General features: G+C 46.5%; 431 protein-coding genes, 1 tRNA gene, 1 other RNA gene, 9 pseudogenes, 2 riboswitches and 1 other annotated feature (2 of these 445 cut by a window edge). Of the genes and pseudogenes, 323 read left to right on the top strand and 119 right to left on the bottom strand.

The annotated features are described in order from the left end of the window. Together SB24_RS11875 and SB24_RS11880 are read left to right on the top strand one after the other, a co-directional pair. On the top strand, positions 1–714 hold the 3' portion of the coding sequence (locus SB24_RS11875) for an MFS transporter (RefSeq protein ID WP_039253540.1). 651 nt of this gene lie to the left of the window's left edge; the window shows 714 of its 1,365 coding nt (coding positions 652–1,365); its start codon lies off the left edge, out of view; its stop codon occupies positions 712–714. A 163-nt stretch (positions 715–877) separates the two neighbouring features. Beyond that, entirely contained in the window at positions 878–2,332 is a 1,455-nt protein-coding gene (locus tag SB24_RS11880; RefSeq protein WP_039253543.1) for an NCS1 family nucleobase:cation symporter-1, read from the top strand. Between the two features lie 35 nt (positions 2,333–2,367). On the opposite strand, the gene SB24_RS11885 is transcribed toward SB24_RS11880, so the two are convergent. After that, positions 2,368–3,564 (bottom strand): MFS transporter, encoded by a 1,197-nt coding sequence (locus SB24_RS11885; protein ID WP_007407563.1) that lies wholly within the window; start codon positions 3,562–3,564, stop codon positions 2,368–2,370. Positions 3,565–3,588: 24 nt separating this feature from the next. Next, positions 3,589–4,002 (bottom strand): MarR family winged helix-turn-helix transcriptional regulator, encoded by a 414-nt coding sequence (locus tag SB24_RS11890; protein WP_007407562.1) that lies wholly within the window; start codon positions 4,000–4,002, stop codon positions 3,589–3,591. Positions 4,003–4,333: 331 nt separating this feature from the next. Here SB24_RS11890 and spoIIID point away from each other — a divergent pair, with 331 nt between their 5' ends. The 4 genes from spoIIID to SB24_RS11910 all read left to right on the top strand — a co-directional run bounded on the left by spoIIID (position 4,334) and on the right by SB24_RS11910 (position 7,600). Next, positions 4,334–4,615: a sporulation transcriptional regulator SpoIIID gene (gene spoIIID / locus SB24_RS11895; protein ID WP_003151236.1), complete on the top strand. Its 282-nt coding sequence runs from the start codon at positions 4,334–4,336 to the stop codon at positions 4,613–4,615. Between the two features lie 180 nt (positions 4,616–4,795). Next, positions 4,796–5,797, top strand: a complete 1,002-nt coding sequence (gene mbl / locus SB24_RS11900; protein WP_003151237.1) for a cell shape-determining protein Mbl — start codon at positions 4,796–4,798, stop codon at positions 5,795–5,797. Positions 5,798–5,956: 159 nt separating this feature from the next. Beyond that, positions 5,957–6,754, top strand: a complete 798-nt coding sequence (locus SB24_RS11905; RefSeq protein WP_007614310.1) for a flagellar hook-basal body complex protein FlhO — start codon at positions 5,957–5,959, stop codon at positions 6,752–6,754. A 24-nt stretch (positions 6,755–6,778) separates the two neighbouring features. Continuing rightward, on the top strand, positions 6,779–7,600 hold the full coding sequence (locus tag SB24_RS11910) for a flagellar hook-basal body protein (RefSeq protein WP_032867498.1): 822 nt from the start codon (positions 6,779–6,781) through the stop codon (positions 7,598–7,600). Positions 7,601–7,617: 17 nt separating this feature from the next. Here SB24_RS11910 and SB24_RS11915 read toward each other — a convergent pair whose 3' ends face one another. Then, positions 7,618–8,682 carry a tetratricopeptide repeat protein gene (locus SB24_RS11915; RefSeq protein ID WP_007407559.1) on the bottom strand — a complete coding sequence of 355 codons (1,065 nt, stop codon included), beginning with the start codon at positions 8,680–8,682 and terminating at the stop codon, positions 7,618–7,620. Between the two features lie 195 nt (positions 8,683–8,877). Between SB24_RS11915 and fabZ the strand changes: the two genes are divergently transcribed. Next, positions 8,878–9,303, top strand: a complete 426-nt coding sequence (gene fabZ / locus SB24_RS11920; protein WP_003151242.1) for a 3-hydroxyacyl-ACP dehydratase FabZ — start codon at positions 8,878–8,880, stop codon at positions 9,301–9,303. A 56-nt stretch (positions 9,304–9,359) separates the two neighbouring features. Further along, positions 9,360–9,755 (top strand): large conductance mechanosensitive channel protein MscL, encoded by a 396-nt coding sequence (gene mscL, locus SB24_RS11925; protein WP_003151243.1) that lies wholly within the window; start codon positions 9,360–9,362, stop codon positions 9,753–9,755. A gap of 45 nt (positions 9,756–9,800) precedes the next feature. Here mscL and SB24_RS11930 read toward each other — a convergent pair whose 3' ends face one another. Beyond that, complete coding sequence (locus SB24_RS11930; protein WP_012118638.1) at positions 9,801–10,211, bottom strand: YwpF-like family protein; 411 nt, start codon at positions 10,209–10,211, stop codon at positions 9,801–9,803. A 172-nt stretch (positions 10,212–10,383) separates the two neighbouring features. Between SB24_RS11930 and SB24_RS11935 the strand changes: the two genes are divergently transcribed. From SB24_RS11935 to SB24_RS11950, 4 genes are all read left to right on the top strand, one after another. Next, positions 10,384–10,737, top strand: coding sequence for a hypothetical protein (locus tag SB24_RS11935; protein WP_003151247.1), 354 nt, complete (start codon positions 10,384–10,386; stop codon positions 10,735–10,737). 97 nt (positions 10,738–10,834) lie between these two features. Beyond that, complete coding sequence (locus SB24_RS11940; RefSeq protein WP_039253548.1) at positions 10,835–11,176, top strand: single-stranded DNA-binding protein; 342 nt, start codon at positions 10,835–10,837, stop codon at positions 11,174–11,176. A gap of 208 nt (positions 11,177–11,384) precedes the next feature. Then, on the top strand, positions 11,385–12,167 hold the full coding sequence (locus SB24_RS11945; RefSeq protein ID WP_039253550.1) for a transcriptional regulator GlcR: 783 nt from the start codon (positions 11,385–11,387) through the stop codon (positions 12,165–12,167). Beyond that, on the top strand, positions 12,164–13,021 hold the full coding sequence (locus SB24_RS11950) for a Cof-type HAD-IIB family hydrolase (protein WP_039063770.1): 858 nt from the start codon (positions 12,164–12,166) through the stop codon (positions 13,019–13,021). Before SB24_RS11945 ends, SB24_RS11950 begins: the two co-directional genes overlap by 4 nt. 112 nt (positions 13,022–13,133) lie before the next feature. On the opposite strand, the gene SB24_RS11955 is transcribed toward SB24_RS11950, so the two are convergent. Together SB24_RS11955 and SB24_RS11960 are read right to left on the bottom strand one after the other, a co-directional pair. Next, entirely contained in the window at positions 13,134–15,908 is a 2,775-nt protein-coding gene (locus tag SB24_RS11955; RefSeq protein ID WP_039253552.1) for a DEAD/DEAH box helicase, read from the bottom strand. After that, a complete protein-coding gene (locus SB24_RS11960) occupies positions 15,895–17,505 on the bottom strand; it encodes an SWIM zinc finger family protein (protein ID WP_020956456.1) in 1,611 nt (536 codons plus the stop codon). The genes SB24_RS11955 and SB24_RS11960 overlap by 14 nt, the downstream gene beginning before the upstream one ends. Before the next feature lie 203 nt (positions 17,506–17,708). Between SB24_RS11960 and SB24_RS19990 the strand changes: the two genes are divergently transcribed. The 10 genes from SB24_RS19990 (at position 17,709) to SB24_RS12005 (ending at position 25,939) form a co-directional block, all read left to right on the top strand. Beyond that, entirely contained in the window at positions 17,709–17,852 is a 144-nt protein-coding gene (locus SB24_RS19990) for a YwzD family small protein (protein WP_003151259.1), read from the top strand. Between the two features lie 215 nt (positions 17,853–18,067). Continuing rightward, positions 18,068–18,814, top strand: a complete 747-nt coding sequence (locus SB24_RS11965) for a protein-tyrosine kinase activator TkmA (RefSeq protein WP_007407552.1) — start codon at positions 18,068–18,070, stop codon at positions 18,812–18,814. Then, a complete protein-coding gene (locus tag SB24_RS11970; RefSeq protein ID WP_007407551.1) occupies positions 18,801–19,490 on the top strand; it encodes a CpsD/CapB family tyrosine-protein kinase in 690 nt (229 codons plus the stop codon). The genes SB24_RS11965 and SB24_RS11970 overlap by 14 nt, the downstream gene beginning before the upstream one ends. Before the next feature lie 45 nt (positions 19,491–19,535). Beyond that, positions 19,536–20,300, top strand: coding sequence for a tyrosine-protein phosphatase (locus tag SB24_RS11975; RefSeq protein ID WP_007407550.1), 765 nt, complete (start codon positions 19,536–19,538; stop codon positions 20,298–20,300). A gap of 199 nt (positions 20,301–20,499) precedes the next feature. Beyond that, positions 20,500–21,825, top strand: a complete 1,326-nt coding sequence (locus SB24_RS11980) for a UDP-glucose dehydrogenase family protein (protein WP_039253554.1) — start codon at positions 20,500–20,502, stop codon at positions 21,823–21,825. A gap of 63 nt (positions 21,826–21,888) precedes the next feature. Continuing rightward, the gene (locus SB24_RS11985; RefSeq protein WP_039253556.1) at positions 21,889–22,677 is read left to right on the top strand and encodes a YwqG family protein; all 789 of its coding nucleotides are present in this window, start codon (positions 21,889–21,891) and stop codon (positions 22,675–22,677) included. 281 nt (positions 22,678–22,958) lie between these two features. Next, positions 22,959–23,393: a coiled-coil domain-containing protein gene (locus tag SB24_RS11990; RefSeq protein WP_039253558.1), complete on the top strand. Its 435-nt coding sequence runs from the start codon at positions 22,959–22,961 to the stop codon at positions 23,391–23,393. Next, entirely contained in the window at positions 23,393–23,653 is a 261-nt protein-coding gene (locus tag SB24_RS11995; RefSeq protein ID WP_007407543.1) for a YwqI/YxiC family protein, read from the top strand. The genes SB24_RS11990 and SB24_RS11995 overlap by 1 nt, the downstream gene beginning before the upstream one ends. Positions 23,654–23,672: 19 nt before the next feature. Beyond that, positions 23,673–25,409 carry a ribonuclease YeeF family protein gene (locus SB24_RS12000; RefSeq protein WP_039253563.1) on the top strand — a complete coding sequence of 579 codons (1,737 nt, stop codon included), beginning with the start codon at positions 23,673–23,675 and terminating at the stop codon, positions 25,407–25,409. A gap of 20 nt (positions 25,410–25,429) precedes the next feature. Beyond that, positions 25,430–25,939, top strand: coding sequence for a hypothetical protein (locus SB24_RS12005; protein WP_015418379.1), 510 nt, complete (start codon positions 25,430–25,432; stop codon positions 25,937–25,939). Between the two features lie 63 nt (positions 25,940–26,002). Here SB24_RS12005 and SB24_RS12010 read toward each other — a convergent pair. After that, positions 26,003–26,614, bottom strand: a pseudogene (locus SB24_RS12010) (IS3 family transposase); the annotation flags it as partial. Positions 26,615–26,617: 3 nt separating this feature from the next. Between SB24_RS12010 and SB24_RS20665 the strand changes: the two are divergent. The 7 genes and pseudogenes from SB24_RS20665 to SB24_RS12050 form a co-directional block, all read left to right on the top strand. Continuing rightward, positions 26,618–26,990: pseudogene (locus SB24_RS20665) on the top strand (T7SS effector LXG polymorphic toxin); the annotation flags it as partial. Positions 26,991–27,006: 16 nt separating this feature from the next. Next, positions 27,007–27,312 (top strand): hypothetical protein, encoded by a 306-nt coding sequence (locus SB24_RS12020; RefSeq protein WP_012118628.1) that lies wholly within the window; start codon positions 27,007–27,009, stop codon positions 27,310–27,312. A gap of 160 nt (positions 27,313–27,472) precedes the next feature. Next, a pseudogene (locus SB24_RS19635) lies at positions 27,473–28,053 on the top strand (HNH endonuclease); the annotation flags it as partial. 137 nt (positions 28,054–28,190) lie between these two features. Further along, positions 28,191–28,751 carry an AHH domain-containing protein gene (locus SB24_RS12035; RefSeq protein ID WP_052467622.1) on the top strand — a complete coding sequence of 187 codons (561 nt, stop codon included), beginning with the start codon at positions 28,191–28,193 and terminating at the stop codon, positions 28,749–28,751. Continuing rightward, a complete protein-coding gene (locus SB24_RS12040) occupies positions 28,748–29,260 on the top strand; it encodes a hypothetical protein (protein WP_015418376.1) in 513 nt (170 codons plus the stop codon). The genes SB24_RS12035 and SB24_RS12040 overlap by 4 nt, the downstream gene beginning before the upstream one ends. A gap of 267 nt (positions 29,261–29,527) precedes the next feature. Next, the gene (locus SB24_RS12045; RefSeq protein ID WP_015418375.1) at positions 29,528–30,181 is read left to right on the top strand and encodes a hypothetical protein; all 654 of its coding nucleotides are present in this window, start codon (positions 29,528–29,530) and stop codon (positions 30,179–30,181) included. A gap of 92 nt (positions 30,182–30,273) precedes the next feature. Next, positions 30,274–30,990: an endonuclease V gene (locus tag SB24_RS12050; RefSeq protein ID WP_015418374.1), complete on the top strand. Its 717-nt coding sequence runs from the start codon at positions 30,274–30,276 to the stop codon at positions 30,988–30,990. Positions 30,991–31,147: 157 nt separating this feature from the next. Here SB24_RS12050 and chrA read toward each other — a convergent pair whose 3' ends face one another. Genes chrA through SB24_RS12065 form a run of 3 tightly spaced genes read right to left on the bottom strand, consistent with a single transcriptional unit; the run spans position 31,148 to position 32,761 of the window. Then, positions 31,148–31,684, bottom strand: coding sequence for a chromate resistance efflux protein ChrA (chrA, locus tag SB24_RS12055; protein WP_015418373.1), 537 nt, complete (start codon positions 31,682–31,684; stop codon positions 31,148–31,150). Further along, the gene (chrB, locus tag SB24_RS12060) at positions 31,681–32,271 is read right to left on the bottom strand and encodes a chromate efflux transporter subunit ChrB (RefSeq protein ID WP_015418372.1); all 591 of its coding nucleotides are present in this window, start codon (positions 32,269–32,271) and stop codon (positions 31,681–31,683) included. The genes chrA and chrB overlap by 4 nt, the downstream gene beginning before the upstream one ends. Positions 32,272–32,284: 13 nt before the next feature. Beyond that, complete coding sequence (locus SB24_RS12065; protein WP_039253568.1) at positions 32,285–32,761, bottom strand: chromate efflux transcriptional regulator ChrS; 477 nt, start codon at positions 32,759–32,761, stop codon at positions 32,285–32,287. 207 nt (positions 32,762–32,968) lie between these two features. Between SB24_RS12065 and ggt the strand changes: the two genes are divergently transcribed. Beyond that, positions 32,969–34,546 (top strand): gamma-glutamyltransferase, encoded by a 1,578-nt coding sequence (gene ggt / locus SB24_RS12070; protein ID WP_039253571.1) that lies wholly within the window; start codon positions 32,969–32,971, stop codon positions 34,544–34,546. Between the two features lie 7 nt (positions 34,547–34,553). Here the strand turns inward: ggt and SB24_RS20585 are convergent. The 3 genes and pseudogenes from SB24_RS20585 to cotG all read right to left on the bottom strand — a co-directional run bounded on the left by SB24_RS20585 (position 34,554) and on the right by cotG (position 36,331). Beyond that, positions 34,554–34,855 (bottom strand): annotated as a pseudogene (locus tag SB24_RS20585) (hypothetical protein). 165 nt (positions 34,856–35,020) lie between these two features. Continuing rightward, positions 35,021–35,641 carry a flavin reductase family protein gene (locus SB24_RS12080; RefSeq protein WP_012118614.1) on the bottom strand — a complete coding sequence of 207 codons (621 nt, stop codon included), beginning with the start codon at positions 35,639–35,641 and terminating at the stop codon, positions 35,021–35,023. Positions 35,642–35,797: 156 nt separating this feature from the next. Beyond that, positions 35,798–36,331, bottom strand: a complete 534-nt coding sequence (gene cotG / locus SB24_RS12085) for a CotG/ExsB N-terminal domain-containing protein (RefSeq protein ID WP_033574417.1) — start codon at positions 36,329–36,331, stop codon at positions 35,798–35,800. 140 nt (positions 36,332–36,471) lie between these two features. Between cotG and SB24_RS12090 the strand changes: the two genes are divergently transcribed. The 3 genes from SB24_RS12090 (at position 36,472) to SB24_RS12100 (ending at position 39,298) form a co-directional block, all read left to right on the top strand. After that, positions 36,472–37,566, top strand: coding sequence for a CotH kinase family protein (locus SB24_RS12090; protein ID WP_015240725.1), 1,095 nt, complete (start codon positions 36,472–36,474; stop codon positions 37,564–37,566). 122 nt (positions 37,567–37,688) lie between these two features. Beyond that, positions 37,689–38,582 (top strand): hypothetical protein, encoded by an 894-nt coding sequence (locus tag SB24_RS12095; RefSeq protein ID WP_007614229.1) that lies wholly within the window; start codon positions 37,689–37,691, stop codon positions 38,580–38,582. A 41-nt stretch (positions 38,583–38,623) separates the two neighbouring features. Next, positions 38,624–39,298, top strand: coding sequence for a hypothetical protein (locus SB24_RS12100; RefSeq protein ID WP_007407530.1), 675 nt, complete (start codon positions 38,624–38,626; stop codon positions 39,296–39,298). 48 nt (positions 39,299–39,346) lie between these two features. Here SB24_RS12100 and SB24_RS12105 read toward each other — a convergent pair whose 3' ends face one another. Both SB24_RS12105 and alsR read right to left on the bottom strand, forming a co-directional pair. Beyond that, positions 39,347–40,678 carry an arsenic transporter gene (locus tag SB24_RS12105; RefSeq protein WP_012118610.1) on the bottom strand — a complete coding sequence of 444 codons (1,332 nt, stop codon included), beginning with the start codon at positions 40,676–40,678 and terminating at the stop codon, positions 39,347–39,349. A 194-nt stretch (positions 40,679–40,872) separates the two neighbouring features. Further along, a complete protein-coding gene (alsR, locus tag SB24_RS12110) occupies positions 40,873–41,781 on the bottom strand; it encodes an acetoin biosynthesis transcriptional regulator AlsR (protein WP_039253579.1) in 909 nt (302 codons plus the stop codon). Positions 41,782–41,937: 156 nt separating this feature from the next. Between alsR and alsS the strand changes: the two genes are divergently transcribed. From alsS to SB24_RS12125, 3 genes are all read left to right on the top strand, one after another. Then, positions 41,938–43,650: an acetolactate synthase AlsS gene (gene alsS / locus SB24_RS12115; protein WP_007407527.1), complete on the top strand. Its 1,713-nt coding sequence runs from the start codon at positions 41,938–41,940 to the stop codon at positions 43,648–43,650. A 60-nt stretch (positions 43,651–43,710) separates the two neighbouring features. Further along, positions 43,711–44,478, top strand: a complete 768-nt coding sequence (budA, locus tag SB24_RS12120; protein WP_003151318.1) for an acetolactate decarboxylase — start codon at positions 43,711–43,713, stop codon at positions 44,476–44,478. 102 nt (positions 44,479–44,580) lie between these two features. After that, positions 44,581–45,105: an NAD(P)H-dependent oxidoreductase gene (locus SB24_RS12125; protein WP_033574420.1), complete on the top strand. Its 525-nt coding sequence runs from the start codon at positions 44,581–44,583 to the stop codon at positions 45,103–45,105. Positions 45,106–45,229: 124 nt separating this feature from the next. Here SB24_RS12125 and SB24_RS12130 read toward each other — a convergent pair whose 3' ends face one another. The 10 genes from SB24_RS12130 to SB24_RS12175 form a co-directional block, all read right to left on the bottom strand. Continuing rightward, positions 45,230–45,763, bottom strand: coding sequence for an SH3 domain-containing protein (locus SB24_RS12130; RefSeq protein WP_039253583.1), 534 nt, complete (start codon positions 45,761–45,763; stop codon positions 45,230–45,232). A 60-nt stretch (positions 45,764–45,823) separates the two neighbouring features. Next, positions 45,824–46,741: a ribose ABC transporter substrate-binding protein RbsB gene (gene rbsB / locus SB24_RS12135; protein ID WP_007407524.1), complete on the bottom strand. Its 918-nt coding sequence runs from the start codon at positions 46,739–46,741 to the stop codon at positions 45,824–45,826. Between the two features lie 13 nt (positions 46,742–46,754). Continuing rightward, positions 46,755–47,726, bottom strand: coding sequence for a ribose ABC transporter permease RbsC (gene rbsC, locus SB24_RS12140; RefSeq protein WP_012118605.1), 972 nt, complete (start codon positions 47,724–47,726; stop codon positions 46,755–46,757). Continuing rightward, positions 47,716–49,209 carry a sugar ABC transporter ATP-binding protein gene (locus SB24_RS12145; protein WP_039253586.1) on the bottom strand — a complete coding sequence of 498 codons (1,494 nt, stop codon included), beginning with the start codon at positions 49,207–49,209 and terminating at the stop codon, positions 47,716–47,718. The genes rbsC and SB24_RS12145 overlap by 11 nt, the downstream gene beginning before the upstream one ends. Positions 49,210–49,225: 16 nt before the next feature. Further along, positions 49,226–49,621 (bottom strand): D-ribose pyranase, encoded by a 396-nt coding sequence (gene rbsD, locus SB24_RS12150; RefSeq protein WP_039253587.1) that lies wholly within the window; start codon positions 49,619–49,621, stop codon positions 49,226–49,228. Continuing rightward, entirely contained in the window at positions 49,618–50,499 is an 882-nt protein-coding gene (gene rbsK, locus SB24_RS12155; protein WP_039253589.1) for a ribokinase, read from the bottom strand. Before rbsK ends, rbsD begins: the two co-directional genes overlap by 4 nt. After that, positions 50,492–51,481, bottom strand: a complete 990-nt coding sequence (locus SB24_RS12160; protein WP_039253591.1) for a LacI family DNA-binding transcriptional regulator — start codon at positions 51,479–51,481, stop codon at positions 50,492–50,494. Before SB24_RS12160 ends, rbsK begins: the two co-directional genes overlap by 8 nt. A gap of 93 nt (positions 51,482–51,574) precedes the next feature. Beyond that, on the bottom strand, positions 51,575–52,708 hold the full coding sequence (locus SB24_RS12165; protein WP_039253592.1) for a Ger(x)C family spore germination protein: 1,134 nt from the start codon (positions 52,706–52,708) through the stop codon (positions 51,575–51,577). Beyond that, positions 52,698–53,789: a GerAB/ArcD/ProY family transporter gene (locus SB24_RS12170; RefSeq protein WP_032867468.1), complete on the bottom strand. Its 1,092-nt coding sequence runs from the start codon at positions 53,787–53,789 to the stop codon at positions 52,698–52,700. Before SB24_RS12170 ends, SB24_RS12165 begins: the two co-directional genes overlap by 11 nt. After that, positions 53,779–55,248, bottom strand: coding sequence for a spore germination protein (locus SB24_RS12175; RefSeq protein WP_023357161.1), 1,470 nt, complete (start codon positions 55,246–55,248; stop codon positions 53,779–53,781). The genes SB24_RS12170 and SB24_RS12175 overlap by 11 nt, the downstream gene beginning before the upstream one ends. A gap of 731 nt (positions 55,249–55,979) precedes the next feature. Between SB24_RS12175 and pgsB the strand changes: the two genes are divergently transcribed. The 5 genes from pgsB (at position 55,980) to SB24_RS12195 (ending at position 60,347) form a co-directional block, all read left to right on the top strand. Next, the gene (gene pgsB / locus SB24_RS12180; RefSeq protein WP_003151337.1) at positions 55,980–57,161 is read left to right on the top strand and encodes a poly-gamma-glutamate synthase PgsB; all 1,182 of its coding nucleotides are present in this window, start codon (positions 55,980–55,982) and stop codon (positions 57,159–57,161) included. Positions 57,162–57,175: 14 nt separating this feature from the next. Next, positions 57,176–57,625: a poly-gamma-glutamate biosynthesis protein PgsC gene (gene pgsC / locus SB24_RS12185; RefSeq protein ID WP_003151340.1), complete on the top strand. Its 450-nt coding sequence runs from the start codon at positions 57,176–57,178 to the stop codon at positions 57,623–57,625. Positions 57,626–57,643: 18 nt separating this feature from the next. Next, on the top strand, positions 57,644–58,792 hold the full coding sequence (locus tag SB24_RS12190; RefSeq protein WP_017418784.1) for a CapA family protein: 1,149 nt from the start codon (positions 57,644–57,646) through the stop codon (positions 58,790–58,792). Positions 58,793–58,799: 7 nt separating this feature from the next. Beyond that, the gene (locus SB24_RS20000; RefSeq protein ID WP_003151344.1) at positions 58,800–58,961 is read left to right on the top strand and encodes an extrachromosomal elements maintenance protein EdmS; all 162 of its coding nucleotides are present in this window, start codon (positions 58,800–58,802) and stop codon (positions 58,959–58,961) included. A gap of 150 nt (positions 58,962–59,111) precedes the next feature. Beyond that, complete coding sequence (locus SB24_RS12195; protein WP_025853559.1) at positions 59,112–60,347, top strand: C40 family peptidase; 1,236 nt, start codon at positions 59,112–59,114, stop codon at positions 60,345–60,347. Positions 60,348–60,385: 38 nt separating this feature from the next. On the opposite strand, the gene SB24_RS12200 is transcribed toward SB24_RS12195, so the two are convergent. The 3 genes from SB24_RS12200 to SB24_RS12210 all read right to left on the bottom strand — a co-directional run bounded on the left by SB24_RS12200 (position 60,386) and on the right by SB24_RS12210 (position 63,212). Continuing rightward, the gene (locus SB24_RS12200) at positions 60,386–61,108 is read right to left on the bottom strand and encodes a sunset domain-containing protein (protein ID WP_039253607.1); all 723 of its coding nucleotides are present in this window, start codon (positions 61,106–61,108) and stop codon (positions 60,386–60,388) included. A 105-nt stretch (positions 61,109–61,213) separates the two neighbouring features. Continuing rightward, the gene (locus SB24_RS12205; protein ID WP_039253610.1) at positions 61,214–62,071 is read right to left on the bottom strand and encodes a Cof-type HAD-IIB family hydrolase; all 858 of its coding nucleotides are present in this window, start codon (positions 62,069–62,071) and stop codon (positions 61,214–61,216) included. A gap of 154 nt (positions 62,072–62,225) precedes the next feature. After that, on the bottom strand, positions 62,226–63,212 hold the full coding sequence (locus tag SB24_RS12210; protein WP_031379306.1) for an LCP family protein: 987 nt from the start codon (positions 63,210–63,212) through the stop codon (positions 62,226–62,228). A gap of 304 nt (positions 63,213–63,516) precedes the next feature. On the opposite strand from SB24_RS12210, the gene SB24_RS12215 reads away from it, so the two are divergent. Both SB24_RS12215 and SB24_RS12220 read left to right on the top strand, forming a co-directional pair. Further along, a complete protein-coding gene (locus SB24_RS12215) occupies positions 63,517–64,893 on the top strand; it encodes a sugar porter family MFS transporter (protein WP_031379305.1) in 1,377 nt (458 codons plus the stop codon). A 93-nt stretch (positions 64,894–64,986) separates the two neighbouring features. After that, positions 64,987–66,399 carry a glycosyltransferase gene (locus tag SB24_RS12220; protein ID WP_082020264.1) on the top strand — a complete coding sequence of 471 codons (1,413 nt, stop codon included), beginning with the start codon at positions 64,987–64,989 and terminating at the stop codon, positions 66,397–66,399. Between the two features lie 3 nt (positions 66,400–66,402). Here SB24_RS12220 and SB24_RS12225 read toward each other — a convergent pair whose 3' ends face one another. From SB24_RS12225 to SB24_RS12235, 3 genes are read right to left on the bottom strand one after another with little or no spacing between them, the layout of a single operon-like run. Beyond that, complete coding sequence (locus SB24_RS12225) at positions 66,403–67,533, bottom strand: Ger(x)C family spore germination protein (protein ID WP_039253613.1); 1,131 nt, start codon at positions 67,531–67,533, stop codon at positions 66,403–66,405. Then, positions 67,530–68,636 (bottom strand): GerAB/ArcD/ProY family transporter, encoded by a 1,107-nt coding sequence (locus tag SB24_RS12230; RefSeq protein WP_015418354.1) that lies wholly within the window; start codon positions 68,634–68,636, stop codon positions 67,530–67,532. Before SB24_RS12230 ends, SB24_RS12225 begins: the two co-directional genes overlap by 4 nt. Before the next feature lie 5 nt (positions 68,637–68,641). After that, positions 68,642–70,093 carry a spore germination protein GerBA gene (locus tag SB24_RS12235; protein ID WP_015418353.1) on the bottom strand — a complete coding sequence of 484 codons (1,452 nt, stop codon included), beginning with the start codon at positions 70,091–70,093 and terminating at the stop codon, positions 68,642–68,644. Between the two features lie 217 nt (positions 70,094–70,310). On the opposite strand from SB24_RS12235, the gene manA reads away from it, so the two are divergent. Further along, entirely contained in the window at positions 70,311–71,261 is a 951-nt protein-coding gene (manA, locus tag SB24_RS12240; protein WP_039255023.1) for a mannose-6-phosphate isomerase, class I, read from the top strand. Between the two features lie 139 nt (positions 71,262–71,400). Further along, entirely contained in the window at positions 71,401–74,046 is a 2,646-nt protein-coding gene (locus tag SB24_RS12245; protein ID WP_039253616.1) for an N-acetylglucosaminidase, read from the top strand. 60 nt (positions 74,047–74,106) lie between these two features. Here the strand turns inward: SB24_RS12245 and SB24_RS12250 are convergent, their stop codons facing one another. Then, complete coding sequence (locus SB24_RS12250; RefSeq protein ID WP_039253618.1) at positions 74,107–75,273, bottom strand: CDP-glycerol--glycerophosphate glycerophosphotransferase; 1,167 nt, start codon at positions 75,271–75,273, stop codon at positions 74,107–74,109. A 32-nt stretch (positions 75,274–75,305) separates the two neighbouring features. Then, positions 75,306–76,076 (bottom strand): WecB/TagA/CpsF family glycosyltransferase, encoded by a 771-nt coding sequence (locus SB24_RS12255; RefSeq protein ID WP_007407501.1) that lies wholly within the window; start codon positions 76,074–76,076, stop codon positions 75,306–75,308. 355 nt (positions 76,077–76,431) lie between these two features. Here SB24_RS12255 and tagD point away from each other — a divergent pair, with 355 nt between their 5' ends. The 5 genes from tagD to tagH all read left to right on the top strand — a co-directional run bounded on the left by tagD (position 76,432) and on the right by tagH (position 83,299). After that, on the top strand, positions 76,432–76,821 hold the full coding sequence (gene tagD, locus SB24_RS12260; RefSeq protein ID WP_003151361.1) for a glycerol-3-phosphate cytidylyltransferase: 390 nt from the start codon (positions 76,432–76,434) through the stop codon (positions 76,819–76,821). A gap of 137 nt (positions 76,822–76,958) precedes the next feature. After that, entirely contained in the window at positions 76,959–78,497 is a 1,539-nt protein-coding gene (locus tag SB24_RS12265) for a glycosyltransferase family 2 protein (protein WP_031379266.1), read from the top strand. Between the two features lie 49 nt (positions 78,498–78,546). Next, entirely contained in the window at positions 78,547–80,721 is a 2,175-nt protein-coding gene (locus tag SB24_RS12270) for a CDP-glycerol glycerophosphotransferase family protein (protein WP_039253621.1), read from the top strand. A gap of 185 nt (positions 80,722–80,906) precedes the next feature. Further along, on the top strand, positions 80,907–81,734 hold the full coding sequence (locus tag SB24_RS12275) for an ABC transporter permease (protein WP_003151365.1): 828 nt from the start codon (positions 80,907–80,909) through the stop codon (positions 81,732–81,734). Between the two features lie 20 nt (positions 81,735–81,754). Then, on the top strand, positions 81,755–83,299 hold the full coding sequence (tagH, locus tag SB24_RS12280; RefSeq protein WP_039253623.1) for a teichoic acids export ABC transporter ATP-binding subunit TagH: 1,545 nt from the start codon (positions 81,755–81,757) through the stop codon (positions 83,297–83,299). A 39-nt stretch (positions 83,300–83,338) separates the two neighbouring features. Here tagH and galU read toward each other — a convergent pair whose 3' ends face one another. Beyond that, on the bottom strand, positions 83,339–84,223 hold the full coding sequence (galU, locus tag SB24_RS12285; protein WP_003151367.1) for a UTP--glucose-1-phosphate uridylyltransferase GalU: 885 nt from the start codon (positions 84,221–84,223) through the stop codon (positions 83,339–83,341). A gap of 228 nt (positions 84,224–84,451) precedes the next feature. Here galU and wecB point away from each other — a divergent pair, with 228 nt between their 5' ends. Further along, on the top strand, positions 84,452–85,591 hold the full coding sequence (wecB, locus tag SB24_RS12290) for a non-hydrolyzing UDP-N-acetylglucosamine 2-epimerase (protein ID WP_039253626.1): 1,140 nt from the start codon (positions 84,452–84,454) through the stop codon (positions 85,589–85,591). Positions 85,592–85,621: 30 nt separating this feature from the next. Here wecB and tagU read toward each other — a convergent pair whose 3' ends face one another. Next, positions 85,622–86,539 carry a polyisoprenyl-teichoic acid--peptidoglycan teichoic acid transferase TagU gene (tagU, locus tag SB24_RS12295; protein ID WP_003151369.1) on the bottom strand — a complete coding sequence of 306 codons (918 nt, stop codon included), beginning with the start codon at positions 86,537–86,539 and terminating at the stop codon, positions 85,622–85,624. 181 nt (positions 86,540–86,720) lie between these two features. Between tagU and SB24_RS12300 the strand changes: the two genes are divergently transcribed. From SB24_RS12300 to SB24_RS12355, 12 genes are all read left to right on the top strand, one after another. Beyond that, a complete protein-coding gene (locus tag SB24_RS12300) occupies positions 86,721–87,038 on the top strand; it encodes a hypothetical protein (RefSeq protein WP_007407496.1) in 318 nt (105 codons plus the stop codon). A 32-nt stretch (positions 87,039–87,070) separates the two neighbouring features. After that, positions 87,071–89,191 carry a SpoIID/LytB domain-containing protein gene (locus SB24_RS12305; protein ID WP_039253628.1) on the top strand — a complete coding sequence of 707 codons (2,121 nt, stop codon included), beginning with the start codon at positions 87,071–87,073 and terminating at the stop codon, positions 89,189–89,191. A 21-nt stretch (positions 89,192–89,212) separates the two neighbouring features. After that, positions 89,213–90,703, top strand: coding sequence for an N-acetylmuramoyl-L-alanine amidase (locus tag SB24_RS12310; RefSeq protein ID WP_015418344.1), 1,491 nt, complete (start codon positions 89,213–89,215; stop codon positions 90,701–90,703). 216 nt (positions 90,704–90,919) lie between these two features. Then, positions 90,920–91,579 carry an exopolysaccharide biosynthesis polyprenyl glycosylphosphotransferase gene (locus SB24_RS12315; RefSeq protein ID WP_003151373.1) on the top strand — a complete coding sequence of 220 codons (660 nt, stop codon included), beginning with the start codon at positions 90,920–90,922 and terminating at the stop codon, positions 91,577–91,579. Between the two features lie 36 nt (positions 91,580–91,615). Beyond that, positions 91,616–93,064, top strand: a complete 1,449-nt coding sequence (gene tuaB, locus SB24_RS12320; RefSeq protein WP_015418343.1) for a teichuronic acid biosynthesis protein TuaB — start codon at positions 91,616–91,618, stop codon at positions 93,062–93,064. Further along, on the top strand, positions 93,061–94,257 hold the full coding sequence (tuaC, locus tag SB24_RS12325; RefSeq protein ID WP_015418342.1) for a teichuronic acid biosynthesis protein TuaC: 1,197 nt from the start codon (positions 93,061–93,063) through the stop codon (positions 94,255–94,257). Before tuaB ends, tuaC begins: the two co-directional genes overlap by 4 nt. Before the next feature lie 4 nt (positions 94,258–94,261). After that, positions 94,262–95,602 (top strand): UDP-glucose 6-dehydrogenase TuaD, encoded by a 1,341-nt coding sequence (gene tuaD / locus SB24_RS12330; RefSeq protein WP_015418341.1) that lies wholly within the window; start codon positions 94,262–94,264, stop codon positions 95,600–95,602. A gap of 67 nt (positions 95,603–95,669) precedes the next feature. After that, the gene (gene tuaE / locus SB24_RS12335) at positions 95,670–97,157 is read left to right on the top strand and encodes a teichuronic acid biosynthesis protein TuaE (protein WP_015418340.1); all 1,488 of its coding nucleotides are present in this window, start codon (positions 95,670–95,672) and stop codon (positions 97,155–97,157) included. Further along, positions 97,154–97,834 (top strand): teichuronic acid biosynthesis protein TuaF, encoded by a 681-nt coding sequence (gene tuaF, locus SB24_RS12340; protein WP_015418339.1) that lies wholly within the window; start codon positions 97,154–97,156, stop codon positions 97,832–97,834. Before tuaE ends, tuaF begins: the two co-directional genes overlap by 4 nt. 23 nt (positions 97,835–97,857) lie before the next feature. Then, a complete protein-coding gene (gene tuaG / locus SB24_RS12345; protein ID WP_039253632.1) occupies positions 97,858–98,616 on the top strand; it encodes a teichuronic acid biosynthesis protein TuaG in 759 nt (252 codons plus the stop codon). Between the two features lie 19 nt (positions 98,617–98,635). Beyond that, positions 98,636–99,832 (top strand): teichuronic acid biosynthesis protein TuaH, encoded by a 1,197-nt coding sequence (gene tuaH / locus SB24_RS12350; RefSeq protein WP_039253634.1) that lies wholly within the window; start codon positions 98,636–98,638, stop codon positions 99,830–99,832. A 132-nt stretch (positions 99,833–99,964) separates the two neighbouring features. After that, on the top strand, positions 99,965–101,041 hold the full coding sequence (locus SB24_RS12355; RefSeq protein WP_003151382.1) for a glycosyltransferase family 4 protein: 1,077 nt from the start codon (positions 99,965–99,967) through the stop codon (positions 101,039–101,041). Positions 101,042–101,130: 89 nt separating this feature from the next. On the opposite strand, the gene SB24_RS12360 is transcribed toward SB24_RS12355, so the two are convergent. Next, entirely contained in the window at positions 101,131–102,387 is a 1,257-nt protein-coding gene (locus SB24_RS12360) for an LCP family protein (RefSeq protein ID WP_039253637.1), read from the bottom strand. A 4-nt stretch (positions 102,388–102,391) separates the two neighbouring features. After that, positions 102,392–103,039, bottom strand: coding sequence for a YigZ family protein (locus tag SB24_RS12365; RefSeq protein WP_003151384.1), 648 nt, complete (start codon positions 103,037–103,039; stop codon positions 102,392–102,394). A 222-nt stretch (positions 103,040–103,261) separates the two neighbouring features. On the opposite strand from SB24_RS12365, the gene degS reads away from it, so the two are divergent. From degS to ftsX, 26 genes are all read left to right on the top strand, one after another. Further along, positions 103,262–104,425 carry a two-component sensor histidine kinase DegS gene (gene degS / locus SB24_RS12370; RefSeq protein WP_007407484.1) on the top strand — a complete coding sequence of 388 codons (1,164 nt, stop codon included), beginning with the start codon at positions 103,262–103,264 and terminating at the stop codon, positions 104,423–104,425. A gap of 76 nt (positions 104,426–104,501) precedes the next feature. After that, positions 104,502–105,191: a two-component system response regulator DegU gene (degU, locus tag SB24_RS12375; protein WP_003219701.1), complete on the top strand. Its 690-nt coding sequence runs from the start codon at positions 104,502–104,504 to the stop codon at positions 105,189–105,191. 97 nt (positions 105,192–105,288) lie between these two features. Further along, the gene (locus SB24_RS12380) at positions 105,289–106,137 is read left to right on the top strand and encodes a DegV family protein (RefSeq protein ID WP_015418336.1); all 849 of its coding nucleotides are present in this window, start codon (positions 105,289–105,291) and stop codon (positions 106,135–106,137) included. A 107-nt stretch (positions 106,138–106,244) separates the two neighbouring features. Beyond that, the gene (locus SB24_RS12385; protein WP_039253641.1) at positions 106,245–107,630 is read left to right on the top strand and encodes an ATP-dependent helicase ComFA; all 1,386 of its coding nucleotides are present in this window, start codon (positions 106,245–106,247) and stop codon (positions 107,628–107,630) included. A gap of 57 nt (positions 107,631–107,687) precedes the next feature. Beyond that, a complete protein-coding gene (locus SB24_RS12390; RefSeq protein WP_039253645.1) occupies positions 107,688–107,972 on the top strand; it encodes a late competence protein ComFB in 285 nt (94 codons plus the stop codon). A 5-nt stretch (positions 107,973–107,977) separates the two neighbouring features. Further along, the gene (locus SB24_RS12395) at positions 107,978–108,667 is read left to right on the top strand and encodes a phosphoribosyltransferase family protein (protein WP_197061611.1); all 690 of its coding nucleotides are present in this window, start codon (positions 107,978–107,980) and stop codon (positions 108,665–108,667) included. Positions 108,668–108,740: 73 nt separating this feature from the next. Next, complete coding sequence (locus SB24_RS12400) at positions 108,741–109,160, top strand: TIGR03826 family flagellar region protein (RefSeq protein ID WP_025285352.1); 420 nt, start codon at positions 108,741–108,743, stop codon at positions 109,158–109,160. Positions 109,161–109,229: 69 nt separating this feature from the next. Continuing rightward, on the top strand, positions 109,230–109,496 hold the full coding sequence (flgM, locus tag SB24_RS12405; RefSeq protein ID WP_003151393.1) for a flagellar biosynthesis anti-sigma factor FlgM: 267 nt from the start codon (positions 109,230–109,232) through the stop codon (positions 109,494–109,496). A gap of 14 nt (positions 109,497–109,510) precedes the next feature. Next, positions 109,511–109,993, top strand: a complete 483-nt coding sequence (locus tag SB24_RS12410; protein WP_039253650.1) for a flagellar protein FlgN — start codon at positions 109,511–109,513, stop codon at positions 109,991–109,993. A 15-nt stretch (positions 109,994–110,008) separates the two neighbouring features. Then, the gene (gene flgK / locus SB24_RS12415; RefSeq protein WP_039253652.1) at positions 110,009–111,526 is read left to right on the top strand and encodes a flagellar hook-associated protein FlgK; all 1,518 of its coding nucleotides are present in this window, start codon (positions 110,009–110,011) and stop codon (positions 111,524–111,526) included. 11 nt (positions 111,527–111,537) lie between these two features. Next, entirely contained in the window at positions 111,538–112,455 is a 918-nt protein-coding gene (gene flgL / locus SB24_RS12420) for a flagellar hook-associated protein FlgL (RefSeq protein WP_003151396.1), read from the top strand. A gap of 91 nt (positions 112,456–112,546) precedes the next feature. Beyond that, complete coding sequence (locus tag SB24_RS12425; protein WP_039253655.1) at positions 112,547–113,116, top strand: DUF6470 family protein; 570 nt, start codon at positions 112,547–112,549, stop codon at positions 113,114–113,116. Positions 113,117–113,145: 29 nt separating this feature from the next. Next, on the top strand, positions 113,146–113,577 hold the full coding sequence (gene fliW / locus SB24_RS12430) for a flagellar assembly protein FliW (RefSeq protein WP_007407475.1): 432 nt from the start codon (positions 113,146–113,148) through the stop codon (positions 113,575–113,577). Beyond that, positions 113,571–113,795 carry a carbon storage regulator CsrA gene (csrA, locus tag SB24_RS12435; protein WP_003151402.1) on the top strand — a complete coding sequence of 75 codons (225 nt, stop codon included), beginning with the start codon at positions 113,571–113,573 and terminating at the stop codon, positions 113,793–113,795. Before fliW ends, csrA begins: the two co-directional genes overlap by 7 nt. Before the next feature lie 144 nt (positions 113,796–113,939). Beyond that, positions 113,940–115,094 (top strand): flagellin N-terminal helical domain-containing protein, encoded by a 1,155-nt coding sequence (locus tag SB24_RS12440; RefSeq protein WP_039253658.1) that lies wholly within the window; start codon positions 113,940–113,942, stop codon positions 115,092–115,094. 250 nt (positions 115,095–115,344) lie between these two features. Further along, on the top strand, positions 115,345–116,865 hold the full coding sequence (locus SB24_RS12445) for a flagellar hook-associated protein 2 (protein WP_039253661.1): 1,521 nt from the start codon (positions 115,345–115,347) through the stop codon (positions 116,863–116,865). 19 nt (positions 116,866–116,884) lie between these two features. Then, entirely contained in the window at positions 116,885–117,286 is a 402-nt protein-coding gene (gene fliS, locus SB24_RS12450) for a flagellar export chaperone FliS (RefSeq protein ID WP_003151407.1), read from the top strand. Beyond that, positions 117,286–117,630, top strand: coding sequence for a flagella biosynthesis regulatory protein FliT (fliT, locus tag SB24_RS12455; RefSeq protein ID WP_007407472.1), 345 nt, complete (start codon positions 117,286–117,288; stop codon positions 117,628–117,630). Before fliS ends, fliT begins: the two co-directional genes overlap by 1 nt. 9 nt (positions 117,631–117,639) lie before the next feature. After that, on the top strand, positions 117,640–118,017 hold the full coding sequence (locus tag SB24_RS12460; protein WP_003151412.1) for a DUF8042 domain-containing protein: 378 nt from the start codon (positions 117,640–117,642) through the stop codon (positions 118,015–118,017). 194 nt (positions 118,018–118,211) lie between these two features. Further along, on the top strand, positions 118,212–118,778 hold the full coding sequence (gene hpf, locus SB24_RS12465) for a ribosome hibernation-promoting factor, HPF/YfiA family (protein WP_003151413.1): 567 nt from the start codon (positions 118,212–118,214) through the stop codon (positions 118,776–118,778). Positions 118,779–118,944: 166 nt separating this feature from the next. Next, positions 118,945–121,470, top strand: coding sequence for a preprotein translocase subunit SecA (secA, locus tag SB24_RS12470; RefSeq protein WP_020956414.1), 2,526 nt, complete (start codon positions 118,945–118,947; stop codon positions 121,468–121,470). A gap of 74 nt (positions 121,471–121,544) precedes the next feature. After that, a protein-coding gene (gene prfB / locus SB24_RS12475) for a peptide chain release factor 2 (protein ID WP_096034905.1) occupies positions 121,545–122,646 on the top strand; the annotation gives its coding sequence in 2 pieces (ribosomal slippage) (positions 121,545–121,616 and positions 121,618–122,646; 1,101 coding nt in all). 168 nt (positions 122,647–122,814) lie between these two features. Further along, positions 122,815–123,663 carry a YitT family protein gene (locus tag SB24_RS12480; RefSeq protein ID WP_012118565.1) on the top strand — a complete coding sequence of 283 codons (849 nt, stop codon included), beginning with the start codon at positions 122,815–122,817 and terminating at the stop codon, positions 123,661–123,663. 35 nt (positions 123,664–123,698) lie between these two features. Continuing rightward, entirely contained in the window at positions 123,699–124,040 is a 342-nt protein-coding gene (gene cccB / locus SB24_RS12485; protein ID WP_007614074.1) for a cytochrome c551, read from the top strand. 218 nt (positions 124,041–124,258) lie between these two features. After that, positions 124,259–124,945, top strand: coding sequence for a cell division ATP-binding protein FtsE (gene ftsE, locus SB24_RS12490; RefSeq protein WP_007407465.1), 687 nt, complete (start codon positions 124,259–124,261; stop codon positions 124,943–124,945). Continuing rightward, positions 124,938–125,828 (top strand): permease-like cell division protein FtsX, encoded by an 891-nt coding sequence (gene ftsX / locus SB24_RS12495; protein WP_007407464.1) that lies wholly within the window; start codon positions 124,938–124,940, stop codon positions 125,826–125,828. Before ftsE ends, ftsX begins: the two co-directional genes overlap by 8 nt. Before the next feature lie 46 nt (positions 125,829–125,874). Here ftsX and SB24_RS12500 read toward each other — a convergent pair whose 3' ends face one another. After that, a complete protein-coding gene (locus SB24_RS12500) occupies positions 125,875–127,281 on the bottom strand; it encodes a right-handed parallel beta-helix repeat-containing protein (RefSeq protein ID WP_015418325.1) in 1,407 nt (468 codons plus the stop codon). Between the two features lie 209 nt (positions 127,282–127,490). On the opposite strand from SB24_RS12500, the gene ctpB reads away from it, so the two are divergent. The 11 genes from ctpB to SB24_RS12550 all read left to right on the top strand — a co-directional run bounded on the left by ctpB (position 127,491) and on the right by SB24_RS12550 (position 166,349). Further along, positions 127,491–128,849, top strand: coding sequence for a carboxy-terminal processing protease CtpB (gene ctpB, locus SB24_RS12505; protein WP_406741580.1), 1,359 nt, complete (start codon positions 127,491–127,493; stop codon positions 128,847–128,849). 372 nt (positions 128,850–129,221) lie between these two features. Next, on the top strand, positions 129,222–129,575 hold the full coding sequence (gene swrA, locus SB24_RS12510) for a swarming motility protein SwrAA (protein WP_014305920.1): 354 nt from the start codon (positions 129,222–129,224) through the stop codon (positions 129,573–129,575). A gap of 74 nt (positions 129,576–129,649) precedes the next feature. After that, positions 129,650–130,840 (top strand): cell division topological determinant MinJ, encoded by a 1,191-nt coding sequence (locus SB24_RS12515; protein WP_015418323.1) that lies wholly within the window; start codon positions 129,650–129,652, stop codon positions 130,838–130,840. 913 nt (positions 130,841–131,753) lie between these two features. Next, positions 131,754–131,918, top strand: coding sequence for a Rossmann-fold NAD(P)-binding domain-containing protein (locus SB24_RS20590; RefSeq protein ID WP_154019763.1), 165 nt, complete (start codon positions 131,754–131,756; stop codon positions 131,916–131,918). After that, complete coding sequence (locus tag SB24_RS20595; RefSeq protein WP_306167746.1) at positions 131,919–132,308, top strand: SDR family NAD(P)-dependent oxidoreductase; 390 nt, start codon at positions 131,919–131,921, stop codon at positions 132,306–132,308. Positions 132,309–132,954: 646 nt separating this feature from the next. Beyond that, complete coding sequence (locus tag SB24_RS12525) at positions 132,955–150,054, top strand: non-ribosomal peptide synthetase (RefSeq protein ID WP_039253669.1); 17,100 nt, start codon at positions 132,955–132,957, stop codon at positions 150,052–150,054. An 11-nt stretch (positions 150,055–150,065) separates the two neighbouring features. Further along, positions 150,066–161,384 (top strand): non-ribosomal peptide synthetase, encoded by an 11,319-nt coding sequence (locus SB24_RS20525; protein WP_052250235.1) that lies wholly within the window; start codon positions 150,066–150,068, stop codon positions 161,382–161,384. 196 nt (positions 161,385–161,580) lie between these two features. Continuing rightward, on the top strand, positions 161,581–163,323 hold the full coding sequence (locus SB24_RS12535) for an ABC transporter ATP-binding protein (RefSeq protein WP_015418320.1): 1,743 nt from the start codon (positions 161,581–161,583) through the stop codon (positions 163,321–163,323). Between the two features lie 32 nt (positions 163,324–163,355). After that, on the top strand, positions 163,356–164,417 hold the full coding sequence (locus tag SB24_RS12540) for a saccharopine dehydrogenase NADP-binding domain-containing protein (RefSeq protein ID WP_015418319.1): 1,062 nt from the start codon (positions 163,356–163,358) through the stop codon (positions 164,415–164,417). A gap of 85 nt (positions 164,418–164,502) precedes the next feature. After that, the gene (locus tag SB24_RS12545) at positions 164,503–165,573 is read left to right on the top strand and encodes a DUF3810 domain-containing protein (RefSeq protein ID WP_039253672.1); all 1,071 of its coding nucleotides are present in this window, start codon (positions 164,503–164,505) and stop codon (positions 165,571–165,573) included. A gap of 50 nt (positions 165,574–165,623) precedes the next feature. Further along, complete coding sequence (locus SB24_RS12550) at positions 165,624–166,349, top strand: thioesterase II family protein (protein WP_039253674.1); 726 nt, start codon at positions 165,624–165,626, stop codon at positions 166,347–166,349. Between the two features lie 704 nt (positions 166,350–167,053). On the opposite strand, the gene SB24_RS12555 is transcribed toward SB24_RS12550, so the two are convergent. From SB24_RS12555 to SB24_RS12565, 3 genes are all read right to left on the bottom strand, one after another. Continuing rightward, positions 167,054–168,391: an MFS transporter gene (locus SB24_RS12555; RefSeq protein WP_015418317.1), complete on the bottom strand. Its 1,338-nt coding sequence runs from the start codon at positions 168,389–168,391 to the stop codon at positions 167,054–167,056. Further along, positions 168,364–168,987, bottom strand: coding sequence for a TetR/AcrR family transcriptional regulator (locus SB24_RS12560; protein WP_015240677.1), 624 nt, complete (start codon positions 168,985–168,987; stop codon positions 168,364–168,366). The genes SB24_RS12555 and SB24_RS12560 overlap by 28 nt, the downstream gene beginning before the upstream one ends. A gap of 71 nt (positions 168,988–169,058) precedes the next feature. Then, positions 169,059–171,560, bottom strand: a complete 2,502-nt coding sequence (locus tag SB24_RS12565; RefSeq protein WP_039253677.1) for a PEP/pyruvate-binding domain-containing protein — start codon at positions 171,558–171,560, stop codon at positions 169,059–169,061. A gap of 301 nt (positions 171,561–171,861) precedes the next feature. Here SB24_RS12565 and SB24_RS12570 point away from each other — a divergent pair, with 301 nt between their 5' ends. The 3 genes from SB24_RS12570 (at position 171,862) to uvrA (ending at position 177,140) form a co-directional block, all read left to right on the top strand. Continuing rightward, a complete protein-coding gene (locus tag SB24_RS12570) occupies positions 171,862–172,098 on the top strand; it encodes a CsbA family protein (RefSeq protein ID WP_003151438.1) in 237 nt (78 codons plus the stop codon). 175 nt (positions 172,099–172,273) lie between these two features. After that, a complete protein-coding gene (uvrB, locus tag SB24_RS12575) occupies positions 172,274–174,259 on the top strand; it encodes an excinuclease ABC subunit UvrB (protein WP_003151439.1) in 1,986 nt (661 codons plus the stop codon). Positions 174,260–174,266: 7 nt separating this feature from the next. Further along, positions 174,267–177,140: an excinuclease ABC subunit UvrA gene (uvrA, locus tag SB24_RS12580; protein WP_015418315.1), complete on the top strand. Its 2,874-nt coding sequence runs from the start codon at positions 174,267–174,269 to the stop codon at positions 177,138–177,140. Positions 177,141–177,165: 25 nt separating this feature from the next. Here uvrA and SB24_RS12585 read toward each other — a convergent pair whose 3' ends face one another. Then, the gene (locus SB24_RS12585; protein WP_012118557.1) at positions 177,166–177,426 is read right to left on the bottom strand and encodes a hypothetical protein; all 261 of its coding nucleotides are present in this window, start codon (positions 177,424–177,426) and stop codon (positions 177,166–177,168) included. 197 nt (positions 177,427–177,623) lie between these two features. Between SB24_RS12585 and SB24_RS12590 the strand changes: the two genes are divergently transcribed. From SB24_RS12590 to SB24_RS12615, 6 genes are all read left to right on the top strand, one after another. After that, positions 177,624–177,950: a hypothetical protein gene (locus SB24_RS12590; protein ID WP_003151444.1), complete on the top strand. Its 327-nt coding sequence runs from the start codon at positions 177,624–177,626 to the stop codon at positions 177,948–177,950. 24 nt (positions 177,951–177,974) lie between these two features. Then, positions 177,975–179,072: a DUF4097 family beta strand repeat-containing protein gene (locus SB24_RS12595; protein WP_015418314.1), complete on the top strand. Its 1,098-nt coding sequence runs from the start codon at positions 177,975–177,977 to the stop codon at positions 179,070–179,072. A gap of 4 nt (positions 179,073–179,076) precedes the next feature. Next, positions 179,077–179,271 (top strand): PspC domain-containing protein, encoded by a 195-nt coding sequence (locus SB24_RS12600; protein ID WP_003151448.1) that lies wholly within the window; start codon positions 179,077–179,079, stop codon positions 179,269–179,271. Beyond that, positions 179,272–179,631: a phage holin family protein gene (locus tag SB24_RS12605; RefSeq protein ID WP_007407446.1), complete on the top strand. Its 360-nt coding sequence runs from the start codon at positions 179,272–179,274 to the stop codon at positions 179,629–179,631. It begins immediately after the preceding gene. Positions 179,632–179,724: 93 nt separating this feature from the next. Beyond that, positions 179,725–183,594, top strand: coding sequence for a metallophosphoesterase (locus SB24_RS12610; RefSeq protein WP_039253685.1), 3,870 nt, complete (start codon positions 179,725–179,727; stop codon positions 183,592–183,594). 156 nt (positions 183,595–183,750) lie between these two features. After that, positions 183,751–184,326, top strand: a complete 576-nt coding sequence (locus SB24_RS12615) for a TetR/AcrR family transcriptional regulator (protein WP_015418312.1) — start codon at positions 183,751–183,753, stop codon at positions 184,324–184,326. A 144-nt stretch (positions 184,327–184,470) separates the two neighbouring features. Here the strand turns inward: SB24_RS12615 and SB24_RS12620 are convergent, their stop codons facing one another. The 3 genes from SB24_RS12620 to nagA are packed head-to-tail and all read right to left on the bottom strand — an operon-like array spanning position 184,471 to position 187,128. After that, positions 184,471–185,202, bottom strand: coding sequence for a GntR family transcriptional regulator (locus SB24_RS12620; protein WP_015418311.1), 732 nt, complete (start codon positions 185,200–185,202; stop codon positions 184,471–184,473). Positions 185,203–185,215: 13 nt separating this feature from the next. Then, positions 185,216–185,941 carry a glucosamine-6-phosphate deaminase gene (gene nagB, locus SB24_RS12625; RefSeq protein WP_031378282.1) on the bottom strand — a complete coding sequence of 242 codons (726 nt, stop codon included), beginning with the start codon at positions 185,939–185,941 and terminating at the stop codon, positions 185,216–185,218. After that, the gene (nagA, locus tag SB24_RS12630; RefSeq protein WP_039253689.1) at positions 185,938–187,128 is read right to left on the bottom strand and encodes an N-acetylglucosamine-6-phosphate deacetylase; all 1,191 of its coding nucleotides are present in this window, start codon (positions 187,126–187,128) and stop codon (positions 185,938–185,940) included. The genes nagB and nagA overlap by 4 nt, the downstream gene beginning before the upstream one ends. 169 nt (positions 187,129–187,297) lie before the next feature. On the opposite strand from nagA, the gene hprK reads away from it, so the two are divergent. The 4 genes from hprK to SB24_RS12650 are packed head-to-tail and all read left to right on the top strand — an operon-like array spanning position 187,298 to position 190,255. Continuing rightward, positions 187,298–188,230 (top strand): HPr(Ser) kinase/phosphatase, encoded by a 933-nt coding sequence (gene hprK, locus SB24_RS12635; protein ID WP_013353746.1) that lies wholly within the window; start codon positions 187,298–187,300, stop codon positions 188,228–188,230. A gap of 14 nt (positions 188,231–188,244) precedes the next feature. Then, positions 188,245–189,060: a prolipoprotein diacylglyceryl transferase gene (gene lgt / locus SB24_RS12640; protein WP_039253695.1), complete on the top strand. Its 816-nt coding sequence runs from the start codon at positions 188,245–188,247 to the stop codon at positions 189,058–189,060. Positions 189,061–189,085: 25 nt separating this feature from the next. Continuing rightward, a complete protein-coding gene (gene ppaX / locus SB24_RS12645) occupies positions 189,086–189,736 on the top strand; it encodes a pyrophosphatase PpaX (protein ID WP_012118550.1) in 651 nt (216 codons plus the stop codon). Between the two features lie 3 nt (positions 189,737–189,739). Next, positions 189,740–190,255, top strand: a complete 516-nt coding sequence (locus SB24_RS12650; RefSeq protein ID WP_039253698.1) for an acyltransferase — start codon at positions 189,740–189,742, stop codon at positions 190,253–190,255. A gap of 20 nt (positions 190,256–190,275) precedes the next feature. Here SB24_RS12650 and SB24_RS12655 read toward each other — a convergent pair whose 3' ends face one another. Beyond that, positions 190,276–191,001, bottom strand: coding sequence for a C39 family peptidase (locus tag SB24_RS12655; RefSeq protein ID WP_039253699.1), 726 nt, complete (start codon positions 190,999–191,001; stop codon positions 190,276–190,278). Positions 191,002–191,242: 241 nt separating this feature from the next. Here SB24_RS12655 and SB24_RS12660 point away from each other — a divergent pair, with 241 nt between their 5' ends. The 21 genes from SB24_RS12660 (at position 191,243) to SB24_RS12760 (ending at position 211,282) form a co-directional block, all read left to right on the top strand. Beyond that, entirely contained in the window at positions 191,243–192,415 is a 1,173-nt protein-coding gene (locus SB24_RS12660; protein WP_007407436.1) for an ATP phosphoribosyltransferase regulatory subunit, read from the top strand. Continuing rightward, the gene (gene hisG, locus SB24_RS12665) at positions 192,408–193,049 is read left to right on the top strand and encodes an ATP phosphoribosyltransferase (RefSeq protein ID WP_012118547.1); all 642 of its coding nucleotides are present in this window, start codon (positions 192,408–192,410) and stop codon (positions 193,047–193,049) included. Before SB24_RS12660 ends, hisG begins: the two co-directional genes overlap by 8 nt. After that, positions 193,046–194,359: a histidinol dehydrogenase gene (gene hisD / locus SB24_RS12670; protein ID WP_039253702.1), complete on the top strand. Its 1,314-nt coding sequence runs from the start codon at positions 193,046–193,048 to the stop codon at positions 194,357–194,359. Before hisG ends, hisD begins: the two co-directional genes overlap by 4 nt. After that, entirely contained in the window at positions 194,325–194,909 is a 585-nt protein-coding gene (hisB, locus tag SB24_RS12675; RefSeq protein WP_007614023.1) for an imidazoleglycerol-phosphate dehydratase HisB, read from the top strand. The genes hisD and hisB overlap by 35 nt, the downstream gene beginning before the upstream one ends. After that, complete coding sequence (gene hisH, locus SB24_RS12680; protein WP_031378290.1) at positions 194,910–195,548, top strand: imidazole glycerol phosphate synthase subunit HisH; 639 nt, start codon at positions 194,910–194,912, stop codon at positions 195,546–195,548. After that, on the top strand, positions 195,545–196,282 hold the full coding sequence (hisA, locus tag SB24_RS12685) for a 1-(5-phosphoribosyl)-5-[(5-phosphoribosylamino)methylideneamino]imidazole-4-carboxamide isomerase (RefSeq protein WP_031378291.1): 738 nt from the start codon (positions 195,545–195,547) through the stop codon (positions 196,280–196,282). The genes hisH and hisA overlap by 4 nt, the downstream gene beginning before the upstream one ends. After that, positions 196,279–197,037, top strand: coding sequence for an imidazole glycerol phosphate synthase subunit HisF (gene hisF / locus SB24_RS12690; RefSeq protein WP_039253705.1), 759 nt, complete (start codon positions 196,279–196,281; stop codon positions 197,035–197,037). The genes hisA and hisF overlap by 4 nt, the downstream gene beginning before the upstream one ends. Beyond that, positions 197,034–197,654, top strand: a complete 621-nt coding sequence (gene hisIE, locus SB24_RS12695) for a bifunctional phosphoribosyl-AMP cyclohydrolase/phosphoribosyl-ATP diphosphatase HisIE (protein ID WP_039253708.1) — start codon at positions 197,034–197,036, stop codon at positions 197,652–197,654. Before hisF ends, hisIE begins: the two co-directional genes overlap by 4 nt. A gap of 211 nt (positions 197,655–197,865) precedes the next feature. Continuing rightward, positions 197,866–199,635 (top strand): ABC transporter ATP-binding protein, encoded by a 1,770-nt coding sequence (locus tag SB24_RS12700; protein WP_012118541.1) that lies wholly within the window; start codon positions 197,866–197,868, stop codon positions 199,633–199,635. An 88-nt stretch (positions 199,636–199,723) separates the two neighbouring features. After that, positions 199,724–200,341, top strand: a complete 618-nt coding sequence (locus tag SB24_RS12705; protein WP_039255029.1) for a hypothetical protein — start codon at positions 199,724–199,726, stop codon at positions 200,339–200,341. A gap of 36 nt (positions 200,342–200,377) precedes the next feature. Continuing rightward, entirely contained in the window at positions 200,378–201,055 is a 678-nt protein-coding gene (locus tag SB24_RS12710) for a response regulator transcription factor (RefSeq protein WP_020956400.1), read from the top strand. Then, a complete protein-coding gene (locus SB24_RS12715; protein WP_020956399.1) occupies positions 201,052–202,113 on the top strand; it encodes a sensor histidine kinase in 1,062 nt (353 codons plus the stop codon). The genes SB24_RS12710 and SB24_RS12715 overlap by 4 nt, the downstream gene beginning before the upstream one ends. 115 nt (positions 202,114–202,228) lie before the next feature. Then, positions 202,229–203,683: a tetratricopeptide repeat protein gene (locus SB24_RS12720; protein ID WP_039253712.1), complete on the top strand. Its 1,455-nt coding sequence runs from the start codon at positions 202,229–202,231 to the stop codon at positions 203,681–203,683. A gap of 396 nt (positions 203,684–204,079) precedes the next feature. Continuing rightward, positions 204,080–205,492, top strand: a complete 1,413-nt coding sequence (locus SB24_RS12725) for a peptidoglycan DL-endopeptidase CwlO (protein ID WP_007407424.1) — start codon at positions 204,080–204,082, stop codon at positions 205,490–205,492. A gap of 206 nt (positions 205,493–205,698) precedes the next feature. Next, a complete protein-coding gene (gene trxB, locus SB24_RS12730; protein WP_094032595.1) occupies positions 205,699–206,649 on the top strand; it encodes a thioredoxin-disulfide reductase in 951 nt (316 codons plus the stop codon). A 273-nt stretch (positions 206,650–206,922) separates the two neighbouring features. Beyond that, positions 206,923–207,390 carry an 8-oxo-dGTP diphosphatase gene (locus SB24_RS12735; RefSeq protein WP_003151491.1) on the top strand — a complete coding sequence of 156 codons (468 nt, stop codon included), beginning with the start codon at positions 206,923–206,925 and terminating at the stop codon, positions 207,388–207,390. A gap of 25 nt (positions 207,391–207,415) precedes the next feature. Continuing rightward, positions 207,416–208,303: an RNase adapter RapZ gene (gene rapZ, locus SB24_RS12740; RefSeq protein ID WP_012118535.1), complete on the top strand. Its 888-nt coding sequence runs from the start codon at positions 207,416–207,418 to the stop codon at positions 208,301–208,303. Then, the gene (locus tag SB24_RS12745; RefSeq protein WP_007407422.1) at positions 208,300–209,253 is read left to right on the top strand and encodes a gluconeogenesis factor YvcK family protein; all 954 of its coding nucleotides are present in this window, start codon (positions 208,300–208,302) and stop codon (positions 209,251–209,253) included. Before rapZ ends, SB24_RS12745 begins: the two co-directional genes overlap by 4 nt. 26 nt (positions 209,254–209,279) lie before the next feature. Beyond that, positions 209,280–210,230 (top strand): DNA-binding protein WhiA, encoded by a 951-nt coding sequence (whiA, locus tag SB24_RS12750; protein ID WP_007407421.1) that lies wholly within the window; start codon positions 209,280–209,282, stop codon positions 210,228–210,230. Positions 210,231–210,253: 23 nt separating this feature from the next. Beyond that, complete coding sequence (locus SB24_RS12755; RefSeq protein WP_012118534.1) at positions 210,254–210,511, top strand: HPr family phosphocarrier protein; 258 nt, start codon at positions 210,254–210,256, stop codon at positions 210,509–210,511. A 24-nt stretch (positions 210,512–210,535) separates the two neighbouring features. Next, positions 210,536–211,282: an arylamine N-acetyltransferase family protein gene (locus tag SB24_RS12760; RefSeq protein WP_007407420.1), complete on the top strand. Its 747-nt coding sequence runs from the start codon at positions 210,536–210,538 to the stop codon at positions 211,280–211,282. A 60-nt stretch (positions 211,283–211,342) separates the two neighbouring features. Here SB24_RS12760 and SB24_RS12765 read toward each other — a convergent pair whose 3' ends face one another. Both SB24_RS12765 and SB24_RS12770 read right to left on the bottom strand, forming a co-directional pair. Next, positions 211,343–211,732, bottom strand: a complete 390-nt coding sequence (locus SB24_RS12765; RefSeq protein ID WP_223255352.1) for a ribonuclease — start codon at positions 211,730–211,732, stop codon at positions 211,343–211,345. 204 nt (positions 211,733–211,936) lie between these two features. Then, a complete protein-coding gene (locus tag SB24_RS12770; protein ID WP_231102361.1) occupies positions 211,937–212,851 on the bottom strand; it encodes a 2-hydroxyacid dehydrogenase in 915 nt (304 codons plus the stop codon). 451 nt (positions 212,852–213,302) lie between these two features. Here SB24_RS12770 and SB24_RS12780 point away from each other — a divergent pair, with 451 nt between their 5' ends. Continuing rightward, positions 213,303–213,884 carry a beta-class carbonic anhydrase gene (locus SB24_RS12780; RefSeq protein ID WP_003151503.1) on the top strand — a complete coding sequence of 194 codons (582 nt, stop codon included), beginning with the start codon at positions 213,303–213,305 and terminating at the stop codon, positions 213,882–213,884. 2 nt (positions 213,885–213,886) lie between these two features. After that, on the top strand, positions 213,887–215,476 hold the full coding sequence (locus SB24_RS12785) for a SulP family inorganic anion transporter (protein WP_039255032.1): 1,590 nt from the start codon (positions 213,887–213,889) through the stop codon (positions 215,474–215,476). Positions 215,477–215,520: 44 nt separating this feature from the next. Here SB24_RS12785 and SB24_RS12790 read toward each other — a convergent pair whose 3' ends face one another. After that, the gene (locus tag SB24_RS12790) at positions 215,521–215,841 is read right to left on the bottom strand and encodes a MazG nucleotide pyrophosphohydrolase domain-containing protein (protein WP_003151506.1); all 321 of its coding nucleotides are present in this window, start codon (positions 215,839–215,841) and stop codon (positions 215,521–215,523) included. Between the two features lie 115 nt (positions 215,842–215,956). Here SB24_RS12790 and SB24_RS12795 point away from each other — a divergent pair, with 115 nt between their 5' ends. Then, entirely contained in the window at positions 215,957–216,532 is a 576-nt protein-coding gene (locus SB24_RS12795; RefSeq protein WP_015387658.1) for an LOG family protein, read from the top strand. 244 nt (positions 216,533–216,776) lie between these two features. Here the strand turns inward: SB24_RS12795 and SB24_RS12800 are convergent, their stop codons facing one another. Both SB24_RS12800 and SB24_RS12805 read right to left on the bottom strand, forming a co-directional pair. Then, positions 216,777–218,153 (bottom strand): MFS transporter, encoded by a 1,377-nt coding sequence (locus SB24_RS12800; RefSeq protein WP_015240656.1) that lies wholly within the window; start codon positions 218,151–218,153, stop codon positions 216,777–216,779. 43 nt (positions 218,154–218,196) lie between these two features. After that, the gene (locus SB24_RS12805; protein WP_033575188.1) at positions 218,197–219,327 is read right to left on the bottom strand and encodes a 2-methylaconitate cis-trans isomerase PrpF family protein; all 1,131 of its coding nucleotides are present in this window, start codon (positions 219,325–219,327) and stop codon (positions 218,197–218,199) included. 173 nt (positions 219,328–219,500) lie between these two features. Here SB24_RS12805 and SB24_RS12810 point away from each other — a divergent pair, with 173 nt between their 5' ends. Continuing rightward, positions 219,501–220,361: a LysR family transcriptional regulator gene (locus tag SB24_RS12810; protein ID WP_033575187.1), complete on the top strand. Its 861-nt coding sequence runs from the start codon at positions 219,501–219,503 to the stop codon at positions 220,359–220,361. 42 nt (positions 220,362–220,403) lie between these two features. On the opposite strand, the gene clpP is transcribed toward SB24_RS12810, so the two are convergent. Both clpP and SB24_RS12820 read right to left on the bottom strand, forming a co-directional pair. Next, entirely contained in the window at positions 220,404–221,000 is a 597-nt protein-coding gene (clpP, locus tag SB24_RS12815) for an ATP-dependent Clp endopeptidase proteolytic subunit ClpP (RefSeq protein ID WP_003151513.1), read from the bottom strand. A gap of 247 nt (positions 221,001–221,247) precedes the next feature. Continuing rightward, on the bottom strand, positions 221,248–222,222 hold the full coding sequence (locus SB24_RS12820) for a LacI family DNA-binding transcriptional regulator (RefSeq protein WP_039253726.1): 975 nt from the start codon (positions 222,220–222,222) through the stop codon (positions 221,248–221,250). Between the two features lie 391 nt (positions 222,223–222,613). Between SB24_RS12820 and SB24_RS12825 the strand changes: the two genes are divergently transcribed. The 3 genes from SB24_RS12825 to SB24_RS12835 all read left to right on the top strand — a co-directional run bounded on the left by SB24_RS12825 (position 222,614) and on the right by SB24_RS12835 (position 225,622). Then, the gene (locus SB24_RS12825; RefSeq protein WP_033575186.1) at positions 222,614–223,846 is read left to right on the top strand and encodes an MFS transporter; all 1,233 of its coding nucleotides are present in this window, start codon (positions 222,614–222,616) and stop codon (positions 223,844–223,846) included. A gap of 14 nt (positions 223,847–223,860) precedes the next feature. Then, on the top strand, positions 223,861–225,330 hold the full coding sequence (locus SB24_RS12830) for a glycoside hydrolase family 32 protein (RefSeq protein WP_015418283.1): 1,470 nt from the start codon (positions 223,861–223,863) through the stop codon (positions 225,328–225,330). Positions 225,331–225,546: 216 nt separating this feature from the next. Then, positions 225,547–225,622 (top strand) — tRNA-Arg (locus tag SB24_RS12835). A 59-nt stretch (positions 225,623–225,681) separates the two neighbouring features. On the opposite strand, the gene SB24_RS12840 is transcribed toward SB24_RS12835, so the two are convergent. Beyond that, positions 225,682–225,993 (bottom strand): hypothetical protein, encoded by a 312-nt coding sequence (locus tag SB24_RS12840; protein ID WP_039253731.1) that lies wholly within the window; start codon positions 225,991–225,993, stop codon positions 225,682–225,684. 16 nt (positions 225,994–226,009) lie between these two features. After that, the gene (locus SB24_RS12845; protein ID WP_033575185.1) at positions 226,010–227,431 is read right to left on the bottom strand and encodes a lipase; all 1,422 of its coding nucleotides are present in this window, start codon (positions 227,429–227,431) and stop codon (positions 226,010–226,012) included. A gap of 53 nt (positions 227,432–227,484) precedes the next feature. Between SB24_RS12845 and SB24_RS12850 the strand changes: the two genes are divergently transcribed. After that, a complete protein-coding gene (locus SB24_RS12850; protein ID WP_039253733.1) occupies positions 227,485–227,829 on the top strand; it encodes a DUF1433 domain-containing protein in 345 nt (114 codons plus the stop codon). Positions 227,830–227,924: 95 nt separating this feature from the next. Here SB24_RS12850 and SB24_RS20440 read toward each other — a convergent pair whose 3' ends face one another. Then, entirely contained in the window at positions 227,925–228,050 is a 126-nt protein-coding gene (locus SB24_RS20440) for a hypothetical protein (RefSeq protein WP_015387666.1), read from the bottom strand. Positions 228,051–228,290: 240 nt separating this feature from the next. Between SB24_RS20440 and SB24_RS12855 the strand changes: the two genes are divergently transcribed. Then, complete coding sequence (locus SB24_RS12855) at positions 228,291–228,578, top strand: DUF1433 domain-containing protein (RefSeq protein WP_025285326.1); 288 nt, start codon at positions 228,291–228,293, stop codon at positions 228,576–228,578. Positions 228,579–228,816: 238 nt separating this feature from the next. Here the strand turns inward: SB24_RS12855 and SB24_RS12860 are convergent. Beyond that, positions 228,817–229,173 (bottom strand): annotated as a pseudogene (locus SB24_RS12860) (lipase); the annotation flags it as partial. A gap of 56 nt (positions 229,174–229,229) precedes the next feature. On the opposite strand from SB24_RS12860, the gene SB24_RS12865 reads away from it, so the two are divergent. The 4 genes and pseudogenes from SB24_RS12865 (at position 229,230) to SB24_RS12875 (ending at position 230,883) form a co-directional block, all read left to right on the top strand. Next, positions 229,230–229,544 (top strand): DUF1433 domain-containing protein, encoded by a 315-nt coding sequence (locus SB24_RS12865; protein WP_033575182.1) that lies wholly within the window; start codon positions 229,230–229,232, stop codon positions 229,542–229,544. Between the two features lie 131 nt (positions 229,545–229,675). Further along, complete coding sequence (locus SB24_RS12870) at positions 229,676–229,960, top strand: DUF1433 domain-containing protein (RefSeq protein ID WP_050515838.1); 285 nt, start codon at positions 229,676–229,678, stop codon at positions 229,958–229,960. Between the two features lie 251 nt (positions 229,961–230,211). Beyond that, a pseudogene (locus SB24_RS19655) lies at positions 230,212–230,373 on the top strand (DUF3237 family protein); the annotation flags it as partial. 21 nt (positions 230,374–230,394) lie between these two features. After that, positions 230,395–230,883 carry a phenolic acid decarboxylase gene (locus tag SB24_RS12875; RefSeq protein WP_039253743.1) on the top strand — a complete coding sequence of 163 codons (489 nt, stop codon included), beginning with the start codon at positions 230,395–230,397 and terminating at the stop codon, positions 230,881–230,883. A 41-nt stretch (positions 230,884–230,924) separates the two neighbouring features. Here SB24_RS12875 and SB24_RS12880 read toward each other — a convergent pair whose 3' ends face one another. Then, positions 230,925–231,443, bottom strand: a complete 519-nt coding sequence (locus SB24_RS12880; RefSeq protein WP_039253746.1) for a spermidine/spermine N(1)-acetyltransferase — start codon at positions 231,441–231,443, stop codon at positions 230,925–230,927. A 134-nt stretch (positions 231,444–231,577) separates the two neighbouring features. On the opposite strand from SB24_RS12880, the gene SB24_RS12885 reads away from it, so the two are divergent. Both SB24_RS12885 and SB24_RS12890 read left to right on the top strand, forming a co-directional pair. After that, on the top strand, positions 231,578–232,207 hold the full coding sequence (locus SB24_RS12885) for a YczE/YyaS/YitT family protein (RefSeq protein WP_039253749.1): 630 nt from the start codon (positions 231,578–231,580) through the stop codon (positions 232,205–232,207). A 79-nt stretch (positions 232,208–232,286) separates the two neighbouring features. After that, a complete protein-coding gene (locus SB24_RS12890; RefSeq protein ID WP_007407397.1) occupies positions 232,287–232,817 on the top strand; it encodes a dihydrofolate reductase family protein in 531 nt (176 codons plus the stop codon). A 38-nt stretch (positions 232,818–232,855) separates the two neighbouring features. On the opposite strand, the gene SB24_RS12895 is transcribed toward SB24_RS12890, so the two are convergent. Together SB24_RS12895 and slrR are read right to left on the bottom strand one after the other, a co-directional pair. Next, on the bottom strand, positions 232,856–234,304 hold the full coding sequence (locus SB24_RS12895; protein WP_039253752.1) for a carboxylesterase/lipase family protein: 1,449 nt from the start codon (positions 234,302–234,304) through the stop codon (positions 232,856–232,858). A gap of 80 nt (positions 234,305–234,384) precedes the next feature. Beyond that, positions 234,385–234,840, bottom strand: a complete 456-nt coding sequence (slrR, locus tag SB24_RS12900; protein WP_003151541.1) for an HTH-type transcriptional regulator SlrR — start codon at positions 234,838–234,840, stop codon at positions 234,385–234,387. 244 nt (positions 234,841–235,084) lie between these two features. Here slrR and SB24_RS12905 point away from each other — a divergent pair, with 244 nt between their 5' ends. The 15 genes from SB24_RS12905 (at position 235,085) to SB24_RS12975 (ending at position 250,799) form a co-directional block, all read left to right on the top strand. Then, the gene (locus SB24_RS12905) at positions 235,085–235,792 is read left to right on the top strand and encodes a YveK family protein (RefSeq protein WP_033575178.1); all 708 of its coding nucleotides are present in this window, start codon (positions 235,085–235,087) and stop codon (positions 235,790–235,792) included. 5 nt (positions 235,793–235,797) lie between these two features. Beyond that, a complete protein-coding gene (locus tag SB24_RS12910; protein WP_007407393.1) occupies positions 235,798–236,478 on the top strand; it encodes a protein tyrosine kinase EpsB in 681 nt (226 codons plus the stop codon). Between the two features lie 221 nt (positions 236,479–236,699). Beyond that, positions 236,700–238,517, top strand: coding sequence for a polysaccharide biosynthesis protein (locus SB24_RS12915; protein ID WP_172437938.1), 1,818 nt, complete (start codon positions 236,700–236,702; stop codon positions 238,515–238,517). Between the two features lie 15 nt (positions 238,518–238,532). Further along, the gene (locus SB24_RS12920) at positions 238,533–239,672 is read left to right on the top strand and encodes a glycosyltransferase family 4 protein (RefSeq protein ID WP_039253756.1); all 1,140 of its coding nucleotides are present in this window, start codon (positions 238,533–238,535) and stop codon (positions 239,670–239,672) included. Next, positions 239,669–240,511: a glycosyltransferase EpsE gene (locus tag SB24_RS12925; protein ID WP_039253760.1), complete on the top strand. Its 843-nt coding sequence runs from the start codon at positions 239,669–239,671 to the stop codon at positions 240,509–240,511. Before SB24_RS12920 ends, SB24_RS12925 begins: the two co-directional genes overlap by 4 nt. Then, complete coding sequence (locus SB24_RS12930) at positions 240,504–241,640, top strand: glycosyltransferase family 1 protein (RefSeq protein ID WP_039253764.1); 1,137 nt, start codon at positions 240,504–240,506, stop codon at positions 241,638–241,640. Before SB24_RS12925 ends, SB24_RS12930 begins: the two co-directional genes overlap by 8 nt. 3 nt (positions 241,641–241,643) lie before the next feature. After that, the gene (locus SB24_RS12935; protein ID WP_007613926.1) at positions 241,644–242,747 is read left to right on the top strand and encodes a biofilm exopolysaccharide biosynthesis protein EpsG; all 1,104 of its coding nucleotides are present in this window, start codon (positions 241,644–241,646) and stop codon (positions 242,745–242,747) included. Between the two features lie 18 nt (positions 242,748–242,765). Beyond that, positions 242,766–243,803 carry a glycosyltransferase family 2 protein gene (locus tag SB24_RS12940; RefSeq protein WP_031378303.1) on the top strand — a complete coding sequence of 346 codons (1,038 nt, stop codon included), beginning with the start codon at positions 242,766–242,768 and terminating at the stop codon, positions 243,801–243,803. Between the two features lie 4 nt (positions 243,804–243,807). Further along, complete coding sequence (locus tag SB24_RS12945; protein WP_039253768.1) at positions 243,808–244,884, top strand: polysaccharide pyruvyl transferase family protein; 1,077 nt, start codon at positions 243,808–243,810, stop codon at positions 244,882–244,884. Then, the gene (locus SB24_RS12950) at positions 244,881–245,915 is read left to right on the top strand and encodes a glycosyltransferase (RefSeq protein ID WP_039253771.1); all 1,035 of its coding nucleotides are present in this window, start codon (positions 244,881–244,883) and stop codon (positions 245,913–245,915) included. The genes SB24_RS12945 and SB24_RS12950 overlap by 4 nt, the downstream gene beginning before the upstream one ends. Continuing rightward, on the top strand, positions 245,912–247,429 hold the full coding sequence (locus SB24_RS12955; protein WP_031378306.1) for an MATE family efflux transporter: 1,518 nt from the start codon (positions 245,912–245,914) through the stop codon (positions 247,427–247,429). Before SB24_RS12950 ends, SB24_RS12955 begins: the two co-directional genes overlap by 4 nt. Further along, a complete protein-coding gene (locus SB24_RS12960) occupies positions 247,426–248,034 on the top strand; it encodes a sugar transferase (protein WP_007407383.1) in 609 nt (202 codons plus the stop codon). Before SB24_RS12955 ends, SB24_RS12960 begins: the two co-directional genes overlap by 4 nt. Further along, complete coding sequence (locus SB24_RS12965; RefSeq protein WP_039253774.1) at positions 248,031–248,678, top strand: acetyltransferase; 648 nt, start codon at positions 248,031–248,033, stop codon at positions 248,676–248,678. The genes SB24_RS12960 and SB24_RS12965 overlap by 4 nt, the downstream gene beginning before the upstream one ends. 4 nt (positions 248,679–248,682) lie before the next feature. Beyond that, entirely contained in the window at positions 248,683–249,855 is a 1,173-nt protein-coding gene (locus SB24_RS12970; protein WP_007407381.1) for a DegT/DnrJ/EryC1/StrS family aminotransferase, read from the top strand. Next, on the top strand, positions 249,834–250,799 hold the full coding sequence (locus SB24_RS12975; RefSeq protein WP_039253776.1) for a polysaccharide pyruvyl transferase family protein: 966 nt from the start codon (positions 249,834–249,836) through the stop codon (positions 250,797–250,799). Before SB24_RS12970 ends, SB24_RS12975 begins: the two co-directional genes overlap by 22 nt. A gap of 13 nt (positions 250,800–250,812) precedes the next feature. Here the strand turns inward: SB24_RS12975 and yvfG are convergent, their stop codons facing one another. After that, positions 250,813–251,031, bottom strand: a complete 219-nt coding sequence (gene yvfG, locus SB24_RS12980; RefSeq protein WP_003151570.1) for a protein YvfG — start codon at positions 251,029–251,031, stop codon at positions 250,813–250,815. Positions 251,032–251,108: 77 nt separating this feature from the next. Between yvfG and rpoN the strand changes: the two genes are divergently transcribed. Continuing rightward, entirely contained in the window at positions 251,109–252,419 is a 1,311-nt protein-coding gene (gene rpoN, locus SB24_RS12985) for an RNA polymerase factor sigma-54 (RefSeq protein WP_039255037.1), read from the top strand. 37 nt (positions 252,420–252,456) lie between these two features. Here rpoN and lutP read toward each other — a convergent pair whose 3' ends face one another. Further along, complete coding sequence (gene lutP, locus SB24_RS12990; protein WP_031378309.1) at positions 252,457–254,133, bottom strand: L-lactate permease LutP; 1,677 nt, start codon at positions 254,131–254,133, stop codon at positions 252,457–252,459. A 205-nt stretch (positions 254,134–254,338) separates the two neighbouring features. On the opposite strand from lutP, the gene SB24_RS12995 reads away from it, so the two are divergent. The 5 genes from SB24_RS12995 (at position 254,339) to SB24_RS13015 (ending at position 259,358) form a co-directional block, all read left to right on the top strand. Next, complete coding sequence (locus SB24_RS12995; RefSeq protein WP_007407377.1) at positions 254,339–255,058, top strand: L-lactate utilization/bacilysin biosynthesis transcriptional regulator LutR; 720 nt, start codon at positions 254,339–254,341, stop codon at positions 255,056–255,058. Positions 255,059–255,088: 30 nt separating this feature from the next. After that, positions 255,089–256,279, top strand: a complete 1,191-nt coding sequence (locus tag SB24_RS13000) for an aminotransferase-like domain-containing protein (protein WP_031378310.1) — start codon at positions 255,089–255,091, stop codon at positions 256,277–256,279. Positions 256,280–256,461: 182 nt separating this feature from the next. Further along, positions 256,462–257,178: a (Fe-S)-binding protein gene (locus SB24_RS13005; protein ID WP_007613889.1), complete on the top strand. Its 717-nt coding sequence runs from the start codon at positions 256,462–256,464 to the stop codon at positions 257,176–257,178. Between the two features lie 27 nt (positions 257,179–257,205). Continuing rightward, complete coding sequence (locus SB24_RS13010) at positions 257,206–258,636, top strand: LutB/LldF family L-lactate oxidation iron-sulfur protein (protein WP_039253780.1); 1,431 nt, start codon at positions 257,206–257,208, stop codon at positions 258,634–258,636. Further along, a complete protein-coding gene (locus SB24_RS13015) occupies positions 258,636–259,358 on the top strand; it encodes a LutC/YkgG family protein (RefSeq protein ID WP_015240625.1) in 723 nt (240 codons plus the stop codon). Before SB24_RS13010 ends, SB24_RS13015 begins: the two co-directional genes overlap by 1 nt. 34 nt (positions 259,359–259,392) lie before the next feature. Here SB24_RS13015 and SB24_RS13020 read toward each other — a convergent pair whose 3' ends face one another. The 3 genes from SB24_RS13020 to SB24_RS13030 all read right to left on the bottom strand — a co-directional run bounded on the left by SB24_RS13020 (position 259,393) and on the right by SB24_RS13030 (position 263,334). After that, positions 259,393–260,721, bottom strand: a complete 1,329-nt coding sequence (locus tag SB24_RS13020; protein WP_007407373.1) for a GntP family permease — start codon at positions 260,719–260,721, stop codon at positions 259,393–259,395. Between the two features lie 26 nt (positions 260,722–260,747). Next, on the bottom strand, positions 260,748–262,292 hold the full coding sequence (gene gntK, locus SB24_RS13025; protein ID WP_007407372.1) for a gluconokinase: 1,545 nt from the start codon (positions 262,290–262,292) through the stop codon (positions 260,748–260,750). A 184-nt stretch (positions 262,293–262,476) separates the two neighbouring features. Beyond that, on the bottom strand, positions 262,477–263,334 hold the full coding sequence (locus SB24_RS13030) for a MurR/RpiR family transcriptional regulator (protein WP_003151588.1): 858 nt from the start codon (positions 263,332–263,334) through the stop codon (positions 262,477–262,479). Positions 263,335–263,756: 422 nt separating this feature from the next. On the opposite strand from SB24_RS13030, the gene SB24_RS13035 reads away from it, so the two are divergent. From SB24_RS13035 to SB24_RS13045, 3 genes are all read left to right on the top strand, one after another. After that, positions 263,757–264,644, top strand: coding sequence for a Cof-type HAD-IIB family hydrolase (locus tag SB24_RS13035; protein WP_015418254.1), 888 nt, complete (start codon positions 263,757–263,759; stop codon positions 264,642–264,644). Continuing rightward, on the top strand, positions 264,641–265,309 hold the full coding sequence (locus SB24_RS13040; RefSeq protein ID WP_039253782.1) for a YczE/YyaS/YitT family protein: 669 nt from the start codon (positions 264,641–264,643) through the stop codon (positions 265,307–265,309). The genes SB24_RS13035 and SB24_RS13040 overlap by 4 nt, the downstream gene beginning before the upstream one ends. Positions 265,310–265,377: 68 nt before the next feature. After that, positions 265,378–266,352: a LacI family DNA-binding transcriptional regulator gene (locus tag SB24_RS13045; protein ID WP_007407368.1), complete on the top strand. Its 975-nt coding sequence runs from the start codon at positions 265,378–265,380 to the stop codon at positions 266,350–266,352. A gap of 29 nt (positions 266,353–266,381) precedes the next feature. On the opposite strand, the gene SB24_RS13050 is transcribed toward SB24_RS13045, so the two are convergent. Next, entirely contained in the window at positions 266,382–267,689 is a 1,308-nt protein-coding gene (locus tag SB24_RS13050) for an amidohydrolase family protein (RefSeq protein ID WP_015418252.1), read from the bottom strand. Between the two features lie 679 nt (positions 267,690–268,368). Next, positions 268,369–268,608, top strand: a binding site (T-box leader). 62 nt (positions 268,609–268,670) lie between these two features. On the opposite strand from SB24_RS13050, the gene SB24_RS13055 reads away from it, so the two are divergent. Next, on the top strand, positions 268,671–270,011 hold the full coding sequence (locus tag SB24_RS13055; RefSeq protein ID WP_007407366.1) for an amino acid permease: 1,341 nt from the start codon (positions 268,671–268,673) through the stop codon (positions 270,009–270,011). 34 nt (positions 270,012–270,045) lie between these two features. Here SB24_RS13055 and SB24_RS13060 read toward each other — a convergent pair whose 3' ends face one another. Next, on the bottom strand, positions 270,046–270,963 hold the full coding sequence (locus tag SB24_RS13060) for a DMT family transporter (protein ID WP_003151595.1): 918 nt from the start codon (positions 270,961–270,963) through the stop codon (positions 270,046–270,048). Positions 270,964–271,060: 97 nt separating this feature from the next. Between SB24_RS13060 and SB24_RS13065 the strand changes: the two genes are divergently transcribed. From SB24_RS13065 to SB24_RS13075, 3 genes are all read left to right on the top strand, one after another. Beyond that, positions 271,061–271,954 carry a LysR family transcriptional regulator gene (locus SB24_RS13065; RefSeq protein WP_031378315.1) on the top strand — a complete coding sequence of 298 codons (894 nt, stop codon included), beginning with the start codon at positions 271,061–271,063 and terminating at the stop codon, positions 271,952–271,954. A 113-nt stretch (positions 271,955–272,067) separates the two neighbouring features. Next, positions 272,068–273,072, top strand: a complete 1,005-nt coding sequence (locus SB24_RS13070; RefSeq protein ID WP_015418250.1) for an LLM class flavin-dependent oxidoreductase — start codon at positions 272,068–272,070, stop codon at positions 273,070–273,072. Between the two features lie 122 nt (positions 273,073–273,194). After that, a complete protein-coding gene (locus tag SB24_RS13075; RefSeq protein ID WP_031378316.1) occupies positions 273,195–274,478 on the top strand; it encodes an ATP-binding protein in 1,284 nt (427 codons plus the stop codon). A gap of 29 nt (positions 274,479–274,507) precedes the next feature. On the opposite strand, the gene SB24_RS13080 is transcribed toward SB24_RS13075, so the two are convergent. Then, the gene (locus tag SB24_RS13080; protein ID WP_020956364.1) at positions 274,508–275,596 is read right to left on the bottom strand and encodes an arabinose utilization transcriptional regulator AraR; all 1,089 of its coding nucleotides are present in this window, start codon (positions 275,594–275,596) and stop codon (positions 274,508–274,510) included. A 256-nt stretch (positions 275,597–275,852) separates the two neighbouring features. Between SB24_RS13080 and SB24_RS13085 the strand changes: the two genes are divergently transcribed. From SB24_RS13085 to SB24_RS13170, 17 genes are all read left to right on the top strand, one after another. Continuing rightward, complete coding sequence (locus SB24_RS13085; protein ID WP_003151605.1) at positions 275,853–277,247, top strand: arabinose-proton symporter AraE; 1,395 nt, start codon at positions 275,853–275,855, stop codon at positions 277,245–277,247. 264 nt (positions 277,248–277,511) lie between these two features. After that, positions 277,512–278,546 (top strand): gapA transcriptional regulator CggR, encoded by a 1,035-nt coding sequence (gene cggR, locus SB24_RS13090; RefSeq protein ID WP_003151607.1) that lies wholly within the window; start codon positions 277,512–277,514, stop codon positions 278,544–278,546. Between the two features lie 33 nt (positions 278,547–278,579). Then, the gene (gene gap / locus SB24_RS13095; protein ID WP_003151611.1) at positions 278,580–279,587 is read left to right on the top strand and encodes a type I glyceraldehyde-3-phosphate dehydrogenase; all 1,008 of its coding nucleotides are present in this window, start codon (positions 278,580–278,582) and stop codon (positions 279,585–279,587) included. A 321-nt stretch (positions 279,588–279,908) separates the two neighbouring features. Further along, the gene (locus SB24_RS13105) at positions 279,909–281,093 is read left to right on the top strand and encodes a phosphoglycerate kinase (RefSeq protein ID WP_003151616.1); all 1,185 of its coding nucleotides are present in this window, start codon (positions 279,909–279,911) and stop codon (positions 281,091–281,093) included. 25 nt (positions 281,094–281,118) lie between these two features. Continuing rightward, complete coding sequence (tpiA, locus tag SB24_RS13110) at positions 281,119–281,880, top strand: triose-phosphate isomerase (protein WP_003151618.1); 762 nt, start codon at positions 281,119–281,121, stop codon at positions 281,878–281,880. Beyond that, a complete protein-coding gene (gpmI, locus tag SB24_RS13115) occupies positions 281,873–283,408 on the top strand; it encodes a 2,3-bisphosphoglycerate-independent phosphoglycerate mutase (RefSeq protein ID WP_003151620.1) in 1,536 nt (511 codons plus the stop codon). The genes tpiA and gpmI overlap by 8 nt, the downstream gene beginning before the upstream one ends. Before the next feature lie 27 nt (positions 283,409–283,435). Then, positions 283,436–284,728: a phosphopyruvate hydratase gene (gene eno, locus SB24_RS13120; RefSeq protein ID WP_007409956.1), complete on the top strand. Its 1,293-nt coding sequence runs from the start codon at positions 283,436–283,438 to the stop codon at positions 284,726–284,728. A gap of 168 nt (positions 284,729–284,896) precedes the next feature. Further along, the gene (locus SB24_RS13125; RefSeq protein WP_039253788.1) at positions 284,897–286,177 is read left to right on the top strand and encodes a M20/M25/M40 family metallo-hydrolase; all 1,281 of its coding nucleotides are present in this window, start codon (positions 284,897–284,899) and stop codon (positions 286,175–286,177) included. A gap of 265 nt (positions 286,178–286,442) precedes the next feature. Further along, positions 286,443–287,777, top strand: coding sequence for a nucleotide sugar dehydrogenase (locus tag SB24_RS13130; protein WP_039253789.1), 1,335 nt, complete (start codon positions 286,443–286,445; stop codon positions 287,775–287,777). A 48-nt stretch (positions 287,778–287,825) separates the two neighbouring features. After that, a complete protein-coding gene (locus SB24_RS13135; protein WP_032876966.1) occupies positions 287,826–288,956 on the top strand; it encodes a DegT/DnrJ/EryC1/StrS family aminotransferase in 1,131 nt (376 codons plus the stop codon). Further along, entirely contained in the window at positions 288,953–289,882 is a 930-nt protein-coding gene (locus tag SB24_RS13140) for an NAD-dependent epimerase/dehydratase family protein (RefSeq protein WP_032867004.1), read from the top strand. The genes SB24_RS13135 and SB24_RS13140 overlap by 4 nt, the downstream gene beginning before the upstream one ends. After that, positions 289,848–291,104 (top strand): aminotransferase class V-fold PLP-dependent enzyme, encoded by a 1,257-nt coding sequence (locus tag SB24_RS13145; protein ID WP_039253797.1) that lies wholly within the window; start codon positions 289,848–289,850, stop codon positions 291,102–291,104. The genes SB24_RS13140 and SB24_RS13145 overlap by 35 nt, the downstream gene beginning before the upstream one ends. An 11-nt stretch (positions 291,105–291,115) precedes the next feature. Further along, complete coding sequence (locus SB24_RS13150; protein ID WP_023357141.1) at positions 291,116–291,997, top strand: GNAT family N-acetyltransferase; 882 nt, start codon at positions 291,116–291,118, stop codon at positions 291,995–291,997. Continuing rightward, positions 291,970–292,728 carry a WbqC family protein gene (locus SB24_RS13155; RefSeq protein ID WP_007409964.1) on the top strand — a complete coding sequence of 253 codons (759 nt, stop codon included), beginning with the start codon at positions 291,970–291,972 and terminating at the stop codon, positions 292,726–292,728. The genes SB24_RS13150 and SB24_RS13155 overlap by 28 nt, the downstream gene beginning before the upstream one ends. Then, on the top strand, positions 292,691–293,368 hold the full coding sequence (locus SB24_RS13160) for a PIG-L deacetylase family protein (RefSeq protein ID WP_007409965.1): 678 nt from the start codon (positions 292,691–292,693) through the stop codon (positions 293,366–293,368). The genes SB24_RS13155 and SB24_RS13160 overlap by 38 nt, the downstream gene beginning before the upstream one ends. Before the next feature lie 7 nt (positions 293,369–293,375). Continuing rightward, a complete protein-coding gene (locus SB24_RS13165) occupies positions 293,376–294,296 on the top strand; it encodes a TIM barrel protein (protein ID WP_020956359.1) in 921 nt (306 codons plus the stop codon). Next, positions 294,271–295,506 carry an MFS transporter gene (locus tag SB24_RS13170; RefSeq protein WP_039253801.1) on the top strand — a complete coding sequence of 412 codons (1,236 nt, stop codon included), beginning with the start codon at positions 294,271–294,273 and terminating at the stop codon, positions 295,504–295,506. The genes SB24_RS13165 and SB24_RS13170 overlap by 26 nt, the downstream gene beginning before the upstream one ends. A gap of 43 nt (positions 295,507–295,549) precedes the next feature. Here SB24_RS13170 and SB24_RS13175 read toward each other — a convergent pair whose 3' ends face one another. Next, complete coding sequence (locus SB24_RS13175) at positions 295,550–296,011, bottom strand: GNAT family N-acetyltransferase (RefSeq protein ID WP_007409969.1); 462 nt, start codon at positions 296,009–296,011, stop codon at positions 295,550–295,552. Positions 296,012–296,142: 131 nt separating this feature from the next. Between SB24_RS13175 and SB24_RS13180 the strand changes: the two genes are divergently transcribed. Then, positions 296,143–297,933: a zinc ribbon domain-containing protein gene (locus SB24_RS13180; RefSeq protein WP_015418239.1), complete on the top strand. Its 1,791-nt coding sequence runs from the start codon at positions 296,143–296,145 to the stop codon at positions 297,931–297,933. A 40-nt stretch (positions 297,934–297,973) separates the two neighbouring features. Here SB24_RS13180 and SB24_RS13185 read toward each other — a convergent pair whose 3' ends face one another. Further along, positions 297,974–298,684, bottom strand: coding sequence for a hypothetical protein (locus tag SB24_RS13185; RefSeq protein WP_039253804.1), 711 nt, complete (start codon positions 298,682–298,684; stop codon positions 297,974–297,976). 438 nt (positions 298,685–299,122) lie between these two features. Here SB24_RS13185 and SB24_RS13190 point away from each other — a divergent pair, with 438 nt between their 5' ends. Beyond that, positions 299,123–299,755, top strand: a complete 633-nt coding sequence (locus SB24_RS13190) for an NAAT family transporter (protein ID WP_015418237.1) — start codon at positions 299,123–299,125, stop codon at positions 299,753–299,755. Between the two features lie 20 nt (positions 299,756–299,775). Here SB24_RS13190 and SB24_RS13195 read toward each other — a convergent pair whose 3' ends face one another. Continuing rightward, positions 299,776–300,333 carry a GbsR/MarR family transcriptional regulator gene (locus SB24_RS13195; protein WP_014418904.1) on the bottom strand — a complete coding sequence of 186 codons (558 nt, stop codon included), beginning with the start codon at positions 300,331–300,333 and terminating at the stop codon, positions 299,776–299,778. 260 nt (positions 300,334–300,593) lie between these two features. Between SB24_RS13195 and opuCA the strand changes: the two genes are divergently transcribed. The 4 genes from opuCA to opuCD are packed head-to-tail and all read left to right on the top strand — an operon-like array spanning position 300,594 to position 304,030. Then, positions 300,594–301,733: an osmoprotectant ABC transporter ATP-binding protein OpuCA gene (gene opuCA, locus SB24_RS13200; protein WP_003151651.1), complete on the top strand. Its 1,140-nt coding sequence runs from the start codon at positions 300,594–300,596 to the stop codon at positions 301,731–301,733. 20 nt (positions 301,734–301,753) lie between these two features. Continuing rightward, positions 301,754–302,407 carry an ABC transporter permease gene (locus SB24_RS13205; RefSeq protein ID WP_003151654.1) on the top strand — a complete coding sequence of 218 codons (654 nt, stop codon included), beginning with the start codon at positions 301,754–301,756 and terminating at the stop codon, positions 302,405–302,407. A 37-nt stretch (positions 302,408–302,444) separates the two neighbouring features. Continuing rightward, positions 302,445–303,338, top strand: coding sequence for an osmoprotectant ABC transporter substrate-binding lipoprotein OpuCC (opuCC, locus tag SB24_RS13210; protein ID WP_099686898.1), 894 nt, complete (start codon positions 302,445–302,447; stop codon positions 303,336–303,338). A gap of 17 nt (positions 303,339–303,355) precedes the next feature. Continuing rightward, on the top strand, positions 303,356–304,030 hold the full coding sequence (opuCD, locus tag SB24_RS13215; RefSeq protein ID WP_003151658.1) for a glycine betaine/carnitine/choline/choline sulfate ABC transporter permease OpuCD: 675 nt from the start codon (positions 303,356–303,358) through the stop codon (positions 304,028–304,030). 34 nt (positions 304,031–304,064) lie between these two features. Here opuCD and SB24_RS13220 read toward each other — a convergent pair whose 3' ends face one another. Continuing rightward, the gene (locus tag SB24_RS13220) at positions 304,065–304,598 is read right to left on the bottom strand and encodes a GbsR/MarR family transcriptional regulator (RefSeq protein ID WP_003151660.1); all 534 of its coding nucleotides are present in this window, start codon (positions 304,596–304,598) and stop codon (positions 304,065–304,067) included. A 285-nt stretch (positions 304,599–304,883) separates the two neighbouring features. Between SB24_RS13220 and SB24_RS13225 the strand changes: the two genes are divergently transcribed. From SB24_RS13225 to SB24_RS13265, 9 genes are all read left to right on the top strand, one after another. After that, positions 304,884–306,029: a betaine/proline/choline family ABC transporter ATP-binding protein gene (locus tag SB24_RS13225; RefSeq protein ID WP_015418236.1), complete on the top strand. Its 1,146-nt coding sequence runs from the start codon at positions 304,884–304,886 to the stop codon at positions 306,027–306,029. A 16-nt stretch (positions 306,030–306,045) separates the two neighbouring features. Then, positions 306,046–306,699: an ABC transporter permease gene (locus SB24_RS13230; RefSeq protein ID WP_015418235.1), complete on the top strand. Its 654-nt coding sequence runs from the start codon at positions 306,046–306,048 to the stop codon at positions 306,697–306,699. 14 nt (positions 306,700–306,713) lie between these two features. Then, positions 306,714–307,631, top strand: a complete 918-nt coding sequence (locus SB24_RS13235) for an osmoprotectant ABC transporter substrate-binding protein (RefSeq protein ID WP_022553803.1) — start codon at positions 306,714–306,716, stop codon at positions 307,629–307,631. Positions 307,632–307,649: 18 nt separating this feature from the next. Beyond that, positions 307,650–308,327 (top strand): ABC transporter permease, encoded by a 678-nt coding sequence (locus tag SB24_RS13240; protein WP_015240601.1) that lies wholly within the window; start codon positions 307,650–307,652, stop codon positions 308,325–308,327. Between the two features lie 111 nt (positions 308,328–308,438). Then, positions 308,439–309,152 carry a lantibiotic protection ABC transporter ATP-binding protein gene (locus SB24_RS13245; protein WP_039253812.1) on the top strand — a complete coding sequence of 238 codons (714 nt, stop codon included), beginning with the start codon at positions 308,439–308,441 and terminating at the stop codon, positions 309,150–309,152. After that, positions 309,149–309,883 carry a lantibiotic immunity ABC transporter MutE/EpiE family permease subunit gene (locus SB24_RS13250; protein ID WP_039253814.1) on the top strand — a complete coding sequence of 245 codons (735 nt, stop codon included), beginning with the start codon at positions 309,149–309,151 and terminating at the stop codon, positions 309,881–309,883. The genes SB24_RS13245 and SB24_RS13250 overlap by 4 nt, the downstream gene beginning before the upstream one ends. After that, the gene (locus tag SB24_RS13255) at positions 309,880–310,650 is read left to right on the top strand and encodes a lantibiotic immunity ABC transporter MutG family permease subunit (RefSeq protein WP_039253815.1); all 771 of its coding nucleotides are present in this window, start codon (positions 309,880–309,882) and stop codon (positions 310,648–310,650) included. The genes SB24_RS13250 and SB24_RS13255 overlap by 4 nt, the downstream gene beginning before the upstream one ends. A gap of 21 nt (positions 310,651–310,671) precedes the next feature. Then, a complete protein-coding gene (locus SB24_RS13260; RefSeq protein WP_039253817.1) occupies positions 310,672–311,334 on the top strand; it encodes a response regulator transcription factor in 663 nt (220 codons plus the stop codon). Then, positions 311,325–312,728, top strand: a complete 1,404-nt coding sequence (locus SB24_RS13265) for a sensor histidine kinase (RefSeq protein ID WP_039253819.1) — start codon at positions 311,325–311,327, stop codon at positions 312,726–312,728. The genes SB24_RS13260 and SB24_RS13265 overlap by 10 nt, the downstream gene beginning before the upstream one ends. A gap of 84 nt (positions 312,729–312,812) precedes the next feature. On the opposite strand, the gene SB24_RS13270 is transcribed toward SB24_RS13265, so the two are convergent. The 3 genes from SB24_RS13270 to SB24_RS13280 all read right to left on the bottom strand — a co-directional run bounded on the left by SB24_RS13270 (position 312,813) and on the right by SB24_RS13280 (position 314,078). Further along, on the bottom strand, positions 312,813–313,130 hold the full coding sequence (locus SB24_RS13270; RefSeq protein ID WP_003151672.1) for a catDE operon transcriptional regulator CatR: 318 nt from the start codon (positions 313,128–313,130) through the stop codon (positions 312,813–312,815). A gap of 81 nt (positions 313,131–313,211) precedes the next feature. Continuing rightward, positions 313,212–313,643, bottom strand: a complete 432-nt coding sequence (locus SB24_RS13275) for a helix-turn-helix domain-containing protein (protein WP_003151674.1) — start codon at positions 313,641–313,643, stop codon at positions 313,212–313,214. Between the two features lie 24 nt (positions 313,644–313,667). Then, complete coding sequence (locus SB24_RS13280) at positions 313,668–314,078, bottom strand: transcriptional repressor RghR (protein ID WP_039253821.1); 411 nt, start codon at positions 314,076–314,078, stop codon at positions 313,668–313,670. Between the two features lie 195 nt (positions 314,079–314,273). On the opposite strand from SB24_RS13280, the gene SB24_RS13285 reads away from it, so the two are divergent. From SB24_RS13285 to SB24_RS13320, 9 genes are all read left to right on the top strand, one after another. Then, positions 314,274–314,459, top strand: a complete 186-nt coding sequence (locus SB24_RS13285) for a helix-turn-helix domain-containing protein (protein ID WP_087920807.1) — start codon at positions 314,274–314,276, stop codon at positions 314,457–314,459. A gap of 123 nt (positions 314,460–314,582) precedes the next feature. Continuing rightward, complete coding sequence (gene secG / locus SB24_RS13290) at positions 314,583–314,813, top strand: preprotein translocase subunit SecG (RefSeq protein WP_003151681.1); 231 nt, start codon at positions 314,583–314,585, stop codon at positions 314,811–314,813. Positions 314,814–314,931: 118 nt separating this feature from the next. Further along, positions 314,932–315,672 carry an alpha/beta hydrolase gene (locus SB24_RS13295; protein WP_007409986.1) on the top strand — a complete coding sequence of 247 codons (741 nt, stop codon included), beginning with the start codon at positions 314,932–314,934 and terminating at the stop codon, positions 315,670–315,672. A gap of 18 nt (positions 315,673–315,690) precedes the next feature. Next, on the top strand, positions 315,691–318,024 hold the full coding sequence (rnr, locus tag SB24_RS13300) for a ribonuclease R (RefSeq protein WP_007409987.1): 2,334 nt from the start codon (positions 315,691–315,693) through the stop codon (positions 318,022–318,024). A gap of 139 nt (positions 318,025–318,163) precedes the next feature. Beyond that, complete coding sequence (gene smpB, locus SB24_RS13305) at positions 318,164–318,634, top strand: SsrA-binding protein (RefSeq protein ID WP_003151688.1); 471 nt, start codon at positions 318,164–318,166, stop codon at positions 318,632–318,634. Positions 318,635–318,801: 167 nt separating this feature from the next. Further along, positions 318,802–319,164, top strand: a transfer-messenger RNA (tmRNA) gene (ssrA, locus tag SB24_RS19665). Between the two features lie 75 nt (positions 319,165–319,239). Continuing rightward, positions 319,240–319,533, top strand: coding sequence for a barstar family protein (locus tag SB24_RS13310; protein ID WP_039253826.1), 294 nt, complete (start codon positions 319,240–319,242; stop codon positions 319,531–319,533). Positions 319,534–319,570: 37 nt separating this feature from the next. Continuing rightward, a complete protein-coding gene (locus SB24_RS13315) occupies positions 319,571–319,876 on the top strand; it encodes a barstar family protein (protein WP_039253829.1) in 306 nt (101 codons plus the stop codon). Positions 319,877–319,990: 114 nt separating this feature from the next. Beyond that, on the top strand, positions 319,991–320,785 hold the full coding sequence (locus SB24_RS13320) for an SDR family NAD(P)-dependent oxidoreductase (protein WP_015418226.1): 795 nt from the start codon (positions 319,991–319,993) through the stop codon (positions 320,783–320,785). A gap of 38 nt (positions 320,786–320,823) precedes the next feature. Here the strand turns inward: SB24_RS13320 and SB24_RS13325 are convergent, their stop codons facing one another. Next, positions 320,824–321,714 (bottom strand): LysR family transcriptional regulator, encoded by an 891-nt coding sequence (locus SB24_RS13325; protein ID WP_032867938.1) that lies wholly within the window; start codon positions 321,712–321,714, stop codon positions 320,824–320,826. Between the two features lie 151 nt (positions 321,715–321,865). On the opposite strand from SB24_RS13325, the gene SB24_RS13330 reads away from it, so the two are divergent. The 10 genes from SB24_RS13330 to SB24_RS13375 all read left to right on the top strand — a co-directional run bounded on the left by SB24_RS13330 (position 321,866) and on the right by SB24_RS13375 (position 329,754). Then, positions 321,866–322,405, top strand: coding sequence for a GNAT family N-acetyltransferase (locus tag SB24_RS13330; protein WP_039253835.1), 540 nt, complete (start codon positions 321,866–321,868; stop codon positions 322,403–322,405). Continuing rightward, the gene (locus SB24_RS13335; RefSeq protein ID WP_031378337.1) at positions 322,402–323,214 is read left to right on the top strand and encodes an amino acid ABC transporter substrate-binding protein; all 813 of its coding nucleotides are present in this window, start codon (positions 322,402–322,404) and stop codon (positions 323,212–323,214) included. Before SB24_RS13330 ends, SB24_RS13335 begins: the two co-directional genes overlap by 4 nt. Positions 323,215–323,239: 25 nt before the next feature. After that, positions 323,240–324,052: an amino acid ABC transporter substrate-binding protein gene (locus tag SB24_RS13340; protein ID WP_039253838.1), complete on the top strand. Its 813-nt coding sequence runs from the start codon at positions 323,240–323,242 to the stop codon at positions 324,050–324,052. Positions 324,053–324,074: 22 nt separating this feature from the next. Then, complete coding sequence (locus tag SB24_RS13345) at positions 324,075–324,797, top strand: amino acid ABC transporter permease (protein ID WP_031378338.1); 723 nt, start codon at positions 324,075–324,077, stop codon at positions 324,795–324,797. Positions 324,798–324,812: 15 nt separating this feature from the next. Further along, positions 324,813–325,520, top strand: a complete 708-nt coding sequence (locus SB24_RS13350) for an amino acid ABC transporter permease (protein WP_007613790.1) — start codon at positions 324,813–324,815, stop codon at positions 325,518–325,520. Further along, entirely contained in the window at positions 325,517–326,296 is a 780-nt protein-coding gene (locus SB24_RS13355) for an amino acid ABC transporter ATP-binding protein (RefSeq protein ID WP_039253841.1), read from the top strand. The genes SB24_RS13350 and SB24_RS13355 overlap by 4 nt, the downstream gene beginning before the upstream one ends. Further along, positions 326,293–327,300 carry an LLM class flavin-dependent oxidoreductase gene (locus SB24_RS13360; protein ID WP_021494132.1) on the top strand — a complete coding sequence of 336 codons (1,008 nt, stop codon included), beginning with the start codon at positions 326,293–326,295 and terminating at the stop codon, positions 327,298–327,300. Before SB24_RS13355 ends, SB24_RS13360 begins: the two co-directional genes overlap by 4 nt. 11 nt (positions 327,301–327,311) lie before the next feature. Beyond that, on the top strand, positions 327,312–327,599 hold the full coding sequence (locus SB24_RS13365; protein WP_031378341.1) for a glutaredoxin family protein: 288 nt from the start codon (positions 327,312–327,314) through the stop codon (positions 327,597–327,599). Further along, positions 327,596–328,924 (top strand): LLM class flavin-dependent oxidoreductase, encoded by a 1,329-nt coding sequence (locus SB24_RS13370; RefSeq protein WP_039253845.1) that lies wholly within the window; start codon positions 327,596–327,598, stop codon positions 328,922–328,924. Before SB24_RS13365 ends, SB24_RS13370 begins: the two co-directional genes overlap by 4 nt. A gap of 194 nt (positions 328,925–329,118) precedes the next feature. Beyond that, positions 329,119–329,754, top strand: a complete 636-nt coding sequence (locus SB24_RS13375; RefSeq protein WP_012118449.1) for an FMN-dependent NADH-azoreductase — start codon at positions 329,119–329,121, stop codon at positions 329,752–329,754. A 44-nt stretch (positions 329,755–329,798) separates the two neighbouring features. On the opposite strand, the gene SB24_RS13380 is transcribed toward SB24_RS13375, so the two are convergent. Next, positions 329,799–330,839, bottom strand: a complete 1,041-nt coding sequence (locus SB24_RS13380; RefSeq protein WP_039253847.1) for an oxidoreductase — start codon at positions 330,837–330,839, stop codon at positions 329,799–329,801. Positions 330,840–330,977: 138 nt separating this feature from the next. On the opposite strand from SB24_RS13380, the gene csoR reads away from it, so the two are divergent. The 6 genes from csoR (at position 330,978) to SB24_RS13410 (ending at position 337,536) form a co-directional block, all read left to right on the top strand. Then, positions 330,978–331,283 carry a copper-sensing transcriptional repressor CsoR gene (csoR, locus tag SB24_RS13385; protein WP_003151723.1) on the top strand — a complete coding sequence of 102 codons (306 nt, stop codon included), beginning with the start codon at positions 330,978–330,980 and terminating at the stop codon, positions 331,281–331,283. Positions 331,284–331,358: 75 nt separating this feature from the next. Next, positions 331,359–331,565, top strand: a complete 207-nt coding sequence (gene copZ / locus SB24_RS13390) for a copper chaperone CopZ (protein WP_015240581.1) — start codon at positions 331,359–331,361, stop codon at positions 331,563–331,565. 83 nt (positions 331,566–331,648) lie between these two features. Beyond that, positions 331,649–334,078: a heavy metal translocating P-type ATPase gene (locus tag SB24_RS13395; RefSeq protein ID WP_039253850.1), complete on the top strand. Its 2,430-nt coding sequence runs from the start codon at positions 331,649–331,651 to the stop codon at positions 334,076–334,078. Positions 334,079–334,226: 148 nt separating this feature from the next. After that, entirely contained in the window at positions 334,227–336,338 is a 2,112-nt protein-coding gene (locus SB24_RS13400; RefSeq protein WP_039253853.1) for a heavy metal translocating P-type ATPase, read from the top strand. A 117-nt stretch (positions 336,339–336,455) separates the two neighbouring features. After that, positions 336,456–337,127, top strand: a complete 672-nt coding sequence (locus tag SB24_RS13405; protein WP_012118444.1) for a disulfide bond formation protein BdbD — start codon at positions 336,456–336,458, stop codon at positions 337,125–337,127. Further along, complete coding sequence (locus SB24_RS13410) at positions 337,117–337,536, top strand: disulfide oxidoreductase (protein WP_039253854.1); 420 nt, start codon at positions 337,117–337,119, stop codon at positions 337,534–337,536. Before SB24_RS13405 ends, SB24_RS13410 begins: the two co-directional genes overlap by 11 nt. A gap of 33 nt (positions 337,537–337,569) precedes the next feature. Here SB24_RS13410 and SB24_RS13415 read toward each other — a convergent pair whose 3' ends face one another. After that, the gene (locus tag SB24_RS13415) at positions 337,570–338,370 is read right to left on the bottom strand and encodes a zinc-dependent metalloprotease (RefSeq protein ID WP_015418210.1); all 801 of its coding nucleotides are present in this window, start codon (positions 338,368–338,370) and stop codon (positions 337,570–337,572) included. A gap of 222 nt (positions 338,371–338,592) precedes the next feature. On the opposite strand from SB24_RS13415, the gene SB24_RS13420 reads away from it, so the two are divergent. The 5 genes from SB24_RS13420 (at position 338,593) to SB24_RS13445 (ending at position 347,780) form a co-directional block, all read left to right on the top strand. Then, positions 338,593–339,201, top strand: a complete 609-nt coding sequence (locus SB24_RS13420) for a trimeric intracellular cation channel family protein (protein WP_039253855.1) — start codon at positions 338,593–338,595, stop codon at positions 339,199–339,201. Between the two features lie 171 nt (positions 339,202–339,372). Next, the gene (gene helD / locus SB24_RS13425; RefSeq protein ID WP_039253856.1) at positions 339,373–341,691 is read left to right on the top strand and encodes an RNA polymerase recycling motor HelD; all 2,319 of its coding nucleotides are present in this window, start codon (positions 339,373–339,375) and stop codon (positions 341,689–341,691) included. 174 nt (positions 341,692–341,865) lie between these two features. Beyond that, entirely contained in the window at positions 341,866–343,674 is a 1,809-nt protein-coding gene (locus SB24_RS13430) for an assimilatory sulfite reductase (NADPH) flavoprotein subunit (protein ID WP_007410019.1), read from the top strand. Between the two features lie 27 nt (positions 343,675–343,701). Continuing rightward, entirely contained in the window at positions 343,702–345,417 is a 1,716-nt protein-coding gene (gene cysI / locus SB24_RS13435) for an assimilatory sulfite reductase (NADPH) hemoprotein subunit (RefSeq protein ID WP_039253860.1), read from the top strand. Positions 345,418–345,764: 347 nt separating this feature from the next. After that, complete coding sequence (locus SB24_RS13445; protein ID WP_039253862.1) at positions 345,765–347,780, top strand: Na+/H+ antiporter; 2,016 nt, start codon at positions 345,765–345,767, stop codon at positions 347,778–347,780. Positions 347,781–347,819: 39 nt separating this feature from the next. Here SB24_RS13445 and SB24_RS13450 read toward each other — a convergent pair whose 3' ends face one another. Then, on the bottom strand, positions 347,820–348,305 hold the full coding sequence (locus SB24_RS13450; protein ID WP_039253864.1) for a hypothetical protein: 486 nt from the start codon (positions 348,303–348,305) through the stop codon (positions 347,820–347,822). A gap of 221 nt (positions 348,306–348,526) precedes the next feature. Between SB24_RS13450 and SB24_RS13455 the strand changes: the two genes are divergently transcribed. Beyond that, positions 348,527–349,357, top strand: a complete 831-nt coding sequence (locus tag SB24_RS13455; protein WP_007410023.1) for an aldo/keto reductase — start codon at positions 348,527–348,529, stop codon at positions 349,355–349,357. Positions 349,358–349,389: 32 nt separating this feature from the next. Here the strand turns inward: SB24_RS13455 and SB24_RS13460 are convergent, their stop codons facing one another. From SB24_RS13460 to modA, 7 genes are all read right to left on the bottom strand, one after another. Beyond that, complete coding sequence (locus tag SB24_RS13460) at positions 349,390–350,535, bottom strand: ABC transporter permease (RefSeq protein ID WP_039253868.1); 1,146 nt, start codon at positions 350,533–350,535, stop codon at positions 349,390–349,392. A 1-nt stretch (position 350,536) separates the two neighbouring features. Then, on the bottom strand, positions 350,537–351,631 hold the full coding sequence (locus tag SB24_RS13465; RefSeq protein ID WP_039253870.1) for an ABC transporter permease: 1,095 nt from the start codon (positions 351,629–351,631) through the stop codon (positions 350,537–350,539). 23 nt (positions 351,632–351,654) lie between these two features. Then, a complete protein-coding gene (locus SB24_RS13470; protein ID WP_020956334.1) occupies positions 351,655–352,590 on the bottom strand; it encodes an ABC transporter ATP-binding protein in 936 nt (311 codons plus the stop codon). Between the two features lie 119 nt (positions 352,591–352,709). Continuing rightward, positions 352,710–353,822: a sensor histidine kinase gene (locus tag SB24_RS13475; protein WP_052250236.1), complete on the bottom strand. Its 1,113-nt coding sequence runs from the start codon at positions 353,820–353,822 to the stop codon at positions 352,710–352,712. Then, positions 353,819–354,466: a response regulator transcription factor gene (locus SB24_RS13480; RefSeq protein WP_007410028.1), complete on the bottom strand. Its 648-nt coding sequence runs from the start codon at positions 354,464–354,466 to the stop codon at positions 353,819–353,821. Before SB24_RS13480 ends, SB24_RS13475 begins: the two co-directional genes overlap by 4 nt. 94 nt (positions 354,467–354,560) lie before the next feature. Then, positions 354,561–355,244 carry a molybdate ABC transporter permease subunit gene (gene modB, locus SB24_RS13485; RefSeq protein ID WP_039253873.1) on the bottom strand — a complete coding sequence of 228 codons (684 nt, stop codon included), beginning with the start codon at positions 355,242–355,244 and terminating at the stop codon, positions 354,561–354,563. Further along, on the bottom strand, positions 355,225–356,022 hold the full coding sequence (modA, locus tag SB24_RS13490; protein WP_039253875.1) for a molybdate ABC transporter substrate-binding protein: 798 nt from the start codon (positions 356,020–356,022) through the stop codon (positions 355,225–355,227). Before modA ends, modB begins: the two co-directional genes overlap by 20 nt. Before the next feature lie 117 nt (positions 356,023–356,139). Between modA and SB24_RS13495 the strand changes: the two genes are divergently transcribed. Beyond that, positions 356,140–357,066 (top strand): substrate-binding domain-containing protein, encoded by a 927-nt coding sequence (locus SB24_RS13495; RefSeq protein WP_039253878.1) that lies wholly within the window; start codon positions 356,140–356,142, stop codon positions 357,064–357,066. 30 nt (positions 357,067–357,096) lie between these two features. On the opposite strand, the gene SB24_RS13500 is transcribed toward SB24_RS13495, so the two are convergent. Together SB24_RS13500 and SB24_RS13505 are read right to left on the bottom strand one after the other, a co-directional pair. Continuing rightward, positions 357,097–358,953, bottom strand: a complete 1,857-nt coding sequence (locus SB24_RS13500; protein ID WP_039253879.1) for an LTA synthase family protein — start codon at positions 358,951–358,953, stop codon at positions 357,097–357,099. A gap of 41 nt (positions 358,954–358,994) precedes the next feature. Continuing rightward, a complete protein-coding gene (locus tag SB24_RS13505) occupies positions 358,995–359,477 on the bottom strand; it encodes a metal-dependent hydrolase (protein WP_039253882.1) in 483 nt (160 codons plus the stop codon). 183 nt (positions 359,478–359,660) lie between these two features. On the opposite strand from SB24_RS13505, the gene sspJ reads away from it, so the two are divergent. Further along, positions 359,661–359,801 carry a small acid-soluble spore protein SspJ gene (gene sspJ, locus SB24_RS13510; protein WP_007410034.1) on the top strand — a complete coding sequence of 47 codons (141 nt, stop codon included), beginning with the start codon at positions 359,661–359,663 and terminating at the stop codon, positions 359,799–359,801. Between the two features lie 121 nt (positions 359,802–359,922). Then, a riboswitch (Lysine riboswitch) is annotated at positions 359,923–360,103 on the top strand. A 110-nt stretch (positions 360,104–360,213) separates the two neighbouring features. Next, a complete protein-coding gene (locus tag SB24_RS13515) occupies positions 360,214–361,626 on the top strand; it encodes an amino acid permease (protein ID WP_007410036.1) in 1,413 nt (470 codons plus the stop codon). A 52-nt stretch (positions 361,627–361,678) separates the two neighbouring features. Here the strand turns inward: SB24_RS13515 and SB24_RS13520 are convergent, their stop codons facing one another. Continuing rightward, positions 361,679–362,593: a class I SAM-dependent methyltransferase gene (locus SB24_RS13520; protein WP_039253886.1), complete on the bottom strand. Its 915-nt coding sequence runs from the start codon at positions 362,591–362,593 to the stop codon at positions 361,679–361,681. Positions 362,594–362,739: 146 nt separating this feature from the next. Next, positions 362,740–363,678 carry an iron-hydroxamate ABC transporter substrate-binding protein gene (locus SB24_RS13525; RefSeq protein WP_039253888.1) on the bottom strand — a complete coding sequence of 313 codons (939 nt, stop codon included), beginning with the start codon at positions 363,676–363,678 and terminating at the stop codon, positions 362,740–362,742. 247 nt (positions 363,679–363,925) lie between these two features. Here SB24_RS13525 and SB24_RS13530 point away from each other — a divergent pair, with 247 nt between their 5' ends. From SB24_RS13530 to SB24_RS13540, 3 genes are read left to right on the top strand one after another with little or no spacing between them, the layout of a single operon-like run. Then, entirely contained in the window at positions 363,926–364,963 is a 1,038-nt protein-coding gene (locus tag SB24_RS13530; protein ID WP_031378357.1) for a FecCD family ABC transporter permease, read from the top strand. Then, entirely contained in the window at positions 364,963–365,973 is a 1,011-nt protein-coding gene (locus SB24_RS13535; protein ID WP_007410040.1) for a FecCD family ABC transporter permease, read from the top strand. The genes SB24_RS13530 and SB24_RS13535 overlap by 1 nt, the downstream gene beginning before the upstream one ends. Positions 365,974–365,991: 18 nt before the next feature. Then, a complete protein-coding gene (locus tag SB24_RS13540; protein WP_015418195.1) occupies positions 365,992–366,795 on the top strand; it encodes an ABC transporter ATP-binding protein in 804 nt (267 codons plus the stop codon). A 37-nt stretch (positions 366,796–366,832) separates the two neighbouring features. Here SB24_RS13540 and SB24_RS13545 read toward each other — a convergent pair whose 3' ends face one another. From SB24_RS13545 to SB24_RS19675, 3 genes are all read right to left on the bottom strand, one after another. Further along, a complete protein-coding gene (locus SB24_RS13545; RefSeq protein ID WP_039253891.1) occupies positions 366,833–367,255 on the bottom strand; it encodes a YrvL family regulatory protein in 423 nt (140 codons plus the stop codon). A 66-nt stretch (positions 367,256–367,321) separates the two neighbouring features. After that, positions 367,322–368,482: an oxalate decarboxylase family bicupin gene (locus SB24_RS13550; RefSeq protein WP_012118420.1), complete on the bottom strand. Its 1,161-nt coding sequence runs from the start codon at positions 368,480–368,482 to the stop codon at positions 367,322–367,324. 117 nt (positions 368,483–368,599) lie between these two features. Continuing rightward, positions 368,600–368,755: a YvrJ family protein gene (locus SB24_RS19675; protein ID WP_007410044.1), complete on the bottom strand. Its 156-nt coding sequence runs from the start codon at positions 368,753–368,755 to the stop codon at positions 368,600–368,602. 242 nt (positions 368,756–368,997) lie between these two features. Here SB24_RS19675 and SB24_RS13555 point away from each other — a divergent pair, with 242 nt between their 5' ends. From SB24_RS13555 to SB24_RS13575, 5 genes are all read left to right on the top strand, one after another. Continuing rightward, entirely contained in the window at positions 368,998–369,534 is a 537-nt protein-coding gene (locus tag SB24_RS13555; protein ID WP_087920805.1) for a sigma-70 family RNA polymerase sigma factor, read from the top strand. Positions 369,535–369,578: 44 nt separating this feature from the next. Then, positions 369,579–369,767: a sigma-O factor regulator RsoA gene (gene rsoA, locus SB24_RS13560; RefSeq protein ID WP_178092050.1), complete on the top strand. Its 189-nt coding sequence runs from the start codon at positions 369,579–369,581 to the stop codon at positions 369,765–369,767. Between the two features lie 173 nt (positions 369,768–369,940). Beyond that, positions 369,941–370,660 carry a response regulator transcription factor gene (locus SB24_RS13565; RefSeq protein ID WP_003151779.1) on the top strand — a complete coding sequence of 240 codons (720 nt, stop codon included), beginning with the start codon at positions 369,941–369,943 and terminating at the stop codon, positions 370,658–370,660. Beyond that, positions 370,657–372,399, top strand: coding sequence for a HAMP domain-containing sensor histidine kinase (locus SB24_RS13570; RefSeq protein ID WP_031378360.1), 1,743 nt, complete (start codon positions 370,657–370,659; stop codon positions 372,397–372,399). Before SB24_RS13565 ends, SB24_RS13570 begins: the two co-directional genes overlap by 4 nt. A 63-nt stretch (positions 372,400–372,462) precedes the next feature. Continuing rightward, on the top strand, positions 372,463–373,341 hold the full coding sequence (locus tag SB24_RS13575; protein WP_039253895.1) for an SMP-30/gluconolactonase/LRE family protein: 879 nt from the start codon (positions 372,463–372,465) through the stop codon (positions 373,339–373,341). Between the two features lie 51 nt (positions 373,342–373,392). Here the strand turns inward: SB24_RS13575 and SB24_RS13580 are convergent, their stop codons facing one another. Further along, positions 373,393–374,184, bottom strand: a complete 792-nt coding sequence (locus SB24_RS13580) for an SDR family NAD(P)-dependent oxidoreductase (protein WP_007410049.1) — start codon at positions 374,182–374,184, stop codon at positions 373,393–373,395. Positions 374,185–374,371: 187 nt separating this feature from the next. On the opposite strand from SB24_RS13580, the gene SB24_RS13585 reads away from it, so the two are divergent. From SB24_RS13585 to SB24_RS13635, 11 genes are all read left to right on the top strand, one after another. Continuing rightward, positions 374,372–375,316 carry an ABC transporter substrate-binding protein gene (locus SB24_RS13585; RefSeq protein WP_039253898.1) on the top strand — a complete coding sequence of 315 codons (945 nt, stop codon included), beginning with the start codon at positions 374,372–374,374 and terminating at the stop codon, positions 375,314–375,316. After that, entirely contained in the window at positions 375,279–376,325 is a 1,047-nt protein-coding gene (locus SB24_RS13590; RefSeq protein WP_039253900.1) for a FecCD family ABC transporter permease, read from the top strand. Before SB24_RS13585 ends, SB24_RS13590 begins: the two co-directional genes overlap by 38 nt. Further along, positions 376,322–377,551 (top strand): ABC transporter ATP-binding protein, encoded by a 1,230-nt coding sequence (locus tag SB24_RS13595; protein WP_039253903.1) that lies wholly within the window; start codon positions 376,322–376,324, stop codon positions 377,549–377,551. Before SB24_RS13590 ends, SB24_RS13595 begins: the two co-directional genes overlap by 4 nt. Continuing rightward, positions 377,548–378,117: a cob(I)yrinic acid a,c-diamide adenosyltransferase gene (locus SB24_RS13600; RefSeq protein ID WP_007410054.1), complete on the top strand. Its 570-nt coding sequence runs from the start codon at positions 377,548–377,550 to the stop codon at positions 378,115–378,117. The genes SB24_RS13595 and SB24_RS13600 overlap by 4 nt, the downstream gene beginning before the upstream one ends. A gap of 165 nt (positions 378,118–378,282) precedes the next feature. After that, the gene (locus tag SB24_RS13605) at positions 378,283–379,551 is read left to right on the top strand and encodes an MFS transporter (protein ID WP_007410055.1); all 1,269 of its coding nucleotides are present in this window, start codon (positions 378,283–378,285) and stop codon (positions 379,549–379,551) included. A 166-nt stretch (positions 379,552–379,717) separates the two neighbouring features. Further along, on the top strand, positions 379,718–380,098 hold the full coding sequence (locus tag SB24_RS13610) for a protein liaI (protein WP_033574863.1): 381 nt from the start codon (positions 379,718–379,720) through the stop codon (positions 380,096–380,098). Between the two features lie 13 nt (positions 380,099–380,111). Continuing rightward, positions 380,112–380,789 carry a stress responsive protein LiaH gene (gene liaH / locus SB24_RS13615; protein WP_007410057.1) on the top strand — a complete coding sequence of 226 codons (678 nt, stop codon included), beginning with the start codon at positions 380,112–380,114 and terminating at the stop codon, positions 380,787–380,789. Between the two features lie 105 nt (positions 380,790–380,894). After that, positions 380,895–381,764, top strand: a complete 870-nt coding sequence (liaG, locus tag SB24_RS13620; RefSeq protein WP_033574864.1) for a LiaG family protein — start codon at positions 380,895–380,897, stop codon at positions 381,762–381,764. 26 nt (positions 381,765–381,790) lie between these two features. After that, a complete protein-coding gene (gene liaF, locus SB24_RS13625; RefSeq protein WP_003151794.1) occupies positions 381,791–382,522 on the top strand; it encodes a cell wall-active antibiotics response protein LiaF in 732 nt (243 codons plus the stop codon). Beyond that, positions 382,519–383,601, top strand: a complete 1,083-nt coding sequence (gene liaS, locus SB24_RS13630; protein WP_003151796.1) for a two-component system sensor histidine kinase LiaS — start codon at positions 382,519–382,521, stop codon at positions 383,599–383,601. The genes liaF and liaS overlap by 4 nt, the downstream gene beginning before the upstream one ends. Continuing rightward, the gene (locus tag SB24_RS13635) at positions 383,579–384,211 is read left to right on the top strand and encodes a two-component system response regulator LiaR (RefSeq protein WP_003151798.1); all 633 of its coding nucleotides are present in this window, start codon (positions 383,579–383,581) and stop codon (positions 384,209–384,211) included. Before liaS ends, SB24_RS13635 begins: the two co-directional genes overlap by 23 nt. A gap of 42 nt (positions 384,212–384,253) precedes the next feature. On the opposite strand, the gene SB24_RS13640 is transcribed toward SB24_RS13635, so the two are convergent. The 3 genes from SB24_RS13640 to SB24_RS13650 are packed head-to-tail and all read right to left on the bottom strand — an operon-like array spanning position 384,254 to position 387,880. Beyond that, positions 384,254–385,366: a Ger(x)C family spore germination protein gene (locus SB24_RS13640; protein ID WP_039253908.1), complete on the bottom strand. Its 1,113-nt coding sequence runs from the start codon at positions 385,364–385,366 to the stop codon at positions 384,254–384,256. Beyond that, entirely contained in the window at positions 385,363–386,463 is a 1,101-nt protein-coding gene (locus tag SB24_RS13645) for a spore germination protein (RefSeq protein WP_039253909.1), read from the bottom strand. Before SB24_RS13645 ends, SB24_RS13640 begins: the two co-directional genes overlap by 4 nt. Next, on the bottom strand, positions 386,438–387,880 hold the full coding sequence (locus tag SB24_RS13650; RefSeq protein WP_039253912.1) for a spore germination receptor protein GerAA: 1,443 nt from the start codon (positions 387,878–387,880) through the stop codon (positions 386,438–386,440). The genes SB24_RS13645 and SB24_RS13650 overlap by 26 nt, the downstream gene beginning before the upstream one ends. A gap of 116 nt (positions 387,881–387,996) precedes the next feature. Between SB24_RS13650 and SB24_RS13655 the strand changes: the two genes are divergently transcribed. Further along, on the top strand, positions 387,997–388,182 hold the full coding sequence (locus SB24_RS13655) for a YvzF family protein (RefSeq protein WP_003151806.1): 186 nt from the start codon (positions 387,997–387,999) through the stop codon (positions 388,180–388,182). A 67-nt stretch (positions 388,183–388,249) separates the two neighbouring features. Then, on the top strand, positions 388,250–389,638 hold the full coding sequence (fumC, locus tag SB24_RS13660) for a class II fumarate hydratase (protein WP_003151808.1): 1,389 nt from the start codon (positions 388,250–388,252) through the stop codon (positions 389,636–389,638). A 36-nt stretch (positions 389,639–389,674) separates the two neighbouring features. On the opposite strand, the gene SB24_RS13665 is transcribed toward fumC, so the two are convergent. Then, entirely contained in the window at positions 389,675–390,550 is an 876-nt protein-coding gene (locus SB24_RS13665; protein ID WP_039253915.1) for a TetR/AcrR family transcriptional regulator, read from the bottom strand. Positions 390,551–390,728: 178 nt separating this feature from the next. Between SB24_RS13665 and spxO the strand changes: the two genes are divergently transcribed. Next, complete coding sequence (gene spxO, locus SB24_RS20015; RefSeq protein ID WP_003151811.1) at positions 390,729–390,893, top strand: anti-adapter protein SpxO; 165 nt, start codon at positions 390,729–390,731, stop codon at positions 390,891–390,893. Between the two features lie 27 nt (positions 390,894–390,920). Here the strand turns inward: spxO and SB24_RS13670 are convergent, their stop codons facing one another. Then, a complete protein-coding gene (locus SB24_RS13670; protein ID WP_039253918.1) occupies positions 390,921–392,276 on the bottom strand; it encodes a two-component system sensor histidine kinase CssS in 1,356 nt (451 codons plus the stop codon). Next, positions 392,273–392,950, bottom strand: coding sequence for a two-component system response regulator CssR (locus SB24_RS13675; protein ID WP_003151813.1), 678 nt, complete (start codon positions 392,948–392,950; stop codon positions 392,273–392,275). Before SB24_RS13675 ends, SB24_RS13670 begins: the two co-directional genes overlap by 4 nt. A gap of 276 nt (positions 392,951–393,226) precedes the next feature. On the opposite strand from SB24_RS13675, the gene SB24_RS13680 reads away from it, so the two are divergent. Then, positions 393,227–394,573, top strand: coding sequence for a S1C family serine protease (locus tag SB24_RS13680; protein ID WP_039253922.1), 1,347 nt, complete (start codon positions 393,227–393,229; stop codon positions 394,571–394,573). Positions 394,574–394,619: 46 nt separating this feature from the next. Here SB24_RS13680 and SB24_RS13685 read toward each other — a convergent pair whose 3' ends face one another. Both SB24_RS13685 and SB24_RS13690 read right to left on the bottom strand, forming a co-directional pair. Continuing rightward, complete coding sequence (locus SB24_RS13685) at positions 394,620–395,084, bottom strand: Dps family protein (RefSeq protein WP_007410071.1); 465 nt, start codon at positions 395,082–395,084, stop codon at positions 394,620–394,622. Between the two features lie 89 nt (positions 395,085–395,173). Continuing rightward, positions 395,174–396,013, bottom strand: a complete 840-nt coding sequence (locus tag SB24_RS13690; RefSeq protein WP_039253925.1) for an oxidoreductase — start codon at positions 396,011–396,013, stop codon at positions 395,174–395,176. 132 nt (positions 396,014–396,145) lie between these two features. Here SB24_RS13690 and SB24_RS13695 point away from each other — a divergent pair, with 132 nt between their 5' ends. The 4 genes and pseudogenes from SB24_RS13695 to SB24_RS13710 all read left to right on the top strand — a co-directional run bounded on the left by SB24_RS13695 (position 396,146) and on the right by SB24_RS13710 (position 399,733). Next, positions 396,146–397,927: a M3 family oligoendopeptidase gene (locus tag SB24_RS13695; RefSeq protein WP_039253926.1), complete on the top strand. Its 1,782-nt coding sequence runs from the start codon at positions 396,146–396,148 to the stop codon at positions 397,925–397,927. A 118-nt stretch (positions 397,928–398,045) separates the two neighbouring features. Next, positions 398,046–398,483, top strand: coding sequence for a YusW family protein (locus tag SB24_RS13700; RefSeq protein ID WP_015418176.1), 438 nt, complete (start codon positions 398,046–398,048; stop codon positions 398,481–398,483). Positions 398,484–398,638: 155 nt separating this feature from the next. Beyond that, positions 398,639–399,463, top strand: coding sequence for an ABC transporter ATP-binding protein (locus SB24_RS13705; RefSeq protein ID WP_012118397.1), 825 nt, complete (start codon positions 398,639–398,641; stop codon positions 399,461–399,463). Between the two features lie 2 nt (positions 399,464–399,465). Then, a pseudogene (locus SB24_RS13710) lies at positions 399,466–399,733 on the top strand (YusU family protein). Between the two features lie 193 nt (positions 399,734–399,926). Here the strand turns inward: SB24_RS13710 and SB24_RS13715 are convergent. Both SB24_RS13715 and SB24_RS13720 read right to left on the bottom strand, forming a co-directional pair. Then, positions 399,927–400,967: a ketopantoate reductase family protein gene (locus tag SB24_RS13715; RefSeq protein WP_039253929.1), complete on the bottom strand. Its 1,041-nt coding sequence runs from the start codon at positions 400,965–400,967 to the stop codon at positions 399,927–399,929. 13 nt (positions 400,968–400,980) lie between these two features. Beyond that, positions 400,981–401,727 (bottom strand): acetoacetate decarboxylase, encoded by a 747-nt coding sequence (locus tag SB24_RS13720; protein WP_039253933.1) that lies wholly within the window; start codon positions 401,725–401,727, stop codon positions 400,981–400,983. 121 nt (positions 401,728–401,848) lie between these two features. Here SB24_RS13720 and SB24_RS13725 point away from each other — a divergent pair, with 121 nt between their 5' ends. Then, positions 401,849–402,736 carry a LysR family transcriptional regulator gene (locus SB24_RS13725; RefSeq protein ID WP_031378373.1) on the top strand — a complete coding sequence of 296 codons (888 nt, stop codon included), beginning with the start codon at positions 401,849–401,851 and terminating at the stop codon, positions 402,734–402,736. Positions 402,737–403,046: 310 nt separating this feature from the next. After that, a pseudogene (locus SB24_RS20020) lies at positions 403,047–403,148 on the top strand (DUF2573 family protein); the annotation flags it as partial. 13 nt (positions 403,149–403,161) lie between these two features. Here SB24_RS20020 and SB24_RS13730 read toward each other — a convergent pair. Further along, a complete protein-coding gene (locus tag SB24_RS13730) occupies positions 403,162–404,037 on the bottom strand; it encodes a LysR family transcriptional regulator (protein ID WP_012118393.1) in 876 nt (291 codons plus the stop codon). A 132-nt stretch (positions 404,038–404,169) separates the two neighbouring features. On the opposite strand from SB24_RS13730, the gene SB24_RS13735 reads away from it, so the two are divergent. Both SB24_RS13735 and SB24_RS13740 read left to right on the top strand, forming a co-directional pair. Continuing rightward, on the top strand, positions 404,170–404,910 hold the full coding sequence (locus tag SB24_RS13735) for an SDR family NAD(P)-dependent oxidoreductase (protein ID WP_039253936.1): 741 nt from the start codon (positions 404,170–404,172) through the stop codon (positions 404,908–404,910). 17 nt (positions 404,911–404,927) lie between these two features. Then, positions 404,928–405,308 (top strand): tautomerase family protein, encoded by a 381-nt coding sequence (locus SB24_RS13740; protein ID WP_031378375.1) that lies wholly within the window; start codon positions 404,928–404,930, stop codon positions 405,306–405,308. 34 nt (positions 405,309–405,342) lie between these two features. Here the strand turns inward: SB24_RS13740 and SB24_RS13745 are convergent, their stop codons facing one another. The 4 genes from SB24_RS13745 to SB24_RS13760 form a co-directional block, all read right to left on the bottom strand. Then, positions 405,343–406,938, bottom strand: coding sequence for an MDR family MFS transporter (locus SB24_RS13745; RefSeq protein ID WP_007410079.1), 1,596 nt, complete (start codon positions 406,936–406,938; stop codon positions 405,343–405,345). A gap of 20 nt (positions 406,939–406,958) precedes the next feature. Beyond that, a complete protein-coding gene (locus SB24_RS13750; RefSeq protein ID WP_015418172.1) occupies positions 406,959–407,420 on the bottom strand; it encodes a MarR family winged helix-turn-helix transcriptional regulator in 462 nt (153 codons plus the stop codon). Between the two features lie 137 nt (positions 407,421–407,557). Next, a complete protein-coding gene (locus tag SB24_RS13755) occupies positions 407,558–407,890 on the bottom strand; it encodes a spore coat protein (protein WP_003151830.1) in 333 nt (110 codons plus the stop codon). Positions 407,891–407,901: 11 nt separating this feature from the next. Further along, complete coding sequence (locus tag SB24_RS13760) at positions 407,902–408,159, bottom strand: hypothetical protein (protein ID WP_039255043.1); 258 nt, start codon at positions 408,157–408,159, stop codon at positions 407,902–407,904. An 89-nt stretch (positions 408,160–408,248) separates the two neighbouring features. On the opposite strand from SB24_RS13760, the gene SB24_RS13765 reads away from it, so the two are divergent. Further along, on the top strand, positions 408,249–409,157 hold the full coding sequence (locus tag SB24_RS13765) for a proline dehydrogenase family protein (RefSeq protein ID WP_039253939.1): 909 nt from the start codon (positions 408,249–408,251) through the stop codon (positions 409,155–409,157). Between the two features lie 29 nt (positions 409,158–409,186). On the opposite strand, the gene SB24_RS19680 is transcribed toward SB24_RS13765, so the two are convergent. Further along, complete coding sequence (locus SB24_RS19680; RefSeq protein WP_003151836.1) at positions 409,187–409,327, bottom strand: YuzL family protein; 141 nt, start codon at positions 409,325–409,327, stop codon at positions 409,187–409,189. 190 nt (positions 409,328–409,517) lie between these two features. On the opposite strand from SB24_RS19680, the gene SB24_RS13775 reads away from it, so the two are divergent. The 19 genes from SB24_RS13775 (at position 409,518) to sufB (ending at position 426,302) form a co-directional block, all read left to right on the top strand. Then, positions 409,518–411,887: a 3-hydroxyacyl-CoA dehydrogenase/enoyl-CoA hydratase family protein gene (locus tag SB24_RS13775; RefSeq protein ID WP_039253942.1), complete on the top strand. Its 2,370-nt coding sequence runs from the start codon at positions 409,518–409,520 to the stop codon at positions 411,885–411,887. A 10-nt stretch (positions 411,888–411,897) separates the two neighbouring features. Further along, the gene (locus SB24_RS13780; RefSeq protein WP_003151841.1) at positions 411,898–413,073 is read left to right on the top strand and encodes an acetyl-CoA C-acetyltransferase; all 1,176 of its coding nucleotides are present in this window, start codon (positions 411,898–411,900) and stop codon (positions 413,071–413,073) included. Between the two features lie 18 nt (positions 413,074–413,091). Further along, the gene (locus tag SB24_RS13785; protein ID WP_021494004.1) at positions 413,092–414,876 is read left to right on the top strand and encodes an acyl-CoA dehydrogenase family protein; all 1,785 of its coding nucleotides are present in this window, start codon (positions 413,092–413,094) and stop codon (positions 414,874–414,876) included. 113 nt (positions 414,877–414,989) lie between these two features. Continuing rightward, positions 414,990–415,346 (top strand): arsenate reductase family protein, encoded by a 357-nt coding sequence (locus tag SB24_RS13790; RefSeq protein ID WP_003151843.1) that lies wholly within the window; start codon positions 414,990–414,992, stop codon positions 415,344–415,346. A gap of 59 nt (positions 415,347–415,405) precedes the next feature. Next, positions 415,406–415,789 carry a glycine cleavage system protein GcvH gene (gene gcvH / locus SB24_RS13795; protein ID WP_003151844.1) on the top strand — a complete coding sequence of 128 codons (384 nt, stop codon included), beginning with the start codon at positions 415,406–415,408 and terminating at the stop codon, positions 415,787–415,789. 54 nt (positions 415,790–415,843) lie between these two features. Further along, the gene (locus SB24_RS13800; protein WP_003151845.1) at positions 415,844–416,080 is read left to right on the top strand and encodes a YusG family protein; all 237 of its coding nucleotides are present in this window, start codon (positions 415,844–415,846) and stop codon (positions 416,078–416,080) included. Between the two features lie 69 nt (positions 416,081–416,149). Beyond that, positions 416,150–416,515 (top strand): toprim domain-containing protein, encoded by a 366-nt coding sequence (locus SB24_RS13805; RefSeq protein WP_032868013.1) that lies wholly within the window; start codon positions 416,150–416,152, stop codon positions 416,513–416,515. A gap of 2 nt (positions 416,516–416,517) precedes the next feature. Continuing rightward, positions 416,518–416,838, top strand: coding sequence for a thioredoxin family protein (locus tag SB24_RS13810; protein ID WP_003151847.1), 321 nt, complete (start codon positions 416,518–416,520; stop codon positions 416,836–416,838). Between the two features lie 96 nt (positions 416,839–416,934). Continuing rightward, positions 416,935–417,285: an SCP2 sterol-binding domain-containing protein gene (locus SB24_RS13815; protein WP_007410085.1), complete on the top strand. Its 351-nt coding sequence runs from the start codon at positions 416,935–416,937 to the stop codon at positions 417,283–417,285. Between the two features lie 110 nt (positions 417,286–417,395). Then, positions 417,396–417,502: riboswitch (SAM riboswitch) on the top strand. A 105-nt stretch (positions 417,503–417,607) separates the two neighbouring features. Then, positions 417,608–418,633 carry a methionine ABC transporter ATP-binding protein MetN gene (gene metN, locus SB24_RS13820; RefSeq protein ID WP_003151850.1) on the top strand — a complete coding sequence of 342 codons (1,026 nt, stop codon included), beginning with the start codon at positions 417,608–417,610 and terminating at the stop codon, positions 418,631–418,633. After that, complete coding sequence (locus tag SB24_RS13825; RefSeq protein WP_007410086.1) at positions 418,626–419,294, top strand: methionine ABC transporter permease; 669 nt, start codon at positions 418,626–418,628, stop codon at positions 419,292–419,294. The genes metN and SB24_RS13825 overlap by 8 nt, the downstream gene beginning before the upstream one ends. Positions 419,295–419,307: 13 nt before the next feature. Continuing rightward, positions 419,308–420,123, top strand: a complete 816-nt coding sequence (metQ, locus tag SB24_RS13830; RefSeq protein WP_039063598.1) for a methionine ABC transporter substrate-binding lipoprotein MetQ — start codon at positions 419,308–419,310, stop codon at positions 420,121–420,123. A gap of 93 nt (positions 420,124–420,216) precedes the next feature. Continuing rightward, the gene (locus tag SB24_RS13835; RefSeq protein WP_031306536.1) at positions 420,217–420,594 is read left to right on the top strand and encodes a carboxymuconolactone decarboxylase family protein; all 378 of its coding nucleotides are present in this window, start codon (positions 420,217–420,219) and stop codon (positions 420,592–420,594) included. A 192-nt stretch (positions 420,595–420,786) separates the two neighbouring features. Beyond that, complete coding sequence (locus SB24_RS20025; RefSeq protein ID WP_003151857.1) at positions 420,787–420,939, top strand: YuzK family famiily protein; 153 nt, start codon at positions 420,787–420,789, stop codon at positions 420,937–420,939. Between the two features lie 176 nt (positions 420,940–421,115). After that, positions 421,116–421,901, top strand: coding sequence for a Fe-S cluster assembly ATPase SufC (gene sufC / locus SB24_RS13840; protein ID WP_003151872.1), 786 nt, complete (start codon positions 421,116–421,118; stop codon positions 421,899–421,901). Between the two features lie 17 nt (positions 421,902–421,918). Then, a complete protein-coding gene (sufD, locus tag SB24_RS13845; protein ID WP_015240539.1) occupies positions 421,919–423,232 on the top strand; it encodes a Fe-S cluster assembly protein SufD in 1,314 nt (437 codons plus the stop codon). Beyond that, on the top strand, positions 423,232–424,452 hold the full coding sequence (sufS, locus tag SB24_RS13850) for a cysteine desulfurase SufS (protein ID WP_007410089.1): 1,221 nt from the start codon (positions 423,232–423,234) through the stop codon (positions 424,450–424,452). Before sufD ends, sufS begins: the two co-directional genes overlap by 1 nt. Continuing rightward, the gene (gene sufU / locus SB24_RS13855; RefSeq protein WP_003151877.1) at positions 424,442–424,885 is read left to right on the top strand and encodes a Fe-S cluster assembly sulfur transfer protein SufU; all 444 of its coding nucleotides are present in this window, start codon (positions 424,442–424,444) and stop codon (positions 424,883–424,885) included. The genes sufS and sufU overlap by 11 nt, the downstream gene beginning before the upstream one ends. A gap of 19 nt (positions 424,886–424,904) precedes the next feature. Next, positions 424,905–426,302, top strand: a complete 1,398-nt coding sequence (gene sufB, locus SB24_RS13860; RefSeq protein ID WP_007410090.1) for a Fe-S cluster assembly protein SufB — start codon at positions 424,905–424,907, stop codon at positions 426,300–426,302. Between the two features lie 35 nt (positions 426,303–426,337). On the opposite strand, the gene csn is transcribed toward sufB, so the two are convergent. Both csn and SB24_RS13870 read right to left on the bottom strand, forming a co-directional pair. Continuing rightward, positions 426,338–427,174 (bottom strand): chitosanase, encoded by an 837-nt coding sequence (gene csn / locus SB24_RS13865; RefSeq protein WP_039253952.1) that lies wholly within the window; start codon positions 427,172–427,174, stop codon positions 426,338–426,340. Between the two features lie 135 nt (positions 427,175–427,309). Continuing rightward, positions 427,310–427,771, bottom strand: a complete 462-nt coding sequence (locus SB24_RS13870; RefSeq protein WP_031378382.1) for a DUF2691 family protein — start codon at positions 427,769–427,771, stop codon at positions 427,310–427,312. A gap of 73 nt (positions 427,772–427,844) precedes the next feature. On the opposite strand from SB24_RS13870, the gene SB24_RS13875 reads away from it, so the two are divergent. The 3 genes from SB24_RS13875 to SB24_RS13885 all read left to right on the top strand — a co-directional run bounded on the left by SB24_RS13875 (position 427,845) and on the right by SB24_RS13885 (position 430,139). Further along, positions 427,845–428,546 carry a class I SAM-dependent methyltransferase gene (locus tag SB24_RS13875; protein WP_039253955.1) on the top strand — a complete coding sequence of 234 codons (702 nt, stop codon included), beginning with the start codon at positions 427,845–427,847 and terminating at the stop codon, positions 428,544–428,546. Positions 428,547–428,583: 37 nt separating this feature from the next. Further along, complete coding sequence (locus tag SB24_RS13880) at positions 428,584–429,699, top strand: NAD(P)/FAD-dependent oxidoreductase (protein WP_039253957.1); 1,116 nt, start codon at positions 428,584–428,586, stop codon at positions 429,697–429,699. A 65-nt stretch (positions 429,700–429,764) separates the two neighbouring features. Next, positions 429,765–430,139 (top strand): nucleotide excision repair endonuclease, encoded by a 375-nt coding sequence (locus SB24_RS13885; RefSeq protein ID WP_007410094.1) that lies wholly within the window; start codon positions 429,765–429,767, stop codon positions 430,137–430,139. Between the two features lie 38 nt (positions 430,140–430,177). Here the strand turns inward: SB24_RS13885 and SB24_RS13890 are convergent, their stop codons facing one another. Further along, positions 430,178–430,450, bottom strand: a complete 273-nt coding sequence (locus tag SB24_RS13890; RefSeq protein ID WP_015240532.1) for a DUF1648 domain-containing protein — start codon at positions 430,448–430,450, stop codon at positions 430,178–430,180. 73 nt (positions 430,451–430,523) lie between these two features. Between SB24_RS13890 and SB24_RS20450 the strand changes: the two genes are divergently transcribed. Next, on the top strand, positions 430,524–430,727 hold the full coding sequence (locus SB24_RS20450; protein ID WP_223609745.1) for a sporulation delaying protein family toxin: 204 nt from the start codon (positions 430,524–430,526) through the stop codon (positions 430,725–430,727). Positions 430,728–430,910: 183 nt separating this feature from the next. Here SB24_RS20450 and SB24_RS13900 read toward each other — a convergent pair whose 3' ends face one another. Beyond that, positions 430,911–431,837 (bottom strand): MerR family transcriptional regulator, encoded by a 927-nt coding sequence (locus SB24_RS13900; RefSeq protein ID WP_039253960.1) that lies wholly within the window; start codon positions 431,835–431,837, stop codon positions 430,911–430,913. Positions 431,838–432,033: 196 nt separating this feature from the next. Between SB24_RS13900 and SB24_RS13905 the strand changes: the two genes are divergently transcribed. From SB24_RS13905 to SB24_RS13925, 5 genes are all read left to right on the top strand, one after another. Then, on the top strand, positions 432,034–433,020 hold the full coding sequence (locus SB24_RS13905; protein ID WP_039253962.1) for an SIS domain-containing protein: 987 nt from the start codon (positions 432,034–432,036) through the stop codon (positions 433,018–433,020). A gap of 73 nt (positions 433,021–433,093) precedes the next feature. Continuing rightward, positions 433,094–434,359 carry an ABC transporter substrate-binding protein gene (locus SB24_RS13910; RefSeq protein WP_039255045.1) on the top strand — a complete coding sequence of 422 codons (1,266 nt, stop codon included), beginning with the start codon at positions 433,094–433,096 and terminating at the stop codon, positions 434,357–434,359. A 24-nt stretch (positions 434,360–434,383) separates the two neighbouring features. After that, entirely contained in the window at positions 434,384–435,274 is an 891-nt protein-coding gene (locus SB24_RS13915) for a carbohydrate ABC transporter permease (protein WP_012118373.1), read from the top strand. 3 nt (positions 435,275–435,277) lie between these two features. Next, a complete protein-coding gene (locus SB24_RS13920) occupies positions 435,278–436,162 on the top strand; it encodes a carbohydrate ABC transporter permease (RefSeq protein WP_033574891.1) in 885 nt (294 codons plus the stop codon). A gap of 13 nt (positions 436,163–436,175) precedes the next feature. Then, positions 436,176–437,030 carry a PfkB family carbohydrate kinase gene (locus tag SB24_RS13925; protein WP_039253965.1) on the top strand — a complete coding sequence of 285 codons (855 nt, stop codon included), beginning with the start codon at positions 436,176–436,178 and terminating at the stop codon, positions 437,028–437,030. Between the two features lie 24 nt (positions 437,031–437,054). Here the strand turns inward: SB24_RS13925 and SB24_RS13930 are convergent, their stop codons facing one another. Then, positions 437,055–437,783, bottom strand: coding sequence for a transcriptional regulator FrlR (locus tag SB24_RS13930; protein WP_012118372.1), 729 nt, complete (start codon positions 437,781–437,783; stop codon positions 437,055–437,057). 155 nt (positions 437,784–437,938) lie between these two features. Between SB24_RS13930 and SB24_RS13935 the strand changes: the two genes are divergently transcribed. Further along, positions 437,939–439,045 carry an ABC transporter ATP-binding protein gene (locus SB24_RS13935; RefSeq protein ID WP_039253968.1) on the top strand — a complete coding sequence of 369 codons (1,107 nt, stop codon included), beginning with the start codon at positions 437,939–437,941 and terminating at the stop codon, positions 439,043–439,045. 49 nt (positions 439,046–439,094) lie between these two features. Here SB24_RS13935 and SB24_RS13940 read toward each other — a convergent pair whose 3' ends face one another. Next, positions 439,095–439,964 carry an endonuclease I family protein gene (locus SB24_RS13940; RefSeq protein WP_039253972.1) on the bottom strand — a complete coding sequence of 290 codons (870 nt, stop codon included), beginning with the start codon at positions 439,962–439,964 and terminating at the stop codon, positions 439,095–439,097. Between the two features lie 219 nt (positions 439,965–440,183). On the opposite strand from SB24_RS13940, the gene allC reads away from it, so the two are divergent. The 6 genes and pseudogenes from allC to SB24_RS19690 form a co-directional block, all read left to right on the top strand. Further along, positions 440,184–441,425, top strand: a complete 1,242-nt coding sequence (allC, locus tag SB24_RS13945; RefSeq protein ID WP_039253973.1) for an allantoate deiminase — start codon at positions 440,184–440,186, stop codon at positions 441,423–441,425. 60 nt (positions 441,426–441,485) lie between these two features. Further along, positions 441,486–442,697: a pyridoxal-phosphate-dependent aminotransferase family protein gene (locus tag SB24_RS13950; RefSeq protein WP_205747456.1), complete on the top strand. Its 1,212-nt coding sequence runs from the start codon at positions 441,486–441,488 to the stop codon at positions 442,695–442,697. 121 nt (positions 442,698–442,818) lie between these two features. Further along, the gene (locus tag SB24_RS13955; protein WP_039253976.1) at positions 442,819–444,015 is read left to right on the top strand and encodes an MFS transporter; all 1,197 of its coding nucleotides are present in this window, start codon (positions 442,819–442,821) and stop codon (positions 444,013–444,015) included. 32 nt (positions 444,016–444,047) lie between these two features. After that, positions 444,048–444,293: a hypothetical protein gene (locus SB24_RS13960; RefSeq protein ID WP_039253979.1), complete on the top strand. Its 246-nt coding sequence runs from the start codon at positions 444,048–444,050 to the stop codon at positions 444,291–444,293. A 1,197-nt stretch (positions 444,294–445,490) separates the two neighbouring features. Continuing rightward, the gene (locus SB24_RS19685; protein WP_077722787.1) at positions 445,491–445,769 is read left to right on the top strand and encodes a hypothetical protein; all 279 of its coding nucleotides are present in this window, start codon (positions 445,491–445,493) and stop codon (positions 445,767–445,769) included. A gap of 61 nt (positions 445,770–445,830) precedes the next feature. Further along, a pseudogene (locus SB24_RS19690) lies at positions 445,831–445,965 on the top strand (XkdF-like putative serine protease domain-containing protein); the annotation flags it as partial. A gap of 108 nt (positions 445,966–446,073) precedes the next feature. On the opposite strand, the gene SB24_RS13970 reads toward SB24_RS19690, so the two are convergent. Beyond that, positions 446,074–447,669, bottom strand: a complete 1,596-nt coding sequence (locus SB24_RS13970; RefSeq protein ID WP_039253981.1) for a PucR family transcriptional regulator — start codon at positions 447,667–447,669, stop codon at positions 446,074–446,076. Positions 447,670–447,848: 179 nt separating this feature from the next. Here SB24_RS13970 and SB24_RS13975 point away from each other — a divergent pair, with 179 nt between their 5' ends. The 6 genes from SB24_RS13975 to yunB all read left to right on the top strand — a co-directional run bounded on the left by SB24_RS13975 (position 447,849) and on the right by yunB (position 453,655). Next, a complete protein-coding gene (locus SB24_RS13975; protein ID WP_039253984.1) occupies positions 447,849–449,213 on the top strand; it encodes an allantoinase in 1,365 nt (454 codons plus the stop codon). A 72-nt stretch (positions 449,214–449,285) separates the two neighbouring features. Continuing rightward, positions 449,286–449,639: a YunG family protein gene (locus SB24_RS13980; RefSeq protein ID WP_039253986.1), complete on the top strand. Its 354-nt coding sequence runs from the start codon at positions 449,286–449,288 to the stop codon at positions 449,637–449,639. 26 nt (positions 449,640–449,665) lie between these two features. Further along, a complete protein-coding gene (locus tag SB24_RS13985; protein WP_039253989.1) occupies positions 449,666–450,517 on the top strand; it encodes a DUF72 domain-containing protein in 852 nt (283 codons plus the stop codon). 19 nt (positions 450,518–450,536) lie between these two features. Beyond that, the gene (locus SB24_RS13990) at positions 450,537–451,358 is read left to right on the top strand and encodes a sulfite exporter TauE/SafE family protein (protein WP_003151913.1); all 822 of its coding nucleotides are present in this window, start codon (positions 450,537–450,539) and stop codon (positions 451,356–451,358) included. A 17-nt stretch (positions 451,359–451,375) separates the two neighbouring features. Further along, complete coding sequence (locus SB24_RS13995; protein WP_039253991.1) at positions 451,376–452,770, top strand: bifunctional metallophosphatase/5'-nucleotidase; 1,395 nt, start codon at positions 451,376–451,378, stop codon at positions 452,768–452,770. Between the two features lie 126 nt (positions 452,771–452,896). Beyond that, a complete protein-coding gene (gene yunB, locus SB24_RS14000) occupies positions 452,897–453,655 on the top strand; it encodes a sporulation protein YunB (protein ID WP_039253993.1) in 759 nt (252 codons plus the stop codon). Positions 453,656–453,692: 37 nt separating this feature from the next. Here the strand turns inward: yunB and lytH are convergent, their stop codons facing one another. Next, a complete protein-coding gene (gene lytH / locus SB24_RS14005; RefSeq protein ID WP_003151918.1) occupies positions 453,693–454,670 on the bottom strand; it encodes an L-Ala--D-Glu endopeptidase in 978 nt (325 codons plus the stop codon). Positions 454,671–454,871: 201 nt separating this feature from the next. On the opposite strand from lytH, the gene lipA reads away from it, so the two are divergent. The 4 genes from lipA (at position 454,872) to SB24_RS14025 (ending at position 457,524) form a co-directional block, all read left to right on the top strand. Further along, positions 454,872–455,768 (top strand): lipoyl synthase, encoded by an 897-nt coding sequence (lipA, locus tag SB24_RS14010; RefSeq protein ID WP_003151923.1) that lies wholly within the window; start codon positions 454,872–454,874, stop codon positions 455,766–455,768. 216 nt (positions 455,769–455,984) lie between these two features. Further along, positions 455,985–456,260 (top strand): YutD family protein, encoded by a 276-nt coding sequence (locus SB24_RS14015; protein ID WP_003151928.1) that lies wholly within the window; start codon positions 455,985–455,987, stop codon positions 456,258–456,260. 25 nt (positions 456,261–456,285) lie between these two features. Then, on the top strand, positions 456,286–456,720 hold the full coding sequence (locus SB24_RS14020) for a DUF86 domain-containing protein (protein ID WP_039253996.1): 435 nt from the start codon (positions 456,286–456,288) through the stop codon (positions 456,718–456,720). Between the two features lie 33 nt (positions 456,721–456,753). Further along, entirely contained in the window at positions 456,754–457,524 is a 771-nt protein-coding gene (locus SB24_RS14025) for a TIGR01457 family HAD-type hydrolase (RefSeq protein ID WP_003151932.1), read from the top strand. A 26-nt stretch (positions 457,525–457,550) separates the two neighbouring features. Here SB24_RS14025 and SB24_RS14030 read toward each other — a convergent pair whose 3' ends face one another. After that, on the bottom strand, positions 457,551–458,051 hold the full coding sequence (locus SB24_RS14030; protein ID WP_003151934.1) for a phosphatidylglycerophosphatase A family protein: 501 nt from the start codon (positions 458,049–458,051) through the stop codon (positions 457,551–457,553). A 154-nt stretch (positions 458,052–458,205) separates the two neighbouring features. Here SB24_RS14030 and yutH point away from each other — a divergent pair, with 154 nt between their 5' ends. The 3 genes from yutH to thrC all read left to right on the top strand — a co-directional run. Beyond that, on the top strand, positions 458,206–459,222 hold the full coding sequence (yutH, locus tag SB24_RS14035; protein ID WP_099686879.1) for a spore coat-associated protein CotNH: 1,017 nt from the start codon (positions 458,206–458,208) through the stop codon (positions 459,220–459,222). 201 nt (positions 459,223–459,423) lie between these two features. Continuing rightward, positions 459,424–460,725 carry a homoserine dehydrogenase gene (locus SB24_RS14040; protein ID WP_003151938.1) on the top strand — a complete coding sequence of 434 codons (1,302 nt, stop codon included), beginning with the start codon at positions 459,424–459,426 and terminating at the stop codon, positions 460,723–460,725. Beyond that, positions 460,725–461,373, top strand: the 5' portion of a protein-coding gene (gene thrC, locus SB24_RS14045; protein ID WP_039254004.1) for a threonine synthase. Its footprint extends 410 nt past the window's final position; 649 of the gene's 1,059 nt are visible here — the first part of the coding sequence; it begins with the start codon at positions 460,725–460,727; its stop codon lies beyond the right edge, outside the window. Before SB24_RS14040 ends, thrC begins: the two co-directional genes overlap by 1 nt.

The following is a 461,373-nucleotide window of genomic DNA, read 5'->3' on the forward strand; positions in this document are numbered from 1 at the left end:
CTGTCGTTTTTATTGTCCTTCAGTACGAAGCCTCACTATACAGAAGGCGTATTCGGGCTTTTGTTTGTCGGGCTCTTTATCTGGCGCGAGCTGAAAACAGAGAAGCCGTTTATTGATGTCAGGCTGTTTAAAACGCATCGGAAACTATCGTCGGTGTATATTCAATTTATTTTGCTGAATATATTCTTTTACTGCATCTTTTTCGGGCTTCCGAGCTATTTTCAGGATGAAATGCATTTGTCCGTTCAGACAAGCGGGTTGATTATGCTGTTTATGTCGGGCATGAGTATTCTGGTGTCGCCTCTGACCGGAAAATGGATAGATAAGAAAGGGCTTCTTCAGCCGATTGTTGCCGGAACCTGCCTGACCGCGATCGGAGCGGTGCTGTTAACGTTTTTCTTTCTTCAGGCGCCCATGATAGGAAAAGGGCTGATCCTGTCCGTGCTGGGTGTCGGCTACGGCTTCGGAAATGTCACGTTTCAGGCGGCCATGCTGACAACGAGCCCCGCCGACATGGTCGGAACAACGTCCGGCCTGTTTCAGACCTGCCGGTATCTCGGTTCGATTTTGTCTTCTGTCATTTTGGGCATTCTTTTCGGAAAAGAAATTACCGCCGGCCATTTTCATATGCTTGGGACGATTCTTATCGTTGTCGGCGCTGTAAGCCTTTTGATGGCGTTCCGGTTTTCGGTTCTCCTCAAAAAAGCCTCTTAACAGGCGCAACAAAAAGAGACGGGCTCTCCCCGTCTCTTTTTTTGTGTAATGTGCTCAAAAATCAAAACGATTATTGTCGATAGCGACCAATGTTATTTACGGAATTTTCAGTTATATTTTTTCACATGTGATGTAAGAAAAACGTACATGTGGGAGGGAGAAAATGAAAAAAACAACGAGTGATCGGCTAAGCAATAAAGATTTACTGCCTTTAGAAGACGGCGAACGGACATGGAAAGCGGTGAATTTTGCATCCATCTGGATGGGTTGTATTCATAATATCCCGACCTACGCGACTGTGGGCGGGCTCATTGCGATCGGCCTTTCTCCGTGGCAGGTGCTCGCCATTATCGTGACGGCGTCACTGATTTTGTTCGCCGCTTTGGCCTTGAACGGCCATGCCGGAACGAAATACGGCCTGCCGTTTCCGGTCATTATCAGGGCTTCTTACGGAATATACGGGGCTAACATTCCGGCGCTTCTCAGGGCGTTTACAGCCATCATGTGGCTCGGAATTCAAACATTTGCCGGGAGCACGGCTTTGCACATTCTGCTTTTGAACATATGGCCGGACTGGGGGAGTCTCGGCGGAGATTGGAATATACTCGGGCTTCATCTGCCGGGTTTTCTGTCGTTCATTTTCTTTTGGGGCATTCATCTGCTTGTACTGCGGCACGGCATGGAATCGATCAAAAAATTTGAAGTGTGGGCGGGCCCGCTTGTTTATCTCGTCTTCGGCGGCATGGTCTGGTGGGCGATAGATATTGCCGGCGGGCTCGGACCGATTTACTCACAGCCGGGAAAGTTCCACACCTTTTCTGAAACGTTTTGGCCGTTTGCCGCCGGAGTGACGGGCATTATCGGAATATGGGCGACGCTGATCCTGAATATCCCTGACTTCACCCGGTTCGCCGCGTCGCAAAAAGAACAGATTCGCGGCCAGTTTTACGGGCTGCCGGGAACGTTTGCGCTGTTCGCGTTTGCAAGCATCACGGTGACATCAGGATCACAAGTAGCATTCGGAGAACCGATTTGGGATGTGGTGGAGATTTTGGCCCGGTTTGATAATCCTTTTGTTATCGCTCTTTCGGTCATCACACTTTGCATCGCCGCCGTCTCGGTTAACGTGGCGGCAAACATCGTGTCACCGGCCTATGACTTGGCGAATGTCCTGCCGAAGTATATTACATTCAGGAGGGGTGGGTATTTGACCGCCGTTTTGGCTCTGTTCACAATACCGTGGAAGCTGATGGAGAGCGCCACGAATGTTTATGCGTTTCTCGGACTCATCGGCGGGATGCTCGGACCGGTGGCCGGGGTGATGATGGCTGATTATTTTATCATCAGAAAAAGGCGGCTCTCAGTTGAAGACCTTTATTCGGAAACCGGACAGTACACTTATTACAAAGGCTATAATTACCGGGCCTTTGCCGCGACTTTTCTCGGCGCGTTTATTTCTTTGATCGGGATGTACGTCCCGGCGTTCGCCGGCATCTATGATATCTCCTGGTTTGCGGGTGTCATTTTGTCATGTCTCGGTTATACGGCGCTTATGTATATTCATCCTCCTTATGTAAAAGCGGCAAGACGAATCGCGCGGGAAAGAGCGGCCGAATAAAAAAAGCCGGGGGCTGCCCCCGGCTTTTTGTCATATCATTCTGCGATTGAAACGTTTCCGTCCGCTTGAAGCGGCGTTCTTTTTTTCTGGCTCCAGCCATACAGGAGCAAAGCAATCAGGACGAACAGCCCCGCTGCCAGATAAATCGAATGGAATCCGGCCGAAGCGACGAAGAGGCCGAATACATATGACCCGCCGGCAATCCCGCTGTCAAAGAAAGTGAAGAAGGTAGCCGTCGCAAAGCCTGAACGGTGTCCGGGCGAGTTCTGAATCGCCAGCGTCTGCATACACGGTACGATAGAGCCGTATCCAAGACCGATTACGGCACCGGATAAGAGAAGCATGAGGGCGCTGTTTGTCATCGCCAGCATGCAAAGCCCCGCGGAGAACACGATAATCGACGGATAGATGACGATTCCCGGCCCCACTCTGTCAAACAGCTTTCCTGTGAAAGGACGGGCGGCCATCATCGTCACTGCGAAACAGACGAAGAAATAGCCGCTGACATCCAACAGGTGGATCGTCTTGGCATAAACGGATAAATATGAAGTCACACTTGAATAACAGAAAGAAATGGACAACCCGACAATCGCGATTTTAAGCGCGCCTTTTTCAAACATGTCGGAGAAAGAAAAACGGAAGACAGTCGTTCCGCTGTTGTTTTGATCCGGCACACGAATCATAAAAGCAATCAGCAAGCCTAAAGAAACAAATACGGCAAAAATCGTAAAGAAAACCGGGAACGAAATGACTTTCACAAGACTCAGCCCGAGAAAAGGACCGATCGCCATGGCAAGGTTCATAGACATCGCAAAATAACCGAGCCCCTCGCCGCGCCGCTTGGCGGGAATAATGTCAGCGGCAATTGCGCCCGTGACCGTCGTTAAAATGCTGAACCAGATGCCTTGGAAAAAACGCAGTCCGAGCAGCAGATAGAAATTGTGTAGCGGCAAATACAGATAAGAAGACAGGGCGAACAGCGCCAAGGATACAATCGTCATTCTTTTCTTGCCGAACCGTTCAATAATCGCCCCTGAAAAAGGACGGGTAATAATAGCAGATAACAGGAACAGGCTGATCAAAAGCCCTCCTTGCGATTCACTGCCGCCAAGCTCCTGAATCATATAGATAGGCAGCACGGCCAAAAATGTATAAAAGAACACAAAGACAAATAAATTCACGAGTACGACCATAATAAAATCTTTGGTCCAGATCGAGTCAGATTTACTCAAAAGTACAGCACTTCCCTTTCTTTTCTATTTCGTTAAAAACACATTCAGAAACTCAGAAAAAGCTTCCTTATCTCCATCTTGGAAATCCGCAAGCATGTCTTCCTCGAACTTCAGCATCTCTTGATTGATGCTGTCGTATTTCAATTCAGCTTCCTTCGTCAGGACGACGAGCTTTTCCCGCTTGTCTTCTCCCTGTTCCCGCTGAATCCAGCCGTTTTCTTCAAGGCGTTTGATCGTTCTGGTAACGGTCGGCGCCTCTACGTTCAGATAGGACCAGATTTCTTTTTGGGTCATCGGTCCGATCGTTTTTAAGCAATATAGGATTGACCATTGAGAGGAGTACAGGCCGAATGGTTCCAGCCGTTCATTGGCTTTCTTCGTAATCAGGCGGGCGCATTGATTGATTTGATGAATGAGGCGTCTGTTGACGTGGATCATTTCCGTTCTCCTTTTCAAAAAACTTACCTAAGTAACTAATTGTGCTGTTTCATTCTACAGCAGGATCGCGCGGATGTAAACCCCCTGATCAAAAAGCAGAAAATTATGACCCGCCCCTTGTCCTTATTGAGTTTTTAGCATATTCCCAATTCATTGCTAATACACTGTTACAAACCTATCAAAGAGAGTGTTTGAGGTGAGGGATCGTGGGCATATTTCTAAAACCTTCTTATATAATCGGACAACGAAGAAGCTGCATCATCAGTGAATCTGTTACAGAATACGGATCTCATTTCACACTTCTCACATCCAACTGGGGAGGTCGAGTGGTGTGCACGATTACATCAAAGAGCGAACAATCAAGATTGGTAAGTATATCGTGGAGACGAAAAAAACCGTTCGTGTCATTGCGAAAGAGTTTGGTGTTTCCAAAAGTACCGTACACAAAGATCTGACAGAGCGCCTGCCTGAAATCAATCCTGACTTGGCGAATGAAGTAAAAGAAATACTCGATTATCATAAATCCATCAGACATTTAAGAGGGGGAGAGGCGACGAAATTAAAGTACAAGAAGGATGAAATTCTTGAAGGGGAGCCCGTTCAGCAGCCGTAGCGCCTGACGTCTGCCGGGCCCTTTTTTCTCCTCCCGGGCGGTTTCGCGAATATCCGCAAAATTTTGTCAAGAACTTATATCGTTCAGCAGCTTTTTTTTGATAAATTATGATAATATATATAATTAGGGCACAATGTGGATATTTTACTGTGAAACAGATATCAAGGAGGATATAAATAGATGTTTGCAAGGGATATTGGAATTGACCTCGGTACTGCAAATGTACTGATCCATGTAAAAGGAAAAGGAATTGTTCTGAATGAGCCTTCCGTTGTGGCACTTGATAAAAACAGCGGCAAAGTGCTGGCTGTCGGTGAAGAAGCCAGACGAATGGTTGGACGTACACCTGGGAATATTGTTGCGATCCGTCCGCTGAAAGACGGCGTAATCGCAGACTTCGAAGTAACAGAAGCCATGCTGAAACATTTCATTAATAAGCTGAATGTAAAAGGACTTTTCTCAAAACCGCGCATGCTGATCTGCTGCCCGACGAATATTACATCCGTTGAGCAAAAAGCGATTAAAGAAGCAGCTGAAAAAAGCGGCGGAAAGCATGTGTACCTTGAAGAAGAACCGAAAGTTGCCGCTATCGGCGCGGGTATGGAAATCTTCCAGCCGAGCGGTAACATGGTTGTTGACATCGGAGGCGGTACGACAGATATCGCAGTTATTTCTATGGGCGATATTGTCACCTCCTCTTCTATTAAGATGGCTGGGGACAAGTTTGACATGGAAATCTTAAATTATATCAAACGCGAGTATAAGCTGCTGATCGGTGAACGTACCGCTGAAGATATTAAGGTGAAGGTCGCAACGGTTTTCCCAGACGCACGTCATGAAGAAATCACCATCCGCGGCCGTGACATGGTTTCCGGTCTGCCGAGAACGATTACAGTAAACAGCAAAGAAGTAGAAGAAGCCCTTCGTGAATCAGTTGCCGTCATTGTGCAGGCCGCCAAGCAGGTTCTTGAAAGAACACCGCCTGAATTGTCCGCTGACATCATCGACCGCGGCGTTATCATTACCGGCGGGGGAGCGCTGTTAAACGGGCTTGACCAGCTTCTTGCCGAAGAGCTGAGGGTGCCTGTTCTTGTTGCTGAGAACCCGATGGATTGTGTTGCGGTCGGAACCGGCGTCATGCTGGATAACATGGACAAGCTTCCAAAACGCAAACTGAGCTGATGATAAAACCTCATTCTGAAAAAGAATGGGGTTTTTTTCTGACAAACCCTTCACGAACGGGAATGTAAATCCGATAATAAGAAAAAATGCTGATTTTCATTATAGAACAAATGTTCCGGTGAGGCAACTGGAAATAATGCTATTTCAGAGGTGGAAGACTTGTTAAAAGGATTATATACCGCAACGTCCGCAATGATTACACAGCAGAGAAGAACGGAAATGCTGTCAAATAACATCGCAAACGCGAATACGTCAGGGTACAAAGAGGATCAAGGTTCAATCCGCGCCTTTCCCGAGATGCTTCTGAGCCGAATAGAAGGCGACAAAAAAACGAAAATCGGCTCCGTCAACACAGGCGTATACATGCAGGAGCTGAAACCGTTGTTTACGCAGGGAAGCCTGAAAACGACCGATCAGCCGACGGATATCGCGCTTATGGAGAATCAGGTTCCCAAGAATGCCGAAACGAATGAAAACGCCGAGCTGTTTTATCCCGTGCAGACCGCAGGCGGCGTCCGCTATTCAAAAAGCAGCACTTTCTCATTAAATGAAAACAATCAGCTTACGATAAACGGAAACCTTGTGTTATCAACAAACGGACAGCCGATTACAGTCGACAATGAAAAATTCACCGTATCAGAAAACGGAACGGTCACGACAAACGGCCGGCCGGCGGGGCAGATTGATATCAGAATGGAAGAAGACGTGCGCAATCTGAAACGGGACGGCAATGACCTATACAGCACGGCCGACGGCTCTGAACTGCCGAGCGCGGCGGCGAATCCCCAAGTCTCGTATTCATTAAAGCAAGGCGTCTCGGAGCTTTCAAACGTGGACGTGACGAGCACGTATACAGAAATGACGGAAGCATACAGATCATTTGAAGCCAATCAGAAAGTCATTCAGGCTTACGATAAAAGCATGGATAAAGCCGCAAATGAAATCGGCAAAGTGTAACAAAATGGGGGACATTCAATTATGATGCTCAGATCAATGCTGACGGCTTCAACAGCCTTACATCAGCTTCAGCAGCAGATGGATACAGTCAGCAGCAACCTTTCAAACAGTGATACGACAGGCTATAAAGCGAGGGACTCCCGCTTTTCCGAGCTGATCAGACAGCAGTATGACCACATAGATGATAAAAAGGAAAATTCGCCGAACATGCGGAAAACGCCGCCCGGCCTGCGTCTCGGCGCCGGAACGGTGATGACTCCGCAGCTGGACTCAGGGCAGGGAAGCATCAAAAAAACCGACCGTGACCTTGATATCGCGTTCACATCACCTTATCAATATCTTCAGGCAGAAGCGGACGGACGGCGGGTGTATACAAGGGACGGCTCACTTTCCCTCAAGCCGGCCGGCGGAAATGACCGGCTGCTTCAGCTGATGACAGCGGGAGGCAATCCCATTCTCGATGAGAACGGTCAGCCCATACAAATTGACAGTTCGCTGACTCAGCTGAAAATCAGCAAAACCGGAACGCTGACTGCTTCGGACCAGGCGGGAACCCGTTCGCAGACGTTTAATCTCGGCATCGTCAATGTCAATAATCCTCAGGCGCTTCATGCGGAAGGGGATAATCTGTTTTCCGTAAACGGCGCGGGGGCTTCAGCGATTGAAGAGCTTACCGGCGCAAACCGGCAGGCAATCGGTATGGAGCAGGGCGCGCTTGAAAGTTCAAATGTCGATATGTCAAAAGAAATGACCGGCTTAATCGTGTCTCAGCGTTCCTATCAGCTGAACAGCCGCACGATTACATTGGGAGACCAAATGCTGGGCTTAATCAACTCAGTGAGATAAAAGAAGGGGCGTTTTGATCAGCCGCGCATGATAAAAAATGCGGCTTTCTCAAAATCGCCCTTTTTTTTGTAGTAATCAGTAATATCCTGAAGCAGCACTTCCAAATCCACCCACGCTTCAATTTTCTGCAGCTCCAGCACAAGCTTCTGCAATCGGTCGTACGGGTCCTCCTGGGCGGTGTACAGTATGTTGAGCGCGGTCAGCTTCAATTTCATAATCTTGTTCTGCACTTTTTCAGATATGTATAAACCTTTCTGCAGCACGGTTTGTCCTTCGGCGGCAGAGCCGGTTTTAAAAAGTGCTCTGACCGCTTCGTACACACAATGAAGGTAGGAAACGGGAGACTCTTTCTCGAAACGCTGATTGCCCAATACCTTTTTGTAAAAAGGGAGGGCCTCTTTATCTTTTTTCTGGGCGGTCTTTAAAAAACCAAAATTATAATAGGCGTGGCACAGCAGGTTATTGTCATTGATCCGGTCCGTTATCTTTATGGATTCATTGAAGAGCTGTTCTGCGTCGTCATAGCGTGCCTCGTCTATATAATTCACGGCGAGAAGCAGCCGGCAGCTGAGCGTTTTTTTGATGTAGCCGGCTTCATCTTGATAGATTTCCAGCGCTTTATTGACATATTGAATGGAGAGCGCAGGCGACTTCATCATGTAATATGCACCCGCTGTTTTATAATAAAATTCAGCGGCTTCGAAACGGTCCTGAATGGCCGGCAGGTACTGTTCAGCTTCTTTAAAGCGGCAGACAGCACGGTTCGGAGCGCCATTCACCATATGGAATAACCCTTTGAAAAAATAGAAATAATAAGTTAATTCATGATCCATCTCATCTTTGCGCCGCTTCAGCTCGCAGAACAGCTTATTCAGACCGTCTTTTTTCTCAAACAGCAGCTGAAACCGTGCGAAAAACAGCTGATATCTGAGTTTGAGCTTTGCATTCTTTTGTAATTTGGGGAGATGCTGATTGATTTGTTCGTGAAGGGAACGGGCTAGATCGAATTGGCGTTTTCCCATGGCGTCATACCACTCATTCAGCATCACCAGCGTACGTTTTTCAGTAAACTTAGCAATCATCTTCCAACCTCTTTGCATAGGGTAAAAGTCTTTATTTATCATAACACATTAATGGACGAGGCTCATTGCCAGCTGGTTACAGTTTACAGCGCGGTTGAAAAAGAAATTGATTCATAATATACTTCCAAATGTACAGATTGGTTGCCACATATGCCTTCTATACATACTATTGTCGATGAAGGAGATGTCAAGAGAATGCTTGATACTCAGCAAATTAAAGAAATTATTCCCCATCGCTATCCGTTTCTTCTGGTAGACAGAATTACGGAAGTCGAAGAAGGAAAACGGGCGGCGGGATATAAAAATGTGACGGCGAATGAAGATTTTTTCAACGGCCATTTTCCTGAATACCCTGTTATGCCGGGCGTATTAATCGTAGAGGCTTTGGCGCAGGTCGGAGCGGTTGCGATGCTGATTAAAGAAGAAAACCGGGGCAGACTCGCATTTTTTGCGGGGATTGATAACTGCCGTTTCAAAAAGCAGGTAAAACCGGGTGACAAGCTGGAGCTTGAGGTTGATATTACCCGCGCGCGCGGTACGATCGGACGCGGCAAAGGCGTTGCCAAAGTTGACGGCGAGCTCGTGTGTGAAGCTGAATTAACCTTTGCGCTCGGAGAATAAAAGCAAACAAATGGGCTTATAAAAAAGCCCATTTTGTATAGAAAGGGGTGAATGTAATGTGGTCAGAATTTAAAAGCTTTGCGATGCGGGGCAATATCATGGATCTGGCAATCGGTGTCGTCATCGGCGGCGCTTTCGGCAAAATCGTGACGTCGCTCGTTGAAGACATCATCATGCCGCTTGTCGGCCTGCTTCTTGGCGGTCTTGACTTTTCAGGGCTGGCCGTGACATTCGGCGATGCTCATATCAAGTACGGAAGCTTCATTCAAACGATTGTGAACTTCTTCATTATTTCATTTTCTATTTTTATCGTGATCCGCACAATAGGCAAGCTGAGACGTAAAAAAGAAGCAGAAGAAGAGGCTGAAGAAGCCGAGGAAACAGATCAGCAGACAGAACTGCTGACTGAAATCAGAGATCTGCTGAAACAGCGGGCTCCTCACAATGACTAGGGCACAAAAAAAGGCTGGATGATTAACGTCCGGCCTTTTTCATGATCATAATTTTTGTTTAAACGCTTCAATCAGCCGGCTGCCCGAGTAGCCTTCTTTCACGAGCGACTCCAGAATGCTTTCTGATCCGGGGTGGTTTCTTGACACCATTTGACCGTAAATTAAAACTTGTATACTTCTTTCCAGCTCGACGATATTTTTGATGCTTCCCGTCAGCTGGGCGGGGCGGTTGCTTTTTTTCGTAATCGTTACAAACACCTTCGCTTCTTTCTGGCTTTTCATCAGCATGTCAAAAAAAGACAAGTGTTCGGCCGGGACCAGTGCTTCAATTAACCAATGATTTTCTCCGTCCTCTTTATTGATAATCAATCCGTCTAAAAGGGGAAACTGCTCAATCGGCTGATCGTCTTTATCTAAACGTTCCACATTCAGATCAACCAGTTTAAAGGTTTTCATCTCTTATTTTCACCCCTGTTGTCCATGTTTTTCGTTCATTTATTATAACACATATCATTTTTCCCGGGAAAATGCTGTAAGACATGCTTCATCATTTTTGTAGGCGGTCAACATTTAATCATTTCTATTTTTTCATTATAATGTAAAAGAATATGGTCATGGAGAGATGCTTATGAATCAATTGCGCCTGAAGGAAATCTATATAGAAGACGGTTCAAGGCGAAAAGACGATCATTCCTACTTGGTATGCAAAAAGGAAGATTGTGAGGTGCATCTTAACAGAAGGGGAAATGTCGTCTTTTTATATGAAACAAAAGACCGCATGGAACAGTATAAAATTCAGCTTTCACTGACTGATAAAAAGCTGAGTTTTTACTGGTTCGCATGGGACGGCGGAAAGTTTGTCCGCATGTTTGAGAAAGACTGGCTCAAAACGAAACTTTTCTCGCGGCTGCTCAAAAATACATATTACATAAGCGGCCAAAAACAAAAGTTTTTTTTATCAGAAAGAAAAACGAAAACATAAGAGCAGCCTGAACGGATAACGGCTTTATCCGCTTTTTGCTTTCACGAGCCCTTGTACTACAATGAAGCCAGCCTCGAAAAAGAGAGGAGGATACGGCTTGTTTAACCACGTTATGCTTGTCGGCCGGCTGACGAAAGACCCGGAGCTCCGTTTTACAGCAGCGGGCATTCCCGTCGCACATATTACGTTGGCGGTAAACCGCAATTTTAAAAGCGCGTCGGGTGAAACCGGAACCGACTTCGTCAACTGCACCATCTGGAGAAAAAACGCTGAAAACACGGCATTGTACTGCCAAAAAGGGTCAATGGTCGGTGTAAGCGGCAGAATCCAGACGAGAAGCTATGAAAAGACAGCCGGCGTAAAAGTTTATGTGACCGAGGTCATGGCTGATACCGTTCGGTTTATGGATCAAAAACAGAAAGAGCCGCTGGCTGAATAGCATTCTTTTTTCCTCGATTTCCCGCCTTTCAGCGGGCCCCGCAATACCTCCTTCCCACTCGCCAGTCGAAAGACTGGTTTTTTTGTGCGGGAGCTAAAAAATGGTTAAAAAGAAGTGATTTCGCTTATGAATACTTAAAAACATTGAATATATTGGGATAAAAACTTATAATTACTTACAGATAAGTGACGAAAAAGGGAATGAGGACGTGTATCAAGAAGAAAGACTGATTGCGATAATGGAATATTTGAAACAGCATCGGCGGATCACCGCTGATCAGATATGTTCGCTGCTTCATATTTCAAGAGATACCGCAAGAAGGGACCTTGTAAAGCTGAAAGAGCGCGGGGCCATTATCAGAACACGGGGCGGCGCGATTCTGCCGTCGGTGAATCAGGAAGTTCCGGGCTATTCGGGCCGGCTGAAAACCGTTTCTGAAGAGAAAAACAAAATCGGCAAGCTGGCCGCATCCCTGATTCATAAAGGAGACCGGATCATCCTGGACACTTCGACAACCGTGCAGGCCTGCGCGGAGCATTTAAATGTCACCGGCTGCACTGTTATTACAAATTCGATCAATCAGGCCGATATCCTTTCCGCAAAAGAGGGAATTGATATTCACCTGCTCGGCGGAAAGCTCCAGAAGGAACACCGGTTTTTATACGGGGCTTCCGTCGTAGAAAAACTGGGGGATTATCACGCCGATAAGGTGCTGATCGGCGTTGTCGGCATCTCGGAAAACGGCCTGACGATTCCGCATGAAGAAGACGGCATGGTAAAGCGTAAAATGATCCGACAGGCGGAACAGGTGATTGCGCTGAGCGATCACTCCAAGCTTGGCCGTACGAGTTTTTATCAGTATGCAGCTCTGCATGAGATTGACCTGCTGATTACCAATCGGCTGCCTGATCAGGATTTTTGCGATCTGCTCGACCGGCACGGCGTAGAATTGCTTGTAACTGAATCTGAAGAAGAGGATGAGGACATGTGAAACTGATTGCCATAGATCTGGACGGCACACTGCTGAACAGCAGTCATCAAGTAAGCGATGAAAATGAGCGGGCTTTAAGGGAAGCCCGGCAAGCGGGAATTGAAATCGTGGTTTCCACGGGACGCGCGCATTTTGATGTGCACTCCATATTCGAACCGCTCGGCATAAAAACATGGATTATCAGCGCAAACGGAGCCGCCATTCATGCTCCTGACGGCAGCCTGTACCACTGTGATGCGATTGAAGAAACAAGAGCCCGCGGCATTTTGTCATGGCTTGAAGAGAATCAATATTACTATGAGGTGTTTACAAACAAAGCCATCTATACGCCTGAAACCGGCAGGCAGCTGCTCGATATCGAAATGGACCGGGTGAAAAGCGCCAATCCTGAAACCGATCTTTCCGTTTTGGAACAGGCGGCTTCAGTGCAATACAGCCAATCCGGCTTTGCTTACATTCATTCATACCGTGAGCTCTTTGAGAAAGAAGAGCATCTGGATTTTTATAATATTCTCGGATTTTCGTTTGATGAGCGGAAGCTGAAAGCGGGCTGGGACCGATTCAGCGGTCAGAAAGATCTCACCCTTGTCAGCTCTGCCGACCACAACTTCGAACTGGCGTCTCGAAACGCCTCTAAAGGGCAGGCTCTCAAACGGCTGGCGCAAAAGCTCGGCATTCCGATGGCTGAAACCGCCGCGGTCGGTGACAGCTTAAATGACTATTCAATGCTTCAGGCGGCCGGAAAAGGCATAGCGATGGGGAATGCGAGAGAAGATATTAAGGAGATCGCTGATGCCGTTACATTGACAAATGATCAAAACGGCGTTGCGCATATGATCAGGAATTTACTGTGAAAGGTATGGCGATACTGTTCATGACTGGCGTGACGCATTCATGGCAAATGCGGCGTAACAGTAAGGACGACATAAAAGACCGGCTCTTCTGAGAGAGCCGGTCTTTTTGCGTTTAATGTGATTGCGCCGATGCGCTGAGGGTGAATAGTTCTTCAAGCTCAGCGGATGACAGCTCGGTAATCCAATTTTCACTTTGGATAATCTGATCGTTCAGCGTTTGTTTCGTTTCAAGCATGGCATCAATTTTTTCTTCAATCGTTCCCGTCGTAATGAGTTTGTGAACGTGGACGAACCGTTCCTGGCCGATTCGGTAGGCGCGGTCGGTTGCCTGGTTTTCCACCGCCGGATTCCACCATCTGTCATAGTGAATGACATGATTGGCAGCCGTCAGGTTCAGGCCGGTTCCGCCCGCTTTCAGTGACAAAATCAGCGTCGGGTATTCTTTCTTCTGGAACCGTTCGACGAGAGAATCGCGTTCCTGCTTGGATAGGCTTCCGTTTAAAAACTGAACCGGTTCTCCGAATGCTTTTTCCAGGAGGCGCTTCATCATGTTGCCCATCTGAATGTATTGGGTGAAAATGAGGCAGCTTTCCCCTTGTCCGCGGATCACCGCCATTAAATCAAGCAGCTTTTCCAGTTTGACGGATCTCCCGTTTAACAGCTCTGTCTGTTCTTCCTTCAAATAGAGCGCAGGATGGTCGCATATTTGCTTCAAGCGGCCGAGCATGCTCAGAATCAGCGCTTTCCGCTGCATCCCGGTCAGAGAAGCCATATGTTCAAATGTATCTTTGACAAGCTGTTCATAAAGGGATGCCTGTTCGGCTGAGAGCGGGATAAACTCTTTTTGTTCCAGCTTGTCAGGAAGATTAAGCGCCACTTCTTCATCCCGTTTTGTCCGGCGCAGTAAAAACGGCCGGATTAACTGCTGAAGCTGGTTGATTCTTTTTTCGTCACGGTCTTTTTCAATCGGCAGCACATAGCGTTTATGAAAGCCGGTCAGACTGCCGAGATAGCCTTTGTTCATAAAATCAAAGATCGACCAAAGCTCTGTCAGGCGGTTTTCCATCGGTGTTCCGCTCAGCGCGATATGATGGACGCCTTTCAGCTTTCTGATCGCGCGGGACTGCTTCGTATGCGCGTTTTTAATATTTTGCGCTTCATCAAGGCAGATGGTGCTCCATGTCACGGAAGAAAGCTCTTCCTGATCGGCGTGCGACAGGCCGTAAGAAGTAAGAACGACGTCCGCGTCCTGATAGGCCGGGACAAATGCTTCCCCCTTCGGCCGGCGGGGGCCGTAATGAAGCACGGCCTTCAGCTGCGGCGCGAAGGTCTGGAGCTCACGCTGCCAGTTGCCGAGCACCGATGTCGGCGCAATGATTAAGGCAGGCGCTTTTTGCCGGCCGCTTTCCTTCACATGGAGAAAATAAGCGATCATCTGAATCGTCTTTCCCAGTCCCATGTCATCTGCGAGACAGGCGCCGAAGCCGTTTTCCCGTAAAAACAGAAGCCAGTTCATGCCGTACATCTGATAAGGGCGGAGCTGGCCCTGAAACGCGGCGCTGACTTCATGTTCCGGCAGATCCCGGGCTTCCGTCAGTTTGCGGATCAGGCTTCTGAGCTGCTTTGATAATTCGATCTTGATCCCGGCAAATGCCGATGAGTCAATGATGTCCGTGTCCTCGGCTCCGTTTTCCCCGTGATCCATCAGTTCGCGCGCCAGCACGTCGGACATGTGAAGGCCCTCAGATTCCGCTTTTTCCATCAGTTTTTTCATCTGTTTAATAAATTGCGGATCAATTTTCACCCATTGGCCGCGGATGTTGACGAGACGTCTGTTGTTTGCGACAAGCTCATTGAATTCATCCTCTGTCAGCTCAATACCGTTTGTGGCGAATCTCCAGTTGAAATCAAGCAGAGCGTTCATGCCGACGAAAGACTCGCCCCGCGGCGAGGATGACACTTTCGCTTTGAGCATCATATTGCTGTCCCGGACAATCTGCCACCATGATGGGAGAAGAATCTCCACACCCATATCGACAAGCGTCTCACTCGCTTCCGATAAGAAGATCCAAGCCTCTTCTTCAGAAATCAGCGTCGTTCCTGAATCAAACGAAAGCCAGGGAACCGTTCTGCGGAAGCGGTCCTGTTCGCGCGCGATTTTTCCGCTGTATCCCTGCCACGCTTTTTTCAGTCCCTTCAGTCCGTCAAAAAAGGTGATGGAGCCGGTTTTTTTCTCACGTAAAAACATTTCGATTTTCCAGTCGTCACCGTCGAAATCAGGCTCGTTTAATCGGAGCCCGACGGTAAACGGCGTCAGATCGTCATGCCAGCCGATTCCCTCGAGAAAATCATCTTCATCCAAAAAGGAGCCTTTAAACGTATGAACGGCCGGTGAGCGGGTTTCGATCCGCCGCCATTTTTCCAGCAGGTCATCATTGTACTGAATGTAGTCCTGGACCGCGGCTGAGAACCAGTCTGCCGTAAAGCCTTCCAGCAAAAGCTCGCGGTCTTTGAAGCGCAGGACGCCATTTTGCCAAGCCTCATAATCTGGAAGAAAATCGCCGTCGGCAATAAATTCGTATATCGTCGAAGCCGCTTCGATTAACGGTTCCGTTTCCTTTGTCAGCTGCACGGTGCTGAATGAATTGAACGAGTTTTTTCCGAGCAGCTCGACGGTCATCCACGGGCTGAGCAGAACGGCCGGAGTGCCGATGAAGCTGACGTCTTCAAGAAACGTTCCGTAAAAGGTGGACTCATGCCATTGGAACAAATGAGTCTTCATCTGACTGAGAGTAAGCGGCTGCTCCTTCTCATCATGGCTTGACAGCGTAAATGTCCAATCTTCCATTTGTTCTACATGAATGAAAATTTCCTTAAGACTCGCCATCAATCAACTTTCCTTTCTGCAATTCTTCTTGAAGGGCGCGCAGCCTCTTGTAGCTTGCGCTCAGCCGGCTGATATACCGCTCCCATACCTGCTGTTTTTTTGCCTTTTTATAAAGCGTCCGCAGTTTTTTCAGATGGCGCGCAGCCTCTTTATAGGCGCTGCGGTTTTTTTGGTCGATAAAAAAGGCCGCCGCCCGGTGATAGGAGGGGATGAGCGCTTCCGGATCACTGGCGGCAATTTCCTTCAGGATGTCCTTTTCAATTTCCCAGACGGAAAAGCCGACGAGGCTGTGAATCTCCACCCATTCCGCATACCGCCGTTTTTCGTACAGGTACTGGCTGTATTCGGTAAAGGTATAGGGAAGGCAGCCGGAAGCAAACCGTTCAAACAGCTGATCATCCCGTGAGTGCCGCGCATAATCCGCCAATAGCGCAAACAGCTCTCCGATGATGTCGCGCATTTCTTTAAACGGCTTATCAAGCTTCGTATAGTTCACGGCAAGCGGTTCGATCCGGCCATACCAAGCTTTCAGCCGTTTCCAGTCTTTTTTCGCGGTGAGTTCACCGAGCCATTGAAAGGTATACGGCAGCGCTTCAGGAGGGAAGCGGGACATATCTTGGAAGACCGCTTCATCATCTTTTTGCAAAAAGGCCAGATGAAGCCGTCCGAACCGCACTTCCGGCGAAAAACGGCGCCCGCTTTCCTGTTCGAGAATCTCCTGTTCACGCGCAACCCATTTCGGCCGGTTCAAAAGCGCGCTCCACATTTCACCGAATACCCGGAGGCGTTCGTATTGAAAAAGCTCTTCTTTCACAAGCAGTCTGCGGAGCACCGGGGGCGTCCGGTCTAAAAAGGGATCGAGTGAAAAAGACAAAGCGTACGTTTTCAGTCTGTCAATGGAGGAATAAATCGTATCCATCAGCTGTTCCACGTATGGATTGATGCTGTAATAATCTTTTTCGGCATCCAATCTGCCTGACTCAATCAAAGTGAACATGTGAAGCCAGACGGCAAGCGCCGAATGAATCTGATATAAGCTTTTAAGCTCGGGTTTTTTCGGGGCGTGTTTTTTGAGCGCTGACAGATAGCCGTAATAAAGGCCCTGCATCGTCTGGCTTCCGGCCGGCGTCCGCGCCTCCCACAGCGAGAATTCCGAATCAAAAAAAGCGAGCCAGCTTGACAGCGACTCTTCATTCGGCAGCACTTTTTCCTGAAACTGCCGGCGGACAAGCTCCCTGCTTTCCTCAAGCTTTTCTCTTTCCAGCCAATGTTCGGTAAAGGTACCGACCCGCTCGAATTGGGCATATACGTAAAGAAAAACGGCCAGCACGTGGCGGCAGATCGCCTCAGACGGGCATGCACAGCCGCTTTTCACCATGAAAAATAAGTTCAGCGTGACCCTTACAGGCACAACATCCTGCACATATGCGGAAATCTCTGTCGGGGTTTGAACCTGTATACGATAGACGGAATCCTGCCGATATAAAATGAGTGCTTTCTTCATCAGCTGAACATTGTCTTCATTGTAAGGAAGAAGTTCTTTAAGCTGTTCAGCCGCTGCGAGCACATCTTCTTTAGCAATCATATCCTGAAGCATGATTATCGCTCCTAACGAGTCACAAAATAAAAAGATTCCAATTCCTCTATTATATCGCAACACATGGCCCGGAAAAAGTTTTTCCTAAAAAAGGACATAAAAACCCGAATGTGTCGAATGATGTATTAGAGATTGCAAAACAGCACCCGACAGCATATAATAATCTTGTTTTCAATTTAATGGAAGCCGAAAGGAAACGAATGATGAAGAAAACGAAGTTAGATCAAGAGGAGTTTCTGAAGATTTTAATGCATGCGCACGACATTGGTGAGCAGTCCTCTGAGATGACCACAAAAGAAATGCTTGAGAATTTGATTTCTTATATTAAAAATGGATATGCAACATAAAATCCCGCAGGCTCTTGGCCGCGGGATTTTTTAATCTTCCTGTGACACCAGTATTTAAAGCGCTTACAAAATTAAAACAGATTGAAGTGATTGTCTATTTTTGTCGAATTTTGTCATTTGAAAAGGTTAGAAATGACAGTTTAAAACTGTATAATCGTAATTGGAAAAGATCATTGGAGGGAATGGGAATACGCGGAAAGTGATATGGAGGTTATATGGGAGAATCTACAAGCATAAAGGAAATATTCGCAATACTGAGAAAGCGTCTGCTGTTTATACTTATTATTACCGCGGCGGCATCTGCCGCAGGCGGACTCATCAGTTTCTTCGCTCTTACGCCGGTCTATGAAAACTCAACTCAAATTTTGGTCAGCCAATCCAAAAACAATCAAAAAGAAGTCCAATTCAATGATGTTCAAACCAACCTCCAATTAATCAACACGTATAATGTCATCATCAAAAGTCCGGTCATCCTCGATGAGGTGATTAAACAGCTGCATCTGTCCATGACTTCGAAAGAGCTGGAATCGAAAATCACGGTGTCCAGCGAGCAGGATTCACAAGTCGTGACGATTGCCGTGAGGGATACGGATGCTAAGCGGGCGGCCGTTATGGCAAATGCGGTTGCAGCCGTTTTTCAGGACAAGATCACCGCCATCATGAACGTGGATAATGTCAGCATCCTTTCAAAGGCCGAAGCGGCGGACAGCCAGTCACCGGCAGAGCCTAACCGTAAGCTGAACATCGCGATTGCGTTTGCCGCCGGACTTTTGGGCGGAATCGGTCTCGCCTTTTTGCTGGAACATCTGGATAATACGATCAAATCGGAAGAACAGCTGGAATCGCTGCTCGGCATCCCGATCCTGGGAACGGTTACTTCAATCAGTACTAAAGACAGCGTTGCCAAAAACTTGAGGATGGCGGAAACCAAACAAGCGGGGGGCGGACATGTTGACGCGTAAAAAAGACAAACCCGGAAAACGAAGCGTGATTGCGATGTCTGAGCCGAAATCCATCAACTCAGAACAATATCGCACGATCCGCACAAACATTGAATTTTCTTCCGTTGATACGGAGGTGAAGTCCCTTTTGATCACATCCGCCGGTCCGGAAGAAGGAAAATCGACAACCGCGGCCAACCTTGCCGTCGTATTTGCACAGCAGGGGAAAAAAGTGCTTTTAATTGATGCGGACCTGCGCAAACCGACGGTTCATTTCACCTTCAAATTGGACAACGGAACCGGATTAACGTCGCTGCTGTTAAAACAGATGCCGTTTCAGAAAGCCGTCCTGCCGGCTGATGAAGCAAACCTGGATATTTTAACGAGCGGGCCGATCCCGCCTAATCCGGCGGAGCTTTTATCGACGGGTGCCATGAAAGATCTTCTGTCAGAAGCCGCCGAAGTTTATGATAAGGTGATTTTGGATACGCCTCCCGTCTTGGCCGTAGCCGATACGAAAATATTAGGCAGCTACACTGACGGGGCCATTATGGTGATCTCAAGCGGGAAAACGGACAAGGAACAAGCGGCCAAGGCAAAAGAAGCGCTCGATTACTGCCCGTGCAAGCTCCTTGGGGCCGTGATGAACGGGAAGAAACAAACGAAACATTCGGACTACGCCTATTACGGACAATAATGTCATAATGGGCGCGGTCCATTCTTTTTAAGGAGGGATTGAAATATGATAGATATCCATTGTCACATCCTTCCTTCCATAGACGACGGCGCGGCGGATGATACAGAAAGCCTGAAGATGGCGAGAGAAGCGGTCAGACAGGGGATTGATACGATCATCGCGACGCCGCATCATGTGAAATACCGCTATGACACGGACCGGCATACGGTCAACGAAGCGGTCAGCCTGTTAAACAAACGTTTGAATAAGGAAGGCATTCCGCTGACTGTTCTGCCCGGCCAGGAAATCAGAACAGACGGAGATCTGCTGGCAGGTCTTCAAAGCGGCTCGCTTGTCCCGCTCCATGATACAAAGTATGTGCTGGCGGAATTTCCGGCGGATCATGTCCCGGCCTACGCTGAAAGGCTGTTTTATGAACTGCAGCTGAACGGATATGTCCCCGTCATCGCCCATCCGGAGCGGAACAGGGAAATTCGCGAAAACCCTTCCGTCCTATACAGTCTTGTGAAGAAAGGCGCGGCCGCCCAAGTGACGGCCGGCTGCATTGCCGGAGCATTCGGGCGGAAAGCGAAATCCTTTTCGCTGCAGCTGATTGAAGCGAATTTGATCCACTTTCTCGCATCTGACGCCCATAATCTCGGACCGAGAAATTTTTATTATCAGGAGGCGCTCGGCGTTCTGAAAAAAGAAGCAGGGGCGGAGCTGATTTACATGCTCACGGAAAATGCGGCGCTTCTCGCTGAAAACAAAGCCGTTTATAAGGAACCTCCGCTGCCTGTGGCCCGCCGTAAGCGCTGGGGTCTTTTTTAATCGTCGTCTCCATCCCGTTTAAATGAAGCATAAGCGGCTGTTTTGCAAGATGATTCTTTTATGCTTATGCTATTATCAGCGGCCGGCGCCGTTTTTTCCTATCATGACCTCAGGCTTCCGGCATTCAGCCGGCGCCGGGATCATATGATAATAACGGTAAGCTGCCCAGCAGCAATTTCTAAACGGTTGGGGGAACACGATGAAAATAACAGTGATCGGAACAGGCTACGTCGGTCTTGTGACAGGAGTGTCTCTTTCAGAAATCGGCCATGACGTAACATGCATAGATATTGACGAACGTAAGGTTGAGCAGATGAGAAAGGGGTTGTCCCCTATCTTTGAACCGGGCCTTGAAGATATGATGAAACGAAATATCGGCCGGCATCGGCTGGCATTTGAAACGAGCTACGAAAAAGGGCTTGCGGAAGCGGACGTTATTTTTATAGCGGTCGGAACGCCGCAAAAAGAAGACGGGCACGCAAACCTTACTTATATTGAAAATGTCGCCGAACGGATTGCCGAACATATTTCTAAAGATGCGATCGTCGTGACAAAAAGCACGGTTCCCGTGGGAACGAATGACAGGATCAGCGAAGTTATTCATTCACGGCTGAAAGCGGACGTGAACATTTCAATCGCCTCGAATCCGGAATTTCTCCGTGAAGGTTCGGCGATTCACGATACCTTTCACGGCGACCGCATCGTGATCGGGGCTGAAGACCGGCAGACGCGGGAAACGCTTGACCGGGTTTTCGCGCCGCTTGCGATTCCGGTATATCATACGGACATCAGAAGCGCTGAGATGATCAAATATGCGTCAAACGCATTTTTAGCGGCGAAAATCAGTTTTATTAATGAAATTTCTCATATATGTGAAAAAGTCGGTGCGGATGTGGAATCAGTCGCACACGGAATGGGATTGGATAAACGGATCGGCAATCAATTCTTAAGAGCCGGCATCGGTTACGGCGGTTCCTGCTTTCCGAAGGATACAAACGCCCTCGTGCAGATCGCGGGACATGTGGAGCATGATTTTGAATTGCTGAAGTCCGTCATTAAAGTCAACAATAACCAGCAGTCCATGCTGGTTGATAAAGTGCTGAACAGGCTCGGCGGTGTGACGGGGAAGACAATCGCGTTATTAGGGCTGTCTTTTAAGCCGAATACAGATGATATGCGGGATGCCCCGTCCATTGTCATTGCGGATCGTCTGGCGGCTCTTGACGCCCGGATGACAGCGTACGATCCGATCGCTTCATTCCGGGCTTCCGGGCTGCTTCCGGCTGAAGTTTCCTATCGGGAGTCCATAGAAGAAGCCGTCAGGGGAGCGGATGCCGTCCTGATTCTGACAGATTGGGAACAAATTAAACACTTCCCGCTTGAAGCGTACAAAGAGCTGATGGAAACCCCGGTTATTTTCGACGGGAGAAACTGCCACTCGCTTGAGGAAGCGGAACAGGCGGGCGTGGAATATATCTCAATCGGAAGAAGAGCCGTCGTGCCTCAGACTGATTCTGTCACTTGAAAGGCCGGCGGACCGCGCCGGCCTTTTATCATACAATCATTAGAGACGAAGGGGATATTAATCGTGGAAAAAACATGGAAACTGCCGAAGCAAATGGAATCATCCCGCGATCTGCTGGAAACGTCAGCACGGCCTTTTATCAAACTGCACGTCAAAAAAGCTGAAACGGGACGGTATGACAGTAAAATTGCAGGAGACCCCTATTTTCCGAAACATGAACCATATCCTAAAGATGAAAGCGGCAGGCCGATGAAGCTTCTCGCTCAAATCAATTTTGCGGATATGCCCGGACTCCCTGATTTTCCGGCCACCGGCATTCTTCAGTTTTACATATCGGTCAGTGATGACGTATACGGTCTGAATTTTGACGACGGGTGCGTGCAAACGGGTTTCTGCGTCAAATATTTTGAACATGTGACAGCAGAAGAAGCGGAGCTCATGGATGATTTTTCTTTCGTTCAGGTTGAAGAGGAGTACGATTTTCCGATTCAATCAGAAGCGCTGATCACCCCTGAGCTATCTGCTGAATGGGTGCTCCCGTCTGATTTTCAATTCAGGCAGTATGCCGGGATGGATGCCTTTGACTATTTCGAGCAGTTTGACGATGAGGTGTATGACGAATATACGGCGAACGCATTCGGCCATAAAATCGGCGGCTATGCGTCCTTCACCCAGGAAGATCCGCGGTCTTACTCCTATCAAAACCATACGATTCTGCTTTTGCAAATTGATTCAGATGATGACATTGATTCGATGTGGGGAGATGTGGGAATCGCCAATTTCTTTATCAGACCGGAAGATTTGAAGAAAAAAGATTTCTCAAACGTTTTGTACAACTGGGACTGCAGTTAACGACAGTATGATGATCATGATACAAGGCAAAGGAGACGGTTAATCACTGTCTCCTTTTTTTTTAGGGAATTTATCATGGATACATAGAGGAGATCGATGAATGGATATGCCGTTTATGTGAGTCTTTTGGCGTTAATGATGAGCATCTCGGCTGTTGAAAATAAGCCATTTAACCTATTTAAGCTGCTTTCTGTCTATTTTAAAATATAATATATGGAAATATAGTATGGAAAAGTCTGTGCTTTTTGTACGACTTTTTGCGTAAGACGAGGTGAAAACAGATGAGCCATTCAAGCACATTAAGCCATATTAACAGCACGATCAGCCATAAACTGGGCGAGGTTGAACACCAAATTGATAAATTAAAAGAAGCGAAAAGAGAGATAGAATCTCTGCAGGAAGAGGGCGTATCTGAAATCAGGGACATCCTCAGGCCGCACCTGGACCATCATTGGACCGGCACTTTTTCTGAAGAATTTGATGACCGGCGCGATCAGGCCCATACAGAAGCATACAGAATCGTCACAGACAAATACGACGGTTATATTTACCGAATCGGCTTAAAGATGACACAGCTTGAAATTGAAAAAGGAGGGCTCCTTGCCGCCAGAAGCATTGCGAGAGAGGCAGAGCACCTGCTGACGCTGGGAGAAGAAGCCCTTGACACGGTCGGAGAAAAAATACAATCAATCAAAAGAAGCTGGAGTTGGTTTTAATGGCAGAAATAAAACTCAAATACGGAACCGTCATGAAGCAGCTTGAATCCGTCAGCAGCGCTTTGGAGGCCGTCTCGATCGGGAACGCCGGTTCAAACGGAAAAAACAAGCTCGACTATACCTCCAAGTACCAATCCCGCGAGGCAAAGCTTGTATCGATGATCAGCGAATACAAGCAGGCCGTTCATAAGAATATCGCGGACGTTAAAGACAACGTAGATTCTTTGAAAGAACAGGACGAGGCGATCGCCGTAAAATAACGAAAGAAAGGACTTGCCGATGAGCAAAGTGTTTGAATCACAATCGTTAACGGACGAAGCAGATAAGAGAAAGAAACAATACGAAGCCCTTGAAGAGCAGCTGCGTGCGCTCAAACAAGCCTTTCAAGGCATGGCTGATCTGGGTGATGCTTTGAAAGGGAAAGGCGCAGACAATATAAAAGATTTTTTTCAGGGACAAGCGGAAATCGCCGACAGCTGGCTGACGCTTGTCTCTGCTCAAATTGCGTTTTTAAATGGCATTTCAGGTGACATTAAAGATCAAGAACTCAGCGATACATATGTGGAGACTTCATTTTTGGAGCATGAGCTGCCCAACGCGGATTTGAAAGCTTCAGAGATTGTCTCCGCTCATAAAGCAGAAATCGATTCAATTTTGTCAGGCATCAGCGATATTATTCATCTCGACACATATACGCTGGATGATTACGCTGACAAAATGGGCGATGCCCAGAAAACCAGACGTGACACGATCACGGCAGTCGATACGCTTGATGAATCCTTGACTGCTGAATATCAAAACTTAGAATCTCTGGACAACGCCGTGCTCAGCAAATATTCTGTTCTCATGCAGGCCACCAGCAACGGGAAAAGCGCATCCCCTATGTACTATGACAAAAAAGCCTTCCACAGCAATGAAATCTACAAAAGCGTCACGGCGACAGAAAAACAGGGAACGGACTATATTGACGCAAAAGCCCAGCAGGCCGAAGCAAGACGGCTTCAGGAAAAGGCTGAAGAAGAAGCCAATAAACCATGGTACGAAAAAACATGGGACGGCATCTGCAACTTTACCGGCGAAGTCACCGGCTATTATGATTATAAAAGAGCAGCCGAAGGCGTTGATCCGGTGACCGGAGAAAAGCTCTCCACCGCAGAACGCGTCACAGCAGGAGCGATGGCCGCCGCCGGATTCATACCGGTCGTCGGCTGGGCGGGCCGCGCTTTCAAAGGCGGAAAAGCCATTTACAAAACCGGAAAAACCGTCATTGCCGCAGAACATGCTTTAGATGCCTATAAAACCGGAAAATCCTTAGACATTCTCAAAATGACAGAAATGGGCGCATACGGCCTTGTCGCCTCAAACGGATTCTCAGAAGCCGTCACAGGCAGAGATATGTTCGGAAACAAAGTGTCCGAGGAGAAGCGGAAGCAAGGGGCGCTGGAAGCTGCGCTGAGTTTGGTTGGAGCCGGTGCATTGGCGAAGCATGTAAACAAAGGCATACCGCTTGCAAAATCGCCACAAGCATCAATAGTTGAAAAAGGAAAAAAGATTCTAGACCAAGTAAAAGAATTCAAAGTACCGACGAATGTAAAAATTCGTGTCCACAAGACTGTCACAGCGGATGGCGCAACTTTCCCAATCATTCATGCTGATGTGAAAACGACTGCTGTGAAAGATCTTGGGATTGTGAAGATGGTGGGTAGTGGCAGCGGGAATAGTAAGAAACTTTTCGGTCAAAATGGAACTCAAATTGCAAGTAAGACAACATGGCAAAATGGGAAGACAGAAAGAATAGACATTGAAAACCCAAATCCAGGGCAAAGAGAAGGTCAAATTCACTATCACGAGCCAAATAATAAAAAATGGTATTTTGATGTAGAAACAAAAAAGTTTTATGACCAAAAAACAGGTGAAGATGCACCTAGCAAAATTCAAAAAGTACTTAAAGACAAGAGTGTTCAGAAAGCTATAAATAAGGGATTGAAATTTTTAGGTGAGGATCCTGTATTTTAGTATAGGAGTGAAGATTATATATGGAATATACAAATAAAAATATGAAAAGACTAAAAGAACGACTTGAAGATCGGAGTAATGCAAATAAAGTTGACCTATCTAAATTAAAGGATATTATTTCACCTAATATAGTTAAAGTAGACGATTGCTATATTCTAGATCTAGAGTATGAGTTAACTGATAATACAACGATAAATTGGAATAGAATTTTGAAAATGTACGGGGATAAAACGGGGTATGAAGCATCGTGTAATGAGCTCCGCATAAACGATTATTTAGACTGCAGTGATTTGTCTGATGAAGAGATTTCACTTTATGCGTTTCAGGTAGTAGACGGTTGGGAACAACATTTAAAAGAAAAATTTCCTGAGCATAAATTTGTTGTAATTATAAGTATTGATGAAGGTTTTGCGACACTTAGATTTCATAAATATAGAGAAGAGGAAAGCGGTTGGCTAAAGGCCGACATTGAAGAGTACGGAAACGAAGCTATCCTTGTAAAAGAAATTAACTTTAGTAATAAAATTTAACTAAAAAAGCAAGTAGTTATATTGGGACTGACCCCTGTTTTTGAGACAGGGATCAAAACACCTTCATACAGCCAATTGCCGATATTGTATCGGCGATTGGCTGTTTAGTTTCGTTTGAATACGAATATTGTTATAATAATGAATGTATTCTATGGCAGTGCGTTCTACGATGGCCGTCGTAGTTCGATCAATGTTAAGATAGAACGTTTCAGACTTTAGTGAGGAATGAAACGATTCGATGGAGGCATTATCAGCGGGCGTCCCTTTGCGGGACATGCTCATGGTAATGCCTTTTGTTTTAACAGCTTTCTGATACTCATAAGATGTATAAACAGAACCTTGGTCACTATGTAACAGGCAGTTCTCTGGCAGTGCGGGCAGCTGATCAAGTGTGTGTAAGACAAAGTCTGTGTCCTGTCTATCGCCAATCGTAAAAGCAATCACTTCTCCATTGTATAAATCCAATATACTGGAAAGGTACAATTGTTTCTGCCCATAAGGCAAATATGTGATATCCGTTACTAGCTTTTCCAGAGGGCGATCATACTGAAAGTTTCGATCTAATATATTCTCGGCCACGGCATATGGCTGCCCATTCTTCTTGCGCTTTTTCACCTTAACCCGGCATTGCCACTGATTCTTCTGCATAATGCGCTGAACCGTTTTATGATTCATGCTGATGTGAAAACCAAAGCTGTGAAAGATCTTGGGATTGTGAAGATGGCTGGTAGTGGTAAAGGTATTAAGGGTATTGTTAAACCTGTTTCAAATATGAATGAGTTTTTTGATATGGAATTTGGAAAAAATAAGTAATTCCTTATCAAAATCAAAAGTAAAGTACGATGGACAATCAATTTATAAGGTGGAAAAGAAAACTGATAACCAATATCTGAAAAAGGGTTATGGAGTTTATCTTGACGCATTACACAAAGACCATTTAGAAGTAATAGATAAGACGGGAAATGTGAAATACGTATTGAATTTAGATGGTACTTTAAACCCTGACAAGACTAAGAAAGCACTTGGACGAGTAGTTAAGGGTTGGAAATAATAGTGGAGGAATTTATATGGATAAAAAGTTAGAAGGAATATTGGACATACTAGATAAACTTAATTCAAGTATTAATATTGTAAATAAAGAAGATTTAGATGAACAGTACGAGAACCTTGAGGATTTTAGGGTGTTAACTAGAGATTTAGATATTATACTAAACAATTTTGGTTCATTGGATAAGAACGATGGTGATGAAATAGAGAAAATGTTATTTGAACTTCATAGAATTCTAACGACGTTTGAATGGCATTTCTCAGAAATCAGTGATTTAAACACAACAATTTTAAAAGTTTATAAAGACAAAATCAATAACCTCTAGTAATGAAAAGCCTTAAAAGATTTTTATTTTCTTTTAAGGCTTTTTTAGTGGGGGTGAGTGCCGAATAAACTGTTTTCTATTTAGAGAGTAGAGGTGATCCTTATAAGCCTTATATGATGTTTTACCAAATTATAGAGTGCGTACAAATAACTTTAAAATGTATACCCTATCGTATGAATCAAGGATTAATCAAACACCTGCACAGATCAATCCAAAGATTGAATTTGAAGGAATTAGGGGAGAATCTTTAAGTACGCTTAAACCTCCACCAGACCCTAAATTGAAAAGCATATTAGATGAGGCTGGTATAAAAGGTATTCAATATAAAAATGGAGTTCCTGATTTTTCACCAATTGCAAAGGCACAAGTTGAAATCAACTATATGCTTGGAGGAAAAGGAACTTATGGGGGGAAAGCAAGACAGCTAATTTTGTTCAATCAGATCAAAAATTAGCTGACCAAATTAATGGCTCACCTGAGTTAGCAAGTCAATTTGGGATGGAATCTGGTAAAATTAGTGCAAGAGATATAAAAAAATATCGAGAAAAAAATAAATTAACATGGCATGAATTAAATGATGTTAAAACAATGCAACTTGTGCCAACAAAAATAAATAGTGAATTCGGACACCTTGGTGGTGTAGGAGAAATAAACGCAGGAGCTTTTAAACCTGAAACAAAGGCATACCGCTTGCAAAATCGCCACAAGCATCAAAAGTTGAAAAAGGGAAAAAGATTCTAGACCAAGTAAAAGAATTCAAAGTACCGACGAATGTAAAAATTCGTGTCCACAAGACTGTCACAGCGGATGGCGCAACTTTCCCAATCATTCATGCTGATGTGAAAACGACTGCTGTGAAAGATCTTGGGATTGTGAAGATGGTGGGTAGTGGTAAAGGCACTAAGGGTCCGATGATAGAGCAGAAGAGGAAAATATCAGGACGACCGGGTCATACAACAAAAAGCGATTCAACTGAACTTGGGAAAAACTTGTTAGAATCTATGGGATTACCGCGGTCATCAAAATGGACTGGATACCAAGCCCAACATATTATTCCTGGAGAGCTATATAACCATCCTATAATTAAAAAAATAGGAATGGAAACAAATCATGCATCGAATGGTATTTTCTTACCAATACCTGCAGAGGCAATAAGTACTTTGTCTAGACATAGAGGTTATCATAGTGTTTATAATAATGTTGTAAAAAAACAGTTGAATAAAATGGACATTAATGAAAGTGTTGAAGTTTTAGAACAACAAGTTTATGAATTACAGCAAAAACTAAAATTAGGGGTAGAAAAAGGAATACCTCTTTATAAATCGAAAATCAAAAATATGGGAAAGTTTTATAAAAAAGGTCAAAACAAAAAGCTCCCTCTCTGGCAAAGAGGCGGGGGAGCTACAGAGGAATTATGGGAAAGGTGGTTAAATAAATGAGTAGTTTCGGTGAATATAGCGATTTAGTGGAAGAGGTAATTGACTTTATTAAGGATGGAGAATTATTTAAAAATAATAATCGGAATTTGTCTGATATTACAGTTACAGACGATTTTGAGATTGCACAACAATTAGCATGGTCTCAAGATACTGATGAAGTTGAAGTAATTTGGCAAGATGTCAAATCAAATGAAACCGGACAGTTGCTGGGTATAATTTTAAATAATGATCACTTAAAAACAATAGATGAAGAATTATCGAATATTTTCAATTCTGATGATAACTATTCTGAAGATTTCATTCCTATGGATTTTTGGGATATTGCTGAAGAAGTAGAGTCAGATCTGTATAAATGTGCAATCAATCGTCTGGTAAACGGTAATAAAGACAATCTTTTTGAGAAAATGTTTCAAGTATATAAATCCGGCGGATGGCCTTGTGGATGGAAAGGTATATATCCTGAAGGTCAATTAGTCGCTTTTATACCCCCGAAAGCTATGAATGATTAGTATATTTATTTGGGTTGTACCGATAAGGAGATTGAACCTTATTAAAATTAAAGATTAGGAAATGAATAGTTACTAACAGAGGTTCTCATGGTAAGAAAACATAATAAATTAGATGTTCCAAAAGCGAATATACATCCCAGAGAATAACATTAGGAGATGCCTTGTTTACTGATGTATTAGAATTGCTATAGTTAAGAGCTTGCCGTGTTGTCATCGGCAAGTTTTTTTATAGATAATATAACAATGTGGAATACAAGGAGAAGCAGGATGGACAGAGATCAAATTTCTCAATTGCAGCCATTAAAAATCTGTAATGGCTGGTCTGTAGTACAGAACAATTTAAATTCAGAAAAAAGAATGGAAGAAAAATATGAACTGCTAAAACTACAAAATGAAAAACGTAATGCTGTTATTAAGGTAATATTTCAAAATGATCAATACCATCTCATAGTAGCGGGCTTGAAAAAGGATAAGATTTATAAAGAAGACTCTTTTAATGAAATGGAACAATTATTGGAAGAGTTAGAATATCAAATCTGGACTGTGGGAAGTGGGGTTTTAGAGGGTTTGCAGCAGCTAAGCCAACATGTTCCCAATTTCTTAAGGCTTAAGATACCGGCGGGCTGGACTGTTGATTATATTACATTAAAAGATACTGACCCTAAAACTCTAGAGGAAAATGATGATGCTTGGTTATTTGACTTTAATCAAGACCTCCTGCAGATTTCTCATAAAACTAAAAATTTGCTGCTTGATGTAGGGTGGTACCCAGAAGGCGATCCAACCGGCAGTTATGGCATTGAACTGATAAAAAACGAAGATTGGGAAAATCCTTTAGAAGATATTATGTGTACTGAACTTAAAGAATTACTTAAACAATTGGACCTTATTTTTATGAAAGAAATGAAAAATGAATTTTAATAAAAGATATAATTTGTTGAAGGAGTCTTCGCTAGATCGACACACAGGACGACTGAGAGCGAAGACTATTTTAAGAGAGGAAAACAAGTAAAATGAAAATACATCAAATTCACGATTTTGATCTAAATGATGAATCGGATTTTATTCAAACACAACAATCCCTAATACATAGAATCAACCTATCCCCCGTCATCCATCCAGACTCCGTCAACACATGCGCAGGCGTCGACCTCGCTTATTGGGAGCAGGACGGGGAACCGTACGGCGTATGCAGTATCATCGTGATTGACGCTGATACAAAAGAAGTGATTGAAAAAGTGCACAGCATGGGGAAAATCAGCGTGCCGTATGTTTCCGGTTTTCTTGCGTTTCGCGAGCTGCCGCTGATCATCGAAGCGGCCGAAAAGCTGGAGGCGGAGCCGGATGTGTTTTTGTTTGATGGCAACGGGTATCTGCATTACAATCATATGGGCGTTGCCACCCATGCGGCTTTTTTTCTGGGTAAGCCGACGATTGGGATAGCGAAAACCTATCTCAAAATCAAAGGCTGCGATTTTGAGATGCCCGAAAATGAAGTCGGCGCCTACACCGATATTCTCATTGACGGCGAGGTATATGGCCGGGCGCTGCGGACACGGCGGGACGTGAAGCCTATCTTCTTGTCTTGCGGACATAACATTGATTTAGAAAGCAGCTATCAGGTCACAATGAAAATGATCAATCGAGAAAGCAGGCTGCCGATCCCTGTCCGTCTGGCTGACCTTGAAACGCATGTTTTGCGAACGTTTTATCGGAAAAATCACGTGTAACACTTGCAGTCCGGCAGGCTGCAAATGTTTTTTATTGATCAGGCCATCTGGGAGGATGACAGGAACCACATGTAAGAAGCATAGACGAAGAAACAGTTATCTATATCGAACAACATATCGGGACTGAAACAAAAAGCACCTGTCCAGGTGCTTTTCTTTATAAATGAGGAACCACAAGACCTCCATACAAAAACGCCGCGATAATCAGGAAGGCCGGATGCATCTTAAATTTTGTCAAGGCAAGGAGGGAAATCCCAGCAATCACTATCGCTTGAACCCAGCCGATCGCTTTGATGCCGTCTGCGCCGATTTGCCAGGTAAGAATGAGCATCATGACGGCGATGACAGGCTGGACGGACAGCGTCATGCCTTTGATGACGGGGGATTGGCGGAAGCGCTGAATGATGCGCAAGAGGACGATCAATGCGAGCGCCGACGGTACGACGGTGGCGATCAGCGCAATCAGGAACCCGGGCCACCCGCCTGCGCTGTAGCCGACATACGCCGCGATTTTGGTTGCGATCGGGCCCGGCAATGCGTTCGCAAGCGCGAGCATATTTGAGAATTGATCGTTTGAGAGCCAGCTGTATCTGTTGACGACTTCTTCAAACATCAGCGGGATCGACGCCGGTCCGCCGCCATACCCGAGCACGTTTGCGACAAAAAACGCCATAAATACATAAATCATGATCATGAGGCCGACATTCCTTTATCTTTTGAACGTTTATTTGTGATTTTATCTTTCAATTTAAAATGAAACGCGCCGTACGCTAAGAAAATGATAATGACAAAGCCGGGATTGATCTGCAGCGTTTGCAGGCCGATAAAAGCGATGATAAAAAATAGGATGCCCGTGACCCAGCCGAAACCTTTAAGCGCTTTTTGGCCAAACTCGTACGCCATAATGCCGAGCATGACGGCGATTACCGGCGTGACGGCGCCAATCATGCCGGCAACAATTGCTGAGTGGCTTAAGACATTGACAGCCGCAAACAAGCCTACCATAGCAAGACATGTAGGCAGAATATGGGCAAGGGTTGCCACGATTGCGCCTAACGTGCCTTTCAGCTTAAAGCCCAGATACGCAGCCATTTTTGTGGCAATCGGTCCGGGAAGCGCATTAGCGATTGCTAATATTTCTCCGAATTCATCATCATCTATCCATTTGTATTTATTGACGGCTTCATGGCGGATGAGCGGGATCACCGACGGGCCGCCCCCGAATCCGAAAATGCCCGTTCGGACCATCGCCGCCGTAATGTCCCAATAGGGATGTTTCATGGCTATGTCCTCCTTACAGCTTCATGCCCGTTCTGCTTTTATACCGTTTAATCAGCATTTGGCAGTCGACGCTGACGACGCCTTTTTGCGTATAGAGCCGTTTTGTCAAAAACTCTTCCATCTCCTGATCATTTGCGAAAATGCCGTGCATATGCAGCTTGCTCGGTCCGGTCATATGATAAAGGCTGGTCACGGCCGGCTCCTTTTCAAGCTTTAATGCGGTTTCCTCCAAATACTGCGGCTCCACCTCCACATTAAAAAACACGGACACATGGCGGCCGATTTTCGCCGGGTTGATGACAGCGGTGAATTTTTCAATCACACCGGCATCGAGTAAATGCTGAATGCGGTGCTGAACCGCCACTCGCGACAGGTTAACCCGCTTTCCTACGTCTGTATAGGAAATCCTCCCTTTCTCGTGCAAAATCGAAAGAATCTGTTTATCCGTTTCATCAAGGACAAGATTCGGAATGCTGTATTCATGTTCCAATCCGCTTCACCTTCCTTCATTTGGTAGACATTATTGTATCATGAAACGTTACGGTATGAAGGGAGAAATTTTTTATTATTTTCGATACGTAATAACTTAGGGTAATTTATTATCGAAAAGTAAATAGTGTGTGAGATTTTCTTTCAGGAATGTGGATGGCCGCGAAGCCGCTTTTTATAATTGAGAAAATTTGTAAAGGGGCTTGCCATGAATACTTCAACCATCGGAACGAAACAAATGGTCGTCAGTCCGCATTATCTCGCTTCTCAGGCGGGGGCCGGCATTCTGGAAAAGGGCGGAAACGCATTTGACGCGGCAGTGGCGGTCAGCGCCTGTCTGGCAGTCGTGTATCCGCATATGACGGGTCTTGGCGGGGATTCATTTTGGCTCACTTACCATAAAGAAACGGGACGAATCAAAGCTTATAACGGGAGCGGCCGTTCAGGGAAGCATGTGACGAGAGACTTGTATCGGGGCAGAGAAGCGATCCCTCTGCGCGGGACAGAAAGCGCCATTACCGTTCCGGGAATGGCGGACAGCTGGGATGCCGTGCTTTCGGCGTACGGGCGTCTTTCGCTCGCTGAGGTGCTGAAGCCAGCTCTTGATTATGCGGCAAACGGATTTCCGGTGTCCGCCGACCAATGCGCCCACACAGAACGCAATCTCGCTCTTTTAGCCTCGACGCCTTACACCTCGGCCATTTTTACGAGAAACAAAAAAGCGCCCATGCCCGGTGAACGGTTTGTCCAAAAGGATCTGGCGGCCAGCTTGGAGCAGCTTGCCGAGAAAGGCAGAAGCGCTTTTTATGAAGGAGACCTCGCTCAACGCATCACATCCTTTCTGCAAAACAACGGCAGCCGTCTGACACTTGATGACTTTAAAGCCCACCGCGGCGAGTGGACGAACCCGGTATCCTCCGATTACCGCGGGTGCAAAATCTATCAGGCTCCGCCGAATTCACAAGGCTTTACAGGCTTAATGACGCTCAATATATTGGAAAACTATGATTTTTCTCAGATCGAACACGGTTCCTTTGACTATTATCATCTGCTGATCGAGGCGCTGAAGAAGAGTTTTCAGCACCGGAATGAAGTGCTGACTGATCCGGCATTTTCTCATATTCCGCTGGATCGGCTGCTTGATAAATGGTATGCAAAGCAGCTTGCGGAAGAAATCGGTAACGTGGCTGCGCCGGCGGTAAGCCGGCCGGTCGGAAGCGACACAGCTTATGCCGCCGTCGCCGATGCGGAAGGAAATGCCGTTTCCTTTATTCAGAGCCTCTATTTCGAGTTCGGATCTGCCGTTACAGCGGGGGAGACGGGTATTCTGCTGCAAAACCGCGGGTCATTTTTTTCGCTGGACGAATCCCATGTCAATACACTTGAACCCGGCAAGCGGACGTTCCACACTCTCATGCCGGCGATGGCCTGTAAAGAAGGAAAGCCGCACATCCTGTACGGAACCCAGGGAGGAGAAGGCCAGCCGCAAACTCAGACAGCGATGATTACGCGCATCATTGATTACAAAATGGACCCCCAGCAGGCGATCAATGAGCCGCGCTGGGTCTGGGGACGGACATGGGGAGAGGAGTATGAAGGGCTGAGGGTTGAAAGCAGAATCAGCCCTGAAACGAGAGAAGCCCTAAGGCAGAGCGGCCACCGCGTCGAGACCGTTGGTGATTTTGACGGGCTTATGGGCCATGCGGCAGCGATCGTCATTGATGAAGAAGGCTTTCTCCAAGGCGGGGCCGACCCGCGCGGCGACGGAGCGGCCGCAGGAGTATAGAGCTACGCTAACTGATGAAAAAAATAAGCACGCCAAGCGCGGCAGAAAGACCCGCGTAAAACGAATCGTACACATATTGCTTTTCCTCCCGCCGGTGCCGCCATTCCATTAAGCCGCTGCAGAAAAATAGCATGAAAACAACTCCCGCAAATCCGTACATTTCATTGAAAAAAGTCACCGCTGCGATGCCCGTAATAAGCAGTGTGATTTCGATTAATCGATATTGAGAACTTTGACGGCAAATACTTGAAACATAAGGCTGAGCAAAATAAATACGGCTGAAAAAATCAGTAACTGAATGAAATCCATCGTCTGCCTCCTAAAAATGTGTCACTCGTTTCATACGAGTGAGGGCCTTGTAAGTTTCGGCATTCTATAAGACATTAGGCTGAGTTGCATGGTAAAAGACTCAAAAAAGACCCCTTACGAAAGGGGTCTTTTTGGCTAGTTTCTTCTATTATAATGGTTCCTGCTTCAGGTCGGGCGGACAAGTGTATATGTCTTCCCGAGTCTGGCGTATTCATTCCCCGCGAGCCTTGCCGCAGGCTTCAGCTCATCTGTTCGTATGTAGCCTTTATCGGCGTCATATACTTGGTCATTCAAATGAAAACAAACGACTCTGCCGATGATGAGGTCTGTCGTCGTTTCTCCGCTGTCATTTTGGAACGGAAGATGGCGTTCGAGTATACATTCAAACCTGACTTTTGCTTCTTTTATACCGGGAACGCTGATGCAAGCGCTGTCTGTCACAGAAAGGTCTGTCATGCCAAGTTCACTGACATCAGGATCAAGCCTTGCCGCCGTTTTGTTAATGTCTTCAATAATGGACTCATCACTGACGTGCACCACGAATTCCCGATGAGCGAGTGCGTTTCTCGCGGTGTCTTTCTGCCGACCGTCCGCGCGGCTGACTGAGATGGCCAGAAGCGGCGGTTCTGCGGAGACAACGTTATAGAAACTGAAGGGCGCCGCGTTTACGGCGCCGTTGATGGATGACCGCGTCGTGACAAATGCGATCGGCCGGGGAACGACTGTGCCCGAAAGCAATTTGTAAGTGTCTTTTGCGTTCAGTTCGTCTGCTCGTAAGATATGCATGATTTCGGCCGCCTTTCTTTATCGTATGACCTGATTATACAGAAAGAAAATTCGGAAACACAACAAAAGAAAACCGGCTGCATATCTTATCACGTGGCATATATCTGATTGAGGAAAAAGGCTTCCGTTTAGCCGGCAGCCTATTTACGAATGGTGTTACTTGTAGTTTTTCTTTACAACCCAGATGTTCCCGTCTTTCCAGTACTCTGTTTTGCTGCAGTAATCGTCTTTTTTGCAAGGGTCTTTTTTATGAGGACGATAAGGTTTTTTCTGCGTGCGTTTTTTCTTGCGGCGGCATGATTTTTTGTGGCTGCGAGATTTTTTGTGAGACCGGCATGATTTTTTACGGCTGCGAGATTTTTTGTGAGAGCGGGATTTTTTATGGCTGCGAGATTTTTTGTGAGAACGGGACTTTTTATGGCTGCGAGATTTTTTGTGAGAACGGGATTTTTTATGGCTGCGAGATCTTTTGTGAGAGCGGCACGATTTTTTATGACTGCGAGATTTTTTGTGAGAGCGGCACGATTTTTTATGACTGCGAGATTTTTTGTGAGAGCGGCATGATTTTTTACGGCTGCGAGATTTTCTCTTCTTACTGCTTTTTGGTTCTTGGTACAAATAATCTTCCAATCCCTCGGTGCTTGCGGATTTTACTGCTTCTTCGATATCAGAATGGGAATAGTGGCCCATTTTGAAACCTCCTCATGATATATGTTTTAAGGATGCGATCCTTACTACCACATAGTACGCATGAATGAAAAAAGTGTATGTGTGATTCGCTGAGTTTTATATAAAAAGCACAGCCTAAATTAATACAGGGAGGTTTACTGATGAAAGACCAATCAACATTGCCTCTATACCAGCTGTTTATTCACCCGAAAGACTTAATGGAGCTGAAAAAAGACATTTGGGATGATGATCCGGTGCCCGCGGTGCTGAGAGTGAATCAAAAACGGCTTGACATTGATCTGGCGTACCGCGGCTCGCATATAAGAGATTTCAAGAAAAAATCGTATCACATCGCTTTTTATTCGCCGAAAACATTTCGCAGGGCGAAAGAGATACATTTAAACGCTGAATACAAAGATCCGTCGATGATGCGGAATAAGCTGTCTCTCGATTTCTTCGCGGAGCTTGGGACGCTGTCACCAAAGGCGAATTTCGTAACCCTGCAAATCAATGGCAGACATGAGGGGGTGTATCTTGAGCTGGAGTCAGTGGATGAATATTTTCTGGCGAAAAGGAATTTGGCGGACGGGGCTGTTTTTTACGCGGTTGATGACGACGCCAATTTCTCCCTCGTCAGTGATCTGGAGCGGGATACGAAAACATCGCTCGAACTTGGTTATGAAAAGAAAACGGGAACGAAAGAAGACGATTTATACTTGCAGGATATGATCTATAAAATTAATACCGTTCCGAAGTCAGAGTTCAAGGGGGAGATCGTCAAACACTTGGACGCCGATAAGTATTTGCGGTGGCTTGCGGGCATCGTGTTTACCTCAAACTACGATGGATTTGTTCATAATTACGCTTTGTACCGGAATCATGAAACGGGCCTTTTTGAAGTCATTCCGTGGGATTACGATGCGACGTGGGGAAGAGACATTCACGGTGATCGGATGGAGGCCGATTATGTCAGAATACAAGGGTTTAATACCTTGACTGCAAGGCTTCTGGATGAACCGTATTTCCGCAAAGCGTACAAACGGCTTTTGGAAGAGACGCTTCAGACCCGGTTTACCATTGAACATATGAAGCCGAAGGTCATGTCACTGTATGAGCAGATCAGGCCGCATGTCGCGAAGGATCCATATAAGAAAGAAGAGATTGATTGCTTTGACCGGGAGCCTGAAGTGATTTGCGAATACATTAAGGAGCGGTCAGCCTTCATCAGCAGTGAGTTAGAGCGGTGGAATATCTGATTTGGAAATGAAGAAAGATTTTTTACAAATAGGCTGGTGAATCAGTTCCCGAAAATAATCGTGATACGTATATATGCATTATGCTTTTTACATTATGAGAAAAATGACTAGGAGGACAATAGATGAAACGCAATACGAAGCGGCAGCGGTCTGATGACAACTTTTTGCATGCGATGGAAGGAAAAGTAATTACTGTCTACCGGGGAGGCCCGGAGTCCAAGACAGGGAGATTAGCAGACATTCAATCGGATTATATCGCTCTTCAGGTTGATAATAAAATCGTTTATTATCAATGGAAACACGTGAAAAGTGTGACGGAAAATACGAGTGAAACCGTATCGCCGGCCGAAGCGGCAGAATGTGAAAAAGCTGATGATTTTCAAGATCTGATCAGCCGGATGACCAATCGCACGGTGCAATTGAATCAGGGAGGTCCGGAATCGAAAAGAGGAAAGCTTCACGAAACAGGGGATGATTTTCTCGTGCTGGAAACGGAAGATGACGGAATTGTATATTTTAACGCCGATCATGTCAAAAGCATCAGCGCGGAACAAGAAGAGGACGGCCAAGAGGAGGAGCGCCCGGAATTTGAAATGGCTGATGATTTTCACGGCATATTTAAACGCCTGATCCACAAATGGGTATCCATCAACCGCGGAGGTCCTGAAGCCGTTGAAGGTATACTTGTGGATAATTCCGACGGCCACTACACTCTTGTGAAAGATAAAGAAGTGCTGCGGATCTATCCTTTTCATATCAAGAGCATCAGCGAAGGGGCAAAAGGAGCAGCTAAAAAAGAGGAGAATAAAGACGACGAGAATAAAGGTGAGAAAGAGAGCGCCGAAGAAGAAAAGCCGCATGAGGAAGAATCACGCGAAGAGCAGCGTACTTCCTCTAAAAAGTCGAAAAGATCGTCAAGATCCGTTCGATCTTCAAAAAGGGAGGAAGAGAACTCTTATAGCTATGCCACTGTATTAAGGACAATAGATTATCGGTGGAAACACGGCCGTAAATGATTGGAAAGATTGTCCGTAAACGCGGGAGAGGGGGGAATGAAATGGCTGGATTAAGCAGATTTCTGGATAAACAAGTCGATATTGAGATATCGGGGAATACGACATTTTCAGGAACTCTTTTGGATATCGGTCAGGATATCATTGTGATTCATGACGGCCGGACGTTTCTTTATATTCCGCTGCTGCACCTTCAGAGGATGACATTGACGCTCCCGGACGAAGAGAATAAAGAACCGTACGCAAGAAAAAAAAGTCCGCATCCCGAAAAACAGGAACATTCCTTTTCTTACCGGAATACCCTCCAGCATATAAAAGGCAGATTCACAGAAATATTTGTTACGGGAGACCGTTCCATTCATGGGTATGTGACAAGTGTTTTAAATGATTATTTTGTTTTCTTCTCTCCGGTTTATAAGACTCTTTTCATCTCAATGCATCATTTGAAATGGCTGACACCCTATTCCGATGAGCAGACGCCGTATACATTAAACAGTTCAGAGCTGCCGGTTGTTCCCGCTAATGTGCCCCTCGTCCGGAATTTTGAGGAGCAATTAAAAAGATATATCGGGAAGCTGATTATTCTGGATTTAGGAGATATACCGAATAAAGTCGGGCTGTTACAGGATGTCTCAGATAATATTCTTGAATTGACCAATGCAGACGGAGATACTGTTTTTTGGAAATTGAATCATTTAAAAACCATGCACCTGCCATAAATGATAAAACTGCCTCTCTTATACAGCAGGCAGTTTTTTTCATCAGGGCTAAAGGTAAATCCAACTGATCCAAACATATAAAACGGTAATGGTAAACACGACGGTGAGAGGGACAACGATAATGGTCGTTTTGATATATTCTGACCAAGAAACTTTTTCGCCGTGCTGTCTGATGATATGCATCCAGATCAGCGTGGCTAATGTCCCGATCGGCAGAAGCAATGATCCGATATCACTGCCGATAATATTAGCCAAATAAATGATTTTTACGGTTAATGGGTCGATGGACATTTCAGTTAATGTCAAAGTGCTGATCATTAAGGCGGGATGGTTATTGAACAAATTAGAGAGGACGGATGTAGCAATGCCCATAATAGATGCGGCGTGGGCAATGCTTTGTGAGACATAAGGTTCAATAGACTGAACAAGCAGCGCCGTCAGTCCGATATTATGCAGTCCGTAGATGATAATGTACATCGTGAAGGCAAAAATAAAGATATGCCAAGGCGCTTTCCTTAATAAGTCTGCCGGTCCGATTTTTAAATAAAACCATCTCCAGCCAAGCAGGATGACTGAACTGATGACAGCCACGAGCGAAACGGATATGCCGTTGTAAGAAGCTGCAAACAGACTGATCCGGACGAACAATACAAATGCCAAAACACAAAACATGATGTTCGTACGGCTGTTTTGGGTCGGGTCCGGCGGAGGCTGAAGCGGATGATATCGTTTGTGTTCCAGCGAGTCAAAATGAACCGGAATATCGGGGAGCTGTTTCGGCAAACGGCGGTAAAAAACGGCAAACAGCAGAAAGGCCATAAACACCAGTCCCAGCGTGCCGGGGATAAACATCATATTGGTGTACAAATAAAGGTCCATGCCTATCATTTTGAGAGAAATTAAATTGACGATATTACTGACGCCGATCGGGGTGCTTGCGGCTGTCGCAATTAATACGCCGCTTATTAAATACGGTGTTTTCTGATGTCTTTTAAGTCCGAGATATTGTAAGACCAATAGTAAAATAGGAGTGGTGATTAAGACGCTGCCGTCATTATTCAGAAAGAGCGTCATTGAAAAACAGAGCAGGTTGGTCAGCCAAAAAAGCCGGATGCCCGATCCCTTGGCGCGGTGAAGCAGTTTGGCCGCCGCCCAGTTAAAAAAACCGAAGCTTTCCAGCGCGATCGCCATAATCATTGTGGAGATAATGGTGATTGATGCTCCGGTGACTTTTGACCCTATATCCCCCAAATCATGAAAGGAAACGGTTCCGCATAACAAAACGAGAATGGCGCCCAGCGACGCCGGAACGGCTTCATTTAATCCCCCGGGTCTCCAAAAGATAAAAATAATGGTCACAAAGAAAGAAATCAGGGTCAAAATGACGGTAATATGTGTAATGTGTTCTGCCTCCTTTTAGATGGGTCATTGCCGCCCCGTTATTTTTATCCCTCCTGATCAGTTGTACTGTATGTATACGGGTACAGGTCGTAAGGTGTACTGAGCGTTTCTACCAATTTAGTAAAATTCCATAAAAGCACAAAAAAAGAGGCTGCTTTCGGCGGCCCTCTTTTTTATGCATTTTCCTTATCCGCCTGCAATAAAGCCTGGCGTTTATTCATAATAGCCAGAAAATGTTTCAGAATCGGATTTTGATTATCCTTGCGGTAGGCAATGACCCATTCGGCAGTGAGCTGCACCTGATTAATGCCGCGGTAGGCGACTTCGAGATTAAACAGCTTTTTAGCAGAAGAAGGCACGAAGGTTACACCGATACCGGCACTAACCAATCCGATCACCATTTGATACTCCGTCGCTTCCTGAACGATTTTCGGTTTGAAGCCCGCCTGCTCGCAGTAGTTTACAAACTCTAGGTATAAAGTCGGCCATGTTTCTTTCGACAGTGTGATAATCGGTTCATTTTTTAAATCGTGAATGTCGATTGTCTGTTTAGCGGTAAGCGGGTGCTGCTTCGGCAAAGCCAGAATGCACGGGCTGCTCTGCACCTTTTCCATATGTAACGCGGAATGCTGTAAAGGCGGATGAAGGATGCCGATATCAATGTTCCCCTTCAGAAGTTCTTCCTGCTGTCTGAAAGAAGAAATTTCACGCAGATCAAGCTTGACGGAGGGGAATTTTTCGCGGAATTCCCGAATGATCGGCGGCAGAAATTCATATGTGGCCGAGCCGACAAAACCGACGACAAGGCGGCCGAGCTCTCCCCGCGCCGTTCTCTGCGCCATTTCAATCGCTTTGTCTATTTCTTCGATCGCGTTTCTGCTGTGTTTTAAAAAACTTTCTCCGGCAGCTGAAAGCTCTACAACCCGTTTCGTGCGCTTTAATAAGGTCACGCCGACTTCCTTCTCAAGCTGTTTGATCTGCTGGCTGAGAGGCGGCTGTGTCATATTTAACCGAAGCGCAGCTTTGCCGAAATGAAGTTCTTCGGCAACGGCAATAAAGTATTGAAGATGGCGAAGCTCCATCCTTATCCATTCCTTTCTCTTTGTTAATTATTCGTGAAACATATTAATCATACGGCGAATTGATATTGGAGGTCAATTTCCAAAGAGTGTATAGTGAATAATATCACAAATTACTTAAAATTTTATATTTAATATGCATAATAAGGAGTGAGGGTGTTGGCAAAAGCAACAAATGAACTAAAAACCTCTGGAAAAAATCGGGGGGCGGAGCTTGTTGTTGATTGCTTAGTGGAGCAAGGTGTCACACATGTTTTTGGCATTCCGGGTGCAAAAATTGATGCAGTATTTGATGCGTTAAAAGATAAAGGACCTGAACTGGTTTTATGCCGTCACGAACAGAACGCTGCATTTATGGCTGCGGCTGTCGGAAGACTGACTGGAAAACCAGGCGTTTGTCTCGTTACTTCAGGCCCGGGGGCATCCAACTTGGCGACCGGCTTGTTAACGGCTAATACAGAAGGTGATCCGGTAGTGGCGCTGGCGGGTAACGTAATTCGCGCAGACCGTTTAAAACGGACACACCAATCATTGGACAATGCGGCGCTATTTCAGCCGATTACAAAATACAGTGTAGAAGTACAGGAAACAGGGAATATACCAGAAGCGGTAACAAACGCCTTCAGGGCAGCGTCAGCAGGTCAGGCAGGCGCGGCTTTTGTGAGCTTTCCGCAGGATGTTGTGAATGAAATCACAAATGTGAAAAACGTACGCAGCGTGCCGGCTCCGAAACAAGGCCCTGCACCGGAAGAAGCGGTCAGCGCGGCTATCGCGAAAATCCAGACGGCGAAACTTCCCGTTCTGTTAGTCGGCATGAAAGGCGGAAGACCGGAGGCGGTAAAACAAATCCGCAAACTGCTTGCCAAAACAAAACTGCCTTTCGTAGAAACGTACCAAGGGGCCGGCACATTGTCCAGAGAGCTGGAAGACCAATATTTCGGCCGGATCGGACTGTTCCGCAACCAGCCGGGCGATCTTCTGCTTGAACAGGCGGATGTCGTATTAACGATCGGTTATGATCCGATTGAATACGATCCGAAGTTCTGGAACGTAAACGGTGACCGTGCTATTATCCATCTTGACGAAATTCAGGCCGATATTGATCATGCCTATCAGCCGGAATTAGAATTATTAGGCGATATCGCCGCTACGGTTAAACAAATTGAACACGACGCTGTGACATTTGATATGGGCAGCCGTGAACAAGAAGTGCTGAGCGAATTAAAACAGATGCTCACAGACAGCGAGAAGGCGCCAAGCGACCATAAATCCGACAGAGTGCATCCTCTGCAAATCGTCCAAGAACTGCGCAATGCAATTGATGACGACGTAACCGTCACTTGCGATATCGGTTCTCACGCGATCTGGATGTCCCGCTACTTCCGCGCTTATGAGCCGCTGAAACTGTTGATCAGCAACGGCATGCAGACATTAGGCGTAGCGCTTCCTTGGGCGATTGCCGCCACATTGGTGAATCCGGGTGAAAAAGTCGTATCCGTTTCAGGAGACGGAGGATTCCTGTTCTCTGCAATGGAATTGGAAACGGCAGTCCGCTTAAAAGCGCCGATCGTTCACCTTGTATGGAATGACAGCACATATGATATGGTCGCATTCCAGCAAATGAAAAAATATAACCGTACATCATGCGTAGATTTCGGAAACATTGACATCGTAAAATATGCAGAAAGCTTCGGCGCCACCGGCTTGCGCGTTGAGTCACCGGAACAGCTGGCAGACGTGCTGCAAAAAGGCTTGAACACAGAAGGCCCTGTCATCATTGACATTCCTGTCGATTACAGTGACAATGTCCATTTATCAAGCGACATGCTTCCGAAGCAATTCAAAGAAAAAATGAAAGCAAAAGCTCTCTAGCACTCTGCGCACCATGACCTGTTTTCTAAAACAGCCCAATTTAAAAGGAGTGAAGGGAATATGAAAAACGCAAGCGACATCCATATGATGAGCCGCGGAGAAAAAGGCTCACCTGAGGATCAGATCTATCAAGTCTCAACAATGACATCTCTGCTGGACGGAGTATATGACGGAGATTTTGATATGGCCGACATTCCGAAGTTCGGTGATTTCGGAATCGGCACGTTCAACAAACTGGACGGCGAATTAATCGGATTTGACGGAGAATTTTACCGTCTGCGCGGCGACGGAACAGCTACGCCTGTTAAAGGCGGAGACCTGTCACCATTCTGCTCATTCACATTTTTCACGCCGGATATGACGCATACGATCGACGGCGAAATGACCCGTGAAGAATTCGAGCAGGAAATCGCCAGCCTTCTGCCTAGTAAAAACTTATTTTATGCGATCCGTTTAGACGGCGTATTTAAAAAGGTGCAGACAAGAACGGTAGAACGCCAGGAGAAACCGTACGTTCCGATGATCGAAGCGGTGAAAACACAGCCTGTGTTCAACTTTGACGACATTCAGGGTACAATCGCCGGCTTCTGGACGCCGGGGTACGCAAACGGCATCGCTGTTTCCGGATATCACCTGCACTTCATTGATGAAGGACGCAATTCCGGCGGACACGTATTTGACTATGTCATTAAAGATTGTAAAGTGACCATTTCTCAAAAAATGAATATGAACCTCAAGCTTCCGAATACGGCGGACTTTTTCAACGCAAATTTAGATAATCCGAATTTTGCGAAGGATATTGAAACAACCGAAGGAAGCCCGGAATAAATTAAAAAAGAAAGCCCCATTTTTCTCGAGGGCTTTCTTTTTATTTGGCTGAACCGGCAAAGATTAGGTAAAATACAGTCAAAAGGGAAAGGTGTGGTAGCTGTGAAAGTATTGGTATTAGCGGTTCATCCTGACATGGATAACTCAGCGGTCAATAAGGCGTGGACAGAAGAATTAAAAAATCATGATGACATCACGGTCCGTGAGCTTTATAAAGAATATCCGGACGGGAAAATAGATGGGGAAAAGGAACGGCAGCTGTGTGAACAGTATGACCGGATCGTATTTCAATTCCCGCTGTACTGGTACAGTGCGCCTCCGCTTTTAAAAACATGGATGGATCATGTGCTGGCGTATGGCTGGGCTTACGGTTCCAAAGGAAAGGCGCTGCACGGCAAAGAATTGCTGCTGGCTGTTTCTGTAGGTGCCGGAGAGGATGCATATCAGGCAGGCGGGTCCAACCATTTTTCACTGAGCGAGCTCTTAAGGCCGTTTCAGGCAATGGCTAATTTTACGGGTATGACCTATTTGCCGGCTTTCGCGATGTACGGGGTAAGCAGCGCCGATGCTGCGGCTATTCATGACAATGCAAAACGCCTGGCGGATTACATAAAGAAGCCATTTTAGAGTCGTATGCATTCATCTTCATCCGACAATATTTCCTGAGAAATATTTCGAACCTTAGACGTTTCTGACTGCTCAAGAAAGAAAAAACGGATTTCGCGCTTATTTTGCGAAATCCGTTTTGATATTATGTCAGTTTTTGCAGATCTTTTGTGCTGATATATCCCGTTGCGCCCCCGTAATCGACAAGCGCCCAGCCGAAGTCAATGCCGCCGCCGGCTGTCTTTTTCCATCCGAGGAAAGAAACGCTCGTGTTTTTAGCAAGGGAAGCTTTGACCGCTTGTTTGTCTGTATATACTTTTGTTTTTTCCGTCGTTTTTACGGTTGTTGCTTCTTTAACAATATAATGAGTAGATACAAATCCTGTTTTTCCGTTTTTATAATGTACTTTTGCCCAGACAGCGTTCTGGAATGAAACGATCTTTAAGCTGTCGCCTAAATGAAGGGTATCAGCTCTCGGACTGGCTGCTGATGCTTTTGTTCTGACGTTCAATGCTTCCGCGGAAACGAGATAAGAGTCAAGCGGGTAGCTGTACAGATCGTCAATTTTGACCGCTTCCTGCGCGTGTGTCTCCGAAAGAGGCGTTATTCCGGCAGCTGAAGCCGCTGTTATTCCCGCTGCAAGGGTCAGAATGGATGCCGCTTTGGCTGTTTTCTTCATCTGTATCTCTCCTTTTACTTCATCCTTTCACGTTTTATCGGAAGTCTAAACATCGGCCGGTTATTTTTGTGTTTGAAGTTTCAATGGAGCGGAAATGGTTTTTTTGACTTTTTCTCCTTTGAGCACCTGCTCCGCCGCTTCGGCCGCCAGTTTTCCGATCAGCTCCGGCTGCTGGGCGACCGTGGCTGTCAGCTTTCCGTTTTTAATGGAAGAAATCGCATCTTTATTTCCGTCGAAACCGACGACCAAAATGTGTTTGCCCGAGCTGTTAATCGCTTCGAGCGCGCCGAGTGCCATTTCATCATTATGGGCGAACACGGCTTTAATATCCGGATGTCCCTGCAGCAGGTTTTCCATGACGGTCAATCCTTTTGTACGGTCAAAATCCGCCGCTTGCTTTGTTACGACATCCAGCTTTTTGTCGGCAATATGATGAAAGCCCGTTCCGCGTTCCCGTGTCGCGGATGCGCCCGGCACCCCTTGCAATTCCGCCACTTTGGCGCCTTTTCCGAGCTGATCGGCGAGGTAGTCAGCCGCCATTTCTCCTCCTTTGACATTGTCAGAGGCGACAAGCGTTTCGACTTTGCCGTGTTCGGCTGAACGATCAAGCGCAATGACGGGAATGCCGAGGGAATTTGCCGATTCGACGGCTGTTGAAATCGCTGAGGAATCGGTCGGGTTGATCAGCAGCGCATCGACTCCCTGCTGGATCAAATCTTCTACGTCATTTGACTGTTTAGATGAATCATTTTGGGCATCGACAATAATGACCTTCATGCCCCGTTTTTTGGCTTCCTTTACAACGCCTTCTTTTAATGAAACGAAGAACGGATTGTTCAATGTGGAGACGGAGAGCCCGATAGTGAATTCTTTTTTATGTTTTGTGTTTGACGGTTTTGCCCATTGTGGCGGTTCAAGTGAACAGGCGGACAGCAAAAACAGTGATAATGCCGCGATCGTGATGATGGCTTTCTTCATAATGGTCCTCCTACTATGCCGATTTTTTGCGGTCCAGCAGCACCGCGATTAAAATGACGATTCCTTTGACGACGAGCTGATAAAAAGATGATACGCCGAGAAGGTTCAAGCCGTTGTTCAGCGTACCGATAATCAAAACCCCGATCAGCGTACCGATGATGCGCCCTCGACCGCCGGACAGGCTCGTTCCGCCGAGAACGACCGCTGCGATGGCGTCCAGCTCGTATGATTCCCCGGCCGTCGGCTGTGCGGAATTTAAGCGTGATGTCAGAATCGCTCCCGCCAGCGCCGATAATAAACCTGTCAGAGAATAGATCATGATCTTGATGCGGGGCACTTTGATTCCCGATATCAGCGCCGCTTTCTCATTGCCGCCGATGGCGTATGTCCGGCGGCCGAACGGTGTTTTGTGCAGAAGAACCCACAGGGCCGCAAATGCAATCAGCATCGTAATGGCAGGTACGGGAATACCGAGAAAATAACCGCGTCCGAATAATTGAAATGCGTAATTTGAACCGAGCCCCGTAATCGGATTTCCGTCCGTATAGACGAGGGTCAGTCCGCGAAAGACGGTCATTGTCGCCAAAGTGGCGATGAACGGCGCCATTTTTCCTTTTGTGATTAATAATCCGTTTATCATGCCGAGTACGGCGCCGATTACGCAGCCGATGATGACGGCTAAGATCGGGTCGATGCCTGAGACCATCATACCTGCGACCAATGCGCTCGATAAGGCGAGGATGGCTCCGACAGAGAGATCAATGCCTCCCGTTAAAATGACAAACGTCATTCCGAATGCAATCAGAGCGTTAATCGCAACCTGCCGAAGAAGGTTGAGAATATTGAGGGGTTCAAGAAAACTCGGGTTTAAAACGGAAACGATCAGCACAAGAATCAGTAAGCCGAGAAACGGACCGAGTTTTTGCGTGAAGGTATGAATGGAAAATCGCTTTTGTTCAGTTGATGTCATTGGTTCAGTTTTCATACTGCTGCCCTCCCGTGGCAAGTGTCATGATGTGTTCTTGTGTTGCGCCGGCCGCATTGATTTCTCCGCTGATGCGCCCTTCGTGGACGACGATGATTCTGTCACTCATGCCGAGAATTTCCGGCAGCTCGGAAGACACCATGATGATGGCGACTCCGCGATCGGTCAGTTCATTCATTAATGAATAGATTTCCCTTTTCGCGCCTACGTCGACGCCTCTTGTCGGTTCATCAAGGATGAGAACTTTCGGGCCGATTCCAATCCATTTGGCGATGACGACTTTTTGCTGATTTCCTCCTGATAAATGCCGGGCGGCGGTTTCCGGAGATGCGGTCTTAATGGTCAGACGCTTGATGAGCAGCTCAACGAACTCCGCCTCGCGTTTTCGGTCAATGATGCCTTTCGGAGAGAAGCTGGTCAGGTTCGGCAATGAGATATTTTCACGAATGGACGTATCCAGCAGCAGCCCTTCATCTTTGCGGTTCTCCGTAATCAGGCCGAGTCCCTTGCGGATGGCATCGTACGGACCCCGAATGCCGGTTTTTCGGCCGGAAATCCAGATCTCTCCGGAATCGAGCCTGTCAATTCCGAACAGCGCCCTCATGATTTCTGTCCGTCCGGCACCCATTAAGCCGGAAACGCCGAGGATTTCTCCGGCGCTCACATGGAAACTGATCTGTGAAAAGCTTCCTTTTTTTGAGGCGTTTTTCACTTCGAGCACCTTATCGCCGAGTGACGGCGTGCGAGTCGGATACCGATCGGTCAGCTCCCGCCCGACCATTTTTTTGACCACTTCATCAAAATTAGTTTCTTTCATATGCGCCGTATCGACAGTGAGGCCGTCCCGCATAATGGTGATCCGGTCGCAAATCGAAAATATCTCTTCCATTCGGTGCGAAATATAGACGATGGATACGCCGTCCCGCTTTAACGCCGTCATCAGGTCAAACAGTTTGCTGATTTCCCGTTCGGTCAGCGCCGCGGTCGGTTCGTCCATAATAATGACTTCGGCGTTTGTCATCAGCGCTTTGGCAATCTCAATCATCTGCTGCTGTCCGACGGAACATTGTCCGGCTTCCCGGTCAAGAGGAAGAGAGACTCCCAGTTTTTCAAGCTGTGATTTTGCTAGCGCTTTCATTTTCTTCGTTTCCAAAACGCCGAATGCCGTCGTCAGCTCTTTGCCGATAAAAAGGTTTTCAAGCACCGTCATGTCCGGCCATATATTCAGTTCCTGATGGATAAAGGCGATTCCGTGCTTTTCGGCTTCCTTTGGATTGGAGAAGCTCATGTTTGTTCCGTTTATCGTAATGTTTCCCTTGTCGAGCCGGTAGAGCCCGGTGAGCAGATTCATTAACGTCGATTTGCCCGCTCCGTTTTCTCCCATTAAAGCGTGGATTTCTCCCGGCAGAAGCTCAAATGAGACGCCGGAGAGCACTTGGTTTTTGCCGAATGCTTTATGAATGTCTGTCATGCCGATGTGCATGCTGGATCCCTTCTTTCTAGAAAATCACACCCGCCTGCAGGATGCAGTTGGCGTATGGTGTCATTTCACCCGTTCGGATGACGGCTTTTGCTTTCTGTGTGAGCCGTTTGAATTCCTCGTGGGACATGTACTCGATCGTCTGCGCTGAGAAATGGCTTTCTATGAAACTTGCATTCTCAGGGTTTGCGTCTTTGATCTCGGAAGCGGCGATCACCTTTTCGACTGCCATCTCCCCGGCTGCCAGGCTGGTCACGTCCCGAAAGGCGGGAACGCCCGCCATTAAGGACAAATCAATTTTAGGGACGCCGTCAGGGACGGGGAGACCCGCATCGGCGATTGCGATGAGGTCTGTATGCCCGAGATCGGCTAATACTTTGGCAATGTGGCTGTTTAACATTCCGTGTTTTTTCATGACAGCAGCTCCTCAACTTCTTTTCTGGCCGGCATGCCGCCTTGGGCGCCGAAGTGCTGCACGGACAGGGAGGCGGCGCGGTTGGCAAACAGGAGCGCTTGCTCAATGTCCCGTCCTTCCGCGAGTGCGACGGCAAGTGCCGCATTAAAGGTATCGCCGGCTCCCGTCGTGTCGACCGCTTCTGCAGGGAAGGCGGGAACAAGCCGTTCCGCGGTGCCGTCTGAGTAGCGCACGCCTTGTTTTCCTTCGGTAATGAACAGTTTGCCGGGATAGCCGGCGAGCGCTTCTTCTTTCGTCCGGTCAGGAAATAAAATGGATGCTTCATGTTCGTTCGGCGTAAGATATGCGGCATCCTCAATCGTCGATTGTTTCAGCGGCCGGGCCGGCGCGGGATTCAGAATAACCGGAATTTGCTGCGCGCGGCAGTAGCTGCACACTGCTTCAACGGTTTCTTCAGGAATCTCCTGCTGGATCAGCACGATATCAATGCCGGGAAGTTTTGCCAGCGCACTTTTGGCATAATCGGGGGAGATGTCATCGTTTGCGCCTTTTACGACGACGATGCTGTTGTCTCCTTCTGCGAGCACAATATGAGCCGTTCCGCTTTTTTTATGTGTAACCGTTTCCATATAGTCCGTATTGACACCGTTTGCCTTCAGGTTTTCAATAATCGCTTTTCCGTAGCTGTCATTGCCTGCTTTTCCTACCATATATACGTTTGCGCCCAGGCGGGAAGCGGCTACGGCCTGATTTGCGCCTTTTCCTCCGGGCACGGTTTGAAAGTCTGTGCCCAGTACGGTTTCTCCGGCTTTCGGACGCCGTTCAGATGTGACGACCAGATCCATAGAACAGCTTCCGATAACACAAATTTCACTCATGGTGATCATCCTTTCTTGTCGTTTGTCTTCTTATGTAAGTCACGGGCATTTGAATGGCCGTCTCTTTCGGCGGCTCTTTCTTTATCAATTGCAGCAGCAGGTTTGCCGCTTGTTTTCCCATCTCATATGCAGGCTGGCGGATGGTTGAAAGCGGCGGAAACAAAAGCCTGCTCTGCGGAATATCGTCGTATCCGATGATCTGAATCTCCTCCGGAACTTTTTTGCCGAGCCGCAGTGCCTCATGGAGGACGGCAGCCGCCGCAATGTCGTTGCTGGCAATGACTCCGTCGGTTTCAGGGTATGCTGCAAACAATTCTTCTGCTAAAATGGCGGCATCCTTGATGGAAAATGAAGCGGCGGAGATGACATTGAACTGTGCGTTCGCTTTTTGCAGCACGTTAAGTGCACCGTTAAAACGTTCCTGAGCGGTCGGAAGGTGGGCTGGGCCTTTGATAAGCGTGATGCTTGTGCTTTTGCCGCGAAGCATTTCCTCAGCCGCCCGTTTTCCGCCTGCCCGCCCGTCACTGAATACGGATGGGGCGCCTTCTTTTGTCCGGTCCAGAAATACGACCGGGTAAAGGCTGCCGCTGTATTCGGGAAGGTCGGGGTAATGGGTGGCCGCCAAAATACCGGCAACTTGATTTTGTTTAAATGTTTGCAGGTAGTCGAGTTCTTTTTCCAATTCTTCATCGCTGTTGCCGATGATCAGCCGGTATCCTTCCCGCTGCAACTCGTCTTCAGCGCCGCGGGCAAGCTGAGGGAAAAAGGGATTCGTAATATCCGGAAGCAAGAGCCCGACCAGTCTGGATTCTCTTTTATAAAGAGAGCGGGCAACTTCATTCGGATAATAATTCAGCTTCTCCATGGCAAGCATGACCTTCGTTCGTGTATCTTCATGCACGTAGCCGTTGTCATTGAGGACACGTGAAACCGTGGCAACAGAGACGCCGGCAGCGCCTGCGACATCTTTAATCGTTGCCAACAAACACTCCTCCTTCAACTATGTAACCGTTTACATAAAAAGAGTAACACGAATCATTTCGGTTGGCAACAAAAAAAGAGACCGGGGTCTCTTTTAGTTCACGATGCCGATTTGTGAGATATTCACTTTAATATCAGGGATTATCTCGATGGAAGGATAGACCCCACGCCAATTGAGCCGCTTGCCCCGCTCATAATAATGGGTTTGATATTTCCGGCCGATGCCGAGGATATCCGAATTGTGCTCCTGAATATGGCTGATCACCGATCTGGCCTGGCTGTTCAAATTTGCTGAGGCTTGTTTGTTTATTTGGTCGATTGCCGTATAAGAATTCAGCTTGTCCTTTGGATATTCCAAGACGCGTGCATTCAGTTTTAAACGGATTTTCACTTTTATATGCTGCGGATCTGTATCTATAAATACAATCTTTCGCGTGGCATCCGTGATGCCGAGAGAAAGATAATTTTCAATATCCATTTTGTATTTGTCCCACAGCTTCAGATTAATATTAGCCGATTTATTAAATTGCCCGCTTAAAAGGGTCAGGAGGGTCGAATCCTGACCGAGCACCTCAGTCACTTTTCGCTGGCCGCTGAACAGGGCAGAACCCTCTACCTTTATCGTCTGTCCGTTAATCGATAAATAAGGAAGGGCGAAATCCTTATCAGCCGTCAGCATGCTTGAACGGATGGATTGCAAATTTTCCATGCTGATATTTGATTCCGCATTAGCGCTTGTTAATAAATTCGTTAAATACTTGCTGACGATCAATTTCTGCCGGACGATCAGCTTCAGCACTTCAATTGCCTCGCCGTCTTTTACAACCGCCGGATGAGCGAGAAGCGGGCTTTTCGGATCTCTGTAAAAGACATCGAGATAAGGAAAAAGCGGTTTTTCCGCCATTTTCTCACCGATTAATAAGACTCTTTGCTTGGACGTGTCAATGCGCTGATCGACAAGCTTATCCAATTGAAACCGCGCTTCACGGATGGTGTGCCCGGAAGCGCTGAGCACCGTCGTAATGAATGAGCCGCCCGTTTCCTGTTCCGCCTGGGAGGACTGAACCTTCCGATAGGTGATGCCGATTTTATTTTTACCGTCATGATCAACATCAAGGCTTGCGGTCAGCACGAGAGAAATATCTTTCAGCAAATTTTGATCCCAGCAGCCCGCAAGTGTCAGGCTTGCGCACATGAGACTGATAAGAACCGCTTTTTTAATGCGCATGGCGGACACCCTTTTTGCGTACAAGGACAATCAATACCATAAACAACGGAAACAAATACACAAACACAATATCGGAAATGCGGAAAAACTGATCCAGCTGCTGTATCGTTTTATCTGTGCTTGTGGCCCAAATAGACAGAAGGAAGACGAGCAGGGCCAGCGGATAAACAAACCGGCTGTGATCTTTTTGATTGAACAGCTTGGCAATGCCGGTGCTTGCCAAGTAAAACACGTTGGCCAGCGTTGAAAAGACGGTCACGAACCAAAACGTCAAAAAGAGCAGATCCGTCCGTTCGATAATTCTGAATGAAACGGTTTTTAACAGGTACAGCACAGGCTCCGGGATCATTTTTATTTCTTCGGGGCTGATTGTGACAAAGCAAGTAAGGGTGATATACAGGTAATAAAGGATAATCAAGATGTTTGAAATCGTCAGTATTTTGTAGCGCTGGCTGACGGTGCAGTTGATTAGGGGCCCGATCACGAGCGCCGCCTGAAAGCCGGTAATGCTGACAAGTGTTTGCTGCACCCCGGTAAGCATGTCTTTTGCGGTTCCGTGAAAAATCGGCATAATGTATGTGATATCGGCTTTTCCCAGCGTGTATAAAAGCGGCAGAGAGATCAGCAGCAAAAACGGCGTTAAAATAAAGCTGAACCTGGCGATCGCATTCAGCGGAGCCTGGGCGATATAGACAGAACCGAGGATCAGCATTAAGCTGATCACCCAATTCGGAGTCTGAGGGAGCACCCAGATATCCAATATCCGTGTAAATACAGAAAGAATGAGCGTGCAGAGAAACGCGAAATATAAAATATACAGCACCTGCACCCCTTTGCCGGCAAGTGTTCCGAACACCTCCTCCAGCATTTCGTACAGGTTCAGCTTCGGAAACCGGTGAAATAATATCATATACAGGCTGAATGTAAGCTGGACGAGCAATCCGGTAAGCAGAATGGAAATCCATCCGCTGCTTCCCGATTTCATCATCAGTAAATGGGGCAGCGCCAAAATGCCGATGCTGATCTGCGTCTGATTAATGAAAAACACGCCTTGAAGCGGGCTTATTTTTTTAGGCTTCATCTTTTCTCCACCCCCGAACATGTTTCATCTGCTTTGAGTCTTGCGGTCTCAAATAAAAAGGCCTTCTTTTAATAAACCAAGCCGGCAGCCGGATAAATGCATCCTTCAAGTCACTGAAATGAAACGGCGTCAGAGATGATAAATAAGGAACGCCGAGTGATTCAAGCTTGCACAGGTTCATCAGAATAAGCCCGAAGCCGAGTGCGATGCCGATAAAACCGAACGAGGATGCCAGAAACATAAGCGGAAATCTGAGCGTTCGGATGGACGTGCTCATTTCATATGAAGGAAGCACAAAAGAAGAAACAGCCGTAACGGCTACGACGATAATCATCATATTAGAAATGAGTCCCGCCTGAACGACTGCGTCACCGATCACGAGACCGCCGACAATGCCGATCGTCTGACTGATCGGTCTCGGCAGCCTGATACCGGCTTCGCGGATCAGTTCAATCGTAATTTCCATAATCATGGCTTCTATCAGCGGGGGAAAGGGAATATCAACAATCGAATTTTTCATGGTGATAATCAGATCGTTGGGAATGACTTCAAAATGAAACGCAATCAGCGCGATATAAAAAGCGGGCAGCGTAATCGCGATCATAAAGGCGAAAAATCTCAGCACTCTTAAAAAACTGGCAGAAATCCACCTCGTGCTGTAGTCATCCGGAGATTGAAAAAAGGAAAAGAATGTGATCGGCGCAATCAAAGCCGACGGACTCCCGTCCATCATGATCAGTACACAGCCTTCCATCACGCATGCTTTTGCTTTATCCGGCCGTTCCGTATGAATGATCTGCGGAAAAATGGAAAACGAATTATCTTCTATTGATTCCTCGATAATCCCGGGCGCAAGCACGCTGTCTATACGCAAGTATGACAGGCGCCGCTTCACTTCCTCGACAATCTCCGGATTGGCGATATTCTCAACAAAGATAACCGCAACCTTTGATTTGGCTCTTTCCCCGATATCCATATAATGAACGGAGAGATGGCGGTCCTGTATGTGAAACCGCAGCTGATGAATGTTCGTTTCCAAACTTTCCACAAACCCGTCATGGGCGCCGCGGACGATACTTTCAGATTCGGGTTCCATAATGGAACGCAGCGGATTCTGCCCGACGGAAAACAGCTTCGCTTTCCTCGATGCATCGCTGAGAAAAACAACCTGGCCGGCCAAAATCCCGTCAATGAGTTTTCTGGTTTCATCCGTTTCCGCACTGCTGACGGCATTCATCGTTTCCTCAAGCGGGCCGTTCTGCAGGGTGTCGCTTAACAGAAACTCATTCAGCTTCTGTTCTTCTATCATTTGTTCAATATAAAAGAAAGCGGTATGACGGTCCTGCAGTTTGATCCTTCGTATTTTAAAATCACCGCAAACACACATCAGCTCCTGCATTTCCCGTACAGCCGATTCAAAATCGCCGGGAATCCGTTTGTTTTGTTTATCCGCAGACATCAGACCGCCTCCTTTCCTGGTTATCTGTAGTTTTCAGCGGGTATTCCTTTTTTATGCATTTTATAAAATAGAGGAGTTCCTCGATGTTTTACCAAGAACTTCACAATTATGGATGAATATTTCTTGAACGAATATAAAGATTTATTAAAATTATTTCAAAAGAGTGATAAACGTCCTGTAAATGGTTTAAAAGGAGAAAGGCTTTCCGCATATAAAATGTGTATTTCTTGTAAACACTCCGGACCCGTCTTTTTCTGTCATGTACCAGTCATTCCGCTAGTTATTTTGGAATGGGACTGAAAGCAGGATACGGGGGAAAAATGAATGACTTTAAGACCTTATCCTTAACAAAACAGGTAGTCTGCACACAGCGGACAGAGAGTCCCGAAACGTATGCGCAGTGCGAAAAACGCTGATACAAACGGGCTGGAAAAGATGGATTATCATTACATCTTTTTCTTCCGGAACGCGAATAGTTCCATTGGTCCAAATGAATTTCTGTGTGAAAATGTAAACGCATTCATTTTTCTTTTGAAAAATTGAAGTAAGGTTGAAGTCCTGCCTATTCCCAAAAAAAGCAATTCGATAATAGGAAGAATAGCGTCACTAATAGAGAAGTTTGGCTCAGTGAAAGCGGGAAGATTATGTTACATAATGCCGATTGAGAATTCATAGTGAAGCTATATACTGATGAATGAATTTATCAATACAGAAGGAGATGTCAAAAATCAATGTGGTTACTCATTATAGCCTGTGCTGCCGTACTAATCATCGGAATCATTGAAAAAAGGCGGCATCAGAAGAATATCGATGCCCTGCCAGTACGCGTCAATATTAATGGTATCCGCGGAAAGTCAACCGTAACGAGGCTGACGACCGGAATACTGATGGAGGCGGGCTACAAAACAGTCGGAAAAACGACGGGAACAGATGCAAGGATGATCTATTGGGATACACCTGAGGAGAAACCGATCAAACGGAAACCGCAGGGTCCGAATATCGGCGAGCAAAAAGAAGTAATGAAGGAAACCGTAGAACGGGGCGCCAATGCCATTGTCAGTGAATGTATGGCGGTAAACCCGGATTATCAGATTATCTTTCAGGAAGAACTCCTTCAAGCCAACATCGGCGTCATCGTGAATGTGCTTGAAGACCATATGGACGTCATGGGGCCGACGCTTGATGAAATCGCTGAAGCATTTACCGCGACGATACCGTACAACGGTCACCTTGTCATTACAGACAGTGAATACACAGACTTCTTTAAAGAAAAAGCCGCAGAGCGGAATACCGAGGTCATTATTGCGGATAACTCTAAAATTACAGATGAATACCTTCGAAAATTTGAATATATGGTCTTTCCTGATAACGCTTCCCTTGCGCTCGGCGTTGCCCAGGCTCTTGGGATAGATGAAGAAACGGCGTTTAAAGGAATGCTGAATGCGCCGCCTGATCCTGGCGCCATGAGAATCCTGCCGCTGCTCAGCACGAAGGAGCCCGGTCATTTCGTAAACGGCTTTGCCGCAAATGATGCATCTTCTACTTTAAATATATGGAAACGTGTAAAGGAAATCGGCTACCCGACAGATGAACCGATCGTTATCATGAACTGCCGCGCCGACCGTGTGGACAGAACGATTCAGTTCGCAAACGACGTGCTTCCGTACATTAAAACGAAGGAACTCATACTCATCGGCGAGACGACAGAACCGATCGTCAGAGCTTATGAAGAAGGCAAGATTCCTGCCGATACATTGCACGATCTGGAATATAAATCAACAGACGAAATCATGGACGTGCTGAAAACAAGAATGCAAAACCGTGTCATATATGGCGTGGGCAATATCCACGGTTCAGCGGAACCATTAATTGAAAAAATTCAAGAGTATAAGGTGAAACAGCTCGTTAGCTAGGAGGAAAAGGATAAATGTTCGGATCAGATTTATACATCTCACTTATTTTAGGCGTGTTAATCAGTTTAATTTTCGCGGAAAAAACAGGTATCGTACCTGCCGGTTTAGTCGTGCCGGGTTATTTAGGGCTCGTTTTTAACCAGCCGGTCTTTATTTTACTCGTATTGTTAGTGAGTCTTCTTACATACGTGATCGTCAAATACGGTTTATCCAGATTTATGATTTTGTACGGACGCAGAAAATTCGCAGCTATGCTGATAACGGGAATCTGCTTAAAAATCGCCCTTGATTTCCTTTACCCGATCGTACCGTTTGAGATATCAGAATTCCGCGGAATCGGTATCATCGTACCGGGTCTGATCGCCAATACCATTCAGAAACAGGGATTAACGATTACATTTGCCAGCACGCTGTTCTTAAGCGGCGCAACTTTTGCCATTATGTTTGCTTACTACTTAATCTAATGTAAGGTGTGTCAAACGATGAAAAAACAATTAAGCTTTCAAGAAAAACTGCTGAAGCTGACCAAACAGCAGAAAAAGAAGACCAATCTTCACGTTTTTATCGCGCTGCCGATCGTCTTTTGCCTGATGTTCGTCTGCATCCTGACAGGGAAGGCGGAAACGCCGAGTGTGAAAAGAAATGCCGATGACCTTGTATCAGCCTCATTCGTCGGAGATATTATGATGGGCCGGAATGTCGAGAAAGTGACAAAGCATAAAGGCACGGAGAGTGTCTTCCGTTACGCAAAGCCATTCTTCGAAGCATCCGACTATGTGTCGGGGAACTTTGAAAACCCGGTTACATATAAAAAGAACTACAAAGAAGCAGAAAAAAATATCCACCTTCAATCAAACAAAGATGCCGTAAAAGTATTGAAGGACATGAATTTCACCGTTCTCACGGCAGCCAACAACCATGCGATGGATTACGGCCCTCAAGGAATGCGGGATACGGTTGAAGAGTTTTCAAAGCAAAATCTTGAACTTGTCGGCGCGGGCCTCACGCTGAAGGAAGCCGAGCAGAACATTTCTTATCAAGATGTAAACGGAATCAAAATCGCAACACTGGGTTTCACTGATGTTTCCGGAAAAGGCTTTGCAGCTAAACGAAATGCGCCGGGTGTGCTTCCGGCCGATCCAGAGCTGTTTATTCCGATGATTTCTAAAGCCAAAAAGAAAGCCGATCTTGTCATTGTTCAAACACACTGGGGACAGGAATACGATAATGATCCGAATGACAGACAGCGCCAATTGGCAAGAGCAATGTCAGATGCCGGAGCGGATATTATCGTCGGACACCATCCGCACGTGCTGGAACCGATCGAAATGTACCACGGCACCGTTATTTTCTACAGCCTGGGCAACTTCGTATTCGACCAGGGGTGGACAAGAACGAGAGACACGGCGCTTGTTCAATATCATCTGCAGAAAAACGGCACAGGACGCTTTGAAGTCACGCCGATGAACATTCATGAAGCAACGCCTGCACCGGTTAAAAAAGGCAGCATCAATCATAAAACGATCGTACGTGAACTGACGAAAGAATCGAATTTCAAGTGGAGCGTCAAGGATGGAAAATTAACGTTTGATGTGGATCACAGCGATATCTTAAAAAAGAAAGCGGAGTGAAAAACAAATGAAAATCATTAAAGCGGGATGGCCGTTTGCCGCGATCATTATGGTATTTATGTTTATGTCTGCGTTTAAATACAATGATCAGCTCACAGATCAGGAAAAACAAAAAATTGACACGGAAATGCAAAAAATTCAGCAAGAGGACACAGCGGGCGCAAAATAAGCGCATGATTCCGCTTGCCGGCATATTGTTTGTTCCGAATCCAGTAAAGAATGCCCATATCGGGCATTCTTTTTTTTTGTGCTCTCCTAAACATTTGTTAAAAGTTACCGATGTAAAAACTACTAAAAATGAGGAGAGTGAATAGAAAACATGCTCACAAGCTGGAGGAAGTACATCCTTGCCGGCCTTATGATTTGTCTTGTGGCACCTGCAGTAACGAGAACGGAAATTGCCGAAGCGGATTCTCAAGTTTCTGTCCTGATCGTTTCAGACGCGCAAAAACTTGTCGGAAATAAATATGTTTACGGAGGCGAAGAGCCTGAGGACGGTTTTGATCCGTCCGGATTGATGCATTATCTTTTCAGCAGGCAGAACATCCATCTGCCGAGAACGGTCAGTGATCAATGGAAAGTCGGAGCCGCCGTCAAAGAAAATGACCTTTTACCGGGAGATCTTGTGTTTTTCAAAAAGTCGGATTCAACACAAAATACGCCTGTCCATGACGGTCTGTATATCGGAAACGGAGAGATGATACACAGTTCTCCGTCAGAAGGCGTAACCGTCACACGCTTTCAAAAAAGCAGTTATTGGATGAATTTATATCTTGGCGCAAAGCGGATGACAAAAGATCCGGAACTGGCTGATGATCCGATCGTTCAGGAGGCAGCCCGTTACCTCGACATTCCGTATGTATTCGGCGGAAGCACGCCTGAAGCGGGATTCGACTGTTCGGGGCTGGTCCAATATGTTTTTGAAAACAAGCTTCACATTTACCTGCCGAGATCTGCGGAACAGCAGTGGCTGGTCGGTGAGAAAATCAAACTGAGCGACATAAAGCCCGGGGACGTGATTTATTTCAGCGACACGTATAAAAAAGGAATTTCCCATGCGGGCATTTATGCGGGAGAGGGAAGGTTCATCCAAGCAAGCCGCTCCGAAAAAGTCACCATTTCTTACTTGGCGGAAGATTATTGGAAAAAACATTTCACAGGGGTGCGCCGATTCAGCAATTTAGCCATTTCTAAAGACAATCCCGTTGTGTCCACAGCGGCCGATCATATCGGAATTTCTTATCTGAAAGGCGGCGTTTCACCGGAAACCGGCTTTGATACGGCGGGATTTGTTCAATACATCTATCAAAAAGCGAAAGGAATCAGCCTGCCGCGTTATGCCGACAAGCAGATGCAGGCGGGCGTTCCGGTCGATAAACAAGATCTGAAGCCCGGCGATCTGGTCTTCTTTAAAGCGGAAAGCCTGAATCCGGCCATTTATATCGGGAACGGACAAGTGATTCATGTCACCGTGTCCGCAGGCGTTACCATAACAAATATGAACACAAGCGCTTATTGGAAGGACAAATATGCGGGCGGCATCCGGCTTCCGTAAAAAAAGACGTCAGAGAGTGTCTCTGACGTCTTTTTCTTTTACCGTTTCGGCGCTCTGTATCCGGCCGCTACCGCATCCTCTACAGAACAGAACATTTCCGCGGGATCTGTCGTCCGGTCATAGTAAGTACTTCCCGGTGTGTGATAAATGCCGTTCCGGCTGCCTTTAATGTCGCATCCCTGTGAGGTGCCGGCTGCTTTCGTTTCGGCATGTCCGCCGGAGGAAGGGGCGTTGTTTTGCGCCGTTTCCGCGTTTTCGGATTTTGTTTCTGCTTTCTGCCGCTTTAAAGTTTTATTTTCTGACTGAAGCGTTTCAGCGGTCTTTTCGAGCTTTTTGTGTGAATTTTTTAATTTCTCATTGTCTTGTTTGAGTGATTTGTTTGTTTTTTTCAGCTTGCTTATCTCTTGGCTGAGTTTGCTGAGTTTTTCTTCGTTGCCAGCTTCAGCTTCGGATTTCTCCTTTTCGGCCGCGGCACTGATGCTTTCATATTTTTTCTCAAGCGCCTGGTGTTCCTTCGTCAATTTTTGATAAGCGGTATCAAGGGTGCTGTATTTCTCCTCTGCCTTCACGGCCGAGGCGTCCGGCTCTGCGAGGGAGGCACCGGTCAGAAGCAGGATAAATCCGCCGATGAGAAGAGGCCAAAACAGCTTTTTTGAAAAATGTTTTTCTTTTTTTGCGGCTGTGCATATGAGATGAAACATTCCGTATCCGACTGCGCAAAGAAAAGCTAAAAATCCTATAATAGCGATTGCATTCGACATCATGAAACTCCTTTTTTCTTTATCTTACAATTTATTTTCAATTTTGGAAATTTCTTTTTTGGGAAACGTGAAAAGCCAGGCCGTGAAAGACCTGGCTTTTACCTTTTATTTCCTGTTGTCGAGAAGCCGGTTGATGAAATATGCGACGCCGTTTTCATCGTTGCTTTTTGTAATATACGTGCTTTTTTCTTTCAGTTCATCAATCGCATTGCCCATGGCGATGCGGTTTCCCGCCGCTTCAAACATGGAGAAATCATTCGGGCTGTCGCCGATGGCGTAAATATCCTGTTTTTCAATTCCGTACAGTGAGGCAAGCTCCGTCAGAGCACGTCCCTTTCCGGAACCGGCAGGGAGGATTTCGATAATGTGTTTTCCGGAAGATGTCTGGGATAATTTCGGATGATGTGTAATTTCTTCTTTGGCGTTTCTCAGTTTTTCCATATCAAAAGAGAAACAAAGAAGCTTGTAAACATGTTCGTCTCCGTTAAAAATCGCCTGTATATCCTGTACGGGTTTAATGCCGAATTGTTTGAACTGCGTCTTTGCGCCCTCCCATAATGTCTGAATATCTTCCTTGGGATTGGCGCTTTTCAGAATGTCCAGTTCTGCCTGCAGTTTGGACTCGCCGTCAAACGGGGACAGCAGATGATCATCTGTATAGACCTCAAAGTAAATGTCTTTGTCCGTTAAATAAGCGGCGATATCCTTTCCGGCCTGCTGATCCATTAAGAGGCGGCTGACGAGGCGGTATCCTTTGTCATGGACTGTCCCGCCGTTTGCAGCAATGATCGGAATATCCAAATCCTTTAAGAGCGCTTTTACATCAAACGTGGCTCTGCCCGTGCAGATGGCCACGAGAATGCCCGCTTCATCCGCTCTTTGTAAAGCCGCTCTGTTTTCCGGAGAAATCACACTGTCCGAATTCAGTAATGTGCCGTCTAAGTCAATGGCTATCAATTTCATATGTATGGATGCCCTCCTTAAAAATAAAGCTGCTTCATGTAGTATGTTCAGCTTTGTGCGAAATCAGCAGAAAGCCGTCAGTTAAAAGGCTATACCTTCATGTCCTTTTTTTCAACAGAAAAACGGCGGGATTTGCTAATCCCGCCGTGACATCTTACGCGTCTAAATCATTTTTTAATTTCGTTTTTACTTCTTGAAGGTTTTCCTCATTCAGCTTGAAGTAATAAATATTTTTGCCGTACTGAGGAGTGTAAATGTAGCTGTCTGAACCTGTCAGCTGCAAAGAATTCACCGATTTCAGCGATGTGATAAACGGGAACAGACCGATGGCGTCATTAAGAGATAAGTTCATTTTCAAGTTTTTCCCTAAGCTGTCGACGATATCGTCATACGATGGGATCGAGCTTAACGATTTAGATTTTTTAATAATGGCGCTCAGCACTTCCATCTGTCTTTGTCCGCGCATCAGATCGGTGTCCGCTTTGCGTGTTCTTACATAAGCCAGTGCCTGCTCACCGTCAAGCGTCTGGACGCCCGGCTTCAGCACGACTTTTCCTTTTGTATCGACTTTAATACGATCGGCAATTTTCTGGCTTTTCACATTTACCGTAACGCCGTTCAACTCATTGACGACATCGCGGAACGCGTCGAAGTTGCTCTCAACCACATAATCTACCGGAATATCAAACATGTTTTCTACTGTTTTATAAGTTAAATTATAACCGCCGTAAGCATGTGCGTGCGCGAATTTGTCATAGCCGTGTCCCGGGATGTTGACATAGGAATCCCGCGGAATGCTGAGCATCGTCGCTGTTTTCTTTTTCCGGTTGAAGGTGACGAGCACGTTGGCGTCACTTCTTGCGTCATCTACTGATTCGCCCTTACTGTTACGGGCGTCTATTCCTAAAAGCAATACGGTGAAAGAATCCTTCTTCGGGTCAAATTCTTTGATCCGTTTTACGGACTGGTCGCCGCGGTCAAGGCTGACGTGCGCTTCTTTGGTCGCATTATTCAATTTCACAAATGCGTAGGTGCCGACGGAACCGGCGATCACCAATAAGAAAGCGGCGAATACCAGTACAAATTTCACCCATTTTCTGAGGCGTCTTTTCTTTTTTCTGCGTTGAGATCGTTCTTCCATATCATTACCTCTCGTTTCTATTCTTTGTGAAGCGTACCATAATTGTTGACTTGGAGCAACTCTGCAAATGAGAAAATTCTAAATCTTTCTCTCTATTTCGACAACATCTACTGTTATTTTTGCATCAGGTTCACATTATATTGGACGGCAGGAAGCGGGAAATGTTTCGTCGCTTTGTAAAAAATAATTAGTAAAATAATGGATATTAACGGTGCGGAAGGTTTGAAACGATCGGAAACAGGCAAAAGAAGCAGTAGAACAATTCCGCGCGGATACAGCGTTGGATGAAGGGAGTCTAAATAACATGAAAAGCATACACTCGAATAAATGGCTCTATTTTTTCGGCGCTCTCGGGGGCGCGTTATACGGATATGATACCGGGGTCATTTCCGGAGCTATTTTGTTTATGAAAAAAGAACTGGGACTGAACGCCTTTACAGAAGGCCTCGTCGTCAGTTCGTTATTGGCGGGGGCGATTCTCGGATCGGGATTCGCCGGCAAACTGACCGATCGGTTCGGCAGGCGGAAGGCCATCATGGGAGCGGCGCTGCTGTTTTGTATAGGCGGTTTAGGAGTCGCTTTTGCCCCGAATACAGGGGTGATGGTTCTTTTCCGGATTATTCTCGGACTGGCTGTCGGAACATCTACAACGATCGTCCCGCTCTATTTATCGGAGCTGGCTCCGAAGCATAAACGGGGGGCGCTTTCTTCGCTGAATCAGCTGATGATTACGGTCGGAATCCTCGTTTCTTATATCGTGAACTATATATTTGCCGATGCAGGCGCTTGGCGCTGGATGCTTGGACTTGCGGTTGTGCCGTCAGTCATTCTGCTGATCGGAATCTTATTTATGCCGGAAAGCCCGCGCTGGCTGTTTACGATCGGCAAAGAGGAGAAAGCAAGAGAAATCCTTTCATCATTGCGGGGAACGAAGAATATTGATGATGAGATTGATCAGATGAAAGAAGCGGAAAAGGAAAACGAAGGCGGCTTGAAAGAATTGTTTGAGCCGTGGGTGAGACCCGCGCTGATTGCCGGCCTCGGAATTGCCTTTTTGCAGCAATTCATCGGGACAAATACAATTATTTATTACGCACCGAAAACATTTACCAGTGTCGGGTTCGGCAATTCCGCGTCTATATTGGGAACGGTCGGAATCGGCGCCGTCAATGTCATCATGACGCTTGCGGCTATTAAAGTCATTGATAAGATCGGCCGGAAGCCGCTGCTGCTGGCTGGAAATGCGGGCATGGTCATCAGTCTGCTCGTATTGGCCGCGGTCAATCTTTTCTTTGAACATTCAGCAGCCGCATCATGGACAACGGTGATTTGTTTAGGCCTGTTTATCATTGTGTTTGCGGTCAGCTGGGGGCCTGCCGTGTGGGTCATGCTTCCTGAATTATTCCCGCTGCATGTCCGGGGTATCGGGACGGGTGTCTCCACTTTGATGCTGCATGCCGGAACATTGATTGTCTCATTAACCTATCCGATGTTAATGGAAGCAGTCGGCATCAGCTATTTATTTCTCATTTATGCCGCGATCGGGATACTGGCATTCCTGTTCGTCCGGTTTAAAGTGACCGAGACGAAGGGGAAAAGCCTTGAAGAAATTGAGCAGGATCTGAAAAGCCGTAACGGAGGCTCGGGATCAGAATCAAATCGGCGGACAGTTCATCCGTAATATTCAGTTTTAGGGGGGCGGTTATTCACCGGCCCCTCAAAACGGATGCCGAGCGGGTGCCCGGTCACATAAATGACGGGGATATGTCATACGTTGTATAAAGTCACGATAAAGGCGGGGATGCCGGTGAAAACGAGTATTATTATCCTTACATATAATGAACTTGAGCTGACGAAAAAATGTCTGGCCAGCATTGAACGATACACCGACAAAGATAAGATTGAACTGATTATAGTTGACAACGGTTCCTCAGACGGAACGAGAGAATACATATCAAATCTGCCTGACGTCAAAGTCGTCCTTAATGAAAAAAACCTCGGGTTCGCCAAGGGGTGCAACCAGGGAATCGAAGCGGCAGGGGGAGAAAATCTGCTGTTTCTGAACAACGATACGATGGTCACGAAAAATTGGCTCACCTCCATGCTGAGGGTGCTGTATCAATCTGAAAAAACCGGTATGGTCGGGCCCGTCAGCAACTATGTCAGCGGCGCGCAAATGATCCATGACGCGTATCAATCGCTTGATGAGCTGGAGTCATTCGCGGAGGCGTATTGCGCCCGGGAAAAGCATCATACAAAGCGGGTGCTGCGCCTTGTCGGCTTCTGTCTTCTGGTGAAAAGAAGCGTCATTGAAGACATCGGCCCGTTCGATGAGCAATTCGGATACGGTTCTTTTGAAGATGATGACCTATGTCTGCGCGCCCTGCAAAAAGGCTACAGCCTGCACATCGCGCTCGATGCCTTTGTGCATCACCACGGGCATGCGACGTTTACGGCTAATCAGGATATCAATATCAATCAGTTATATTCGGAGAACCGCCAGCGTTTTACGGAAAAATGGGGCACTGATTTTACGTACTTTACTCATCCGAGACCGGAAATTGCGGAGCTCGTTCCCCGGGAGGCGAAACGGATACTTGATGTCGGCTGCGGTGCGGGAGCTACGGGGCTGGAACTTCAAAACAGACAGCCTTGCGAACTGTACGGAATAGAACTGCACCCGCTGGCGGCGCAAGCGGCAAAAGGACACTATGAAGCGGTGCTGCAGGAAGATGTCGAAAAAGTGAAGCTGCCTTATCCGGAAGGCTTTTTTGATTGCATCATTTTCGCGGACATCCTTGAGCACTTAAAAGACCCGTGGCGCGTCATTGAAACGTACTCATCCTATTTGTCGCCTGCCGGATCAATTGTTTGCAGCATTCCGAATATTTCCCACGCCGAAGCGCTGTTCCCGCTTCTGCTCGGTGACTGGACATACAGAGACGCCGGCATTCTCGACCGCACCCACTTGCGGTTTTTTACGCCGCAGACGGTGCGCACGCTCTTTCCGGAAGAGACATTTGACGTGAAAAAGCAGTCCTATACGTATGTTCACGTGGATGAGCGGGTGCAGCTGTTTTTACAGGAAATCACACGAATGGCGCAATCGATGCAATTTCCGGTGACACAGCTGCCCGAACAAAGCAGGATTTATCAAATTCTCCTTCGTGTCGAAAAAACACGCTGAAGGCTACCGTCCCATCGTTCCGAAGTTGGTAATCTGAATGGAAACATCATAGTCAAAGGCCGCTTCGGAGAAGGTCTCATCCCAGCGGTGCTTCACTTTCTTCCAATAGTCGGGATATTGAATGCGGACTCTGTCAGAAAAGAATACAGGGTCCGTTTCATATTGATTCTGCAGCTTATCGATGACTTCTTTCATATCGCTTTTCAGTTTTTTTTCGAAAACCTTTTCCAGCCCGTTTAAATAGTGCTGATCGAATGAATCTTCTCCGGCATATTGATCCTCTGACAAAAGTCCTTTTGTTTTTACCGCTACATGAAATGACAGCTTCCCGTTTTTCAGCCTGGGAGTGATGACGGATGTTGATTTTTTGATCTCGAAGGTAATCGGGTGCCCCCCTTTATCCAAAGCGGGCAGCACGCCGCCCCGTATCGTCCCCATCAGCCAATTCAGGCTCTGTATTTCGTATGATGACAGAAAGCCCGCCAATCTGTTTTGTTTTGCGTTTTTGATAATGGCCGCTCCGTCATACACCGTTTTTCCTTTTTGATTGCTGACGGCCTGAATGAGAAAACTGAGTTTATTATGGCAGTAAATCGAAGCTCTCCCGATTCGGAGCGGTTGTAAAATCTTCCCGTTGTAGCCGCCGTTGTTCGTAAGGTCGATCAGCTTTTCCGCGGCCATGGGCTGCTGCTGATTCGGCGTCGGCTCCGTCAGAATATCGGACGCTTTTCCTCTTGCCGCGAAGAGGTAGCTGCTCCGCCTTAATTCATCATCGCGGATAAAATGATTCATCATCTGCAGTATATTTTGGTCGGCCAGCAATTTGTCGCTGAATATCAGCACTTTTAAGTGATCGCTGTAAACAGGCGGATCTTTTAAAGCGACTTCACTGACGGCTTCAAGAATGGTATCCCCCCGCGTCGTCACATTGACAAACACGGGCCGGCCGGAAGCCTGGCTGTTTTCGCTTTGGGGCAGCAGGTTTTGATAGGTTAATTTATATCGGCGGTCACTCGTCTCGTCTATCGCCAGCCCCCGGGCGAAAGACAGCTTTTCGACTTCCTTCGCGTCCCAGCATCCTGAAAGCGTCATCAGTATGAAAAGCGCCGCCGCCCATTTGATGAAAAGTGTCATGACGTCTGTTTCCTCCCGGCTATTTTTTTCATCCAGCTGACAAACCAGATGAGAAAAGGAATCATAATGACGGCAAAAAACGCATATCCGAGAATATTCGCGAATGCAAACACACTGTTGATATCATCGGGGTACATTGAAAGGCCGAATGTCACTGCCAATAAGCCTCCCAGCAGCCAGGCATTGTTTTTATTTTTCAGTTTGAAAATGGTGTTTAATCCGAGATGCGCTCCTTTAAAAGAACCGAGCATACAGGTGAACTGCTGGCATGTCCACGTAATTAAAAGAAAGATATCAAACCGCTCTATGAAAATGCCCCGGATTTCCAAGGCATGAATCAGGGATATGGTCGGATACGTCACCGTTTTGGCTTCAGCGACCGACATACAGCCGATGACGACAAGCAGCGTAAAGCTGTAAAAAATGCTCGCGCCTGCGATGCCGAAGACAGCCGCCTTTTTCGCCTGCTTCGGGTTTTTCATAAACGGCACCAGATAAAGAATCACCTCAAGTCCCGAAAAATACAGAAGGGTTTGCGGAAACAGCTCAAAAAAGCTTTTGTAGCCTCCTTCCATGACTGGGCGGACGAAATCCAGCTTAAAAAGTCTCAAACTGAATATGAGCAGCGTAATCAGGATGACGATCGCAATCGGAAACAGATAGGCATAAAGCTTTGAAATGGGATAGACCCCGCCGGTCACATGGTAAATGCCGACCGCCAGAAAGATGAATATGACGACACCCATCGGCGTATTTTTCAGTAAAAAGTAATTGATGACTTCACCGAGAAAACGGGCTTGAAAACAGACAGTGACGACAAAATAACAGCTGATGAATAAATTCAGAAGAGAACCGATGGCGCGGCCCATGATGCTTTGATTCAGCTCATAAATGGTTTCCCCGCTGTTTTTCTGCAAAAACGGCATAAAGAGCAGGACGATGCCGATAAACACGACACTCTGCACAAGAATAATGATCCATCCGCTCGGACTGTCCGCTGTTGCGGCGGAGCGCGGCAGTGTTAACACGCCCGCTCCGATCATTGTTCCGCTTACCATGAGAAGTGTCTGCATAAACGACAGCTTGTCTTCCGGTTTTTTCATGGGGATCACCTTTGCTTGATTTTATCTTTCGTCTCTTTTCTGGTCGGCCGTTTTTTCAAAAGAGGCGTCGGCAGTCTGACGATCGTATCTTTTAAGTCTTGGCCAGGCTGCGCCATGATCGGAATAAGATAGTCCTGACCGAAGCTTTTCAGACGCATCAGATGGCCGACGACAAGCAGGTAGCACATGATCAGTCCGTATAAACCTAATATCGCCGACAAAATCATCGAAAAAATACGGATGAGCCTCAGCGGAAAATTGAACGCATAGGAGGGCGCCGTAAAAGAAGCCAACGCCGTAACGGATACGACAATGACCATCATCGCGCTGACAATATTCGCCTGAACGGCGGCCTGTCCGATCACCACGCCCCCGATCAGGCCGATCGTCTGTCCGATCGGCTTCGGCAGCCTGAGTCCGGCTTCTCTGATCATCTCGATCGTAAAAATCATGATGAACGCTTCAACAAAAGGCGGGAACGGGACATTCAATCTGCTTCCGGCAATCGTAACCGCCATTCTCGTCGGCAAGAGCCCCGTGTGAAACGTAACGAGCGATATGTAAAGGCCGGGTAAATAAATCGTGATTAAAATGCATGTATACCGAAGCAGCCTGAGAAAGGTAACCGGAACCCACCGCTGATTATAATCGTCAGGGGAGTGGATAAATTCATCAACGGTAGCCGGCACCAAAAGGGTAAAAGGCGTTCCGTCTACAAGAATGGAAACCCTTCCTTCCAAAAGAGCGCCCATAACCCGGTCGGGCCGTTCGGTCGTCAAGACGGTCGGGAAAATGGAATACGTGTTATCTTCAATAAGCTGCTCGATCGCTCCTGATTCCGGAATGTCATCAATGGTGATCGAATCCAGTCTTTTCATCACTTCTTTTACAACATCATCAGGGGCAATATCCCGAATGTAGGCAACGGCGATCCGCTTTTTTGTCCGTTCGCCGAGTGTGATCTCTTTGATCTGGAGGTTGGGATCACCGGACTGCTCGCGCAAAAGCGCCGTGTTCGTCCGAAGCTTTTCGACAAAACCTATCCTCGGCCCCCGTTCAAGCACTTCTGAAGACGGTTCTTCAATATCACGCATTTTAAATGTTTCCGTCTCAAACGAAAGGGCTTCCTCCCATCCCTCCGCCAGCAAAACCGATTTGCCGGAGAAAATGTCTGCCTCCGCGTCCTTAAGTGAAGAAAGCCGGGTATGACGATAGCCGAAAGAGATGGATGACGGCGGTGTTTCAGCCGGTTCCTCTTGATGCCGGGCGGCCGCCTGAACGGGCGAAATAATATATTCTGCAAGCAATTGATTGTCGGTCAGTCCGTCTATATAGATAAGACAGGCGTCACATTTGCCGTTTCCATACGTAAACGAATAAAACATCATGTCATCGCTTTGGCCGAACCGTTTTTTCAGCACTTCAAGGTTTTTGCCGAGCTCCGCATGTATCGTCACAATGTTCCCCCCTTTCCATCAGTTATTTTAATTTGCGACAAACAAGGCATTTTATTCTGGAATAGGAAATGACTGAGCATTCCGCCCCATCCGAATGGTATAATGAGCAGGTCAGCCATTTTATACATATTGTTTTTAACCGCGGCTCCCTCCGTGTTTAAAAAAAGACACAGGGGGAATGGGATATGAGCCGCTTTTTAAGGGGAGGGGAACGAACATGACGCAAGAGCCGATTTTTTTACAGCCTGTATGTAAAGAAAAATTATGGGGCGGCACGTTATTACGCGAACGATTCGGATATGACATACCTTCAGAAACAACCGGCGAATGCTGGGCGATATCAGCCCATCCGCACGGAATGAGCACGGTCAAAAGCGGTCCGTATCAAGGGAAAACCTTGATGGAACTGTGGGATCAGCATAGAGAATTATTCGGCGGAACGGAAGGGGACCGGTTTCCGCTGCTGACGAAAATACTGGACGTCAAACAACATCTGTCCGTTAAAGTCCATCCTGACGATTATGACGCCGAGGAGCATGGACTGGGCGAAACGGGGAAGTCTGAGTGCTGGTACATTATCGACTGTAAAGAAAATGCGGAAATCATATACGGTCACACGGCCCGTTCGAAAGCGGAACTTGTCACCATGATTAACAGCGGTGACTGGGAAGGCCTGCTGCGCCGTGTGAAGATCAAACCCGGCGATTTTTATTATGTGCCGAGCGGTACCATCCATGCCATTTGTGCGGGGGCGCTCGTGCTTGAAACACAGCAGAATTCAGAGGCCGCCTACCGGATATATGATTACGGGCGTACAGATCAAAACGGCCAGGCGCGTGAGCTGCATATCCGCGATGCCGTCAACGCCGCCACCGTTCCTCATGTGGACGGATTTTTAGATGAATCAACTGAAACGAGAAAAGGCGTCACCATCAAAACCTTTGTGCAGGGAGAATATTTTTCTGTATACAAATGGGATATCAGCGGGACGGCGGAAATGACCCAGGACGCTCCGTTTATGCAGTGCAGCGTCACAGAAGGAAGCGGCTCCATCCTCTGTGAAGGCAAGTCCGCCAAGCTTGAAAAAGGCGCGCATTTCATACTGCCGGATCAGATGCCTGACTTTACGATAAACGGAGATTGCACGATCATCGTTTCTCATATATAAAACCAAACTTAATCCCAGCTCTGGGATTAAGTTTTTTTATTTGGAAAATTGGGTGATTTCTCTCTGTAAAAATGAAGAAGGCCGGCCGATAAATAAACTAGTTTGATAGAAACCAATTGAATCAGAAAGAGGAGAAGGAATGAAAAAGAGATTCGTTGCACCTATGTTATTGTCCGCCGTTTTCCTTGTCTTTTGCACCCTTACACAGCCCGCTGAGGCCGCATACAGCGACTACTCCGTTTACGAGCTGGAAACGAAGCAGCAATTTGCTTCTGAGAACGAGGCGCTTCAAGCGGCAGCGAAATTGAAAAAGGATACGGGGTGGCAGGCTGACGCAAAGAAAGCCGGAAATACGCCGCTCACTTATCAAATCTCAGCTTCAGGCTTACACGATGAAACGGATGCGAAAACCGTGCTGAAAGATTTTACGAAGCAGACGGGCGTGTCCGGCACTTACAGCGCAAGCGGAAGCAAACAGCCGTACGTGACCGTCACATCAGGCGTTCTATCAGACGAGCGGCAGACGAAAATTCTTCTTGCCGAACTGACGAAAAAAACGGGCGTGACCGGCGCCGTCAAGCCGGCGGGGACAAAACAGCCGTACATGCAGGTCGTGACTGCTGAGATGGCAGCCGAAGCAGACGCAAAAGCGCTCTCGCAAGCGTTGACGAAGCAGACGGGCGTGAAAGCGTCATACCGTCAGATCAAACGGGAAACAGCCCGGTTTCAGATCCAATCAGGAACAATCTCCGGCGATCAAAAAGCCGCTCAAATCCAAACTGATTTTCAAAAGGGAACAGGATTGCAGGCGTCGCTGAAAGTCACGGCAAAGGCCAGTCCGAATATCACCGTGACAGCCTCTGACATCTCAAATGCAAATGCTGCAGCAGGTTTAGCGAAACAGCTGCAGCAGAAAACGGGCGTCAAAGGGAACGTTCAAAAGTATGCCCAAAGAAAAACAGCAACCGTGTACAACGTGCAGTCAGGATATTTTAACGGAGTAAGCACCGTACAAAATGCTATCACCCAAATCAAGAAGAATACGGGTGTCAGCGGAAGCTATCAAAAAGCCGGCAAGAAAAATAATTACACGGTCGGGATGAGCGGACTGACGGCTAAGCAGCTGCAAAGTGTTCAAGCTTTCTTTAAAAAGAAAAAATGGCATTGCGACGCATCGCCTGTCAAAAAGACAGCATCAGTGCCCGTTTATCGGATCACGGCAGGGCAGCTTACCGCTGAACAGGCAGATCAAGCGGAGGCGTTTTTCCGCCAGCAGCGTGTAAAGACGGCAAGAACCGCGGCGGGAAAAACAGCAGAAAACGAATATCAGCTGCTTTCTCAGCAGACGGCAGACCAGTCGAAGATAAAAAAAGGATTGAATCTGCTGGCGGGATATAAACTGACTGCCATTTCAAAAACGATATCCAAGCAGACGGACACAACGTACCAAGTCACAACCGAATCACTGCTTGATACGGCAAAGATCAATCGTTCGCTGGACTTTTTCAAAGGGAAAAAAGTATCCGCCTCCGCACAGAAAACAGGTGAAGCGGCGTATACACAATTCAGAATTGAAACGGCACCGCTGCTTAAGAAGGAAGACATTGACCGCGTGACTGCTTTTTTCAAGCAAAACAAAGCGGCCGGCACTGTGAAGGAGACGGGGAAAACCGGCTCTGCACAATACGTCATCAAAACCGAAACATTCAGCAGTAAAACCGTTTTAAATAAAAGCATGAGCTTTTTCAGCGCCAAACAATTACAGGCCGGCTATACGAGTGAAAGCCATCCGGTTTATGAACTCCGCATTCGCGATCAATTCACGGGAGCGCAGTCAGCGGACGCCGCCTCCCAAAAGCTGAAAAAGCTGTACGGATGGACGATGGCTATTTTGAAAATAAAAAACGGACCGCAAATCATGAATACCAATTACAACATCTCACTGGCAGATATGGTCAAAAAACAAATGACAGTCAGCCCGCAGACTGATGCCGCGGCTTATGCATCGCTTACGTACATCAATACGGCCTCCGGAACGGTCACAGCCGACGTCCTGAACGTCCGGTCAACCCCGGAAGTCAGCTCCGGCAATATTATCGGGCAGTTGAAAAAAGGCGATAAAGTCAGCATCACAGGTCAGACAAACGGCTGGGCCAAACTCAGCATGGGCTGGAGAAACGCCAGCAGTGACGAAGTCGGGCAGTATGTCAATCCGGCTCACTTCGCACAAGACAGCAAGTATTACTTTCAATTTCTGAAGCTCTCTCAGACAGCCGGACTGAACGCATCGGAACTGAATCAAAAAGTGCTGGTCAATAAAGGAATACTGACAGGGAAAGGCCAGGCCTTTATTACAGCCGCCGGCAAATACAGCATCAATGAAGTGTATTTGATTTCGCATGCTTTGCTAGAAACGGGCAATGGCACGTCAGAGCTTGCGAACGGCATTATGTATAATGGTAAAAAGGTTTACAACATGTACGGCATCGGGGCTTATGACAGCAACCCGAATTACTACGGCGCACAATACGCGTATAAGCAAGGCTGGTTTACTCCGGAAGCCGCGATTATCGGCGGAGCCCAATTTATCGGTGCGTCTTATATTCACAATCCTTCATACGAGCAGGATACGCTGTATAAAATGAGATGGTCTCCAGCCGCGGCCCATCAGTATGCGACAGACATCGGCTGGGCGTATAAGCAGGTAAACCGCATGTACAGCTTATACTCACTGCTGGATGACTATACGCTTTACTATGATGTTCCCGTGTATATGAAAGTATAAAAAAGGGCTGAAGTGTATGCTTCAGCCCTTTCTTCATGCAAAAAACACCCGCCGTCGGATTCAGGCAGGTGCTTCAGCACAATTCTTCATTTTTGTTTCCGCAAATTTCAATAACGCTTCACTCGAATTCCCATCTGAATACATATTCCATTTGTCCGAGAACCGCTTCATTTCTTCTGCACGAAATGGCTTTTTCGTCATTTCCTCCAGAAGGGCTTCGCTGTCATGACAAGCCTTTCCGGGGATGACGGAAGTATAATTGTCGATTAAACCGCGCTTTTGATCATATTCCTCCAGATCATACGTGAAAAAGAAAATCGGTTTATTTAAGAGCGCGAATTCAAAAGGCACGGAAGAGTAATCCGTAATTAAAATATCAGCCGCTTTCAAGAGATCATGAAGACGCATGTCAGACACGTTCTTGATCAGTTCGCTTTCAAACGAAGCCGAAATCTGATGCAAAACGGCAGGATGAAGCTTTACAAGCAGCATATACTCTCCGTTTAACGCGTTTGTGAGCTGTTCTTCGGTGAATGGCAGCCGAAAGGATTGCATATCATAATCCCTGAATGTCGGTGCGTACAGGATGATTTTTTTCGGCCATTTGTGCTTCAGTTCGGGCTTGTGTTCTTCATAATAGACGTCAGTCAGGGGGACACCCGTTTTTAACAGCTGGCCGTCCCGTATGCCGAACGACTTTTTAAAAACGTCAGCCATCGCGTCTGAACCGACGGTGACAAAGTCAAACGAGCGGTACACTTTTTTAAACCGGCTGATATCTGATGCCGGACGGTTTTGATTCGTCACATCCTCAAGGCCGAACTTTTTCAAAGAGCCGTTCGCATGCCACACCTGAATGCATGTCGTTTGCGGCCGGCGGTTTAAGACGCTTGTCATGAGGAAATAGTTATCCGTTATCACCGCTTTGCTCTTAAAAAGGATCAAAACCGCCTTCAAAAGATGCAGCGGATGTTTTTCGTTCAGATAAAAAGAGCCGATACCTTCCAGCTCTTCTTTCAGACTGACGGCATGTCTCGTATACAAAACCGTCATTTCATAAGAAAGCGATTCAGCGTGCGCTTTGTAAGAACGGATGAGAGCCTGCGCATTTTCTTCAAAAGATACCAGCAGGGTCAGGTGGTTCTTGGGCTTTACAGGCTTGAACAAAACGCCGAGAACAGACAGATATATAGAATAAAAAGCGGCGAATAAAGATCGCAAGTTCATAGATTACCAATCTCTTTTGCTGTTTTATTTGTTTAAAGCTGTTTCGTTTGATCTTCTGCCTGCTTGGAATACAGGCTTTTATTTGATTTATTATTTCTCAAAACGGTAAAAGCATACTTCGGAATGTTCAGCATCCTTTTCCATCTCCACGGATTCGTCACCAGTCTGTACAGCCATTCCAGATTCGTTTTGATCATCCATTCAGGGGCGCGTTTCACCGTTCCGCTGAACACATCAAAGCTTCCGCCCAAACCGATCGATACAGCCTGAGGGAAAAGATGTTTGTATTCATAAATAAATTGTTCCTGATGGGGATATCCTAAGGCGACAAACACGAGATCGGGTTTCGCCCGTGAAATCTGTTTGGCGACGAAGCGTTTATCCGCTTCATAACCGTTGCTGGCTCCGACAACCTCAATATTCGGATACTCTTTGCTGATCCGGTTCAAAACGGCGTCAAGCACGTCTTGTTTAGCTCCGTATAAAAATATTTTTTTAGACTGCCGGTTTGCGAGGCCGAGCAGCGCAAGAAACACATCGAATCCCGCAATTCTTGATTTCAGCGGGTGCTGCGTCAAACGTGACATTAACACGACGCCGATACCATCCGGCAGGACGAAATCCGCGGAAGAAATGACTTGATGATAACCTTTGTCTTTCGCCGCAGCGTATCCGATCTCAGGATTGACCGTCGCAATGACGGCTCCTTGCTTCTGTGCGATATAATAAGTGTCTAAATATGAAATAAACTCCTGTAAATTTCCATTAACATAAGAAAGGTTGTGCACCATTTCAGTCTGCATCTGCCGTCCTCCTTTTTGTACGGGATTTTCTTTCACTTTTTCGTGAATTAGGCTAAGCTTTATTTTAACATAATACCTTCAGATAAACTTAACAATAGTTTTACAAAAATATAAATAAGATAACAATTTCTTTAATCATACGCGCAAAAACCCTGCTAAACTCCTATTGTAATAACATTTGTTAATAAGTGGAATGTAACTTCGTTTTACATTGGCTTAACCTTTTCAGGGCTATGTGATATAATGAGGTTCCATGAGTACGAAATTGGCACTTTAGTGATTAAGGATACAGCTGCGCAGCATTTCAGAGCAGTTGCTTGTTATACGTATGATGATAGAAAGGAGCTTTTGTTTCATGAAGAAGGTCATTACTTACGGAACGTTTGATTTACTGCATTGGGGTCATATTAAACTGCTTGAGCGCGCAAAGCAGCTTGGAGATTACCTTGTTGTTGCCATCTCAACAGACGAGTTTAACCTGCAAAAACAAAAAAAGGCCTACCACAGCTATGAACACAGAAAGCTGATTCTGGAAACGATCCGTTATGTCGACGAAGTCATTCCGGAAAACAGCTGGGATCAAAAAGTACGTGACGTAGCGGATCACAACATCGACGTGTTCGTAATGGGAGACGATTGGGAAGGCAAATTCGATTTCCTTAAAGATCAATGCGAAGTCATCTACCTCCCTAGAACCGAAGGCATTTCCACCACACAGATTAAAAAAGAAATTGCCGGGGTGTAATTGAAACATTCGGATATACAGATGATAAAGAAGTACTCCCTCCGGATAGGGAGTACTTCTTGTAATATAAGGTTATTTTCGCTATATTTGTTATGCGCTTTTGAAAAAAAGCTAGACAATAAGAGGAGAATTTAAAGATGAATCTTAGTAACTTTTTTAAGTTGAATAAAAAAGAGTCCAAGCCGTCCGTAGAAGAACGCGAATATACCATTTTAAACAAAGAAGCATTGGCGGAAGAGAAGAAGGTAGCGGTAGTCGTTCCTGTTTATAATGCAGAAGAATATGTAAGGAAAACAGTTGATTCAGTGATCCTTCAAAACATCGGCTTTCAGCATATTTCTTTAATTCTGGTCGATGATTGCTCTACTGATGATTCCAGAAACATCCTGACTGAGTACGCCGAATTGTATGAAAATATTACAGTCGTCTTTTTGAAAGACAACACGGGAACCCCGGCTTATCCGAGAAACTTGGGAATTGAGCTGGCTAATGCGAAGTACATTACATTTTTGGATGCGGATGATTGGTTTGCGCCGAACGGAGTTAAAATCTTATTCGACATGCTTGAAAGAGATCAGGTAAATTATGCGGTCGGAAAAACGATCGAAATGCAGGTGAATGGTCAAAAAACGATCGGGAAACATGAGTCTTCGCTGAACAGAGCGAAGGTATCGCCTTTTTCAATCCGGCATATTTTCTATCATCTCGGCCCGCGGGCAAGAATGATGAACTTACAATTTCTAAAAGATAATGATATCAGATATCCGGAAATGAAATTTGCTGAAGATAAGCAATTTTTTATGGATGTTCTTTTGGCGTGCGGAGATATTTCAACGTCAACCGAACCGGTCTATTATCTGAACAGAATGGACAATAATGAGTCGCTGACAAAGCAGACTAATATAATGGAAAAAACCGACACGAACATAGCCGTAATGAAGTATATTCTGAACAAAAAATTAGATACTGAAAAAGAGAAGATGGCGATGAACCGCCTGATCGAATTCGATTCCATTACGCGTCTTTTCGATCGGATGCACTTCCTGAAAAGCGAAAACAAAGAAGCCTACTACAATAAATTCAATGAAATTCTGAATGTGTTAAAGAAGACGAAATACGATATTTCCGAGACATTTTTTCATCCGATTCATAAAACAGCCTACCGTCTGCTGACTCAAAAACGGTATGATGAGGTCGAAAAGCTGTTCCGCTGGTCCAAAAAAGAGCCCGATAAAAACATCGTGACGCAAGGCGGACTGGCTTATTTAGAAAGCCCGCTGACGGATGAAGAAAATAAACTGGTCGAACTTCGCATGCACGGAGAAACGGAAAGCGCGGTGTTCGCCGATCATAAATTCACCGTTACGTTCCGCTTGTTCGGACAGGACAGAAATAATGCCCAATATATTCAGTTTCAGCACAGAGATAACATGAAAGTATTCCACCAGTTTCCGGTTCAGTCACTGGGAGACGGGCGGTACGTCCTTGAAATCCCGTTACGTGACATTGAAAAAGTCGGACTTGGCGGTTATATTATGTATGTCATTTATAACGATTATGAACGTGTCATGTTAAACAGAGACGACGGTGAAAAGGTGACGGCAGAAGTGAACGGACTGCAATATCAATTCTACCGGACGGTGAAGGAGAACCTTTCACTGAAAGTAACAAAATGATGATTGTGATTGGATATGTTTAATTGAAACAGAGGAGTAGACTTATTTTATGGGTATAGAAAATCCTGTCAGATACAAGTTAAAACATCTTAACATAAAGGAAGAGACATTCAGCATTACGATATCCTGTGAAAATGTCACTGCAGGGGAAGAGCCTTCTCTTCAGATTATAAATCGTAAGACAAAAGCGGAACTTTCCGTCCCTCTGAAACGGTTGGCCGGAGAAGGCGGGGAGTACCATGCTGTCATGAGCATGGATCTGCTTTCTGACCATACGGACGGCAAAGGATGTCTGGATTTCTATGTCTCCTTTATCAATGATGACAGTGATATCAGTAAAAAACGGTTAAAATCCAGCCTTGAACCTATTGAACTGTCTTCTTATAAAGATGAGGCTCATCATATGTTCTTTTTCCCTTACACGACGAAGAAAGGGAATTTCTCCTTAAAGCTGCTGCAGAAAAAGTTCGTCACGCGGATTGATGAAATGGAGCTCGAATCTGACGGCAGCTTACATCTGAAAGGTTTTGCATTCCGGCTGAATGCGGCAGAAACCTTAAAGATAAAAGAAAAAAACCTGATTCTGAAAATGAAAAAAGGAAAAGAAGAGGAGCCTCTCATTCTGAAGTATCCGCTTCACGACGTGCCGAGACACGACCTTGATGAATATGTTCAGGACACAACGATGCTTGACACGATAGGTTTTGATACAAAAATTGATTTGAATGCCGTTTATAAAGAATTGAATCAGCAGCTAATCTTTCAATTCCATATTCAATTCATTTTTGAAGATGCCGGGACGGGTGAAGAGATTATCACCAACAGCAAACCGTTAAAGGTTCTGAAATCTGAACAAGTAAACCCTAACCAATTCACGATCCTGAAAACGGAGAAAGGGCCTGCCAGATTTCACGTTTTCACGAAAAAGAAAACGAAAAATCTCCACCTGAGGATGAACGATTACAGTTTCAGAACCCGCGTGGAGTATTTTGTGAAAGGAAAGCTGAAACGGGGCGCTTCCTTTGTACGCAAGAGAAAGAATAAGCTGAAAAAGTTTATTGAGAAAAGAATACAAAACACTTATAAAGCGGGATTCAGGGTTGCGGGGAAACTGCCTGTCAAACAGAAATTTGTCATGTTTGAAAGTTTTGCCGGAAAACAGTACAGCTGCAACCCGCGGGCGATTTATGAATACATGAGCAAAGAGATGCCGGAATACCGTCTCTGCTGGAGTGTAAACCCCGCTTACTCACAGACATTTAAAGATAAAGGAATTCCTTATATCGAACGCTTTACGTTCAAATGGCTGTTTGCCATGGCAAGAGCCGAGTACTGGGTTGTCAACAGCCGTATGCCGCTGTGGATTCCGAAACCTGAGCATACGACATATGTCCAGACATGGCATGGCACGCCTTTAAAGCGCCTTGCAGTAGATATGGATGAAGTGCATATGCCGGGAACAAACACTGAAAAATACAAGCGCAACTTTACGACAGAGGCTTCAAAGTGGGATTACCTGATTTCACCGAACGCATATTCAACCGAAATATTCGCCCGGGCGTTTCAGTTTAATAAAACCATGATTGAATCGGGATATCCGCGGAATGACTTCCTTCAAACGGATAACAGCCCTTCTGTCATTAAAGCGCTGAAAGAAAAAATGAATCTTCCGCAAGATAAAAAAGTGATTATCTACGCACCGACATGGCGGGATGACCAATTTTATAAGAAGGGAAAATACAAGTTTGACCTTGATTTAGACCTTCATCAATTGAGAGAAGCGATCGGCGATCGTTATGTCATTATTTTACGAATGCATTATCTCGTGGCGGAAAACTTTGATCTCGGACCGTATGAAGGATTTGCGTATGATTTCTCCAGCTACGAAGATATCCGTGAGCTGTATATGGTCTCTGATTTACTCATAACGGACTATTCCTCTGTCTTTTTTGACTATGCAAATCTGAAAAGACCGATGCTGTTTTATGTGCCTGATATCGAAACGTACCGGGATAAACTCAGAGGGTTTTACTTTGACTTTGAAAAAGAAGCGCCCGGCCCGCTTGTCAAAGAAACAGGTGACGTTATCAAATGGGTCAATGAAACGGAATCAGATGATTATAAGCTTCCGGATTCATTCGGGCCTTTTTACGAGAAGTTCTGTTATTTAGAAACCGGAGAATCGTCTGAAAAAGCCGTAAAAGTGATTTTCGGGGACAAGTAAATAGGTGCAAAAAAGCATAATTTAACCACGTTAATTATGCTTTTTTGCTTAAGTGACGGCCTGTTGCGCTCATGGGATTCAGGCTTGTTATGAAGTGAAAAATACATCGTAATCTGTTACAATTATGAGCGGTGCTTTTGTAAGTCAAAGCTATTACCTAAAACTTACGACTAAGGAAGATTAGAATGAATGCATTGGTAAAAATTCTGAAAGAGCAATTCAACTCATTTCCGCTGATTATGCGGCTTGCAGTGTACGAAACGAAATCAAAGTATCAAGTGAACTATTTGGGTATATTGTGGCAGTTTCTCAACCCTATGATTCAAATGCTGGCTTACTGGTTCGTATTTGGTCTCGGGATTCGCGGCGGACATGATATGGTGCTTGGAAATGGAGACAGCGTACCGTTCATCGTCTGGATGCTGGCCGGCTTAATTCCTTGGTTCTTTATCAGTCCGACGATACTGGATGCATCTAACAGCGTTTTTAAACGGATAAATTTAGTGTCGAAAATGAACTTTCCGATCAGTTCACTGCCTTCTGTAGTGATAGCATCGAATTTATTCAGTTACTTTGTGATGATGGCGATTTATATTATTGTGCTGCTGAGCAACGGACTGTTTCCGACGCTTCACTGGCTGCAATATATTTATTACTTGTTTTGCATGATCAGTTTTATGTTTGCTTTCGGCCTGTTTAATTCAACCATCAGCGTTTTAATCAGGGACTATCAGTTTTTGCTTCAAGCCGTCACAAGGCTGCTCTTTTTTCTTCTGCCGATTTTCTGGGACATTGCGGAGAAATTCGGAAACAGACCTGAAGTTTTGACAATCTTGAAGTTAAACCCTCTTTTCTATATTATCGAGGGCTTTAGAGACAGCTTTATGGAAGGGCAGTGGTTTTTCCACGATGTGAAATACACGCTGTATTTCTGGTTCGTCACACTGCTGTTATTAACAGTCGGTTCACTTCTTCATATGAAATTCAGAGATAAGTTTGTTGACTTTCTTTAATATAGTAAGGAGATTATACGATGAAACTAAAAGTTTCGTTCAGAAATGTTTCAAAACAGTATTTTCTATATAAAAAACAGTCTGACAAAATTAAAGGACTGTTTTTCCCAAACAGAAATCAAAAAGGTTTTTTCGCTGTCCGAAATGTTTCTTTTGACGTCTATGAAGGGGAAACGATCGGATTCGTAGGGATCAACGGCTCGGGAAAATCAACGATGTCCAATTTGCTTGCAAAGATCATTCCGCCGACAAGCGGTGAGATTGATATGAACGGGCAGCCGTCTTTAATCGCGATTTCTGCCGGATTAAACAATCAATTAAGCGGTAAAGACAACATTCGTTTAAAATGTTTGATGATGGGTCTCAACAATCGGCAGATAGACGAGCTTTATGAAAAAATCGTTGAATTCGCGGATATCGGCGACTTTATAGATCAGCCTGTTAAAAGCTATTCAAGCGGTATGAAATCCCGTCTCGGTTTTGCCATATCGGCGCATATGGACCCTGACATCCTTATTATTGATGAGGCGCTCTCAGTAGGGGACCAGACTTTCTATCAGAAATGTGTGGACCGCATTACGGAATTTAAAGAACGCGGCAAAACGATCTTTTTCGTCAGTCATTCCATCGGACAGATTGAGAAAATGTGTGATCGGGTGGCTTGGATGCATTACGGCGAAATGCGCATGTTCGACGAAACGAAAGCCGTTGTGAAAGAATATAAAGCTTTTGTGGATTGGTTCAACAAGCTTTCAAAGAAAGAAAAGAAGAAATATCAAAACGAGCAGATTGAAGGCAGAACGCGGGCAGCCGAGGAACAGAAAATCAGTCAGGCGCAGCAAAAGAAAGCGAAGCCTAAATTCATTGCCAATACGATTCAGATTACGCTGCTTGCATTGCTGGCTGTCGGCGCAGGCGCTTCGATGTTTTCAGACAAGCCACTGCGTGCGATTACATCTTTCGGTGACGTCAAACAGAGCGATGCCGGCCTTTATGAGTCTGTGAATAAACCTGCTTTGGTAAAAGCTGAAAAGGCGGACCTTTATACTGAAAAAGATATAAAAGGAAAAGCCTCCGCAAGTGTAAGTTTCGGCACGAAGGTGCAGGTAGAAGCCGAAAATAACCAGGCGGCCAAAGTGAAATTAAACGATAAAGAGTACTTTATGAAAAAGACTGATCTGTATAAAGTGAACGCTTTAAAAAAGACGGATGTTCAGCTTAATGATTTCAGCGGCAGTTTATCAAGCCAAACAGCAGAAGAGTTTCTCTCATATCTCAATAAAAGCCGGGAGGATGTACAGAGTAAATTGAAAAATCCAGCTGCCGGACAAACGGCTGACGGACGGAACGTATTAAAAACATCCGATGCAAAAACGGATGTAGTGATTGACAAGGATACAGTCTCCGAAGTGATTTTTCATTTATCGCGTCCCGCAGACCTCTCAGCTTTAAGTGAAAAAGGCGGCAGCAAAATCAATCAGAATTTGCTCATGCTTAAAAACCAGGAATATACTTTTTCGGTGAACAATGCTGATAAAACACTGACGGTAACGTCTAAAAAGTAAAGATCACATAAAAAAAGCTGCCGGATTCGGCAGCTTTTTCTATTCGTCAGCTTCTTCTTTTTCAAGAAGATCCTTCATGAACGGAATTAACTTATGGCGGATATCCTGATCCTGTAAGGCAAATTCAAGCGTCGTCTCGATAAATCCGAGTTTTTCACCGACATCGTAACGTTTTCCTTCGAAATCATAAGCGAAGACACGCTGAATGTCATTGAGCTTTTGGATGGCGTCCGTTAATTGAATTTCTCCTCCTGCACCGACTTCCTGCTGTTCCAGGTACATGAAAATTTCAGGAGTGAAAACGTATCTTCCTAAAATAGCCAAGTTGGAAGGAGCTGTGCCCGGTTCAGGCTTCTCTACAAAATTTTTGACCTGGTAACGGCGGCCTTCATTTGTTAACGGATCGATAATTCCGTAGCGGTGTGTGTCGCTTTCAGGAACTTGCTGAACACCGATGATTGAAGACAATGTTTTTTCGTATTCATCCATCAGCTGACGAAGTCCCGGTTTTTCAGCCTGGACAATATCATCGCCGAGAAGAACGGCGAAAGGTTCATCGCCGATGAAGTTGCGTGCGCACCAAACGGCATGACCGAGTCCTTTTGGCTCTTTTTGGCGAATATAGTGGATATCCGCAATATTTGACGATTTTTTCACTTTTTGAAGCAGTTCGATTTTCCCTTTTTCTTCTAAATTGCGTTCCAGTTCAGGGGCATTGTCGAAATGGTCTTCTATTGCTCTTTTTCCTTTTCCGGTTACGATAATAATATCTTCGATGCCGGATTCGACAGCTTCTTCGATAATATACTGAATTGTCGGCTTATCAACGATTGGAAGCATTTCTTTAGGCATTGCTTTTGTGGCCGGCAAAAAACGAGTGCCTAAACCTGCTGCCGGAATAATGGCTTTGCGTACTTTCTTCACTGAATAACACCATCCTTGTTTCTGCAAAATCTTTTTTTCAGAACTATAACCTAGTCTTTTTCCACTTTACCACAATTGATTAAAATTCACACCTTTTAATCCGCTTTCAAAGAGTCTTGTAACGGTTTTTGCTTTGTTTGCCATTAAGCTTTACAATATCTAAGAAACGGCATAAATGTGTTAACATGAAGGGATATCCGACATATAAAACGAGGTGCAGACAAACCGTTGAAAAAACTAAAAGTAATGACCGTATTCGGTACAAGACCTGAAGCAATTAAAATGGCTCCGCTCGTATTAGAGCTTGAAAAATATCAGGAAATTGATTCGCTGGTGACTGTAACCGCACAGCACAGACAGATGCTGGATCAAGTGCTTGAAGCATTCAGCATTACGCCTGATTTTGATTTGAATATTATGAAAGAGCGTCAAACGCTTTCAGAAATTACATCTCATGCTTTGCTGAAACTGGACAAGCTGTTCCAAGAAGTAAAACCAGATATCGTTTTGGTCCACGGAGATACGACGACAACGTTCGCCGGAAGCCTTGCCGCCTTTTATCATCAAATCGCCGTAGGCCATGTGGAAGCCGGTCTGCGTACGCATAATAAATACTCTCCTTTCCCCGAGGAAATCAATCGGCAGATGACGGGCGTGATGGCTGGTGTGAATTTTGCGCCGACAAGCCAGGCCGAGCAGAATCTGCTTTCTGAAAATAAAAAGCCGGATTCTATATTTGTCACGGGAAATACAGCGATAGACGCGCTTCAAACGACAGTGCGGGAAGATTATTTTCATCCGATTTTTGACAAGCTGGAAGGAAGCAGGATGATTCTTTTAACAGCGCACAGACGTGAAAATTTAGGCAGGCCGATGGAACAGATGTTTAAGGCCGTCAGAAGAGTCGTTGAAGAGTTTGAGGACGTACAAGTCGTTTATCCCGTTCATTTGAATCCCGCAGTTCGTGAGGCCGCAGAAGCCCATTTTGCTGATTCGGACAGGGTGCACTTAATAGAACCTCTGGAGGTCGTGGATTTCCATAACTTCGCTGCGAAAGCAAGTTTCATTTTGACCGACTCAGGCGGGGTTCAGGAGGAAGCGCCTTCTCTCGGAAAGCCGGTCTTGGTGCTTCGGGACACAACCGAGCGCCCCGAAGGAGTGAAAGCCGGGACATTAAAGCTGGCGGGTACAGATGAAGAAACGGTGTATCAGCTGACAAAAAAGCTCTTAACCGATCAGGCTGAATATGAACGGATGTCAAAGGCGTCAAACCCTTATGGTGACGGATCGGCTTCAAAACGGATTGTGGAAGAACTGCTTTATCGGTACGGCTATAGAAAAACCCGTCCGCAGCCTTTTACAGAATAAAAAAACTCTGCATCATGCAGAGTTTTTTTATTATTTCAGGCTTTCTTTTAATTCTTTTTTGACTGAAGCGAGGCTTGCTTCATCTAATTTGTAATAATAGATATTGTTGATTCTCGTTCCCGTTCCCTTCAGTTCATGCTGAGTGACTTTGCTGCGGGCGTTTTTATAGTCAGTCATAACCGTCCACATATCATCGAATGACATGTTTGTTTTCATATTGTTTTCAATGACCTTAAACATATCTCCGAATTTCGTGACAGACGAGATGTTTGCCCCTTTAGAAATAATCCCTTCAATCACTTGGCGCTGGCGCTGCTGCCTGCCGAAATCCCCCCGGGGATCTTCTTTTCTCATACGCGTGTAGGCAAGTGCTTCTTCGCCGTTCAGGCTGATGTTCCCCGTTCCGAAAGAGTGCCCGTCGTAGTTGAAGGCAAACGTGCTGTTCACCGTAATCCCGCCGAGTGTATCCACGGTATCTTTGAAGCTCTCCATGTTTACTTTCACAAAATAATCTACCGGCACGTCAAGCAGGTCCTCGACGGTATCCGCGGCCATCTGCGTTCCGCCGAAAGCATAGGAGTGGTTGATTTTATCCATCGTACCTTTGCCGGAGATTTTCGTATACGTATCACGCGGAATGCTGACCATTTCTGTTGTATTCGTTTTAGGATTGACGGTCATATAAATCATCGTATCCGCGCGCCCTTTGTCATTTTTCCGCTCATCGACGCCCATGATTAAAACAGAAATCGGATCCTTCTTTCCGAGATCTATATCCGTGTCACGTTTGTCCGATTTTTTCAAGTCTTCCTGAATGCTTGCCACCGTTGAAGCCGCTTTGTGCCACAAGTAGTAGACGTAGCCTCCTGATGATAAAACTAACAGCCCGATGATTGTTACGATTGTCAGAAGAACTTTTTTCTTCTTTCTTTTTCGTTCAGCTCTCATTTGTCATCACCTTTTCTATTAACTTTCCTGATACAATTTACTAATCTTTATAAACCCAGTCATATTTTTACTTATAACCATGTAATAGACGAAATTCTTAAAAAAAAGGTTACAAAAAGACCTTAAAATTACCTTAAAAAAAAGTTAGTATAAGACGATACATAAAGATGAGGTGAAAAAAATGAAAAAAACTATTGCAGCTTCGTTCTTAATACTGCTTTTTTCTGTTGTATTGGCAGCGTGCGGAACGGCGGATCAATCAAAGAAGGGAAGCGGTTCTTCGGAGAACCAGGCTCAAAAAGAAACGGCATATTATGTCGGTATGGCGGATACGCACACAATTGAAGTAAAAGTGGATGATCAGCCCGTCAGCTTTGAATTTTCTGATGACTTCTCTGATGTTCTGAATAAATTCAGCGAAAATGACAAAGTCAGCATTACGTATTTCACAAATGATAAAGGCCAAAAAGAGATCAAGGAAATCGAGAAAGCAAAATAATACACCATGATCAGCAAAAGGCGGGATAAAAATTGAAGAAAACAATATGGGCTGTCTGTTTTTCTGTGATATTCAGCCTGGCTTTATTACCGGAAAGCACTTTTGCGTCCAGTTCTGATATCTCAGTAAAATTGACGAATTATATTGGTAATAAATCGACTCTGAATATCGAACCTTCAGGAACTTATAAACTGACGGGAAGCGATGTCTCCTCCGTTGTCAGATTGGGAGGCGCGTCCAAATATGATACGGCTAACGCCGCGACATCTAAGTATTGGAAAAACCCGTCCAACGTAGTCGTCGTGAATACGGACGCTTATTTTGCGGACACGCTTTCCGTCATTCCTTTAGCGAATAAACTGAAAGCGCCTGTTCTGCTGACTGAAGCGAAAAAACTGAGCAGCAGCACAGAAGCGCAAATCAAGAAATTCAGTCCGGATAATATTTTAATCATCGGCGGGACGAACAGTATTTCGTCAGCCGCGGAAAAGACATTGAAGAAATACGGCCGCACGAAACGGATCAGCGGAAAAAACAGATATGATCTGTCCAAAAATATTGCGGCCGAAATGGGCAGCTATGACCAGGCGGTCGTAGTAACGGGGGATGTATATACGGATGCGCTGGCAATCGCGCCTTATGCCGCGCAAAACGGCTATCCGATTCTTCTGACGAAAAAAGACTCCCTTCCGAGCTACAATCTGCCTAAAAAAGTGATCATCATGGGAGGCACTTCAAGCGTCAGCAAAGATGTGGAGAATCAAATTAAAAAGAAGGCCTCGGTCACCAAACGAATTACCGGATCAAACAGATATCAAATATCAGCAAACGCAGTCACTTCGCTCGGCATGGATGCAAGCAAAACGGTGGCTGCCAACGGGACTAAATTAGCGGACATCGTTGTCGGATCAAATATTGCCGCCGCAAATCACATGCCGCTTGTATACATCAAAAAAAGCGAAACACCCGCCGACGAGGCCAGCCTTTTTAAAACGAAAGGCACCTATTCTTATACATTAATAGGCAGCGCGAATTCAATTGCCGATTCAGTTAAGGCTGCTTACGCAAAAGAGTTTTATCTCGTAAACGGAAAGACGTACCGTATTGAAACGTCCGGCGGCAAATTAGGCGTTGCAGGCATTAACAGCGGAAAAACGTCTTTCAAGGCGGTTCCTGAAAAATATTCAACAGCAAACACAATCAGCATTGACGGGAAGCCATATCTGGGGAATATGAGTTTCACTGCGGAATCCGGCAAATATGTAAGACCTGTTAATGAAAACATTCCTTTTGAGGATTATCTGAAAGGTGTCCTGCCGAATGAAATGCCGGGAAGCTGGCCGACAGAAGCGCTGAAAGCCCAGGCTGTTGCTGCCCGCACCTACTCTATCGGCAAGATGGGACAAACAGTCGCGGATACAACGGCCTTTCAGGTTTACGGGGGATACAGCTGGTATCCAAACGCCACCGCAGCCGTTAACGGAACAAAAGGGAAAGTGCTCACTTATTCCGGCAGATTGATAGATGCCACTTACTCATCAAGCAATGGCGGTTACATGGAAGCCGGCGATGAAGTGTGGGGATCGAAAGTGCCGTATTTAGTAGCCAAAAAGGATACAAAAGATCCGGAAATCAGCTGGTCTTTAACATTGCAGAAGCAGCAGCTGCCAGCGGGTCTGGATATGAAAAATCCCGCATCCTGGTGGTCTAAAACAAACGAAGCAAATGCCGCGCAGCTCAACGGAATAAAAAATTGGCTGATGAAAAATAAAGAAACCAATGCAAGTTCCATAAAAATTGCAAGCATCTCTGATCTCTCACTCACCGGAAAAACAAAAGGCCAGCGCGCGGAAGACGCCGCGGTGAAGGTCACGTACCATGTGAATGACAAGTCGAAAGGCTATGTCATGAACAAGACTGCATCTGTTGAGGTGAAAGCGTCTGAACTCAGGACGATGATCGGAGCTTCATCTTTTAAAAGCACATACGCCAGTGCGTCCGGTAATTCTTCGCAAATCACGATATCAGGAAAGGGATACGGTCACGGCGTAGGAATGAGTCAATACGGAGCAAAAGAAAGAGCGGAGGCCGGAGAGCCGTATACTTCTATTCTTGCGTTCTATTATCCTAATACAGCACTTACAAACTACTAAACTTCTGTGGAGGAGATCGGATTGAAATTCATCATAAAATGTCTCCCCGTCTTTATTCTCGGGGTCATTCTATTTGTCCCTTCCGCTTTGGCTGACAACACGGTTAAAAGGATCGGCGGAAGCACCCGGTATGATACGGCTGTACTGGCGGCAAAACAATCATGGGGTGAAGCGAAAACGGTCATTATCACCGGCGGAACTTCATATGCCGATGCAATTGCCGCTGCGCCGCTTGCATATCAAAAAAATGCGCCGCTGCTGTTTACAAATAAAGATCAGCTGTCTGCGGGCACAAAAAAGGGATTAATTGATTTAAAAACGAAAAATGTGATTATCGTTGGCGGCACACCTGCCGTTTCGAAAAATACCGCAAATCAAATTGCTAAATTAGGCATCAGTGTCAAACGATTATCAGGGAGCACGAGATATGCCACAGCCGCAAAAGTGGCGGGTGAAATGACAAGATCTTCTACAGCCCTTGTGGTCAACGGGTTTGTTGATGCAGATGGAATGGCTGCGATTTCTTATGCGTCCGCTAAAAAATATCCGATTTTATTCACTAATGATTCGACATTAAATGGTTCTACGTCCAATGCGATCAAAAGCTTAGGGATTAAAAACACGATTGTCATCGGCGGGACAAGCAGCATCAGCAGCTCACTTTACAATAAACTGCCGAACCCTTCAAGAATCAGCGGCAAAAACCGCTATAACCTGTCTGTGAATCTTGCAAAAAAGACAGGCTTAAGCACAGGTTATACGTTTGTTACCAATGGTTTTAAAGAGGCGGATACCATCGTCGGAGGCGTGCTGAGCGCCAAACAGGGAAGAGTTCACCTGCTGACGAATGGAGACAGTCTGTCAAAAGACGTCCGGACGTATATCGGAAGTAAAAACATCACCAGCTTCACCGTCATAGGAAGTGCTTCATCTTTAAGCAACAATGCCGCGTCACAGCTTAAAAATCCCGTTGTCGGCAAAACGGTCTTTATTGATCCGGGGCACGGCTATCAGGATTCAGGTGCAACCGGAAACGGCTTGCTTGAGAAAAATGTAAATCTTGATATCGCTACGCGTCTTAACAATCAATTATACGGCGCGGGCGCGCTTACTGTAATGTCGAGGAAGGGCGACACCTTTGACTCGCTTGAGGAGAGAGTGAACAAAGGGGCGAAGGCGAACGCCGATATTTTCATCAGCGTCCATGCGAACGCAAATGATAACAGCAGTGCAAACGGTACGGAGACGTATTATGATAAAACGTACCAATCCGCAAACAGTCTGAGGCTTGCCCAAAATATTCAGCCGAGAATGGTTTCTGCTCTCGGCACGCGTGACCGCAGTGTGAAAACTGCCGGATTTTACGTCATTAAGTATTCTAAAATGCCGAGTGTCTTGTTAGAAACCGGTTTTGTCACAAGCCCGATTGATGCCAATATTTTAAAACAATCAACGAAAAAGGACAGACTCGCGGCGGGGATCACCCAAGGCGTTTCCTCCTATTTCCGATAATTTTTTGATGGAAACAGACCGGTTCATATCGGTCTGTTTTTTTATTTTTCATTATGCTTTGTCTCAAATATGGATATGAATAGATTTACAATAAAAAAACAATAATCGAAACATTCTAATAAACATTAACGCTTCCTTTACTTCCAATTAACATCCATCTGCTAAACTCACGGCATAGGTCATCAAACATCCCAACAAATCGTGAGGTGTGTGTCAGTGGGAGCAGAGAAAAGCATGAATGTAAATAATAACTATGCAGTGCGGCAGGGGACTTCCGCTGCCGTTACGGAAAGAACGGCCCGTTATTTGGCTTTTAAGCGATTCATGGACATTGTGTTTGCGCTTGCGGGGCTCTTGGCGGCGCTCCCGGTGATGGGCCTGTTCTCCATCCTGATTCGTTTGGAGTCGCCCGGCCCGGCTTTTTATAAGCAGGAGCGGGTAGGCAAAGACGGGAAGCCGTTTTATTTGTATAAGCTCCGCTCTATGAAAATAGATGCTGAAAAATCGGGGGCGGTCTGGGCGCTGAAAAAGGATCCCCGCGTGACAAAGGTCGGCGCTTTTATCAGAAGGACCCGTATTGATGAGCTGCCGCAGCTGGTAAATGTGCTTCGGGGAGAAATGAGCCTGATCGGCCCGCGTCCCGAGCGGCCCGTGTTTACGGAACAGTTTCAGGCTGAGATTCCGGGGTTTACGGAGCGGCTGGCCGTTAAGCCGGGATTAAGCGGCTGGGCGCAGGTCAACGGGGGATATGACATGACACCGAGGGAAAAACTAATGTTTGACTTATATTATATCCGCAACCTGACCTTTTCATTGGAACTGAAGATTATGCTCAAAACGTGCAAAGTGATCTGGACCGGTGACGGGGCGCGATAAAAATTCTGGTCAGCAGACAAAAAAGTAGGGAAAACGATGCCTAGTATTACAAATCAAATCTTGAGCGGCGCCAAATGGACAAGTATTTCGACAGCGTGTATTACGGTCATTCAAATCATCCAATTCGCCCTGCTCGGGCGGGTCATGTCACTGGCTGAATTCGGCCTTGTCGGCATGATCACAACGGTAGTGGTGTTTGCCCAAATTGCGCTGGATATGGGTTTTGGCGCCGCGCTCATTCAAAAAGATCATGTGACTGATAAACAGATGTCTTCCTTGTACTGGCTGAATATCATAACGGGGCTTGCGCTGTTTGCGCTGCTGTTTTTCAGCAGTCCGCTCATCGCCGATTTTTATCGGCGGGAGGAGCTTGTCTATTTAATCCGCGTGCTGGCCGTCATGTTTTTAATCGCGCCCATCGGTCAGCAATACCAGTATATGCTGCAAAAAGCGCTGGCATTTAACACGTTAAGCAAGATTGAAATCTTTTCAAATGTGCTGTCCTTCGTGTATTTGGCGGCCGCGGTTTTTTATACGGACCCGATTCTCGCCTATGTGATTTCCCAGGTGCTGCTGCAATCGTCGAAAGGGATTCTGTACTGGATGGCCTGCAGAAAAACATGGAGACCGGCGTTGGTTTTTGATCTGAAAGGAATGAAAGGCTTCTTTTCTTTCGGGGCCTTTCAGCTGTCTTCCCGGCTTGTGAACCGGCTCGGAGCGAATATTGATATGATTCTGATCGGCAGTTTTATCGGCGCTGAGGCGCTCGGCATTTACAATCTGGCCTACCAGATTGTCACGCTTCCGGTATTAAAAATTAATCCGATTATTACGAGAGTCGCGTTTCCCGTCTTTGCGAAAAACAAGCATGAAAACAGCGTTATCAGAGAAGGATTTCTCAATATGACCAAAATACTCGCGCTGATATCCTTTCCGCTTTTGCTCGGTTTGGTTTCAGTGTCGGATGCATTCGTGGCTTCGGTATTCGGAGAAAAATGGCTGGCGGCTGTCCCGGTTTTAAACGTTCTCGCCATCGTCGGGGTATTAAGGGTTCTGATGAATCCGAACGGATCTGTGCTGCTCGCAAAAGGGCGGGCCGATCTGGCGTTTTATTGGGACGCCGGGGTGATGCTGCTGTATGGTGCATCTTTGTACGCCGCCGTGCTGTCCGGAAATCTCTTGACGGTAGCCTGGACGTACGCTTTCATCAGCATCCTGAATTTCCTGATCGGGCGCTGGCTGTTGGCATATGTCATTAAGCTGCGGCTGTCGGCTTACTTCAAAGCCGTGGCCAAACCGTTTCTGCTTACGGCGGCAATGGGTGTCATCGCCTTTACAGCCAGCTTCGGCACGGAGCGGATCAGCCTTGATGTCAAGCTGCGGCTGGCGATCTCCGTAGCCTGCGGCGCGTTGTGTTATTTATTCCTGTTAGGAAAAGCTTATCCGCATATGAAAAGTAAATTAAGAAAAGGACGTTTGCTATGAAGGTATTGTGGATGACAAGTGTCTATCCGAGCAGTGAGAAGCCGGGAGAAGGCGTTTTTCATGAGACGCAGGCCCAAGAATTGAGAAAGCTTGGCGCGGAGATGACCGTCATTTGTCCGCGGCCGAAACTCGCCGCGCCATTCCGGGTGCTGAAAAAGACGTATCGGCAAAAGGATATCAGGCCGGCGTATGAATGGCGGAAAGGCGTGTCCGTCCACCGGCCGTTTTATCAGGCGGTTCCCGGGCAGCTGAAATGGGCGCAGCCGCATAAAAGAATGGCGGAATCCATTCTTTCCGAAATCAAAAATCATGGCCTGAAGCCCGATCTGATTCACGCGCATTTCGCCATGCCGTCAGGCGGAGCGGCCGCCATTGTGTCAAAGGCTTTAGGCATTCCGTATGTGCTGACCTTGCATGGCAGTGATGTCAATGTCTATCCGCATTACAGCAAAAGCGCTCATCGCGCATTTACATTTGCGGTGCGGGAAGCAGCCGATATTTACGCTGTGAGCGGCAGTCTGCGGGAACAAATGAAAAAGCTCATCGAAGCGGAGTGCACCGTGCTTCCGATCGGCATCACGCTTGACGCCTTCCGAAAAAGGAACGAGACGAAAGAAGCCGTCAGAAAACGGCTCGGCCTTCCTCCGGATAAAAAACTGATCGTGTTCATCGGCAGGCTTGTCAAAGAGAAAGGTGTTTTCGACTTATCAAAAGCCGTTCAATCATTGGATGAAAGATATGAAGCCGTCTTTGTCGGTGACGGTCCCGCCGCATCTTCATTGCGTGAAGCCGCTCATATCGTCACCGGGCAAGTGCCGAACGACAAGGTACAGGACTATCTGCTGGCTTCGGATGTAATGGCGCTGCCGTCCTACAGCGAAGGCATGCCGACTGTGGTCATTGAGGCGCTCGCTCTGAAGGTGCCGGTGATCTGCACCGATGTCGGAGGATTGGCTTCTTTATTCGGGAAACACCGGGGGTTGCTGATCAAGCCGGGTTCACCTGAGACGCTGGCAGAATCGATTCTGCAATATGACGAAGGAGAGGCTTGGACGCCGCAAACAGCCGAGGAACTTTATCAAACCGTCCGCACGTATTTTGACGCAAGCCAAAACGCGAAAGCGCTGAAAGAGAAATACCGATCCGTAATGAACCGGGCCGGGCAAGAGGAGAACCTTTCGAAAGAGGGATGAAGCTGTGAAAAAAATCGCTGTATTAGGAACAGGGTATGTAGGTCTTGTATCTGGAACTTGTTTTGCGGAAATCGGCCATCATGTGACTTGCTGTGACATCAATGAAGCGAAAATCAGAAGCTTGCAAAACGGAGTCATCCCGATATATGAACCGGGGCTTGAGGAATTAGCCGAAAAAAATGTCAGTGCCGGGCGCTTATCCTTTACGGCCTGCATTGAGCCGGCTGTGAAAGCCGCTGATATCATCTATATCGCCGTCGGTACGCCGATGTCAAAGACGGGTGAAGCCGATCTGACCTACATTAAGGCAGCGGCGCAAACAATCGGAGAACAGCTGAACGGATACAAAATCATTGTCACCAAAAGCACTGTTCCGGTCGGGACAGGAAAGCTCGTTTACCAAATCGTCAGCGAAGCGTCAAAGGGAAAATATCCGTTTGATGTCGCGTCAAATCCTGAATTCCTCCGCGAAGGTTCGGCGGTGCGGGATACGATGCAGATGGAGCGGGCGGTTATCGGCGCCACAAGCGAACATGCCGCTTCGGTCATTGAAGAGCTTCATAAGCCGTTCCGTACGAAGATCGTAAAGACCAATCTTGAAAGCGCGGAAATGATTAAGTATGCCGCAAATGCTTTTTTAGCCGCGAAAATATCTTTTATTAACGATATCGCCAATATTTGCGAACGTGTCGGGGCGGACATTTCCCATGTGTCAGAAGGCGTCGGTCTTGACAGCCGGATCGGGAATAAATTTTTGCAGGCGGGCATCGGATTCGGCGGATCCTGCTTTCCGAAGGATACAACGGCTTTATTGCATATCGCAAACGCCGCCGGCTATCCGTTTCAAATGATGGAAGCCGTCATTGAAACCAATCAGAAGCAGCGGGTCCGTATTACGGAAAAATTGAACCGCGCCATCGGTCCCTTAAAAGGGAAAACCGCGGCCGTACTGGGGCTGGCCTTTAAACCGCACACAAATGACGTCCGCTCCGCCCCGGCCCTTGATATCATCACAAGCCTTAAAGAGCAGGGCGCTCACGTGAAAGCGTATGATCCGATCGCGATTCCCGAAGCGTCAGCGATATTAGGAGACGGCGGCATTGAATATCACACAGAGCTGTACAGTGCCATTAAAAACGCGGATGCATGCCTGATTACAACAGATTGGCCGGAAGTCAAGGAGATGGATCTTCAGAGGGCGAAGCAGCTGCTCAAACAGCCGGTCATCATTGACGGCAGAAATATGTTTCCGCTGGAGTATATGAGGATTTCAGGATTCACTTATCATTCCGTCGGACGTCCGGCGGTTCATGCCGATCGGCAAATAAAAGAACTGGCAAGATAGAAAAAGATTTGTCTTCAGGCTCTCGGCAGCCCGGCTCGGCTGCCGGTTTTGGAAAGGGGTTTGCCATGTGAGTATCAAACGTTCAGCGGCACATGTTCTTGTGCTGCTTGCCGCTCTCATTACAGGAGGATTCATCATGCTGGAGGCGGTCAGGACGGATGCCGGATTCGGAAAAATCACCGTGCTGCTGCTTGCCGCCATGATCGGTATTGCCGGACTTGCTTTGCTATCCGCCTTTACAACAAACGGTCAGATGTTTATGGGGCTCATTTATATACTGATCGCGTGTACATTTTTAAACCAGGCCTTCTTTGCGATCCATCTCGGATTTTTCAGCTTATTTATATACCGGCTGTTATTAATCGGAGCGGGCGCCCTTCACATCGCCGGCATCCTGACAAACCGTCATCATATTGACAGATGGAATCGGGTGAATGTAAAAGGGGTTCTGATGTTTTTCGCCTTATGGTTTACATACGGTCTCCTATCGTTATTGTGGGCAAAATCCGTGACGTACGGGATTAAATATTTAGCTTTAATGGGAATGGGCATGTTTCTGATTTATCTTATTGTCATGTTCATTCAGCGCTTTGATCAGCTGATGGTTTTTTACGGCATATGGCTTGTGATGACCATTTTTGTGATGGCGATCGGCTTTTACAACCATTTTACACACCACCATCTGCCGAGCTCCACGCTTTATAACGGCCCGCAGTACAAACAGCATTACCCGACGTCCGTTTTCTTTAATCAAAATGATTTCGCGACGTTTTTGTGCATCAGTTTCTTTCTGTATGCGGCGGCGGTGAAAAATATGAAAAACGGCTATGTGAAGGCCGTCAGCCTGCTCTTTGCGATCAGCGCTTTGTATTTAATCATTTTGACCGGTTCGCGCGCGAGTCTGCTGGGCATATGCGCGGGGGCGGCTGTATACGTCTTCATTCTGCTGCCTTCCCTGTTGAAAAAGCTCGCGCTGTACGCAGCGGGAGCGGGTGCGGCGCTGTTTGCGGTTTTATTTGCGGGCCGTATCACCAACGCCGTCTTGAATCTGTTTTCAGCTCCGCAGGCGATGCCGGGACAGCAACCGCTTCCTTCCAACCTCGCGAGGGCGAATCTTTTAAAAAACGCCTTTCACTATGTGATTGATTCCTGGGGGTTTGGAGTGGGTGCCGGAAACGTCTCTTACTATTTAAAAGCGGAGCCTGTTTATGATACGGGCGGCGTAGTTGAGGTGCACAACTGGCTCGTCGAGATTATCGCGAACTTCGGCGTGCTTACGATGCTCGGTTACCTGACAGTCTATTTGTTCCTTTTTTGGACACTTTATAAATGTCATGAAAGAAAATCGGAAAATCAGTCAAGACTGATCACAGAAGGACTTATCACGGCGATGGCCGGTTTTTTGGTAAGCAGCATCAGCCCAAGCTCCGTATCAAATTTATTTTTCCACTGGGTATTTCTCTCGCTCGTGATCGCGGCGGTCAATATATTGAGGCGGTTACAAAAGGAGCCTGCCGTCACGGCGTACTATGAAAAACAGGGAGATGCGAGATGAAGGATATGTTGACAAGAATAACCCGGCGTATCAAAAAGAATATTATTTGGATCATTGCGCTGCCCGTTGTGTTAGGGGCGGCGGGATATGTATTGCCGTCAAAAATCAGCGGGAGCAGCAGTTTTACATCAGAAGCCGCGATCGCCGCGGGAAATTATGATCATCCGCTTTATAACAATACAAAAGAAATCCCGCTCCTTTTGATGAGCGATGCCTTTTTAAAGCAGGCTCTGCCTGATAAAACAGACGAAGAAAGAGCGGCCGTGAAAAGTAAACTGACTGTCGAAACACAATCAGATTCATTGATCACGGTCAGCTACAGCGGCCAAAACAAGCAGGAGACCGAATCGGTGTTTCAAGCCGTCATAAAAACTTTTCTGAAGAATGATCAGGACCTGTTTGAAAAACGGGCAAAAGTAGTGCGGCAGAGTATTGCTGCGCTTGAAGGAGAAACCGTCAGCGCGGACGCCAAAGTGGATAAGGAACGATTTTTATACGAATTGAAAAATACGCAGCTGAACCTGAAAGCGGCCGGCATCATCAATTCAGAGCCGATGAATGAAACGGCGGGACAAGGCATGCCGCCGAAAAAGAAAGCGGTTCTGGGCGTTTTAATCGGCATTGCAGTTGCATTTATGTTCATTGTCATTCCTGAGTTTTTTAGAGAGTCCTTGTAAAAATCTGCGATGGAGATGTGACCATGACAAACTGGAAACCTTTCGTATCTGTCATTACACCGTCTTATAATGCAAGTGAATATATCGAAGACACGATTCAGTCCGTTTTACATCAAAGCCACCCGCATTGGGAAATGATTATCGCGGATGATTGTTCAACGGACGGAACGAGAGATATTTTACGGCAATATGAACAAAAGGATGAGCGGATCCGCGTCGTTTATTTAGAGAAAAACGGGGGAGCCGCGGCTGCCAGAAATACAGCCCTTAAACATGCCAAGGGCCGTTATGTCGCATTTCTGGACAGCGATGACAGATGGAAAAAGGAAAAGCTTCAAAAACAGCTTGCGTTTATGGCAGAGCGGTGCTGCGCTTTTTCATTTACGGGCTACAGCGTCATGGAGCAGGACGGAACGCCGACGGACAAAACGATTCAAGCCCCTGAAAGCCTGTCATATGATGAAGCTTTAAAAAACACGATTATCGGATGTTTAACGGTCATGATTGACAGAGAGCAGACGGGACAGATTCAAATGCCTGATATCAGAACGCGGCAGGATTTAGCGACATGGCTTTCCCTGTTGAAAAGGGGATTTACGGCTTACGGCCTGAATGAGTGCCTTTCAGAATACAGGCTTGTGCAGAATTCGATTTCAAGCAACAAGTGGAAAGCCGCAAAAAAAACGTGGTTTGTTTATAGAGAAATTGAGCGCCTGCATTTTATCAAGGCTTCGTGGTGTTTTATGCAATATGCGAAAAACGCGGTCTTGAAAAGACTGTAGGCGTCAGAGGAGCTGGGTGATGAAGGTGGAACCGATTATTCACGTAATCGTCGGAGCGGCGGAATGGGGTCATGACCGGCTGAGATACAGACGGCACCGGCTGGCTGAATTTCTCGCCCGGCAAAAAGAAACGAAAAGCGTCATTTGGGTATGCCCGTCTCCGCGAGCCAATGATGGTCAGACGGCCTGGATCGCCGAGGGAATCCGGCAGTTCAGTGTAAAGGATCTCATGCGGCAAAAAGCTTTCCGCTTCGGCAGGTATACAGACATGTGCTACAGGCATAAGCTTTCACCATTGTTGAACATGCTGAAGGAAGAAGGAGAAGGGGCCCGCTGCTGCTTATGGTACACCTTCCCCGGTTTTCCGCTTCTGGCAGATCTGTTTCCTTGGGATGAAGTGATTTACGATTGCAGTGATCTGTGGGCCGCTCCGATCAGCGGCCGGTCCGGGGTGCTGTCAATTGTTAGAAGAAACATCATTAAACAGGCGGAAATGAGAATCATTCAGCGTGCCGATTCCATTACGTGTACATCTGACTGTCTGCACCACGAGGTCGGAAAAAAGCTGGAGAACCCGCACCAGAAAGTGTTCACCATTGAAAACGGAGTGGAATATGACCTGTTTTCACGGGAAAATAAACAGCCGGATGAAGACATTTTGCGGGGACGGAACGGAACGGTTCTCGGTTTTATCGGCGGAATCAAACCGAAGCTCGATTTTGCGCTTATGGCGGAAACGGCAGATGTGAGGCCTGACTGGACGATTTTATTGGTAGGCCCGAACACGGCTCAGGACGATCCGGATTTCAAGTCGCTTCTGAAGCGTCCGAATGTCATCTGGACGGGACCTGCCGCGCCGAATGAAGTGCCGTCCTATATGCAGCTTGTCGACATCGGCATCATGCCGTATAAAAATTCACCTTATAATGACGCGGTATTTCCGCTTAAGCTTTTTGAATTTTTAGCCGCCGGGAAACCGGTTGTCGGCTGCAACCTTTCTTCTACGTCAAAAATCAAAAGGCCTTTCGTCTATGAATACGTTGAAGGCAGTGACCCCGCAGATTTCATCGCGGCCTGCGACGCGCTTCTGGCAGCGGACCGCAGCGGATCATATGAGGCTTTGCGCCGTGAATTGGCCCGGAGACGGGATTGGAATGTTTTATTCGGCCGAATGCTCGAATGCACGGGTATATTGAAAAATGCGCAATCCCATTAAAAGGGAAAGCGCATTTTTTGATTTGCGTGTTTCTTTTTGATGATGCTTGTTATAATAACTAGTAAGAATTATAATGGAAGGAACGGTTCAATATCAGAAAAGACTTCATATAATTCCAAAGGAGACTTCTTTATGCTTGACGAACGCATGTTTCGCATAGTTGTTGCGTTTTTTGTCTCTCTGCTAACGGTTTTAATCCTAACTCCTATCGTAAAAAAAATTGCGATCAAAATAGGTGCAGTTGACCAGCCCAGCAACCGAAAAGTACATGATAAAATAATGCCCCGTATGGGCGGCCTGGCCATCTTTATCGGCGTAGCGGCGGGTGTGCTCGCGGCCGGCATATATAATGAAACGAAAATGACCGCCATTACAGTGGGTGCGTTTATTATTGTTATTTTAGGAATCCTTGATGATAAATACCAATTAAGCGCAAAGGTAAAGTTTTTCGTCCAGCTGGCCGTGGCCATTATGATTGTGAGCACGGGACTGAAAATGGACTTTTTCTCCGTACCGTTTTTAACGGAACGTTTAGAATTGGGATGGGTCGCTTACCCGCTGACTGTGTTATGGATCGTCGGTATTACGAACGCGATGAACCTGATTGACGGTTTGGACGGACTCGCTGCCGGCCTGTCGGTCATCGGACTCTCCACTATCGCCGTTATGGCGTTATCCGGAGGGAAAATCCTTATTCTGTCACTTTCACTTGTCGTGATAGGAAGCACACTCGGATTTTTATTTTATAATTTTCATCCGGCAAAGATATTTATGGGAGATACCGGATCGCTCTTTCTCGGATACGTCATCTCAGTACTCTCATTATTAGGTCTTTATAAAAGTGTTACTTTATTCAGTATCATCATTCCGATCATCATTTTGGGCGTGCCGATTTTTGATACGACATTCGCCGTCATCAGGCGGATTTTAAACAAACAGCCGATCTCAGCGCCTGATAAGTCACATATACACCACCGGCTGATGGCCTTCGGGCTGTCACACCGTACGGCTGTCATTATCATTTATTTAATCGGCTTTATTTTCAGCGTCAGTGCCATCCTGCTGAAAAGCGCGACCATATGGCTTTCGCTGTTTATTATTTTTGTATTGATTGTATTTATGCAAATCATAGCAGAGGTCACAGGGTTAGTAAATGAACAATTTAAACCATTTACCAAGTTTTACAAGAGATTGGTAAAGAAAAATTAAAAAGAGCAGATCATGCGAATGGTCTGCTTTTTTGCTATTCTCTTATTATATAAAAAAACCCGATCCTTCTCAAAGGATCGGGTTTACTCTTAATAGCCTGTTGTGCCGCCGGACTGTGTGCTGCCCGTACCGTTTTCACCTGCAGTACCGCCGGACTGTGTGCTGCCCGTACCGTTTTCACCTGCAGTACCGCTGGTTGAATCAGTCGTGCCGCTTGTTCCTGTGCTGCCGGAAGGCGAATCAGCCGTACCGCCTGTTCCCGTGCTGTCGGAAGTCGAATCAGTCGTACTGTCCGTTCCGGTGCTGTCAGAAGCAGGATCGGATGCCGTGCTGTTTCCGGACGGGTAATCCAGATGTTTCTGCAATTCCTGCCGTATTTTTTCGAGATTGGTCGGATCGGGCTGGAAATAATATGTTCCGCGCGTAGTTGCGGTTCCGCCTAAATATAAATCTGATCCTGTTATGGTCAGTGTATCAACCTTTTTGCTGGTAAAGCCGCTGTAAATCTGCTGAAGAGCGAGTCCTTCAGTGATTCGGATATTCGTTTGGACGTTATTGCTCGCTGTTTCAGCGATTTTATCAATTTTAGCAATATTTCCAGCTCTGGACATTTGGTCGATCAGTGCGTTTAAGATTTGCTTTTGGCGGTCATTCCGGCCGAAGTCTCCGCGCTTATCCTGTTTTCTCATCCGCGCGTAAGCCAAAGCCTGCTCACCGTTCAAATGCATGTTTCCTTTCTTGAAATAGATCCGTTTCTTTTTACTGACGTCACTCATCTCGTCGAAGTCAAACGGCACTTTTACATCGACCCCGCCTACTTCATCAATAACATCCTTAAAGCCATTGAAGTCGACAGTGACATACTTATCAATCGGTATGCCTAATAAGTCTTCGACGGTTGAGACGGTTTCATCCGCTCCGCCCTTAGCAAAAGCCGCATTGATTTTTGATTTTTTACCGGTTGTGTCGCCGGCAAGCGTCACCCGCGTATCACGCGGAATACTCAGCATTTTCATTGTTTTATTTCTCGGATCAAGGGTAACGACAATAAGAGAATCTGATCGTCCGCCTTTTCCGCTTGTGGCATAATTTTCGATCCCCATAAACAAAATGGAGAACGGTTTTTTCTTCATATTGATGACTTTATCCCGTAATTTTGATTTGTCTCCGCGGGAAAGGGCATCATATGCATTATCTGCCGCATTAATCGTTTTGTATACTTTGTATCCGCCAAACCCGGCAGCGACTAACAAAACGAGGGTAAGCAGCAGCAAAATCCGTTTGAATATGATCTTTCGTTTGCTTTTCTTTTTCTTTCGAACACGCACTCTTACACGTTCAGCCATTACATTAGTCTCCTTTAGGGCTGACGTCTGTTTCTAAATACGTCAGTTCTCCCTCTGTATTCTTACTCTTGCCGTTCGTCAGTTCTGTCATCCATTTTAGAAACGCTTCTTTGTCTTTTTCTTCAACGTACGTTTCAAATTCGACATGATCCGCATAATGAATATCTTTCAGTAAAAAAACTGATTCTCTCAGTTCGTTCTCTATCTTGCCGAGCCACGTATAATCCGCTGATGTATGCATAATCCGCATCAGCTTCCGCTCCGTAACTCCTATATGATTTAAGCCTTCAGACACTGACTTCCCATATGCACGAATCAATCCGCCTGCACCGAGCTTTATTCCGCCGAAATACCGGGTAACCACCGCGCAGGTATCTTTCAGACCGCGTTTTTTCAGCACTTCCAGCATGGGGACTCCGGCTGTGCCGCTTGGTTCTCCGTCATCATTCGCCTTTTGTATATGGTCGGTTTCGCCGATCAGATAAGCTGAGCAGTTATGAGTCGCATTCCAGTGCTGTTTTTTTATCTTTTGTATAAATTCCTGCGCTTCCTCTTCAGAAGCAGCACGGCTCAGGTGACAGATAAAACGCGATTTTTCAATCACAATCTCATGTTCACCCGTTTCTTTAACTGTTAAATAGCTGTGCAGCATGATTGCTGGACCCTCCTGACAAGCATTAAAAGACTTGTTTCTACAAATTCGAACAGACTTTAGAATTTTTGCGCATATTTTGGTATCATGAAAGAGTAAGATACTATATAAAAATGTTTTTTTCTAGAATATACGCATTCTTTCATTATAATTCGACATAAATTGCAGTTCAATTACATTTATAATAAAAATACATAACAACACCGTTACGGAGGGAGACAGATGAATAAATCGAAGATGGACTCCAAAGTTTTGGATTCTATACTTATGAAAATGCTGAAAACCGTGGACGGGAGTAAGGACGAGGTTTTTCAAATCGGAGAGCAGTCGCGCCAGCAATATGAGCAGCTGGTTGAAGAACTCAAACAGATCAAACAGCAGGTCTACGAAGTCATTGAGCTGGGCGACAAACTTGAAGTTCATACGCGGCACGCACGAAACCGCTTGTCTGAAGTAAGCAGAAATTTCCATAAGTTCAGCGAAGAAGAAATTCGCAACGCCTATGAAAAGGCGCACAAACTTCAAGTGGAACTGACGATGATCCAGCAGCGTGAAAAGCAGCTGCGGGAGCGCAGAGATGATTTAGAACGCCGGCTTTTGGGGCTTCAGGAAATCATTGAACGGTCAGAATCATTGGTCAGCCAAATAACCGTCGTTCTGAATTACCTGAATCAAGACCTTCGCCAAGTAGGGCTTCTTCTTGCCGATGCGCAGGCTAAACAAGATTTCGGTTTAAGAATCATTGAAGCCCAAGAGGAAGAAAGAAAAAGAGTTTCCAGAGAAATTCATGACGGTCCCGCGCAAATGCTGGCAAATGTCATGATGAGATCGGAATTAATTGAACGGATCTTCCGCGACCGCGGCACGGAGGACGGATTTCAGGAAATCAGAAATCTGCGGCAGAATGTGCGGAATGCCCTTTACGAAGTCAGAAGGATTATATATGATTTAAGACCGATGGCATTGGACGATCTCGGGCTGATTCCGACACTGAGAAAATATCTTTATACAACTGAAGAATACAACGGAAAGGTGAAAATACATTTTCAGTGTATCGGAGACACGGAGAACCAAAGGCTTGCCCCGCAATTTGAAGTGGCGCTTTTCCGTCTCGCTCAGGAAGCCGTCACAAATGCACTCAAGCATTCAGAATCAGAGGAAATTACAGTAAAAGTGGAAGTAACCGCTGATTTTGTCGTTCTCATCATTAAGGACAACGGAAAAGGCTTTGATATTAAGGATGCTAAACAAAAGAAAAACAAGTCATTCGGCTTGCTGGGAATGAAAGAAAGAGTAGATCTGCTTGAAGGAACGATAACGATAGACTCTAAAATAGGTCTTGGGACATTTATCATGATTAAGGTTCCGTTATCTCTCGGCCTATAATTTGTTAAATAGAGCCAAAAGACATATTGACCGAACAGCGGCGTATATAGAACAATAGGATAAGGAGGCGTAGCGTGTGACTAAAGTAAATATTGTTATTATCGACGACCATCAACTATTCCGTGAGGGTGTAAAAAGAATATTGGATTTTGAACCTACCTTTGAAGTGGTAGCAGAAGGTGACGATGGAGATGAGGCGGCTCGAATCGTCGAGCATTACCATCCCGATGTTGTCATAATGGACATCAATATGCCGAATGTAAATGGAGTAGAGGCTACTAAACAGCTTGTTGAGCTGTACCCTGAATCTAAGGTGATTATCCTCTCCATCCATGATGATGAAAACTATGTGACTCATGCTTTAAAAACAGGTGCAAGAGGCTATCTCCTGAAAGAGATGGACGCAGATACTTTAATCGAAGCAGTGAAAGTGGTAGCCGAGGGCGGTTCTTACCTTCACCCGAAAGTAACCCACAATCTTGTCAACGAATTCCGCCGTCTTGCGACAAGCGGAGTTTCTGCTCATCCTCAGCATGAGGTTTACCCGGAAATCCGGAGACCATTACATATATTAACGAGACGGGAATGTGAAGTGCTGCAAATGCTTGCAGACGGAAAAAGCAACCGCGGAATCGGTGAATCATTGTTTATCAGTGAGAAAACAGTGAAAAACCACGTGAGTAATATTTTGCAGAAAATGAACGTTAATGACCGGACACAAGCCGTTGTCGTGGCCATTAAAAACGGCTGGGTAGAGATGCGTTAGTCATGTGTGAGAAGACTTGCCTGTTATGGCAAGTCTTTTTTTACAGCTGCATATCTATTAAAATACTTATTAAGTACTTAATAAGGCAGGTAAAGTGATGAAGATTGCAGTTGTAACAGACAGTACAGCATATATTCCGAAAGAGATGAGAGAAGAACATCATATTCATATGATCCCTCTCCAAGTGGTTTTCGGTGAAAAAACATTCCGCGAAGAAACAGAACTCGACTGGAGAAGTTTTTATAAAGAAGTAAAAAATCATGATGAGCTGCCGACTACGTCTCAGCCTTCTTTCGGTGAATTAATCGCATTGTACGAAGAACTGGGCAAAACATATGACGCAGTCATAAGCATACATTTGTCCAGCGGAATCAGCGGAACATATAACAGCGCCGCCTCGGCAAACACTATGGTTGATCATATTAAAGTTTATCCCTTTGATTCAGAGATCAGCTGTTTGGCACAAGGTTTTTATGCATTAAAGGCAGCACAGCTCATTAAAGACGGTGTTGACTCACCGGAAGAGATTATAAAAGAGCTGGATGATATGAAAAAAACAGTCCGTGCGTATTTTATGGTGGACGATTTATCACACCTCCAGCGGGGCGGGCGTCTAAGCAGTGCTCAGGCTTTTATCGGCGGTCTGTTAAAGGTAAAGCCTATTCTTCATTTTGACAATAAGGTAATTGTTCCTTTTGAGAAGATTCGGACACGCAAAAAGGCGATTTCGAGAATTTTTGAGCTGTTTGGGGAGGATGCAAGTAAAGGAATCCCGATGCGGGCCGCTGTCATCCATGCAAACAGGGAAGAAGAAGCGGCGGCTATTATACAGGAGTTAAGCGGTAAATATCCTCATGTCGAATTCTATAACAGCTATTTCGGTGCCGTGATCGGAACCCATTTGGGCGAAGGCGCCATCGGAATCGGCTGGTGCTTTAAAAACTAAGTGAAAATCTCCGTTTTCAAGGGCGGAGATTTTTTTATTATTAAGTTTTCGTGATTCGACAAAAAAATTCCCGGCAGGCATACTTTGAGCAGAAAGGAGGCAGGGAGATGTCCGAGGGTGCTTCAGAATTTTCAGAGGTGCGGGATTTCTTTTACGGCCGGCATTTATTGAGATCTGAGATACCGTTTTCAGATCAGCGCATCAAGCGTTTTATAGAAAAAGAGTATATAACGGCCGAGCCGTCAATCATCCGCCGGAAAAACCGTTACGTCTGCCAACGATGCGGTCAGTCTGATCAAGCCTGCTTTGCGGCATTTTGGGCGTCCTCTGCCAAAAGGCAGATTACCTATTGCCGTGCCTGTGTCATGATGGGAAGGGCTGATGAACTGACATCATTATATTCTTGGAATCAAGCCTCTGAAAACAGCTGGGAGCCTGTAAAGCTTTCTTGGGAAGGAACACTGACAGACGGACAGAAGAAGGCGGCCGCCGCGCTTACAGATGCGATAAAAGAGAGACAAGAGCTGTTAGTATGGGCGGTATGCGGATCGGGGAAAACAGAGATGCTGTTTCCGGGTATCGAGTTTGCGCTGAATCACGGTTTGCGCGTCTGTGTCGCGACTCCGCGTACAGATGTCGTACTTGAACTGCTGCCGAGACTGAAAAAAGCATTTGAGAAAGTCGAAGTTTCTGCTTTGTACGGCGGCAGCGAGGACAAAGGCCGTCTGACTCCGTTAATGATTTCAACCGCTCACCAGCTGATGCGCTACCGAGACATTTTTGATGTCATGATAATAGATGAAGTAGATGCGTTTCCTTTTTCAGCCGATGAGACATTAAGATTCGCTGTTGATAAAGCGAGGAAGAAAAACAGCGCCCTTGTTTATGTAACGGCAACTCCTTCAGACACATTAAAAAAGAAGGCTGAAGCCGGTTTGCTGAAAAGCGTCCGCATACCGGCCAGATATCATCGGAAACCCCTCCCGGAGCCGCGTTTTTTGTGGTGCGGCAATTGGAAGAAGAAGCTTCAGAAAGGAAAACTGCCGCGCTCTGTAACCGATTGGGTCCGCCAAAAACTTCAATCACAGCTGCCGGTTTTCTTATTCGTTCCGTCTGTACACGTATTGAAAAAGACAACGGATTATTTTCAGAAATTAAACATACGGGCAGAAGGCGTACATGCGGAAGACACATTCAGAAAGGATAAAGTGAAACGGTTCAGAGACGGCGGGCTTGACCTGCTGGTAACGACTACGATTTTAGAAAGAGGGGTTACCGTGCCCAAAGTTCAGACATGTGTCCTCGGCGCAGAAGCACCTATCTTTACCGAGAGCGCGCTCGTACAGATCGCGGGCAGAACGGGAAGGCATTATAAACATTTCAGCGGTGATGTCGTCATGTTTCATTTCGGAATTACAAACGGAATGAAAAAAGCAAAAAAACATATAGAACATATGAACAAATTGGCACAAAAAAGTAAATTGTTGGACTAGTTAATTTCAGAAAACGTGATACAGTATACTCATACTTTCCTATGAGGAGCTGTCAGCATGCTTGTCAATTCTAAAGAAATCATATTAAAGGAACTTCTCGACCGCCATATGTCTCAGCTTCATATGAAATGCACATGCCGGGTATGCAAAAATGATGTACTGGCACTTTCATTAAACCGGGCTGAGCCGGCATATGTTACAGATAAAAAGAAAGTTGCTTATGCAAAAGCAGAGATAGTTGATAAACAGAAAAATACGGCGCTGCTTGTCATTCTGGCTGAATCAGCGGCGATTGTTTCGGTTAATCCAAGCGAGTTCTGTGAAACTCGGGAAGGAGCGTAATATCTCTGAATTGTTTATTGTGTGACTCACCAATTTCAAGTTCATTGACTTGGAGATCTCTGTTTTCTCTGGCGCCCGAGCAAGAGATATGCAGCATATGCAGCAGCCAATTCGAAAAAATTGAAGGCCCCGTATGCAGTATATGCGGGAGGCCTCAGGAGTCAAATGAAAAATGCGCTGATTGTGCGGCCCGGGAATCAAAAACGGAAAAGCGCTTTTTGCTGCGGCAAAACCGTTCGGTATATTTATATAATGATGCGATGAAGGACTCATTGGCCCGTTTTAAATTCAGGGGTGATGCGAAAATCATTCAAGCATTTGAACGTGACTTTGCTGCCGGCTTTAAAGCGGCATATCCATCAAATACACATACTCTCATCCCTATTCCGCTGAGCGGCGAACGGCTGGCGGAACGCGGATTCAATCAATCCGAGCTGCTGGCCTCTCTGCTCGGAATGCCTGTCATTTCCCCCCTCATCCGACTGAACAATGAAAAACAATCCAAAAAGAGCAAAACAGACAGGCTGTCTGCAGAAAAAAAGTTTTCAGCAGCCGAAAACTCCGCCGAAGGTATGAACGTCATTTTAATAGATGATATTTATACGACGGGCGCCACACTTCACCAAGCCGCCGAAGTCCTGCTGACAGCGGGCAAAGCGTCATCGGTCTCCTCTTTTACTTTAATCAGGAGCTAAATCATTCTTTTTTTCTGCCGATATAATTGATAGAAATATAAGGCAGATTAAAGAAGGAATAGGAGTTAATACGATGGGTGAATTGGCGAATTGTCCAAAATGCAATGCTTTATTTTTTAAAACGAACCTGCAGACCGTGTGCCAGGCATGTATTAAAGAAGAAGAAAAAGCATTTGAAACCGTCTATAAATTTTTGAGAAAGCAGATCAACAGACAGTCGACGATGCAGCAGATCACTGAGGAAACAGGTGTGGATGAAGAGCTGATCCTCAAGTTTATCAAACAAAAAAGGATTCAGATCAGCCAGCTTCCGAATTTGGCATATCCTTGCGAAAGGTGCGGAAATCCAATCAGGACGGGGAAATTTTGCAAGTCCTGTCAGACAGATATTGAGTCACAATTAGACCATATGAACCAAAAAACAGCCGCTGAATTCGAAGATAAAAACAGTACAAAAGACACATACTATGCCTATAATACCAAAAACACCTGATTCCCTAAACTAACTGATAACGCAGTCGATAAAAGAATTAGACTGCGAACAGAAAGCGAGAGGAATCCTATGAAAATCAATCAGTACGGAACACAATCCGTTAATCCATACCAAAAAAATTACGAAAAGCAAGCCGTACAAAAAGAGGCTGCAAAGCCGAAGGACAAAGTGGAAATTTCTTCTCATGCAAAAGAGCTTCAAAATGCGTCAGATGCGGTCACTAAAACACGACAGGAAAAAATCGCTCAGCTTAAAGCGGATATAGAGAGCGGAACATATAAAATAGATTCAAACAGCATCGCTGAAAATATAGTAAATTTCTATAAAAAGCAATAAAAAGGAGAAAGCCAATGTCAGCAAAGCCAATTATTGATCAACTGAAGCGACTTTGCGCACTGCATGAACATCTGCTCACGCTGTCTGAGGAGAAAACGGAAGCGCTGAAAGCAGGTAAAACAATAGAGCTCTCCAACATATTGACCAAAGAGCAAAAGTATATTCAGGCAATCGGGCAGACTGAGGAAGAACGAATCAGGTTAACTTCTCAGTTTCTCAGCCGCGGTGAGGACAATACAATTGCTGCATGCATCTCCAGAACTTCAGGCAGTGAAAAACAGGAGCTTGAAGGGTTATTTCACTCTTTGTCTGCGCTTCTTGACCGTCTGAAAGAAGTGAATGAGATGAACAAACAGCTCACGATTCAGGCTTTACAATTCATCTCCGGGGCATTCGATATGATCATGCCGGGTGAAAAAGAGAATATGAATTATAAAGAGCCGCAAGCGGCGCGCAAGCCTGTCAGCCGTTTGACATTATTCGATTCAAAAGCTTAGAACGGAGGATTTTCAATGCCATCGACTTTTATGGGGCTGGAAACAGCAAGGCGTGCATTGAGTGCGCAGCAGACTGCATTGAGCACAGTTTCAAATAACGTTGCAAATGCAAATACAGAAGGGTACACGAGGCAGCGCGTCACATTACAATCGACGAGCCCTTATCCCGCAGTATCAAAAAACAGTGATCTGACGGCCGGCCAAATCGGAACAGGAGTAAAAGCCGGTTCAGTTGAGCGCGTCAGAGACAGTTTTTTAGACTATCAGTACAGAACTGAAAATACAAAATTAGGGTACTATACAGCCCGTTCCAATTCATTGTCGCAAATGGAGGGCGTCATGAAAGAGCTTGACGATAACGGATTAAACGGATCGCTCAGTTCATTTTGGAATGCCCTTCAGGATCTGGCGACGAATCCGGAAAATACGGGAGCGCGCTCAGTTTTGCAGGAGCAGGGGAAATCTCTTGCCGAAAGTTTTAACTATATATCTACCTCTTTGACTAACATTCAGGGTGATCTTAAAAAGAACCTGGATAACACAGCGGATCAGGTCAATTCCATTCTCAATCAGCTGAATGACCTTAACAATCAAATAGCGGCAGTTGAGCCGAGCGGTATGCTCCCTAATGATTTGTATGACCAAAGAGACAGATTGATTGATCAATTATCTTCTATGGCAAATATTAAAGTTTCATATAATAAGTCGGGCGGACATGCCTTGGCGACTGCTGAGGGCACGGTTAACGTCGAATTGCTGAACGGAAACAACAATTCTCTCGGTACGCTGCTCGACGGTAACACAAAAACAGTTTCAGAAATGAAAATCAACTACGACAAGGACAGCGGCCTTGTGTCGAGTGTGTCAGTCGGCAGCAATACGGTCAATGCGGATGCATTTACCGGAAAAGGCTCACTTTTAGGTCTTATTGAATCATACGGCTATATGTCAAACGGAGAAGAAAAAGGTCTTTATCCTGAAATGCTGACGGCTCTTGACAATATGGCGCTGTCCTTTGCTGACGCGTTTAATGCAGTTCATGAAAAAGGGAAGACCTATACAGGCGAACAGGGTGCAGCATTTTTTGATTTCAGCGGTGATGAAGCGGTGCCGGCAAAAGGTGCGGCTGCGAAAATAAAAGTCAGTGACAAAATTCTTGCGTCTACTGATAATATCGCAGCGTCGTTAAACGGAGAAAAAAGTGACGGCACAAACGCGACAAATCTTGCAGCTGTACAGAACAGCAAGCTGACTATTAACGGTGAAACCACTACAATTAATGACTTTTATGAATCCCTTATCGGAAAGCTGGGCGTTAATTCACAAAAAGCGGCCAATCTTATGAACAACTCTGAAAGCAACACCCTTTCAGCCGATGAACGGAGACAATCAGTCAGTGCAGTGTCTTTAGATGAGGAAATGACAAATATGATTCAGTTTCAGCACGCTTATAATGCGGCTGCGCGGATCATAACGATGCAGGATGAAATATTCGATAAAATTATTAACGGTATGGGCACCGGAGGAAGATAGGAGATAAGTAAATGAGAGTAACTCAAGGGATGATCGCAAAAAATTCTCTTCGATTTATCGGCTCAAGTTATGACAAGCTCGATCGGCTTCAGCAGCAAGTGTCTACGGGGAAAAAAATCACGAAAGCTTCTGATGATCCGGTCGTTGCAATGAAGGGAATGCAGTACCGTACTCAGCTTGCGCAGGTAAACCAGTATCAGCGGAATGTTTCGCAAGGTTTTACATGGCTGGAAAACTCGGAATCAAGCGTAAACTCGGAAACGGATATTATGGGGAAAATCCGGGACTTGATGGTTCAGGCGAAAAGTGATTCGAACGGTGAAACAGAATTGAAAGCAATCGGTACAGAAATCGGCCAGCTGAAAAAGCAGCTCGTTTCTGTCGCGAATACTCAGGTAAACGGACGTTATCTGTTTAACGGAACAAATTCAGACGTCCCGCCGATCACTGAAAATGCCGACGGCACATATACGTACAACTATGAGAATTATACAGGTGCTTCGGATGTTAACATCAACATCTCGAACGGAGCAGTGTTGAAAGTGAATTCTGATCCAAACTCAGCTTTCGGAGGCGTCGCACAAAATGGAGATAATGTATTTGAATTTCTCAACTCCTTAGAAGCTTCTTTAAGCAAAGGCACGCTGTCCGAAGCAGATTCAAATCAAATTCTGTCAGATATCGACGGTTTTACTGACAAAATGAATGCTGAAAAATCCAATATCGGCGCACGCACAAACCGATTGGAACTCATTCAGACAAGATTGGAATCACAAGCGGCAACCGCTGAAAAAGTATTGTCCGATAATGAAGATGTAGAAATGGAAGATGTAATTGTTGATTATTTATCTCAACAGACGGTTCATAGAGCAGCGCTGTCAGTGAATGCGAACATCATTCAGCCGTCACTGATTGACTTCCTGAAATAATATAACTGATCGTCTTCAATATATAAAAAAAGCGACTCACAACAGGGAGATCGCTTTTTTTACTAAAATACTATAAACAGGAGGGATCTCTGTGCAGATGCCGAGATTGATTATTGACAGTGTGCCTGCTAAAATCGGTATAACCTTTCAAAAGGAAGAAATCGAGATGGAACAGCCGCCCGCTGACCTGGAAATTGAGCAGCCGCCGGCAGAGCTGAACATAGAAAGCACGCCGGCCAAACTGACGATTGACCAGACGAGGGCGTGGGAGAACTTGAATCTCAAATCATTTGAAAAGCTGAACGCTGAAGCCGCCCAGAAAGGTGCGGAAGCCTGCAGCGAGTTTATTGCAAAAACAGTCAGGGAAGGGAAGGAAATGGCGGCTATCGAAAAGAAAACGGGCAATGTGATGGCCCGGCAGGCAGCAGATGTCAGACCGCCCGATCCATTTGGCGAATTCAGCGACTTTCTGCCTGCGCAGTTTCTCGTCGACATTGACTGCATTCCTTCAAAGCTTACGATTGATATTGAAGCCCGTAAAGCTTCAATTGAAGCAGCCGTCAATAAACCTGTATGGAATTATACGCCGGGGAAAGTTCAGATTGATATGATGCAAGACCCTAAGGTGACGATTTCGGTTGACGATGGCAACGCAGAATAAAAGATGAAAGTGGTAAAGGATTGTGAAGCATGATAATTAAAACAAAATATCACGGAGAAATCAGAATAGACGAAGGGCAGATTATCTCATTTGAAAACGGCCTGCCGGGATTTAATGACGAGACTCAATTTGTTGTTCTTCCTTTGTCGGAAGATTCACCGTTTTTGGCGCTGCAGTCTGTCAAACAGGAGCACATCGCCTTTATTGTCGCCAGTCCGTTTATTTTCTTTAAAGGGTATGAATTTGACATTGACCATGCGACGCTTGAACTTTTGCATATTGAAGATATAGAGGACGTCGAAGTGATGGCGATTTTAACGCTGGAAGAGCCTTTTGAAAACACGACCGCCAATTTAAAAGCGCCGATTATCGTCAATAAAAAGGAAATGAAGGCGAAACAAATCATTTTACATGATGCTTCCTATGAAACAAAACATCTGATAGGAGGAGGATCATGCTAGTTCTCTCAAGAAAAGTGAATGAGTCCATTCAGATCGGGCCGGATATTGAAATAAAGGTGATCGCCATCGAAGGAGAACAAGTGAAGCTGGGAATTGAAGCGCCTCAGCACGTAGATATTCATCGGAAAGAAATCTACTTGTCGATCCTGGAAGAGAACAACAGAGCCGTATCTTTTAATACTGATTTATTACTTAACTTATCCTCACAAAAAAAGTGAGGATTTTTTTATTTTCAATATAAACAATAGAAGCGGCTGTCCGATATATATATTGTAGCCAATGAGAGGAAAAATTTTCTTCGGAAATGACGCTGCGCAAATGCACAAGGACGTGCGAAAAACAATTCAGGGAGGAAATACAAAATGAGAATCAACCACAATATCGCGGCTCTTAACACTAGCCGTCAGCTGAATGCAGGTTCAAACTCTGCTGCAAAAAACATGGAAAAATTATCTTCAGGTCTTCGCATCAACCGCGCTGGTGATGACGCTGCGGGTCTTGCGATCTCTGAAAAAATGCGTTCTCAAATCCGCGGTTTAGACATGGCGTCTAAAAACGCTCAAGACGGAATCTCTCTTATCCAAACGGCTGAGGGTGCATTAAACGAAACTCACAGCATTCTTCAGCGTATGAGCGAGCTTGCTACACAAGCGGCGAACGATACAAACACCACTTCTGACCGTGACGAGTTACAGAAAGAGATGGATCAGCTTTCTTCTGAAGTGACAAGAATTTCTACAGATACTGAGTTTAACACAAAGAAATTGCTTGATGGCACGGCTGACAAACTGACTTTCCAAATCGGTGCTAACGAAGGTCAAACTATGAGCCTTTCAATCAACAACATGAACGCTGATTCTTTAAAAGTTATTGGCCAAGTTGGCGAAAAGACAGCACTTGATGGAAACTCTGAACTCGAAGTAAGAAATGATCAAGGAGAAGCCGTTAAAATTTCATTCACTGCGGCTGGAACTTCTGATGTAGATAAAACAACTGCGTCTTATGATGAGACTAGCAAAACAGTAACTGTAACATTAGCGCAAAAAGCTGATGGTACTATTACTGCTTCACAAGAAGACGTTCTAAATTCTTTAAATAAAACAGGGGCTGTTAAAGCTACTGCTATTGATGGCGCAGACTTAACTAAAAAAGCTACTGTAGGAGCTGACACTACAACTTCTACTACAGTAAATAAAGACGCTACAAAAGGTATCGACATCTCATCTTCAGCTAAAGCTGCGTCTTCAGCTCTTACAACAATCAAAACAGCTATCGACACAGTATCTAGCGAGCGCGCTAAACTTGGTGCGGTTCAAAACCGTTTAGAGCACACAATCAACAACCTTGGTACTTCTTCTGAGAACCTGACTTCTGCTGAATCACGTATCCGTGACGTAGACATGGCTTCTGAGATGATGCAGTACACGAAAAACAACATCCTTACTCAGGCTTCTCAAGCTATGCTTGCGCAAGCTAACCAACAGCCTCAGCAAGTTCTTCAATTGCTTAAAGGTTAATGACGGAAAGATCCTGGTTCTCCAGGGTCTTTTTTTTATTTCTTCAGCTATCTCCCCCTTCAGCAAGCCAAAGAACCCTATTGACAAAATGAAACAATATATTTTGCAGTTAAATTATTGAAAACCTTTTAATATGACCGATATAAGAATAAGATCATACATTTATGGAGCTATGATATGATAAACAGTCGGAAACTCACTGTTGTCATAGAGCCGTCTACGACTAAACGCCGAAAAGGAGAGGGTACATATGGTCACAAGAATCACAGGCCTTAATTCCGGTCTTGATGTAGATTCTCTGGTGAAAAAAATGATGGATGCCGAAAAGCAGCCGCTAAATAAATTAAACCAGCAAAAGCAGACGCTTGAATGGAAGCGCGATGCTTATCGGGAAATGAATACCCAGATTGCCGACATGTATTCTACTACATTTAATAATATGCTGATGTCTACAAACTGGAATAAAAAAACAGTAACAAGTTCGGATTCCAGTGTCAGCGCGGTGGCCGTCAGTGCTGAGCAGAATATTTCAACGAGTATGTCTGTACAGCAGCTGGCCACGCCGACGACATATAAATCATCGGGCGCCATCAATTTCACTTCGGGTCAAAGCCAAACATTGAAATTCAATGTCACAAATCCGGGTGAAACGAAGCCGACTGAGGTAAACGTCACGATCGCCGCAACCGATACGATTGACGATGTCATTTCTAAACTGAACAGCTCAGGCCTCGGAGTGACGGCTTTAAAAGAAAAAATCTCTAACGGCACGGATTATGTGGACACGATTGCGTTCACTTCCAATAAAACGGGGGAAGGATTTACCCTCTCAGCAGGTGATGACGCGACCAAAAGCTTTCTGAAAGATCAGCTCGGTTTTGCCGTTGATGATGCGACAAATGAACTGACGGCCAATGCCGAAGGGAAAAACGCGAAATTTACGTTCAACGGGCTTGAAATGACAAAAACGTCCAATAACTTTACGATCAACGGCATCAAATACACGCTGAACAGCGTGACGGACAGCAATAAAACGGTTACGATTAACAGCACGACTGATACGGACGGCATTTTTGACAACATTAAAGATTTCGTTGATAAATACAATACGTTAATTAAAAGTGTAAACGAGAAGGCGTCGGAATCAAAATACCGTGATTATAAGCCGCTAACCGATGAACAAAGAGAAGCGATGACCGATAAGCAGATTGAGCAGTGGGAAGCAAAGGCCAAAAGCGGTTTATTACGGAGCGACAGCACGCTGCAGAACGGTTTGGCGGAGATGCGGCTTGATCTGTACTCAACGGTTACGATTGACGGGAAAAAATATCAGCTTGCAGATTTCGGAATTGAGACGTCTGATAGTTATACGGATCAAGGAAAGCTTGTCATTAAAGACGAAGCGAAACTGAAACAGAAAATTACCGAGAATCCTGCTCTCGTGGCTAAACTGTTTAATGCAGACAGCCCTGATACAGCGAAAACCAAAAACCCGGAGGAACAGGGGATTGCCCGGAGATTAAAAGACACATTAAACAAAATGCAGATTCAAATTTCAAAACAGGCGGGTACGGAAAGCTCGGTATCAACCAGCTTTACCATCGGAAAAAGCCTGGATGAAATAGAAACAAATATTTCCAATATGAAAACGAAGCTGGATGACATCGAGACGAGATATTATAAAAAGTTCAGCGCACTGGATACGGCATTGGAGAAATTGAACAGCCAATCTTCATATCTCACGTCAATGTTAGGATCTTCAACATCATAACCTTGGAGGTTTTATAAAAATGGCAATAAATAATCCTTTTGCTGCTTATCAGCAGACATCCGTCTTTACAGCCGCTCCGGAAGAGCTGACTCTTATGCTTTATAACGGCTGCCTGCGATTCATTAAGCTGGCCAGGCAGGCGATGAAGCAAAACAACCTTGAAGCCAAAAATGAAAATATCGTAAAGGCGCAAAACATCATTCAAGAGCTCAGCATCACGTTAAACCGGGAGATTGAGATTTCTGAACAGATGTCATCCATTTATGATTACATCCGCCGCCGGCTGATCGACGCGAACGTGCAGAATAACGGAGAATTTTTAGATGAAGCGGAAAAGCTCGTTACTGAATTTCGCGACACGTGGAAGCAGGCCATGCAGAGTGAACGGAAAAACAGCCATGGCGCGGGCGGCCTTGCCTGATGAACAGCAATGTCTTTTCTTTGTATAACGAAACGAAGAACATGTACGCCGCACTGAAGGACGCCCCGGAAAGCGACGGTCTTATCAGCAGCGTTACGGCATTTACGGAGAAAAGGGAGGAGATGCTTGCGGGCATAAAGCCGCCTTTTTCCGAAGAAGAAAAAACGCTGCTTCAGCAGGTGGCCGCGATGGACCGTCTGATTACCGGCGAAGTGAAACGGATTCAGGATGGTATCCGAAATGAAATAAAAACGCTTAAGAAAAAACGAATCTACCATAATACGTATTTCAATCCGTATCATCAAACGACAAGTGACGGCCGTTATTACGACAAACGCAAATAGGTGAGTGTTTTGAGAAGTTTGAACGATTACCATTTGGTGTCAGCCTATTACCAGCTTCTTTTTACGATTGATGAGGGGCTTTGCTACCTGTTGGACACGCAGGATGATTTTTTTAAGACGGAGGGCGAGCGGATTTACAACGATTTGATTCAGGCTTTTTTTCATCTCGATTCCTCTCATGCGCTTCTGCTGTCTATCATTGAGTGCCGATGCGTGGAGACGGCGATCCGCTCATTTGACGAGATCTTTCAGGATTTCAGCATGTTAAATGATTATGATTTCCCGTCCGCCCCTTTTCAGGAGTTTTTAAAAACCATCTTTCTGCCGCATTATAAGCTATGGATGGAGCAGACGCACGACTGCATCAAACCGTATGTTCTTCACTAGACCTGCTGCAAGCGGCAGGTCTTTTGCCTGCGTCCTCCGCATATACTTATAATCCTGGCGAAAGCTGCCGGATAAAACCGACACCATTCGTCATCGTTCACCGAATTTACACATTATTTTAACGTTTCAGCAGGGATCAGAAGGGGTAAAAGAGAAATAGTTACATATCCTTAGATAAAGGGAGGCGTTCTTTGATGAACTACAATATCAGAGGAGAAAACATTGAGGTTACACCTGCGTTAAAGGATCATGTGGAGAGAAAAATCGGCAAGCTGGAGCGATATTTCGAGCAGAGCGTCAATGCCGATGTGAACGTCAACTTAAAATTCTATAATGATAAGGAATCCAAAGTTGAAGTCACCATTCCGATGACTGATCTGGCGCTTCGTTCTGAAGTGCATAACGAGGATATGTACAATGCAATTGATCTCGCAACAAACAAGCTGGAACGTCAAATCCGAAAGCACAAAACAAAAGTCAACCGAAAATTCCGCGAGCAGGGTCTTCCGAAACATTATTTCGAGAACGGCAGCGCTGCTGATACGGGCGTAGCGGTTCAGGACGAAATTGAAGATGACAGCCCGGAAATTGTCCGTCAAAAGCGTTTTAATTTAAAACCGATGGATAATGAAGAAGCGATTCTCCAAATGAATATGCTCGGACATAATTTCTTCGTATTCACCAACGCGGAGACGAATCTCACAAACGTCGTTTACCGCAGAAATGACGGCAAATACGGATTAATTGAACCGACTGAATAAACCCATCCAGCCTTCCGTGAACGCGCGGAAGGTTTTTCTCTATCTTTACCTGCAAATTCTTTGGAAATGGCAAAAGGTATGTTATGATAATGAGAGGTATACATGGACAGAAAATTATCATTTATTCCATGCAAAATCTGCATGTGAACATAGAGGAGCGTTATAGATGCTTGGGATTTTAAATAAAATGTTTGATCCGACCAAACGTGCGCTGAACAAATACGAAAAAATAGCAAATGACATTGATGCCGTAAGAGGAGATTATGAAAATCTCTCTGACGAGGCGCTTAAACATAAAACGGCAGAATTTAAAGAGCGGCTTGAAAAAGGAGAAACGACGGATGACCTTCTTGTCGAAGCGTTTGCCGTCGTTCGTGAAGCTTCCCGCCGCGTAACCGGCATGTTCCCGTTTAAAGTGCAGCTGATGGGGGGCATCGCCCTTCATGAGGGGAACATTTCCGAAATGAAAACAGGGGAAGGGAAAACGCTGACGTCCACGCTTCCCGTGTATTTAAATGCGTTGACGGGAAAAGGCGTTCACGTCGTAACGGTCAACGAATATCTGGCGAGCCGTGATGCCCAGCAAATGGGAGAAATTTTTGCGTTTCTCGGGCTTACAGTCGGCCTGAACCTGAATTCGATGTCAAAAGACGAAAAACGAGAAGCTTACGCAGCCGATATCACGTATTCAACGAACAATGAACTCGGCTTTGATTATTTGCGTGACAACATGGTGCTCTATAAAGAACAAATGGTACAGCGCCCGCTTCATTTTGCCGTTATTGATGAAGTCGATTCAATTTTAGTCGATGAAGCGAGAACGCCATTGATTATTTCCGGACAAGCTCAGAAGTCCACAAAACTGTACGTGCAGGCAAATGCGTTTGTCCGCACGCTCAAAAAAGATCAGGATTATACGTATGACGTCAAAACGAAGGGCGTTCAGCTGACGGAAGAAGGAATGACGAAGGCTGAAAAAACGTTCGGCATCGACAACCTGTTTGATGTCAAAAACGTGGCCTTGAACCACCATATCAACCAGGCTTTAAAAGCCCATGCGGCGATGCAGAAAGACGTGGATTATGTTGTTGAGGACGGCCAGGTCGTCATCGTTGATTCCTTCACCGGCCGTCTGATGAAAGGACGCCGCTACAGCGAAGGTCTTCACCAGGCGATTGAGGCGAAAGAAGGCCTGGAGATTCAAAATGAAAGCATGACATTGGCGACGATTACGTTCCAAAACTATTTCCGTATGTACGAAAAGCTTGCCGGTATGACCGGTACCGCAAAAACGGAAGAGGAAGAATTCCGCAATATTTATAACATGCAGGTTGTATCCATCCCGACCAACCAGCCGGTCATCCGTGACGACCGTCCGGACTTGATCTACCGCTCAATGGAAGGGAAATTCAAGGCGGTGGCGGAGGATGTCGCCCAGCGCTACATGACCGGACAGCCGGTTCTTGTCGGTACGGTTGCCGTTGAAACGTCTGAATTGATTTCTAAACTTCTGAAAAACAAAGGGATTCCGCATCAGGTGCTCAATGCCAAAAACCATGAGCGTGAAGCTCAGATTATTGAGGAAGCGGGACAAAAAGGCGCTGTCACGATTGCGACCAACATGGCGGGACGCGGAACCGACATTAAACTCGGTGAAGGCGTAAAAGAGCTTGGCGGCCTTGCAGTCGTCGGTACGGAACGCCATGAATCCCGCCGGATTGACAACCAGCTCCGCGGACGTTCAGGGCGTCAGGGGGACCCGGGTATCACACAATTTTATCTTTCAATGGAAGATGAATTGATGCGCCGTTTCGGAGCTGAACGGACGATGGCGATGCTTGACCGGTTCGGTATGGATGACTCCACGCCGATTCAGAGCAAAATGGTGTCACGCGCCGTGGAATCATCTCAAAAACGTGTCGAAGGAAACAACTTCGATTCACGTAAACAGCTTCTTCAATATGACGACGTGCTCCGTCAGCAGCGCGAAGTCATTTACAAGCAGCGTTTTGAAGTCATTGACTCTGAAAACCTGCGTGACATTGTGGAAGGCATGATCAAGTCTTCTCTGGAGCGTGCGATTGCCGCTTATACGCCGAAAGAGGAGCTTCCGGAAGAATGGAATCTTGACGGCCTCGTGGAGCTGGTGAATACAACGTATCTTGATGAAGGCGCGCTTGAAAAGAGCGATATCTTCGGAAAAGAACCGGATGAAATGCATGAGATGATCATGGATCGCATCATGACAAAATATAATGAAAAAGAAGAGAATTTCGGCACAGAGCAGATGCGTGAATTCGAAAAAGTCATCGTATTGCGTGCCGTCGATTCAAAATGGATGGATCATATTGATGCGATGGATCAGCTGCGTCAAGGGATTCACCTTCGCGCCTATGCGCAGACAAATCCGCTGCGTGAATACCAAATGGAAGGTTTCGCTATGTTTGAGCACATGATTGAGTCCATTGAGGACGAGGTTGCGAAATTCGTCATGAAGGCCGAGATTGAAAGCAATCTGGAACGCGAAGAAGTTGTTCAGGGCCAAACGACGGCTCATCAGCCGCAGGACGGCGATGAGGCCAAACAAGCGAAAAAAGCGCCGGTCCGCAAAGTTGTGGATATCGGACGTAACGCGCCTTGCCATTGCGGGAGCGGAAAAAAATATAAAAATTGCTGCGGCCGGACAGAATAGTCTCGACTGTATGAAGCGAACATGACCGGGTCTGCGTCTTATGGCGCCCCGGATCTTTTAATGAGGTGAATGGAATGGAATTATCAGAAATCAGGGCAGAGCTCGAAAATATGGCTTCTCGTTTAGCGGACTTCAGGGGGTCTCTTTGACCTCGAATCAAAGGAAGCCCGCATTGCAGAATTAGATGAAAAGATGGCGGAACCGGAATTCTGGAATGACCAGCAGAAGGCCCAAACCGTCATCAATGAAGCGAACGGTCTGAAAGAATACGTGAACTCCTATCATCAGCTGAGCGAGTCTCACGAAGAGCTGCAAATGACACATGATCTTTTAAAAGAAGAACCTGACCAGGACCTTCAGCAAGAGCTTGAAAAAGAGCTGAAGTCATTAACGAAGGAATTGAATGAATTTGAGCTTCAGCTGCTGCTCAGTGAACCATATGACAAAAATAACGCGATTTTAGAACTTCATCCGGGGGCCGGCGGTACGGAATCCCAGGACTGGGGTTCCATGCTGCTCAGAATGTATACCCGCTGGGCGGAAAGACGCGGTTTCAAAGTTGAAACGCTTGATTATCTCCCGGGAGATGAAGCAGGAATTAAGTCAGTCACACTGCTTATTAAAGGCCACAATGCATACGGCTATTTAAAAGCGGAAAAAGGCGTACACCGCCTCGTGCGGATTTCTCCATTTGATTCATCAGGCCGCCGTCACACGTCATTCGTGTCATGTGAAGTCATGCCTGAATTCAATGAAGAAATCGACATTGATATTCGTACCGAAGATATTAAAGTTGATACGTACCGGGCGAGCGGTGCCGGCGGACAGCACGTCAATACGACTGATTCAGCCGTTCGGATCACCCACCTCCCGACAAATGTAGTCGTCACGTGCCAGACGGAACGTTCACAAATCAAAAACCGCGACCGGGCGATGAAAATGCTCAAAGCGAAGCTGTATCAGCGCAGAATTGAAGAACAGCAGGCGGAGCTTGACGAAATCCGCGGCGAACAGAAAGAAATCGGCTGGGGCAGCCAAATCCGCTCGTACGTCTTCCATCCGTACTCCATGGTGAAAGATCACCGCACCAATACGGAAATGGGGAACGTGCAGGCGGTTATGGACGGAGATATCGATATCTTCATTGACGCCTATTTACGTTCTAAACTGTCATAATCCGGGAACACACCTGCCTTTGGCAAGGTGTGTTTTTTTATCCGTTCTCTTTTCCATTTTTCACAACAGCGCTTTAGCAAATTAATACGGTATTTGGCTGTTATTTACTTCTAAGCCGGGAAGACTTAAAATGCTATCGAGAGAAAATCGGAGAACGGAGGATTTTGCATGGATGTGAATCACAATAAGCCGCTCCGTCTGATCAAAGATTATATATACATCATGATCGGCGCGGCGATTACGGGGATCGTGTTTAACGTATTTTTGCTGCCGAACCGTATAGCAGCGGGGGGAGTAAGCGGGATCAGCACCATTTTAGAAACGTTTGGTTTTGAACCGGCTTACGTGCAGTGGATTATTAACATCCCTTTGTTTATCGCCGGAGTGATTATTCTCGGCGGGAAGTTCGGAATGAAGACACTGGTCGGTTCCATCGTTCTGCCGCTCGCCGTCTATTTGACAAGAGATCTGCCTGCCGCGACGACCCATGAACTGCTGGCGGCGATTTTCGGAGGCGTCGGGATCGGAACGGGAATCGGCATCGTGTATCTCGGCAAAGGCTCCACGGGGGGAACGGCTCTGGCGGGCCAGATCATTCACAAATACACGGGGCTTTCGCTGGGAACGTGCCTCGCCATCATGGACGGATTAATTGTGCTGAGCGCGATGCTCGTTTTCGGAGTGGAGCAGGGACTGTATGCGATGCTCGGAGTATTTATTTCAAGCAAAACGATTGATGTCGTGCAGGTCGGGTTCAACCGTTCCAAAATGGCTTTAATCATTACGCAGCATGAAGAAGCCGTCAGATCGGCTGTGTTTAAAGAAATCGACAGGGGTGTGACGAAGATTTCCGCAGTCGGCGGGTATACGGAACATGACCGGCCTATCTTAATGTGTGTCGTCGGCCAGACCGAATTCACAAAACTGAAACAAATCGTCAAACAAATTGATGAGTCAGCCTTTGTTATTGTCGCAGACGCAAGCGAGGTGCTCGGCGAGGGTTTCAAACGCGCGTAAACGGGGTTATAATAGCGAAGGGGTGCATCTTACATATGAAATCAAAATGGGCGCTGCTGGCGCTGGTTCTGACCATGTCCGTCCTGCTGGCGGCATGCGGCGGATCCAATGAATCGAAAAAAGAAAGCTCTGACAGCTCAGGCGGATCAAAAGCTTCTGCGTCAGCAGGAGAAGAGCTTTATCAGCAAAGCTGTATCGGCTGTCACGGAAAAGACTTAGAAGGCGGCGGAGGCCCGAATTTACAGGAAGTCGGCGGGAAGTATGATGAAGCTAAAATTGAAAGCATCATTAAAAACGGACGCGGCAATATGCCGAGCCATCTTGTAAATGATAAGGAAGCCGCTGAGATCGCAAAATGGCTGTCACAGAAAAAATAACAGAAAAACCTTGCCTGTTATAGGGGCAAGGTTTTTTCACGGTTTGGGAATGAAAAGAAACTGTAATAGTAATATGTCTAAATTTGACGTATAATGAAGTGTACTGAGGAAAAGGAACTTTCAGATTTTTCATCTGTTTCCTGGTAAATCGGCCATAAACCGCTGTACGTTTGCGAACTCTATGGCTGCAAGACATAATTAAAAGATTAGGTGATTTCATGATAGAGATGAAAGAAGTATATAAATCCTATCCGAACGGTGTAAAAGCGATTAACGGGCTGTCAGTCATGATTCATCCCGGAGAATTTGTATATGTCGTGGGACCGAGCGGAGCCGGTAAATCTACTTTTATTAAAATGATTTACAGAGAAGAAAAGCCGACAAAAGGGCAAATATTGATTAATCATAAAGATCTCGCGTCTGTGAAAGAAAAAGAGATTCCTTTCGTGCGGCGTAAAATAGGTGTTGTTTTCCAAGATTTCAAACTTCTTCCGAAATTGACGGTGTTTGAAAACGTCGCGTTTGCACTTGAGGTGATCGGAGAGCAGCAGTCAGTCATTAAAAAACGCGTGCTCGAAGTGCTCGATCTTGTGCAGCTGAAGCATAAAGCGCGGCAGTTTCCCGACCAGCTTTCCGGAGGAGAACAGCAGCGTGTTTCCATCGCAAGATCCATCGTCAACAATCCTGACGTCGTGATAGCTGACGAACCGACGGGCAACCTTGATCCGGTAACATCATGGGAAGTCATGAAGACGCTGGAAGAGATTAATAACCGCGGAACGACCGTCGTGATGGCGACACACAATAAAGAAATAGTAAACACCATGAAGAAACGGGTCATCGCGATCGAAGACGGAATTATTGTGCGTGATGAGTCAAGAGGGGAGTATGGTTCTTATGATTAAAATTCTCGGGCGCCATTTGCGTGAGAGTTTTAAATCTCTCGGAAGAAACACATGGATGACATTTGCATCCATCAGTGCCGTTACCGTTACATTGATTTTGGTCGGCGTGTTTTTAGTCATTATGCTGAATTTAAACAACATGGCTAAAAATGCTGAAAAAGAAGTGGAAATTAAAGTATTAATCGATCTGACGTCTAATAAGAAAACGCAGGATACGCTGCAGAATGAGATTAAAGACATCTCGGGAATCCAAAGCGTAGAGTTTTCATCTAAAGATAAAGAGCTTGATCAATTGGTCAAAAGCTTCGGCGACAGCGGAAAGGCCATGAAAATGCAAGATCAGGAAAACCCGCTGAACAACGCGTTTATCGTCAAAACGACAGATCCGCATGATACGCCGAAAGTCGCGAAAAAAATTGAGAAGCTGGATCATGTGTATAAAGTGACATACGGGAAAGAAGAAGTCAGCCGTCTGTTTAAGATCGTCGGGGTGTCACGCAACATCGGGATTGCGTTAATCATCGGCCTTCTGTTCACGGCGATGTTCTTAATTTCAAATACGATTAAAATCACGATTTTCGCCAGAAGAAAAGAGATTGAAATCATGAAGCTTGTCGGCGCGACAAACTGGTTTATCCGCTGGCCGTTCTTCCTGGAAGGGCTGCTGCTGGGGGTATTCGGTTCTATCATACCGATCGCTCTCGTGCTGAGTACGTACCAGTCGATGGTCGCTTGGGTGGCCCCGAAAGTTCAGGGATCATTTGTTTCACTTCTGCCGTACAGTCCGTTTGTGTTTCAAGTATCACTTGTGCTCATTCTGATCGGCGCGGTTATCGGAGTATGGGGAAGTCTGACTTCCATCCGGAAATTCCTTCGTGTATAAATACAAAAGCCAGTCTGATATAGACTGGCTTTTTTTAATGGTTTCGTTACTGAATGACGGGCAGGGCCGGTGATCCGGGCTTTAATGTAAAGTCATAAGACGATTCGTCACGGTACATCGGGTCCGCATAAATGGAATCCGAATCGTTTGCCGTTCCTTTTTTGTACGCTGTGAATGAATCATATTCTCTGTTCTTCCAATTCCAAATGCCGTCTTTTCCCGCTTCTTTGTGATAGACGTTATGATTAACGGTATTGCCTTCGTTTTTCGTATAATCATTTGCGATAAAAATCCGTGAACCGCTTGCCGTCATGATGTTTTTTTCGATCGTGTTCCCTTTTGTGCCGTACTGCAGCAGCAGCTGGCCGCCATCAAGGTCCTTCGTGTCATTTCGATACATAATGTTATGAGCGATCACCGAATTGATGGTGCCGCCGCGTTTCGTGTCATAGCCTCCGATTGAAATACCGGTGTAAGCATTGCCGTACACCTTGTTATCCGTAATCCGGATATCACGTGCGTATTTCCCTTGATGCTCAGAGGTGGCTTCAATCCCAAGGTCATTGTTGTAAACGGTGTTCTTCTTAATGTCCACATGTTCTGCGCCGTCAACGTAAATACCGCCCGCTGAATATTCATTTCCGTAAGCGGGATTTCCGTAAGAAGAGTTATGGCTCACCGTATTGTTTTCAATAACGCCGTTTCGCGCATAGTCGTTTTGCTTGGACGTTCCTTCGTATCCGATCACGTCAATCCCGATATTGTTATTGTCCCGGATGGTATTGCCGGCAATCTTAAATCCGTCAACATTCCCGTTCAGCACGACCGCTTCGCTTGCGCCGAGCGTCAGTTTTTCAACCGTATTATTTGTGATGCTGACATCCTTCATGGCGCCTGTGCCGTAAAACGCGATGCCGTGTGCATTTCCCTCATCAGCCGTGGTTTTAATGTTTCGGATATGGTTGCCGTCAATGTTGATATGACTGCTTGATCCGGTGACGCAAATTCCCATGGCCGTCGCATCTTCTGATGATACGGAGAGGTTCTCAAGCGTAACGCCGTGAATGGTAATGTACTGTTTATTGCGGATTTGAATTAACGGAGTTTCAGAATCGCTTTTTGGCGCAGATTTGCCGCTGATTGAGACATGCTCATTCTGATAGTTCCGAAATGTAATCGGCTTTTCGGCCGTGCCGCTGTGCTTTACTTCAAACGTTTCATCGTACGTCCCTTCCCGAATCAATACGGTTGTCCCGGCCTCTGCCTTTTCAGCCGCATGTTTTAATGTGCGGAACGGCTTTTCTAACGTTCCTTCATTTTGGTCGCTGCCTGCGGGAGAAACATACAAGGCGTCCGTCTGCGTTTTTTCATTGGCCTCTGTTTTTGGCCAGACAAAGGCGGTAATGCCTGCGGCCAGAACCGCCGCGGATAAAATCGATAATTTTATTTTCATATCGCATTCTCCTGTATATTTAATGAATTGCATACAAAATATTATACGTTACCCATATATATGAAACAATCTCGCGTTTTCATTTTTTTGTTGCCGTTACATGAATTCTTTGCAATTTACACATACTATCTCCAGGTTTTCGTAAAAGGACTAAGAGGAGGTAAACGATGAAGCAGAAAATGATCGCAGTGATAGCGGCCGTCAGCATCATGTGCGGCGGAGCCCATATTGCCGGGGCGGCACAGCCGAATTCATCAGACGCAGAAAGAAGCCGGGCAATGGAAAAAATCGAAAAAGCATATGAGCTGATCTCGAACGAATACGTGGAAAATGTAGATAACGAAAAGCTTCTTGAAGGAGCGATTCAGGGGATGCTGTCTACATTAAACGACCCTTATTCCGTTTATATGGACAAGCAGACAGCTAAGCAGTTTTCCGATTCTCTTGATTCTTCTTTCGAAGGGATCGGCGCTGAAGTCGGTATGAAAGACAATAAAATCATTATCGTATCACCGTTTAAGCAATCTCCGGCGGAAAAAGCGGGACTCAAGCCGAATGATGAAATCATCAGCATAAACGGCGAGTCAATGAGCGGGAAAGGTTTAAACGAAGCCGTGCTGAAAATCAGAGGAAAAAAAGGATCGAAGGTTTCTATTAAAATACAGCGTCCGGGTACTGATAAACAGCTGTCATTCCGGATTAAAAGAGCGGAAATCCCGCTTGAAACCGTATTTGCTTCCCGCAAAGAATCAGGCGGTCATCATGTCGGCTACATCGGAATATCGACATTTTCCGAGCATACCGCCCAGGACTTCGCCGCGGCGCTGAAAAAGCTTGAAAAACAAGGGATTGACGGTCTCGTCCTTGATGTAAGAGGGAATCCCGGCGGCTACCTTCAAAGCGTCGAACAAATTTTAAAGCATTTCATCACAAAAGACATGCCGTATATCCAAATTGCGGAGCGTAACGGCGATAAAAAACAATATTTCTCAACCTTAAAACATAAGAAGCCGTATCCCGTCAATGTCATTACGGATAAAGGAAGCGCCTCCGCTTCAGAAATTCTTGCGGGCGCGTTAAAAGAAGCGGGACATTATGACGTTGTCGGTGACACTTCTTTCGGTAAAGGAACGGTTCAGCAGGCCGTGCCTATGGGAGACGGGAGCAACATTAAATTGACGCTTTACAAATGGCTGACACCGAAAGGCAATTGGATTCACAGAAAAGGCATTGCTCCGACAATCGCCGTGAGCCAGCCGGATTATTTTGCGGCGGGACCGCTTCAGCTGAAACAGCCGCTTCAGCCTGATATGAACAGCGCGGATGTCAAACACGCCCAAATCCTGCTGAAAGGCCTAGGCTTCGACCCGGGCAGAGCGGACGGCTATTTCAGCAAAACAATGAAAAAAGCCGTTCTGGCGTTTCAAGACCGGTACAAGCTTGATAAAACAGCGGTCATTGATAAAAAGACAGCGGAAAAAATGAATCAGCTGATGAATGAAAAGAAATCTGACGAAAAAAATGATTTACAGCTGCAAATGGCGTTAAAATCATTATTTGTAAAATAAATGAAGAGGAGGCGTTTTTTTCGTCTCCTGTTTCTTTTGTCATACTCTAAAAACGAACCAAAAGACATATAATTATGTCGGTTTTGACAAGATATTAAAAAAATTTTCACATTTAAACATTTATAAAGGACAAACATTACCCGATATTTATAGAGAAGAGAGACTTTATGCCGAGTTAATATGTATTCAAAATGAAACTTTTGAAAGTTGCCTCAGTCAGTTTTAGTTCTTACAATAAAAGAAGGTTCTAATAGAGAACAGTTTTAGTTTGGCAGCTGCATTTCAGTATCGAAAGCAGAAGTGTTTGCGGCGCTTCAGCACGGCAGCTGTAATCACCCGTGCTTATCTGGATAAAAAAATGGGGGTTCACAATTGAAGAGGGCAAGTATTGTGCGTGAAAAAAAATATTATGAATTAGTGGAACAACTAAAAGACAGAACAAAAGACGTCACATTTTCATCAACAAAAGCACTAAGTCTTCTTATGCTGTTCAGCAGATACCTGGTCAATTACACAAATGTTGAATGCGTTCACGAAATCAATGAAGAGTGTGCGAAGCATTATTTCACTTACTTAATGAAAAACCATAAACGTTTAGGAATCAATCTGACAGATATTAAGCGGTCCATGCTTCTAATCAGCGGCGTGATCGAGGTGGAGGTTGACCACTATCTGAAAGATTTCTCTCTCTCAAATGTAACGCTGTGGATGACGGAAGAGAGATAAACGTTTGAGATATTCAAGCCAATGATTATTTGGTAGAATAGAATTAAAATGTTTGGCTTGAGGCGGTGAAAGCAGTGTCTGTTCAATGGGGAATTGAACTTCTGAAAAGTATCGGTCTGTTTTTTTTGCACCCGATGTTCTGGTTTTTTATCATCATAAGTCTCGCATGCGGATATTTGCGGATCAAACGTGAACGCCATACGTTTCATACAAAAATCGCGGATATGTATGACGAGCTTATCTTTACATACATAAAAGGACTTATACCGGGTATTCTTCTCTCCATATTATTTTTTGGACTGGGAATTTCTATTCCATTCGGTCTTCTCGGCATAATCGCGGCTGTGACGGCTTTGGCTTCGCTGACGTTCCGTATGAATTGGCTGTCCTCAGCTTATATTGTCAGCGCCGGCATGTTCATTGCGTTTATCCTTCAGTATACCCACACAGTGCCGTTTGCGGATCGGTTTCCGCAGGCATTCGGCGTGAATTGGGCATCGGCGGCCGTGTTTATGGGCCTTTTGATTATCACGGAGGGAGCGGCTGCCTGCCGTTCAGCGCATCTGAAAACATCTCCGGCGCTTGTCGTCAGCAGCAGAGGCCTGCCCATCGGCCGACAATTGGCGAATCGCGCATGGCTGCTTCCGCTTTTCTTATTGGTGCCGGGCAGCGGGCTTGAGTCACACCTTTCTTGGTGGCCTGTCTTTACCGTGCCGGGCGGCTCTTTCCATTTGATCTGGATTCCTTATATCGCCGGCTTCGGACAGCGTGTGCAGGGGTCACTTCCGGAAGTCAGCATAAGGATAACGGCGAAACGTGTCATGATTCTCGGGGTTATCGTGACCGCATTCGGGGCAGCGGCCCTTTGGTGGACTCCGCTTGCCGGAGCTGCCGCTTGTATTGCGGTGCTCGGACGCCTGTTTTTATCATTGAGACAGCGGCTGAACGATAACGCGGCTCCGTTTTATTTCTCTAAGCGGGATCAGGGTTTAATGGTGCTCGGCATCATTCCGAATACACCCGCGGACGATCTTGAGCTGAAGATCGGTGAGGTTATTACGAAAGTAAACGGCATCCCCGTGAAGCATGTGTCGGATTTTTATGAAGCACTTCAAAAAAACCGCGCATTTGTAAAAATGGAGATCATCGGCCTGAACGGTGAGATCCGGTTTGATCAGCGCGCGTCCTATGAAGGCGAACATCATGAATTAGGTATTTTATTCGTGCAGGATGAACACGAGCACGAAGAAATGACAGCATTATAATGTGATTTTTCATAATTATTCGGAATAGTTTCAAGAACTCCTAAACTAGATTTCAAAATCAGTTAGAAAGTAAAACAGCTAAGAAAATTATATTTTCTTAGCTGTTTTATTTTGAAATAATAAAAAAATAAATGAAGGAGAGGTATGGCTTATTGGAAAGGTTATTGCTAACTCCAAAACCTTTAGAAGATGAATCTTTAGCAGAATATATATTAAGAATAACTGATTATAATGGTTATGAAAATTCGAGTTGGATATATACTATGGCTCAGATAAAAAAAGAAAATTGTTAGAGGTGATGCGGGTAAGATAAGTTTAGAGTTACTGAGCAACATTACTGGTATTACTGAAAGAGAATTATGGAGTATGACTTTTAATGATAAAATTATGGATACCACTAATCTTGGATTTATAAGGACGGGCTTTAAGTTAGGTATTAATTCATATGCTGATAAAATTTGCCCAGCTTGTTTTAATGGGAATTTTTATCAGAAGAAAATTTGGAACTATACAGTTAATGTTATTTGTCCCATACATAATTTGTATTTGGTTAATGAATGCCCAAGATGTAACAGTAAGATATCTCCGATAAGAAAAACATTAAAAAAATGTAACTGTGGATTTGAACTGAAATTGTTAGTTATGTAAAGGTAGAATAGGATTGTATTAGTTTTGTTCATTTTTTTTATAATTTATATTATGAAATTAAAACCTTTGATACTCAAATAGATGCGATATGGAACCTTAAATTTGTAGAATTACTTTAGCATAAAAGAATAAGATGGAACGCCCAATGCGGTGAAAATCGCACGTTGGGTGCGGAGCAGGGGAAAAGATGGCGATTACATCAAAGTCTTACCTATTGCTATCACATGCATCCGTAAAATAACTATTAAAAAAATCTGGGAGGATTATGGTGGATATATTAATTACTGGGGCAAATAGGGGCTTAGGGCTTGGATTTGTCGAAGTTGGATTAGAAAAAGGGTACCGAGTTTTTGCTGGAGTCAGAGATGCGAATGAACAAAAAAGGACTCAATTAACCAAATTAAAAGAGAAAAATAGCAACCAGTTATAAATTCTTCATTTAGATGTCACAGACGAGGAATCTGTTCGTGAAGCAGCTCGTAATGTAGGTGAAAGTCTTGATGTGATTATCAATAATGCTGCCATTCTTAATGGAAGAGGTACGTCTATTGAGGATCTTGATATAGAGGCTATCAAACTAGCATTTGATGTCAACACGTTAGGACCAGCCCGTGTGATTAAACATTTTCTACCTTTGCTGAAAAAGGGTGAGAATCAATCCATTATCAACATCTCGTCAGAAGGTGGTAGTCTAACAAATGCATATAGTGGTGATTATCCTTATGGATTGTCGAAAGCTGCCTTAAATATGTTGTCCGAGAAGCTCCATGTAGCAAAGAATGAAGGCATTCAAGTCCTTTCCGTCCACCAGGGTGGGTAAGGACGGATATAGGAGGAATGATAGCCCCGACACATCCAAAAGAAACAGCAGAAGATATTTATAATCTCATTAATCGACAAGTTCGTATCGATAGTGAATTTGTTTTCGTTGACTATCAAGGGAAACCGATGAGCATTTGATGTGGCACCGTCTGGATGATCAAGAAAATGACTGCTGTATGATATAAGATATAAGTTGAAATTTAAGATTTATACACAAGCGTGCAGAGGCTGTTTGCCTTTCTGCACGCTATTAAATTGGAAAATGTAAAAAAATGATATATTGAGAACAGATCGCATCCTGAAATGCTACATGACATGATAAGAAGGACATAACTTTTTCCTCAAAAAATCGTGTCTTGACAACGGGGGCATTATTGAGTGTTTTTTTAAGTGATTCTGATTATTACTATCCAACCCGAAGGCTAAGGGCGGTGGGTTTAAACCACGCCCTTTGAACTGGAAAAATTTTAAGAATTTTGTTGATATAATCCTTAAATATAATATAATAGAATTATAGAAGCCAATATACATAAATAATTCTCAACATAAATTTTAATATTAAAGAGGCAAGATCAAGACGTTGCATCAATTGTAACAAAGATAATATCGCAGCATAAAAACAATAACTTTTTAAGAGGTGCAATATGAAACCCTATACAAAATCAGTATTAGAGGATGGAGTTAATATAACACTAGATCAATTACTTGGAATTTATGCTAACGAGAAATCAAGGGGAGTTTACTTTACTCAATCCGATGGCTCTGAATTGTTTGAGTCTTATGAAAGTCTTTATTTTAATGCCAAATCCATCTTAGGGGCACTACAAAAGCAGGGATTTCAGAAGGGCTCTTATATTATCTTTCAGACAAACAATAATTTATCCTTTATAAGGTTGTTTTGGGGTTGTATTTTAGGAGGCATGATCCCCGTTCCTCTGTCTGTACCGCTAATTGCATCGCCTGACACTGAAGCTTTCAAGAAGTTAGTGAAAGTAAGTGAGCAGTTGCCGAATGCGTGGATAATTACTGATGAAAGAAATTTAAATACGTTTAGAGAAAGTTATGAAGCCAATAATTTGAAATACTTAAAGTATGAAACCTTAGCATGTAATATGGAAGAGGGGCAATGCGTTACAGTAGATTGTCAGGACTTAGCGTATATACAATATTCGTCTGGCAGCACAGGTAACCCTAAAGGAGTAAAATTAACACATGAAAATCTAGTTTATAATTTGGCACAGATAGTAGATCGTTTGAAACTAGACACAAATGATGTCATGGCTAGTTGGTTACCATTGACACATGATATGGGCTTGATCGGTTATCATTTAACTCCGATATTTGCGGGTATATCTCATTCCCTTCTAAATTCGGGTACATTTTTAAAGAAATCTTGGCTATATCTTCAAAAATGTGCGCAATTAAAAGCAACGGTGCTTGTAAGTCCGAATTTTGGATTAGACTGGATGATAAAGACTGTAAAGGATTCACATTTAGAAAATATTGATTTATCTAGTGTGCGAAACATAATGTGTGGTGCAGAACCAATATCAATGGATACCATTAGACGATTTTATGAAAAATTCTCGTCTTCTGGCTTGCGTGAAAATACGATCCATCAAGTCTATGGTATGGCAGAAGCTAGTCTGGCTGTTACTATTCCTGAAGAAGGCCATAATAGAAGTGTATGTATTAACCGTCATAAAGCTCGTATTGGTCAAGAAGTGGAGTATATAGAAACGAAGGAGCCAAATGCAGCAGAGTTTGCCATAGTAGGAGAACCATTATATGAATTAGAAATATTGATTGTAGATGATGAAGACCACATCTTAGGGGAAAATTACATAGGCAATATAGTGATCAAGGGGAAAAATGTATTTGAGGGATATATGAATCATGATAGTTCCCCTTTTAATGAACAGGGCTTCTTCTGTACAGGAGATTTAGGACTTTTACGCAATGGAGAACTCATTGTAATGGGCAGAAAGAAGGATATTCTGTTTGTAAATGGTCAGAATTATTATGCTAGCGATATAGAAAATATGTTAACATTGGCGATCCCAGAGTTGTCTCAAGTCGTTGTGTGTGGTGTTCGCAATTCGTCATCGATCAGGGATGAAATTATAGTATTTGTACATAATCGAAAAGATGCCAAGGCATTTTTGCCACTTGCCCATCAAGTGCAGGATATGGTATTAGAACGGGTTGGAATAGCTGCAGATTATGTAATTCCAATAAAAACGGTACCGAAAACAACAAGTGGAAAGGTGCAACGTTTTCTTTTAATAGAGCGATTTGAGAATCATGAGTTTGATGAAGTTATCGCAATAGCTCCATATTCTTATCAGAGTATCAAGGAATCTGCAAAGAAGTCAGCATGGAACAAAACGGAGATTGAAAATCAAATCGTTGAAATTGCAAAAGAAGTATTCTCTATCCCTTCTTTGAAAGTAGACGATACGATTTCTCGGATGGGAGTTAGTTCGTTAACGTTGATTCGTTTCCAGGATGAAATAAATCAACGATTTCAAGTCGAAATCCCTATTGTAAGCCTTTTCAAAATGTCCACCCTGGAACAAATAATTAAGATGGTTGAGGAACAACTAAAGGCAGAGGATGTCAATGCATCCGAATTAACAGGGAATAAAGACATGTGGTATGAGCCGTTCCAGGTAACAGAAATACAAGGAGCCTATTTAGTTGGAAGACAAAATATTATGGAAATGGGTAATGTCTCCACCCATGCCTATTATGAGTTTGAAACAGAATTAGATATTAAACGCTTAAACGATGCATTGAATCATGTTTTAGAGCGTCAGCTTATGCTGCGTACTATTTTTGATGAGACAGGAATGCAAAAAGTTCGGCGTTCTAATTCTTCTTATGAGATTTGTATTGAAGATTTACAAGACTTGTCTTTAGAGGATCAACAAAAGCGTATATTGGAAAAAAGAAATAGCAGGTCACATTTTGTTTTCCAACAAGATCATTGGCCATTATTTGAGTTGACTGCATTTATTCTTGGTGAGAAGAAAAATTATCTCTTCCTGGATATTGACTTATTAATTGCTGATGGAGGCAGTTTATTAATTTTAATACAAGAGATAATGGATTATTATGAGAAACCGAATATGGAGATTAAACCTTTAACATTCCAATTCTCAGATTATGTAAGGGCATTGGAGAGCTTTCGTGAATCTTCCGCCTATCAAAAAGCTCAAGACTATTGGCAAGCCAAAATAGAGGATTTTCCCTATGCACCTCAGCTACCATTAGTTTGTGAGCCAGAATTCATAGAGAAACCAATATTTCAGCGAATGGAGAAAAGTCTGACAACTGATCAATGGAATATTGTGAAGGGCCTGGCAACTCAGTACGGTGTAACACCATCTGTATTCTTATGTACAATTTATGCGGAAGTTTTGTGCAAATGGAGCAATCAATCCAGAATGGCACTTAATTTAACATTATTTAATCGACAGACCTTTCATCCTGACGTAATGAAGTTGATTGGAGATTTTACATCAGTTTTATTGTTAGATATTGATTTATCTGTTCATCGTGCTTTTTGGGAGAAAGCATCTATGGTTCAAGATATATTATTTGAAGCAGTAGACCATCGTTTTTATAGTGGTGTTGATGTTATACGAAATATTGCAAGTAAGAGAGAAATGACTAGTAAAGCGATTATGCCAATTGTATTTACTAGTATGTTATTCGATAAATCGGAATTTGCAGATACGTTGACGAAATTAGGGAAAATTAAATACGGAATAAGCCAGACCCCTCAAGTATTTTTAGATTTCCAAGTCACGGAAAGAGACGGACAATTAATTATGACTTGGGATTATGCAAAAGATTTGTTTGATGAAGACATGATCAGTGCCATGTTTGAAACGTATCAACTTCGATTACAGCAAGTTATAGACAATAAACTTTCATCTATGCCGCTGCCTGTAACACAGTATCAACTACTGCTTGATTACAATCGTACACAAGGAGATTATGAAGGGGATTTACTGCAAAGATTAATAGACCAGCAATGCCAGAAGACTCCCGATGCTATTGCAGTCAAATTAGGACAGGATACATTGACCTATGGCGAGTTGGCGAGAAAATCCAATCAGGTCGCTCGTTATTTAGCAGAACAAAACTATGCGCTCAATTCTTATATTGGAGTTTGGGCAGAGAGACGAATTGAGACCATTGTAAATATGGTAGCTATTTTAAAAGCCGGCCATGCTTATATTCCTGTTAATCCGGAACATCCTGAGGAAAGAATAAAATATATCGTGGAACATAGTGATATCAAGCTCATGATTCATCCGGATTTATATGAAACAGAGAACCTTTCCACCTATAACGATGGCGCCTTAGAACTGTTAGAAGGCTGCCAGCAGGATAGAGCCTATGCTATCTATACGTCAGGAAGCACTGGACATCCTAAGGGTGTTGTGATCACCCATGAAGCAGTAGTGAATACATTATTAGATATTAATGAGAAATTCCAAGTAAATAGCGAAGATAAAATCATTGCCCTATCATCGATGAGCTTTGATTTATCCGTCTATGATATTTTTGGAGCACTCATTAGCGGAGCTCAGTTAGTATTAATTCCAGATCTTTTAGATATGGCCAGTATTCATCAGATCATGATCGAAGAAGAAATCACGATATGGAATTCGGTTCCGGCAATTATGGATATGTATCTAGAAAGCACAAAGCAAGACACGGTGCATAGCACTTCAGCAGAGCGCTTACGTATGGTGATGCTAAGTGGAGACTGGATTTCTCTTGGTTTGCCAGCGAAAATCAAAACAAGAATGCCAAAAGCACAAGTCATCGGGTTAGGTGGAGCAACGGAAGGCTCTATATGGTCCATATATTTCCCAATCACAGAAGTGAAGCCAGAGTGGAAAAGTATCCCTTACGGCTATCCGCTGAAAAATCAACAAATTTACGTACTGGATGAATGTGGGGAAGAATGCCCAGTAGGCGTACCAGGAGAACTGCATATTGGTGGAAAAGGAGTCGCTGCAGGTTATCTCAATGAAGAAGAGAAGACGAAGGCCGCCTTTATCAACCATAGATTAGGTTATCTGTACAAAACAGGTGATTATGGTGTCATGCGTCCGGAAGGATATGTAGACTTCCTGGGAAGAAAAGATAGTCAAGTTAAGATACGTGGACATCGTGTCGAACTAGGAGAAATAGAACACTGTATCAATCATTTGCCACATATTCAGCAGTCCGTCGTCGCTGATTACAGTGATTCACATGGAGAGAAGCAATTGTGTGGGTATATTGTTGCAGATGAGACCGTAGAATTGGCAGAAATAAAAAGAGAGTTAGCCAAACATCTGCCTGATTATATGATCCCGGCACAATTCATACAGGTAGATGAGATTCCACTATCTGCAAATGGTAAAGTAGATCGTAAATTATTGCCGAACCCGGAACAGTTTATTGAAGAAACTAAGATGATAAGGGGTTATGAGGCACCAAAGACCCAGACGGAAAAATTGGTAGTAGAGGCATTTGAACATGTACTTGGTATGGAAAGAGTAAGTGTAAATGACAATTTCTTTGATTTGGGTGGAGATTCGATTAAGGCTATCCATATTCTAAACAAGATAAGAGAAGCTGGATACGATAGCTCCATGCGAAATCTTTTGATGGAGAGAACACCAAAGCTAATAGCCATAAATTTATCCACAAAAAAAGAAATTATGCCTGCGGAGCAAGGAGAAATAACTGGTGAAATTTCACTGACACCAATTCAAAACTACTTCTTCGCACAAAATATGATAGATCCTGAACATTTTAATGTATGCCAAGTGTTTAAGGTTCGTGAAAAACTAAATGATCTGGCACTACAAAAAGCTTTATCTGCGTTAGTGCAGCATCATGATATGTTGAGAGCTACGTACAAAGATAAGAAACAGGTTATAGGGAAAGTAGAAGATAAGAAATGGTACGGCTTTACAAAAATAGCATGTGAACCTGAAGAGATTCAGGAAAAAATTAAGACAACGAAAGTAAAGATGGATTTGGCGGAAGGACCATTATTGCAGGCTGTTTTATTTAGTACGCCGGAGCAAGATTATATGATGTTGCTAGCTCATCATATGATAATGGATGTGATTTCCTGGCGGATTTTAACTGAGGATTTGGAGAAGGGCTACTCTCAAGCTTTGAATCAAAAAGAGATAACATTACCAGCTAAAACCGTTTCCTTTAAAGTATGGAGCGAAGGATTAGCTTATTACAGCCAGAGTGAAAAGTTAAAGAGAAGGTTAGCTTACTGGGCAGAAATAGAAAATAAATTGGTTGATGGTAAGTTAAAAGAAGATGGAATTGATGATAAATTCGAACCAAAGACAGCCGTGGCATGTCTTAATGCCGCTATCACAGAAAAGTTATTAAAAGAAAGTGCACATGCTTATAATACAGAGATTAATGACTTGCTTGTAGCAGCACTAGGACGTGCGGTAAACAAAGTAACAGGTCAGAGAACGCTTGCTATACAGATGGAAGGACATGGTCGTGAAGAAACAGTAGGCTCTTTTGATTTAGGTAGGACAATAGGATGGTTCACTAGTATATATCCCGTAGTTTTAGATGAGTTAGGCACTAATATTGCACAGGATATTCGAAATACGAAAGAGACACTACGACGCGTACCAGGACATGGAATTGATTATGGCATCATAAAGAATGCAGCCATGGGTAATCCAGAAGAAATGGATGTAGAAGTGGCACCAGATATATCATTTAATTATCTTGGAGAACTAGGAACAAAGAAAGAATCTGGCGATCTATATTTCGAGTTTTCACAATTAGGTTATGGACAGGATACGAATCCTCGTAATCAATTTGGACCATCCATTAACGTCATAGGTCATGTGCAAAAAGGTAGTTTATCTATGACAGTAACCTGCAACAGCAGTCGTTATTTGGCTGAGAGAATTGAGCAAATAGGAAAAGCATATGAAGAAGAACTGATAGCAGTCGCAGAACATTGCTCCCACGCACAGAAGAGTGAGTCAACGGCAAGTGATTTTGGTGAGAGCGTATGGAAAGATAGCGAATTTTGTTATGTACAGGAAGCTGTCGAAATCCGCGGCCAGGAAATTCAACGTATCTATCCATTGGCTCCTGTGCAAGAGGGAATGCTCTATGAGAAGCTTATGGATGAATCATCTACAAAATATGTTGTTCAGCAGACGTTGCGATTGGCAGATGTAGATGTAGAGAAGATGCACAAAGCTTTTAAGTATTTAGCAACACAGCATGATATTTTACGTACAAAAATCTGTTATCGGGGAGTAAGTGTACCAAGACAAGTTGTATTGAAAGAAAGAATGCCGGAATTTAATTATATGGAAGTAGATAATGAATCGGATTATCTTGATTTAAAGGAACAAGATGTAAAACGAGGATTTGATTTAGAAGAAGATACACTACTTCGTATGAATCTGATAAAAATAAACAACAGTGGTTATCGGTTGATCATGACAAACCATCATATTATTTTAGATGGTTGGTGTTTGCCAATTTTGCGTAAAGAATTATTTAGTGCGTATATGGCAACAGATGAAGAACAATTAAAAACACCTAATCAGGCTGCTTCTAATAAAATGGGTAGCTATGAAAAGTTTGTCCATTATATAAATGAAAAAGATAAAGAGACGAGCCTTAAATATTGGGAAGACCTTCTTCAAGGATATGAGACAAGGGCTGATATTCTACCTTTAGGTCGTCCAGATGAAACAGAAGAAGAGAGTCAGAGCCAAGAGTTTAAGTTAAGCATAGAGGTAACTGAACAAGCAGAAGCGATATGTGCCCAATATGATGTAACATTGAACACGCTAGTAGAAGCTTGTTGGGGCGTTTTATTGGAAAAATACAACTCAACAAATGATGTTGTATTTGGAAAAGTTGTATCTGGTAGAAATGCAGAGATTGAAGGTATTGAAGAAATCGTTGGTTTATTTATCAATACAATACCCGTACGTATATCGACAACAAACGAAGACACCTTTGCCGATTTGTTGAAATCATTACAGAGCCAGGCAATTATTGCAAATGAACACGATTTTCTTCCCTTAGCAGAAATACAGAATCATACTTTATTAGGAAGAGATCTAATTGGAACATTATTCTTCTTTGAAGGCTATCAAGGAACAAGTATAAATATTGATGGCAAATTAAATGTGGAATCCGAATATTACCGCGAACAAATTGGGTATGACTTGGGAATGACAGCATTTAAGAGTGATCGTATCCATTTTAGAATTCTTTTCAGTACAAAGCTATATAACAAGGAACAAATAAACATTATTGGTTCCCATCTGCAAAGGCTTATGGAACAAGCAATTGCAGCACCACAGACGAAATTAATCGAATTAGGCATGACCAGTGAAGCAGAAGAAATGAAAGAATTAGTACAGTTTAACGCAACGGACAGCGACTATCCAAGAGACAAGACAATTGTACAATTATTTGAAGAACAAGTAGCAAGAACCCCCCATAATACAGCAGTTGTATGCGGGAATGAGCAATTGAGTTACGCTGAATTAAATGCTCGTGCCAATCAGCTTTCATTAAAGTTACGACGGGAATACCATGTCCAGCCTGATGATTTTGTTGCGATTATAGCAGAAAGAAGTTTGGAGATGGTGATCGGGTTATATGCCATCATAAAGTCGGGTGCAGCATATGTACCCATTGACCCATTGTATCCAGAAGAACGTATCGAGTATATATTGGAAGATAGCCAGCCTAAAGCGGTTTTAATTGGTCATGGAAAGTATAATATTTCTCCTGAAAAGGTTGTTAACTTATATAGTGAAAGCAATTATGGAGAAGGTGCAGGGAATCTAGAACATGTAAATACTCCTCGTGATCTTATTTATCTGGTTTATACATCGGGTACAACAGGAAAACCAAAAGGGGTTATGGTAGAGCATCAGAATATAGTCAATCAGCAGATGTGGACACAAAGAGAATACCCATTACACGAGGGAGAATCTCTTTTAATGAAGACCACTTGTGCATTTGATGTTTTTGCCTGGGAAGTATTTTGGTGGATGTTAGCGGGTGGTAAACTTGTTATTTTGCAACAAGGAGAAGAAAGTCAAAGTGATAAGATCATCAAGGTAATTCAGGATTATAAAGTCAATGCAATCCAGTTCGTTCCTTCCATGTTCAATATGTTTCTAGAAGAATTAGATATGAGCAAAGAAAAAATAAATACTCTGCGTTATATCATTAATATTGGTGAGAAACTGAATGCGGAAAGTGTGAGACATTATAATCAATTAAGGGAAAAAGGACAAGTAAGAGCAGAACTACTGAATCTCTATGGTCCAGCAGAAACTACAGTTAATTCCAGTGGATATCATTGTCCAACAGGCTTAGATGTAGATAAAATATTAATTGGTAAGCCTATTAGTAATACACAAATTTATATATTATCAAATGAAAAAATAGCCGGAATAGGTGTACCAGGGGAATTATGTATTGCAGGAGAAAGTGTGTCGCGTGGATACTTAAATCGTGAAGAATTAACAGCTCAGAAATTTATTAAAAATCCTTTTGGTTCAGGAATGATGTATAAAACAGGTGATCTGGCACGGTGGATACCGGATGGAAATATCGAGTACCTTGGCCGTATAGATGATCAAGTTAAGATAAGAGGTTTCAGAATCGAACCAGGAGAAATTGAAAGTACTTTGATGGAGCTCGAAGGAGTTAGTAGAGCAGCCGTTGTAGTACGACAAGACAAGCAAGGAGAAAAATATCTGTGTGCTTATGTAGTCGTTCATACAGAAATAGAAGAATTAGACGAAGATACAATCAAGAGTGAATTACGCAAGAAGTTACCAGACTATATGGTTCCTGTGTATATTATTCGAATTGACCAAATTCCATTAAGTCATAATGGAAAGCTGGACAAAGCGGCACTACCAGAACCAGAATACAAGCCTAAGGAATATGTAGCACCAATAAATAGAGAAGAGAAGTTAATAGTTGAAGCATTTGAGAAAGTCCTTGGAATAACAGGAATTAGTGTCAATGACAGCTTTTTTGACTTGGGTGGTCATTCACTGAAAGTTACATTATTGTGTAATGAATTAGAAAAGACAATCGGTATAAGACTGCAGCTTAGTGAAATATTTGCTTTATCTACACCAAAACGTATTGCAGAAAGAATTGGAAGCTTACAACAGGATCGTTTTTCGGAAATACCGAAAATAGCTGAAGCAGAGTTCTATCCTATGAGTTCTGTTCAAAAGCGACTTTATCTTCTCAATGAGATAGTAGGTCCTAGTATTTCCTATAACATTTCGAATGTCATAAAATACGAAAACAATCTGGATAAAGAGCAGTTACAGGGAGCATTAGATAAGCTCTTAGAGAGAGAAGAAGTATTAAGAACCAGCTTCCATCTTATTAATGGAGAGCCAGTTCAAGTGATTCAACCAGATGCGAGAGTAGTATTGGAATACAAAGAAGCAGATACACTAGATATTCAAGATGAATATGATCGTTTTGTTTGCCCATTTGATTTATTCAAAGCACCTTTGATGCGGGTTAAGTTATTACAGACACCACAAGCTTCATACTTGATGCTGGATATTCATCATATTGTTTCTGATGGAGAAAGTCTGCCTATTATGATGAACTGGATAAGCGAGTTATATGAAGGAAATACTTTACCAATCCCAAGGCTTCATTATAAAGATTTCTCTGCTTGGCAAATGACTCAGGATATTACGAAGCAGGCGGCATATTGGAAAAACGAGTTCTTAGGTGAAATTCCAATACTTAATTTGAATACAGATTTCCAACGTCCTAAGAAAAAGAGCTTCAATGGTGCCAACGTAAAAACTAAGATTGAAGAACCAGTTTTTATGGAAATAAAAGAATTAGCGAAGAAGCATGGTGCTACGGAATTCATGACTATGTTATCAACCTTTATGATTCTATTGAGCAAATACAGTCAACAGGAAGAAATTGTAGTCGGAACTCCTGTATCAGGTAGAACCCACGTTGATACACAAGAAATGCTGGGGATGTTTGTAAACTCTTTGGCTATCAAAGGAAAAGTGAAACAAGAGGAGAGTTTTGAACAAGTATTGCTTGGAGTAAAAGAAAAATGTCTTCGTGCGTACGATAATCAGGACTTTCAATATGAAGACTTGGTTGAGGCAGTAGATGTAAAGAGAGATTTATCAAGAAATCCATTATTTGATGTAATGTTCATGATGCCAGAGAGTGAAATTATGTCTGGTTCAAAGAGCATTGTGAGTGGAACATGGGTACCAATGGAAGGAAAAGTAGCTAAGTTTGATCTGAATTTAATGGTAATACACACATCAGAGGGTTATGTGGTCAACTTAGAGTATTCTACAGATTTATTTAAACAGGAAACGATAAAGCAAATGCTGGATGATTATGTTTTATTACTATCAGAAGTTATAAAACATCCAGAAGACCGTTTGCAAGAGCTACTTAAGAAAGAGGATGTTAAGAAAGAGGAGAAAGATTCGACCCAAGCAGAGCTTGATCATCGTGCCAATCATCTGGCACAGCAAGTTTCAGATTTGATGCGGGTATTGCAGCAAAGAGACCAAGCTTATTGGAAGGCAAAAGTAGACAATTTCCCGCATGCACCTCAGTTACCACTTCTTCCAAATGGGAATGCTGTAACCAACGCAACAGTAAAACGTTTAGAAACGAGAATTGCTGCGACAGACTGGGCGATTGTGAGAAACAAGGCTTTGGATAACAAAATTGCACCATCTGCGTTATTGTGCACAATATATGCGGAAGTTCTATTTAAATGGAGCAATCAATCCAATATGGCACTTAGCTTAAATCTGTTTAGTAATCAGCCTTTTCATCAAGATGGAATGTCTCTGATGGGGGATTTCGTATCGAAATTGTTGTTAGATATCGATTTATCATCTCATAGACCATTTTGGGAAAGAACTACTGAGATTCAGAATCGGTTATTTGAAGCGTTAGACCACAGATTTTACAGTGGGGTTGATTTCCTGCGTGATCTGGCTGAACACCGTGGTCAAGAAGGTCAAGCTATAATGCCATTTGTATTTACGAGTATGCTTCGTGACGAAGTAGATTTTTTCAATGCCAATATAGGTAGTAGGGGAGAATTGAAATACGGAATAAATCAGACCCCTGAAGTGTTTTTGGACTTCCAAGTTGCGGAAAGAGACGGACAATTAATTATGACTTGGGATTATGCAAAAGATTTGTTTGATGAAGACATGATCAGTGCCATGTTTGAAACGTATCAACTTCGATTACAGCAAGTTATAGACAATAAACTTTCATCTATGCCGCTGCCTGTAACACAGTATCAACTACTGCTTGATTACAATCGTACACAAGGAGATTATGAAGGGGATTTACTGCAAAGATTAATAGACCAGCAATGCCAGAAGACTCCCGATGCTATTGCAGTCAAATTAGGACAGGATACATTGACCTATGGCGAGTTGGCGAGAAAATCCAATCAGGTCGCTCGTTATTTAGCAGAACAAAACTATGCACTCAATTCTTATATTGGAGTTTGGGCAGAGAGACGAATTGAGACCATTGTAAATATGGTAGCTATTTTAAAAGCCGGCCATGCTTATATTCCTGTTAATCCGGAACATCCTGAGGAAAGAATAAAATATATCGTGGAACATAGTGATATCAAGCTCATGATTCATCCAGATTTATATGAAACAGAGAACCTTTCCACCTATAACGATGGCGCCTTAGAACTGTTAGAAGGCTGCCAGCAGGATAGAGCCTATGCTATCTATACGTCAGGAAGCACTGGACATCCTAAGGGTGTTGTGATCACCCATGAAGCAGTAGTGAATACATTATTAGATATTAATGAGAAATTCCAAGTAAATAGCGAAGATAAAATCATTGCCCTATCATCGATGAGCTTTGATTTATCCGTCTATGATATTTTTGGAGCACTCATTAGCGGAGCTCAGTTAGTATTAATTCCAGATCTTTTAGATATGGCCAGTATTCATCAGATCATGATCGAAGAAGAAATCACGATATGGAATTCGGTTCCGGCAATTATGGATATGTATCTAGAAAGCACAAAGCAAGACACGGTGCATAGCACTTCAGCAGAGCGCTTACGTATGGTGATGCTAAGTGGAGACTGGATTTCTCTTGGTTTGCCAGCGAAAATCAAAACAAGAATGCCAAAAGCACAAGTCATCGGGTTAGGTGGAGCAACGGAAGGCTCTATATGGTCCATATATTTCCCAATCACAGAAGTGAAGCCAGAGTGGAAAAGTATCCCTTACGGCTATCCGCTGAAAAATCAACAAATTTACGTACTGGATGAATGTGGGGAAGAATGCCCAGTAGGCGTACCAGGAGAACTGCATATTGGTGGAAAAGGAGTCGCCGCAGGTTATCTCAATGAAGAAGAGAAGACGAAGGCCGCCTTTATCAACCATAGATTAGGTTATCTGTACAAAACAGGTGATTATGGTGTCATGCGTCCGGAAGGATATGTAGACTTCCTGGGAAGAAAAGATAGTCAAGTTAAGATACGTGGACATCGTGTCGAACTAGGAGAAATAGAACACTGTATCAATCATTTGCCACATATTCAGCAGTCCGTCGTCGCTGATTACAGTGATTCACATGGAGAGAAGCAATTGTGTGGGTATATTGTTGCAGATGAGACCGTAGAATTGGCAGAAATAAAAAGAGAGTTAGCCAAACATCTACCTGATTATATGATCCCGGCACAATTCATACAGGTAGATGAGATTCCACTATCTGCAAATGGTAAAGTAGATCGTAAATTATTGCCGAACCCGGAACAGTTTATTGAAGAAACTAAGATGATAAGGGGTTATGAGGCACCAAAGACCCAGACGGAAAAATTGGTAGTAGAGGCATTTGAACATGTACTTGGTATGGAAAGAGTAAGTGTAAATGACAATTTCTTTGGTTTGGGTGGATACTCGCTTAATGTAATCCGGCTGTGTAATGAATTAGAGAAGAGCACAGGGGTAAGGTTACCACTTAGAGAAATTTTTGATTTAGTTACACCAAAAAATATTGCAGAACAAATAAAAAACTCAAAGGAGAATACGTTTGAAGAAATACCAGAAATAGCAGAAGCAGAAAGCTATTCTATAAGTTCAGCTCAAAAGAGACTTTATCTTTTGGACCAACTAACAGGCCCTGGTATAACTTATAATATTCCTTTAGTAATCAAGCTTAAAGTTAAACCAGACAATGAGCGACTTCAGAGGGCATTGGATCAATTAGTAGAGCATGAGGAAATTTTAAGGACAAGTTTCCATATCGTGAATGGTGAACCAATTCAAAAAATTTCTTCAGATGCAAGAATTGCGCTGGAGCACAGTGAAGTAAAGACAGCAGATTCACAGTATATCCAAGATGAATATAATACTTTCGTCCAACCATTTGACCTGTCAAAATCACCACTAATGCGTGCAAAAATACTGAATACTCCAAGTAATTCATATTTATTCCTGGATATTCACCATATTTTATGTGATGCAGGAAGCATGCCAGTTATGCTTTACAAAATACAAGAGTTATATGAAGGAAGAGAATTGTTAACACCACGAGTACAGTATAAAGACTTTTCTGCTTGGCAAAATGCTAGAGATATCACAGAACAGGCAGCGTACTGGAAGAAAGAATTCTCCGGTGATATACCAGTCCTGGATTTAATCATGGATTATCCACGCCCTCATAAACAAAGCTTTAGAGGTGCTAATTTCCGAACACAGGTAGAAGAAAAAACGAGTATTAAAGTAAAAGAGTTAGCGAAGAAGTATGGTGCAACGGAGTTTATGGTGTTGTTATCCACCTTTTTCTCTATGTTAGGAAAATACAGTCGACAGGAAGAAATTATAGTAGGAACGCCAATATCGGGCCGAAACCATACGGATACCCAAAATATGTTGGGCATGTTTGTAAACACTCTGGCAATCAAAGGGAATGTGTGCGCTGATGATACATTTGAGGATGTATTATTACGTACAAAAGAGAAATGTTTACAGGCATACGATAACAAGGATTATCAGTTCGAGGATTTAGTTGAAGCAGTGGGAGTAAAGAGAGATTTCTCAAGAAACCCAGTATTTGATGTGATGTTTGTATTGCAGGACGATGAGAGAGAGAGTTATTCGGATCGTATTCATATTGGAACAAGGGAATCCGTTGAAGGTAGTATTTCTAAATTTGATCTTACCTTAACCATGATAAGTGATTCAGAAGGCTATAAGATTGATTTTGAATATTCTACAGACTTATTCAAACCAGAAACGATCGAGTACATGGCAAAACACTTCTTAACATTAATTGAAGGAGTTTTAATGTCTCCGGAAAAGAAGCTGCAGGAGATTGCCATGGTAGATCTGTACGAAGAAGCAAAAATATTGGGTGAGTTCAATATGACGGATGCAGAATTCCCTCAAAATATGACGATTGTGCAGTTACTTGAAGAGCAGGCCGCCAGAATACCTAATAGTATAGCCATCACATTTAATGGACAACAGATGACCTATGCACAATTAAATGAACGGGCGAATGCTCTGGCAAGAAAGCTTCGTGAGGACTATAACATTCAACCCAATGACTTTGTGGTGATCTCAACAGAGAAGTGTTTGGAGATGGTGGTGGGTATATACGCTATTTTAAAGGCTGGAGCAGCTTACGTACCGGTTGATCCATCTTATCCAGAGGAAAGAATTAATTATATCATTAATGACTGTAAACCAAAGGTCGTATTATGCAGTACAAAAGAACCTGAAGTTGACATTCCTGTCATGCATCTTCATGATGAGGCAAATTATCAAATGGAATGCAGTAACCTTGTTCATGTAAATCACTCAAGTGATTTGATGTATGTTATTTATACCTCAGGTACGACGGGCCGGCCAAAAGGTGTTATGGTTCAGCATGTAAATGTAGTGCGATTACTCAAGAATGACAAGTTTAAGCTTGATTTATATGAAAATGATATTTGGGTTCAATTCCATTCTTATTGTTTTGATGTTTCGGTTTGGGAAATATTCGGAAGTCTATTGAATGGAGCAAAGCTTGTAATACCTTCTGAGGATACAGTAAAAGATGGATATGCCTTCGGAGAGCTGCTCCAAAAAGAAGCGGTAACCATCTTATGCCAGGTACCTTCACCATTCTATGCGTTGATCGATGCAACGACAGGACAAACCATAAATAGTTTACGATATGTTATTTTTGCAGGGGAGGCACTTTATCCAGCACATTTGAAGAAATGGCATGAGAACAATAGACATTGTCGTCTGGTTAATATGTACGGGCCAACAGAAACCACGGTATACGCTACTTATCGCGATATTGATGCTGAAGCCATCGAGAGAGGAATTAGCGATATAGGAATGCCACTTCCAACATTAAAGATTTATATATTAAATGGAAATGAACTTTGTGGAATTGGAGTTCCGGGTGAGGTATGTATAACAGGTGAGGGTGTATCTCAAGGCTATTTAAATCGACAAGACCTGACAGACGAGAAGTTTGTACACAACCCATTTGGATCCGGAAAGATGTATCGGACAGGTGATTTGGCACGTTGGTTACCTAACGGAAACATTGAATATATTGGACGGATGGATGACCAAGCAAAAATCAGAGGATATCGTATTGAACCACGAGAAGTAGAAAGCCGTTTATTGGAGCTTGAAAGCATAAATGAAGCTGTAGTCATAGTGCGAGAAGACAAAAGGAATGAGAAATTCCTGTGTGCCTATGTAATAACTGAGACAGAAATAGAAGAAAAGGACGTTAAGATCAAGTTAAGTAAAGTATTACCAGATTACATGGTGCCTGCACATATTATTTCGGTTGATGCGATTCCACTTACAAGTAATGGGAAACTTGACAAAGCCTCATTACCACAGCCGCAGTACAAGTCACAGGAATATATTGCACCACGAAATGAATATGAAACTCTGATCGTGCAGGCATTTGAGAACATTCTAGATATTGAACAAGTCAGTGTAACTGATAGCTTCTTTGATCTAGGGGGATCTTCACTGAAAGCAGTGCTCTTGTGCAATGAATTGGAGAAGGCCATAGGAGTAAGATTGTCAATTAGAGATGTTTTTACTTTTGGTACGCCCGAGCAGATAGCGGGAAATATCGAGTCGATTGAGAGCGAGATGTTTGTGGCAATAGAACAAGCTTCAGCAGCTGAATACTACCCTACAAGTTCAGCTCAGAAACGACTCTATCTTCTGGACGAGATGACCGGACCTAATATTAACTACAACGTATCGGACGTTTATGCTTATGAAGAACCGCTAGATAAAGAAAGATTACAGAAGGCTTTGGATAAGCTGTTAAAGCAAGAAGAAATCTTGCGAACTAGTTTCCATGTTGTGGACGGTGAGCCTATTCAAACGATTTCTCCAGACGCAAGGGTTTTAATAGACTACAGCGAAGTGGACGAAATAGATATACAAACAGAATACGATAAATTTATACAACCGTTTGTTTTATCCGAAGCACCGTTGATGCGTGTGAAATTAATGAAGACAACAACGGCCTCCTATCTATTTGTTGATATTCATCACATTATATGTGATGGAGAAAGCCTGCCAGTTATACTGCAACAAGTGAACGAATTTTATGAAAATGATGGAACTGATTATGAATAAGAGGAGAACTTATGAATAAAAATTCTAACCGTGTTCAGTATAAAGATTTCAGTGTATGGCAGAATTTTTATGACATCTCAAAACAGGAAGAGTATTGGAAGAGGGAATTCGCTGGTGAAATTGCTAGGGTGGATTTGAAGACGGATTTCCTCCGTCCTCAAATCCAGTCTTTCAGGGGAGACAATGTTGTAGCAAAGGTAAAGGAGCCATTAAGCTCAGGGGTTAAAAATCTAGCTCTAAAGCATGGTGCTACTGAATTTATGGTTACCCTATCTGTGTTCATTCTATTATTAGCCAAATATAGTCGCCAAAAGGATATTATTGTAGGAACTACCGTGTCAGGCCGAGTTCATGCAGATACTAAGGGTATGTTGGGGATGTTTGTCAATACTCTGGTGATCAAGGGAGAAGTTAGTCCGGATGAGACCTTTGAGCATTTGATATTAGCTGTGAAGGAGAAGTGTCTGCAGGCTTATGATAACCAAGAATACCAATTTGAAGATTTAGTTGAAGCCGTAGAGGAGAAAAGAGATCTCTCAAGAAATCCAATTTTTGATTTTATGTTCGGATTAAAAGAAAAGAAAAAACCGACGGAAATGCAAGGCCTATTGGGCGGAAAAAGTGCATTCATTAAAAGAAATGTCTCAAAGTTTGACTTATCCGTTCTGGTTGAATGTATGCCAGAAGGGTATGAGATAGATTTTGAGTATTGCACAGATTTATTCAAACAAGAAACGATTGAATATATGGCAAGGCATTATGTAACGCTGCTTGAGGAAGCCATAACACATCCAGGCAAAAAGCTTAAAGATCTGCATATGCTTGATCTCAGAGAACAAGAGAAGATCTTGGTTGATTTCAATGCAACGAATGTAGAATACTCTCGAGAACAAACAGCTGTCAGCTTATTTGAGAATCAGGTAGAGAAAACAGCAGGAAATATTGCACTTAAATTTGATGATAATAAGATGACATATGCCGAGCTGAATGAAAGAGCAAATCAGTTGGCGCGAACTCTTCGGGATTTAGGAGTGGCTCCAAACGATCTAGTGGCTCTAGTGACAGAACGCAGCATGGAAATGATTGTAGGGATATTAGCCATCATCAAGGCAGGGGGAGCTTATGTACCCATCAATCCTGAATATCCAGATAATAGAATTCACTATATGCTGGAGGACAGTAGTCCAAAGATTGTATTGACGTATAAGAATAAGCTGCCAGGGAAGGTAGAGATACCAGTATTAGATTTAGAAGATGAGAATAATTATGCTAATGAAACGGACAATCTTTTGCACGTTAACAGGTCTAATGATTTAGTGTATTGTATCTACACCTCGGGTACAACTGGAAATCCTAAAGGAGTTTTAATTGAACATCGAAATGTGGTCAATATGTGGGTCACATATCAGGAGACATTTGCACTAAGCGACAAGGATACGGTGCTGCAATTTGCAAATATATCTTTTGACCAAGCGGTGGGAGATATCTTCCCTGCACTATGCAATGGTGCGGCATTATGCATTGTACCAAAACATTTAACCTATGATATGGAGCAACTACAAAAATATATCGATCGAAATAATGTTACAACAGCTTCATTGACACCTAAGTTAATAGACGGGTTGTGTGTTGACGCATTACCGACGCTTCGTTTGCTGGAGTCAGGTGGAGAGGCAGGTAGTCTAGAAAGCTTAAAAAAATGGGCGGAAAGAGTAGAAGTGCTTAACACATATGGGCCTACGGAGTCTACTGTAAATGCAACTAGTTTTAGAGTGAATACAGACTCTACTTCAATTTCCATTGGACGTCCGATTGCAAATACAAAGGTATATCTTCTAAATGAAATGGAGCTATGCGGGATTGGAATACCTGGTGAGTTGTGTATTGCAGGAGATGGTTTAGCAAGAGGTTATTTAAATCAGCCAGAATTGACAGATAAGAAGTTTATTAAGAATCCCTTCGGTGAAGGAAAACTGTACCGTACAGGAGATTTAGCACGTTGGCAGCCAGATGGAAATATAGAGTATTTAGGTCGAATAGATGATGAACAAGTGAAAGTCCGTGGTTACAGGATAGAGTTAGGTGAAATTGAAAGTGTATTAAGAAAGCAGAGTAATATTGCAGATGCTGTCGTTATTGTAAAAGAAGTTGGAAATGATGATATTCTCTGTGCATATCTCATTGCAGAAAAGGGGCAGGAACTAAGTATACCCCAAATTAAAGAAGCGGTAAGAGAAGAAGTAACAGAGTATATGATTCCTGCCTTTATGATCCAGATCGATGAATTTCCACTAACCATAAATGGGAAGCTGGATAAAACTAGGCTGCCAGAGCCAGATATGTTAGAAAGTTTGAACTACGTACCACCAAGTAATAAGACGGAGCAGGCAATCGTAGATGTATTTGAAGAAATCTTAGGAATATCTCCAGTCGGCATAGAGGATAGTTTCTTTGAACTGGGTGGACATTCGTTAAAAGCGACGGCAGCCATTAATGCCATCGAGAAGAAGACGGGAATTCGTTTGCCAGTAAAAGAGATATTTAGTTCACCAACTCCTTCCATGTTGGCGAGAAAGATTGAGGCCGCGGGAGAAGGTGAATATAGTCCAATACCACAAGCAGAACAGAGAGAAGCTTATCCAGCATCCTCTACACAGAAACGATTGTTTATTCTGGATCAGATGGAAGGTAACAGTACAGCATATAACATGGCGTCAGCGCTAGAAGTAACGGGTAACCTTGATGTAGAAAAAATACAACAAGCCATAGATCGCCTGATCCAGCGTCATGAGTCGCTGCGAACAAGTTTTGTCATGACAGAAGGAGAAACCCTTCAAGTCATTGCAGACGAGGTATTCTACCAAGTGGAATATGAAGAGACCGACAGCTACAGTGACGCTGACATGGAACAATTCGTACGCCCGTTTGACATCGGAACAGCACCGCTCATGCGTTTTAAAGTAGTGAAAGAAAGAAATCGGAACAAATATATTTTACTATTTGATATGCACCATATTATTTCCGATCATCAGACGCTCAATCTATTAATCGAAGATTTCTCACGATTGTATAACGGTGAAGAGTTACAACCACTTGAACTCCAATACAAAGATTATAGTGAATGGATGCGTGCTAGAAATCTGGAGAGTCAGAGGGATTATTGGAAAGAAGTATTTAAAGAAGAGGCACCGGTTTTGGATTTGGTGACGGACTATCCACGTCCGAAAACCCAAAGTTACAAAGGAGCACAAGTGTCTGTTCAACTTAGTAAAGAACAAAAAGTTGGAATTGAAAATATAAATAAACAAAATGGAACGACAGATTACATGACCTTACTGGCTGTATTTATGATAGAACTGCATAAATACAGCAGGCAACAAGATATAGTGGTAGGAACACCCATCTCCGGCAGGGTGCATCAGGACACCGAGACGATCGCAGGCATGTTTGTCAATACGCTGGCAATGAGAGGATATCCAAGGGGCGAGAAAACGTTCCTGGAGTTTTTAAGCGAGATAAAAGAGCTGGCCTTAAACGCGTATGAGAATCAGGAATACCCATTTGAAGAATTGGTAGAGGAAGTAGAAGTACGCCGTGATCTGTCACGCAATCCGCTGTTTGACGTGATGTTTACCATGCAGAATGACGAAGATATCCATCTTGCGATGGGCGAAGCCCAAGTAGACATGTTGGGCATTCATTTTATTGATGCCAAATTCGATTTGGATTTGCAAGCGACAGCGCATGAAGAGGGGTACGCTTTAGATCTGGTATATTGCAGTGATTTATTTACCCAGACTTCAGCACAGGTCATACTGGAGCATTTTAAGGTATTGCTGGATAGAGTGATTGCTAACCCTGATATGAAATTGTCTGAACTACACATGGTCAGTGAGGTAGAACAACAAAGAATACTAACGGTTTTCAATAATACCCATACGGAGCATACGGAGTATGCACAGCATCATACGGCAGTGGAACGATTCGAGAAACATGCGGAACAGACACCCGAGAAGACGGTAATCGAATACGAAACGGGAGTACTTCGTTATGGAGAAGTCAACCGCAAGGCCAATGCATTGGCATGGGAACTGATTTCGTTAGGTGTCCAGCCCAATGATCGAGTGGCCATCATGGCTTCACTGGGAGCGGAAACGATCATTGGCATTTTAGGCGTGCTAAAGAGTGGAGCTTCCTATGTCCCGATTGATCCAGCGACTCCGAAGGAACGAATAGAGCATATCTTAAACGATGCAGCACCCAAGGTCATTTTAACAAGAGAGAAGACTATGGAAACGGAAGTCCCATTCATCTCGATGAATCTTGAAGATCTGGGTGAGAAGGAGACAAATCCAGCGTGTGCTGTTGAAAAAAGTGACATAGCCTATGTGATTTACACATCAGGAACGACAGGAAAGCCCAAAGGTGTGGCGGTGACACGAGGCAATCTGGATCATTACTTGTCGTATGCAGATCAAGAATACCAGAAGGAAGCTTGTACGACGGTATTAATGACAAGCTTAAGTTTCGACCTTTCCGTAACGTCCTTGTTCTTACCGCTGATTAGTGGTGGATCTCTTCTATTAAAGGGAGGAGATACGGAGGAAAGGTTACGTGCAGCTTTAAAAGATAACAGGGTAACCTTCCTGAAGCTTACCCCGTCACATTTAAAAATGCTGGAAACCTATGCAGACGGCGTAGATGTGCCGAATTTAGAAACGCTGATTGTCGGTGGAGAGGAGTTCACCACAGATACGGCGTGGAAAACGCAGAAGCTATTGGGTGAAAGCGTCAAGATCCATAACGAATATGGCCCTACAGAGACTACTGTAGGATGCTGTGACTATGTCTATTCCAGCGAAAAAGATAAGGGTTTAAGTGTAGGAATCGGACATCCCATTGCCAATATGCAGCTCTATATACTGAATGAGATGGAGTTATGTGGTGTAGGCGTTCCTGGTGAGCTATGCATCGCAGGAGACGGAGTAGCCAAAGGCTATCTAAACCAGCCTGAATTAACAGCGGAGAAGTTTATCGACAATCCATATGGCGAAGGGAAGTTATACCGCTCTGGAGATTTGGCGAGATGGCTGCCTAACGGAGAGATGGAATACCTGGGAAGAATAGATGAACAGGTTAAAATCCGAGGATATCGGATCGAGTTGTACGAGATCGAGAGCGTTCTAAGGAATCAGCCGGGTATATCTGATGTAGCCGTTGTTGCATTGGAAGTAGGCGGTGACAAGAGTATATGTGCCTACCTAATCCCGACAAATCAAGAGCAGCAACTGGATATGTCTGAAATCAAAAATGATTTGAGAGACAAACTGCCTGAGTATATGTTACCTGGCTTTATGATGCAGATTGATGCCTTGCCACTGACTCCAAATGGGAAGCTGGATGCAAAAGCACTGCCAGAACCAAATGCATTAGCAGGACAGGAATATATGCCACCAAGAACTAAAACAGAGAAAGTCATTACGGACATATTTGAAGAAATCTTAGGAATATCTCCAGTCGGCATAGAGGATAGTTTCTTTGAACTGGGAGGACATTCGTTAAAAGCGACGGCAGCCATTAATGCCATCGAGAAGAAGACAGGGATTCGTTTGCCAGTAAAAGAGATATTTAGTTCACCAACTCCTGTCATGTTGTCGAGAAAGATTGAGGCCGCGGGAGAAGGCGAATATAGTCCAATACCACAAGCAGAACAGAGAGAAGCTTATCCAGCATCCTCTACACAGAAACGATTGTTTATTCTGGATCAGATGGAAGGCAACAGTACTGCATATAACATGGCGTCAGCGCTAGAAGTAACGGGTAACCTTGATTTAGAAAAAATACAACAAGCCATAGATCGTCTGATTAAGCGTCATGAGTCGCTGCGAACAAGTTTTGTAATGACCGAAGAAGGAGCATATCAAGTCATTGCAGACGAGGTATTCTACCAAGTGGAATATGAAGAGACCGACAGCTACAGTGACGCTGACATGGAACAATTTGTACGCCCGTTTGACATCGGAACAGCACCGCTCATGCGTTTTAAAGTAGTCAAAGAAAGAAATCAGAACAACTATATTTTACTATTTGATATGCACCATATTATTTCCGATCATCAGACGCTAAATCTATTAATCGAAGATTTCTCACGATTGTATAACGGTGAAGAATTACAACCACTTGAAATCCAATACAAGGATTATAGTGAATGGATGCGTGGCAGAAACCTGGAGAGTCAGAGAAACTATTGGAAAGAAGTATTCAAAGAAGAGGCACCGGTTTTGGATTTGGTGACGGACTATCCACGTCCCAAAATCCAAAGCTACAAAGGAGCCCAAGTGTCTGTTCAGCTTAGCCGAGAGCAGAAAGCTGGCATTCAAAATATAAATAAACAACAGGGAACGACAGATTACATGACCTTACTGGCTGTATTTATGATAGAACTGCATAAATACAGCAGGCAACAAGATATCGTGGTAGGAACACCCATCTCAGGCCGAGTGCATCAGGACACCGAGACAATAGCCGGCATGTTTGTCAATACGCTGGCAATGAGAGGGTATCCAAGGGGCGAGAAAACGTTCCTGGAGTTTTTAAGCGAGATAAAAGAGCTGGCCTTAAACGCGTATGAGAATCAAGAATACCCGTTTGAAGAATTGGTAGAGGAAGTAGAAGTACGCCGTGATCTGTCACGCAATCCGCTGTTTGACGTGATGTTTACCATGCAGAATAACGAGGAAATCCATCTTGCAATGGGCGAAGCACAGGTAGAGATGCTGGGCATTCCTTTCATTGATGCCAAATTTGATTTGGATTTACAAGCTACAGCGTATGAAGAGGGGTACGCTTTAGATCTGGTATATTGCAGTGATTTATTTACCGAGACTTCAGCACAGGTCATACTGGAGCATTTTAAGGTGTTGCTGGACAGGGTGATTGCTAACCCTGAAATGAAATTGTCTGAACTCTACATGGTCAGTGAGGTAGAGCAACAAAGAATACTAACGGTTTTCAATGATACCCATACGGAGTATGCACAGCATCATACGGCAGTAGAACGATTCGAGAAACATGCGGAACAGACACCCGAGAAGACGGTAATCGAATACGAAACGGGAGTACTTCGTTATGGAGAAGTCAACCGCAAGGCCAATGCATTGGCATGGGAACTGATTTCGTTAGGTGTTCAGCCCAATGATCGAGTGGCCATCATGACTACCCTGGAAGCGGAAACGATCATTGGCATTTTGGGCGTGCTAAAGAGTGGAGCCGCCTATGTCCCGATTGATCCAGCAACACCGAAGGAACGAATAGAGCATATCTTAAACGATGCAGCACCCAAGGTCATTTTAACAAGAGAGAAGACTATGGAAACGGAAGTCCCATTCATCTCGATGAATCTTGAAGATCTGGGTGAGAAGGAGACAAATCCAGCGTGTGCTGTTGAAAAAAGTGACATAGCCTATTTGATTTACACATCAGGAACGACAGGAAAGCCCAAAGGCGTGGCGGTTACACGAGGTAACTTGGATCATTACTTGTCGTATGCAGATCAAGAATACCAGAAGGAAGCTTGTACGACGGTATTAATGACAAGCTTAAGTTTCGACCTCTCCGTAACGTCCTTGTTCTTACCGCTGATTAGTGGTGGATCTCTTCTATTAAAGGGAGGAGATACGGAGGAAAGGTTACGTGCAGCTTTAAAAGATAACAGGGTAACCTTCCTGAAGCTTACCCCGTCACATTTAAAAATGCTGGAAACCTATGCAGACGGCGTAGATGTGCCGAATTTAGAAACGCTGATTGTCGGTGGAGAGGAGTTCACCACAGATACGGCGTGGAAAACGCAGAAGCTATTGGGTGAAAGCGTCAAGATCCATAACGAATATGGCCCTACAGAGACTACTGTAGGATGCTGTGACTATGTCTATTCCAGCGAAAAAGATAAGGGTTTAAGTGTAGGAATCGGACATCCCATTGCCAATATGCAGCTCTATATACTGAATGAGATGGAGTTATGTGGTGTAGGCGTTCCTGGTGAGCTATGCATCGCAGGAGACGGAGTAGCCAAAGGCTATCTAAACCAGCCTGAATTAACAGCGGAGAAGTTTATCGACAATCCATATGGCGAAGGGAAGTTATACCGCTCTGGAGATTTGGCGAGATGGCTGCCTAACGGAGAGATGGAATACCTGGGAAGAATAGATGAACAGGTTAAAATCCGAGGATATCGGATCGAGTTGTACGAGATCGAGAGCGTTCTAAGGAATCAGCCGGGTATATCTGATGTAGCCGTTGTTGCATTGGAAGTAGGCGGTGACAAGAGTATATGTGCCTACCTAATCCCGACAAATCAAGAGCAGCAACTGGATATGTCTGAAATCAAAAATGATTTGAGAGACAAACTGCCTGAGTATATGTTACCTGGCTTTATGATGCAGATTGATGCCTTGCCACTGACTCCAAATGGGAAGCTGGATGCAAAAGCACTGCCAGAACTAAATGCATTAGCAGGACAGGAATATATGCCACCAAGAACTAAAACAGAGAAAGTCATTACGGACATATTTGAAGAAATCTTAGGAATATCTCCAGTCGGAATAGAAGACAGTTTCTTTGAACTTGGCGGAGATTCTATTAAAGCGATTAAGGCCGTTTCGAAGTTACGGGAAAAAGGTTATAAGCTTTCTTTCGCCGCATTAATGTATCAGCAGACCCCAAGAAAGATTGGGGAAAATATTCAAATGGGAGAAGTAAATCAAGTATACGAACAGGGAGAAATCAATGGGGCAAGTCCATTAACCCCTATACAACTAGAATTTTTCAATAAGAATCACGTCGTACCTAATCATTATAATCAGGCCTTAATGTTAAGAAGTGATGAGCCATTTGACATACCTAGTTTAAAGACAGCAATTACTGAAATCATTAAACATCATGACGCTTTAAGAAATGTATATGACGGACAACGTCAAATCACGCTGTCTACAGAGGAAAGCAAGCTATATGATTGGTATGAAAAAGATTATACAAAAGTGCAAGATGTATCGAAAGAGATAGAGTATGCCAGCGATAAATTACAGGCAAGCATAGACCTAGCCACCGGGCCTTTAGTAAAAGTAGGGCTGTTCCATTCAGACAGTGGAGATCATTTACTAATTTGTGTACATCATCTGGTCATAGACGGTGTATCATGGAGAATTCTGCTGGAGGATTTATTTAGTGGATATCGACAAATACAAGAGACAGGTAAAATCACGCTGCCAATGAAAACGGCTTCGTACAAGGAATGGGCGAATGCTTTAACACAATATGCTAAGAGTGAAGTGCTTTCAGATGAAATAGCATACTGGAAAAATATATCGGATAAATCAAATAGTACTGAGACATTCAAGAGTACACAAACAGCAAGTGGTCAATATAAAAATAAAGTAGTGAAAGTGGACTCTGAAACGACGAAAAAGCTGTTGCTCGAAGCTGGAAAGACATATAAAACAGAAATAAACGACTTGTTACTGGCATCGCTGACCATTGCAGTAAAAGAATGGAGAAACTCTAAGTACCTAACCATAGAAATGGAGGGTCACGGGAGAGAGACAATAGATAGAGAGATCGCCATCGATCGTACAGTTGGTTGGTTTACAAGTGTATATCCTATTATTTTGGAGACAAAAGATACTGTTGAAGAAAGCATTTTGGAGGCAAAACAAACATTGAAACAGGTCCCTAATCATGGAATTGGATATGGAATTTTGAGATATCTTGGTGAGCATAGCGGACTTGAGATGAGCGCAGCAATAACATTCAATTATCTTGGAGAATTGGATAACGAGATAGACAGAATTGAAGGAATATCCATGTCGGGAATGCCATTAGGAAGAAGTATGTCAGAAAAAAATTCATCAGGAATGGGATTGTCTCTAAATGGGGCTGTTTTAAATGGGCAACTTGAATTTGACATCATATATGATACTGGATTGTATACTGACGAGGATGCTCAAACATTGGTATTGGCATATGAAAGAGCAATTAAGGATGTTGTCGAAACGTGTTTAACCAGAAAAGGAACAGTAAAAATGCCATTAGATGAAACATTAATTGGTGATAACCGTGATGGCGATCTAAAGTGCATGATACAAAAACAGTTGAATTATTATGGAGATAACTATATTAAAACACGTTCTACTTTAGAATGTCCTGTATTGACAGGACAGGAGGACTTCTTGCGACCGGATACAGAAATTATTACTGAAATCATAACAATAGAAGGAACGGCAGAGAACGCTTCTTTATCACTCAGAGGAATAATTTCCAGGCAGGGGGCATTAAGAACGAAATTAAATCAAAAAATGACCTATTTAGAAGAATACGATTATTCAGATGAGTGGGAAATTCCAGTAGTGAAAGGAACCTTAGAATTATCTGCAGAACAATTTAAAGAAATTGTGAATGAAATGAGTTTTCTAACTGATGATAAGCTGTTATCTAGATTTTTAATCGTAGAAATAGATGCAGATCATTGCTTAGTACTTAGTGCAATTCATCATTTAATATGGGATGGAGTCTCACAAGATTTGTTTAAGGTTATGCTTCATGAAACTTTGAACAACAGACTTACCACTCCCTATAACTATTCTTTCATAGAATATTGCAAAATGATTAAAAAGAAAGTTGACGAACTGGAAATTCCAGATGCTCAAGAGTCTAACATGGAAGAGTATATTGAAGCTGCTAAACAATCAGCTGATTTGGTCTCTCGACGAGACACTAAGAGGTCTACAGAAATTCATGTAAAACTAAATGAGTTACAATATCAGAAATTTAGCGAACAACCCATTAATACAGCAGTAGAATTTATATCAAGGCTTATGTATAGTGACTTACCTGAAGAATTAAATAACATCCCTGTTTCTGTTTTGACACATAACAGAGATGAATTCAATAAGGAAATGTTGGGGCTAACTTTAAATTTAGATTATTCAATTTATGATAGGAAAAGTAAAACGCAAAAACAGCTTTTATCAACATCAGAAAAATCGAGTATTAATCAATCTGCAATTACAGAAAAGTTGTTTCTTATAGCACAAAAGTACGATTTTAATGAAATGTCCCACCGCATTCCAATCATTAATTATCAGGGAGTCCTTGATAAGTTTGCAAGTAGAGATGACATATCACTTGAGAAGATGTTTTTACAAACACAGATTATAGAGTCTGAAGATTTTGGAGTTAGCATGCACTTTTACATTCAAAATAGTACTCTAATTGCTCGCATTACAGGCATTACAATTGAAGAAGAGCTCCTTAATGATGTCATGAAGAATATTTAATGTTGTATCTTACCCGTAAAACCACCCGCTATGCGGGTGGAGGGGTCATAAAAAGACATATGATGCCAGATCATGTGCATATGCTCGCGGTCCCACCCAACATATCTGAAATATGCACATGATCTAGCAATAAACAATTGGAGTGTAAATTAGACATGCTCTAAATGAAATTAGAAACAAGAAGGGGGCTTAGAGTATGAATGAAAAAATTTCAAAAAGCATATACAAAAAGAATATAGGCTTATTTATTTTGTCCTGCTTACTTGGTATCATGACATCTATTCTGTTTATTGCATTGGCAATTATACTACAAAAGTTTATTGATTATTCTATTAATAAAGATATTGACAATATCATTAAGGTGACTACTGTTTCCGTTATTTTATTGCCTTTAGGTGCAGTGGGAATGTATGTGGGGTATGCTGTTAAAAATTTATATACAAAAAGGGCAACGTTAAACCTGAAAAATACCCTTGTTGAAAATATTTTGCGGTTAGATATGAGAAGTTTCAACAAGGAGAGTAATGGAACCTACATATCACGATTGTCAAATGATATAACGATAATTCAAAACGATTATATAAAAGGGACCGTGGAAATATTTGTTCAGCTAGCTATGCTTGTAGGTGGAGTGCTTGCGATGTTTATCATTAATTCATTCCTTGCATTGAGTATATTACTCACTTGTATCATTCCACTTGCAGTTTCGAGTATATTTAATAATCGTATGCAAAAAGCACAAGGTGAAGTGGCTGAGCAAAATAAAAATTATGTATCTTTCATTAAAGATATATTGTCTGGAAATCAGGTTGTTAAGAGCTTTAACATCGAAAAGGAGATTTTTGAAAGGGCAAAGGCAAAGGCGAACAAGCAGGAAAAAGCAAAAATGGTATACGAAAATCTGTTGTCACTCATTATGTCACTTACTGATATTTCAACTTTTCTTGTTGCTGTAGTCATATTTATTGTGGGTACTCAGCAGCTAATGAAAGGAGAAATTACAGTAGGAGAGATTATGGCTTTTATTCAATTGTTAAATTGTGTAACAGTTCCCATTAATAGACTCATAACCGGTTTTACCAAAAGGAAGGCCAGTCGGGCTTTATTAATGAATTTCAATAAAATTGGAGAGGCAAAAACGGATCAAACTCAAAGAATTGATATCCCTAAATTCAGTAATAAAATTTCTCTAAATGGGCTTTCGTTAAGCGTAGATGGGAAAAAAATTTTAGATGATATTAATTTTGAATTTGAATATGGAAAGTCTTATGCCATTGTAGGAACAAGTGGGAGTGGAAAGACAACCTTATTAAAGATGTTGACTGGGTTTTATGATGGGTATGAAGGAAATATCAGGTATGACGGGGTAGATCTTGAGAAAATAAGTGATCAGTCCATTTTCCAAAACGTTAGTTTTATTCATCAGGACTGTTTTATCTTTGATGATACGATTGAACAAAATATTAAATTGTTTCGTGAATGTAACACAGATGAGTTTGAGCAAGTAATAAAGAAGAGTATGTTACAGAAATTGATTCATGACAGAGGCGGCTTTGATGTATTATGTGGAGAAAATGGAATCCATTTTTCAGGTGGGGAAAAACAGAGAATTTCTATAGCAAGAGCACTCCTGAGAAAATCACCTATATTACTTATGGACGAGGCGACTTCAGCGTTGGACAATCAAACAGCTAGTGACCTTGAGTGTATGTTAAGTGAAATGCAGGGCATTACGAGAATTTCCATTACTCATAGGCTGGATGAATCAATTCTTAGTGGATATGATGAAATTGTCTTATTGAATAATGGGAAAATTGAAGAACATGGCACGTATCATAAATTAATGGAAGCCAAACAAAGATTTTATGCATTGAGTATGTTGAGTAGACATAATAATGATCTTTTAATAGAGAAAGGTATAACTAGTCTTGTATTTTAAATCTTGTATAAGATGAAAGGGGTGTCGTACGGATGGAGCAAATCGCAGTTGTTGGGTGTGGCGGAATGATCGGTGAAGTCATCTGTAAGAACTTATGTAAAGACTTTATTGTTAAGGGCGGACAGCGGCGTGAACCTACAGCATTAATGAACCTTAATAATTTTAACTACCAATTACTGGATGTTTCTGACTGGGAGAACTTGATTGCGTTCTGTACTGATTGTACGGTTGTCATTAATTGTGCAGGGCCTGAATTTATAATTAAAGATAGAGTTGCTCAGGCAGCTATGGAAGTAGGAGCAAAATATGTCGATGCTTCCAATGCTTTATTATTGAGTCAGGAGCAAATAGAGCTTAAAGCTAACGGTGTAAATTACATAGGAGCTGGTTTTTGTCCTGGAATTACAGGTCTGCTATTAAAACGAGTAATAAATCATTTATTAGACGAAACGAAGTATGTGAATTGTTATATTGGTGGTGCGGAACATTATACGAAAACTTCTATCTCAGATATATTAATGAGTGGCCATAGTGTAATTGGAAAAACAGATTCTTATTGGAGTGATCATTGTGTAAAAACGGAAAATATAAATATGATGAAGAAAGAATTTGTACCTGAAGTGGATGTCCCTGTCTATAAGAAACCGTATTTAAGTCAAGAGATCATTGATATTCTGGAAGTTAGTTCGGTACAAGAACTCCACTGGTACAATATAGCAGCAAATGATAATATTTTTCGTTTAGCAATGCAATTTTATCAAATGCAACTTGAGTCTTCGGTTGAAGAAGCCCTGAAAAAACTAGATATTCGTTTAGAGGAGCAACCTAAAGAGGAATGGATAGCTTTAGTCATTGATGCTACAGGAGTGAAAAATGGAAAGGATGTTAGGTGCAGATTGAATTTACAAATGGAAACGAGTTCAGAGTTAACGGGTACAGTGGCTGCTGAAATCGCCCGACAAGTTATTTCAAGTAATAGACCTAATGGTACCTACTGGGCTTATGAAGTACTTCCTATAGATTTTATGAATCAATATGTTTTTTCTAATAAGCATGATTTTTATGAGGAAAAGTATGTTGAAATAAAGAAATGATATGACTAGGTTACATGGCGTACATCTGATATTTATTGGATAGGGGGAGTACATTATAAAAAAGCTTTTACTTAAGAGATTACCGTTGATTTCACTTGGAGTTATAGCTTACATACTGACAATATACGCGCAGAACCAACAGGATTGGGCGGAAAAATACAGTAGGTCTGTATATCCGTTATTGTCAAAAATAGTAGGATTTGTACCTTCTTGGGTCAAGTTTTCTGTTAGTGAATGGCTCGTCGTGTTGGTTGTGTTACTTTTTCTATTTTATATCGTTTATTATGTGCGCAAGGTTATCATGAGTAAAGGTGTACGTAGGATGGTAGTTTATCGTGGTGCTCTAGGAATAGTTACGATCTGTAGCGTGATATATTTTTGTTATACTATTTTGGGTGGAATAAACTATTACAGATATTCTTTTTTGTCTTATACCGAATATAAAGAAGAGAACTACAGCAAGGAGGAACTGGTCAAATTGAGTAAGTCGCTTGCCGTTGAAATGGGATTGGCAAGGGAAAAGTTAGCGGACACTGATCTTTTGGCTCAAGTACCGGAGGTTTTTGATTATTATGCACAACACGCAGTGTTCTCGATGCAAATGTTATCAAAGGAATATCCTATTTTGGAGCATTCTTTATACTCAACACCAAAACCAGTTGTGATGTCAAAGCTAATGTCGCATGCAGGGATAAATGGTATCTTTGTCCCTTTTACTTATGAATCCAATATCAATGTTAATGTGCCCGTTTTCTTGGTGCCTGCTACTATGGCACATGAATTGGCACATCAGAGTGGTTTCATGCATGAGGATGAGGCAAATTTTATAGCATATCTGGCATGTAAGCAGCAGGATGATCCAATGATACTTTACAGTGGTTTTTTTCTAGCATTTGATTATTCTATATCTGAGCTAAAGAAAGTGGATCCAGATCAGGCGTCTGATATAATGTCCAGTCTGTCCAAGGCGGTGCAGCATGATATAGAACAAAATGAGCAGTACCGGGATAAGTATGAGGGTGTTATTTCAAGTATTTCAAGAAATGTAAATGATGTATATCTGAAGGCAAATAATCAGACAGACGGTATGAATAGCTATAGTGATATGGTGAATTTGTTGCTGGCAGAGCAGCGAGAGATAGAGAAGTACAATTAAATGTATCTTGAATACTTATAGGTTTATATAGTAATGATAGTGGGCTCAAGTTGAACATAGGAGTGAGTGAAATAAATAAAATAAAAGTATTTCCTATTCCATATGCTGGAGCGTCGGTAAATGCATATTATGAATGGAAAAAACTACTGCCGGATAGATATGAATTGTGTATATGTGAATTGGCTGGAAGAGGAACTCGATTCACAGAGCCTTGTTACCAGTCTGTTGGTGAAGCAAGTGAAGATATCGCCAAAAGAATAAGTGAACAATTAGAATATGACGATGAATATGTTATATTTGGACACAGCATGGGAGCCTTATTGACTTATGAGATATATTATAAACTTAAGCAAATGGGAACTAAGGAACCAAGGCATCTGTTTTTTTCTGGGCGAGATGCTCCACATATTTTTGAAAAGAGAGAAGACATTGAAAATATGACTAATGAAACTTTCTTGACAAAGGTGGAACAATATGGGGGAATACCAGAGGAGTTTTATACAAAAGAGATTATGGATATGTTTCTTCCGATTTTGCGAGCAGATTTTATAATTTTGGACAATTATAAGTTTCAGCCTAAAGCAGAAAAAATAAGTTGTGGAGTAAGCGTTTTTTATGCGGATAGCGATTTTTCGACTCATATCAATGAAATGCATAAATGGAGTGAAGTTGTTGAAGGAAACGTGAAATTTCATAAGTTTAAAGGAGAACATTTTTTTTTGAATCGGTATCCTAATGATATTGTAAATACTATTGTTAAAGATACAGAGACTTAAAATATTTACCAGGCCACCCACCTGGATCGCCTGGAAATACGGGGGTAATCTCCCCCATTAATTCTATTTTGAATTAATTCAAATGAGAGAAACGTTAAAGTCTCAAGTAGTTGGTGTAAAAAAGAACTGTGCCTTTTGACAAGGGAAGCCACGGTATGATTCTACTAAAGTGACGCGACTCAACTTTAGAAGGAGGATCAAAACAGTGGCTTCTATAGATGAATCTCACAAAAATAAAAATTTAGACTTTCTTTTCTTTGTACAGTTTGAATGTGTTTTGAAATATTATATTTAAAATAAATTTTATCAGTCTGAGAATCCTTCAATGATTGTTACTTAATTTGCTTAATTATAAAAGTAATATTCAATAATTGTTTTAGGTAGGTTTTAGTAAGGAGAATTATGAAAAAAATTAAGAAAAAACATTGGAAATAATAAGCTTTCAGTTTTATTAATTATGAAAAATCACATATAAAAAGCCTGGTGCCGCTAACAACACGGCGGCCGGGCTTTTTTTTACGGCCGGATTACGATGTCAGCGCCGAACTTGATCGGAACTCTCAGCCATTTACATTCCCCTTTTCTCTTGTAAATCAAAAGATTCTCATAGAGCAAACGGCATTGCGGTGACACTTTGAGAGAGAAAATGAAGAAGGAAAACTAGAAAAGGTTCCGGAAAGCAGATGCTTACGGAACCTTTTTCGTTATGCCGAATGGCTTTTTTTCGTCTGAACGGTTTCCCCGGACTTGATACCAAGCGATACGAACAAGCCGATCACAGAAACTCCGATCAATATGATAAACAGAATATGAAACCCGGAGATTAAACCGATCAGCGCTGAAGAAATAATGCTTCCGAAATAACGGAAGGTGGAGAAAATCCCGGATGCGATGCCGGACATGCCCGGTTCTACCGTCGCAAGAGAAGATACCTGCATGCTCGTCAGCCCCGCACCTGACGCGATGCCTCCGACAATAAGCGATGCCATAAGAAACGGAACGGAATGGGAATAAACCAAAAGAAAAAATAAGAGATTGGCTACGGCCATCAGCCCGAAGGACAGAAAAATCATTCTTCGCGCGCCCCATTTCTGATGCAGCTGAGCTCCGCCCCAGTTGCTGGCGGACATGAAAACAGAAAAGACTGACAGCGCCATGCCGCTGTGCGATGTATTCATGCTGAAGTGGCCGGTCATAAAGAGCGGCATAATCAATAACACGGCGTACATCATTAAATTGCTTAACAGAACCGACAGATTGGCGCTCGTAAAGGTCGTGTTTTTAAACAGATCAAAATCAATAATCGGATGTTTCGTGCGCAGCTCCCGCCTGAAAAATAGCGGAACAAATACGAGAATGAGCAGTGCGTACACCCAATAGCCCAAAGAGCTTTCATTTTTCGTCAGAAGAATAATAGATACAATGCTTCCGGCAAGCAAAACGGACCCGATGATATCAAGCGGAGCGTCAGACGTTTCTTCTTTATATTTAGGAAACATCACTAATGCCGTCACGAGTGCGATTGCAAGAAACGGAATGTTGACCCAAAAGATCGAATGCCAGCTGAAGCTCTCAATTAAAAGAGAGCCGATAAACGGACCGAGAGCCGCTCCCAGCCCGGCACCGAGGCCGAAAAAGCCGAATACTTTCGGAAGCCGTTTTTCAGACACGACATGGCGGATGATGGCGATGCTGTTTGGCGTAAGCAAAGCGCCGCCGGCAGCCTGAAGCGCCCGGAAGAAAATCAATAAGAAAAGACTTGGCGAGAGGGCGCACCCCAATGATGCGATGAGAAAAAGGCCGACGCCCCATAAATACATTTTTTTGTTTCCGTACATATCACCGAGCTTGCCGGCAATGGGCTGTGTCACGGCCATCACGATTAAATACACGGTCACTACCCATGTGATGCTGGCAATTGATTCGCTGAATGAGCGGGAAATGGATGAAAGGGCGACTGCGATCATCGTAGAATTGATGGGAACGAGTATGGCTCCCAGCAAAAGCGAAACGATCAGCGCCCATTCTTTCTTTGAACCCATCCTTCATCCTCCTTGGAGCCGGAAAATGACCGGCCGGTAATGCCTTTCATGAAAATCTCAGTGCTGTGTTTCAGCATCGTTTCCTCAGAGAGAGTGATGACTCTTTTCCCCAGCTGCAGCCGGTGTATAAAATAACCGAAAATCATCGTCATAAAGACGTCTGCATTAGCTTCTTCACTGCCGGGGCTTATCATATTTTTCTTTGTCAGCTCCTTAAAGTAAACGATTAAATGCTTTTTCACGGATTGCGGATATACGACAATATCCTGCAGGACGTCTTCGAATAGTTCCGGTTCGCGCAGGCAGATGCGGAACACTTCTTTTTTTTGTTCCAATTGCTGAAGAAGGGTCGCGGCGAAATGAAGAAGATCCTCATACAGATCGCCTTCCGCCTTAGTGATCATGCTTTCCGGAACCGGCGTCTGCTGTTCAATCATGGCTTTCATTAATCCTTGTTTGTTTTTAAAATTACGGAAAATCGTTGCTTCGCTTACTTTTGCTTTTTCTGCGATTTCTTTTGTTGTCGCTGCGCGGTATCCTTTTTGGATGATCAGATTCATCGCGGCGTCAATAATTCTCTTGTTCGTCGTTCTCAACATGTTTCACCTCGCGTAAATACTGGCAGGACAAGTATACACCCGCCCTGCCCGTCAATAAAGAGGGAAACCTAGCATGAAGCGCGTTTGACAATCGTAATCTTGCCGTTTGTCCCGTCCACCGTGACGATATCTCCGTCGTTGAGCCTGTCAGTCGCGGCACGTGTGCCGAGAACGGCCGGGAGCCCGTATTCCCTCGCGATGATCGCCGCATGTGACAGGATGCCGCCCGTGTCCGTAATGACGGCCTTTGCATCCTGGAACAGACTGGTCCACAGCGGTGTCGTCATTTTGCAGACAAGCACGTCTCCTGTTGAAAAACGGGAAAATTCACTTGCGTCACGAATGACTTTCACCGGGCCGCTTGCGATTCCGCTTGACGCCGCAAGTCCGTAAATTTGATGTTCAGTGTTTTTTTCATCTTCTGTGATGGAGCCGGTAATCTGTTCAGCCATTTTCAGCTGTTCCGAAGTCGGAGTCCCGAGATAAGCGGGGGCTTCAAGCAATTGATATTGCTGGAAGAGCTGTTTTCGTTCAGCGGCTTTTTCCTGCATCGGAACCGGCGACGCCAGCGCTTTCTCGACTTCATCGCTGTATAAGTACCACATATCCTCCCGATCATCGATTACGCCTTGTTTTTGAAGCAGCTCGCCGATTTTCAGAAGGCAAAGGCGTGCTTTGGCGTCCAGCATCGCATCAATATAAAAATGGTGATCATCTTTGATGACGGATGAAGACAATGTCCACTGATAATAGCGGTCAAACGTCTCCCGGAAGCCGTCATCTTCAATTCTATCCATAAAGTCGGCGTAGAGCTGTTTTCGTTTTTCTATCGTTTTATGAAACTCACTGTCAAAATCGTATCCGTTCCGGACATAGTTCTGAATGTTGGCCAAAGCGAAATAAGGGTTTTCCGTCCAAGTTTGTTCAATCAGATCATGACTTTTCACGGATCTCCAGCCGTATTCCTGTAAAAATTCACCGACTTGTTCGAGAAAGCGTTTTCCCTTATTTGATTGCAGAAGCGTCTGATGCAGCTCATCGGCATGAGCAACCGTAAAGACGCGCCGCAGCTCAGGGCTGTCTTTTACTTGTCCGGACAGCAGCCAGAGCTGTCTGTCGGTCTCCAATGACTTATTCATGACGCCAGCCAGCATTTCGTACAGAAGGGAGGTGTTTTCTTTCTCAACCTGTCCGTACATGGATTCCAGTATCATGTTTAACGCAACCTGCGGAAAGACAATATTGAAATGTTCTGCGTATCCTTTTAAATAGAAGTCTTGCAGGTTTCGGAACGCATTAAGGGCAGTCTCCGGCGTATGGTCTGTATGCGCCAGTTCGTCCAGCTTTTGATAAAAAGGCAGAAAGGTTTCCTGAATAATATCGTACATGCGGTCAGCCAAGACGGGGAAAAGCGCTTCTAACTGTTCTGCGGGCAGCTTGTCGTCCGTCTTATGCTGTCTGGAAAAAACACGGCCCTGATGAAGTTTGACACGCTCGATTTCGATGCCCATTACAGGGAATGCCTTCGTGCTCTCTTTGAGGCCGTATTCCAAAGCCGGCACAATGAGTGAGGCGAATAACGGGCTGACGGGGCCTTCTATATTGGCCTCCATATTGAGCCAAAAATCTTTCTGATCCCGGGGCGTCATGATAAATTCCCGTTCTTCGTCTGCCGCTTTCTGATCCTGCGCGATCGTTGTAATCGGCCGGGCCTGAAGCAGATACAGCTTATTTTCGGCAAATCCGAATTCGAGATCCACGGGATAACCGTACAGTTCTTCCGTCTTTATCGTCAGCATGGCAAGCTCTTTGATGCTCTCGTCATCAAGGCAGAAGCGGTTTCTCATGTCAGCGGTCGTCTCTTTTTCCGTCACGCCTTCGTCTTTAGAAACGATATACATTTCTTTTAAGCCGATTTCTTTTTCAATCTGAAATGTGTCTTTATTGACGATAAATGTGTCGGGCGTCACGCTGCCGGAGACGATTGCTTCTCCGAGACCGTAGCTCGCGCTGATCATCAGCTCTCCGTCATCGTGCGTGACGGGGTTGCGGCTGAAAATGACTCCTGAAACCTCGGAATTGATAAGCCCTTGCACGACAACGCCCATTAACGGTTCTGCGGTGTCATTGTTCATTTTCTCTTTATAACCGCTGACCCGCGCCGAGAAGAAGGAAGCCCAGCATTCTTTCACTTTTCCGAGAAACTCTTCTTCTGTTTTGATATTTAAATAGGTTTCGTACTGGCCCGCGAAAGAAGCCCCTTCAAGATCTTCGGACGCGGAGGAGGAACGTACGGCGACAGAGGCGTATGATTCTCTCAATTCATAAAACGACGCGGTCAGTTCCTCCCGAAGCTCTTTTGAAAACGTGCCGTTCATAATGGCGCGCTCCATCTGTTCCTGATCTGCTTGAAGCCCGTTGTCTTCCATAAAACGTGTCAGGGCATTCGTCTGAATGATGAAACCGCCGGGAACGGGCAGCCCGTTTTTCGTCAGTTTAATCAGGTTCATTCCTTTTGCTCCTGCAGAGCGGCTCGATTCTTCCGCTTTTTGAAATCGCACTGAATACATGCGGTATGACCCCCTTTTTTTCTTCATCCAAGAAAAATGATAGTAAACACTATCATTACATTGTAAAGAGGGAGGAAGAAACTGTCAAAGATACAAAGACCTAAACCTTCTCATCCTTTCGGCTGAAGAAAGGTAATTCGGTTCATCTGGTTAATGGTTCAATGGATTTATATTCACATTTTTTTTGACAGATGATTGAAGACTGCCGAAAAAGGGTATTGTGATAGCAGGGGAACGATTGTCCGATTCTTCATTTTTTACTATAATCAGATGAGATGAAGAATTCCCGAGGAGGGTTTTTGTGATTACAAAAGCCGTTTTTGCATTATGTTTCCCTTTTATGCTGGTCGTCCTTTTTACGCGCGTCACGTTTAACCACTATGTGGCGATCGCTCTCACAGCCGCACTGCTTTTCGCATCCTATTTAAAGGGTTACACCGAAACGTATTTTATCGTTGGATTGGATGTCGTATCGCTGGTGGCCGGAGGGCTGTACATGGCCAAAAAAGAAGCAGACAAAAAGAAAGACAATGCCTGACATGGTGAATATGAAATAGAATGCCTGCTTTTACGCCATAAAAGCAGGTTTTTTATACAAAAATTGACTTGGTAAAAATAAACCATCGAACTTTAGTTCGTATTTTTAGTGATTTTGCCCGTCATTGTGTTACTATATCAATAGGAAGATTTCGTAAAGAAACGGAGGCTTTTTTGTGAAAGATCGTTTTGAGTTAGTCTCGAAATATCAGCCCCAGGGAGATCAGCCGCAAGCGATTGAGAAGCTTGTCAAAGGCATACAGGAAGGCAGAAAACACCAGACTCTCCTGGGTGCGACAGGGACGGGCAAAACCTTTACCGTGTCCAATCTGATTAAAGAAGTGAATAAACCGACACTGGTCATTGCCCATAACAAAACCCTTGCCGGACAGCTGTACAGCGAGTTTAAGGAGTTTTTCCCGAACAACGCTGTCGAATATTTTGTCAGCTATTACGATTACTATCAGCCGGAGGCATACGTGCCTCAAACGGATACTTTTATAGAGAAAGACGCAAGCATTAATGATGAAATTGATAAACTGAGACACTCCGCGACATCCTCTCTGTTTGAACGGAGAGATGTCATTATTATTGCGAGTGTGTCATGCATATACGGTCTCGGTTCGCCTGAAGAATACCGGGAAATGGTCGTGTCGCTCAGACCGGAAATGGAGATTGAGCGGAACGAGCTGCTGAGAAAGCTTGTAGATATCCAGTATGCCCGCAATGATATCGACTTTCAGCGCGGGACGTTCCGCGTGCGCGGAGACGTTGTGGAAATATTCCCGGCTTCCCGTGACGAACATTGTATCAGAGTGGAATTTTTCGGAGATGAAATTGAGCGGATCAGAGAGGTCGACGCTTTGACCGGAGAAATTCTCGGCGACCGTGACCATGTCGCGATTTTTCCGGCTTCCCACTTCGTCACCCGGGCGGAAAAGATGGAAAAAGCGATTCTGAATATTGAACAGGAGCTTGAGGAGCGCTTGAAAGTCATGCACGAAAACGGCAAGCTCCTTGAAGCGCAGCGGCTTGAGCAGCGGACGAGATATGATCTTGAAATGATGCGGGAAATGGGTTTTTGCTCAGGGATCGAGAACTATTCAAGACATTTGACACTCCGTCCGCCGGGCTCTACGCCGTATACGCTGCTTGATTATTTTCCGGACGATTTTATGATTGTCGTTGATGAATCACATGTGACGATTCCGCAGGTGCGCGGCATGTTCAACGGTGACCAGGCGAGAAAACAGGTGCTTGTCGATCACGGGTTCCGCCTGCCGTCAGCGCTTGACAACCGTCCGCTCCGATTCGAGGAATTTGAGAAACACATGCACAATATCGTGTACGTGTCGGCGACTCCGGGACCGTATGAAATTGAGCATACGCCGGAAATGATCGAGCAGATCATCAGACCGACGGGACTCCTCGATCCCCTCATTGACGTCCGTCCGATCGAAGGACAGATTGATGATCTGATCGGCGAGATTCAGGCGAGGATAGAACGGAATGAACGCGTTCTCGTGACGACTTTAACGAAAAAAATGTCAGAGGATCTGACCGATTATCTCAAGGAAATCGGCATCAAGGTCAATTATCTGCATTCCGAGATTAAGACGCTTGAACGGATTGAAATCATCCGTGACCTCCGCCTCGGAAAACATGATGTGTTAATCGGCATCAACCTGCTGAGGGAAGGGCTTGATATTCCGGAAGTGTCACTTGTCGCCATTCTCGATGCGGATAAAGAAGGCTTCCTCCGTTCTGAACGTTCGCTAATTCAGACGATCGGACGGGCGGCACGAAACGCGGAAGGCCGCGTCATCATGTATGCCGATAAAATCACAAATTCGATGGAAATCGCGATTAATGAAACGAAGCGCCGCCGGGAACAGCAGGAGCGCTTTAACGAAATTCACGGCATTACGCCGCAAACGATCAATAAGGAAATCCGCGATGTGATCCGCGCGACGCAGGCCGCTGAGGATAAAGAAGAATATAAAACAAAAGCCGCGCCTAAACTGGCGAAGATGACGAAGAAAGAACGCCAGAAAGTCGTTGAGCAAATGGAGCACGAAATGAAAGAAGCGGCCAGAGCGCTTGATTTCGAGCGGGCGGCAGAGCTTCGTGATTTACTGTTAGAGCTTAAAGCGGAAGGATGATGAACACATGGCAATTGACCGGATCGAGGTGAAAGGCGCAAGGGCGCACAATTTAAAAAACATTGATGTAACGATTCCGCGGGATCAGCTCGTCGTCGTGACGGGGCTGTCCGGATCGGGAAAATCATCCCTTGCCTTTGACACCATTTACGCGGAAGGACAGAGGCGGTATGTTGAATCGCTTTCTGCCTATGCGCGCCAATTTTTAGGGCAGATGGATAAGCCGGACGTTGATGCGATCGAAGGGCTTTCTCCGGCGATCAGCATTGATCAGAAAACGACGAGCCGCAATCCGCGGTCAACCGTCGGAACGGTAACGGAGATTTATGATTATCTCCGGCTGCTGTACGCGAGAGTCGGGAAGCCTCACTGCCCGGAGCACGGCATTGAAATTACGTCGCAAACGATTGAACAGATGGTTGACCGGATTCTTGAATATCCGGAGCGGACGAAGCTTCAAGTGCTTGCGCCGATCATTTCAGGCAGAAAAGGCGCCCATGTCAAAGTGCTTGACCAAATCAGAAAGCAAGGTTACGTAAGGGTGCGGATTGACGGAGAAATGGCCGAGCTTTCTGACGATATTGAACTTGAAAAAAACAAAAAGCATTCCATTGAAGTAGTCATTGACCGGATCGTTGTCAAGGAAGGCGTTGCCGCCCGGCTTTCCGACTCGCTGGAAACCGCGCTCCGTTTAGGGGAAGGCCGTGTCATGATAGATGTCATCGGTCAGGAGGAGCTGATGTTCAGCGAGCATCACGCTTGTCCGCTGTGCGGTTTTTCTATCGGGGAGCTTGAACCCCGGCTGTTTTCGTTTAACAGCCCGTTCGGCGCCTGTCCGACTTGCGACGGTCTCGGCTTGAAGCTGGAAGTGGATCCTGAGCTCGTCATCCCCAATCCCGAGCTGTCATTAAAGGAACACGCCATCGCGCCGTGGACGCCGATCAGTTCACAATATTATCCGCAGCTGCTTCAGGCGGTCTGCCGCCATTACGGCATTGATATGGAGACTCCGGTCAAAGACCTGCCGAAGCATCAGCTTGATAAAGTGCTGTACGGCAGCGGCAATGAACGGATTTACTTTAAATACGAGAATGATTTCGGACAAGTGCGCGAAAATGAAATTGAATTTGAAGGTGTGCTGCGCAATATTGAGAGACGGTATAAAGAGACAAGCTCCGATTATATCCGTGAACAGATGGAGCAGTACATGTCACAGAAATCGTGCCCGACGTGCAAAGGCTACCGGCTGAAGAAAGAAGCGCTTGCCGTTTTGGTCAACGGGCGTCATATCGGAACCATTACGGAGCTTTCCGTCGGCGACGCGCTTGAATTTTTCAAAAACCTGACGCTGTCTAAGAAAGATATGCAGATTGCCGATTTAATTTTAAGAGAGATTGTGGAGCGGCTCAGCTTCTTAGATAAAGTCGGTCTTGATTATCTGACGCTGAGCCGGGCGGCGGGCACGCTGTCAGGCGGAGAAGCGCAGCGCATCAGGCTTGCGACGCAGATCGGCTCCCGTTTGTCAGGCGTCCTGTATATTCTTGATGAGCCGTCCATCGGCCTTCACCAGCGTGACAATGACCGTCTGATCAGCGCGCTGAAAAACATGAGGGATCTCGGCAACACACTGATTGTCGTTGAGCATGATGAGGATACGATGATGGCTGCCGATTATTTGATAGATATCGGTCCGGGCGCCGGCATTCACGGCGGCCGCGTCATATCGGCGGGGACGCCTGAAGAAGTGATGAATGATGCGGACTCTCTGACCGGACGCTATTTGTCAGGGGTTCAATTCATCCCGATGCCTCCGGAGAGAAGAAAGCCTGACGGCCGGTTCATTGAAATCAAAGGCGCTTCAGAAAACAACCTGAAAAAAGCGAACGCCAAATTCCCGCTCGGCACTTTTACGGCGGTGACAGGTGTGTCCGGTTCCGGAAAAAGCACGCTTGTGAATGAAATTCTGCATAAGGCGCTTGCGCAAAAGCTTCATAAAGCCAAAGCGAAACCGGGAAGCCATAAAGAAATCAAAGGCCTCGACCACCTTGATAAGGTGATCGACATCGACCAGGCGCCGATCGGCCGGACACCGAGATCAAATCCGGCAACTTATACGGGCGTGTTTGATGATATCCGCGATGTATTCGCGCAGACAAATGAAGCAAAGGTGCGCGGCTATAAAAAAGGCCGGTTCAGTTTTAATGTAAAAGGCGGGCGCTGTGAGGCCTGCCGCGGCGACGGCATCATCAAAATTGAGATGCATTTCCTTCCTGACGTGTACGTCCCGTGTGAAGTGTGCCACGGCAAACGTTACAACCGGGAGACGCTTGAGGTCACATACAAAGGAAAAAGCATTTCTGACGTTCTGGATATGACGGTGGAAGATGCTCTGTCTTTCTTTGAAAATATCCCGAAAATCAAACGCAAGCTTCAAACGCTTGCCGATGTCGGACTCGGGTACGTGACGCTCGGCCAGCCGGCGACGACGCTGTCAGGCGGAGAAGCGCAGCGCGTCAAGCTTGCTTCCGAATTGCATAAGCGTTCCACAGGCCGGACGCTGTATATTTTGGACGAACCGACGACAGGCCTCCACGTTGATGATATCGCAAGGCTTTTGGTTGTGCTTCAAAGACTCGTCGATAACGGTGATACCGTTTTGGTCATTGAACACAATCTCGATATCATTAAAACGGCGGACTACATCGTCGATCTGGGACCTGAAGGCGGAGCGGGCGGCGGCACGATCGTAGCCTCCGGGACGCCTGAAGAAGTTGTGGAAGTGAAAGAATCATATACGGGCCGCTATCTGAAACCGGTAATGGAACGTGATAAAAAACGGATGAAAACATTGCTGGCTGAAAAAGAAACGGCAGCCACATAATAGATCAATAAAAACAGCCCAAAACTCACCGGTTTTGGGCTGTTGTGTTACAGGCTTTTTTCTGTTGGGGAAGCTGTTTGCTTAAATGCATTAAGTCCTGCAGAATATGGGTGCTGCTGCTGTCCAGCAGCACTTTTATATATTGGATATCATGGGAAATGGGAAGAGGGGCTGCTTTGATCTGTTCCAATTCAGCCAGCATTTCGCTGTTCATTCTTTTCTGTTCGCGAATTAAATTTCGCAGACTCTCTTCCGTTACTTGGGCGTTTTCGGGATCTTTCTCCATTTGTATGTCCTCCTTGCATACGGTCAGGCTTTGTTACATATTGTAATCGGTTCGGGGAAAAGATTCTATAGTGAAATCTCTGAAATCAAAAATTACGTATAACGAAGCATGTCCTTAGCATGAAAATGAAACCCGCCCATGCGTCATACGTATGTATAAGGAAGGGTTTTTACATTACGGCACAGGGAGTGTTTTTATTGAACCGAAATCAAGCGATTATCGCATCAATCTGTTATTTCAGCGTGTTTCTCGCGCCGCTCATTCTTCCGATTGTGGCTTACTTTGTCGTCGATGAAAAAGAGACGAAGCGGCATGCCATGCGCGCTCTGATTTCCCATATCATTCCGTTTGCGGGATTGCTGATTGTGACCGCGGGTGTTGTCGGCGGATTGATTACGGCTCAGGGGGAGAGTATGGTGCCCGTTTTTGTTATGATAACAGGAGCAGCTGTTTATTTTCTGATCCTCATCGGAATGGTCATTTGGAATATCGTGCAGGGAATTAAGGTGTTACGCCAGGTGTAAGAAAAGTCGGGGGAGGCGTTTTGTATGAAACAGGAGAAAGAACGGATTTTAAAGCTTGTGGAAGACGGCATGCTGACGGCGCAGGAAGCACTGACGCTCATTGAAAAACTGGATCATGAATATAAAGAAAAAGAAGAGCAGATCACCGCATTATCTGCAGAGGTCCAGGAACCTGCGGAAGATTTCGAAAGCGGGGCAAAAGGAAGCCAAAAGCCGTCGCTCGGGGCGAAGCTGTTCGACTGGATTGATTCTGCCGTCAAAAAAGTGAAGGAAGCGGATCTTGATCTGAATTTCGGCCACGCACACGAAGTGCAGCATATTTTTCAATTTAAAGACAGTGAATTCACGGCCATTGATATGCAGATTGCAAACGGCAGCGTCAATATCGTGCCGTGGGCGGATGAAGATATCAGAGCGGAGTGCCAGGCGAAAGTGTACCGGGCGGACAGTCAGGAGGCGGCGCGCACCGCATTTCTTCAGCACATTGAGTGTGAAGTGAAGGGCAATAAGTTTTTTGTCCGCACGGAAAAGAAAACGATGAAAACCAATGTCACGCTTTATGTTCCCCAGAAAGAGTACGATAAGATAAGAGTGAAGCTGTTTAACGGACCGATCAGAGGGGAACATTTACATGTAAAAGAATTCTCGGCGAAAACGACAAACGGCGTTCTGTCATTCTCTCATTTGACGGCTGATAAAGCGTCGGCGGAAACGGCTAACGGACAAATCAAGCTGGCCGGACATCAATGCGGCGCGATTGAAGCGGAAACGATCAACGGCTTGATTGATTTGCGCGGATCGAGTGAATCCATTGACGTTCAAAGCTTTAACGGCAATATCATGCTTACCGTGACAGCGCCGCACTGCCGCTCCATCTACACGAAAACGACGACCGGAAACGTGGAGATCGCTCTGCCTGATGATTCGGCGGTGAAAGCGGAGCTGAAAAGCAATCTCGGCTCTCTCAGCCATGAGCTGATTGATGCGGAAATTTTAAAGGAAAAGAATGATACCATTCAAAAAGAACTGATGCTGGCATCAAATCAAGGCCATGATCAGCATCTCTCGATTTTCTCAGAATCGTTAACAGGAGCCATTAAGCTCAAGCATACTCAGAGGTGATTGGATGAAAAGACTTTACCGTTCAGAAAAAAACCGTAAAATCGCCGGCGTCGTCGGCGGTTTGGCGGAGTACATCAATATGGATGCGTCGCTTTTGCGCATTATAACCGTTGTATTAGCGCTTGTCACGAGCGGAATCGTGCCGATTGTATATATTATCTGGTGTTTTGTTGTACCTTTAGAAGGAGATTTGAAATAAATGATCAAATGGGCAGTCAGCATTTTAGTAAATGCTTTATTATTAATCGTTATCGCGGGATATTTTGATTCCGTCCATATCAGCAGTATCGGAGCGGCTGTCATCGCCAGTGTGATTCTTTCTGTGTTAAATGTGCTGATCAAGCCGATCATCGTCATATTGACATTGCCCGTCACGGTTGTGACCCTCGGCCTCTTTCTGTTTGTCATCAACGCCATTACGTTAATGATGACCGCAGCCTTGATGGGAGACAGCTTTCAGATTGATGGGTTCGGCACCGCCATTTGGGCATCCGTCGTGCTGTCCGTTTTCCACTTGCTGATCCAAAAAGGCATATTGGAGCCGCTTAGAAAAAGGTAAAAAACGAGCTGTCCCGAGAGGGCAGCTTTTTTATGTGTGATTTACATAAGCGGCAGCCTCCTGACGCAACATAATGCATAGGGAGGTAATGAGATGAAACTTGTGATGACGCTCTTTTTTCTGATTGGTTTGCTTTGTGTGAGTCCTTCTGCGGATGCGGCGCGCAAAGAATCGGCAATCCCCGTGAATCAGCAGGAATTCGGACAGCCGCCTCATTACATACCGCTTCTGGAGAATCCTCCCCAAATCGAAGTAAAGGCGGAAATGAAAAGAAACCTGTTCATACAGGCTCATGTACGGAATGCTGACTATCAGGCGTTTTCGGCGTTTCTTTTTTATAAACAAAGCAATGAGCTGGGGTTTAAAATGGTGCCGATGGAGCCCGCGCCAGGCGCAATCCGGCTGTTTACGGCCCAGGTTTCAAAACGGGATATCTGGAATGGAGAATTGGAATATTACCTCGTTTTCACCAACGGCAGACAGCGGGCGGAATCGGAGAAAAAGCGGCTGAAGCTGGACGGCTATCAAGCCGATTTGAATCATATTCCCGAGCTGATGATTACGGAGCTTGCGGTTGATACGAAAAATGAAGACGGCGCTGATGCCTATGAATTTATCGAGGTGTATAACACGACGGACAGGCCCATTCATTTTAAAGACTACCATATCCGCTACCGCTATCCGAAGGAAGGGCCGGAATCAGACATGATATGGAGGCCGAAAGAAGATACCGTCATTCCGTCAGGCGGGACTTACGTGTTTTGGCTGAGACGCGCCGCATCAGAACTGACGATAGATGATTTCAACCGCTATTACGGGACACGCCTGAAGGAGGGAAAACATCTCGCCGTCATCGAAGGGACGGACGGAATGTCCAACGGCCGCCCGCGTACGGTGGTGCTGTCGGCAAATACCGGAAAGGGTATCGCCTCAGCGCATTACCGGAAACACGCTTTCCGCCGGCTGACTTCTTTGCTGTACAAATATCCGCTGAACGGAACGGGAGAATTGCTGAAGATCTCCACGAGCGAGCATAAGCCGTCACCGGGCTCTGTTTTTCAGGCGCAGATCCCGCAGCAGAAAAGGGTGATCAAACCTGACAAGGAAAAACCGGTCATCGAAGACCTTACAGACAGAAAGCCCGTCCGGCCCGCTGAAAGCATTGAATTAAAGGCTGACATAAAAGACAAAAACCTTGTCAAAACAGCCGCGTTTTATTACCGGACCAATGAGAAAAAACCATTCAAACGAATTCTGGCCGAAAAAGACCGCAACGACAGCTTATACCATCACATTCTTTATTCCCCGGAACTGCTCGGCCAGGATCAGCTTGAGTATTATATCGCAGCCAGTGATGGAGAAAATGAAGCAAAAACGCCCGTCAAAATGATTGACATTGAACAGACGAGCAAATCACACGGACTCAGAATGAATGTTGAACCCGAAGATACGATATCCGGCACCTATCTGCTCAAAGCGACTTCCGACGTCAGCGCCGATAAGATCAAGCTGTGGATTGACGGCAAGCGGCAGGAGACCCGGCCGGCGCTGGAAAAAGAGGTCTATTTCGCCTTCGATGCCCGGAAAACGAATCTTTATTTTCAAAACACCGTCATAATGGAAAATGAGGTGCTGCACATTTTTGACGATCCGTCTCACCGCTACAGAACGCACTCGGTTCTCCTTCCGGAACGTCTGCTGCAAAAAGGGGGCAAAACGCAGAAAGTATCCATCCGTTCGGGCTCAAAGGTTTCTCCGTATGACACGGGAGAGAATCGGGATGATTTTGTCGTGAAACATGCCCGTCTGGTGCTTTCGGACGGAACGGTGATCAAAGACGGGAAGACGGATCCGGCTGAGCAGCTCTTTATCGGTGACGGCAGGCGGGCGAATCAGCAGAAGACCTTCTCATTCAGCCTGCCGGATCATTTGTTTACGTCACGGCTGCTGCCGTGGAACACGACGAAGCTTTCTGAAGGCTATCACCATATTTTTGTTAGCGACGGTGAGGAGCAGCTGAGCCAATCTGTGCGGGTGGACAATACAGGGCCGAAGATTGTCCCGGGTATCAAAGAAGGCGCGGCGCTGAAAGGTAATGTTGAGCTGAATGCGGACATCCGTGACAAATGGAGCAAAGTGGAAGAGGTCAAAGCGTTTTTGGACGGAGAAAGCATTACGCTCCCGCATCACACGTCATCAGCCGATCTTAAGCCCGGAAAACATACCCTTACAATTATTGCGGCAGACCTTGCCGGAAATGAAACAACGTCCGTCCGCACCTTCCATATCAAACGGGAGGAGCCGAACCAGCCGGAGCTTGCCGATCAAAAAATCGGCGCCCACAAAGCAAAGCTGTCCGTCCGGGTAAAAGACCCGACGAAGGATGACATGAATGTATCATTTTATCGCGGCTTCCGTTATACCGCGCGGAATCCGGGCAGCGTGAAAGTGTATAAACACGCCTCATTAACGGAACCGCCGAGGGGCATAAAAGAAAATGAAATGCCGTTTACCCTGCCGGAAATGAACCGCATCTCGGCAAATGACGGAAAAACCGTATCGGCGGAAAGTATGGAGCGTTTTCCTTATCACCGGTTCGAAGTCTCCGTTGACCCGTCTATCGACGAAACGGATCTGGCTGAGGCGGTCTGGAAAGGAAGCTCTCTGCCCGGCCGAAAGGTAACCATGTATATTTGGAATTACCGGACAAGCCGCTGGCAGGAGGCGGACAGCGTTCTTGCCAAAGATAAAAAGCCGTTTACATTAAAAGCCGCCGTTTCCGCAGCGGATGTGGTGAAGAACTCAAAAATGAATGTCATCGTGCAGGATCAAATACCGGCGAAAGGCAATTACACATTTGTCTGGATGTCGGATACACAGTATTACGCACAAGGGCACCCGCACATTTTTGACAAAATGACGGAGTGGATCAAAGAAAATAAGGAAAAGCACAATATTAAATATGTCTTTCATACCGGCGATATTGTCGATGATTCAATGGTGATGAAACAGTGGAAAAACGCCGATCACTCCATGCGGACGCTTGACAAGGCGGGAATTCCGTACGGAGTGCTTGCAGGCAATCACGACGTCGGCCATAAAGACGGCACATACCGAACATTCGGGGATTTCTTCGGGAGCCGCCGGTTTGAACAGAACATGCATTACGGCGGATCATACAAAAATAACCGCGGGCATTATGATCTGCTGTCGGCAAGCGGGAACGATTTTATTATGATTTATATGGGCTGGGGCATTGCGGAACAAGAGATTGACTGGATCAATCAAGTGCTGAAGAGGTATCCGGACCGAACCGCCATCTTATGCTTTCATGAGTACTTGCTTGTGAGCGGAAATCGAAGCCCGATCGGGGAGACGATCTATCGAAAAGTCGTCAAGCCGAATCGCAATGTGGCGATGGTATTAAGCGGCCATTACCATAACGCCATGAAAAAAACCGATGCGCTTGACGATGACGGGGACGGAAAACCGGACCGCCTCGTCCACCAAATTCTGACCGACTACCAGGACGGTCCGGAAGGGGGGCAGGGCTTTATGCGCATGATGCAATTCGATCAGGCCGCCAATCAGGTTCACATGTTCTCCTACTCGCCGTACACGGATGACATCAATTACTATGACACCGATCTGTTCGCTGATAAAGACGAATTCTCAGCAGAAATGGATTTACAGCCGAAGAGGAAAAGGGTAGCGACCGATTATTTTGAATGCAACGTCTATACGAACGAACTGCTCGGTCATAAAAAACACGTAAAAAGCGGAAAAACCGCAAATTGGGTCTGGGACGGCCTGCAGCCTGATTCCGTTTATTACTGGTACACCGTCGTGAAGGACCCGTACAACGGCAAAACAATATCACCGCTGTGGATGTTCAAAACGGGAAATACGCCGTATCGCCCGGCTCCGGATCAGTTTGATTTCAGGCATGCCTCAAACCCATAACGAAAACATACAGCCTGCTGATCGTCAGAAGAAAATCTGACGGTCAGCAGGTTTTTTTCTGTAACATGCATGGCGGTACTAAGTGCTTTTGACTTTTTTATGTCCCTTTTCTATACTAAAATCGATTGGTTTTCGTAATATGCAGGAGGAAACATAATGAACAGTAAAACCGGGACAAAAGAAAGAATTATTCAAACCTCTGCATATCTTTTTCAGATTCAGGGATATCATGCGACTGGTTTGAATCAAATTATAAAAGAGAGCGGAGCACCCAGAGGGTCTGTGTATCATCACTTTCCAAATGGAAAAGCAGAACTCGCCATTGCGGCGATCAAATATACGGGAAGATGCGTTGAAAAGCAAATACAGAATAGTATGTCTCAATTCGCGGACCCTATAGAAGCGATTCAGCACTTTATTCATGTAACGGCTGAACAGTTTAATGATCCGCAGAATATTGAGGGCGTGCCGGTTGGATTGCTGGCGGGTGAGACCGCTCTGATCAATGAAACGTTAAGATGCACATGTGTTGAGGTGTTCAAGAAGTGGACGGATGTGTTTGCGGCAAAATTTCTTGAACATGGGTTTGAACAAGAGGAAGCGGAGAAGCTCGGGGTGACAATCAACTCGATGATTGAAGGCGCAATCATGTTTTCACTGGCTCATAAAAACAAAGAACCGCTGCTGCTGGTTTCAAAGCAGGTTCCGTATATTGTCCAAAACAGAGGGTAGCATTTTATTACTCTTTTCTTTATAAAAATAGATATCAGAACCCCAGCCTCTCCGTTTTGACAGAGTCATAGAGAACATTCCCCGGCTTGATTTGAAAATGGCAGATCAAAAAAACATCTCCAACCCGTAACGGTTGGAGATGTTTCATTTCACCCTGTCCATATAATGCACGAATGTGTAGCGGTCGCCTCTGTAGGCGGATTTGACGTGCTCAAAGGCAGTGCCGTCCTGCAGATAAGTGGTCCGCTTGATATAGAGGACGGGGGCGCCGGGCTGGATACCGAGCAGCTCAGCTTCTTCCTCGGAAGCGGCTCCCGGTTCAAGCTCTTGTTTTGCCCGTGAGATCGGCATCTGATTGTACGCTTCAATATGCTCATACATGGATGATTGAAAATGAGAGGCGTCCAGTTTTCCCGCTTTGTCAAACGGAATGTACGAGGCTTCAATCGCCATCGGGATATCATTCGCCAGCCGGACGCGGATGATTTTATGAAGCGTTGCCTGATAGCCGCATCCCAGGATAGAAGATAATTCTTCCGTCGCCTGAATCAGCTGGTATTCGGCAAGTCTGCTCCCCGGCTTCATGCCCCGGCTTCTCATATCTTCCGTAAAACTTGTCAGCCCTTGAAGCGGCTGTTCCATCTTCAGTTTGCTGACGAACGTTCCCCGGCCTTTCTGCCTGTATAAAAATCCTTCATTCACCAGATTGGAAAGCGCCTGGCGCACCGTCATTCGGCTGATGCCGAATTGTTCGGCGTATTCCCGCTCCGACGGAAGCAGCGCATCCGCTTTCAGCTCGCCGTTTTTGATTTGTGTTTTTAATTGTTCCATAATCTGAAAGTAAATCGGAATCGGAGATTGTTTATCAATCTGCATAGGTCAAATCCTTTCAATCGCCGCCCGCAGCCTTTTCATCAATCAAGACCGTCACATCCGGATGCGCGTGCAGGGCGGAGGCAGGGAATGCTTCGCTGATGCGCCCGTCCAGAAGCTGCTTCACCGCTTGGGCCTTGCTTTTTCCGGATGCCATGATCAAAATCCGTTTGCCGGACAAAATCGTCCCGATCCCCATTGTCAGGGCTTTTACAGGGACTTGATCAATTGACGGAAAGTACCGCGCATTCGCCTGTCTTGTCTCTTCATTCAGCTCAACGACATGGGTTCGGGATTCAAATGGCGTCCCGGGTTCATTAAAGCCGATATGGCCGTTGTGTCCGATGCCTAAAAGCTGTATATCCGCTCCGCCGAGTGTTTGAATCAATCGGTCATAGCGTCCGCATTCGGCATCGAGATCGTCTGCCCGTCCGTCAGGGAGAAAGTGGCGGTCCTTTCGGCTGTCGATATGTGCAAAAAAATGTGTATTCATATAATAATGATAGCTGTTTTTGTCCTCGGGAGAAAGCCCGGCGTATTCATCAAGGTTGATTGTCGTGACATCCCCGAATGACAAGCCCTCTGAGCGGTGCATCCGCACAAGTTCTTTGTATACGCCTTCAGGAGTGCCTCCCGTCGCAAGGCCGAGAACGGCATCCGGCTTTTGTTTCACTGTTTCAGCGATAATCGCTGCGGCTTTTTCACTTAATTCTTCATAATGTCTGCATGTGATAACGTTCATATCCAATCAGCCTCCCTTGAGATATATGCGGTGTTTCCGCGGCAAATCGTGGCCAGCACGCCGCACTGTCCGTCCGTCAGAACAACGTCGGCGTCTTTTCCTTCGGCGATGCTTCCTTTACGGTCGAATATGCCGAGGCGGCGGGCCGCATTTGCCGATGTCATATTTGCTATATCCAGCCATGAGCAGTTTGTAAACCTGCGCATGAGCGCTGCGCCTTCATTCATTTTTAAAATGGAACCGGCCAGCGTCCCGTCAGAGAGAAGCGCTTTGTCTCCGCAAACGGTGACTCTTTGTCCGCCGAATTCGTATTCTCCGTCCTTAAGCCCTTTTGCCCGCATGGAGTCTGTAATCATGATCAGGTTTTTGCTTCCTTTCGCCAAATAGGCAAGCTTAACGGCCAAAGGATGGGAATGAATGCCGTCAGTGATCAGCTCCGCCGTGATGCGGCCGCAGGCGAGAGCCGTACCGATGCCCCCCGGCTCACGGTGATGAAAGGAGCTCATGGCGTTGAAGAGGTGTGTCATATGCACCGCCCCGGCATCCGCCGCTTTTTGTAAAAGATCGGCTCCCGCGTCTGTGTGTCCCATTGACGGGATGATGTTCCGGTCTTTTAAATAACGGATCAGGCTGAAATCAGGATCTTCTTCCGGTGCAAGCGTCACGATTTTAATCAGACCTCCGGAGTGCCGCTCCCATTTCTGAAAGAGCCCGGCATCGGCCGGCGTAATCCATTGTTTCGGCTGTGCTCCCGCTTTTTTCGGAGAGACAAACGGTCCTTCTAAATGAATGCCGATCAACTCAGCGCCTTTTTGGGCCTGCGGTGAGGAAGACGCCCATTTTTTGGCGTTGACGAGCGCTTTTTCAATGTTTTCGTGCTGTTGTGTGATCGTTGTCGCTAAAAAAGAGGTTGTTCCTTCTTCGGGCAGCCGGGCGGACATTGTATCAAGAGCTGCAATATCAGCATCCATCGTATCCGCGCCGTATCCGCCGTGAATATGAATATCAATCATTCCGGGAAGCGCATACGAGCCCGCGGGCGCCTTCCATTCCTTCTCATACGTTTCTTGCGGTCTTGTTTTCCCCGCGTAAGAAATGATGCCGTCCTTTATACCGAGAAAACCGTTTCGGATGATTTCCTCTTCTGTTACGATGTCCGCACCGCTGATTAACAAGCTTTCAGCCACTTTAAAACACGCCTTTCTGGTTAGTTGTTAGTTTTATTTTACTCTTTTTCAGACTAGTTATCTAGACCAGTTATGCCGGAATTGTATAAATCTGTTTTGGTTCAGACGGTAAAGTGATAAAATATAACTGTTCAAAGCTCGGAACATCCCAGAACAGGAGGAACATATCTTGGCAAAGGTTCGGACCAAAGACGTAATGGAGCAGTTCCATTTAGAATTGATCAGCGGAGAAGAAGGGATTAACCGCCCGATTACGATGAGTGATTTATCACGGCCCGGTATTGAAATCGCCGGTTATTTTACATATTACCCGAGAGAACGGGTGCAGCTTTTAGGAAAAACGGAGCTGTCATTTTTCGATCAGCTTCCTGAGGAGGATAAAAAACAGCGGATGGAATCGCTGTGCACCGATGTGACGCCGGCTATCATACTTTCCAGAGATATGCCGATCCCGCCGGAGCTTGTAGAAGCATCCGAGAAAAACGGCGTGCCTGTGCTCAGATCCCCTCTGAAAACAACCAGACTGTCAAGCCGGCTGACGAATTTTCTTGAGAGCCGTCTCGCGCCGACAACCGCCATTCACGGCGTGCTTGTGGATATATACGGCGTCGGTGTGCTCATAACGGGAAAAAGCGGCGTCGGTAAAAGTGAAACGGCCCTGGAGCTCGTCAAACGCGGCCATCGTCTTGTCGCGGATGACTGCGTCGAAATCCGGCAGGAGGATCAGGATACGCTCGTCGGGAATGCGCCTGATCTGATTGAGCATCTGCTTGAAATCAGGGGTCTCGGCATTATAAATGTCATGACGCTGTTCGGAGCGGGCGCCGTCAGAAGCAATAAAAGAATTACAATCGTCATGGACCTTGAGCTTTGGGAGCAAGGGAAGCAATACGACCGTCTCGGACTTGAAGAAGAAAAAATGAAAATCATTGATACGGAAATTACAAAACTGACCATTCCAGTCCGCCCTGGGCGAAATCTCGCCGTTATTATCGAAGTTGCGGCGATGAACTTCAGATTGAAGCGGATGGGCTTAAATGCTGCCGAGCAATTCACGAATAAGCTGGCGGATGTCATTGAAGACGGCGAACAAGACGAATAGGAGTTGGCAATAATATGAACGAAGCAGGAACACCAATCAATCCGATTGCCTTGCAGCTCGGGCCTTTATCCGTGCACTGGTACGGGATCATTATCGGCGCGGGTGCGTTATTAGGGCTTTGGATGGCCATGAGGGAGAGTGAAAAGCGGGGGCTGAAAAAGGACATTTTTATTGATCTTGTTCTTTTCGCCATCCCGATCGCAATCATTTGCGCACGGGCATACTATGTGCTTTTCGAGTGGAGCTATTACTCGGAACACCCCGGGGTAATCATTAAAACCTGGAAAGGCGGCATCGCGATTCACGGCGGATTGATCGGCGCGATCGCAACGGGAATCGTCTTTTCAAAAGTAAGAGGGATCTCATTCTGGAAGCTGGCGGATATTGCCGCGCCGAGTATTCTGCTCGGCCAGGCCATCGGGCGCTGGGGGAACTTTATCAACCAAGAGGCTCACGGTGAAGCGGTCAGCCGGTCATTTTTGGAAAGTCTGCATCTTCCGGATTTCATCATTAATCAGATGTACATAGACGGACAATATTATCACCCGACGTTTTTGTATGAATCGCTGTGGAGTTTTGCGGGCGTCGTGATTCTGCTTCTGCTCCGCCGCGTGAACCTGCGCAGGGGCAATCTGTTTTTGACGTATGTGATCTGGTATTCGATCGGCAGATACTTTATTGAGGGAATGCGGACGGACAGCCTGATGCTTACGAGCCAGCTTCGGATCGCGCAGGTCATTTCCATTGTGCTGATTGTTCTTGCGATTATTTTAATGGTTTTCAGACGCGTTAAAGGGTATGCCGATAAGCGGTATGCAGATACGGACTGACGTCTGAAATCGGAAAGGACATAAGATGACTGATAAACGTGTAACCGCCATTTTATTCGATCTCGACGGCACGCTGATTGACACGAATGAACTGATTATCGCTTCTTATCTTCATACGCTTGATCATTATTGCCCGGGGCAGTTCAAAAGGGAAGATGTGCTTCCGTTTATCGGCCCGCCTCTGTATGAAACGTTTTCAGGCATTAATGCTGAAAAGTGCGATGAGATGATCAGCATGTACAGAGCATTCAACCATGAAAAGCACGATGAGCTCGTCACGGAGTACGAAACGGTTTACGAAACGCTGGATGAATTGAAAAAAGCGGGCTATCAGCTCGGGATTGTCACCACGAAGCTGAGGGATACAGTCAATATGGGATTGAAGCTGACAGGCATCGGGGCGTTTTTCGATACTGTCGTCACGCTTGATGATGTAAAGCATCCGAAGCCTGACCCTGAGCCTGTGCGGCTTGCTCTCAGCCGGCTTGGGTGCGATCCGTCGGAAGCCATAATGGTCGGTGACAATTATCACGATGTCATGGCGGGAAAAAACGCCGGCACGAAAACAGCCGGCGTCGCGTGGACGATTAAAGGCGCACAGACGCTTTCCGCCTATGAACCCGATTATATGCTTGAGAAAATGAGTGATTTATTGCACATCACCGGGGTGAAGTAATCCGTGAGAAAAACAGACCGCTATCCGGTTTCAGGTGCAAATTCATTGTGGCATGTTTATCAGACGGTTCCCTTTCTGAAGGTGATGAAAAATTTCATCATCATTCAGATCGCAAGGTATACGCCGTTTTTAAGCGTGAAAAACTGGCTGTACCGAACCTTTTTGAAAATGAATGTCGGAAAACAAACCTCATTCGCGTTGATGGTGATGCCGGATATTATGTTTCCTGAAAAAATCACTGTCGGAGAAAACAGCATCATCGGCTACAATACGACGATTTTGGCTCATGAATATTTAATACATGAGTACCGGACCGGTGATGTCACAATCGGTGACGAGGTAATGATCGGGGCAAACACAACGATTCTGCCCGGCGTCACCATCGGGAGCGGAGCCGTTGTATCAGCCGGCACGCTGGTGCACAAAGATGTCCCGGCCGGGGCGTTTGTCGGAGGAAATCCGATGCAGGTGATCTATACGGACGAAGAAATGAAAGAACGAATGGGAAAACCCCGCTGATTAACGTCAGCGGGGTTTTTTTATGACTTGATCACAATGGCCTGGCTGCCCATCTGCTTCCAGGCTTTTTCAAAGTCAGATCGGTTTGTTTTTCTGTTTTTATAGCCATAAGGATCATTAACGTATACATAATCGTGATCATAACCGGTAACGGCTACGCTATGCATGCTGAACGTAATGTCGATTTTTCCGTTCGGCGTATTCCAAGTCTGCATATTATCAACCGGCTTAAAGGATGTGGTGGTAATCACCCAGACCGGCCGCCCTTTTTCAAGCTGGCGGTACACTGAAGAAATGTCTTTTCCCGTCAGGTCGTATACTTTGTTTCCCGCATATTCTTTGGCAAGTTTATCAATCGGCTCATGATAAACGCCTAAACCCGGGCCGTTTTCCATATCTCCGGCAAATCCTTCATTCGGATCTCCCTTCAGCCCGCTGCTGTATGTGAGCGGAACTTTATTGATTTTATCCGCCAATGTATTTTTTGACACATGATATCCGGCATTGTTCAAAATCATGGCAAGGCTTGTCACCTCACAGCCATTGTACAGTCTGGGAGAATCCATCTGTCTGTACAGAACGACATTCAGCGGTGACGCGCTCCCTTTTAACGGTGTTTTCTCATCAGGCTCGTCGGACTGCTGATTGAAAAAATTAAAATGAATATCGTTTGTATAGATGTTATATCCCAGATAGACAAGGACGGCTGTCAGAATCAGCACACATAATGTTCCAAGCGTCTTCATTATCAATTCTTCTCCCTTGTTTCTGTTGAAGCTATTCTATGTATTATAGCACTTCTGCTCAATATGATTCGATCGTTCCGATATGTTTACAGGTTTGTTCATTCTTTAGCCATGTTTATGGAAAAGAGTAGGCGGACATTGGGCGTTGCAATTCATTCTTTTATCTGCTAACATATTATCATATTAGCGAACTAAAGGATTCGGAATTTTCCTTCAGACAAAGCGGAGGTGTAAAAGGCAAATGTTTATGTTTGAGAAACCGCATGGCATGAGAGATACGCTGCCCGGTTTATACGAAGCAAAGAAAAAAGTCCGTTCCACACTGACGGATTTAATTGATAAATGGGGTTATCAGTTTATGGAGACGCCGACCCTTGAATTTTATGAAACAGTAGGCGTCCAGTCAGCCATTGAAGAACAGCAGCTGTTTAAGCTTCTCGATCAGGACGGAAAAACGCTTGTGCTTCGGCCTGACATGACCGGACCGATTGCCAGGGTGGCGGCGTCTAAGCTGCACAAACACAATCATCCGCTCAGAGCGGGGTACGCGGCAAGCGTCTATCGCGCTCAGGAGCGGGAAGGCGGACGTCCGGCAGAATTCGAACAGGTAGGCGCGGAGCTGATCGGCGACGGATCAACAAGCGCGGACGCCGAGGTGATTGCGCTGGCGGCCGGCGCTTTGAAAAACGCGGGATTGCACCGGTTTAAAATCGCGATCGGCCATGCCGGACTCGCTGATGAGCTGTTTGTCGAGGTTCTGGGCAATGCTGAGCGGGCGGATGTTCTGCGGCGCTTTCTCTTTGAGAAGAATTACGTGGGATACAGGGAACATGTCAAATCGCTTCCGCTTTCTTCAATAGACAAAAGCCGGCTGCTCGCACTTCTGGAATTGCGAGGCGGGAAAGAGATCTGCGCCAAGGCGGAGGAGATCATCGGCATCTCCGGACAAAGCTTGATTCAGGAGCTGGAAGACCTGTGGGACATTCTTGAGGATTACGGATGTGCCGAGCATATTCGCCTTGATCTGAATATGGTAAGCCATATGAGTTATTACACGGGAATTTTATTCGAAGTGTATGCGGCAAATGTCGGTTTTGTCATCGGAAGCGGCGGACGCTATAACAATCTTCTCGGCCATTTCGGCAGTCCCGCTCCCGCCACGGGTTTCGGGCTCCGTATCGACAGGCTGATTGAAGCGCTCGGCATCCAGGAAGAAACTAGTGAAGCGGACGCCGTGATTTTCAGCAAGGAGCAGCGGGCGCAGGCCATTTTATTCGCGGAGGAAGAAAGGGCGAGAGGCAGAAAAGTCGTCCTGCAGGATCTGGCGGGCATTGAAAATATCGATCATATGACAAAATCATTTGCAAACGTCACATACTTTATCGGTGCCAGAAAGGAAGAGCAGAATGGGTAAGGTACTCACAATGGCAATGCCAAAAGGACGGATATTCGAAGAAGCGGCCGGGTTGCTGCGGCAGGCCGGGTACAGGCTGCCCGAGGAGTTTGAAGAATCGAGAAAGCTGATCATTGACGTTCCTGAAGAAAATCTCCGCTTTATTCTGGCAAAGCCGATGGATGTGACGACTTATGTCGAGCATGGCGTCGCTGATGCCGGTATTGCCGGAAAGGATGTCATGCTTGAGGAAGAGCGTGACGTGTATGAGGTGCTCGATCTGAAAATCAGCAAATGCCATCTCGCCGTTGCGGGGCTTCCCGGAGCGGATTGGAACGGAGTCGCCCCGAGGATTGCGACGAAATATCCGAATGTTGCGTCAAGTTATTTCAGAGAGCAGGGCGAGCAGGTGGAAATCATTAAGCTGAACGGTTCGATTGAATTGGCGCCTTTAATCGGGCTTGCTGACAGAATCGTAGATATCGTATCAACCGGGCGGACATTAAAAGAAAACGGTCTCGTTGAATCAGAACATATTTGTGACATCACATCGCGTTTTATCGTCAATCCGGTCAGCTACCGCATGAAGGATGATGTAATCGACGAAATGGCGGCCAGGCTGGCCAGGGTTGTGGAAGGAGAAACGGCACAATGAAAATAACCGCAGTAAAAAGAAGCGAGCGGTTTTCACTGAAGCGTTCCATCGACAGCGGAACCGAAGAGCAGCGGAAAACCGTCAGGGAGATTATTGAAGACGTCAGACAAAACGGTGACAAAGCCGTTTTGGCCTATACAAAAACATTTGACGGCATCAGCCTGAACCAAATGGCCGTGAGTGCAGAGGAAGTCACCGAGGCGTACCGTCTGCTTGATGATCAGCTGTTGGAAGTGATCAGACAGGCGATTGCCAATATTAAAGAATATCACGAACGCCAGCTGCAATCCTCGTGGTTTTACCATCGCAAAGACGGCTCGATGCTCGGGCAGAAAATAACGGCGCTCGATTCCGCGGGCGTATACGTGCCGGGCGGGACGGCCGCTTATCCGTCTTCCGTTTTAATGAATGTCATCCCCGCTCTCGCTGCGGGAGTGGAACGGATCGTTCTCGTCAGTCCTCCGGGAAAAGACGGCCGCCTTTCGCCGGGCGTTCTGGCGGCGGCGTCTGAGCTCGGCATAAAGGAAATTTACAAAGCGGGAGGCGCGCAGGCGATTGCCGCGCTCGCTTACGGAACCGAAACGATACAGCCTGTTGATAAGATCACGGGCCCCGGCAATATATTTGTAGCACTCGCGAAGCGCGAAGTCTTCGGCGTTGTGGATATTGACATGATTGCCGGGCCCAGTGAAATCGTGGTCCTGGCAGACGATACGGCGGTGCCCAAAGAAGTAGCTGCTGACCTGCTTTCACAGGCAGAACACGATACGCTCAGCTCAAGCGTGCTTGTCACCGACTCACGGAAGCTTGCCGAAGCCGTATCAGATGAGGTGAATAAACAGCTTCAGACGCTGCCGCGCAAAGAAATCGCCGAAGCGTCGATCAGGGATCACGGCCGCATTTACATTACGGAATCGATGGAAGATGCAGTGGACACGGTGAATGCGCTGGCGCCCGAGCATTTAGAAATCATGACGCATTCGCCGGAGGCTTTGCTTGGAAGCATCAGACACGCGGGGGCGATTTTCTTAGGGCGATACAGCGCTGAACCGGTCGGCGATTATTTTGCCGGACCGAATCACGTTTTGCCGACAAACGGAACGGCGCGGTTTTCAAGCCCGTTGAATGTAACAGATTTTCAAAAGAAATCGAGCATCATCTCATACAGCCGGAAGGCATTTGAAACGCACGCGGACAGCATTTCCGCCTTCGCGAGACTGGAAGGGCTTGAAGCGCACGCAAGATCGATTGAAGCGAGAAACGGAGGAATGACCGATGAGAAAAGCGGAACGCGCCAGAACAACAAATGAGACCGATATTAAGCTGGCTTTCGAAATAGACGGAGAAGGAAAAGCCGACATCAGCACGGATGTGCCGTTTATGACTCATATGCTTGATTTGTTCACAAAGCACGGGCAATTCAATTTAACTGTTGACGCAAAAGGCGATACGGAGATAGATGATCACCATACGACTGAAGATATCGGCATCTGTTTAGGGCAGGCTTTTTTGGAGGCGCTCGGTGATAAAAAAGGGATCAAACGGTACGGATCAGCGCTAGTACCGATGGACGAAGCTCTCGCCCAAGTCGCCGTAGACCTGAGCAACCGGCCGCACCTTGAGATGCGCGCTGCATTTCCGCAAGCGAAAGTCGGAACGTTTGATACCGAGCTGGTACATGAATTCTTATGGAAACTGGCGCTCGAAGCGAGAATGAATCTGCACGTCATCGTTCATTACGGCACGAATACGCATCATATGATAGAAGCCGTGTTTAAGGCGCTTGGCAGAGCGCTGGACGAAGCGTCATCCATTGATCCGCGCGTCAAGGGCGTGCCGTCTACGAAAGGAATGCTGTAAATGATCGGTGTAATTGATTACGGTATGGGCAATTTATTCAGCGTGTCGAAGGCGCTGGAACGCGTCGGCGTCCCGTATGTCGTATCAGACCGGCCGGAAGAGCTTGAAAAAGCGGATGCTTTTATTCTCCCCGGTGTCGGATCATTCAGTGACGCCATGGACAATTTACGCAGCGCGAAGCTTGATCAATTCATACACCGTATGGTTGACAAGGGGAAGCTGCTCCTCGGCATCTGCCTCGGTATGCAGCTCATTTTCGAAGAAAGCACCGAAAACGGCTCTGCAAAAGGACTCGGTTTATTAGCCGGAAAAGCTGTGAGACTCAAAGACAGAGATGCCGAAGGAAACAAGCTGAAGGTGCCGCATATGGGCTGGAACCGGCTGACGTTTCACCAAACGTCTCCTTTGCTTTCGGAAGCGGAAGAAGGCTTCGTTTACTTTGTCCATTCCTATTATATAGACGGGATGGAAGACGGCGATCTTCTGGCAAGCGCTGAGTACGGCGTTCGTGTTCCGGCGGTCGTCGGGAAACGCAATGTCTTCGGTGCACAGTTTCACCCGGAAAAAAGCGGTACGGCCGGAATGGCGATCTTAACGCAATTTACAAAAATGGCAGCGGAACAGAAGGTGAAGAAATGAACGCTTTTACATTATATCCGGCAATCGATATGAGAAACGGCAAATGCGTCCGCCTCATCCAAGGCGATTACGGCAAGGAAACGATATACGGTGACTCTCCTTTAGACATGGCGGCGCAATTTGCAAACGAAGGTGCCGAATGGATTCATCTCGTGGACCTTGACGGCGCGAAAGCAGGCAGGAAAGTAAACGACAGGCATGTTCTTGACATTGCGCGGCAGCTTGATGTCAAAGTCGAGATCGGCGGCGGGATCCGTTCTGAAGCGGATGTGTACGGTTATTTATCACAAGGTGTTGATCGCGTTATTCTCGGCAGCTCGGCCGTTTCCGATCCGGCATTTGTGAAGAGCATGCTGAAACAATACGGCGGCAAAATCGCGATCGGTCTTGATGCAAGGAACGGATATGTCTCGACGGAAGGCTGGCTGGAAACATCCTCGGTAAGGGCGGCCGATCTGGGCCGTGAATTGGCGGCCGAAGGAGCGGAAACCTTCATTTTCACGGATATTGCAACTGACGGCATGCTGTCAGGACCGAACATCGAAAGCACCGTTCAGCTCGCAAAAGCAACGGGAAAAACCGTCATCGCTTCAGGCGGAGTCAGCTCAGTCGCCGACCTCACAGCACTGGCCCGCTTCAAAGACGCCGGCGTATCGGGAGCGATTATCGGAAAAGCGCTGTATACAAAACAATTTACATTAGCCGAAGCGCTCAGCGGGGTGAAGGACGCATGATCACGAAACGAATCATTCCGTGTCTCGATGTGAAAGAAGGCCGCGTCGTCAAAGGCATTCAATTTCTCGGGCTGAAAGATGCGGGCGATCCTGTCGAGCTGGCCGAAGCTTACGACAGGGAGGGCGCTGACGAACTTGTTTTTCTCGACATTTCCGCCTCTCACGAAGGCCGCAAGACGATGACAGACGTCGTAGAACAAGTTGCGGCAAAACTGGCGATTCCGTTTACGGTCGGCGGCGGAATCAATCAATTAAGCGATATGAAACGGATGCTTCGCGCCGGCGCTGATAAAGTATCTGTTAATACAGCGGCCGTCCTCCGCCCCGAGCTGATTACGGAAGGAGCAGATTTTTTCGGCTCGCAATGCATCGTAGCGGCGATTGACGCAAAGTATGATGAAGATTCGGATTGCTATAAAGTGTACACACACGGCGGCAGACAGAAAACCGAGTGGGAAGTCACGGCCTGGGCAAAAGAAGCCGTCAGCCGGGGAGCGGGTGAAATCCTGCTGACAAGCATGGACGCAGATGGTGAGAAAACAGGCTTTAATCATACGCTCACACAGCTTGTCACACGTGCCGTCCCGGTGCCCGTCATTGCGTCAGGGGGAGCCGGCAGCGCGCGCCATATGCTTGAAGCCTTCACGATCGGTGAAGCGGACGCCGCGCTTGCAGCTTCCATTTTCCATTACAAAGAGACATCTATAAAAGAAGTGAAAGATTATATGAAGAAACACGGGGTGAATGTGAGATGAAACGGGCAGATGAACTGCGGTTTGACGAGGCCGGACTGATTCCCGCCATCGTGCAGGATGCGGCAAGCAAAGAAGTACTGACACTGGCTTATATGAATCGTGAATCCTACGAAAAAACGATAGAAACGAAAGAAACCTGGTTTTACAGCCGTTCACGCGGGGAGCTGTGGCATAAAGGAGCGACGTCGGGGAATACCCAAAAGGTGAAAGCCATCCGCTATGATTGCGATCAAGATGCTCTTGTCGTGCTTGCGGAGCCTTCAGGACCCGCATGCCATAAGGGAAGCTACAGCTGCTTTTCTTCGGAAAAAGCGGACGCGCAGGATCGTTTCGGCATCTTAAATGAACTGGAAAGCGTAATCGCCAAACGGCAGGCGGAGATGCCTGACGGAGCCTACACAACGTATCTGTTTCGGGAAGGCGTCGATAAAATCCTCAAAAAAGTCGGCGAAGAAGCCGCAGAGGTTATTATCGCCGCGAAAAACCGGGACCATGAAGAATTAAAATGGGAAGCGGCGGATCTGCTGTATCATTTGCTCGTTCTTCTGCGTGCGCAGTCGCTTCCTTTGGACGACGTGCTTGACGTTCTTGCAAAACGCCATTCAGCATCTGAGTAAAACAAACCTCACGGAGAGATCCGTGAGGTTTTTAATCTGTCAAACTTAAACATTCAATTAAATATTCCTTATTTCCGCAACCGGAGGCAGGTGAATTTGATAATATTGACTAATAGAGTTTATTTTGGTTTTTGTCAAAAATGTACGTTTTGTTCATATTCCGTTCATGCACATCCGTTATAGTATAAACAGTGATATAGGAGGAAAACATATGCCGAATAAACAACCAAAACCTAAAGGGAAATTCAGCTCATTCTTTTCATTAGTCAAAAAAACAAAACCATCATACGGTATGCTGGCCTTCGCGCTGTCTCTCAGTATTGTGACAACGCTCGTCAGCCTGCTGATTCCGCTATTGACAAAGCAGCTCGTTGACGGCTTTTCCATGTCGTCGCTGTCAGGCGTGCAAATCGGAATCATCGCAGCCGTGTTTATCGTACAGGCCGCATTAAGCGCCTACGCCACCTACGCCCTGAACTACAGCGGCCAGAAAATCATCTCGGGACTGCGTGATTTGTTGTGGCAGAAATTAATTAAACTGCCCGTCTCTTATTTTGACAAAAACGCCACGGGAGAAACGATCAGCCGTGTCACCAATGACACAATGGTGGTAAAAGAGCTGATCACAAACAATATCAGCGGATTTATTACCGGAATCATTTCCGTTATCGGGTCACTGACGATCTTATTTTTCATGAACTGGAAGCTCACATTGCTTGTGCTGATCGTCGTGCCGCTGGCTGCGGTGATTTTAGTGCCGATCGGCCGGAAAATGTTTAAAATTTCTCGGGAAACACAGGATGAAACGGCGAGATTCACCGGATTATTAAACCACATCCTCCCGGAAATCAGGCTTGTAAAAGCGTCAAACGCTGAAGAAGCGGAATACGGACGCGGAAAAGCAGGCATCATGGCACTCTTTAAACTCGGGCTGCGTGAGGCGAAGGTGCAGTCGCTCGTAGGCCCGCTTATTACACTTGTATTAATGGCGGCGCTGGTCGCTGTCATCGGGTACGGCGGGATGCAGGTGTCATCCGGTGAATTGACAGCCGGCGCACTCGTTGCCTTTATCCTGTATTTGTTTCAGATCATTATGCCGATGGGCCAGATCACTTCATTTTTCACACAGCTTCAAAAATCCGTCGGCGCAACGGAACGGATGATTCATATTCTTGCAGAAAAAGAAGAAGATATCCAAACCGGAAAAGCCATTGAAAACGCGGATCAGCCGATTAAGCTCGAACAAGTCTCATTCGGCTACAAAACAGATCAAACCATCTTAAAAGACATTACGGCTACGATTGAGGCCGGCAAAGTCACCGCGATCGTCGGACCGAGCGGCGGCGGAAAAACAACGTTATTTAAGCTGCTTGAACGATTCTACAATCCGACTGCGGGCAGCATCCTGCTCGGAAATGAACCGATTGATGCGTATTCCCTTGAGTCATGGCGGGAGCATATCGGCTACGTGTCGCAAGAAAGCCCGTTAATGTCAGGCACCATCCGCGACAATATCTGCTACGGATTAAAACGCGAGGTGACTGATGAGGAACTGAGGCAAGCGGCTGACATGGCCTACGCCCTGCAATTTATTGAAGACTTACCGAAGAAATTTGAAACCGAGGTCGGTGAGCGGGGAATTATGCTTTCAGGAGGACAGCGCCAGCGCATCGCCATTGCCAGAGCTCTCCTTCGTAACCCGAGCATTCTGATGCTTGATGAAGCGACATCAAGTCTGGACAGCCAATCTGAAAAATGGGTGCAGCAGGCGCTGGAAGTTCTAATGAAAGGCCGCACCACGATTGTGATTGCCCACCGTTTATCCACGGTTGTGGATGCAGATCAGCTTCTCTTTGTCGAACAGGGTGAAATCACCGGACGGGGCACACACCATGAATTAATGGCATCCCATTCGTTGTACCGCGATTTTGCGGAGCAGCAGCTGAAGCTGAATGCCGACTTAGAAAACAAAGCTGTGTAAAGCAAGACTTTATGAATAAAAAGCAGCTGAAAAAGCTGCTTTTTATTTTGCAGCCGGAATCCTATTCATTGGAAGCGAGGGTTAAATGATGAAAAAACGCACAAAGATTTTTTATTGTCACGCGGCCTTACTGCTCGTATTTATGACTGCCGGGTGTACGGGTGGTAACGATGAAGAGCCGAGCCATTCTTCAAGTCCGGCCGGAGAAAGCAGCGGCATCAAAAAGGCTGAAACAGCATCAGCGGCAGAAAAAAAAGAACCCGTAAACAAAGATTCACATCACGTCTCTGCGGACAAAAGCGAACCGGATAACATGTCGGCAGATTATTCTCCTCTGCAAATTGAATATGCCCGCATCTGGCTGCAGCTTGGGGAAAATCAGCAGATAGATGAATTGAACGTTCGCCGCATTCCGGCCGGAGCACTCGTCAACCCTGACGATCACACGAGCGCCCGCTATCCGGAAGATGTTACGCAGTTAGCAGGCTCCCGGTTAATCGATGGGTCAGTCACTTACAGCAGCAATGGTGACGGCACCATTCAGGTATACAATGTTCCTTTGCGCTGGGAGTCTCGTGAAGATACTGATCAAGGCGTAATGAAAGAAGTGACGGAGGAAATGATCCGCCATACAAAAAAAGTGTCTGTCGATACAGGAGACAATGAAAAAATAAGACGGTTAATAGACATCATGTCGATTCATTAAAAGAAGACAGGCAAAAAAGCAGAAGGAGGGATTTTCATGGCTGTCATATTGGTTGCGGATGATGACCGCCATATCCGTGAGCTTGTCCGCCTTATGATGGAGCAGAGCGGTTTTGACGTCGCAGAAGCGGAAGACGGGGAAGCGGCGGTGCGGCTGATCGAATCAGCACCTATAGATCTCATCATACTGGATGTGATGATGCCGAAAATGGACGGGTTTGAAGTCAGTGAAGCCGTCCGCAGCTTTACGGACATTCCGATTTTGATGCTGACGGCAAAAGGCGAAACGCTGGACAAAGTGCAAGGTTTTACTTCCGGAGCGGATGATTATCTCGTCAAACCGTTTGAGCCGCTTGAGCTGGAAGCAAGGGTCAAAGCATTGCTGAAACGGTACCGGATCACCGCTGAAAAACTGCTGACCATCGGAACGGTCACATTAGATAAGCAATCCCGCACCGTAACGCGCGGCGGCGGAGCGGGATTGACACTGCCCCGGCGTGAATTTGAGCTTTTATTTAAGCTCGCCGGTTATCCGAATAAGACGTTTTCAAGAGAACAATTAATAGAAGATATTTGGGGCTTTGATTATGAAGGTGACGAGCGGACGGTTGATGTGCATATTAAAAGGCTGAGAGAACGGTTTCCGGAAAAAGACTATCCGTTTGCCATCCATACGGTGCGGGGGCTCGGCTATCGGTTTGTGGTGACGGAATGAAACGGATCTTCAGAACGGCTGGAAAAATCATCATCCTTCTCACCGTCACCGCATTCTTATGGCTGGCGGCTCACCTGATCGTTCAGGGATTCGGTCTCATATGGCCGATTTTGCTTGTGCCCTACGCCGAGCAGATTCTGACGCTTTGGCTTGTTTTCGGCCTGCTGTTTATAACGATGTTTATCTTTTCAAAGTCAGCACGCGAAAGGCATCATGCGATCTGGGATTCGCTGACCGCCACGATCAAGCAAATGTCGAGCGGCAACTTCACAGCGGCCGCTTCCCGGAAAATGGAGAAGATTGAGCGGAACCACCCCGTGACGAAATTGGCTGATGAACTGTCGACACTCGCCGCGGAACTGAGTGAAATGGAAAAACTGAAACAAGAATTTATTTCGAACGTTTCCCATGAAATCCAAACCCCGCTTACTTCATTAAAGGGCTACGCGCATCTCCTGAAAAAACCGGATTTATCATATGAGGAGCGTGGGCGCTACTTACACATCATCGAAACAGAAACAGAACGATTATCAAAAATCAGTGAAAATCTGCTGAAGCTCACTGCGCTCGAACGCCAAACCGAACCGATACAAAAAAAACCGTTCCGCATTGACAAACAGCTGCGGCGCACCATATTGACCTGTGAGCCTGAGTGGTCCGCCAAACAGATTGAGTTTCTCATTGATTTACAGGAGTCGTATGTGTACGGAGATGAAGCGCTGCTCAGCCAAGTATGGATGAATCTGATTCACAATGCCGTAAAATTTACCGGTGAAGGCGGCCGCATTTCCGTTAAAATTGCAGATCTGCCGGGAGCGGCGGCTGTCGAAATCGCCGACGACGGAATCGGAATGGAGCCTGAACAGGCGGAGCGTGTATTTGAACGGTTTTATAAAGCGGATAAGGCGAGAAATGCAGGAGGAAGCGGGCTCGGCCTGTCCATCGCCCAAAAAATCGCAGAGCTGCACGGCGGTTCGATAGAGGTTGAGAGCAAGCGCGGCGAAGGAACCCTTTTCCGCGTCATTCTTCCAGCCGAGCCTCGTGAAAAAAACAGCTAAAATCTGGTCGAACCAGCCAGTAAAAAACGAAGCCGATCCTGTCTTTTGAACTATTGAGGCGAAACCGTTTTATGGTATACTACTGACGGTAATACGTATAAAACGGAGGATATTTGTGGGAAAACACACTTCTGAACAGAAAAAGCACGCGCAAATTGTCCAGCTGCTTCAGGATGGACAATATTTTTTTCATAAAGGCTTAAAAGCATATAGAGAGCGGAATTTAAAACGGGCCAGCAAACTGATTCAGCGGGCCGTCCACCTTGAGCCGAATGATTCCGAAATGCTGTCCCGGCTGGCCGTCATTTATTCTGAAATGGGCCACTACCAGCAGTCAAATGAGCTGTTCGACTTTATTTTGGTGAACCTGAAAGAAGAAATGCCCGAGTGTCATTACTTTAAAGCGAATAATTTCGCGCATTTGGGACTCTTTCAGGAAGCATACAAAGAAGCGGCGGCTTATTCAGATGCCGATCCGGACGGGGAATTCAGCGAAGAGATTGAAAGTCTGATGGAGCTTTTGGATTTCGGCGAAGCGGGTGAAAACGAATCGCTCTATGACCAGGATGAACTGCTGATCAGGCAGGATCGGGCAAAAACGCTTCTTGAGAGCGGCCAGCTTCATGAAGCGGTTGTCATGCTTGAAGAGATTACGGCCGATTACCCCGAGCTTTGGTCCGCATACAACAACCTGGCGCTCGCTTACTTTTACTCAGGCAATGTCACAAAAGCGAAACAAACGGTATTCGAAGTGCTTGAGAAAAATGAAGGCAATCTCCATGCCCTGTGCAACCTCCTTGTATTCTGCTATTACGAGAGGGAAGATGAAAAAGTCGGAGAATTGAGCGGAAAACTCGCCAATGTGTATCCGATTTTATTCGAACAGCGCTATAAGCTGGGGGCGACGCTTGCACTTGTCGGCAGACATGATCTCGGTTATAAATGGCTCCGTTCTCTTTACAAAAGCGGGTTTGAAGGCGACGAAACGTTTTATTACTGGCTTGCCGCTTCAGCCTACGGAACAGGCCGCACAGAATTTGCGGAAACCATTTGGAAAAAGGCCGAAGCCGAATTTCCCGAATCAGATCGGCCCGCGCCTTGGGCGGAGCGGCAGGAACCGCTGCCTGCTTCACTTGAACAGCGGCTTGCCGCCTATTATATCAGCAGCGCTGAAGGAGAGCGGAACCAGCTTGAAAAAGTTCTGACGGCAAAACGCGCCGTTTCACCGTTTGAACAAGATTTCGTCAGACTGCTGCTTTCCGGTGAAAAAGGCGCTTCAGGCGTCTCCGGTGATGCGCTGTTCACGTATCGGACGGTCAAGCTGCTGGAGAAAGCGGAAGCCGACAGTTTAAAAACTGACGTCATGAGCTGCTGGGTTTTTCACGTCATTCAGCACATCCGCGCCGCCGCTGCCGTACAGAATGAGCGGGCGTGGGCAGCAGCCATCGCATATGTATGGAAAGAAGCAAACGGCGAAAAAACGACGAAAAAAGAAACGGCAGCCGTTTACGGTATAACGCCGGCAACACTTTCGAAATACATCAGACAAATAGACGATATATTAGAATAAAACCGATTCTTTCTATATAAAGAGTCGGTTCTTTTTTTATCAGAAAGGGGCAAAACAGAACTTTACCGCCGAATAAAGAGGTATTCATACGTATTTTTTTGCTTTTCGAATCGAAATCAGGCCGTAATCACCGTTTATTTTGCAAAATATGAGATTTGCAATCACATTGAAATATAACTGTAATAAAAATTGTCGAAACATGATGGTATAATGAGTCTCGTACATAAGAGATTAGTTTATTTTACATGTGCTGTATAATCTATACCAATTTAAAAGATTTAAAGATTCATACATAAAAATCATCAGCCTCACGGGTATGTGAGGGAGCGTAACTTTGATGTTCATAATAGAATTCCAAATGAGAACAGGTTTAAAGTAAAAGGGAGGAAAGAAAAAGTGAAAAAGAGTTTATTAACACTTGGTTTGGCTTCCGTCATCGGGACAAGCAGTTTTTTGATCCCGTTTACAAAAACTGCATCGGCGGAAACATTAGACAGCAAAAAAGCAAAAATCGAAAGCAAGCAATCTGAGGTGGCTTCAAGCCTTGAAGCAAAAGAAAGAGAATTGTCTAAGCTTCAGGACAAGCAGGCTAAGATTGAAAAAGAACTGAAAGACATTAACGCTAAAGCGTTGGATACAAGCAATAAAATCGAAGATAAAAAAGCTGAAAACGAAAAAACGAAAAAGCAGATCGCTGATTTGAAAAAAGAAATCAAAGAAACAGAAGCGCGTATTGAAAAACGCAATGAAATCCTGAAAAAACGCGTTCGTTCTTTACAGGAAAACGGCGGTTCTCAAGGATACATAGATGTTCTTTTAGGGGCGACAAGCTTCGGAGACTTCATTTCCCGTGCGACTGCGGTATCTTCTATCGTTGACGCGGATAAAGAGCTGATCAAACAGCAGGAGCAGGATAAAGCGAAACTCGAAGACGCAGAAGCTGAACTTAACGTGAAGCTGAAAAAAGTTCAAGATGATCTTGCGAAACTTGAGTCTATGCAAAAAGACCTGAACAAACAGCTTGATCAGAAAGACAAGCTTTTCGACGAAGCGAAAAACGGTCAGAAAAAAGCGGCTTCCGCTATCTCTGATCTGAAAAAAGAAGCATCAAAGCTTGCAAACGAAAAAGCTGATACTGAAAAAGAACAGAAGCGCATTAAAGCTGAGCAGGCTGCAGCGGCTGCCCTGATCAAAAAACAGGAAGAAGCGCAAAAAGCTTCTGAAGACCAAAACCAAAAAGATGACAGCCAGCCGGCACCGGCGGTTAAAACTGTGAAAAAAGCGGCTGTTTCAACATCATCTGATTCATCTGACAGCTCAAGCAAACCGAAGAGCACTTCAGGCGGATCATCTCATAACAGCGGCGGTTCAGATGATTCTGACGGCGGATCTGTTATTTCAAATTCAGGCGGTATTGAAGGCGCGATCAGCGTAGGTTCAAGCCTTGTGGGTCAATCCCCGTACAAATTCGGCGGCGGACGCACTCAATCTGATATTAACAACCGTATTTTTGACTGCTCTTCATTCGTACGCTGGGCTTATGCTAACGCAGGCGTTAACCTCGGACCTGCAAGCGGCACAAACACAGATACATTAATCGGAAGAGGTAAAGCAGTAAGCGCGTCTGACATGAAACGCGGAGACTTAGTATTCTTCAATACGTATAAAACAAACGGCCACGTCGGCATCTACTTAGGTAATGGAACGTTCCTGAACGATAATACATCACACGGTGTATCCATTGATTCTATGAGCAACCCTTACTGGAAGAAAGCATTCAACGGCAATGTAAGACGTGTCGTGCAATAATGAATAAGACAAGGGCCTTCTATCCCGGAAGGCTCTTTCTTTATTTGTATACCCGCTCAGGAGCTGCCTAATCACGGTTTCTTAGAAAAATGAGCAAAAAAATAGCGAATTGCCCTCAGATTTAATAGGATATGGGTAAGGAATACGATTGATGGGGATTCTTAGTCATATAGGGTGCGCCCCATTTCGAAAAGGAGTGAATCATGGTGTCAGAAGAAAAAATTTATGATGTGATCATTATCGGCGCGGGTCCGGCGGGGATGACCGCTGCTGTTTACACATCACGAGCGAACTTATCCACATTAATGATCGAAAGAGGAATTCCGGGCGGCCAGATGGCCAACACGGAGGATGTTGAAAACTATCCGGGTTTTGAAAGCATTCTCGGCCCTGAACTTTCTAATAAAATGTTTGAACATGCGAAAAAATTCGGTGCGGAATATGCGTACGGCGATATTAAAGAAATCGTTGACGGCAAAGAATATAAAACGGTCAAAGCCGGTTCAAAAGAATATAAAGCGCGAGCCATCGTCATTTCTGCCGGAGCGGAATACAAAAAGATCGGCGTTCCCGGCGAAAAAGAACTGGGCGGCCGCGGCGTATCGTACTGCGCGGTTTGTGACGGCGCATTCTTTAAAAATAAAGAGCTTGTCGTTGTCGGCGGCGGAGACTCCGCCGTTGAAGAAGGCGTCTATCTGACACGCTTCGCTTCAAAAGTCACCATCGTTCACAGACGTGACAAATTGCGGGCGCAAAGCATTCTTCAGGCGCGTGCCTTTGACAATGAGAAAATTGACTTCAAATGGAACAAAACCGTAAAAGAAATCCATGAGGAAAACGGAAAAGTCGGTAAACTTACTCTTGTGGATACCGTGACGGGAGAAGAGGAAGAATTCAAAGCTGACGGCGTCTTTATTTATATCGGTATGCTTCCGCTTTCTAAACCGTTCGAAAACTTGGGCATCACAAATGAAGAAGGCTACATTGAAACAAACGCTCAAATGGAAACAAAAGTTCCAGGCATTTTCGCCGCGGGAGACATCCGTGAAAAAACGCTCCGCCAGATCGTAACGGCGACAGGCGACGGAAGTATTGCGGCTCAAAGCGTTCAGCATTATGTGGAAGAGCTTGAGGAAACGCTCAAAACCGTTAAATAATCACTGTAATGTTCAGTTTTTGAATCGTTACTGTGTTTTAATTACGCTGTAACACGGGTGAAACACTGATGTCTTAAGATGAATGTAGTAATTGACCCCCTTTTTAATGAATACACTTTGGCACGGATTCCAGTATCCGTGCCCTTTTTTTGCGATTTTCTGTTTTCTGTCAAATAAAAGAAAAGGATGTCGGTGTCTCTGCATTGTGAGAGACATGCCGAAACGGTATAATGAAGAGACGATGATTTGTTGAGAAGGTTAGGTGACGTACTTGTGCAAAGAGTGACAAATTGTGTGCTGCAGACAGATGATCAGGTTCTCCTTCTCCAAAAGCCGAGACGGGGCTGGTGGGTCGCGCCCGGCGGGAAGATGGAAAGCGGCGAATCCGTCAGAGATTCCGTCATCAGAGAGTACAGAGAAGAGACGGGCATTTATATACTAAATCCGCAGTTAAAAGGCGTGTTTACCTTTATTATTAAGGAACAGGAACAAATCGTGTCAGAGTGGATGATGTTTACTTTCGTCGCCGACTCGTACACGGGGCGGAATGTCGCTGAATCAGAGGAAGGCGTTCTGAAGTGGCATGACGTAAAAGATATCCACAGCCTTCCGATGGCCCCCGGAGACGGGCATATCCTTGATTTTATGATCAAGGGCCAAGGGCTTTTGCACGGCACCTTTACGTATACGCCGGACTTCGAGCTGCTCAGCTATCGTTTAGATCCGCAGCTTATCAAATAAAAGAAAGACCGCAGGGGGGAGAAAGATGAGTATGAATGAAAACCATGATATTCAGCTCGTCATCATTACGGGAATGTCTGGAGCGGGGAAAACCGTCGCCATTCAAAGCTTTGAGGATCTCGGCTATTTTTGCGTCGACAATCTGCCGCCTTCCTTGCTGCCGAAATTTTTGGAGCTGATGAAAGAATCAAGTTCAAAAATGAGCAAGGTCGCGCTTGTCATGGATCTGCGGGGACGTGAATTTTTTGACAGGCTGATTGAGGCGCTGGACGAAATGGCGGAAAATCCGTGGATTACACCGCGCATTCTCTTTTTAGACGCTAAGGATTCCATCCTTGTGACGAGATACAAAGAAACGAGGCGTTCTCACCCGCTGGCCGCTACCGGGCTTCCTCTCGAAGGAATCGCGCTGGAACGCCAGCTGCTTGAAGAATTGAAAGGGCGCTCTCAGCTGATCTATGACACATCGGATATGAAACCGCGTGATCTGCGTGAAAAAATCGTGGCGCATTTCGCCACGAACCAAGGTGAAACATTTACAGTGAACGTGATGTCATTCGGTTTCAAATACGGGCTTCCGATAGATGCCGACCTCGTGTTTGATGTAAGGTTTCTGCCGAATCCGTTCTACATTGAAAGCATGAGGCCGCTTACGGGGAAAGATGAGGAAGTGTCATCCTATGTGATGAAGTGGAACGAAACACAAAAGTTTATTGAAAAGCTTGTTGATCTGCTCGGCTTTATGCTTCCGTCTTATAAGCGGGAAGGTAAAAGCCAGCTTGTCATCGCGATCGGCTGTACGGGCGGCCAGCACCGCTCCGTCACGCTCGCTGAGTATTTGGCTGACTATTTTAAAAAAGATTTCTATACTCATGTCACTCACCGGGACATTGAAAAGAGAAGCCGGAAATGAATAAGAAGCCGAAAATCGCAATCTTCGGCGGCGGAACGGGTCTGTCCGTGCTGCTTCGGGGGTTAAAGCATAAGCCCGTTGATATTACGGCGATTGTGACAGTTGCTGATGACGGCGGAAGTTCAGGCCGTCTGCGGGATGAACTTCAAATTCCGCCGCCGGGTGACATCCGTAACGTACTGGCCGCTTTGTCAGATGTTGAGCCGCTCGTTGAAAATCTGTTTCAGCACCGTTTCAACAAAGGAAGCGACTTAACCGGACATTCGCTCGGCAATTTGATTTTGGCAGCGATGACAAATATAACCGGTGATTTCTTTCACGCTGTCACCGAAATGAGCAAGGTGCTGAATGTCCGCGGCAGAGTGCTGCCGGCTGCCAACACCAGTGTCGTTCTTCACGCTGAAATGGAGGACGGGCAGGTCGTCTCCGGAGAATCGACAATCCCTTCTTACGGCCAGCGGATTAAACGGGTGTTTCTTACGCCTGAAAAAATTGATCCGCTCCCGGAAACGATTGACGTCATCCGTCAGGCCGATTTAATCATTATCGGTCCGGGAAGCCTGTACACAAGCATTCTTCCGAATCTGCTCGTACCGAAAATCGGAGAGGAAGTCGTCAAGGCTGCGGCCAAAAAAGTATATATATGCAACGTCATGACGCAGCCCGGAGAGACGCTGCAATACAGTGCGGCCGACCATGTCAAGGCGCTGAACGATCATATGGAGCAGCCGTTTATCGACACGATCTTAATCAACAACGAGGAGATCCCTGACGAAATCAAAAGCAAATATGCGAAAGAGCTGGCCCGGCCCGTCGACTTCAATGTTGAAAAGCTGAAATCCATGGGGCTTGAGGTCATCAGGGATCAGATTATCACGTATAAAAATGGCGTAATCCGTCACGATACACATAAAGTGGCTTCTCTTCTTGTCGATTTATTAAGGGACTAGAGGCCTTTTGAAATGAGGTGGCTAATATGTCATTTGCATCGGAAACAAAAAAAGAACTGACGAACCTGGAAGTGAAGGACTGCTGCGCCAAGGCGGAGCTGTCCGCGCTGATTCGGATGAACGGTTCACTGTCATTTTCAAACCGCCATCTCGTGCTTGACGTTCAAACCGAAAATGCGGCGATTGCCCGCCGCATTTATACATTGCTGAAGAAACAATATGATGTATCGGTCGAACTGTTAGTCAGAAAAAAAATGCGGCTGAAAAAAAACAATGTTTATATTGTGCGCTTTTCTGAAAATGCAAAGCTGATTTTAGAGGAATTGAAAATCCTCGGAGAGAACTTTGTATTTGAACGGAATATTTCTGAGGAACTGGTGGCGAAACGCTGCTGCAAACGTTCTTATATGAGAGGGGCGTTTTTGGCGGGGGGATCTGTGAATAATCCCGAAACATCGTCGTACCACTTGGAAATCTTCTCGCTTTATAAGGAACATAACGATTCATTATGCGCGCTGCTGAATGAATTTCATCTGAACAGCAAAACGCTTGAACGGAAAAAAGGCTATATTACGTATTTAAAAGAGGCGGAAAAAATCACTGAATTTCTGAATGTCATCGGCGCTCACAATTCACTGCTGCGTTTTGAAGATGTGCGGATTGTCAGAGATATGAGAAACTCAGTGAACCGCCTCGTCAATTGTGAAACAGCAAACTTAAACAAAACCATCGGTGCTTCGCTCAGACAGGTGGAAAATATTAAATACATTGATGAACGGATCGGTCTTGAAGCGCTGCCGGAAAAGCTTCGCGAAATTGCGCAGCTGCGGATTGATTATCAGGAGGTCACGCTGAAAGAACTGGGGGAAATGGTTGCAAGCGGGAAAATCAGCAAATCCGGCATCAATCACAGGCTGAGAAAGCTCGATGAAATCGCAGAACAGCTGCGTACAGGACAAAGCATCACTTTGAAATAACCGTACAGAAAAGGGGAGATCTTATGGTTCAGGAGAAAGTGGAAGTGCGTTTAAAGACGGGATTACAGGCGCGCCCCGCTGCATTGTTTGTACAGGAGGCAAATCGTTTTGCATCAGATGTGTTTCTTGAGAAAAACGGCAAGAAAGTGAATGCCAAAAGCATTATGGGATTAATGAGTCTGGCGGTCAGCACGGGGACGGAAGTCACTCTGATCGCTGAAGGCGACGATGAAAAGGAAGCGCTGGAAAAGTTGTCCGCTTATGTGCAGGAAGAAGTGTAAACACTTTGTAAGGGGGACGGAACGATGAATGAGTTTCTGAAAGATTGTTATCAAACGATAGGCTGGGAAAAGGATTCCCTCGATTTCAGCAACCTGCCGGAGTTTTTAAAGGCGCTCGCATATCGGTTTCCGTTTGAAAATCGCGCGGTTTTGTCCAAAAAAGAATATGACGTCACGAAAGAAGGACTGTGGCGGCACATGGTGAAGGAACCTCATGGCGGCCTTTGTTATGACTTGAACGGACTGCTTTATTTCATCCTGAAAGATGCCGGATTTGATGTCAAATTGATCCGCGGAACGGTCTGGAAAAACGGCTGGGCGCTGCCCGGCACACATGCGGCCGTACTTCTTTCCGCCGGGGGGAATGAGTACATCGCTGATGCAGGCTTCGGCCTCAATCTCGCCATGCAGCCTGTGCCGATGTCGGGAGACGAGACGGTATCAGCGGCCGGAGCGTTCCGCGTGAGGATAGAAGAGACGGAATTCGGGACATACCTGCTTGAAATGAACAAAGGGGACGGCTGGCAGACAGGTTACGCATTTTCCCTTGAAGAAATCGATGAAAAGGACCTCAAGTCTATGAAACAAACAATCTTTGAACATGAACGCTCTCCTTTCAACAAACGCCTGCTTGCTTCTAAGCGGACACCGGAAGGGCACATGGTTCTGTCTGAACGCAATATAACAATAAAAAAACACGATGGCACGGCGGAAAACAGCAGAATAGACCGATCAGAGTTTGAAGAAAAATTTACTGCTCATTTTATATGAAGCTCGCAGGTTCTCTGCAAAAAAAACGGCCTCCGCAGGGAAGCCGTTTTTTGTATGTGTTTATCTCATTTTTGTAAAGGTTTTATAATGATCTGTCGTCTTATAAATCAGCCAGTCGCTTGAGTAAAGAATCCGGTCTGAATTTCTGAAGCCTGATGTATAGTTAATATCCGCTTCACGCCACGTCCGTCCGCTTTTGGCAGGGAGTTTGCCTTCCCTGTTTGAGAAGATGTCTCCGCCGATGCTTTTCCCCGGAGCGACGTCTGCAAGATTCCCCTTTGATGCCACCCAGCCGAGGGCCTGCGCTTCTGACTTTTTAATGTAATTATCAGGAAGCCTATGATAAGTCTGAAGATAATCCGCAACCCCGTCAAACGTGTTGATAACCTGTGCTTCAGTGTGCGCCTTGTGAGAAGATGTATCCGTCTTGGCAGCCGTGGAAAACAGCATCCCCGCCGCGGAGAACAGCACCAGCAAACAAACGGAAATCCACGATAATCGTTTTTTCAAAGCAATACCTCCCATTTTTATCATGTGAAGCTGATTCCTTTTCATTGTATCAGCATCGAGAGAAAGGAATAGAAAGAATTTAAAAATAGTCCTTTTGATCTAGCGAAAAATAAACCCCGGCTGAAACGGCCGGGGTTTTTCATCTCATTGAAATTCCTTCGTGAGGTTTTTCGGCGTTTTTCCGTATACGGCGTCTATCATGTTTTGTGCGGCCTGCTTGAACATATTCAAACGGATTTTTGCCGTTGCTGACCCGATATGCGGAAGCAATGTGACGTTTTCCAGCTGCAGGAGCGGATTGTCTTCGGCGATCGGCTCTTTTTCAAACACATCTAAACCGGCGCCTTTTATCCAGCCCTCCTGCAATGCGCGGATGAGCGCTTTCTCATCAACCGTCTTTCCCCGGGAAATATTGACGAAACATGCCGTATCTTTCATATATTTAAATTCCCGCTCTCCCATCATATGATACGTTTCGTCAGTAAGCGGCGTAATTAAAAGCACAAAGTCTGATGTTTTCAGCAGTGTATCTAAGTCGGCATATGTAACCCCGAGTTCCTTCTCAGCGTCCGGTTTTCTGCTGCGGTTATAATACAGCACGTCCATATCGAAGCCGAATTTTGCCCGTTTGGCAGCTTGTTCACCGATTCTGCCCATGCCGATAATTCCTAATGTCTGATGGTGGACATCCATACCGAAAAGAGATTCTTCCTCAACGGTTCCCCATTTGCCGGCGCGGACGAATCGATCCAATTCGGCAACCCGTCTGGCGGAAGACAGGATTAATGAAAAAGCCAGATCAGCGACAGTGTCATCTAAGGTGTACGGCGTATGCGTGCCGACAACCCCGCGTCTTTTCATTTCTTCAATATTAAAATTATCATAGCCGACAGAATTATTGCTGACGACCTTCAGCTTCGGCGCGTGATCCAGTAAATCACTGTCAATCGCCGTTCCGGATGTCAGCAGCCCTTCAGCATCTTTCATTTTTTCGTACAGTTCCTCTTTTGGAATGGTATCTTCTTTCCAGATGTCATACCGGCAATGCTCGCCTATCATTTGTTCGACTTCCGGCGGTATCGGTTTCGCGATGAATACATAGGGTTTCAACGGGCTTCTCCTCCTTTGTCTTTCTTCTCTATTTTATTATATAAGAGAAGCGGTAACGTGAGAAATATTCAAACGCATTACGATAAATTTCTGGTTCTTTTGAACTTAAAATGAAAGAAAAAGAAATGTACATGCTTGATTTCTCCAAACAATAACAGAATCCGCCTATATTTCTGAAGGCAAAATGAGCGGAACCGCTGTTTTCAAAAGCTTTATAGGTTGGTGTAAAGATAAATTTTATTATTTTTGAAAGATATAAATGAACATAATCTGAATTTACAGTCAAATTATCGTGTCTTTTTTTGAAAGCGCTTTTGAGGCCTTTTTCTGTGCTATAATTCCTTACTGTAAGCTGGGTAAGAAGGCTTGCAATACAATCGGATGGGAGATGAATAGAAAAATGGTTTCTTTATCAAGCATTTTGGAGCACAACCAGCAGTTTGTCCAAGAAAGGAAATATGAACCTTACCAAACGACAAAATTCCCGAAAAAAAAGCTTGTCATCGTATCCTGTATGGATACAAGGCTGACGGAGCTTCTGCCGCAGGCGATGGGACTCAGAAACGGCGATGCCAAAATCATAAAAAACGCGGGAGCCATTGTTTCTCACCCATTTGGAAGTGTCATGCGGAGCATTTTGGTTGCCGTTTATGAACTGCAGGCAGAGGAAGTCTGCATCATAGGTCACCGCGAGTGCGGAATGTCGGGATTAAATGCGGCTTCCATATTAAATAAAGCGAAAGAGCGCGGCGTGGAGGACAAATGTCTCAGCCTTCTGCAGCATGCGGGAGTCGATTTGGAAACATGGCTGACCGGTTTTCACAGCGTCGAAGAAAGCGTGGCCCACAGCGTGAATATGGTCAGGCATCATCCGCTCTTGCCTGAAGAGGTGCCGGTGCACGGGCTGGTGATCGATCCGGGGACGGGGACGCTGGATGTAGTCGTTGACGGTTATGAAACAGTCAAAGGAGGATGCAGCTGACGATGCAATTTACCGGCAGATATCAGGGATACAATTTGCAGAAATTTCAGAAAGACCTAATCGCGGGAATTGTGGTGGGAATTGTAGCGATTCCACTGGGAATGGCCTTTGCCATCGCCTCGGGGGTCGGTCCGGAATACGGGCTTTACACCGTTATTGTGGCCGGAATTCTGATTTCGCTGTTGGGCGGCTCTAAATATCAGATCGGCGGGCCTACGGGGGCGTTTGTTCCCATTTTATTTGCCATTGTGATGCAGTATGGTTTTGAGAATTTACTTGTAGCCGGTTTTATGGCAGGCGTCATGCTCGTCCTGTTTGGCGTATTTAAGCTCGGAAAGATTATGAAATTCGTGCCGAAGCCGGTGATCGTCGGATTTACGGCCGGAATCGCGGTGCTGATTTTCTCGGAGCAGATTGCCCATTTTCTCGGTCTGCGCGATATCCAAAAGCATGAAAGCTTTATCCTCAACATTGCCGAAATCGGCAAGAAGATCGGAACCCTTAATTTATACAGCATCCTCATCGCGGGAATTGCTTTGGCCATTTTGCTGTTATCAGCCAGGCTGATGCCGAAGATTCCGGGCGCGCTTGTGGCGCTGCTTGTCTCTACAGCCGCGGCGGTCGTGTTTTTTCCTGACAAAATGGCGACAATCGGTTCTGCTTACGGGGAAATCCCGCGGCAGCTTCCGGCTTTCCAGCTTCCTGATTTCTCAATCGATAACATGATCATGATGTTTCCGTCGGCTCTGATCATTGCGCTTCTCGGCGGACTTGAGTCCATATTATCGGCGATGGTCGCGGACAATATGAAAGGATCACGGCATGACAGCAATAGGGAGCTTGTCGGGCAGGGCATCGCCAATATGGCAGCGCCGCTTTTCGGCGGTATACCGGCAACGGGAGCGATTGCGCGGACCGCAACAAATATTAAAAACGGCGCAGTTTCTCCGATTTCCGGTGTTGTCCACGGAGTCACCGTCCTCCTCGTCCTGCTCGTCTTCGCCCCGCTTGCAGTTCACGTACCGCTGGCAAGCATGGCGCCGGTATTGATGGTTGTGGCTTGGAACATGAGTGAGCGGAGGGAAGTCGCCAATATGATGCGGCTGAAAAACACTGATTCATTCGTACTGGCGGCAACCTTTTTGCTGACGGTTCTGTTTGATTTAATCATCGGCGTTTCTGCCGGTCTCGTGCTCGCTTTTGTTTTCTTTATCAGGAAAATGAGCGAATCAACACGTATCAAAACACCGCATGCCGCTGTCAAATCGGTTAAAAATGATTCGTCCGTCAGCACATATTCCATTGAAGGGCCGCTGTTTTTCGGTTCAATTGATTCACTGGAAACATCGCTGCTGGAGAGGCTTCAGGAAAAGCCGAAGACGCTTATTCTGCTGATGAATAATGTACATTACATGGATACCTCCGCAGAAGCGGTGCTGGGGAATGTGATGAACCGGATCAAACGGCATAACGGGAGATTGATGATCGTCGGATTGCAATCACAGCCGAGAGAGCTGATCCGGAAGACGGGGCTGTTTCATAAAATCGGGAAACAGCATTTCTTTGAGCATCAGGACGAGATAACGGGATAAATTCAGATACGGCCTGTCCATGAAAAAGCGGACAGGCCGTGTTTTTATTCGGTTTCAAAGCGCTTGATCAGTTTTTCCTGATGGGCTTTCATCGCATCTTCTAACGTGATGCCGTACTTATCGGCAAGGATGGCCAGATTTCCGAGGACGTCACCCATTTCTTCAATCAGCTCCTGCCTGCGTTCAGCCTGGGTCGCGTCTTTTTCATCCGGCCGGTCTCTGCCGATTTCATATGCTCTTACCGCTCGGGCGAGCTCACCCGCCTCTTCCATTAAAAAACCGATTCTGATAAATGGCCCGTACGCCGTCCATCCTCGTTTTTCATAAAAATCTTTCGTCCATTGTTCTGCTTCAGCCATCTGCATGTGAAACACTCCTTATGTCCTGTATGATTCTTATTGATATTATCATATAGAGATGGGACAATATATAGTGTGTTTTGATTTATTGATGTACATATATAGATGCGGAGATGAAAAAATGAAAACCATTTGTGTATTTGCGGGGTCAAACCCGGGGGTAAATGAAGAGTACAAACGCAAAGCGGCCGAACTGGGTGAATATATGGCGGAGCAGGGAATCGGCCTTGTTTACGGCGGTTCACGGGTCGGTCTGATGGGAACCGTCGCCGATGCGTTAATGGCAGGCGGCGGAAAAGCTGTCGGCGTCATGCCGAGCGGGCTGTTCAGCGGAGAGATTGTTCATCAGAATCTTACGGAACTGATTGAAGTCAGCGGTATGCATGAGCGGAAAGCGAAAATGAGTGAACTTGCCGATGGGTACATTGCCATGCCCGGCGGCTTCGGAACATATGAAGAGTTGTTTGAAGTGCTATGCTGGGCGCAAATCGGCATTCATCAAAAACCGATCGGACTGTACAATGTGAACGGGTATTTTGAGCCGATGATGAAGATGGTCAAGTACAGCATTCAGGAAGGATTTTCGAATGAGTCTCATTTAAAACTGATACACAGTTCCTCCCGGCCGGATGAGCTGATTGAGCAGATGAATCGGTATACATACCCGATTTTAGATAAGAAATGGCGGGAATTGTAAGGTGGAGGTCTGAAATTATGTTTCGGCGGCTGCATCTGATCCATTCTGATGGAAAATTCTCCGCCTATAGAATACCTTTTCTTTCTGGAAATCGTTTTCTCTTTCTCATGCGTATCACACCTTTCTTCATGATAAGACATATGTATGAGAATAAGATGAGAAAGAGAATGCTGTTGGGGTTGAAAGAAGAACATCCATTTCCTCAGAGGAGATGGATGTTTTGCGGTTTCCAGACTGTATGCGTTTACAACTTTTGTTGCACGAATGTTTCCTCCGATATGAAATCATCCTGCTGCATCTTTTGTTTTTTTGAACTGATTCCAAATATACCGACTGTCAGTGCACAAAGAAACCAGCAGCCTGTAAAAAACAAGAATACACTTAAAAATCCGTAGCCTGAATACAGGAAACTGACGACAAAGGGACCGGCTACATTCGCAAGACGTCCTACGCCGTAAGTGAGACCATTTCCAGAGGCCCTGGCTTCAACCGGATATAATTCCGGCGTATAGGCATATGCGATCGAACTGAACGTACGCTCAAACATATGCATGAGAAATCCGCATATGACAATGACCATCGGCAAAGGATTGATGCCGTAAAAGAATCCAAGCGCCATAATAATTAACGATAAAACAGAAATGGCCCACTTTCGATCCACACGGTCAGAGATTTGCGACGCAATGAGAGCGCCCAGCGGGGCACCGATCGTTCCCAGAGTGACGTATACGATAGACTCATCCATTGATACGCCTTCTTTTACCAAAAGGGTGGGAACCCACGTGCCAAAGCCTTGAATTGCAATCGTGGAAGCTGCCCACATCGTCATTAAAACAAAAGTTCTTCCTGCCAAAGGCTTTTGAAATAACGTCCGATATGGAACGGATTTTACAGCGGTTTGTCTGCTTCGCAGAGCCGGAGCTGGTTCAGGCAGTTCACCCTTTTCTTTTTCTGCTTTTGCCTCCAGTTCAAGCAGAATGCGGTGTGCTTGTTCGCTTTTTCCTTTCGTGTCCAGCCATTTCGGTGATTCTTCCAGTTTTCTGGCGATCAGCGGAAAAAAAATACCGACCGCGCCGAATAGAAAGATAAACCGCCAGCCGTAAGAGGCGGACGGCACGACCAATTTAGCCACCCAGCCGGCTGCAGGAATTCCGCATATGCCGATTGTAATACAGATTGCCTGGTATTTACCCTTAGTTGCGGATGGGAAAAATTCGCTGATATACGTACTTGCCACAATCGTTGTGGCGCCGATACCCAAACTCGTAAGAAATCTAAAAACACCGAGTATTTCTGGGTTCCAAGCCAGAGAAGAGAGGAGGGAGAAGAAAGAGAAAAAAGTGACAACCAGAATTAAACCTTTTTTCCTTCCGAAACGGTCTGAAAACCATCCTCCGGCAGAGGCACCGATAAACATTCCGAAATAGGAGACAGACGTAATAAAAGCGATGGTATGAGTCGAAATGTTCCATTCCTTTAAAAGTGAAGGCGCCGCATATGAAAACGTATTTAAATCGATAAAATCAAAAAAGTAAGCGAATGAAAGGATAACGAGCACTGCTTGATGGGCCCTTGAAAAAGGCAGTCTGTTTAATCGATTAGACGCATTTACATTGATCATCTCGCATTCCTCCGTTTATCTTTGACTTGTCTGAAGACTGGTATTAACCAATGTGATTCAGCGTATTCAGGTTGTAACTTTGCTTTGTAAACACATAGCCTTCAGAGATTTTTCTTGCTGTGCGTACTACTTTAATCGTTGTTCCATCCGGATCAGCATCTGCCTCGGTTTCTAAAATGCCGCTTGGATGTCCCAATCGAATCGTTCTGCCATAGAATGAAAATTCAGATAATATTGTATCCTGCAATAGCATGCCGGCAGTCGTACATACCGCCCCTGTAATGGCTAAAGCTTGATGCGGTTTTTGCATGGACATCATACGAATGACAAGATCCATCTCTTCTGCGTGTCTCTTTATCCCTTTTGTATCAATATAATCCGCTGGAGACGAGATTAAAGTCAGTTTTGGTACGGCCGGTGATTTTGCAGCAGCCTCATGTCTCGGAGCGAATCTGCATTTCTCGGCTGCAATTGATCGGATCATTTCGAGCTTTTCCAATATATCCGGAGTATATTCATCCGGAAGTTCTAAGCCGGTAAGCCCCGTGTCCTCTGCTTTTACAAAGACAAGCGGATTGGCGTAATCAATAATCGATACGGAGATATTCCCATACGGTGTATCGAGAACATCAATAGGCTGACCGGTCGGAAACAGTTTACCGGTCACCGCCCCTTCAGCCTGGTGAAATGAAAGATAAATAGGAGAAGCTGTACCTGGAACCCCGGGGATAGAGCAGTCCCCCTGGTAATGAAATGTTCCATTTCTGACTTCAACTTCTGCTGCGATCACTTTTTGAGTGTTTGTATTTAACATTCTGACTTTTGTAACCGGCTCTTCAGCTTGAACGAGCCCTTTCTCAATAGCATAAGGGCCTACGGCAGAAGAGATATTTCCGCAATTGCCTTTGAAGTCGGTAAAATGGTCAGTCAAACTGACCTGAGCAAACGTATACTCAACATCTGCATCCTTTCTGTCGGATTTCTTAATAATGGCTGCCTTGCTTGTGAGTGAATGGCCGCCGCCGAGACCGTCAATTTGTCTCTCGTCAGGGCTCCCCATAATGTCTAAAAGAAAATCGCTCCATAGGTTTGTATCGTCTGGCATGTCTTTTTGATGAATAAAAACGCCTTTGCTGGTGCCGCCTCTCATGACGGTTACAGGAACTTTTTCCATGCTGTCTCATCCTTACATCATTTTGTGTGGATAAAAAGGTACCGGTCCCTTTGGAAAATATCGTATGATAAATAAGGATTATAAGTAAAACATATAATTTTTATAAAGTTGAATAAAAAACTTTTATAATAGGAGGAAATTTTATAGCAGAAAAATATTTTGGGGGATTTCATATGGATGAAAAGGATTGGATTGTGCTCATTACATTATTCGAAGAAAAAAATATGACGAAGGCGGCAGAGCGATTATATATGACACAGCCGGCGTTAAGTTATCGGCTCAAAAACCTGGAAGCACAATTCGGAGTGCGCCTTTTTTATAAAAGAAAAAAAGGGATGGAGTTCACTTCAGAAGGTGAACATCTGGTTGATTATTCGAAAGAGATGCTGCAGGAATTCAGAAGAGTGAAGGATGATATGCTCAATATGAGCCATGAAGTCAGCGGGGTTCTCAGATTAGGAGTCTCAAGCAATTTTGCTCAGTATAAGCTCCCGGCGATTCTAAAACGGTTTTCTGATCAGTATCCATCTGTTCAATTCCACGTCAATACGGGATGGAGTGCGAAGGTGATGGATCTGCTTCATCATTCGGGGGTACACCTTGGGATTATGAGGGGAGATTATGATTGGCAAGGGAAAAAACAACTGCTAAATGAAGAGAGACTGTACCTTATTTCAAAAACTGAAATCAACAGTGAGGACCTTCCCAAATTGCCGATGATTTATTATCAAACTGATGCTTCTTTGAAAAGTTTGATTCAAAAATGGTGGAATAACCAATTTACCGAACCGCCTTTCATTGCGATGGAGGTAGACAGGCAGGAAACCTGTAAAGAGATGGTGAAAAACGGTCTCGGTTATTCTGTTGTGCCGGAAATCTGTCTTCAGCCTTCTGATGAATTATACACATTGGCGCTATCCTATAAAAATAACGAGCCTGTGATACGCGATACTTGGCTTATGTATAATTCTTCAGCGTTAGAATTATCTGTCGTCAAAGCATTCATTACTTTTTTGAATGGGAATAAAGCATAAAAAAACCTGCAAGAGACATCAGCTCTTGCAGGTTTTTTGGCATTACTTCTGGTCTTCTGTATTGCGTGTCAGCACTTTATCGATTAAGCCGTATTCTAAGGCTTCATCAGCTGATTTGAAGTTGTCGCGGTCTGTATCGCGCTCAATGACTTCAAGCGGCTGGCCGGTACGTTCAGCAAGCACTTTGTTTAATTTGTCGCGAAGCAAGAGAATGCGTTTTGCCGCGATTTCAATTTCTGTCGCCTGTCCTTGCGCTCCGCCAAGCGGCTGGTGAATCATAACTTCACTGTTAGGAAGCGCGTAACGTTTGCCTTTTTCTCCGGCTGCAAGTAAAAATGCTCCCATAGAAGCGGCCATACCGATGCAGATCGTGGATACTTTCGGTTTAATGAACTGCATTGTATCATAGATTGCCATGCCGGCAGTGATTGATCCGCCAGGGCTGTTAATGTAAATGGAAATATCTTTTTCAGGGTCTTCCGCTTCAAGGAATAAAAGCTGTGACACGATGGAGTTCGCAACGTTGTCATCAATCGCAGATCCAAGCATGATAATACGGTCCTTCAAAAGACGGGAGTAAATGTCATAAGCTCTTTCTCCGCGGTTCGTTTGTTCAATGACTGTAGGTATTAAATTCATAATGCTCCTCCTTCACCTTTTAGGTAAGTATGTATTTACATGATACATTTTTGGTCAATAAAGGTCAAACAAAACGCTGACCAAAATGCCAACCTTTTCTTCTAACACCATTTTTCCCATAAAACAAAAAGTTCAAACAGCAAAGTGGAAATGAGGATGATCAGCGCCGGAGCCTTGAGAAAATGATATGGCCGGAGCGCTCAAAATAGACCGCAATCGCGTCGCTACGTACGGCTGAACGGTCTGACTACGTTGTCCGCCCTTCCAAAAGCCGTACCGGCAAATACGTTTCCAGCGGCAAATCATCAAATTCGCCTTCAATTTCTTTTGCTAAAATCTCGATGGCTGTTTTGGAAATCAATTCAATCGGCTGCTGGATGGTTGCCAAGTCCGGCAGAACCGATTGAACGGTTTCAGTGCCGTCATAACCGATCACTTTTAATTGATTCGGGATGTCCATTCCCCGTTTTTTGGCCTCGGTCATCACTGCAGCCGCCATGATATCATCGCTGGCAAAAATTCCGTCGGTGTCAGGCTGTTCATCGAATAATGTTGAAATAATGTCATGGTAATGCTGATAAAAGGGTACTTCATATGTAATAGGCTTCCGTCCGTGTTCATGCATGACGTCTTCGTATGCTTTTCTTCTGAGGTTTGCCGGTGTTTCGAGTTCAATCGGGCCGTTGATATGGACGATGTGCCGGCACCCTTTTTCAATCAGCAGTTCTGCCGCCTTTTTTCCGCCGTCATAGTTGTCTGAGCCGACGACGGGAATCGTGTCCGATAAGTAATGATCAATGGCGACAATCGGCAGATTTTGCTTGTGATCATTGAGAATTCCCCGGTTGTAAGTCACGGCGATCACGCCGTCCACTTGGTTTCTTATCAGCATCTCCAAATATTTTTCTTCCTTATCCTTTCGATGTAAACTGTTGCAAAGCAGCAGTTTGTAGCCCATGGACGTACAAATGCTTTCAATATGAAAGGCGAGTTCGCCGAAAAACGGGTTGCTGGAGTTTGGGATGATAAGCCCTATTAAATTGGTTCGTTTTCGGAATAAAGAGCGGGCCAGATCGTTTGGAAAGTAATTGATTTCTTCCATCGCCTTGTACACTTTTTCTTTTGTTTTTTCGCTGATATAGCCGCGGTTATTTAATACCCGCGAAACGGTTGTAGATGAAACTCCCGCTATTTTCGCAACATCATGAATGTTAGGCTTCATTCCCGTGCCCTCCTGCTTACTGAAATGGCTTACAATTTCCGTCACGCACTTATTTTAGAGAATCAGGCTGACATGTGCAAGGACATTCCATGTTTCTGTTTTCATATAAAGAGGGTGCGTTTTGTTTGATTAAAATAATCAGAAAATTGTATGTCAACCGATTGACATATGGAACCGGTTGACATACAATTCTTTTTGAAAGCGCTTTATTTAAGAAGTGAAGGGAAGTGGCGGGTATGGAGAGATGGCTGGCGGCAATAAAGTGAAAGAATTAAGCAGTGATAGAAAGTAAGCGCTTACTCAGGGGGTCGTATGTATGTGATGAAAATGAAGAAGGAAGTATGCGGCTCTAAAACGGCTATTAAAAGGTCCTATTAAAGGAGCGGTGCAAATGAAAAGCTCAAAAAGTCTGTATTGGAAACTGAGTGCTTATTTCTTCTTTTTCTTTTTTACTTGGTCTTCCAGCTATTCTTTATTTGCGATTTGGTTAGGGCAGGAAATCAATTTAAACGGATCAGCGACAGGCATTATCTTTTCTGTAAACGCCGTATTTGCCCTATGCATGCAGCCTCTTTACGGTTTTATCTCTGACAAATTGGGGCTGAAGAAAAAGATATTGTTTATGATCAGCTGTCTTCTCATATTCACGGGTCCGTTTTATATCTTCGTCTATGGGCCGCTTTTACAATACAACGTCTTTCTTGGCGCCGTTGTCGGAGGCTTATATTTGGGAGCCGCTTTTTTGGCGGGGATAGGCGCGATTGAAACGTACATTGAAAAGGTCAGCCGTAAGTATGATTTCGAGTATGGAAAATCAAGAATGTGGGGCTCGCTGGGCTGGGCGGCGGCTGCATTTTTTGCGGGGCAGCTTTTCAACATCAATCCCAATATCAACTTCTGGATCGCGTCTGTATCAGCCGTCATATTAACGGCCATTATCATGTCTGTGAAAATAGAAATGACCGATCATGAGAAAAACAGAGCGGATTCGGTCCGGTTAAAAGACGTGGGGCGGCTCTTTTTACTAAGAGATTTCTGGTTTTTTATGCTGTACATTATCGGGGTGACTTGCATTTACGGCGTATATGATCAGCAGTTCCCGATCTACTATGCGTCTTTGTTTCCTTCAGTGTCGACGGGTAACCAAGTATTCGGCTATCTGAATTCATTCCAGGTGTTTTTGGAGGCCGGCATGATGTTTCTTGCGCCTTTTATCGTCAATAAGTTCGGGGCGAAAAACAGTTTGATTTTAGCGGGGTTTTTAATGGCTTTCCGCATCGTCGGGTCCGGAATTGCAGTTGAGCCTGTAGGCATTTCATCAATGAAACTCATCCACGCACTGGAATTGCCGATTATGCTGATCGCCGTTTTTAAATATTTGGCTGCCAATTTTGATACGCGTCTGTCGTCCGTCCTTTATCTCGTCGGTTTTCAATTCGCATCTCAGGCAGGCGCGTCGATTCTGTCGCCGCTTGCGGGAGGATTATATGACAGTGCGGGGTTCCGTCAAACCTATCTCATCATGGGAATCGTCGTCTTCGGTTTTACCGTCATCTCCATATTTACTTTATCGGGCCCGAAACAAAACAGCAGGCGTGTCCAGCGTCCGCAAAAAATCGGATAGAGAGGATGTTACAAATGGATAGAATTCAGCAGGCGGAAGAAGCTTTGAAGGAAGCCGAGGGTAAAGTGAAACAAAGATATCGATTGGGGTACCATATTATGCCCCGGGCGAATTGGATCAATGATCCGAACGGGCTTATTCAGTTTAAAGGAGAATACCACGTCTTTTTTCAGCATCATCCGTATGATGAGCATTGGGGGCCGATGCATTGGGGACATGTAAAAAGTAAAGATCTCATTCATTGGGAGCACCTGCCGGTTGCCTTAGCTCCAGGCGATGCATTCGACCAAAGCGGCTGTTTTTCGGGAAGCGCGGTCGATGATCATGGAAGATTAGCCCTCATCTATACAGGACATAATATAATTGATCAAGAGAAAGACCTATTCTATCAAACTCAAAATATCGCTGTCAGCCAAGATGGAATCGTGTTTGAAAAGCTTCAGGAAAACCCTGTTATTGCGGAACCGCCGGAAGACAGCGCCCGTCATTTCCGCGATCCGAAAGTATGGAAGCATCGCGATGTTTGGTATATGGTCATCGGCAACTCTTCAAAAGAAAACGTCGGACGGGTCGTTTTATACCGTTCACCTGATTTGCGTGATTGGGAATACGCGGGTGTTCTCGCCCAAAGTGACGGTAATCTCGGCTATATGTGGGAATGTCCTGATTTCTTTGAATTAGGCGGCAAGCATGTCCTGCTGATTTCGCCTCAGGGGATCGAGGCGGACGGTGATTCCTATCAAAATTTACATCAAACCGGCTATTTAATCGGTGACTATCATGATGGAACAAACAAATTTACACACGGCGCTTTTAAAGAATTGGATCACGGCCATGACTTTTACGCCGTGCAAACATTATTAGATGATAAAGGACGCAGAATTGCTATCGGGTGGATGGATATGTGGGAATCTGAGATGCCGACAAAAGCGGACGGATGGTGCGGTGCACTGACTTTGCCGCGAGAACTGACTTTGCGTGATGATCATAAACTTTTGATGAATCCCGTGGAAGAAACCAAGCAGCTGCGGAAAATGGAATATCGGGAATGTGCCGGACGATCGGTTTCAGGGAGTTACTTGGCAAAGACGTCCGAAGACCTGCTTGAAGTCCGAGCCGTGTTTGATGTAAACGATTCCGATGCCGAAACAGCAGGCTTTAAGATTCGCGGCCTTGACGAAGAAGAACTTGTGCTGACATACAATCTAACGGATAAAAAGCTGACACTTGATTGCACCAAGATGGGGAAAGCGAAAGACGGTGTGAGAAGGGTGCAGACGGATACAAACGGCAAGCTGGCGCTGCGTATCTTTATTGACAGATCCTCGATTGAAGTATTCGCCAATCATGGAGAAACAACGATGACAAGCCGTATTTATCCGAATGAAGGCAGATTGGGGATTGAGCTGTTTTCTGAGAAAGGCGCCGTAAAGGTTGAGGAATTCACCTATTGGACGTTAAAAGATATTTGGAAAAAAAGCTGAAACGGGTGATTACCGCTTTTTCTGCAGTGATTGAAAATGAACCGAGCCGGGAGGCAGTCCGCCTGAAATGGGTTTTTTGTGAAAATCAATGCCGGTAAACGATGCAGGATTATGCTGCATGAGGACGCTGCATAATCCTGTTGTGCATTATCAAAAAAGAGTTGCTTTCTGCGCGTTTCTTTATTATAATATAAAGGTATCTGATTGAAAAAACGTGCGCTCGTAGCTCAGTTGGATAGAGCGGTGGTTTCCGGTACCACGTCTGTCGGGGGTTCGAATCCCTCCGAGCGCGTCTCAGTTAAGACGATAGGAAAAACCTCGCAGATGATAAATCTGCGAGGTTTTTTTATTTTATCTTGTTTTGAAACTGTTAACGAATGTGTCTCTGTTATGTTCGGTTCCGGCAATCAGCCGCGCACTTTCGCTGATCCGCTGCGCAAGAGCTTTTTGCGCCTTGCCTTCAAAGCTGTTCAATAGTGCTGAATACACTTCATATAATTCATCTTTCAATGTGTCCATTTCGAATGTCGGCTTCAGCGTTTGGCGCACTGTTTCCAGTTTTGTTCCCGCTGCCTGCGTCATGACAGTTTTCAGCATTTGCCGCTGAAGCCTTTTCTTCATCGGGTCATCCTTATGTTCTAAAAGTTCGTCTAATGTCGGCATTATGTATCCACCTCTATCATCTTAACCAGTTTGCGAGCATCTGGTCTTTTTCCTGAAATTCGTCCGCTATTTTATGTAAGAATCCGCCGATCTCTTCAAGGTCCGTGATCGCGGCCTGCAAAGAATCAATAAACGCTTGCTCAGTCTGAGTGTCGTAAAAAATCGGGCCTTTATCGTAGGATTGCGCAATATCTTCAATTGTATTGGTCACGTCCTGTGCTTGAAGCTGATCAAACAAGCCGTGTCCGACTTGGCCGTAAAATTCTGTTTTCAGCTCGGCGATTTTTTCATCGTGCTCCTGATAGGCGTTCTGCGCTTCTTTTTTCATCGTCCGCAAATCCTCAGTCATGGCCTGCACCTTTTCAGCCAGCTTCTTTGCGTTTTTCGGCGTTACTTTTATCGCGTCTCCGCTTCCGATCGCACCGGCCGGCAGAAGAGCGCCGAGATTTTTATCGAAGACTAACTCATCTCCGTTCGGATTTGTGATGTTTCCGTTTCGGTCAAATATGAAATTCGCTTCGTTTAAGCCGTGTGTATCCGGATTTCTCAGAATGACGGTAGTAAAGAAATAAGCGAGATTCTTGCTGATCTGCTCGTTTAAGTTCCCATCAAGCCGCTGCTTTCGGCTGAACTGTGAGAGTGAGGGGTTTTTCGTATAAATCGTTGTCCCGTTGTGGCGGTCATATTCGTTCCAATAACCCGCCCCGACCATGTCGTCCGGATTGATAATTGACCGGATGTATGGATCGTATATGCCGCTGTTGATGTCTTTCTGTGTTTCTTCATCGTGCAGTTTTACGACGGAAGGGCTGTTAAACGCGACGGCATACACATCATTATTCACAGCGCTGTATTCGGCCTCAGCGCCGCCGAGTGAATGGCCGGTTGTTGAAATAATCGTTGACGTTCCGGCATACTTTTTCTTTACGCCGCGTACCAGCTGATCGGCTTGATCGATTTGCGAAGTTTTCGTCATCAGCTTATACTTTCCGGTTGTGAGCATGGCGTCTTGAGAGGGCGTTCCGTGATAGGCTCCGAATGTTTTCGATGTATCCTTTGCGTCTTTTTTTACAATATAATGTACTTCTTTTTTCGGATCATTTCCGAAAACAATATTGCCGCCGTCCGCTTTTACGCCGTCATTAATCGGGTCTTTTCCGATATCGGTTCCCGCAAAGGCGACGACCACGTTTTCGGGGTTTTTTGATTTTGTCCATTTTCCATCTTGTGTTTTTTCTCCTTGTGATAGTACAACTGCGTCCAATCCGGTATCTTCGTCAGTTTTTATTTTCTCAACGTACCAATAAGTTTGTTGGTCTGTTTGTATCGGTTTCCCCGTTTTCAATTTATCAACTAATCTTTCGTGGTTGTAAGATTCCTGACTTAGCGTATAATAAATTTTATCTGTTAATTTTGGAACTTTAATCTTGTGATTCATATACATTGCCTCCTTATTTTTGTAAAATAAGATAGGAAAGGATTGATTTCCAAATGAAAAAGAAACAGTACATAATTATCCTTATTTTAATAATTATAGCAGTTGGGGGACTTTTTATGAAGCATCAGTATGATCAAAAGGAAAAAGAGATTGCGTTATTCGAAGAAGCCCAGAATCATATGGAAAAGTTTTTAACAACGAACTATAAAAATGTGGATAATATCCATTTTTCTGAGGATTACCATATTAATCCAATGGGTGGTATTAGTATTAAGGGTTATACGAATGGAAAAAAAGAGTTTGAAGGTCTATATGATCCAGGCAATAAAGAAATATTGTCGTATACGGTTGATGCCGAACCCAAAGAAGAATGTAAAGATAAGCTTTGTACAAGATAAATTAGCCAGCTCAATCGAGCTGGACTAATTTTGTTTTATTGCTCTTACTCTATCTCCTCGACATAAAACAAATCTTCCATAGGTACATTTAATCCTCAGTTAATAATGAATAGTGTTGTGATATCATATCTTGTATTTGTTTTAAATCTGCTTATCGCAGCCTCAGTAGAACCAACTAAATCAGCCAATTCCTTCTGGATTTGAATTCCTTTCTCCTTCATCACTTCATTTAACCTAGATCTAACTATAAGCTTTTGTAGAAATTCGCACACTTTTAGGATAGTCTAACTAACGCTTATATAAAAGTATTCTCGATCACTGATACTTGATACATTGATATTTTTTAGACATGTACAACACTCTGAGGTTGGTGTAAATTTAATCTAAGAAAGGATGAGTCTGTGAAGAAATACATGGTTGTCCTGATATTTGTAATAACTATAGCGTCAGGAAGTATCTACATGAAGTACCACCATGATAAAAAAGAAGCAGAGCAAGAACTTTTTAACCAAGCGAAAAATAAAATGGAAAGCTATATAAAAGCTAATTACAAAAATATAAAGCAAATTACATACATTAACGATTATAAAATAAATCCTATGGGTGGTATTTCCGTGAAGGGGTACTTGAATGGTAATAAGGAAAAAGAATTTTTTGGACTTTATGACAAAACGAATGATGAAATAGGAGTTTCGTCAGTCGATGCAGAAGAGAAACCCGAATGTCAGGAAAAAGAATGTGAATACTAAAAAAGACGCTGGATTTGCTGGCGAAAATACAATTTAGTGATTTTTGAATAATGTAATTCCAAACGAATTTGCCGGTTTATATGATCCTCCAGATGACAAAATAGGGAGCTCCTCTGTGGATACGGAAGAAAAATCTTAAGACGCCTAACTGGCGTCATTTTAAATTATTGGCTGGCCCCAAAAACTCTAACGGATAAATCCCTTTCCTTAAAGAGTAGCCATTCTTGTTTTTCTCCTTGTAATACACTTCTGTTTTCGGATCATTTCCGAAAACAATATTCCCGCAGTCAAAGATCGGGTCTTTTGCGATATCGGTTCCCGCAAAGGTGACGACCACGTTTTCGGGATTTTTTGATTTTATCCATTTTCCGTTTTTCTTTTCAGCTTGTGACAGAACAACCGCATCAAGTCCGGTATCGTTGTCCGATTTTATTTGATCGACGTACCAGTAAGTAGGTTTTGAAATGGAAGAATTAATACGTATATAATCGTTCTTCTCCAATTTCCTTTTAAGATAGTCATAGTTATAAGCACCTTGACTCATCCTGTAATATGTTTCATCTGTCAGGTTTGAAGTCCTGATTTTCTTGCTCAAGATATATAGCGCCTTTCTTGTCATGTAAAATAGGGTAGGGAAAGGAATGATTTTTTTTGAAAAAATACTTTATTATTGTACTGGTGTTAATTATAACTGTTGTAGGGTTGATTATGAAGCATCAATATGATGTGAAAAAGGAAGAAAAGGCTCTTTTTGAAAAAGCCAAAAGTAAAATGACCGAATACTTGCGTAGCGAGTACAAGGGTATAGAGAAAATTTCTTATGATGATTATTTTATTGATCCAACCGGCGGAATTACAGTTGAGGGGTATCTAAACGGTGATAAAACTAAAGAATTTGACGGCTTATATGATCCTGTAGGTGACAAAATAGGGAGCTCCTCTTTGGATGCGGAAGAAAAATCTTAAGACGCCTAAATACACCTGTCACCGACCATTTTTTCCAGTCCGCGAGCTTCATCATCACTCATGGAACGGATGATTCTGTGAAAAAATATATTATTATGTTCATTATCTTGATAGCAGCCGGAGGTTTTATAATGAAGAGTATGAATGATAAAAATGTTCAGGCTGAAGAGATAAAGATTGCTCAAGAACGAATGGAGAAATTTATCAAAGCGAATTATGAAGGCATACATAACGTTACATTTAAAGATAAATACGAGATAGATCCAATGGGCGGGATAGAGGTATTTGGCTATTACAACGGTGATACATCGAATAAATTCGATGGTATTTATGATAAGGCAAATGACAAGATCATGGGGCACTCAATAGACGCTGTAAGAAAGAATGAATGCAGAGATAAAGATTGTGATTACTAAGAAGACGCTCGTCTGCGTTTTTATAGATGAGCTTAACGAAAAAGACAAGGGTTTCGGCATGTGCCGCCCTTGTCTTTTTTGTTGAACACCTCTTTTTCCGGGTAAACTTTATCAGAGGCAGCTCATTATTTGACAGTCCATTTTAACAGCGTTACAATTGAACGTGTAAATAGTTACATGTTTAAGTGAACATAATACCTCGGGAGGTGATACGTCTTGAATGAACCTTCTTTAAAAAAGTCATCAATGATTCAGTGAACCGCATCATTGATCCCGAGTATGTTTACTTCCGCACTGTGCCTGTATTTGAAACAAGCAGCGAGGCATATCAGCATCTGCAGGACCGGCTGTTTATCGGGGCTGCGATCAGATGGCCGGATGACATTCGGTTAGATATTTATGAAGTTCAATAATAAGATGGAGAGTGAGTCAACATGGAAAACTTTATCGGAAGCCATATGATTTACACGTATGAAAACGGCTGGGAGTATGAAATCTATATTAAAAATGATCATACGATCGACTATCGGATTCATAGCGGAATGGTAGGCGGCCGCTGGGTGCGCGACCAGGAAGTGAATATCGTCAAGCTGACAGAAGGCGTATACAAAGTGTCATGGACTGAACCGACAGGCACAGATGTTTCCTTAAACTTTATGCCGAATGAAAAACGGATGCACGGAATTATTTTCTTCCCGAAATGGGTGCATGAGCATCCGGAAATCACGGTGTGCTACCAAAATGATTACATTGACGTGATGAAAGAGTCACGTGAGAAATATGAAACGTACCCGAAATATGTCGTTCCCGAGTTTGCGGATATTACGTATCTCAACAATGCGGGAATCAATAACGAAACATTGATTTCAGAAGCGCCGTACGAAGGAATGACCGATGATATCCGTGCGAGAAAATTAAAATAAGAGAAAAAACCCGGCAGCTTGGCCGGGTTTTTTGTATCCTTTTACGACAGGGTTTTGGTCATGATAAAGTCGACTTGTTTATCATCCCCCATATAAAAAGAGTGTTCTCCGGTTTGGACAAACCCCATTTTTTGATAAAAGGCGATTGCATTTTCGTTTTTTTCCCATACGCCCAGCCAGATGTTCTTTTTATTGTGTGCTGTTGCGATTTTCACAGCTTCATTCAGCAGATATTTGCCAAGCCCGTGTTTCTGATGGCTTTTTCTTATATAAATTCTCTCAATCTCAAGAGAATCTTCCCCCATTTTTTCTGACTGTGCTTCGTTCATGTTGACTTTTACATACCCCGCAAGGTCATCATGATAATAAATAAAATAAAATTGAGAAGACGGATTGGATAATTCCTTTTTCAGCTGTTCAGAGCGGAATGCATTTTCCAAATAAGCTTTCATATTTTCAGGTGAATTTTGATCTTTAAATGTATCATTGAATGTTTCAATGCTTATCTCCCGAAGCTCTGTTATATCGTTAAGGCTGCACTTTTTTAATTGAATACTCATGGTCATACAGCTCCTTTCTTCATTTATCATATCAGCTGATTTTTTTGTTGTATTTGCAATGAAAATACCGTATAGTAAACATACCGTATTTTTGTTGTATTTGCAACATAAAATAAGAAAATGAGGACGATAAAGTGAAATATGTTTTTTATGTTTTAGGAATCATGATCTTGACCTTTGGTATTTCTGTCACGATTCAATCAGATCTTGGAACGTCTCCTTTTGATGCGCTTATTGTGGGATTATCCGTCCATGCAGGGCTTACCGTGGGAAGCTGGGAAATCATCATCGCTTTCCTGTTAATTTGCTGTAATTCAATGTTAAAAAGACAAAGACCGGAATTTACAGGGATGATTACGGCGTTTATAACGGGAATCGGGATTGATATGTGGCTTTTTTTCCTGCACCGAATCATAACGCCTGAACTATGGTACGGAAAGGCGGGCTGTTTTGCAATCGGTTTAGTTGTGATAGGGATAGGAACCGCAACCTACCTGCACACAAATTTCGCACCGATCCCGGTTGATCGGTTAACGCTAATTGTCCGCGAATTAACCGGGAGAAGCATCTTTTTTTCAAGAACGGTCATTTACTTCATATTTTTCATACTGGCCGTGATGCTAAAAGGTCCGGTAGGCATCGGAACGTTATTAACCGTTTGTTTAGGCGGGATCATCCTTCATTTCTTTATGCCGATTACCGGAAGATGGATAGACGGCATATTAACAGCATCTCCAAAGCAGGAAGAAACGAAAACCCGGTAACGGCGGTTTTTACCCGATTCTATTATTTTTCATTTCACCCGCATGTTTAAGGTATAATAAAAAAGGGGGAGGGATTTTTATGAGCGGTCAAAGAAAGCTCGTTTTTTACGGAGCTGTCAGCGCAGATGGCTATCTTGCGCGGGAAAATCATTCTTTAGATTGGTTAATCGGAACTGAAGGTGAAGACGGCACCGATTATGAAGCTTTCTATGAATCTGTCGATACGATCATCATGGGCAGAAAAACATACGAGGAAATATTGGTTTTATTGCCTGAGGAATTTCCGTACAAAGGTAAAGAATGCTATGTGTTTTCGCGGACATTGACCGGGGGCACTGAACATGTGCGGTTTATTCATGAAGAGCCTGCCGATTTTATAAAAGCATTGAAACGCCAAGAAGGCAAGCGGATTTGGATTGTCGGCGGGAGTGATCTGCTGCACCCGGTTTTGGAGGAAAAACTTGTCGATGAGTTTATCATTCAGATCGCACCCGTTCTGCTCGGCCGCGGAATTTCTTTGTTCAAACCCGGAGACCGGGAGACAGGTCTGAAGCTGACTGATGTCAGGCGCTATAAGCAATTTGCGGAGTTGCATTATGAAGTAAGATGAAAACGAAACGCCAAGGGAGCCGGCTCCCTTGGCGTTTTTTATGCTTGAAACAGGATGCGGCGTTTTGCTGAATCGGGATCACTTTCGACAGCGGTATCCGTGTTGAAAAGCAAAGTTTCGCGTGAATCGGTATCATATTCAGGCCAATTGAAGTGAGAGGTGTTCGGGTTTCCGGTTTTTGCAAAAGCGAGCCATGCGGATTGGATTTGTTTGGAAAGCTGTTCTGCGTCATCACCGAGCGGTTCTTGCAGCGTCTTTCTCAAAGAATCAAAGTTTCCGAACACAAACGGCAATTCCAGAGCGTGAACGGCTTTATGAAACGGCGGTGTTTCGCCATGCCAATCAAAGCGGTACATCCAGACCGGTGCGTGCTGCGACTGTCCTTGTGCGAAAGCGACAGCCGGCCGCCAGAAAATCAGATCCGTCATCATATCGATTTGTCCCTTTAATGAATGCGGATATAAATCTGCCGCTTGCTCGGTGCAGTTCTCTCCGAGATGATAATGCAAATAATCTTGCTGCTTTTTCTCGGAATGAATGTCTGTATCAGGGGTGAAAAACAAATATGCTTCATCACGATTGGTTCCGATGATCATAGGTATGCCTTCTGCGGCTCCGTTTGCTATGGCTTTCACCGGTTCCGCAGGCAATGTGGCCGGATCGATGGCGGGCTGAAACAAAAGTTGAAAAATGTTTTGATCTAGTGAGCGCCGCACTTTATCCGCAGTCTTAAGCAGGTCATTAACGGAAAGCTCCTGCAATTGATCAGTGCCGGCTTCATGAATAAATGCCGCCGCGATGTCTTTTGCCATGTCCGCCGGGATCGTATGAGAGGCGCCGCTTTCTAAAATGGCTTTATGAAACAGGCCTTTTGCGTCAGGCATTGCCATAAGGGAGGCGATGCTCATGCCGCCTGCCGATTCACCAAATATCGTGACGTTATCCGGGTCTCCTCCGAATTCGGAGATATTGTCCCTCACCCAGCGCAGCGCGGCGATCTGATCGAGCAGCCCGATATTGGCGGAATACGCGTCATGAATAGAAGACAAATGTAAAAAGCCGAACGGTCCGAGCCTGTAATTGAGTGTCACTACAATGACATCTCCGTCAGCGGCAAGGGCAGATCCGTCGTAAAGCGGTTCGCTTCCGGCACCTAAATAAAATGCCCCGCCGTGTATCCATACCATGACAGGCTTTTTTTCGCCCTCTGAATCGGGGGCGAAAACATTGAGGTAAAGGCAATCTTCAGATTGAGGCGGTACATCTCCGGAAAACGATATAGACAGCATATCATCCGGCTGCGGACAAACCGGTCCGAACGAATCGGCATGTTTTACGCCGTCCCAAGGTGCGGGCGGCTCCGGCGCTTTAAATCTGAGCTCTCCGACGGGCGGCTTCGCGTACGGTATGCCCTTCCATGTGCGGGCACCGCGGCCGGCAGTTCCTTTCAGTGCGCCGGAGCGGGTTTGAACGGTAAGTTTTGTCATGATTTCATCCCCTTTTTTCTTTTCATTATAAACAGAGATGAAGACATGAAGCGAATAAAAGCCTTTTCATCAGCATATCATTAGTAACGCTTCCGTTCTAAAAATGATCTGACTTCCTGAACGGACAAGCCGAGTTCTTTGGCTTCCTGCATCAGCGCTTTCCATTCCTCAATGTTGGATTCAGTCAGTTTTCTGTTGCGGTAGGGTGCGGGCTCCGGGCGTTTTTCAGTCAATTTGTTCGTAAAGGTGAACAGTTCTTCTTTCGGCATGCCCGACTGCACGGCCTGCACAAGGTGGATGCGCCACTCATCTTCCGTGCCTCCCATGTGATGCAGCATCGTTTCGGCATCAAAAAGCTCCGTCAGATCGACCTGCAGGGTGGCGGATACTTTTTTCAGAAATTGGATGGATGGATTTGAGTGAACCCCCCGTTCTATCTTGCTTAAATAAGATTTAGAGACACCTGCTTCAACTGCTAGCTGATTAATAGAGTAGCCTTTTCTTCTGCGGTATAAACGAATTATTCTTCCAATCATTGTGCTGAATTCTCCCCTGTATACTGGCATTTTTTTGTTCATTATAAGAAATTTTTCGTTCTTTATAAAATTTAAAATTATAAGGTAAGTGCAGTAAATAAGAGGAAAATCATGATAATGTTCTTTAAAAAGAACTAAATGGCTTAATTTGAAATTTTCAAATTTCGACCTTTTCTTTTATAATCCAATCATTAACAGAAGGGGGCGTTTAAGCCTGATGCAATAAGGATGAGGCTGTAATTACATGAATGAGAATATGAGTTTCAAAGAATTATTTGACATTATTAAACACAGATTTTTACTGATTTTTATCATGACAGCAGTTGTAACGCTGGTGACGGGATACATCCAATTCCGGGTGATTTCGCCCGTTTATCAGGCATCGACCCAAGTGCTCATTCATGAAACAAGCGGTGAAAAAAATTCGAATCTCAGCGACGTTCAGCTGAATCTTCATTACAACAATACGTTTCAAACGATAATGAAAAGCCCGGTAGTGCTTGAGAAAGTGAAGCAGACGCTGCATCTTTCTGAGACGGCATCCGCTTTAAAAGCAAAGATCACGACAAGCAGCGAAACCGATTCAGAGATCATTACCGTAGCGGTGCAGGACGAGAATCCGAAACAGGCCGCCGCTATAGCGAACACGCTGATGAAGACATTTAAAAAAGAAGTCCGTGACAGGATGAATATAAAAGGCGTCATTGTTTTGTCTGAGGCAAAAGCATCGGAAAGCCCGATGGTCAAGCCTTCGCGCATCAGGAATATCATGATGGCGTTCGGTGCGGCTCTCATGGCGGGTGTGACGCTTGCGTTTTTTCTCCATTTTCTTGATGAAACCGTTAAAAGCGAGCGGCAGCTCAGCGAAAAAACAGACTTGCCTGTTTTAGGGGTTGTGTATGACATCAAAAATCAGCAGACACGGTCTGATGAAAAACATTTCGGGGAGTGAGGCGTTTGGGATTCAGAAAAAAGAAATCAAGAAGGGGACTGGCTCAAATATCCGTTTTACATCACAAATCATTGGTGGCTGAACAATACCGCACCATTCGGACAAATATTGAGTTCTCCTCTGTTCAGACCCATTTGCGCTCTATTCTCGTCACTTCTTCCGTTCCGGGAGAAGGAAAATCATTCAGCGCCGCCAACCTTGCCGCGGTATTTGCGCAGCAGGAAAAAAAGGTGCTGCTCGTCGATGCGGATTTACGAAAACCGACGATACACGAGACCTATCAGCTTGAAAATGTACAAGGCCTTACGAATGTGTTAGTCGGAAACGCTTCCCTCGGCGAAACGGTGCAAAAAACGCTGATTGATAACCTTTACGTCTTAACGAGCGGGCCGACGCCGCCGAATCCGGCTGAGCTTTTATCTTCAAAGGCGATGGGAGAGCTGATTCAGGAGATGTACAGCCGGTACAGTCTGGTTATTTTCGATTCACCTCCGCTTTTGGCTGTGGCGGACGGACAGATTTTAGCGAACCAGACAGATGGAAGCGTTCTCGTCGTCTTGAGCGGAAAAACGAAAATGGATACCGTCCAAAAGGCGAGAGACGCTCTCCAGCAGTCAAAGGCAAAGCTTTTGGGGGCGCTGCTGAATAAAAAGAAAATCAAAAAAACGGAGCACTACTCGTATTGAGCGGTGCAGGTGATGTCTCCTTACCTTTATCAACGGAGGCACTCGGCTCTGCTGTGGGCGGCGTTTTCCGCCGCCTTAGATGCTGGTCGTCGGTGGCGGGGTGTGAGGACGGGTTAAATGCCCAATTTTATCTTAAGATGATGCATTGTTATCGGCTTAGCTGTTATGTCTGTTTTTACGAAAACCGTATCAGCTAAACCGATAAATGAGGAGGGGAAAGATTGACTTACCGGAGAAGACTTTCAATGATTTTTGCATTGGATACGTATCTCGTTTTACTTTCCGTTGTTATAGGATATCAATTTTTTGAGGATTCTTATCACTTTTATGACTCCGGAGCGTTACTGCTGACTGCCGTGAGCATGCTGATCAGCCATCATGTATGCGCTTTTATGTTTCACCAGTATAAGCAGGTATGGACGTACACGGGAATAGGCGAGCTGCTTGATCTGCTGAAGGGGATCACGCTGTCCGCAGCTGTGACAGCCGCCGTCCAATACGGGGTGTTCCACACGATTTTGTTCCGGCTGTTGGCCGTCAGCTGGATGGTTCAGCTATTGTTCATCGGAGGAAGCCGGATGATTTCACGGGTGCTGAAAGAAACGATCGGCAGGAAGCAAAATGACTCTTCCCGGGCGCTGATCATCGGCGCAGGTTCGGGGGGGACGCTGCTCGTCCGTCAGCTTACCCAGAAAAACGATCTCGGAATCATGCCTGTGGCTTTTATTGATGATGATCAGACAAAGCATAAGCTTGAAATCATGGGCCTGCCCGTCATCGGCGGAAAAGAAAGCATTATGCCGGCGGTGCAGAGGCTGAGAATTCACCATATCATCATTGCCATTCCGTCTCTTTGCACCCATGAGCTTCAGATGTTATACAAAGAATGTGTGCAGACGGGCGCCCATATTAAAATCATGCCGCAATTTGACGAGATCCTGCTCGGAACGCAGGCTGCCGGACACATCAGAGATGTAAAAGCCGAAGATCTGCTCGGCAGAAAGCCGGTCACCCTTGATACGAGCAAAATTTCTGACAGCATCAAGGGAAAAACGATTCTGGTCACGGGCGCCGGCGGCTCAATCGGTTCTGAGATCTGCCGCCAGATCAGCGCGTTTCTTCCGCGGGAAATCGTCCTTCTCGGCCACGGGGAGAACAGCATTCATTCCGTACATACCGAGCTGTCCGCACGCTTCGGCAAAGAGGTGCTCTTTCACGCGGAGATCGCCGATATTCAGGACAGAGATAAAATCTTTGCTTTGATGAAAAAATACGAGCCGCACGTCGTCTATCATGCGGCTGCCCATAAACATGTGCCGTTAATGGAACATAATCCGGAAGAAGCCGTTAAAAACAACATTATCGGCACGAAAAATGTCGCCGAAGCCGCCGACATGTGCGGAACGGAAACCTTCGTGCTGATTTCTTCTGACAAAGCGGTCAATCCGGCCAATGTCATGGGCGCGACGAAACGGTTTGCGGAAATGGTCATCATGAACCTCGGAAAGGTCAGCCGCACCAAATTCGCCGCCGTCCGTTTCGGAAATGTGCTCGGAAGCCGCGGCAGCGTCATTCCGATTTTCAAAAAGCAGATTGAAAAAGGCGGACCCGTCACCGTCACGCACCCGGCGATGACAAGATATTTTATGACGATTCCCGAAGCGTCAAGACTCGTCATTCAGGCGGGGGCGCTTGCAAAAGGGCGGCAGATTTTCGTTCTGGATATGGGAGAACCCGTCAAAATCGTCGATCTGGCCAAAAACCTGATTCATTTATCAGGCTATACGACAGAACAGATTCCCATCGAATTCTCCGGCATCCGCCCGGGAGAAAAGATGTATGAAGAATTGCTGAATCATAATGAAGTACATACGGAGCAGATTTTTCCGAAAATCCATATCGGGAAAGCGGTGGACGGGAATTGGGCCGTGCTCATCCGTTTTATGGAGGAATTCAGCCGTCTGCCTGAAGAAGAGCTGAGAAAAAGGCTGTTTGAGGCGATCGAATCAGTACATGAAGAAGCGGCCGCAGGCGTGTGATGGGAGGACAGAAAGATGACGAAAAAAGTATTATTCTGCGCCACTGTCGATTATCATTTTAAAGCCTTTCATCTTCCGTATTTTCAATGGTTTCAGGATATGGGCTGGGAGGTGCACGTCGCGGCAGGCGGCAATATGAATCTTCCGTTCGTTGATGAAAAGTTTTCCATTCCGATCCGGCGCTCGCCGTTTCATCCCGAAAATCTTTCTGTTTACAGGCGGCTGAAACGGATCATTCAGGACAACGGCTACGACATGATTCACTGTCATACGCCGGTCGGTGGCGTGCTTGCACGCCTTGCGGCGAGACAAGCTCGCCAAAAAGGGACAAAGGTGCTGTACACCGCGCACGGCTTTCACTTCTGTGACGGAGCGCCCCTGAAAAACTGGCTTCTTTATTACCCGATCGAAAAATTTCTTTCTTCTTATACGGATTGTCTGATTACGATTAATGAAGAGGATTACGAACGGGCCAAGCAAATGAAAAAAACAGCTTGCGGCGCGAAAAAAATACACGGCATCGGGGTGAATACAGACAGGTTTCGCCCTGTGAGCCGGGAAGAGAGTGAACGTCTGAGAGAAAAACAAGGCTTCGGCGCCGGGGAATTTATTCTCGTATACCCCGCTGAATTAAACGGCAATAAAAACCAAGGACTTCTCATTGAGACTGCGGCACTGCTGAAGAACCGCATCCCGGAGCTGAAACTCGTATTTGCAGGAGAAGGCGCAATGGAAGCGCCGTACAGAAAAAAGGCTGAATCACTCGGTGTATCCGACATGGTGCGGTTTTACGGTTTTTGCCGCGATATTCATGAACTGATTCAGCTTGCCGATCTGTCTGTCGCCTCAAGCATCCGGGAAGGACTCGGCATGAATCTGCTTGAAGGAATGGCTGCCGAAAAGCCGGCCGTTGCCGCGGACAACAGGGGACACCGTGAGATCATCGAAGACGGCGTGAACGGTTTTCTCGTGCCGGCCGGGGACAGCGCGGCATTTGCCGATCGGATTGAAAAGCTGTACCGCTCCCCGTGTCTGCGAAAAGCAATGGGACAAGAAGGGCGCAGGACGGCGGAATGTTTTTCGAAAACACGTACGGTAAAGGAAATGGCGCACATTTACGCCGGTTATATGGATAAAAAGGAGAAAAGCGTATGAATGCAGGAGCACAACCGAAAATTTCCGTCATCATGGGAATTTATAATTGCGAAGAGACTTTAGCGGAGAGTATTGAATCCATCCTGAGCCAATCTTATAAGAATTGGGAACTGATTATGTGTGATGACGCGTCAACTGACGGAACGTATCAGATTGCGCGCCGTTACGCGGATCATTACGGCGACCGGATTACGCTGATTCAAAATAAGACAAATCAACGGCTTGCCGCTTCGCTGAACCGCTGTCTGACATACGCAACGGGCGATTATATCGCCAGGCAGGACGGTGATGACATCTCCAACCCGAGGAGACTGGAAAAACAGGCCGCTTTCTTAAACAAGCACGCCCACTATCAAGTCGTAGGCACGGGGATGCTCGTATTTGACGAATTCGGCGTAAGGGGCGCCCGGCTTTTGCCGCCCGTGCCGAAACCGGGAATTATGGCGAAAGGCACACCGTTCTGCCACGGCACCATTATGATCCGGGCTGAAGCGTACAAAGCGCTTGGCGGCTACCGGTCAGTCAGGCGGACGCGGCGGATGGAGGATATCGATTTGTGGCTGCGCTTTTTTGAAGCGGGTTTCCGGGGGTACAATCTCCAAGAAACGCTGTATAAAGTAAGAGAGGACAGTGATGCGTTTAAAAGGAGATCGTTTACGTATTCCATTGATAACGCGGTCCTCGTTTTTCAGGCATGCAGACGGCTGAAGCTGCCGCTTTCCCATTACGCGTATATCGCAAAACCTCTCATCCGCGCCATTACGCCGCCCGCGGTCATGAACCGTTATCATAAAAACAGGGACATCCGCCAAAAAGAAGGGCTTGCCGAACATGACTGACAAATCGATGCGGGTGCTGCACATCTTCAGCGGGATGAACAGGGGCGGCGCAGAAACGATGATGATGAATTTGTACCGGAAGATGGACAGAACGAAGGTGCAGTTTGATTTTTTAACCCATAGGAACGATCCGTGCGCTTATGATGAGGAAATTCTCGCTCTCGGCGGACGGCTTTTTTATGTGCCGAGCATCGGCAGCACAAACCCGATTACATTTGTGAAACAGGTCAAGCGGGTGATTCAGGAAAAAGGCCCGTTTGCCGCCGTGCACGCCCATACCGATTTTCAGTCGGGATTCATCGCGCTTGCCGCTCGTTTAGCCGGCGTCCCGGTGCGGATCTGCCATTCGCACAGTACGTCGTGGCGGGGGCGGGCGTCGCGGCTTGCCGGGATGCAGCTGTTTGTTTTCAGACGGCTGATCACGGCAAACGCCACGGCACTGTGCGCCTGCGGAGAAGACGCGGGCCATTTCTTATTCGGGAAAGAAAAAGACGTGCATCTTTTGCCGAACGGCATTGATCTCGACTTATTTGCCGGCGGGTGCGTGGATACAGAAGCTGAAAAAAGGAAGCGGGGCATTGCAGACGGCCGTTTGGTGATCGGCCATATCGGCCGCTTTACAGAAGAAAAAAACCACGAATTTCTGCTCCGGCTGGCCGCTGATATGAAAGAGCGAGGCATCGGTTTACAGCTGATTCTCGCCGGAGACGGTCCGCTTCGCACCGACATGGAAAATCTGGCGGCGAAGCTGGGGCTTGATGATGATGTGCGTTTTATCGGCATAGAAGACCGCGTTCATGCCCTGCTGAAAACGCTGGATGTATTTGTCATGCCGTCTCTTTATGAAGGGCTGCCCGTCACGCTCGTTGAAGCGCAGGCCTCCGGGGTGCCGTGCGTAATATCAGACGGCATAACGGAAGAAGCCGATGCCGGGCTCGGGCTGGTCAAAAGGCTCAGCCTCAAAGAACCGCCCGGACAATGGGCATCCGCGGTGTTACGGGCAGCAGAGGCGGCAAAGCCTGACGGGGCGCGCATTAAAGAAACCCTCAGACGGCAGGGATATGACGCGGGAGAAAATGCGGGGGCTGTTATGAAGCTTTACAATATGAATTGGAAAAAGGAACAGTAACGAATGATTGTATATGTAGTCAATATGGGAATTGTGTATATTTGGTCATGGTTCGCGAAAATGTGCGGCGGGCGTGATCAATCGCTTTCGACCGGATACCGGCCGAATCAGCTCGTCATGATCGTTCCGCTGCTATCGCTCGTATTGGTCTCCGGTTTGCGCTACAGAGTCGGGACGGATTTTCAGACGTACGCGCTGATGTACAAGCTGGCGGGAAATTACGGCAGCATTTGGGAGATCTTCGGGTTCGGAGCGAAAAAAGCAGCCGTTGATCCGGGGTTTACGGCTCTCATCTGGCTCATGAATTTTATCACGAAAGATCCGCAAATCATGTATTTCACCGTGGCGGTCGTGACGTGCAGCTTTATTTTAAAGGGGCTCGTTGAGTTCGGCCGTCCGTTTGAGCTGAGTGTGTTTTTGTTTTTGGGCACGTATCACTATTACGCTTCCTTTAACGGGATCAGGCAGTATATGGTGGCGGCCGTTTTGTTTTGGGCCGTCCGCTACGTGATCAGCGGAAGCTGGAAGCGTTATATGTCAATCGTGCTGCTGTGTTCGCTTTTTCATTCCTCAGCGCTGATTATGATTCCGGTTTATTTTCTCGTCAGAAAAAGAGCCTGGTCGCCTGCGATTTTCGGACTGTCGGCATTGTTTCTTCTTATGACGTTTCTGTATCAGAAGTTCATTTCGCTTTTTGTCGTCGTGCTGGAAAACAGCTCGTACGGCCATTATGAGAAATGGCTGATGACCAATACGAACGGGATGAACGTCGTAAAAATCGCGGTGCTGCTTCTGCCGCTGTTTTTGGCTTTCTGCTATCGGGAGCGGCTGCGGAAGCTCTGGCCTGACATTGATGTCATTGTGAATTTCTGTCTGCTCGGCCTGCTCTTCGGTCTTTTGGCGACAAAGGATGTTATTTTCGCCCGGTTTAATATATATTTCGGCCTGTACCAAATGATCCTGATCCCTTATTTTGTGAGAATTTTTGATGAAAAATCAAATGCGCTGATTTATATCGCCATTATTGTCTGTTATTTTCTTTACAGTTACTTGCTTATGCCGGTCGATTCGTCTGTGCTTCCGTACAGAACGATTTTTTCCCGGTAATGGACATTGGAGGTTTATATGGAAACACCCGCGGTCAGTTTATTAATTGCTGTGTATAATACGGAAACTTATTTAGAAAGATGCTTAGATTCATTGCTCAATCAGTCGCTCGCCAATATCGAAATCGTGGCCGTTAATGACGGGTCAACGGATCAAAGCCCGGCGATTCTTGAAACCTATCAGAAGCGGGATGAGAGAATCCGGGTCATTCATCAGCAAAACCGGGGGCTCGGCGCAGTCCGCAACAGGGGGATCGAGGCGGCGCGCGGCGAATTTATCGCTTTTATTGATGCGGACGACTGGGTTGAACCTGATTATTGCCTGCGCATGTATGAAAAAGCGAAGGCTGATCAGGCTGATCTCGTGATTTGCGAATATGCGGCCGAGTTTGCGGATACGGGGAAAACCGCCGTTTCAACGATCGCTTCAGCGTACGCGGGGCGCCCGAAACAACTGTACCTGAAAGATTTATTTGAAGGAAGAGTCAGCGGTTTTTCATGGAACAAGCTGTACAAAAGAACCATGATCGAGCATCATCAGCTGCGCTTTCCGCTTCGTGATGAGCTGGAGCACGTGGAGGATCAGTACTTCAGCCTCCGGGCGCATGTTTTCGCAGGTGCGGTCTCGTACGTGGATCAGCCGCTCTATCATTATCGGATTCACTTGACTTCCATTGTGCAAAGCTATCAGAAAAAGCTGTTTGACTCAGGTCTCGTTCTCTATCGGCTGAACGAGGCTTTTTTGCGTGAAAACGGCTGCTTACAGGAATACCGGCAGGAGCTGGATTTTTTCATCGTTCAGCACGGAACAGTCTGCCTGCTGAATGAATGGAAGCGGAATAACGGCGGCCGGTTTTCTGAGAAGTGGAAGAATATCAGCCGGATATGCGCTGATCCCGTGTTTCGCCTGAGCCTTTCCAAAACCGGAACGGCGCCGTTTGACGCCAAACGCTCATGCCTTCTGCTTTTGGCGAAGCTGAAGCTGATTCCGTTCGTGTCGCTGGCATCAGCCGCGTATCAGCGGGCAATCGAGTACAAAATGAAAATCAGAGGGTGAAGACATGTCGATACAATCTTTAAAAATCAATCTCGCGGAATGGCTGTTGCTTAAGGTCAAATACCCGTCCCAATTTCATTTCGGAACGGCAACGGATGGGGCGGGGCTTACAGCGGCAAGAAAAAAGATCATTCTGACGCTGCTCCCGTCCCACGATAATCTCGGCGACCACGCCATCGCCTACGCAAGCAAAACGTTTCTTGAACGGGAGTATCCCGATTTTGACATTGTCGAGGTGGATATGAAGGATATATACAGATCCGCAAAAGCGCTGATCAAAAAGCGCCACCCCGATGATATGGTATTCATCATCGGCGGCGGGAACATGGGGGATTTGTACCGGTATGAGGAATGGACGCGCCGCTTTATCATAAAAACATTCCGGCAATATCGGATCGTTCAGCTTCCGGCGACGGCTCATTTTTCTGAATCAAAAAAGGGACGGAAGGAACTGAAGCGCGCCCGAAAAGTGTACAATGCGCATCCCGACCTTTTGTTAATGGCGAGAGATGAGACGACGTATCAATGGATGAAGCGTCATTTTCCCGGAAAAACAGTGCTCAAACAGCCTGACATGGTCTTATATTTGGATAAAAGCGAGCGGCGCATCCCGCGGGAAGGGATCTACCTCTGTTTACGGGAGGATAAGGAGAGTGCGCTGACGGCTGAGGACAGAACGATGGTAAAAGAAGCTTTGGCGGAGGAGTACGGAGAGCTGTATTCCTTTACGACGACGGTCGGCCGGAGGGTCAGCCGCCATACACGTGAAAAGGAGCTGGAGGCGCTTTGGAATACGCTGAAAGGCGCGGAAGCCGTCGTCACTGACAGGCTTCACGGGATGATTTTTTGTGCGCTGACGAAAACGCCTTGTGTCGTCATTCGTTCGTTTGATCATAAAGTGATGGAAGGCTATCAATGGCTGAAAAACATACCGAACATGACATTGCTTGAACGTCCAGACCCTGAAGCCGTAACGTCCGCCGTAAACCGGCTGCTCAGCGGCAAGCATGAGGAAGGCGGTTCTTTGCGCAGTGTTTATTTTGCCGGGCTGCGCTCGAAAATCAGCGGTGATGCCCAATGACCGCGCCGCTTGTGAGCGTGATCGTGCCGATGTATAAGACAGAGCCTTTTATGAAAAAATGCGCGGTTTCTTTAACAAAACAGACGCTGAGAGACATCGAAATCATTTTCGTCAATGACGGTTCACCGGATCGGTCAGGCCGGATTGCTGAACAATTCGCCGCAGAAGATGCGAGAATCCGGGTGATTCATAAAGAAAACGGCGGCCTTAGCTCGGCCCGCAATGCCGGAATAAAAGCCGCCCGCGGCCGTTATATCGGTTTTGTGGACGGCGATGACTATGTGACGGAAACGATGTTCGAGCGGCTTTATGAAGAAGCGGAGAAGAACCGGCTGGATATCGCCGGCTGCGGCTATTATAAAGAAACGCCGTCTAAGAAAAGAACATATATGCCGCCGTCCCTTCCGCCGGGCCGCGTCTTCACAGCGGATGAAATGACAGCATTGCTGACCCGTGCGCACGAACATCGGTTTATTTGGTATGTGTGGCGCTATATATACCGGAGAGAAGCATTGCAAGGGCTGCTGTTCCATGAAGATATCCGGTTTGCCGAAGACTCTCCGTTTAATTTGGCAGCGTTCCGCCGAGCCGCGCGTATCAAAGTGATAGACGAAGGGCTGTATATCTACCGGGAAAATCCGCAAAGTCTTACAGAAACACCGTTTAAGCCCCACTTAGATCACGAACTGCAAAAGCAATATAAAGCGAAAATGGCTTTTTATGAGGAAAACGGGCTGACGGACGCCTGCCGGAACGATATCGATACATATTTGTGCAAGCATCAGATTCCGATGCTGATCGCCAACGCATGTGCCGCCCCGCAGCCGTCACATCAGATTATGGCGCACATCGGCAGAATCTTAACGTATGACATGGTAAAAACGGCGGTGCGCAGGACGCCGTGCCGCCATAAACAGCTGCTGGCGGGGGAGCGCGTGGTGCTCGGTCTGTGCAAAATGCGCCTTCCTCTTCTTCTGCATGCGTTTTTCGAACGGAAATCGAAAGAGAAAGGCAGTGCGGAAGGAGCATGAAATTTGCCATTAATTTCGGCGCCAATGTGACGGCGTTTTTACTATCGGTGTTTTTATCAGTGTGGATGACGCCCTTTATTGTGAAAACATTAGGTGTGGAGGCTTTTGGATTTGTCCATCTGACACAGAATATCATTAACTATTTCTCTATTATTACCGTTGCGCTGAGCTCTGTCGTTGTGAGGTTTTTCTCCGTCGCCGCCCACAGGGGGAACAGGGATGAGGCCAATGCGTATGTAAGCAATTATTTAGCCGCGTCTGTCGTGATATCTCTATTACTCGCTGTGCCGCTCGCCGGGACTGCTTTTTTTATTGACAAGATTATGAATGTGCCGGCCGGGCTCTTAACGGATGTGAGGCTGTCTATCGTGATCGGCAGCGTGCTGTTTATGCTGACGTTTTTTATGGCGGGGTTCGCGACGGGGCCGTTTTTTGCCAACAAGCTTTATATCACAAGCTCCATTCAGGCCGTGCAAATGCTGGTCAGGGTGCTGTGTGTGCTCGCTCTGTTTACGTGCCTGCCGCCGAAAATCTGGCAGATCCAGCTTTCGGCATTAGCGGGAGCCGTCTGTGCGGCCGTGCTGACTTTTTTCTTCTTTAAGAAATTGATTCCGTGGTTTTCTTTCAGCCGTAAAACCTTGTCATTACAGACGAGCAAAGTGCTGTTTTCGGCCGGTGCCTGGAGCTCTGTCAACCAGATCGGCGTGCTGCTGTTTCTGCAGATTGACCTCATGACGGCCAACCTCGTGCTGGGGCCGTCTGAGGCGGGTGTCTATGCGGCGATTATTCAATTCCCGCTCCTGCTCAGAAGTCTTGCCGGGACGCTTGCTTCACTGTTTGCGCCGGTTTTGACTTCCTATTACTCAAAAGGGGATATGGAAGGTCTCCTGTCTTACGCCAATAAGGCTGTGCGGATGAACGGGCTTCTCCTCGCGCTTCCCGCCGCATTATTAGGAGGGCTTGCCGAACCGTTTCTGGCGATTTGGCTGGGCCCGTCGTTTGTGCAGACGGCGCCGCTTTTATACATTCACGCCGGGTATTTGGCGGTCAGTCTCTCTGTCATGCCGCTTTTTTACGTATGGACGGCTTTTAATAAACAAAAAACGCCCGCCGTCGTTACTTTATGTTTAGGCGGACTGAATGTCGTATTGGCCGTGGTTCTCAGCGGTCCGGCTCATCTCGGGCTGTACGGCATCACCATCGCCGGTGCAGTCTCTCTCATTTTGAAAAATGCCGTCTTCACGCCGCTGTATGTTTCGCATATTACGGGCTTTCAGAAAACCGCGTTTTACAAAGGAATGTTCGGCCCGTTGGCGGCGGCCGTATTTGCCTGGGCTGTCTGCCGGGGTATCCGGCTGTTTTCACCGCTTGACAGCTGGGCCGGTCTGATCGCCGCGGGGCTTGCCGTATGCATGAGCTATGCCGCATTCGCTTTTTTCTTCATTTGTACGAAAGAAGAAAGGCGGCTTGCTTTACAGAAATGCCGAAAAGTGAAAGGAGCTGTTCAGATTTGAAGGCGAAACGTGTATTTGATATAGCGGCCGCGGTGTTGTTATTGTGCGGCGCGAGCGTCATCCTTCTCTTCGCCATGGCAGCCGTCAGATGCGCCATCGGGTCTCCGGTATTGTTCAAACAGACGAGACCGGGGCATAACGGGCGTCCGTTTACGTTGTATAAACTCAGAACGATGACGGATGCGCGTGATGAAAACGGTGTGCTGCTTCCGGATCATCTCCGTCTGACCAAAACGGGAAGGCTGATCAGAAAACTGAGCATCGATGAGCTTCCCCAGCTTTTTAATGTGCTCAAAGGAGATATCAGTCTTGTCGGCCCCCGCCCTTTGCTGATGGATTATCTGCCGCTTTACACGGCAGAGCAGGCGCGGCGCCACGAGGTGAAGCCGGGGATTACGGGCTGGGCGCAGATTAACGGGAGAAACGCGATTTCATGGGAGGAAAAATTCAAGCTCGACGTGTGGTACGTCGACAACCGCACATTTCTTCTCGACTTAAAGATTCTGCTTTTAACAGTGAAAAAAGTTCTCGTGTCAGAAGGCATACATCAAGCCGGCCATGTGACGGCAAAGCGCTTCACAGGCAGCGGAGATATGTCATCGTGAAAAAGGTCGTGCTGATCGGAAACGGCGGACACGGAAAAGTCGTGAAGGAAATCGTGCAGGCCCGTTCCGATATGGAGCTTGCGGGCATATTGGATGACGGATTCAGCGGTTTTGCCGTTCGGAACGGTTTATATACGGGCCGGACGAAAGACGTGCCCATGCTTCGGAAACTCGTCTCCGAGGCCGTATTCACGATATGCATCGGCCGCAACGGCGTCAGAAAGCAGCTTGCTGAAACGCTTGGGCTTGAAGATGACGATTATGCCGCACTCATTCACCCCGGGGCGATCGTCAGTGAAACGGCTTCCGTCGGACACGGAACGGTTGTGATGGCGGGCGCCGTCATTCAGGCGGGCGCTGACATCGGCGCCCATTGCATCATCAATACGGGGGCGGTTGCCGATCATGACAATGCAATCGGAGATTACGTCCATCTTTCACCGCGCGCGGCGCTTGCCGGCGGAGTGAAAGTCGGGGAAGGAACGCACATCGGAATCGGCGCGTCCGTCATACCGCAGATTGACATCGGCCCTTGGTCCGTTATCGGCGCGGGGGCTGCGGTCATCAGCCGGATTCCCGGCCATGTGACGGCGGTCGGCGTTCCGGCCCGCGTCATCTCCCCTATCCATAATGAAAAAGGATGATTTCATGCAAACAAACAAACGGATTTATTTGTCTCCGCCTCATATGAGCGGAAAAGAACAGGAATACATCGCAGAAGCCTTCCGTTCCAATTGGATTGCCCCGCTCGGTCCGCTCGTCAATTCGTTTGAAGCGCGGCTCGCGGAATATGCGGGAGTGAAAAGCGCGGCGGCCGTAAGCTCGGGAACGGCCGCCATCCATCTTGCCCTGAGGCTTGCGGGTGTGAAAAAAGGAGACGTTGTATTTTGTCCTTCCTTTACGTTTGTCGCCACGGCGAATCCGATTGTGTATGAGCAGGCTGAGCCCGTTTTTATTGATTCGGAATGGGAGACGTGGAATATGTCGCCCGATGCGCTTGAGCGGGCGCTGCGGGATGCAAAGCGGCGCGGCAGACTCCCGAAAGCGGTGATCGCCGTCAATCTTTACGGCCAAAGCGCGAAAATGGATGAATTAATGAGCCTTTGTGACGCATACGGCGTCTGTCTGATTGAAGACGCTGCCGAGTCCTTAGGATCAACATATAAAGGCAGGCAGAGCGGCACGTTCGGCCGTTTCGGCATTTATTCCTTTAACGGCAACAAAATCATTACAACATCGGGAGGCGGCATGCTCGTGTCTGACGATGAGGCCGCGATTGAAAAAGCGAGGTTTCTTGCGTCCCAGGCGAGAGATGCCGCCGTTCATTACCAGCACAGCGAGCTCGGGTATAACTACAGGCTCAGCAACATTCTCGCGGGCGTGGGGATATCGCAGCTGGAAGTGCTCGAAGATCGCGTCCGGGCGAGGAGAGAAATCTTTCACAGGTATCGGGAAGCGCTGGAAACGTATCCGGGCATCCGCATGATGCCGGAGCTTGAAGGAACGGTTTCAAACCGCTGGCTGACGGCTCTGACGCTTGATAACGGCGTGACGCCGGAAGAAGCCGTCGCCTGTCTTGCGGAACAGAACATTGAGGCCCGGCCGCTGTGGAAACCGCTGCATACGCAGCCGCTTTTCTCATCTTCCGTCTTTTATCCTCACAGCGAACATGAGCGTGTCTCTGAGAACCTTTTCAGCCGGGGCATCTGTCTGCCGTCCGGGTCTGACTTGTCTTCTGAGGAGCAGCAGCGCGTCATTGACGCACTTGCGCAATTGTTTGAAACGAAAGGGGAGAAAACATGGACAGCCGCCATGTTATGAGCCGATTAAAAGAGACGCTGACGGGTCTGCTCAGCGTTATACCGCCGCAATCTGACATCATATATGCCGACTATCCCCTCTACGGAAATGTAGGGGATTTATTGATAATGAAAGGGACGGAGGCGTTTTTTAAAGCGCACGGCATCCGCGTGAAACAGCGCTGGAATCCCGACAATTTTCCATTCGGGCGCCGGGCGGACAAAAAGACGATCATCGTCTGTCAGGGTGGCGGAAATTTCGGGGATCTCTATCCATACTATCAGACGTTCAGGGAAAAAATCGTCAAATCCTTTCCGGAAAACAGGATCGTCATCCTGCCGCAATCCATCTATTATCAGGATGAGACACGGCTTGAGAAGACATCGGCGCTTTTTGCGGAGCACAAGGATCTCCACCTGTTTACGAGAGATCATGTGTCATACGAGACCGCGAAATGCTTTTTTTCGGCGAATCATATCGGGCTTATGCCTGACATGGCCCATCAGCTGTATCCGATGGCGGCGTCAGCGGCTCCGTCACGCGGCAGGCTTCATTTTATCCGCACGGATGGGGAAATCAATCCGAAGCTGCAAAACAATTCTTCCGTTAAAAGCTGCGACTGGCAGGATGTGCTGTCAGCAAGCGACCGCAGGGGAATCGCTTTTTTCCAAACGCTGAATGTTTTGAATAAAAAAGCGGGAAACCCGCTGCCGATTGCGCGGTTTTGGAAACGCTATTCCGATTTCTTAACGAAAAAAGCGGTCCTGTTTTTCAGCAGGTACGAATCAGTGGAAACGTCAAGGCTTCACGGCCACATTCTGTCCTCGCTTCTCGGGAAACCGAATACCGTCATTGATAATTCATACGGGAAAAATGCCAACTATTATCACACCTGGATGCACGAAGCGCCGGATGTCCGTCTGATCGGGGAAACCGCCGGCACGAAGGAAAACCTTCCGCTTTGAATGAGCGGAAGGTTTATTTTGTTTCTCCGCGTTTTACTTTGTTGTACGCTTCATCCAAATGCTGAATTCTTTTGAGCACAACCGAGTTTTTCGTCAGCTGATCCTGAACAAGGGTTGAGACGACGGAGCGGTAATAGCTGTTCATCGCATGAATTCGGTCTTCATTCGGATTCATTTCAATGTGCTGTGTAAAGTTTTCAATAAAATAAGGAACAGAAAAAAGTTCTGACATCTATAAAGCAACTCCTTTTAATAAGTATATACGGTATGAAACCAATCATGTACAATGAAAAAAGGGGAGTGAGCATGATGGATATCAAACTTCAGCAAACACAAATGTTAAAGCCTCAATTAACGCAAGAGCTTAAACAGGCTATCACATTACTCGGATACAATTCCGCGGAACTGGCCGGATATATTGATGAGCTCTCACTGGAAAACCCTCTGATTGAACGAAAGGAAACAGACACGCCGCCACTATCTTACCATAAAACAAGTAAAAACAGGATGAAAGAACGGGACGGAAGCCAGCAGATCAGACTTACCCGCAAAACGCTGCAGGATTCGCTCAAACAGCAAGCCTTAGATATGAAGCTGTCCGATGATGAGAAAAAGATTTTCAATTATCTGATACATTCATTGGACTCAAACGGATATTTAAAAGAGGACATACAAGCTGCCGCCGACCATGTATCCGCTTCACAAGAGGAGACGGAAGCGGTTCTGAAAAAGCTTCAATCCCTTGAGCCCGCGGGAATCGGCGCCCGGTCTTTGCAGGAATGCATCCTTCTTCAGCTCCGCCGTCTTCCCGAGCGGAACGAACAGGCGGAATGGATTGCCGACGCCTATTTTGAGCTATTTGCAAGAAAGAACTGGAAAGCGCTTACACTAAAAACGGGCATTCCGCTTAAAGACATTCAGGACATCGCTGACATGATCAGCGCCCTTGATCCGAGGCCGGGGCTCCGTTATGCGCATGAGGAGCCGGGTTTTTACGTGGAACCGGATATTTTCATCACAGTGAAAAACGGCATCATTCAAGCGCAGCTCAACAGCCGTTCGTTTCCTGACATCCAGCTTCATACCCATTATCAGCCGCTCTTGTCAGCTGCCGGGTGCCGTGACACGAAAAATTATCTGTCGGCAAAATATCAGGAGTGGCGCTGGCTGAACCGGGCTTTGTCGCAAAGAAAACAAACGATCACGAGAATTATCGGCGTCCTGACTGAACGGCAGGAATCCTTTTTTCTCACAGGAAAAAGCGGAATGCAGCCGCTGACCTTAAGAGAGGTGGCGGAAACGCTGGAGCTCCACGAATCAACGATCAGCCGGGCCATCAAAGGGAAGTACGTTCAGACGCCGTACGGACTGTATGAAATGAAAACATTTTTCTCGGCGAAAGCTGAATCGTCGGGGGACGGCGGCGCCTCCAATTATGCCGTAAAAGCGCATCTGGAGGCATTGGTCGGTAAAGAAGATAAAAAGAAACCTTTTTCAGACCAAAAGCTTGCCGATCTGCTGCATGAACAATATGACATCCGAATCTCAAGGCGCACCGTCGCCAAATACCGTGACCAATTAAATATTCCGCCGTCATCGGCGAGAAAACGGTACAGCTGAAACCTCCCCGAGCCAAACCCCGGGGAGGTTCTCCGTGTTACGGGATCATCCATGAAAACAGATGATGCTGTAAAAATGTAATGAGACAGACGAGCAGAAGCAAAAACAGACTGTGCTTAATCGTAAAACGGAAAAGGTCGGCCTCCTTGCCCGCCAGACCGACAGCGGCACAGGCAACCGCAATGGATTGCGGAGAAATCATTTTTCCGGTGACACCGCCTGATGAATTGGCGGCAACGGAGAGAACCGGGTCCATCCCGACAGAGAGCGCCGTCACCTTTTGCAATCCGCCGAACAACAGATTGGCCGACGTATCAGAGCCGGTAATAAATACGCCGAGCCAGCCGAGCACCGGCGAAAAAAAGGTAAACATCGCGCCCGTCATGGCAAGCGCAAGACCGAGTGTCGTGCTCATGCCGGAAGCATTCGTCACATAAGCAAAGCCGACAACAGAAACAATGGTCACGACCGGAAGCGTTAACTCTTTCACCGTTTCTATAAACGCTTCGCCCCATGTCTTCCACGACATGCCGAGGGCGAACTTGGAGATGACGGCGGCAATCAGAATCGCCGTCCCCGCTGAACCGAAAAGCTCAAGTTTGTACACGGCTTCAATCGGCGTGCCGTCCGCCTGAAGAATCTGCTGATTTACAAATGGGACGGGAGGCGTGAAGGTCAATGCACGCCCGGCTGCATTCAGCCAGGAAAGCCACATTGACGTTCCTTCATAATGACCGGTTAAGGCAGCCTTCACGCCGGGAATCCCCCAGACGGATATCATGGCCGTCAGAAGAAGGAAAGGAGACCACGCTTTAAACACCGCGGCGCCCCCGTACTTGATCTGCGTCCGGTCAGCGGCCGCTGCTGATTCCCGTTCTGCCGCGAAACGAAAGGCCGTTTTCGGTTTCCAAAATTTCAAAAACAGAGCGAGCGCGGCCATGGAAACTAGCGCCGACAGCACATCCGGAAGCTCAGGCCCTAAAAAATTCGAGCTTGCGTACTGCACGGCCGCAAAGGAGATGCCGGAAACAAGAATGGCCGGCCATATCTCAAAAGCCTTTTTAAACCCGCTCATCAAAATGATTAAGTACAGCGGAATAAAGACGGATAAAAACGGAAGCTGCCGGCCGACCATTTGAGAAATTTCCATTGCCGGTATCCCGGTCGGACCTTCGACGGCGGTAATCGGAATGCCGATCGCGCCGAAGGCAACGGGCGCCGTATTGGCAATCAGGCAAATTCCCGCCGCATACAGCGGCTGAAAACCAAGTCCGACGAGCAAAGCGGCCGAGATCGCGACGGGAGCGCCGAAACCGGCGGCGCCTTCTAAAAACGCCCCGAATGAAAAGGCGATGAGCAGCGCCTGCAAACGCCGGTCATCTGTAATTGAGAGCACCGAACTCCGGATAATCTCAAACTGTCCTGTTTTCACGGTGATTTTATACAGAAAGACCGATGTGACGATAATCCAGCCGATCGGAAGCAGCCCGTATACCGCTCCCTGAGAAGCGGACATCACCGCTTTTTCCGCCGGCATGCCGTAAACAAATACAGCGATTAAAAGTGAAACGGCTAACGTTAAAAGCCCCGCGATGTACCCCTTCATCCGTTTCACCGCAAGCGCCCAAAAAAAGAAGATAATCGGCACGAGCGCGCAAGCTGCCGATAAAAGCAAATTTCCCCCTAAAGGAGCGTACCCCTGTGTCCATTGCATCCCTAAAAAACCCCTCCTTATGTCATGTAAGCGATTACTTTTTGTGATAAGGTCATCTGATGACCGGGTTAATTAGCATTATATTTTGAAAGTTTTGAAAGTACAATACTTTTCTTGAACAAATTGTCTGAACCTGTCGGCAATACAAAAAAAGAAGTATAATAGACGATAAACATCAAGATTCACAAGTGACGGGGTGATCGCGTTGAAATATAAACAAATTAAAACGAAAAAAATCTACGAGGAAGTCGCTGACGCATTGCTGGAGAAGATAAAAGCGGGCGAGCTTAAGCCGGGTGAAAAGCTTGATTCCGTTCAGGCGCTTTCTGAGAGTTTTCAGGTCAGCCGCTCGGCGGTCAGAGAAGCGCTGTCGGCTTTGAAAGCGATGGGGCTCGTCGACATGAAGCAGGGAGAAGGCACATACATAAGAGAATTTGAGCCGTCTCATGTTTCCCAGCCGCTTTCTTCCGCCCTTTTGATGAAAAAAGAGGACGTCAAACAGCTGCTCGAAGTCAGAAAGCTGCTTGAACTCGGCGTCGCCGCCATGGCCGCTGAAAAACGCACCGAAGACGATTTACAAAAAATCCGCCAAGCTCTCCTGGAGATGAAAGACATTGACGGAGACGAAGAATTGGGCGAAAAAGCGGATTTCTCCTTTCACATGGCGCTGGCGGAAGCATCACAAAACGGGCTGCTCAAGCATCTCATGAATCATGTCTCCGCGCTCCTTTTGGAAACAATGAGAGAAACGAGAAAAATTTGGCTGTTTTCTAAACGAACGAGCGTGCAGCGATTGTATGAAGAGCATGAACGCATTTACAGTGCCGTCGCCGCCAAAGACGCGGATGAAGCGGAAGCCGCGATGACCGCGCACCTGACGAATGTGGAAGACGTGCTGGGGGCTTATTTTGAAGAAAATGTATAGAAGCTGACTTGTGAAAGGGGATAACATCACATGCAGGCCGAATCTTTTTTTTCTGACCATGTAAAGAAAGCTCTGACAAACGATCCTCCAGGGGAATGGATGCCGGCAGTTCCGAAAGCGTGCATCCCCCTGCATTCCGGCTATCCCGATCCCGCCCTCGTTCCTGATAAGGAACTGAAAGAAGCCGCCGCCCGCCTTCTGGATGAGGAGCGCGATCTGCCGCTGCATTATATGGGAAGCCCGAGGACGGCCGTTTTAAAAAAGCAGATTCAAGAACGGTTAGCCATCCGCGGCATTCACTGTCGGGACGATGAGCTGCTCGTGACGTCAGGCGCCTGTCAGGCGATAGATCTGGCTGCACGGGTTTTCCTCGATGAACAAACCGCCGCTGCCGTTGAAGCTCCGGTCTACATGGAAGCGCTCGAGATTTTTAAAAATTATACACCGCATATCATGAGCATTCCGACAGATCAAGAGGGCCTGCAAACAGAAACATTAGCGTTCATGCTTGAGGAAAGAAAACGAAAAGGGCTTCTGCTTCCCCGTCTTCTCTACACGATACCCGCTTTTCAGAATCCTGCGGGAACCGTAATGTCAGCGAAGCGGAGAACCCGCCTGCTTCAGCTTGCCGAAACGTATGATTTTCTCATCTTGGAGGATGATGCATACGGCGAGCTCGGATTCACCGATATTCCGCCGCCCTTGAAAGCCATGGATCAAAACGGCCGGGTGCTGTACGCCGGTTCATTATCAAAAGTCATCGCCCCGGGTATGAGGATCGGCTGGATTGCAGGGGACGCCGCATTCATCACGGCATTGTCATGGTTAAAAAAAGACTTAGGCCACCCGTTTTCCCAAGCGGTGACCGCCGTCTATCTGGAACAAACGAATGTTGAAAAACGGCTCACCGCCTTGCGGGAAGCATATCAAAGCAAACGTGACGTTTTGCTCGCCGCATCAGCGCGATATCTTCCGGAATCCGCATCCTGGCACGTGCCTGAAGGCGGTTACTTTGTATGGGTGAAAGCGCCGGGAGCGGATACATCCGCAATGCTGGCGAGGGCTCTTTCTCACGGCGTTTCCTATGTCCCCGGTAAATATTTTTTTCTGCATCAGGAAGACGGTGCGGAATATCTTCGCCTGTCGTTCAGTTATGCCGGTAAAGCCGCGATAAAAGAGGGTGTGCAAAAACTGGGACGTCTGCTGGAAAACGGGATGTAGAGCAGCTTGAGGAGCTTTCGGGCTTCTCTTTTTTTTGTCCCCTTCAGCGCATCGGACGAAAGGATTTTTCAGAAAAACCTTCCAATCCATATTCAGAATAGTGTAGGATATTCATAGAGCTTTCCCAAAAACAGGTCATCAGATGACCGGATCACATATTGAGGATGAAAGAGGGGTTCATCATGAAAGTCTCATTATTTGTCACGTGCCTTGTGGATATGTTCCAGACCAATGTCGGAAAGGCGACGGTTGAGGTGCTGGAACGGCTCGGGTGTGAGGTGGATTTTCCCGAGGGGCAGATTTGCTGCGGGCAGCCCGCATACAACAGCGGGTATGTGACGGATGCGAAAAAAGCGATGAAGCGGATGATTGCCGCGTTTGAAGAAGCGGAGTACGTCGTCAGTCCGTCAGGTTCCTGTACGACGATGTTCCGTGAATATCCGCATCTGTTTCAGGACGATCCGAAGTGGGCGGCAAAAGCGCAGCAGCTTGCGGACAAAACATATGAGTTAACGGATTTTATCGTCAACGTTCTCGGGGTGGAGGATGTCGGGGCGGTGCTGCATAAAAAAGCGACAGTCCATACATCATGCCACATGACGAGGCTGCTCGGCGTGTCGGAGGAGCCGATGAAGCTTTTGCGCCATGTCAAGGGGCTCGAGCTGACCGCGCTTCCCGGAAAGCACCAATGCTGCGGATTCGGAGGAACGTTTTCTGTGAAAATGGCGCAAATCTCTGAACAAATGGTGGATGAGAAGGTCGCCTGCGTGGAAGACACGGAGGCCGAAGTGCTGATCGGGGCGGATTGCGGCTGTCTGATGAATATCGGCGGGCGTCTTGACCGTAAGGATAAAAACGTCAGAGTCATGCACATCGCCGAAGTGCTGAACAGCAGATAACACGAGAAACAACAAGGGGGGAAAATCATGGCGATGAAAATCGGTACCGCCGCTTTTAAAGAGCGGGTATCAGAAGGAATAGATAATGAGTTTATGAGAGGAGCCGTCTCCGGAGCGCAGGAACGGCTCAGGATAAGAAGGCTTCAGGCGGCCGAAGAATTGGGAAACTGGGAGGATTGGCGTTCCCATGCGGAAGAAATCAGACAGCATGTGCTGGACAATCTTGATTTCTATTTGGAACAGCTCGCCGAAAATGTCGCCAACAGAGGCGGACACGTCTTTTTCGCTGAAACGGCGGAAGAAGCGTCCTCCTATATCCGCGATGTCATCCGGCAGAAAAACGCCAAAAAAATCGTAAAATCCAAATCCATGGTGACAGAAGAAATCAATATGAACGAAGTGCTTGAGGCAGAGGGCTGTGAAGTCACAGAAACGGATCTCGGCGAATACATTCTCCAGATTGACGATCACGATCCGCCGTCACATATCGTTGCTCCCGCTCTTCACAAAAACAAAGAGCAGATCCGTGACGTGTTTAAAGAGAGACTCGAATACAAACAGACGGAAAAACCGGAAGAGCTCGTCATGCACGCGCGCAGCGTTCTCCGGAAAAAATTTCTCGAAGCGGATGTCGGCATTACAGGCTGCAACTTTGCAATCGCGGATACCGGTTCGGTCAGTCTCGTGACGAATGAAGGAAACGGCCGCCTTGTGTCCGCGCTGCCGAAGACGCAGATCACCGTGATGGGAATGGAGCGGATCGTTCCGTCATTTTCTGAGTTTGAAGTGCTTGTCAGCATGCTGACGAGAAGCGCGGTCGGCCAGCGGCTTACAAGTTACATTACGGCGCTGACGGGACCTCGTCAGCAAGGAGAAGCTGACGGGCCTGAGGAATTCCACCTCGTGGTTGTGGACAACGGGCGTTCCCGCATACTCGGCACGGAATTTCAATCGGTGCTGCAATGTATCCGCTGCGCCGCCTGCATCAACGTCTGTCCCGTGTACCGGCATGTCGGCGGACACTCGTACGGGTCCATCTATTCGGGTCCGATCGGCGCCGTCTTATCGCCTCTTCTCGGCGGATATGACGAATACAAGGAGCTCCCGTACGCATCTTCCTTATGCGCGGCCTGTACGGAAGCATGTCCCGTTAAAATTCCGCTGCACGAGCTGCTGCTCAAGCATCGGCAGAACATTGTGGAAAAAGAGGGCAAAGCGCCGATCAGCGAAAAACTGGCGATGAAAGCCTTCGGGCTCGGCTCGTCATCCCCGTCCCTTTATAAAATGGGATCGAAATGGGCGCCTGCCGCCATGACGCCGTTTACGGAAGATGACAAAATATCAAAAGGGCCGGGGCCGTTAAAAGAATGGACGGCAATACGGGACTTCCCGGCGCCGCATAAATCGAGATTCAGAGATTGGTTTAAAGACCGGGAAAAACAAAAGGGGGAAGAATGATGATGAAAGGGACGGTTACACATCAGGAATCCTTTTTAAACCGGATCGCCGAACGTCTGGGCAGAGAGCGCAGGAAATCAGGCGTGTCCCTGCCTGAATGGAAGTATCAGCCTCAATATCAAACGCATGCGGGCTGTACGGAAGACGATCTTGTCACGATGCTGAAAGACCACTGCGTCAACATTCATACCGAACTGATCGAAACGGATGCAGCCGGGCTTTACGACGCTTTGCGCACGCAGGTGAACCGCTTTGAAGGAGGGCCTGTCATCATTCCGAAGGACAGCCGCTTTGAAACGTACGGCTTGCAGACCCTTATGACAGAAGAGTGGCCGGATGAAGGGATTCCCGTTTGGGAATGGGACGCGGAACAAGGAGCGAAAAATATTGAAAAAGCGGAACAAGCGAATGTGGGCATTACATTCAGCGAGATCACGCTTGCGGAATCAGCCACCGTCGTTTTGTATGCGTCAGAGCATGCCGGCCGTTCTGTCAGCCTGCTTCCGACCACCTATATCGCCATCATCCCGAAATCTTCCATTGTGCCGAGAATGACACAGGCCAGCGATATACTGAAACAGCAGATCAGAGACGGCGTCACCGTTCCTTCCTGCATCAACTATATTACTGGACCGAGCAACTCGGCCGATATCGAAATGGATTTGGTTGTCGGCGTCCACGGACCCGTTAAAGCCGCTTATATCCTCGTGAATGACCGATAAAAAACAAACCCCGGTTTGCGGCCGGGGTTTGTTTTTATATAAACGCGTTAATGATCATGATAAAACAAATCGCACTGACAGAAATAATCGTTTCCATCGCCGTCCATGTCAGGAACGTTTCTTTTACCGTCATTCCGAAATACTCTTTAATGAGCCAGAAACCGGAGTCATTGACATGTGACAGAATCAAAGAGCCCGCTCCCGTTGCCAATACGAGAAGCTCACTGCTGACGCCCGGCATGACAGATGCAATCGGTGCAACAATGCCGGCCGCCGTCATCATGGCGACAGTCGCTGAACCTGTGGCGACACGGATGACCGCCGCGATCGTCCAGCTTAAAAGAACGGGAGAGAAGCTTGAGTGTTTCGCCATGTCAGCGATATACGTGCCGACGCCTGAATCAATCAGGACGTTGTTAAAAGCGCCGCCGGCTCCGATCACAAGCAGAATGGAAGCAATCGGTCCCAGACAGTCATTGCTGAATTTTAAAATGCTTTCTCTGTCAAAGCCCTGATAAAAACCAAGGCTGAAAAAGGAGTAAACCGTGGCGATCAAAAGCGCCGTGACAGGGTCGCCGATAAATTTAAAAGTTTCATAGAGCGTGCTTTTTTCCGGAAGCGCAATTTCGGCAAGCGTTGCCATAAGCATCAGGATCACCGGTACCAATATCGTAAACAATGTATTTGCGAATCCCGGAAGCTTGCGTTTTTCATTCCGTTCAATAAATTGTTTTTTCAACAGTTCGGGAACGGGTTTATGAATGCGCTTACCAATCCATTTTCCGTAAAGCGGCCCCGCGATGATGGCAGTCGGAATCCCGACGATTAAAGAAAACAAAATCGTTTTTCCGACATTGGCGTGATAAATGCCGACAGCCGCCATCGCCGCCGGGTGGGGCGGAACCAATCCGTGCACGACGGAAAGTCCCGCAAGGAGCGGAATCCCGATCGTCACTAATGAAACCCCGGTTTCAATCGCAATCGTAAACAAAAGCGGCACGAGCAGGACGAAGCCGACCTGGAAAAAGACCGGGATGCCGACGATAAAAGCGACGGCCATCATCGCCCAATGCACTTTCTTTTTGCCGAAGCGGCCGATCAGGGTGTGGGCGATACGCTCCGCACCGCCTGATTCAGCCATCATTTTTCCGAGCATCGTACCGAGGGCCAGCACGATCGCAAGCAGCGACAGCGTATTGCCGAGCCCGGTTTTCATCGAAGCGATAATGTCCGGCAGATTCATGCCCGTTGCGAAACCGACAAGGATGGATGTAATCAAAAGACTGATAAACGGATTTAATTTAGCGACCGTAATCAATAAGAGTAAAACGATAATAGCGGCAATGACAATAAACAGTAACATGACCTTTTCACCCTTTCAAAGAAGAATTAACGGCTTTGTTTGAGCTGAAATTCACTGATGACGTCAAATTCATCTTTGAGCTTGTCATACAGCCGCTCGTATAAGTAAAACAGCTCAATATATGTTTCGCTGTTTTTGACGTTCGGTTCATGGCGGTGAGAAATTCTGATCCAGTCCTGAACATCCTCGATCCGTTCCATTTCGCCAAGGCTGTGCAAAGCGAGGACGGCCGCTCCGAGCGCCGAGGCTTCGTAACTTTCCGGAACGAGGACTTCCCGTCCCATCGTATCGGACAAAATCTGCCTCCAAAGCGGCGATCTCGCAAATCCTCCCGATGCCCGCACGTCTTTTGCAGGGCCCGCCAAATCTCTCAGTGCGACACCGATTGAAAAGACGCTCATGATGACGCCTTCCAGCACCGCTCTGATAAAATGCTCCCGTTTATGGCGGAGGCTGATGCCGAAAAACGTTCCGCGGGCATTCGGATTCCAAAACGGCGCGCGCTCCCCTGATAAAAACGGCAGAAACAGCAATCCCTCAGAGCCTGCGGGCACTTTATCAGCGATATCAATCATTAAATCATACGGATCAATGCCGAGCCGCTTCGCCGTTTCGACTTCCGGAGAAGCGAATTCGTCTCGAAGCCAGCGCAGCATAATGCCTCCGTTATTCGTCGGGCCTCCGATGACCCAATGCTTGTCAGTCAGTGCGTAACAGAATGTCCGCGCTTTTTCATCCGTAATCGGCGCATCCGTCACCGAACGCACGGCTCCGCTTGTTCCGATCGTAACGGCCACTTCGCCTTTGCCGATCGCGCCGACTCCAAGGTTGGCGAGCACGCCGTCATTTGCGCCGATAATAAACGGTGTATCCGCATGAATGCCCATCCGTGCAGCGATTTCCGGCGCAAGGCCGCGCAGCTGATGAGTGGTCGGCACGATGTCCGACAGCTGATCTTCCCGGATTCCGGCAATCCGGAGCGCTTCTTCATCCCAGGAAAGCGTATCTAAACGGAACAGCCCCGTTGCCGAAGCGATCGAATAATCGACGACATAAGTTCCGAAAAACTCGTGCAGAATATATTCTTTAATACTGATGAATTTGGCGGTTTTCGCGAATGTCTCCTTGTCCTGTTCTTTCATCCACACAATTTTGGAAAGCGGAGACATCGGGTGAATCGGCGTACCCGTTCTTTTATAAATATCAAAACCGTTCATCTCTTTTAAAATCCGTTTTGATTGCTCGGCGCTGCGGTTGTCCGCCCAAATGATGCTTTTGGTCAGCAGGCCGCCGTTTTGATCGACAGCTATCAATGAGTGCATGGCGGTGCTGATGCCGATTGCAAGCAGATTGTCAGGGCTCAGTCCGGCCTTTGTGACGGCGCCTCTGATGCTTCCGATAACCGCTTCCAGAATGTGCTCAGGATCCTGCTCGGCCCATGCCGGCTTTGGCTGTATTAAATCATAGTGAACCGAATGCTTGGCTAACACTTTGCCTCTTGGTCCGAACAGAACGGCTTTCGTACTGGTCGTGCCGATATCCAGACCGATAACAGCTTGGGTTTCCTTCATAATATATCCCGCCTAATCTGATTGAATAATAAGATAGATTGATAATGTATGCCCTTACAAAGTCAATTATAGGAATAATTTTTTTATAAATCAACGATGAAGAAGAAAATTTTTTTCATAAAATTGCCTCAATTCCCGCTGTATCGGCATTCTCTCTTTTGAAAAATAAATATTCAAAAAGCGATTACAAACGTTTGTGCGCGATCATTTTTCTGATTTGCTGCAAGTTGGCGAGCGTTTTCTCCTGCCGCAGCCGGGCCGTGGCGAAATACAGGGTATCAATGACCGACAGCTGGGCAAGCCTTGCGGACATTGCTTCCGTTCTGAAAGCCGTCTCCCTTGTTGACGTATACAGCACCACGTCGGAAATCTGGGTGAGCGGCGACTTTTGGTAGCTTGTAATGCCGATCGTGCCGGCGCCGAGCGATTTGGCCGTTTTCACCGCGTCGAGCACGTCCTTGTTGCTTCCCGAATGAGAAATGCCGATGACTGCGCTTTCGGGACCGAGAAGACCCGCCGACATCGCCTGAAAGTGAGAATCCGTGTGCGCGATGCAATTTATACCCGTACGCATAAATTTGTGATACGCGTCTGTGGCGATCAGCCCGGAACCGCCGTTTCCGTAAAATTCGATTCTGTCTGCGCGGTGGATCATTTCTACCGCTTTTTCAACGTCGGCCGGATCTAATAATTGAAAGGTATCGGTCAGACCGGAAATGTTTGTGCGGAAAACTTTCCGGATGATGACTTCGATATCGTCGTCGGGGCTCATTTCTTCATGAATGTGCTGCACCGGCTCCTGAACGATCTCCTGAGCAAGCGCGATTTTTAAATCCTGATAGCCGGAAAAACCGAGCCGTTTGCACAGCCTGAAAATCGTCGCTTCAGAGCTTTTCGTTTTTTCCGCCAGCTGAATGATGGAAAGGTGAACCACGTCTTTCGGTTCCTTCACGATATGGTCTGCAATCGCTCTCAATTTTGGCGACAAACCTTTGCTGGCCGCCTGAATCTTCCCGATGCTGCTTGAATTCACAGGGGTCATGCTATAACCTCCCTACTCGAATGTAAACGCATACTTTTATGATAAAGCAAGTTCTGTCATAAGGGAATCAGGTTTTGTTTTCTTTACCGCAAATGAAAGAAAAGAGAAAAGTATATCGGGGACACCGCCTCAATGACACTTCATACATCCGGTTTTTACAAAAAGTGATCGTTCTCTGAAAAGTGCCGGTGCCCAAGTCGCCGGCCATAAGTGTAAGCTGTCCTGTTACAGTTCAGTTTCTAGTGAGTTGCCAGCGCTTGAAATTCCAGAGAAGGATCATTAAGCAGGAGAACACTTGAGAAGCACAGGTCTAATCAGCTTCTGGAGAAAAACTTCAAATTAATATAATAATCTAATTGCTCTGAAACGCGTACCATACATTATACTTTCAATGATTTTTAAACTCTGAGGAGGAAATTCACATGAAAGTAATTGCAATTGACTTAGATGGCACGCTGTTATCAGAGAACTTAACTATCCAGGAACAAGATGTAAGAGCTTTAAAGCTCGGACAAAAACAAGGTCATCTTGTAACAATCGCTACAGGGAGAGCTTTATTTGATGCAAAACACATCATCAATAAATATGATTTGGATTTTCCGATTATTGCTTCAAACGGCGCTCAAATTGATGTGGGAAATCAGGTAATATTCGAACATTTTATGGATTCAGATGTAATTCAACCTATCATCACATGGTTAAATAAAGAAGAAATCTATTATCAGCTTTACTTATCTGACAAAATTGTCGTATCAAATCAAGGAATTCAGCAGCTTGAAAAAGAACTTTACAATACAGTAATGGAAGAACCTCATTTTAATCAAGAAGTATTTTGGAATTCTATTAAAGCTCAAATCCATCAATACGGGTTAGAGGAAATACCGGGTACAATTGACCCTATCGATTATCGGTATGTCATAAAATGTATGATCGTTTCGCCAAACCAAAGAAAATTAAAAAAAGCTAAAGAATATTTTGGACAACTGAAGAAGTGTGCCGTAACGAGTTCAGGAGCATTCAATCTTGAAATCACAAGTGCAGGAGTAGATAAAGGAGCGTCATTAAATAAACTTTGTGAACATTATGGAACGGATGCGCGGAATGCAATCGCAATAGGTGATAATTTAAATGATCTGCCTATGTTTCATGCAGCAGGAATAGGGATAGCCATGGGAAATGCAGATAAGAAGCTTATTCAATTGGCTGCTTTTAAAACGTTATCGAATGATGAGTGTGGTGTATCTTATGCTTTTCATCATTACATTCTGACGAAAGAAGAAGACCCTAAACCGCGGAGTATACAGCCATGAGCCATTTTGTGAAAAGGTGTTTAATCTATATTGCCGGATTGTTTATTTTATCCGTGGGGGTTGTATGTATGATTAAATCTAATACCGGGATTGCCCCCTGGGATGCTCTGAACGTGGCTTTATCAGAACTCATTGGCCTTACAATCGGATCATGGGTTTTCATTGTCGGAGGAATCCTTATCTTTATAAACAGCCTCATAAAAATGCGGTTTCCTAATCTAGCCGGTTTTATTCCGATTGTTATTATTGGAAGTTTTGTTGACCTTTTAAACCTAAAGGTTCTTTCGTTCTTAAAAACAGATGCTGTCATTCTTCAATGGAGTTTATTTTTGATAGGGTTGTGTATATTGGCTATGGGAATCGCTATTTATTTAAGAGCATCTTTTCCTTCGATACCGAATGATGAATTAATGTTGGCTATTACTGAACGTACAGGTTGGGGTATTAATATTACAAAGACGATAGGGGAAGCTTTAGCTTTTGTGCTTGCAATCATTCTTCAGGGGCCGATTGGGATAGGAACCATCATTGTGCTGCTATGTCTGGGGATATTAGTAGGTTTATTTGACAAACTATTACACAAGATGGGGAAGCCCCGTTCTATCTATAGTGTGGGACAGGAAGGCGCACATATTCATGGAGGCCATGATAAAACAATTCATTAAATGCTTATTTTCCCTTGTGTTGTTCAGTGTAAAATCCTGATAACGCTGTCTAAGAAGGAGTAACAGTAATGACAAACATTACAGAGATAGCAAAGAAAGCGAACGTTTCTCGGACAACAGTTTCCAGAGTTCTCAATAATCATCCTTATGTAAAACCTGAGAAGCGGGACGCTGTGTTAAAAGCTATGAAGGAATTAAATTATGTACCGAATTTCAACGCGATTAACCTATCCAGGGGGAAGACAAATGTATTCGGAGTCATTGTTCCTAAAATCAACCATCCGTTTTTCAGTAAACTGATTGCCGGAATAGGCGAAGAGTGTAATAAACATAATTACAGTTTACTTGTGCACCAATCAAATAACGATCCTGAACAAGAAATGGAGTTTTTTAACAGACTGAAATACAAACTTATTGACGGTCTTATTTTGGGATCCTGTGTAAGCCCCCCTCACGTACTCGACGAGATATCTGGGTTTGGCAATATTGTTTCCTGTGAAGCTTCTGCAAGCAAACAGGTTGCACATATATTTATTAATCATGAGTCAGGAATCAAAATGGCAATTGATCATCTGCGAAATCAAGGACATCAATCCATTGGTCTGTGTATAGGAAATCCTAAGAGCGGTGTTGGCATAAGCAGAAAAAAATCATTTTTTCACTTTCAAAATGAATACGGATTGAAATGGAGTGATAATTGGTACTTTGAGGAACAGTACACTATTGAGAATGGTATAGAAATAGCAAAATTATTGCTAAATAAGTCACCTCGTCCTGCGGCAATGGTTGTAGGAAGTGATTATGTTGCGGCGGGGATCATTTATGAAGCGAAAAGACAGGGAATACGAATACCTGAAGAACTGGCGGTTATAGGATTTGATAATCAGCCGATATCTAAGGTAATAGAACTTTCAACGATACATCAACCTATTAAAGAGTTGGGACAAACAGCAGCAAATTTATTATATAACTTAATGAATAACAAAGATGTCCCCAATATAAATAAGTTGAACCTAAAACTTATGAAAAGAAAGTCAACTTAAAAAGACCACTTTATGGTGGTCTTTTTTGCTTAGCGCAGAACCAGCTCTGGGGCAGGCGCTTTGAAATGAGCTCTTTTTTTCGTTTCATCTATAAAACTGAAGGGCTTCATGGATAGGTTTTCAAGTTCATTTAGGAAATGACAAGCTTTTAATGGTACAAATGATGTCATATTCCATACAACTTTCTCATTAAAACCTATAGCACGAATATTATGCATAAGCCGATCAATTGTGTAAGACCCTGCTGCTACATACCCTTTCCCTTGATACCACAGATTATTCCCTTCAATTTTCTCCAGTGATTGGCCGCACATGGAATCTGTGTCAATGCGATCTGTCATTGCTATAATACCCTTAGAGCCAACAAGTTCTACAACCCGTCGTGCAACTTCTAAGTCTACATGTTCACTATCAAAATTCATACAAATGGTTAGTAAACCTTCTTTCGCGGCTCTCATCAAAGTACCGGGAACTTCTCCGACAAGTGTGTTGATATTATCTATGTTCCATTTATCTAACCGAGCATCTTTTAACCCCTCTAATCTATGTACTCTTTCTTGGGGTGTTCTCCAGGTGTGTTTAAAATTGTTTGGCATATCATTAAACAAATGATCTGTTAAAACGGCATCTGATCCAGTGTAATTGCTGCGTTTTTGCGCTGTATCTATAACTTTCATTATAAGTTCAGAGGTTTCCTCCGGGTATGCTTTTTGGAAGTGACCCAGCGCCGGTTTTACTCCAGCCTCCACAAGTGTATCCACAATCCATTCTAAACTCGGATGTTCTTCTGTCATATATTTCTTTAGATAGGAGTTTTCAGTCATAGCATCTGGGGACAGTACAGTATAAATAAGACCGTATTCTCCGCAAGAAGCGATCTTTTCCCATTCTTCTTTTAAGGGTGCCCAATTCCCTTTTTCCGGTGTGCCTGCAAAGCTGGCCAATAATGGTCCTTCTAGTGAAATACCTAAAATATTACGGTAACGTCCCTTTCTCTTTTGTGTATGGAACTCTTTCATAAAGGCTGCAAATTGATCTAATTGATTATGAGGAAGAAAAATAGAGGGTACACAGAAAATCCCTTCTATTTCAGCTAGTGTATTGATCTTTTCAATATCTAATTGATCTAAATTGCTAAAATCATAGTGACCGATTCCATGACAATGAAATTCTACTGGAAGAGATGGAACTAAATAAGAACCTGATTTCTTAAAAATTCCTTCTCCTCCAATGTCGAAGTTCAGCCATTCGTTATTACTATAGGTTATATCAGCGATTTTCATTACTCCATTTGTTTCAAGGTAAGCTGGGCTGTTAAATGATGTGCTAGACTGCATAGGAAACGCCTCCTGGAAATGTTTATTTAGTATTCAGTGAAGACACATCATCATCTTAAAGTATGAAACCCGTACCATATCAACCTTTTATTATCACTTTTTGTAAAAATATAGGTTTTTTATTCGACTTTCTACATCTGATGTTCTCGTTATTGTTATTTGTATCCTGAAACTCTCCTTTAAACACTCAAAAACACTAGCTGTAACGCCACAAATGCTTCTATACTGTTTCGTGTTACGCCAACTAGTGTTCTCCACGAGTTTAATTTGTGGAATTGGTTTCATGTCAATAGCTTTAATAAATGGAATATGACTTCCGGGTATAGAACCTTGTGGAGTCATTGAAGTTGAACGATTAGAAATGAAATGCAATTACTAAGCTGGGATACCAGCATAAGAGTAAAACCTTTCATATTTCTGCTAACTTTTTGCCGCTCAGTCCATATATCGTGGAAAACCTTTCGTCGGAATTTCTGTTTGAACAATATAAATAAAGTGCTGATTACGCTATATTAGGGGCCGGCTCACCCCGCATATGAATTTAAACATGTTCAGTCAAAATGTCTTATATAGGTGATAAGAAAACTAGCGGCAAAAATTAGTATTGACTTTGAAAATAGAAGACTGTATATTATGTTACTATATTCAGAAAATAAAAACTCAAGAGATTCATTTAACATAAAACACTGTGAACGGGAGCAGTAAAAGAATCCAATCAGAAAAAGAGAGCCGCGGGTTGGTGCAACGCGGACTGATTGTTCTTTGAACTCGCCCGGAAGTGGCAGGGCGGAACGGAATTATCGGAATATTCCCTATGTCCTAACGGCTGACCTTCGTTAAAAGGTTTTTAAGCTGGATTCCGGATATTCGGGATCAACAAGAGTGGTACCGCGGCTGCCTGAGGCACGCCGTCTCTTTTCTAAAAAGAGGCGGCGTGCTTTTTTATGTGATGAACACTTTTTGCGAGAGGGCGTGTGATAGATGGAAAAGGACAAGCAAACGTTAAAACGGACGATGTCGTCCAGACACATTATGATGATGGCGCTTGGAGGCGCAATCGGGGCCGGGCTCTTTAAAGGCAGCAGCACGGCGATTGATGAAGCGGGGCCGTCCGTGCTGCTGGCCTACCTCCTCGGCGGAATCATTCTGCTGTTTATTATGCAGGGGCTGGCCGAAATGGCTGTCAGAAACAAACATGCAAGGACGTTCCGTGATTTGGTTCAGCAGTCTCTCGGGTCGTACGCTGCATACTTTTTAGACTGGATCTATTGGAAAATGTGGGTGCTCAATATTGCCGCTGAGGCGGTCGTAGCCGCCATTTTCATTCAATATTGGCTGCCGGAATGTCCGATATGGATATTGGCTTTGATCATTTCCATTGTGGTGACGGTCGTAAACATGCTTTCTGTGAAACTGTTTGCCGAGACGGAGTACTGGCTCGCGCTCATTAAAATTACAGTGATTGTCATCTTTATTTTATGCGGGATTCTGCTATTATTTTTCTCATTCGGCAATCACACGGCGCCGGGGCTGTCTCATTTAACGGATCACGGAGGGTTTTTCCCGCATGGAGCGGGGGGTGTCATTACGGCGATGCTCGTCGTGATCTACTCATACGGCGGAACGGAAATCATCGGCGTCACGCTGGCGGAGACAAAAAACCCCGAAAAGGTGATCCCGAAAGCTGTCCGAAGCACGTTAACGCGGATTGTCGCTTTTTACTTGCTGCCGTTTTTCATCATCGTCAGCCTGATTCCTTGGAATCAAGTCAACAGCGTTCCCGAAAGCCCGTTTGTCATAGTATTTAAGATGATCGGAATTCCGGGTGCCGACCATATTATGAATGCCGTCATTCTTCTTGCGATTATCTCGTCTATGAACTCGGGACTGTACGGGTCATCCCGCGTCTTGTTTACGCAGGCTTCTGACGGCCGGCTGCCGAAAATCTTTTCAAAACTATCGAAGAAAAAGGTTCCCGTTTATGCGATTCTGACTTGTACGTCATTTTTATATGTAGGCGTCCTGATTTCTTTATTCGCAGGAAGCCAGACATTTAATTATTTGATGGGTTCCCTCGGCTATACCGTGCTGTTCATCTGGCTGATTATCGGATTCGCCCATTTGAAATCAAGAAAACATTCAACAGAACAGCCGGCTTATTACGTCAAATGGTTCCCGTATACGACATGGTTCGCGGTGCTTGCGCTTTTGGCCATCCTAATCGGAGTAATTGCGACGACGTCCATCGTCATCACATGCATCACTGCGGCCATCTATCTCCTCATTACGGCTGCGTATCTCGTGAAAGGGAGACGTCAATAAATAAAAAAACTCTTGCCCCGCGGCAAGAGTTTTTTTAATGAACGGCCTTTTTTTCTGCGGCCAGAGCAGGTGTTTTCAGTTTCTTCGGTGTTATATTCACAAAACAAATGCTTGTGACGATCAGAAGCAGTCCGGCTAAAAGGCTGACGGTCAGCGGCTCATGCAGAAATATCGAGCTGACGACAATAGATATGAGCGGGATCAGGAAGGTGTAAGAGGCAACCTTGCTTGCTTCCCCTGAACCGACAAGCGTAAAAAAGGCGAGCCAGCCGAGCGCGATGACAAATACCGAAATGAACAGAAGGCTGAGAATGAACGGAGCTTTCCATTGAATCGCTGAAAAGCTTTCTGAAAAATGGCCGGAGCTGACAAGCAGCACGCCGCCGATCAGAAGCTGAAGAGCGACCATCCAAATAGAGTCCGCGCGTCCGCCCGTTCTTTTCACATATACCGTGCCGAGCGCCCAGCTGACCGCGGAGCCTAAGGCCAAAAGAATGCCGGCGATGGAAATATGGCCTCCGAAACCGGCTGCGCTGATGACGGCGACACCGGCAAAGCCCAGAATAAGACCGGCTATTTTTAAAGGATACATCGATTCCCCGAGCCACAGCCAAGAAAAAACGCCCATTAAAACCGGCTGGAAAAACACGATGGCTGAAAATAAGCCGGCAGGCAGGTAATTCAAGCCGACCGTTTGCAGGCCGTAAAATAAAGTAATATTTAAAATGGCAGAAATAAGATAGATCGGCCACGTTTCTTTAAAACGCAGCTTTTTAAAACGGGGCAGCGCCACCATTAATAATAGAAGTCCGCCGATCAGCGTGCGGATTCCGGCAAACAGAAGAGGCGGCGAATAGGCAAGCGCGGCCTTTGTCAGCGGCCAGTTAATTCCCCACACCGTGACTAGAAACGCCAGCATAAGAGCCGTCTGTATTTTCGAAAGCTGTTTCACGTCGTTCACTCCTTGTAGAACAATTCCATCATATGATACGGTAATCAGTAAGATAAATAAAATGAATCTTTTTTATAAGGAGCATAAGTAAAACGTTATGACGATTACACAACTGCGGGTTTTTGTTCAAATCGCTGAAACGGGAAGCTTTACAAAAGCGGGGCAGGCGCTGAATATGACGCAGCCCGCTGTCAGCCATGCCATCTCTGCGCTTGAGTCAGAGCTCGGCATCAAGCTGATCATCCGCGAGCGCCGCAACGGCGTAAGGCTCACGGACACGGGCGGAAAAATTCTCGTTCATATCAGAGAGGTGCTCAAAGGGATAGAAAAAGCCGAGCAGCTGGCGGCCGCGGAAAGAGGGCTTGAACAGGGAACGATTCACATCGGCACATTTCCGGCCGCTTCCGCTTATTTCATTCCAAAGCTGATCAGCGTGTTTAAAAATCGGTATCCGAAGCTTGAGCTGGTACTGCATGAAGGAACGGCGGACGAAGTAAAAGAATGGCTGCAATCCCGGATGATTGACGCGGGCATTCTGCTGTTCCCGACAGAGGATATGGATTACTTTCTGCTGAAAAAAGACAAAATGGCAGCGGTTATGCATAAAGATCATCCTCTCGCCTCACGCTCCACCGTAACGATAAAAGATCTGGACGGTGAACCGATGGTGGTTTGCGAAGGCGGTTACACGTCACCTTTTGCAGGCCTGTTTAAACAAGCCGGTGCCGAACTTTGCGCCGCCTTTACCGTGTTTAATGTCAGCACGTCCATCAATATGGTGCGGGAGGGGTTGGGCATGGCAATCTTATCCGATATGTCCATGGCCGGCAATCCCCTCCCGGAAGAAGTGGTGATTAAAGAGTTTACGCCGGATGTATTCAGGGAGGTACAGCTGGCGGTTCCTTCCATGAAAGACGCATCACTTGCCGCCAAGCTTTTTATTGATGTCGCCGAGGAGCTGTTCATCCGTAAGAAAACCGCCGCTGACTGATTGTTCGAAGATCATCGAATCAAATTGTTTAACTCACGGGAAAAGCTGTGGTAAGGTGTGTGGTAGAGACCTTGTTTAAGATCTGCTTACACTAAACCATAAAGGAGAAAACGATGGCTGAACATACATTGAAAGATACTGCGTTTTCCGTATTGAATTTATCGCCGGTCGTACAGGGGGGAACGGTTGCTGAATCGTTCCGCAACAGCATGGATTTAGCGCGCCGCGCCGAGGAGTGGGGCTATAACCGCTATTGGCTTGCGGAGCATCATAATATAGAAGGAGTTGCCAGCTCGGCAACGGCGGTGCTGATCGGCCACATCGCCGGAGGCACGAAAAAAATCCGCGTCGGTTCTGGGGGTATTATGCTGCCGAATCATTCTTCACTTGTGATCGCGGAGCAATTCGGAACCCTTGAAACGTTGTATCCGGGTCGGATTGACCTGGGGCTCGGACGCGCGCCGGGGACCGACCAATTAACGGCGAGAGCCTTACGAAGAAACATAAACAGCGGGGAAGATTTTCCGGAGCAGCTTGAAGAATTGAGAAATTACTTCAAACCGTCCGGCAATGTGCGCAATCAAGTCCGCGCCATTCCGGGCGAAGGGCTGGACGTGCCGATCTGGCTTTTGGGCTCAAGCGGCTTCAGCGCGCGTCTTGCGGGAGAGCTCGGGCTTCCGTTCGCCTTTGCGGCTCACTTCTCACCGAAAAACACCGTGCCCGCCCTTGAGCTGTACCGCAGCTCCTTCCGTCCGTCAGACGTACTGGATCAACCGTACGCGATGGTCGGCGTCACCGTCATTGCCGCCGATACGGACGAAAAGGCGGAGCATCTGGCAACATCGCATTATCAAAGATTTTTAGACCTCGTCCGCGGCACGCCGAACCAGCTGAAGCCTCCTGTTGAAGACATGGATCAAATCTGGTCGCCGTATGAAAAAGCGATGGTCAATGAACAGCTCAGTTCAACGATCGTCGGCGGACCGGAGCGTGTGAAGGAAAAGCTGGAAAGCTTCATCCGGACAACACAGGCGGATGAAATCATGGTGAATTCAGAAAGCTTTGAGCATGCCGACAGAATGAGATCATTTGAGATCATCGCCGAATTAAAAAGATGAAAAACAGGCAGCACATAATATATAGTGTGCTGCCTGTTTTTGTGCAATAATACGAAATTTCATACTATTATGATATTATTTAATAGAAAAATTTTCTTGAAATATAGGGAGGGAATAAAAATTTGGATGTTTCTTTGAAAGATGTTTTTGGTATATCGCGGAATGTTTTAAAAAGTTATGTTGATAGACAACAAATTGATGAGGATTACCAAGATAAAATTGAACTTACGGATCATCACATCGTAATATATGGTGAAACAAAAGTAGGAAAAACATTATTAAGAAAAAAATATGTAACCAAAGCTGAAAACACTATAGTGATAGACTGTACGAAGGGAGTTGATTTAGCTGATATTTATACACAAATTTTATACAAATCTGGTGTGGAGATATCTGATAACTTCTCCAAAAGTATTGAAAAGTGCTCAAAAATTGATAGTCAAGTAGAGGCAAATCTATTTCAATTTTTAAAAGCGAAAGTGACCGGAGATTCATCTGAAAAAGAGTTATTAAGTGAATCAGGAAAAATGGATCTTCCCAAGACCGTAAGTGTCAGAGTGGCTGAATCACTGAAGGAAAAAGGTATTCAGTTTATCGTACTGGATGACTTTCATTATTTAAATTTAGTCGATCAATATCTGTTGGCTTTTGACCTGAAAATGTTTTATCAAAGCGGCTTAAGATTCATTATAATTGGGACGAAAATTATAAATGGCTATTTTGAAAAATTTAATGGAGAATTATCTCAAAGAATTGATTATATTGATGCTACTAAATGGTCTACTACAGATTTAATGAATATAAAGAGTAGAGGCTGTAAAGAGCTGAACATAGACATTAGTGAAAATGTAACAAATTATTTTATAGAGGCATCTAGCCAAATAGTTGCTGTATATCAACAACTTCTTTTTGACTATTGTCGTGAAAGTGGGATAAGAAAGAGAAGTCAGAATTACATTGTTCTTGACAGTGTTGAATTAGCTAAGGAATGTAATGCTCTGTATTATAAAAGAGTAAGCGAGGAATATCTGACAAAAATTCAAGACATTGCAGATGGAGAAAGAAAAGCGAAGCTGAAGTTATACTATTATATAATGAAAATTGTGTTAACGTCTGATCCAGATATAGCGAGGAGAGGATTTTCTTTTCAGTATTTATATGAGAATATTCACCGAATCCATGAGAAAAAGTCAATAAATCATGGTGCGCTGACCTCTGTGCTTAATCACTTCGATGAATTGCAATCCAAAAAGGATATCTTTCCAAAGGTCTTTACATACTATGATAAAAGACTATATATTTCAGATTCGTTATTTTATTATATTTTAAAGCATTTTAATAAAGAAAATATAGATGATGTTCTTCCACCTCATGATTTTCAGCTTAGTTTTCAATTTAATGACTGATGGGCAGATACTATTGTATCTGCCCATTTTTATTCGCCGATCCGCCTGACTGAATTCCGGATAACGAGTTCCGGTTCATACACGACGTCATCCTTCTTCGGTTTTTTATGCTCTAAGCAGTCGATGACGTATTTTGCCGCCGCTTTCCCCATAATGGATTTCGGATGCTTGACAGAGGTGAGCTTCACCTCGGAAATCTGGGCGAAATGTGAATCGTCATAGCCCATGACCGATACGTCATCAGGCACCTTTAACCCGAATTCCCTGAGAAGATTAATCGTCTTCAGCGCAATTTCGTCATTGTAGCAAAGAATGGCCGTCGGGTGTGACCCGCTGTTTTGCTCAAGGGTATGCTTAATTTTTTGGAGAAGCACGGTTTCTTTTTCTTCAGTCGTGTAAGTGACGATCATGTCCGGAGACGGGAAAATCCCGCGCTCCCGGTGCGCCTGGAGATAGCCGTTCATCCGTTTGACGCCCTGCGTGTCATCCGCTTTAAAGATTCCCATAATGTGCGTGTGGCCGAGGGACATGACGTATTCGCAAGCCATCATGCCGCCTTTGACATCATTGACGGAAAAGCTTGGTGCGGCCAGCTCCGCATAAGAGGCGTTAATCATGGCAAACGGAATGCCGTTTTTCTCCAGATTGAGATAGTAGCCGATGTTGGGCGTCTGCAGCGCGCTTTTCGTAGGCTCGACAATCAGCCCGTCTATATTTTTGGACAGCAGGTTTTCAAGACCGCGCCGTTCACTTTCTGTATTGTTGTTGGTGCTCGTCAGCAGCATGGAATAGCCCTGTTCGCTTAAATAAGATTCGATTCCCCTGATGATGCTCGGGAAAATATAGTCTGATATGTACGTTGTAATGACGCCGATCGTTTTGTTTGAATGCATGGCTGATTTCGCCGTGCGTGAAGCGACGAAGGTGCCTCCGCCCTGAACGCTGTACAGCAGCCCCTGCGAGACCAAATCTCCGATCGCCTTTCTGATGGTATGGCGGCTGACGCCGAACTGCTGCATCAGCTCATTTTCCGTAGGCAGCTTTTCGTCCGGCTGTATTTTTCCTTGATTCAGCCATGAACAAATTTCTTCTTTTACTTGAGCATATTTCGGTAGCATATCAATTCCTCCAAAATGTATACGGACAAATTCCAGTATAACATAGTAAGCCCTTTCATCAAGCTGTAAAAATAATTGACAGATTATGAAAAACTGCTTATTCTTTATTTGTACGTACTAATTTTCCTTATTTTTAGATAAAATTCTTTATAAGTACGTACAAATGTGGCGGTTCTGAAGAAAACAAAGCAACATCAAGCGCCGCACTCAGATTTGTAAGCGTTTTTATTCTATTATTCGCGGGAGGGTAAAATTCATGAAGAATCACCCGGCACCAATTGGCTCAAATGTACCTGTCACTCGGCAGCATTCCAAGTGGTTTGTCATTCTCATCTCATGCGCGGCCGGACTGGGAGGGCTTTTGTACGGTTATGACACGGCGGTGATTTCCGGCGCCATCGGTTTCCTGAAAGATTTGTACCGCTTAAGTCCTTTTATGGAAGGGCTCGTGATTTCGAGCATTATGATCGGCGGTGTTTTCGGCGTCGGGATTTCCGGATTTTTGAGTGACCGTTTCGGACGGAGAAAGATTTTGATGGCAGCGGCGCTGTTGTTTGCGGTGTCAGCGGTTGTCTCTGCGCTTTCTCAAAGTGTGTCTTCCTTAGTGATCGCCAGAGTCATCGGCGGTCTGGGAATCGGCATGGGCTCCTCGCTTTCTGTCACGTATATTACCGAAGCCGCTCCGCCGGCCATACGCGGCAGTCTGTCTTCACTGTATCAGCTGTTTACGATATTAGGGATATCCGGCACTTATTTTATTAACCTCGCCGTCCAGCAGTCCGGCTCGTATGAATGGGGAGTGCACACCGGCTGGCGGTGGATGCTCGCTTACGGCATGATTCCGTCCGTCATCTTTTTTATCGTGCTGCTTATCGTGCCGGAAAGTCCGCGCTGGCTTGCGAAAGCGGGGCGCCGGAATGAAGCCCTCGCCGTGCTGACGCGCATTAACGGCGAGCAGACCGCGAAAGAAGAAATCAAACAAATCGAAACGTCTTTACAATTAGAAAAAATGGGGTCATTGTCTCAGCTGTTTAAGCCGGGGCTGAGAAAAGCGCTTGTGATCGGGATTCTGCTGGCTTTATTCAATCAGGTTATCGGTATGAACGCAATTACGTATTACGGGCCGGAAATTTTCAAAATGATGGGCTTCGGACAGAATGCGGGGTTTATCACGACATGCATCGTCGGTGTCGTTGAAGTGATTTTCACCATTATCGCGGTTCTTTTAGTCGATAAGGTGGGCCGGAAAAAGCTGATGGGGGTCGGATCTGCCTTTATGGCGCTGTTCATGATCTTAATCGGGGCATCCTTTTATTTTCAGCTGGCGAGCGGTCCGGCTTTAGTCGTCATCATATTGGGATTCGTCGCCGCTTTCTGCGTATCAGTCGGGCCGATTACGTGGATCATGATTTCGGAGATCTTTCCGAATCACCTCCGCGCACGCGCCGCCGGTATTGCGACGATATTCTTATGGGGGGCCAACTGGGCGATCGGCCAGTTCGTGCCGATGATGATCAGCGGGTTAGGGCTCGCGTACACCTTCTGGATATTCGCCGTCATTAATATTCTCTGTTTCTTGTTTGTCGTGACGATCTGCCCTGAGACGAAAAATAAATCATTAGAAGAAATAGAAAAACTCTGGATAAAATGAAAGCGTTTTACGACAAAAGTCCGCTCCGGCGGGCTTTTGTCTGTCACCTTCATTCCGTTTCTGTATATAATGACTGTATCAAGGAGATACTGGAAAATCCTGCGAAGAATGTCGAGGAATTGACCTTTAACAGTTGAATTAACAATGTCATCCTGTTAAAATAATTAAAGAAAGCAGACATAATTTTTTTTGGCTATGATGGGACGTTTTTTGTCATAGCGGGACATTTTTTGTCCAGTATGAATAGGAAGGAACGTTTGAGTCATGAACCAGTTAATACAAGCTCAAAAAAAATTATTGCCTGATCTTTTGCTTGTGATGCAGAAAAGATTTGAAATCTTGCAGTATATCAGGCTTACCGAACCGATCGGCCGCAGAAGTCTTGCTGCCAGTCTCGGATTGACCGAGCGCGTTCTCAGAAGCGAGGTTCAGTTTTTGAAAGAACAGAATCTCATCGATATTAAAACAAACGGCATGACAATGACGGAAGAGGGCTATTCACTGCTTTCGATTCTGGAAGATACGATGAAGGATGTTTTAGGATTGACGCTTCTGGAAAAGACATTAAAAGAGCGGCTTAATCTGAAAGACGCCATTATCGTTTCCGGAGACAGCGACCAATCTCCTTGGGTCAAAAAAGAATTAGGGAGAGCGGCCGTTGCATGTATGAAAAAGAGATTTTCAGGCAAAAATATCGTCGCTGTAACCGGCGGTACGACAATTGAAGCCGTCGCCGATATGATGACGCCGGATTCAAAAAACCGCGAGCTCCTGTTTGTGCCCGCAAGAGGCGGTTTAGGCGAAGATGTGAAAAACCAGGCGAACACCATATGCGCGCATATGGCGGAAAAGGCTTCAGGCACTTATCGGCTTTTGTTCGTTCCCGGACAGCTGTCACAAGGCGCCTACTCATCTATTATTGAAGAGCCTTCCGTAAAAGAGGTGCTTCACACGATTAAATCAGCGAGTATGCTCGTTCACGGAATCGGCGAAGCTAGAACAATGGCGGAGCGAAGAAACACGCCTTTGGAAGATTTGAAGAAAATAGATGACAATCATGCGGTGACAGAGGCATTCGGCTACTACTTTAATGCGGACGGAGAAGTCGTTCACAAGGTGCATTCAGTCGGAATGCAGCTCGATGACCTCGATGCCATTCCCGACATTATCGCGGTAGCGGGCGGATCATCAAAAGCAGAAGCAATCGAAGCTTATTTTAAAAAGCAGCGAAACACGGTTCTCGTCACGGACGAAGGAGCCGCAAAGAAGTTATTAAGGGATAACAGTCCCTCAATATAAATATCTCTCACTTATTTAAAGGAGGAAATAATCATGGCAGTAAAAGTCGGTATTAACGGTTTTGGTCGTATTGGACGTAACGTATTCCGCGCAGCATTAAACAATCCTGAAGTTGAGGTAGTAGCGGTTAACGATTTAACAGACGCTAACATGCTTGCTCATCTTTTACAATATGATTCCGTACACGGAAAATTAGATGCAGAAGTTAAAGTTGACGGCAGCAACCTTGTTGTTAACGGCAAAACAATCGAAGTTTCTGCTGAGCGCGATCCTGCGAAACTCAGCTGGGGCAAACAAGGCGTTGAAATCGTAGTTGAATCTACTGGTTTCTTCACAAAACGCGCAGACGCTGCGAAACACTTAGAAGCAGGCGCGAAAAAAGTTATCATCTCTGCACCTGCTAACGAAGAAGATATCACAATCGTTATGGGTGTTAACGAAGACAAATACGATGCGGCTAACCACCATGTTATCTCTAACGCATCTTGCACAACAAACTGCCTTGCGCCGTTTGCAAAAGTACTTAACGACAAATTCGGCATCAAACGCGGTATGATGACAACTGTTCACTCTTACACAAATGATCAGCAAATTCTTGATCTTCCGCACAAAGACTACCGTCGTGCGCGTGCAGCAGCTGAAAACATCATTCCTACATCAACTGGTGCTGCTAAAGCAGTTTCCCTTGTTCTTCCTGAACTGAAAGGCAAACTGAACGGCGGAGCTATGCGTGTGCCGACTCCAAACGTTTCTCTTGTTGACCTAGTTGCTGAACTTAACAAAGACGTAACGGCTGAAGACGTAAACGCAGCTCTTAAAGAAGCGGCTGAAGGCGATCTTAAAGGAATCCTTGGCTACAGCGAAGAGCCATTAGTATCCGGAGACTACAACGGCAATGCTAACTCTTCTACAATCGATGCTCTTTCTACAATGGTTATGGAAGGCAGCATGGTAAAAGTAATCTCTTGGTACGATAACGAAAGCGGCTACTCTAACCGCGTTGTTGACCTTGCAGCTTACATCGCAAAACAAGGTCTTTAATTCATAGCTCCCGGAAAGGGCCGGACTTGGTTCTTTCGGACAGAAACGCTATAATGAAAGCGGACAAGGGAAGGGGACGGACTCCCTTTCCCTTTTTCCATGAGAACCGGCTTTCAGAAAGCGCCGGATTGCTGCAGAACGTCCGCGTTTTGAAGTTTCCGCGGCACTTTCGTCTTCTGAGCCGCCTGCCCTGGCTCAGAAGACGATCTGCCCCGTGCCCGGAAGCTGCAATCTGCCCCGCGGCGGAAGCATCATGAGGCGGTTTCACGTTTCACGTTTTTCGTGCTATGCAAACCATTTTGAAGGAGGATCTCCTAAGGCATGAATAAAAAAACAGTAAAAGACATCGACGTAAAAGGCAAAGTCGTATTCTGCCGCGTTGACTTTAACGTTCCAATGAAAGACGGGGAAGTAACAGACGATACTCGTATCCGCGCTGCGCTTCCAACAATCAAACACCTTGCAGACCAAGGCGCGAAAGTCCTTCTTGCGAGCCACTTAGGCCGCCCGAAAGGCGAAGTGGTTGAGGAGCTTCGTTTAACTCCTGTCGCTGCACGCTTAGGCGAACTGCTCGGCAAAGAAGTGAAAAAAGCGGATGAAGCTTACGGCGATGCTGTAAAAGCACAAATTTCTGATATGAAGGACGGAGACGTTCTTGTATTGGAAAACGTACGTTTCTACCCTGGTGAAGAGAAAAACGATCCTGAGCTTGCTAAAGCATTTGCTGAGCTTGCGGATGTATATGTCAATGACGCATTCGGTGCTGCCCACCGTGCTCACGCATCTACAGCCGGAATTGCCGAGCATCTGCCGGCGGTTGCAGGATTCCTGATGGAAAAAGAGCTTGACGTTCTCGGCAAAGCCGTGACAAATCCTGAGCGCCCGTTTACGGCAATCATCGGCGGCGCGAAAGTAAAAGACAAAATCGGCGTAATCGAAAGTCTGCTTGATAAAGTGGACAACTTGATCATCGGCGGAGGTCTTGCTTACACATTCGTAAAAGCGCTTGGTTATGAAGTCGGTAAATCTCTTCTTGAAGAAGATAAAATCGAACTTGCAAAATCATTCATGGACCGCGCGAAAGAAAAAGGCGTTAAATTCTATATGCCGGAAGACGTTCTCGTTGCTGATGATTTCTCTAACGATGCAAACGTCCAAATCGTGCCGATCTCTGAGATCCCAAGTGATTTAGAAGCGATCGACATCGGAACGAAAACCCGCGAAACGTACGCTGAAGTTATCAAAAACAGCAAACTTGTCGTATGGAACGGACCGATGGGCGTATTCGAAATCGACTTGTTCGCTCAAGGCACAAAAGCAGTGGCTGAAGCATTGGCAGAGGCAAACGATACATACTCTGTCATCGGCGGAGGAGACTCTGCGGCAGCCGTTGAAAAATTCGGCCTTGCTGACAAAATGAGCCATATCTCAACAGGCGGCGGCGCATCCCTTGAATTCATGGAAGGCAAAGAGCTTCCAGGTGTAGCTGCGCTGAACGATAAATAAAAACTGCTATAAGGAAGTGGAACAGATGAGAAAACCAATTATAGCCGGTAACTGGAAAATGAACAAAACACTCGGCGAAGCTGTCAGCTTCGTTGAAGAAGTGAAATCTTCCATTCCAGCAGCAGACAAAGCGGAAGCCGTTGTTTGCGCACCAGCTCTTTTCTTAGAAAAGCTGACTTCTGCTGTTAAAGGAACTGACCTGAAAGTCGGCGCCCAAAACATGCATTTTGAAGAAAACGGTGCGTTCACAGGTGAAATCAGCCCGGTCGCTCTGAAAGACCTTGGCGTGGATTACTGCGTCATCGGCCACTCTGAGCGCCGTGAAATGTTCGCTGAAACTGATGAAACAGTTAACAAAAAAGCGCATGCCGCTTTCAAACACGGCATTGTGCCGATCATTTGCGTAGGTGAAACGCTTGAAGAGCGCGAAGCCGGAAAAACAAATGATCTTGTTGCCGATCAAGTGAAAAAAGGTCTTGCGGGTCTTTCTGAAGAGCAAGTTGCCGCTTCCGTTATTGCGTACGAGCCAATCTGGGCAATCGGAACAGGCAAATCTTCTACAGCGAAAGATGCTAACGACGTCTGCGCGCATATCCGTAAAGTCGTTGCTGAAAGCTTCAGCCAGGAAACTGCTGACAAGCTCCGCATTCAATACGGCGGCAGCGTAAAACCTGCAAATATTAAAGAATATATGGCAGAGTCCGATATTGACGGTGCTTTGGTCGGCGGCGCAAGCCTTGAACCGCAGTCATTCGTTCAATTATTGGAGGAAGGTCAATATGAGTAAAAAACCAGCTGCACTCATCATTCTTGATGGGTTCGGATTACGCAATGAAACAGTCGGAAACGCAGTCGCACAAGCGAAAAAACCGAATTTCGACCGTTATTGGAACCAATACCCTCATCAGACGCTGACGGCATCAGGCGAAGCAGTCGGACTGCCTGAAGGACAGATGGGGAACTCTGAAGTCGGTCATTTGAATATCGGCGCAGGACGTATTGTGTACCAAAGCTTAACACGCGTGAACGTTGCCATCCGCGAAGGCGAATTCGAACGCAATCAAACGTTCCTTGACGCTATCAAAAACGCGAAAGACAACGACAAAGCGCTTCACCTGTTCGGCCTTCTTTCTGACGGAGGCGTACACAGTCATATCAATCATTTATTCGCGCTGCTGAAGCTTGCGAAAAGTGAAGGACTGACGAAGGTGTATATTCACGGTTTCCTCGACGGCCGCGATGTAGGTCCGCAAACAGCGAAAACTTACATTCAGCAGCTGAATGAGCAGATCGAAGAAATCGGTGTCGGTGAAATCGCCAGCATTTCCGGACGCTACTACTCCATGGACCGCGACAAACGCTGGGACCGTGTGGAAAAAGCGTACCGCGCAATGGCTTACGGCGAAGGCCCGTCTTACCGCAGCGCGATGGATGTAGTCGACGATTCATATGCGAACGGCATTCATGATGAATTCGTCATTCCGTCCGTCATCACAAAAGAAAACGGTGAACCCGTTGCGAAAATTCATGACGGCGATTCTGTGATTTTCTATAATTTCAGACCAGACCGCGCCATCCAGATTTCAAACACGTTTACCAACAAAGATTTCCGCGATTTCGACCGCGGTGAAAATCATCCGAAAAACCTGTATTTCGTCTGCCTGACTCACTTCAGTGAATCTGTTGACGGATATGTGGCTTTTAAACCGGTAAACCTTGACAATACGGTCGGTGAAGTATTGGCACAGCACGGGTTAAAACAGCTTCGCATTGCAGAAACTGAAAAGTATCCGCACGTTACGTTCTTTATGAGCGGCGGCCGCGAAGAAGAATTCCCGGGCGAAGAGCGCATCCTCATTAACTCGCCGAAGGTCGCGACATATGACCTGAAGCCTGAAATGAGCGCGTATGAAGTGAAGGATGCTCTTGTAAAAGAAATCGCGGCTGACAAGCACGACGCGATCATCCTGAACTTTGCAAACCCTGACATGGTCGGCCACTCCGGAATGGTCGAACCGACGATTAAAGCAATTGAAGCAGTGGACGAATGCTTAGGCGAAGTGGTTGACGCCATCATCGCTAAAGGCGGACATGCCATCATTACCGCTGATCACGGTAATGCGGACATTCTGATTACAGAAACAGGCGAACCGCACACTGCCCATACGACAAACCCAGTCCCTGTCATTGTGACGAAAGAAGGCGTGACGCTGCGCGAAGGCGGAATCCTAGGCGACCTCGCACCAACGTTATTAGACCTTCTCGGTGTTGAAAAACCGAAAGAAATGACCGGAACATCTTTAATTCAAAAATAAGCGTAAATCAAAAGGAGAGACAAACTCATGCCATACATTGTTGATGTTTATGCACGCGAAGTCCTTGACTCCCGCGGCAACCCAACAGTTGAAGTTGAAGTATATACAGAAACAGGAGCTTTCGGCCGCGCATTAGTGCCAAGCGGAGCTTCTACAGGTGAATACGAAGCGGTTGAGCTTCGTGACGGCGACAAAGACCGTTACCTTGGAAAAGGCGTGTTAACTGCTGTTAACAACGTAAACGAAATCATTTCTCCAGAGCTTCTCGGCTTTGACGTAACTGAACAAAACGCAATCGATCAGCTTTTAATCGAGCTTGACGGAACTGAAAACAAAGGCAAACTCGGTGCGAACGCAATCCTTGGCGTATCTATGGCTTGTGCGCGCGCAGCTGCTGATTTCTTACAGATTCCTCTTTACCAATACCTTGGAGGATTCAACTCAAAAACGCTTCCTGTACCGATGATGAACATCGTAAACGGCGGAGAGCACGCTGACAACAACGTAGACATTCAAGAATTCATGATTATGCCTGTAGGCGCGCCTAACTTCCGTGAAGCGCTTCGCATGGGCGCTCAAATCTTCCACAGCCTGAAATCAGTTCTTTCTGCTAAAGGAATGAACACAGCTGTAGGTGACGAAGGCGGATTCGCTCCGAACCTTGGTTCTAACGAAGAAGCGCTTCAAACAATCGTTGAAGCGATCGAAAAAGCCGGCTTCAAACCTGGCGAAGAAGTGAAACTTGCGATGGATGCTGCATCTTCTGAGTTCTACAACAAAGAAGACGGCAAATACCATCTGTCTGGCGAAGGCGTTGTGAAAACATCTGCTGAAATGGTTGACTGGTACGAAGAAATGGTTTCTAAATACCCAATCATCTCTATCGAAGACGGACTTGACGAGAACGACTGGGAAGGCCACAAACTTCTTACAGAGCGTCTTGGCAAAAAAGTTCAGCTTGTCGGTGACGACCTTTTCGTTACAAACACGAAAAAGCTTGCTGAAGGTATCAAAAACGGCGTAGGCAACTCTATCCTGATCAAAGTAAACCAAATCGGTACTTTGACTGAAACATTCGATGCGATCGAAATGGCGAAACGCGCGGGCTACACTGCCGTTATCTCTCACCGTTCAGGTGAAACTGAAGACAGCACAATCGCTGACATCGCTGTGGCAACTAATGCAGGACAAATCAAAACAGGTGCTCCGTCCCGTACGGACCGTGTTGCGAAATACAACCAGCTTCTTCGCATCGAAGATCAGTTGGCTGAAACTGCTCAATACCACGGTATCAACTCTTTCTATAACTTGAATAAGTAATGGAATGGACGACGGGAGATATTCTCCCGTCGTTTTTTTATGCTCCCGGGCTTTTCCCTCCTTTTTCATCATCTTCATTTGGTCAATAATATTCATTTTTCCCCTTTTTAAAGGAATCAGTGTTCTTCAATCGAAAGGGAAGAGGTGTTAATAAGAGGAGGGATTATGATGAAATTTTCATTTATGTCAGCCGCGGTGGCAGCAAGCGTCATATGGGGCGCGTCTGCCGGGCCGCTGTTCGAAACTCATGCTTATTCAGCCGTGACCGCGCCGGTTTTTGATGCTGATGAGGCATTGGACACGATGCATGATCTGAGTGAAACCATCGGACCGCGGGAAACCGGAACTGCGAAAGAAAAGGAAGCGGCTGAATACATATCGAATCGCCTGCGGGCTCAGGGCGCCAGTGTCAAAGTACAGTCATTTCCATTGAAAAAGTACTTCTCAGGTTCAGTCACAGCGGGAGATCATGAATTCCCGCTCCGCTCCGCTGATCAATCCGCTGTTGAAAAAGAGCTGAGAATTGAGGGAGGGATTTTTGACGGCGGCTGCGGATCACGCGATGACGTAACAGGAGCCAAAGGAAAGATTGCAGTGATACGCGAAGGAAAGATCCCCGTTTCTCAAAAGATCAAACATGCCGAACAAGCGGGAGCCAAAGCAGTCATTATTTATAATCAGACAACAAAACCGCTCGCCGTCCGTCCGCATACCGATAAAGGAATCACAATACCGGCGGCGGGTATGAAAAAAGAAGACGGTGAAGCATTGCTGAAGGAAAAGCAGGCAGTCATTCAATTTAAAAACTATAAAAACCGCACCTCACAAAATATTATAGGAACGCGCAAAGCAGCACAGGCCAACTCTTCTGATGCTGATATTATTTATGTCACAGCGCATTATGACAGCGTAAAAGGCGCACCCGGAGCGGATGACAACGCCTCAGGCACATCTGCCGTTCTGGAAATCAGCAAGCAACTCAAACACATACCGAAAGACAAAGAGATCCGCTTTATCCTGTTCGGTGCAGAAGAATTATGGTCTGCGGGTTCATCTTATTACGTCAGTACACTCACGAACAATGAAAGAAAGCACAGCCAGGCCAATTTTAATGCCGATATGATTGCGACTGACTGGGAAGAAGCGAGTCAAATGTGTGTCACGACTCCTGACGGCAAGGAAAACCCGAGCGTCCGGTATGCTGAAAAAGCCGCTGAAAAATCCCGCTTGGTCAAGCCAAACCTGATTCAGCTCGGTTACTCAGACCATGTCTCTTTTTATGAAGCAGGGATTCCGTCGGCTAACTGGATTTGGCTCAGCCCCGATACACAGGAGCCGGGGCCTTGGTATCACACCGAGAATGATAATATGAAACACATCAGCAAAGAACGATTAGAGAAAGCGGGAGCACTCGTTTCCGCGGCTGTAACTGAGGCAGTGAAAGAATAAAAGACAGGCTTCGGCCTGTTTTTTTATATTGTTTTCTGTATATTCTCTCAATTGAGGGAGATTTTCTCACTCGTTACCAGATATATACCATTTGACAGGATTTTATTTTACAAATAAAAGAAAAATAAATAGATAATACCTAATTTATAAAAGGATGTAAAACTCATTTATCAAATTTTAACTTTTGTTATAATTGCGATATCGATCGATATTTGTTTTAAATTGTAAAAAACAATACTCTTTTCTATCTATTAGGGGGCGAAAAATGAATACTGTCACAAAAGAAGCCAGCAACCTTGGTCAAAAACGGCTGTTACATCTGATTGAAACGAAGCAGGCGATTGTAGGCGTGTTAGGCATGGGATATGTGGGATTCCCTCTTGCGCTGGAATGTGTCGATAAAGGATACAATGTTATCGGATTCGACAAAAACAGTGAAAAGGTTTCCTTGTTAGCCGCCGGAAGCAGCCATATTCAAGATATAGAGGACGACAGACTGAACTCGGCTTTACAAACAAAACGCTTTCAAATCAGCGCCGACATGTCGCTCATCCAAAAATGCGACATCATTGTGATATGTGTGCCGACACCCCTGAACAAAAAAGACAAGATCCCCGATTTAACCTACATCGACAGTGCAGTTGACAGCATGATTGCTTATGGAAGGCAGCATCAGCTTTTAATTTTAGAAAGCACCACCTATCCCGGAACAACGAAAAAAAAGATTGCCGACAGAATGGCAGCAAGCCGCGGCATGAAAATAGGAACAGACTTTTTTACGGCTTATTCTCCGGAAAGAATCGATCCGGGCAACAGGCAATATGAAGTTTCAGATATTCCTAAAGTAGTCGGCGGAACCACACAGACTTGCACAGAACTTGCCTCAGCGTTTTACAGCACCATTGTTACAAGCATTCACCCGGTCACCTCACCCGAAGTAGCTGAAACAGCTAAACTCCTAGAGAATACTTATCGTTATGTCAATATAGCTCTTATCAATGAAATGGCGCTTAATTGCCGTGAACTTGATATTGATATATGGGAAGTCATCTGCGCGGCGGACACGAAGCCGTTCGGCTTTCAAAAATTTATCCCGGGCCCCGGAGTCGGAGGCCATTGTATCCCGATTGATCCTTTTTACTTCAAATGGATCGCGAATGAAAAAGGGCTGCAGACAAAATTAATTGATCTCGCGGACGAAATCAATTCCAACATGCCGATTTCTGTCTCTGACTATGCTTTGAAACTGGCGGGCAAAGACAAATGCAGCATCTTAATAATAGGGGCCGCTTATAAAAAAAATACAAATGACCCGCGTGAATCCTCAGTGTTTACGATAATGGAAGAATTGATGGACAAGGGATGCGCGATTGATTATCATGATCCGTTTATCAGCGAGATCCGCTTGAATGACGGAAGCTGCAAACAATCTGTCCCTTTCACAAAAGAACAAATCAATCAGTACGACGTCATCATCATTCATACAGATCACGATGTCATCGACTACAGTATTTTGAAAGATGTCTCACCGATTATCTTTGACACAAGAAATGTATGCAAGGAAAAATCAGCCGACAATTGCAGAGTTGTCACTTTATAGGAGGGAACGGTCATTAGTAATCGATTTATCTCTTTTCACAGACCTGATATGACAAACGAAGAAATCGCAAGCGTAACCGAAACGATTCAATCGGGCTGGATTTCGAAAGGCCCGAAGGTAATCGATTTTGAAAAAAAGCTGGGAGAATGTATAGGAGCCGAACACGTCATCAGCTGTAATTCAGGCACCGCTGCATTACATATGGCTTTATTGGCGCTCGGTGTGGGAGAAGGCGATGAAGTCATCGTGCCGAGCTTCACGTTCTGTTCCAGCGTCAATGTCATCCTGCACGCCGGAGCCGTTCCTGTGTTTGCGGATATATGCGAGAAAAGTCTTTGTGCCGATCCTGAAGATGTCCGGAAGAAAATAACGCCGCGCACAAAAGCGGTAATTGCGGTTCATTTTGCCGGCTATCCGGCTGATCTGGAAAACTTGCAATCCATTTGTAAAGAAAACGGATTGTATCTGATTGAAGACGCCGCTCATGCGCTCGGTACAAAATATAACGGAAGCATGATCGGCACTCACGGCGATGCCGTGTGCTTCAGCTTTTATGCCACCAAAAATATTACAACAGGGGAAGGCGGAGCCCTCGTCATGAAAGACGAACAGGCCGCAGAAAGAGCGAGGCTGTACGGCTGGCACGGCATCACAAAAAATGCCTGGAACCGGTACGGTGAAAAAGGCAGCTGGAGATACGACGTTTTACTGCCGGGGTTCAAATATAATATGACGGATATTCAGGCCGCGCTCGGTCTGGTTCAATTGAAACGCGCAAACGAAATTCAAGAAAAACGGGAACAGATTGCTCAATTTTATGTACGTGAACTGTCAGGTCAATCTGATAAAGCGGCGCTTCCGCTTTCTGACATTCCAAGCGGCATAACGCACTCATGGCATTTATTTATTTTGCGGATTCGAGAAAACGGCGGTATGGACAGAGATCTGTTTATTGAGAAAATGAAAGAAAAACAAATCGGGCTGAGCGTGCACTTTATTCCCGTGCATTTGCATCCTTACTATAAAAAACATTTTCCTGCGGAGCTTCCGGTAACTGAACGTGTTTTCCGGGAGATCGTGTCACTGCCTCTTTACAGCCAGTTATCAGATGAGGATTGCAGCTATATTGTCAAGTCTATAAAAGAAGTTTTGACTATCAGCCAGGAGGTAGGATCATGAAACATATTGCGATTATCGGAGGAGCCGGTTTTATCGGAAGCGAACTGGCGGCATTATTACAGGCTAAAGGTTATCACACCATCATTGCAGACCAGAAGAAGCCGGCTTTTGACACTGAATACCGCCAAACGGATATCCTTGACCGGACGTCCCTCCGCGAATCACTGCGGGGAGCGGATGCGGTTGTCCATTTGGCGGCAATGGTCGGAGTGGACAGCTGCCGAAGCAATGAAGAAGACGTCATACGGGTCAATTTTGAAGGAACGAAAAACGTCACTGAGGTATGCGGTGAATTGGGAATCAGCACACTTCTTTTCTCATCGAGTTCAGAAGTGTTCGGAGATTCACCGGATTTTCCTTATACCGAGACAAGCAGAAAGCTTCCGAAATCAGCTTACGGAAAAGCCAAACTGCAATCAGAGGAATATTTGAGAGAACAGGCTTCCGACGAACTTCATATTCGGGTCGTCCGGTACTTTAATGTATACGGGCCGAAACAGCGCGAGGATTTTGTCATCAACAAGTTTTTCAGCCTGGCCGAGAATGGCTCTGAGCTGCCTCTTTACGGGGACGGCGGACAAATACGCTGCTTCAGCTACATCAGTGATATCGTCACCGGAACTTATCTCGCTCTCATTCATGAAGGAGCCGTCTTTGAGGACTTCAATATCGGGAACGACCAGCCGATCACGATAAAAGAACTGGCTGAAAAAGTCAATGTGCTCTCAGGCAGAGAGAAGGATAACTATCTGTTTAAAAAGCTGGGCGAAGACGGCGTGAGGGGAAAAGACATCGAAATTTTTAAGCGGGCGCCGTCAATCGAGAAGGCGAAACGTTTGCTCGGTTACGCTCCGAAAGTAAGTCTGAATGAAGGCCTGGAGATCATAAAAGATGAAAGACAAAAGCACAAACTTTCACTTTCCTAAAAACCCGGAAGTGGTCAAATATCCCGTTTATCCCGGACAGTTTTCCGTCAGCGGCCGTCTGCGCGCAGTGAAACACTTGCTTACTGCCGGACAAAGCGGACTGACTGAAAAATTGGAAAAACGTTACGGAAAAGGGGTTGTGCTGACCTCCAGCGGCAGTGCGGCACTGGTGCTCGCATTAACTTATTCGGGGGCCGGGCCGGGGAAAGAAGTGATTTTCTCATCCTTCAGCTGCCCGAATGTCATTGATGCCGTGCTGCAATCCGGTGCGACGCCTGTGTTTGCGCAGCTGGATGAGCATCTATTCTTATCTTTTGAGGATGTCAAAAAAAAAGTGACGAGGCGTACGTGTGCGGTTATCCTCACGCATGTATACGGCCGGAGAGAAAATACCGCTATCATTGACTGGGCGAAGGAACACGGAATTGCTGTCATTGATGATGCCGCTCAAGCCATGTTTACAAAACAAGCGGATACATTTGCCGGCGGTTTGGGCGATTTCGGCATTTTAAGCTTCGGCCCCTCAAAGCCGCTTGCGAGTATCGGAGGCGGCGCGTTAATCGCGCCGAAAGAATGGCTTCGGCAAAAAGCAAATCTCCCGATGGAACAGCGCAGCCAAGTGGCAGCTGACTATCGAATCTATATCAGAAATCAAAGAATCCAAGCTGTAATGAAACGGAAACGGCATCATCCTATTTCATATATGTTTAGAAAAGCGGGCGCCATGCCTTCCATGAAAGCCACAAAGCTCGAAGCTCTGCCGGATAAACCGGCTGTTGTACCCGTGCTTCGCATGCATCCGGCAAGGGAAGCCATTATTGATGATCAGCTTTCACGTATGAATCAGCTTGTAACAGCTTCGCTTCGAAACTTAGAGACGGCGGGAGAAATCTTTGCAAAGGCGGGAGAAACAAACGGCATAAGAATGATCCAGCCCCAAGAAGGAGAACATCTGAATTATTTAACAATTGTATTTCCCCGGGATGAAGAGCGGTACGGGTGTTCCGTTTATTTAGCCGAAAGAGGCATCCAAACATGCTGGAACTACCTTCCCCTCGAACGTATTCCGATTTATGAAACATACGCGGGGGAAGGCGGGGAAGACCCGCTTTGGAAGAGAGTTCTTTCTCTGCCTTTTAAACCTCCTCTTCAAAAGGAGCAAGTCAGATATATAGCCGAATCCGTTTTATCATATTATGAGCAAAAGAATAAGACTGAATAGTGGTGATAACTATGCAAAAAACAGCAGTATGCACGACCCGCCAGGCATGGGATCGGGCCGCTGACATGTATCAGGCGGGGTTGTTTCAAAGCTATGATTGGGGAATCCTCATGGAAGAGCTTCCCGGCACGTCATTTCACCCTGTCAGACTGACAACGGACGGAGGACAAGTCATCTATCTTCCGCTTTTTGAACAGAAGGGCGTATTATCCGGCAATATGATCGGATACGGCGGCGTTATTTCAGATCGCCCCATCTCATTTGAATGGCTTCAAAGTGAAATCCAGGCCATATTCGGCCGGAACATATCCCGGATGCTGCTGCCGTACGGTCAGACTTCTTTTACAGAAGAAATCAGGGAAGGATGGACGGAAAAGGCAACGCGGATTCTATCGCTTCCGGACACGTTTGACGAGCTTTGGACGGGCATTTCCGGAAAAGCCCGGACGGCAGTCAGATACGCTGAAAAAGAGAATATTGTCACCCGGCTGATCGGGCGAAAAGAACTTGGCGCGTTTTATGACCTCTACAAAGAGCATACGGCGGCAATCGGCGCGGCTTATGTGCTGAGCCAGGGCTTTTTCCAAAAGCTGCTTGACACGTTTGCGGACCGGATGTTTTGGATCGGAGCATATCAGGATGAGACGCTGATCAGCAGCAGTATTTTTCTCTATGACCGCTCTCATTTCTATTATTGGCAGAATGTAAACAGCCTGGCGGGAAAAAAAGCGCAGGCCTCTTACTTATTGATGCGTGACGCCCTGCAATTCGCCATTTGCCGCAAGCTTCAATGGGCTGATTTTGGCTATTCACACAGTAAAGAAATCGCAAGACCGAAACGATATTGGGGAGCTGAAGAAAAACAATGCCGACTTTTTACGAAACCGGAATGAAAACAATAAGCGGCCATCAATCCAGTTATCTGCCGTGGTACGGTTTTTTTGAAAAAATGTATAAGTCGGATCTGTTTGCCATTCATGACACAGCTCAATTTGAGAAAAAAGGATTTCTCAACCGCAACAGAATCAAAACGCCGCAAGGCCCCAGATGGCTGACAGTGCCTTTGCAGATGAAACAATATAAAGACATAGAGCTTCGGCATATGAAAATCGACCAGACACAGGATTGGCGGAAAAAACATTGGATGGCGATTAAAATGAACTATGCGAAAGCTCCCTATTTTGAGCGATACCAGCATTTTTTTCAAGATGTCTATCAGCGGGAGTGGGAATATCTCCATGATTTGAATATGCACATCATTGAATTTTTCCGAAAAGAGCTCCGAATTGAAACGCCGCTCTGTTATGTCTCTGAGCTTGAATGCCGGAAGGAGAAAAAAAGCGATTTTGTTTTAGCGCTTTGTCAGGAGCTGGGGGCGGACCGTTATTATTCAGGCAGTCAGGGTTCCGACTATTTAATAGAAAGCGATTTTGAAAGAAACGGAATTGTCATTGAGTATCAGCAGATCCGGCATTTTGGCTATCCTCAATTATTCGGGGAGCATATCCCTCACCTCTCCATGCTCGATATGCTGATGAACTGCGGAGCGGATACAGCTGAAATGTTAGTTAAAGGAGGGCAATATGATGAAAGTAATGGTATTTGCAGCGCATCCCGACGATGAAATTATCGGCGTCGGCGGCACGCTCGCCAAACATGTCCGCCAAGGTGACAGCGTGTCGGCAGTCATTATGGCGGAAGGCAAATCATCAAGAAAAACGGATTACAAAAAGCCTGAAGATTCCGTTATGGAGCATTCTAATCAAGAAACGGAGCAGGCGCTCAGCACTTTGGGCATCCATGATTTTGTCAGGCTGAACCTTCCTGATAACAGAATGGATTCAATGGATTTGCTGGATGTCGTGAAGGAAGCGGAGAAACAAATCAATCGTTTTCAGCCTGACATTGTGTATACCCAGTACGGCGGTGACATTAATATTGACCACTCCGTCGTATTCAGAGCGGTCATGACGGCAACCCGTCCGCTTCCCGGTCATACGGTAAAACGGGTTTTTGCCTATGAAACATTGTCTTCGACGGAATGGAATTACTGTCAGAAGGATCAGTTTCATGCCAATTTCTTCGTTAATATTGAAGACGAGCTTGAAACGAAATTGAAATCGATGGCGTGTTACGGCTCCGAGCTCAGAGACTTCCCTCATCCCCGCTCTTTGCAGGCGATCGAACATAATGCCCATGTGTGGGGAGCAAAATCGGGTTTTACCGCTGCGGAAGCGTTTATGCTTGTGAGAGGAACATGGTGACTGTCCTATGATTGCTCAAATTCCGTTTTTCGGACTTGATCCGAAGCAAATCGATGAGAAATGGGTGGAAGCGGGATACGGTCTGGAAGCGAATATTTTTGACGGCCATTCCTTTGAGGAAGCGGATTATATCAAAACATTTAATCAGACGCTGGAATATGCGAAACAGCTTGATCCTTCATTATTGACGCTGCATTTCCCGACAGATCATGCCGATTATGTGAATGAAGATCACATCAAAAAACAGCTTTATCACTTTGCGGAGCTCGCTGTGAAATACGGCGCCAAAGGCATAACCGTTCATGCGAATCAATTTATGACGGTTGAGGAATTTCAAGTCTATGACCTGGAAGGAAACCGTAAAAAAATCGTTGAGTTTTTCGCGGAGTTTGATGAGCGGCTGAAAGGGACGGACATCTGGATCGGTGTGGAAAACCTTCCGATCATCGGGAATCTGGGAGAGGATTTTGATCCGATTTTCATTTATCCTGAGGATTTTACAGAGCTGGTGCAGATGGATCTGAAGCATGTCGGTATTACGTGGGATCTGTGCCATTGGGCGATTACCTATCAGACTCACTTGTCATCTGCCCTTATGTTCAGAAATGATCAGCTGAAATATCCCGATTTCTTTCAGTTTCTGTCGATAAAAGAGAGCATTAAGCATTATCACTTCAGCTCATTTCGCCAGCTTGCGTTCCCGCATGGCGGCGTCCGCTGTTTTGAGGGCCGCCATCCGAGTGAAGGGACGATCGCTGAGGAGCTGCTGAGACGGGCTGCAGATACTTTGCAGGAGCTTTATCGGAATCAAGATACCGGCATTGTATTTGAGGTGATGGAAGAGGATTATACGGAAAGACGGGAATCATGGAGAACGCTGGAATGGTTCGGCGGTGTTTCTGATGACGAGGATCAAAAAAGGGCCTGATATGACATATCGAACACCGAACTATGCAAAGCTTTGGTGTGCACAGGTGTTTTCTTCAGCAGCGGATGGGGTCTGGCTCATTGCTTTGCCGCTGTTAGTGTTAGAATTGACCGGCAGCAAAATTCTAGTCGGCGTTATTTCTTTTATCGAACTCGTGCCGTTGACATTTGGCGTGCTGGCGGGGCCGCTGATTGATTTATTCCGAAAAAAGTCGATCTTGTATTTGTGCAATACGGGTCGGGCCGTTATTATGATCCTCTTGGCGGTGCTCAGCGCGAACGATTTATTAACCGTATGGATAGCCGGGGTGTGCGCCTTTTGTCTATCTCTGCAATCGATGCTGTTTGCGCCGGCGAAAGTCGCGATCATTCCGCTGCTCGTCCGCAAACAGCATCTTGATCAGGCGACATCTCTGATCAATACGAGTGACTTGATCGGACTCATCGTCGGAAAATTGATCAGCGGGATCATGATTGCGGCTATTCCGTTCGGGATGCTGTTTGCCATAAACGGAACTGCTTTTTTGATCTCCGCGGCATTTATCGCGTTTATTCGTATTTCAGAACAGCCCAATGAAAAAAGCAACGGAACTGAAGATGTAAAAGCCGGTTACAGAATGCTGAAAGGAAATGCGGCATGGCTGACATCGGTCGGATACTTTTTCGTCGTAAATCTCGTCATTGCCGGCCTTATTTCAGTAATGGGGCCGATTCTTGCTGTGGAGCGTTTTCAGCAGAACTATTCTGTATGGTTTGCCGTCATGTATTCTATGTTTCAGGCGGGGATGCTTTTGGGCAATCTGGCCGTATTTTTCAAATGGAATACAAAACGCTTGAACCGGCTGTACCCGCGGACGTTAACGGCAGCGGGACTGCTCATTATGCTCCTGTTTTTTCCCCTTCATGGGTTTGAGTGCATCATCTTCCTGGTGCTTGGCATCATCATCTCGTATATTGATGTGCAAACGGTGCTGTATTTCCAAAAGACGGTTCCGGCCGCATATTTCGGAAGGGTCTTTGCACTGATTTTTTCCATTGTCAAAATGGGTGAACCGCTGTCGGCCGCTGTCTACACAGGGCTTCTGCTGTTGATGAATGCGGATTATATTTTTGCGGCGGTCGGACTGACCCTTACGATCGTTTTTGCTATTTTTTCAGTCAGACAAGGGAGTCAAAGAAATACAGAGAAACAAGCGGATCAATCCGTCTGAATGGTAAACGAAGGGGCGCCGATGTCAGCCGGCGCCCTTTTTATCATAAATCCAAATAAAGCCGTATCATATCCCGGCATTGAATGCCGTTTTCAAAAATGTCTTCATCATAATGTCTGATAAAAAAATCATGGTCGACAGCCTGAATGCGGAATCCGCATTTTTGATAGAGTGACAGCTGATGAATACTGGAATTTCCGGTGCCGATTTCAATCGTGTCAGCCCCCGATTGTCTCGCTTTTTCAATGGCATCCCGCACCAGCTGTTTTCCGAATCCCCTGTTCTGCAGCGATTCTTTTACCGCGATGTTTACGATTTCTATCGTTTTAGGCCTTGTTTGCAATAAAACGTAAACCCCTGCAAGCTCGTCTGACGTCCAGGCCGTATAGCATTCTCCTCTTACAAGATAATCATCGACAATCTCTTTCGACGGATCGGCCAGCAGCAATAGTTCATACAGCGCTTCATCCGGCTCCGCGGCTTTTCGGATGCTCAGTTTTTGCATGTCCGTTTCTCCTCCTCCGTTATGATCGACAGCTATTTTTGAAAATAACTCCAAAATCATTCTACTTTATTATAAAATATGAAACATAGGAAAAGTTATACAAGTTTTGCAGATTGAATAGGAGGAAAGTCATGTTTTTTTGTAAGCATTGCGGCCAGCAGAACAATGAAGAAGCGCATTTCTGTAAAGAATGCGGAAAACCGATCGGGAAAGGAAGCCGGCTGGAGCGGCAGGCGGCTGTAAAAGCGGCTGAACCTGCTTCACAAATGAGAAAGCCGATCCCTAAAAAAACGCTCTTCATGTGGGGCGGCATTGCCGCAGCGCTGATCTTATTGATTGCCGCATATAAAACCGGAGCCTGGCTGACATCTGAAAAAAGGCTCACGGATCAATTCGAACAGGCGGTTCATGACGGGGACACGAAAAAGCTCGCAGCCCTGCTCACTCCTTCAGACAAAAAACTGAAGCTGAATGAGACCAATGTCAAACCGCTCCTTGCATACGCAAAGAAACACGATGAACTGCTGGCAGCGCTTCGCGGCAATTCATCAGAAAAAGATGCGGTATACGTCAAAAAAGAGGGAAAAACCCTTCTTTTGTTTGACCATTACGAACTGAAAGTCGATCCGGTTTATTTCCGCGTCACCAGCAATTATAAAGGCGCCGATCTTTATATCAACAGCGAGAAAACAGGTACGGTCAAAAAAGCCGATGAAACCCAAATCTTCGGCCCGTATGCACCCGGTGTCTACACGGCGGAAGCCAAGCTTAAAAATGAGACGGTTGACGTTGTCAAAAAACAAGAGGCAGAGGCGGCCGGCAGCCGGAATGTTGAGTTTGACCTGCCGTTAGATGCCGAGGATGTGACATTCACTCCGGCAGACAGCTTCAAAAGCGCGAAAGGCGATCTGCTGATAAACGGCAAGTCCGTCCATAAAGATCCGTTTACATCCGTTACATACGGTCCGCTCTTAACTGACGGTTCCATGACAGCCGCCGTGGAGGCTGATTTTCCTTGGGGAAAAATGAAAACTGCCGATGTTCCGATCAACGGTACTGATATGGAATTAACGCTTATCCCGGATCAAGATACACAACAAACAATCATGGACACGATTGTCAAAACAACGAAGCAGTATACAAAAGCGATGGCAGACGGAAATACCGATCAGATGACCGAGGCTGGTTCCGCCTGGAAAGAGCAGACGAAAGAAGTGGTATCCGGCATGAAGAGTTCCGGCACCTTTTTGAAGGATCAGTATAAAGAGACAAGCTTTGATCTGGATTCATTTGCGATTTCTCAAGAGAACGGCCGCTGGCAAGTAACTGTTACGGGTAAAGAGCTTCATGAGTCTGCTTATTTCGACGGGAATACGAAGCCTGATATGGAAGAGGCTGAGCCGAGCTTTCATTATGTACTCTCATATGATACAAAACATAAAAAATGGGTTTTCGAAAAAGCTGATCCAGCCTCAGATTCTTCTGGGACAAATGTAAAAAAAATAAAAAACGACCAGCCGAAAACCTATACATCCGCATGGGCATCTTCCAAAGGAAATACAGCTTCAGGCAGCGTGACAAACGAGCAAGTCACATCGTTTATGACTGATTACCTGACAAATCAATCAAGCGCCGTCAGCCTTAACAATTTTGCCATCATGGCGGGCAATTTAGAAGAGGGAAGCCCTTTGTATGCAGATCAGCAGAAACTGGTCAAAAAACTGCACAGCGAGGGGACGACCGAAGTATTTAATGAAGTGAATGTCAAAAGCTTTTCACAGAAAGGCTCTCATCTGACGATTCATACGTACGAGGAGTTTTATATTACGAAAGCCGGCGGGAGTCCGAAGCTCAGATCATACAATTGGACGTATGGCGGCGTTGTTAAAGACGGAAGAATTTATTTAACATCCATTCAATAAAAAAACCCCCGCGCCAATCAGGCGGCGGGGGTTTCCGTTTTTAAAAGAAGAAATAATTCATGAGTTCTTTTATATAATGCTTGATCGTGAATTGAAATGTTACGCAAATGATCAAATAGATGACGATAACAGAATAAATGATATCCGCCTTAGTAGTGAGCTGATGCTGATAGCTCGCCAGCATGAGCGGAGGCACGGCAAACGCCGCTCCTAAAAGACCGACAGCCAGAATGGTGAAGCAAACGGTTGTATGAAGCAGCATAAAAATAAGTGCAAGAAGCAAAATAGCTGTAAACGGAATCAAAAATGCCCCGAATCTGGACAGCGAATCTTTAAATGACACCTGCGCGCCGCCGGCCTTCAAAGCGATAAAAATCAAGAGATACAGGCAAAAAACGCATAATGCAAAGGTAAGCGCCGGTTTGACCACAACCGCGGTAAAACTGACGTCACGAAAGCCGTCTGATAAGAGAATATAAAACATAATCGGCGTCACCAGACAGAAAAGCACCATGTTGATGATGCTGCTGACAAGCTGTTCGCCGCCTGTCGTTTTACATGTTTGGTACGGTCGCCTTAACACATCAAGCACGAATAAGGCAAATTGCTTTGAAGCCTGCTTAGCGGCGGCGCCGGCCTGAGCGGCCTGGCCCTGCGTTTGGCCTGCGCCTCCCTGCCCGGGCTGGGGCGCCCCGCACTTTTCACAAAACTTTCCGCCATCAGTATGATGGCCGCATTGAGAACAATACATTCTAAAACTCCTTTTACAAGTAATATAGGGATTTTGTTCAATATTTACATTATAAAAGAAAATAGGACGGATGTAACGGAGTTTTCTAAAGATATACAAATCACCTTCTCTATGAATTGATAATAGAGAAAAAGTACCCTTTATGGTAGAATTTTATTGGAGCTGATAGATATCATGTCTCTCGGCGCATTGATTCAGAGTGAAAAAGGAAATTAACGCATGCTAAAAAAATTGAAAATGCTTTATCGGCTGTTGAAATTCGGAAAAGGCTTATGGAGATAGCAAACAGAAAAAACCGTCCTTACAAGGACGGTTTTTTCTGTTTCCGGATCGTCCGGCTGAGGTTATAAAAAGCAGATCCCGGGGTAAAAAACCATGCATAAGAAACAGCGGAGAACAAAACATAACTCAATAACGGCAAGTCATAAGGAGGTACGCATGTTTTCATTCATCATTCATGTCTTCATTTCACTGTTTGCAGTCTCCAATCCCATCGGAAACGTGCCGATTTTTCTTTCACTGACGGAAGGGTACCCGGAGAAAGAACGGACAGCGATCGCGCGCAAGGCTTCCGTGCTGTCGTTTATCATCTTGGCGGCTTTTTTAATCTTCGGCCATCTGATCTTTAAACTGTTTGACATTAACATTCATGCCTTACGTATCGCGGGCGGCATTTTTATTTTCGGCATCGCTTATAATCTTCTGAACGCGAAGAAATCTCATGTGCAGTCTCTCCATCATGAAGAGAAAGGGGAGAGCAAGGAGAAAGCTGATATATCTGTGACGCCTTTGTCGATTCCGATTATCGCCGGACCCGGTACGATCGCGACGGTGATGAGTCTGTCGGCCGGCCATGGCGGCATCTTCCATTACATCAGCGTGCTTATCGGCATTGCGGCCGTCATCGCGATGACGTTCATCTTCTTTCACTATTCATCTTTCATCAGCAATAAGCTCGGGAAAACCGAAATGAACGTCATTACCCGGCTGATGGGGCTGATTTTGGCGGTGGTGGCGATCGGCATGATCGGCGCCGGTCTGAAAGGCATGTTCCCGATATTGGTTTCCTGACTTAAAAAAGCAGCGCCCGGTTATCTTCGGGTGCTGCTTTTTTCTATTTTCGGCACATGCTGAAACACTTCTTCACTCTCAAAAAATTCTATCAAACGGCTCAGCCAGTCATAATAATGGAGCCAATCCGTCAGTTCATCCAAAAGCTGACGGGCTTTTTCTTCAATATCGGGACTGAGATTTTCCGATTCCAGAAGTTCAGTCAGCTCGCGGTTCAGCTTTTTATAGAGCATTTTGTTTTTGCTGACCGCCTTTGTCCAATTTGCCGTAAACAGGGAGATAAACGTCTGGTAATAATCACGCTCAACGTCGTAAAGGTCTTTCCGAACGCCTTTTTCAAACACTTTTTCAGCCAGATTGGCATCGGTCATTTCGCGGACCACCTGGCTCATCCTCGTTTTGCTCATCCCGGTCGCCTCTGACAGCTCATTTAACGTCATCGGCTTGCGGTTCATATAAATAATACCGAGCACACGTCCCAGTGTGGCCGGCATTCCGAATGTATGCATATTCTCGGCGATTCTCTCAATGAGATGCTCTTCAGCATGCCCGATGATATCAAGAGCGTTTTTTTCCACGGCTGATCATCCCTTCACTGGCTTTTCATGCTGACAATATATCATATTTTTTACAGTTGATGAAAAAGATGATGCGGCAGGATATGCGAGCTATCGGGAGCGATTGTAAGAACATCCGCATTGTCAGCGGGATAACATGAAAAAATACGTATATTGTATATAATTTCAACACATTGTAAACTTTTTATTTTACAAATTTCATCTTATAATAAAGATTATACTTTTCAGAAAAATAACGGAACCCTTCGGAGGTGCACGGATTGCTGAGATTAGAAAATGTATCAAAAGTCTATAAAGGCGGAAAAAAAGCTGTCAACAGCATTGATTTAAATATCGAAAAAGGCGAGTTTATTTGTTTTATCGGGCCGAGCGGCTGCGGAAAAACGACGACGATGAAAATGATTAACAGACTGATTGAGCCGTCATCCGGAAAGATTTTTATCGATGGCGAAAACATTATGGAGCAGGACCCGGTGGAGCTGAGACGGAAAATCGGCTACGTCATTCAGCAGATCGGACTTTTCCCTCATATGACCATTCAGCAGAACATTTCCCTCGTGCCGAAACTGCTGAAATGGCCGGAACAAAAGCGGAAGGAACGGGCGCGGGAGCTTTTGAAGCTCGTCGATATGGGCCCGGAATATTTAGACCGCTATCCTCACGAGCTGAGCGGGGGACAGCAGCAGAGAATCGGCGTGCTGCGCGCCCTTGCAGCGGAACCGCCTCTTATTCTCATGGATGAACCGTTCGGAGCGCTTGACCCGATTACGCGGGATTCCCTTCAGGAAGAATTTAAAAAACTGCAAAGAACATTGAATAAAACGATTGTGTTTGTAACCCACGATATGGATGAAGCTATTAAGCTGGCTGACCGGATCGTCATTTTAAAAGCGGGAGAGATCGTTCAGGCCGGCACTCCTGATGACATTCTCCGGAATCCGGCTAATGAGTTTGTCGAAGAATTTATCGGCAAAGAACGGTTATTGCAATCAAGACCGGATATTGAACGCGTCGAGCAGATGATGAACAAAAAACCTGTCACCGTTACGGCGGACAAAACGCTTTCGCAGGCGATACAGGTGATGCGGGAACACCGTGTCGATTCCCTGCTTGTCGTTGATGACCTGAATGTGCTGCAAGGATATGTGGATGTCGAAATCATTGATCAGAACCGGAAAAAAGCGAGCCTCGTCGGCGACGTGCTCCGCTCTGATCTGTATACAGTCGAGCAGGGGACACTGCTGCGCGATACCGTACGCAAAATTTTAAAGCGCGGAATGAAATATGTACCCGTCGTTGATGAACAAAGGCATTTAGTCGGAATTGTCACGAGAGCGAGCCTTGTCGACATCGTTTATGATTCAATCTGGGGCGAGGAAGACCAGCTGGTGACAGGCTGACAAGGGGAGGAACGCTTACAATGAATGAAATGATCAAGTTTTTGCAGACGAACGGCGGAGAACTTTTATATAAAACGTGGGAGCATTTATACATTTCGATTATCGCCGTCATATTAGGCATTGTCGTCGCCGTTCCGCTCGGAGTGGCGCTGACGAGAATGAAAAAGGGCGCAGGCGCCGTCATCGGCGCCGTCAACATTGTGCAGACCTTGCCGAGTCTCGCGATACTGGCGTTTTTTATCCCGCTGTTAGGCGTGGGAAAGGTGCCCGCGATCGTCGCGCTGTTTTTCTATTCGGTGCTGCCGATTCTCCGGAACACGTATACCGGCATTCAAGGCGTAAACAAAAATCTGCTGGAATCGGGAAAAGGCATCGGCATGACGGTCTGGGAGCAGATCAGGCTTGTGGAACTGCCGCTTGCGGTTCCGGTGATCATGGCGGGCATCCGCACATCCACCATTTATCTGATCGGCTGGGCGACGCTTGCTTCCTTTATCGGGGGCGGCGGGCTCGGAGACTATATTTTTATCGGCCTGAATCTCTATCAGCCTGAATATATTATCGGCGGCGCCGTGCCGGTCACCATTTTAGCCATTATCATTGATTATCTGCTGGCGGCGACGGAACGGAAGGTGACGCCGAAAGGGCTGAAAGGACTGAAGGAAGTATCATAAGGAGTTGGCTGTTGTGAAAAGAAACCAAAAGAGATGGATGTGCGGACTGGCGCTGTCAGCTGCTCTGCTTCTAGGCGGCTGTTCCCTTCCCGGCCTGAGCGGGGCTTCCGATGATACGATTAAAATCGGGGCGCAAAGCATGACGGAATCAGAAATTATCGCCAATATGATCGCACAGATGATTGAGCACAATACAGACTTGAATACGGCATTAATTAAAAACCTCGGATCGAACTATGTCCAGCAGCAGGCGATGCTCGGCGGTGAAATCGATATCGCCGCGACGCGCTACTCGGGAACGGATTTAACGAGCACCCTCGGCATGGAAGCGGAAAAAGACCCGAAAAAAGCATTATCCATCGTACAGAAAGAATTTGAGAAACGCTTCCATTACAAATGGTTTGATTCTTACGGATTTGAGAACACATACGCTTTTACCGTCACGAAAGAGCTCGCGGAAAAAGACCATTTAGACAAAGTGTCCGATATTAAGAAGCATGCGGATCAATTTAAGCTCGGTGTAGACAATGCGTGGCTGAAAAGAAAAGGTGACGGCTATAAGGGCTTTACCGACACGTACGGCTTTGAATTCGGCACAACCTATCCGATGCAGATCGGACTTGTATACGATGCCGTGAAAAACGGGAAAATGGACGCCGTCCTCGCTTATTCAACGGACGGACGGATTAAAGCGTACGATCTGAAAATTTTAAAAGACGACAAGCAGTTTTTCCCGCCGTATGACTGTTCGCCGGTCATTCCCGACAGCGTGCTGAAGCAGCATCCTGAACTGAAGGGCATTGTGAATAAACTGATCGGCAAAATCGATACGGAAACGATGCAGGAATTGAATTACGAGGTGGATGGCAAGCTGAAAGAACCGTCCGTCGTCGCTAAAGAATTTTTGGAGAAACATCATTATTTTGAATAAGAAATGAGGTGGAGCAAATGGAAGTGCTGCAGCAGCTCGGCACTTATTATTCTCAAAACGGCGCCTATGTGCTTCAGGAGTTTTACCGCCATTTTCTCATGTCGGTATACGGCGTTTTATTTGCGGCGATCGTCGGGGTTCCGCTCGGCATCTTCATTGCCAGGTACAGAACATTAAGCGGCTGGGTATTCGCGGTGACAAACGTGATTCAGACCGTGCCGGCGCTTGCGATGCTTGCGGTGCTGATGCTCGTCATGGGGCTCGGCGCCAATACGGTGATATTGTCGCTGTTTTTATATTCGCTTCTTCCGATCATCCGGAATACGTACACGGGAATCGCCAGCATTGAACACGCTTATCTTGAATCGGGAAAAGCGATGGGCATGACCAAATTTCAGGTGCTCCGCATGGTGGAGCTGCCGCTTGCGCTTTCCGTCATCATGGCGGGGCTGCGGACGGCGCTCGTCATCGCGATCGGCATTACGGCAATCGGTACGTTTGTCGGCGCGGGCGGACTCGGTGACATCATTGTCAGGGGCTCAAACGCCACGAACGGAACCGCGATTATTTTGGCCGGCGCCATTCCGACAGCGCTGATGGCCGTTATCGCAGATCTTGTGATGGCATGGCTGGAGCGGGCGCTGAGTCCGGTGAGAAAGAAAAAACGAACCAAAGCGCCGAATGCGGCATGAAAAAAAAACGCCTTGCGGGTCAGGGCGTTTTTTCTTATGGCTTCGGAACATGCTTGAAAATTTCTTCGCTTTCAAAAAACTCGATCAGACGGCTGATCCAGTTGTAGTAATCAAGCCAATCCTTTAATTCTTTCAGCAGTTCGTTGATTTTTTCCTCAGCTTCTTCCGGCACGCCGTTTTCAAGGACGGCCGTCAGTTCGCGGTTCAGCTTTTTATGCATCATTTTATTTTTGCTGACGACCTTGCTCCAGGTGGCCGTAAACAGCGTAATAAAGGTTTGGTAATAATCCTGCTCGACGTCGTATAAATCTTTGCGGACGCCTTTTTCAAACACTTTTTCCGCCAGATTGACGTCAAGCATTTCACGGACCGCCTGACTCATTCTCGTCTTGCTCATGCCGGTCGCTTCTGATAATTCAGTTAAGGTCATCGGCTTGCGGTTCATATAAATAATGCCTAAAATGCGCCCCACCGTCGCGGGCATTCCGAATGTATGCATATTTTCAGCGATTCGTTCTATCAAATGATCTTCAGCTTGTTCGATTACGTGTAACGGATCTTTCTCCAACAGTTTCAATCCTTTCAGTCAGCAATTCCGATGTCAATATACCACATTTTTAAACCGGCGGAAATGCTCTTCCGAGAGAATTTGGCAGTAATCCGGAGCAATAAGAAGAACTTTGCCGGTCAATACGGGTTAATCAGTGCTTACACAACCTTTATATATAATATGGACAAATTGTAAACTTTTTAATTTACAAAGTTTAATTTATAATGGGAAACGTTCAATTGTCTGAAAAGTTAAATTTGAATTTAACGAATTGAATAAACTTAATCATGGAGGTGTGAGTGTTTGCTGACATTAGAAAATGTCTCGAAAATGTATAAAGGCGGGAAAAAAGCCGTCAACAGCATCAACCTGAATATCGCCAAAGGCGAATTTATTTGTTTTATCGGGCCGAGCGGCTGCGGCAAAACGACGACGATGAAAATGATCAACCGCTTAATTGAACCGACAGAAGGCAGAATCCTGATAGAGGGCCGAAACATTATGGAACAAGACCCGGTGGAACTCAGAAGAAGCATCGGCTATGTCATCCAGCAGATCGGGCTTTTTCCGCATATGACCATTCAGCAGAACATTACGCTCGTTCCGAAGCTTTTAAAGCATCCTGCCGAAAAACGGAAGGAACGGGCGCAGGAGCTTTTAAAGCTCGTTGATATGGGGCCTGAATATTTAGACCGTTACCCTCATGAACTGAGCGGAGGACAGCAGCAGCGAATAGGTGTATTACGGGCACTTGCCGCAGAGCCGCCGCTCATCTTAATGGATGAACCGTTCGGGGCGCTTGACCCGATTACGAGAGATTCCCTTCAGGAAGAATTTAAAAAACTGCAAAAAACCTTACATAAAACCATCGTATTTGTTACCCATGATATGGACGAAGCCATCAAGCTTGCGGACAGAATCGTCATTCTGAAAGCGGGAGAAATCGTCCAGGCCGGAACGCCTGATGAGATTCTCAGATTTCCGGCGAATGAATTTGTTGAGGAGTTTATCGGCAAGGAACGGCTGATCCAATCATCCAGCCCTGATATTGAACGGGTGGAGCAGATCATGAATCCCGATCCCGTGACGGTAACACCTGAGAAAACACTGTCAGCCGCCATTCAGCTGATGCGTGCCGAGCGGGTGGATTCGCTGCTCGTCATTGATGAAAAGAACGTTCTCCAAGGTTATGTCGATGTGGAGATGATTGACCGCAAACGAAGACAAGCGGTAACCGTCGCGGAAGTGCTTGACCGGGATCTGTACACGGTCAGAAGCGGCACTCTGCTCCGCGACGCCGTCCATAAAATTTTAAAAAGAGGCATGAAATTTGTGCCGGTCCTTGATGAAGCCGGCCGGCTAACGGGAATCGTGACAAGGGCAAGCCTCGTTGACATCGTCTATGACTCCATCTGGGGAGAAGAGAATCAGCTCGCGGTGATGTCATGAGGAGGCTTCAATTGATATGAATCAGACCGTGCAATTTTTACAGGCAAATGGAGGAGAGATGTTTTATAAAACATGGGAGCATCTGTACATCTCATTAATCGCCGTCATGGCGGGCATTCTCGCCGCCGTTCCGCTCGGCGTCGTGCTGACGAGGATGAAAAGAGGAGCCGGCGCCGTCATCGGCATCGTCAACATCATTCAAACCTTGCCGAGCCTTGCCATTCTTGCGTTTTTTATTCCGCTTTTAGGCGTAGGAAAGATCCCGGCCGTTGCGGCGCTGTTTTTCTATTCCATGCTGCCGATTCTCAGAAACACGTATACGGGGATTCTCGGCGTCAATCGGCATCTTCTGGAATCGGGAAAAGGAATCGGCATGACGGCATGGGAGCAGATCAGGCTTGTAGAGCTCCCGCTTGCCGCTCCGGTCATCATGGCGGGCATCAGGACGTCTTCGATTTATTTAATCGGCTGGGCGACGCTCGCCTCCTTTATCGGCGGAGGCGGGCTGGGAGATTACATTTTTATCGGCTTGAACCTTTACCAGCCGGAGTATATTATCGCAGGCGCCGTTCCGGTCACGATGCTGGCGGCAGCCGTCGATTACATGCTGGGGATGACAGAACGGAAAGTCACGCCTGACGGGCTGAAAAGCATAAAGGACGCTTCATAAGGAGGAGGTCTCTCATGGGGAATAGATGCAAAAAACGGCTGCTCGCAATCGCCTGTATCGGCATGCTGCTCCTTGGCGGATGCTCGCTCCCGGGATTGAGCGCCGCATCGGAGGACACCATTAAAATCGGCGCGCAAAGCATGACCGAATCAGAAATCATCGCGAGCATGCTCGGACAGATGATCGAACATCACAGTGGGTTGAAAACATCCGTTATTAAAAATCTCGGCTCCAATGCCGTACAGCAGCAATCCTTGATAAACGGTGATATTGATATCGCCGCTACGCGCTATACAGGTGACGCGCTGACCGGGACGCTTCGCATGGAGCCGGAAAAAGACCCGGACAAAGCGCTGCGGCTCGTTCAGCGTGAATTTCAAAACAGATATGACATGAAATGGTTTGATTCTTACGGCTTTGATAATACATACGTCTTTACCGTTTCCGGACAGCTTGCCCGCAAGTACCATTTAGAATCGGTATCCGATGTCAAAAAAGAAGCGTCTCATCTGAAATTCGGCGTCGATAACTACTGGATGAAGCTGAGAGGCAACGGATATCAGGATTTTATGAACACATACGGAATGTCATTTGAAGGCACGTATCCGATGCAGATCGGCCTTGTTTACGACGCGCTGAAAAGCAGAAAGATGGATATCGCGCTCGCTTATTCCACCGACGGAAGAATCATCGCTTACGGACTGAAAACGCTGAAGGATGATAAGCGGTTCTTTCCTCCGTATGACTGTTCACCCGTCGTTCCGGATCAAGTATTAAAAGAGCATCCCGAACTGGAGGGCGTGATCAATAAAATGATCGGCGCGATTGATACAAAGATGATGCAGAAAATGAATTACGAAGTTGACGGCCGATTAAAAGAGCCGTCCGTCGTGGCCAAGGAATATTTAGAAAAACATCATTACTTTGAATAACGGAAAGGAGATGTGCGGATGGACACGATGAAGGAGCTGTTTACGTATTATGCTCAAAACGGCAGTTATGTTCTGTATGAGTGCTGGCGGCACTTTCTCATGTCGGCGTACGGCGTCGTTTTCGCCGCCGTTCTCGCCATTCCGGCCGGAATTGTGACAGCAAGGCACGGGCGTCTCGCCGGCTGGGTGTTTGCTGTGGCGAACGTGATTCAAACCGTTCCGGCGCTTGCGATGCTCGCCGTCCTGATGCTCGTCATGGGACTCGGCGCCAATACGGTCATCACGGCTTTGTTTTTGTATTCACTGCTGCCGATTCTCAGAAATACGCACACGGGCATTATCAATATCGAGCACGCTTATCTCGAGTCGGGAAAAGCGATGGGCATGACGAAATACCAAATCCTTCGTATGGTGGAGCTGCCGCTTGCGCTTTCCGTCATTATGGCGGGTCTCCGAACGGCGCTCGTCATTGCCATCGGCATCACGGCGATCGGCACCTTCGTCGGGGCAGGCGGCCTCGGCGATATGATCGTCAGAGGGTCGAACGCGACAAACGGAACCGCCATTATTTTGGCGGGCGCCATCCCGACCGCGCTGATGGCGGTAGCCGCAGACCTGCTGATGGCGTGGCTGGAACGAGCCCTCAGCCCGGTGAAAAAACAAAAAAGAAAGCTGATCGTACGCTCAGCCTCATGAAAAAAAGCATTCTTCCGCGTGAAGGATGCTTTTTTTTGATTTCTTGATTAAATTTTGATAACTGCGCTGTAAAGTCTTACTTATCAAATAACAAAGCAGAGGGGTAATCATATGAGCAACATCTTAGAAACGAGACAGCTGCAAAAATCATTCGGCAGACAACAGGCAGTGGCTGATGTGTCTCTATCGGTTAAGCGGAACAGTATATACGGCCTGCTCGGTCCGAACGGCGCCGGAAAATCAACGACTCTTAAAATATTGACCGGAATCTTGCAGCAAACATCCGGCGAGGTTCTGTTCGACGGACATACATGGAAGCGCGAAGATTTGAAAAGCATCGGTTCCCTGATTGAAGCGCCGCCGCTTTACAGCAACTTGACAGCCGCTGAAAATCTGAAAGTCCGCTGCGTGATGCTCGGACTGCCTGATTCAAGAATTGCGGAAGTACTGGAAATCACGGGATTAACGGGAACCGGAAAAAAGCGCGCCGGACAATTTTCTATGGGAATGAAGCAGCGTCTCGGCATTGCGTTAGCATTATTAAACCGTCCGTCGTTCTTAATTCTTGATGAGCCGACAAACGGATTGGACCCGATGGGAATTCAGGATTTGCGGGAATTTATCCGCTCCCTGCCCGGACAGGGAATGACGGTTATTTTATCTAGCCACCTGTTATCAGAAGTCGAGCAGATCGCAGACCATATCGGAATCATCAGTGACGGCGTTTTAGGATATCAGGGAGAAATCAGCCGGGAAGACGATCTGGAGCGGCTGTTTCTGGAGGTAGTCAAATCAACACGGGAGAAAGCGGGGACAGGAAAATGATTCAGTACATGCAGGCGGAACACCTTACATCTAAAAGAACATTTATCAGAAAGCTGATCATTCTTATCCCGCTTCTGAACACGGCTTTTTCTTTTCTGCTGAATGCCGCCTATTTTATGACGGGCACGTTCAATTGGTGGGCGGTTATTTTCATGCCGCTCATGATTGCTCTAATGTGCGGTTTATCTGTTAAAAAAGAAAAAAAATCAGCGAATGACCGTGCGGTGTACTCACTGCCGGCTGACTTGAAGAGCATATGGTTCTCAAAAATAAGCTTGATCGCGCTGTATTCACTCCTGTCGCAAATCGTCTTTTTAGTCATCATGTTTTTGCTTGGCCTTGTGTTTCCGGCAATTGCTGCGGTTCAGCTGAAAGGTATTGAAGCAAGCTCCCTTTTGTGGCTGTCTACGCTTTGGGAAATTCCGTTCTGCTTATGGATTGCCAGACAGTTCGGGTTTACGGCAGTCATTCTCATCAATATGATCGCCGCCTTTGTTTTAGGCATTGTGCCTGCGTCAGTCTCATTGTGGTGGCTGAGTCCATGGAGCTGGTCAGTCCGGCTGATGTCACCGATTCTCGGGATCCATCCGAACGGAATTCCGCTTCCCGCAAACAGCGGCTTATTAAACGGAAACGTGATCATTCCGGCTATTATTCTTTCTATTCTTTCTTTTATCGCAATAAGTTTTGTTTCCGCCGTGTCTTTTTCAAAAGGGGGAAACCGGTCATGACCGTGCTTTTACGATATATGTGGGCCGATGTATTAAAAATGAAGCGCACGCCGCTCATATGGATGCATGCTGCGGCGCCGGTTTTATGCGCGGGATTTTTCCTTTTGTATATGTATGGAAGGGTTCAGGAGCCTTATATGCTGTACAGTGTGTTTTTCAGTGCGATTGCCGTTTTATACCCTTTAATCATCAGTATTGTCTGCGGCATGTCTGCCTCGGTTGAGGAACAGGCGGGCCATTTTCAGATGATGCTGGCGGTTCCGCATTCTAAAATCATCAGTTTTGCGGGCAAGCTGCTTTTGCTGCTGCTGTTGAATGTGTTATCGGTAGGTCTCGCCATCTGTCTTTATTTGGCGGGGATGAAATTTGTTCTTCACATCAATGATCTCCCGTATCTTCTCTTTTTAAAAGGAGGGGCGTGGCTGATTGCCGGCAGTATTCCGCTTTATATGATGTCTTTTTTTGTCGGCATAAAATACGGCATGGGGCCGTCCGGGCTTTTAGGGGGTGCGGGATTATTAATGGCGGCGCTCATGAATACGGGACTTGGCGATATCATCTGGCGTTTTTTCCCGTGGGCATGGAGCGTGCGGCTTTCAGGCCTTGCAGGACTGCTGCATTTTGACAAAGTCAAAAAAGAGTTCCTCCCTTATGTAAGATACGATATGAGATTCGGAGAAATAATGTTATATTTTTCTATAGTGATATTATGTCTGGCCGGCCTCTATTGGTGCAGAAGATGGGAAGGGCGGCGTTCATATGAATAAAGGCAAGGAGCGATTCGGCCGGTGGCAAACATTTTAGCAATTGATGATGAAAAAGATATTCTCGTTCTGATCAGAAACATTTTACAGCGTGATCAGCATACAGTAACGATTCTGGAAAAAGCGGAGGATCAGTCATTGGATTTTTTTCAAGGCTATGATTTGATTCTTCTTGATGTCATGATGCCCGGAACGGACGGGATTGAACTCTGCCGGCGGATTCGGCCGCTGGTGGACAGCCCGATCCTGTTTTTAACGGCAAAGTCTGACGAAGAATCCATTGTGAAAGGCCTCATGACAGGCGCTGATGATTACATCACAAAGCCGTTCGGCATACAGGAATTGATGGCAAGGGTAAACGCGCATGTCAGAAGGGAACGGCGGGAAAAGCATCAGACGAAACGGCTGATATCAGGCTTCATGTTTGATTTTGACAATAAAGAAGTATGGATTGATGACCGGAAACTTCCTCTTACGAAAAACGAATATAAAATCGTTGAATGTCTGGCACAGCATAAAAACAGAACATTCTCACGGGAGCAGATTTACGAGGAAGTGTACGGCTTGGACGGCGATGCGCTCTATTCAACCATTACGGAGTTTATCAGAACCATCCGGAAAAAATGTAAAGAACACGGGGCTGATCCGATCAAAACGGTGTGGGGTGTCGGATACAAATGGGAATAGCAAAAGGAAAATCCAGCATCCGCAAAGAGCTTGTCAAATTTACGATCACACTGTGTCTGAGCACGATGGGGGTGGCGGCATTATGTGTCGCCTTAAATGCCATTGCCATGAATGCCGGAGCGATCCTGCCCGCAAACTACAGCGAGCATGAGGCGGAACAGATCAAACCCCGCCTGAAATCAACGGAAAAGATAACCGAAGACATGATCCCCGCAGGTATGACATACGCTGTTTTTGATAAAAAAACAAAGCGGATGACAAAAGGAACGATGACGGAACAAGATGCGGCCAACGCCAGAAAAAAGATTCAGCATCAGCCGTATTTTAATTATGCTCAAAAAGGATTCATGGTGATAAATCGGAAAGATGAATATGGCGTTCTCCAATATTCACTTAGGTCGGAATTTCAGTCGCCGCTGTTAAGGCGCTATCTGCCGAATTATGAATGGACGGGTCTTACGATTCTGATCACTTTGCTTCTTTTGACCGTTTTTATCGTGACGACGCGTTTCGCCAATCAGCTGAGACGGCATTTCAGCACACTCAGCTCCATTACGGCAAGCATTCAAAAACAGAATTTAAATATCAATCCAAAAAGGTCGCGCATAAAGGAATTTGACGATGTCATTGACTCTCTGCTGAAAATGAAAGACGCGCTTCAGGCATCTCTGGCGGCGCAATGGGAGGCGGAGCGGATAAAGAAAGAACAAATCGGCGCGCTTGCGCATGATATTAAAATTCCGGCAACGATCATTAAAGGAAATGCCGAGCTGCTTCAGTTAACAGAGCCTGATGAGGAGCAGGCGGAATATGCGCAGTATATTCTGGATGCCGGAAACAAAATCGAGCATTATGTCGGACAGCTGATCCAGCTTTCTAAAGCGGAGGAGGCAGTTGCCGTTCATGTGGAATATACCGACCTCAAAGAGTGGATTCAAAACATATATCGTGACGCGGCGGCGCTTGCGGGGCCGAAACAGATTGATCTCGTCCTCAGCGAACGGGGAATTGACCGAATTGAAGCGCCGATCGATCATGAGCTGCTCCACAGGGCGGTCATGAATATCGCGGCAAATGCCGTCGACTATACGCCGGAAGGAGGGGAAATCCGTGTGGACGTCCTGTGCACCGATTCCGCCCTCCATCTCGCCGTATCCGACAGCGGAAGCGGGTTCTCGCCGGAAGCGCTGAAAAGAGCGACACAGCTTTTTTACACGGAGGATAAAAGCAGACATTCGGCGGGGCATCACGGCATGGGGCTTACATTCGCCCATCATGTCGTACATCTTCACCACGGCGAATTAATACTTGAAAATCAGGAGTCTGGAGGAGCCCGGGCGGAGATTCGAATTCCGCTGGAAGGCGTCAGACAAAAACAAGCCCTGCACGCCTGAGGGCTTGTTCTTCTGTTTAAGAAAAGCAAAAATAAAAACGGCTGTCCGTTTGAGAGATCAGCCGCTTATGCGGAAAAGAGTTTATCAGGAAGGATCAATCCATGTTGAAGACCACTTGGAAATTTCCTCTAAAATAGGGGCTAATGCGCAGCCTTTTTCCGTTAAAGAATACTCAATGCGGACAGGCGTTTCGGGGATAACATCCCGTTTGATGACACCTTCTGTTTCAAGTTCTTTCAGACGTTCTGACAAGACTCTTCCGCTTAAATTCGGAAGCGCCGCTTCAATTTCGCTAAATCGCTGCTGTCCGTTCAATAACTGAAAGACGATTAGAGCCACCCAGCGTTTACTTAGGATGTCGACCGCTTTTTCGAATCTGGGGCACATTTCTGATTGGTTCATGCTTTTTCACCTCGTCTTCTGCTATTATACCGCAAAATCGGAGGGAACGTACGTCTGGCGCTTGTTAAGTTGAGGAGAGGATCAAAAAGAGGATGAGGAATCCGGGGAGCGCTTTTTCGCTTCAGCCGCGATAAAATCAAAGTATTTGCTGACGCTTTCAATATCTTCTTTTGTGAAGTGCTGCCACTTTTTGCTGTCAAACAGCGGCAGATGCTCCGCGCCTCTGTCAACGGCGGTCTGATAGATGGCGCAGATGGATTGATAGCTTTCGGAGGTTTCGCGGATTTCTTCCTGAAATGCCTTGATGTGTCCGGCCCGCGCCATTAACTCCTCGTACGGAATCTTTAATGTGTCCGCCAATTTTCGGATGGTCGCGGGTTTAGGAATGCCGCGGTGCCCGTTTTCAATTCTGGAAATGGTCGCCGAGCTGACGCCGGAATAGACGGCAAGCTGATTGACGGTAAGCTTCCGGGCGCGGCGCAGCTCTCTTAATTGCTTTCCGAATGTGTTCAATAAGATCGCCTCACATGTGCAAAGTCATGAGTCTTCATTTGTTCTTTTTTTGGCTTCAGCCGATAAGAACGCAAAGTATTTATCAAGCAGAACCAAGTCTTCTTTCGACAGGTGCCGCCAGTTCTCCCGCTCCAACAGGGATAAATCATGCAGCTCAAACGTTTCGGCTTTTTCCAGCAAGGTGCAGCCCGTGTCGTACGGGGCTCTCGTTTCCTGAACGGTCTCTATGTATCCCGCCGTCTGCATCAGTTCCTCATACGGGATTTTTAACGCATCTGCGAGCTTTTTAATGGTTGCAGGTTTCGGCACCCCGCGTTTGCCGTTTTCAATCCGCGAGATTCCCGCGGCGCTGACGCCTGAATACGTTGCCAGCTGATTCACTGTCAGATGCCTTTTTTCCCGCAATGTCCGCAATTGTTTCCCGAAGCTTTCCACAGTCTCTCCCCCTCCCGCGGTCTATTTATATTCTAGTATGTTTATTGACTAAAGGGAATAGCCGGGCTGGAAAAGTATTGACAAAAGTTAACAAAAGCCGTATCTTATGTATAAGAAAGAAAGTATTTGACAGAACGGAAGGTGAAGAAAGTGGTCGAAAAGATACAGATCAGAAGAGATTATGTGCTGCAGTATATGGTCAATAATGACTACTCGTTAAACCAGCTCGCCCTGGAGATCGGAATATCCCCCGCCACACTGAGCCGTGTACTGAATGGAGAGCGGAGGCCGGGCCAGCTGGTCATCGGAAAAATGCTCTATTACTTTGACATGAAATTTGAAGATCTTTTTTACTACGACTTTGTTGACAAAAGTCAATGATGATGGAAGATTCAAACGCATTTCCGTTTTTCTGACATGATGTGCACCGATACGGCGTGACATGCCTTTGTTTTTCATGTAAAATAGAAGCAATGTAGGCCAGTCAGTCTGGAGGTGTATGGGATGCACACATTATTGATTACCTTATTGGTCATCGTCAGTATTGCACTTATTATTGTCGTATTGCTTCAAACCAGCAAAAGCGCCGGTTTATCGGGTGCAATTTCAGGCGGGGCGGAGCAGCTTTTCGGAAAACAGAAAGCAAGGGGCCTTGATCTGATTCTTCACCGCACAACCGTTGTGCTGGCAGTCTTGTTTTTCGTGTTGACGATTTCGCTGGCGTATATCGTATAAGGCAATGTTTGTATAAGGTCTGATTTAATATCAGGCCTTTTTCTTGTTGAGAGACGGCGTTTGTTTCTCGCAAAACTGTGGAAAACTAAATTGAATGTGCAAAAAAGGGGTTATGAGCATGAAAATTGTGACACCAAAACCATTTACATTTAAAGGCGGAGACAAAGCGGTGCTTCTGCTGCACGGATTTACGGGAAATACGGCAGACGTCAGAATGCTCGGCCGCTACTTGAATGAGCGCGGCTACACTTGTCACGCGCCTCAATATAAAGGGCACGGCGTTCCGCCGGAAGAACTGGTACATACGGGGCCTGAAGATTGGTGGAAAGACGTCATGGACGGTTATGAGTATTTACGGTCTGAAGGCTATGAAAACATTGCGGCCTGCGGACTGTCGCTTGGCGGGGTTTTTTCATTGAAATTGGGTTACACTGTACCCATAAAGGGAATTGTTCCTATGTGTGCGCCGATGCACATTAAAAGTGAAGAGGTTATGTACGAAGGAGTTCTTTCCTACGCGCGCAATTATAAAAAATTCGAAGGAAAACAGCCGGAGCAGATTGAAAAGGAAATGAAGGAGTTTGAAAAAACACCGATGAATACGCTCAAATCGCTTCAGGAGCTGATTGCCGATGTGCGCAAAAACGTCGACATGATCTATTCCCCGACATTTGTGGTTCAGGCACGGCATGACCATATGATTAATACAGAAAGTGCGAACATCATTTACAACGAGGTGGAAACGGACGACAAACAGCTGAAATGGTATGAAGAATCAGGCCATGTCATTACGCTCGATAAAGAACGGGACCTCGTTCATCAGGATGTGTACGAATTTTTAGAGAAACTCGATTGGTAACAAACAGGAGGTCGAATAATGGAAAAAGAAGCGTTTATGGACCGTCTTCTCGCGTTTATGAAGGAAGAGGCGTACAAGCCCCTTACCGTTCAGGAACTCGAGGAGATGCTGAACATCACGGAAGCAGATGAATTTAAAGAGCTGGTAAAAGCGCTGGTGGCGCTCGAGGAGACGGGACAGATCGTCCGCACCAGAAGCAACCGCTACGGGCTTCCGGAAAAAATGAATTTAGTAAAAGGAAAAATTTCCGCGCATGCAAAGGGATTCGCGTTTCTATTGCCGGAGGATACCTCTTTAAGCGACGTGTTTATTCCGCCGAATGAGCTGAATACGGCCATGAACGGCGATATCGTCATGGTGCGGCTCAATTCCCAGTCAAGCGGATCGAGACAGGAAGGCACGGTCATCCGCATCTTGGAAAGAAGCATCGACCGCGTCGTGGGCACATACACAGAAACGAAAAGCTTCGGTTTTGTCATCCCGGATGATAAGAAAATCACGAGTGATATTTTTATTCCGAAACATGCCAATAACGGGGCTGCGGAAGGTCATAAAGTCGTCGTCAAACTGACAAGCTACCCTGAAGGCAGAATGAACGCCGAAGGAGAAATCGTTGAAATACTCGGCCATAAAAATGATCCGGGCATCGATATTTTATCCATCATCCATAAGCACGGCCTGCCGGGAGATTTTCCGGCTGAAGCGATGGAGCAGGCAACAAGCACGCCCGATACCATCGATGAAAAAGACATCAAAGACCGCCGTGATCTCCGCGATCAGGTCATTGTCACCATTGACGGCGCGGATGCGAAGGATCTGGATGACGCCGTCACCGTGACAAAGCTTGATAACGGCAGCTACAAGCTCGGCGTCCATATTGCGGACGTCAGCCATTACGTCACGGAGAATTCCCCGATTGACAAAGAAGCGCTGGATAGAGGGACAAGCGTGTACTTGGTTGACCGGGTCATTCCGATGATTCCGCACAGACTGTCTAACGGAATCTGTTCTTTAAATCCGAAGGTCGACCGGCTGACGCTTTCCTGCGAAATGACAATCAACCAGCAGGGCCAGGTGACAGAGCACGAGATCTTCCAAAGCGTCATTAAAACGACGGAAAGAATGACCTATTCAGATGTCAACCAGATCCTCACAGAAGACGACGCCGAGCTGAAAGAAAGATATGAGCCGCTCGTCCCGATGTTTAAAGACATGGAACGTCTGGCGGAAATTCTCCGGGCGAAACGGATGGACCGCGGCGCCGTGGATTTTGATTTCAAAGAGGCGAAAGTGCTCGTCGATGAGGAAGGCGCCGTTAAAGACGTCGTCATCAGAGAGCGCTCAGTAGCGGAAAAGCTGATTGAAGAATTCATGCTTGTCGCAAACGAAACGGTGGCCGAGCACTTCCATTGGATGAACGTGCCGTTTATTTACCGGATTCACGAAGAGCCGAACGCCGAAAAACTGCAAAAGTTCCTGGAGTTCGTCACGACATTCGGTTATATCGTCAAAGGAAAAGCCGGAGACATTCATCCGCGCGCGCTGCAAAGCATTCTTGATGAAGTGCGGGATCGTCCGGAAGAAACGGTGATTTCAACCGTCATGCTCCGTTCCATGAAGCAGGCGAAATACGACCCGCAAAGCCTGGGCCATTTCGGGCTGGCGACTGAATTTTATACGCACTTCACATCGCCGATCCGCCGCTATCCTGACTTAATCGTTCACAGGCTGATCAGAACGTATTTGATCAACGGACAATCGGACGAAGCGACTCAAGAAAAGTGGGCCGAACGCCTTCCGGAAATCGCTGACCATACGTCAACGATGGAACGTCGCGCCGTTGATGCAGAGCGGGAAACGGACGATCTGAAAAAAGCGGAATATATGCTTGATAAAATCGGCGAGGAATTTGACGGCATGATCAGTTCCGTCACGAATTTCGGAATGTTTGTCGAGCTGCCGAATACGATTGAAGGGCTTGTGCACGTCAGCTTTATGACGGATGATTATTACCGTTTTGACGAGCAGCATTTCGCCATGATCGGCGAACGCACGGGCAACGTTTACCGGATCGGAGATGAAATCACGGTCAAAGTCGTCGACGTCAATAAAGATGAGAGAAATATCGACTTTGAGATTGTCGGCATGAAAGGCACCCGCCGTCCGAGAGAAACGACAGGCGACCGCAGAAAACGCGGCAGACCGGCGCGGAAACGCGTGTTAAACAGCAATACCCCGGCTTCACCGCCGAAATCGGAGGAAAAAGGGGAATGGTTTACAAAACCGAAGAAGAAAAAGAAAAAACGCGGTTTCCAAAACGCGCCGAAACAAAAACGCAAAAAGAAGAAGTAAATGCGAAAAGCAAATGGGGCAAAATGCTCTGTTTGCTTTCTTTCGCAAGCCGCATTTTCATTGTCGCGGAACGCTCCATTTGCTAAAATAAAGCGTATCGCACACATGAACGGTTTTTGCGGAGAGAGGAGGAGAAGGCATGCCAAAAGGATCAGGCAAAGTATTATCGCAAAACAAAAAAGCAAACCATGATTACTTTATAGAAGAAACCTATGAAACAGGCATCGTGCTGCAGGGAACAGAGATTAAGTCCATCCGCGCCGGCCGCGTAAACATGAAGGATTCCTTTGCGAAAATCGAGCGCGGCGAAGTGTTCCTCCACAACATGCACATCAGCCCGTACGAGCAGGGAAACCGCTATAACCACGACCCGCTCCGGACGAGAAAGCTTTTGATGCACCGGAAAGAAATCAATAAGCTGATCGGTCTGACGAAAGAGAAAGGCTATTCCCTCGTGCCGCTGAAGCTGTATTTGAAAAACGGCTTTGCCAAAGTGTTAATCGGCCTCGGAAAAGGGAAGAAAACATACGATAAACGCGAAGATTTAAAACGAAAAGACGCCAAAAGAGAAATCGAAAGAGCGTTCAGAGACAGACAAAAAGGCTTCTGATGCCTGAGCCTTGATGTGATAACTGCCGTATGCTATACTGTTCACACATCAGATTCACAGGCTGTTTATTGAAGACATTCCCAATTGAATTTGCCTGTGATCATGGTATAATAACAGTACAGCCAGTTGAGCAAGAGCTTGATAGATCTCCCGTATACCCTTAACAAGGGGACGTTACGGATTCGACAGGGATGGATCGAGCTTGAGCTGCGAGCCGAGAGGCGATCTCGTTAACACGCACCTAAATATAACTGGCAAAACTAAAAGTTTTAACCAAAACTTAGCACTAGCTGCCTAATAAACGCAGCGAGCTCTTCCTGACATTGCCTATGTGTCCGTGAAGAGCACATCCAAGTAGGCTACGCTTGCGTTCCCGTCTGAGAACGTAAGAAGAGACTGACAGACTAGCTCTCGGAAGGCCCGCCCGCAGGCACGAAGACGAGTGAAACACGAAATATGCAGGCTACGCTCGTAGACGCTTAAGTAATCGATGTTTCTGGACGTGGGTTCGACTCCCACCGTCTCCATACATAACAGAGGAACCGCAGTGCCGTCACTTGACCGCACTGCGGTTTTTTCATGCCGAAATAAAGGAGTCCATTTGAATGATAGTCGTCATCATAGACGGAAAAGATGTTACAAGCACAGAAGCTTTACACCGAATCTTAAAAGATCAATTAGATTTCCCGGACTTTTATGGTGAAAATCTGAATGCCTTATGGGATTGTCTGACAGGCTGGATCGAACTTCCGCTGACTTTGGTGTGGAAGAATTTTGACATCAGTCAGAAGGAATTGGGTTCGGATGCTGATAATGTATTAAGGATATTAAAAAAGGCTCAGGCAGAATTAGATGGTGAATTTTTCATTCAAATTGAGCAGCCGAACAGACCATTATAAAACATTTCATAAAATAAAATAGTGGAAGGTGTTATTGATGTTAAAAGTCATCATAGATGGAAAAGATATTACAAGCACAGAAGCTTTACACCGAATCTTAAAAGATCAATTAGATTTCCCGGACTTTTATGGTGAAAATCTGAATGCCTTATGGGATTGTCTGACAGGCTGGATCGAACTTCCGCTGACTTTGGTGTGGAAGAATTTTGACATCAGTCAGAAGGAATTGGGTTCGGATGCTGATGATGTCTTGGAGCTGTTTCAAGAGGCTCAAGAAGAGTTAGGGAATCGGTTTGTCATTCAAATCGATCAGCCGTCAGCTGGGACAACGGACAGGCACTAAAAAGTGCGTACTTCCCCTCATCCATTTTTCTATCCGATAATAGGGACGGAGGGTTTCAGGCTTTCGATTTCAGTCCATATATAAGAAGAGACTTGCGATAGGGAGGAATGGATGATGGATTTGCAGTTGAAAGGGAAGACGGCGCTTGTGACGGGATCTACGTCAGGCATCGGGAAGGCGATTGCGGCTTCGCTGATTGCAGAAGGTGCGGCCGTGATCATTAACGGCCGCCGTGAAGAAAAGGTGAACGAAACGATCCGGGAACTAGAGAAACAGACGCCGGATGCCCGTCTCTATCCGGCCGCATTTGATTTAGGCACGGCGGAAGGATGCGGGGCGATTTTTCAGCAGTATCCGGATGTGGATATTCTCGTCAACAATTTAGGAATCTTTGAACCTGCGGAATACTTTGATATTCCTGACGAAGAGTGGCTCCGGTTTTTCGAGGTGAATATCATGAGCGGCGTGAGGCTGACACGCCGGTATGCAAAGCGGATGATTGAACGGAAGGAAGGGCGGGTTATTTTTATCGCGAGTGAAGCGGCCGTCATGCCTTCTCAGGAAATGGCCCACTACAGCGCCACGAAAACGACGCAGCTGTCGTTGTCACGCAGTCTGGCCGAGCTCACGGAAGGGACGAATGTGACGGTGAATACGGTCATGCCGGGCTCCACGAAAACAGAGGGCGTCGAAACGATGCTTGAGTCGCTTTATCCCGGTGAAAACCTGACCGCGGCGGAGGCGGAGAGACGATTTATGAAGGAAAATCGTCCGACGTCGATCATTCAGCGATTGATCCGTCCGGAAGAAATCGCCCACTTTGTCGCCTTTTTAAGCAGCCCGCTGTCGTCTGCCATTAACGGATCTGCATTGCGGATCGACGGCGGCTTGGTGCGGAGCATTATATAAGATGAACGTACAAAAACCCCCGTAAAGCGGGGGTTTTTTTAATGTGGATCACGCTGAAACCGGCTGATGATCCTGCTGATTAAATCTTTTGTGGCGGAGTCAAAATGCTCTTCTTTTTGGTTTGTCAACAGCCCGACCGGCGGTGAAATTGTTAAGTTATGGATCGGAATGACCTTCGTGCCCTCGATCGGTTCTGAATGCGCCGTCGCCGTAAAGATTGAGACGCCGATATTTTCCCTGACATAGTATTGGTGAGCCATGCTGCTGGTCAGCTCCATTTTTCGATAGCGGCTGCCGATGGACCGCTGCAGGTGCTGTTCAATTTGAATCCGGATCGGGCAATTGGCGGGCGTAAAAATCAGGCATTCATTTTCTAAATCCTCGAGATTGACGCTTGCTTTGGCGGCAAGGGGATGTCTGTCTGACACGATGACATTGAGCGAGTCATGAAAAAACGGATCGAAATAATTCTCCAGAATCAGCTCCGGCTCGCCGCATACGGCAAAATCAATGGCGCCTTCCAGCAGTTTGCGGCTGCATGTATTGGCGTCATCCACGCTGACATTGACCGACATGTCCGGATAATCATTTAAGAAACCCCGCAGTACGGCAGGGAAGATCAGGCTTGCCGTCGGTTCGGATATGCCGATCTGAATAAGGCCGGCCTGCCCCTGTCTGATATCGGCCAGAGTATGGTCAAGCACCTCGTATTGCGCGAGAAGCTGCCCGGCCCGCTCATGAAACAGCCGCCCCGCCCTTGTCAGCTTCAGCTTCTTTCCCCGTTCAAACAGCTGCGCGCCTACATCCTGTTCCAGCTGTTTAATCCGCATTGAAATCGTCGGCTGTGAGTAGTTCAGAATTTCGGCGGCTTTATAAAAGCTGCCTGACTGTACGATCGTATGAAACGTTTTAATGGTGCGTAATTCCAACGAAATCCCCTCCCGGCTGTTCATTAATTTTCTTGAACCTTTCCTTTACTTTTTTTGATTAGTCAAATAAATCAGTTTGCTTTATAGTATAAACAATCAAAGCTTAGTAAACAAATTGGAATTATATATTTTTGCGGGGAGAGTGACCGGAATGAGTGAAGACATATTTCGATTGGCTGAGAAAAAGGATGCGCCGGAGTTTTTAGAGCTGCTGTACAGCGCGTTTCAGCCGATCCGCAATTTGGAGATTGACTGGCCGTCGGCGCGGGCCGACATCGATATGGTAACAGAAAATATTGAAAATCATTCAGCCGTCGTGCTCGAACGGGACGGACGGATTCTTTCAACCATTACGATCCGTTTTCCGTGGGAGAGTGACACGCCTCCGTCAAAATATCCGTTCGTCTGGTGGTTTGCAACGCTTCCTGAGCTGAAGGGGCAGGGCATCGGCAGCAAACTTTTGACTTATGTGGAGGAACACGTGCTGCGGGATACGCTGAAGGCCCCGGCCATCACGCTCGGCACTTCGGCGCGCAAGCATCCCTGGCTTGTAGATATGTACAGACGGAGGGGGTATGAAGTGTATTTTGAGCAGGAGAAAGACGGAGACATCGGAGTCATGATGAGAAAGGTGCTCATATCGGAGCGGTTTGACGCGTCGCTGTTAGGCACACCGAGCTGGGCGCAATGATAAAAAAACGGATCAGAGCCGGCTGTCTGCTTCTGCTGCTCGGCGTGCTGGCCGGGTGCGGGCAAGGAGAAAGCACAAAAGCGGAAAGCGGCGTGCAGACCGTCATTGTCGGCACGGGAACTGATTTTCCGAACATTGCTTTTATGGATGAAAAAGGCGAGCTGACCGGCTATGACATTGAAGTGATGAAAGCCATTGATGAACAGCTGCCGCAATACAAATTTGTCTTTAAGACGATGGATTTTTCGAATCTGCTTACAAGTCTCGGAAACCGGAAAATTGATGTGATCGCGCATAATATGGCGAAAAATAAGGAACGGGAGAAACGCTTTTTGTATCACAAGATCCCATATAACTACTCGCCGATGTACCTCACGGTGAAGGCGGATAATGACGCGATACACACGCTCCGGGATTTAAAAGGGAAAACCGTCATCGTCGGCGCGACGTCAAACGCGGCGGATTATATGACGGCATACAACAAAACCCACGGCAGCCCGATACATTTGAAATACGCCGGGCAGGGCGGCAATGATACAGCAAACCAAATAGAGACAGGACGCGCTGACGCCACCGTATCCACGCCGTTTGCCGTCGATTTTCAAAATAAGACGCACGCGTTCAAACAAAAAACGGTCGGTGATGTGCTGCTGGATACCGAGGTGTATTTTATGTTCAATAAAAACAGCCAAACCCTGGCGGACGATACGGATCGGGCGATTCAAAAGCTTGAGAAGGACGGCACATTGAAAAGACTGAGTGAAAAATGGCTCGGCGCGGATTATTCAAAATCAAGTTTCACGAAATAATTGAGGCAGAAAACGGGGCGATCACATGAAAATAAGATTGGCGGTCATGTCATTAACAATTGCCGCAACGGCGGCGTTATCAGCCTGCGGCGCGGGTGGGGAGGCGGCATCAGGCAATCAGAAAAACGTGAAGAACATTACGGTCGGCACCGGCACTCAATTTCCGAATATTTGCTTTATTGATGATAAAGGCAAATTGACGGGCTACGACGTTGAGCTGGTGAAAGAGCTTGACAGGCGCCTGCCGGACTATCGTTTCACTTTTAAAACGATGGATTTCTCCAACCTGCTTGTCAGCCTCGGCCAGCATAAAGTCGATATCGTAGCCCATCAAATGGAAAAAAGCGCCGAACGGGAGAAAAAATTTCTGTTCAATCAAGTCGCGTATAACAACTTCCCGCTGAAAATCACGGTGCTTCAAGAAAACGGGAACATTCACGGCATTGATGACTTGAAAGGAAAGCGGGTCATTACAAGTCCGACGTCAAACGGCGCGCTTGTGCTGAAAAAATGGAATGAAAAACACGGCAGTCCGTTTGAAATCGCTTATGCGGGCCAAGGTTCAAACGATGCGGCCAATCAGCTGAAATCCGGCCGCGCCGATGCGACGATTTCTACGCCGTTTGCCGTCGATTTCCAAAACAAAACGAGCGCGATCAAAGAAAAAACGGTCGGCGGGGTGCTGTCAAATGCCAAAGTGTTCTTTATGTTTAACAAAAATGAACAAACGCTGAGCGATGACATTGATAAAGCCCTCAAGGAAATCATTGATGACGGCACGCTTAAAAAGCTGAGTGAAAAGTGGCTCGGCGCGGATTATTCAAAGGAGCAATATTAAGTGAAAAAGAGAGGGATCGGTAATGGAAAAAGCGTTTGATATCAGTATGATCGCGTCCTTTGTGCCGACATTGCTCGGGTATTTGCCCGTCACGCTGTATATATTGGCGGTGTCTCTGCTGTTCGGCTTTCTATTGGGGCTGCTTTTGGCGCTGCCCCGCATCTATCGCATTCCCGTTTTGAATCAGTTTGCGAAGCTGTATATCTCTTTTTTCAGAGGAACGCCCATCATGGTGCAGCTGTTCATTGTATTTTACGGCATTCCGGCGCTCACGGCGCTCGCCGGAATCGATACCTCTAAAATGGACCCTTTATATGCGGCCATCGCCACGTATGCGCTGAGCAGCGCGGCAAGAGCGGCCGAAATCATGAGGGGAGGTGTGAACAGCGTCGACCGCGGGCAGGCGGAGGCGGCTTTCAGCATCGGGCTGAACGGGGGGCAGACATTCCGGCGCATCATTCTGCCGCAGGCGCTTGTGCAGGCCTTTCCCAACATCGGGAATATGGTGATCGGTTTCTTAAAAGATACATCGCTCGCTTTTTCGATCGGGGTGATGGATATGTCGGGCAGAGGACAGACCTTGATTACATCGAGCAATCATTCTTTAGAAGTGTATATCTCGCTTTCTGTTCTGTATTATGCGGCCGCCCTTTTATTTGAATGTGTCTTCAGATGGGCCGAAAAACGAATCAAGAAAGATGAGACGCGCCTTGTGACGGTTTTTGACATGAGCGCGCACGGCTGAAAAGGAGGGAGAACAGTGGAGCTGGACATTCCATTTATCGGCACTGCGATCAAACAAATGATGAAAACCGTTCCGCTTACATTGGCGATGACGGTCATTCCGATTATTGCCGGATTTTTCATAGCTCTCGGCAATATCACGGTGCGTATATTCCGCATCAAATGGCTGCTGGCCTGCTCATCGTTTTACGTGTCTTTTTTCCGCAGCACCCCGGCGATTCTCCATATTATGCTGATTTATTTAGGGGTTCCGCTGATTGCCGATCAATTCAGCCGCGCGTTTCATCTCGGCTGGTCGGCCAATCAGATTCCGGTCGCCGTGTTTGTCATCATGGCACTGTCATTAACGGCAGGCGCTTATATGACGGAAATTCTCCGTTCCGGGATCATGGCCGTCGATACGGGGCAGGCGGAGGCGGCATATTCAATCGGCCTGACGCGGGGGCAGATGATTCGGCGCGTGGTTCTGCCGCAGGCGTTCATGATATCGCTGCCGAACTTCACCAACATAGGCATCGGCTTTTTGCATACCACTTCCATCGCGGCCATTGTTGCAGTGCCTGAAATTACAGGAACGGCGACGATTGCGGCATCCGATAACTATGCATTTCTGGAAGCATTTATCGGGGCTGCCGTGATTTATTGGGGATTAACGCTGATTCTCGAAGCTGTAAACAGTCTGGCGGAAAAAAGGGCAGCCAGATATCAAGGAGGCGCATTATGATCGAAATCCAAAACATTCAGAAACATTTTGGCAGTCATCACGTGCTAAAGGGCATCAATTTAAGTGTCCGGAAAGGAGAAGTCGTGACCATCATCGGCCCGAGCGGTTCCGGGAAAACCACGTTTCTGCGCTGCCTTAATTTACTTGAGCGGCCGGATGAAGGCGCCATTTCGCTGCACGGTGAAGTCATTAACTACAAAAAGCCTGCCAAAAAAGACATTCTCAGACTGAGGAAACAGACGGCGATGGTTTTTCAGCAATATCATTTGTTTTCGCATAAAACGGCGATTCAAAATGTTATGGAAGGCCTGACGATCGCAAGGAAAATGAAAAAAACAGATGCGTACGCCATTGCCGAGCGGGAACTGGCCAAGGTGGGGCTTCAGGATAAATTGCACGCCTATCCGAATCAGCTGTCGGGAGGCCAAAAGCAGCGGGTCGGAATTGCCAGGGCGCTTGCCATTCATCCTGATGTGATGCTGTTTGATGAACCGACCGCAGCCCTCGATCCGGAGCTTGTCGGCGAGGTGCTCGAGGTGATGCTTAACATTGTGCGGACCGGCGCCACCATGATCATTGTTACTCATGAAATGGAATTCGCCAGAAGAGTGTCCGACCAAATTGTGTTTATGGATGAAGGAGCAATCGTGGAACAAGGAACGCCTGAGGAAGTCTTTTACAAGACGAAAAAAGAAAGAACGAAGAAGTTCCTCCGCCGCGTGCTGCCTGATTACGGTTATGACATAAAAGAGCGCATAAAGGAGCCTGTCGTATGATTCGTTTAAGCATTTTAGACCAAAGTGTCACCGCGGAAAACCAAACCGCAGAAGAAGCCTTGCGGCAAACGGTGAAATTGGCTCAGGAGGCTGAACAATACGGATATGACCGTTTCTGGGCGGCGGAGCATCATAACAATGAAGAGATAGCGGGATCAGCGCCGGAAATTGTTCTGGGGTATCTTGCCGCAAGCACGAAAAAAATCCGTCTCGCATCCGGCGGGGTGATGCTGCAGCATTACAGTCCTTATAAAGTGGCGGAGCAGTTCCGGGTTTTGTCCGCTCTTGCTCCCGGCCGTGTGGCGCTTGGTGTCGGCAAAGCGCCCGGCGGATTTCAGCTGTCAACCGATGCGCTGCAGCGGGAGCTTATCCAGCCCGCCCGTTTATTTGAAGAAAAGCTTGAGGAGCTGACTCATTTCATCCGAAATGATTTTCCGGACTCACACCGCTATGCGTCATTGCGGCCGGCGCCGCATACTGAGTATGCGCCTGACCTCTTTTTGCTCGGCGGCAGCGCGGAAAGCGCGATATCCGCGGCCAAACTCGGCATTTCCTTCGTTTTCGCCTATTTCATAAACGGTGAAGAGGCTGCGTTAGAAAAAGCGCGCCACGCCTTTGACGAGCATCTGCCGAAAGGATCGAAGGCGGAATTTCACCTTGCGCCGATGGTATTTACCGCGCATACAAAAGCAGAAGCGGAAAAACACGTCGTATCGCGTGAGTCGGTCAAAATCATTCTCGAAGACGGCAAAAAGGTGAATGTCGGTTCCCGGGAACAAGCGGAAGCGTTTCTTGAACAAGTCACGCAGCCATATAAGCTGATTACACAAAAGACGGGTGTGATTGCCGGGACAAAAGAAGAGACTGCCGCCGAGCTGCGACGATTATCCGTTCAGTACAGCATTACTGATTTTGTGATTTTGTCGCCTATCAAAAACGCTGAGGAAAAACGATTGTCTTACCGGCTGTTAAGCGAAGCGGTGCAGCCGGCCCCACAATTATAGGAGGGATGAACATGAGTCATGAAGTAAACGTTGTGGTCTGGAGCAAACAGGGCTGTGCGTATTGCGATGAAGTGAAAGGATATTTGCGGGAAAAGGCCATTGCGTACGAAACAATTGATGTGACAGAGCGGGACGAATTGCGTGACGTGCTGCAGATGAAATACGGAATCCGTCATGTCCCCGTCGTTGAACTCGGCAGCGGTGACAGCCGTGTGTATCAGGCCGTTACTCAAGTCGGCATTGAACATGTAGAACGGGCGCTTGCCGATTACGAGGGGAAAAAGGGGGAGAGAAAATGAGCCGGACGGATCTAATTCAATTCGGAGCCATGATTCACGGTGTCGGCGGCACAACGGACGGCTGGCGTCATCCCGACGCCGATCCGACAGCAAGCACGAATGCGGCGTTTTACAGGCAAAAAGCGCAGACTGCTGAAAGAGGGCTGTTCAGCTTTGCTTTTATTGCGGACGGCTTGTTCATTTCTGAAAAGTCCATCCCGCATTTCTTAAATCGGTTTGAGCCGATCACTATCTTATCGGCGCTTGCCGCCTCTACAACCCATCTTGGTTTAATCGGCACATTTTCCACATCGTTCACTGAGCCGTTCACCATCGCAAGACAGCTGATGTCTCTTGACCATATCAGCGGCGGCCGGGCGGGCTGGAATCTCGTCACCTCTCCGCAGGCGGGAGCCGCGCGCAATCACAGCAAAGAAAGCCTTCCCGACCACAGCCGGCGCTACGCCATCGCCCAGGAACATGTGGACGTGGTGCGCGGTCTGTGGAATTCCTGGGAAGAAGATGCCTTCGTCAGCAACAAAGAAACCGGGCAATTTTTTGACCCTGACAAACTGCATCGCCTGTATCACAAAGGCGAGTATTTTCAAGTGGAGGGTCCGCTGAATATCGGCCGGTCCAAACAGGGAGAGCCGGTCGTTTTCCAAGCGGGGTCTTCAGAAACCGGCCGGTCGTTTGCCGCGAGGAATGCAGATGCAGTCTTTACGCACTCCAATTCACTTGAGGAAACGAAGGCTTTTTATGATGATGTGAAGAAGCGGGCGGCGGATTACGGCCGGGACGCTACCAAGCTGCGGATCTTTCCGGGAATCAGTCCGATTATAGCCGGCTCACAAGAAGAAGCGGAAGCGAAATACCAAGAATTCGCCGAGCTGATTCCGATAGAGAACGCTGTTAAATATGTGGCCAGATTTTTTGACGATTATGATCTGAGCCGTTTTCCGCTGGATGAGCCGTTTCCTGATTTGGGCGACGTCGGGAAAAACGCGTTTCAAAGCACGACAGACCGTATCAAAAGGGAGGCGAAAGCCCGGAATCTTACGCTGCGTCAAGTGGCGCGCGAAGCCGCGTTTCCGCGAACCCATTTTATCGGCACACCGGAACATGTGGCATCATTAATTGAAACATGGTTTCAGCGGGAAGCGGCGGACGGGTTTATCATTCACTCTGACATCCCCGGCATGCTTGAAGCTTTTGTGGATCATGTCATACCGATCCTCCAGGAAAAGGGGCTGTACCGAAAAAGCTATCCGGCGGATACACTGCGGGGGAATCTCGGGTTGGATATTCCGGTCTGTAAATCAAATCCGATGTTGAGCAGAAACTAAATGTTTCTGCTTTTTCTGCTGCTTGCCATTCCCGTCATTACAGCCTTTTCAAAAAAATACACTGATTTCGAGATATTATTGTTGCGAAAAGATTTTTTTGTAACTATAATTATTACAGAACTGATCAGTATAAAAAAACATTCATATTTCATAATAAATGTGTGTGTAATCTGAAAACGAAAGGGCTGTTTACAATGGCAAAAGTACTTTATATCACTGCTCATCCTCATGATGAAAAGACATCTTACAGCATGGCGACAGGAAAAGCGTTTATCGATTCTTATAAAGAATCAAACCCGAATGATGAGGTTGTACATATCGACCTTTACAAAGAGAACATTCCTCATATCGACGCGGATGTATTCAGCGGCTGGGGAAAACTTCAATCCGGCACAGGTTTTGAAGAGCTTTCTGAGAACGAAAAAGCGAAAGTCGGCCGTCTGAACGAGCTGAGCGATCAATTCGCGGCAGCTGACAAATACGTATTCGTCACACCGCTTTGGAACTTCTCATTCCCGCCTGTTATGAAAGCGTACCTTGATTCTGTGGCTGTAGCCGGAAAATCATTCAAATATACAGAGCAAGGCCCGATCGGTCTGTTGACAGACAAAAAAGCGCTCCATATTCAGGCGCGCGGAGGCTATTACTCTGAAGGACCGGCGGCTGATATGGAAATGGGCCACCGTTACATCGGCATCATGATGAACTTCTTCGGCGTTCCTTCTTTTGACGGATTAATCGTTGAAGGCCATAATGCTGAACCGAATAAAGCACAGCAAATTAAAGAAGATGCGATTGCCCGCGCGAAAGAAGCCGGAAAATCATTCTGATCTTAAAAAAACCTCCCCGCCGTACGGCTGGGAGGTTTTTCATATTAAAGGGCAATCGTCCGTTTTTGTTCGCTGCTTTTCATCGCCGCTTCAATGACACGGATGACATCGATGCCTTCTTTTGCCGTAACGGGAAGCGGTTTTCCGTTTAAGATGCTGTCTGCCAGCAGTTTGTAGTACGTAAGGTAAGAGCCGTTCTCAGAGGGGATTGTTTCTGTATGCCGTTTTTCATCCGCTGCGATTGTCAGCTCTCCGAAGTTGTGAGGATCATCGGCGCCCCAGCTGTCGTCAATCGGCTTTTGTCCGGCTGAAAGCGCAGCTTCCTGTCCATCCATTCCGTATTTGATAAAGCTTGCATTCCGTCCGTGAATCTGATAGCGCGGGCCGCTTGCCGCATTCATGGAGCCGGATTGAAGAATGACCTGAAGTTTGCCGTAATGGAGCGCGGCCAGAAAATTATCAACGGTTTCGCTGTTGTCCCGCTGTTTCATCACATGTGCGGTGACGGATTCCGGCATTCCGAAAAGCAGAAGTGTCTGGTCAATAATATGTGAACCGAGATCATACAGCGTTCCCGTGGCGGGTCCGTTCATTTCGCGCCATTTTTCCTGTACAACCGGGTTGTATAGATCGTAGCTGACTTGATATGTATGAATGTCTTGAAGCGCCCCGTCCCGAATCAGCTTTTGTATCGTTAAAAAGTCATTGTCCCAGCGCCGGTTGTGATACACGCTCAGCAAGACGCCTTTATTTTCAGCCGTTCTTCTCAGCTCCTCCGCTTCTGCTGAAGTCGCCGTCATCGGTTTTTCCACGACGGTGTGTTTTCCCGCCAGGAGACATTTCATCGCTGATTCATAATGCATTCCGCTCGGTGTCGTGACGATGACGAGATCAATGTCAGGATCACCGGTAATGTCTTCAATCGCGCGCACGGCTTCAGCCCCCGGCAGATCACGTTTGACCTCATCCGTTCTGGACGTCATGACTTTTTTGATCTGATAATCATCAAGGACGTCCAAAAGCGGCGCATGAAAGACTTTACCCGACAAACCATATCCCAATATGCCGACTTGTAACGTTTTCAATGAATTTCCCCCTCTTGATATGTGATAACATTATATACCCCGCGGGTGTACTGGTAAAACTTGTGTGTTGAAAATTTTTTACACCGGATTTTCAAGTCTGTATAATGAAGATAACGAAGAAAAAAACCGAGGTGGAAAATGGACAAACATACCGAGCATCAATCGTTAAATCATAAAAGCGCCAAAGAAAAAGACCAGATCCTGAACCGGCTGAAACGGATTGAAGGCCAAGTCAGGGGCATTCAGAATATGGTGGATAACGAACGATACTGCGTGGATATTCTCGTGCAGATTTCAGCCGTACAGGCGGCCATGCAGAAAGTCGCGTTTCATCTGCTGGAAGATCACGCCCATCACTGCGTAGCCGGCGCCATTGAGAGCGGAAACGGGGAGCAGGCGATTGCCGAGCTGCTTGATGTTGTGAAAAAAATCGCAAAATCGTAAAATAAAATGTTTTGAAATACCCTACAGGGGTATGGTAACATGAAGAAGAAAAAACAAGACGTGGAGGGAATCATCATGGAACAAAAAACACTGCAAGTCGAAGGCATGTCATGTCAGCACTGCGTCAAAGCAGTAGAGACCGGAGTGGGAGAACTGAACGGAGTGACGGCGGTTCAGGTGAAATTGGAAGCCGGACAGGTGGATGTGACGTTTGATGAGAACAAAGTCTCCGTATCAGATATAAAAGACGCGATTGAAGATCAAGGGTATGACGTCGTATAAGGTTTATCGCGCTTCGGGAACGGGCGCGGTTTTCTTTTATGAAAATGATACCCCCTGGGGGTTTGTGAGAAGAGGTGAGGGCATTGAGTGAACCGAAAGAGATGACCATTCAAGTGGGAGGCATGACATGCGCCGCCTGCGCTTCAAGAATTGAAAAAGGGCTGAAACGGATGGACGGCGTCAATGACGCTTCCGTCAATCTTGCGCTTGAGACCTCAAATATTTCCTATCAGCCTGACAAAATCGAAGCTGGCGCCATAAAGGATAAAATTGAAAAACTCGGGTACCATGTTGTGACGGAAAAAGCCGAGTTTCAGATTGAAGGCATGACGTGCGCCGCTTGCGCCAATCGGATTGAAAAGTGCCTGAACAAAACAGAGGGCGTTGTGGGCGCGCCGGTGAATTTCGCCCTTGAAACGGTCACCGTTGAATACAATCCGAAAGAGGTGACACCGAAAGAGCTGAAAGAGACCGTGGCAAAACTCGGCTACAGATTAGACGAGAAGAAAGCGGTTGATGGAGGCGGCGGATTATCCCAAAAGGAGAAAGAGCAGCGAAAACAGCTGATCAGGCTGATATTTTCTGCCGTTCTCTCATTTCCGCTTCTATGGTCGATGGTCAGCCATTTTTCTTTTACTTCTTTTATCTGGATGCCGGATATCCTGATGAATCCGTGGCTGCAATTCGCGCTTGCCACCCCGGTGCAGCTCGTCATTGGCTGGCCTTTTTATATGGGAGCGTACAAGGCGCTGAGAAACAAAAGTGCCAATATGGATGTTCTCGTTGCGCTCGGAACGACGGCCGCTTACGCATACAGCCTGTACATGACGATTGCGTCTCTCGGACGAGACGGACATGTAGAGGGGCTTTATTATGAAACGAGCGCCATTTTGCTGACTTTGATTTTGCTTGGAAAGCTTTTAGAGATGAAAGCGAAAGGCCGCTCATCAGAAGCGATTAAAAAGTTAATGAAGCTTCAGGCGAAGACGGCGGCGGTTGAGCGGGAAGGGAAGGTACAGGTGATTCCGATTGACGAGGTCCGGACGGGGGATATCGTATATGTGAAACCGGGAGAACGTGTTCCTGTCGATGGCGAAGTGATTGAAGGCCATTCCGCAATTGATGAATCGATGATTACGGGGGAGAGCATGCCTGTCGATAAGTCTCCCGGAAGCACCGTCACCGGGGCGACGATCAATGCAAACGGCTTTCTCAAAATCAGAGCGGTGAATGTCGGGAAAGATACCGCGCTTGCACACATTATTAAAATCGTGGAAGAAGCCCAAGGGTCAAAAGCCCCCATTCAGCGGCTCGCGGATCACATTTCAGGCATTTTCGTTCCGATTGTGCTGGGGCTGGCCGTGCTGACTTTTCTCATTTGGTATGTATGGGCCGCGCCGGGACAGTTTTCTGAAGCGATCGGCAAATTCATCGCCGTGCTTGTCATTGCCTGTCCGTGCGCACTCGGGCTCGCCACTCCGACGAGCATTATGGCGGGCTCCGGCCGCGCAGCTGAATTCGGCATTCTTTTTAAAGGCGGAGAGCATTTAGAAAAAACACAGCGTCTGACGACCATCGTACTGGATAAAACAGGAACGGTGACAAACGGCAGACCGGTTCTGACAGATGCCGTACCGGCAGAGGGAATGAACGAAGAGGAACTCCTGCGGCTGGCGGCGGCCGCCGAAACGGGATCAGAGCACCCGCTTGGAGAAGCCATCGTGTCAGGAGCCGAAAAACGGGGGATTGCCATCCCGAAAATCACCCGGTTCCAAGCCCGGATCGGTTCGGGAATATACGCCGAGGCTGACGGCAGAACGATTCTTGCCGGATCAAGACGGCTGATGGAATCGGAACACATCGAACATGAGGCGCTGCTTCCTCACATGGCCCGCTTGGAGGCGGAAGGAAAAACGGTGATGCTTATTGCGGCAGACGGCAAAGCGGCGGGGCTTATCGCAGTCGCCGATACAATCAAAGACACATCTCCGGCCGCGGTGAAACGCCTAAATGATATGGGGCTTGACGTCATCATGATGACCGGTGACAACAAAAAGACCGCGGAAGCCATTGCAAAAGCCGCGGGCATCGGCAGCGTGATCGCCGAAGTGCTTCCCGAACAAAAGGCGGCGGAAATTTCCCGGCTGCAAAAAGAAGGCCGGCGCGTGGCGATGGTCGGTGACGGCATCAATGATGCTCCGGCGCTGGCTGTGGCCGATATCGGAATGGCCATCGGCACCGGCACAGATATCGCAATGGAAGCGGCGGATATTACGCTGATCCGCGGTGACCTGAACGGCATTGCCGACGCCATCGGCATGAGCAGGCTGACCATGAGAAACATCAAGCAGAATTTAGGCTGGGCATTGGGATACAACAGCATCGGCATTCCGATTGCGGCGGCCGGCTTTCTGGCCCCGTGGGTGGCAGGCGCCGCCATGGCGTTCAGCTCGGTATCGGTCGTCCTTAATGCTTTGCGTTTACAGAAGGTAAAAAAAGACAAAATGGGCTGATGCCTGTTTTGTCTTTTTTATTGACACTTTATTCAAAGCCTGCATATAATAGAGAAAACATATATATGAGTATATGTTCATATATATAATTCGTTTAGCTGTATTGATGTTATGGGAATCCTATTACGGAAAGTAGGGTGAGTCGAAAATGAAAGCAGCCAAAGGTGAATTTGTATTAGACGGACTTGATTGCAGCAACTGTGCAAAAAAAATAGAAAACGGCGTAAAAGCCATTGACGGCATAGACGGCTGTGCTGTCAATTTTGCGGCAAGCACCATCACGGTCTCAGCCGGCGGCAAAAACGAGCAATGGATGAAAGATGAGGTTGCGAAAAAAGTAAAGTCCATTGATCCTCATGTGACCGTTCGTTCGAAGCACGAAGACAAACCCGGCGAGGATGAATACCGCAAAAAGCTGCAGCTGATGTTAGTGAGATTGGCAGCGGGAGCCGTTTTGGCCGTCATCGCTTACTTCGCACACACGGGCGCCGTCCTTGAGTTTCTGCTCTTTTTTGCTTCATATTTGATTATCGGCGGCGATATCGTAGCCAGAGCGGGAAAAAACATTGTCCGCGGCCAGGTATTTGATGAGCATTTTCTGATGGCGCTTGCCACGATCGGCGCATTTATGATTCATCAGTATCCGGAAGGCGTCGCGGTCATGCTGTTCTACCAAATCGGTGAACTGTTTCAGGGAGCGGCCGTCAGCCGATCCAGAAAATCGATCAGCGCGTTATTGGACATCCGTCCTGAGTACGCCAATGTGAAAACGGAAAACGGCATGACTGCCGTTCCGCCGCAGGACGTCAAAGTCGGACAGGTCATCGTCGTGAATCCCGGAGAACGGATTCCGTTGGACGGAAAGGTGCTGAGCGGTTCTTCGATGGTTGATACATCCGCTTTAACGGGCGAATCCGTGCCAAGAAAAGCGGAGCCGGGGCAAGATGTGATGGCCGGATTTATGAATCAGAACGGCGTGCTTCATATTGAAACCTCTAAAGGATATGAAGACTCTGCCGTGTCAAAAATATTGGATCTGGTCGAAAATGCGGCCGGACGCAAAGCGAAAACGGAAAACTTTATTACGAAGTTTGCCAAGTATTATACACCGGCCGTTGTCATTGTTGCGGTGCTTCTCGCCTTTTTACCGCCGCTTCTCGTGCCTTCAGCCGCGCTATCCGACTGGGTGTACCGCGCGCTGATTTTCCTTGTGATTTCTTGTCCGTGCGCACTCGTCGTCTCCATTCCGCTCGGGTTTTTCGGCGGTATCGGAGCTGCGTCTAAAGCAGGGGTGCTCGTGAAAGGAAGCAACTATTTAGAAGCGCTCAATCAGGTGGCATACGCCGTGTTTGATAAAACGGGAACCTTAACGAAAGGCAATTTCGCCGTTACTGATATCAGACCGGCGGCGGGGTTTACGAAAGACAGCCTGCTTCATGCGGCCGCGCTTGCAGAAGCCCATTCCAATCATCCGATTGCTTCTTCCATCCGTGAAACTTACAATCAACCGCTCTCGGCTGAGGAGATTGAAGAATATGAAGAAATACCCGGACACGGCATTCGGGTGAAAACCGGCGGATCAACGATTTTAGCCGGAAATCAAAAACTGATGGCAAAAGAACAAATCGCTTCCGGCACAGCTGAAAACAACGGAACCGTCGTCTATGTCGCCGTTGATCAGCAGTATGCGGGGGCGATCGTGATCGCCGATGAAATCAAAGAGGACGCCAAACAGGCCATTGCCAATTTAAAAGCGCTCGGCGTGAAGCGGACAGTGATGCTGACGGGTGATTCAAAGCAGACCGGAGAAGCTGTCGGCCGAGAGCTCGGTATTGATGATGTGTACACAGAGCTTTTGCCGGGTGACAAGGTAGACCGCGTCGAAGAACTTGAAGCGGCGCTTGCACCGAATGAAAAACTGATGTTTGTCGGCGATGGGATTAATGATACGCCTGTGCTTGCCAGAGCTGACATCGGAGCTGCCATGGGGGCTCTCGGCTCTGATGCCGCCGTCGAAGCGGCCGATGTCGTCCTGATGACAGACCAGCCCTCAAAAGCAGCCGAAGCCATCCGGATTGCACGCCGCACACGCCGGATCGTCTGGCAGAACATCGGATTTGCTTTAGGCGTAAAAATGATTTTTCTCCTGCTTGGCGCATTCGGATTCGCCACCATGTGGGAAGCGGTCTTTTCAGATGTCGGCGTCACGCTGATCGCTGTTGCCAACGCGATGCGCGTCATGAGAGTGAAAGCGGAATAATTGTCAAAGATAATTCGTTTTTCAGGGTTTTCTTAAACAAGGTTGTCTTGGTAAAATAGAGAAGCGGGCCATCCGGCATCCGCTTCTTTTTTATTTTAAAAACAATGAGGTGTCTGAGTGAAAAAGAAACAATCGTCTGCGAAATTTGCGGTGATACTGACGTTAATCGTTGTCGTTTTATTTGCGGCCATCGTAATTATTAACAACCAAACGGAAAAAGCGGGCGAAACAGTCGCCGAACAGCCTTCCATTAAAGGACAGCCCGTGCTCGGCAAAGACAGCGCGCCTGTTACGGTAGTTGAATTCGGAGATTACAAATGTCCGTCATGCAAAGTATTTAACAGCGATATCTTTCCGAAAATCAAAAAAGATTTTATCGATAAAGGCGACGTGAAATTTTCATTTGTGAACGTCATGTACCACGGAAGCGGCTCGCGTCTGGCGGCTCTTGCTTCAGAAGAAGTGTGGAAAGAAGACCCGGCATCATTCTGGGCATTCCATGAAAAGCTGTTTGAACAGCAGCCGTCAAGCGAACAGGAATGGGTCACGCCTGCATTGCTTGAAAAAACGGTCAAAAGCACTGCGAAAAAGGTTGATCCTGACAAGCTGAAGGAAAACCTTGATAAAGAGACATTTGCAAAAGAGCTGAAAGCTGACACTGACCTGAATGATAAATTAAACATTACGGCGACACCGACGATTTACGTAAATGACAAGGTGATTAATGACTTCTCTAAATATGATGAGATTTCAAAAACGATTAAGAAAGAGCTGAAAAATGAAAAATAGAATCGTATTTTTATATGCTTCTTGGGTGATTGCTCTTGCTGCTATGCTCGGCAGCCTTTATTTCAGCGAGATCAGAAAATTCATACCGTGCGAGCTGTGCTGGTATCAAAGAATTCTCATATACCCGCTTGTCCTGATTTTAGGAATCGCCACCTTCCAGGGTGACACGCGCGTAAAAAAATACGTGCTGCCGATGGCCGTCATCGGCGCGTTTATATCGATCATGCATTACCTTGAGCAGAAGGTGCCCGGTTTCAGCGGCATCAAGCCGTGTGTCTACGGCGTGCCTTGCTCATCTGAATATATTAACTGGTTCGGTTTCATTACCATTCCTTTCCTGGCATTGACGGCATTTATTCTCATTATTATCTGCATGTGTTTTGTCAAAACGGAACGCACGGCAAAATAAAGAGCCTGCTCCATGGGAGCGGCTCTTTTTCTATTATTTGTACCAAGCTTTGTTTGTCTCAATCTGTCTGTTATGGGAGCTGTCCCAAATATCCACGGAATAGGCATAATCATAATTCATGACGCAGCGGATGCCGCTGCCTTGGGCGTCATGCTGAAGTCCGAAGTTATGGGAAAACTCGTGCTGTGCCGCTTTCGCCGTGTTGGCCGTTCCTTGATCAAGGTTCACGCTGAAAGCCGGGCCGCTCGGTTTGCCGTTATATACATACGCGATACCGCCGGCGTCAAAACTTGATTTTGCGGTAAAACCGACGACAAAATGATAATTTTGATTTCTGAAGCTGCCTTGGAGATTCGATAAAATCTGAGAACTGTTTGAGCCGGAGGAATTCCAAGCCTGCACAGCCTGTACGACGAAATCAATGTTGTGATCACGGTTAAAAGCAACATCGGCCTGCTCCACGATCTGGACGATTCGCGTTTGCCAGTCGCTGTATTTGGCGCGGTATTCAGCGTCCGCCACCGCCAGCACTCTGACCTTCTGAGAGCCCGTGCTGGCTTTAGTTGAGGCTTTATCCTGACTGACATTGGCATTGAATCGTTTCGTGCCGACCTGCTTGCCGTTTTCATCCAGAATTTTTGTGTCAACCGTCTGTTCGACTTGGACCGGGCCCTTCAGATCTTTAAAATGATCGGCTTTCGGAAGCGGGTCCGTATACACCGTTTTCGCCGGCTCCGCATGAGTGTGCGAATGCGTATGGCTTTCGGCTGACGGCAGGCCGGGAATTAATCCGGCGGCCAATAAAACAGGAAAAACAAGTGAACTGATTTTCATCTCATAACCCCCTTTTTGTTAGAGAAAGTATTCAATGAAACTTCCAATAAACCTCCCAAAATAGTATAAAATAGGTAAATGTTCTTGCTCCCAGCCGTTGCGAGTGAGGTTGTCCCGGGTTAGGAATCAGAATCTTTCAAAAATAAGGTTGATTTTAAGAGAAAGCGATTATAAAATCTAATGGTCGTCAGAAAATTTAACAAATAAAAAGGAGCATATGGAATGGCCTGGGAGCTGCTTAGTGTAATCGGCATCATTGCGTTTGCGGTCAGCGGAGCGATTGTTGCGATGGAAGAGGAGTATGATATTTTAGGCGTGTATATCTTGGGGATTGTAACGGCGTTCGGCGGAGGAGCGATCCGAAATCTGCTGATCGGTGTTCCGGTCTTCGCCTTGTGGGAGCAAGGCGCGTTTTTTCAAATCGCTCTCGCATCAGTTACGATTGTCTTTTTGTTTCCGAAGCTGCTGTTAAGGCATTGGAGTAAATGGGGCAACCTATCCGATGCCATCGGGCTTTCGGCGTTTGCCATCCAAGGCGCTTTATATGCCGTGAAAATGGGCCATCCGCTCAGTGCGGTAATTGCGGCAGCGGTCCTGACCGGAAGCGGGGGCGGCATCATACGGGATTTGCTCGCGGGCAGGAAGCCGCTTGTGCTCAAGGCGGAAATTTACGCGGTCTGGGCCGCGCTCGGAGGGTTAATCGTGGGCCTCGGCTGGGCCGGGGATGCCGCCGGTTTGTATGTGCTGTTTCTTGTGCTTGTGGCATGCCGCATCTGCAGTTATGTGTTCAGGTGGCGCCTGCCGAATCGTTCCTATCATATAGATCAGTAAAAAACCGATTTCACAAACGAAATCGGTTTTTTTGCATAACGGCTTCTGATAAAAAAAGACGCCCGATATGATAAGAAAAAGGGTATTTGACCATAATGCTGAATAATATGTTGCATATATGTTTGTATGATGAAAGCCGGATTTGTCAGCTTGATGTCGGAGGTGCCGCTGATGGCAAAACGTGATAAAGAGTGGAAAGAAGAGCAGGAAAGAATCAATTTTGTCATGAAGGAACTGGAACAGAAACAAACTCATCTTGAAGCCTCATCGGGCGGATTGAAGCAGGATATTGTCGGGCTGAGAAAAACGTTTTGGGATGATGTCACCGTGAATATGGATGACGCCCATGAAGCGGCTGAGACATTTTCAAGCATTAAACAGCAGGCAGAAATGCTTTCAGAACGTGAACGGACGCATCGGCTTCAATACCGGCAGCTTCAAAAAATCCAAAAGCTGAAAACCTCTCCTTACTTCGGCCGTGTCGATTTTACGGAAAAAGGGGAGTCTTCTTCCGAGCGGATTTATATCGGGCTGACTTCTTTGATGGATGAAAACAACGAGCAATTTCTCATTTATGATTGGCGCGCGCCCATCTCATCTCTTTACTATCAATATTCCCCGGGAAAAGCCCGCTATGAAGTTCCCGAAGAAACGATAGAGGGAGACATCACACTGAAGCGGCAGTTTATCATTAAAAACGGGACGCTTAAAGCGATGTTTAACACGGATATGACGATTGGTGACGAAATGCTGCAAGAGGTGCTGAGTGGGCATTCCGGACAGCATATGAAAAACATCGTGTCAACCATCCAAAAAGAACAGAACGAAATCATCCGGGATGAAAAAAGCAAATATCTCATTGTTCAGGGAGCCGCCGGAAGCGGGAAAACATCCGCGGCGCTTCAGCGGGCCGCTTACTTGCTGTACCGCGGTCGCGGGGTGCTTGATGCCCGTCAGATTGTATTGTTTTCCCCGAACATTTTGTTCAACAGTTATGTTTCCGCCGTATTGCCGGAATTGGGAGAAGAGAATATGGAGCAGGCCACCTTTCAGGAATATATCATCCGCCGGCTCGGACGAAAGTTTGATTGTGAAAGCCCGTACGAGCAGCTTGAATATTGCCTGACTGAACAAAATCAGGACGCACTTTCTGTAAGGCTTGCAGCCATTGCTTACAAAGCGTCATCAGCTTTCGAGTCCATGATTGACCGCTACGCCGGCTCGCTTTCCGGCTCGGGTCTGATGTGTAAACAGATCAGCTTCCGGGGAGACATCCTGATTTCAAAAGAACGGATTGAAGCCTATTTTTATTCGCTTGATCAGCAGCTGCCGATTCCGAACAGAGCGGAGCTGACAGCGGAATGGCTTCTCGCGGAAATCAGCGCTCTCGAAAAAAAGGAGCGTAAGAAGGAATGGGTCTTGCAGGAGAGCGAGCTGCTTGATAAGGAAGACTATGCTGAGGTTTATCAAACACTCAAGAAGCAGGCGGCAGATGATGATGAACCTGCATTTGACGACCATCAGCGCGAACAGCGGCTGCTTGGCGCCATTATTGTCGGCAAAGCCTTTAAACCGATTAAGCAGGCCGTCAGACGGCTCGGCTTTCTCGATATAAAACGGATGTATCTCCGGCTGTTTTCAGACTGGGGAGCTGATGAAAAGCCCGATCATTGGGAGAGCATCGGCGCTTTGACCAGAAACGCATTTGCAGAACGGTCACTTCCGTATGAAGATGCCGCTCCGTATCTGTATTTGCAGGATCTGTTAGAAGGAAAAAGAAAAAACACACAAATGAAGCACGTCTTCATTGATGAAGCGCAGGATTATTCTCCATTTCAGCTGACGTATATTCAAAGCATCTTCCCAGCTGCAAAGATGACGGTGCTCGGTGATGTCAGCCAGTCGATTTATGCCCACACCATTACGGGCCCTTCTTCCCTCGCCGGCTGCTTTCGCAATGGTGCAGAAAAGTATGTCAGCCTGAAGCGGACTTACAGATCGACGCGGCAGATTGTTGAATTTACGAAAGCGCTGCTGGCTGACGGTAATGACATTGAGCCATTTAACCGGAACGGGGAAAAACCGCGTGTTTTGCGGACGGATACAGAAAATGCGCGGCAGGAACAATTGGCGGATACAATCCAGGAGCTCAGACAAAAAGGCTGGGAGACGGTCGCCGTCATCTGCAAAACGGCCGCGGAAGCCAAAAAAGTGTTTCAGGCGGTCAGCGCCGAGAGCGGTGTCCGCTTGATCAATAAAGAAAACCAGCCTTTTCAAAAAGGGGTATGCGTCATTCCCGTTTATTTGGCAAAAGGCATTGAGTTTGACGCCGTCATTGCTGCTGACGCCTCTGCTGCCCAGTACAAAAGCGAACATGACCGTAAGCTGTTATATACGGCCTGTACGCGCGCGATGCATCATCTGACCGTATTGTCTCCGGGAGAACCCTCTCCTTTTATTAAAGAAGTGCCCGCCGGCTTATTCGTGTAAGCCCTTTGCCAAGTGCAAAGGGCTTTTTACCATTAGTAATCTTAATCGTTGTCATCATGATTATATATTTTACTTACATACAAACTTTCGGTAAAGTTTCAATTAGAATATTATTTTGACAATTCCTATAGAAATAACGTACGTTACGTTTAATTCCTTGTGAGGTGGATATCGTTGCAACTTCAGGTCATGAACAGTCCGTTTAATCAGGAGCAGGCAGAGCTCCTTAACCGCCTTCTGCCGACCTTGACAGAATCACAGAAAATCTGGCTGAGCGGTTATTTGGCTGCGGCCCGGTCCGAATCCGGTGAAACGGCCGCGCCCGCTGCTCCGGCTCCTGCAGAAAGCCCGGCAGTTTCAAGAGAAGTGACCGTATTATACGGATCGCAAACGGGAAATGCGGAAGGTCTTGCGAAACAGACGGTAAAGACGCTTGAGGAACGGGGATTTCAGGTCACCGTCGCGTCGATGAACGATTTTAAGCCGAATAATCTGAAAAAAATAAACAATTTACTGATCGTGGTGAGCACGCACGGAGAAGGCGATCCGCCGGATAACGCGCTGGCCTTTCATGAATTTCTTCACGGCAGACGCGCGCCGAAGCTTGAAGCGCTCCGTTACTCCGTTTTGGCGCTCGGGGACAGCTCGTATGAATTTTTCTGCCAGACCGGCAAAGAGTTTGACGAGCGTCTTCAAGAGCTCGGCGGCACCCAGCTTGCGCCGCGGGTTGATTGCGATCTTGATTATGATGAGCCGTTTTCGGAATGGCTTGACGCGGTCATCGGCGGTTTGAACGAAGGAGCGGGAAATCAAACAGCCGAAGCGCCTGCCGAGACGCCGGCTCTCGGTGAATCCGTTTATTCCAGAACGAACCCGTTTCGGGCGGAGGTTCTTGAGAACATCAATCTGAACGGACGCGGTTCGAATAAAGAAACACGCCATCTCGAGCTTTCGCTTGAAGGGTCGGGCCTCGCGTATCAGCCCGGAGACAGCCTCGGCATCTATCCGGAAAATGATCCGGCGCTCGTTGATGAGCTGATCAATGAGCTGAAATGGGACCCAAAACAGGAAGTGGCGGTGAATAAACAAGGAGAGCGCCTCCCGCTGAAAGATGCGCTTACTTCTCATTTTGAAATAACCGTCTTAACAAAACCGTTCCTGCAAAAGGCCGCACAGTTTACGGCTGACCAAAAGCTGAGTGAACTTCTGGCCGAAGGAAACGAAGAGCAGCTGAAAGCGTACATCAACGGCCGTGATCTGCTTGATCTCGTCCGGGATTTCGGGCCGTGGGAAGCGACAGCGGAAGACTTTCTTTCCATCCTGCGTAAAATGCCGGCCCGGCTCTATTCGATCGCAAGCAGTTTAGAAGCGAATCCGGAAGAGGTGCATCTGACAATCGGAGCGGTCAGATATGACGCGCACGGCAGAGAACGAAAAGGCGTCTGCAGCATTCTGTGTGCGGAAAGACTCCAGCCGGGAGATACGCTTCCGATTTACATTCAGCACAACCAAAACTTCAAGCTGCCGGAAAACCCGGATACACCGATCATTATGGTCGGGCCGGGGACAGGCATCGCGCCGTTCCGTTCCTTTATGCAGGAGCGTGAAGAAACCGGAGCTGAAGGGAAAACATGGCTGTTTTTCGGGGATCAGCACTTTGTCACTGATTTTCTGTACCAGACGGAATGGCAAAAATGGCTGCAAAACGGTGTTCTCACAAAAATGGACGTCGCTTTTTCCCGGGATTCGGAGGAAAAAGTATATGTGCAGCACCGCATGAAAGAACAAAGCAAAGAGCTTTATGAATGGCTGCAGCAGGGAGCCGCCGTATACATCTGCGGTGATGAACAGCATATGGCGCATGACGTGCACCAGGCGCTTCTCGATATCATTCAGGAAGAAGGCGGCATGAGCCGTGAAAAAGCGGAAAGCTTCCTGGCAGACATGCAGCAGAAAAAACGCTATCAGCGTGACGTATATTGATTTTGGTTTGAAAGGAGCTTATTCAGCATGGTGAACAACATTTTAAAAGCGCCGGAAGGCCCTCCAAGTGATGTTGAGGAAATTAAAGAAAAAAGTGATTATTTGCGCGGCACATTGAAAGAAGTCATGCTCGACCGGATTTCAGCCGGCATCCCGGACGATGACAACCGGCTGATGAAGCATCACGGAAGCTACTTGCAGGATGACCGCGATCTCCGTAATGAACGTCAAAAACAAAAGCTTGAACCGGCTTATCAGTTCATGCTGCGCGTTCGGATGCCAGGCGGCGTGTCAACTCCGGAACAATGGCTTGTTATGGATGAACTGGCGCAAAAATACGGAAACAATACATTGAAGCTGACAACGCGTGAAACGTTCCAAATGCACGGAATTTTAAAATGGAACATGAAAAAAACGATTCAGAAAATCAATGCGGCGCTGCTTGATACCATTGCGGCCTGCGGAGATGTCAACCGAAACGTCATGTGCGCTTCAAATCCGCACCAGTCTGAAATTCATGCGGAAGTATACGAATGGTCGAAGAAATTGAGCGATGACCTTCTTCCGCGCACGAGAGCCTATCATGAAATCTGGCTTGATGAGGAACGTGTGGCGGGCACTCCTGACACGGAAACGGAACCGATGTACGGGCCGCTGTACCTGCCGCGGAAATTCAAAATCGGAATCGCCGTGCCTCCGTCCAATGATATCGATGTCTTTTCTCAAGATCTCGGCTTCATTGCCATCGTGGAGGAAGGCCGTCTTATCGGATTCAACGTTGCAATCGGCGGCGGTATGGGAATGACGCACGGCGATAAGGCCACTTATCCGCAGCTTTCAAAAGTCATCGGCTTCTGCAAACCGGAGCAGCTGTATGATGTAGCGGAAAAAACCATTACGATTCAGCGCGATTACGGAAACCGTTCCGTCAGAAAGAATGCCAGATTCAAGTACACTGTTGACCGTCTCGGGCTGGAAAACGTAAAAGCCGAGCTGGAAAACCGCCTCGGCTGGCAGCTGGATGAAGAGAAACCTTATCATTTTGACCATAACGGCGACCGTTACGGATGGGTGAAGGGTGTAAAAGGTAAATGGCACTTTACGATGTTTATCGAAGGCGGCCGCGTCACGGACTATGAGAATTATAAGCTGATGACGGGATTACGAGAAATCGCCAAAGTCCATACGGGAGATTTCCGTCTCACCTCTAATCAAAACCTGATTATCGGCAATGTCTCGAGCCAGAAAAAGAAACAAATCAGCGCATTAATCGAACAATACGGTCTGACAGACGGCCGGCAGCATTCCGCCCTCCGCCGCAGTTCAATGGCTTGCGTCGCGCTTCCGACATGCGGGCTCGCCATGGCCGAAGCCGAGCGCTATCTGCCGAAATTGATTGATAAGATTGAAGACATTGTTGACGAAAACGGGCTGCGGGATGAAGAAATCACCATCCGTATGACCGGGTGCCCGAATGGCTGCGCCCGCCATGCGCTCGGCGAAATCGGATTTATCGGAAAGGCGCCCGGAAAATATAATATGTATTTAGGAGCGGCGTTTGACGGCAGCCGTTTGAGCAAAATGTACCGGGAAAATATCGGTGAAGAGGAAATTCTGAATGAGCTTCGCACCATTCTCCCGCGCTACGCGAAAGAGCGTGAGGAAGGCGAACACTTCGGCGATTTCGTTATCCGCGCCGGCATCATTAAAGCGACGACAGACGGCACGAATTTTCACGAATAAGATGAGCACTTAAAACCAAGGATAGAGACACACTGACGGTGCGTTCTCTATCCTTTACTAAGCAGCATAAACGCTGCACCGCGTCATGAAACAGATGACGCAGCTTGCGAAAAAGCCTGTTTTCAGAGAAAACAGGCTTTTTCTTTTTCCGGAAAAAATGTAGCTGAAGCCAAAAAAGTTCGCCGTGAGCACGTTATGAGAAATTTTAAATAAAAACGGGTAAAATAAAAGAAGAATGGTTGCGTGCGGAAAATATATGGAATCTGCCCGATCATCGGCTCCGGCCTTTGGCAAAGGCAGAGAACAGGCAATAATGATATGATGCAGCAGATGAAGGAGGTCATGCTTTGGACATATTTTTAGTCGTACTCGTACTTTTAACCATCATCGCGATCTCAAATATCGTAAATCGGTTTGTCCCCTTTATCCCGGTGCCTTTGATTCAGGTGGCGCTCGGTATCATTGCGGCGTCATTTCCGCAGGGGCTTCATTTTGAACTGAATACCGAATTGTTTTTTGTTTTGTTTATCGCTCCGCTGCTTTTTAACGATGGAAAACGGACGCCGCGTGCGGAACTTTGGAATTTAAGAGCGCCGATTCTGCTGCTTGCGCTCGGGCTCGTGTTTGCCACGGTGATTGTCGGCGGTTACACGATTCATTGGATGATTCCGAGCATCCCGCTGGCTGCCGCGTTCGGGCTGGCGGCGATACTGTCACCGACTGACGTTGTCGCGGTCAGCGCGCTGTCAGGGCGAGTGAAGATGCCAAAAGGCATTCTGCGTCTCCTTGAAGGAGAAGGACTGATGAATGACGCATCCGGCCTGGTCGCTTTTAAATTTGCGATTGCGGCTGCCGTGACGGGCGCATTTTCGCTGGCGCAGGCCGCCTTCAGTTTCGTTCTGATTTCAGCCGGCGGTTTACTCAGCGGTGTCGTCATTTCTTTTTTGATTATCCGTTTCCGGCTGTTTTTGCGCCGCCTCGGCATGCAGGATGTCACGATGCATATGCTGATTCAAATTCTGACGCCGTTCGTCATCTATCTCGCGGCTGAAGAAATCGGCGTTTCCGGCATTTTAGCTGTTGTGGCCGGCGGCATCACGCATGCGGTGGAGCAGGACCGTCTTGAATCAACGATGGTCAAATTGCAAATCGTCTCTTCAAGTACGTGGAATATTATTTTGTTCATTCTGAACGGTCTTGTTTTCGTTATTTTAGGTGCGCAAATACCGGATGTGGTTTCTGTCATCTTTAATGATACCGCGTTTAACAATATGATGGTCATCGGGTACATTATCGTCATTACGCTGACGTTAATGATTCTCAGGTTTTTGTGGGTGCTGTTTTTTTGGAACGGCAAGTGGTTTTTTAACAAGGATCAGAGCATTTATAAACCCGGCCTGCGCTCGACCCTGCTGATTTCGGTTTCAGGCGTCAGGGGAGCGGTCACGCTTGCGGGTTCCTTTTCCATTCCTTACGTGCTCTCTGACGGCTCACCGTTTCCTGAACGGAATTTGATTCTCTTTTTAGCCGCGGGTGTTATTATGTGCACATTGGTGCTGGCGACAATCGTACTGCCGATTTTGACAGATAAGCCGGAAGACAATGTGAAAGAGAAGAAAGTCAAATTGCTGACAGCGAGACGGAAGCTGATAAAGGCAGCCTTAACGGCCATTAAAGAAAATATGAATGAGACAAACAAAACGGCTTCTTTTGCGGTTATTGCCGAATACAATGAGAAAATGAAAAATCTCAGGTTTCAGCAGTTCACCGTCAAAAACCGCACGAAAAAAGATGAGCGGAAAGTCCGCGCCCAAGGGATACAGGCTGAACAAGAAGAATTGCTGCGGCTGATTGAGCGGGGCGACATACCGGAAGAAACGGCTGACAGCCTTCAGGAACGGTTTGATGAACTGGAAGTGCTGTATACGAATCCGTTTAAAGTCGGCTTATCTAAGAAAAAGCTGAAACGCCTGATGTACTGGATCTTTTTCGGTGAACAAAAAAAGCCGGAAATGACGATTTTAAATGAAGAAGGCCTCATCCGCGCCACAAGGGTTAAAACGGCAAAAGCGGCCATTGAAAGCCTGAAAAAACACATGACTGAAGAAAATAAAGATGTGACGCTTGCCGTCATTTCCTTTTACAATCACTTGATTTTCAGGCTGGGGCACTCGTATCACGAACAGAGTCCGAGCCGCCGTTTTGAAAATCAAAAACTCGAAATCAAACTGCGGGCCGTGCAGGCCATCCGCAACGAAATCCAAACATTGTTCGAAGAGCGGGAAATTTCCCGCGATATGTCACATGAGCTTCGCCAATACATCAATGATGTGGAAGCGGCCATGCTTGACGGAGATGAATAAATCAAAAAAGTCCGGCATCTGTCGCCGGACTTTTTTTGATTACGGACGATGGAATTCGACGTGATCGCCGTCGCGGTCAAACCAGCCTCTGAAGGCCCAGTTGATCCAGCCGCCATCACCTTTATTGGTGAAGCTTCCGTCTTCAAACACCCAAATGCCGTACGTGATGCCGTCATAAACGGCGGAACCGTAAAACTGAACACCGTTAAAATGATCTTCATATTCCTGGCTTAAATTAAACACCATGACGTTATATTTTTGTCCGGAAGCGTAGAATGAAGATTCCATTAAGTTTTTGACGAAGCCGTCACGGTTTTGCGCCGACTTAATCGCGTCAGCAATCGAATTGCCGATGCCGAGCAGGTCAACGTCAATGTTTAATCCGACATCTTTTGCTGAGACATCTGATGATTGCTGTGCCATGTTTTGAGGGACCGGGGTTTCTTTTGCGGATACAAAGGACAGAGGAGTCAGAGACAAAGCGGCGCCAAGGGCAACGGATATCGGGATACGCATACGTTTCATATGATTTCCTCCTTCAATTGTGTGGTGGCTACAGTAGCGATTTACCCGGACAGTTAACCGGTTAACCGGAATTTTTGAAAAATAGGAAAATAATAACGGAAGTGGTGCTTGGGCACTAAAGATGGTTTTTGTGATAACGATGAGCGTATAATTGGTTTCTTACGGCGGAAATGTGAGATAATAATAACCGTTTACATAATGACTAGAAAGGATGGTTCAACGTGGCAAAAAGCTTAAAAGATACTGTAAAGCTTCATAATGGCGTTGAAATGCCGTGGTTCGGCCTTGGCGTCTTCAAGGTGGAAAACGGAAGCGTAGCGGCGGACTCCGTCGAAGCGGCAATCAGAAACGGCTACCGCAGCATTGATACGGCGGCTATTTACAAAAATGAAGAGGGTGTCGGCGAAGGCATCAGAGCTGCGGGCGTTGCCAGAGAAGAGCTGTTCATCACGTCAAAAGTGTGGAATGAAGATCAAGGATACGAAACGACACTTGACGCGTTTGAGAAAAGCCTTGAGCGCCTCGGCCTCGATTACCTCGACCTTTACCTGATTCACTGGCCGGGCAAGGATAAATATAAAGACACATGGCGCGCTCTTGAAAAGCTGTACAAAGACGGCAAAATCCGCGCCATCGGCGTCAGCAACTTCCAAGTGCATCATTTAGAAGAACTGCTGAAAGATGCTGAAATCAAGCCGATGGTCAACCAGATTGAATTCCACCCGCGCCTGACTCAAAAAGAAGTAAGAGATTTCTGCAAAGCGCAGGGCATTCAAGTGGAAGCATGGTCTCCATTGATGCAGGGACAGCTTCTCGATAACGAAGTGCTGTCACAAATTGCGGAAAAACATAACAAATCGGTTGCTCAAGTGATTTTGCGCTGGGATCTTCAAAACGAAGTCGTTACCATTCCGAAATCGATTAAAGAGCACCGCATCATAGAAAATGCCGATATTTTTGATTTCGAACTGTCACAGGAAGAAATGGAAAAGATCAGCGCATTGAACAAAGACGAGCGTGTCGGCCCGAATCCGGACGAGCTTCTGTTCTAAGAAAAAACAGCCCTTTACGGGGCTGTTTTTCTTTACATAAATGTCTGTGTCTGACGTTTTACGCTGAACCTGTATGCGGCTATTAATAACAGGGCGGCGGCGAAGGCTCCCAAAATGATGATGTTCAGCATCAGGCTTTGGAACGTGCGGCCTTGCTGCAATTGATCCACCGTATCGAGCACCCAGCGCTGAGGCAGAAATTCGGCGATTGTCTGCACCGTTTTCGGCATAATATTGCCCGGAAAGAAGCAGCCGGCCAGCAAGCATGTCGGCACGACGATCAAATTCAAAAGCGCCGATGCCGAAGCGCTGCTGGTGGAAAAACCGACGGCAATAAAGGCGACCCCGATCGCGCTTAATGCAAACAGCATCATCAGGACGAACAGCTGCCACAGCGGGAATGACGGATGAATATGAAAAGCGGCGCCCATAAAGAGAACGGCGAATAGAATTTGGACGGCCATGATAATGATATTCACCGCCGCGTTCGCCAATACATACTGCTTTGATGTGATCGGCGTTGACAGAAGCCTGTAGTATGTCCTGTTTTCTCTCTCTTTAATCATCAGTTCCGTCAGGTTGCCGGCGGAATAGAGCATAATGATAATGAGATACCCGATGACTGAGTAGGTCATTTCTTTATGGTTCGATGTATCTTGTAAAACAGCGGACTCCGTTTGAATGGGAGAATGCTTGAAATCGGCGTACATCGCCTGAAAGGCCTTTGCGTCTCCGCCGGAGGATTTGCCGATTGAGGCGATGCTGTTCATATAATTGTACAAATAAGAGCTGACATATCCGGTGACCTGGGCGCCTTTCAGCGAGGTCATGCCGATGTGAGACGGTTTCCCGTCTTTTACGCTTTGGGAGAAGCCTTTTTCAAACGTAATGAGCGCCTCCATTTTTCCTGAAGCGATTTTTGATGTGGCGGACGCAGCCGTTTCCTCCGAAATCTTCACATGATCCAGTCCTTTTAAAAACGCGGCCGTATCCTGCGCCACTTCTCCGCCGTCTTGATCGAGAATGCCGATATTGAGCGTTTCGGCTCCGCCGTTGGCATTGGTCATGAAGGAGAGGAAGACGCCGATCAGCGGAGCCCCGATATAAAGAATGAGCTGTTTTTTGCTTTTTGTAATCCCTTTGAGAGTGTGCGCAAACAGCCACCAGAAGTTTTTCATATTACAGTCCCTCCCGTCTTTGAAACGTAAATGCGGCGATCAGCAAAAAGAGTGCCGCCAATGCTGTATTTAAACCGAGTGCAGGCCATGCCGCTGATACATCATTTGCGTAAATGATGTTGTTAATCGCCTTATTGATCCAGGATAAGGGCGACAGGGCGGAAATTCCTCCGCCTTCATATTTGTAATAGGCGCCGCCGATAATGGACATCACCTGAACGATGATGACGGTGATTAATCTGGCGCTTTCGGGTTTTCTGGTCAAATAGCTCAGGCTGAGCCCGAAGCTGACGGCCAAAAGAATTTCAGAAACGAGAATCAAAAGCACAAGTCCCATGTGGCTGCCCCAATTCGCTTTTAAGATAAATTTGCTGAAGGCGACAACGGCAAGAATCGTCAGAACATTCACAGCCAAAATGCCGAGCATCTTTCCGAGAAAGATATCGCTTTTCCGGAGCGGGGCGGCGATCAGGCGATCTGCGGTGTGCCGTATTCTTTCCCCGCGGAATAAGGTGCTTGCAAAAATCGAGGCGTACAGCCCGATCATCGTCGTCATGGATATCGCGTAAAAATCTTTCGCTTTCGGTTCTTTCGCTTTGTGTAAAGACGTCTGCTTCATATAATCGCTTTTGATTTGTCCGGCGGAAGGCGCCTTATGCGCCTTGTAAGCGGCGGCGCCTGCTTTGTATTGATTGGTAAAAGCGGTCAGCATGCCTTGGACGATCGTGCCGTTTATGCCGCTCCGGTCATTTGTAAAGACTTGAAAACCGGTGTTTTTTACAGTGACGAAAGCATCCGCCTGATTTTCTCGAACCTCGTTTTTGCCTTTTGCCTCCGTGTCCGCTTTTTGAAAATAGACATGCTCTTTTTTGGCGGCTTTCATAAACTCAGTAAAATCATGAGAAAGAGGGCCGTTTGACTGGTCCGTATATACGACCTCGATGTTCCCGACCGTCACCTCTGAATCAAAGGCGTTTGATAATGCCGCAGTGAAAATCAGCATGAAGACGATCGGAAAAGCAAGCATGAAAATAAAAGTCCGTCTGTCGCGGAAACTGATTTTGATTTCTTTCCCGGCGATGTGCAGAATATTCATTTGCAATCCTCCTTTCAGTGAGGTCAGTCGCGCAGGCTTCTGCCTGTCAGCGTGAGAAATACCGTTTCTAAGTCAGGGGCCTGTTCCTGCAAGGAGCGGATTTCAATTCCTTTGTCCATGAAGTACCGGATCAGGCGGTTTAAATTGTTGACCCCTGTGTCAGAGCTGATTTTCACGCTGTTTTCTTCCAGTGTGGCGGCTCTGACGCCGGGCAGCTCCTGAATATCGCCGAGGCTGATGCCGTTTCCGGATGACAGCTCAATCACGACGTCCTTCGTGTCGGTAATGATGGAGGTCAGCTGTTCTTTTGTGCCTTCTGCGATGACCTTTCCGTGGTCGATGATGGCGATGCGTGTGCATATTTCTTCCACTTCCTCCATGTAGTGGCTCGTGTAGATGATCGTGCAGCCCATTTCATTCAGCTTTTTCACTGATTGCAGAATATAATTTCTTGATTGCGGGTCAATGCCGACCGTCGGTTCATCCATGATGATCAGTTTCGGCCGGTGGGCAAGAGCGCACGCAATATTGAGCCTGCGCTTCATTCCGCCGGAAAAATGCTTCGGCAAATATTTGTGTTTATCGCTCAAGCCGACGAATGTCAGGGCTTCCTCGACCCGTTCTTTCAGAGCCGCCCCTCTCAGGCCGTACAGCCCGGCGAAGAACTTCACATTTTCATAGGCGTTTAATTCTTCGTAAATCGCGAGGTCCTGAGGGACGATGCCGATATTCATTTTCGTTGCTTTGCTATATTTGAAAATATCTTTTCCGAGAAACAGAATGTCTCCGCCTGAAGGTTTTAAAAGGCCTGAGATCATATTGATCGTCGTGCTTTTTCCGGCTCCGTTTGCGCCGAGAAACCCGAAAATCTCACCTTCTTTTACGGCAAGCGACATCTGGTCAACGGCGGCATAATCACCGAATTTCTTACTCAGCTGTTTGAGCTCCAAAATGTTCATGTTTCCACCTCTATGTCTTATGATGCTCTTATTATAAAAAAAAGAATGAACGGCCGTTAGTGCAGCTGTTCATTCCTTTGACATGAGAATCTTCATATTTTTCACATGAAAACATTCACTTATTCAACCGGAAGCAATGTCGTGACGGAAAAACCGGCCGTGCCGTCAAAAATAACGGTTCCGTGCAAAACGGCCGCCCGTTCTTCCATACCGAGCATGCCGAGGCCTTTTTTAAAGCGGCCGGCGCCGTTTCCGTTATCTTTCACTTCCGCTTTTACGGCTTTGTTCAGCACATGGACATCAATGAAAATCTGTGTGGCATCGGCGTATTTCATTGCATTGGTCAAGGCTTCGGTTACGTTTTCCTGAATGACTCTCCAATGCATTTGCGTCAGTCTGTCCAAATCGCCTTGATGCGTAAACGGAACCGGCATCCCGTTTTTGGCCGAAAATTCATCAATAAACGTTCTTAATCTGTGAATGCCCATTTGTTCAGCGGGAGGTTTCATATTTTTAAGCGTAATGCGGATATCCTCTATGCCTTCTTTGGAAATGGTAATGGCGTTTTGGAGCAGTTCAGCCGCTTTGTCCGGATGGGAGCCGAGCATCCGCTTCGCCGCTTCCATCTGAATGAGCGCGCCTGTCATGGAATGGCCGATTTTGTCATGGATGGCTTGGGACAACCTGTTTCTTTCTTCGAGTTTGCCGGTATACTCCGATTGTTTGATATATTCTGTGCTGCTGTGCAGCTGTTTCGTCAGTTTTTCAATGCTTGAGCGCATATTGTCTGACTGCTCTTCATATTTTTTCAGCCGGTCGCTGGACCGGGCGGCCAAAACGAATATCGCCAAGCAGAACAAGGTCATGACGATATAAGTCGGAAGGTCGCCGTACGGGACAAATAAAAACGGCAAAAACACGAGCAGGCAGAACACATAGCGGTGAACCGGATATTCGGCAAGAACGGCAAAAATGGCGGGCGGCAAAAGAAATAGAAACGCCGGATGGCCTAAGGCGGAAAGCCAGGCGGTCAATGCCAGCGCCATGAGGGTGACCCCGCGCCTCCAAGCGGGCGGCCTGATCATGCAGACCGCAATGCCCAAAGACAGATAAGCGAGCAGAAACAAGACGGCGTACGGTGTGTAAGGGCGGTCTGCCGATACAAACAAAAAAGCCGTATAAAAAATGGCGATCAGTCTGCTCATCAGCATCCAAAAATCCATACCGTTCAACGCCCGTTATCCACCTTCCCGGTGATATAATAAATCGCGATCTGCGTTCTGTGCTCAAGCCCCGTTTTCCCTAAAATAGATGAAATATAATTGGCCGTCGTCCCTTCAGAAATGAAAAGCTGTTTTGAAATTTCCCTGTTCGACAGTCCTTTCGCAATAAGCGACATGATGCTGAGCTCTCTTTCAGTAAACTGGCTTTCATCAATCTGATGCGCGGCTTCCGCCGGCCGGAAAAGGCTGTCTTTTATTTTATCCAGCACGGTGTCCTGAAGAATGCTGTGTCCGTTGAAAACGCTTTTGATCGCATCGCGTATCCGTTCCGGTTCGGTATTTTTTAATAAATATCCTTTCGCGCCGTTTTTAATCGCTTCTAAAATATACTCATCGTCGTCAAATGTCGTCAGGATCATAGGCTTCGTATCCGTTTCCTCAGCGATCCGTTTTGCGGCTTCGACGCCGTTCATCACCGGCATGCGGACGTCCAGCAAGGCGATATCGACGGGATTGTGTTTACAATACTCTGCCGCCTCCAGGCCATTTTCCAACGTTGCCGATACAGTAAATTCCTCATATGTATGCAAAATGATTTTCATTCCTTCTCTGATGAAAGAATTATCATCCGCGATAATGACATTAATCTTCATGGCCGCACCCTTTGTGTGTTTTTTGTTTCATTATATACCATCCGATTTTAAATCAAAAAGCCTCCCGGCGAAAGGTGCGCGGAAGGCGGATCGGTCAAGCGGGTTTTTTCAATTGGATGAAAAACAGCATCAGGAAAGAAATGATTACAATACAGATCACCCACACCCAGGCGAGTGTTTCATTGCCGGAGTCCATCGCGACGTAAATCGCTGTCGGCAGCGTTTGGGTGACACCGGGAATATTTCCCGCAAACATTAAAGTCGCCCCGAATTCACCTAGCGCACGTGCAATACTGAGAATGCTTCCGGTCAAGAGGGAGGGAAAGGCAAGCGGGACGGAAATACGGGTGAACACCTGCCACCTGCCGGCTCCGTCTACTTTCGCCGCTCCCTCGATGTCAGCATCAACCGCGGCGAAGCCCGTTTTAGCGGACTGATACATAAGCGGGAAGGCAACAATGGCCGAAGCGATCACCGCGGCCGACCACGTGAAAATGACGGGCTGGTGAAAAATCCGCTCAATCGCCCGGCCGATAAAGCTGTGTTTCCCGAAAATAATAATGAGAATGAAGCCGACAACGGTAGGCGGAAGAACAAGCGGGAGCATAAACAGGGTCTCCACAGCCGTTTTTCCGGGAAATTGCGCTTTCGCCATCCAGGCGCCGGCAAGCGTCCCGAGAATGATGACGGCGATGCCTGATGCCAAAGCCACCTCAAAAGACAATACGACTGGGGTGAAAAATTCCGAAGCCGTAATGTTACTTGGCAGTAAATCCATATTTCTTAAACACTTTCATTGCTTCATCTGACTGCAGATACTGATAAAACGCTTCTGCTTCTTTACGGTGCTTTGTATCCTTGACGATGCCGAGCGGATAAACGATCGGATCGTGCGTTTTCGCCGGCGCTTCATCGGTGATTTTCACCTTTTTCGAAATCAGCGCGTCTGTTTTATAGACAAGCCCGGCATCGACATTTCCGGTTTCAACATAAGAAAGCACCTGGCGAACGTCTTTTGCATAGACGACTTTATCTTTTACCTTGTTCCACAGGGATAATGCCGTCAATGACTGTTTGGCGTATTGTCCGGCCGGAACGGATTCAGGCGTGCCGAGCGCGATTTTTTCCGCGCTGTCTTTTTTCAGGTCATTCAGATGTGTCAGGTGTGCGCTGTTTTTCTCAGGCACGATCATGACGAGATCATTTTTCAAAAGATCCGTGCTGTCCTTTTTGTCGATATCTCCGTCATGAACGAGCTTTTCGAATTTATCTTCGGCTGCCGAGAAGAATAAATCAGCTCCCGCGCCTTGTGAAATTTGTTTTTGCAATGTGCCTGATGATCCGAAGTTGTCTTGAATGGTTACGTTTGAATGTGATTTTTCGTAGTTGGTCTGGATTTCTTCAAGTGCATCCTGAGCGCTGGCTGCCGCAGAAACGGTCAGCGTGACTTTTTCGTTTTGTCCGCCTTTGGACGATTGTCCGGATGAGCAGCCCGCAGTTGCCAGGAAAACGGCCATAGCCGCAGTTGTGAGTAGTGTCGCTTTCTTTTTCAACATTGTGCACCCCTTATAGCTAAATATCATTAGATCAAACTAATTATAACGCAATTGTACGTGATGGTGCGGTTTTTTTTCAATATCTGAACAGTTATAATAAAAACGGAGCGTGATAATATGACAGAAGCCACTTCCTATACAATAGAAGAAGTTGCGGGCCTTTTGAAGGTCTCCAAACTGACAGTATATGATTTGATAAAAAAAGGACTCATTCCGGCGTACAGGGTCGGAAGACAGATGAGGGTCGATGAAGAGGACTTAAAACAATATAAAGCAAACATGAGAATGTCAAAAAAGCCATCCGCAGCAGAAGCGCCTGACCCGTCCCGCGGGCGGGAGCCGGAAAAAAGGCAGTCCGTTATCATCAGCGGGCAGGATGTGTCGATGGACCTCCTCAGCAAACAGCTGGAACAAACAATACAGGCGGCTCCGCTCCGCAAGTACAGCGGCAGTTTGAACAGCCTGATCGAGATGTACCGCGGAGCTTGTGACATCGTCAGTCTGCATTTGTACGATGGGGAGACGGGGCAGTATAACATCCCGTATGTGAAGCGCATTCTTTCAGGGGAGCCGTTTGCGCTTTTTCATGTCGTGCTGCGGCAAGCCGGATTATATGTGAAAAAGGGAAATCCGCTGTACATTCAGGGCTTTCAGGATTTGAGCCGAAAGGATGTCCGTATCGTCAATCGCGAAAAAGGATCAGGCGCGAGGGTGCTGCTGGATGAACAGCTCAGATCTTTCGGCATTACGCCGTCTGATGTCGCCGGCTATCATGACATTGTCACGGATCATCTGTCAGCGGCTTCACAAGTATCAAGCGGAAAGGCGGATATCGGAGTCGGGTCGCAGCATGCGGCGCATATGGCGGGCACGGACTTTATCCCGGTGATCAGTGAGCAGTACGATGTGGTCGTCTTAAAACAAAACCGGGAGCTTGTTCAAAGCGTGCAGGACATTCTCAATTCTGAGGAATTCAAGTCTCAGCTTTCTCAATTATCCGGATATGATACGAAAATGACCGGACGGCTCATATATGAAACATGAAAAATCCCTCCATATAACGGAGGGATTTTTTTATTGCTTATAAAACCGCAGCAGGTCGCCGTTTAATATTTTATCGGAAAGCATCAGCTCTTGTTCCGCTTTTTCTTTCTCATCGCTGCACGCGCTCATGTCAGAAAGCGGTTCACCCGTTTTACGGCTGTAACACGTATTTTTCGTATAAATATGATCATCCGTGATAAAGCTGCCGTTTCTCAGCACCGCAAACGGCGTCCGCTCTCCGGAAAACAGATCATTGCCGAACTGAATGCTGCCTTTCGTTTCAATGCCGAGCAGGTGAAGCAGCGTCGGTCTTACATCAACCTGTCCCGCGGCCGAAGCAATCGTTTCCGGCGCACGGTCGGTTACCCCGGGAATATGAATGATAAACGGCACGCGCTGAAGCTGAACCGTATCAAACGGAGTGATTTCCTCTTTCCCTAAGAATTCGGCAAGTCCTTGATTATGGGCTTCGGATATACCGTAATGATCTCCCATCAGAACGATCATCGCGTTGTCATACAGTCCTTCTTTTTTCAGCTTCTTGAAAAAGTGTTTCAGGGCCTCATCTTCATAGCGGACCGTCGTCACATAGCGGTTTAATAACTCGCTGCTTGTGTCCGGTTCTTCAATGAGCTGATCCTGTTTATCAATTTCAAAAGGAAAATGGTTGGTCAAAGTCAGCAGGCTCGCGTAAAACGGCTGCGGAAGCTTCTTTAATTTTTCCGCTGACTGTTCGAGAAATTCCTTATCCTTCAGGCCCCAGCCTGTTGAATTTTCCTGTGTCACCTTAAATTCATCCGCGTCGAAAAAACGGTCGATTCCGAATGCCCCGTACATCTCATCCCGGTTCCAAAAGGCCTTATGATTGGCATGCAGAACGGCTGAATAGTATTGACGGTCTTTTAACATATGGTACATCGTATTGAACCGGTGGCCGCTTTTTGTGAAAAAAACGGCGCCGCTTGAAGACGGATACAGCGAATTCGCAGTAATGAATTCTGAATCTGAGGTTTTTCCCTGTTCAGTCTGCTGATAAAAATGAGTGAAGTCATAACTTTTTTTTCGCAGTTTATTTAAAAACGGGGTAATCTCCCGCCCGTTGACCCGCTCATCCATTACAAAACGCTGTGTTGATTCGAGCGTAACAAAAATCACATTGCGCCCCTTTGCGAGCCCGAACTTTGATTCGGACGGCCTGCTGTAGTCGGCTTGAGTGTAATTCGCGACCGCAGCAAGGCTGTCTTCGTCGGCAAACGCTTTAGCTCCTGCATTCAGCGTCTGCGAAATGGTGTCATACAAATGAAAGTGGAACAGGCCGATTCCTTTTACGAGCGCTTCACGATCAAAAGGGTGCTTGAACAGCTTCGGCTGCTCGGCCTCAGACAGCGCAAGGTTGCACAGCATGAGGCCGGCTGATGCCCACGCATACGCTTTAACGGTACGGGTGCTGGCTTTCCCTTTATCGGCTTTGTGCCTTTTACCAAGGTAAAACAAAACCGCAATATCCAAAAATAAAGCGATATAAAGCGGGTGAAACAGCTCTTGGACGCTGCTTCCCATATCACCCATATTGCTCGCCTGAAACAAAACCGGTATGGTGATAAAATCAATATAAAACCCGTAAAACACCGTATTCGCGATTAAAATCCCCGTCAGCATCACATTTGCCGAAAGCAGAAAGATCCGCTGTTTTTTTTCTGTCAGCAAGAGGGCGATGCCGAACAGCGGCACAATGAAGCTCAGCGGATTAATGAGAAGCAGACATTCCTCAAGAACCGAGTTGTTCTGCAGATCAAAACCGAGCTTATAAACGGCATAGGTTTTCATCCACATGAACAGGATGGACAGGCATAAAAACCGATGATTGCTGAAAAAGGTTTTCTTCATATGTATGACTCCTCACCCTAAAAGCGAAAGATGCTTTTTGTTTAAGAGATGCGGCCGTGAACCAGTTCGTATAAATAATAGCAGGATACAATCGTTAAGCCGGCCAGCACAAGCTGCTCCGAAAAACTCCCCGTTCTCATATAAAGGGGAAGACGGAAGTGGATGGCGGACGGAAACAGCAGTTTAATGCCGTTGACGGTCCATGCGTCAAGCACAAGATGACTCGCCATTCCGATCATCAGTCCGGCGGAAATGCTCGGATTCGGAATATAGGTTGCCGTAATGAAAAACATAATAAGCATAAACAGCAGGCTGTGTGTAAACGTTCTGTGGCCGAACACCGTGCTTACGATTTTGGACAGAACGGGCAGCGTTCTGCCAATTTTGCTTTTCGTATGGCATATGTCGGGAATCAGCGCCCCGAGGGCACCCGCTGAGGTCATAAGGACCGGATCATACCCGTAATAATACGCAATTGCGGAACAAGAAGCGATGCCTCCCATGATGTGTGTTTTTCCTGTCATTTTTCGCTTCTCCTTTTTATTTTTGCCAAAATCCCCTGAATTACAAATATATCAAGAGAATGCATGTTTGATCAACAAACTTTACCTGTTCCGCCAAAAGGAAGGAGACGGGGATTCCGCATATTCTGCCGCGGAAAAAGACACATTATAGGTGTACCTATATTTGATAAAGAGGTGATACAGATGGCTTTCTTTAACAAAGAAAAAGGAAAAAACAGCGATAAAAACAAAAACGTCATTCAAGGCGCGCTTGAAGACGCCGGTGCAGCTCTGAAAGACGATCCGCTTCAAGAAGCTGTTCAAAAGAAAAAAAACAACCGCTGACCATATAAGACGGGTAGGGCGAACGCTCTATCCGTTTTCATCTAATTTTTCCCTTTGACAGATCTTTTTATCTCTGATAACCTCTGAGTAGAATTGAATGATAAAAATCCTCACTCTTTCTCGGTGAGGTAGAGGTTGCGCTTGATGATGAGTCGCACATGCCAGGCTGATAGGGGCCGTAAAACATGTGTTAAAGGCATCAGCGCCGAAGTGTAAAGAAAGCCGATCCTTCTTTATGCTGGGACTGTATCTGAATAAGTGCAGGACTGCCGCGTGCTTTTTCGCGGAGGGCTATCCGGAGATCAAGGGTGTGTGTGTTTCTTTAAGCATGGACTTTTGTTCAGGCTTTTTTTGCGTGTAAATATGATCTCGGGGTCTGGTCCGTACGAATGAACAACCAGGAGGTACAGGAATGGAACAGACGAAAAAATGGGGTTTTTGGTTATTAACGGCGTTTGTCGTAGGAAATATGGTAGGCTCGGGCATCTTTTCGCTTCCGAGTACGCTCGCAAAAATCGCGAGCCCGTTCGGCGCTACATCGGCATGGCTTTTAACGGGAGCCGGTGTGTTAATGATCGCGCTGGTCTTCGGCCACTTATCCATCCGCAAGCCTGAGCTGACGGCGGGGCCGCAAAGCTATGCGCGTGCGCTGTTCAGCGATCGGAAAAAAGGGAATGCAGCGGGCTTCACGATGGTCTGGGGCTACTGGGTGGCGAGCTGGATCAGCAACGTGGCGATCATCACGAGCCTTGCCGGATATTTAACATCATTTTTCCCGATTTTAACGGATAAGCGTGAAATGTTTTCGATCGGCGGTCAGGCGGTTACGCTCGGCCAGCTGCTGACGTTTGCCGTATGTACGGTTTTATTATGGGGCACTCACACGATTCTCGTCACCAGCATTAACGGTGCGAGTAAATTAAATTTCGTCACGACGTTTTCAAAAGTATTAGGATTTATCTTCTTTATCATTGCAGGTTTATTTGTGTTTCAAACGTCGTTTTTCGATCATTTTTATTTTCCGGTTCAAACAGGTCCTCACACAGTTGAGGGAATCGGCGGACAGATCCACAATGCGGCGATTTCAACATTATGGGCGTTCGTCGGAATTGAATCGGCAGTCATTTTATCCGGGCGCGCCCGTTCGCAGCGTGACGTGAAACGCGCCACCATTACCGGATTATTGATCGCGCTTGGCATCTATATCATCGTGACATTGATTACGATGGGCGTGCTTCCGCATGGTAAGCTTGTCGGCTCGGAAAAACCGTTTGTTGACGTATTGTACGCGATCGTCGGCAATGCGGGAAGCGTCATCATGGCGATTCTGGCGATTTTGTGTCTGTTCGGAACGATGCTCGGCTGGATTCTTCTCGGCTCTGAAGTTCCGTATCAAGCGGCGAAATCAGGAGACTTTCCCGCTGCTTTTGCAAAAACGAATAAACAGGGCAGCCCGGTTGTGTCGTTAATCGTAACGAACGTGATGTCACAGATCTTTATCTTTTCAGTTATTTCCCGGACGATCAGTGACGCGTTTACGTTTTTAACGACGGCGGCGACGCTCGCTTATCTGATTCCGTATCTCGTGTCAGCGTTTTACAGCCTGAAGCTCATTTTTACGGGTGAAACGTATGACGAGATAAAGGGTTCAAGAGTAAGAGACGGTATCATCGCCATCCTTGCCTGCATTTATTCTTTTTATGTCATTATTACCGGAACGGCCGATTTAACGACCTTTATTCTCGGTATCGGGCTGTTTTTCGTCGGTTTGCTGTTATATCCTTTCGTCTCAAAGAAATTTGCAAATAACAGACAATCGGTATGACAAAAAGACATCTCACGTCTGTGAGATGTCTTTTTTTGTTTGCGGCAGCTGATTACTTTTTGACGGCATGTATATAATGAATGGTCTCGAATGCGGTTAAATGGTCAGTGCGTCCGCTGAAAAAACGGTCATTGACGTCCGCCGGAGATAAATGTTCATAAATAAGCAGACCTGATGATTCTAATATTTTTTCGATTTCTTTATAACTGAAACACGATAACATCGGTTCTCCGCTTGCTGCAGCCATTTTCACCATGTTTTCCACTCTGTTTGACAGTCCTCTTTCTTCAAAGAGCGACTCATCTGCATAATCAAACACGATAGAGCTTCCTGGCGGGACTTCGGCAAATAATTGTGTGAGCAGGCGGGCGAGATGCTCTTTCGTAAGATAGTATGACACACCGAGCAGGCTGAAAAAGGTTTTTTGGCGTGAAAAACCTTCCTGATACAGACGGCTGAAAGAAAGCGAAGCGGCGAAGTCCATCGGTACAAAATGAAGATGATGGGAAATGTCGAGATTTAGATGTTTCAATCTGTTTATTTTGTCTTCCTGTGAAGCGGGATGATCGATTTCAAATATGTCTAAGGCGTTTGTCATCTCAGGATGCCTGAAACAGAAAGTATCCAGCCCCGCGCCAAGGATAACATACTGTTTGGCCCCGAGCTTCACTTCATTCAAAAGCACTTCTTCACAATATGCGGCACGGGCTAACGGTGTAGGAGACAGCTGTACTTGAGTCACCCATTTTAAGATGTCATTCGGTTGGCCTTGAAGCCTCTGTGCCATGTCTTTACTGAAAAATGATATACCTTGAATCAGATGATCGCGGATGTCCGAATGCTCTTTTTCGGAAATCAGATCTTGTGCCATAAAATCACCAAATATCACCGGGGTGTCGTATTTACTGTGGTACGCCCTTCCGAAAGCGGACAGCAGGGAAGTCATACTCGCCTTGTTTTCTTTCATATAAAGATCCTCCGTTATTTACATCAATCTCCGGCCGGGAGAATCTTATTATACATGTTAATCCAAAAATGTAAATTATAGCATAAATAAATTTTTTTGTCAAGTTTTAAGCGTAATAAAAAGCCGCTGTGACAGCGGCTTCGGGGTTACTTTGTTAAGCTTTTTGTGATGTAGTCGAGCTGGCCTTCAAGTGAGATCGGGTCTGAGAAATAGAAGCCGATCGGATCAATGCGGTAGACATGGTTTTGTTTGACGGCATCGAGGTTCTTCCAGATTGAGCTGTCAAGCACGCCTTTGTCGTCACCGCCGGCCTGCCATGGCCCCATAAAGATGTAGTCTCCCGCGAAGTCAGGCAGTTTCTCGAGTGAAATGCTGGCGTAGCCCGGCCCTTGATTAATGGCTTTTTCCTGCGTCAGTTTTGTGGCCTTCAGCCCGAGTTTGTCATAAATGATGCTTCCGCCGCGGCCGAAGTCTTTACCGAATACATAGATGTCTTTTCCGTTTGTCTGCATGATGGAGATGGTTTTTGACCCGACCGCTTTTTGAACCTTTGTTTTAGCGGCAGCGGTTTTCTTGTCCCATTCAGCCAGCCATTTGTTTGCTTTATCTTCAGTGCCTGTCATTTTCGCAAACTCTTTGAATTGATCAATGTTGCTGAGCTTGTCATATTTAATGGCGATGGTCGGCGCGATTTTTTCCAGTTTTTCAATATCGGCGCCTTGTGTCGTCCAGACCACGATTAAATCCGGCTTTAAGTCAATGATTTTTTCAACGGACGTGCCGTCGCCGATGTTTGTCACACCTTTTGTTTTCCCTTTGTAATAAGGGTTTTTAAATACGTTTTGCGGCGCGCCGACAACATTGATGCCGAGCTGTTTAAAGTCGCCGTAGTAGCCGTCAGCCATGACGACGACCCGTTTCGGGTGCTTCGGAATTTTAATATTGCCGTTTTCGGCTTTATACGTGATGGTTTCTTCTTTTTCAGAAGAACCTTTCGTGTCTGAAGAATTGCCGCATGCGGCCAAAGCGGCGATGAGCAGCATGGCAATCAGCGCTGCGCCGATTTTCTTGTATGTATGGAACATCTGACATTCCTTCTTTCATGAAAATTAGTGATAAAGAGAATCATTATCAGTGTGATTATATCACTGCTTTCATAGAGAAGCACGCTCTTTTTTAAGAAAAACTTTCTTTTTTTATATGAAATTAGGTCTATTAAAAGAGAAGATAAAAGTGCTATACTGAAACAAGTCATTGATAATCATTATCATTACCATTCTTGTTTTGAGAAAGGAAGAACGAGTGTTGGGTCTATTGAAAAAGAAACAGACAATGACGGCTCTAGGGGCATCAGGGAGTGAAATCCAGTGGACGGCGCGTTCATTCAGAGCGGCTGTGCTGCTGTGTGCCGGGATTGCGGTTTTATTGATCGGCGCGGCCCTGTCTGTTTCCATCGGAGCTGCCGATATTCATCTGCGGACGGTGTGGGATGCTCTCTTTCACTTTCAGCCGCAAAATACATCTCATCAAATCATACGCGATCTGAGGCTGCCGAGAACCGCCGCCGCCGCGCTCGTCGGGGCTTTTTTAGCTGTGTCCGGGGCGATTATGCAGGGGCTGACGCGGAACCCGCTTGCTGAGCCTTCGATTATGGGCGTGACGTCGGGGTCAGGATTTGCGATCGCATTGGCGTTTGCTTTTTTTCCGGGCCTGTCTGCGGCGGGACTTGTTTTGTGGTCCTTCGCGGGAGCGGGAATCGGAGCGCTTATTGTGTTTGGCATCGGCCTGTTTTCAAAAGGCGGTCTGACACCGGTGAAGCTCGCGCTGGCCGGTACGGCAGTCGGCTATTTCTTAACGGGGCTTTCAAGCGCGATTGCGATCCGTTTTGATGTCGCCCAGGATGTGAAGTTCTGGTACGCCGGAGGAGTCGCTTCCGTGAAATGGGAAGGCGTGCAGCTGCTGTTGGCGGTCGGGGTTATCGGACTTTTGCTGGCATTTCTGATTGCGCGCTCAGTGACGGTGCTGAGCTTGGGTGAGGAGCTGGCCAAAGGGCTCGGGCAGTACACATCGCTTGTGAAAGTAATCGGAATGTTTGTCGTTGTCCTCTTGACGGGGGCTTCAGTCTCAGTCGCCGGAGCCATTTCTTTTATCGGCTTGGTGATTCCGCATATCACCCGATTTTTAGTCGGGGTAGATTACAGGTGGATCATTCCCTGTTCGGCGGTATTCGGCGCCGTTCTGTTAGTCTTCAGTGATATTGCCGCAAGACTCGTCAATGCGCCGTTTGAAACACCGGTCGGCGCTTTAACCGCCCTTATCGGCGTTCCCTTTTTCTTTTATTTGGCGCGCAGGGAAAGGAGAGGGCTGTAATGAATGTAAAATCGAAAAAACCGCTGGCGGTCATGGCCGTTACGTTTTTGCTCATATGCATCGTCTTTTTTATCAGCTTAAACATGGGCGTGATCCGGATTGCGCCTCTTGATACGCTACGTGTCTTTTTCGGACAGGGGGATGCCCGGGATCAGCTCGTTTTATTTGAATTCAGACTGCCGCGCATGGTGCTGTCATTGCTGGTCGGCGCCGGAATCGCAGTTTCAGGCGCGATTTTTCAAAGCGTGTCTCAAAATGACTTGGCGGAGCCGGGCATTCTCGGGATTAACGCCGGGGCGTCTTTGGCGGTCGTTTTGTTTATCTTCTTTTTCCAAGGATCAGCTGCTGATTTAAGCATGGCCGGTACATGGCTGCTTCCGGTGAGCGCTTTAGCGGGGGCTTTTCTGGCTGCGCTGCTCATCTATGTTCTGGCTTGGAAAAAAGGCGTTTCACCTGTCCGGCTCGTTTTGGTCGGGATCGGCGTCAATGCGGGGTTTAATGCGCTGCTCTTGATTTTTCAGCTGAAAATGGACCCGCGGGATTTCATGCAGGCGCTTGTATGGATTTCCGGTTCGATTTGGAACGCCAATTGGAAAATGGTGCTGTCCATTTTGCCGTGGCTGCTGGTTCTTTTACCGTTCAGCCTCTATAAAGCCAGGTATTTAAATGTGCTCCAGCTCGGTGATCAGCTGGCGGCGGGGCTTGGCACCCGGGTTGAAAAGGAGCGGCGCGTTCTGCTGATGTGCGCCGTTGCCCTGACCGCGTCATGTGTTGCGGCAGCCGGCGGAATCGCTTTTCTCGGACTCATTGCGCCGCATTTGGCCAGAAGGCTTACCGGACCGCGCCACCAGACGCTTATCCCGGTTTCGGCTTTAATCGGAGCATTTTTATTTCTGCTTGCCGATACGCTGGCGAGAAATGTGCTTGCACCGTCCGAAGTTCCCGTCGGCCTGGTGATTTCCGTGCTCGGAGCGCCGTATTTTGTATATTTGCTGATGAAAACGAAATAGAGGAAGGAGACTGCCGCGATGAACTCATTATCGGCGGAACAGCTTACTGTCGGTTATGGCGACCGTTTGATAGCGAAAGAATTGGATATCGCCATCCCGAAAGGAAAAATTACAACACTGATCGGTCCGAACGGCTGCGGAAAATCGACGGTTCTCAAAACGATGTCAAGAATCATGAAACCGAAATCCGGCGCCGTCTATTTAAACGGACAGGCGATCATGCAAAAATCCACGAAAGACATCGCCAAGGAAATGGCAATTCTTCCGCAGACGCCTGAAGCGCCGAGCGGGCTGACGGTGTACGAACTTGTTTCTTACGGCAGGTTTCCGCATCAGTCCGGAATGGGCCGTTTGAGTGATAAAGACCGTGACATGATCAAATGGGCGCTGGAAGAGACGGGGATGGCCGAATTTTACGACCGGCCGATCGAAGCGCTTTCCGGGGGGCAGCGGCAGCGTGTGTGGATCGCCATGGCGCTCGCTCAAGAAACGGAGCTGCTGCTTCTTGATGAACCGACCACTTATTTAGATCTCGCCCATCAGCTTGAAATTTTGCAGCTGCTGGACAAATTAAACAAGGAGCAGGGCCGCACCATTTTAATGGTCATTCATGATCTGAACCATGCCGCCCGTTTTTCCCATTACATGATCGCCCTGAAAAAAGGGCGCGTCATCAAGGAAGGAACGGCGGAGGAAGTCATGACTCCCGGCATATTGAAAGACGTTTTTCAAATTGACGCACAGATTGTAAAAGATCCGCGCACGAACAAACCGGTCTGCTTAACCTACGATTTAATCCGGCATGAAAGCGCAACGGTATGATGAAAAAAAACGCAGAGCCATTCCGGCCTGCGTTTTTTTATTGCGCCCGGGTCTGCTTTTCTCCGGAGACGCATTTATCCAAAACGAAAAAAACCCCCGCCACAATCAGCTCCTCCGTCGTTGACAGCCAAATCTTTTCAATCAGTTTATCCGTCGTATACGCGGTCATCCAGAGGAACAGCAGCTGAACGGTGCTGGCTAAAAGGAGAAAAGGCAGCCTGCCCGTCCCAAAAAAGGTAAAGCTATGTATCATCAGCCGCTCAAGCGGTTCAAAACATAAACCGAGAAGAATAAAAAGCACGGAAAAAAGCAGGACGTACGCCATCGATCCGTAGCTCGTCCCGGCTAATGAAAATACGGCCATCATCACGATGAAATACCCGAATAATACGGCAGCGGCTGCCAGGGCATACCGGAGCACCTGAAGAAAAAACATTTTCGTCCCGTTTTGATTGATCATCTGTTCAGCTCCTTTTCACACAGAGGAGACTTGCAGAGACGGAACTCTGCAAGCCGGTGTGTATCTTCAGCATTTCTTTTTGACGACAGGGTGTTTCTCTTTCGAAAGAATATCCGTAAAGTCTTTGCCCAGATCCAGATGCTGCTGGACGAATTTCTCAGGAAGCATGGCAAGCCATTGGTTCAGGGACACATCGGCATAGTGGTCATCCTTGAAGATTTCCAGGAAGACGAGCGGCTCATCTCCCAAATTCTCCACATAGTGGCCCATTGCGAACGGAACGTAACCGACATCCCCGGCCTGATAGTTAAATGTTCTTGCATGGCCGTCCGATGCAAAAACCGTCATCCGCCCTTTACCGGAAATATAATACTGCCATTCATGCGTGTTCGGATGCCAGTGCAGCTCTCTCATTGCGCCCGGTTCGACCACGACAAGCGCTGAAGCGATCGTTTTGGACACTTTGAAGTTTGTGGAATCCGCGATATATACTTTGCCGCCATCCGTCTCAGCAGTCGGACCTTCATCCAGCAGGCGGTAAGTGAACGGATAAGGCACTTCACCGTTCGGGCCTTCCACAATGTCATCTTTCAGCTTCCCGGGAACCGGCTCTTCAAAGATATATTTTTCTTTCCCGGGCAGGCCGGCGAGGTCTTTTTCTGAAACCCCGAAGTTGCTGGCAATGACATCAAGCGGTGTGTGGGCAAGCCAGTCAGTCACTTGGAATGTGCTGTTTTCTGAGAAAGAACCGTCATCAAAAACCAAGAGGAATTCACAGCCTTCTTTCAGCGCCTGAATGGAGTGCGGCAGGCCTGACGGGAAGTACCACAGATCTCCTTCCTTCACGTCATCGATAAAACTGCGTCCCTGTTCATCAACAATCGTGACCCGCGCTTTGCCCGTCAGCATATATGCCCATTCCGCTTCTTTATGCCAGTGCAGCTCACGGATGGCGCCCGGTTTTAAACGCATGTTGACAGATGCCAGATTCTCAGAAATCGGCAGCTCGCGAACGGTCACCTCACGCGCGTATCCGCCCTTTTCCAGCCGGTTGTGCACATCTGAGAAAGAGAATTTCATATTATCCACTGTGCCGTGATCCGTTTCCGGCGGCGTCAGCATATCCGGATTTTGGCGGTCTCTTTCAAGGTTGCGCGGAATCGTGACGGTCGCCCCTTTGTCTCCTCTGATCGGCTGCGGGATATTGCAGTTGTTTTCTTTTGACATGTAAATCGTCTCCTCTCAAGCTTTGTTTTTTCAGAAAGAGAATGTGAAAGGCCTTTCGTTTTCCCTTCTGCTTTGTTAAGTGATGCGTTCCGATGAAAAGTCAACTTCGTGTGAAAATTAATTTTTCATTTTCTGATCTTTCAGTTCCGTCATCAGTTCGATCAGGGCGTCAAACTTCTTCTCAAACCGTGTGAGAAGATACATGGCAATCAGAGCCGGAAAGCCGAGATTGCCGAGCTGTCTGACCGCTTCTTCTATAAAAACCTGATCCATTATCAGCCACCTCCTGACTTGACCTGCAGTCATGTATATAAGTGAAAGAAAGAGCGGCTCCTGTAAACCTGATATCCCGGTTGAGGGTCTTTTTTTTGTTCCGGCAAATCCGGGACATAAGGAGTGCGGAATCTTAGTCGGAAAGGAGTAGTTTACTTTTTTTTGCTTTCTTTCATTTAATTTAAATAGGGGGCGGTTTTATGGACTATCAAGTTCTTTTACGGTCAAAATGCAAGGAAATTATGAAACATCCGATCGTTAAACATTTTTTAAGTGACCCAAAGCATTACGAGAAATTTAAAAATGTGCTGGAACATTCAGACGAGAAGGATGCAAAATCACTGGACGACCATTTTAAACAGTTTTATAAGGAAATCCGGATCATCAAATATATGAACTCTATGATCCGGATTTTCTCCATCGATTTTGACAAGCGCATCCGTAAAAATCAGAAGCGCTATCCGCTGACGGTGGATCAGCCGGAGGGAGGTGAAGCGCTTCCCTATGAAATGGGAAAAGATGCGTATGAAGAGTTTCTGCGGAAGCAGGGGGATTTGAGCCAGCATGTCCAAAACCGTGATTTATACGAAGCGCTTCAGACGTTAACCGATAAACAAAAAAGCGTGCTGACGAATATTTATCTTCACGGAGCGACGATGAAGGAGATTGCCGAGTCGCTGGGTGAATCACGGCAGAACATTTCCAATATTCATAAAAAAGGGCTCGACAATCTCAGAAAGCAGCTGGACAAGCAAAAAAAGGGGGAAAATAAGCAGTGAACGGGCCATTTGACTTCAACAAAGAGAACACAGATACCGACGAAATGGAGCTTTTGATTTCGCGTTTTTCGCCAATGATAAAAAAAAAACTGAGCAATACATCATACCAGGAAAGAGAAGATCTTGAACAAGAATTGAAGATTAAGATCGTTGAAAAAGCGGACATGCTGTTATGCCAGGAAGTGCCGGGTTTTTGGGAATTTATACTTCATCTTATAAATGAAAGCTCCTGACAAAAGCGGCGGAATGATGGATATTCCGCTCTGACAACGTGAGAAAAACGAGAAGAGATGTCCGGTCTCGTTTTTCTTTTCTGTTTCCCCGCAAGACCTCCGCACTAAAAAGGTACCAAATCTTATCCATATAATGATATGATGAAAAAAACAAAGAGAAAGGAACGTCCAAGGTGGAAAATGCGTCAATTTTAATTGTAGACGATGAGAAGGCGATCGTTGATATGGTCAAACGCGTTCTCGTCAAAGAAGGCTATCACAACATTAAGACAGCCGGAAGCGCTGAGGAAGCGATCGAGTTTGTTAAACATGAAACCGCGGATCTGCTCGTGCTGGATGTGATGATGGAAGGCATGTCCGGTTTTGAAGCATGCACCGAAATCCGGAACTATACCGACGCTCCGATCTTTTTTCTGACCGCCCGTTCTTCTGATGCGGATAAGCTGTCAGGATTTGCATTGGGAGCTGACGATTATATAACAAAGCCGTTTAATCCGCTCGAATTGGCGGCGCGGATCAGAGCGACGTTAAAGAGAACCTATAAGCGCGAAGAGAAAACGGCGGTAAAGACGTATTCATACAGTCATTTTTCCTATTCACCGCAAAACGCCGAGCTGATCGTCGGGGGAGAGCCCGTCAGCTGCTCCGCACAGCTTCTGCAATTGCTTCAATATTTCTGTGAACACCCTGATGTGGTGCTCTCAAAAGATCAGATCTATGAAAAAGTATGGGGATATCCGTCTTACGGCGACAACAACACCGTCATGGTGCATATCCGCAAGCTCAGAGAAAAAATTGAAAAAGACCCCAGCAATCCGTCTTATATTGTAACGGTGCGCGGCCTCGGTTATCGGTTTATTCCCGATCAAGGAGAAAAAGGAACCCGCTCATGAGAATGCGCGGAAAATTTCTGCTCCACTTTTTCGGACAGCTGCTGCTTGTCATCCTGCTGATGTCCGTTTTGGCCGTCGCTTCTTTCTTCTATTTGGATTGGCGTTTCAGCGAAGCGGAAGCCAATGCGGGACTGACCAAAGCGACCGCGGACTCGTTTGAAGCGTGGCTTGATAAAAATGAAGACGGCACATGGGATGTCGATGAGTTTTTAAAGATGTCGGTCCGAAAGCAGAAGGGCTGGCTGCAGATCATTAATGACAATGAAAAAACGGACTACGCGTACAGAGTGCCGAAAGACGTCCCGAGCCATTACAGCAGAAAAGATCTCTTATCCATTTACCAGTACCGGAATTTTGACAACTACAAGCTGAATTACTGGACGGTCACGATAAATGATGAGACCTATTTGATTCTGTTCGGCTGGAAATCCGCCAGTGAGCAGCTTCTCACTTACATCGAATCACAGGAGCCATCCCTTGCTTCCCTTTCTCAATATAAAAAAAGCACGGTTGATTATATTAAACGGGAAAAAGGGGCGGTCTACCTTCTCGAAGACAGAGGCAGACTGCTCGGGGATATCAACAGCACGAAAAAAGAACGGAACACCGTCAATGAGCTTGAATTGCTGAAATACAGTTCCAAGCCGTGGAATTACAAACGGGAAATTTCTTTTAAAAGACTAGATAAAACGAAATGGATGGTCGCGTCGGTGCCGAACCCCGTGTACATCCCCGATCACGAGTTTAACAAATCATTTTTGAGAAATGTGATGAAAACCCTCTTCCTCTTGATCGGAATCTTAGTATTTATGATCTGCATCTTGACCATCTGGTACTCTTTCCGTTTCGGCTGGCCGCTGTTTCATACCATCAAATGGCTTGTCAATTTATCAAAGGGCCGGCTTGAAGAGCCGAAGAACCGCAAAGGACAGCCGGTCAGCAAAAACAAAAAAGGCAAAACAAAACAGCCGTTCCGCTTTTTCGCCGAGATTTTCGAATCGATGGATCAGCTGACAGACACGCTGAAGCGGGATAAGAAAAACAGAGAAAAAATCCAGGCGACAAGGGAAGAATGGATCGCCGGGCTGAGCCATGACTTAAAAACCCCGCTGAGCACGATTTACGGCTACAGCATGATGCTCGAATCGCAGCAATACGACTGGACCCCGGAAGAAGTCAAAGAAATGGGACAGATCGTCCGGGAAAAATCAGAATATATGTCCAAGCTGATTGAGGACTTAAACTTAACATACCGCCTCAAAAACGCGGCCCTCCCGATCGAACGGCGGCTTATCAACGTCGTGCCGTTTATCAGAAACGTCACGAACGATTTCACGAAAAACACGTTCTCGGAAGGCTATGACATCGCCTTTGAAACCAAAAAGGAAGACATTCTTTTCGCCATTGATGAAGCGTGGTTCCGCCGTATTCTGGAGAATCTGCTGGCAAACGCGGTTAAGCATAATAAGAAAGGGACCGCCATTCGGGTCGTGCTTGAGGAATCAGCCGAACAGCTCATTCTGAAAGTGAAAGATAACGGAAGAGGAATGGACGATGAAACGATTCACCAGCTGTTTAACCGTTATTACCGGGGAACGAATACGAAGGGACCGTCAGAAGGAACGGGACTCGGACTCGCCATTGCCAAGGAGCTGGTACACCTTCATAACGGAACCATCCATGTCAACAGCAGAATCAGCGCCGGAACGGTGATTACGATTCTTTTTAAAAAAGATTAAGTTTGGACGCCGCTTTGTCGGGAATAACAATAGAAGACTGACAAGCAAAAGAGGTGTTCACATATGGAAGCAGCATTACGAGCAGATACGAGAGCAGTTATCGGAGAAGGCCCTTTATGGGACAAGGATAAGCAATGCCTGTACTGGGTGGATATACTGGGCAGCCAGCTGCATATCTTCACTCCGGCTGACGGAATCAACCGCTCCGTTAAATTCAAATCATTTGTCACGGCTCTGGCCTTATATTCAAAGGAAGAGCTGGTGATGACGATGAAAGACGGGTTTTACCTGTACAATCTTCGGGAAGACACATTGACGAAGATGAAGCAGCCGAAAGACATGCGGGAAGATATCCGTTTCAATGACGCAAAATGCGACCCGTCCGGCAGATTATGGGCGGGAACGACGAGCATGGAAGGCAAAGAAGAGGAGGCTTCGCTGTACCGTCTGAATACGGACGGCAGCCTTGCCAAAATAAAAGACCAGGTCTCCACCTCGAACGGTTTGGATTGGGATCGGGACCGAAACCTGATGTACTATATCGATACTCCGACGCAGGAAATCGTCTGTTATTCATATGATCCTGAAACCGGAGCCGTATCAGATCCGAAAACGGTCTACCGCTTTCCGGAGTCGCAAGGATCTCCCGACGGAATGACCATTGACCGTGACGGAATGCTGTGGGTGGCTCTGTTCGGAGGCGGCCGTGCCGTCCGGATTGACCCGTTTTTGCATAAGGAAATTGCATCTATCGAAGTTCCGGCGAAATACGTCACCTGCTGCGCGTTCGGAGGCAGAGACTTGAACACGTTATACATTACGACCGCGACGGAAAAATTGACGGAAGCCGAAAGACTTGAGCAGCCGCATGCGGGCGGCCTGTTTTCAGCAGAGCTTGAGACGGGCGGCTGGGAGCCGGTTCCGTTTGCAGGCATGGTGTAAAAAAAAGCCCTGGCATATGGGGAAGTTCCCATTGTGCCGGGCTTTTTTGTGTTAAATGGAGCGGATGATGCCGCCTTCAACCCGCTGTGCGGTGCCATTAATGGCAGAAGCCGCTGATGAAGCGAGAAATACAATCGTATTGGCGACTTCTTCCGGGGTTGCATAGCGCTGAATCAAAGATGTCGGCTCATTCACTTTAAAATAATCCCGGACGAAGCTGTCTGTGTCTTCTCCGGCAGCCTTTGCGGCTCCTTCCATGTAAGAAGCGACGCCTTCGGTCCATGTCGGTCCCGGCAGCACGGAGTTGACCGTGACATTTGTGCCTTTCGTCATTTCCGCCATTCCCCGGGACAAGCTGATTAACGCCGTTTTCGTCATTGAATACGGAATCATTTGCGCAAGCGGTTTGACACCGGCTTCACTGGAGATGTTCAGAATCCGTCCGCTGTTTCTCTCGAGCATTTGCGGCAGAAAACGCCGGCACAGGCGCACGGCGCTCATAACATTCACTTCAAAATACCGGGTCCATTCGTCATCAGATACCTCAGCGAAGTCTTTTACTTCAAAAAAACCGAGATTATTGACGAGAATATCGACTTCCCCGATTACACCTGCGCGCTTGATCAAGTCATCCGCCTCATCCTGACGCGATAAATCCGCAGCGATGCCGTGGACCGTTCCGTAAGCGGAAAGCTCCTCAACCGTCCGTTCCACAGTTTCTTTTTTTCTTCCGTTTATAATCACCTCGGCGCCTTCGGCTAAAAAGCTTTTTGCCGCGGCTTTTCCGATGCCTGAGGTTGATCCTGTAATCAACACGAGCTTTCGTTCAAGCTGTAATTCCATGATAATCCTCCTTTTTACACCATTGTGTAACAGTATACATGATGAATTTTAGTGTGTACGAACAATTTGCTTTCATGCAAAAAGGCCGGATATACAAGCCTTAAAGACTTATAGTATAATTACTGCGAAAAAAGGATACGAATGTCAAAGAGACAATCGTTTACCATAATCAGGGGGAGTTAAAAGAATGAAGAAGATCACTGCCGTCTGGGCGGCGCTCTTGGTCACCGCCTTTGTGATCGCCGGCTGTTCCGGCGCACAGGAAGAAGGAAGCGCGGCCAAACAAAAAGCTGTCTCAACCGAAGCATTCCCGGTAACCATTAAGGATGCCGCGAACGAAAAAGTAACCATAAAGCAGGCACCGGAAAAAATCGTTTCCCTCATGCCGAGCAATACGGAAATTACATACGCGCTCGGACTGGGAGATAAGGTCGCAGGCGTTACGACAAATGATACATATCCGAAAGAAGCGGTAAAAAAACCGAAAGTCGGAGATATGAATGTGAACGCTGAAAAAGTCATCGCGCTGAAGCCGGATCTCGTGCTTGCCCACGCGTCCTCTATGTCCGCTTCCGCCGATGCGATGAAGCAGCTGAAAGATGCGGGCATCACCGTCTTAACGGTCAATGATGCGCAATCGTTCCAAGACGTGTACAAATCAATCAGCATGATCGGAAAAGCGGCCGGCAAAGAAAAGCAGGCGGATAAGCTGATCAAATCGATGAAATCCGACCTTTCCGGCATAGAAAAGAAAGCGGCGGCCATTTCTGAAAAAGACGAAAAGAAAGTATTCGTCGAAGTGTCTCCTGACGGCTACACGACGGGGAAAGGCACGTTTATGAACGAAATGCTTAAAGATATACACGCGAAAAATGCTGCCGGCAGCCAGACCGGCTGGGTGCAATTGACGGATGAAGCGATTGTCAAAATGAATCCGGACGTCATCATTACGACAGACGGCGTAAAGGCCGCTGAAGTGGAAAAACGCGCCGGCTGGGGTACCGTCAATGCGGTCAAACACCACAATGTCTATTCTGTTGATCCCGACCTTGTCACACGCTCAGGCCCGCGCCTTGTCAAAGGGGTCGAGAAGCTTGCAGAAAGCGTTTATCCTGAAACGTTTAAAAAGTAACCGGCCGCTGGCCTACACGGTCAGCCTGCTGTTTTTAGCCGTTTGTACGGCACTCGGCATTTCAATCGGCAGTCTGCATATTCCTTTATCCGACGTTTTTTGGATCGGGATCGGCCGGACATCCTCGGCTGACCCTATGAATGTAAATATTATGATGAATATCCGCCTGCCGAGAGTCGTTCTGGCTGCTCTTGTCGGAGCCGCGTTATCCATTGCGGGAGCGGCGTTTCAGGGACTTCTGAAAAATCCGCTCGCCGACCCTTATACACTCGGGATATCTTCGGGAGCCTCGGTGGGAGCCGTTATCACCTTGTTTTTCGGCATTCAGATTCCCGTCATCGGCCGGTTCACACTACCGGTTGTCAGCATCGCCGCAGCCATTGCGGTCATGGCGGCGGTTCTGTTTTTCAGCCGCCTCGTTCATGCGTCGATGTCGGTTTCGACGCTCATTTTGACAGGCATCATCATGAATTCTTTTCTCGGGGCTCTCATATCGCTTGTGATCGCTTTAACGGGCAATGATCTGCTCCCGATTGTCCGCTGGCTGTTAGGAAGCGTGTCAATGAGGGGCTGGGGCTATGTCGCGCTGTTTCTGCCTTTTTTTCTGGCCGGGACGGCGCTTCTGCTTATCAATGGCAGAGAATTAAACATTATGACTTATGGAGAAGAAAAGGCAAGGCTGTTAGGCGTCAGTACGGGAAAAAGAAAATGGCTGATGATCGCCGCCGGATCTCTGCTGACGGGAGGAGCGGTTGCCGTCTCGGGGACGATCGGATTTGTCGGCCTTGTCATTCCCCACGTGACACGGCTTTTATGGGGAACGGATCATCGCCATTTACTGCCGCTGTCAGCATTGACGGGCGCCGGTTTTCTCATTTTGGCGGATTTGTTTTCCCGCACCGTCATTGAGCCTGTCGAATTGCCGATCGGCATTATGACGGCTTTGGCGGGAGCGCCTGTGTTTGCCTTGATTCTGCTTCGCCAGCATCATGGAGGGAAACGCTTATGATCAGGGTGAGCAGCCTGTCCGGCGGGTACGGAGGCCGGATGATTGTGGAAGATGTCAGCTTTACCGCCGGAAAAGGTGAATTTGTCGGCATACTCGGTCCGAACGGCTCGGGAAAAACAACGCTGATGAAATTGCTGACGGGAATGCTCTCTCCGTCAAAAGGCGAGGCGCTCGTCGCAGGCAGGCCCGTCGGCGGATACAAGCCGCGGGAGCTTGCGAAAATCATGGCCGTTTTGCCGCAGCATACGGAGCAAGCCTTTACATTTTCCGTTAAGGAAACAGTGTCCTTCGGCAGATATCCGTATCAAAAAGGACTCTTCAGACAGATGGATCAACATGATGACGAAGACATTGTCCGGGAAGCGATGGAAATGACGGGCATCGACCGATATGCGCAGCAATCCGTCCGCAATCTGAGCGGCGGGGAGCGGCAGCGCGTCTTTCTGGCGCAGGCGCTGGCTCAGCAGCCTGAGGTGCTGTGTCTGGATGAGCCGACGACCTTTCTTGATCTCAAATATCAGAAAGACCTGCTTGATACGGTGAAGCGGTTGACGAGAGAAAGAGGCCTGACGGTCATCAGTATTTTTCACGACCTAAACGCCGCAGGCCAATATTGTGATCAGCTCCTGATGATGAAAGACGGACGCGCTTTTCCGAAGCAGACGCCGGATCAGGCTTTGAAAAAAGAGACGATTGAAGACATTTACGGCATCACCGTCAGCGCTGTTGCCCAGCAATCGTCACCGAAACCGCTGATCGCTTTCATGCCGGAAGCGCAGGAGGAAAGAGAGCCTGTCAACGTTCCGTTCGCCTCTCTGATAAACAAAAGCGGAAATACCGTAACGCTTCATACAGAACGGCCGTTCAGAATGTTGTCAACCGCATCTGACGGCCCGGGCTTTTCGTGGAGCCGCCGGCTTTCCGGCTCAGCGGCCGCTGGTTTGATCTGCCGTACGTTTGATTCGGTCACAATTGCCGTGACTGCGCAGCATACCGTTTGGGTGCTGATCAGCGGACGTTTATCGGAACAGGGATTTGTACGGCTGTTAACGGCAGCGGCTGAAGCGAGAATGCAGGCTCTTTCCGGCAGACAGGCAAAAGGCGACATTGTCATTTGCGCCTTGCAGACAGGAGAGGCGATGGATGTCCCTCACGCGGAAAGAGCCGTCAGAAGAGGAACCGCGGCATGTGTAAAAGCGGCGGAAGAAGGAGGAATACAACGATGAAGCTGTATACGAAAACCGGTGATAAAGGACAGACAAGCCTGATCGGCGGCAGAACGGATAAAGACAGTCTGCGGGTTGAAAGCTACGGGACGATTGATGAGCTGAACAGCTTTATCGGGCTTGCGCTTGCGGAGCTTGATGATTGTGAGAATTGCGGTGATGTGAAAGCCGAACTCCGAAACATTCAGCATGAGCTGTTTGACTGCGGCGGCGACTTGGCGACGGTCACTGAACATAGAAGCTATACATTAAGAGAGACATCTATTTCCGCATTGGAGGACTGCATAGACCGTTACACGGCTGAAGCGCCCCCGCTTGAGAAATTTATTCTTCCGGGCGGGCATAAGGCGGCTGCTCAGCTTCACATCGCGCGGACCGTCACGAGACGGGCTGAGCGTCTCATCGTGAAACTCGGCAAAACAGAAGAGATAAATGATACGGTGATGCGTTACTTGAACCGCCTGTCTGATTATTTTTTCGCGGCGGCAAGAGCAGTTAACGCAAGACAGGGCGTTCAGGATATAGAGTATGAAAGAAGCGCCGCGGTATTCCGTGATGATGAATAATGTTTTGTTCAGCCGGCAGCAGCAAGCCGGCTGTTTTTTTTATAGAGATATCCATCAATTGAACCTTTATTGACAGGAGGAAAATGTATCTTATGCATTATTGACTGAAAAATTAAAAAATGAGATATTATAAGAAACATTGTAAAATAATGGGGGATTTGATAGATGGATACATATAATAAGAGCGAGAGCATCTGGAATAAAAATTTCACCCTTCTGTTTATCTCAAGGCTGGTTAAATTGTCAGGCGACGGTTTTGCCTTTAATTCCATTCTGTGGTTTTTGATTTTTGACGGGGAAGGCGCGATCGGCACGTCCCTGCTCATTGCGGTCACGTTCCTTCCGGAGGCGATGCTGGCGCCGATTACCGGGCCTTTTATGAAGCAGCATACGCTGAAATTCTGGATGTATTTCTCCGACCTGACGCGCGCGGCGGTCGTGTTGATCATTCCGGTCTGTTACTTTAACGGTTTTTCTCCTTTATGGTTTGTCATGCTTCTCATGATTGTGCATTCAGCCACGGGAGCCGCTTATAATCCTGCATCTATCTCATTGATCCCCAATATTGTCAGAGAAAACAGCCTGCAGAAAGCGAATGCGGTCATCCAGTCATCAGGCCAGATCGTCAGGCTTGCCGCCATTACGCTGAGCGGGGTGTTCTTAACATTTATCAGTCCCGCTTATTCTTTGTTTATCGCTCTTATATTCTATCTTCTATCAGGTTTTCTCGTACTCTTTATGTCATACCAAGTCCAGCATGCCAAACAGGATACAGTCGCCGTCAGACAGCGCGGGACGTATTTCGGAAGGCTCAAACGGGGTTTCGTTCTTGTCAGGAAACACCAGATTTTATACCCGCTCGCCATCTATTGTATCTTCATGAATTTTGCGGCCGCTCCGTGGGAGGCGCTCTCTGCCGTTTATGTCGCCGAAGATTTAAACATGCCGCCGATCATCTACTCGCTTTTGAAAGCGACAGGCACGGGCGGAGCCTTTTTAATGGGTTTTATTTTGGCTAAGGTGAAGGTGAACAAATACGGTCTCCTGTTTGTGTCAGCGGGAATCATAGAAGGAGCGGCATTTTTCATCACCGGCCTCAACACTTTTCTGCCGCTCGTCTTCCTCGCCGCGTTTGCGTTCGGATCTGCCGTCAGCGCGATTAATGTGCCGGAATATACGATTATTCAGACGTCTGTGGACCATGATGACCAGCCGCAAGTCTATGCCGTCATCCATATGATCTCAAACATATCCATTCCGCTCGGCGCGGTTCTTTGCGGATACGCGGCTAACGCCTTCGGTCCCGGAAAAGTCATTGCCGCCGGCGGTCTCGTTGAAGTCCTGTCCGGTCTCGGAATATTGTTCTTTACGAAGCTGGCCAAAGCCGAACGCTCAGATCTCATCAGGGAAAAAGAAGCGAGCATCAGAATATAGATTTTTCGTGAAACGCCCTGTGCCGTCCGGTGCAGCGGCGTTTTTTTATGCGAAGGTCCGGGGGCTTATACGACTCCGGTCTGATATGAAAATCAATCTCTGACTCGTTTTGCCGGCCGCGGGATTTGTTTATAGTAAAGACAAGGAAAACGAAAGGAGGATCTGCATGAATATAAATGGCAAAACGGCAGGCGGCTTTCTGCTGATGGTGTTCGGACTTTCTGTCTTTTTCGGAGGAGGCCATTTCGCATTTATCATCCCGCTGGCGATCGGAGGCCTGATGCTTTACTGGGGAATCAAACGTTTTTCAAAAGGCCGGGCGGTATCGGGTATCATCGCGGGCGTCATCGGAGCTATGATTCTCGTCGGTTCTCTTCCATTTATCGTTGCGATCGGACTGGCCGGCGCCATGGTGTATTTCGGGTGGAAGATGATGAAGCAGGGCGGCTCAGATACCGCTTCCCGCCAGTATGAACCGGAAGCGGCATCACCGGGCTATCAATCCGGATTTGACTCTGAATGGGAAGAATTTCTGAAGAAAAAATAAGGAGGAAGACAAAATGGTCTTAAAAAGAATAAGAAATATGTTCGTCGCATCTGTTAACGAAGGGCTTGATAAATTAGAAAATCCGAAAGTCATGCTGAATCAATATGTGCGTGATATGGAAAGTGACATCGCTAAGGCGAAACAAACGATTGTCAAACAGCATACGATCGTCCATCAGTTTAAGAAAAAACAGGAAGACGCCTCCGAAACGGCGGCAAAACGGAAAAACCAAGCTCAGCTTGCTTTTGACGCCGGGGAAGAGGAGCTGGCGAAAAAGGCGCTGACTGAAATGAAATACCTTGAGGGAAAAGCGGCTGAACATGAAAAAGCGTATGAGCAGGCGAAAACACAGCTGGCAGAGCTGAAAGAGCAGCTGGAAACTTTAGAAACGCGCCTCCGCGACGTAAAGGATAAAAAACAGGCGCTCATCGCCCGCGCGAACGCGGCAAATGCGAAGGAACATATGAACGCTTCTTTCGACAAAATTGACAGCGAAAGCGCCTACAGAGAGTTCCTTCGAATGGAAAGCCGCATTGAAGAAATGGAAGTCCGCGTCAAATACGGCACTTCAGCTGAGGCGAACACAGAATACAGCCGCTCCCAATATTCAGACGAGGTGGAAGCTGAGATTGAAAAAATGCGCTCGCTTTCTCTGGAAAAAACAGAGCGTCAAAAAGCGGCTCATGAATAATGTGCACAAGGGAAGATCGGCGCGTTTACGCCTCTTCCCTATACGCACGTATCAATTATCCGGCTTTTCCTTTATAATAAAATGAATGAAAAAGGATGGAACGTAATGAAGCGTAAGATTGCCAAAGGACTGATGGCGGCGTCCGTTCTGATCTGCTGTCTGTTTTTGGTGAAAGAAGTGTTTGCCGGGCGTTTTTTTCCGCTGTGCGAAACAGAAGCGGAATCGGCAAGCATACCGCCGCGTGCCGTCAACAGCCTGTCGGTTTCATCGGAACAGACGGATGTGAAAATCATCGCGGAAGCGCGGAATGATATCGCAGCAAACATGGCGGGACCGGCGGGGAAAATGTTTGTCCAAAGCAGGGGAAAGACCCTCAATCTCAAAGCGAAGGAGAAAGGGTTCCAATTTCTGAATCTCTTTCAGCGCCCTCTGCTGATTGTCCGCATACCGTACGATTATCATCGGGACATCACCGTCCATACGTCAAGCGGCAGCATTGCCGTCGACGGAAACAAGGGGCTGTCTCTTGCGCACCTCGGCGTCCGTTCTGTAAGCGGGAACATGTCGCTGAAGCACGTGAAGACGGATGTGTTTGAAGCGAAGGGGCTGTCGGGCAATCTCACAGCAGCAGGCCTTGCGGCAAAAACGGGGGCTGTCCGCTTATCCTCGGGACATGTCGGGCTTCAACATGTGTCGGGCGCCCTTGACGTGCGGGTCGCTTCCGGCAGTGTCGACGCCTCGCTTGAGACGGCGGATGCTCCCGTATCCGTCAGGCTTGCGAGCGGCAGCGCAGCGATCACCCTGCCGAAAGACGGAAGTTTTACGGTGAACGCCGAGACGGCAAGCGGAAGGATCCGGCCGTCTTATTCCTTTGAGAAAACGAGTAAGGAAGGCGGGGCATTTACCGGCATGAAAGGCAGCGGCGCCAGGCCGATTGATATAAAAGTGACGAGCGGCAATATTGCACTGCAATAGTCAAGGAAAGGAGGGGCAAGCAGCTGATGGCAAAAAAACAGATTCTCGGACTTATCATCGCCTTATTAGGCGTCAGCATGTTTTTGCGTATTATCGGCATCGGCGACTTCTTGTTTTGGCCGCTCTTTTTTCTGATCACAGGTTATATTTTTAATAAATATTCCCGCGGCTGGCTCGGCTCCGTCCTGTATATCTTCGCCGCTTTTTTATTTTTGAGGAACCTGTTCAGCGCCACCTTTAACCTGTTCGGCTATGCCTTCGCCGCCTTTCTCATATACGCGGGCTACAGGCTCCTGAAAGGAAAGCGCGTGTATGAACATAAAGAGAAGAAAATCAATCTTGAAAAAGAAGAGCAGCCAAAGCCTTCCGCCCAGACGGAAAGCAGACAGCCGGACCTCCGCAGCTTTTTTATCGGCGAGCTCCGGATGATGAAGGACCCGTTTGAGCTGAATGATTTAAATGTTTCCGGATTCATCGGCGATGTGAAAATTGATTTGTCAAAAGCGATGATTCCCGAAGGAGAAAGCACGATGACCATCAGCGGTGTCATCGGCAATGTCGATGTGTACGTCCCGCCGGATATCGAAGTGTCCGTCAGTTCATCGGCTTTTATCGGCGATATGAACCTGCTCGGCTCTAAGAAAAGCGGCATGAGCCCGAATCTGTATAAAGTATCGTCTGAGTACGGCGACTCGCCGCGGCGGATTAAAATTTCAATTTCGTTATTCATCGGCGATGTGGATGTGAAGTATTTATGAGGAAAAAATTACTCGCCAATATTCAGTGGCGCGCCATGCGGATGACCGCGGGGCTCAGTCTGCTCCTTTGCGCGGTGTTTATTACGCTGATGCTGCTGTATTACGGGCTTGACCCGATGCTGCTGTTTTCTTCCGGCTGGTTCGGTATTCCGTTTGTGGTCATCCTGCTTCTGGCGTCACTTTCGGCCGGATTGATTTCCGGTTATGTATACGGAGGCCGCCTGAAAACAAGAATGGATACACTGATTGAAGCGGTTTTGAAATTTGAAAACGGCAATTTCGCTTATCGGGTGCCGCCGCTCGGCGATGATGAAATCGGTCTGGCGGCAGATCAGCTCAACGAAATGGCCAAGCGGGTCGAGCTCCAGGTCACATCGCTGCAAAAGCTCTCCAACGAGCGGGCGGAATGGCAGGATCAAATGAAAAAATCGGTCATCACTGAAGAACGCCAGCGGCTGGCGCGCGATCTGCACGATGCCGTCAGCCAGCAGCTCTTTGCTATTTCTATGATGACATCCGCCGTCTTAGAGCAGGTGAAAGATGCGGATGACAAAATCGTCAAACGGATTCGCATGGTTGAACATATGGCGGGGGAAGCGCAAAACGAGATGAGAGCGCTGCTATTGCATCTGCGGCCCGTCACTTTAGAAGGAAAAGGCTTAAAAGAAGGGCTGATTGAGCTGTTAAAAGAGTTCAAAGCGAAGCAGCCGCTGGATATTGAGTGGGACATCAGCGATACGGGCGTGTCAAAAGGCGTTGAAGACCATCTGTTCCGCATCGTGCAGGAGGCGCTTTCCAACGTTTTCAGACATTCAAAGGCGACCAAGGTCACCGTTAGACTCGGCGCGAAACATCAAAAGCTGCAGCTTAAAGTCATTGATAACGGGGCGGGTTTTACGATGGATCAAGTGAAAGCATCCTCATACGGCCTGCATTCCATCAAGGAAAGAGCGAGTGAAATCGGCGGCATAGCGGAAATTATCTCCGTAAAGGGAAAAGGTACGCAGATCGACGTGAAAGTCCCGATTTATCAGAAAACAAAAGGAGAGAACGACAGTGATTCGAGTGTTACTGATTGATGATCATGAGATGGTCAGGATGGGTCTGGCCGCATTTTTAGAAGCGCAGCCGGACATTGAAGTCGCCGGTGAAGCATCAGACGGGCAGCAGGGCGTCGATCTGGCCGCAGAGCTTTTGCCGGATGTGATTTTAATGGACCTTGTCATGGACGGCATGGACGGCATCGAAGCGACAAAACAGATCTGCGCGAAACTCAATGACCCGAAAATCATCGTGCTGACGAGCTTTATTGATGACGACAAAGTGTATCCGGTGATCGAAGCGGGAGCGCTCAGCTATTTGCTGAAAACGTCCAAGGCGGCAGAAATAGCCGAAGCCATCAGAGCGGCTGCCAAGGGCGAACCGAAGCTTGAATCGAAAGTGGCGGGAAAAGTGCTGTCAAGGCTGCGCCATTCAGAGAATCAGCTTCCGCATGAAACGCTGACGAAAAGAGAACTGGAAATCCTCTGTCTCGTCGCGGAAGGCAAGACGAATAAAGAGATTGGTGAAGAGCTCTTCATTACGATTAAAACGGTGAAAACCCACATTACGAATATATTGTCAAAGCTTGATGTCAGTGACCGCACGCAGGCAGCCGTATATGCCCACCGCAATCATCTCGTGACATAAGAAAAGGAGAGCGGCGCCGGCACACTCTCCCGAGGGACGGGGTCATTGGGACATTCCCTTTGTTCCGAAATCCCTGATGGCGACTTTTACTTTATATTCGATATCCGATTCACTGAAATGATGATCCCAGTCAGAGGATATCTTTTTCCATTTATCGGGATAATGTATCCGGACTTGATCGCCTAACCCGGTAATATCCACTTTCAACTCATGCTGCATGTAATCAATGAATGCCATGACATCTGAATGAATGCTGCGTTTTACCGCGTTTTTGATTTCATTTATATAGGACTCCTTGAAAGAATCTTCTTTCGGATTCCAATCCTCAGACAGACGGCCTTCAACAAACCGGGTGACGATAAACTTGAATTTTCCATTTTTATATTGTGTTTTTACATCATATTTGCTGGAAAATACCTCGAAGGATAAAAAATGATTGTCATGCTTTGCAACCGTGACGCCCCCCTTTACCGTGCCTGTGAACAGGTTCATATTCTGGACTTGTAAAGGCGTTAAATTCGCATACCAGAATTTATTTTTAATAATGGTAGCGCCCCAGATTTCCAGTCTGCTGCCCACTTTGCGCACTTGAGGAAGGGCAAAGGTTTCGCCCTTGGCGATTCTCTCGGATATTTCCCCCAATGTCACGGGCTCCATCATCCGGATGGTGACCGCATTGTTCTCCGTTAAGTCATAGATCGTATTTGACGCAGGCTCTCCCTGGTCACTGATTTTGAAAATATCTTTCGTTTTATCCGGCACCGTCATCACATTGCAGCTTCTTCTCGTACCGTTGTCCCTGATAAACTGGTTCATCAATGCGTCAAGCGGGATGTGATCCTTTAACAGCGCTTCGGAAAACAGCATGATACGCAAGTGCTGGGAGAAGGCGGGGTGATTTTTTAACGATGCCGTTCGTAATGCTTGATGGACGGTTTCCCCTGGAGTGGAAGTCACCTTTGTCGTGTCACCTGACGACGACTGCTGGGCACTTGCTTTTTGCGGAACCAGAATCTGCTGTGTCACTTCCACATTTTCTTCCTCGGGTTTATCGAGCCCGACTCCGATAACGAGGCTCAAGTCTTCTAAATTGCGGCTGTCCCAGCACCCGGCCAAAAGCAATGTGCAAAATATGATTACGATGTATTTCTTCATTGCGCTTTTTTCACCTTCCTTTTCACAGCGACGACTGCAAATATCAGTAAAGGCAGCAAAAAGAAAACCAAGAAGATATAGCCGAGAATATCACTGAACAGCATCAGCTTGTTCGCATCCTTTGGCATCAATGACCCCAAGAATGTCGCAATCCCTACGATGACGACGCCCTTTTTCTGCTTCAGCCCGAAAATTTTATGAAGGCCTGAAGTCGCGAAATATCCGTATGATACATAGGTGGCGAAAAATTGGATAATCCAGACAACAAGCAAAAAGGACTCGAACCTTTCAATAAAAAGCCCTTTGATTTCAAATGATTGAAAGAGCGCGATCGTAGGCCAGATCATTGTTTTGACATCCTGGGTGGTTAAGGCGCCGACGACGAGCACGTAGGTAATAATGTATAAAATAATCGGGATGCCAAAGCCCATGGCCGACATGCCGAACGTGTGCTTTTTATTTTTGAGGTACTCGGGGAGAAACAGCATAATCTCAATCCCCAAAAAGGAAACAGAAACGACGGTCAAGGAGGCCATAACGGGAGAAACCCCCTGTCCGAGCACCGGCCGCAGGTTGTCGATATCAAATATTTTAAAGCTGAAGGAAAACACCACCAGCAAAATAATAATCGTAATCGTTAAATAGAAAGGAAAGAGCCTGCCGATATCGCTCATGCCGCCGATAATTAAATAAACGGAACAGGCGATAAAGATAAACAGCGTGACCGGCACGGGCGTTCTTTCCAATAAAAAGAACTTGACCATTTCCGCCATCGCCCGGGCTTCGAAGCTGGCGACTCCTATAAAATAGAGACAGATCATAAGATTGACGATATTTCCCGCCCATTTGCCGAGTCCTTCATTCATATAGTCAAATAATGATCCGTACTGATGCTTTTTCATAATGAGCGTATTGAGGTAAATCAAAAAGATAAAGATGACGCCTTCCAGACATAACGCGATCCAGCCGTCCGGCGAATTTGCCCTGGATGACAGCGCCCGCGGCATGGTGAGAAGCCCCGCGCCGAGCATCGTGTTTGCAATCAATGCTGTCCCTTGATAGCTTGTAAGCTTATTGTGAGTTGTTTTCTGGCTCATTTATGTTTTTCGCCTCTTTTGGTTGATTTTTAATAGGGAGACGGAGAATAGAGTCGTTTGCGTTTTTTAAGCTGAAAAATCCATTCGGCGAGAAATACGGAGAACCGAAGCTTCGCTGTCTCGATAAATGAGTGTAGATCGCCAGCATAAATAAAATCATGCCGTACAGCCCGAAAGCTGCCGCGGTAAACATCGAAATAAAACGGAGCACACGGAACGACAGACCCATCCCGTACTGCGGCACCGTAAATGAAGCGAGCGCGACAATGCTGACCACGATGACCATGATGGAGCTGACAATATTCGCTTCAACGGCCGCCTGGCCGATGACGACTCCGCCCACCAATCCGATCGTCTGGCCGAGCGGGCTGGGAAGCCTCAAGCCCGCTTCTCTCAGCAGCTCGATCGTAATTTCCATTACCATCGCTTCAATGATAGGCGGGAAGGGAACGTTTTCTCTGTTCGCCGCGATGGTGACTGCAAGCGACGTCGGCAGCAGCCCTTGGTGAAACGAAACGAGGGCGATATAAATGGACGAAAAAAACAGCGTGATAAAAATAGACGTAAACCTGAGCGCCCGGATGAGTGAGGCGGAAATCCACCGTTCATAATAATCATCGGGGGACTGCATTAAAATTCCTAAAGAAGCCGGAACCACCAGCGCAAACGGCGAGTTGTCGACAAGGATGGCGACGCGGCCGTTGAACAAGGCGGAAGAGACTTTATCAGGCCGTTCCGTATTTTGTATTTGCGGAAAGGGCGAATACTTATTATCCTCAATAAGCTCCTCAAGCGTTCCGGAATCCTGGATGTCGTCCATCTTCACTTCGCTGAGGCGCTTTACAACATCGCTGACGACAGACGGGTCCGCCTTATCATCTATGTACATGACCGTGGCGTATTTTAACTTGTTTTCTCCGATCGGAACCTTTTTCGTTTTCAGCTTCGGATGGTTCGTGCGCTGCCTGATCATGGCGATGTTTGTATCAGAATCTTCTATGAAGGCGATTTTCGGACCTCTTACGACCTTTTCGGATGTGGGTTCATTTACGCTTCTTTTTTCTCTTTTTCCCGTGGACAAAATGTATACGCTGTCAAGTCCGTTAATAAACACGGCGCATTTTCCCCGCAGAATGGAGATGACGGCTTCCTTCGACGTAAAGACGGGACGGGCGTCGATCTTATCAAGACGTTTCGTCACCGTATCCAGCGTCAGAGTGTCTTCCTCACGAAGCAGCGTTTCAATCGCTTCTTTTATTTTGTCTTCGTCGTTCATTTCACTCAGATACATATAATAAAAAACAAGCCCGTTCGGAAGCATCTTTTTATTTTGAACCAGGTCATCATTCTGCTCTACGTGGGGAAGCACCAGTGCCAGGTTAACGTGTATGTATTCCTTGAATTCCGATTGCGCCATCGACAGTCACCCGCCTTCCAATCCTTAATTGAGGTTATCTTTTCCTGTTAAAAAAATGATATACTATGATAAAGTATTTAATGGTACAAGTTTTTTTATGAAAGCGGAGGAGAGATGTGGCACAAGTCAGACTGGCAGGGAATGCCGAAGAAATTGAACAGCTCATCAAATCATTTGAAGCGCATTACGAAGTGGCTTACACGTCGAAAGAATACCGTAAAACAAATCCGAAGTATAAATACTCTAAGGATTCGCGCGTCTATCTTGAGCTGAAATTAAAAACGGCCAAGGCCGAAAAATAAAAAGGGTTTCATCTGTTACTGGCGAATAATACTCAGGGTGAAGCAACTGATATGGAGGGATACATAAATGGACTACAGAATTGAAAAAGACACCATGGGAGAAGTTAAAGTTCCGGCAGATAAATTTTGGGGCGCTCAGACACAGCGCAGCAAGGAGAACTTCAAAATCGGTTCAGAAAAAATGCCTCAGCGTGTTGTGAAGGCGTTTGCAATATTGAAAAGAAGCACAGCGATCGCCAACGAACGCCTCGGCAACTTAGAGTCTGAAAAAGCACAGGCGATTGCCGCTGTATGTGACGATGTTTTAAACGGCAAATACGATGATAACTTTCCGCTCGTTGTCTGGCAGACGGGAAGCGGCACGCAAAGCAACATGAACATGAATGAAGTGGTGGCCAACCGCGCGACTGCTTTATTGAAAGAAAAAAATTCCGAGCTGAAGATTCATCCGAATGATGACGTCAACCGCAGCCAAAGCTCAAACGATACATTCCCGACGGCGATGCACGTTGCGGCAGTTCTTGCCGTATATGAGCAGCTCGTTCCGGCGCTTGATCAGCTGCGCGCGACGCTTGATGAAAAAGCGAAAGCTTATCAGGATATTGTGAAAATCGGACGCACGCATTTGCAGGACGCCACTCCGCTGACGCTCGGACAGGAAATCAGCGGCTGGGTATACATGCTTGACCGTTCGAAAGAAATGATTCTTGAGTCAACGGAAAAAATCCGCGCGCTTGCCATCGGAGGCACGGCAGTCGGCACGGGAATCAACGCCCATCCGCAGTTCGGTGAATACGTCGCGGAAGAAATCACAAAAGTAACGGGGCAGACATTTAAGAGTTCGCCTAACAAATTCCACGCGCTCACAAGCCATGATGAAATCACTCACGTTCACGGCGCGTTAAAAGCATTGGCTGCCGACCTGATGAAGATTGCCAACGATGTAAGATGGCTGGCTAGCGGCCCGCGCTGCGGAATCGGCGAAATCGTCATTCCTGAAAATGAGCCGGGAAGCTCTATCATGCCGGGCAAAGTCAACCCGACGCAAAGTGAGGCGCTGACAATGATCGCCGCGCAAGTGATGGGAAATGACGCGACAATCGGATTTGCGGCCAGCCAAGGAAACTTCGAGCTGAATGTCTTCAAACCGGTTATTATTTATAACTTCCTGCAGACCGTGCAGCTGCTCAGTGACGGAATGAATTCCTTCCATGACAAATGCGCTGTCGGTATTGAGCCGAACCAAGAGACGATTCAGGAAAATCTCTCTAACTCATTAATGCTTGTTACGGCGCTTAACCCGCACATCGGTTATGAAAACGCCGCGAAAATCGCCAAGCTTGCCCACAAAGAAGGCCTGACACTGAAAGAAGCGGCATTACAGCTGAACCTTCTGACAGAAGAACAATTTAATGAAATGGTGCGTCCGGAAGATATGGTGCACCCGAAAGCATAAAAAGAAAGAACGGCTGCAGTCATTGCGGCCGTTCTTCTAAATAAACTGCTGTTTCAGTAAAAATCTGAGCTGTTCTGCATCTTCAGCCAGCAGGTCGGATTCCTTCAAATTCAAAATCATTCCTTTGATGATTGCCGGTTTCGGTGACTTTTTCTTCATTTCCGCTTCCAGAATATCCAAGCTCTCGGTGAATTCAGATGCTTGCGCCTTGTCCATCGTGCCGATGCGCGTGCGGAGGGTCTGCAAGATCGATTGACTTAAAGGATCGGGCTGCCCGTTATGAAGGGGCCCAAACAGTGAGCTTGCCTCATCAAGAGAAATAAACGCTTCATCATGTCTGTCCGCCATTCCGTTTACGATGTCATCAATTCTGTGAATCACGGTATTTGCCAGAAGCGCAGGCTGTACGGACCGGCCGGTCAGAATCAGATACTCAAGATACATCTGACTGATTCCTTCTATTAAAAAACAAAGCTCGGCTGTGTATGGTTCAGCTTTTTCTCCGTAAATAGCAAGAAGACTGTCGATATGAAACTGCAGGATCGACCGGCGGATTCTCTTTCCGCACTGCGCCGCTTCTTCGGTATAAGGAAGTGAACCGTCTTTCATCTGCACGGTAATAAAATCCTGATGGGCGAGAATCGATTCGTAAAACACCGCAAGCTGTTTTTGGTAAGCGGCTCTCGGACTGTCACCCTCCGTTTGGATCGTCGTGATTCGGGTAAACGTTTTATCATAGTAGTAATTCAGCATGGATAGAAGCAGTGCTTCTTTGGAAGGAAAGTAAAGATAAAAAGCGCCTTTTGAGATTTTGCATTCATCGGCGATTTCCTGAACCGATGTAGATTTGTACCCTTTTCGGGCAAACAGTTTGATTGCTGCTTCAATGATCAGCTTTTCTTTTTCCTTCAATGGTTCCACCCTTTCGGAGCCAGGAGGCTGGCTTGTGCTTCTCATGTATGACTATATGGTCATATTGATATTCCGTAAATTTAACCTGATTGTAACTTGTTTTTTTGTTTTGTTTTATTTATATTATAAAGTGAGCTGACCGAATGGTCAAAGTTCTGGCGAAAGGGTGAATCTGAAAATGAAAGAATTAGATGAAATGATCAGCCGCTTGCGAAACAGAGGAATTAAAGTCGAAAAGGTGAAATATCCGAAAAAGACAATTTGTGAAAAGAAATGGGTTCATCAATGCCAAAAACCGCTGAAAGCAAACTACAGAGATTTTAACGGCTATTCCTTCACATAAAAAAAGACTGCAATGAAACACTACAGTCTACTTTGGTATGATAATTCGGTAGATTACACCCGATTGGTCATTTTCAATTGAAATTGATGCTTTATGCAGGGTTATAATCCGTTTTACGATGCTGAGTCCTATGCCGAACTCGCCTTTCTTCCCTTTATTAAAAGGCTCGTACAAGCTGGATAGCATCTCATCCTCAATCGGAGGCCCGTCATTTTTAACCGTCATGACAATCTGCTGCTGATTTTGGCTGATCCGAATGTGAATCGCCGTTTCTGCATAGCGGATTTGATTTTCGAGAATGTTTTCAAGAAGTTTGCTCCATTGTTCCGGATCACCGGGCATCATTAATGCATCTTCTGTATCAACGCTCCACGATAATTCCTTCCGGGCCCATTTGAGCCGTTCAATGACTTCTTCCGTGACCTTCACAATGTCAAATGTCTCATGGTGCACCCGCTGCTTCATTAAATAATCAAGCTTCGTTAAATATAATAAATCCTTAATTTTCTTCTCAAGTTTTTCTGCTTCGCCTTCAATGACATCAATTGTGGTTTCCAGATCCCCCTTAGGAAAAATCCCGTCCTTTATTGATTGAGTATAGCCCCTTATCACCATGACAGGCGTTTTTAAATCATGAGAGATATTTTGCAGGAGCGTTCTTTCCGTTTCATCTTTTTGCACCAGCTTGCTCCGCATGTCTTCAATGGTATGGCCTAATTTTCCGATTTCGTCTTTTCTGTCGACGATGACCGGATCATCCCAGTCCTGTTCGGAAATCCGTTTGACATGCTTCTCTAAGGAAACGAGCGGGCGCGAGAGATATTTGGCAAGCCAAATCGCCGGAATCCAGCTTAACAAAATCACGCCGGCAATGATAAAGAGCAGCTGCTTGAACAGGGTGAATGCCAGATCATCACGATAAGAATCAAGGGCGTAAGACAGCATCATCGCATCCTGGCCGTTAATGGTGAGGCCTTTTTTAATGACGAAAAATACTTTTTCACCGCTGATGTCCGCGCTGTATCGTTTCGTGACGCTGTGCTGGCGGCCCGCGAGCTTGTACACCTTATGGATAAAGGAAGAAGAAAAGTAGTTCAAGTCTTTGTCACTGGCCGATTCCTCCCGTTCCGGCAGAAGAACGTGCTGAACGGATCGGAAAGTCGTCGGAGCGGTCGCATCCTCGCTGTAATATCCCCGCTCGATCGATCCGGGCAGCCGGTACTCCGTCAGTACATGCTGTTCATTTTCAATGGTCGTATACGTTTCATCCGTGAAAAAATGACGCAGCGTATTTGAGAACAGCACGAGCAGCAGAATCGAAATGGCTAAGAGGATGCCTGAGATGACCACCCATATTTGAAAAGCAAGCGGCTTATTTTTCATGACGTCATCATCCTGTAGCCGAATCCGTAAATGGTCTCAACCTTTAACTCCGGCATTTTTTTCCGCAGCCTCCGCACAAGATCATCGACCACCCGGTCAGTGCCGAAATAATCATGGCCCCATATTTTCAGCAGGATATCTTCTCTGGAAAAGGGGTGTCCTTTATGGTGAAGAAATAAAAGCAGCAGATCAAATTCCTTAGACGTCAAATTGACCAGGCTGCCGGTTTCATCATAAACCTCTCGGGCATCCTCGATCACATTGTAGGAAGAAACGGTGATGCCGGTTTTCTTTGCGGCGGGCTGTTCTTTATACACGAGCTCGAGCAGTTTCTGGACCCGAATAATAAGCTCTCTCGGCAAAAAAGGCTTGGCGATATAATCATTGCTTCCAAGCTCTAACCCGAGGACTCTGTCAATATCGGCATCCCGCGCGGAAATGAAAATGACCGGCACATCGGGATCTTTTTCTTTTATTTCTTTTATCAATGTATAGCCGTCCGTATCCGGAAGCATGATGTCAAGAATCCACAAGTGGGGAGACGGCTGCATCTGCTTTCTGGCATCTTCGCCTTTTGTGAAAGATGTAATGTTCCAGCCTTCATTCTCTAAATATTTTGTGAGCAGTTCATTCAGGTTATCCTCATCTTCAACTAGATAAATGGTGTATGACAAGGCATTTCACATCCTTTCAACGTCATTATACTAGTTTTAACATACTCAAGCCGCATTTTCATAATTTCACATATTCTTTTCATTTTTATCCCACAATGTTTGTTTATGATGTGTATAAGGGAAGAAAGGAAGAAAAAAAGCGGGGAAGATAACATGTTCAAACACATTTTGTTTTGGAGCTTTGCTTTTCTCCTTATTATTGGGACAATAGAACTTGTACATGCGATGAATATGTAATCGATAGAATGAAAACATGCTGAAGGAGTGTGCGTGAATATGAATGATCATCGAGATGACGGCAGAAGCCGCGATCAGTCAGATCTTTCACATACGGAACAAAACAGAAATGAACAGCAGGAGCCCGAGCTGCTCGAAGGGCCCGTCTCGAAAGAAGCGGAAAACGAGACGGCGGCCGGTACGGAATTTGAAAAAACGGCTGCCGTGAAAAAAGAAAAAAAACGGAGAGCCGCTTGGCTGAGCCCGATTTTAGGCGGCATTATCGGCGGCGGCCTCGTGCTTGGCATTGTGCCAAACCTGCCGAGTGAGCAGCATAAGACAGAAGCCGTTTCTGATACGAAACAAGTTCAGTCTTCGAATTTTACGTCAACGCCTTTGAAAAATACCTCAAGCGTAGCGGATATGGTAGAAGCTTTGGAGCCTGCGATTGTCGGAGTGTCCAACTACCAAGCTTCGCAAAGCAGCCAGTTCGGACTTGACGGCGGTTCAAGCTCTGAAACGGAGAGCGGCACGGGGTCAGGCGTCATCTTCAAAAAAGACGGCGAAAAAGCGTACATCATTACAAACAACCATGTCGTAGAAGGTGCGAACAAACTGTCGGTCACTCTTTACAATGGGAAAACCGAAACGGCAAAGCTTGTCGGAAAGGATGCCATCAGTGACTTGGCTGTATTGGAAATCAGCTCGTCCAATGTCAAAAAAGCGGCCAGCTTCGGGGATTCCTCCAAGCTCCGCATTGCCGATAAAGTGATTGCCATCGGCAACCCGCTCGGCCAGCAGTTTTCCGGCACCGTCACACAAGGTGTCATCAGCGGGCTGAACAGAACGGTAGACGCCGTTACATCCCAAGGCACAGTGGAAATGAACGTGATTCAGACGGATGCGGCGATTAACCCCGGAAACAGCGGCGGCCCGTTAATCAACTCAAGCGGCCAAGTTATCGGGATCAACAGCATGAAAGTCAGTGAAAACGGCGTGGAATCACTCGGCTTTGCCATTCCGAGCAATGATGTAGAACCGATAGTCGACCAGCTGCTTGCAAAAGGAAAAGTCGAGCGCCCATTTTTAGGTGTGCAGATGATTGACATGGCGCAAGTGCCGGAAACTTATCAGGAAAACACGCTCGGACTGTTCGGCGACCAGCTGTCTAAGGGTGTTTACGTAAAAGAAGTGCAGTCCGGCTCGCCGGCTGCGAAAGCGGGCATCAAATCAAATGACGTCATTGTACAATTGAACGGCAAAGATGTCGGCAGCAGCGCCGATATCAGACAGATCTTATATAATCAGCTGAAAATCGGCGATAAAACGACTGTTCAAGTTCTCAGAAGCGGAAGCAAAAAGACGCTGAACGTCACATTAACGAAACAAACCGAAAGCGCAAGCTGAACGCATAAAAAAAGCTGAACCTGCAACTGAGGTTCAGCTTTTTTCGTTATTCTCCCAAGTAGGCTGACAGCATCCACACATGCTTGTCCGCTTCTTCAACTAATCCGACAAACAGGTCGGCAGTTGACGGGTCATTTTGTTCCTCGGCGATGCCGATGACAAATTTTGATTCGCGGCTGATTTGTTTATAGTCTTGAACCAGTGATTCCACCATTTCAGAAGCCGTTTTTTCCTGACCTTCATCCGTAATGGAAGCTTGTTCAAGGTAAGTGTGTAAAGTCGCCGCAGGCTGTCCTCCGATGGCCAGAAGACGCTCTGCGATAGCATCCGCCGTTTCCGCCGCTTCGTTATACAGCTCTTCAAATTTTTCATGAAGCGTAAAGAAATGAGGGCCTTTTACATACCAATGGAAGCGGTGCAGTTTAGAGTAAAGGATAAACCAGTTTGATAATTGTGTGTTCATTGATTTCTCAACAAGAGTTTCAGTTTTTTTCGCGTTTTGTGTATTCATATTCATCGTCCTCCCTGTGATCTGATAATTTAATTATATCACGTATTAAATAGAAATCAATACTAAATTATAATAATTATAATTTGGGTTTAAGTGAACAGCTTTTTCTTTATAATCGATTCCCAGGCGGACCACGGAAAGAGTGAGCGGAAAGCCAATGTCAGCTTAACGCCCCTGCCGATCGGATACCGCAGTTTCTTCAGCCGTTTCCTTTGTGCCAATTGATAAATCAGCTCCGCTACGTCATCAGGATCGCCGCTTTTGGATGCGTTGGCTTTGAAGTAAGCTTCGATTTGCTGATAATAGCGGTAATAAGGCGAATCTTTGCCGGGTGCCGTAAGATGATTGGAGAGAGACGTTTCCCATATAGATGTTTTGTAGGAGCCCGGTTCTATTAAAGCGGCATCAATTCCTAAAGGCAGCAGTTCGAGGCGCAGGCTCTCTGTAAACCCTTCAACCGCGAATTTGGAAGAGACATACGGAGATAGAGCCGGGAAACCGGTCAGTCCGCTGATACTGCTGATATTGAAGATTTTCCCGCCATGTTTTCGCATATAAGGCAGCACGGTTTTTGTGACGTGAATCAGACCGAATACATTTGTTTCATACTGCTGTCTGTAATGTTCCATCAGCACATCGTCAATAAACCCCCCGTACGCAGTGCCGGCGTTATTGACGAGCAGGTCAATCGGTCCGAAACCGCTGATGGTGTTCCCGAAGTCAGACACCGACTGTTCATTTGTCACATCTAAAGAAACGACCGTAACATGTTCGGATGCACCCGCTTGAGCGGCGGCCTCTTTCAGTATTTCAGCTTTCTCCGGCTGTCTGGCTGTTGCGATGACGTGATAAGACCGGGCGAGCTTCAGCGCTGTCAGCAGCCCGAATCCGCTCGTCGCGCCGGTTACAATGGCAAATTTTCTGTTCATCTTATAATCCTCCCCGTTTGTTCTTATCTCATAGTGTATAACATCTCGCGGAAAGAAGGAGAAATCGTTCGGAAATATGTCAGAATTGTTTTATAATGGAGTCAGCTTCGGATAGAAAGGGGTAAAGAAAAGATGGCATTAGAGGGATTGAAGGAAACATGGGATTTAAACTCCATTTTTGAGGGCGGGAGCCGGTCGGAAGAGTTTCAGCAATACATACAAGAGCTCAAAAATCATCTAAGCGCTTTTCAACATGCAGTTGAAGCGTTTACGGTTCCGACGCATGCGGATGAAAGCCGGGAGCTGATCAATCTGATTGATAGGTTTGAACGGTCAGCGATCATGATCAGGCAGGCGGGAGCGTTCGTCGGCTGTCTTCAGGCTCAGAACACTCATGATCAGAAAGCGAATGAATGGAGGGCGCGGATCAATCAGCTGAGCAGTGATTTTAAATCCGCTCTGGTCACCTTTGACGATACACTTGCCCGAATTGACGAGCGGATCTGGGAGGAGCTGCTGCAAAAACCGGAACTTCAGGATCTCACATATGTTTTAAATGAGAGAAGAGACCGTGTCAAAGAGAAGCTCAGCGCTTCAGAAGAAAGGCTGATTGAAGGCCTGGCCGTTGACGGCTATCACGCATGGGGCGACCTGTATAATGCGGCTGTCGGCAGAATGAAGATTCCGTTTGAGGATAAAGAGCTGTCGGTCGGCCAAGCGGAAAATATGATGGCGCACCCGGACCGCCGCATCAGACGTCAAGTGTTCAAAGAGCTTAATGAAGCCTGGAAAGGAGAAGAGGAGCTTTTCGGCAGCACGCTGAACCATCTGGCCGGCTTCCGCACGGAAATCTATAAAGCGCGGGGCTGGAAAAGCGCTTTGGAAGAGCCGCTTGCGATCAACCGGATGAAAAAAGAAACGCTGGATGTCATGTGGCAGGTCATTACCGATCATAAAAAGCCTTTTGCCGAATACCTGAATCGAAAGGCGTCTCTTTTAGGGCTTGAGCGGCTGAACTGGTATGATGTGGGCGCGCCGATCGGCGAGGCTCCGAAAGAATACACATTTGATGAAGCGGCCAATCTGATCGTCAGCCAATTTTCGACGTTTGGCAAAAAGCTGTCCGCATTTACGGAAAAAGCATTCCGTGATCGGTGGATAGAAGCGGAAGACCGCAGCGGCAAACGGGTCGGCGGTTTCTGCACCAGCTTTCCCGACAGCGGAGAATCCCGGATTTTTATGACGTTTTCCGGAAGCGCTTCGAATGTATCGACGCTGGCGCATGAGCTCGGTCACGCGTTCCATCAGGAGGCCATGCTTCAAGTGCGGCAGCTGAACAGAGCCTACGCTATGAATGTGGCTGAAACAGCCTCGACCTTTGCGGAAATGATCGTCGCCGACGCCGCTTTGAAACAAGCGGAGACAAAGGATGAAAAGGTGTTCTTGCTTGAAGATAAAATTCAAAGAAGCGTAGCCATGTTTATGAATATTCATGCGAGATTTTTATTTGAAACGCGTTTTTATGAAGAGCGCAAGCAGGGCGTCGTTCCGGCTGAGAAACTGAATGAACTGATGGAAGCGGCGCAGAAAGAAGCATTTTGCGATTCATTAGGGGAATACCACCCTCATTTCTGGGCGTCAAAACTGCATTTTCATATTACGGGAGTGCCGTTTTACAACTTTCCGTATACGTTCGGTTATTTATTTTCGCTTGGAATATATGCAAGAGCTCTTCGGGAAAAAGCGGATTTTGAAGAAAAATATATTGCGCTTTTGTGTGACACGGCTTCGATGACTGTTGAGGATTTGGCGATGAAGCACCTTGGAGCGGATCTGACGGAACGGTCGTTTTGGGAAGACGCGGTCCGCCTAGCCGTACAGGATGTGCAGGAATTTTTAGAGCTGACTGAATGATAATCTTGAGATGAACCGGCCGGAGTGTTACCGCTCCGGTTCTTTTTTGTTTAATGAATGACAGCCGCCTCCCTTGGAAATACCTAAAAACGATCGGAATGGAATGGGAGTGAATCGCATGAAATGGATCAGAACGGCGGGCGTTTTATGTCTTACGCTGATGCTGATTGCCGGCTGCCGATTGAATGAAGAAAAACGGGAAGCGGAACAAGACAGCACACCCGTGTCATCCGCGAAGCCGGTTCCTTACAGCAGCTTTGCACTACGCGTCAGCTACGGAGCCGGAGAGCATAACCGCTATGAAGGTTTGTATGAAAGTAAAGGCGGTCATGAAAAGGCTGACATCCGGGACAAGCTCTCAGGGGTTCACAGAGAGGGCGAGGAAGCGCTTGATGAAATGAAGATGATCCTCGGAGAACTTGCTGTAAACAGCCGGATGCAGGAAAGCGAGGTCGTCCGGCAGGTGCTCTCGGCTTTTAATTTGGACAGCCGCTATGACCATTTTTATTTGAAACTGAAAAAGAACGACGGAGAAATGACGGAAATAAAAAAATAACTGCCGCCCGCTGCTTTTTTGCCCAAAACTAATTGATAATGATATTCAGAGTCATTAATTTCTGTTACAATATAATCATGATCTCACGTTGAATGTTTAGGCAATTTGTTTATATACATAGTGTTGGGAAACTCAAAAAAGGAGCGGTTAGCGGTATGAGTGCAATTTCTACAGAGACGCTGAGCTTAGGGTACGGAGAGACTGTTATCATTGACGAATTGGATGTCGCGATTCCAAAAGGCGAAATCACTGTATTGATCGGAAGCAACGGCTGCGGAAAATCGACGCTTTTACGTTCATTGGCCCGGCTGATGAAACCGAGGGGCGGTTCTGTGCTTTTAGAAGGAAAAGCCATCGCTAAGCTTCCGACGAAGGAAGTGGCAAGAGAGCTCGCTATTTTGCCGCAGAGTCCGTCAGCTCCCGAAGGCCTGACGGTGCATCAGCTTGTGAAGCAGGGAAGATACCCTTATCAAAGCTGGCTGAAGCAATGGTCCAAAGAGGACGAAGACGCAGTGGCAAAAGCGCTTAAAGCGACGAAGCTTGAGGAAATGGCCGACCGTCCGGTGGATTCCTTGTCAGGCGGACAGCGCCAGCGCGCATGGATTGCGATGACACTCGCTCAGGATACGGATATCATTCTGCTTGACGAGCCGACAACCTATCTCGACATGACGCATCAAATTGAAATTCTTGATTTGCTGTTTGAATTAAATGAAAAAGAAAAACGCACAATCGTCATGGTGCTGCACGACCTCAATCTGGCATGCCGTTATGCCCATTATCTGGTCGCCATTAAGGATAAACAGATTTACGCAGAGGGCCGTCCCGAAGAAGTCATCACTTGCGAGCTTGTACAGCAGGTCTTTGCGATGAACTGCCAGGTAACGCAAGACCCGCTGTTCGGCACGCCGCTTTGCATTCCGCACGGACGCGGCAGATGTATCGTGCAGGAAGCGGCCCTCACCGCCCGATTGTCATAATCATGAAAAAGGGAAGGGAACGGTATGGAAGAGAAACTGCAGCAGCAGCTGGACGGCCTGCTTGAGAAATACACGGAACTATTGCTTGGCGAAACAAACCCGGATGTAAAGGAAGAAGTCAGGCAGTGGATTTTGTATACACATATCGCAAAAAGCATGCCTCCGCTCGTGAAACATTGGAATCAATCCTACCCGGACGCCAAAGAGGGCATCAAAGCTGCGATACAGCATATTAAACAGCTCAATGAAGCACACAGAAAAAAACAATAAAAAAGCTTTCGGCATCAAAGAGAGGTGCCGGAAGCTTTTTTTGCTGAAAAGGAATCAATAAGAGCTTCGTTCAATTCATAGGCGAAGAACTTTAATATAACTAATGCACCCGTTTGTTTACGTATATTTCTTCCGCTTGCTGAACCAAGAAAAAAGGACCGCCGCAGCAATCCCTTTCTCTCTTTCCTATATATCACATTTCCTTTCGGATACGTAATAACTCTTCAAATGCTTTTATATTTGTATCAAAATTGGGCACTGTTAGAGATTCTTCGGCACATTTGACTTGTGCTACAACCAAATCATGAAAAGGTGTTGGAATTCCAGTACCTTCTGCCATTTTGGGAATAACTCCATTAATATAATCAATTTCTGTTTTGCGTTTTTTCTCAAGATCCTGAAGCATACTTGCTCTTAGCAGCCTAGATGGTTCCATGGCTGACCTAAATGTTTGGATACGTTCAGGAATATCATTTTCACTTCTTAATTCCAAAGATTCTAAATCAAGGCCGCCCATTTTCGCAAATTTGACACCATTGGCGTGTCCAACCTTAATCGTCTCATCTGCGATATGGACTGCACTGACAATGCCGATTTCATGGTCAAGAATGTCTCCGTATTCTCCGTTTAATGCAGCCGATAAACCACTGAATGCATTATTGATAAGTAATTTTGACCACTTCGTTCCAACTAAATTATCGGAAATATGTGTTCCGCCGATAAGGTCTAAAACCGATTTAATACGCTGGATTCTTTCTGTTGTTTCACCATGTAATTCTCCAATTTGAAAAGCGTACTCTTTAAATTGAGTATACTCAGTTGTAAGTCTGGATACGCCTGGTTCAATAAATGTAGCACCAAATTCAACAGAACCTGCAATAACACGTTCATCACCAACGATCGAAGCAACTTTCTGTTCAGGTATACCGTTTTGCAAGGAACATACTACACTGTCATCCTTTAAAAAAGGCAGTAACTCTTTAAGGATGGAGTCATTATATAATTGTTTCGTCAGGAGTAATATGAAATCATACTTGCCTGATTTGTTTTCAGGGGTGATGGCTTTCACCTTTGCTTGAAATTCCGTTGTACCAACTACTTTAGCACCTATTTGATTTAGAGTATCTACATGTTCTTTGTATGAATCAATCAATTCGACATCCATTCCGCCAGCAGACAGATATGCCCCAACTATGGTTCCTAAAGAACCTGCTCCTAAAACTGCAATTCTCATTGTAAACGTCTCCTTATTTTTCCTCTAAGTAGTTATAAACCGGCTGTGCTGCATTTAAGGTTAAATCTGTAAGGATATGAGATGCTGAAACGACTTCTAATACAGGGAAATCTGCAAGAGGTGCCAGAGCATGTTCAAATAATTGAAGCCGCGCCGGCCCAGTCCAGGCACCTTTAACTTCTATATTCGTTATTTGCGTCCGCACCAAATCACAAACCCTTAAATCACCATTGTAATCAGTGGCAATCTTAACCATAAAATTAGGTCGGCAAATTTCCCTTTTCGCTTTTTCCTTATCCATTTCGAAATGTTTATATCCCATAGTCGCAGTTGCCACACGAAGACTGCCATAATCCAATGTGCCAACAAGAGTATCAGAGTCTATATACAGCTTAGGGGCACCCAATTTCTTTGGATATGCAGTAAGTTCCCGTCCGCTTGCAATAGCCGGGAAATTGTCAACATACATAGAATGTACATAATCTCCTTCTTCACCATTAAAGCTGACAGGGATGACTTGTCCAGCCTCTGTATAGGCGCCAAGTCCGGAAACATCGGGCATCCGCATCACTTCGAATTTCACTAAAGGTTCAGTAATTTCAAGAGGTTCCGGCACTGCTGCACGTAAAGCTTTTTCATCCGTTCGGTAAATAATATTTAAATATTCACGGTTAACAAATTTATAATTTGGGATAGGATAAGCAGGGGCTGTTAGTGGCGTATTTAAATTTTTTGCTATATCTTTCACATCAATTTTCATTGAATGACACCCTTTCCTTTTCTATAACTATGCTATTATCTTACATTCGCATTTACATTTAATCCAATACATAATAAGGTATATATATATTTATTGAAATAAATGAGGGGGGTGCAGACAGATGGAATTGCTGCAGCTAAAATACTTTCAGACAGTTGCCTATACTGAACATATTTCTAAAGCGGCAGAACAATTAAAGATTGCCCAGCCTTCTTTAAGTCTCACTATAAAAAGACTTGAGAATGAACTGGGAACAACCTTGTTTGAGAGAAAAGGCAGAAATATTAAGCTGAGTTCAGCAGGGAAAATTCTTTTAAAACATGTAAACAGGATTTTTACTGAGATTGAAAATGCACAAACGGAAATTCAATTGGAGGAACATCAAATTTCTGACACCATCAGAATATCTATTTCCAATCCAAGATTCCTTGCAGGACTGATGAGTGAATATATCAACCGCTCCCCTCAATCAAAAATTCTCCAAGCAATCGGAGTTAAAAGCGAGATCATAACAAGTTTAAAAAAAGGGGACATTGATTTAGGAATAACAGGTCATCCGATTCAAGATGAAGAGATAGAGAGTTGGGTGCTGGTAAATGAAGATATTGTTCTGGCTTTGCCCTCAAACCACCGATTTACGGGTAAAACAGAAATTTCTTTACGCCTTGTCGCCGATGAACCATTTATTACCCTTGCTAATAATGAAGAGTATAGCGGTTTTACAGCCTCGCTTTGTGAGAAAGCCGGTTTCACCCCAAATATTGCATTTGAGGCAGATTCTCATTTACTGGTCGAGATTATAAAGCTGGATCAAGGTGTGGCGTTGCTTCCTATTTCAGTTTGCAGAACATTGGGGCTGAATTTTATAAAAGTGACTGATCACTCTGCTTCATATCCAGTCGGCTTATCTTGGATGAGACATAAGCTGTTGTCTTCTTCGGTAAGAAATTTTCGTGACTTTATTATGTCGTACTATAAAGATAACTATGAAATGTTTAAGGTTTATTAAAGGGTTTCATCATACTCCTTACTCAACTGCACCGTTAGCGGCATAAGAAAAAGGACACCCCTTCTCCAGCTTTTGATGTTTTCTTTTTAGGGATGTAATGAGGGGAAACTTGTTGCTTACATTCATTTCCCGTTTCACTTGTTGCGGGGTGGGTACTTGCGATTGTTAGTTTAATGCCGGCTTCCTTTGACACGCTGTTAAAAATTAATGTTTTTAGTTGGTAAGCCTGCTATTAGAGCCGTTTTGCTATACGGATCTCGTGAATTTTTTCAATTGTTCTTTTCGATCATAATTAGATATTTGCTGAACGGTAAAACATTGGAACCAATCCTGCCCGGACGCCAAAGAGGGCATCAAAGCCGCGGTACAGCACATTAAACAGCTCAATGAAGAGCACAGAAAAATACAATAAAAAGCTTCCGGCATCAAAGAGAGGTGCCGGAAGCTTTTTTTGCTGAAAAGGAATCAATAAAGGCCCGTAATGCACAGCTCATATATGAATCCTTCCGCGTGACGAATTCCGTTTTCATCATGCTGAAAGATTCGGGAATGGTCCATATCCGAACCGCGCCTAGTGCGGCGTGCTGAGTAATTACGCTTCGCGGGAGCAGCGTAATGCCGAGCCCCGCTGTCACTCCCCCGATAATCGCTTCAAGGGTGCCGAATTCCATAATGGCCGGATGCGCCGTTCCAATGGAATGAAGCCACCGCTCTAATGTGTCACGATACGTGCAGCCCGTGCTGTACACAAGAAGCGGCTTTTTTACCGCTTCTTCTATAGCGGTGACGGCAGCGGGAGTCACGACAACGGCTTCTTCTTCAAAGGCCGGGATGGAGTGCAAATCCGGATGATGAAAGTGACAGCCGATAAATGCGCCGTCCAATTCATAGCGAAGAACTTTATCGGTTACATATTGTGTATGTCCTGTCGTAAGGGACAGCTCCACATCAGGATACCGCTCATAATAAGAGGCTAAAAGTTTTGGCAGCCTGACGGCGGCTGTTGTCTGGGTGGAGCCGATCATAAGCGGTCCGCTCGGCTTGTCTGTTGAAGCGAGCGCCATTTTGGCTTCTTCTATCAGACCGACGACCTGATCCGCATAATGGAGGAGCACCGTGCCGCTTGAAGACAGCGTCATCCCGCGGTTATGGCGGAAAAACAGCTCGGTTTTCAAATCTTCTTCCAGCTGGCGGATTCTGGCCGTCACGTTTGACTGCACATAGCCGAGACGCGCAGCCGCCTTTGTAATGGAACCTTCACGGGCCACCATCTGAAAAATCCGCAAATCTCCGCTTTCCATTGTCATCTCTCCCTCTTTGCTATCATTTTTTGTGATATGAAACATCTTTAACAATCATTATACGAAAATGCACATCTCCATTACAATAAACATATCAGCTGATGAACATCGAACGTAAGAGGAGAAGAAGCCATGAATTTACAACATAAAACGGCACTGGTCACAGGCGGCGGTACAGGAATCGGAAGAGCGGCGTGCCTTGCCTTAGCAAAACGGGGAGCGGCTGTTGTCATTAACTATTCACATTCAAAAACGGAAGCGGAACAAACGGCAGAATTCATAATAAAAGCAGGCGGACACGCGATGACCATTCAAGCGGACGTTTCTATAGACAAACAGGCGAGAGACATGGTGAACGAAGCGGCCAGCCGATTCGGAAGCCTTGATTTACTCGTAAATAATGCGAGCATCACCAGACATATTCCGCTTCATGATTTGGAATCTGCAACGAAAGAAGTATGGGATGAATTATTTGCTGTCAATGTAAACGGGATGTTTCATTGCGCCAGAGCGGCAGCGCCTCATATGAAAAAGCAAAAGTCAGGTGCTATTGTGAATGTCGGGAGCATCGCCGGCCTGACGGGAGCGGGTTCTTCCCTTCCGTATGCCGTTTCCAAAGCGGCCGTGCATGGCCTGACAAAATCATTGGCCCATGCGCTGGCGCCGGACATCCGTGTATGCTGTGTCGCGCCCGGAGCCGTTGCAACAAGATGGTGGACGGGGCGGGAAGAGACGATGTACCGGCTTGCCGGAAGCCTTCCGCTGGAACGGATCGCCGCTCCGGAAGATATCGGAGAACTGATTTGCTCTGTGCTGGAGCAGGAATCACTGACGGGACAAATCATAACAGCCGATTGCGGCCAGACGATGTGACGAAAGGAGAGAGAAATGTGCCGTTTGTACAGATCCATTTACAGAAAGGAAAAAGCGGACTTTGGCTCAAAAAAATGAGCACTGTTATTCACACCGCCATGACGGAGATGATTGATGTTCCGCATGATGACTATTTTCAAGTGGTGCATCAGCACGAAAAAGGGGAGTTTTTCTATGATCCGTCATATCTTCAAGTCGAGCGGAGCGATGAACTGATGTTTATCCGCTTTACTTTGAAAAACTCCAGAACAACTCATCAGAAACAAGCATTCTATCAGCATTTGGCTGACCGGCTGCACGAAAAGCTGGGCGTCAGAAAAGAAGATGTGTTTATCGTCCTCTCAGGCAATGCGGCGGAAGACTGGTCATTCGGAAACGGGGAGGCCCAGATGATATAAAAAAATCCCGCGGCATCCGCGGGATTTTTCTTTGTTAAACGGCTTTCGCCTTTTCTTCTTGTTTGCCTGTCTTTTTATTTGTCAGCTTAATTGATTTAACAAACAGCGTGAGGATCAATCCGGCAGCGATAAAGGCCAGGCCTGTGAAAAACACGCTGTGAAGCGAATCCATCAGTGACGTTTTCAAAACCGGCACGATATGGGAAGAAAATGCGGCCGGAATCTGCTTAATCGATTCCTGGCTGAACAGGGATTGAAGCAGCCCTTCAGGATTCTTGTCAATCATACCTTTAAACTGGGCGGCAAAGGCACTTGCCTGTTTCGGGAGTGAGTCTAAGTAAGGCACCAGTCTGTCGGTTAAAAGGCTTCCTGATCTGGCATTCATGACAGCGCCGAGCACCGTAATACCGAACGTTCCCCCGATCATCCGGAAAAATTGGCTTGAAGAGGTCACAACACCCAGCTCTTCTTTTGAAAACGTTTCTTGCAGAGCGAGCGTGAGAAGCGGCATGACGAGCCCCATTCCCAGACCGATCACGGCCATATAGCATGTAGCCGCGAGCTTGCTTGTATCCAGCTGCAAGGTCGTTAATAAGAAGAAGCCGACGGCCATGATCAGCATGCCGATCATGATTTGCGGTTTAATACCGATCTTATAAACCAGCTGGCCTCCGATAATACTTGTGATAATCATAGATACCATCATCGGCGTCATAATCGTGCCGGACGCGGTGGCGCTGACTCCGATAATTCCCTGCATAAAGAAAGGAACGAACGTAACGGCGCCGAACATGCCGATACTCATGAAAAAGCCGATCAGATTCAGTACGGTAAACGTTCTGTTTTTAAACAGGTACATCGGCAGAATCGGTTCTTTTGCTTTGATTTCAGCGAAAATGAATCCGACAATCCCGGCAAGTGCAAGCGCAAAGAGACCGAGAATCTGCCAAGAGCCCCATGCGTAATCCTTTCCTCCGAAGCTGAGCGCGAGGAGGAGGCTGACGATTCCGACGATCATTGTGAAAATGCCGGCGATGTCAAAGTTAATCGGCCCGGTCTGTTTTCTGCCTTGAAGTCCTCTTGCGATAAAGATCACGGCTAAAATTCCGACAGGCAGGTTGATATAGAAAACCCATTTCCAATTTAATGAGTCAACAATCCAGCCCCCGATTTGCGGGCCGATCACGGAAGCAAGCCCGTAAATCGCTCCGAAAAGCCCTTGGAACTTGGCACGCTGTTTCCCTGTGAACAAATCCCCGATGACGATCATAGCCATCGGCATCATGACACCGCCGCCGATTCCCTGAAGTCCGCGGAAAATAATCAGTTCCGTCATGTTGCTGGCCATTCCGCACAGTGCGGAAGCTCCCATAAAAATCAATAAACCTGATACATAGACGACGCGGCGCCCCAATAAATCTGCAAGTTTCCCCGCAATCGGAACGATCGTCGTCGAAGTTAAAAGATATGCCGTGGTCAGCCACGTCATCATGCTTAATCCCCCGAGGTCACCCACGATTTTAGGAATCGCCGTTCCTACGATGGTGCCGTCAAGGGCTGAGAAAAACATGGCGATGATTAAGCCGGTTATTAATAATGTGCGTTTTGGATCTTTCTTTTCAATGCTCATGTTTCGGCAGCTCCTCTTTTCTATTCGTTTTCTTTTTGCTCAGCCGCGTATTTCTCGGCGGCTTCCGCTACTTTGCGGATGATGTTCACGGACTGAATCAGTTCATCGTCAGTCAGAACGGATAGGTTTCGCGCCAGTATCGCTTTCCGTCCTTCCACAACATCTTCGAATTTTGTTTCGCCTTTTTTGGTGAGGCTGATGTCGATGACGCGTCTGTCCTGCTGGTTATGTTTGCGGACGATAAGTCCTTTTTGTTCGAGGCGGTCGGCCATCAGCGTCACTGCGCTCGGCTTTACCTCCATGCGTTCTGCAATTTCGGAAACTTTGCAGCTCCCGTGTTTTTTCAGGCTGGCTAAAACAAATAATTGGGCAGGCGTCACCTCGTGTTTTGCCATGCTTTCCACCATTTCAGGCTGTATGTTTTGCAGCAGCGTCTGAAGAGATTTCTGGATGTCAGACACATATTGATCCGCGTTTTTCATAACTCCTCCTCATCTTGTTCCTTGAGAAAATAATTAACATTAGTTAAATATAAATAAGGATTAATGACAAGTCAATCTTTTTGTGCAAAAATAAAAAAAGGATTGATGCTTGTCGAAAACATCAAATCCTTCTTGTTTTACTGCTGGTAGGGAGACTGCTGCTGAATGGTCTGCCGGAACTTCTGATACGATTGCTGAAGCTTTTGAGTATCGGCTGCTTCAATGGAATACCAGCCATTTTGAAACATCACATCGTATAATCTTCTTTGCGCTTTTTGTGACTCATCGAAAATCGCCTGAATATCTTGGTAAAGAGACTCGTGGCTGAACTCGTGCAGAGCTGTGCAATATGAAGCAGTGATGTATTTTTCCGTCGTCAGCAGCTCATTCACCAAATCTCTGTCATTCATTTGCGCCGTATTGGGCACGGGCGTTTGCGGATTCGTGATTTTTTGGTTTTGCTGTTCCATGTATTGTCCTCCTATTGCATAAAGCCTGTTGTTGTCTGTCCGCCTTGATCGGGGTTCAAGCGGCCCAATATGTGCTGATAATGCTTCTGATGCATCCGGCCGATCTGATCAAGCTCTTGTTTTAACGTCGGATTCTGGCAGTGTTCCGCCATAAAATGCGCTTTTTTCATGGCAAGCAGATTCCAGTTCAGCATGTCCTCAAGATACAAATGGTCTTTCGTTGAGATGACGGCAGGCGGCAAGTTTCCGTGCTGCTCTTGATTGTTCATATAAACGCCTCCTTCAATTCTGTTCTTTTTAGCTTTCTCTGCGATCGGAAATTCATACACGAATAAAAGAAAAAGGAGGGAGTTCATCCTTGCTGCGGAGCATATGTTTATTTTTGTCGAAAAATAAAATGCTTACAAAATTCGCCCAGGCTTACGGAATCCGCTTCGGTGCGGGAAGGTTCGTTGCAGGGGAAACACTCACGGAAGCTGTGAAAACGGTAAAGCGGCTGAACCAAAAAGGGCTGTCGGCTTCGATTGATTATCTAGGTGAATATGCGGGGTCAGAGAAGGATGCGAGAAGGACGGCGGAAGAATGTAAAGAAGCAATCAGGGCGATTGCCGAGAATCAACTGGATTGTGAGCTGTCGCTGAAATTAACATCCATCGGTCTGGATATTTCCGAGAAACTCGCGGAACAGCATGTCAGAGACATATTGACGGAGGCAAAAGAACGCGGCGTGCCTGTAACGATTGATATGGAGGACTATTCAAGATGCAGCCGTACGCTTGAGCTGTATAAGCGGTGCAAGCCGGATTTCCCGATGCTCGGCACCGTCATTCAGGCTTATTTGTACCGCGCAGCTGAAGACATCAGCGGTCTGATGCCATACAAGCCGAGGCTCAGGCTTGTAAAAGGCGCTTATAAAGAATCGGCGGCCGTTGCATTCCCTGATAAAAAAGCAACCGATCTTCATTTTCAGCAGCTGATTAAGCTGCAGCTTTTGAGCGGCCATGAAACGGCGGTGGCGACACATGATGATGACATCATTTCTTATACGAAAACACTCATCAGCAAACATCAGATTCCCCGGGAGCAGTTTGAATTCCAAATGCTGTACGGCATCAGAACGGAGCGCCAGAAGGAGCTTGCCGAAGAAGGATACAGGATGAGGGTGTATGTCCCGTACGGAACCGATTGGTACGGGTACCTGATGAGAAGAATTGCCGAGCGCCCGGCAAATGCGGCATTTGTGCTGAAAGGGATCTTCAAAAAATAACGGCTGCTCCAAAAAGCAGCCGCAGCATGTTATTCCATGTTGTCTTTTTTATATTGTTGATTTTGGCTCGTCCGTTTGCCGCCGCCGTATTTTTGTTTCGGTCCCGCATTTCCTTTCATGCTGGCCGCGCTCACTGCGGCAGAAGACGGATCTTTTCTCCCTCGCACCATTCCCTTCACCTCCGGGTTTAAGTTTCCCGCCCGCGCCACGGAACATGCGGAAGCAGAAAAATTTAAAAAAATTCCATATTTGCTATTGAAGTCATCCTGAAAATCTTTTAAGATGTAAGAAGAAAAGGGTTTCATTTTTTTTGCCGAAAAAATGAATGACTATTCATTCAAAGTTCAAGGGGGATGACTCATGCACAAGTTTATAAAGAAAGCAGCCGTTCTCGGATCAGGCGTTATGGGGTCCGGAATTGCCGCGCACTTGGCTAACATCGGAATTCCCGTCCTGCTGCTTGATATTGTGCCAAACGAGCTGACAAAGGATGAGATGAAAAAAGGGCTGACATTAGAAAGCCCGGAGGTCCGCAGCAGACTGAGCCGATCGGCCATGCAAAAGCTGCTGAAGCAAAAACCGGCGCCGCTGACTTCGGCTGCCAATCTCGACTATATAACGGCGGGGAATTTGGAAGATGACGCAGCTCAATTGAAGGATGCTGATTGGATTATTGAAGTCGTCGTCGAAAATCTTGACGTGAAAAAACAGATTTTCTCACTCGTTGATGAATACCGGAAACCGGGAAGTATCGTGTCGAGCAATACGTCCGGTATCTCCGTCACAAAAATGGCGGAAGGCCGATCTGCCGATTTTAAAGCTCATTTCTTAGGAACCCATTTCTTTAATCCGGCCCGCTACTTAAAGCTTCTGGAAATCATTCCGATTCAGGAAACAGATCCTGACGTGCTGGAGTTTATGACTTCATTTGCAGAAAACACGCTCGGGAAAGGGGTCGTCATCGCAAAAGACACGCCTAACTTTATCGCCAACCGCATCGGTACGTACGGCCTGCTGGTCACGGTAAGAGAAATGCTTTCTTCCGGCTGCCGCATCGGCGAGGTGGACACGGTGACCGGGCCTTTGATCGGCAGACCGAAAAGCGCGACCTTCAGAACCCTTGACGTTGTGGGGCTTGATACTTTCGCCCATGTGGCAAAAAATGTGTATGATAAAGCCGACGGCGCTGAAAAAGACATGTTTAAGCTTCCTGAATTTATGAATGACATGCTGAAAAACAATTGGCTGGGCAGCAAATCAGGCCAAGGTTTTTACAAAAAAGAAGGTAAAACAATATATGAACTCGATCCGCTGACCATGACATACGGTGAGCGCTCGAAAATGAAGACGCCCGCTTTAGAAGCCGCCAAACAGGCAAAGGGTGCCAAAGGCAAAATGAAAGCGCTTATATACTCTGATGACCGCGCCGGACGCCTGCTTTGGAATATCACATCGCAAACACTCTTATACTCAGCCCGGCTTTTAGGTGAGATCGCTGATGATATCAAAGCGATTGACGACGCCATGAAATGGGGCTTCGGATGGGAGCTCGGACCGTTTGAGATGTGGGATGCCATCGGCGTCAGAAAATCAGCGGAGCGGCTCGAAGAAGAAGGCGCAGCACTCCCCGTCTGGGTGAAAGAAATGCTTGATCAGGGCCATGAAACATTTTATATGAAGGAAAACGGAACACCATTTTACTATTCAGACGGCCAATACAGGGCTGTGAAAGAAAATCCGAAACGGATCAGCCTGCAAACGTTAAAAGAAACAAAAGGCGTGATCACTAAAAACAGCGGAGCCAGTCTGATTGATCTCGGCGATGATGTCGCGCTGCTGGAATTTCATACGAAAAGCAACGCGATCGGCTTAGACATTATTCAGATGATTGACAATGCGCTTGAGGAAACGGAGCGGAATTATAAAGGTCTTGTCATCGGAAACCAAGGCAGACATTTCTGCGCGGGGGCAAACCTTGCGATGATTTTGATGGAAGCTCAGGATGATAACTTCATGGAAGTCGATTTTGTCATCCGCCGTTTTCAGCAGACGATGCTGAACATCAAATACAGCGCTAAACCCGTTGTTGCGGCGCCATTCGGGATGACACTCGGCGGCGGCACGGAAGTCTGTCTCCCGGCGGCACGCGTTCAGGCGGCGAGCGAATCGTATATGGGTCTTGTTGAAACCGGCGTCGGCCTTATTCCGGGCGGCGGAGGAAACAAAGAGCTGTACATGAATTATTTGGACGGCGGAAGTGAACTGATGGACGCAGCGATTAAAACCTTCGAAACAATCGCACTTGCCAAGGTGTCCGGTTCGGCACACGAAGCCCGTGATATGAAGATTTTGTCCGCGGCAGACCGTATCAGCATGAATCAGGATCACCTGCTGCACGATGCGAAACAGCTGGCTGCTTCCTTATATGACAGCGGATACCGCCCGCCTGCCCGCAAAAAAGTGAAAGTCACCGGGGAAACCGGATGTGCGGCATTACTGCTCGGAGCAGACCAAATGAGACGGTCGGGTTATTTATCCGATCACGATATGAAGATTGCGAAGAAGCTGGCCCATGTCATTGCCGGCGGAAGAGTCCCGTTCGGCACGGAGGTTTCAGAAGAATATTTACTCGAGATTGAAAGAGAAGCCTTTTTAAGCCTCGCTGGCGAGGCGAAATCTCAAGCGAGAATGCAGCATATGCTCGTCAAAGGCAAACCTTTACGGAACTAGGAGGGTGTTTATGAGAGAAGCAGTCATTGTGGCCGGTGCGAGAACTCCGGTCGGTAAAGCGAAAAAAGGATCGCTTGCAGCCGTTCGTCCTGATGATTTAGGCGCGCTTTGTGTAAAAGAAACGCTGAAACGGGCAGGCGGATATGAAGGAAATATCGATGACTTAATTATCGGATGTGCAACACCTGAAGCCGAACAAGGATTAAATATGGCGCGGAATATCGGTGCGCTGGCGGGGCTTCCTCATACGGTGCCGGCCATTACGGTGAACCGCTACTGCTCTTCCGGGCTCCAATCCATCGCTTACGGTGCTGAAAAAATCATGATCGGCGCGGGTGACACCGTCATTGCGGGCGGTGCGGAATCCATGTCGCAAGTTCCGATGATGGGGCATGTGACCCGCCCGAATATCGCTTTGGCGGAGCATGCGCCTGAGTATTACATGAGCATGGGGCACACAGCGGAGCAGGTAGCCGAAACGTACGGCGTATCCAGAGAAGACCAGGATGCATTTGCCGTCCGCAGCCATCAGAATGCCGCAAAAGCCCTTAAAGAAGGGAAATTCAATGACGAAATCGTGCCGGTTGAAGTATCGCTGACAGAAGTCGGTGATGACCATAAGCCGCGGAAAAAACAATTTACCTTTTCTCAAGATGAAGGCGTTCGTCCCGGCACATCGGCTGACGTCTTGGCGAAGCTCCGTCCGGCTTTTTCTAAAACGGGAACCGTGACGGCCGGGAACTCTTCACAAACAAGTGACGGCGCGGCGGCTGTCATGCTGATGGATCGCGAAAAAGCTTCGTCGCTCGGATTGGCGCCGCTTGTCAAATTCCGTTCCTTTGCCGTAGGCGGCGTTCCGCCTGAGGTAATGGGGATCGGTCCGATTGAAGCCATCCCGCGGGCGCTCAAGCTTGCCGGACTCGAATTACAGGATATCGGGCTTTTTGAATTGAATGAGGCCTTTGCTTCACAGGCCATTCAAGTCATCAGATCGCTTGGGATAGATGAAGAAAAGGTGAACGTCAACGGAGGCGCCATCGCGCTCGGACATCCGCTCGGATGCACGGGAACGAAGCTGACCCTGTCACTCATTCATGAAATGAAACGGAGAAACGAGCAATTCGGCGTGGTGACGATGTGCATCGGAGGCGGCATGGGAGCTGCCGGCGTATTTGAACTCATTTAAAAAAAGGGGGAAACGAACATGAAACAGGAAACGGTCAACGTCAAAAAAGGCGGCAGCTTTCTGATTGAAGAGACGGGATATGATCAAATATTCACTCCGGAGGACTTTACAGACGAACACAAAATGATCGGCAAAACGACAGAAGACTATGTCGTAAACGATGTGCTTCCTTATATCGATGAAATTGAAAACCATCAGTTCGAGCATTCGGTCAGACTGCTGAAAAAAGCCGGAGATCTCGGCCTCCTCGGAGCAGACGTGCCTGAAGAGTACGGCGGAATCGGTCTGGATAAAATCAGTTCAGCCTTCATTACGGAAAAGTTTTCACGTGCCGGCAGCTTTTCGCTGTCTTACGGCGCTCACGTCGGGATCGGCTCATTGCCGATCGTGTTCTTCGGAACGGAAGAACAGAAAAAAAACTATTTGCCGGACTTGGCTTCAGGACAAAGAATCGCGGCATACGCCTTAACTGAGCCCGGTTCAGGTTCAGATGCCCTCGGCGCGAAAACCACGGCTGTTTTGAATGAAGCGGGCACACACTATATTCTTAACGGAGAAAAGCAATGGATTACAAACTCCGCCTTTGCAGATGTCTTTGTCGTCTACGCTAAAGTGGACGGAGATAAGTTTTCTGCATTTATCGTAGAAAAGAACTATCCGGGCGTGTCAACGGGACCGGAAGAGAAAAAAATGGGGATTAAGGGTTCATCGACAAGAACGCTGATTTTAGATCAGGCGGAAGTCCCAAAAGAAAACCTTCTCGGCGAAATCGGAAAAGGCCATGTCATCGCTTTTAATATCCTGAATATCGGGCGCTACAAGCTTGCCGTCGGCACAATCGGCGCTTCAAAACGGGTGATTGAGCTGTCTGCCGCTTATGCAAACCAGCGCCGGCAATTTAAAACGCCGATCTCAAGCTTCACGCTTACTCAGGAAAAGCTTGCGACGATGTCAGCTCGGCTTTACGCGATGGAGAGCTCTGTATACAGAACAGTGGGCTTATTCGAAGATAATATGAGCAGACTGACGGAAGAGGAGCAAAAAGACGGACGCGAAGTCGCGAAGTCAATCGCCGAGTACGCGATTGAATGCTCGCTCAACAAAATGTGCGGTTCTGAAACGCTTGATTATATTGCCGACGAAGGCGTTCAAATTCACGGCGGTTACGGATTTATGCAGGAATATGAAGTGGAGCGCGCTTATCGCGACTCAAGAATCAACAGAATTTTTGAAGGCACAAATGAAATCAACCGCCTGATCGTAACGAGCACGTTCCTGAAAAAAGCCGTAAAAGGTCAGCTGCCGCTCTTTGAAAAAGCAAAAGCGCTCCAAGAAGAACTCATGATGCTGATGCCTGAAGAGCCGGGATCAGAACCTCTTGAACAGGAAAAATACATTGTCAGACAGGCGAAAAAGATCGCCCTCTTGACAGCGGGTCTCGCGGCGCAGAAATACGGCAAAGAGATCGAAGGCGAGCAGGAAATCATGGTGAACATTGCCGATATTGTCAGCGCGCTGTACGCTTTGGAATCTGCCGTCCTCAGAACGGAAAAAGCAATTGCGGCGGACGGTGCCGAAAAAGCCGCGCAGAAGCTGTTATATACGGAAATCTTTGCCCAGGAAGCCCTTCAGAACATTGAAGCGCACGCCAAAGAATCACTGATCGCCATGGAGGAAGGAGACTCCCTCCGCATGATGCTTTCCGTGCTGCGCAAACTGACGCGCCTGACGCCGAAAAACCTCATTCAGAAAAAACGTGAAGCGGCAGCCGCCGTCTTCCGTGAAGAAAAATATACGGTCTGACCACATGCTGAAAGCGCTCCTTCATCAGGGGCGCTTTTTCACGAAGCAACGTTATAGGTTTTTACAAGTGATTGTGTTAAAATAACGACGATCATTTACAAGGGGTGAAGAAGATGTCGTTAAATTTTTACTGGTACCCTAAATGCGGAACGTGCCGTAATGCGAAAAAATGGCTGGAAGACCGCGGTAAGGAAATAAACGAAATACATATCGCGGAGGAAACTCCGTCGAAAGAAGAAATTAAAGACCTCTATGAGAAGAGCGGTCTTGAGCTGAAAAAGTTTTTCAACACGAGCGGAATGAAATACCGCGAGCTGAACTTAAAGGAAAAGCTGTACCACATGTCAGAGGATGAACAGCTCGAACTCCTGGCATCAGACGGTATGCTCCTGAAACGCCCGATTACGACAGACGGCGAAAAAGTCACTGTCGGCTTTAAAGAAGACCAATTCGAAAAATATTGGATGTAATGCCAGGTTCAAAGAATTATGGTATCTTCTTATTATAAGAAAAAAATGGAGGGATTTAGATGAGCACACCGAAAGATATGCGTTATTCCAAAGAGCACGAATGGGTCAAAGTTGAGGACGGAAAAGCCCGCATCGGGATTACACATTTCGCGCAAGCCGAACTTGGCGACATCGTCTTTGTCGAGCTTCCGGAAGTCGGCGCCGAAATTAAAGCGGACGAGCCATTCGGCAGCGTGGAATCCGTCAAAACCGTATCCGAACTGTACGCACCGATTAACGGAACGGTGACGGAAGTGAACGAAGACCTTGATGACAGTCCTGAATTCGTAAACGAGTCTCCGTATGAAAAAGCGTGGATGATCGTCGTGGAACCGGCTGATGCTGAAGAAATCGAAAACCTCATGACTTCCGAGCAATATGACGAAATGACACAGGAAGACTGATCGGATAGCAAACGGGCCATTTGGACATTCTATCTGTAACGGGAGGTGTCTAAAATGGCTTTTGATAAACAAAAGGTCGATGTGACGGAGAACGTTACGGGCCGCTTTCAAAACGGCCGGTTTTCCTTGTTTCATGAAAATGAAGCCATCGGCGAGATGACAGGCATGGACCAGTACGAGCTCAAACAGGGCTTTTCATTTGAAAATCAAAAATTTTATAAAACAGCCGATGTCATAAACGGCAGCGATCCGAAATATGTCGATTGCGATTATGAGAATGGCTGGTGTTAACAGTTGGCGGTGAATTTCACTGCCTTCTTTTTCAATCTGACGCTAAAACAATCGGCAGGTGACGCGCTTATGTACAACGGAGATGAAAAGGTCATTATCGTAGAAGGAAAATCTGATAAAATCAAAGTCAGGGAAGTGCTCATCGAACCCGCGGAGATCGTCTGTACAAACGGGACAATCGGCCAAACCGAACTGGAAGATTTGGCGGACCGCCTGTTTGACAGAGACGTCTATATTTTAACGGACGCAGATGACTCCGGAGAAAAATTAAGAAAACAGCTGAAACGGGAGCTTCCCGACGCGCGCCATATTTATATAGACAGAACATACAGGCAAGTCGAGTCGTGCCCGGGCCATCATCTCGCATCTGTGCTGATCAGAGCCGGCTTTGATGCTGACACTGTATTTTTGAAGAAGAACGACCTGAGGTGGTAATCATGAAAGAACTCCAAGAAAATGAACTCGAATCGATTCAGGATGACGTTTATCTCCTGTATTTGTACACCCCGTTTTGCGGCACATGCCAGCTGGCGTCCAAAATGCTTACTGTCGTCGAAGAAATGCTGCCCGGCGCCGCCTTCTATAAAAACAACGTGAATTATTCCCCCGCATTCGCCAAAGCCTATCAGATTGAAAGCGTTCCGTGCTTTTTGCTGTTTAAAGGCGGAGAGCTTGTTGAGAAAGGATACGCCTTCCGCTCCGTTTCCTATTTATATGAGCTGATTAAACAAAAAACATCGCAAACGTTCCCGATGTGACAATATTTACAGGAAAATGTCGTGCGGTTTATAAAGGGTTCTGTCCGTTAAAAAGAGAAAGTGTATGTATGGCCATTAAAACGGGAGGTTATACGAGTGGAGAAAATAGAAGTTTCAGAGAATGACGGACAGCATCTGTTTTTGAAACCGCTATTAAACGCCTCAACGCTGCTGATTACATTCCAAGGAGAAACAGAAGCCTTAACGGTCTCAATTAACGGACAGGGAGAAATGAGAAAAACGTCGGTTTCAAAGGAAAAATCTAATTTGACCTTTTACGGAAACCAGACGGAAATCATTCATCTCCTGCATGGTGATGTCTCTTTGCAAAAGCTTATCCAAAGCGGAAAACTCAAAGTGAAAGGATCATTCAGAGCTCTGCTGAAGCTGGAGGCCATCCTCTGGCTGACAAACGGATTTTTTCAGGCGATCAGTAAACGGCCGTAACTGCCAATCTACTATGTGACAATAGCTTCCAATATTTATTTTATTGACTTTTTATCATTCGCCGTGCTATTCTACAGTAAGAATTTCCGGACGAAAATACGATATGTTTTCTCTTATCAAGAGAGGTGGAGGGAAGTGCCCTATGAAGCCCGGCAACCATCAACAATGTTGAAATGGTGCCAATTCACTCGAAGCGGTCTGCTTTGAAAGATGAGAGAAAGGCCTTTTTCAATAAGCCTTTCTGCTCATTTTTGCAGAAAGGCTTTTCTTTTGTGGAGAAACCCGGAAGATTTCTTAGAATAGTGTAAGGCGGGTGATTGCTTTGATCCATCTTCAAAATGTTTCAAAAATTTACAAAGCGAAGCATGGGGATGTCAATGCTGTCCAAGATGTCACTCTTGATATCAAAAAGGGCGAAATATTTGGAATTATAGGATATAGCGGAGCTGGTAAAAGTTCCTTAATCCGTCTCCTGAACGGCCTTGAAAAGCCGACGTCGGGAACCGTGGAAGTCGCGGGGACGGAATTAAATAAAGTAAGCAGCCGCGGGCTGAGAAAAGCGCGCCAGGAAATCAGCATGATCTTCCAGCATTTTAACCTTCTGTGGTCGCGCACCGTCCGGGAGAACATTATGTTTCCGCTGGAAATCGCCGGCGTGAAAAAAAGCGAACGGGTCCGCCGCGCTGATGAATTGATTAAACTGGTCGGATTAGAGGGGAAAGAAAAATCTTATCCGTCGCAGCTGAGCGGCGGTCAAAAGCAGCGTGTCGGCATCGCCCGGGCGCTCGCCAATAATCCGAAAGTCCTTCTGTGCGATGAAGCGACATCAGCGCTCGATCCGCAGACGACCGATTCAATTTTGGATCTTTTATCCGATATAAATGACAGACTCGGCCTGACGATCGTGCTCATTACCCATGAAATGCACGTCATCCGAAAAATCTGCAACAGAGTCGCAGTCATGGAAAACGGGAAAGTCGTTGAAGAAGGCGAAGTACTCCAAGTTTTCAGAAACCCGCGCGAACCGATGACCAAGCGTTTCGTTCAGCAGGTGACAGAACCGGAAGAGACGAAAGAAACCATCCAGCATTTTCTGCAGGAAACAGCGACAGGAAAAACGATTCAGCTTTCATTTGTCGGGCAGGCCGCCGAGCAGCCCCTCATTACGGAAATGATCCGAAACTTTGATGTGGACGTCAATATTCTGCAGGGGAAAATTTCACAGACGAAGGACGGAGCCTACGGTTCTTTATTCATTCATATTGACGGTCAGGAAAAAGAAGTAGAAAACGTGATCCGGTTCATCAAAGACAAACAGGTAGAAGCAGAGGTGATCACAAATGTTTGAAAAATGGTTCCCGAACGTTGATATAACCGAGCTGTGGACGGCCACATACGAGACCCTTTATATGACGGTCATCGCTTTAGTTTTTTCATTTATCATCGGAGCGGTTCTCGGTCTTCTGCTCTTTTTAACGGGCAAGGGAAGCTTATGGGAAAATAAAATCATTAACACCGTGATTGCGGCGGTCGTTAATATTTTCAGGTCTATTCCGTTTCTTATTTTAATTATTCTGCTTCTCGGCTTTACTAAGATTTTGGTCGGATCGATTTTAGGACCGAACGCCGCATTGCCGGCGCTGATTATCGGCTCCGCGCCGTTTTACGCCCGTCTTGCGGAAATTGCGCTCCGGGAAGTCGATAAAGGAGTCATCGAAGCTGCCAGATCAATGGGAGCAAAGACATCGACGATTATCTTCAAAGTGCTGATTCCTGAATCAATGCCTGCGTTAATTTCAGGCATCACCGTTACGGCCATCGCCCTGATCGGATCTACCGCCATTGCCGGCGCCATCGGTTCAGGCGGACTCGGAAACCTTGCATATGTAGAAGGCTACCAGTCCAATAATACGGATGTAACGTTTGTAGCGACAGTATTTATACTCATCATCGTCTTTATCATTCAGATTATCGGTGATGTGATTACAAATATAATAGACAAAAGATAAGGGAGGATTTACATTGAAAAAGATTATATTAAGTGCGCTGCTGCTTGTGTTCGCGGGAGTTTTGACCGCCTGCGGATCAAACGGCTCAAATAAAAAGGAAATCGTCGTCGCCGCGACAAAAACACCGCATGCTGAAATCTTAAAAGAAGCGGAACCGCTCTTGAAGGAAAAAGGCTACACATTAAAAGTAAAAGTGCTGAACGATTACAAAATGTACAACAAAGCGTTAGCTGATAATGAAGTGGATGCGAACTACTTCCAGCACGTTCCTTACCTTGAACAGGAAATGAAAGAAAATAAAGATTACAAACTCGTGAATGCCGGAGCCGTTCACCTTGAGCCATTCGGAATTTACACGAAAAAATACAAATCACTGAAAGACCTGCCTAAAGGCGCGACCATCATCATGACTAACAATGTCGCTGAACAAGGCCGTATGCTAGCGATGCTTGAAAAAGCCGGACTGATCACACTTGATCCGAAGGTGAAAACGATTGAAGCGACTACGAAAAACATTACGAAAAACCCGAAAAACCTGACATTCAAAAAAATCGCCCCTGAATTAACGGCGAAAGCATATAATGAAGAAGAAGGCGATGCAGTCTTCATTAACGTCAACTATGCGATTCAAAACAAACTGAATCCGTTAAAAGACGCGATTGAAGTGGAATCAACGAAAAACAACCCGTACGCAAACATCATCGCCGTACGCAAAGGTGACGAAAAATCAGAGAAAATCAAAGCGCTTATGGAAGTGCTTCACTCTAAGAAAATCAAAGACTTCATTGAGAAAAAATACGACGGAGCCGTGCTTCCCGTATCTGAATAAAGCGAAAACCCCGGATGAGTCATCCGGGGTTTTTTTCGGGTATTAATCGGAGAACTGTCCATAATAAAAGGGAAGGTTAACTTATTGGAGGGAATGGCAGTGGCTCAATACCAGGATAACGGCAAAAGCGTGCATGACGCGTTAAAACAATACAAAGAAGGTTTAGGCATATTTGAACAAAAAATGCCGATGATGGGGCGGAAGTTTAATGAATTTACTGAACAGTGTTTCTCAGCGGATTCATTAACTGAAAAAGAGAAACAATTAATCGCTCTGGGTATCAGCATCAGCGCTCAAGATGAATTTTGCATGATTTATCATACGAAGGGCTGCCTTGACCAAGGGGCCACAGAAGAAAACATCCTTGAGGTCATCAGCGTCGCGGCGGCATTCGGGGGCGGCGCGGCTCTCAGTCAGGGAGTGACCCTCGTGCAGCAGTGCATTCAGGAATTCGGACATACGACGCATTAGAATGAGCAATCGTGTGAATACCGTTTTTCAGATAAAGTGAGCGCCGGTTTCCGGCACATTCGAAAGGATTCAGGGGCACACTCTCTTTGGCCGGAGCAGGGGATCATTGTTACAATAGAAACAAATATATGAAGGGATTGATTCATTATCTGCACCAGCCACGAGAGACTGGACCTTGACTATACGCCTGAAATGGAAAAAGCGATGCAGAAGTCACACGGCATCGGCTACGAGGAATACGGACGGCGTCTTTCAAAAAGGATGGAAGTCGAACGGCAGAGGGAGCTTGAATATCAAAAAAGCAAGTTCCTCGCAGCGCAGCTTAATGAGAAAATCGGTCAGTAAAAAAGGGTGGATTTCCGCCCTTTTTCTGTTTCAAACAGCTTTAATTACGCCTTGATCTTTGATAAACTTTAGGAATGTTCCGGGTAATATAAAAAGTTGTATTTACTTTTCATTTGTTATAAAATTAGAATGAGAATAAATTGAGAATAATGATTATATATTTTGGAGGTATAGATATGGCTGCTTCAACATTAACGATCAAGGATCTTCACGTTGAAATCGAAGGAAAAGAGATCTTAAAAGGTGTAAACCTTGAAATAAAAGGCGGCGAATTCCACGCTGTCATGGGGCCGAACGGTACCGGTAAATCCACGCTTTCAGCAGCGATTATGGGACACCCGAAATACGAAGTTACAAAAGGCAGCATCACGCTTGACGGCAAGGATGTACTGGAAATGGAAGTGGACGAGCGCGCTCAGGCGGGTCTTTTCCTGGCGATGCAGTACCCAAGCGAAATCAGCGGTGTGACAAATGCCGATTTCCTTCGCTCTGCGATTAACGCACGCCGTGAAGAAGGCGATGAAATTTCTCTTATGAAATTCATCCGCAAAATGGACGAAAACATGGAGTTCCTTGAAATGGACCCTGAAATGGCGCAGCGTTACCTGAACGAAGGTTTCTCAGGCGGGGAGAAAAAACGCAACGAAATCCTTCAGCTTATGATGATCGAGCCGAAAATCGCCATTCTTGACGAGATCGATTCAGGTCTTGATATCGATGCGCTTAAAGTCGTTTCTAAAGGAATCAACAAAATGCGCAGCGAAAACTTCGGCTGCTTAATGATCACTCACTACCAGCGCCTCCTGAACTACATCACGCCTGATGTCGTTCACGTTATGATGCAGGGACGCGTAGTGAAATCCGGCGGCGCGGAGCTTGCACAGCGCCTTGAAGCGGAAGGTTATGACTGGATTAAACAAGAACTAGGCATTGAAGACGAAACTGTAGGCCAAGAAGCGTAAGCGTTAGGGGGATAATCATGACATTGGAAACGAAACTATCCGTAGATCAGGAATATGTCAAAGGCTTTTCCGAAAAGCATCAAGAACCTGCCTGGCTGAAAAACCTGCGCTTACAGGCTCTTGAAAAAGCTGACGATCTGCCGCTGCCTAAGCCTGATAAAACAAAAATCACAAATTGGAACTTTACAAAGTTCAACAAGCATACAGTAGAAAATGCGCCGCTTGCTTCTTTAGAAGATTTAGCTGATGAAGCAAAAGCGCTGATCGATATCGAAAACGAAGACAAAACGTTATACGTGCAGCGTGACCAAACGCCCGCTTTCCTTTCTCTTTCTAAAGAACTGAAAGACAAAGGCGTCATCTTTACGGACATCTTAACGGCTGCCCGTGAGCACAGCGACCTCGTTGAGAAGTATTTCATGAAAGACGGCGTTAAGGTCGACGAACATAAACTGACTGCGCTTCATGCAGCATTAATGAACGGCGGGGCATTCCTTTATGTTCCTAAAAACGTTCAGGTGGAGACGCCTGTTCAGGCCGTTTACGTTCATGAAAGCAATGACACGGCATTGTTCAACCACGTGCTGATCGTCGCTGAAGACCACAGCTCCGTCACTTACGTTGAGAACTACATCAGCACGGTGAACCCGAAAGAAGCGGTATTCAACATTATCAGTGAAGTGGTCACAGGTGATAATGCCAGCGTGACGTACGGTGCCGTTGACAACCTGTCAGCAGGTGTCACAACATACGTCAACCGCCGCGGAGCCGCGCGCGGACGCGACAGCAGAATCGAGTGGGCGCTCGGACTGATGAACGACGGCGACACGATTTCTGAAAATACGACAAACCTCTACGGAGACGGCACATACGGCGATACGAAAACCGTAGTTGTCGGAAGAGGAGAACAGACGGAAAACTTTACGACGCAGATCATCCACTTCGGTAAGGCTTCTGAAGGCTATATCCTGAAGCACGGAGTCATGAAAGATGCCGCATCTTCCATCTTTAACGGAATCGGCAAAATCGAGCACGGCGCGTCTAAAGCAAACGCTGAACAGGAATCCCGCGTTCTGATGCTGAGTGAAAAAGCACGCGGAGATGCAAACCCGATTCTTTTAATTGATGAAGACGATGTAACTGCAGGACATGCGGCATCTGTCGGCCGTGTGGACCCGATCCAGCTTTACTACTTAATGAGCCGCGGAATTCCGAAAGAAGAAGCGGAGCGCTTAGTCATTTACGGATTCCTTGCTCCGGTGGTAAAAGAGCTTCCGATTGAAGGAGTTAAGAAACAGCTCGTCTCCGTCATCGAAAGGAAAGTAAAATAATGAATATCACCGATATTCGTGAACAGTTCCCGATCCTTCATCAGCAAGTGAACGGACATGACCTCGTGTACCTTGACAGCGCGGCGACTTCCCAGAAGCCGCGTGCTGTCATTGAAGCAGTGGATCAGTATTACAGCAAATACAATTCCAATGTCCACAGAGGCGTTCATACTCTTGGCACGAGAGCGACAGACGGCTATGAAGGTGCGCGTGAAAAAGTCCGTAAGTTTATCAATGCGAAATCAATGGCTGAGGTCATTTTCACAAAAGGCACGACAACTTCACTGAATATGGTGGCGCTAAGCTATGCCCGCGCCAGCTTAAAACCCGGTGATGAAGTGGTCATCACCCAAATGGAGCATCATGCGAATATCATTCCGTGGCAGCAGGCTGTAAAAGCAACCGGCGCGACTTTAAAGTATATCCCGATGCAGGAAGACGGCACGCTTTCGTTAGATGACGTCCGGCAGACTGTCACAAGCCATACGAAGATCGTGGCAGTCGCTCATGTGTCAAACGTGCTGGGCACGATCAACCCGATTAAAGAGATCGCCAAAATCGCTCATGACAATGGCGCGGTCATCGTGGTGGACGGGGCGCAAAGCACACCGCACATGAAAATCGACGTTCAGGACTTGGATTGCGACTTCTTCGCGCTTTCTTCCCATAAAATGTGCGGCCCGACGGGAATCGGCGTGCTGTACGGCAAGAAAGAACTGCTTGAGAATATGGAGCCGGCCGAATTTGGCGGCGAAATGATCGACTTTGTAGGGCTTTATGAATCAACTTGGAAAGAGCTTCCGTGGAAATTTGAAGCAGGCACACCGATTATCGCAGGCGCGATCGGATTGGGAGCCGCGATTGATTTTCTTGAAGAGATCGGACTCGACGAGATTTCCCGGCATGAGCATAAGCTTGCAGCCTATGCGCTTGACCGTTTCGAGCAGCTAGACGGCGTGACGGTATACGGTCCGAAAGAGCGGGCGGGACTTGTGACATTTAATCTTGATGAGGTTCACCCTCATGATGTCGCGACTGTCCTCGATGCTGAGGGCATTGCGGTCAGAGCCGGCCATCATTGCGCCCAGCCGCTCATGAAATGGCTGGATGTATCTGCTACTGCGAGAGCGAGTTTTTATCTGTATAATACAGAGGAAGAGATCGATAAGCTCGCGGAAGCCCTCCAAAAGACAAAGGAGTACTTTACAAATGTCTTTTAATGCAAATTTAGATACATTATACAGACAAGTGATCATGGATCATTACAAAAATCCGCGCAACAAAGGGGTTTTGGATGACAGCATCGTCGTCGATATGAACAACCCGACTTGCGGCGACCGGATCAGACTGACAATGAAGCTTGACGGCGATACCGTTCAGGAAGCGAAGTTTGAAGGAGAAGGCTGTTCTATCTCCATGGCTTCAGCTTCCATGATGACGCAGGCGATTAAAGGAAAAGATATTGATACCGCCCTTTCCATGTCTAAGATTTTCTCAGACATGATGCAAGGGAAAGAGTATGACGACTCGATAGATCTCGGGGATATTGAAGCTCTTCAAGGCGTTTCGAAATTCCCGGCCCGGATTAAATGTGCCACCCTTTCATGGAAAGCACTTGAAAAAGGAGTCGCTGGCGAAAAAGGCGGCAATTAAAAGATTGGAGTGAAAATGGATGGCTAAAAAAATGCCTGAAATTGGTGAATACAAGTACGGTTTTCACGATAAGGACGTTTCCATTTTCCGTTCAGAGCGCGGATTGACAAAAGAAATCGTAGAAGAAATTTCACGCATGAAAGAAGAGCCTCAATGGATGCTTGATTTCCGCCTGAAATCTCTTGAGCATTTCTACAACATGCCGATGCCGCAGTGGGGCGGGGATTTAAACTCTTTAAACTTTGACGAAATTACGTATTACGTAAAGCCGTCTGAGCGTTCAGAGCGTTCTTGGGATGAAGTGCCTGAGGAAATTAAACAGACATTCGACAAACTCGGTATTCCTGAAGCTGAGCAAAAATACCTTGCCGGTGTTTCTGCACAGTACGAATCCGAAGTTGTTTACCACAATATGAAAGAAGATCTTGAAGAGCAAGGCATCGTCTTCAAAGACACAGACAGCGCGCTGAAAGAAAATGAAGACATTTTCCGCGAGCACTGGGCGAAAGTCATTCCGCCGACTGATAACAAGTTTGCGGCGCTGAACTCAGCTGTTTGGTCCGGCGGATCTTTCATCTACGTGCCTAAAGGCGTGAAGGTTGAAACACCGCTTCAAGCTTACTTCCGCATCAACTCCGAAAACATGGGTCAGTTCGAACGTACGCTGATCATCGTTGACGAAGAAGCAAGCGTTCATTACGTAGAGGGCTGTACGGCTCCTGTGTACACAACAAACTCGCTTCACAGCGCAGTTGTTGAAATCATTGTCAAAAAAGGCGGCTACTGCCGTTATACAACAATTCAAAACTGGGCGAACAACGTTTACAACCTAGTAACGAAACGTACGGTTTGTGAAGAAAACGCGACGATGGAATGGGTTGACGGAAACATCGGTTCTAAATTGACGATGAAATATCCGGCTGTCATTCTGAAAGGTGAAGGCGCACGCGGCATGACGCTTTCTATCGCTCTTGCGGGTAAAGGACAGCATCAGGACGCAGGCGCGAAAATGATTCACCTTGCACCGAATACGTCATCCACAATCGTATCAAAATCGATTTCTAAACAGGGCGGAAAAGTAACATACCGCGGTATCGTCCACTTCGGACGAAAAGCGGACGGCGCCCGTTCAAACATCGAGTGTGATACGCTCATTATGGATAACAAATCGACTTCTGATACAATCCCTTACAATGAAATCCTGAACGACAACATTTCATTGGAGCACGAAGCGAAAGTATCAAAAGTTTCTGAAGAACAGCTTTTCTACTTGATGAGCCGCGGTATTTCTGAAGAAGAAGCAACAGAAATGATCGTTATGGGCTTCATCGAACCATTCACAAAAGAACTTCCGATGGAATACGCAGTTGAAATGAACCGTTTGATTAAGTTCGAAATGGAAGGCTCCATCGGTTAATAGTAAAACCCCGCCATATGGCGGGGTTTTTTTGTTTATTGAATAGTGAAATTACCGTATTCGCTTGACCGGACATGAATCGGCCCGTTTAAATTGTAGTTCTTCTCTTTGACAATATCGCGAAAAACGTCGACACGGGCAACCGATTCTCTCCATTCATCCTGGGTGTCCTCATCTGACGGATTCATCAGATCGTCATAGCGCACATCCAAGAATTTATTGAGCCATTTCTTCTCGTCAGTTCCGTCTTTCGGTGAACCGCCCATTTTTTTGTTCGTGCGTTTAATCAGGGCATAAAAGGAGTCTGGATCATCCCCGTCGCCATGCTGAATCACCGTATCGTACATCACTGCTTTTGCCAAGGCCGTTTTCAGTCCGGCATTTTCTGAACGTTTCATCGCCGGCTGATAATACAAGCTGTCATTTACCTTATCCTGGGCAGCGCGGAAGGCTTTATCATTGCCAAGTGAGCGCCAGGCAGAATCGAATCCTTTCAGATTGCTGATGTCATCGCTTTCGTCCTTCGCAAGACGCCGCAATTCAGGCAAATACTTTTTCAATTTGTTATTCGGCACCGCTTTCGTGTATACTTCGACTACTTCCAGCGCATCTCCGGTAGCCGTCGTAAAGCCGGCCCGCCCGCAAGTGTAACCTCTTCCGTCATCCAACGCTTCAACATATCCGTATTGGATTTCCGTCTTTCCGTTTTCAAAGATGCTGGTCAGCTGTTCCGCCCGGCGCTTCTGATCCTTATTCAGCCCGGCCGCAAAAACCGTACCGCTCATCATCAGGGTAAAAAACATGGTGAAAATAAGTGACGAAACCGCCGTCTTCTTCCAAAAATCTGCTTTTTTCTTCAAGCTGATTTTCATTGCCATACCCCTTTCATATGTAAGTTACGCACTCAGTATACATGAGGGGGTTGTTTTTTTGTTAAAACACACGAATTTGTCAATATTTTGAATCCTAAGCCCTATCAGGTGCTTCATAAAAAGAACGCACCTTCATCAGACAGACAATCCCGTTCTCGCGTCATTCTCATCTGTAACATAGTCAACGCGGTGAAACCCGCATTGTACAGCCTGCTGATAAAGGGCTTCGAGCATATCCGGATCTTTGCAATATAACGTTACATACGAGCAATCTGCAATGAGAAGCACAAGCTCACAGGAACTCTCCAAATACTCCTCGTACGTATTGATTTCCGTTACCATCCCGCCCGGGAAAGCTTTCAATTCAGCAAAAATCATATAATAAGGGTTTCCTTCCAGACGCTGACGGAGTTCTTGACCCTGAATGATGCGCTGATTTTGCGGAAACAGGTCTGTATCGGTGTCTTCTTTGAATTCAGTATACGCCTCTCCATCACCGATAAACCACGTATAGGAAGAGATGGGGAACGGTTGTAATATATCTGCCGCAAACCGTCCGAATTGATTTGGGATGTTAAATGTAATGCCGCGTTTCATATGGTCGTATCTCCTTTATGCTTTAGAATATTATGGTATAATAGTTGGTTAAATATTGAAAGGACTTGACAGTATGACAACACGATACGGAATTGATGCGCCTTATGGAGCGTTTGGATTTATCTTTCTTGCGCTCCTTTATGCTGCAGCCACGTTATGCGGTATGATTCCTCCTTACTGGGGCTGGCTGACGGGCACCTTGTTTTTATTGCTCGGTCTTTGGATGCTCTTGTATTCAACGGCCATTAAACTTTTACACCGCCATCGCATTCTTGCGCTTTCCGGTTTAAAGCCGGACATGAAGGTGCTTGATGTCGGTACGGGGCGGGGGCTATTAGCGATCGCCGCGGCTCAAAAAGGCGCTGACGTCTCAGCGATTGACAAATGGTCAAGCTGGGATCTGGGCGGAAACGGGAGAGACGCATTCGAAAAGAACAGACGGGCAGAAGGAGCGCCGGAAATTGATTTGTATGACGGACTCGCGCAAGCCATGCCGTTTCCTGATAAAACGTTTGACCTTGTCATTTCACATTTTACCGTACATAACATTTCAGGCAGAAAAGAGAGGGAACGGGCGATTGCGGAAATGGTGAGGGTGCTGAAGCCTGGCGGCACATTGGCCGTGTCAGATATAAAAAATACATCACAATACAGAGCAATTCTTGAGGAAAACGGCTTTCACACAAGAACGTATTCCTTTTATTATACGTTTCCGTTTTCAAAACTCATCATTGCTGTCAGGACTCCGGTAGGAACCGGGCGCTCCATTTGTTAAAATAAATAAGACAAAACAGATAGAAAAGGTGTTACACATGAAGTCTTATATAATTATCGGAGCCGGCATTCTCGGTGCGTCCGCGGCTTATCATCTCGCAAAGGCCGGGGCGGATGTAACGGTCATTGACCGGAAGCACCCGGGGCAGGCGACTGACGCCGCGGCGGGGATCGTCTGCCCGTGGCTGTCACAGCGCCGCAATCAGGCATGGTATGCGATCGCAAAAGGCGGAGCCCGCTATTATAACCAATTGATACAGCAGCTTGAAGCTGACGGAGAAACAGAAACCGGTTATCAAAAGGTCGGAGCCGTCAGCCTCCATACGGATGAAAAAAAGCTCAGCCAAATGGAGGAAAGAGCTTATAAAAGAAGAGAGGACGCCCCTGAAATCGGTGACATTACAAGACTGACTCCGGAAGAAACGAAGGCGCTGTTCCCCGCGCTGTCGGAGGAATACGGGGCGGTTCATGTCAGCGGCGCGGCCCGGGTGAACGGGAGGGCGCTTCGTAAGGCGCTGTTAAACGCGGCCGTTAAGCACGGCGCGATTGTTTACAATGAAGAAGCGTCAATATTGACAGAGGACGGTGCCGTCATCGGTGTGAAAACCGCAGAACGCACGCTTACTGCCGACCAGGTTCTCGTAACGGCCGGCGCTTGGGCGAGAGAGCTGCTTGAGCCGCTCGGCATCCGCTTTTCAGTATCATACCAAAAGGCACAGATCGTTCATTTAGAGCTTCAGGGAGAGGATACGGGCGGCTGGCCCGTCGTCATGCCTCCAAACGATCAATACATTCTCGCCTTTGACAGCGGCAGAATCATAGCGGGCGCGACTCATGAAAACGATACCGGCATGGATTTGCGGGTGACGGCCGGCGGTCTCCGCGAGATTTTTGACAAAGCATTAACCGTGGCGCCGGGGCTTTCAGACAGTACTGTAATAGAGACAAGAGTCGGTTTCAGGCCGTTTACTCCCGGTTTTCTTCCCGTCATCGGCAAAGTGCCGAATATCAGCGGACTCCTCGTTGCCAACGGGCTGGGCGCCTCAGGACTGACGAGCGGGCCGTATCTGGGGGCTGAACTGGCGAAACTCGCGCTCGGGCAGCAGACGGAAATTGATGTAAGCCTTTATGATCCGGCCGGGGCGCTTGAATAAAAAATAGCTTTTGGCGCATTCTTATGATAGGATGGAGCTTTAATGAATAAGAGGACGTGACCCATTTGATAAAAATAAACCTTCCTGCTCCTGATGTAACCATTACGGAACGGCAGCAGTCACCGTCGGAGAATGAACCGGCGATTAAAGCGATTTACGGTTTCATTGATTTTCACCAAATTCCGAGAGACAAAGGCGGCATCTTTATGTTTTATAACATTCATGATGAGCTGCTGTTTGTCGGGAAAGCCCGTAAATTAAGACAAAGAATCAAAAAGCATTTTGAAGACAATGTGTCGCCTGTTAAACATCACAGGGACGAAGTGTATAAAATTGAAGTATGTGTCGTAAATGATCCGATGGAAAGGGAGATTTACGAAACGTACGCGATCAATACCCTTCAGTCGAAATACAACATTGAGAAAGTATTTTATAAATAAGAAAAACCGGAGCTTAAGGGCTCCGGTTTTCTTTATGTTTACAGTGCCAGCCACATCACGGCAATATGCACGATCAGCAGACAGTAAACGATGAGGAACAGCTGGACGACCTTTTTTCTGAATAACATGCAGATCATCATGAGCACGGGAAAAATCAGGACGCCGGCCGTTTTATTGATTGATGTATTCGGACGGTTCGACACGTCATAGTGAATAGCCATATCAGCAGGAAGAAACGGATAAAACACAATCGACAGAATAAAGGCGAGAACTACAGCACCCCACAGCACTTTATCATTCATTAAAAACATATGAACACTCCCTTTTTTTAGTGTTAAAAATTTCATTAGTTTCAGTATTTATCTTATGGGTGTTTCCGATCAGGTGATCGCTGATATTAAAAAGTCATCGCGGGATTATTTTAAAGAGTTGAAAGCGGCGGTCTACAGCGGCGATTATGAGAAAGTGAACAGCGTCATTGATCAAGGTTCGCAGATTATGGCGAAAGTGCTGAAAGAAGAATTTGACAAAAAGAGCATGGACAAAGGAAAATCAACGGCCATCGGCCAATGCGCAACGGCTGTATAGGTATTTTTAAACGCGGCGGCCGCCATTGAGACGATCGCTCTTGCGGTAGCGGCCATCATTTTGACAGTAGCAAGCGTTGACGAAGATTCCGACTTAGGAAAAGAGCAGCTCATCGCTAATGTCGTTGACCGCATTAACGCGCAGCACTGAGGATGAAGAAAGAAAACGCTAAGGAAACGAACCTTAGCGTTTTTTTGATTGAAGCATCTCTTTTAAATATGCTTCTGAATCAAAGCCGAGTTCCTCGTCGGCTTCTTTTTTCAGTTCAAGCTGAAGTCGCACGTACGTGTCATATTTCGGGCTGAGCTTTTGAAGAAGATTGCTGAAAGGCGATCCCGCCTTCAGCGCGGGCAGATCAGAAGCGGATTCTCCGACCTTGATCAGGCTTTCCCTGTATTCTTCATCTGTCTGCACTCTTTTCACAAGCTGAATGATGATGTTTTTATGAGTGTCCCAAGTGGCGGGGTCTCTCTCCAAAATCCGCTCGATAAATTGGTCATGCTGGACTTTGTGCTGCTGGAGCTGAGCCGGATCCTCCTTGCCGACCAGCTGCATCATCGGGTGTGCAGCCGGAACTTCTTCCATATCATCCAATACTTTAATAAGCTTTGCCCATATCGTTTTTTTCTCATCTGTATCAATAGAAAAGTCGAGGAACGGTTCAAACAGCGCGGCGATAAATTTTCCGAAATCTCCCGGGAACAGTTTTTTCAGCTGAAGTCCCATATACTTCGGTTCATCTATTTTGACCTCGCCGATATCATGCAGAATTGAATCGACATTTTCCGCATCTTCCACGCGTTTGATCAGCATTTCAGTCAGTTTCCGTTCCTGCTCAAGCTCTTCAATCTGCCGACTGAGCTTTTGATGCTGCCGGCGCAGTATATCATGCAGACTGCTGCCCTCTAAGAGGAACGCTTTAATATCGCTTACAGACAGTGCCAGCATTCGGAGGGCGGCAATCATTTTCAGCGTATTCACGTTCTGAGCGGAATACTCACGGTATCCGTTATCAGGGTTTTTGCTGACGGTGATTAAACCTTCCTGCTCATAATATTTGATGGCTTTTTTCGTGAGACCCGTCTGCCTTGCGGCTTCTTTTATATTCATTCTGAATCACTCCCTGTTTTTCATTCTAAACGTGTCTCTAAGGGTCAGGTCAAGAGAGGGCGGCAAATAAGACGGGTTTATTTTATATTTTAGAAATTTCAGAAAATATGATTGACAACGCACCTTTGTTGCGATTAATATAACGTTATATAATGTTATATAACGTTATATAATAAAACACTGAGGAGTGAAGGATTTGAGTCAAACTGCCGCACAAGTGAATCACAAAGTTCAGGCTTTCTTGGATGATCTGAAAGGAAAAACGATTGACCACGTCTTTTTCGTCGCTTGCGGGGGTTCTTCAGCCATTATGTATCCGAGCAAGTACGTGTTTGACAGAGAGGCGAAAGCCATCAGCTCTGATCTCTACAGTTCAAATGAATTTATTCAGCGCAATCCCGTTCAGCTCGGGGAGAACTCTCTCGTGATTTTATGTTCTCAGTCAGGCAATACGCCGGAAACGGTGAAAGCCGCCGGTTTCGCCAGAAAAAAAGGCGCGCTTACGATTGCGATGACCTTTGAGCCTGATTCTCCGCTAGCGAAAGAAGCCGAATATGTCGCGGTGTATGACTGGGGTGAGAATGCACAGGCGATAAACACGAATTACGGGGTTCTGTATCAAATCGTGTTCGGCGCTTTACACGTGCTGGAAAACCATACCGCGTTTGAGCACGCGATCGACGGACTCAATAAGCTCCAGACCGTATATGACAAAGCGCTTAAACAAGAAGCGGATCACGCAAAGGCATTCGCGAAAGCCCACGAAAAAGAAGATATCATTTACACGATGGCAAGCGGTGCGAACTACGGCGTCGCTTACTCCTACAGCATCTGCATTCTCATGGAAATGCAATGGATTCATTCCCACGCCATTCATGCCGGAGAATATTTTCACGGACCGTTCGAAATCATTGATGAATCCGTTCCATTTATTATCCTGCTCGGCTTAGACGAAACAAGACCCCTTGAAGAGCGGGCGCTTTCCTTCTCAAAAAGATACGGCAAAAAACTGACTGTGCTTGATGCGGCAGCATATGATTTTTCCGGAATTGACGATTCTGTAAAAGGCTATCTGGCTCCTCTCGTATTAAACCGGGTGCTCAGAAGCTATGCGGATGCGCTGGCGGAAGCAAGGAACCATCCGTTAAGCCAGCGGCGTTACATGTGGAAAGTCGAATATTAAGAACGCGCATTATATTTCACCGGACTATAATGATATATAACGTTATAGTCCGGTGACAAAGGAGGAAAAGCATCTGAAAAAGCTCATCTGCCTGTTCGTTCTGTTAGCCGTATGTCTGTCAGCCGCCGCCTGTTCAAGCCAAAGCAGTTCCTCTGACGGAAAAGTGACCTTGAAGTTTTTTCACAGGTGGCCGAAGGAGCCGGAAAAAAGCTATTTCGAAGAAGCGGTCAAAGAATTTGAAGCTGCTCATCCGGATATTCATATCCAAACGGAAGCGGTCTTAAACGATTCTTATAAAGACAAGGTGAAAGTCATGCTCGGAACAACGAGCCCCCCTGATATTTTCTTTTCATGGAGCGACCGGTTTGCTTATAAATTCATCAAAGGAGATAAAGCCCTCGATCTGTCGTCTTACTATCAGCAGGATAAAGATTGGTCCTCACAGCTTGTGCAGTCACAAATCAAACCCTTTACGCATGACGGAAAACAGTACGGTGTTCCGTGGCAAATGGACGCTAAATCATTCTTTTATAATAAGGACATTTTTCATACATTACATTTGAAGCCCCCGGCGACATGGGATGAACTGATCACAGTCTCTGAGAAATTGAAAGAGAACGGATATATTCCGATCAGTTTCGGCACAAAAGCGCCTTGGACGATTTCTCATTATATCGGGACGCTGAACCAGCGTATGGTGGATGAAAAAACGCGGGCGAAGGATTACAGCCCGGAAACCGGGGAGTTTACGGACGAAGGCTATGTCAAAGCGCTTGAAAAGCTTCAGGAACTTCTGCCGTACTTTACAAAGCACGTGAACTCCGTTGATCACGAATACGTGCGCCAGCAGTTTACGAGCGGCAAAGCGGCGATGATTTATGCGGAAACGGCAGAAATTAAGCTCGTCGAACCGGTCAATCTGGGCTTGTTTCCTTTCCCGAAACTCAGCGGCGAAAAGGGATCTCCCCGTGCACTGACCGGATCTCCGGAAGGATTTATGATTTCCTCAAAAACGAAGCACCCGAAAGAAGCCATGGAATTTCTACAGTTTTTAACCTCGAAAAAAATGGGAGAGAAGCTGATAAAAGACGTCGGTAAATACAGCGCGGTTCAAGGAACGGCGACAGAAAACAATTCCGCCCCGATCCAGCGTGAAGCCGTGCAGGATATCGTCCGCGCCGAATCAATGGTGCCGTGGTTTGATATGGATGTTGACGTTGAAATCGCCGATGTGTATGCGGCAGGCGTTCAGCAGATGCTCGGCGGCACAATGACACCGCGCGAGGTGATGAATTCCGTGCAGAAAGCGGCGCGTCAGGTCAAAGCGTCATCTGAATAGAACAGATTTCTTTGGAGAAAGGAGATGAGGATTTCCTTGGTCAGCCGAAAACGTTTCATTCCGTATCTGTTTCTCGCGCCCGCGCTGATTTTTCTGCTGTTCGTTTACATTCCGATTATTGAGAATGTGTTTTTCAGTCTGTTTGAATGGAGCTCATTTCAACCCGAAAAGACGTTTATCGGTTTGAAAAATTATATTGACCTGTTTCACGATCCCGTGTTTTTTACAGCACTCCGCAACAATGTGCTGTATGCGGTCATATCGCTGATTTGCCAGGTTGGCGGCGGCTTAATTCTGGCGGCCGTGCTGGAAGACAGATTGGTAAGAAAATGGTCGCCGTTTTTCCGCACGGTCTTTTTTCTTCCGGTTGTCATTTCCATGACCGTCATTGCGCTGTTGTTTGATTTTATTTATAACCCGGAAATCGGTCTCTTGAATCAGCTGCTGGAAGCCGTCGGACTTGATGAACTGACCCGGGCGTGGCTGGGCGATGAAAACACCGCTATGCTGTCTGTCATTTTTGTGTCTCAATGGCAGTCTGTCGGTTACATCGCCATGCTGTACATTGTCTCGATTCAGAGCATTCCCGCTGAATTATATGAATCGGCGCAGCTGGACGGAGCCGGAAAAATCCAGCAGTTTTTTCACATTACGGTGCCGCAGACGAAAGAAATGTCGTTTGTTGCCGTGGTGATGACGCTGACCGGCGCATTTACCGTATTTAATGAACCGTATATTCTGACCGGCGGAGGGCCGGGCAATGCTTCAGAAGTGCTGAGCACATTTTTGTATAAGAGCGCTTTTACAAAGGATATGATGGGCTACGCTTCTGCGATCGCGACGGTGGTGCTTTTGCTGACGCTTGCTCTGTCGCTTATTCAGATGAAATTCTTTAAGACCGGAAAGGAGGAGTAGCCGATGCTTCCTGAAAAGACGGACTTGCGTCATGCCCGTCAGGCCGTCAGAACAGGCGGAAAACCGAGAAAATGGTATGTCGGGGAAACGTCTGTGTGGCTGTTTCTCTTAATCTACCTCATTGCCGTTGCTTATCCGCTGTTATGGATGGCGGTCAGCGCCTTTAAAAGCTCGGATGAGATTTTTGAGCACAGCTGGTCGCTGCCCTCTGTCTGGCATCCCGAAAACTTCGTATCCGCATGGAACCAAGGGATTTCCGCTTATTTTATGAACAGCGTCATTGTGACCGTGCTGACTTGTCTCATCACCGTATTTGTGAGCGCCTGGGCGGCATACGGGCTGGCCCGTTTTCAATTTAAAGGAAAAGGGTTTGTGCTGATCATTTGTCTTGGCGGCTTGATGCTGACGCCGCAGGTCAGTCTTGTGCCGCTGTACTCCATTATCCAGTCATTGGGACTGTACAATACGTATTGGGCATTGATTCTTCCGTACGCCGCCTACCGTATTCCGTTTACCGTGATTCTGATCCGTTCCTATTTTTTGTCGATTTCCAAAGAGCTTGAGGAAGCTGCCTATCTGGATGGATGTACAAGTTTCGGAATATTTTTCAGAATATTCTTACCTATGAGCGTGCCGATTCTGGTGACATCAGGCATTTTGACGGCTTACCATACATGGAATGAGTTTATGTTTGCGATTATTTTTATCGATGATGAAAATTTACGGACGATTCCGGCCGGGCTGATGCAGTTCAGAGATGCCCTGCAGACGGATTGGGGTGTGCTGCTGGCCGGGCTGACGATTTCTGCTGCTCCGATCATCGCGCTGTTTTTATTGATGCAGAGATATTTTATCCGCGGCATTGCTGCGGGAAGCGTAAAAGGATAAGGAGGATGAAAAGATGAAACTGATAGCGGCCGGAGATAATGTAGTAGATTATTATCAGGATCAGGAGACGTTTTACCCGGGCGGAAATGCGTTAAACGTAGCCGTGCTTGCCCGGCGCTTAGGCCACGAAACTTCTTATATCGGGATTCTCGGCAGTGATGAAGCGGCGGATCACGTATTGAATGTGCTGAAACTGGAAAAGGTGAATGCCGATCTGATCCGCCGGGCATACGGAGAAAACGGGATGGCGGTCGTCACGCTTGATGAAAGAGGGGACAGGATATTTGCCGGATCAAATAAAGGCGGCGTGCAATCGCGTCTGACGCTCGCTTTTCAGGAGAATGACATCTCATTTATCGCCGGACATGATCTGCTGCATACGAGCGTATACAGCAGGATAGAACGTGACCTTCCGATGCTGAGCGGCCATGTGCCGATTTCCTTTGACTTCTCTGTAAAACGTGACGAAGCCTATTTAGAAGCGGTCTGTCCGTACGTGACGTATGCGTTTTTTTCCGGGAGTGATTTGAGTGAAAGTGAATGTATGCGGCTTGCCGAAAAAGCCCGCGGTTTCGGAGCGAAAATCGTCTGTCTGACAAGGGGAGAATATGGCGCGGTGTTATCGGATGGGGAACGCGTCTATCATCAGCCGGTGGTAAGAGCTGATATAATAGATACATTGGGCGCGGGTGATTCTTTTATCGCCGGGTTTCTTACCGATTTCTTCGAGCATCAGGATATTCGGCGAGCGCTTACTGCGGGCGCCGGGACGGCTGCCAAAACATGCGGAGGGTTCGGAGCGTTCGGTTACGGGCATCCCTACAGGCCGGGCGGCGGGAAAAGCAGTGAAAAAACGAGAATACGATAAGCATTGTCTCGTTTTTTATACTTGTTACGCATAGGGACTGTTAATGGTAAACGTGACGCGGTCGGTATGCATTAAAAACAGCGAGCTGTATATCGGCTGGTCTTTTGACATAAAAGCGGTTTTGTCAATTTCAAAAAGCGCATCCCCGATATCACAAGCCAGATAGCGGCTTTCTTCCTGCTTGGCGTATACGACATTTAACAGCTTCGTATTATGGGTGGGCACCACCTGATAGTGCTGTTTCAAAATGTCATGCATCGACACGCCGCCTTTAATATGCTTGCCGATGTCGGGAAATAAACTGAGCGGATAGTGGGCGATTTCGAATGAGAGCGGCTGGTCGTCGTGAAATAAAATGCGTTTTAATTCAAGAACGGGACTTTCGGAAGCGACGCGAAGTTTTTGGGCGATGGATTTAGGCGCTTCAATGATTTCATGGGAAAGGATCTGGTGTTTCGGTTTTTTCCCCGTTGATTCCATAAATTCAGAGTAGCCGTTGACCGCGATGAGCTCCCGCTTCAGTTTAGGGCTTTTAACGAACGTTCCCTTTCCCTGCTGCCGGACGAGCCAGCCTTCTTCCACAAGATCAAGGATGGCCTTCCTGACCGTTATGCGGCTGACGTTGTACGTTTCGCACAGCTCATTTTCGGTCGGCAGTTTCACGGACGGCGAATAAACGCCCTTCTTGATATCGTCCGCGATAATTTGTTTCAGCTGAATATATAAAGGTTTCGAGCTCCCGTTATTTAACAATGGGACGGACCTCCTTTGTCAAGTAGTAGTACTATTATATGTATTATGACGTTATAATACAAATTTGCTTTTTATTTATGAATCTGTCAGAAACCCCGAGCATTTTTAACATAACAGAAAGATGTGGCGGTTTCCAGTATTGGAGGAGGTTTCGAATGGCATCATTAACATTTGACCATATCAAAAAAACATACGGCGCCCAATCGGCGGCAGTGAAGGATTTTCACTTAGATGTAAAAGATGAGGAGATGCTGGTGCTTGTCGGTCCCTCCGGCTGCGGCAAATCTACGACACTCAGAATGATTGCCGGACTGGAGAGCATTTCTGAGGGGAAGCTTTATATCGACGGAGACGCGGTGAACGATCTGCCCCCGAAGGATCGCGATATCGCAATGGTTTTTCAGAATTACGCGCTGTATCCCCACATGACGGTGTTTGACAATATGGCGTTCGGTTTGAAGCTCAAAAAGCTGCCGAAAAAAGAAATTGCAGAGCGAGTCCGGACGGCCGCCGATATTTTGGAAATCGGGCATCTGCTCAAGCGGAAACCTAAGGCTCTCTCAGGCGGGCAACGGCAGCGGGTTGCGCTCGGCCGGTCGATCGTGCGGGAGCCGAAAGTGTTTCTGATGGACGAGCCGCTTTCCAACTTAGACGCGAAATTGCGAGTGACGATGCGCGCCGAAATCAGCAAGCTCCATCAGCGTTTGAAAGCGACCATCGTTTATGTGACGCATGATCAGACGGAAGCGATGACAATGGGCGACCGGATTGTCGTGATGAATGAAGGAGATATTCAGCAGGCCGCAAGCCCCCATGAGATTTATCATTATCCGGCGAATCTGTTTGTGGCGGGTTTTATCGGTTCTCCGAGTATGAATTTTATAAAAGGCGTCATTGAAGAAAGTCACGGGCAATGGTATTTTGCCGGTTCGTCCGTTCGTCTGCCCATTCCGAAAGAAAAAGCGGCTGTTCTTGTGCAGAAAGGATACAGCGGTAAGGAGATGATTGCGGGGCTGCGTCCGGAGCATTTGACGCTTGCCGGACAATCAGAGCACCCGCCTGAAGCGGTGTGCCGCGCTGTGGCGGAAGTATGTGAAAACTTAGGCGCGGAGATGTACGTTCATGCGGTGAGCGGAGATGACCGCATGACGATCCGTCTTGACGGCGCTTCACAGGTGAAACCCGGCGATGCCATTCTGCTTGCGGTCAATATGAACCGGGCCGTCTTTTTTGATGCCGACACTGAAAACGCCGTATATTGAAAAAGGGAGCCTGATGATCGGGGCTCCCTTATCACTTCTTATGATACGATTACCAGATTTCGTCCGCCCATTCCGGATGGTCGATAAACGGATTGCGGTTATGCTGATAGTCTTCGTAAATGATTTCGTTCCGCCGTTTTTCCTTACTGTCGACGGGGTCTTGTTGATTCCATTTGAGCAAAACGGACAGTTTTCCCATGTAAGGAGCTGAGCCGTTTCCGGTTTTATCATTCAGCTCAAGGTCAGGATACCCGTCGTCTCCTTCATAACGCACCGCCATGTAAAACAGCATGCGGGCGACGTCTCCTTTAACCTCATCACGCGGCTCCCAGGAATCACCGTCGTAATAATTGCCCGGCGCTTTCGGGTATTCTGAGCCGCCGTTATCAAAATCCATATTTCCTCTGGCGCTGTTCACCTGAACGTCTGCAGGGCGCAGATGATGAATGTCCGTCCCGGGGCCGGCAGCTGTTCCGAAGTTTCCGTGTGACTTTGCCCACACGTGTTCGCGGTTCCAGTCCCCGACGCTGCCGCCGTTTTTACTTTTGGCCCGTGATTCCTGGGTGTAGAGCAAGATGACATTGTTCGGATTTGCCGGATCTTCGTCAGTTTCCTTCAATGCATTCCATACTTGGCTGTAAGACAGCTTAGTATGTCCGCTGATGATGCGGTGCAGGGCGCTCTTTAAGGCTGTTCCGCTTTTTCCGGAAGCTTCTTTATAATATGTGTCCGTATCCGCAGACGGAGTGATGACAGCTGAGGCAGTTTGCGGAAAAAGAGTTGTGCCGCCGGAAGTTGAAACCGCGAGCCGGCTGTACAGATTTGTGTCAGCCGGCTCGCCCGCAGAGGCTGACGGCGCAGCCCATCCAAAAATGAAAAACAGGCAGACAATCGGCAGAAACCAAAGTTTTTTTGTCATGACTTGCCCTCCTTTACCTCTATTATCCAAAAAATAAATCTAATATTCTATCTTTTTTGAAAAATGGTTCCTTCGGCTTATGGGACAGAGGGGCGGTTTCTTGGTCAAAGTATCCGGAAAATCATTGATTTTTTAGAGGATATGATAATGAACTCATAATGCGCTCCTTCTATAATGAAGATCATCTTGTCAGTTTTTCAGTTTAAAAGGAGGGCGTGTATGGAACATCAGCAGCTTTCGGCGGCGAATATCGGGATTTCCGACGACATACAATGGCTGTCTCAATTCGGCGCTTCCGCTTCCGGCGGAGTGACGAGGCTTTTATATACGAAAGAATGGATGGACGCCCAGCTTGCCGTCAAAAAGAAAATGGAGGCGTTCGGGCTGGAAACGGCATTTGACGATGTCGGTAACGTATTCGGCCGTCTGAACGGCACAGAATCGCCTGATCAGGTGATTCTGACCGGGTCGCATATTGACACCGTTATTGACGGCGGCAAATATGACGGTGCGTTCGGCGTGCTGGCGGGCATGCTGGCGATCCGGCATTTGCATGAGACGTGCGGGCGTCCGAAAAAAACGCTGGAGGCTGTGTCGCTCTGTGAAGAGGAAGGGAGCCGTTTTCCCATCACCTATTGGGGCTCAGGCAATATCGCCGGTGCTTTCTCGCTTTCAGATGCGGAAACGCCGAAAGACGCGTCCGGCATTTCTCTGAAAGAAGCCATGCGGCAGAACGGCTTCGGTGCAGGCCGTTATCCGGCGCCGCTGCGCACTGATATTAGTGCCTTTCTGGAAATTCATATAGAACAGGGGCAAACGCTTGAACGATCGGGAAAGGATATCGGGATTGTCACCGGGATTGCCGGACAGAGACGCTATACCGTTACGCTTGACGGTGAATGCAACCATGCGGGGACCACTTCAATGAAATGGCGGAAAGATCCGCTCGCGGCGGGAAGCAGCATCATCCACGAACTCATGCTCTCAGCGGAAAGACAGCCGGAAGAGCTCCGCCTGACGTGCGGGAAAATGACGGTTGAGCCGAATATGGCGAATGTCATTCCGGGCCGTATCCAGTTTTCCGTTGATATTCGCCACCAGCAGGAAGACGTGCTGGCAGCCTTCCGTCAGAAACTGGTGTCGATTATTGAAAACATCAGCCGCAGCAAAGGAGTCAGACCTGTTATTGATGAATATATGAGGATAGAGCCGGTTCAAATGGATCAGACACTGACACGAACCGCAGCAGAGGCTGCAAAAGAGCAGGGGGCGGACCCGGAGAAGATCGTAAGCGGAGCGGGACATGACGCCCAGATGTTCGGCAGAACCTTTCCGGCCTGCATGCTGTTTGTGCCGAGCCGTGGCGGGATCAGCCACTCGCCGCTTGAATTCACACCCGCACATCAGCTTGAAACCGGCGTCCTTACGCTGGCGAATGTATTACATAAACTTGCCTATTAACGTAAAGGGGGAATCGGCGTGCCGACCAGAAAAGAATTGTGCATTCCGCAAAGAACGATTATGACACCGGGACCGACAGAAGCTGAACCGAGAGTGCTGAGGGCGATGGGCGCTCCGATCCTCGGCCAGTTTGACCCGGCATTTACCGGTATCATGAACGAAACGATGCAAATGCTCCGTGAATTGTTTCAAACGGAAAACCGCTGGGCCTATCCGATTGACGGCACATCAAGAGCGGGGATTGAGGCTGTTCTCGCAAGTGTGATAGAACCGGGCGACAGCGTGCTCGTTCCGATATACGGACGCTTCGGACACCTGCTGACTGAAATCGCCGAGCGGTACGGAGCGGACGTTCATACGATCGAGTGTGAATGGGGAACGGTCTTCCGGCCTGAAGAGATTATCGGCGAGATGAAAAAGATTTCCCCGAAAATCGTCGCTATGGTGCACGGAGAAACATCAACGGGGCGGATTCACCCGCTGAAAGAAATCGGGGAAGCGTGCCGCGCCCAAGACGCACTCTTTATCGTGGATGCCGTGGCCACGATCGGAGGCTGCGCCGTAAAAACGGATGAATGGAAGATTGACGCAGTTATCGGGGGAACGCAAAAATGCCTATCGGTGCCCTCCGGAATGGCGCCGATTACTTATAATGACCGGACGGCAGCTGTCATTGCCGCGCGTAAAAAGGTAGAACGTGGCATTGCGACGGCAGCTGACGGTAAAATGCTGTCCGGTCATCGGCCGGTTACGAGCAACTATTTTGATCTGAGCCAGCTCGAAGATTATTGGAGTGAAAGAAGGCTGAATCACCATACAGAAGCGACAGCAATGCTTTATGCGCTGCGGGAGGGTGTGCGCCTTGTCCTGGAAGAAGGACTTGAAGAACGGTTCCGCAGGCATCAGCGTCATGAAAAAGCGCTTACGGCGGGACTTGCAGCGATGGGCCTTGATTTATTCGGCGATCCGGAGGCGAAGCTGCCTGTCGTCACATGTGTGAAGATTCCGCCGGAAGCAGACGGCGAATCGATCAGGAGTATGCTTTTGTCTCAATTCGGAATTGAAATCGCCAGCTCGTTCGGTCCGCTGCAGGGGAAAATTTGGCGAATCGGAACGATGGGCTACAGCTGCAGAAAGGAAAATGTGCTGTTTGTGCTGGCCGGACTTGAGGCGGTTCTGATCAGACACGGAGTTGCCGTTAAAGCCGGGGAAGCGCTGCAGGCGGCCCTTAACATATATGATTTGCCGGCTGAAACCGGTGTGCTGTCATGAGACATGAAAACGAGATTGAAATCATCTGGACTTTTTTCCCTTTTCCCCGTTATACTGAATGGTATAAAAAATGACAAATATGGAATGATCATCTGTTTGTCTGGGGAGAAGGTAAGAAATCATGGCGTACATAGGCCGATTGTCAATTTTAATGCTGAATATGTTTATTGCGATGCTTGGAATCGGATTGATTATTCCGATTATGCCCGCATATATTACCGAATTCGGAGCGACGGGGAGCACGATGGGTCTGCTTGTTGCGGCGGCGGGGCTTACACAGCTTTTATTTGCGCCTATTGCCGGGGAAATAACCGACAAATACGGACGGCGGAAACTGATTATTTTCGGCATTGCCGCCTTTGCCGTGTCACAATTGATCTTCGCCTTTGCCGGAAGCCTGTGGCAATTGTTCGCATCCCGGCTTTTGGGCGGGATGGGCGCGGCGTTTTTAATGCCGTCAATGTTCGCTTACATTGCGGATATTACGACCGAAGAAGAACGCGGGAAAGGAATGGGGCTGTTCAGCGCGGCGATGACGCTCGGTGTCGTCATCGGGCCCGGTGTCGGAGGCTATTTGGTTCATTACGGCATGTCTGTGCCGTTCATCGTCTCCGCAAGTCTCGCCTGCTTTTCAACGGTGCTTTCATTTTTCTTTCTGCCCGAAACGCTTGGACGTGAAAAGCAGCTGGAAGCCCGGGCGAAAACGGAAAAACGTGAGCATCTGTTTAAGCAAATGTCACGCGCGCTCAAATCGCCGTTCGCGTTTATGCTGATCCTGGTTTTTGTGCTGAACTTCGGAATTATGAACTTTGAATCCGTTTTCGGCCTTTACGTTGACCATAAACACGGATTTAAAGCCTCTGATATTGCCTTTATTATTACGGCTGCGGGTCTCATCGGCGTGTTTGTGCAGGCGGTCGGCGTCAGTTATCTCGTCCGCAGGTTCGGGGAAAAGCGCGTCATTAACGTGACGTTGATCGGGGCTGCTGCAGGACTTGTGTGGTGCCGGTTTGCGGGTTCATATTGGGCCGTTTTTGCCGCGGCAATCTTTTTTCTGACGCTGATATCGCTGCTCCGGCCGGCCGTTAATACGATGCTGTCGAAGCTCGCCGGTGACCAGCAGGGGTTTGCCGGCGGGATGAACACCTCATTCATCAGCTTAGCGAATATCGCCGGACCGTCAGCCGCCGGTTTTCTCTTTGATGTAAATATGGAATTTCCGTATATGCTGGGAGCGGCCATTCTCGCCATCAGTTTTCTGGCCGCGCTTGGCTGGGGCAAAAAGACACAGACCCGGCCGTTCACGCAGCAAGGATAAGAATCAAAAGCCTCCGGGTATCCGGAGGCTTTTTGCTGATTGTCGTTTATTCTTTGGCGGTCTGCATCTCTGAAATTGCAGGGATGCGCATAGAGGGAAAATCATATCGAACCAGTTGTTCCGTATGCTCAAGCATGGCGCGAATGGAAACCGGAACAGGTGTAGATAAAGTAAAACCAGCTTTATTGCTTGACGAGTCTGACGAATTTGATCTGCCGGAAGTTGATCAAAAAAGAAAGCAGTCAGGCAGGGACAATATTGAGCGGCGTAAATGCTGAGGAAGAAAAAGCAGTGTTTTGGAACTTGCTGTTTCGTATGCAGGGGGAGAGCATTCTGATAAAACGGGTCATTGAAATAATACGAACTGTTCAGTAGGGGGCGATTGGTGACAACAAGGAGAGGTTATCTTATAACCTCTCACGGAAGATGTTGTGATGGTTCTCCTGCACGAATTTTGCAGATTAAAACCCGCAATTAGGCCAACACACAATTATGCAAGAGACAATCATCTAAAAAGGGTGTCGGTAAGTACAATATGGTGTACGGAAAAGGAGTTGAAAATGTTGTATTATTACCCGTCATTCCATTTGTATCAGCGGCAAGAATTTAATTATTATCCATGGGCCCATCAATTGACTCATTCAGGGAGCTCTCCCTATGTTTCCGCGCGCCCTCCTTTTTATAATTCTCCATGTTACAGAGAGTGCATAAGAAGCGGAGCGGATAGTTATTTCTGCTGCTATATCTGCGGTTTCTGTTAAAAAGAAAGACTTATAGAAGTAAGTGATCTTTCCAAGATGACAGTGAGACCATTATCCAGACAGCCATTAGTCAACACACGAAGCTTTATTACGGTTCACGGAGGGGAAGCGCCCCTCCTTTTTTGGAGAGATTTTTTCCGCTGTGAACGGAGAATGTATCAGCGTAGCCAAAACTCCGCGTGAAAAAGGAAAAGAGCATTTCCTCTTTCCTTTAGGAGGAAGTCATTTCTGCGTATCAAAATTTAAACAATGAAAGTGCCTTCTCGGGAGGGCGACTGAAGTATGCAGTATTTGTGCGCGGATAGTCACGGGGAACACAAGCAGTGAAATCTCATTGCAAGGAAAGTCTTTTTAAACCGGCTCTTCATTTTCTTTGCTTACCTTCTGAGGAATAAAGCGGCGGGCCGCAAATAAATAAAAGCGAATAGCGTAAGGCGGTGCTTATTCGGCAAGGAGAAATGAAAGAAAGATGAAGATGAGAGACGTTTTATCTGCTGACACGAAACAGCAGCTTAAAAAAGTGTTAAGTCCTTCTACAAAGGCAGATGAACAGGAATTGGGAAGAAATCATGGGAACGAGACGTGACACCTCAGACGTATAGGCGGCTGTATACGTAGGAAATGAGCCTTTTGTTCCACACACGAATTTTCAATATATGGAATATACAATTATTGTAAGGTGAATTCATTATATAGGAAAGAGGTAAATGTTCAATGTATCCAAATTATTATTACCCATATTTTGGGGAAAGTCGTGCTTTTGAAGGTTTAATTGGTCAATTTCACACTCTCCTTTTTAATCTAACTTTGCCAAATGGACGGTTGCTTACTGCTGGTACACGTGTGTTTATACACAGGTCTGAGTATACACCAGCAGGTCAAGAATTTGTTACTATAGTATTTCCTTTGTCTATTGGCGGAAACTGTATAGCTGGTTCAGCTGTAGTTTCGGCTAGTCAACTCACTCCTGGAGGAATCCAAACAGTTAGATAAAATACTAATTTAAGTATCATCTTTTGAGATGATACTTATTTATTTTGAGGAAGAGAGGTAAGTGAAGATCCTTGCGAAAGAAGCAGACGCACAAAAACTTGTTTACGGTATCGTTTATGAGCCGGACACCGTGGATGCTCACGAGGATTTCATGACAGCTGCAGAAATTGAGAAGGCCGCTCACGGCTTCCTGAAAGGATACTCGTCAGGGTTTTGATGGCAGCATTTTTTGAGGATTTAGCTGAATGATTCACCTTAAATAGGATGCGGGAGAACACCCCGCCTCCCTGTCTCTAACGATTCCTTAACCGATCAGCCGCTGCATTCTCAGCGCGAGCCGCAGGCGCATCGTCGTCTCCGGATCTTTTAAGCTTTTGCCGAGCAGTTCCTCGCATTTTTCTAAACGATAGATCACCGTATTTCGATGGACGTACAGGCGCTTAGCCGTTTCTGAAATCTGGCAGTGGGTCTCCAGGTAAACAGACAGCGTATGAAGCAGGCTCTGATCTTCCTTTTGCCGGTCGGCCAGGCTTTGGAGGGTGGCTTCGTAAAACTTCTTCACATCTTCCGCCGGAAGCAGGCGGAGCAGCTCCGGCACGTCTTTGGCATGATAGATTTGAATAAACTCCGCGCTTCTGGACAAATGCCCGGATGAAATGGCGTCTGAAGCTTCAGTAAAAGCGTCAGGGACGTCGATCAGCTTTTGGCATATGTTTGAGATGCCGAAGGAGACAGTCCGTTTAAACTGCGTCCGGACCTGCTTTTGAAACTGCTCCAAAAAGCTGATGACAGACGCGTGCATTTCATTCCAGCTGTCTGTCGCTTCAATTAAAAGAATACCGACATTTCCTTTAATAAAGAGATGAGGGGGAAACGGAAAGGATGACAGCTCCCCTTCAAGCAGATCAAATACATGATCGGAAACGAGCTGATTTTCGGTAAAGCTGATCGTTTTCTCATTTCGGTCGAGTTTTCCGCAAATGCACATGTATTTCTGATCCCAGCGGAGCCGGAATTCTTTGGCACGGCTTTTGATTTCTTCATGGCCTGTAAACGAGCGGTCGATGAAATTGCTGAAAAATTCATTGCGCGCCCGTCTGCCGAATTGTTTGACGGCATTTTCTTTCAGCAGTTCAAAGGAAATGACGTTGGCCGCCTGTTCAATTGTCAAAATCATGCCTTTATCAGCGGTCTGCACCAGCTCCGGAATCACCAGATAACCGCAGTTTTTTTCAACATTCAGAATCGGCAGGACAGAATACGCCTTTCTGTCGGAGAGCATGGAAAAGCAGGTGAAATAAGGACCGGAAAGGGAATAACAGATGTTTTTCAATAAAGACGTGTCAATGGGTATGCTGTGGGACGATGATAAGAGTTTTGTATGCTGATCCAAAAGCAGCACGGGAAGCCGGAGAATGTCTGAGAGCTTCTTAAGCAGGGATTGCAGCCCTTTGCCGCTCATGATGTGGTTTGTGAATTTTTTATGGGTGTAAATGGCCTGCTGCAGCTCATTTGAACGCATATCAAGAATATGGCTCAGTGTGGCGTTGACGATATCTCCCAGCCTGATGTCTTCCGGCAGCTCAATAATCGGAAATTCATACCGGTCGGCAAGCTCCGCGGCATCTTTCGGAATGACATTAAGATAGCGCTTCGTTTTGATCCCCAGTCCCGCGCAGCCCCGTTTTGCCATGAGGCGGATCAAATCTTTCAACAGCTGCGGGCGATCCTTCAAGTGGTAAGCCGTCGTGACGAGCAATTCATTTTTATGTAAAAAATCAGCGATGTCCGGCGCATCCATCATGTTGACGTGCTGCACCTCCCTCCAGCCGCCGGATCTGCCTGCGATTAATGCCGCCCGCTCATAAGCGGGAATCTTCATCACATCATAAATGTTCATCAGTCAATCTCCTTTCAGGTTCTAAAGACAACCATTAGTTAATATGAATAAAAATCATCAAAAATTATAGCGGTTTTGCTGATGTATTACGATCATAGTAGCAGTAAACTGGCAATCATAGACGCATGTTGTGATAAAAACTGACAGAAAATCGTCATCCTTACAGGGAGGAAGATAAAATGGCCTATGACGTAATTGTAAAGGGTGCGAAAGCTGTGCGAAAAGGCGGGACAGAGCGGGCCGATATCGCCGTCAAGGACGGGAAAATTGCCTTGATCGAGCCCGGCATTGAAGAAAACGCGGAACAAGTGGTGCAGGCAGCCGGCATGTATGTGTTTCCGGGCGCGGTCGATTGTCACGTGCATTTCAATGAACCCGGACGCGAAGAGTGGGAAGGCATTGAAACCGGCTCAAACATGCTTGCTGCCGGGGGCTGTACGTCTTATTTTGACATGCCGCTTAACTGCATTCCTTCGACGGTAACTGCTGAAAACCTGCTGGCAAAGGCGGAAATCGCCGAACGGAAGTCAGCGGTTGATTTTGCGCTTTGGGGCGGTTTGATGCCCGGGTATACCGAACATATCCGGCCGATGGCAGAAGCGGGGGCAATCGGGTTTAAAGCGTTTCTGTCTAAATCGGGAACGGATGAATTTCAATCAGCCGATGAACGGACTCTTTTAAAGGGAATGAAGGAAATCGCGGCGTGCGGCAAGATTTTGGCCCTGCACGCAGAAAGCGACGCCCTCACCCGATTCCTTGAAGCCGAGTACGCGCTCCAAGGGAAAATTGATGCCCGCGCTTACGCTTCCTCCCGTCCGGAAGAAGCCGAATGCGAGGCTGTGCAGCGGGCAATTGAATATGCAAGAGCGACGGGATGCGCGCTTCATTTTGTACATATCAGCACGAAACGGGCCGTGCTCTCCATTCAGCAGGCGAAAAAAGACGGATTGGATGTCACCGTTGAAACGTGTCCGCACTACTTATTATTCAGCTTTGAAGACTTCCTCAAAAAAGGGGCGGCCGCCAAATGCGCTCCGCCGCTCCGCTCAGAGGCTGATAAAGAGGAATTGATCGGGGTCTTGGCTGAGGGCCTGATTGATATGGTGTCTTCGGATCATTCTCCCTGTCATCCGTCTTTGAAACGCGAGGATAATATGTTCCTGTCGTGGGGCGGGATCAGCGGAGGCCAATTTACGCTTCTCGGCATGATTCAATTAGCGATCGATCATGGGATTCCGTTTGAACATGTGGCCCGATGGACGGCCGAAGCACCTGCCAAGCGCTTCGGTTTAACGAATAAAGGCCGGCTTGAAGAAGGATTTGACGCTGATTTTGCCATTGTCCGGCCGGAACCTTTTACCGTCACAAAAGAAACGATGTTTTCCAAACATAAGCAAAGCTTGTATGAAGGCCGCACCTTTCCATACCGAATTGCTGCGACCTACAGCAAGGGACGCTGTGTGTATCAGGATGGCGGTGGGAAGCAGAGCGGGGCTTTCGGAACATTCCTGAAGCCTTCTGAAATAAAAGAGCCGATTCTCTGATGAGAATCGGCTTTTTTTGTCGTTTGGAAAGCGGGTCTCGTGGTATCTTTTTATAAAAAGGAGTAAAACACATTGTATAATCAAATCTTGAACATATTAACGGCATCCTGGTCGCGCAAGACCAGTACAAAATGGACGGAAGATTGCCCGGCCAAAGGCCAGTGCGGCGTGACGGCTTTAGTCATCCAAGATGTTTACGGCGGTGACATTCTCAAAACAAAAACGGGCACAAGCTGGCATTTTTATAATCGAATAGACGGGGAGATATATGATTTCACGAACAGTCAGTTTTCAGAGCCGATCGTCTATCAGCACATTCTTTCTTCCAGAGATGAGGCATTTTCGGACACCAATGAACATCAGTACCGGTTCCTGAAAAGTGCATTCAGAAAAAACATGGAAACGGAAAGAGAAAAACACCTGTGATAAACTAGAATGAGAGGTGAAGGATTGTGATTTATATCGGACTGACGGGGTGGGGGGATCATGACAGCATCTATCCGCCTAAAACAGCGGGCCCGCAAAAACTGCAGGCGTATTCCTCCCATTTTCCCATCGTTGAGCTGGACGCGAGCTTTTACGCGATACAGCCCGCCCGCAATAACGAAAGATGGGTCAAAGAGACGCCGGAATCTTTTCAATTTGTCATTAAGGCATATCAAGGAATGACGGGTCATCAGCGCGGCGATATTCCCTTTGAATCGAAGGAAGAAATGTTTGAGGCGTTTAAGCTGTCATTATCGCCTTATATAGAGCATGGAAAGCTTGCCATGGTGCTGTTCCAATTCCCGCCGTGGTTTGACTGCAAGAAAGAAAACGTCGCATATTTAAGATGGTGCAGGCAGCAGATGGGGGATATCCCGTGCGCGCTTGAATTCCGCAACCGGTCTTGGTTTTCCCCGCCATTTTACGAGCAGACCCTTTCCTTTATGAAGGAGGAAGGCTGGATTCACAGCATATGTGACGAGCCGCAAATCGGCGAGGGCAGCATTCCGACCGTCCTGAAAGCAACGGATGAAGAAAAAACGCTTGTCCGTTTTCACGGACGGAACAAGCAGGGCTGGATTAAACCTGACGGCGGACAAAACTGGCGTGAGGTCAGATATTTATACCGCTATAACAAACAGGAGCTCAAAGATTGGAAAAACAATCTTCAGGAGCTGAAAAAGCAGTCGCGCAATGTGTATGTGCTCTTCAACAATAACTCAGGCGGAGACGCCGCCGATAACGGGCTTGAGATGCTTGAAATGTTAGATATCTCATATACCGGGCTTGCTCCGAAGCAGCTCGACCTATTCAGCTAGAAAAGAGGTTTCAAGACACATGTCTTATCTTATTTTGATCATATTGGGATTTATCGCGGGAACGGTCGGCAGCCTGATCGGGCTTGGGGGAGGAATTATCATCGTGCCGGCGATGCTCTATTTAAGCACGATGACTCCGTTTTTCCATGACGTAACACCACAGACTGCCATCGGCACGTCCCTTTTGGTGATTATTTTTACGGGCCTGTCATCAACTCTGGCCTATATGAAATATAAAACCGTTGACTACAAAAGCGGACTGATCTTTTTTATCGGTTCCGGCCCGGGAAGCATCATCGGCGCGTATTTGTCTAAACTTTTTAATGCGCATACGTTTTCCGTCTGGTTCGGACTTTTTATGATTTTGATTTCTATTACATTAATGCTGAAGGCGAAAGCAAAACCGGTCAATAAAGCGCATAAAGGCATGATCCGGACTTATGAGGATGAATCGGGTGAGCTTTATACATATTCGTACCGTATTTTTACCGGTATCGCCATTGCCTTTTTCGTCGGTTTATTGGGCGGTCTTTTCGGCATCGGCGGCGGCTCTCTTATGGTTCCGGCCATGATGCTGTTATTTTTGTTCCCGCCGAAAGTGGCTGTGGCGACGTCAATGCTCATCATTTTCTTATCCTCCGTGACGGGTTCCGTGTCACATATCGCAGAGGGCCATGTCAATTGGCTGTATGCGCTGTGCCTCGTTCCGGGCGCGTGGTTCGGCGGCAAAATGGGCGCGTGGGTCAATAAGCGGGTGCAGACGAAAACGATCGTGCTTTTCATGCGGGTCGTCTTGATTTTGATCGGCTGTGAATTGATTTATCAAGGGATATTCAGCTAAAAGGTAGGAGAGATGGTATGTTAGAGAAGCTCCGTTTATATCATACGAATGATTTGCACAGCCATTTCGAAAATTGGCCGAAAATCGTACATTATATTGAGCAGAAGAGAAGTGAGCATGAAAAAAACGGGGAGGAAACACTCGTATTCGACATCGGCGATCATATGGACCGATTCCAAATGATAACGGAAGCGACCTTCGGCAAAGCGAATGTCGACTTGTTAAACCGTCTTGAGATTGATGCGGCTGCCGTCGGGAATAATGAAGGGATTACGCTGCCTCACGATGAGCTGGCGGATTTATATACTCATGCCGCGTTTCCCGTCATTGTGTCCAACCTGTTTGACGCGGACGGACAGCGCCCGGAATGGGCCAAGCCCTATGTGATCAAAACGCTGAAAAACGGGATGACCGCCGGCATACTCGGCGTCACGGTGCCGTATTATCCCGTCTATCAGAAACTCGGCTGGACAGTGACGGATGCGGAAAAAAGCATTCAAGAATCACTTGACGATATCAAGGGCAAAGCGGACATCATCATTCTGCTTTCTCATTTAGGCCTGATCGATGACCGGGCCGCAGCGGAAAAATTTCCCGATATCGATGTCATTCTTGAATCACATACGCACCACCTTCTTGAGGACGGACAGGACATAAACGGCGTATTGCTTGCATGTGCGGAGAAATACGGGAACTATGTCGGCTGTGTCGAGCTCACGATAGAAAGTGAATCACGAACCATTGTCAGCAAACAGGCATCTGTACAGAAAATGGCTGATTGGCACGGGGAATCTGAAGATACGGCGGCTTTTCTGAAAGAGAAAGAACGGGAAGCGGAAAACCTGCTCTCCGTACAAGTCGCCAATCTGAATGAAGAAGCCGGCGTGAAGTGGTTTGAGGAATCGCCGCTGCCGCTTCTATTAGCCGAAGCGCTGAAAAGCTGGTGCGGCTGTGAAGTCAGCATGGTGAATTCAGGCGTCATTTTGGGGACTTTACAGAAGGGGCCTGTCACAAAGCTTGACTTGCACCGCATCTGCCCTCATCCGATCAATCCGGTCGCCGTTCGTCTTTCAGGCAGGGAACTCCAGGAAACAATCAGCCAGGCCGCCTCGGAACAAATGGAGCAGCTGCGGATTAAAGGCCTCGGCTTCCGCGGGGAAGTGATGGGCAGGATGGTATATGCCGGAGCGGAGGCAGAGGCCGGCATCCTTGAAGACGGTGTGACGCATCTCCTCAATGTGAAAGTGAACGGAGAAGAGGTTGATCCGGATCGGATATACTCGGTTGCCGTTCTCGACATGTTTACACTCGGCAAGCTGTTCCCTTACATCCGCGATTCAAAAGAAAAACAATACTTTATGCCGGAGTTTTTAAGAGATCTGCTCGCCTGGAAGCTCGCGCGGCAGCCGTAATGTCAAATAGCTGCCCGCCGTTCCATCTCACCCGAATGAAGGTAAGCGGGACTTTTTAAGAGCAAAAATAAAATACTATGTCCCCCCTTACAAGCATACATTGTGATATGTAAGGGGGGATTTTTCTTGCCTAGATACCGGAGCGCTCTTCGCAAGAGAGGGCCTTTGCCTTTTCGATATGTGCTTCTTCTGTCGTTTGCTTTTTTTATCATATCGACGGTCATCAGCCTCTGGATGATCAACTCCTCAATCAAACCGGTGCTGATGAACATAGGAGAAATGGAAACCAAACGGGTGGCGACAGAGGTCATTACGGAATCCATTGAAGAATACATGTCTCACAGCGACAATGTGAAAGATATGGTCGATATGAAAACGGATGAAAACGGAAAAGTCACAACGATGGATTTTAATACACAAATGGTCAACAGTATGAAGGCGAAAGTGACAAAGCAGCTTCAGGCTCATTTGAAGGAAGCGGAGTCGAACAATAAGCAGCATGAAACGGAAAAAGGCGCCAAAACGGCCGATGAAATTATGATTAACATCCCTTTAGGGCAGGTCACGGGAAACAGCATTCTCGGAAATCTGGGGCCGAAAATCCCCGTGCGCTTTAACCTGATCGGTGATGCGTTAACTGATGTGAAAACAAAAATAAAGCCGTACGGCATTAACAATGCCCTGATCGATATCAGTATTTTTGTGGAAATTAAGGTAAAGGTTATTATCCCGTTTGCCAGTAAAACATCAGTCGTGACAAATAATATTCCGGTCTCCATTAAAGCGATTCAAGGAGAGGTGCCGCAGTTTTATAACGGAAGCGGCGGATCAGGTGTGACGCCTTCCATTCAGCTGCCGAATGAAAAACAGAAGAAAGATAAATAAAAACACACAGCCGCAATCTTTCCTGGCGGCTGTGTGTTTACTTTTTCCTGCGGATTTCTTTTCGCTCCCACGCCCTTAAATGGGGATACGGGTCAAAAGACCATTCCGATCTGCCGTTATCTTTATACATCCCGTAGTGAAGATGCGGCGGAAATTTTCCCGCGGTGCCCGGCGGTCCGTATCCGGAACTGCCGACAGAGCCGATCACCTCTCCGGGTTTGACGATCTGGCCTTTATGCACACCTTTTGCAAAGCCGTTCAGGTGAGCGAAGTAGTGATACGTGTTATTGATATCCCTGATGCCGATTCTCCAGCCGCCGAAACGGTTCCAGCCCTTCATTTCAACAATACCGTAGCAGGTCGATCTGACGGGGAGCCCGTAATGGGCGAACAGATCCGTTCCTTCGTGAATCCGGCGACCGCCGAAACCCCGCGCGGCGCCCCATGTGCTGCGGTAGCTGTAATCCGTCTTCACGGGAAGCGGAAAAGCGTGCTCTCCGAGATCAAGGCGGCCGAACGTTTTAAACAGTGTCATGAATTCGGTGATAATGCCGACCGTCTGATCACGGCGGTAATAATTCCAGAGGCCGATGCGGATATGGTCAAGATCCGTTCCGAATCCCGCTAAATACTGTGCAAATGTATAAAGAATATCCTCATCATTGCTGACCTCGGCTTTTCCGTCGCCGTCGCCGTCCAGGCCGATCCCGTCAAATACTTTAATGCTGAGGGGCGCCTCGTCCTTAGGATTTGGATTTTCAGGCCCGCTCCACAAATGATCCGGAATATAAATGCTGATGATTCCCGCTTTTTCCGGCAGATCCTTTCGGTTCGAGCGGACATTTTCTTCATATTGATCAACCGCCGCAAGCACATACCAAGGAATCTGCGTGACTGCTTCGGCTTTGCGGTACAACTGCATCCGTTCACCGTAAACAGGAGCCGATTGTTCTTTCCCGCTTGCAGCCGGACAGAAAAATGATAAAAGGAGAAGAGCAGATAACAGAACTTTCACAACATGATCTCCTTTCAGGATTAATACAAATAGTTTGCGGCAACAATCCGAGAAAATGTAAGTAATTCTCTTCCCTTGTCGAGAAATTTTTCCTATGTTAAAGTGACTATTGAATAGAAATCTGCAAGTTTTATATCCATCGTGAAATAGAAATTTTTCGCACACGAACATGAATAAAGGGATAATGGAGATGATGGGGAAATGGCAAAGAAAGACGAGCATCTGAGAAAGCCGGAATGGCTCAAAATAAAGCTGAACACGAATGAAAACTATACGGGCCTGAAAAAATTAATGCGTGAAAATAATCTGCATACCGTATGTGAAGAAGCAAAATGCCCGAACATCCATGAATGCTGGGCTGTCAGACGTACGGCGACATTCATGATTCTCGGTTCCGTCTGTACGAGAGCATGCCGCTTCTGCGCTGTCAAAACGGGTCTGCCGACTGAGCTGGATCTGCAGGAGCCGGAACGCGTAGCTGATTCGGTTGCGCTGATGAACTTAAAGCACGCCGTCATCACGGCCGTGGCGCGTGATGATCAGAAAGACGGCGGAGCAGGCGTCTTTGCGGAAACGGTCCGGGCGATCCGCAGAAAAAGCCCGTTCACGACAATTGAAGTGCTGCCATCCGATATGGGCGGAAATTACGACAACCTGAAAACATTAATGGATACCCGTCCTGATATTCTGAACCACAACATTGAAACCGTCCGCCGCCTGACACCGAGAGTCCGCGCCCGTGCAACATATGACCGTTCTTTGGAATTCTTGCGCCGTGCGAAAGAAATGCAGCCTGACATCCCGACGAAATCAAGCATTATGATCGGTCTCGGCGAAACGAAGGAAGAAATTATTGAAGTGATGGACGACCTGCTTGCGAACAATGTCGACATCATGGCGATCGGCCAATACCTGCAGCCGTCGAAAAAACATTTAAAAGTCCAAAAATATTATCATCCGGACGAATTTGCCGAACTGAAAGAAATCGCGATGCAAAAAGGCTTCAGCCACTGTGAAGCAGGCCCGCTTGTCCGTTCTTCCTACCATGCGGATGAACAAGTGAACGAAGCGTCTAAAAAACGCCAGGCCCAAGCATAAGATAAGCCGAAAAAACCCAAAACGCCGCAGGTTTTGGGTTTTTTGTGATGGAGCCGTCTGTGCAGGAAAAAGTCATTCTTGAATAAGGATCGTCAGAACCGCTACACTGGATTAAAAGGGGAAAATTTTTCCGTCCGTCAGAACCGTCTCATTTTGCAATTGATGGACAGAAGTCAATGAATTATGATAGTAAAGAGTGATAAAAGAGGTGAAGACATGATTCTTATTCAAAATGCCGAGTTTGAACTCGTACACGATTTTAAAAACGGCTTTAATGAAGAAGCGTTCAAAGCCCGCTATTCGGACATATTAAATAAATATGATTACATTGTGGGAGACTGGGGATACAGTCAGCTGCGGCTCAAAGGCTTCTTTGATGACCAGAATCAAAAAGCAACCTTTGAAACGAAAATCAGCACATTGGACGAATACATTTATGAATACTGCAATTTCGGCTGCGCGTATTTTGTTTTAAAACGAATCAGAAAATAATTGATGCAGAAGGGGATGCTGTCACGTGTATTTTGTTGACAGAAATAATATCGAACAAACACTCCGTTTTTTTGAGACCCAGCTGGCGCTGTTTGACAGCACGCCTGCATGGCAGAGCGAAATCGAAAAAAGGGCGCTTGAGCGGATCAGCCATCTTATGATCGAATGCATTCTCGATGTCGGAAATGATATGATTGACGGCTTTATCATGCGCGATCCGGGGAGTTATGACGACATCATGGATATTCTGACGGATGAAAAGGTGGTAGCGGAGGATGAAGCGAATAAGCTGAAGCAATTGATCTCTTCCAGAAAGCAGCTTGTTCAGGAATATCAGCAAGCCGATCATCAGGAACTGTTTACGCTGATCACGTCAAACAGGGACGTGCTGAAAGCCTTTCCGGCCCGTGTAAGAGCCTACCTGGAAACAGAATTAGGGCCTGTTTCCGCATTTAAATAACAACGAGTGAGAAAATCCACAGGAGTGTTGAGTATGAAGGATTATAAAGGATATTTGATAGATTTGGACGGCACAATGTACAACGGGACGGAAAAAATCGAAGAAGCGTGTGAATTCGTGAGAACGCTTAAAGCGCGCGGCATTCCGTATTTATTCGTGACGAACAATTCTTCCCGGACGCCGAAGCAGGTGGCGGACAAGCTGATGAGCTTTGACATTCCGGCAACTGAAGAGCAGGTCTTCACGACGAGCATGGCGACTGCGCAGCATATCGCCCAGCAGAAAAAAGACGCGTCGGTGTATGTGATCGGCGAAGAAGGCATCCGTCAGGCCATTGAAGAAAACGGGCTGAGCTTCGGAGAAGAAAACGCGGACTTTGTCGTTGTGGGAATCGACCGCGGCATTACATATGAAAAGTTGGCAACGGGATGCCTTGCGATCAGAAACGGCGCCCGGTTCATTTCAACAAACGGCGACGTCGCCATTCCGACTGAAAGAGGGCTTTTACCAGGGAACGGTTCGCTCACATCCGTTTTGACGGTGTCAACGGGCGTTGAGCCTGTCTTTATCGGCAAGCCTGAATCGATTATTATGGAACAGGCGATGCGTGTGCTCGGAACGGATATTTCCGAAACACTCATGGTCGGCGATAACTATGCAACGGATATTATGGCCGGCATCAATGCGGGCATGGATACGCTGCTGGTTCATACCGGAGTGACAAAGCGTGAGCATATGGCAGATTACGACCGGAAACCGACATATGCGATTGACTCTTTAACCGAATGGATTGAACATCTATAAAAAAGGGACGGCCATGACGGCCGTCCTTATTCTGTATTTCTGGCGCTGTGGGCAAGCCGGCTTGAAGCCGCTGCTGCGATTGCGCCGACGATATCATCAAGAAACGTATGGCATTCGCCCGTAGATTTATCATTTAAACGCCCGAGAATGCCGGGTTTTTCTTTGTCAATGTAGCCGTAATTCGTAAAGCCGATTGAGCCGTATATATTCACGATAGAGAAGGCGAGCACCTCGTCAACCCCATACAGGCTTTCATCAATCGCCAGAATGGTCTGAAGCGGTTCAGACAGCTTTTTTTGTTCGGCGAGCACATCTAATTCTATTCCCGTTAAAATGGCGTTTTGCACCTCGCGTTTTGCGATGACACGGTCCACATTGAGCCTGCATACTTCCATCGTCAAATCAGGATGATATTTTTTCTGAAGGAAATATACCAGCTCGGCAATATCGTCCGTCTCAACCCCCCGTTCTTTTAAACGCGCTCTGGCGACAGCTTCCACCTGATTCAGTTGTTCCTTTTCTGACATTTGCTTCACCCAATCTTTTTTTACTAGTTTATACAACACCCTTCCGATGTGTACGATGTTTCTCCACTTGATTCAAAGGATTACAATATGTATTCATAATTCCGCCGGCGTATGACTACGATGTGAATAGCTCTAATTTTTCAGGCAGGTGATTATGATGAAAAGCATCATTAAAGAAAAGTACGGCATCCACGTCAGACAGCTTTCCGTTTATCAGAAATATCAATGCTTCCAGACGCCTAATTCCTTCTTTCTTATTATTCCCGTTTCCGGATTTTCGCAATCAGAGCTGACGGAGCTTTACTACATGAGTCAGTATTTACAAGAACAAAGTGACCCATACGTTTCAGTGTTTATCTTTACGAAGGAAGGAGAACTGACCTTTGAGGACGAAGGCAAAACGTATGCGCTCTTAAAAGCGCCGATCCCCGTCGCAAACCGGTCGTTTTCTGTCGGAGGGGAGCTTGCCGAATTTCACAGAAAAGGGCGGGGTTTTCCGTACGAAGTGAAAGAAGCGGGCAGGATCGGCCAATGGAAGGACTTATGGGGAAAACGGGTGGATCAGCTGGAATCATTCTGGATGCGGAAAATTCATATGTCTCCGCTCGAACCGTTCGAAAAGAAAATGATCGAAGCATTTCCTTATTATTCAGGCTTAGCGGAAAATGCGATTCAATATTTAGTGGATACGGAGCTGGATGACAATCCCGGCGCAGAAGACTCGGGGACAATCTGCCATCAGCGGATGGAACGGGATACCTGGTCGGAGGAATCATTGATCCGCATTCCGGGCGATTGGGTATTCGACCATGCCGCCCGTGATATTGCGGAATATATGCGCAGCACATATTTGTATCATCGTGACGACTTGCTTAACGAAGGGTTTTTGTTTTTGCAGGAATATGAGCAAGTTACGCCGTTATCCTCCTTTTCCAAGCGCCTGTTTTACAGCCGCCTGCTGTTTCCGCTTCATTTCTTTGAGACGGTGGAGAGCTATTACATTTCTCATGATTCTGAAAAACAGTTTTACGAAGAGCAGCTTGACTACATTCTTGCTGACTGCACCCGCTATGAACAGTTTTTGCAGACATGTCACGACATGCTGAATGTCAGAGCGGCGCAGGTTTTTGTCCCGCCTGTGGCGTGGCTCGGAAAAGGAATCAGTTCGTAAGAAAATATGACGTAAAAATATTTAGAAAATAGGGAATCTTGTCATATCAGTGTGTTAAGCGTTTTCATAGCCGCAGAAACAATATTCAGCCGCTTGTCAAAACAAATGCGGGCTTATATAATATTTGTAACTTAAATGTCTGTGAAGGGTTAACAATTGTCCTTTTCTAGTGGACGAAAGGAAGAAAGGTGGAGTTTCTCTTTGGAAGCGATTCGTATTGGACTGTTAGGACTGGGAACCGTGGGAAGCGGAGTCGTCAAAATTATACAAGATCATCAGGATAAGCTTATGCACCAGGTCGGCTGTCCGGTGACGATCAAAAAAGTGCTGGTTAAAGATATTGATAAAAAACGAGACGCAGACCTGCCGAAAGAAGTGCTGACGACAGAAGTCTATGATGTGATCGATGACCCTGAGGTCGACGTGATTATTGAAGTCATCGGCGGTGTCGAACAGACGAAGCAATATCTTCTTGATGCCTTGAAAGCGAAAAAACATGTTGTGACCGCAAATAAAGATCTGATCGCCGTATACGGGTCAGAGCTTTTAGCCGCCGCAAAGGAAAATGGCTGTGACTTGTATTATGAAGCGAGTGTCGCCGGCGGAATCCCGATTTTACGCACGCTCGAAGAAGGCCTTTCCTCTGACCGGATCACAAAAATGATGGGTATCGTCAACGGAACGACGAACTTCATCTTAACGAAAATGATTAAAGAAAAAAGCCCGTATGAAGAAGTGCTGAAGGAAGCGCAGGATCTCGGATTCGCGGAAGCGGACCCGACCGCCGATGTAGAAGGACTCGATGCCGCACGCAAGATGGCGATTTTAGCCCGTCTCGGCTTCTCTATGAACGTCGATCTGGACGATGTCAAAGTAAAAGGAATTTCCCGGATTACGGATGAAGACATCAGCTTCAGCAAACGGCTCGGCTATACGATGAAGCTGATCGGCATCGCCCAGCGTGATGACAATAAAATCGAAGTCAGCGTTCAGCCGACACTCCTCCCGGATCATCATCCGCTCTCTGCGGTGCATAACGAGTTTAATGCCGTTTACGTGTACGGAGAAGCCGTAGGCGAAACGATGTTTTACGGCCCCGGCGCCGGAAGCATGCCGACTGCGACATCAGTCGTTTCCGATCTGGTCGCGGTCATGAAAAACATGCGTCTCGGGGTAAACGGAAACAGCTTTGTCGCCCCGCAGTTTGAAAGAAATCTGAAGCAGCCGTCTGATATCTACGCCCAGCAGTTTTTAAGAATTCATGTCAAAGACCAGGTCGGCTCTTTTTCAAAAATCACATCAGCCTTCTCAGAGCGCGGCGTCAGCTTTGAAAAAATTCTGCAGCTGCCGATCAAAGGCCATGACGATCTCGCGGAAATCGTGATCGTCACGCATCATACATCGGAAGAAGATTTCAGTGACATTCTGCAAAACTTAAATGACCTCGAAGTTGTACAAGAAGTAAAAAGCACATATCGTGTAGAAGGGAACGGTTGGAGCTAATGTGGAAAGGACTCATCCATCAATATAAAGAATTTCTGCCGGTGACGGATCGGACGCCGGCCCTGACATTGCATGAAGGCAACACGCCGCTGATTCCCCTCCCGAAGCTTTCTGAAAAGCTCGGAATTGAACTGCATGTGAAAACAGAGGGCGTTAATCCGACGGGATCCTTTAAAGACCGCGGCATGGTCATGGCGGTCGCCAAAGCGAAAGAAGAAGGCAATGATACCATCATGTGCGCCTCAACAGGCAACACATCCGCGGCGGCTGCGGCATACGCGGCGAGAGCCGGTATGAAATGCATCGTCATCATCCCGGACGGGAAAATCGCCTTCGGAAAGCTTGCGCAGGCCGTCATGTACGGTGCGGAAATCATCGCGATTGACGGAAACTTTGACGACGCGCTGGCCATCGTCCGGTCGATTTGTGAAAAATCACCGATTGCATTAGTGAATTCAGTAAACCCTTACCGGATTGAAGGGCAAAAAACAGCAGCCTTTGAAGTATGCGAACAGCTCGGCGGAGCGCCGGACATTCTGGCGATCCCGGTAGGAAACGCCGGGAATATCACGGCCTACTGGAAAGGGTTCAAAGAATATCATGAGAAAAACGGCACCGGACTTCCGAAGATGCGCGGTTTTGAGGCGG

This window comes from Bacillus sp. Pc3, from assembly GCF_000815145.1.
Taxonomy (GTDB): Bacteria; Bacillota; Bacilli; order Bacillales; family Bacillaceae; genus Bacillus; species Bacillus velezensis.

Bases quoted from the DNA above. Each gene is read 5' to 3' on its own strand.
- smpB (WP_003151688.1), top strand. From the start codon at position 318,164: ATGCCAAAAGGATCAGGCAAAGTATTATCGCAAAACAAAAAAGCAAAC.
- modB (WP_039253873.1), bottom strand. From the start codon at position 355,244: ATGGATTTACTGCCAAGTAACATTACGGCTTCGGAATTTTTCACCCCA.
- SB24_RS12200 (WP_039253607.1), bottom strand. From the start codon at position 61,108: ATGTCGAATGCAATCGCTATTATAGGATTTTTAGCTTTTCTTTGCGCA.
- whiA (WP_007407421.1), top strand. From the start codon at position 209,280: ATGTCATTTGCATCGGAAACAAAAAAAGAACTGACGAACCTGGAAGTG.
- SB24_RS13170 (WP_039253801.1), top strand. From the start codon at position 294,271: ATGACGAGGATCAAAAAAGGGCCTGATATGACATATCGAACACCGAAC.
- SB24_RS13890 (WP_015240532.1), bottom strand. From the start codon at position 430,450: ATGTTTTTAATGAATGATAAAGTGCTGTGGGGTGCTGTAGTTCTCGCC.
- rbsC (WP_012118605.1), bottom strand. From the start codon at position 47,726: ATGAAAACTGAACCAATGACATCAACTGAACAAAAGCGATTTTCCATT.
- SB24_RS13420 (WP_039253855.1), top strand. From the start codon at position 338,593: ATGGCCTGGGAGCTGCTTAGTGTAATCGGCATCATTGCGTTTGCGGTC.
- alsR (WP_039253579.1), bottom strand. From the start codon at position 41,781: ATGGAGCTTCGCCATCTTCAATACTTTATTGCCGTTGCCGAAGAACTT.
- SB24_RS12895 (WP_039253752.1), bottom strand. From the start codon at position 234,304: ATGACAAAACTTACCGTTCAAACCCGCTCCGGCGCACTGAAAGGAACT.
- SB24_RS13610 (WP_033574863.1), top strand. From the start codon at position 379,718: ATGAATATAAATGGCAAAACGGCAGGCGGCTTTCTGCTGATGGTGTTC.
- SB24_RS12890 (WP_007407397.1), top strand. From the start codon at position 232,287: ATGAGCGGTCAAAGAAAGCTCGTTTTTTACGGAGCTGTCAGCGCAGAT.
- manA (WP_039255023.1), top strand. From the start codon at position 70,311: ATGACGCAAGAGCCGATTTTTTTACAGCCTGTATGTAAAGAAAAATTA.
- SB24_RS13780 (WP_003151841.1), top strand. From the start codon at position 411,898: ATGAGAGAAGCAGTCATTGTGGCCGGTGCGAGAACTCCGGTCGGTAAA.
- liaF (WP_003151794.1), top strand. From the start codon at position 381,791: ATGGCAAAAAAACAGATTCTCGGACTTATCATCGCCTTATTAGGCGTC.
- SB24_RS13555 (WP_087920805.1), top strand. From the start codon at position 368,998: ATGAAACATCCGATCGTTAAACATTTTTTAAGTGACCCAAAGCATTAC.
- SB24_RS12535 (WP_015418320.1), top strand. From the start codon at position 161,581: ATGAATGAAAAAATTTCAAAAAGCATATACAAAAAGAATATAGGCTTA.
- SB24_RS12950 (WP_039253771.1), top strand. From the start codon at position 244,881: ATGACCGCGCCGCTTGTGAGCGTGATCGTGCCGATGTATAAGACAGAG.
- SB24_RS12500 (WP_015418325.1), bottom strand. From the start codon at position 127,281: ATGAAAATAAAATTATCGATTTTATCCGCGGCGGTTCTGGCCGCAGGC.
- SB24_RS13505 (WP_039253882.1), bottom strand. From the start codon at position 359,477: ATGACAGGAAAAACACACATCATGGGAGGCATCGCTTCTTGTTCCGCA.
- SB24_RS13800 (WP_003151845.1), top strand. From the start codon at position 415,844: ATGGCTTTTGATAAACAAAAGGTCGATGTGACGGAGAACGTTACGGGC.
- SB24_RS12440 (WP_039253658.1), top strand. From the start codon at position 113,940: ATGAGAATCAACCACAATATCGCGGCTCTTAACACTAGCCGTCAGCTG.
- SB24_RS13190 (WP_015418237.1), top strand. From the start codon at position 299,123: ATGTTTTCATTCATCATTCATGTCTTCATTTCACTGTTTGCAGTCTCC.
- tuaH (WP_039253634.1), top strand. From the start codon at position 98,636: ATGAAGGTGGAACCGATTATTCACGTAATCGTCGGAGCGGCGGAATGG.
- ftsX (WP_007407464.1), top strand. From the start codon at position 124,938: ATGATTAAAATTCTCGGGCGCCATTTGCGTGAGAGTTTTAAATCTCTC.
- SB24_RS13500 (WP_039253879.1), bottom strand. From the start codon at position 358,953: ATGAAGAAAACCTTTTTCAGCAATCATCGGTTTTTATGCCTGTCCATC.
- rapZ (WP_012118535.1), top strand. From the start codon at position 207,416: ATGAGTATGAATGAAAACCATGATATTCAGCTCGTCATCATTACGGGA.
- SB24_RS19685 (WP_077722787.1), top strand. From the start codon at position 445,491: ATGTATCCAAATTATTATTACCCATATTTTGGGGAAAGTCGTGCTTTT.
- SB24_RS13600 (WP_007410054.1), top strand. From the start codon at position 377,548: ATGAAGCTGTATACGAAAACCGGTGATAAAGGACAGACAAGCCTGATC.
- SB24_RS13070 (WP_015418250.1), top strand. From the start codon at position 272,068: ATGGCTGAACATACATTGAAAGATACTGCGTTTTCCGTATTGAATTTA.
- SB24_RS13185 (WP_039253804.1), bottom strand. From the start codon at position 298,684: ATGTATTGTTCTCAATGCGGCCATCATACTGATGGCGGAAAGTTTTGT.
- SB24_RS11915 (WP_007407559.1), bottom strand. From the start codon at position 8,682: ATGATTGCTAAGTTTACTGAAAAACGTACGCTGGTGATGCTGAATGAG.
- SB24_RS13240 (WP_015240601.1), top strand. From the start codon at position 307,650: ATGGACACGATGAAGGAGCTGTTTACGTATTATGCTCAAAACGGCAGT.
- SB24_RS12130 (WP_039253583.1), bottom strand. From the start codon at position 45,763: ATGAAGAAAACAGCCAAAGCGGCATCCATTCTGACCCTTGCAGCGGGA.
- degS (WP_007407484.1), top strand. From the start codon at position 103,262: ATGAATAAATCGAAGATGGACTCCAAAGTTTTGGATTCTATACTTATG.
- SB24_RS12880 (WP_039253746.1), bottom strand. From the start codon at position 231,443: ATGAGTATTCAATTAAAAAAGTGCAGCCTTAACGATATAACAGAGCTT.
- SB24_RS13715 (WP_039253929.1), bottom strand. From the start codon at position 400,967: ATGAGAATTGCAGTTTTAGGAGCAGGTTCTTTAGGAACCATAGTTGGG.
- budA (WP_003151318.1), top strand. From the start codon at position 43,711: ATGAAAAACGCAAGCGACATCCATATGATGAGCCGCGGAGAAAAAGGC.
- SB24_RS13605 (WP_007410055.1), top strand. From the start codon at position 378,283: ATGGATACATATAATAAGAGCGAGAGCATCTGGAATAAAAATTTCACC.
- fumC (WP_003151808.1), top strand. From the start codon at position 388,250: ATGGACTACAGAATTGAAAAAGACACCATGGGAGAAGTTAAAGTTCCG.
- SB24_RS13880 (WP_039253957.1), top strand. From the start codon at position 428,584: ATGAAGTCTTATATAATTATCGGAGCCGGCATTCTCGGTGCGTCCGCG.
- SB24_RS11890 (WP_007407562.1), bottom strand. From the start codon at position 4,002: ATGATCCACGTCAACAGACGCCTCATTCATCAAATCAATCAATGCGCC.
- SB24_RS12270 (WP_039253621.1), top strand. From the start codon at position 78,547: ATGGGTATAGAAAATCCTGTCAGATACAAGTTAAAACATCTTAACATA.
- SB24_RS12945 (WP_039253768.1), top strand. From the start codon at position 243,808: ATGTCGATACAATCTTTAAAAATCAATCTCGCGGAATGGCTGTTGCTT.
- rbsK (WP_039253589.1), bottom strand. From the start codon at position 50,499: ATGAGTGAAATTTGTGTTATCGGAAGCTGTTCTATGGATCTGGTCGTC.
- SB24_RS13345 (WP_031378338.1), top strand. From the start codon at position 324,075: ATGGAAAAAGCGTTTGATATCAGTATGATCGCGTCCTTTGTGCCGACA.
- gcvH (WP_003151844.1), top strand. From the start codon at position 415,406: ATGAGCACACCGAAAGATATGCGTTATTCCAAAGAGCACGAATGGGTC.
- SB24_RS13180 (WP_015418239.1), top strand. From the start codon at position 296,143: ATGTTTTTTTGTAAGCATTGCGGCCAGCAGAACAATGAAGAAGCGCAT.
- SB24_RS13140 (WP_032867004.1), top strand. From the start codon at position 288,953: ATGAAACATATTGCGATTATCGGAGGAGCCGGTTTTATCGGAAGCGAA.
- SB24_RS13935 (WP_039253968.1), top strand. From the start codon at position 437,939: ATGGCATCATTAACATTTGACCATATCAAAAAAACATACGGCGCCCAA.
- SB24_RS12040 (WP_015418376.1), top strand. From the start codon at position 28,748: ATGAGTAGTTTCGGTGAATATAGCGATTTAGTGGAAGAGGTAATTGAC.
- sufS (WP_007410089.1), top strand. From the start codon at position 423,232: ATGAATATCACCGATATTCGTGAACAGTTCCCGATCCTTCATCAGCAA.
- SB24_RS13410 (WP_039253854.1), top strand. From the start codon at position 337,117: ATGAAAAATAGAATCGTATTTTTATATGCTTCTTGGGTGATTGCTCTT.
- SB24_RS13640 (WP_039253908.1), bottom strand. From the start codon at position 385,366: ATGAAGAAATACATCGTAATCATATTTTGCACATTGCTTTTGGCCGGG.
- eno (WP_007409956.1), top strand. From the start codon at position 283,436: ATGCCATACATTGTTGATGTTTATGCACGCGAAGTCCTTGACTCCCGC.
- SB24_RS13695 (WP_039253926.1), top strand. From the start codon at position 396,146: ATGGCATTAGAGGGATTGAAGGAAACATGGGATTTAAACTCCATTTTT.
- SB24_RS13315 (WP_039253829.1), top strand. From the start codon at position 319,571: ATGTTAAAAGTCATCATAGATGGAAAAGATATTACAAGCACAGAAGCT.
- SB24_RS12830 (WP_015418283.1), top strand. From the start codon at position 223,861: ATGGATAGAATTCAGCAGGCGGAAGAAGCTTTGAAGGAAGCCGAGGGT.
- SB24_RS12840 (WP_039253731.1), bottom strand. From the start codon at position 225,993: ATGCCGACATTAGACGAACTTTTAGAACATAAGGATGACCCGATGAAG.
- chrB (WP_015418372.1), bottom strand. From the start codon at position 32,271: ATGAAACATCCCTATTGGGACATTACGGCGGCGATGGTCCGAACGGGC.
- SB24_RS12780 (WP_003151503.1), top strand. From the start codon at position 213,303: ATGGTTTCTTTATCAAGCATTTTGGAGCACAACCAGCAGTTTGTCCAA.
- SB24_RS13365 (WP_031378341.1), top strand. From the start codon at position 327,312: ATGAGTCATGAAGTAAACGTTGTGGTCTGGAGCAAACAGGGCTGTGCG.
- SB24_RS13925 (WP_039253965.1), top strand. From the start codon at position 436,176: ATGAAACTGATAGCGGCCGGAGATAATGTAGTAGATTATTATCAGGAT.
- clpP (WP_003151513.1), bottom strand. From the start codon at position 221,000: ATGAATTTAATACCTACAGTCATTGAACAAACGAACCGCGGAGAAAGA.
- SB24_RS13995 (WP_039253991.1), top strand. From the start codon at position 451,376: ATGTTAGAGAAGCTCCGTTTATATCATACGAATGATTTGCACAGCCAT.
- SB24_RS13940 (WP_039253972.1), bottom strand. From the start codon at position 439,964: ATGACAAAAAAACTTTGGTTTCTGCCGATTGTCTGCCTGTTTTTCATT.
- SB24_RS11990 (WP_039253558.1), top strand. From the start codon at position 22,959: ATGAGCCATTCAAGCACATTAAGCCATATTAACAGCACGATCAGCCAT.
- SB24_RS12605 (WP_007407446.1), top strand. From the start codon at position 179,272: ATGATCAAATGGGCAGTCAGCATTTTAGTAAATGCTTTATTATTAATC.
- pgsC (WP_003151340.1), top strand. From the start codon at position 57,176: ATGTTCGGATCAGATTTATACATCTCACTTATTTTAGGCGTGTTAATC.
- SB24_RS12400 (WP_025285352.1), top strand. From the start codon at position 108,741: ATGGGTGAATTGGCGAATTGTCCAAAATGCAATGCTTTATTTTTTAAA.
- SB24_RS13400 (WP_039253853.1), top strand. From the start codon at position 334,227: ATGAAAGCAGCCAAAGGTGAATTTGTATTAGACGGACTTGATTGCAGC.
- SB24_RS12655 (WP_039253699.1), bottom strand. From the start codon at position 191,001: ATGAAGACGCTTGGAACATTATGTGTGCTGATTCTGACAGCCGTCCTT.
- mbl (WP_003151237.1), top strand. From the start codon at position 4,796: ATGTTTGCAAGGGATATTGGAATTGACCTCGGTACTGCAAATGTACTG.
- SB24_RS13685 (WP_007410071.1), bottom strand. From the start codon at position 395,084: ATGAATACACAAAACGCGAAAAAAACTGAAACTCTTGTTGAGAAATCA.
- SB24_RS12445 (WP_039253661.1), top strand. From the start codon at position 115,345: ATGGTCACAAGAATCACAGGCCTTAATTCCGGTCTTGATGTAGATTCT.
- SB24_RS12905 (WP_033575178.1), top strand. From the start codon at position 235,085: ATGAATGAGAATATGAGTTTCAAAGAATTATTTGACATTATTAAACAC.
- fliT (WP_007407472.1), top strand. From the start codon at position 117,286: ATGAACAGCAATGTCTTTTCTTTGTATAACGAAACGAAGAACATGTAC.
- SB24_RS12920 (WP_039253756.1), top strand. From the start codon at position 238,533: ATGACGAAAAAAGTATTATTCTGCGCCACTGTCGATTATCATTTTAAA.
- SB24_RS13955 (WP_039253976.1), top strand. From the start codon at position 442,819: ATGGCGTACATAGGCCGATTGTCAATTTTAATGCTGAATATGTTTATT.
- slrR (WP_003151541.1), bottom strand. From the start codon at position 234,840: ATGATTGGAAGAATAATTCGTTTATACCGCAGAAGAAAAGGCTACTCT.
- SB24_RS13250 (WP_039253814.1), top strand. From the start codon at position 309,149: ATGATTCAGTACATGCAGGCGGAACACCTTACATCTAAAAGAACATTT.
- cccB (WP_007614074.1), top strand. From the start codon at position 123,699: ATGAAATCAAAATGGGCGCTGCTGGCGCTGGTTCTGACCATGTCCGTC.
- SB24_RS11980 (WP_039253554.1), top strand. From the start codon at position 20,500: ATGAAAATAACAGTGATCGGAACAGGCTACGTCGGTCTTGTGACAGGA.
- SB24_RS13570 (WP_031378360.1), top strand. From the start codon at position 370,657: ATGAGAATGCGCGGAAAATTTCTGCTCCACTTTTTCGGACAGCTGCTG.
- SB24_RS13145 (WP_039253797.1), top strand. From the start codon at position 289,848: ATGAAAGACAAAAGCACAAACTTTCACTTTCCTAAAAACCCGGAAGTG.
- flgM (WP_003151393.1), top strand. From the start codon at position 109,230: ATGAAAATCAATCAGTACGGAACACAATCCGTTAATCCATACCAAAAA.
- SB24_RS12360 (WP_039253637.1), bottom strand. From the start codon at position 102,387: ATGGCTGAACGTGTAAGAGTGCGTGTTCGAAAGAAAAAGAAAAGCAAA.
- SB24_RS12170 (WP_032867468.1), bottom strand. From the start codon at position 53,789: ATGAAGCCTAAAAAAATAAGCCCGCTTCAAGGCGTGTTTTTCATTAAT.
- liaG (WP_033574864.1), top strand. From the start codon at position 380,895: ATGAAGCGTAAGATTGCCAAAGGACTGATGGCGGCGTCCGTTCTGATC.
- yvfG (WP_003151570.1), bottom strand. From the start codon at position 251,031: ATGTCAGAACTTTTTTCTGTTCCTTATTTTATTGAAAACTTTACACAG.
- SB24_RS13360 (WP_021494132.1), top strand. From the start codon at position 326,293: ATGATTCGTTTAAGCATTTTAGACCAAAGTGTCACCGCGGAAAACCAA.
- SB24_RS13035 (WP_015418254.1), top strand. From the start codon at position 263,757: ATGAAAGTAATTGCAATTGACTTAGATGGCACGCTGTTATCAGAGAAC.
- SB24_RS12145 (WP_039253586.1), bottom strand. From the start codon at position 49,209: ATGCACATCGGCATGACAGACATTCATAAAGCATTCGGCAAAAACCAA.
- tuaF (WP_015418339.1), top strand. From the start codon at position 97,154: ATGAAGGATATGTTGACAAGAATAACCCGGCGTATCAAAAAGAATATT.
- SB24_RS12250 (WP_039253618.1), bottom strand. From the start codon at position 75,273: ATGAACTTGCGATCTTTATTCGCCGCTTTTTATTCTATATATCTGTCT.
- SB24_RS13750 (WP_015418172.1), bottom strand. From the start codon at position 407,420: ATGAAAAACGCGGATCAATATGTGTCTGACATCCAGAAATCTCTTCAG.
- SB24_RS12035 (WP_052467622.1), top strand. From the start codon at position 28,191: ATGGTGGGTAGTGGTAAAGGCACTAAGGGTCCGATGATAGAGCAGAAG.
- SB24_RS12205 (WP_039253610.1), bottom strand. From the start codon at position 62,071: ATGAAATTGATAGCCATTGACTTAGACGGCACATTACTGAATTCGGAC.
- gpmI (WP_003151620.1), top strand. From the start codon at position 281,873: ATGAGTAAAAAACCAGCTGCACTCATCATTCTTGATGGGTTCGGATTA.
- SB24_RS12795 (WP_015387658.1), top strand. From the start codon at position 215,957: ATGAAAACCATTTGTGTATTTGCGGGGTCAAACCCGGGGGTAAATGAA.
- SB24_RS13080 (WP_020956364.1), bottom strand. From the start codon at position 275,596: ATGCTACCGAAATATGCTCAAGTAAAAGAAGAAATTTGTTCATGGCTG.
- csoR (WP_003151723.1), top strand. From the start codon at position 330,978: ATGGACAAACATACCGAGCATCAATCGTTAAATCATAAAAGCGCCAAA.
- uvrA (WP_015418315.1), top strand. From the start codon at position 174,267: ATGGCAATTGACCGGATCGAGGTGAAAGGCGCAAGGGCGCACAATTTA.
- fliS (WP_003151407.1), top strand. From the start codon at position 116,885: ATGGCAATAAATAATCCTTTTGCTGCTTATCAGCAGACATCCGTCTTT.
- SB24_RS13165 (WP_020956359.1), top strand. From the start codon at position 293,376: ATGATTGCTCAAATTCCGTTTTTCGGACTTGATCCGAAGCAAATCGAT.
- chrA (WP_015418373.1), bottom strand. From the start codon at position 31,684: ATGATCATGATTTATGTATTTATGGCGTTTTTTGTCGCAAACGTGCTC.
- SB24_RS12090 (WP_015240725.1), top strand. From the start codon at position 36,472: ATGAAAGACCAATCAACATTGCCTCTATACCAGCTGTTTATTCACCCG.
- SB24_RS13680 (WP_039253922.1), top strand. From the start codon at position 393,227: ATGAATGATCATCGAGATGACGGCAGAAGCCGCGATCAGTCAGATCTT.
- hisA (WP_031378291.1), top strand. From the start codon at position 195,545: ATGAACGCTTTTACATTATATCCGGCAATCGATATGAGAAACGGCAAA.
- cggR (WP_003151607.1), top strand. From the start codon at position 277,512: ATGAACCAGTTAATACAAGCTCAAAAAAAATTATTGCCTGATCTTTTG.
- SB24_RS13015 (WP_015240625.1), top strand. From the start codon at position 258,636: ATGATGAAAGGGACGGTTACACATCAGGAATCCTTTTTAAACCGGATC.
- SB24_RS12020 (WP_012118628.1), top strand. From the start codon at position 27,007: ATGGATAAAAAGTTAGAAGGAATATTGGACATACTAGATAAACTTAAT.
- SB24_RS11880 (WP_039253543.1), top strand. From the start codon at position 878: ATGAAAAAAACAACGAGTGATCGGCTAAGCAATAAAGATTTACTGCCT.
- hisB (WP_007614023.1), top strand. From the start codon at position 194,325: ATGAGAAAAGCGGAACGCGCCAGAACAACAAATGAGACCGATATTAAG.
- hisD (WP_039253702.1), top strand. From the start codon at position 193,046: ATGAAAATAACCGCAGTAAAAAGAAGCGAGCGGTTTTCACTGAAGCGT.
- SB24_RS13040 (WP_039253782.1), top strand. From the start codon at position 264,641: ATGAGCCATTTTGTGAAAAGGTGTTTAATCTATATTGCCGGATTGTTT.
- SB24_RS12705 (WP_039255029.1), top strand. From the start codon at position 199,724: ATGAAAAAACGCACAAAGATTTTTTATTGTCACGCGGCCTTACTGCTC.
- SB24_RS13785 (WP_021494004.1), top strand. From the start codon at position 413,092: ATGAAACAGGAAACGGTCAACGTCAAAAAAGGCGGCAGCTTTCTGATT.
- SB24_RS12855 (WP_025285326.1), top strand. From the start codon at position 228,291: ATGAAGTACCACCATGATAAAAAAGAAGCAGAGCAAGAACTTTTTAAC.
- SB24_RS13535 (WP_007410040.1), top strand. From the start codon at position 364,963: ATGAATGTAAAATCGAAAAAACCGCTGGCGGTCATGGCCGTTACGTTT.
- SB24_RS12195 (WP_025853559.1), top strand. From the start codon at position 59,112: ATGCTCACAAGCTGGAGGAAGTACATCCTTGCCGGCCTTATGATTTGT.
- SB24_RS20525 (WP_052250235.1), top strand. From the start codon at position 150,066: ATGAATAAAAATTCTAACCGTGTTCAGTATAAAGATTTCAGTGTATGG.
- SB24_RS13700 (WP_015418176.1), top strand. From the start codon at position 398,046: ATGAAATGGATCAGAACGGCGGGCGTTTTATGTCTTACGCTGATGCTG.
- rbsD (WP_039253587.1), bottom strand. From the start codon at position 49,621: ATGAAAAAACACGGAATGTTAAACAGCCACATTGCCAAAGTATTAGCC.
- hpf (WP_003151413.1), top strand. From the start codon at position 118,212: ATGAACTACAATATCAGAGGAGAAAACATTGAGGTTACACCTGCGTTA.
- SB24_RS12005 (WP_015418379.1), top strand. From the start codon at position 25,430: ATGGAATATACAAATAAAAATATGAAAAGACTAAAAGAACGACTTGAA.
- SB24_RS13920 (WP_033574891.1), top strand. From the start codon at position 435,278: ATGCTTCCTGAAAAGACGGACTTGCGTCATGCCCGTCAGGCCGTCAGA.
- rsoA (WP_178092050.1), top strand. From the start codon at position 369,579: ATGGAGCTTTTGATTTCGCGTTTTTCGCCAATGATAAAAAAAAAACTG.
- SB24_RS12000 (WP_039253563.1), top strand. From the start codon at position 23,673: ATGAGCAAAGTGTTTGAATCACAATCGTTAACGGACGAAGCAGATAAG.
- tagU (WP_003151369.1), bottom strand. From the start codon at position 86,539: ATGAGAGCTGAACGAAAAAGAAAGAAGAAAAAAGTTCTTCTGACAATC.
- SB24_RS13320 (WP_015418226.1), top strand. From the start codon at position 319,991: ATGGATTTGCAGTTGAAAGGGAAGACGGCGCTTGTGACGGGATCTACG.
- SB24_RS12790 (WP_003151506.1), bottom strand. From the start codon at position 215,841: ATGCAGATGGCTGAAGCAGAACAATGGACGAAAGATTTTTATGAAAAA.
- lutP (WP_031378309.1), bottom strand. From the start codon at position 254,133: ATGCAATGGACACAGGGGTACGCTCCTTTAGGGGGAAATTTGCTTTTA.
- SB24_RS13970 (WP_039253981.1), bottom strand. From the start codon at position 447,669: ATGAACATTTATGATGTGATGAAGATTCCCGCTTATGAGCGGGCGGCA.
- sufU (WP_003151877.1), top strand. From the start codon at position 424,442: ATGTCTTTTAATGCAAATTTAGATACATTATACAGACAAGTGATCATG.
- SB24_RS12935 (WP_007613926.1), top strand. From the start codon at position 241,644: ATGATTGTATATGTAGTCAATATGGGAATTGTGTATATTTGGTCATGG.
- SB24_RS13775 (WP_039253942.1), top strand. From the start codon at position 409,518: ATGCACAAGTTTATAAAGAAAGCAGCCGTTCTCGGATCAGGCGTTATG.
- sufD (WP_015240539.1), top strand. From the start codon at position 421,919: ATGACATTGGAAACGAAACTATCCGTAGATCAGGAATATGTCAAAGGC.
- SB24_RS12585 (WP_012118557.1), bottom strand. From the start codon at position 177,426: ATGGAGAAAGATCCCGAAAACGCCCAAGTAACGGAAGAGAGTCTGCGA.
- SB24_RS13495 (WP_039253878.1), top strand. From the start codon at position 356,140: ATGACAGAAGCCACTTCCTATACAATAGAAGAAGTTGCGGGCCTTTTG.
- cysI (WP_039253860.1), top strand. From the start codon at position 343,702: ATGGTGAACAACATTTTAAAAGCGCCGGAAGGCCCTCCAAGTGATGTT.
- SB24_RS13690 (WP_039253925.1), bottom strand. From the start codon at position 396,013: ATGAACAGAAAATTTGCCATTGTAACCGGCGCGACGAGCGGATTCGGG.
- SB24_RS13470 (WP_020956334.1), bottom strand. From the start codon at position 352,590: ATGAACATTTTGGAGCTCAAACAGCTGAGTAAGAAATTCGGTGATTAT.
- SB24_RS12600 (WP_003151448.1), top strand. From the start codon at position 179,077: ATGAAAAGACTTTACCGTTCAGAAAAAAACCGTAAAATCGCCGGCGTC.
- SB24_RS13105 (WP_003151616.1), top strand. From the start codon at position 279,909: ATGAATAAAAAAACAGTAAAAGACATCGACGTAAAAGGCAAAGTCGTA.
- SB24_RS12245 (WP_039253616.1), top strand. From the start codon at position 71,401: ATGAAAAAGAGATTCGTTGCACCTATGTTATTGTCCGCCGTTTTCCTT.
- SB24_RS12555 (WP_015418317.1), bottom strand. From the start codon at position 168,391: ATGGGTTCAAAGAAAGAATGGGCGCTGATCGTTTCGCTTTTGCTGGGA.
- SB24_RS11955 (WP_039253552.1), bottom strand. From the start codon at position 15,908: ATGGCGAGTCTTAAGGAAATTTTCATTCATGTAGAACAAATGGAAGAT.
- SB24_RS12615 (WP_015418312.1), top strand. From the start codon at position 183,751: ATGAACAGTAAAACCGGGACAAAAGAAAGAATTATTCAAACCTCTGCA.
- SB24_RS13055 (WP_007407366.1), top strand. From the start codon at position 268,671: ATGGAAAAGGACAAGCAAACGTTAAAACGGACGATGTCGTCCAGACAC.
- SB24_RS13160 (WP_007409965.1), top strand. From the start codon at position 292,691: ATGAAAGTAATGGTATTTGCAGCGCATCCCGACGATGAAATTATCGGC.
- SB24_RS12215 (WP_031379305.1), top strand. From the start codon at position 63,517: ATGAAAAGCATACACTCGAATAAATGGCTCTATTTTTTCGGCGCTCTC.
- SB24_RS13355 (WP_039253841.1), top strand. From the start codon at position 325,517: ATGATCGAAATCCAAAACATTCAGAAACATTTTGGCAGTCATCACGTG.
- SB24_RS12225 (WP_039253613.1), bottom strand. From the start codon at position 67,533: ATGACACTTTTCATCAAATGGGCGGCGGCGCTTTTCATACTGATGACG.
- SB24_RS13595 (WP_039253903.1), top strand. From the start codon at position 376,322: ATGATCAGGGTGAGCAGCCTGTCCGGCGGGTACGGAGGCCGGATGATT.
- SB24_RS13725 (WP_031378373.1), top strand. From the start codon at position 401,849: ATGGAATTGCTGCAGCTAAAATACTTTCAGACAGTTGCCTATACTGAA.
- SB24_RS13835 (WP_031306536.1), top strand. From the start codon at position 420,217: ATGGCAGTGGCTCAATACCAGGATAACGGCAAAAGCGTGCATGACGCG.
- SB24_RS13050 (WP_015418252.1), bottom strand. From the start codon at position 267,689: ATGCAGTCTAGCACATCATTTAACAGCCCAGCTTACCTTGAAACAAAT.
- SB24_RS12765 (WP_223255352.1), bottom strand. From the start codon at position 211,732: ATGCTGTTTTCCACGGCTGCCAAGACGGATACATCTTCTCACAAGGCG.
- SB24_RS13975 (WP_039253984.1), top strand. From the start codon at position 447,849: ATGGCCTATGACGTAATTGTAAAGGGTGCGAAAGCTGTGCGAAAAGGC.
- SB24_RS13205 (WP_003151654.1), top strand. From the start codon at position 301,754: ATGAATGAAATGATCAAGTTTTTGCAGACGAACGGCGGAGAACTTTTA.
- SB24_RS20000 (WP_003151344.1), top strand. From the start codon at position 58,800: ATGAAAATCATTAAAGCGGGATGGCCGTTTGCCGCGATCATTATGGTA.
- SB24_RS13265 (WP_039253819.1), top strand. From the start codon at position 311,325: ATGGGAATAGCAAAAGGAAAATCCAGCATCCGCAAAGAGCTTGTCAAA.
- SB24_RS12810 (WP_033575187.1), top strand. From the start codon at position 219,501: ATGGATGAAAAGGATTGGATTGTGCTCATTACATTATTCGAAGAAAAA.
- mscL (WP_003151243.1), top strand. From the start codon at position 9,360: ATGTGGTCAGAATTTAAAAGCTTTGCGATGCGGGGCAATATCATGGAT.
- SB24_RS13950 (WP_205747456.1), top strand. From the start codon at position 441,486: ATGACACCGGGACCGACAGAAGCTGAACCGAGAGTGCTGAGGGCGATG.
- SB24_RS13580 (WP_007410049.1), bottom strand. From the start codon at position 374,184: ATGGAATTACAGCTTGAACGAAAGCTCGTGTTGATTACAGGATCAACC.
- SB24_RS14015 (WP_003151928.1), top strand. From the start codon at position 455,985: ATGATTCTTATTCAAAATGCCGAGTTTGAACTCGTACACGATTTTAAA.
- SB24_RS13760 (WP_039255043.1), bottom strand. From the start codon at position 408,159: ATGAACAATCAAGAGCAGCACGGAAACTTGCCGCCTGCCGTCATCTCA.
- SB24_RS12565 (WP_039253677.1), bottom strand. From the start codon at position 171,560: ATGTATTCAGTGCGATTTCAAAAAGCGGAAGAATCGAGCCGCTCTGCA.
- SB24_RS13550 (WP_012118420.1), bottom strand. From the start codon at position 368,482: ATGTCAAAAGAAAACAACTGCAATATCCCGCAGCCGATCAGAGGAGAC.
- SB24_RS11930 (WP_012118638.1), bottom strand. From the start codon at position 10,211: ATGAAAACCTTTAAACTGGTTGATCTGAATGTGGAACGTTTAGATAAA.
- csrA (WP_003151402.1), top strand. From the start codon at position 113,571: ATGCTAGTTCTCTCAAGAAAAGTGAATGAGTCCATTCAGATCGGGCCG.
- SB24_RS13030 (WP_003151588.1), bottom strand. From the start codon at position 263,334: ATGACCCCTGTGAATTCAAGCAGCATCGGGAAGATTCAGGCGGCCAGC.
- opuCC (WP_099686898.1), top strand. From the start codon at position 302,445: ATGTGCGGACTGGCGCTGTCAGCTGCTCTGCTTCTAGGCGGCTGTTCC.
- tagH (WP_039253623.1), top strand. From the start codon at position 81,755: ATGAAACTAAAAGTTTCGTTCAGAAATGTTTCAAAACAGTATTTTCTA.
- SB24_RS19675 (WP_007410044.1), bottom strand. From the start codon at position 368,755: ATGGATCAGGTTTTTATAGAAGAAGCGGTCAGACAGCTCGGCAATCTC.
- sspJ (WP_007410034.1), top strand. From the start codon at position 359,661: ATGGCTTTCTTTAACAAAGAAAAAGGAAAAAACAGCGATAAAAACAAA.
- SB24_RS12805 (WP_033575188.1), bottom strand. From the start codon at position 219,327: ATGGAAAAAGTTCCTGTAACCGTCATGAGAGGCGGCACCAGCAAAGGC.
- SB24_RS13870 (WP_031378382.1), bottom strand. From the start codon at position 427,771: ATGAAACGCGGCATTACATTTAACATCCCAAATCAATTCGGACGGTTT.
- SB24_RS13010 (WP_039253780.1), top strand. From the start codon at position 257,206: ATGGCGATGAAAATCGGTACCGCCGCTTTTAAAGAGCGGGTATCAGAA.
- SB24_RS13875 (WP_039253955.1), top strand. From the start codon at position 427,845: ATGACAACACGATACGGAATTGATGCGCCTTATGGAGCGTTTGGATTT.
- SB24_RS12620 (WP_015418311.1), bottom strand. From the start codon at position 185,202: ATGCAGATTGATAAACAATCTCCGATTCCGATTTACTTTCAGATTATG.
- SB24_RS12710 (WP_020956400.1), top strand. From the start codon at position 200,378: ATGGCTGTCATATTGGTTGCGGATGATGACCGCCATATCCGTGAGCTT.
- SB24_RS13825 (WP_007410086.1), top strand. From the start codon at position 418,626: ATGTTTGAAAAATGGTTCCCGAACGTTGATATAACCGAGCTGTGGACG.
- SB24_RS11910 (WP_032867498.1), top strand. From the start codon at position 6,779: ATGCTCAGATCAATGCTGACGGCTTCAACAGCCTTACATCAGCTTCAG.
- SB24_RS12870 (WP_050515838.1), top strand. From the start codon at position 229,676: ATGAAGAGTATGAATGATAAAAATGTTCAGGCTGAAGAGATAAAGATT.
- SB24_RS13175 (WP_007409969.1), bottom strand. From the start codon at position 296,011: ATGCAAAAACTGAGCATCCGAAAAGCCGCGGAGCCGGATGAAGCGCTG.
- SB24_RS13670 (WP_039253918.1), bottom strand. From the start codon at position 392,276: ATGAAAAATAAGCCGCTTGCTTTTCAAATATGGGTGGTCATCTCAGGC.
- SB24_RS13005 (WP_007613889.1), top strand. From the start codon at position 256,462: ATGAAAGTCTCATTATTTGTCACGTGCCTTGTGGATATGTTCCAGACC.
- SB24_RS12540 (WP_015418319.1), top strand. From the start codon at position 163,356: ATGGAGCAAATCGCAGTTGTTGGGTGTGGCGGAATGATCGGTGAAGTC.
- SB24_RS12355 (WP_003151382.1), top strand. From the start codon at position 99,965: ATGCTTGACGAACGCATGTTTCGCATAGTTGTTGCGTTTTTTGTCTCT.
- SB24_RS20590 (WP_154019763.1), top strand. From the start codon at position 131,754: ATGGTGGATATATTAATTACTGGGGCAAATAGGGGCTTAGGGCTTGGA.
- SB24_RS13520 (WP_039253886.1), bottom strand. From the start codon at position 362,593: ATGAAAGAAAACAAGGCGAGTATGACTTCCCTGCTGTCCGCTTTCGGA.
- SB24_RS12845 (WP_033575185.1), bottom strand. From the start codon at position 227,431: ATGAATCACAAGATTAAAGTTCCAAAATTAACAGATAAAATTTATTAT.
- csn (WP_039253952.1), bottom strand. From the start codon at position 427,174: ATGAAAATCAGCTTGAAGAAAAAAGCAGATTTTTGGAAGAAGACGGCG.
- SB24_RS13805 (WP_032868013.1), top strand. From the start codon at position 416,150: ATGTACAACGGAGATGAAAAGGTCATTATCGTAGAAGGAAAATCTGAT.
- SB24_RS13645 (WP_039253909.1), bottom strand. From the start codon at position 386,463: ATGAGCCAGAAAACAACTCACAATAAGCTTACAAGCTATCAAGGGACA.
- SB24_RS12820 (WP_039253726.1), bottom strand. From the start codon at position 222,222: ATGAAGCCTAACATTCATGATGTTGCGAAAATAGCGGGAGTTTCATCT.
- SB24_RS13515 (WP_007410036.1), top strand. From the start codon at position 360,214: ATGGAACAGACGAAAAAATGGGGTTTTTGGTTATTAACGGCGTTTGTC.
- hisIE (WP_039253708.1), top strand. From the start codon at position 197,034: ATGAAACGGGCAGATGAACTGCGGTTTGACGAGGCCGGACTGATTCCC.
- SB24_RS11965 (WP_007407552.1), top strand. From the start codon at position 18,068: ATGGGAGAATCTACAAGCATAAAGGAAATATTCGCAATACTGAGAAAG.
- SB24_RS13810 (WP_003151847.1), top strand. From the start codon at position 416,518: ATGAAAGAACTCCAAGAAAATGAACTCGAATCGATTCAGGATGACGTT.
- SB24_RS20440 (WP_015387666.1), bottom strand. From the start codon at position 228,050: ATGAAGGAGAAAGGAATTCAAATCCAGAAGGAATTGGCTGATTTAGTT.
- SB24_RS19990 (WP_003151259.1), top strand. From the start codon at position 17,709: ATGAAGAAAACGAAGTTAGATCAAGAGGAGTTTCTGAAGATTTTAATG.
- SB24_RS13415 (WP_015418210.1), bottom strand. From the start codon at position 338,370: ATGAAAATCAGTTCACTTGTTTTTCCTGTTTTATTGGCCGCCGGATTA.
- rpoN (WP_039255037.1), top strand. From the start codon at position 251,109: ATGGATATCAAACTTCAGCAAACACAAATGTTAAAGCCTCAATTAACG.
- SB24_RS12275 (WP_003151365.1), top strand. From the start codon at position 80,907: ATGAATGCATTGGTAAAAATTCTGAAAGAGCAATTCAACTCATTTCCG.
- SB24_RS12975 (WP_039253776.1), top strand. From the start codon at position 249,834: ATGGACAGCCGCCATGTTATGAGCCGATTAAAAGAGACGCTGACGGGT.
- SB24_RS11935 (WP_003151247.1), top strand. From the start codon at position 10,384: ATGAATCAATTGCGCCTGAAGGAAATCTATATAGAAGACGGTTCAAGG.
- SB24_RS13990 (WP_003151913.1), top strand. From the start codon at position 450,537: ATGTCTTATCTTATTTTGATCATATTGGGATTTATCGCGGGAACGGTC.
- SB24_RS13150 (WP_023357141.1), top strand. From the start codon at position 291,116: ATGCAAAAAACAGCAGTATGCACGACCCGCCAGGCATGGGATCGGGCC.
- SB24_RS13460 (WP_039253868.1), bottom strand. From the start codon at position 350,535: ATGAAAAACTTCTGGTGGCTGTTTGCGCACACTCTCAAAGGGATTACA.
- SB24_RS13155 (WP_007409964.1), top strand. From the start codon at position 291,970: ATGCCGACTTTTTACGAAACCGGAATGAAAACAATAAGCGGCCATCAA.
- SB24_RS12080 (WP_012118614.1), bottom strand. From the start codon at position 35,641: ATGCATATCTTACGAGCAGACGAACTGAACGCAAAAGACACTTACAAA.
- SB24_RS13450 (WP_039253864.1), bottom strand. From the start codon at position 348,305: ATGAAACGTATGCGTATCCCGATATCCGTTGCCCTTGGCGCCGCTTTG.
- SB24_RS13525 (WP_039253888.1), bottom strand. From the start codon at position 363,678: ATGTTCCATACATACAAGAAAATCGGCGCAGCGCTGATTGCCATGCTG.
- ctpB (WP_406741580.1), top strand. From the start codon at position 127,491: ATGTGCGGCGGAGCCCATATTGCCGGGGCGGCACAGCCGAATTCATCA.
- SB24_RS13730 (WP_012118393.1), bottom strand. From the start codon at position 404,037: ATGGAAAGCGGAGATTTGCGGATTTTTCAGATGGTGGCCCGTGAAGGT.
- allC (WP_039253973.1), top strand. From the start codon at position 440,184: ATGGAACATCAGCAGCTTTCGGCGGCGAATATCGGGATTTCCGACGAC.
- SB24_RS12785 (WP_039255032.1), top strand. From the start codon at position 213,887: ATGCAATTTACCGGCAGATATCAGGGATACAATTTGCAGAAATTTCAG.
- sufC (WP_003151872.1), top strand. From the start codon at position 421,116: ATGGCTGCTTCAACATTAACGATCAAGGATCTTCACGTTGAAATCGAA.
- liaS (WP_003151796.1), top strand. From the start codon at position 382,519: ATGAGGAAAAAATTACTCGCCAATATTCAGTGGCGCGCCATGCGGATG.
- secG (WP_003151681.1), top strand. From the start codon at position 314,583: ATGCACACATTATTGATTACCTTATTGGTCATCGTCAGTATTGCACTT.
- SB24_RS12925 (WP_039253760.1), top strand. From the start codon at position 239,669: ATGAATGCAGGAGCACAACCGAAAATTTCCGTCATCATGGGAATTTAT.
- SB24_RS13575 (WP_039253895.1), top strand. From the start codon at position 372,463: ATGGAAGCAGCATTACGAGCAGATACGAGAGCAGTTATCGGAGAAGGC.
- SB24_RS11995 (WP_007407543.1), top strand. From the start codon at position 23,393: ATGGCAGAAATAAAACTCAAATACGGAACCGTCATGAAGCAGCTTGAA.
- tuaB (WP_015418343.1), top strand. From the start codon at position 91,616: ATGCCTAGTATTACAAATCAAATCTTGAGCGGCGCCAAATGGACAAGT.
- SB24_RS13230 (WP_015418235.1), top strand. From the start codon at position 306,046: ATGAATCAGACCGTGCAATTTTTACAGGCAAATGGAGGAGAGATGTTT.
- SB24_RS13745 (WP_007410079.1), bottom strand. From the start codon at position 406,938: ATGAGCATTGAAAAGAAAGATCCAAAACGCACATTATTAATAACCGGC.
- SB24_RS12940 (WP_031378303.1), top strand. From the start codon at position 242,766: ATGGAAACACCCGCGGTCAGTTTATTAATTGCTGTGTATAATACGGAA.
- SB24_RS12800 (WP_015240656.1), bottom strand. From the start codon at position 218,153: ATGATCAATGTAAATGCGTCTAATCGATTAAACAGACTGCCTTTTTCA.
- SB24_RS13245 (WP_039253812.1), top strand. From the start codon at position 308,439: ATGAGCAACATCTTAGAAACGAGACAGCTGCAAAAATCATTCGGCAGA.
- liaH (WP_007410057.1), top strand. From the start codon at position 380,112: ATGGTCTTAAAAAGAATAAGAAATATGTTCGTCGCATCTGTTAACGAA.
- yutH (WP_099686879.1), top strand. From the start codon at position 458,206: ATGATGAAAAGCATCATTAAAGAAAAGTACGGCATCCACGTCAGACAG.
- SB24_RS12190 (WP_017418784.1), top strand. From the start codon at position 57,644: ATGAAAAAACAATTAAGCTTTCAAGAAAAACTGCTGAAGCTGACCAAA.
- SB24_RS12955 (WP_031378306.1), top strand. From the start codon at position 245,912: ATGAAATTTGCCATTAATTTCGGCGCCAATGTGACGGCGTTTTTACTA.
- tuaG (WP_039253632.1), top strand. From the start codon at position 97,858: ATGACAAACTGGAAACCTTTCGTATCTGTCATTACACCGTCTTATAAT.
- SB24_RS13295 (WP_007409986.1), top strand. From the start codon at position 314,932: ATGAAAATTGTGACACCAAAACCATTTACATTTAAAGGCGGAGACAAA.
- SB24_RS13235 (WP_022553803.1), top strand. From the start codon at position 306,714: ATGGGGAATAGATGCAAAAAACGGCTGCTCGCAATCGCCTGTATCGGC.
- SB24_RS11975 (WP_007407550.1), top strand. From the start codon at position 19,536: ATGATAGATATCCATTGTCACATCCTTCCTTCCATAGACGACGGCGCG.
- SB24_RS12875 (WP_039253743.1), top strand. From the start codon at position 230,395: ATGGAAAACTTTATCGGAAGCCATATGATTTACACGTATGAAAACGGC.
- SB24_RS12045 (WP_015418375.1), top strand. From the start codon at position 29,528: ATGGACAGAGATCAAATTTCTCAATTGCAGCCATTAAAAATCTGTAAT.
- flgK (WP_039253652.1), top strand. From the start codon at position 110,009: ATGCCATCGACTTTTATGGGGCTGGAAACAGCAAGGCGTGCATTGAGT.
- ggt (WP_039253571.1), top strand. From the start codon at position 32,969: ATGAATACTTCAACCATCGGAACGAAACAAATGGTCGTCAGTCCGCAT.
- hisH (WP_031378290.1), top strand. From the start codon at position 194,910: ATGATCGGTGTAATTGATTACGGTATGGGCAATTTATTCAGCGTGTCG.
- SB24_RS13335 (WP_031378337.1), top strand. From the start codon at position 322,402: ATGATAAAAAAACGGATCAGAGCCGGCTGTCTGCTTCTGCTGCTCGGC.
- tagD (WP_003151361.1), top strand. From the start codon at position 76,432: ATGAAGAAGGTCATTACTTACGGAACGTTTGATTTACTGCATTGGGGT.
- SB24_RS12230 (WP_015418354.1), bottom strand. From the start codon at position 68,636: ATGAAAAAACCGGAAGACAAGCTGTCGTTTATGCAGACACTTCTCATG.
- SB24_RS12480 (WP_012118565.1), top strand. From the start codon at position 122,815: ATGGATGTGAATCACAATAAGCCGCTCCGTCTGATCAAAGATTATATA.
- tuaC (WP_015418342.1), top strand. From the start codon at position 93,061: ATGAAGGTATTGTGGATGACAAGTGTCTATCCGAGCAGTGAGAAGCCG.
- SB24_RS12850 (WP_039253733.1), top strand. From the start codon at position 227,485: ATGAAAAAGAAACAGTACATAATTATCCTTATTTTAATAATTATAGCA.
- SB24_RS12930 (WP_039253764.1), top strand. From the start codon at position 240,504: ATGACTGACAAATCGATGCGGGTGCTGCACATCTTCAGCGGGATGAAC.
- SB24_RS13065 (WP_031378315.1), top strand. From the start codon at position 271,061: ATGACGATTACACAACTGCGGGTTTTTGTTCAAATCGCTGAAACGGGA.
- modA (WP_039253875.1), bottom strand. From the start codon at position 356,022: ATGTTGAAAAAGAAAGCGACACTACTCACAACTGCGGCTATGGCCGTT.
- SB24_RS12660 (WP_007407436.1), top strand. From the start codon at position 191,243: ATGTTTATGTTTGAGAAACCGCATGGCATGAGAGATACGCTGCCCGGT.
- SB24_RS11960 (WP_020956456.1), bottom strand. From the start codon at position 17,505: ATGCTTCAGGATATGATTGCTAAAGAAGATGTGCTCGCAGCGGCTGAA.
- SB24_RS12390 (WP_039253645.1), top strand. From the start codon at position 107,688: ATGCTTGTCAATTCTAAAGAAATCATATTAAAGGAACTTCTCGACCGC.
- rbsB (WP_007407524.1), bottom strand. From the start codon at position 46,741: ATGAAGAAAGCCATCATCACGATCGCGGCATTATCACTGTTTTTGCTG.
- SB24_RS12050 (WP_015418374.1), top strand. From the start codon at position 30,274: ATGAAAATACATCAAATTCACGATTTTGATCTAAATGATGAATCGGAT.
- gntK (WP_007407372.1), bottom strand. From the start codon at position 262,292: ATGAAGGAAACCCAAGCTGTTATCGGTCTGGATATCGGCACGACCAGT.
- SB24_RS13790 (WP_003151843.1), top strand. From the start codon at position 414,990: ATGTCGTTAAATTTTTACTGGTACCCTAAATGCGGAACGTGCCGTAAT.
- SB24_RS12825 (WP_033575186.1), top strand. From the start codon at position 222,614: ATGAAAAGCTCAAAAAGTCTGTATTGGAAACTGAGTGCTTATTTCTTC.
- SB24_RS12745 (WP_007407422.1), top strand. From the start codon at position 208,300: ATGAATAAGAAGCCGAAAATCGCAATCTTCGGCGGCGGAACGGGTCTG.
- SB24_RS12700 (WP_012118541.1), top strand. From the start codon at position 197,866: ATGCCGAATAAACAACCAAAACCTAAAGGGAAATTCAGCTCATTCTTT.
- SB24_RS13540 (WP_015418195.1), top strand. From the start codon at position 365,992: ATGAACTCATTATCGGCGGAACAGCTTACTGTCGGTTATGGCGACCGT.
- SB24_RS13650 (WP_039253912.1), bottom strand. From the start codon at position 387,880: ATGGCGCAATCGGAATTCAAGGAATACATACACGTTAACCTGGCACTG.
- SB24_RS14025 (WP_003151932.1), top strand. From the start codon at position 456,754: ATGAAGGATTATAAAGGATATTTGATAGATTTGGACGGCACAATGTAC.
- flgL (WP_003151396.1), top strand. From the start codon at position 111,538: ATGAGAGTAACTCAAGGGATGATCGCAAAAAATTCTCTTCGATTTATC.
- hisG (WP_012118547.1), top strand. From the start codon at position 192,408: ATGGGTAAGGTACTCACAATGGCAATGCCAAAAGGACGGATATTCGAA.
- SB24_RS12265 (WP_031379266.1), top strand. From the start codon at position 76,959: ATGAATCTTAGTAACTTTTTTAAGTTGAATAAAAAAGAGTCCAAGCCG.
- secA (WP_020956414.1), top strand. From the start codon at position 118,945: ATGCTTGGGATTTTAAATAAAATGTTTGATCCGACCAAACGTGCGCTG.
- SB24_RS14030 (WP_003151934.1), bottom strand. From the start codon at position 458,051: ATGTCAGAAAAGGAACAACTGAATCAGGTGGAAGCTGTCGCCAGAGCG.
- SB24_RS13330 (WP_039253835.1), top strand. From the start codon at position 321,866: ATGAGTGAAGACATATTTCGATTGGCTGAGAAAAAGGATGCGCCGGAG.
- SB24_RS12300 (WP_007407496.1), top strand. From the start codon at position 86,721: ATGAAAAAAACTATTGCAGCTTCGTTCTTAATACTGCTTTTTTCTGTT.
- SB24_RS13465 (WP_039253870.1), bottom strand. From the start codon at position 351,631: ATGAATATTCTGCACATCGCCGGGAAAGAAATCAAAATCAGTTTCCGC.
- SB24_RS12970 (WP_007407381.1), top strand. From the start codon at position 248,683: ATGCAAACAAACAAACGGATTTATTTGTCTCCGCCTCATATGAGCGGA.
- SB24_RS12410 (WP_039253650.1), top strand. From the start codon at position 109,511: ATGTCAGCAAAGCCAATTATTGATCAACTGAAGCGACTTTGCGCACTG.
- SB24_RS12760 (WP_007407420.1), top strand. From the start codon at position 210,536: ATGAATGAGTTTCTGAAAGATTGTTATCAAACGATAGGCTGGGAAAAG.
- SB24_RS12525 (WP_039253669.1), top strand. From the start codon at position 132,955: ATGAAACCCTATACAAAATCAGTATTAGAGGATGGAGTTAATATAACA.
- opuCD (WP_003151658.1), top strand. From the start codon at position 303,356: ATGGAAGTGCTGCAGCAGCTCGGCACTTATTATTCTCAAAACGGCGCC.
- fliW (WP_007407475.1), top strand. From the start codon at position 113,146: ATGATAATTAAAACAAAATATCACGGAGAAATCAGAATAGACGAAGGG.
- SB24_RS12175 (WP_023357161.1), bottom strand. From the start codon at position 55,248: ATGTCTGCGGATAAACAAAACAAACGGATTCCCGGCGATTTTGAATCG.
- ppaX (WP_012118550.1), top strand. From the start codon at position 189,086: ATGACTGATAAACGTGTAACCGCCATTTTATTCGATCTCGACGGCACG.
- SB24_RS13270 (WP_003151672.1), bottom strand. From the start codon at position 313,130: ATGAACCAATCAGAAATGTGCCCCAGATTCGAAAAAGCGGTCGACATC.
- SB24_RS13020 (WP_007407373.1), bottom strand. From the start codon at position 260,721: ATGTTACTGTTTATTGTCATTGCCGCTATTATCGTTTTACTCTTATTG.
- ftsE (WP_007407465.1), top strand. From the start codon at position 124,259: ATGATAGAGATGAAAGAAGTATATAAATCCTATCCGAACGGTGTAAAA.
- SB24_RS12755 (WP_012118534.1), top strand. From the start codon at position 210,254: ATGGTTCAGGAGAAAGTGGAAGTGCGTTTAAAGACGGGATTACAGGCG.
- SB24_RS13285 (WP_087920807.1), top strand. From the start codon at position 314,274: ATGGTCAATAATGACTACTCGTTAAACCAGCTCGCCCTGGAGATCGGA.
- SB24_RS12095 (WP_007614229.1), top strand. From the start codon at position 37,689: ATGAAACGCAATACGAAGCGGCAGCGGTCTGATGACAACTTTTTGCAT.
- SB24_RS12210 (WP_031379306.1), bottom strand. From the start codon at position 63,212: ATGGAAGAACGATCTCAACGCAGAAAAAAGAAAAGACGCCTCAGAAAA.
- SB24_RS13000 (WP_031378310.1), top strand. From the start codon at position 255,089: ATGCAGGCCGAATCTTTTTTTTCTGACCATGTAAAGAAAGCTCTGACA.
- spxO (WP_003151811.1), top strand. From the start codon at position 390,729: ATGAAAGAATTAGATGAAATGATCAGCCGCTTGCGAAACAGAGGAATT.
- rnr (WP_007409987.1), top strand. From the start codon at position 315,691: ATGGAAAAAGAAGCGTTTATGGACCGTCTTCTCGCGTTTATGAAGGAA.
- fabZ (WP_003151242.1), top strand. From the start codon at position 8,878: ATGCTTGATACTCAGCAAATTAAAGAAATTATTCCCCATCGCTATCCG.
- SB24_RS12610 (WP_039253685.1), top strand. From the start codon at position 179,725: ATGAAACTTGTGATGACGCTCTTTTTTCTGATTGGTTTGCTTTGTGTG.
- SB24_RS13375 (WP_012118449.1), top strand. From the start codon at position 329,119: ATGGCAAAAGTACTTTATATCACTGCTCATCCTCATGATGAAAAGACA.
- SB24_RS13340 (WP_039253838.1), top strand. From the start codon at position 323,240: ATGAAAATAAGATTGGCGGTCATGTCATTAACAATTGCCGCAACGGCG.
- helD (WP_039253856.1), top strand. From the start codon at position 339,373: ATGGCAAAACGTGATAAAGAGTGGAAAGAAGAGCAGGAAAGAATCAAT.
- SB24_RS19680 (WP_003151836.1), bottom strand. From the start codon at position 409,327: ATGGTGCGAGGGAGAAAAGATCCGTCTTCTGCCGCAGTGAGCGCGGCC.
- SB24_RS12380 (WP_015418336.1), top strand. From the start codon at position 105,289: ATGAAGATTGCAGTTGTAACAGACAGTACAGCATATATTCCGAAAGAG.
- lgt (WP_039253695.1), top strand. From the start codon at position 188,245: ATGAACGAAGCAGGAACACCAATCAATCCGATTGCCTTGCAGCTCGGG.
- SB24_RS13480 (WP_007410028.1), bottom strand. From the start codon at position 354,466: ATGAAGATTAATGTCATTATCGCGGATGATAATTCTTTCATCAGAGAA.
- SB24_RS13045 (WP_007407368.1), top strand. From the start codon at position 265,378: ATGACAAACATTACAGAGATAGCAAAGAAAGCGAACGTTTCTCGGACA.
- SB24_RS13370 (WP_039253845.1), top strand. From the start codon at position 327,596: ATGAGCCGGACGGATCTAATTCAATTCGGAGCCATGATTCACGGTGTC.
- tpiA (WP_003151618.1), top strand. From the start codon at position 281,119: ATGAGAAAACCAATTATAGCCGGTAACTGGAAAATGAACAAAACACTC.
- SB24_RS13735 (WP_039253936.1), top strand. From the start codon at position 404,170: ATGAATTTACAACATAAAACGGCACTGGTCACAGGCGGCGGTACAGGA.
- SB24_RS13125 (WP_039253788.1), top strand. From the start codon at position 284,897: ATGAAATTTTCATTTATGTCAGCCGCGGTGGCAGCAAGCGTCATATGG.
- cotG (WP_033574417.1), bottom strand. From the start codon at position 36,331: ATGGGCCACTATTCCCATTCTGATATCGAAGAAGCAGTAAAATCCGCA.
- SB24_RS11970 (WP_007407551.1), top strand. From the start codon at position 18,801: ATGTTGACGCGTAAAAAAGACAAACCCGGAAAACGAAGCGTGATTGCG.
- SB24_RS20025 (WP_003151857.1), top strand. From the start codon at position 420,787: ATGGAAAAAGCGATGCAGAAGTCACACGGCATCGGCTACGAGGAATAC.
- SB24_RS12365 (WP_003151384.1), bottom strand. From the start codon at position 103,039: ATGCTGCACAGCTATTTAACAGTTAAAGAAACGGGTGAACATGAGATT.
- nagB (WP_031378282.1), bottom strand. From the start codon at position 185,941: ATGAACGTTATCACATGCAGACATTATGAAGAATTAAGTGAAAAAGCC.
- SB24_RS12385 (WP_039253641.1), top strand. From the start codon at position 106,245: ATGTCCGAGGGTGCTTCAGAATTTTCAGAGGTGCGGGATTTCTTTTAC.
- SB24_RS13135 (WP_032876966.1), top strand. From the start codon at position 287,826: ATGACAAACGAAGAAATCGCAAGCGTAACCGAAACGATTCAATCGGGC.
- SB24_RS13530 (WP_031378357.1), top strand. From the start codon at position 363,926: ATGACGGCTCTAGGGGCATCAGGGAGTGAAATCCAGTGGACGGCGCGT.
- SB24_RS13085 (WP_003151605.1), top strand. From the start codon at position 275,853: ATGAAGAATCACCCGGCACCAATTGGCTCAAATGTACCTGTCACTCGG.
- SB24_RS13900 (WP_039253960.1), bottom strand. From the start codon at position 431,837: ATGAATATAAAAGAAGCCGCAAGGCAGACGGGTCTCACGAAAAAAGCC.
- SB24_RS13915 (WP_012118373.1), top strand. From the start codon at position 434,384: ATGAGGATTTCCTTGGTCAGCCGAAAACGTTTCATTCCGTATCTGTTT.
- SB24_RS12255 (WP_007407501.1), bottom strand. From the start codon at position 76,076: ATGCAGACTGAAATGGTGCACAACCTTTCTTATGTTAATGGAAATTTA.
- SB24_RS13720 (WP_039253933.1), bottom strand. From the start codon at position 401,727: ATGAAAATTGATGTGAAAGATATAGCAAAAAATTTAAATACGCCACTA.
- pgsB (WP_003151337.1), top strand. From the start codon at position 55,980: ATGTGGTTACTCATTATAGCCTGTGCTGCCGTACTAATCATCGGAATC.
- SB24_RS12770 (WP_231102361.1), bottom strand. From the start codon at position 212,851: ATGATAGGCGAGCATTGCCGGTATGACATCTGGAAAGAAGATACCATT.
- SB24_RS12595 (WP_015418314.1), top strand. From the start codon at position 177,975: ATGAAACAGGAGAAAGAACGGATTTTAAAGCTTGTGGAAGACGGCATG.
- lipA (WP_003151923.1), top strand. From the start codon at position 454,872: ATGGCAAAGAAAGACGAGCATCTGAGAAAGCCGGAATGGCTCAAAATA.
- gap (WP_003151611.1), top strand. From the start codon at position 278,580: ATGGCAGTAAAAGTCGGTATTAACGGTTTTGGTCGTATTGGACGTAAC.
- SB24_RS12100 (WP_007407530.1), top strand. From the start codon at position 38,624: ATGGCTGGATTAAGCAGATTTCTGGATAAACAAGTCGATATTGAGATA.
- SB24_RS12165 (WP_039253592.1), bottom strand. From the start codon at position 52,708: ATGCGCATTAAAAAAGCGGTTCTTATCAGTCTCATGTGCGCAAGCCTG.
- SB24_RS13310 (WP_039253826.1), top strand. From the start codon at position 319,240: ATGATAGTCGTCATCATAGACGGAAAAGATGTTACAAGCACAGAAGCT.
- SB24_RS13755 (WP_003151830.1), bottom strand. From the start codon at position 407,890: ATGGAACAGCAAAACCAAAAAATCACGAATCCGCAAACGCCCGTGCCC.
- SB24_RS13585 (WP_039253898.1), top strand. From the start codon at position 374,372: ATGAAGAAGATCACTGCCGTCTGGGCGGCGCTCTTGGTCACCGCCTTT.
- SB24_RS13130 (WP_039253789.1), top strand. From the start codon at position 286,443: ATGAATACTGTCACAAAAGAAGCCAGCAACCTTGGTCAAAAACGGCTG.
- SB24_RS13545 (WP_039253891.1), bottom strand. From the start codon at position 367,255: ATGATCAATCAAAACGGGACGAAAATGTTTTTTCTTCAGGTGCTCCGG.
- SB24_RS13255 (WP_039253815.1), top strand. From the start codon at position 309,880: ATGACCGTGCTTTTACGATATATGTGGGCCGATGTATTAAAAATGAAG.
- hisF (WP_039253705.1), top strand. From the start codon at position 196,279: ATGATCACGAAACGAATCATTCCGTGTCTCGATGTGAAAGAAGGCCGC.
- copZ (WP_015240581.1), top strand. From the start codon at position 331,359: ATGGAACAAAAAACACTGCAAGTCGAAGGCATGTCATGTCAGCACTGC.
- SB24_RS13705 (WP_012118397.1), top strand. From the start codon at position 398,639: ATGAGTGCAATTTCTACAGAGACGCTGAGCTTAGGGTACGGAGAGACT.
- sufB (WP_007410090.1), top strand. From the start codon at position 424,905: ATGGCTAAAAAAATGCCTGAAATTGGTGAATACAAGTACGGTTTTCAC.
- SB24_RS12715 (WP_020956399.1), top strand. From the start codon at position 201,052: ATGAAACGGATCTTCAGAACGGCTGGAAAAATCATCATCCTTCTCACC.